The 453,714-nt window shown below is 66.1% G+C and carries 416 protein-coding genes, 6 tRNA genes, 2 pseudogenes and 1 riboswitch (1 of these 425 only partly in view); of the genes and pseudogenes, 207 read left to right on the top strand and 217 right to left on the bottom strand.

Going from position 1 to position 453,714, the window contains the following annotated elements:
* Positions 1-1,147 carry the 5' portion of an AarF/ABC1/UbiB kinase family protein gene (locus BRADO_RS02100; RefSeq protein WP_011923661.1) on the bottom strand. Its footprint begins 185 nt before the window's first position, so 1,147 of the gene's 1,332 nt are visible here — the first part of the coding sequence; it begins with the start codon at positions 1,145-1,147; its stop codon lies beyond the left edge, outside the window.
* A gap of 199 nt (positions 1,148-1,346) precedes the next feature.
* On the opposite strand from BRADO_RS02100, the gene BRADO_RS35660 reads away from it, so the two are divergent.
* Positions 1,347-1,502 (top strand): hypothetical protein, encoded by a 156-nt coding sequence (locus tag BRADO_RS35660; RefSeq protein WP_244422954.1) that lies wholly within the window; start codon positions 1,347-1,349, stop codon positions 1,500-1,502.
* A gap of 367 nt (positions 1,503-1,869) precedes the next feature.
* Here BRADO_RS35660 and BRADO_RS34850 read toward each other — a convergent pair whose 3' ends face one another.
* From BRADO_RS34850 to BRADO_RS02080, 5 genes are all read right to left on the bottom strand, one after another.
* The gene (locus tag BRADO_RS34850; RefSeq protein WP_011923660.1) at positions 1,870-2,766 is read right to left on the bottom strand and encodes a hypothetical protein; all 897 of its coding nucleotides are present in this window, start codon (positions 2,764-2,766) and stop codon (positions 1,870-1,872) included.
* Positions 2,767-2,775: 9 nt separating this feature from the next.
* Positions 2,776-3,594 carry a helix-turn-helix transcriptional regulator gene (locus BRADO_RS34845; protein WP_011923659.1) on the bottom strand — a complete coding sequence of 273 codons (819 nt, stop codon included), beginning with the start codon at positions 3,592-3,594 and terminating at the stop codon, positions 2,776-2,778.
* Complete coding sequence (locus BRADO_RS02090; protein WP_083794807.1) at positions 3,591-4,397, bottom strand: TIGR04255 family protein; 807 nt, start codon at positions 4,395-4,397, stop codon at positions 3,591-3,593. The genes BRADO_RS34845 and BRADO_RS02090 overlap by 4 nt, the downstream gene beginning before the upstream one ends.
* A gap of 177 nt (positions 4,398-4,574) precedes the next feature.
* A tRNA-Ser gene (locus tag BRADO_RS02085) sits at positions 4,575-4,664 on the bottom strand.
* 444 nt (positions 4,665-5,108) lie between these two features.
* Positions 5,109-6,293 (bottom strand): ROK family protein, encoded by a 1,185-nt coding sequence (locus BRADO_RS02080; protein ID WP_011923658.1) that lies wholly within the window; start codon positions 6,291-6,293, stop codon positions 5,109-5,111.
* A gap of 287 nt (positions 6,294-6,580) precedes the next feature.
* Between BRADO_RS02080 and rplU the strand changes: the two genes are divergently transcribed.
* The 3 genes from rplU (at position 6,581) to BRADO_RS02065 (ending at position 8,086) form a co-directional block, all read left to right on the top strand.
* Positions 6,581-6,964 (top strand): 50S ribosomal protein L21, encoded by a 384-nt coding sequence (gene rplU / locus BRADO_RS02075; protein ID WP_035648644.1) that lies wholly within the window; start codon positions 6,581-6,583, stop codon positions 6,962-6,964.
* A gap of 126 nt (positions 6,965-7,090) precedes the next feature.
* Entirely contained in the window at positions 7,091-7,360 is a 270-nt protein-coding gene (gene rpmA / locus BRADO_RS02070) for a 50S ribosomal protein L27 (protein WP_008961804.1), read from the top strand.
* Positions 7,361-7,498: 138 nt separating this feature from the next.
* Positions 7,499-8,086, top strand: coding sequence for a GNAT family N-acetyltransferase (locus BRADO_RS02065; RefSeq protein WP_011923657.1), 588 nt, complete (start codon positions 7,499-7,501; stop codon positions 8,084-8,086).
* Between the two features lie 155 nt (positions 8,087-8,241).
* On the opposite strand, the gene BRADO_RS02060 is transcribed toward BRADO_RS02065, so the two are convergent.
* Entirely contained in the window at positions 8,242-9,159 is a 918-nt protein-coding gene (locus BRADO_RS02060) for a DMT family transporter (protein WP_011923656.1), read from the bottom strand.
* Positions 9,160-9,360: 201 nt separating this feature from the next.
* Between BRADO_RS02060 and obgE the strand changes: the two genes are divergently transcribed.
* The 11 genes from obgE (at position 9,361) to BRADO_RS02005 (ending at position 20,366) form a co-directional block, all read left to right on the top strand.
* Positions 9,361-10,431 carry a GTPase ObgE gene (gene obgE, locus BRADO_RS02055; RefSeq protein WP_011923655.1) on the top strand — a complete coding sequence of 357 codons (1,071 nt, stop codon included), beginning with the start codon at positions 9,361-9,363 and terminating at the stop codon, positions 10,429-10,431.
* 133 nt (positions 10,432-10,564) lie between these two features.
* A complete protein-coding gene (gene proB, locus BRADO_RS02050; protein WP_011923654.1) occupies positions 10,565-11,701 on the top strand; it encodes a glutamate 5-kinase in 1,137 nt (378 codons plus the stop codon).
* Positions 11,702-11,779: 78 nt separating this feature from the next.
* A complete protein-coding gene (locus BRADO_RS02045) occupies positions 11,780-13,069 on the top strand; it encodes a glutamate-5-semialdehyde dehydrogenase (RefSeq protein ID WP_011923653.1) in 1,290 nt (429 codons plus the stop codon).
* Between the two features lie 66 nt (positions 13,070-13,135).
* Complete coding sequence (locus tag BRADO_RS02040; protein WP_083795025.1) at positions 13,136-13,759, top strand: nicotinate-nucleotide adenylyltransferase; 624 nt, start codon at positions 13,136-13,138, stop codon at positions 13,757-13,759.
* A gap of 303 nt (positions 13,760-14,062) precedes the next feature.
* Positions 14,063-14,434, top strand: coding sequence for a ribosome silencing factor (gene rsfS, locus BRADO_RS02035; protein WP_256374581.1), 372 nt, complete (start codon positions 14,063-14,065; stop codon positions 14,432-14,434).
* A 46-nt stretch (positions 14,435-14,480) separates the two neighbouring features.
* Positions 14,481-14,963 carry a 23S rRNA (pseudouridine(1915)-N(3))-methyltransferase RlmH gene (gene rlmH / locus BRADO_RS02030; RefSeq protein WP_041756000.1) on the top strand — a complete coding sequence of 161 codons (483 nt, stop codon included), beginning with the start codon at positions 14,481-14,483 and terminating at the stop codon, positions 14,961-14,963.
* Positions 14,964-14,996: 33 nt separating this feature from the next.
* Positions 14,997-16,367: a murein hydrolase activator EnvC gene (locus BRADO_RS02025; RefSeq protein ID WP_011923649.1), complete on the top strand. Its 1,371-nt coding sequence runs from the start codon at positions 14,997-14,999 to the stop codon at positions 16,365-16,367.
* Complete coding sequence (locus BRADO_RS02020) at positions 16,364-17,710, top strand: S41 family peptidase (RefSeq protein ID WP_041755999.1); 1,347 nt, start codon at positions 16,364-16,366, stop codon at positions 17,708-17,710. The genes BRADO_RS02025 and BRADO_RS02020 overlap by 4 nt, the downstream gene beginning before the upstream one ends.
* Positions 17,711-17,925: 215 nt before the next feature.
* Positions 17,926-19,143, top strand: coding sequence for a divergent polysaccharide deacetylase family protein (locus BRADO_RS02015; RefSeq protein WP_011923647.1), 1,218 nt, complete (start codon positions 17,926-17,928; stop codon positions 19,141-19,143).
* 81 nt (positions 19,144-19,224) lie between these two features.
* Positions 19,225-19,731 carry an RNA pyrophosphohydrolase gene (locus BRADO_RS02010; RefSeq protein ID WP_011923646.1) on the top strand — a complete coding sequence of 169 codons (507 nt, stop codon included), beginning with the start codon at positions 19,225-19,227 and terminating at the stop codon, positions 19,729-19,731.
* 137 nt (positions 19,732-19,868) lie between these two features.
* Positions 19,869-20,366: an RNA pyrophosphohydrolase gene (locus BRADO_RS02005; protein ID WP_041755998.1), complete on the top strand. Its 498-nt coding sequence runs from the start codon at positions 19,869-19,871 to the stop codon at positions 20,364-20,366.
* 297 nt (positions 20,367-20,663) lie between these two features.
* On the opposite strand, the gene BRADO_RS02000 is transcribed toward BRADO_RS02005, so the two are convergent.
* The 6 genes from BRADO_RS02000 to BRADO_RS01975 form a co-directional block, all read right to left on the bottom strand.
* Positions 20,664-22,331 (bottom strand): adenylate/guanylate cyclase domain-containing protein, encoded by a 1,668-nt coding sequence (locus BRADO_RS02000; RefSeq protein ID WP_011923644.1) that lies wholly within the window; start codon positions 22,329-22,331, stop codon positions 20,664-20,666.
* 167 nt (positions 22,332-22,498) lie between these two features.
* Positions 22,499-22,906: a F0F1 ATP synthase subunit epsilon gene (locus BRADO_RS01995; protein ID WP_008961303.1), complete on the bottom strand. Its 408-nt coding sequence runs from the start codon at positions 22,904-22,906 to the stop codon at positions 22,499-22,501.
* Positions 22,907-23,006: 100 nt separating this feature from the next.
* Positions 23,007-24,449 (bottom strand): F0F1 ATP synthase subunit beta, encoded by a 1,443-nt coding sequence (gene atpD / locus BRADO_RS01990; protein WP_006609208.1) that lies wholly within the window; start codon positions 24,447-24,449, stop codon positions 23,007-23,009.
* Between the two features lie 89 nt (positions 24,450-24,538).
* Complete coding sequence (locus tag BRADO_RS01985; protein ID WP_011923643.1) at positions 24,539-25,417, bottom strand: F0F1 ATP synthase subunit gamma; 879 nt, start codon at positions 25,415-25,417, stop codon at positions 24,539-24,541.
* A 156-nt stretch (positions 25,418-25,573) separates the two neighbouring features.
* Positions 25,574-27,103 carry a F0F1 ATP synthase subunit alpha gene (gene atpA / locus BRADO_RS01980; RefSeq protein ID WP_008961301.1) on the bottom strand — a complete coding sequence of 510 codons (1,530 nt, stop codon included), beginning with the start codon at positions 27,101-27,103 and terminating at the stop codon, positions 25,574-25,576.
* Positions 27,103-27,663 carry a F0F1 ATP synthase subunit delta gene (locus BRADO_RS01975; protein WP_041755997.1) on the bottom strand — a complete coding sequence of 187 codons (561 nt, stop codon included), beginning with the start codon at positions 27,661-27,663 and terminating at the stop codon, positions 27,103-27,105. Before BRADO_RS01975 ends, atpA begins: the two co-directional genes overlap by 1 nt.
* Before the next feature lie 651 nt (positions 27,664-28,314).
* On the opposite strand from BRADO_RS01975, the gene BRADO_RS01970 reads away from it, so the two are divergent.
* The gene (locus BRADO_RS01970) at positions 28,315-28,860 is read left to right on the top strand and encodes a septal ring lytic transglycosylase RlpA family protein (RefSeq protein WP_011923641.1); all 546 of its coding nucleotides are present in this window, start codon (positions 28,315-28,317) and stop codon (positions 28,858-28,860) included.
* A 119-nt stretch (positions 28,861-28,979) separates the two neighbouring features.
* Here BRADO_RS01970 and BRADO_RS01965 read toward each other — a convergent pair whose 3' ends face one another.
* Positions 28,980-31,190, bottom strand: a complete 2,211-nt coding sequence (locus BRADO_RS01965) for a primosomal protein N' (RefSeq protein ID WP_011923640.1) — start codon at positions 31,188-31,190, stop codon at positions 28,980-28,982.
* Positions 31,191-31,532: 342 nt separating this feature from the next.
* Between BRADO_RS01965 and BRADO_RS01960 the strand changes: the two genes are divergently transcribed.
* Positions 31,533-32,516: a tyrosine recombinase XerC gene (locus tag BRADO_RS01960; protein ID WP_011923639.1), complete on the top strand. Its 984-nt coding sequence runs from the start codon at positions 31,533-31,535 to the stop codon at positions 32,514-32,516.
* Between the two features lie 81 nt (positions 32,517-32,597).
* Positions 32,598-33,188, top strand: a complete 591-nt coding sequence (locus BRADO_RS01955) for a DUF4337 domain-containing protein (RefSeq protein WP_011923638.1) — start codon at positions 32,598-32,600, stop codon at positions 33,186-33,188.
* 207 nt (positions 33,189-33,395) lie between these two features.
* Here the strand turns inward: BRADO_RS01955 and BRADO_RS01950 are convergent, their stop codons facing one another.
* The 11 genes from BRADO_RS01950 to BRADO_RS01900 all read right to left on the bottom strand — a co-directional run bounded on the left by BRADO_RS01950 (position 33,396) and on the right by BRADO_RS01900 (position 46,986).
* Positions 33,396-33,935: a hypothetical protein gene (locus BRADO_RS01950; RefSeq protein ID WP_041755996.1), complete on the bottom strand. Its 540-nt coding sequence runs from the start codon at positions 33,933-33,935 to the stop codon at positions 33,396-33,398.
* A gap of 130 nt (positions 33,936-34,065) precedes the next feature.
* Positions 34,066-35,469 (bottom strand): dihydrolipoyl dehydrogenase, encoded by a 1,404-nt coding sequence (gene lpdA / locus BRADO_RS01945; protein WP_011923636.1) that lies wholly within the window; start codon positions 35,467-35,469, stop codon positions 34,066-34,068.
* A 45-nt stretch (positions 35,470-35,514) separates the two neighbouring features.
* A complete protein-coding gene (locus tag BRADO_RS01940; protein WP_011923635.1) occupies positions 35,515-36,261 on the bottom strand; it encodes an SDR family oxidoreductase in 747 nt (248 codons plus the stop codon).
* A gap of 68 nt (positions 36,262-36,329) precedes the next feature.
* Positions 36,330-37,571, bottom strand: coding sequence for a 2-oxoglutarate dehydrogenase complex dihydrolipoyllysine-residue succinyltransferase (gene odhB, locus BRADO_RS01935; RefSeq protein WP_011923634.1), 1,242 nt, complete (start codon positions 37,569-37,571; stop codon positions 36,330-36,332).
* A gap of 143 nt (positions 37,572-37,714) precedes the next feature.
* Positions 37,715-40,672 (bottom strand): 2-oxoglutarate dehydrogenase E1 component, encoded by a 2,958-nt coding sequence (locus BRADO_RS01930; protein WP_041755995.1) that lies wholly within the window; start codon positions 40,670-40,672, stop codon positions 37,715-37,717.
* A 140-nt stretch (positions 40,673-40,812) separates the two neighbouring features.
* Entirely contained in the window at positions 40,813-41,697 is an 885-nt protein-coding gene (gene sucD / locus BRADO_RS01925) for a succinate--CoA ligase subunit alpha (protein WP_009031544.1), read from the bottom strand.
* Between the two features lie 55 nt (positions 41,698-41,752).
* Positions 41,753-42,949, bottom strand: a complete 1,197-nt coding sequence (gene sucC, locus BRADO_RS01920) for an ADP-forming succinate--CoA ligase subunit beta (protein ID WP_011923632.1) — start codon at positions 42,947-42,949, stop codon at positions 41,753-41,755.
* 126 nt (positions 42,950-43,075) lie between these two features.
* On the bottom strand, positions 43,076-44,044 hold the full coding sequence (gene mdh, locus BRADO_RS01915) for a malate dehydrogenase (protein WP_011923631.1): 969 nt from the start codon (positions 44,042-44,044) through the stop codon (positions 43,076-43,078).
* A gap of 226 nt (positions 44,045-44,270) precedes the next feature.
* Positions 44,271-45,452 carry a cell division protein ZapE gene (gene zapE / locus BRADO_RS01910; RefSeq protein WP_011923630.1) on the bottom strand — a complete coding sequence of 394 codons (1,182 nt, stop codon included), beginning with the start codon at positions 45,450-45,452 and terminating at the stop codon, positions 44,271-44,273.
* A gap of 155 nt (positions 45,453-45,607) precedes the next feature.
* The gene (gene thpR / locus BRADO_RS01905) at positions 45,608-46,147 is read right to left on the bottom strand and encodes an RNA 2',3'-cyclic phosphodiesterase (RefSeq protein ID WP_008964385.1); all 540 of its coding nucleotides are present in this window, start codon (positions 46,145-46,147) and stop codon (positions 45,608-45,610) included.
* 206 nt (positions 46,148-46,353) lie between these two features.
* Positions 46,354-46,986, bottom strand: a complete 633-nt coding sequence (locus BRADO_RS01900) for an arylesterase (protein WP_011923629.1) — start codon at positions 46,984-46,986, stop codon at positions 46,354-46,356.
* 55 nt (positions 46,987-47,041) lie between these two features.
* Between BRADO_RS01900 and BRADO_RS01895 the strand changes: the two genes are divergently transcribed.
* The 4 genes from BRADO_RS01895 to BRADO_RS01880 all read left to right on the top strand — a co-directional run bounded on the left by BRADO_RS01895 (position 47,042) and on the right by BRADO_RS01880 (position 52,305).
* Positions 47,042-47,776 carry an ABC transporter ATP-binding protein gene (locus BRADO_RS01895; protein WP_041755994.1) on the top strand — a complete coding sequence of 245 codons (735 nt, stop codon included), beginning with the start codon at positions 47,042-47,044 and terminating at the stop codon, positions 47,774-47,776.
* On the top strand, positions 47,773-50,343 hold the full coding sequence (locus tag BRADO_RS01890; protein WP_011923627.1) for an ABC transporter permease: 2,571 nt from the start codon (positions 47,773-47,775) through the stop codon (positions 50,341-50,343). The genes BRADO_RS01895 and BRADO_RS01890 overlap by 4 nt, the downstream gene beginning before the upstream one ends.
* A gap of 279 nt (positions 50,344-50,622) precedes the next feature.
* Positions 50,623-51,414 carry a Bax inhibitor-1/YccA family protein gene (locus tag BRADO_RS01885; protein ID WP_011923626.1) on the top strand — a complete coding sequence of 264 codons (792 nt, stop codon included), beginning with the start codon at positions 50,623-50,625 and terminating at the stop codon, positions 51,412-51,414.
* Positions 51,415-51,777: 363 nt separating this feature from the next.
* Positions 51,778-52,305 carry a GNAT family N-acetyltransferase gene (locus BRADO_RS01880; protein WP_011923625.1) on the top strand — a complete coding sequence of 176 codons (528 nt, stop codon included), beginning with the start codon at positions 51,778-51,780 and terminating at the stop codon, positions 52,303-52,305.
* Between the two features lie 29 nt (positions 52,306-52,334).
* Here the strand turns inward: BRADO_RS01880 and BRADO_RS01875 are convergent, their stop codons facing one another.
* From BRADO_RS01875 to acnA, 3 genes are all read right to left on the bottom strand, one after another.
* Positions 52,335-52,700, bottom strand: coding sequence for a DUF2794 domain-containing protein (locus BRADO_RS01875; RefSeq protein WP_011923624.1), 366 nt, complete (start codon positions 52,698-52,700; stop codon positions 52,335-52,337).
* A 417-nt stretch (positions 52,701-53,117) separates the two neighbouring features.
* A complete protein-coding gene (locus BRADO_RS01870; protein WP_011923623.1) occupies positions 53,118-53,858 on the bottom strand; it encodes a thioredoxin family protein in 741 nt (246 codons plus the stop codon).
* A 188-nt stretch (positions 53,859-54,046) separates the two neighbouring features.
* Entirely contained in the window at positions 54,047-56,767 is a 2,721-nt protein-coding gene (gene acnA / locus BRADO_RS01865) for an aconitate hydratase AcnA (protein WP_041755993.1), read from the bottom strand.
* A gap of 223 nt (positions 56,768-56,990) precedes the next feature.
* Between acnA and ccmA the strand changes: the two genes are divergently transcribed.
* The 5 genes from ccmA to BRADO_RS01840 all read left to right on the top strand — a co-directional run bounded on the left by ccmA (position 56,991) and on the right by BRADO_RS01840 (position 60,133).
* Positions 56,991-57,614: a heme ABC exporter ATP-binding protein CcmA gene (gene ccmA, locus BRADO_RS01860; RefSeq protein WP_011923621.1), complete on the top strand. Its 624-nt coding sequence runs from the start codon at positions 56,991-56,993 to the stop codon at positions 57,612-57,614.
* A gap of 207 nt (positions 57,615-57,821) precedes the next feature.
* A complete protein-coding gene (gene ccmB, locus BRADO_RS01855) occupies positions 57,822-58,490 on the top strand; it encodes a heme exporter protein CcmB (protein WP_011923620.1) in 669 nt (222 codons plus the stop codon).
* Between the two features lie 92 nt (positions 58,491-58,582).
* Entirely contained in the window at positions 58,583-59,359 is a 777-nt protein-coding gene (locus BRADO_RS01850; RefSeq protein ID WP_011923619.1) for a heme ABC transporter permease, read from the top strand.
* A gap of 1 nt (position 59,360) precedes the next feature.
* A complete protein-coding gene (gene ccmD / locus BRADO_RS01845; RefSeq protein ID WP_011923618.1) occupies positions 59,361-59,540 on the top strand; it encodes a heme exporter protein CcmD in 180 nt (59 codons plus the stop codon).
* The gene (locus tag BRADO_RS01840) at positions 59,537-60,133 is read left to right on the top strand and encodes a DsbE family thiol:disulfide interchange protein (RefSeq protein WP_011923617.1); all 597 of its coding nucleotides are present in this window, start codon (positions 59,537-59,539) and stop codon (positions 60,131-60,133) included. The genes ccmD and BRADO_RS01840 overlap by 4 nt, the downstream gene beginning before the upstream one ends.
* A gap of 308 nt (positions 60,134-60,441) precedes the next feature.
* On the opposite strand, the gene BRADO_RS01835 is transcribed toward BRADO_RS01840, so the two are convergent.
* Positions 60,442-61,044 (bottom strand): septation protein A, encoded by a 603-nt coding sequence (locus BRADO_RS01835; RefSeq protein ID WP_011923616.1) that lies wholly within the window; start codon positions 61,042-61,044, stop codon positions 60,442-60,444.
* 83 nt (positions 61,045-61,127) lie between these two features.
* Complete coding sequence (ftsY, locus tag BRADO_RS01830) at positions 61,128-62,075, bottom strand: signal recognition particle-docking protein FtsY (RefSeq protein WP_011923615.1); 948 nt, start codon at positions 62,073-62,075, stop codon at positions 61,128-61,130.
* 59 nt (positions 62,076-62,134) lie between these two features.
* Between ftsY and BRADO_RS01825 the strand changes: the two genes are divergently transcribed.
* Positions 62,135-63,037, top strand: coding sequence for an RluA family pseudouridine synthase (locus BRADO_RS01825; protein ID WP_011923614.1), 903 nt, complete (start codon positions 62,135-62,137; stop codon positions 63,035-63,037).
* A 96-nt stretch (positions 63,038-63,133) separates the two neighbouring features.
* On the opposite strand, the gene mtaB is transcribed toward BRADO_RS01825, so the two are convergent.
* Entirely contained in the window at positions 63,134-64,465 is a 1,332-nt protein-coding gene (gene mtaB, locus BRADO_RS01820) for a tRNA (N(6)-L-threonylcarbamoyladenosine(37)-C(2))-methylthiotransferase MtaB (protein ID WP_011923613.1), read from the bottom strand.
* On the bottom strand, positions 64,462-65,331 hold the full coding sequence (gene dapF / locus BRADO_RS01815) for a diaminopimelate epimerase (RefSeq protein ID WP_011923612.1): 870 nt from the start codon (positions 65,329-65,331) through the stop codon (positions 64,462-64,464). Before dapF ends, mtaB begins: the two co-directional genes overlap by 4 nt.
* A gap of 171 nt (positions 65,332-65,502) precedes the next feature.
* Here dapF and BRADO_RS01810 point away from each other — a divergent pair, with 171 nt between their 5' ends.
* Together BRADO_RS01810 and BRADO_RS01805 are read left to right on the top strand one after the other, a co-directional pair.
* Positions 65,503-66,237 (top strand): GyrI-like domain-containing protein, encoded by a 735-nt coding sequence (locus tag BRADO_RS01810; protein ID WP_011923611.1) that lies wholly within the window; start codon positions 65,503-65,505, stop codon positions 66,235-66,237.
* Positions 66,238-66,242: 5 nt separating this feature from the next.
* A complete protein-coding gene (locus tag BRADO_RS01805; protein ID WP_011923610.1) occupies positions 66,243-66,956 on the top strand; it encodes an SIMPL domain-containing protein in 714 nt (237 codons plus the stop codon).
* Between the two features lie 211 nt (positions 66,957-67,167).
* Here BRADO_RS01805 and BRADO_RS01800 read toward each other — a convergent pair whose 3' ends face one another.
* Positions 67,168-68,160, bottom strand: a complete 993-nt coding sequence (locus BRADO_RS01800) for an MBL fold metallo-hydrolase (RefSeq protein ID WP_011923609.1) — start codon at positions 68,158-68,160, stop codon at positions 67,168-67,170.
* A gap of 351 nt (positions 68,161-68,511) precedes the next feature.
* On the opposite strand from BRADO_RS01800, the gene ffh reads away from it, so the two are divergent.
* The 7 genes from ffh to BRADO_RS01765 all read left to right on the top strand — a co-directional run bounded on the left by ffh (position 68,512) and on the right by BRADO_RS01765 (position 74,979).
* On the top strand, positions 68,512-70,059 hold the full coding sequence (gene ffh / locus BRADO_RS01795; protein ID WP_011923608.1) for a signal recognition particle protein: 1,548 nt from the start codon (positions 68,512-68,514) through the stop codon (positions 70,057-70,059).
* 140 nt (positions 70,060-70,199) lie between these two features.
* Positions 70,200-70,532, top strand: a complete 333-nt coding sequence (gene rpsP, locus BRADO_RS01790) for a 30S ribosomal protein S16 (RefSeq protein ID WP_011923607.1) — start codon at positions 70,200-70,202, stop codon at positions 70,530-70,532.
* Between the two features lie 128 nt (positions 70,533-70,660).
* Complete coding sequence (gene rimM / locus BRADO_RS01785; RefSeq protein ID WP_041755992.1) at positions 70,661-71,257, top strand: ribosome maturation factor RimM; 597 nt, start codon at positions 70,661-70,663, stop codon at positions 71,255-71,257.
* Positions 71,258-71,460: 203 nt separating this feature from the next.
* Positions 71,461-72,234, top strand: a complete 774-nt coding sequence (gene trmD, locus BRADO_RS01780) for a tRNA (guanosine(37)-N1)-methyltransferase TrmD (RefSeq protein ID WP_011923605.1) — start codon at positions 71,461-71,463, stop codon at positions 72,232-72,234.
* 107 nt (positions 72,235-72,341) lie between these two features.
* On the top strand, positions 72,342-72,728 hold the full coding sequence (gene rplS / locus BRADO_RS01775; protein WP_011923604.1) for a 50S ribosomal protein L19: 387 nt from the start codon (positions 72,342-72,344) through the stop codon (positions 72,726-72,728).
* 424 nt (positions 72,729-73,152) lie between these two features.
* The gene (leuC, locus tag BRADO_RS01770; RefSeq protein ID WP_011923603.1) at positions 73,153-74,559 is read left to right on the top strand and encodes a 3-isopropylmalate dehydratase large subunit; all 1,407 of its coding nucleotides are present in this window, start codon (positions 73,153-73,155) and stop codon (positions 74,557-74,559) included.
* A 204-nt stretch (positions 74,560-74,763) separates the two neighbouring features.
* Positions 74,764-74,979 (top strand): hypothetical protein, encoded by a 216-nt coding sequence (locus BRADO_RS01765; protein ID WP_011923602.1) that lies wholly within the window; start codon positions 74,764-74,766, stop codon positions 74,977-74,979.
* Positions 74,980-75,053: 74 nt separating this feature from the next.
* Here BRADO_RS01765 and BRADO_RS35560 read toward each other — a convergent pair whose 3' ends face one another.
* From BRADO_RS35560 to BRADO_RS01745, 4 genes are all read right to left on the bottom strand, one after another.
* Entirely contained in the window at positions 75,054-75,716 is a 663-nt protein-coding gene (locus BRADO_RS35560; RefSeq protein ID WP_011923601.1) for a hypothetical protein, read from the bottom strand.
* A 363-nt stretch (positions 75,717-76,079) separates the two neighbouring features.
* Positions 76,080-76,349 carry a hypothetical protein gene (locus BRADO_RS01755; RefSeq protein ID WP_041755990.1) on the bottom strand — a complete coding sequence of 90 codons (270 nt, stop codon included), beginning with the start codon at positions 76,347-76,349 and terminating at the stop codon, positions 76,080-76,082.
* 83 nt (positions 76,350-76,432) lie between these two features.
* The gene (locus BRADO_RS01750) at positions 76,433-76,699 is read right to left on the bottom strand and encodes a hypothetical protein (protein ID WP_041757262.1); all 267 of its coding nucleotides are present in this window, start codon (positions 76,697-76,699) and stop codon (positions 76,433-76,435) included.
* 277 nt (positions 76,700-76,976) lie between these two features.
* Positions 76,977-77,306 carry a hypothetical protein gene (locus tag BRADO_RS01745; RefSeq protein WP_011923599.1) on the bottom strand — a complete coding sequence of 110 codons (330 nt, stop codon included), beginning with the start codon at positions 77,304-77,306 and terminating at the stop codon, positions 76,977-76,979.
* Between the two features lie 148 nt (positions 77,307-77,454).
* Here BRADO_RS01745 and BRADO_RS01740 point away from each other — a divergent pair, with 148 nt between their 5' ends.
* The 5 genes from BRADO_RS01740 to BRADO_RS01720 all read left to right on the top strand — a co-directional run bounded on the left by BRADO_RS01740 (position 77,455) and on the right by BRADO_RS01720 (position 80,359).
* Entirely contained in the window at positions 77,455-77,853 is a 399-nt protein-coding gene (locus tag BRADO_RS01740) for a metallopeptidase family protein (protein WP_041755989.1), read from the top strand.
* Positions 77,854-77,946: 93 nt separating this feature from the next.
* Positions 77,947-78,549: a 3-isopropylmalate dehydratase small subunit gene (gene leuD / locus BRADO_RS01735; protein WP_041755988.1), complete on the top strand. Its 603-nt coding sequence runs from the start codon at positions 77,947-77,949 to the stop codon at positions 78,547-78,549.
* 85 nt (positions 78,550-78,634) lie between these two features.
* Positions 78,635-79,432: a hypothetical protein gene (locus BRADO_RS01730; protein ID WP_011923596.1), complete on the top strand. Its 798-nt coding sequence runs from the start codon at positions 78,635-78,637 to the stop codon at positions 79,430-79,432.
* Positions 79,433-79,531: 99 nt separating this feature from the next.
* Positions 79,532-79,948 carry a hypothetical protein gene (locus BRADO_RS01725; protein ID WP_011923595.1) on the top strand — a complete coding sequence of 139 codons (417 nt, stop codon included), beginning with the start codon at positions 79,532-79,534 and terminating at the stop codon, positions 79,946-79,948.
* A 39-nt stretch (positions 79,949-79,987) separates the two neighbouring features.
* Positions 79,988-80,359: a c-type cytochrome gene (locus BRADO_RS01720; RefSeq protein WP_011923594.1), complete on the top strand. Its 372-nt coding sequence runs from the start codon at positions 79,988-79,990 to the stop codon at positions 80,357-80,359.
* A 21-nt stretch (positions 80,360-80,380) separates the two neighbouring features.
* Here BRADO_RS01720 and BRADO_RS01715 read toward each other — a convergent pair whose 3' ends face one another.
* Complete coding sequence (locus BRADO_RS01715; RefSeq protein WP_011923593.1) at positions 80,381-81,259, bottom strand: CoA ester lyase; 879 nt, start codon at positions 81,257-81,259, stop codon at positions 80,381-80,383.
* 101 nt (positions 81,260-81,360) lie between these two features.
* On the opposite strand from BRADO_RS01715, the gene BRADO_RS01710 reads away from it, so the two are divergent.
* Positions 81,361-82,005 (top strand): carbonic anhydrase, encoded by a 645-nt coding sequence (locus BRADO_RS01710; RefSeq protein ID WP_011923592.1) that lies wholly within the window; start codon positions 81,361-81,363, stop codon positions 82,003-82,005.
* 81 nt (positions 82,006-82,086) lie between these two features.
* Here BRADO_RS01710 and BRADO_RS01705 read toward each other — a convergent pair whose 3' ends face one another.
* Complete coding sequence (locus tag BRADO_RS01705) at positions 82,087-82,647, bottom strand: TIGR00645 family protein (protein ID WP_011923591.1); 561 nt, start codon at positions 82,645-82,647, stop codon at positions 82,087-82,089.
* 317 nt (positions 82,648-82,964) lie between these two features.
* Positions 82,965-83,999, bottom strand: a complete 1,035-nt coding sequence (locus tag BRADO_RS01700) for an aspartate-semialdehyde dehydrogenase (RefSeq protein ID WP_011923590.1) — start codon at positions 83,997-83,999, stop codon at positions 82,965-82,967.
* Between the two features lie 114 nt (positions 84,000-84,113).
* Between BRADO_RS01700 and BRADO_RS01695 the strand changes: the two genes are divergently transcribed.
* Together BRADO_RS01695 and BRADO_RS01690 are read left to right on the top strand one after the other, a co-directional pair.
* Complete coding sequence (locus BRADO_RS01695; protein WP_011923589.1) at positions 84,114-84,917, top strand: hypothetical protein; 804 nt, start codon at positions 84,114-84,116, stop codon at positions 84,915-84,917.
* A 225-nt stretch (positions 84,918-85,142) separates the two neighbouring features.
* Positions 85,143-85,523 (top strand): hypothetical protein, encoded by a 381-nt coding sequence (locus tag BRADO_RS01690; protein WP_011923588.1) that lies wholly within the window; start codon positions 85,143-85,145, stop codon positions 85,521-85,523.
* A 1,465-nt stretch (positions 85,524-86,988) separates the two neighbouring features.
* On the opposite strand, the gene leuB is transcribed toward BRADO_RS01690, so the two are convergent.
* A complete protein-coding gene (leuB, locus tag BRADO_RS01685; protein ID WP_011923587.1) occupies positions 86,989-88,101 on the bottom strand; it encodes a 3-isopropylmalate dehydrogenase in 1,113 nt (370 codons plus the stop codon).
* Positions 88,102-88,374: 273 nt separating this feature from the next.
* Between leuB and BRADO_RS01680 the strand changes: the two genes are divergently transcribed.
* On the top strand, positions 88,375-89,571 hold the full coding sequence (locus BRADO_RS01680; protein WP_011923586.1) for a YbfB/YjiJ family MFS transporter: 1,197 nt from the start codon (positions 88,375-88,377) through the stop codon (positions 89,569-89,571).
* A 165-nt stretch (positions 89,572-89,736) separates the two neighbouring features.
* Here the strand turns inward: BRADO_RS01680 and BRADO_RS01675 are convergent, their stop codons facing one another.
* The 3 genes from BRADO_RS01675 to BRADO_RS01665 form a co-directional block, all read right to left on the bottom strand.
* The gene (locus BRADO_RS01675) at positions 89,737-90,519 is read right to left on the bottom strand and encodes a molybdopterin-binding protein (RefSeq protein WP_011923585.1); all 783 of its coding nucleotides are present in this window, start codon (positions 90,517-90,519) and stop codon (positions 89,737-89,739) included.
* Between the two features lie 14 nt (positions 90,520-90,533).
* Positions 90,534-91,163, bottom strand: a complete 630-nt coding sequence (locus tag BRADO_RS01670) for a cytochrome b/b6 domain-containing protein (protein ID WP_011923584.1) — start codon at positions 91,161-91,163, stop codon at positions 90,534-90,536.
* Positions 91,164-91,373: 210 nt separating this feature from the next.
* Positions 91,374-91,928 (bottom strand): fasciclin domain-containing protein, encoded by a 555-nt coding sequence (locus tag BRADO_RS01665; protein WP_011923583.1) that lies wholly within the window; start codon positions 91,926-91,928, stop codon positions 91,374-91,376.
* 481 nt (positions 91,929-92,409) lie between these two features.
* Between BRADO_RS01665 and BRADO_RS01650 the strand changes: the two genes are divergently transcribed.
* Positions 92,410-92,766, top strand: coding sequence for a hypothetical protein (locus tag BRADO_RS01650; protein WP_244422953.1), 357 nt, complete (start codon positions 92,410-92,412; stop codon positions 92,764-92,766).
* A gap of 12 nt (positions 92,767-92,778) precedes the next feature.
* Here BRADO_RS01650 and BRADO_RS01645 read toward each other — a convergent pair whose 3' ends face one another.
* Positions 92,779-93,966, bottom strand: coding sequence for a DNA topoisomerase IB (locus BRADO_RS01645; RefSeq protein ID WP_011923581.1), 1,188 nt, complete (start codon positions 93,964-93,966; stop codon positions 92,779-92,781).
* 379 nt (positions 93,967-94,345) lie between these two features.
* Between BRADO_RS01645 and acs the strand changes: the two genes are divergently transcribed.
* Both acs and BRADO_RS01635 read left to right on the top strand, forming a co-directional pair.
* Positions 94,346-96,298: an acetate--CoA ligase gene (gene acs / locus BRADO_RS01640; RefSeq protein WP_011923580.1), complete on the top strand. Its 1,953-nt coding sequence runs from the start codon at positions 94,346-94,348 to the stop codon at positions 96,296-96,298.
* 216 nt (positions 96,299-96,514) lie between these two features.
* Positions 96,515-97,009 (top strand): L,D-transpeptidase, encoded by a 495-nt coding sequence (locus tag BRADO_RS01635; protein WP_041755984.1) that lies wholly within the window; start codon positions 96,515-96,517, stop codon positions 97,007-97,009.
* Positions 97,010-97,067: 58 nt separating this feature from the next.
* Here BRADO_RS01635 and BRADO_RS01630 read toward each other — a convergent pair whose 3' ends face one another.
* A complete protein-coding gene (locus tag BRADO_RS01630; RefSeq protein ID WP_050780938.1) occupies positions 97,068-97,298 on the bottom strand; it encodes a DUF1674 domain-containing protein in 231 nt (76 codons plus the stop codon).
* 195 nt (positions 97,299-97,493) lie between these two features.
* Here BRADO_RS01630 and BRADO_RS01625 point away from each other — a divergent pair, with 195 nt between their 5' ends.
* The 3 genes from BRADO_RS01625 (at position 97,494) to purH (ending at position 102,875) form a co-directional block, all read left to right on the top strand.
* A complete protein-coding gene (locus BRADO_RS01625) occupies positions 97,494-98,846 on the top strand; it encodes an RsmB/NOP family class I SAM-dependent RNA methyltransferase (protein ID WP_011923577.1) in 1,353 nt (450 codons plus the stop codon).
* Positions 98,847-99,115: 269 nt separating this feature from the next.
* Positions 99,116-100,807: a heparinase II/III family protein gene (locus tag BRADO_RS01620; RefSeq protein WP_011923576.1), complete on the top strand. Its 1,692-nt coding sequence runs from the start codon at positions 99,116-99,118 to the stop codon at positions 100,805-100,807.
* Positions 100,808-101,175: 368 nt separating this feature from the next.
* Positions 101,176-101,256: riboswitch (ZMP/ZTP riboswitch) on the top strand.
* 26 nt (positions 101,257-101,282) lie between these two features.
* Positions 101,283-102,875, top strand: a complete 1,593-nt coding sequence (purH, locus tag BRADO_RS01610) for a bifunctional phosphoribosylaminoimidazolecarboxamide formyltransferase/IMP cyclohydrolase (RefSeq protein ID WP_011923575.1) — start codon at positions 101,283-101,285, stop codon at positions 102,873-102,875.
* 75 nt (positions 102,876-102,950) lie between these two features.
* Here purH and BRADO_RS01605 read toward each other — a convergent pair whose 3' ends face one another.
* Entirely contained in the window at positions 102,951-104,354 is a 1,404-nt protein-coding gene (locus BRADO_RS01605; protein ID WP_011923574.1) for an MFS transporter, read from the bottom strand.
* Between the two features lie 191 nt (positions 104,355-104,545).
* Here BRADO_RS01605 and ggt point away from each other — a divergent pair, with 191 nt between their 5' ends.
* Together ggt and BRADO_RS01595 are read left to right on the top strand one after the other, a co-directional pair.
* Positions 104,546-106,252: a gamma-glutamyltransferase gene (gene ggt, locus BRADO_RS01600; protein WP_011923573.1), complete on the top strand. Its 1,707-nt coding sequence runs from the start codon at positions 104,546-104,548 to the stop codon at positions 106,250-106,252.
* Between the two features lie 173 nt (positions 106,253-106,425).
* Positions 106,426-107,832 (top strand): serine hydrolase, encoded by a 1,407-nt coding sequence (locus BRADO_RS01595; RefSeq protein WP_011923572.1) that lies wholly within the window; start codon positions 106,426-106,428, stop codon positions 107,830-107,832.
* Positions 107,833-107,835: 3 nt separating this feature from the next.
* Here BRADO_RS01595 and BRADO_RS01590 read toward each other — a convergent pair whose 3' ends face one another.
* On the bottom strand, positions 107,836-108,501 hold the full coding sequence (locus BRADO_RS01590; protein ID WP_011923571.1) for a glutathione S-transferase family protein: 666 nt from the start codon (positions 108,499-108,501) through the stop codon (positions 107,836-107,838).
* Between the two features lie 170 nt (positions 108,502-108,671).
* Between BRADO_RS01590 and BRADO_RS01585 the strand changes: the two genes are divergently transcribed.
* The 6 genes from BRADO_RS01585 to panE all read left to right on the top strand — a co-directional run bounded on the left by BRADO_RS01585 (position 108,672) and on the right by panE (position 114,601).
* Positions 108,672-109,244 (top strand): DUF2239 family protein, encoded by a 573-nt coding sequence (locus BRADO_RS01585; RefSeq protein WP_085972760.1) that lies wholly within the window; start codon positions 108,672-108,674, stop codon positions 109,242-109,244.
* 116 nt (positions 109,245-109,360) lie between these two features.
* On the top strand, positions 109,361-110,716 hold the full coding sequence (locus BRADO_RS01580; protein WP_011923569.1) for an MATE family efflux transporter: 1,356 nt from the start codon (positions 109,361-109,363) through the stop codon (positions 110,714-110,716).
* 107 nt (positions 110,717-110,823) lie between these two features.
* Positions 110,824-111,432, top strand: a complete 609-nt coding sequence (locus tag BRADO_RS01575) for a 2-hydroxychromene-2-carboxylate isomerase (protein ID WP_011923568.1) — start codon at positions 110,824-110,826, stop codon at positions 111,430-111,432.
* Positions 111,433-111,587: 155 nt separating this feature from the next.
* Positions 111,588-112,745, top strand: a complete 1,158-nt coding sequence (locus BRADO_RS01570) for an IS481 family transposase (protein ID WP_011923567.1) — start codon at positions 111,588-111,590, stop codon at positions 112,743-112,745.
* Positions 112,746-112,808: 63 nt separating this feature from the next.
* Positions 112,809-113,546, top strand: coding sequence for an SDR family oxidoreductase (locus tag BRADO_RS01565; RefSeq protein WP_041757259.1), 738 nt, complete (start codon positions 112,809-112,811; stop codon positions 113,544-113,546).
* Positions 113,547-113,677: 131 nt separating this feature from the next.
* Entirely contained in the window at positions 113,678-114,601 is a 924-nt protein-coding gene (panE, locus tag BRADO_RS01560) for a 2-dehydropantoate 2-reductase (RefSeq protein WP_011923565.1), read from the top strand.
* Between the two features lie 213 nt (positions 114,602-114,814).
* Here panE and BRADO_RS01555 read toward each other — a convergent pair whose 3' ends face one another.
* Both BRADO_RS01555 and BRADO_RS01550 read right to left on the bottom strand, forming a co-directional pair.
* Entirely contained in the window at positions 114,815-115,390 is a 576-nt protein-coding gene (locus tag BRADO_RS01555) for a cytochrome c (RefSeq protein ID WP_011923564.1), read from the bottom strand.
* A gap of 176 nt (positions 115,391-115,566) precedes the next feature.
* Complete coding sequence (locus BRADO_RS01550; protein WP_011923563.1) at positions 115,567-116,844, bottom strand: sorbosone dehydrogenase family protein; 1,278 nt, start codon at positions 116,842-116,844, stop codon at positions 115,567-115,569.
* A gap of 388 nt (positions 116,845-117,232) precedes the next feature.
* On the opposite strand from BRADO_RS01550, the gene BRADO_RS01545 reads away from it, so the two are divergent.
* The 3 genes from BRADO_RS01545 (at position 117,233) to BRADO_RS01535 (ending at position 121,546) form a co-directional block, all read left to right on the top strand.
* Positions 117,233-118,585, top strand: coding sequence for an amidase (locus BRADO_RS01545; protein ID WP_011923562.1), 1,353 nt, complete (start codon positions 117,233-117,235; stop codon positions 118,583-118,585).
* A 94-nt stretch (positions 118,586-118,679) separates the two neighbouring features.
* Complete coding sequence (gene pncB / locus BRADO_RS01540) at positions 118,680-119,984, top strand: nicotinate phosphoribosyltransferase (protein WP_011923561.1); 1,305 nt, start codon at positions 118,680-118,682, stop codon at positions 119,982-119,984.
* Between the two features lie 107 nt (positions 119,985-120,091).
* Complete coding sequence (locus BRADO_RS01535; RefSeq protein WP_011923560.1) at positions 120,092-121,546, top strand: caspase family protein; 1,455 nt, start codon at positions 120,092-120,094, stop codon at positions 121,544-121,546.
* Positions 121,547-121,582: 36 nt separating this feature from the next.
* Here BRADO_RS01535 and BRADO_RS01530 read toward each other — a convergent pair.
* A tRNA-Gly gene (locus BRADO_RS01530) sits at positions 121,583-121,657 on the bottom strand.
* Between the two features lie 289 nt (positions 121,658-121,946).
* On the opposite strand from BRADO_RS01530, the gene trxA (BRADO_RS01525) reads away from it, so the two are divergent.
* Together trxA (BRADO_RS01525) and BRADO_RS01520 are read left to right on the top strand one after the other, a co-directional pair.
* Entirely contained in the window at positions 121,947-122,867 is a 921-nt protein-coding gene (gene trxA / locus BRADO_RS01525) for a thioredoxin (RefSeq protein ID WP_011923559.1), read from the top strand.
* A gap of 59 nt (positions 122,868-122,926) precedes the next feature.
* A complete protein-coding gene (locus tag BRADO_RS01520) occupies positions 122,927-123,601 on the top strand; it encodes an LON peptidase substrate-binding domain-containing protein (RefSeq protein ID WP_011923558.1) in 675 nt (224 codons plus the stop codon).
* A 12-nt stretch (positions 123,602-123,613) separates the two neighbouring features.
* Here BRADO_RS01520 and BRADO_RS01515 read toward each other — a convergent pair whose 3' ends face one another.
* From BRADO_RS01515 to BRADO_RS01505, 3 genes and pseudogenes are all read right to left on the bottom strand, one after another.
* Positions 123,614-124,444 (bottom strand): FTR1 family protein, encoded by an 831-nt coding sequence (locus BRADO_RS01515; protein ID WP_011923557.1) that lies wholly within the window; start codon positions 124,442-124,444, stop codon positions 123,614-123,616.
* A 10-nt stretch (positions 124,445-124,454) separates the two neighbouring features.
* The gene (locus BRADO_RS01510) at positions 124,455-124,802 is read right to left on the bottom strand and encodes a cupredoxin domain-containing protein (protein WP_244422952.1); all 348 of its coding nucleotides are present in this window, start codon (positions 124,800-124,802) and stop codon (positions 124,455-124,457) included.
* Positions 124,803-125,159: 357 nt separating this feature from the next.
* Positions 125,160-125,510: pseudogene (locus BRADO_RS01505) on the bottom strand (hypothetical protein).
* Positions 125,511-125,597: 87 nt separating this feature from the next.
* Between BRADO_RS01505 and BRADO_RS01500 the strand changes: the two are divergent.
* The 3 genes from BRADO_RS01500 to BRADO_RS01490 are packed head-to-tail and all read left to right on the top strand — an operon-like array spanning position 125,598 to position 127,321.
* On the top strand, positions 125,598-126,140 hold the full coding sequence (locus BRADO_RS01500) for a TetR/AcrR family transcriptional regulator (protein WP_011923554.1): 543 nt from the start codon (positions 125,598-125,600) through the stop codon (positions 126,138-126,140).
* Between the two features lie 56 nt (positions 126,141-126,196).
* Positions 126,197-126,394, top strand: coding sequence for a Trm112 family protein (locus BRADO_RS01495; protein ID WP_011923553.1), 198 nt, complete (start codon positions 126,197-126,199; stop codon positions 126,392-126,394).
* A 3-nt stretch (positions 126,395-126,397) separates the two neighbouring features.
* Complete coding sequence (locus BRADO_RS01490) at positions 126,398-127,321, top strand: alpha/beta hydrolase (RefSeq protein WP_011923552.1); 924 nt, start codon at positions 126,398-126,400, stop codon at positions 127,319-127,321.
* Between the two features lie 57 nt (positions 127,322-127,378).
* Here BRADO_RS01490 and BRADO_RS01485 read toward each other — a convergent pair whose 3' ends face one another.
* A complete protein-coding gene (locus BRADO_RS01485; protein ID WP_011923551.1) occupies positions 127,379-128,599 on the bottom strand; it encodes a ubiquinone biosynthesis hydroxylase in 1,221 nt (406 codons plus the stop codon).
* A 161-nt stretch (positions 128,600-128,760) separates the two neighbouring features.
* Between BRADO_RS01485 and tesB the strand changes: the two genes are divergently transcribed.
* The gene (tesB, locus tag BRADO_RS01480) at positions 128,761-129,636 is read left to right on the top strand and encodes an acyl-CoA thioesterase II (RefSeq protein ID WP_011923550.1); all 876 of its coding nucleotides are present in this window, start codon (positions 128,761-128,763) and stop codon (positions 129,634-129,636) included.
* 5 nt (positions 129,637-129,641) lie between these two features.
* Here the strand turns inward: tesB and BRADO_RS01475 are convergent, their stop codons facing one another.
* Entirely contained in the window at positions 129,642-130,517 is an 876-nt protein-coding gene (locus tag BRADO_RS01475) for a DUF4339 domain-containing protein (protein WP_011923549.1), read from the bottom strand.
* Between the two features lie 211 nt (positions 130,518-130,728).
* Here BRADO_RS01475 and BRADO_RS01470 point away from each other — a divergent pair, with 211 nt between their 5' ends.
* From BRADO_RS01470 to BRADO_RS01455, 4 genes are all read left to right on the top strand, one after another.
* The gene (locus BRADO_RS01470) at positions 130,729-131,067 is read left to right on the top strand and encodes a P-II family nitrogen regulator (protein WP_009031848.1); all 339 of its coding nucleotides are present in this window, start codon (positions 130,729-130,731) and stop codon (positions 131,065-131,067) included.
* Between the two features lie 85 nt (positions 131,068-131,152).
* Positions 131,153-132,463: an ammonium transporter gene (locus tag BRADO_RS01465; protein ID WP_011923548.1), complete on the top strand. Its 1,311-nt coding sequence runs from the start codon at positions 131,153-131,155 to the stop codon at positions 132,461-132,463.
* 331 nt (positions 132,464-132,794) lie between these two features.
* Complete coding sequence (locus BRADO_RS01460) at positions 132,795-133,133, top strand: P-II family nitrogen regulator (RefSeq protein ID WP_006611147.1); 339 nt, start codon at positions 132,795-132,797, stop codon at positions 133,131-133,133.
* Between the two features lie 39 nt (positions 133,134-133,172).
* Positions 133,173-134,675 (top strand): ammonium transporter, encoded by a 1,503-nt coding sequence (locus BRADO_RS01455; RefSeq protein ID WP_011923546.1) that lies wholly within the window; start codon positions 133,173-133,175, stop codon positions 134,673-134,675.
* Positions 134,676-135,005: 330 nt separating this feature from the next.
* On the opposite strand, the gene BRADO_RS01450 is transcribed toward BRADO_RS01455, so the two are convergent.
* The 3 genes from BRADO_RS01450 to tsaD form a co-directional block, all read right to left on the bottom strand.
* Entirely contained in the window at positions 135,006-135,419 is a 414-nt protein-coding gene (locus BRADO_RS01450; protein ID WP_011923545.1) for an EVE domain-containing protein, read from the bottom strand.
* Positions 135,420-135,555: 136 nt separating this feature from the next.
* Entirely contained in the window at positions 135,556-136,539 is a 984-nt protein-coding gene (locus BRADO_RS01445; RefSeq protein WP_011923544.1) for an NAD(P)H-dependent glycerol-3-phosphate dehydrogenase, read from the bottom strand.
* A 159-nt stretch (positions 136,540-136,698) separates the two neighbouring features.
* Positions 136,699-137,766: a tRNA (adenosine(37)-N6)-threonylcarbamoyltransferase complex transferase subunit TsaD gene (gene tsaD, locus BRADO_RS01440; protein WP_011923543.1), complete on the bottom strand. Its 1,068-nt coding sequence runs from the start codon at positions 137,764-137,766 to the stop codon at positions 136,699-136,701.
* Positions 137,767-137,905: 139 nt separating this feature from the next.
* Between tsaD and BRADO_RS01435 the strand changes: the two genes are divergently transcribed.
* The 7 genes from BRADO_RS01435 to BRADO_RS01410 all read left to right on the top strand — a co-directional run bounded on the left by BRADO_RS01435 (position 137,906) and on the right by BRADO_RS01410 (position 144,983).
* Positions 137,906-138,634, top strand: coding sequence for a uroporphyrinogen-III synthase (locus BRADO_RS01435; RefSeq protein ID WP_011923542.1), 729 nt, complete (start codon positions 137,906-137,908; stop codon positions 138,632-138,634).
* 50 nt (positions 138,635-138,684) lie between these two features.
* Positions 138,685-139,989 carry a COG4223 family protein gene (locus tag BRADO_RS01430; RefSeq protein WP_041755979.1) on the top strand — a complete coding sequence of 435 codons (1,305 nt, stop codon included), beginning with the start codon at positions 138,685-138,687 and terminating at the stop codon, positions 139,987-139,989.
* 17 nt (positions 139,990-140,006) lie between these two features.
* Positions 140,007-141,941 (top strand): heme biosynthesis protein HemY, encoded by a 1,935-nt coding sequence (locus tag BRADO_RS01425; protein ID WP_011923540.1) that lies wholly within the window; start codon positions 140,007-140,009, stop codon positions 141,939-141,941.
* A gap of 168 nt (positions 141,942-142,109) precedes the next feature.
* Positions 142,110-142,185: transfer RNA gene (locus tag BRADO_RS01420), tRNA-Thr, on the top strand.
* A gap of 931 nt (positions 142,186-143,116) precedes the next feature.
* Positions 143,117-143,701, top strand: coding sequence for a three-Cys-motif partner protein TcmP (locus BRADO_RS35655; RefSeq protein ID WP_244422951.1), 585 nt, complete (start codon positions 143,117-143,119; stop codon positions 143,699-143,701).
* A 48-nt stretch (positions 143,702-143,749) separates the two neighbouring features.
* Positions 143,750-144,241, top strand: coding sequence for a hypothetical protein (locus tag BRADO_RS35650; protein ID WP_244422950.1), 492 nt, complete (start codon positions 143,750-143,752; stop codon positions 144,239-144,241).
* Positions 144,231-144,983, top strand: coding sequence for a DUF5131 family protein (locus BRADO_RS01410; protein ID WP_011923539.1), 753 nt, complete (start codon positions 144,231-144,233; stop codon positions 144,981-144,983). The genes BRADO_RS35650 and BRADO_RS01410 overlap by 11 nt, the downstream gene beginning before the upstream one ends.
* Before the next feature lie 486 nt (positions 144,984-145,469).
* On the opposite strand, the gene BRADO_RS01405 is transcribed toward BRADO_RS01410, so the two are convergent.
* The 3 genes from BRADO_RS01405 to BRADO_RS01395 are packed head-to-tail and all read right to left on the bottom strand — an operon-like array spanning position 145,470 to position 147,849.
* The gene (locus tag BRADO_RS01405) at positions 145,470-147,077 is read right to left on the bottom strand and encodes an IS66 family transposase (RefSeq protein WP_041755978.1); all 1,608 of its coding nucleotides are present in this window, start codon (positions 147,075-147,077) and stop codon (positions 145,470-145,472) included.
* A 59-nt stretch (positions 147,078-147,136) separates the two neighbouring features.
* Entirely contained in the window at positions 147,137-147,487 is a 351-nt protein-coding gene (gene tnpB / locus BRADO_RS01400) for an IS66 family insertion sequence element accessory protein TnpB (RefSeq protein ID WP_011923537.1), read from the bottom strand.
* Complete coding sequence (locus BRADO_RS01395) at positions 147,484-147,849, bottom strand: transposase (RefSeq protein WP_011923536.1); 366 nt, start codon at positions 147,847-147,849, stop codon at positions 147,484-147,486. Before BRADO_RS01395 ends, tnpB begins: the two co-directional genes overlap by 4 nt.
* 408 nt (positions 147,850-148,257) lie before the next feature.
* On the opposite strand from BRADO_RS01395, the gene BRADO_RS01390 reads away from it, so the two are divergent.
* Positions 148,258-149,667 carry a GSCFA domain-containing protein gene (locus BRADO_RS01390; RefSeq protein ID WP_011923535.1) on the top strand — a complete coding sequence of 470 codons (1,410 nt, stop codon included), beginning with the start codon at positions 148,258-148,260 and terminating at the stop codon, positions 149,665-149,667.
* Between the two features lie 22 nt (positions 149,668-149,689).
* On the opposite strand, the gene BRADO_RS01385 is transcribed toward BRADO_RS01390, so the two are convergent.
* On the bottom strand, positions 149,690-150,268 hold the full coding sequence (locus BRADO_RS01385) for a hypothetical protein (protein ID WP_011923534.1): 579 nt from the start codon (positions 150,266-150,268) through the stop codon (positions 149,690-149,692).
* A gap of 433 nt (positions 150,269-150,701) precedes the next feature.
* On the opposite strand from BRADO_RS01385, the gene BRADO_RS01380 reads away from it, so the two are divergent.
* Positions 150,702-151,112 (top strand): hypothetical protein, encoded by a 411-nt coding sequence (locus tag BRADO_RS01380; protein ID WP_011923533.1) that lies wholly within the window; start codon positions 150,702-150,704, stop codon positions 151,110-151,112.
* 91 nt (positions 151,113-151,203) lie between these two features.
* On the opposite strand, the gene BRADO_RS01375 is transcribed toward BRADO_RS01380, so the two are convergent.
* Positions 151,204-152,244 (bottom strand): polysaccharide deacetylase family protein, encoded by a 1,041-nt coding sequence (locus BRADO_RS01375; protein WP_011923532.1) that lies wholly within the window; start codon positions 152,242-152,244, stop codon positions 151,204-151,206.
* Between the two features lie 328 nt (positions 152,245-152,572).
* On the opposite strand from BRADO_RS01375, the gene BRADO_RS01370 reads away from it, so the two are divergent.
* On the top strand, positions 152,573-152,860 hold the full coding sequence (locus BRADO_RS01370; RefSeq protein ID WP_011923531.1) for a hypothetical protein: 288 nt from the start codon (positions 152,573-152,575) through the stop codon (positions 152,858-152,860).
* Positions 152,861-152,979: 119 nt separating this feature from the next.
* The gene (locus BRADO_RS01365) at positions 152,980-153,195 is read left to right on the top strand and encodes a cysteine rich repeat-containing protein (RefSeq protein ID WP_011923530.1); all 216 of its coding nucleotides are present in this window, start codon (positions 152,980-152,982) and stop codon (positions 153,193-153,195) included.
* 113 nt (positions 153,196-153,308) lie between these two features.
* Here BRADO_RS01365 and BRADO_RS01360 read toward each other — a convergent pair whose 3' ends face one another.
* Positions 153,309-154,991: an MFS transporter gene (locus BRADO_RS01360; protein WP_011923529.1), complete on the bottom strand. Its 1,683-nt coding sequence runs from the start codon at positions 154,989-154,991 to the stop codon at positions 153,309-153,311.
* 154 nt (positions 154,992-155,145) lie between these two features.
* Between BRADO_RS01360 and BRADO_RS01355 the strand changes: the two genes are divergently transcribed.
* From BRADO_RS01355 to BRADO_RS01335, 5 genes are all read left to right on the top strand, one after another.
* Positions 155,146-156,513 (top strand): hydrolase, encoded by a 1,368-nt coding sequence (locus tag BRADO_RS01355; protein WP_011923528.1) that lies wholly within the window; start codon positions 155,146-155,148, stop codon positions 156,511-156,513.
* Positions 156,514-156,734: 221 nt separating this feature from the next.
* The gene (locus tag BRADO_RS01350; protein WP_011923527.1) at positions 156,735-158,111 is read left to right on the top strand and encodes a cytochrome P450; all 1,377 of its coding nucleotides are present in this window, start codon (positions 156,735-156,737) and stop codon (positions 158,109-158,111) included.
* Positions 158,112-158,249: 138 nt separating this feature from the next.
* A complete protein-coding gene (locus BRADO_RS01345; protein WP_011923526.1) occupies positions 158,250-158,717 on the top strand; it encodes a TerB family tellurite resistance protein in 468 nt (155 codons plus the stop codon).
* Between the two features lie 217 nt (positions 158,718-158,934).
* Positions 158,935-159,714, top strand: coding sequence for an SDR family oxidoreductase (locus BRADO_RS01340; RefSeq protein WP_011923525.1), 780 nt, complete (start codon positions 158,935-158,937; stop codon positions 159,712-159,714).
* A 259-nt stretch (positions 159,715-159,973) separates the two neighbouring features.
* Positions 159,974-160,783, top strand: a complete 810-nt coding sequence (locus BRADO_RS01335) for a glutamine amidotransferase (protein WP_041755977.1) — start codon at positions 159,974-159,976, stop codon at positions 160,781-160,783.
* A 144-nt stretch (positions 160,784-160,927) separates the two neighbouring features.
* On the opposite strand, the gene BRADO_RS01330 is transcribed toward BRADO_RS01335, so the two are convergent.
* Positions 160,928-161,003: transfer RNA gene (locus BRADO_RS01330), tRNA-Ala, on the bottom strand.
* Positions 161,004-161,227: 224 nt separating this feature from the next.
* Between BRADO_RS01330 and BRADO_RS01325 the strand changes: the two genes are divergently transcribed.
* The 3 genes from BRADO_RS01325 to folD all read left to right on the top strand — a co-directional run bounded on the left by BRADO_RS01325 (position 161,228) and on the right by folD (position 162,867).
* Entirely contained in the window at positions 161,228-161,518 is a 291-nt protein-coding gene (locus BRADO_RS01325; protein ID WP_011923523.1) for a YggT family protein, read from the top strand.
* Positions 161,519-161,529: 11 nt separating this feature from the next.
* Positions 161,530-161,859 (top strand): DUF167 domain-containing protein, encoded by a 330-nt coding sequence (locus BRADO_RS01320; RefSeq protein WP_011923522.1) that lies wholly within the window; start codon positions 161,530-161,532, stop codon positions 161,857-161,859.
* Between the two features lie 123 nt (positions 161,860-161,982).
* Positions 161,983-162,867: a bifunctional methylenetetrahydrofolate dehydrogenase/methenyltetrahydrofolate cyclohydrolase FolD gene (gene folD, locus BRADO_RS01315; protein WP_011923521.1), complete on the top strand. Its 885-nt coding sequence runs from the start codon at positions 161,983-161,985 to the stop codon at positions 162,865-162,867.
* Here folD and BRADO_RS01310 read toward each other — a convergent pair.
* The 3 genes from BRADO_RS01310 to BRADO_RS01300 all read right to left on the bottom strand — a co-directional run bounded on the left by BRADO_RS01310 (position 162,864) and on the right by BRADO_RS01300 (position 165,720).
* The gene (locus BRADO_RS01310) at positions 162,864-164,351 is read right to left on the bottom strand and encodes a M20 family peptidase (protein ID WP_041755976.1); all 1,488 of its coding nucleotides are present in this window, start codon (positions 164,349-164,351) and stop codon (positions 162,864-162,866) included. The two genes, folD and BRADO_RS01310, sit on opposite strands and share 4 nt — an antisense overlap.
* Before the next feature lie 119 nt (positions 164,352-164,470).
* Entirely contained in the window at positions 164,471-165,007 is a 537-nt protein-coding gene (gene ppa, locus BRADO_RS01305) for an inorganic diphosphatase (RefSeq protein ID WP_011923519.1), read from the bottom strand.
* Positions 165,008-165,210: 203 nt separating this feature from the next.
* The gene (locus BRADO_RS01300; RefSeq protein WP_008963902.1) at positions 165,211-165,720 is read right to left on the bottom strand and encodes a GNAT family N-acetyltransferase; all 510 of its coding nucleotides are present in this window, start codon (positions 165,718-165,720) and stop codon (positions 165,211-165,213) included.
* 578 nt (positions 165,721-166,298) lie between these two features.
* Between BRADO_RS01300 and BRADO_RS01295 the strand changes: the two genes are divergently transcribed.
* The 5 genes from BRADO_RS01295 (at position 166,299) to BRADO_RS01275 (ending at position 170,600) form a co-directional block, all read left to right on the top strand.
* Positions 166,299-166,766, top strand: coding sequence for a DUF2269 domain-containing protein (locus BRADO_RS01295; RefSeq protein ID WP_041757258.1), 468 nt, complete (start codon positions 166,299-166,301; stop codon positions 166,764-166,766).
* Between the two features lie 10 nt (positions 166,767-166,776).
* The gene (locus BRADO_RS01290) at positions 166,777-168,105 is read left to right on the top strand and encodes an SDR family oxidoreductase (RefSeq protein ID WP_011923517.1); all 1,329 of its coding nucleotides are present in this window, start codon (positions 166,777-166,779) and stop codon (positions 168,103-168,105) included.
* Between the two features lie 11 nt (positions 168,106-168,116).
* Positions 168,117-168,527 carry a thiol-disulfide oxidoreductase DCC family protein gene (locus tag BRADO_RS01285; protein WP_011923516.1) on the top strand — a complete coding sequence of 137 codons (411 nt, stop codon included), beginning with the start codon at positions 168,117-168,119 and terminating at the stop codon, positions 168,525-168,527.
* Positions 168,528-168,633: 106 nt separating this feature from the next.
* Positions 168,634-169,704, top strand: a complete 1,071-nt coding sequence (locus tag BRADO_RS01280; protein ID WP_083794805.1) for a YeiH family protein — start codon at positions 168,634-168,636, stop codon at positions 169,702-169,704.
* Between the two features lie 8 nt (positions 169,705-169,712).
* Positions 169,713-170,600 (top strand): LysR family transcriptional regulator, encoded by an 888-nt coding sequence (locus BRADO_RS01275; RefSeq protein ID WP_011923514.1) that lies wholly within the window; start codon positions 169,713-169,715, stop codon positions 170,598-170,600.
* Between the two features lie 149 nt (positions 170,601-170,749).
* Here the strand turns inward: BRADO_RS01275 and BRADO_RS01270 are convergent, their stop codons facing one another.
* The 9 genes from BRADO_RS01270 to BRADO_RS01230 all read right to left on the bottom strand — a co-directional run bounded on the left by BRADO_RS01270 (position 170,750) and on the right by BRADO_RS01230 (position 178,991).
* The gene (locus tag BRADO_RS01270) at positions 170,750-171,997 is read right to left on the bottom strand and encodes an NAD(P)/FAD-dependent oxidoreductase (RefSeq protein WP_011923513.1); all 1,248 of its coding nucleotides are present in this window, start codon (positions 171,995-171,997) and stop codon (positions 170,750-170,752) included.
* A gap of 252 nt (positions 171,998-172,249) precedes the next feature.
* Complete coding sequence (gene typA / locus BRADO_RS01265; protein ID WP_011923512.1) at positions 172,250-174,076, bottom strand: translational GTPase TypA; 1,827 nt, start codon at positions 174,074-174,076, stop codon at positions 172,250-172,252.
* Positions 174,077-174,301: 225 nt separating this feature from the next.
* Entirely contained in the window at positions 174,302-175,078 is a 777-nt protein-coding gene (locus tag BRADO_RS01260; RefSeq protein ID WP_011923511.1) for a hypothetical protein, read from the bottom strand.
* 10 nt (positions 175,079-175,088) lie between these two features.
* A complete protein-coding gene (locus BRADO_RS01255) occupies positions 175,089-175,358 on the bottom strand; it encodes a hypothetical protein (RefSeq protein WP_244422949.1) in 270 nt (89 codons plus the stop codon).
* On the bottom strand, positions 175,348-175,584 hold the full coding sequence (locus tag BRADO_RS01250; RefSeq protein WP_011923509.1) for a hypothetical protein: 237 nt from the start codon (positions 175,582-175,584) through the stop codon (positions 175,348-175,350). The genes BRADO_RS01255 and BRADO_RS01250 overlap by 11 nt, the downstream gene beginning before the upstream one ends.
* A gap of 221 nt (positions 175,585-175,805) precedes the next feature.
* Positions 175,806-176,039: a hypothetical protein gene (locus BRADO_RS01245; protein ID WP_011923508.1), complete on the bottom strand. Its 234-nt coding sequence runs from the start codon at positions 176,037-176,039 to the stop codon at positions 175,806-175,808.
* A complete protein-coding gene (locus tag BRADO_RS01240) occupies positions 176,036-177,448 on the bottom strand; it encodes a radical SAM protein (RefSeq protein WP_011923507.1) in 1,413 nt (470 codons plus the stop codon). The genes BRADO_RS01245 and BRADO_RS01240 overlap by 4 nt, the downstream gene beginning before the upstream one ends.
* Positions 177,429-178,148: a prolipoprotein diacylglyceryl transferase family protein gene (locus tag BRADO_RS01235; protein WP_011923506.1), complete on the bottom strand. Its 720-nt coding sequence runs from the start codon at positions 178,146-178,148 to the stop codon at positions 177,429-177,431. Before BRADO_RS01235 ends, BRADO_RS01240 begins: the two co-directional genes overlap by 20 nt.
* Positions 178,149-178,229: 81 nt before the next feature.
* Positions 178,230-178,991 carry a Crp/Fnr family transcriptional regulator gene (locus BRADO_RS01230; RefSeq protein WP_011923505.1) on the bottom strand — a complete coding sequence of 254 codons (762 nt, stop codon included), beginning with the start codon at positions 178,989-178,991 and terminating at the stop codon, positions 178,230-178,232.
* Between the two features lie 167 nt (positions 178,992-179,158).
* Between BRADO_RS01230 and BRADO_RS01225 the strand changes: the two genes are divergently transcribed.
* Positions 179,159-179,533: a response regulator gene (locus tag BRADO_RS01225; RefSeq protein WP_011923504.1), complete on the top strand. Its 375-nt coding sequence runs from the start codon at positions 179,159-179,161 to the stop codon at positions 179,531-179,533.
* Positions 179,534-179,554: 21 nt separating this feature from the next.
* Here the strand turns inward: BRADO_RS01225 and BRADO_RS01220 are convergent, their stop codons facing one another.
* Together BRADO_RS01220 and BRADO_RS01215 are read right to left on the bottom strand one after the other, a co-directional pair.
* Positions 179,555-181,126: an alkaline phosphatase gene (locus BRADO_RS01220; RefSeq protein ID WP_011923503.1), complete on the bottom strand. Its 1,572-nt coding sequence runs from the start codon at positions 181,124-181,126 to the stop codon at positions 179,555-179,557.
* A gap of 122 nt (positions 181,127-181,248) precedes the next feature.
* A complete protein-coding gene (locus BRADO_RS01215) occupies positions 181,249-182,595 on the bottom strand; it encodes a TAXI family TRAP transporter solute-binding subunit (protein WP_011923502.1) in 1,347 nt (448 codons plus the stop codon).
* Between the two features lie 369 nt (positions 182,596-182,964).
* Here BRADO_RS01215 and BRADO_RS01210 point away from each other — a divergent pair, with 369 nt between their 5' ends.
* Both BRADO_RS01210 and BRADO_RS01205 read left to right on the top strand, forming a co-directional pair.
* Positions 182,965-183,273 carry a 4a-hydroxytetrahydrobiopterin dehydratase gene (locus BRADO_RS01210; RefSeq protein ID WP_256374634.1) on the top strand — a complete coding sequence of 103 codons (309 nt, stop codon included), beginning with the start codon at positions 182,965-182,967 and terminating at the stop codon, positions 183,271-183,273.
* A 129-nt stretch (positions 183,274-183,402) separates the two neighbouring features.
* On the top strand, positions 183,403-183,819 hold the full coding sequence (locus BRADO_RS01205; RefSeq protein ID WP_041755974.1) for a YkvA family protein: 417 nt from the start codon (positions 183,403-183,405) through the stop codon (positions 183,817-183,819).
* Positions 183,820-183,945: 126 nt separating this feature from the next.
* Here BRADO_RS01205 and BRADO_RS01200 read toward each other — a convergent pair whose 3' ends face one another.
* From BRADO_RS01200 to BRADO_RS01190, 3 genes are all read right to left on the bottom strand, one after another.
* Positions 183,946-185,121, bottom strand: a complete 1,176-nt coding sequence (locus BRADO_RS01200) for a TAXI family TRAP transporter solute-binding subunit (RefSeq protein ID WP_011923499.1) — start codon at positions 185,119-185,121, stop codon at positions 183,946-183,948.
* A gap of 146 nt (positions 185,122-185,267) precedes the next feature.
* Positions 185,268-186,278 (bottom strand): hypothetical protein, encoded by a 1,011-nt coding sequence (locus tag BRADO_RS01195; protein WP_041757256.1) that lies wholly within the window; start codon positions 186,276-186,278, stop codon positions 185,268-185,270.
* Between the two features lie 515 nt (positions 186,279-186,793).
* A complete protein-coding gene (locus tag BRADO_RS01190; RefSeq protein WP_011923497.1) occupies positions 186,794-187,768 on the bottom strand; it encodes an NADPH:quinone oxidoreductase family protein in 975 nt (324 codons plus the stop codon).
* A gap of 342 nt (positions 187,769-188,110) precedes the next feature.
* On the opposite strand from BRADO_RS01190, the gene BRADO_RS01185 reads away from it, so the two are divergent.
* From BRADO_RS01185 to argG, 5 genes are all read left to right on the top strand, one after another.
* On the top strand, positions 188,111-188,734 hold the full coding sequence (locus tag BRADO_RS01185) for an invasion associated locus B family protein (protein WP_041755973.1): 624 nt from the start codon (positions 188,111-188,113) through the stop codon (positions 188,732-188,734).
* Between the two features lie 115 nt (positions 188,735-188,849).
* Positions 188,850-190,061, top strand: a complete 1,212-nt coding sequence (rlmN, locus tag BRADO_RS01180; protein ID WP_011923495.1) for a 23S rRNA (adenine(2503)-C(2))-methyltransferase RlmN — start codon at positions 188,850-188,852, stop codon at positions 190,059-190,061.
* Positions 190,062-190,214: 153 nt separating this feature from the next.
* Positions 190,215-190,697 (top strand): hypothetical protein, encoded by a 483-nt coding sequence (locus tag BRADO_RS01175; RefSeq protein ID WP_011923494.1) that lies wholly within the window; start codon positions 190,215-190,217, stop codon positions 190,695-190,697.
* Positions 190,698-190,736: 39 nt separating this feature from the next.
* Entirely contained in the window at positions 190,737-191,519 is a 783-nt protein-coding gene (locus tag BRADO_RS01170; protein ID WP_011923493.1) for a phosphatase PAP2 family protein, read from the top strand.
* A 99-nt stretch (positions 191,520-191,618) separates the two neighbouring features.
* On the top strand, positions 191,619-192,965 hold the full coding sequence (gene argG, locus BRADO_RS01165) for an argininosuccinate synthase (RefSeq protein WP_011923492.1): 1,347 nt from the start codon (positions 191,619-191,621) through the stop codon (positions 192,963-192,965).
* 553 nt (positions 192,966-193,518) lie between these two features.
* Here the strand turns inward: argG and BRADO_RS35955 are convergent.
* Positions 193,519-194,556: an OmpA family protein gene (locus BRADO_RS35955; RefSeq protein WP_173363524.1), complete on the bottom strand. Its 1,038-nt coding sequence runs from the start codon at positions 194,554-194,556 to the stop codon at positions 193,519-193,521.
* Positions 194,557-194,955: 399 nt separating this feature from the next.
* Here BRADO_RS35955 and BRADO_RS35950 point away from each other — a divergent pair, with 399 nt between their 5' ends.
* A complete protein-coding gene (locus BRADO_RS35950; protein ID WP_041755972.1) occupies positions 194,956-195,558 on the top strand; it encodes a hypothetical protein in 603 nt (200 codons plus the stop codon).
* A 337-nt stretch (positions 195,559-195,895) separates the two neighbouring features.
* Here the strand turns inward: BRADO_RS35950 and BRADO_RS01150 are convergent, their stop codons facing one another.
* The 9 genes from BRADO_RS01150 to sdhC all read right to left on the bottom strand — a co-directional run bounded on the left by BRADO_RS01150 (position 195,896) and on the right by sdhC (position 205,382).
* Positions 195,896-196,132: a hypothetical protein gene (locus tag BRADO_RS01150; RefSeq protein ID WP_041755971.1), complete on the bottom strand. Its 237-nt coding sequence runs from the start codon at positions 196,130-196,132 to the stop codon at positions 195,896-195,898.
* Positions 196,132-196,617: a pyridoxamine 5'-phosphate oxidase family protein gene (locus BRADO_RS01145; RefSeq protein WP_011923489.1), complete on the bottom strand. Its 486-nt coding sequence runs from the start codon at positions 196,615-196,617 to the stop codon at positions 196,132-196,134. The genes BRADO_RS01150 and BRADO_RS01145 overlap by 1 nt, the downstream gene beginning before the upstream one ends.
* 88 nt (positions 196,618-196,705) lie before the next feature.
* The gene (locus BRADO_RS01140) at positions 196,706-197,533 is read right to left on the bottom strand and encodes an FkbM family methyltransferase (RefSeq protein WP_011923488.1); all 828 of its coding nucleotides are present in this window, start codon (positions 197,531-197,533) and stop codon (positions 196,706-196,708) included.
* A gap of 96 nt (positions 197,534-197,629) precedes the next feature.
* Positions 197,630-199,585, bottom strand: coding sequence for an ABC transporter ATP-binding protein/permease (locus BRADO_RS01135; protein ID WP_041755970.1), 1,956 nt, complete (start codon positions 199,583-199,585; stop codon positions 197,630-197,632).
* A gap of 60 nt (positions 199,586-199,645) precedes the next feature.
* Positions 199,646-201,796, bottom strand: a complete 2,151-nt coding sequence (locus BRADO_RS01130; RefSeq protein WP_011923486.1) for an ATP-binding protein — start codon at positions 201,794-201,796, stop codon at positions 199,646-199,648.
* A 118-nt stretch (positions 201,797-201,914) separates the two neighbouring features.
* Positions 201,915-202,697, bottom strand: coding sequence for a succinate dehydrogenase iron-sulfur subunit (locus BRADO_RS01125; protein WP_006613010.1), 783 nt, complete (start codon positions 202,695-202,697; stop codon positions 201,915-201,917).
* 49 nt (positions 202,698-202,746) lie between these two features.
* Complete coding sequence (gene sdhA, locus BRADO_RS01120) at positions 202,747-204,585, bottom strand: succinate dehydrogenase flavoprotein subunit (protein ID WP_011923485.1); 1,839 nt, start codon at positions 204,583-204,585, stop codon at positions 202,747-202,749.
* A gap of 3 nt (positions 204,586-204,588) precedes the next feature.
* The gene (gene sdhD / locus BRADO_RS01115) at positions 204,589-204,963 is read right to left on the bottom strand and encodes a succinate dehydrogenase, hydrophobic membrane anchor protein (RefSeq protein WP_011923484.1); all 375 of its coding nucleotides are present in this window, start codon (positions 204,961-204,963) and stop codon (positions 204,589-204,591) included.
* 20 nt (positions 204,964-204,983) lie between these two features.
* On the bottom strand, positions 204,984-205,382 hold the full coding sequence (sdhC, locus tag BRADO_RS01110; RefSeq protein ID WP_011923483.1) for a succinate dehydrogenase, cytochrome b556 subunit: 399 nt from the start codon (positions 205,380-205,382) through the stop codon (positions 204,984-204,986).
* Positions 205,383-205,956: 574 nt separating this feature from the next.
* Between sdhC and BRADO_RS01105 the strand changes: the two genes are divergently transcribed.
* Positions 205,957-206,214 carry a hypothetical protein gene (locus BRADO_RS01105; protein ID WP_041755966.1) on the top strand — a complete coding sequence of 86 codons (258 nt, stop codon included), beginning with the start codon at positions 205,957-205,959 and terminating at the stop codon, positions 206,212-206,214.
* 7 nt (positions 206,215-206,221) lie between these two features.
* Here BRADO_RS01105 and BRADO_RS01100 read toward each other — a convergent pair whose 3' ends face one another.
* Positions 206,222-207,748 carry a malonyl-CoA synthase gene (locus BRADO_RS01100; RefSeq protein ID WP_011923481.1) on the bottom strand — a complete coding sequence of 509 codons (1,527 nt, stop codon included), beginning with the start codon at positions 207,746-207,748 and terminating at the stop codon, positions 206,222-206,224.
* 179 nt (positions 207,749-207,927) lie between these two features.
* Here BRADO_RS01100 and BRADO_RS01095 point away from each other — a divergent pair, with 179 nt between their 5' ends.
* On the top strand, positions 207,928-208,686 hold the full coding sequence (locus BRADO_RS01095; RefSeq protein WP_011923480.1) for an SDR family oxidoreductase: 759 nt from the start codon (positions 207,928-207,930) through the stop codon (positions 208,684-208,686).
* A gap of 249 nt (positions 208,687-208,935) precedes the next feature.
* Positions 208,936-209,214, top strand: a complete 279-nt coding sequence (locus BRADO_RS35645; protein ID WP_244422947.1) for a hypothetical protein — start codon at positions 208,936-208,938, stop codon at positions 209,212-209,214.
* Between the two features lie 416 nt (positions 209,215-209,630).
* Here the strand turns inward: BRADO_RS35645 and bamA are convergent, their stop codons facing one another.
* Entirely contained in the window at positions 209,631-212,135 is a 2,505-nt protein-coding gene (bamA, locus tag BRADO_RS01090; protein ID WP_011923479.1) for an outer membrane protein assembly factor BamA, read from the bottom strand.
* A gap of 67 nt (positions 212,136-212,202) precedes the next feature.
* On the opposite strand from bamA, the gene BRADO_RS35850 reads away from it, so the two are divergent.
* The 4 genes from BRADO_RS35850 to BRADO_RS01075 all read left to right on the top strand — a co-directional run bounded on the left by BRADO_RS35850 (position 212,203) and on the right by BRADO_RS01075 (position 217,673).
* A complete protein-coding gene (locus BRADO_RS35850; protein ID WP_256374579.1) occupies positions 212,203-212,334 on the top strand; it encodes a hypothetical protein in 132 nt (43 codons plus the stop codon).
* A 700-nt stretch (positions 212,335-213,034) separates the two neighbouring features.
* Positions 213,035-214,249, top strand: coding sequence for an aminotransferase class I/II-fold pyridoxal phosphate-dependent enzyme (locus tag BRADO_RS01085; protein WP_011923478.1), 1,215 nt, complete (start codon positions 213,035-213,037; stop codon positions 214,247-214,249).
* 11 nt (positions 214,250-214,260) lie between these two features.
* Positions 214,261-216,726, top strand: coding sequence for a DNA translocase FtsK (locus tag BRADO_RS01080; protein WP_011923477.1), 2,466 nt, complete (start codon positions 214,261-214,263; stop codon positions 216,724-216,726).
* 179 nt (positions 216,727-216,905) lie between these two features.
* Positions 216,906-217,673, top strand: coding sequence for an outer membrane lipoprotein carrier protein LolA (locus tag BRADO_RS01075; RefSeq protein WP_011923476.1), 768 nt, complete (start codon positions 216,906-216,908; stop codon positions 217,671-217,673).
* A gap of 24 nt (positions 217,674-217,697) precedes the next feature.
* Here BRADO_RS01075 and BRADO_RS01070 read toward each other — a convergent pair whose 3' ends face one another.
* Positions 217,698-218,759, bottom strand: coding sequence for a DUF2336 domain-containing protein (locus BRADO_RS01070; RefSeq protein ID WP_011923475.1), 1,062 nt, complete (start codon positions 218,757-218,759; stop codon positions 217,698-217,700).
* Positions 218,760-218,985: 226 nt separating this feature from the next.
* Here BRADO_RS01070 and BRADO_RS01065 point away from each other — a divergent pair, with 226 nt between their 5' ends.
* From BRADO_RS01065 to BRADO_RS01055, 3 genes are all read left to right on the top strand, one after another.
* Positions 218,986-220,524 (top strand): YifB family Mg chelatase-like AAA ATPase, encoded by a 1,539-nt coding sequence (locus tag BRADO_RS01065; RefSeq protein ID WP_011923474.1) that lies wholly within the window; start codon positions 218,986-218,988, stop codon positions 220,522-220,524.
* A 104-nt stretch (positions 220,525-220,628) separates the two neighbouring features.
* Positions 220,629-221,108, top strand: coding sequence for a hypothetical protein (locus BRADO_RS01060; protein ID WP_041755964.1), 480 nt, complete (start codon positions 220,629-220,631; stop codon positions 221,106-221,108).
* A 137-nt stretch (positions 221,109-221,245) separates the two neighbouring features.
* Positions 221,246-223,510 (top strand): ATP-binding protein, encoded by a 2,265-nt coding sequence (locus BRADO_RS01055; protein WP_011923472.1) that lies wholly within the window; start codon positions 221,246-221,248, stop codon positions 223,508-223,510.
* A gap of 302 nt (positions 223,511-223,812) precedes the next feature.
* Here BRADO_RS01055 and coaA read toward each other — a convergent pair whose 3' ends face one another.
* From coaA to hisB, 7 genes are all read right to left on the bottom strand, one after another.
* A complete protein-coding gene (coaA, locus tag BRADO_RS01050; protein WP_011923471.1) occupies positions 223,813-224,769 on the bottom strand; it encodes a type I pantothenate kinase in 957 nt (318 codons plus the stop codon).
* Positions 224,770-224,802: 33 nt separating this feature from the next.
* Entirely contained in the window at positions 224,803-225,126 is a 324-nt protein-coding gene (locus BRADO_RS01045; protein WP_011923470.1) for a phosphoribosyl-ATP diphosphatase, read from the bottom strand.
* Between the two features lie 81 nt (positions 225,127-225,207).
* Positions 225,208-225,984 carry an imidazole glycerol phosphate synthase subunit HisF gene (gene hisF, locus BRADO_RS01040; RefSeq protein ID WP_011923469.1) on the bottom strand — a complete coding sequence of 259 codons (777 nt, stop codon included), beginning with the start codon at positions 225,982-225,984 and terminating at the stop codon, positions 225,208-225,210.
* An 11-nt stretch (positions 225,985-225,995) separates the two neighbouring features.
* Positions 225,996-226,730: a 1-(5-phosphoribosyl)-5-[(5-phosphoribosylamino)methylideneamino]imidazole-4-carboxamide isomerase gene (hisA, locus tag BRADO_RS01035; protein WP_011923468.1), complete on the bottom strand. Its 735-nt coding sequence runs from the start codon at positions 226,728-226,730 to the stop codon at positions 225,996-225,998.
* Between the two features lie 58 nt (positions 226,731-226,788).
* Positions 226,789-227,439: an imidazole glycerol phosphate synthase subunit HisH gene (gene hisH, locus BRADO_RS01030; RefSeq protein WP_011923467.1), complete on the bottom strand. Its 651-nt coding sequence runs from the start codon at positions 227,437-227,439 to the stop codon at positions 226,789-226,791.
* Positions 227,436-227,960, bottom strand: coding sequence for a DUF2628 domain-containing protein (locus BRADO_RS01025; RefSeq protein WP_011923466.1), 525 nt, complete (start codon positions 227,958-227,960; stop codon positions 227,436-227,438). Before BRADO_RS01025 ends, hisH begins: the two co-directional genes overlap by 4 nt.
* Positions 227,961-228,000: 40 nt before the next feature.
* Positions 228,001-228,594, bottom strand: coding sequence for an imidazoleglycerol-phosphate dehydratase HisB (gene hisB / locus BRADO_RS01020; protein ID WP_011923465.1), 594 nt, complete (start codon positions 228,592-228,594; stop codon positions 228,001-228,003).
* Positions 228,595-228,788: 194 nt separating this feature from the next.
* Here hisB and hslV point away from each other — a divergent pair, with 194 nt between their 5' ends.
* The 5 genes and pseudogenes from hslV to BRADO_RS00995 all read left to right on the top strand — a co-directional run bounded on the left by hslV (position 228,789) and on the right by BRADO_RS00995 (position 232,788).
* Positions 228,789-229,349, top strand: coding sequence for an ATP-dependent protease subunit HslV (gene hslV / locus BRADO_RS01015; protein WP_011923464.1), 561 nt, complete (start codon positions 228,789-228,791; stop codon positions 229,347-229,349).
* Between the two features lie 54 nt (positions 229,350-229,403).
* A pseudogene (locus BRADO_RS35640) lies at positions 229,404-229,613 on the top strand (DUF2585 family protein); the annotation flags it as partial.
* Positions 229,614-229,626: 13 nt separating this feature from the next.
* A complete protein-coding gene (locus BRADO_RS01005) occupies positions 229,627-230,139 on the top strand; it encodes a GNAT family N-acetyltransferase (protein WP_011923462.1) in 513 nt (170 codons plus the stop codon).
* A gap of 5 nt (positions 230,140-230,144) precedes the next feature.
* Complete coding sequence (gene hslU / locus BRADO_RS01000; protein ID WP_011923461.1) at positions 230,145-231,449, top strand: ATP-dependent protease ATPase subunit HslU; 1,305 nt, start codon at positions 230,145-230,147, stop codon at positions 231,447-231,449.
* A 217-nt stretch (positions 231,450-231,666) separates the two neighbouring features.
* A complete protein-coding gene (locus BRADO_RS00995) occupies positions 231,667-232,788 on the top strand; it encodes a hypothetical protein (protein WP_011923460.1) in 1,122 nt (373 codons plus the stop codon).
* Between the two features lie 3 nt (positions 232,789-232,791).
* On the opposite strand, the gene BRADO_RS00990 is transcribed toward BRADO_RS00995, so the two are convergent.
* The 3 genes from BRADO_RS00990 to BRADO_RS00980 all read right to left on the bottom strand — a co-directional run bounded on the left by BRADO_RS00990 (position 232,792) and on the right by BRADO_RS00980 (position 235,849).
* Entirely contained in the window at positions 232,792-233,367 is a 576-nt protein-coding gene (locus tag BRADO_RS00990; RefSeq protein ID WP_011923459.1) for a Smr/MutS family protein, read from the bottom strand.
* A 12-nt stretch (positions 233,368-233,379) separates the two neighbouring features.
* Positions 233,380-235,008, bottom strand: a complete 1,629-nt coding sequence (locus BRADO_RS00985; RefSeq protein WP_011923458.1) for a murein transglycosylase A — start codon at positions 235,006-235,008, stop codon at positions 233,380-233,382.
* 139 nt (positions 235,009-235,147) lie between these two features.
* On the bottom strand, positions 235,148-235,849 hold the full coding sequence (locus BRADO_RS00980) for a Tim44/TimA family putative adaptor protein (RefSeq protein ID WP_011923457.1): 702 nt from the start codon (positions 235,847-235,849) through the stop codon (positions 235,148-235,150).
* Between the two features lie 402 nt (positions 235,850-236,251).
* Between BRADO_RS00980 and secB the strand changes: the two genes are divergently transcribed.
* Positions 236,252-236,740, top strand: coding sequence for a protein-export chaperone SecB (gene secB, locus BRADO_RS00975; protein WP_011923456.1), 489 nt, complete (start codon positions 236,252-236,254; stop codon positions 236,738-236,740).
* Between the two features lie 56 nt (positions 236,741-236,796).
* Here secB and dnaQ read toward each other — a convergent pair whose 3' ends face one another.
* The 4 genes from dnaQ to BRADO_RS00955 are packed head-to-tail and all read right to left on the bottom strand — an operon-like array spanning position 236,797 to position 239,621.
* Entirely contained in the window at positions 236,797-237,495 is a 699-nt protein-coding gene (gene dnaQ / locus BRADO_RS00970) for a DNA polymerase III subunit epsilon (RefSeq protein WP_008965558.1), read from the bottom strand.
* 33 nt (positions 237,496-237,528) lie between these two features.
* Positions 237,529-238,128, bottom strand: coding sequence for a dephospho-CoA kinase (coaE, locus tag BRADO_RS00965; protein ID WP_041755961.1), 600 nt, complete (start codon positions 238,126-238,128; stop codon positions 237,529-237,531).
* Positions 238,129-238,162: 34 nt separating this feature from the next.
* Positions 238,163-238,771, bottom strand: a complete 609-nt coding sequence (locus BRADO_RS00960) for a Maf family protein (protein ID WP_011923454.1) — start codon at positions 238,769-238,771, stop codon at positions 238,163-238,165.
* A gap of 10 nt (positions 238,772-238,781) precedes the next feature.
* Positions 238,782-239,621, bottom strand: coding sequence for a pyruvate, water dikinase regulatory protein (locus tag BRADO_RS00955; protein ID WP_011923453.1), 840 nt, complete (start codon positions 239,619-239,621; stop codon positions 238,782-238,784).
* A gap of 414 nt (positions 239,622-240,035) precedes the next feature.
* Between BRADO_RS00955 and hemJ the strand changes: the two genes are divergently transcribed.
* The 7 genes from hemJ to BRADO_RS00920 all read left to right on the top strand — a co-directional run bounded on the left by hemJ (position 240,036) and on the right by BRADO_RS00920 (position 248,344).
* Positions 240,036-240,458, top strand: a complete 423-nt coding sequence (hemJ, locus tag BRADO_RS00950) for a protoporphyrinogen oxidase HemJ (protein ID WP_011923452.1) — start codon at positions 240,036-240,038, stop codon at positions 240,456-240,458.
* Between the two features lie 242 nt (positions 240,459-240,700).
* Positions 240,701-241,966, top strand: a complete 1,266-nt coding sequence (gene rho / locus BRADO_RS00945) for a transcription termination factor Rho (protein ID WP_008965552.1) — start codon at positions 240,701-240,703, stop codon at positions 241,964-241,966.
* A gap of 321 nt (positions 241,967-242,287) precedes the next feature.
* The gene (mnmE, locus tag BRADO_RS00940) at positions 242,288-243,622 is read left to right on the top strand and encodes a tRNA uridine-5-carboxymethylaminomethyl(34) synthesis GTPase MnmE (RefSeq protein ID WP_011923451.1); all 1,335 of its coding nucleotides are present in this window, start codon (positions 242,288-242,290) and stop codon (positions 243,620-243,622) included.
* Positions 243,623-243,847: 225 nt separating this feature from the next.
* Complete coding sequence (mnmG, locus tag BRADO_RS00935) at positions 243,848-245,722, top strand: tRNA uridine-5-carboxymethylaminomethyl(34) synthesis enzyme MnmG (protein WP_011923450.1); 1,875 nt, start codon at positions 243,848-243,850, stop codon at positions 245,720-245,722.
* Between the two features lie 12 nt (positions 245,723-245,734).
* Positions 245,735-246,403 carry a 16S rRNA (guanine(527)-N(7))-methyltransferase RsmG gene (gene rsmG, locus BRADO_RS00930; protein WP_011923449.1) on the top strand — a complete coding sequence of 223 codons (669 nt, stop codon included), beginning with the start codon at positions 245,735-245,737 and terminating at the stop codon, positions 246,401-246,403.
* A 31-nt stretch (positions 246,404-246,434) separates the two neighbouring features.
* Positions 246,435-247,286: a ParA family protein gene (locus BRADO_RS00925; RefSeq protein ID WP_008962283.1), complete on the top strand. Its 852-nt coding sequence runs from the start codon at positions 246,435-246,437 to the stop codon at positions 247,284-247,286.
* 161 nt (positions 247,287-247,447) lie between these two features.
* Positions 247,448-248,344 (top strand): ParB/RepB/Spo0J family partition protein, encoded by an 897-nt coding sequence (locus BRADO_RS00920; protein ID WP_041757255.1) that lies wholly within the window; start codon positions 247,448-247,450, stop codon positions 248,342-248,344.
* A 469-nt stretch (positions 248,345-248,813) separates the two neighbouring features.
* Here BRADO_RS00920 and holA read toward each other — a convergent pair whose 3' ends face one another.
* Genes holA through leuS form a run of 3 tightly spaced genes read right to left on the bottom strand, consistent with a single transcriptional unit; the run spans position 248,814 to position 253,023 of the window.
* Positions 248,814-249,842, bottom strand: coding sequence for a DNA polymerase III subunit delta (holA, locus tag BRADO_RS00915; RefSeq protein WP_011923447.1), 1,029 nt, complete (start codon positions 249,840-249,842; stop codon positions 248,814-248,816).
* Positions 249,843-249,860: 18 nt separating this feature from the next.
* Entirely contained in the window at positions 249,861-250,412 is a 552-nt protein-coding gene (lptE, locus tag BRADO_RS00910; RefSeq protein ID WP_011923446.1) for an LPS assembly lipoprotein LptE, read from the bottom strand.
* Complete coding sequence (gene leuS, locus BRADO_RS00905; protein ID WP_011923445.1) at positions 250,399-253,023, bottom strand: leucine--tRNA ligase; 2,625 nt, start codon at positions 253,021-253,023, stop codon at positions 250,399-250,401. Before leuS ends, lptE begins: the two co-directional genes overlap by 14 nt.
* Before the next feature lie 323 nt (positions 253,024-253,346).
* Here leuS and BRADO_RS00900 point away from each other — a divergent pair, with 323 nt between their 5' ends.
* Positions 253,347-254,333 carry a GGDEF domain-containing protein gene (locus BRADO_RS00900; RefSeq protein WP_011923444.1) on the top strand — a complete coding sequence of 329 codons (987 nt, stop codon included), beginning with the start codon at positions 253,347-253,349 and terminating at the stop codon, positions 254,331-254,333.
* Between the two features lie 20 nt (positions 254,334-254,353).
* Here BRADO_RS00900 and BRADO_RS00895 read toward each other — a convergent pair whose 3' ends face one another.
* Entirely contained in the window at positions 254,354-256,051 is a 1,698-nt protein-coding gene (locus tag BRADO_RS00895; RefSeq protein WP_011923443.1) for a diguanylate cyclase domain-containing protein, read from the bottom strand.
* Between the two features lie 109 nt (positions 256,052-256,160).
* Here BRADO_RS00895 and BRADO_RS00890 point away from each other — a divergent pair, with 109 nt between their 5' ends.
* Positions 256,161-256,847: a YggS family pyridoxal phosphate-dependent enzyme gene (locus BRADO_RS00890; RefSeq protein WP_371259377.1), complete on the top strand. Its 687-nt coding sequence runs from the start codon at positions 256,161-256,163 to the stop codon at positions 256,845-256,847.
* 42 nt (positions 256,848-256,889) lie between these two features.
* Here the strand turns inward: BRADO_RS00890 and BRADO_RS00885 are convergent, their stop codons facing one another.
* Both BRADO_RS00885 and BRADO_RS00880 read right to left on the bottom strand, forming a co-directional pair.
* A complete protein-coding gene (locus tag BRADO_RS00885; RefSeq protein ID WP_011923441.1) occupies positions 256,890-257,675 on the bottom strand; it encodes a 2-keto-4-pentenoate hydratase in 786 nt (261 codons plus the stop codon).
* A gap of 22 nt (positions 257,676-257,697) precedes the next feature.
* A complete protein-coding gene (locus tag BRADO_RS00880; RefSeq protein ID WP_041755958.1) occupies positions 257,698-258,219 on the bottom strand; it encodes a L,D-transpeptidase in 522 nt (173 codons plus the stop codon).
* A gap of 277 nt (positions 258,220-258,496) precedes the next feature.
* Between BRADO_RS00880 and BRADO_RS00875 the strand changes: the two genes are divergently transcribed.
* Entirely contained in the window at positions 258,497-259,183 is a 687-nt protein-coding gene (locus BRADO_RS00875; protein WP_006612692.1) for a response regulator transcription factor, read from the top strand.
* 66 nt (positions 259,184-259,249) lie between these two features.
* Positions 259,250-259,693 carry a cyclic nucleotide-binding domain-containing protein gene (locus tag BRADO_RS00870; RefSeq protein WP_041755956.1) on the top strand — a complete coding sequence of 148 codons (444 nt, stop codon included), beginning with the start codon at positions 259,250-259,252 and terminating at the stop codon, positions 259,691-259,693.
* Positions 259,694-259,809: 116 nt separating this feature from the next.
* On the opposite strand, the gene BRADO_RS00865 is transcribed toward BRADO_RS00870, so the two are convergent.
* From BRADO_RS00865 to rsmI, 4 genes are all read right to left on the bottom strand, one after another.
* Entirely contained in the window at positions 259,810-260,625 is an 816-nt protein-coding gene (locus BRADO_RS00865) for an exodeoxyribonuclease III (RefSeq protein WP_011923438.1), read from the bottom strand.
* A 434-nt stretch (positions 260,626-261,059) separates the two neighbouring features.
* Positions 261,060-262,001, bottom strand: a complete 942-nt coding sequence (gshB, locus tag BRADO_RS00860; protein ID WP_011923437.1) for a glutathione synthase — start codon at positions 261,999-262,001, stop codon at positions 261,060-261,062.
* A 33-nt stretch (positions 262,002-262,034) separates the two neighbouring features.
* Entirely contained in the window at positions 262,035-262,460 is a 426-nt protein-coding gene (locus tag BRADO_RS00855; RefSeq protein WP_011923436.1) for a YraN family protein, read from the bottom strand.
* Entirely contained in the window at positions 262,447-263,403 is a 957-nt protein-coding gene (gene rsmI / locus BRADO_RS00850) for a 16S rRNA (cytidine(1402)-2'-O)-methyltransferase (protein WP_083794803.1), read from the bottom strand. Before rsmI ends, BRADO_RS00855 begins: the two co-directional genes overlap by 14 nt.
* Before the next feature lie 301 nt (positions 263,404-263,704).
* Between rsmI and BRADO_RS00845 the strand changes: the two genes are divergently transcribed.
* Complete coding sequence (locus BRADO_RS00845; protein ID WP_041757254.1) at positions 263,705-264,916, top strand: penicillin-binding protein activator; 1,212 nt, start codon at positions 263,705-263,707, stop codon at positions 264,914-264,916.
* A 313-nt stretch (positions 264,917-265,229) separates the two neighbouring features.
* On the opposite strand, the gene hemW is transcribed toward BRADO_RS00845, so the two are convergent.
* The 3 genes from hemW to rph are packed head-to-tail and all read right to left on the bottom strand — an operon-like array spanning position 265,230 to position 267,728.
* Positions 265,230-266,387: a radical SAM family heme chaperone HemW gene (gene hemW, locus BRADO_RS00840; protein WP_011923433.1), complete on the bottom strand. Its 1,158-nt coding sequence runs from the start codon at positions 266,385-266,387 to the stop codon at positions 265,230-265,232.
* Positions 266,374-267,018 carry an RdgB/HAM1 family non-canonical purine NTP pyrophosphatase gene (gene rdgB / locus BRADO_RS00835; RefSeq protein WP_041755953.1) on the bottom strand — a complete coding sequence of 215 codons (645 nt, stop codon included), beginning with the start codon at positions 267,016-267,018 and terminating at the stop codon, positions 266,374-266,376. Before rdgB ends, hemW begins: the two co-directional genes overlap by 14 nt.
* Positions 267,015-267,728, bottom strand: coding sequence for a ribonuclease PH (gene rph, locus BRADO_RS00830; RefSeq protein ID WP_011923431.1), 714 nt, complete (start codon positions 267,726-267,728; stop codon positions 267,015-267,017). Before rph ends, rdgB begins: the two co-directional genes overlap by 4 nt.
* A gap of 188 nt (positions 267,729-267,916) precedes the next feature.
* Here rph and hrcA point away from each other — a divergent pair, with 188 nt between their 5' ends.
* The 3 genes from hrcA to BRADO_RS00815 all read left to right on the top strand — a co-directional run bounded on the left by hrcA (position 267,917) and on the right by BRADO_RS00815 (position 271,568).
* A complete protein-coding gene (gene hrcA / locus BRADO_RS00825; protein ID WP_011923430.1) occupies positions 267,917-269,005 on the top strand; it encodes a heat-inducible transcriptional repressor HrcA in 1,089 nt (362 codons plus the stop codon).
* Between the two features lie 130 nt (positions 269,006-269,135).
* Positions 269,136-269,756, top strand: coding sequence for a nucleotide exchange factor GrpE (gene grpE, locus BRADO_RS00820; protein ID WP_011923429.1), 621 nt, complete (start codon positions 269,136-269,138; stop codon positions 269,754-269,756).
* Positions 269,757-270,050: 294 nt separating this feature from the next.
* Positions 270,051-271,568 carry a hypothetical protein gene (locus BRADO_RS00815; protein ID WP_011923428.1) on the top strand — a complete coding sequence of 506 codons (1,518 nt, stop codon included), beginning with the start codon at positions 270,051-270,053 and terminating at the stop codon, positions 271,566-271,568.
* Here BRADO_RS00815 and BRADO_RS00810 read toward each other — a convergent pair whose 3' ends face one another.
* Together BRADO_RS00810 and BRADO_RS00805 are read right to left on the bottom strand one after the other, a co-directional pair.
* A complete protein-coding gene (locus BRADO_RS00810) occupies positions 271,569-272,168 on the bottom strand; it encodes a bifunctional 2-polyprenyl-6-hydroxyphenol methylase/3-demethylubiquinol 3-O-methyltransferase UbiG (RefSeq protein ID WP_011923427.1) in 600 nt (199 codons plus the stop codon).
* Positions 272,165-273,250 (bottom strand): glycosyltransferase family 2 protein, encoded by a 1,086-nt coding sequence (locus BRADO_RS00805; protein WP_244422946.1) that lies wholly within the window; start codon positions 273,248-273,250, stop codon positions 272,165-272,167. The genes BRADO_RS00810 and BRADO_RS00805 overlap by 4 nt, the downstream gene beginning before the upstream one ends.
* A gap of 232 nt (positions 273,251-273,482) precedes the next feature.
* Between BRADO_RS00805 and BRADO_RS00800 the strand changes: the two genes are divergently transcribed.
* Positions 273,483-274,178 (top strand): class I SAM-dependent methyltransferase, encoded by a 696-nt coding sequence (locus tag BRADO_RS00800; RefSeq protein WP_011923425.1) that lies wholly within the window; start codon positions 273,483-273,485, stop codon positions 274,176-274,178.
* Between the two features lie 10 nt (positions 274,179-274,188).
* Here the strand turns inward: BRADO_RS00800 and BRADO_RS00795 are convergent, their stop codons facing one another.
* The gene (locus tag BRADO_RS00795) at positions 274,189-275,124 is read right to left on the bottom strand and encodes a hypothetical protein (RefSeq protein WP_011923424.1); all 936 of its coding nucleotides are present in this window, start codon (positions 275,122-275,124) and stop codon (positions 274,189-274,191) included.
* A 537-nt stretch (positions 275,125-275,661) separates the two neighbouring features.
* Here BRADO_RS00795 and dnaK point away from each other — a divergent pair.
* From dnaK to BRADO_RS34830, 10 genes are all read left to right on the top strand, one after another.
* Positions 275,662-277,557, top strand: coding sequence for a molecular chaperone DnaK (dnaK, locus tag BRADO_RS00790; protein WP_011923423.1), 1,896 nt, complete (start codon positions 275,662-275,664; stop codon positions 277,555-277,557).
* 142 nt (positions 277,558-277,699) lie between these two features.
* Positions 277,700-278,830 carry a molecular chaperone DnaJ gene (gene dnaJ / locus BRADO_RS00785; protein WP_011923422.1) on the top strand — a complete coding sequence of 377 codons (1,131 nt, stop codon included), beginning with the start codon at positions 277,700-277,702 and terminating at the stop codon, positions 278,828-278,830.
* A gap of 217 nt (positions 278,831-279,047) precedes the next feature.
* Positions 279,048-279,650, top strand: a complete 603-nt coding sequence (locus BRADO_RS00780; RefSeq protein ID WP_008965907.1) for a class I SAM-dependent methyltransferase — start codon at positions 279,048-279,050, stop codon at positions 279,648-279,650.
* A 45-nt stretch (positions 279,651-279,695) separates the two neighbouring features.
* Complete coding sequence (locus tag BRADO_RS00775) at positions 279,696-280,274, top strand: NADPH-dependent FMN reductase (RefSeq protein ID WP_041755951.1); 579 nt, start codon at positions 279,696-279,698, stop codon at positions 280,272-280,274.
* 6 nt (positions 280,275-280,280) lie between these two features.
* Complete coding sequence (pyrF, locus tag BRADO_RS00770) at positions 280,281-281,012, top strand: orotidine-5'-phosphate decarboxylase (RefSeq protein ID WP_011923420.1); 732 nt, start codon at positions 280,281-280,283, stop codon at positions 281,010-281,012.
* Positions 281,013-281,045: 33 nt separating this feature from the next.
* Complete coding sequence (locus BRADO_RS00765; RefSeq protein WP_011923419.1) at positions 281,046-281,348, top strand: DUF1330 domain-containing protein; 303 nt, start codon at positions 281,046-281,048, stop codon at positions 281,346-281,348.
* An 81-nt stretch (positions 281,349-281,429) separates the two neighbouring features.
* Positions 281,430-282,248 (top strand): 4-hydroxy-tetrahydrodipicolinate reductase, encoded by an 819-nt coding sequence (gene dapB, locus BRADO_RS00760; RefSeq protein ID WP_011923418.1) that lies wholly within the window; start codon positions 281,430-281,432, stop codon positions 282,246-282,248.
* Between the two features lie 24 nt (positions 282,249-282,272).
* A complete protein-coding gene (locus tag BRADO_RS00755; protein WP_006613257.1) occupies positions 282,273-282,896 on the top strand; it encodes a 2,3-bisphosphoglycerate-dependent phosphoglycerate mutase in 624 nt (207 codons plus the stop codon).
* Positions 282,897-283,344: 448 nt separating this feature from the next.
* Positions 283,345-283,644, top strand: a complete 300-nt coding sequence (locus tag BRADO_RS34835; RefSeq protein WP_157872497.1) for a hypothetical protein — start codon at positions 283,345-283,347, stop codon at positions 283,642-283,644.
* Between the two features lie 247 nt (positions 283,645-283,891).
* Positions 283,892-284,335, top strand: a complete 444-nt coding sequence (locus BRADO_RS34830) for a hypothetical protein (protein ID WP_157872496.1) — start codon at positions 283,892-283,894, stop codon at positions 284,333-284,335.
* A gap of 96 nt (positions 284,336-284,431) precedes the next feature.
* Here BRADO_RS34830 and BRADO_RS00750 read toward each other — a convergent pair whose 3' ends face one another.
* Complete coding sequence (locus tag BRADO_RS00750; RefSeq protein ID WP_011923415.1) at positions 284,432-285,331, bottom strand: bifunctional helix-turn-helix domain-containing protein/methylated-DNA--[protein]-cysteine S-methyltransferase; 900 nt, start codon at positions 285,329-285,331, stop codon at positions 284,432-284,434.
* 390 nt (positions 285,332-285,721) lie between these two features.
* On the bottom strand, positions 285,722-286,255 hold the full coding sequence (locus BRADO_RS00745; RefSeq protein WP_011923414.1) for a DUF2244 domain-containing protein: 534 nt from the start codon (positions 286,253-286,255) through the stop codon (positions 285,722-285,724).
* Positions 286,256-286,277: 22 nt separating this feature from the next.
* Here BRADO_RS00745 and nth point away from each other — a divergent pair, with 22 nt between their 5' ends.
* The 4 genes from nth (at position 286,278) to BRADO_RS00725 (ending at position 290,677) form a co-directional block, all read left to right on the top strand.
* Complete coding sequence (gene nth, locus BRADO_RS00740) at positions 286,278-287,111, top strand: endonuclease III (protein ID WP_011923413.1); 834 nt, start codon at positions 286,278-286,280, stop codon at positions 287,109-287,111.
* A gap of 382 nt (positions 287,112-287,493) precedes the next feature.
* The gene (locus BRADO_RS00735; protein ID WP_011923412.1) at positions 287,494-288,546 is read left to right on the top strand and encodes a type III polyketide synthase; all 1,053 of its coding nucleotides are present in this window, start codon (positions 287,494-287,496) and stop codon (positions 288,544-288,546) included.
* Entirely contained in the window at positions 288,543-289,061 is a 519-nt protein-coding gene (locus BRADO_RS00730; RefSeq protein ID WP_041755947.1) for an isoprenylcysteine carboxyl methyltransferase family protein, read from the top strand. The genes BRADO_RS00735 and BRADO_RS00730 overlap by 4 nt, the downstream gene beginning before the upstream one ends.
* Positions 289,058-290,677 (top strand): DHA2 family efflux MFS transporter permease subunit, encoded by a 1,620-nt coding sequence (locus tag BRADO_RS00725; RefSeq protein ID WP_011923410.1) that lies wholly within the window; start codon positions 289,058-289,060, stop codon positions 290,675-290,677. The genes BRADO_RS00730 and BRADO_RS00725 overlap by 4 nt, the downstream gene beginning before the upstream one ends.
* Here the strand turns inward: BRADO_RS00725 and BRADO_RS00720 are convergent.
* Positions 290,615-291,367 carry a sulfate transporter family protein gene (locus tag BRADO_RS00720; protein WP_011923409.1) on the bottom strand — a complete coding sequence of 251 codons (753 nt, stop codon included), beginning with the start codon at positions 291,365-291,367 and terminating at the stop codon, positions 290,615-290,617. The two genes, BRADO_RS00725 and BRADO_RS00720, sit on opposite strands and share 63 nt — an antisense overlap.
* Positions 291,368-291,577: 210 nt before the next feature.
* On the bottom strand, positions 291,578-294,184 hold the full coding sequence (locus BRADO_RS00715; RefSeq protein WP_083794802.1) for a heavy metal translocating P-type ATPase: 2,607 nt from the start codon (positions 294,182-294,184) through the stop codon (positions 291,578-291,580).
* Positions 294,185-294,313: 129 nt separating this feature from the next.
* Here BRADO_RS00715 and BRADO_RS00710 point away from each other — a divergent pair, with 129 nt between their 5' ends.
* The gene (locus BRADO_RS00710; RefSeq protein ID WP_006613634.1) at positions 294,314-294,589 is read left to right on the top strand and encodes a metal-sensitive transcriptional regulator; all 276 of its coding nucleotides are present in this window, start codon (positions 294,314-294,316) and stop codon (positions 294,587-294,589) included.
* A 2-nt stretch (positions 294,590-294,591) separates the two neighbouring features.
* Here the strand turns inward: BRADO_RS00710 and BRADO_RS00705 are convergent, their stop codons facing one another.
* Positions 294,592-295,569, bottom strand: a complete 978-nt coding sequence (locus BRADO_RS00705) for a YiiX/YebB-like N1pC/P60 family cysteine hydrolase (protein ID WP_011923407.1) — start codon at positions 295,567-295,569, stop codon at positions 294,592-294,594.
* Between the two features lie 194 nt (positions 295,570-295,763).
* Between BRADO_RS00705 and BRADO_RS00700 the strand changes: the two genes are divergently transcribed.
* Entirely contained in the window at positions 295,764-297,173 is a 1,410-nt protein-coding gene (locus BRADO_RS00700; protein WP_011923406.1) for an FAD-dependent oxidoreductase, read from the top strand.
* A gap of 155 nt (positions 297,174-297,328) precedes the next feature.
* On the opposite strand, the gene BRADO_RS00695 is transcribed toward BRADO_RS00700, so the two are convergent.
* From BRADO_RS00695 to rpmI, 7 genes are all read right to left on the bottom strand, one after another.
* Complete coding sequence (locus tag BRADO_RS00695; RefSeq protein ID WP_011923405.1) at positions 297,329-298,273, bottom strand: MBL fold metallo-hydrolase; 945 nt, start codon at positions 298,271-298,273, stop codon at positions 297,329-297,331.
* Positions 298,274-298,306: 33 nt separating this feature from the next.
* Positions 298,307-299,098, bottom strand: coding sequence for a sulfite exporter TauE/SafE family protein (locus tag BRADO_RS00690; RefSeq protein WP_011923404.1), 792 nt, complete (start codon positions 299,096-299,098; stop codon positions 298,307-298,309).
* Positions 299,095-301,503 (bottom strand): phenylalanine--tRNA ligase subunit beta, encoded by a 2,409-nt coding sequence (gene pheT, locus BRADO_RS00685; RefSeq protein ID WP_011923403.1) that lies wholly within the window; start codon positions 301,501-301,503, stop codon positions 299,095-299,097. The genes BRADO_RS00690 and pheT overlap by 4 nt, the downstream gene beginning before the upstream one ends.
* Positions 301,500-301,916 (bottom strand): ASCH domain-containing protein, encoded by a 417-nt coding sequence (locus tag BRADO_RS00680; RefSeq protein ID WP_011923402.1) that lies wholly within the window; start codon positions 301,914-301,916, stop codon positions 301,500-301,502. The genes pheT and BRADO_RS00680 overlap by 4 nt, the downstream gene beginning before the upstream one ends.
* Positions 301,913-302,995: a phenylalanine--tRNA ligase subunit alpha gene (pheS, locus tag BRADO_RS00675; protein ID WP_011923401.1), complete on the bottom strand. Its 1,083-nt coding sequence runs from the start codon at positions 302,993-302,995 to the stop codon at positions 301,913-301,915. The genes BRADO_RS00680 and pheS overlap by 4 nt, the downstream gene beginning before the upstream one ends.
* Positions 302,996-303,138: 143 nt before the next feature.
* Positions 303,139-303,498 (bottom strand): 50S ribosomal protein L20, encoded by a 360-nt coding sequence (gene rplT, locus BRADO_RS00670; RefSeq protein WP_006612326.1) that lies wholly within the window; start codon positions 303,496-303,498, stop codon positions 303,139-303,141.
* 72 nt (positions 303,499-303,570) lie between these two features.
* The gene (rpmI, locus tag BRADO_RS00665; protein WP_006612327.1) at positions 303,571-303,771 is read right to left on the bottom strand and encodes a 50S ribosomal protein L35; all 201 of its coding nucleotides are present in this window, start codon (positions 303,769-303,771) and stop codon (positions 303,571-303,573) included.
* A gap of 263 nt (positions 303,772-304,034) precedes the next feature.
* Here rpmI and BRADO_RS00660 point away from each other — a divergent pair, with 263 nt between their 5' ends.
* The gene (locus BRADO_RS00660) at positions 304,035-304,400 is read left to right on the top strand and encodes a hypothetical protein (RefSeq protein ID WP_011923400.1); all 366 of its coding nucleotides are present in this window, start codon (positions 304,035-304,037) and stop codon (positions 304,398-304,400) included.
* A 92-nt stretch (positions 304,401-304,492) separates the two neighbouring features.
* Here the strand turns inward: BRADO_RS00660 and infC are convergent, their stop codons facing one another.
* On the bottom strand, positions 304,493-305,032 hold the full coding sequence (gene infC / locus BRADO_RS00655) for a translation initiation factor IF-3 (RefSeq protein WP_085963464.1): 540 nt from the start codon (positions 305,030-305,032) through the stop codon (positions 304,493-304,495).
* Between the two features lie 325 nt (positions 305,033-305,357).
* Here infC and BRADO_RS00650 point away from each other — a divergent pair, with 325 nt between their 5' ends.
* Positions 305,358-306,143: a carboxylesterase gene (locus tag BRADO_RS00650; RefSeq protein ID WP_011923399.1), complete on the top strand. Its 786-nt coding sequence runs from the start codon at positions 305,358-305,360 to the stop codon at positions 306,141-306,143.
* Positions 306,144-306,154: 11 nt separating this feature from the next.
* Here BRADO_RS00650 and queG read toward each other — a convergent pair whose 3' ends face one another.
* Together queG and BRADO_RS00640 are read right to left on the bottom strand one after the other, a co-directional pair.
* The gene (queG, locus tag BRADO_RS00645; RefSeq protein WP_157872660.1) at positions 306,155-307,333 is read right to left on the bottom strand and encodes a tRNA epoxyqueuosine(34) reductase QueG; all 1,179 of its coding nucleotides are present in this window, start codon (positions 307,331-307,333) and stop codon (positions 306,155-306,157) included.
* Positions 307,282-307,974: a glutathione S-transferase family protein gene (locus BRADO_RS00640; RefSeq protein WP_011923397.1), complete on the bottom strand. Its 693-nt coding sequence runs from the start codon at positions 307,972-307,974 to the stop codon at positions 307,282-307,284. Before BRADO_RS00640 ends, queG begins: the two co-directional genes overlap by 52 nt.
* Positions 307,975-308,332: 358 nt before the next feature.
* Here BRADO_RS00640 and BRADO_RS00635 point away from each other — a divergent pair, with 358 nt between their 5' ends.
* The gene (locus tag BRADO_RS00635) at positions 308,333-309,139 is read left to right on the top strand and encodes an undecaprenyl-diphosphate phosphatase (protein WP_011923396.1); all 807 of its coding nucleotides are present in this window, start codon (positions 308,333-308,335) and stop codon (positions 309,137-309,139) included.
* 112 nt (positions 309,140-309,251) lie between these two features.
* Here the strand turns inward: BRADO_RS00635 and BRADO_RS00630 are convergent, their stop codons facing one another.
* Positions 309,252-310,220, bottom strand: coding sequence for a complex I NDUFA9 subunit family protein (locus BRADO_RS00630; protein WP_011923395.1), 969 nt, complete (start codon positions 310,218-310,220; stop codon positions 309,252-309,254).
* A gap of 225 nt (positions 310,221-310,445) precedes the next feature.
* On the opposite strand from BRADO_RS00630, the gene BRADO_RS00625 reads away from it, so the two are divergent.
* Positions 310,446-310,532, top strand: a tRNA-Leu gene (locus BRADO_RS00625).
* Between the two features lie 1,221 nt (positions 310,533-311,753).
* Entirely contained in the window at positions 311,754-312,266 is a 513-nt protein-coding gene (locus tag BRADO_RS34825) for a hypothetical protein (RefSeq protein WP_157872495.1), read from the top strand.
* Positions 312,267-312,591: 325 nt separating this feature from the next.
* Here BRADO_RS34825 and BRADO_RS00620 read toward each other — a convergent pair whose 3' ends face one another.
* On the bottom strand, positions 312,592-313,470 hold the full coding sequence (locus tag BRADO_RS00620) for an NAD(P)-dependent oxidoreductase (protein ID WP_011923393.1): 879 nt from the start codon (positions 313,468-313,470) through the stop codon (positions 312,592-312,594).
* Between the two features lie 834 nt (positions 313,471-314,304).
* On the opposite strand from BRADO_RS00620, the gene BRADO_RS00615 reads away from it, so the two are divergent.
* The 3 genes from BRADO_RS00615 to BRADO_RS00605 all read left to right on the top strand — a co-directional run bounded on the left by BRADO_RS00615 (position 314,305) and on the right by BRADO_RS00605 (position 317,621).
* Positions 314,305-316,026: a PQQ-binding-like beta-propeller repeat protein gene (locus tag BRADO_RS00615; protein WP_011923392.1), complete on the top strand. Its 1,722-nt coding sequence runs from the start codon at positions 314,305-314,307 to the stop codon at positions 316,024-316,026.
* 346 nt (positions 316,027-316,372) lie between these two features.
* The gene (locus BRADO_RS33555) at positions 316,373-316,774 is read left to right on the top strand and encodes a cytochrome c (protein WP_244422945.1); all 402 of its coding nucleotides are present in this window, start codon (positions 316,373-316,375) and stop codon (positions 316,772-316,774) included.
* Positions 316,775-316,856: 82 nt separating this feature from the next.
* Positions 316,857-317,621, top strand: a complete 765-nt coding sequence (locus BRADO_RS00605; protein ID WP_011923390.1) for an ABC transporter substrate-binding protein — start codon at positions 316,857-316,859, stop codon at positions 317,619-317,621.
* A 317-nt stretch (positions 317,622-317,938) separates the two neighbouring features.
* On the opposite strand, the gene BRADO_RS00600 is transcribed toward BRADO_RS00605, so the two are convergent.
* From BRADO_RS00600 to BRADO_RS00590, 3 genes are all read right to left on the bottom strand, one after another.
* Entirely contained in the window at positions 317,939-319,231 is a 1,293-nt protein-coding gene (locus BRADO_RS00600; RefSeq protein WP_011923389.1) for a TRAP transporter large permease, read from the bottom strand.
* Positions 319,222-319,767, bottom strand: coding sequence for a TRAP transporter small permease (locus BRADO_RS00595; RefSeq protein ID WP_011923388.1), 546 nt, complete (start codon positions 319,765-319,767; stop codon positions 319,222-319,224). Before BRADO_RS00595 ends, BRADO_RS00600 begins: the two co-directional genes overlap by 10 nt.
* Positions 319,768-319,875: 108 nt before the next feature.
* Positions 319,876-320,847, bottom strand: coding sequence for a TRAP transporter substrate-binding protein (locus BRADO_RS00590; protein ID WP_011923387.1), 972 nt, complete (start codon positions 320,845-320,847; stop codon positions 319,876-319,878).
* A gap of 492 nt (positions 320,848-321,339) precedes the next feature.
* Here BRADO_RS00590 and BRADO_RS00585 point away from each other — a divergent pair, with 492 nt between their 5' ends.
* The 7 genes from BRADO_RS00585 (at position 321,340) to ptsN (ending at position 328,276) form a co-directional block, all read left to right on the top strand.
* Positions 321,340-321,954 carry a ribonuclease D gene (locus BRADO_RS00585; RefSeq protein WP_011923386.1) on the top strand — a complete coding sequence of 205 codons (615 nt, stop codon included), beginning with the start codon at positions 321,340-321,342 and terminating at the stop codon, positions 321,952-321,954.
* 158 nt (positions 321,955-322,112) lie between these two features.
* Positions 322,113-322,823: an LPS export ABC transporter periplasmic protein LptC gene (lptC, locus tag BRADO_RS00580; protein ID WP_011923385.1), complete on the top strand. Its 711-nt coding sequence runs from the start codon at positions 322,113-322,115 to the stop codon at positions 322,821-322,823.
* Positions 322,824-322,827: 4 nt separating this feature from the next.
* The gene (locus tag BRADO_RS00575; protein WP_011923384.1) at positions 322,828-323,526 is read left to right on the top strand and encodes an LptA/OstA family protein; all 699 of its coding nucleotides are present in this window, start codon (positions 322,828-322,830) and stop codon (positions 323,524-323,526) included.
* Positions 323,527-323,889: 363 nt separating this feature from the next.
* Entirely contained in the window at positions 323,890-324,939 is a 1,050-nt protein-coding gene (gene lptB / locus BRADO_RS00570) for an LPS export ABC transporter ATP-binding protein (RefSeq protein ID WP_011923383.1), read from the top strand.
* A 211-nt stretch (positions 324,940-325,150) separates the two neighbouring features.
* The gene (rpoN, locus tag BRADO_RS00565) at positions 325,151-326,791 is read left to right on the top strand and encodes an RNA polymerase factor sigma-54 (protein ID WP_011923382.1); all 1,641 of its coding nucleotides are present in this window, start codon (positions 325,151-325,153) and stop codon (positions 326,789-326,791) included.
* A gap of 90 nt (positions 326,792-326,881) precedes the next feature.
* Entirely contained in the window at positions 326,882-327,484 is a 603-nt protein-coding gene (gene hpf / locus BRADO_RS00560) for a ribosome hibernation-promoting factor, HPF/YfiA family (RefSeq protein WP_011923381.1), read from the top strand.
* 330 nt (positions 327,485-327,814) lie between these two features.
* Positions 327,815-328,276 (top strand): PTS IIA-like nitrogen regulatory protein PtsN, encoded by a 462-nt coding sequence (gene ptsN, locus BRADO_RS00555; RefSeq protein WP_011923380.1) that lies wholly within the window; start codon positions 327,815-327,817, stop codon positions 328,274-328,276.
* Between the two features lie 17 nt (positions 328,277-328,293).
* Here ptsN and BRADO_RS00550 read toward each other — a convergent pair whose 3' ends face one another.
* The 9 genes from BRADO_RS00550 to BRADO_RS00510 form a co-directional block, all read right to left on the bottom strand.
* Positions 328,294-328,803 (bottom strand): GNAT family N-acetyltransferase, encoded by a 510-nt coding sequence (locus tag BRADO_RS00550; RefSeq protein WP_011923379.1) that lies wholly within the window; start codon positions 328,801-328,803, stop codon positions 328,294-328,296.
* Positions 328,804-328,953: 150 nt separating this feature from the next.
* Positions 328,954-329,217, bottom strand: coding sequence for a DUF1150 domain-containing protein (locus BRADO_RS00545; RefSeq protein ID WP_008962745.1), 264 nt, complete (start codon positions 329,215-329,217; stop codon positions 328,954-328,956).
* 58 nt (positions 329,218-329,275) lie between these two features.
* Positions 329,276-329,701: an Hsp20 family protein gene (locus BRADO_RS00540; protein WP_006613108.1), complete on the bottom strand. Its 426-nt coding sequence runs from the start codon at positions 329,699-329,701 to the stop codon at positions 329,276-329,278.
* A gap of 134 nt (positions 329,702-329,835) precedes the next feature.
* Positions 329,836-330,915: a sn-glycerol-3-phosphate import ATP-binding protein UgpC gene (locus BRADO_RS00535; protein ID WP_011923378.1), complete on the bottom strand. Its 1,080-nt coding sequence runs from the start codon at positions 330,913-330,915 to the stop codon at positions 329,836-329,838.
* A 111-nt stretch (positions 330,916-331,026) separates the two neighbouring features.
* The gene (gene ugpE, locus BRADO_RS00530; protein ID WP_011923377.1) at positions 331,027-331,875 is read right to left on the bottom strand and encodes a sn-glycerol-3-phosphate ABC transporter permease UgpE; all 849 of its coding nucleotides are present in this window, start codon (positions 331,873-331,875) and stop codon (positions 331,027-331,029) included.
* On the bottom strand, positions 331,875-332,756 hold the full coding sequence (gene ugpA, locus BRADO_RS00525; RefSeq protein WP_011923376.1) for a sn-glycerol-3-phosphate ABC transporter permease UgpA: 882 nt from the start codon (positions 332,754-332,756) through the stop codon (positions 331,875-331,877). Before ugpA ends, ugpE begins: the two co-directional genes overlap by 1 nt.
* A gap of 71 nt (positions 332,757-332,827) precedes the next feature.
* Positions 332,828-334,144, bottom strand: coding sequence for a sn-glycerol-3-phosphate ABC transporter substrate-binding protein UgpB (gene ugpB, locus BRADO_RS00520; protein ID WP_041755942.1), 1,317 nt, complete (start codon positions 334,142-334,144; stop codon positions 332,828-332,830).
* 192 nt (positions 334,145-334,336) lie between these two features.
* Positions 334,337-335,539: a CaiB/BaiF CoA-transferase family protein gene (locus tag BRADO_RS00515; RefSeq protein WP_011923374.1), complete on the bottom strand. Its 1,203-nt coding sequence runs from the start codon at positions 335,537-335,539 to the stop codon at positions 334,337-334,339.
* Positions 335,540-335,695: 156 nt separating this feature from the next.
* Entirely contained in the window at positions 335,696-336,121 is a 426-nt protein-coding gene (locus BRADO_RS00510; RefSeq protein ID WP_011923373.1) for an organic hydroperoxide resistance protein, read from the bottom strand.
* 172 nt (positions 336,122-336,293) lie between these two features.
* On the opposite strand from BRADO_RS00510, the gene BRADO_RS00505 reads away from it, so the two are divergent.
* Positions 336,294-336,749, top strand: coding sequence for a MarR family winged helix-turn-helix transcriptional regulator (locus BRADO_RS00505; RefSeq protein ID WP_011923372.1), 456 nt, complete (start codon positions 336,294-336,296; stop codon positions 336,747-336,749).
* Positions 336,750-336,756: 7 nt separating this feature from the next.
* Here the strand turns inward: BRADO_RS00505 and BRADO_RS00500 are convergent, their stop codons facing one another.
* From BRADO_RS00500 to BRADO_RS00490, 3 genes are all read right to left on the bottom strand, one after another.
* Positions 336,757-337,008 carry a GIY-YIG nuclease family protein gene (locus tag BRADO_RS00500; protein ID WP_011923371.1) on the bottom strand — a complete coding sequence of 84 codons (252 nt, stop codon included), beginning with the start codon at positions 337,006-337,008 and terminating at the stop codon, positions 336,757-336,759.
* A 225-nt stretch (positions 337,009-337,233) separates the two neighbouring features.
* Positions 337,234-337,309, bottom strand: a tRNA-Ala gene (locus tag BRADO_RS00495).
* A gap of 81 nt (positions 337,310-337,390) precedes the next feature.
* The gene (locus BRADO_RS00490) at positions 337,391-337,795 is read right to left on the bottom strand and encodes a TIGR02300 family protein (RefSeq protein WP_011923370.1); all 405 of its coding nucleotides are present in this window, start codon (positions 337,793-337,795) and stop codon (positions 337,391-337,393) included.
* Between the two features lie 149 nt (positions 337,796-337,944).
* Here BRADO_RS00490 and aroA point away from each other — a divergent pair, with 149 nt between their 5' ends.
* The 12 genes from aroA (at position 337,945) to BRADO_RS00430 (ending at position 350,174) form a co-directional block, all read left to right on the top strand.
* Positions 337,945-339,282, top strand: a complete 1,338-nt coding sequence (gene aroA / locus BRADO_RS00485) for a 3-phosphoshikimate 1-carboxyvinyltransferase (RefSeq protein ID WP_011923369.1) — start codon at positions 337,945-337,947, stop codon at positions 339,280-339,282.
* Positions 339,279-339,917: a (d)CMP kinase gene (gene cmk / locus BRADO_RS00480; RefSeq protein WP_011923368.1), complete on the top strand. Its 639-nt coding sequence runs from the start codon at positions 339,279-339,281 to the stop codon at positions 339,915-339,917. Before aroA ends, cmk begins: the two co-directional genes overlap by 4 nt.
* Positions 339,918-340,186: 269 nt before the next feature.
* Positions 340,187-341,896, top strand: coding sequence for a 30S ribosomal protein S1 (rpsA, locus tag BRADO_RS00475; RefSeq protein ID WP_011923367.1), 1,710 nt, complete (start codon positions 340,187-340,189; stop codon positions 341,894-341,896).
* A gap of 423 nt (positions 341,897-342,319) precedes the next feature.
* Positions 342,320-343,300, top strand: coding sequence for a signal peptide peptidase SppA (sppA, locus tag BRADO_RS00470; protein WP_011923366.1), 981 nt, complete (start codon positions 342,320-342,322; stop codon positions 343,298-343,300).
* 167 nt (positions 343,301-343,467) lie between these two features.
* Positions 343,468-343,785, top strand: a complete 318-nt coding sequence (locus BRADO_RS00465; RefSeq protein ID WP_011923365.1) for an integration host factor subunit beta — start codon at positions 343,468-343,470, stop codon at positions 343,783-343,785.
* A 78-nt stretch (positions 343,786-343,863) separates the two neighbouring features.
* Positions 343,864-344,256, top strand: a complete 393-nt coding sequence (locus tag BRADO_RS00460; protein WP_011923364.1) for a lipopolysaccharide assembly protein LapA domain-containing protein — start codon at positions 343,864-343,866, stop codon at positions 344,254-344,256.
* 78 nt (positions 344,257-344,334) lie between these two features.
* A complete protein-coding gene (locus BRADO_RS00455; RefSeq protein WP_011923363.1) occupies positions 344,335-344,994 on the top strand; it encodes a phosphoribosylanthranilate isomerase in 660 nt (219 codons plus the stop codon).
* A complete protein-coding gene (trpB, locus tag BRADO_RS00450; RefSeq protein ID WP_011923362.1) occupies positions 344,991-346,214 on the top strand; it encodes a tryptophan synthase subunit beta in 1,224 nt (407 codons plus the stop codon). Before BRADO_RS00455 ends, trpB begins: the two co-directional genes overlap by 4 nt.
* A complete protein-coding gene (gene trpA, locus BRADO_RS00445) occupies positions 346,211-347,047 on the top strand; it encodes a tryptophan synthase subunit alpha (protein ID WP_011923361.1) in 837 nt (278 codons plus the stop codon). The genes trpB and trpA overlap by 4 nt, the downstream gene beginning before the upstream one ends.
* Positions 347,048-347,141: 94 nt before the next feature.
* Positions 347,142-348,080 carry an acetyl-CoA carboxylase, carboxyltransferase subunit beta gene (accD, locus tag BRADO_RS00440; protein WP_011923360.1) on the top strand — a complete coding sequence of 313 codons (939 nt, stop codon included), beginning with the start codon at positions 347,142-347,144 and terminating at the stop codon, positions 348,078-348,080.
* A complete protein-coding gene (locus BRADO_RS00435; RefSeq protein WP_011923359.1) occupies positions 348,077-349,420 on the top strand; it encodes a folylpolyglutamate synthase/dihydrofolate synthase family protein in 1,344 nt (447 codons plus the stop codon). Before accD ends, BRADO_RS00435 begins: the two co-directional genes overlap by 4 nt.
* Before the next feature lie 13 nt (positions 349,421-349,433).
* Positions 349,434-350,174: a metallophosphoesterase gene (locus BRADO_RS00430; RefSeq protein WP_011923358.1), complete on the top strand. Its 741-nt coding sequence runs from the start codon at positions 349,434-349,436 to the stop codon at positions 350,172-350,174.
* Here BRADO_RS00430 and BRADO_RS00425 read toward each other — a convergent pair whose 3' ends face one another.
* From BRADO_RS00425 to ubiE, 12 genes are all read right to left on the bottom strand, one after another.
* The gene (locus tag BRADO_RS00425; RefSeq protein WP_011923357.1) at positions 350,175-351,188 is read right to left on the bottom strand and encodes an ATP-dependent DNA ligase; all 1,014 of its coding nucleotides are present in this window, start codon (positions 351,186-351,188) and stop codon (positions 350,175-350,177) included. It abuts the gene before it with no gap.
* A gap of 274 nt (positions 351,189-351,462) precedes the next feature.
* Positions 351,463-351,786, bottom strand: coding sequence for a thioredoxin (gene trxA, locus BRADO_RS00420; RefSeq protein ID WP_011923356.1), 324 nt, complete (start codon positions 351,784-351,786; stop codon positions 351,463-351,465).
* Positions 351,787-351,885: 99 nt separating this feature from the next.
* Positions 351,886-355,359, bottom strand: a complete 3,474-nt coding sequence (addA, locus tag BRADO_RS00415; RefSeq protein ID WP_041755938.1) for a double-strand break repair helicase AddA — start codon at positions 355,357-355,359, stop codon at positions 351,886-351,888.
* A complete protein-coding gene (addB, locus tag BRADO_RS00410; RefSeq protein WP_011923354.1) occupies positions 355,353-358,499 on the bottom strand; it encodes a double-strand break repair protein AddB in 3,147 nt (1,048 codons plus the stop codon). Before addB ends, addA begins: the two co-directional genes overlap by 7 nt.
* A 477-nt stretch (positions 358,500-358,976) precedes the next feature.
* A complete protein-coding gene (locus BRADO_RS00405) occupies positions 358,977-359,699 on the bottom strand; it encodes a nucleotidyltransferase family protein (RefSeq protein ID WP_011923353.1) in 723 nt (240 codons plus the stop codon).
* Between the two features lie 156 nt (positions 359,700-359,855).
* Positions 359,856-360,161 (bottom strand): PilZ domain-containing protein, encoded by a 306-nt coding sequence (locus BRADO_RS00400; RefSeq protein ID WP_008963143.1) that lies wholly within the window; start codon positions 360,159-360,161, stop codon positions 359,856-359,858.
* Between the two features lie 305 nt (positions 360,162-360,466).
* Entirely contained in the window at positions 360,467-361,996 is a 1,530-nt protein-coding gene (locus BRADO_RS00395) for a bifunctional tRNA (adenosine(37)-N6)-threonylcarbamoyltransferase complex ATPase subunit type 1 TsaE/phosphotransferase (protein WP_011923352.1), read from the bottom strand.
* Complete coding sequence (locus BRADO_RS00390; RefSeq protein ID WP_011923351.1) at positions 361,993-364,500, bottom strand: PAS domain-containing sensor histidine kinase; 2,508 nt, start codon at positions 364,498-364,500, stop codon at positions 361,993-361,995. The genes BRADO_RS00395 and BRADO_RS00390 overlap by 4 nt, the downstream gene beginning before the upstream one ends.
* Positions 364,501-364,692: 192 nt before the next feature.
* Positions 364,693-365,151, bottom strand: a complete 459-nt coding sequence (gene dut / locus BRADO_RS00385; RefSeq protein WP_011923350.1) for a dUTP diphosphatase — start codon at positions 365,149-365,151, stop codon at positions 364,693-364,695.
* Positions 365,148-366,575 (bottom strand): bifunctional phosphopantothenoylcysteine decarboxylase/phosphopantothenate--cysteine ligase CoaBC, encoded by a 1,428-nt coding sequence (gene coaBC, locus BRADO_RS00380; protein ID WP_011923349.1) that lies wholly within the window; start codon positions 366,573-366,575, stop codon positions 365,148-365,150. The genes dut and coaBC overlap by 4 nt, the downstream gene beginning before the upstream one ends.
* Positions 366,576-366,880: 305 nt before the next feature.
* Positions 366,881-368,455 carry a 2-polyprenylphenol 6-hydroxylase gene (gene ubiB, locus BRADO_RS00375; protein WP_011923348.1) on the bottom strand — a complete coding sequence of 525 codons (1,575 nt, stop codon included), beginning with the start codon at positions 368,453-368,455 and terminating at the stop codon, positions 366,881-366,883.
* Positions 368,452-369,213 (bottom strand): bifunctional demethylmenaquinone methyltransferase/2-methoxy-6-polyprenyl-1,4-benzoquinol methylase UbiE, encoded by a 762-nt coding sequence (gene ubiE / locus BRADO_RS00370; protein ID WP_011923347.1) that lies wholly within the window; start codon positions 369,211-369,213, stop codon positions 368,452-368,454. Before ubiE ends, ubiB begins: the two co-directional genes overlap by 4 nt.
* Positions 369,214-369,319: 106 nt before the next feature.
* Here ubiE and mutM point away from each other — a divergent pair, with 106 nt between their 5' ends.
* Positions 369,320-370,201, top strand: a complete 882-nt coding sequence (gene mutM / locus BRADO_RS00365) for a bifunctional DNA-formamidopyrimidine glycosylase/DNA-(apurinic or apyrimidinic site) lyase (protein WP_011923346.1) — start codon at positions 369,320-369,322, stop codon at positions 370,199-370,201.
* Positions 370,202-370,261: 60 nt separating this feature from the next.
* A complete protein-coding gene (locus BRADO_RS00360; RefSeq protein ID WP_011923345.1) occupies positions 370,262-370,744 on the top strand; it encodes a Crp/Fnr family transcriptional regulator in 483 nt (160 codons plus the stop codon).
* A 309-nt stretch (positions 370,745-371,053) separates the two neighbouring features.
* Here BRADO_RS00360 and BRADO_RS00355 read toward each other — a convergent pair whose 3' ends face one another.
* A complete protein-coding gene (locus BRADO_RS00355; RefSeq protein ID WP_011923344.1) occupies positions 371,054-371,857 on the bottom strand; it encodes a ParA family protein in 804 nt (267 codons plus the stop codon).
* Between the two features lie 429 nt (positions 371,858-372,286).
* Positions 372,287-373,654 (bottom strand): serine protease, encoded by a 1,368-nt coding sequence (locus BRADO_RS00350; protein WP_011923343.1) that lies wholly within the window; start codon positions 373,652-373,654, stop codon positions 372,287-372,289.
* 139 nt (positions 373,655-373,793) lie between these two features.
* On the opposite strand from BRADO_RS00350, the gene BRADO_RS00345 reads away from it, so the two are divergent.
* Complete coding sequence (locus tag BRADO_RS00345; RefSeq protein WP_011923342.1) at positions 373,794-374,597, top strand: molybdopterin-synthase adenylyltransferase MoeB; 804 nt, start codon at positions 373,794-373,796, stop codon at positions 374,595-374,597.
* A gap of 206 nt (positions 374,598-374,803) precedes the next feature.
* Here the strand turns inward: BRADO_RS00345 and BRADO_RS00340 are convergent, their stop codons facing one another.
* Complete coding sequence (locus BRADO_RS00340; protein WP_011923341.1) at positions 374,804-375,808, bottom strand: aldo/keto reductase; 1,005 nt, start codon at positions 375,806-375,808, stop codon at positions 374,804-374,806.
* 115 nt (positions 375,809-375,923) lie between these two features.
* Between BRADO_RS00340 and BRADO_RS00335 the strand changes: the two genes are divergently transcribed.
* Entirely contained in the window at positions 375,924-376,868 is a 945-nt protein-coding gene (locus BRADO_RS00335; RefSeq protein ID WP_011923340.1) for a LysR family transcriptional regulator, read from the top strand.
* Positions 376,869-376,979: 111 nt separating this feature from the next.
* On the opposite strand, the gene BRADO_RS00330 is transcribed toward BRADO_RS00335, so the two are convergent.
* Positions 376,980-377,981, bottom strand: a complete 1,002-nt coding sequence (locus tag BRADO_RS00330; protein ID WP_011923339.1) for a D-glycerate dehydrogenase — start codon at positions 377,979-377,981, stop codon at positions 376,980-376,982.
* Positions 377,982-378,336: 355 nt separating this feature from the next.
* Here BRADO_RS00330 and BRADO_RS00325 point away from each other — a divergent pair, with 355 nt between their 5' ends.
* The gene (locus BRADO_RS00325) at positions 378,337-378,858 is read left to right on the top strand and encodes an SH3 domain-containing protein (RefSeq protein ID WP_011923338.1); all 522 of its coding nucleotides are present in this window, start codon (positions 378,337-378,339) and stop codon (positions 378,856-378,858) included.
* A gap of 107 nt (positions 378,859-378,965) precedes the next feature.
* On the opposite strand, the gene irrA is transcribed toward BRADO_RS00325, so the two are convergent.
* A complete protein-coding gene (gene irrA / locus BRADO_RS00320; RefSeq protein WP_041757252.1) occupies positions 378,966-379,439 on the bottom strand; it encodes an iron response transcriptional regulator IrrA in 474 nt (157 codons plus the stop codon).
* A gap of 418 nt (positions 379,440-379,857) precedes the next feature.
* Here irrA and fabA point away from each other — a divergent pair, with 418 nt between their 5' ends.
* From fabA to BRADO_RS33210, 4 genes are all read left to right on the top strand, one after another.
* Positions 379,858-380,379 carry a 3-hydroxyacyl-[acyl-carrier-protein] dehydratase FabA gene (gene fabA / locus BRADO_RS00315; protein ID WP_011923337.1) on the top strand — a complete coding sequence of 174 codons (522 nt, stop codon included), beginning with the start codon at positions 379,858-379,860 and terminating at the stop codon, positions 380,377-380,379.
* A 76-nt stretch (positions 380,380-380,455) separates the two neighbouring features.
* The gene (gene fabB, locus BRADO_RS00310) at positions 380,456-381,679 is read left to right on the top strand and encodes a beta-ketoacyl-ACP synthase I (protein ID WP_011923336.1); all 1,224 of its coding nucleotides are present in this window, start codon (positions 380,456-380,458) and stop codon (positions 381,677-381,679) included.
* A gap of 138 nt (positions 381,680-381,817) precedes the next feature.
* Positions 381,818-382,618: an enoyl-ACP reductase FabI gene (gene fabI / locus BRADO_RS00305; RefSeq protein ID WP_041755934.1), complete on the top strand. Its 801-nt coding sequence runs from the start codon at positions 381,818-381,820 to the stop codon at positions 382,616-382,618.
* A gap of 232 nt (positions 382,619-382,850) precedes the next feature.
* Positions 382,851-384,833, top strand: coding sequence for an autotransporter outer membrane beta-barrel domain-containing protein (locus BRADO_RS33210; protein ID WP_011923334.1), 1,983 nt, complete (start codon positions 382,851-382,853; stop codon positions 384,831-384,833).
* A gap of 33 nt (positions 384,834-384,866) precedes the next feature.
* Here BRADO_RS33210 and BRADO_RS00295 read toward each other — a convergent pair whose 3' ends face one another.
* From BRADO_RS00295 to rimP, 10 genes are all read right to left on the bottom strand, one after another.
* Positions 384,867-385,706 carry a hypothetical protein gene (locus BRADO_RS00295; RefSeq protein WP_244422944.1) on the bottom strand — a complete coding sequence of 280 codons (840 nt, stop codon included), beginning with the start codon at positions 385,704-385,706 and terminating at the stop codon, positions 384,867-384,869.
* Between the two features lie 116 nt (positions 385,707-385,822).
* Positions 385,823-386,290, bottom strand: a complete 468-nt coding sequence (locus BRADO_RS00290) for a GNAT family N-acetyltransferase (RefSeq protein WP_011923332.1) — start codon at positions 386,288-386,290, stop codon at positions 385,823-385,825.
* A gap of 205 nt (positions 386,291-386,495) precedes the next feature.
* Positions 386,496-388,655: a polyribonucleotide nucleotidyltransferase gene (gene pnp / locus BRADO_RS00285; protein WP_011923331.1), complete on the bottom strand. Its 2,160-nt coding sequence runs from the start codon at positions 388,653-388,655 to the stop codon at positions 386,496-386,498.
* A gap of 356 nt (positions 388,656-389,011) precedes the next feature.
* The gene (gene rpsO / locus BRADO_RS00280) at positions 389,012-389,281 is read right to left on the bottom strand and encodes a 30S ribosomal protein S15 (protein ID WP_011923330.1); all 270 of its coding nucleotides are present in this window, start codon (positions 389,279-389,281) and stop codon (positions 389,012-389,014) included.
* A gap of 2 nt (positions 389,282-389,283) precedes the next feature.
* Positions 389,284-390,381, bottom strand: coding sequence for a tRNA pseudouridine(55) synthase TruB (truB, locus tag BRADO_RS00275; protein WP_011923329.1), 1,098 nt, complete (start codon positions 390,379-390,381; stop codon positions 389,284-389,286).
* Positions 390,381-390,797 (bottom strand): 30S ribosome-binding factor RbfA, encoded by a 417-nt coding sequence (gene rbfA, locus BRADO_RS00270; RefSeq protein ID WP_011923328.1) that lies wholly within the window; start codon positions 390,795-390,797, stop codon positions 390,381-390,383. Before rbfA ends, truB begins: the two co-directional genes overlap by 1 nt.
* Positions 390,798-390,960: 163 nt before the next feature.
* Complete coding sequence (infB, locus tag BRADO_RS00265) at positions 390,961-393,726, bottom strand: translation initiation factor IF-2 (protein WP_011923327.1); 2,766 nt, start codon at positions 393,724-393,726, stop codon at positions 390,961-390,963.
* A gap of 79 nt (positions 393,727-393,805) precedes the next feature.
* The gene (locus BRADO_RS00260) at positions 393,806-394,549 is read right to left on the bottom strand and encodes an RNA-binding protein (protein WP_011923326.1); all 744 of its coding nucleotides are present in this window, start codon (positions 394,547-394,549) and stop codon (positions 393,806-393,808) included.
* A 69-nt stretch (positions 394,550-394,618) separates the two neighbouring features.
* The gene (gene nusA / locus BRADO_RS00255) at positions 394,619-396,226 is read right to left on the bottom strand and encodes a transcription termination factor NusA (protein ID WP_011923325.1); all 1,608 of its coding nucleotides are present in this window, start codon (positions 396,224-396,226) and stop codon (positions 394,619-394,621) included.
* Between the two features lie 14 nt (positions 396,227-396,240).
* Positions 396,241-397,002 carry a ribosome maturation factor RimP gene (gene rimP / locus BRADO_RS00250; protein ID WP_041755928.1) on the bottom strand — a complete coding sequence of 254 codons (762 nt, stop codon included), beginning with the start codon at positions 397,000-397,002 and terminating at the stop codon, positions 396,241-396,243.
* 424 nt (positions 397,003-397,426) lie between these two features.
* Between rimP and BRADO_RS00245 the strand changes: the two genes are divergently transcribed.
* Positions 397,427-398,503, top strand: a complete 1,077-nt coding sequence (locus BRADO_RS00245) for a DUF2336 domain-containing protein (RefSeq protein WP_011923323.1) — start codon at positions 397,427-397,429, stop codon at positions 398,501-398,503.
* 17 nt (positions 398,504-398,520) lie between these two features.
* On the opposite strand, the gene BRADO_RS00240 is transcribed toward BRADO_RS00245, so the two are convergent.
* The 12 genes from BRADO_RS00240 to tsaB form a co-directional block, all read right to left on the bottom strand.
* Positions 398,521-399,252 (bottom strand): tRNA (guanine(46)-N(7))-methyltransferase TrmB, encoded by a 732-nt coding sequence (locus BRADO_RS00240; RefSeq protein WP_011923322.1) that lies wholly within the window; start codon positions 399,250-399,252, stop codon positions 398,521-398,523.
* A complete protein-coding gene (locus tag BRADO_RS00235) occupies positions 399,249-400,379 on the bottom strand; it encodes a M20 family metallopeptidase (protein WP_011923321.1) in 1,131 nt (376 codons plus the stop codon). Before BRADO_RS00235 ends, BRADO_RS00240 begins: the two co-directional genes overlap by 4 nt.
* A 324-nt stretch (positions 400,380-400,703) precedes the next feature.
* Complete coding sequence (locus BRADO_RS00230) at positions 400,704-401,126, bottom strand: helix-turn-helix domain-containing protein (RefSeq protein WP_011923320.1); 423 nt, start codon at positions 401,124-401,126, stop codon at positions 400,704-400,706.
* 232 nt (positions 401,127-401,358) lie between these two features.
* Complete coding sequence (gene lnt, locus BRADO_RS00225; protein WP_173363523.1) at positions 401,359-402,954, bottom strand: apolipoprotein N-acyltransferase; 1,596 nt, start codon at positions 402,952-402,954, stop codon at positions 401,359-401,361.
* A gap of 11 nt (positions 402,955-402,965) precedes the next feature.
* On the bottom strand, positions 402,966-404,159 hold the full coding sequence (locus tag BRADO_RS00220) for a hemolysin family protein (RefSeq protein ID WP_041755924.1): 1,194 nt from the start codon (positions 404,157-404,159) through the stop codon (positions 402,966-402,968).
* Between the two features lie 2 nt (positions 404,160-404,161).
* Positions 404,162-404,671, bottom strand: a complete 510-nt coding sequence (ybeY, locus tag BRADO_RS00215; protein ID WP_041757249.1) for an rRNA maturation RNase YbeY — start codon at positions 404,669-404,671, stop codon at positions 404,162-404,164.
* A 60-nt stretch (positions 404,672-404,731) separates the two neighbouring features.
* Positions 404,732-405,709 (bottom strand): PhoH family protein, encoded by a 978-nt coding sequence (locus BRADO_RS00210; RefSeq protein ID WP_050780935.1) that lies wholly within the window; start codon positions 405,707-405,709, stop codon positions 404,732-404,734.
* A gap of 64 nt (positions 405,710-405,773) precedes the next feature.
* Positions 405,774-407,177, bottom strand: coding sequence for a tRNA (N6-isopentenyl adenosine(37)-C2)-methylthiotransferase MiaB (miaB, locus tag BRADO_RS00205; protein WP_011923315.1), 1,404 nt, complete (start codon positions 407,175-407,177; stop codon positions 405,774-405,776).
* Between the two features lie 55 nt (positions 407,178-407,232).
* A complete protein-coding gene (locus tag BRADO_RS00200; RefSeq protein ID WP_011923314.1) occupies positions 407,233-407,952 on the bottom strand; it encodes an HAD family phosphatase in 720 nt (239 codons plus the stop codon).
* Positions 407,945-408,397, bottom strand: coding sequence for a Fur family transcriptional regulator (locus BRADO_RS00195; RefSeq protein WP_008962473.1), 453 nt, complete (start codon positions 408,395-408,397; stop codon positions 407,945-407,947). Before BRADO_RS00195 ends, BRADO_RS00200 begins: the two co-directional genes overlap by 8 nt.
* A 43-nt stretch (positions 408,398-408,440) precedes the next feature.
* Positions 408,441-408,923, bottom strand: a complete 483-nt coding sequence (gene rimI / locus BRADO_RS00190; protein WP_011923313.1) for a ribosomal protein S18-alanine N-acetyltransferase — start codon at positions 408,921-408,923, stop codon at positions 408,441-408,443.
* Complete coding sequence (gene tsaB / locus BRADO_RS00185; protein WP_011923312.1) at positions 408,920-409,621, bottom strand: tRNA (adenosine(37)-N6)-threonylcarbamoyltransferase complex dimerization subunit type 1 TsaB; 702 nt, start codon at positions 409,619-409,621, stop codon at positions 408,920-408,922. The genes rimI and tsaB overlap by 4 nt, the downstream gene beginning before the upstream one ends.
* A gap of 251 nt (positions 409,622-409,872) precedes the next feature.
* On the opposite strand from tsaB, the gene BRADO_RS00180 reads away from it, so the two are divergent.
* Complete coding sequence (locus BRADO_RS00180) at positions 409,873-411,555, top strand: PAS domain-containing methyl-accepting chemotaxis protein (RefSeq protein WP_011923311.1); 1,683 nt, start codon at positions 409,873-409,875, stop codon at positions 411,553-411,555.
* A gap of 273 nt (positions 411,556-411,828) precedes the next feature.
* Here the strand turns inward: BRADO_RS00180 and BRADO_RS00175 are convergent, their stop codons facing one another.
* From BRADO_RS00175 to murJ, 4 genes are all read right to left on the bottom strand, one after another.
* Positions 411,829-412,398 carry a NifU family protein gene (locus tag BRADO_RS00175; protein ID WP_011923310.1) on the bottom strand — a complete coding sequence of 190 codons (570 nt, stop codon included), beginning with the start codon at positions 412,396-412,398 and terminating at the stop codon, positions 411,829-411,831.
* A gap of 108 nt (positions 412,399-412,506) precedes the next feature.
* Positions 412,507-413,001 carry a universal stress protein gene (locus BRADO_RS00170; RefSeq protein ID WP_011923309.1) on the bottom strand — a complete coding sequence of 165 codons (495 nt, stop codon included), beginning with the start codon at positions 412,999-413,001 and terminating at the stop codon, positions 412,507-412,509.
* Between the two features lie 221 nt (positions 413,002-413,222).
* Complete coding sequence (trpS, locus tag BRADO_RS00165) at positions 413,223-414,275, bottom strand: tryptophan--tRNA ligase (RefSeq protein WP_011923308.1); 1,053 nt, start codon at positions 414,273-414,275, stop codon at positions 413,223-413,225.
* Between the two features lie 49 nt (positions 414,276-414,324).
* Positions 414,325-415,899, bottom strand: a complete 1,575-nt coding sequence (gene murJ / locus BRADO_RS00160; protein WP_011923307.1) for a murein biosynthesis integral membrane protein MurJ — start codon at positions 415,897-415,899, stop codon at positions 414,325-414,327.
* Between the two features lie 70 nt (positions 415,900-415,969).
* Here murJ and BRADO_RS00155 point away from each other — a divergent pair, with 70 nt between their 5' ends.
* Positions 415,970-416,971, top strand: a complete 1,002-nt coding sequence (locus BRADO_RS00155) for an adenosine kinase (RefSeq protein ID WP_011923306.1) — start codon at positions 415,970-415,972, stop codon at positions 416,969-416,971.
* Positions 416,972-417,283: 312 nt separating this feature from the next.
* Here BRADO_RS00155 and BRADO_RS00150 read toward each other — a convergent pair whose 3' ends face one another.
* The gene (locus BRADO_RS00150) at positions 417,284-418,477 is read right to left on the bottom strand and encodes a serine hydrolase (protein ID WP_011923305.1); all 1,194 of its coding nucleotides are present in this window, start codon (positions 418,475-418,477) and stop codon (positions 417,284-417,286) included.
* A gap of 342 nt (positions 418,478-418,819) precedes the next feature.
* On the opposite strand from BRADO_RS00150, the gene BRADO_RS00145 reads away from it, so the two are divergent.
* Both BRADO_RS00145 and BRADO_RS00140 read left to right on the top strand, forming a co-directional pair.
* Positions 418,820-419,140 carry a hypothetical protein gene (locus BRADO_RS00145; RefSeq protein WP_011923304.1) on the top strand — a complete coding sequence of 107 codons (321 nt, stop codon included), beginning with the start codon at positions 418,820-418,822 and terminating at the stop codon, positions 419,138-419,140.
* A 159-nt stretch (positions 419,141-419,299) separates the two neighbouring features.
* Positions 419,300-420,793, top strand: coding sequence for an NAD-dependent succinate-semialdehyde dehydrogenase (locus BRADO_RS00140; protein ID WP_011923303.1), 1,494 nt, complete (start codon positions 419,300-419,302; stop codon positions 420,791-420,793).
* An 18-nt stretch (positions 420,794-420,811) separates the two neighbouring features.
* On the opposite strand, the gene BRADO_RS00135 is transcribed toward BRADO_RS00140, so the two are convergent.
* Complete coding sequence (locus BRADO_RS00135; RefSeq protein ID WP_041755921.1) at positions 420,812-421,417, bottom strand: hypothetical protein; 606 nt, start codon at positions 421,415-421,417, stop codon at positions 420,812-420,814.
* Between the two features lie 133 nt (positions 421,418-421,550).
* Positions 421,551-423,704, bottom strand: a complete 2,154-nt coding sequence (locus BRADO_RS00130) for a SulP family inorganic anion transporter (protein ID WP_244422943.1) — start codon at positions 423,702-423,704, stop codon at positions 421,551-421,553.
* 263 nt (positions 423,705-423,967) lie between these two features.
* Between BRADO_RS00130 and BRADO_RS00125 the strand changes: the two genes are divergently transcribed.
* Entirely contained in the window at positions 423,968-424,552 is a 585-nt protein-coding gene (locus tag BRADO_RS00125) for a phytanoyl-CoA dioxygenase family protein (RefSeq protein ID WP_244422942.1), read from the top strand.
* Between the two features lie 123 nt (positions 424,553-424,675).
* Positions 424,676-425,305, top strand: a complete 630-nt coding sequence (locus BRADO_RS00120; RefSeq protein WP_011923299.1) for a glutathione S-transferase family protein — start codon at positions 424,676-424,678, stop codon at positions 425,303-425,305.
* Between the two features lie 28 nt (positions 425,306-425,333).
* Here BRADO_RS00120 and BRADO_RS00115 read toward each other — a convergent pair whose 3' ends face one another.
* Positions 425,334-426,422: a mandelate racemase/muconate lactonizing enzyme family protein gene (locus tag BRADO_RS00115; protein WP_011923298.1), complete on the bottom strand. Its 1,089-nt coding sequence runs from the start codon at positions 426,420-426,422 to the stop codon at positions 425,334-425,336.
* Between the two features lie 197 nt (positions 426,423-426,619).
* On the opposite strand from BRADO_RS00115, the gene BRADO_RS00110 reads away from it, so the two are divergent.
* The 3 genes from BRADO_RS00110 (at position 426,620) to BRADO_RS00100 (ending at position 428,954) form a co-directional block, all read left to right on the top strand.
* Positions 426,620-427,417: an ornithine carbamoyltransferase gene (locus tag BRADO_RS00110; RefSeq protein WP_011923297.1), complete on the top strand. Its 798-nt coding sequence runs from the start codon at positions 426,620-426,622 to the stop codon at positions 427,415-427,417.
* A 90-nt stretch (positions 427,418-427,507) separates the two neighbouring features.
* Positions 427,508-428,185, top strand: coding sequence for an HAD hydrolase-like protein (locus tag BRADO_RS00105; protein ID WP_011923296.1), 678 nt, complete (start codon positions 427,508-427,510; stop codon positions 428,183-428,185).
* Between the two features lie 91 nt (positions 428,186-428,276).
* Positions 428,277-428,954: a nitroreductase gene (locus tag BRADO_RS00100; RefSeq protein WP_011923295.1), complete on the top strand. Its 678-nt coding sequence runs from the start codon at positions 428,277-428,279 to the stop codon at positions 428,952-428,954.
* Positions 428,955-429,164: 210 nt separating this feature from the next.
* Here the strand turns inward: BRADO_RS00100 and BRADO_RS00095 are convergent, their stop codons facing one another.
* Together BRADO_RS00095 and BRADO_RS00090 are read right to left on the bottom strand one after the other, a co-directional pair.
* A complete protein-coding gene (locus BRADO_RS00095) occupies positions 429,165-429,539 on the bottom strand; it encodes a nuclear transport factor 2 family protein (protein ID WP_011923294.1) in 375 nt (124 codons plus the stop codon).
* Positions 429,540-429,657: 118 nt separating this feature from the next.
* The gene (locus BRADO_RS00090) at positions 429,658-430,413 is read right to left on the bottom strand and encodes an SDR family NAD(P)-dependent oxidoreductase (protein WP_011923293.1); all 756 of its coding nucleotides are present in this window, start codon (positions 430,411-430,413) and stop codon (positions 429,658-429,660) included.
* Between the two features lie 95 nt (positions 430,414-430,508).
* Between BRADO_RS00090 and BRADO_RS00085 the strand changes: the two genes are divergently transcribed.
* Positions 430,509-431,429 (top strand): LysR family transcriptional regulator, encoded by a 921-nt coding sequence (locus tag BRADO_RS00085; RefSeq protein ID WP_011923292.1) that lies wholly within the window; start codon positions 430,509-430,511, stop codon positions 431,427-431,429.
* Between the two features lie 761 nt (positions 431,430-432,190).
* Here BRADO_RS00085 and BRADO_RS00075 read toward each other — a convergent pair.
* Both BRADO_RS00075 and BRADO_RS00070 read right to left on the bottom strand, forming a co-directional pair.
* Positions 432,191-433,105, bottom strand: a complete 915-nt coding sequence (locus BRADO_RS00075) for a phosphoribosylaminoimidazolesuccinocarboxamide synthase (protein WP_011923291.1) — start codon at positions 433,103-433,105, stop codon at positions 432,191-432,193.
* Between the two features lie 39 nt (positions 433,106-433,144).
* Positions 433,145-434,062: a pirin family protein gene (locus BRADO_RS00070; protein WP_011923290.1), complete on the bottom strand. Its 918-nt coding sequence runs from the start codon at positions 434,060-434,062 to the stop codon at positions 433,145-433,147.
* A 140-nt stretch (positions 434,063-434,202) separates the two neighbouring features.
* Here BRADO_RS00070 and BRADO_RS00065 point away from each other — a divergent pair, with 140 nt between their 5' ends.
* Both BRADO_RS00065 and BRADO_RS00060 read left to right on the top strand, forming a co-directional pair.
* Positions 434,203-435,279, top strand: coding sequence for a helix-turn-helix domain-containing protein (locus BRADO_RS00065; RefSeq protein ID WP_011923289.1), 1,077 nt, complete (start codon positions 434,203-434,205; stop codon positions 435,277-435,279).
* Between the two features lie 141 nt (positions 435,280-435,420).
* A complete protein-coding gene (locus BRADO_RS00060; RefSeq protein WP_011923288.1) occupies positions 435,421-436,827 on the top strand; it encodes a serine hydrolase in 1,407 nt (468 codons plus the stop codon).
* 8 nt (positions 436,828-436,835) lie between these two features.
* On the opposite strand, the gene BRADO_RS00055 is transcribed toward BRADO_RS00060, so the two are convergent.
* Positions 436,836-438,206 (bottom strand): MmgE/PrpD family protein, encoded by a 1,371-nt coding sequence (locus BRADO_RS00055; protein WP_011923287.1) that lies wholly within the window; start codon positions 438,204-438,206, stop codon positions 436,836-436,838.
* A 111-nt stretch (positions 438,207-438,317) separates the two neighbouring features.
* On the opposite strand from BRADO_RS00055, the gene BRADO_RS00050 reads away from it, so the two are divergent.
* Entirely contained in the window at positions 438,318-439,460 is a 1,143-nt protein-coding gene (locus BRADO_RS00050) for an FUSC family protein (RefSeq protein WP_011923286.1), read from the top strand.
* A gap of 2 nt (positions 439,461-439,462) precedes the next feature.
* On the opposite strand, the gene BRADO_RS00045 is transcribed toward BRADO_RS00050, so the two are convergent.
* Complete coding sequence (locus BRADO_RS00045) at positions 439,463-440,839, bottom strand: MATE family efflux transporter (RefSeq protein WP_011923285.1); 1,377 nt, start codon at positions 440,837-440,839, stop codon at positions 439,463-439,465.
* A 1,021-nt stretch (positions 440,840-441,860) separates the two neighbouring features.
* Between BRADO_RS00045 and BRADO_RS00040 the strand changes: the two genes are divergently transcribed.
* Both BRADO_RS00040 and BRADO_RS00035 read left to right on the top strand, forming a co-directional pair.
* Entirely contained in the window at positions 441,861-442,628 is a 768-nt protein-coding gene (locus BRADO_RS00040) for a helix-turn-helix transcriptional regulator (RefSeq protein WP_011923284.1), read from the top strand.
* A 195-nt stretch (positions 442,629-442,823) separates the two neighbouring features.
* Positions 442,824-443,570 (top strand): sterol desaturase family protein, encoded by a 747-nt coding sequence (locus tag BRADO_RS00035; RefSeq protein ID WP_011923283.1) that lies wholly within the window; start codon positions 442,824-442,826, stop codon positions 443,568-443,570.
* 186 nt (positions 443,571-443,756) lie between these two features.
* Here the strand turns inward: BRADO_RS00035 and BRADO_RS00030 are convergent, their stop codons facing one another.
* From BRADO_RS00030 to dnaA, 6 genes are all read right to left on the bottom strand, one after another.
* Positions 443,757-444,236 (bottom strand): DUF2867 domain-containing protein, encoded by a 480-nt coding sequence (locus tag BRADO_RS00030; RefSeq protein ID WP_011923282.1) that lies wholly within the window; start codon positions 444,234-444,236, stop codon positions 443,757-443,759.
* A 146-nt stretch (positions 444,237-444,382) separates the two neighbouring features.
* On the bottom strand, positions 444,383-445,678 hold the full coding sequence (gene murA / locus BRADO_RS00025; protein ID WP_011923281.1) for a UDP-N-acetylglucosamine 1-carboxyvinyltransferase: 1,296 nt from the start codon (positions 445,676-445,678) through the stop codon (positions 444,383-444,385).
* 164 nt (positions 445,679-445,842) lie between these two features.
* Positions 445,843-448,281, bottom strand: coding sequence for a DNA topoisomerase (ATP-hydrolyzing) subunit B (gyrB, locus tag BRADO_RS00020; RefSeq protein WP_011923280.1), 2,439 nt, complete (start codon positions 448,279-448,281; stop codon positions 445,843-445,845).
* Positions 448,282-448,580: 299 nt separating this feature from the next.
* Complete coding sequence (gene recF / locus BRADO_RS00015; RefSeq protein ID WP_011923279.1) at positions 448,581-449,717, bottom strand: DNA replication/repair protein RecF; 1,137 nt, start codon at positions 449,715-449,717, stop codon at positions 448,581-448,583.
* A gap of 220 nt (positions 449,718-449,937) precedes the next feature.
* Positions 449,938-451,056, bottom strand: coding sequence for a DNA polymerase III subunit beta (gene dnaN / locus BRADO_RS00010; RefSeq protein ID WP_011923278.1), 1,119 nt, complete (start codon positions 451,054-451,056; stop codon positions 449,938-449,940).
* Positions 451,057-451,348: 292 nt separating this feature from the next.
* Positions 451,349-452,779 (bottom strand): chromosomal replication initiator protein DnaA, encoded by a 1,431-nt coding sequence (dnaA, locus tag BRADO_RS00005; RefSeq protein ID WP_011923277.1) that lies wholly within the window; start codon positions 452,777-452,779, stop codon positions 451,349-451,351.
* Positions 452,780-453,714 lie beyond the last annotated feature (935 nt).

Genomic DNA, 453,714 nt, shown 5'->3' with positions numbered 1-453,714 from the left:
GCGCGAAATCGAAGGGCGCGCGCTGGCGCAGCGGCGCCATCGCCCGCAGGAACATGTCGACGATCGCGTCCTGATGGCGCGGCGCCGTCGCTGCGTCGAAATAGCCGATGGTCTGCATGGCGGCGCGGCTCGCTGCGCGGTCCGCATCGAGCCCGGCCGCCAGCAGAGCGCGGAATGAGGCCTGCAGCTCCGCCGCGATCGGCCGCACGGCGCCGAAATCGAGCAGTACGATCCGTGTGCCGTCCGGCGTGACGCGGAAATTGCCGGGATTGGGATCGGTCTGCATCGCGCCGAACACGAACAGTTCGCGCATGGTCAGGTCGATCAGCGCCGTCATGGCGCCGTCGCGCTGGTTCGGCGCAGCGGTCGCCAGCGACGCGATCGGCCGGCTGTCGACGAAATCCATCGCCAGCACCTCCGGCGTCGACAGCGCCGTCACCGGCGAAGGCACCACGAAGCGCGGATCGTCGCGCAGAAAATCGCCGAAGGCGCGCAGCTGCGCGACCTCCGCGGCATAATCCGCCTCCGCGTGCAGCTGCGCCTTGGCGGCGGACAGCAGCGGCGAGATGTCCATCTGGCGCGGCAGCAGGCCGGGCAGGCGCAGCAGCGCGGCGATGTTGTCGACGTCGCTGTCGATGCTGGCGCGGACGCCGGGATACTGCACCTTGATGGCGAGGCGCCGCCCGTCCGACGTCACGGCACGGTGCACTTGGCCGATCGAAGCCGCCGCGAACGGCCGCATCTCGAAGCTCTTGAAGCGCGCGCGCCAGCCGCTCCCCCAGGCCCGCGCCAGCACGCGCTCGAGCTGCGGCGGCGGCATCGGCGGCGCCGCCTCCTGCAGCTGCGCCAGCAGCGCCGCGGCCTCTTTCGGCAGCACAAGTCCCGGATCCAGCGACAGCATCTGGCCGAGCTTCATCGCCGCGCCGCGTAGTCCGGCAAGCCCGCTGGCGAGCCGCATCGCCTGCGCCGGCGCCAGCAGCAGCTCCGGCAACCCGGGCCGCCGCCCCTGTGCGAGCTGCCGCAAGCCGTCCGTCACCACCCCGCCCGCGATCCCCGCCGCGATCCCGCCCAGCCGCAACAGCCGCCCCGGCCGCGACGACGGCACGGCGGAGAAGCGCGGCAACGGACGGTCGGAGGTCGAACTCATCAGGTGAAACTCCAGGGCGGGCGGCAGTGCATGGAGAGAATACGAGCGAAACCTGCGTCCAGTTCTCCCATCCGGCGTGATGCCCTGGGGGCGGCCCGCAGAGCTACGGTCCCGCGGCGCCATGGCGTCCGAGTTGTGCCGGTCGTTCCGCCCTCAAACCATGAGAGGGCGCGGGAAATGCCGGGCGCTGGCCGCACCCATGGCCCGCCTGCAGCAAAAAAAGCAGGCGGCAGTCACCACAGGTTCAGCCGAGATCACCCGGCATTCCCCGCGCGATGGTTTTCACGCTTATGTCGCGATCTCCCCGGTGTCCGGCTTCTTAGCCACCGTCGCCCTCCGGATCATCACCAGATGAGCTTAGCGCCAGCGTCGGGGCGCCAGGACCACGCGTCTTCACGTCCGCAAGCCTGCCGTTCGTCGGCGAGCATCACACCCGCTGCAGCAAACTCACAGCCACCGCATCTCCGGCCCCACGTCTCGTGACGATCGCGAAGCGCCCCTCTCGGCGGGCCGGGATGGCAGATAGAAACACGAATTCTGAAAAATAGCAATAGCATTTTTTCGCAATTTAGTTACGCGAAGTATCTGCAGCAAAGCGAGCTTCAAGGCTCCCATTTAACGCGCAAACGCGACATGTTGCGACTCAAACAATATCGATGCTCATACGCATCGCGCGGCGCACTGAGAAACAGTGTAACGGTTCTTGACTAAGAACATCCCCATCACCTCGTTAGTACAGATCCTGCCGAAAGATTGTCCAGGTCGAGAGGGTCACTGTTTTTATATGCGGCGGCTGATATTTCATTTAGGGTGACAATACGAAAAGTCGGATCGCTATATAGGCCAACCGGCTTAAATCTTTGAAGCAGCGCTTCAACAATCGTGTCCGCATCGGCAGGAATATCTCGCCGACTTTCAAAAACGAAGTAGAAGGTCAGCTCGTTTTCGGCGGCGTCCCACGACGGAAAGCACGCCACCCTAATCTCGCACAATTTTCGCAGTAACTCGCCCTCGCCAGTCGGATTACCCTTCTTATCCTTCGTCGCCTTGCCGTGCTTTTCTACAATTCGCTTTTGAATTGGCTTCACGGCAGCTACGAAATCATCGGGAAAAGCAAATCGGCTCAGGCTTCGAGACAGAGCTTCAGCGAATTGACGCTGATCCTTATCAGTAATGCAGCCTCGAACGCGATTTGCCGCCAACGTCTGGGTCAAAACGGCTTTATCAATTGTCATAATCGCGTTGAAATCGGCTAGAAGCCCTTGAGCTTCGACGCCTGGGATGTACCCAAAGCGAGGTCGAAATCCTCGTTTCGTCTCATCGAGAGTGGCCCGATCAACCTGCACCAGCGCAGCGACCTGCACTAGCGCACGTTCAGCGCATGATCGAACTACATCGCAAGTTTGCGTCGTGACAACCAGACCTGCTGCAGCAACGACTATTTGAGCTAGCGAATCGCCCTCGGGTGAAACGGCTGCAAATTCTTCCGCTTCGGGGGTTATTGGTCGACTTACATCGGCCAAATAGGAAAAGGGCAAATCCGCGCCGAGAATCACATCACCCTGCTGCCAATCGAGGAGCGCCTTATCGACCTCTAGTTGCGCAGCAGCATCCGGCAAGGCTCATACCTACCGCTTCAATCTAGCAGAGCGTCGCACATCTAGCTTACCAAGAACACTAGAAGGACCGTCAGAAAGCGTAGATAGACGCGTAACGGCCGTGAGTGACGGACTCACGCTCTTGATCGAGTTAGGGAGACGGACTTCGTCACCGGTCATGAGAGCATGTGCCGCACCAAACTGACCTTCAGCCAGTAAATCATACGGACGAACACCGTCAGGACGCCTCTCAAGCAGGCGGCGGCGGCGAAGAGCAGGGCTTTCCGCCGGAAGCAAGCTCAAGGCATCTACCAGCGCGCGGAGTCGTCGCTCCTTGCGCGTGCTAATCGCCTTTCCTTTTCGCCAATGCTGCAAGCTTCTACGCGTCACGCCAAGAAGAGGCGCGACCTCCTCCAGAGTCATCCCCGACTTGACTTGGACTTGATCGACTAGGTCCGAGGCACCGGACTGCAATGCGTTCGAGCTCCGCTCGATCTGCGAAGCACCTGAAACGCTCTGCTCGGACCAGGGCGCGCCTGGATTCCAATTGACTGAGTTGATGATAATCGAAAACGGAAAGATCGTTCCTCTCTCGTAACCACCGAAATAGTTCGACCAAAAAACCGATAGCGAGTTATAAGGGCAAGAAATTTTACCTTTATCGCTGACCAACAGCTTAAAGGAAGCGTCCACCGGCACATAGTTCAGACACAAGGTAGTCTGATGAACACTTAGATTGCTGATGGCTACTGCCGAAAGCTCAGGAGATGTTGGCTGCGCCCAATGGACTTCAGATCCATACATTGGGCTCGGCCGAATTAGATCGACTACACTAGTTGAAGAAATCATTTTTTAGCTCCATATGTCGCCAAAAATTCTGGAAGAGTCATATGACGGAAAATGGAGTACGCTCTCTCCGCGAGAGCTGAAAAAGACATCACTAGTTCATCCGCATCAAAAGCTCTCTGGGATCCAGAATACACGTCGATATCGAGAATCCAGCTGGGCTCCGGAACCGCATCGAGGACTCCAGGCTGAATTGTGGAGTTGGGCGACAATACTCCCCAGCGAAGAAGCAATTCTCCTTCCTCTATTGCAACCAGCGCTTCAGTCATCGAGTGCCTAACGTGCGGGCGGAACGAGGTATTTGCTATCCCCATCATTTCAGGGCGAACCAAGCCGTCAATCTTGTCGAAATCGTCTCCTACGACCCTGTCAATGTACCGAAGTCCGATGCGCAGCGCGATTTGAGGATTGAACACCGTCTGCACTGATGCGACTACACTGCGTATTTGGCCTAAGAATTTTTGCCGGCTCTGGTAACTAACAGTGTCCAGAGAGAGGGAATTATTGTTAAGTATTAAACGCAGAGTCCTGTCTGCACTAAAGAAGCACCACACGTTTCCGGGAGCCTGATGGAGAACAGGCTGCCCCGCCCCAACATGGATCTGCAATTGCTGGACTGACTGCTGTTCGAACAGCGGAAAGTCTTTCCGGATAGCTTCCTGGAAGCCGGCAACCACGTCCTTGTTTTCTATCTTGAGCAGGCCAGGAAAAATAACCTGAGCAATGACCCGGACCAACGGTGCTCGCGGGAGATTAACCTCGGCGGGCGGCGGCCCCCCGAGCGGATGGGGAAGTGGAGGCGCCATAGATTTCGTCACTGATTCGGGGGCGGGCAAGTGTGAAATATAGGGTGAAATCACCTACGTTCAAGGGAGCATTCAAACCGTAAAAACCTCATCAATGCGGATTCTGGGAACGAGTATGAGACCCCAAGCTCGGTCCAGAAAATTTTCGTTTGTAATCAGTGTTATGGCTTAAGCAGCTGGCGGAGAGGGAGGGATTCGAACCCCCGATAGGCTTGCACCTATGCCGCATTTCGAGTGCGGTGCATTCAACCACTCTGCCACCTCTCCAGGCGCAAATCAGGGGCGTGGCCCCCGGGTCGGGCGCCGTTCTAGGGCACGGCGGCGGGGGTGACAAGGCGGGGAAGAGGATATTTCCAACCGAAAAGCGGTGGGGCGGCTCACGCCTGCGCGGAATGGTCCCCCCGGGGATCGCGCGGGGCCAAGCGAGGTGGGACCGCCGTACGCTGACACATGCCGGCGGTCCCGTGTCGCTACATCTTGGGGAAACCGACGGAAGAGACGGGGGTCAATCCGGCCGGCCTGAGCGACGCGGATGACCCTGGGCCATCTCGGCGTGCACCGCAACGCCAACCGATTTTTAACCTAACCGATCAAGGTTACCGGGTCCCGCCCATCCGCTTGGTTGCACGACAATTTTTCGCACGTTGCGAACACCTGGTCGCAATTTTACTGGATGTTGCATTGCAGTATTGCCGATGCCAGCGACGCCGCTCAGTCCTTTTTCTTCTTCGCCGCCTTCTTGTCGTCGGCCTTGTCGTCCTTGGCTTTCTCGTCCTTGGACTTCTCGTCCTTGGACTTCTCGTCCTTGGACTTCTCGTCCTTGTCCTTGCGGCCGTTGTCCTTGCGGCGGTTGGTGAAGCGGGCATTGCCGAGACCGGTGCCGATCGTGAGCACGCCCCAGCGCTCGAACTCCTGCATGAACGGCACCTCGGAGAGACCCTGCACGACGCCGTCATTGTGCATCAGCACCGCGGTGTCATGGTCGCCAATCATCGGGATCGCCTCGACCAGGCTGGCCGGCAGGTTGAACTTGCTGCTCTCCCAATTGCCCGGCAGATTCTGCGCGCCTTTCTCGATCGAGCCGTCCTCGTTGATCACGCCGGGACAGGCGATGCCGATGAAGGGCGCGAGCCGCAGACCCTCGGCGTCTGCCTCCTCGATCAGTCCTTTCAGCATCTTGGCGAGCCGCTTCACGGCGCCTTCGCGCGTCGGCTCGTCGTCGGCGTGGCGCCACAGATCGGACTTCCAGACCGAGGCCTTCGAGAGGTCCGGCGTCTTCTTCCATGCGGTCTCCACCACCCCGCAGCGGATATTGGTGCCGCCGATATCGACCGCGAGGATGCTGTCATGCGCCTCGAAGATCCAGGACGGGGCCAGATGCAGCGCGCCGATCAGGCCGGCGTCGTCGGGATGGTAGCGGATCGGCTCCAGTTCGACGCCGAAGCCTTCGTCCTTTAGGATGATCTCGGTGCGGGCGATGGCGAGCTCGCCGAGGCGGGAATCACGAAAGCCGCCGCCGACCACGATGCATTCGGTCTTGGCCCAGGCCTTGGTGCGCAGGAAGCGCCGGGTGACGTGGGCAAGCTCCTGGGCGAATTCCTCGATCGCCGAATGCACCACGGCGGAGGCCTCGGTGTCATCGCCGACCAGGATCGCGTCCAGCGCCTTCTTGCTGATGGTCTCGCTGTCCTCGTCGCCGAACGGATCCTTGCCGGATTTGCGCAACGGCTTGCGCCAGCGCTCCAGGATCTTGCGGAAGGCGCCCTTGGAGGCGCGATCGCCGAGGAAGCCGTCCTCGTCCTTGAGCTCGATGTTGAAGCTGTCGATCTCGACCGACGGCAGCCGCGCGGCGCCGTGACGGGCGATGCCCGTGGTGGTCATGACGTCGTCGGCCATTGATGTCCCTGCCCTGTTGCCTGGTGTGCAGGACAACGGCGGACGAAACCGATGGTTTCGGGGGCTCCTTAACCTTGACTCAGGCTTGCAGGCCGCTATAAGCGCTCGATCGACCGGCGCGAGCTTCTCGCGCCGATTGTCGTTGCGCCCATTTTTGAGGTCTTGAGCCTCGGGTGCGACTGCCGGCCTCGATCGGGCTGGATCACATGAACCATAACGACTGAACAAGAAGCCGACCCGGGGCCATCTGGCTTCGAGGCCGGGATCGAACACGAAGGATGAGAACGATGTTCGCAGTCATCAAGACCGGCGGCAAGCAATACCGCGTCGCCCCGGATGATGTGCTCGAGATTGGCAAGATCGACGGTGAACCCGGCACGATCGTGCAGCTGAACGAGGTGCTGGTGGTCGGTGGCGACACCCCGGTGCTCGGCATTCCGGCGGTGGCCGGCGCGTCGGTGGCCGTCGAGGTGCTGGACCATAAGCGCGGCCCCAAGGTCATCGCGTTCAAGAAGCGCCGCCGCAAGAATTCCCGCCGCAAGCGCGGCTACCGGGACGAGCTGACGCTGATCCGCGTCTCCGAGATCCTGACCGACAACGCCAAGCCGACCAAGGGCCCGCGCCCGAAGAAGGCGAAGGCCGAAGCCCCGGCGGCCGACGCCGCCGAGTAAGCCTGCTGCCGCGCGCCGCATCGGCTTCAAACCTTCATCGCGCGGATTTTTGGTCCGCGACCTGCAATTGTGAATGATCCCTTGGCGGAATCGCGCTAATGGTGATCGTGAGATCGGAGACGAGCGATGGCTCATAAAAAGGCAGGCGGTTCATCCCGCAACGGACGCGACTCCAAGGGCAAGCGCCTCGGCATCAAGGCGTTCGGCGGCGAGCGCGTGATTCCCGGCAACATCATTGCGCGTCAGCGCGGCACGACCTGGCATCCCGGCCTCAACGTCGGCATGGGCACGGACCATACCCTGTTTGCCAAAATCGAGGGCGTCGTCGAGTTCCATGACCGTGCCAATCGCACGTTCATCTCGGTACGCCCGGTAGCCGCCCAAGCTGCCGAGTAACATACGGTGGAACGATACGCGTCCGCCGGGTCCTGACGAACCGGCGGAGCGCCAGATGGCTCCAGGGGAGGCGGGACAACCGGCCTCCCCTTTTCATTTCGCTGACCGATTGATCCCGAAGCGTCGATGGAGCCCGACATGCTGCAGGACATCACCACCCCCACCTTGCGCGAGGCGAGACCTTGCGTCCTCGAGACACCCAGGCTGACCCTGCGTCCGCCCGTGCTCGCGGACGTGAAAGACATTGCGCGCCTCGCCGACGATCGGCGCATCGCGGAAAACACCCGCCGGCTGCCGCATCCCTATTCGGAGGTCGATGCCGCCCGCTTCGTGCGCGCGCTGGAGCAGAGCGGCGAGACGGCGTTCCTGATCGCGCATCTCGATGCGCCGATCGGCATGGTCGGCATCAACCGCCCCGCCTCCGGCCGCGCCGAGCTCGGCTACTGGCTGGGCGTGGAGCATTGGGGCCGTGGCTTCGGCACCGAGGCCGCGCGGGCCGCTATCGACGACTTCTTCGAGCGTGGTGAGGACAATGTGCTGATCGGGCACGCCCGCGTCAGCAATCCCGCGTCGCGCAACATCCTCGAAAAGTGCGGCTTCCAATGGACCGGCGTCGAACTGCACCGCTTCGAGGTGATCGGCTCCTCGGCCCCGGTCGATGCGTTCCGCCTGACCCGCGGCGTGTGGGCCTCGCTGAAGGCCTGGGCCAATGCGGGACGGCGGTAGGCCTCGCTCGCCGCTCCAAAAGCAGTGTCGTCCCTGCGAACGCAGGGACCCATAACCACCGGCCGTATTGAGGCACGCAACTGCCAGCCACGTTCCCTCGATAGCTTCCGCGGTAGGGGTCCCTGCGTTCGCAGGGACGACAGCGGTGGATACCGCTAGACGGGCGGATTCACGGAACCAGCGCCCTGCCCCAGGCTGCGTTCGCGCAAGTAGATGTAGAGGCCGGCGCCGATGATGATGATCGCGCCGATGATCGTCGCGGGATGCGGAACGTCGCCGAACACGACGAAGCCGAACAGCACGGCCCAGACGATCATCGTGTACTGGTAGGGCACGACCACCGAGGCCGGCGCGAGCTTCAGCGAGCGGTTGACGCAGAACAGCGCCGTCACCGAGATCAGCCCGGCGGCGGCGAACATCACGAGGCTGCCGGGCGTCGGCGTCACCCAGCCGAAGGCGGACATCGCGGCACCCAGCAGGAAGGTGCCGACGAATTGCGACGACGCCATCACGATGTCGGGCGTCGCGCGCAGGCTGCGCGTGATCAGCATCAGCACCGCGAAGGAGAGGCTGCCGCCGAGCGCGATCAGAGCCGGCAGGCTGAAGGTCTGCGCCGACGGACGGAGCGCAATCAGCACGCCGCAGAAGCCGATCAGGATCGCGGTCCAGCGCCGCCAGCCGACATGCTCGCGCAGGACCAGCGCCGACAGCGCGGTGACGAAGATCGGACCGGCAAGATAGTAGGTGATGACGTCGGCGAGCGGCAGATAGACGGTCGCGAGGAAGAACGCCGCGACCTCGAGCGTCGACAGGATCACGCGCACCAGCTGCAGCCAGGGTCGTTCGAGTTGCACGAACGCCGCGCGGTTGCGCCAGATGAACGGCGCGAGCAGCAGCAGCGCCGCGCAGGCGCGCAGCCACAACAGCTGGCCGACGGCATAGGTCGAGACCAGGAACTTGCCCAGGGCATCGCCGAACGAGAACATCGCAATCGACAGCAGCATCAGGCCGATGCCGGCCAGCCGCGCCGAGCGCTCGTCATTGGCGGTGGAGATTCGGGAGAGCACGCTCATGATCGGGCTGCCTTATCAGGCGCACTGCCGGCGCTCCAGCCCTTCGGCTGAAAGCGTCACGCAGCCCTGCCGCAACCCCTGCGCAAGCCTTGTCCATCCCTTGCGCAGCGCCGCTTTACCGCTCGAAATTACGGCTTCCGGCCGAATTAACCGCATTCCGCGGTTGCTGTTGGGGGCTGCCTCGCCTACGTAGGGCGCATCATGAAATTCCTCGATGAAGCCAAGGTCTATGTGCGCTCGGGCGACGGCGGCAACGGTTGCGTTGCGTTCCGGCGCGAGAAGTTCATCGAGTTCGGCGGCCCGAACGGCGGCAATGGCGGCCGCGGCGGCGACGTCGTGATCGAGGCCGTCGACGGCCTCAACACCCTGATCGACTACCGTTACCAGCAGCATTTCAAGGCCCAAAAGGGCGAGAACGGCATGGGCAAGGACCGCCACGGCGCCGGTGGCAAGTCGATCGTGCTCAAGGTTCCCGTCGGCACCCAGATCTTCGACGAGGATCGCGAGACACTGATCCACGACTTCACCGCCGTCGGCGAGCGATTCGTGCTGGCCGAGGGCGGCAATGGCGGCTTCGGCAACGCGCATTTCAAGTCGCCGACCAACCGTGCGCCGCGGCATGCCAATCCCGGCCAGCCCGGCGAGGAGCGCTGGATCTGGCTGCGCATGAAGCTGATCGCCGATGCCGGCCTCGTCGGACTGCCCAATGCCGGCAAATCGACGTTCTTGTCCAAGGTGTCGGCGGCCAAGCCGAAGATCGCCGACTATCCGTTCACCACCCTGCATCCGCAGCTCGGCGTGGTGAATGCCGACGGCCGCGAATTTGTGCTCGCCGACATTCCCGGCCTGATCGAGGGCGCGCATGAGGGCGCCGGTCTCGGCGACCGCTTCCTCGGCCATGTCGAGCGCTGCCGCGTGCTGCTGCACCTGGTCGATGCCACCTGCGAGCATGCCGGCAAGGCCTACAAGACGGTGCGGCACGAGCTCGAGGCCTATGGCGGCGACCTGACCGACAAGATCGAGATCGTCGCGCTGAACAAGATCGACGCGGTTGATCCGGACGAGCTGAAGAAGCAGCGGGACCGGCTGAAGCGCGCCGCCAAGAAGACGCCGATACTGATCTCCGGTGCGACCGGCGAAGGCGTCAAGGAGGCGCTGCGCAAGCTCGCCGACGTGGTCGGCGAACAGCCGGTGTCGAGCAAGGCGAAGAACGCAGTCGAGAGCGCCGCAACCGAGGAGCCGTGGGCGGCTCCGGTCCCGCCGCAAGGCTGACGCTCAAGCCAGCCTTGCCTCGCACGCGTCCGCTTGCGAAAGTCGCCACTTCATCAACACGCCCCTCGTTTCGTGATGCTGCGCCACGCAGCTCCCTCTCGCCCACGAGGGCCTGAACCGACCCCTTGTTGCCATGGCCCCCCGTCTCGAAAACTTCCGCCGCATCGTCGTCAAGGTCGGCTCGTCTCTGCTGGTCGATTCCGAGGCCGGCGAGGTGCGCGCCGCCTGGTTGACCGCGCTGGCCGCCGACATCGCTCGGCTGCACGGCCGCGGCTGCGAGCTGCTGGTGGTGTCCTCCGGCTCGATCGCGCTCGGGCGCAGCCGGCTGAAGCTGCCGCGCGGGCCGCTGAAGCTGGAGGAGAGCCAGGCGGCGGCCGCGGTCGGCCAGATCGCCCTGGCGCGGATCTGGTCGGAAGTGCTGGGCGCGTACGGCATCGGCGCCGGCCAGATCCTGGTCACCCTGCAGGACACCGAGGAGCGCCGCCGCTATCTCAACGCGCGCTCGACGATCGCAAAACTCCTCGAATGGCGCGCAGTGCCGGTGATCAACGAGAACGACACGGTGGCGACCGCCGAAATCCGCTACGGCGACAATGACCGTCTCGCCGCCCGCGTCGCGACCATGGCCAGCGCCGATTTGCTGGTGCTGCTGTCGGACATCGACGGCCTCTACACCGCTCCGCCCGCCCAGGATCCGAACGCGAAGCTGATCCCGGTGGTCGAGAGCATCACCGCCGATATCGAGGGCATCGCCGGCGGCGCGGCGTCGGAATTCTCCCGCGGCGGCATGAAGACCAAGATCGAAGCCGCGAAGATCGCGACCACCGGCGGCACCCACATGCTGATCGCCTCCGGCAAGATCGAGCACCCGCTCGCGGCGATCGCCAATGGCGGCCGCTGCACCTGGTTTCTCACGCCGGCCAATCCGGTCACCTCGCGCAAACGCTGGATCGCCGGCTCGCTGGAGCCGAAGGGCACGCTGACGATCGATGCCGGCGCCGTTGCCGCGCTGCGCGCCGGCAAGAGCCTGCTGCCGGCCGGCGTGATCAAGGTCGACGGCCAGTTCGCCCGCGGCGATGCCGTGGTGGTGCGCGGCCCCGACACCGACGAGATCGGCCGCGGTCTGGTCGCCTACGACGCCGACGATGCCGAACGCATCAAGGGCCGGTCGTCGCCGGATGTCGCCGTCATTCTCGGCATGTCCGGCCGGGCCGAGATGATCCACCGCGATGACCTTGTGATCGGGCCGGCGGGGGTGGGTCCGGCCTAACGCCGCCTCCGCCGCCAGCCGTCGCAAACTGCGGCTTTCCGTGCTACTGGAGAGCCTTGCTTCAAGGTTGAAACGCCCATGACCGCCCCTCTCAAAGCCATCGACGGCAGTGCTGATCTGCCCCAGCTGATGAACGATCTCGCCAAGCGCGCTCGTGCGGCGGCGCGGGTGCTGGCGCTGGCGCCGGCCGAGCAGAAGAACCGGGCGCTGGAGGCCATGGAGCGGCGGATCCGCGCCCGCGCTGACGTGATCATCGCGGCCAATGCCGAGGACGTCGCCGAGGCGAAGGCGGTCGGCGTGACGCCGTCGTTCGTCGACCGACTGACGCTGACGCCGGCCCGCGTCGCCGCTATGGCCGACGGGATCGCCGTCGTGCGCGGCGTTGCCGATCCGGTCGGCGTGGTCACCGAGAGCTGGCAGCGGCCGAACGGCATGACCATCGAGCGCGTGCGGGTGCCGCTCGGCGTCATTGGTGTGATCTTCGAGAGCCGTCCCAATGTCGCAGCCGATGCGGGGGTGCTGTGCCTGAAGTCCGGCAACGCCGTGATCCTGCGCGGCGGCTCGGACTCGTTCCGCTCGTGCCGGGCGATCCATGAATGCCTGGTCGAGGGGCTGCGCGAGGCGGGCTTGCCCGACACCGCAATCACGCTGGTGCCGACGCGCGATCGCGCTGCGGTGGGCCTGCTGCTGTCCGGCCTGAATGGCGGCGTCGACGTGATTGTGCCGCGCGGGGGCAAGAGCCTCGTCGCGCGCGTCGAGGCCGAGGCGCGCGTGCCGGTATTCGCGCATCTCGAGGGCGTCAATCACGTCTATGTAGACGGGGCCGCCGATCTCGACATGGCGAAGTCGATCGTGCTGAACGCCAAGATGCGTCGGACTGGCGTGTGCGGCGCGGCCGAGACCTTGCTGATCGACCGGGCGTCGCAGGACAAGATCAAGCCACTGGTCGACATGCTGATCGGCGCCGGTTGCGAAGTGCGTGGCGACGAGGCGGTGCGCGCGGCCGATGCGCGGGTGACGCCGGCGAACAACGAGGATTGGGACACGGAATATCTCGACGCGATCATCGCGGCGAAGGTCGTCGACGGCGTCGACGGCGCGATCGCCCATATCCACGCGCATGGCTCGCACCACACCGATGCGATCGTAACCCAGGACAACAAAGTGGCTGACAAGTTCCTCAACGAGGTCGACTCGGCGATCGTCCTGCACAACGCCTCGACGCAGTTCGCCGATGGCGGCGAGTTCGGGTTCGGCGCGGAAATCGGCATCGCCACGGGCAAGTTTCATGCACGCGGGCCCGTGGGAGTGGAGCAGCTGACGAGCTTCAAATATCGCATCCACGGCACCGGTCAGACGCGGCCATGACCGCCACGCCCTGTGGTTGAGTTGCAAAAGCCCCCGGCGGTGACCGACGTGACCGATGCCGCCGCCATGCGCCTGGCCATCCGCCAGGCCTTGCCTCCCCACAGTGACGGCATGCGGATTGGCCTGCTCGGCGGCTCGTTCAATCCGCCGCACCAGGCCCACCGCGCAATCAGCCTGTTCGCGCTGAAGCGGCTGCAGCTCGACCGCGTCTGGTGGCTGGTCACGCCGGGCAATCCGCTCAAGGACAATGGCGGACTGCATGCGCTGGCCGAACGTGCCGCGGCGGCCCGCAAGGTCGCGGCCGATCCACGCATCGAGATCAGCTGTCTCGAATCCGTCATCGGCACCCGCTACACTGCCGACACCATCGATTATCTGCGCCGGCGTGCCTCGCGCCTGCGCTTCGTGTGGATCATGGGCGCCGACAATCTCGCGCAGTTCCATCGCTGGCAGAAATGGCAGCATATCGCGGCCCAGGTTCCGATCGCCGTGGTCGATCGCCCGCCGCGCAGTTTCCGCGCCCTCAATGCACCGGCGGCCCGTGCGCTGGCCCGGTATCGCGTGGCGGAGGCCGATGCCAGCCGGCTCGCCGATCGCGCCGCCCCAGCCTGGGTCTACCTCACCGGGTTGAAAATGAGCCTGTCGTCGACCGGGTTGAGGAACCCGGACGGCAGCTGGAAGTCGTTCTGAGAGGCGGGCTCGCGGCCGGGACGGCATCGGATGTGCATGGGATACGGTGTCCGCAACGGTCCGAGGCGGGCATCCGGTCGAGACGTCGGACCACCAACCGGGGGACTGGATTGTTGAAACCATTAACCCCACATGCCTAGTATGGTCTGCAGGCCGGGATGGATTCGGCCTGCGATACAGTGAAAGGAATGGTCCCTGACCACATCTGTATTGTCCCAGTCGGCCTTACCCAAGACCAAGGCAACGACGACCAAGTCCTCTGCTGCCAAGTCTGTGCGTAACGCTTCGACCCCTGATGCGGCCTTGCAGGCGCGACCCGACGCCGACAAGCCTGACGCGGATAAGACTCTGCGCACGATCCTCTCCCGCCTCGAGGACATGAAGGCGGAGGAGACGGTCACCATCGACCTTCACGGCAAATCGGCGTATTCGGACTACATGGTCATCACAACGGGCCGCTCGAACCGGCACGTCGGATCGATCGCGGAGAACGTCGCCAAGGGCCTGAAGGAAGCCGGCGCCAAGAAGCTCCACATCGAGGGCCTGCCCAATTGCGATTGGGTTCTGATCGATTCCGGCGACGTGATCGTGCACGTGTTCAGGCCCGAGGTCCGCGAGTTCTACAATCTCGAGCGAATGTGGACGCAAGGGCCAAAGCCGGCGAAGACGCTGTAGCCGCCGCGGGCTGCGAATCGCGCGGTGCACGTGCTAGGGCGTGCACATGCGCCTCGTCGTGATCGCCATCGGCCGGTTGAAGCAGGGTCCGGAGCGGCAGCTCGCGGAGCGTTACCGCGAGCGTTTCGACGACATTGGCCGCAAGCTCGGCTTTCGCGGCCTCGACATCCATGAAATTCCAGAAAGCCGCGCCCGCGATGCGGCGACGCGCATGGCCGAGGAGGCCGCGGCGATCGCAGCCGCGATTCCCGACAACTCCATGCTCGTCTGCCTGGACGAGCGGGGCCACAACATCGACAGCGCAACCTTTGCGGGTCATATCGGACGGTGGCGTGACGAGGGCGTCGCGGCGACGGCCTTCGTGATCGGCGGTGCCGACGGACTTTCGCCCGAATTGCGGCGCAAAGCCAAGCTCGGGGTCGCGTTCGGCGCTGCGACCTGGCCGCACCAGATCGTCCGTGTCCTGCTGCTCGAGCAGATTTACCGTACTGCTACGATCCTGGCCGGTCACCCCTATCACCGCGCTTGAATCAGGGACGATCGGAGCACAATAAGGACGTCGATGGTTTTCGCGCGGCCCCTTTCTCTCTCCCCGATTCCGGCCCGCCGCGGCTGGGCGCGTCGCGCGTCGCTGATCGCACTGCTGATGGCGTTGTCCGGATGGCCCGCGACGGCCCAGACCGGCCTCCGCCCATCAATCACCGGTACCCCCTCACCAAATCCACCCACGCCCGAACAGATCAAGCAGCGCGAGCAGGAGCTCGAAGCCGCCCGCGCCGCTCAAAAGGCCGCCGCCGAGGCGCAGGAACGGCTGAAGGCCGACATTGCCGCGCTCGGCGAGGATCGTGGCAAGCTCAACCAGCAGCTGATCGACGTCGCCGCGCAGGTGCGCAGCGTCGAGATCCGCGTCGCCGAGGCCGAGACGCGGCTGCGCGGGCTCGATGGCCGCGAGCAGGACCTTCGCACCTCCCTGGAGGCACGACGCACCGAGATCATCGAGGTGCTGGCGGCGCTGCAGCGCGCCGGCCGGCGCACGCCGCCCGCCCTGCTCGTCCGTCCCGAGGACGCGCTGCAATCGCTGCGCACCGCAATGCTGCTGGGCTCGGTGGTTCCCGAGATGCGCGGCCGCGCCGAGAAGCTATCGAGCGATCTCGGCGAGCTCGTCACCATCCGCAAGACCATCGCCTCGGAGCGTGACAAGCTCGCCACCGATCGCGACAAGCTTCGCGCCGACCAGACGCGCCTTGCCGCGCTGGTGGAGGAGCGCCAGCGCAAGCAGGCGTCGGCAGAGAAGGACATGGAGGCCGAGAGCGCACGCGCCGCGATGCTGGCCCAGCAGATCGATTCGCTGCAGACCCTGATCTCGACCATGGAGCTCGACCTCAAGAGCGCAGCCAAGGCGGCCTCGACGGCGAGCCTCCAGGGCGTTCCGGTCAACGCCAAGCCGGATGCCAATGCGCTGCGCAATCCCACGCGCAAGGCGCCGGCGATCGCCTTCGCCTCGACCAAGGGCATGCTGACGTTCCCGGTCAACGGCACCAAGATTCGCGAGTTCGGCGCGTCCGACGGCGCCGGTGGCTCGGATAAGGGCATTTCCTTGGCGACCCGCCCGGGGGCCCAGGTCACAACCCCGTGTGATGGCTGGGTTGTTTATGCCGGTCCCTTCCGCAGCTACGGACAACTCTTGATCCTCAACGCGGGTGGCGGGTATCATGTCTTGATCGCCGGGATGGAGCGCATTTCCGTCAACATCGGGCAGTTTGTTCAGACGGGAGAGCCGGTCGCGACCATGGGTATTACGTCCCAAGTCGCCTCCATTCTCGCTACGAATGCGAGTCAACCAGTGCTCTATGTCGAGTTCCGCAAGGACGGCACTCCAATCGATCCAGGCCCATGGTGGGCCGCAAATGAAGGCGAAAAGGTACGCGGATGATGCGTAAGACTTCGGTAATTCTCCTGAGCGCGGCCACCGGTGCGGCATTGACCTTGTTCGTGACGCAACCGCGCGCAGTGTTGATGGGATCGACCGCGCGCGCCGCGACCTCCGATACCTATCGCCAGCTCAACCTGTTCGGCGACGTGTTCGAGCGGGTGCGCAGCGACTACGTCGAGAAGCCCGACGATTCGAAGCTCGTCGAATCCGCGATCAGCGGCATGCTGTCCGGTCTCGATCCGCATTCGAGCTACATGGATGCGAAGAGCTTCCGCGACATGCAGGTGCAGACCCGCGGCGAGTTCGGCGGCCTCGGCATCGAGGTCACCATGGAAGACGGCCTGATCAAGGTGGTGTCGCCGATCGACGACACGCCGGCATCAAAGGCCGGCATCCTCGCGAACGACATCATCACCAATCTCGACGACGAGGCCGTGCAGGGCCTGACCCTCAACCAGGCCGTCGAGAAGATGCGCGGTCCGGTCGGCACCAAGATCAAGCTGAAGGTCGTGCGCAAGGGCACCGACAATCCGCTCGACATCACGCTCACGCGCGACAACATCCGGGTCCGTTCGGTGCGCTCGCGTCCCGAGGGCGACGACATCGCCTATATCCGCATCACCACCTTCAACGAGCAGACCACCGAGGGTCTGAAGAAGAGCATCGCCGATCTGCAGACCTCGATCGGTGACAAGCTGAAGGGCTACATCATCGACCTGCGCAACAATCCGGGCGGCCTGCTCGAGGAGGCGGTCACCGTCTCCGACGCGTTCCTGGAGCGCGGCGAGATCGTGTCGACCCGCGGTCGCAATGCGGAGGAAACGCAGCGCCGTGCGGCGCATGCCGGCGACCTCACCAAGGGCAAGCCGGTCATCGTGCTGATCAACGGCGGCTCGGCCTCCGCGTCTGAGATCGTGGCCGGCGCGCTGCAGGACCACAAGCGCGCGACGCTGGTCGGCACGCGCTCGTTCGGCAAGGGCTCGGTGCAGACCATCATTCCGCTGGGCGCCGGCAACGGCGCGCTGCGCCTGACCACCGCGCGCTACTACACGCCGTCAGGCAAATCGATCCAGGCCAAGGGCATCGTGCCGGACATCGAGGTCCTGCAGGATGTGCCGGAGGAGCTGAAGTCCCGCACCGACACCAAGGGCGAGGCCTCGCTGCGCGGCCATCTGAAGAACGATGGTGACGAGAAGACCGGCTCGCAGTCCTACGTGCCGCCGGATGCCAAGGACGACAAGGCGCTCAAGATGGCGGCCGACCTGCTGCACGGCATCAAGAACAGCGCCAACACGCCGGCGCCGACCGAGAAGGCCTCTGCTGACAAGCCCAAGGCAAACTGAAAAGGCAAACTGAAAAGGCAAACTGAGCGGGCGAACTGAGCAGGTCGGCTGATCGGGCACAGGTCTATTCGCATTCGGTTTGAGGGGCGGCCTTAGGGCCGCCCTTTGCTTTTGGCGTCTGCACAGCTCTCCGCGGATTTACGGGCCTGCAGACACTGCGCCTGCGCCCGAATCCCTGGCGTGGTATCGTCGACCCGATTGATTCGGGATTTTCGATGACAGAGACGGCCGACGAACTGAGCGCCCCGCTCGGGCAGACTGAGACGCGTCGCAGGCGCCGCATTCGGCTTCCGTTCACGGCGCTTCAGGCGCTGGCCATGGTGCTCGGCCTGATCCTTGTCGTGTTCGCGGGCTTCGCGCTGTTCGGCGACAATCCGCTCGGCGGCGAGCCGGTCGCGCGCGTCGCGATCAACGAGGGCGCCAAGCCAGGCGACAAGCCGGACGCCGCCGCCAAGCCCGATGCCAAGTCCGATGCCAAGTCCGAGCATGGCGCAGCGGCGGCCGCCAAGCCCGATGGCGAGCGCAAGACGATCACGATCATCGACGGCTCCAGCGGCGCGCGGCAGGAGGTTGCCATCGGCGCCGGCGGCCGCGACACGCCTGAGCCGGGCGCCGCCCCCGCCAACCCGATGCCCGGCGTCGATCCGCGCCTGTTGGAGAAATCGCGTTACGGCATGATCCCGGTCATGACCGACGGGCTGAAGTCATTCACCGCCTATGCGGCGGATGCCGACCGCGCCAAGGCGGCGCGGATGCCGGCCGTCGCGATCGTCATCGGCGGCCTCGGTATCGGCGCCGCCAAGACCGTCGATGCCATCATGAAGCTGCCGCCAGCGGTGACCCTGGCGTTCACGCCATATGGCTCCGATCCGAGCAAGCTGGCCGAACGCGCCCGCGCGCAGCGCCACGAGATCCTGCTCCAGGTGCCGATGGAGCCCTACGACTACCCCGACAACGATCCAGGCCCGCAGACGCTGCTCGCCACGCTTGGACCGGACCAGAACATCGACCGGCTGTTCTGGCACATGAGCCGGCTGCAAGGGTATGTCGGCATCGGCAATTTCATGGGCGCGCGGTTCGTGGCGACGGAAACCGCGATGCAGCCGATCGTGAACGAGGCCGCCAAGCGCGGGCTCGCGCTGTTCGATGACGGCGCCGCGCCGCGCAGCGTGGCCGCATCGCTGGCGACCGGCCGCGCCGTGCCGTTCGCAAAGGGCGACGTCGCGATCGACGCGGTGCCGACGGCTGTGGAAATCGACAACGCGCTGGCCAAGCTCGAGAGCCTCGCCAAGGAGCGCGGCGTCGCCGTCGGCACCGCCTCCGCCCTGCCCGTCTCGATCGACCGGATCGGCACCTGGATCAAGGGTCTCGACCGCAAGGGCATTCTGCTGGTGCCATTGACAACGGCGATGCTGAAATCAAAATCGAACTGAACGAGCGTACGCCACCGCGGCGGCGACGTGACGCGGGGTCTGTCGCGACGGGGCGGGGCAACGCAGGAAGGCCGAGACGGAATGACGCGCTACGAGGACCTGCCCTACCGCACCTGCGTCGGCATCGCGCTGATCAACTCGGAAGGGCTGGTGTTCATCGGTCGCCGCGCCGGAGGCATCGAGCATGTCGACGACACCCATGTCTGGCAGATGCCGCAGGGCGGCGTCGATCCCGGCGAGGACGCCTGGGAAGCCGCCAAGCGCGAGCTTTATGAGGAGACCAGCGTCCGCTCGGTCGAGAAGCTCGCCGAGATCGACGACTGGCTGACCTACGACATCCCGCGCACGGTGGCCGGCCGGGCGTGGAAGGGCCGCTACCGCGGCCAGCGCCAGAAATGGTTCGCGCTGCGCTTCACCGGCAAGGATTCCGAGATCGACGTCGAACACCCTGGCGGCGGCCACCACAAGGCGGAGTTCATCACCTGGCGCTGGGAGCCGCTGCAGAACCTGCCGACGCTGATCGTGCCATTCAAGCGGCCGGTCTATGAGCGGGTGGCCAAGGAATTCGCGACGCTGGCGGGCGGCTGAGCGCGCTTCGGGCTTCGACCATCCCCATCGACCGCTCGGCGCGATCTGCACGGCCGTTGCACGGCATCCCTGCAGACCCGCCGCGACACCGCCGTCACGCTGCGCTGCTATGCGACGCGCAGACCATGGATGCGAGCATGACCGAGACCAGACCCTATCGCCCGAATGTCGGCATCGCCTTGTTGAATGCCGACGGCCTCGTCTTCCTCGGGCGCCGCTTTCGCGACGACGGCCCGGAGATCGTCCTGCCCGGCCTCGAATGGCAGATGCCGCAGGGTGGCGTCGACGCGGGCGAGGATCTGCAGGCGGCGGCGCGGCGCGAGCTGTGGGAGGAGACCGGCATCCGCGACGCCGACATTCTCGCCGAGACCGACTGGTTGACTTACGAGTTTCCGCCGTTCGAAGACCCCAACCACCGCCTCGCCCGCTTCCGCGGGCAGCGCCAGAAATGGTTCGCGATGCGCTTCACCGGCCGCGAGGCCGACATCGATCCGGTGACGCCGCGCAACGGCCAGCCGGCCGAGTTCGACGCCTGGCGCTGGGAACGGCTGGCGCGCGTGCCGGACCTGGTGGTGCCGTTCCGGCGCGAGGTGTATCGCGCGGTAGCAGAGGCGTTCGCGCATCTGGCGGCGTGAGTGAACCAGTGAAGTGCACTAATAGGTAGTCGGTGCGCAGCCAGATGCAGCGCCCTCTCCCCTTGTGGGAGAGGGCATCACCGACCTTCCGCGCATGCGGTTGGGTGAGGGGTCGGCTCCGCGAGCGGCACTCGTCGAGAGAGACCCCTCACCCAACCGAGTGGGCCGCGCTGTCCTAAGTGCCCTCTCCCACAAGGGGAGAGGGCGCATTCACGAGCACCTGAACGAGCCCACGATCCAAATATCGTGTCGAAGTCGAATGCGCGTTGACGCCTCATCGCGCGATTGTCTGGTAGACTAATTATCCTCGACCGTGAACGGGCCGATCGCGATCACGCGGCAGTCCTGGTCGCGCGTCGAGCAATCGGCCAGCGCGCCGCCGATCGCGGTCTCCTCGCGGTCGCCGTTCAGGCCGTAGCCGGGATGGCCTGATGTCCCGACCGCGATCGCGTTCCAGCCGGAGGATGCGGCGGCGAGGCGCCGCGCGACCTCGTCGCGGGCGTCAGCGGCGATCGCGGTGTGGCTGGCGGCGTGAAAGAAGCCGGTTGCCTTCATCACCGTCGGCACCGGCACCACGAACGCGTCATCCAGCGCGACGATCAGGCAGGGCGTCCCGGCCTGGGCACCGCAGGATTCGAGACTGCGCCGGACCACGTCGTCGGCCAGATCGCCGCCGACGAAGTAGACGAACTGCCCGCCTGGGCCCAGCGCGATGGCCTTGGTCCGCCGCGCATTGCCGTAATTCGCCTCCAGTCGCGCGCGCCCAGGATCGCGCGCCAGCGGCATCTCGGCTGCGTTGAACGCGCGCTCCGTCGTCGGGTCGTGGCGCACCCATGGCAGCGGCGGCAGGGGCGGCTTGCCATGCGGGTAGACGATGGTGTCGCCGACCGCATAGAGCTCGCATTTATGCAAGCTGGTCGAGGACTCGGCGCGCTGGTGACACTGCTCCAACGCCGCGGCCTTGGCCGCCTCTTCGCTCGGCTGCCCCGTGACGTAGGCGCTGACGCCGTTGACAGTGGTCGCGAACGCCTTGGCGCCCGGCGCCGGAACATAGTCGCGCGCCAGCGCGATACGGGTGCGCTCGCCGACGAACGGCACGGCGTCGGGCACGAATTTTTCGGCCGTGACGATCGGCGAGGGTTGGGCCGAGGGCTGCGGCGCGGGCGTCGCTGCCGCGGGCTCGGGAGACAGCGAGACCGGCGATGTGGCACCGCCGGATGAACCCGGCTTCGCCGACAACCGCGACAGCGCCGCCGCCGCGGACTTGGCGGCATCCGGCTGCGACGACGGCGGATCGCGGTGATCGAGGTAGAGCGCTGTTCCGACGCCGACCGCAACCATCAGGACGACAATGGCGACGCCGGCCTTGAGCAGGCGTTTGGCGACAGACGGGGGCTTGGTCTTGTCCTGGGGCGCCGCGTAGGTGCCGTCCTCGCGGCGCATCGCCACGCGATAGGCGTGCACCGGCGTCGGGATGTTTTTGACCTCGCGGGCGCCCATGTCGGCGAATTGCACCGACAGCTTGTTGGCGACCTGCTCGTGCACCGCGCGCGAGATGCAGATGCCGCCGACATCGGCGAGGCCCTCGAGCCGTGCGGCGATGTTCACACCGTCGCCGAGCAGATCACCGTCGCGCTCGACGACGTCGCCGATGGTGATGCCGATGCGGTAGCTCATCTGGCGGCTCGGCGGATAAGCCATGTTGCGCGTGCGCAGGCTCTCCTGGATGTCGATCGCGCAGCGCACCGCCTCGACGGCGCTCGGAAACTCCGCAAGCACGGCGTCGCCGGCAGTGTTGAAGATGCGGCCGCCGGCCCGGGCGATGAAGTCGTCGACGACCTCGCGATAGGCCGCCAGACGCCGCAGCGTCTCTTCTTCATCCTCGGCGACGAGGCGGGAGTAGCCTGCAATGTCAGCTGCGAATATCGCGGCAATCTTGCGCTTCAAGACGATCTGCCCTGCCATCTCACCACGCTGATCCGAACGGCCGGGAGAATGCCGCCGGATCGGCGGCCGCGCAACCGGCTTTCCTTGAAGTAGTCACGCGTCGCGGCGCCACGTTCGAGCCCGGAGACGAAAATGGCCGGGCAAAGCCCGGCCATGAATATCCGTTTAGGATCGCTGCGGATGGGTCAGTGCAGGGCCGTCGTGTTCAGCTGCTGCTGGATCGTCTTGAAGTGGTCGAGCCGCTCGATCGCACGATCGAGCTCGTCACCCTGCTTCTCGTTCAGCTTGGCTTCCATCCCCGAAATCTCCGTCGCGAAGGCGGTCTGGTCCAGCTCCTTCAGCGACGTCGCGACGTCGGCGAGGATGGTCAGTCCCTTCTCCGAGATCTCGGCGAGGCCGCCGAGCACGATGATCTTCTGCTGTGTGCCGCCGGTCGTGACCGTCAGAATGCCCGGGCGCAAGGTGGCGACGAACGGCGCGTGACCTGCGAGCACGCCGAAATCACCCTCCTGGCCGGGAACGTCGACCTGATCGACCTCGCCCGAGAAGGCGATCTTTTCCGGCGAGACGAGATCGAAGTGGAAAGTTGCCATGAGGAAACCTGCGAATAGCGGATAGCGAACAGCGAGTAGGGAGGAAGGGAGCAGCGAATGAGATCGTTCTATTCGCTACTCCCGCTTCGCTATTCGCCTCTTAGGCGGCTTCCGCCGCCAGCTTCTTGCCCTTCTCGACCGCCTCTTCGATGGTGCCGACCATGTAGAAGGCAGCCTCCGGCAGGTGGTCGTACTTGCCTTCCACCAGGCCCTTGAAGCCCTTGATGGTGTCGGCGAGCTCGACGAACTTGCCCGGCGATCCCGTGAAGATTTCGGCGACGTGGAACGGCTGCGACATGAAGCGCTCGACCTTGCGGGCGCGCGCGACAGTCAGCTTGTCCTCTTCCGAGAGCTCGTCCATGCCCAGGATGGCGATGATGTCCTGCAGCGCCTTGTAGCGCTGAAGCACCTGCTGCACCTGGCGGGCGACCGCATAGTGCTCCTCGCCGACGACCAGCGGGGAGAGCATGCGCGACGTCGAGTCGAGCGGGTCGACGGCCGGGTAGATGCCCTTTTCGGCGATCGAGCGCGACAGCGTCGTGGTCGCGTCCAAGTGCGCGAACGACGTCGCCGGGGCCGGGTCGGTCAAGTCGTCGGCCGGCACGTAGATGGCCTGCACCGAGGTGATCGAGCCCTTGGTGGTGGTGGTGATGCGCTCCTGCAGCGCGCCCATGTCGGTGGCGAGCGTCGGCTGATAACCCACCGCCGAAGGAATACGGCCGAGCAGCGCCGACACTTCCGAGCCGGCCTGGGTGAAGCGGAAGATGTTGTCGACGAAGAACAGCACGTCCTGGCCCTTGTCGCGGAAGTCTTCCGCGATGGTCAGACCGGTGAGCGCGACGCGGGCGCGGGCGCCCGGCGGCTCGTTCATCTGGCCGAACACCAGCGCGCACTTCGACTTCACGCTCGGATCCGGGTTGTGCGGATCGGCATTGACCTTGGACTCGATGAACTCGTGATAGAGGTCGTTGCCCTCGCGGGTGCGCTCACCGACGCCGGCGAACACCGAGTAGCCGCCGTGTGCCTTGGCGACGTTGTTGATCAGCTCCTGAATCAGCACGGTCTTGCCGACGCCGGCGCCGCCGAACAGACCGATCTTGCCGCCCTTGGCGTAGGGGGCGAGCAGGTCGACGACCTTGATGCCGGTCACGAGGATCTCGGCCTCGGTCGACTGGTCGGTGTAGGTCGGCGCTTCCTGGTGAATGGCGCGGACGTTGTCGGCCTTCACCGGGCCGGCTTCGTCGATCGGCTCGCCGATCACGTTGATGATGCGGCCGAGCGTGCCTTCGCCGACGGGAACGCGGATCGGAGCGCCGGTGTCGGTCACTTCCTGGCCACGGACCAGACCTTCGGTCGTGTCCATCGCGATCGCGCGCACGGTGGATTCACCGAGATGCTGCGCGACCTCGAGCACGAGGCGGTTGCCGCCGTTCTTCGTTTCCAGCGAGTTGAGAATTGCGGGCAGGTGACCTTCGAACTGAACGTCGACGACAGCGCCGATCACCTGGGTGACGCGACCGATCTGGTTGGCTGCGGTAGCCATCTCATCTCTCTCCTTACGATCCGAATTTCAGGCGCAGTCCGTGGGACCGCGAAACTTGAACGTATTTTCTTCCAGCGGGCGCTGCGCGGTTAGACCGCCTCGGCGCCCGAAATGATTTCGATCAGTTCCTTGGTGATCATCGCCTGACGCGTGCGGTTGTAGACCAGCGTCTGCTTGCGGATCATCTCACCGGCGTTGCGGGTGGCGTTGTCCATCGCCGACATCTGCGCGCCGTAGAACGAGGCGTTGTTCTCGAGCAGCGCGCGGAAGATCTGGACGCCGACGTTGCGCGGCAGCAGCGCGGACAGGATCTCGTCCTCCTCCGGCTCGTACTCGTAGAGCGCGACCGGCGCGGCGTTGGCGGCGGGCGCCTCGACCACCAGCGGGATGATCTGCTGCGCGGTCGGGATCTGCGCGATGACCGACTTGAAGCGCGAATAGAACAGCGTGCAGACGTCGAACTCGCCGGCGTCGAAGCGGGCGATCACCTGCTTGGCGATATCCTCGGCATGCACGAAGCCGATCTGGCGCACCGAGCGCAAATCGACATGGGCGATGATCTGCTTCTCGAACTGGCGACGCAGCTGCTCGTAGCCCTTCCGGCCGACGCAGAAGAACTTCACGTCCTTGCCCTGGTTCATCAGGGCCAGCGCGCGCTCTCGGGCGAGGCGCACGATCGACGAGTTGAACGCGCCGGACAGGCCGCGCTCGCCGGTGCAGACCAGCAGCAGGTGGACCTGGTCACGACCGGTGCCGGCCAGCAGCTTCGAACTCGCGGGCGATCCGGCGGAAGCGGCCGCGATGTTCGAGATGACAGCGTCCATCTTCTCGGCATAGGGACGCGCCGCCTCGGCCGCCAGCTGCGCGCGGCGCAGCTTCGAGGCCGCGACCATCTGCATGGCCTTGGTGATCTTCTGCGTCGCCTTGGTCGAGGCGATGCGGACGCGCATATCTTTCAGTGACGCCATGGCTTGTTAGCTCACCCCGGCGGCCGATCCCGTGGGAACCTTGCCGCTCAACCCATCTAATCCCTAAGCGCCAGGCCGTGCGCCTGGCGTGACGTCTTGGTCCACGTCTGATGACGTGGGGTGGCCTGGCATGCCGGCCACCGCCTCCCGGTCGGATCAGGAGAAGGTCTTGGCAAAACCTTCGACCGCAGCCTTCAGCTTGGCCGCGCTGTCATCCGACAGATCGCGCGTGTCGCGGATCGTGTTCAAGAGGTCGGCGTGCTTGCCGCGCAGCAGCGACAGCAGGCCGTCCTCGAAGGCGCGGACCTTGTTGAGCGGAAGACCGTCGAGGAAGCCGTTGGTGCCGGCCCAGATCACGCACACCTGCTCTTCCATCTTCAGCGGCGAGAACTGCGGCTGTTTCAGGAGCTCGGTCAGGCGCGAGCCGCGGTTCAGCAGGCGCTGGGTCGCCGCGTCGAGGTCGGAGCCGAACTGGGCGAAGGCCGCCATTTCGCGGTACTGCGCCAGCTCGCCCTTGATCTTGCCGGCGACCTTCTTCATCGCCTTGGTCTGCGCCGACGAGCCGACGCGCGACACCGACAGACCGACGTTCACGGCGGGGCGGATGCCCTGGAAGAACAGGTCGGTTTCCAGGAAGATCTGGCCGTCGGTGATCGAGATGACGTTGGTCGGGATGTAGGCCGACACGTCGTTGGCCTGGGTTTCGATGACTGGCAGAGCGGTCAGCGAGCCCGCACCCTGGGTCTCGTTCAGCTTGGCGGCGCGCTCGAGCAGGCGGGAGTGCAGGTAGAACACGTCGCCCGGATAGGCCTCGCGGCCCGGCGGACGGCGCAGCAGCAGCGACATCTGGCGGTAGGCGACGGCCTGCTTGGAGAGGTCGTCATAGATGATGACGGCGTGCATGCCGTTGTCGCGGAAGTACTCGCCCATGGTGCAGCCGGTGAACGGCGCCAGGTACTGCATCGGGGCCGGATCGGACGCGGTCGCGGCGACCACGATCGAGTATTCCAGCGCGCCCTGCTCTTCCAGCACCTTCACGAACTGGGCGACGGTCGAACGCTTCTGACCGACGGCCACATAGACGCAGTACAGCTTGATCTTCTCGTCAGGCTGGGCGTTGAGCGGCTTCTGGTTCAGGATGGTGTCGAGCGCGATCGCGGTCTTGCCGGTCTGACGGTCGCCGATGATCAGCTCGCGCTGGCCGCGGCCGATCGGGATCAGGGCGTCGATCGCCTTCAGGCCGGTGGCCATCGGCTCGTTGACCGACTTGCGCGGAATGATGCCGGGCGCCTTGACGTCGACGCGCTTGCGCTCGGTGAACTGGATCGGGCCCTTGCCGTCGATCGGGTTGCCGAGGGCGTCGACGACGCGGCCGAGCAGGCCCTTGCCGACGGGCGCGTCGACGATGGCGCGGGTGCGCTTGACGGTCTGGCCTTCCTTGATCTCGCGGTCGGCGCCGAAGATGACGACGCCGACATTGTCGGTCTCGAGGTTCAGCGCCATGCCGCGGGTGCCGTTCTCGAACTCGACCATTTCACCGGCCTGGACGTTGTCGAGACCGTAGACGCGGGCGATACCGTCACCGACGGACAGCACCTGCCCGACTTCGGTGACTTCGGCTTCCTGCCCGAAATTCTTGATCTGGTCCTTGAGGATCGCGGAAATTTCCGCGGCGCGGATGTCCATCAGCCTGCCTCTTTCATCGCGTGCTTGATCGAGTTGAGTTTGGTGCGAAGCGAACTATCGATCATGCGGCTGCCGAGCTTGACGACGAGCCCGCCGATAATCGCTGGATCGACTTTCACGTTGAGCGCGACGTCCTTGCCGGTCACCGTCTTCAGGGCGGCCTTCAAGGCGTCGAGATTCTTGTCGGAGATCGGCTCGGCGACGGTGACGTCGGCCGTGGCTTCACCCTTGTATTTGGCGACCAGCGCATTGAAGGCGCGGATCACGTCGGCCACCGCGAACAGGCGGCGATTGGTGGTCAGCACGCGCAGCACGTTGGCGGCGACACCGGCGATGCCGGCCTTGTCGAGCACCGCGTTGAGCGCCTTGAGCTGTGTATCGGCGCCGAACACGGGGCTGCGGACCAGACGCTTCAGATCGGCACTCTCGTCGAGAAGAGCATTGAATTTGTCGAGATCGGCCTTGACCGCATCGACGGACTTTTCGTCACGGGCCAATTCAAACAGGGCCGTCGCGTAACGACCGGACACACCGGATACGGAGGGATCTTCAGCAGCCACAGGCGCGCTCTTTATATAAGTGCCCAACCCACAAGAGGGAAACCGGAGCGCCGCTGCAGCGCAAACCGGTTAAGCCCTTGGAATTCAAGCAGGACTTTGATTTTCGATCGCCGCGGGAGCGGCTTGATCACGAAAAGCGGCGCTTTGCTAACATAGCGTACGCGCAGCCGCAACAAGCGGTGGCCCGCTATTCGGCACGTTGTTGCCGCGCTGCAGCTGGCGATCTCAAGCAGCCCAAGCGCGCGCTTTCCAGCTCACCGCGCTAGACCGGCCCGGGATACCGTCGTTCAGGATTTCCGTTCCAGCTGTTGCTGCATGACCGCTATGTCCGTCTGGGCTTGCACGGTGCTTGGGTAAGGTTGGGCGGCCAGCGCCCATTCAGGCCAGCATTACTTGTCAAGAGGCCGTCAAGCTCAACGAGAACTTAACTCGACAGTAAACGAAAGTATTTATTAGTTAACGAAGTGTTAAAGTATCAGATTACGGAATTTTCTGTGATGAAGAGCACCTCTCCTAAGATAATTCGATCCCGGCGGAACAATTTCTACTGCCCCATTCGTGCCTCATTGCGCCAGCAAACGGCGCGCGCCTCAACACCTGACGGGGGTCCACTGGCTGCAGAACGCAGCAATACTGTTTCGAGGGACATCGATGCTGAAACTCAACAACCTCTCGGCTGGCAAGATCGCCGGCTCGCGTACCGCACTCGCCGTTGCCGTGACGCTGATCGTCGGTGGCACCGCCACCGAAGCCTCGGCCCGCTCCAGGCACCATCACCATCATCACGCTCGCCATCATCATCACATGGCGCGCCAGGCTGCTCAGCCCGCAGCAGACTCCTTTTCTAACGGCTGGTCGAACAACTCGTCCTGGATGAATTCCAATGCCTCGGTCGCGCCGACGTCCGGCACCGGCCGCACCTTCTCGGGCATGGCGTCCTACTACGGCAACGAGTCCGGCAGCCGCACCGCCTCCGGCCAGCGCATGAACGCCAACGCCATGACCTGCGCCCACCGCTCGCTGCCGTTCGGCACCAAGCTGCGCGTCACCCACGGCGGCAACAGCGTCATCGTCACCGTCAATGATCGTGGTCCGTTCATCCGCGGCCGCGTGCTCGACCTCTCGACCGGCGCCGCCCGCGCCATCGGCCTGACCCGCTCGGGCGTCGGCCGCGTGACCGCCGAGGTCGTGTCGTAAGACACCTATCTATCCGCGCGTCATTGCGAGGAGCGAAGCGACGAAGCAATCCAGAGTCCCACCCCGGCCCCTGGATTGCTTCGCTGCGCTCGCAATGACGTCGGAGAGACCGCCTTGCGCTACAAGAAGCTCTGCGGGTCGACGTCGACCTCGAGCTTGAGGTTGCCCTTGGGCTTCTCGGCATGCGCCAGCCAGTGGCGCAGGTAATCCGACAGATCGAAATTGCGCGCCGACTTGAGCAGCAACCGGAAACGGTAGCGGCCCTTGATGACGGCCAGCGGCGCCTCGGCCGGGCCGAGCAGCAGGACGCCCTCTTCCCGCGGCGCTGACGCCACCAGCCGTCTCGCAAATCCTTCCGCTGTCGGCCGGTCGCCGGCCGAGATGATCAGGCTTGCCAGCCGGCCGAACGGCGGATAGCCGGTGCGTTCGCGCGCCTCGATCTCGCTGGTGTAGAACGCCTCGCGGTCGCAGGCGACCAGCGCCTTCATCACGGGGTGCTCGGGCTGGTGGGTCTGCAGATAGCCGCGGCCACGTCCCTGCTCGCGGCCGGCGCGACCGATCACCTGGTTGAGAAGTTGCCAGGTGCGCTCGGCGGCGCGCGGATCGCCATTCCCGAGGCCGAGATCGGCGTCGACCACCCCGACCAGATTGAGCCGCGGGAAGTTGTGGCCCTTGGCCACGAGCTGGGTACCGATGATGAGATCGACGCGGCCCTCCGCGATCGCCGTCAGCTCCGCGCGCATGGTCTCGATCGAGGTGATCAGGTCGCTCGACAGCACCATGCTGCGGGCGTCCGGAAACAGCGCCGCCGCCTCCTCCTGCAGCCGCTCCACGCCGGGACCGACGGCGACCAGCGACTCCTCGGCCGCGCAATGCGGACAGGTCGGCGGCCGCGCCATCGAGAACCCGCAGTGATGACAGACCAACCGCTGCCGAAATCGGTGGTCGACCAGCCAGGCGTCGCAGATGGTGCAGGCGAAGCGGTGGCCGCAGGCGCGGCACAGGGTCAGCGGCGCATAGCCGCGGCGGTTCAGGAACAAGAGCGCCTGCTCGCCGCGCTCGATCGCGGTGCGGATATGGCCGGCCAGCCGCGGCGAGACGTAGCGGCCGCGCGGCGGCGGCTCGCGGCGGAGATCGATGGCCTCGATATGCGGCATGTGCTGGCCGCCGAAGCGCGACGGCAGCGCGACGCGCTGGTAGCGGCCCTTGCGGGCATTGACCTCGGTCTCGACCGAGGGCGTCGCGGAGGCCAGCACCACCGGAAACTTGGCGATATGGCCGCGCACCACCGCCATGTCGCGGGCGTGGTAATGCGCGCCCTCGTCCTGCTTGTAGGCCTGGTCGTGCTCCTCATCGACGACGATGAGACCAAGATCGGCATAGGGCAGGAACAGCGCCGAGCGCGCGCCGACCACGACCGGCGCCTCGCCGGCGGCAATCGCCGCCCAATTGCGCTGGCGGGTACGCGGCGTCAGCTCGGAATGCCATTCCAGGGGACGCACGCCGAAGCGGCGCGAGAAGCGCTCGAGAAACTGCCCTGTCAGCGCGATCTCCGGCATCAGGATCAGCGACTGCCGGCCGCGCCGGACCGTCTCGGCCACGGCCTCGAAATACACCTCGGTCTTGCCGGAGCCGGTGACGCCGTCGAGCAGCGCGACGTTGAAGGTGCCGCACGCCGCCAGAGCCCGCATGGCCTCGACGCCGGCGAGCTGGGCATCGAAGAACTCCGGCTGCGCGAAGGACGGATCGGGCGTCGGCGGCGGCAGCACGCGCGGCATGGCTTCGACAGTCAGCGTCCCCTCGTCGACCAGGCCGTCGATCACGCTCGCAGAGACGCCGATCTCGCGGACGAGATCGGACTTGCCATGCAGCAAGCCGTCCGACACCGCCTCGATCACCCGCCGCCGCGCCGGCGTCAGGCGCTTCGGGGGCTCGCCGACTAGGCGGACGCCGAGCCGGACCCGCTCGGGGCCGAGATGCTCGCCCATGCGCAGGGCCATCCGCAGCACCATGCCGCGCGGCGACAGCGTGTAATTGGCGACCCAGTCGACCAGCGACCGCAGCTCCGGCTTGAGCGGCGGCACATCGAGCTTTTCGCTGACGTCCTTGAGCCGGTTGTGCAGGCGCGGATCGGGATTGGCGTTCTCGGCCCATACGACTGCCAGCACCTCGCGGGGGCCGAGCGGCACACCGACCACATCGCCCGGCTTCAGCGCCATGCCGCGCGGCACGCGGTAGGAATAGGTGTGATCGAGCGCGACCGGAACCAGCACGTCGACCACGCCGGCCGCGCTGGTGGCACCTGGAAAGAGATCGGTCGGGCGGTCCATGAGGGCGGAGATAGCCTTGCTCGGATGGAAGCGAAAGCCGCCCGGCAAAGTTAGCGAACGGTAAAGGACGAGGATGCGATATATGGGATCGTCATGAGATGAGGTCGAGCACTTTCGGCGTCGGCGGTGCACCCTCTCCCCTTGTGGGAGAGGGTGGCGAGAATGAGCGGAGCGAATTCGCGCCGGGTGAGGGGTCTGTCTCCGCGGATGCAGACCCCTCACCCGGCTTCGATGCTGCCGCATCGAAGCCACCCTCTCCCACAAGAGGAGAGGGTACACCGCGCATGCCGCTGAATGCGTTCGACGTCATCAGGACGATGAGTCGGCAGGTGTGCGTGATCGATGGCAAAGACGGCAGAAGCGACTGACAACGCGCCCGACCTCCCCGACCTCATCGGTGCCGACGACGGCGTCGTACGCGCCATGACGCAGTGGCTGGCGCATTTGCGCAGCGAACGGCGGCTGTCGCCGAAGACGGTCGAGGCCTATGCGCGCGACCTCCGGCAATGCCTGCAATTCCTCTGCACGCATTGGGGCGAGCCGGTCACGCTCCCGCGCTTCGCCGCGCTGGAGGCCTCCGACATCCGCGCTTTCATGGCGATGCGCCGCGCCGACGACATCGCCGGCCGATCCCTGATGCGGACCTTGGCGGGCCTGCGCTCGTTCGGCCGCTTCCTGGAGCGCGAGGGCCAGGGCAAGGTCGGCGCACTTGCAGGCGTGCGCGCGCCAAAGATCGCCAAGAGCCTGCCGAAGCCGCTGCCGATGGACTCCGCCAAGCGTCTCACGGACGCCGACGAGCGCGCCGGCGAGTCACGCGAGACCTGGGTGCTGGCGCGCGACGCCGCCGTAATGGCCCTGCTCTATGGCTCAGGCCTGCGCATCTCCGAGGCGCTCGGCCTGAAGCGGCGCGAGGTGCCGCGCCCCGGCGAAGGCGACGTGCTGATCGTGACCGGCAAGGGCAACAAGACCCGCATGGTGCCGGTGCTGCAGAACGTGCTTGCGCTGATCGATGAATACGCACGTCTGTGCCCCTACCCGCTGCCCGCCGAGGGCCCGATGTTTCTCGGCGCCAAGGGCGGTCCGCTGAGCCCGCGCATCATCCAGCTGGCGATGGAGCGGCTGCGCGGCGCGCTCGGCCTGCCGGACAGCGCCACGCCGCACGCGCTGCGCCATTCCTTCGCGACGCATCTGTTGTCGCGCGGCGGCGATTTGCGCGCGATCCAGGAGCTGCTCGGGCACGCCTCGCTGTCGACCACACAGGTCTACACCGGCATCGATTCGGAGCGGCTGCTGCAGGTCTACGCGTCGGCGCATCCGCGGCGGTGACACCGTTCCGTCACATCCTTTCCCTTGCGCGACCACCGAGCTTCCGGCAATCGTTCCCTCGCTTGATCCGGAGGGGAACAGATGAGCGCACATGAGAGCATGGAGCATGCGGAGCACGCCGAGCACGCATCGGGCGAGAACAAGAAGATTGCCCTGCTGATCGCGGTGATCGCGCTGTTCCTGGCGTTGTCGGAAACGCTGGGCAAAGGTGCGCAGACCGAATCGATCAGCAAGAACGTCGAGGCGTCCAACCTCTGGGCCTTCTTCCAGGCTAAGACCGTGCGTCGCACGGTGGTACAGACGGCGGCCGAACAGGGCAAGCTGAACCTGCCGGCGCTGCCGGATGATGCATCAAAGGCCGCGCTGCAGAAACAGATCGACGATTGGCAGAAGAATGCCGCCCGTTACCGCTCGGAGCCGGAGACCGGCGAAGGCAGCGAGCAGCTCGCGGAACGCGCCAAGCACGCCGAGCACGAGCGCGACGAAGCGACCGCCAAATACCACCACTACGAACTCGCCTCGGCCGCCTTCCAGATCGGTATCGTGCTGGCCTCGGCGACGATCATCACAGGTATGATCGTGCTGGCCTGGGTATCGGGCGGCCTCGCGCTGGTCGGCATTGCGATGACCTTGCTCGGGCTATTCCAGCCGCATCTGCTGCATCTGCATTGAGGTCGGGAGCGACAGCTTAGGGGAAGTCACGCCACGTCCTTCCGGGGCAAGGCCGCAGGCCTTGATCCCGGAATCTCGAGCTTGGCTTGCGTTCATTCTCAACAATCGCGAGATTACGGGTTCAATCGTCAGCGCGCTTTGCGCTCTGACGATTGCCCCGGAATAACGGCGATGGTGGCACGAACTGCGCCGCCGCACTTTGAAACGTCACCGCGCCTGTACGCTGCGGCGGAAGCGCAGAATCTGGCGGAGCACGCGGGACGACCAGCCGCTGGTGTTGGTGCGGAGCACGTCGCGGACGATGTCGCGGATGCGCTGCTTGATCGGGTCGACCAACTCGGCGGCTCGGCGGCGCAGCGTCAGGACCGACTCATACAGCCAGGCGAACCAGCCCATCTGCAGCAGCTTGTGGCGCGTCACGTCGAAGATGAAGGCGGTGATGCCGACGCCGACCATCTTGCCGAACACGATCGTCAGCAACGCCAGCTTCCACTGGTGATGCATCAGCAGCCACATGCCCACCAGCTTGAGCGGAAACAGCAGCACGAACGGCACGATGAAGACCAACAAGGTCAGCGCTGGCGACAGCGTCTCGATCCGTGCCGCGAGCCAGCGCTTGAGGCTGCGCAACGGAATCGCGGCGACGATCCGGGCCACGATAGGCTCGAGATGGTCCCACAGCCACGCCTCGATCAGGAAAATGATCGCGAGGAGGATCCAGAACGGCTGAAGCAGGCGGCGCAGCATCGGTCTCCATCTCCGCCAGGCCCCGGGCACGAGGCCGCTATGACGTTAGGACCTCACACCTTGCCGTTTGGTTCAGCGTGATCGGCAGGCCATTTTGTCGCACCTGCCGATCCCCGCCGCCTGGCGTCGGTCACATGTGGATGGCGCGCTTGCCCACCGCAAGAGCGGCTTCCTTGACCGCCTCCGAGCGCGTCGGATGCGCGTGGCAGGTGCGCGCCAGATCCTCAGCCGAGCCACCGAACTCCATCAATACGGCGGCTTCGTGGATCATTTCACCGGCTTCGCGGCCGATGATGTGAGCGCCGAGCACGCGGTCGGTCTTCGCATCTGCGAGAATCTTCACGAAGCCGTCAGTGGTCTGGTTGACCTTGGAACGTCCATTCGCGGTGAACGGAAACTTACCGACGGTATAAACAATACCGGCCTGCTTCAGCTCGTCCTCGGTCTTGCCGACCGAGGCCACTTCCGGCGTGGTGTAGACCACGCCGGGGATCACGTCGTAGTTCACGTGGCCGGCCTGGCCGGCGAGGATCTCGGCGCAGGCGACGCCTTCATCCTCGGCCTTGTGCGCGAGCATCGGGCCGGCGACGACGTCGCCGATGGCGTAGACGCCGGGCACGCTGGTCGCGAAATGATGATCGATCTGGACGCGGCCGCGATTGTCGAGCGCGACGCCGGCTTCCTGCAGCCCGAGGCCGTCGGTGTAGGGCACGCGGCCGATCGCGACCAGCACGACATCGGCGTCGATCTTCTCGGCGGCGCCGCCTGCGGCCGGCTCGATCGTGGCCGAGAGCTTCGCGCCTGACGTATCGACGCCGGTGACCTTGGCGCCGAGCTTGAACGCAAAGCCCTGCTTCTCGAGGATGCGCTGGAACTGTTTGGCGATCTCCAGGTCCATGCCGGGCAGGATGCGGTCGAGGAATTCGACCACAGTGACCTTGGCGCCGAGGCGGCGCCACACCGAGCCGAGCTCGAGCCCGATCACGCCGGCGCCGACCACGAGCAGGCTCGACGGCACCTTGTCCAGCGCCAGCGCGCCGGTGGAGGACACGATGCGCTTCTCGTCGATCTCGATGCCCTTGAGCCGCGCGATATCCGAGCCGGTGGCGATCACGATGTTCTTGGTCTCGACGGTCTGCGCCGCGCCGTCATTGCCGGTGACCTGAACCTTGCCGGTACCGAGGATCTTGCCCTTGCCCTGGAGGACGTCGATCTTGTTCTTCTTCATCAGGAACTCGACGCCTTTGACGTTGCCATCGATGCCCTGCTGCTTGAAGTTCATCATCGACGGCAGATCGACCTCGGGCGCCGACACCTTGATGCCCATCTTGGCGAAGGAGTGTCCGGCCTCCTCGAACAGCTCCGAGGCGTGCAGCAGCGCCTTCGAGGGCATGCAGCCGACATTGAGGCAGGTGCCGCCGAGGGTGGCGTTCTTCTCGACCACGGCCACCTTCATGCCGAGCTGCGCTGCGCGGATGGCGCAGACATAACCACCGGGTCCGGTGCCGATGACGACGAGATCGTAAGTAGCCATGATCGAATGTTCCGTAAGCTTTGTAGTCAGAGATGATGACGGTCGTCAGCGTCCGCCCGACACGTCGAGAATGGCCGAAGTGACATAGGAGGCCTCGTCCGAGAGCAGCCAGACGATGGCATTGGCGATTTCCTCCGCGGTGCCGACGCGCTTCATCGGCACCATGGGAGCAAGCCGATGGGCGCGATCGGGTTCGCCGCCCGAGGCGTGGATGTCGGTATCGATCAGGCCCGGCCGGATGGCGGCGACGCGGATGCCCTCATTGGCGACCTCGTGGCCGAGGCCGACGGTGAAGGAATCGATCGCGCCCTTCGAGGCGGCATAGTCGACATAGGTATTGGGTGAGCCGAGCTTGGCAGCGACCGACGACAGATTGATGATCACCCCGCCCTGCCCGCCATGCCGCGTCGACATCCGCTTCACGGCCTCTCTTGCGCAGAGAATGCTGCCGGTGACATTGACCGCCATCAAGCGCTCGATGCGCTCGGCGCTCATCTCGTCGACGCGTGTGGTCGGGCCGACGATGCCGGCATTGTTGATGAGGGCACCGAGGGTGCCGAACTTGTCGGCCGCCTTGAACAGCGCGAGGATGTCGTGCTCGCGGCCGACGTCGCATTTCACCGCGATCGCCTTGCCGTTCTTGGCCTCGATGGCGGCGACGGTGCTCTGCGCGGCGGCCTCATTGGAGGCGTAGCCGACCACGATCTTGAAGCCGCGCGATACAGCGGCGATTGCGGTGGCGCGGCCGATGCCGCGGCTGCCGCCGGTGATCACTGCAACCCTGTCGGTCATGATGGCCCCGTTAGGTCTGAGGCGCGCTCTTGGGAAGCGCGCCTCGTGTCGTCAAGGCGTCGTTCGGCTCAGAGATCCAGGACGAGCCGCGCCGGATCTTCCAGGCTTTCCTTGACGCGCACCAGGAAGGTGACGGCTTCCTTGCCGTCGATGACGCGGTGATCATAGGACAGCGCCAGATACATCATCGGGCGCACCTCGATCTTGCCGCCGACCACCATCGGACGCTCCTGGATCTTGTGCATGCCGAGGATGCCGGACTGCGGCGCGTTCAGGATCGGCGTCGACATCAGCGAGCCGTAGATGCCGCCATTGGTGATCGTGAAGGTGCCGCCCTGCATCTCGTCGATCTTGAGCTGGCCGTCACGGGCGCGGCGGCCGAAATCGGCGATGCCCTTCTCGATGTCGGCGATCGACTTGTGGTCGCAGTCGCGCACGACCGGCACGACCAGGCCCTTGTCGGTGCCGACGGCGACGCCGATATGATAGTAGTTCTTGTAGATCAGGTCGCTGCCGTCGATCTCGGCGTTGACCGCCGGGATGTCCTTCAGCGCCTGCACCACGGCCTTGGTGAAGAAGCCCATGAAGCCGAGCTTGGAGCCGTGCTTCTTCTCGAACACGTCCTTGTACTGGCTGCGCAGCGCCATCACGTGGGTCATGTCGACCTCGTTGAAGGTCGTCAGCATCGCCGCGGTGTTCTGCACGTCCTTGAGACGGCGCGCGATGGTCTGGCGCAGCCGGGTCATCTTGACGCGCTCCTCGCGCGCGGCGTCATCGGCAGGCGACGGCGCGCGGACCTGCACGGATGCGGCGGGCTGATTGACCGGGGTCGGCGCCGACGCGGCGCGCTCGATCGCGGCCAGCATGTCGCCCTTGGTGACGCGGCCATCCTTGCCGGAGCCCGGCACCGTGGTGGCATCGACACCGCTCTCGGCCGAGAGCTTGCGCACCGACGGGGCCTGCGGCGTATCGGCCGGCAGCGCCTTGGCCGGCGCCGGCGCGGGAGCCGGAGCCGCCGCGGCGGGCTTTGCCGGAGCCGGCGCGGGCGCAGCGGCGGCCGGCTTGGCAGCGGCCGCGCCGTCATTGATCTGGCCGAGCAGCGCGCCGACGGCGACGGTCTCACCGTCCTTGGCGATGATCTCGCCGAGCGTGCCGGCCGACGGGGCGGGCACCTCGATGGTCACCTTGTCGGTCTCGAGCTCGACCAGCGGCTCGTCGACGGCGACCGCGTCGCCCGCCTTCTTGAACCAGCGGCCGATGGTGGCTTCGGTGACGGATTCACCGAGCGTCGGAACGCGAATGTCAGTCATGGTCTCTATCCTCAATAACCCGTGCGGTCATAAAGCCCGTCCGCCATCGCCTTGCGGCGAGCAAGCGATGCGGTACGGACGATCAACGCGATGGACTGTTACTTGCGCCCCGCAGGAGGTGCGGGGCGCCTTCAAAGGCAGGTTCAGTTCAAAGCTTCGTCGAGCAGCGCCTTCAGCTGGGCGAGATGCTTGGACATCAGGCCCGTGGCGGTGGCCGCCGACGCGGCGCGGCCGGCATAGCGCGCACGCTTGCTCTTACCGCCGGTCTGGTTCAGCACCCACTCGATATACGGCTCGATGAAGTACCAGGCGCCCATGTTGCGCGGCTCTTCCTGGCACCACACGACCTCGGCATTCTTGAAGCGGCCGAGCTCGGCGACCAGCGCCTTCAGCGGCACCGGATAGAGCTGCTCGATACGCATCAGATAGATGTCGTTGAGCCCGCGCTTCTCGCGCTCGTCGTAGAGGTCGTAATAGACCTTGCCCGAGCACAGCACGATACGGCGGATCTGGTCGTCGGGCACCAGCCTGGTCTTGTCGTCCGCCTGCATCTGGGCGTCATCGTACAGGATGCGGTGGAACGTCGTGCCCTTGGCCAGCTCCTCCAGCCGCGACACCGCGCGCTTGTGGCGCAGCAGCGACTTCGGCGTCATCACGATCAGCGGCTTGCGGATCTCGCGATGCAACTGCCGGCGCAGCACGTGGAAGTAGTTCGCCGGCGTGGTCGGGTAGACCACCTGCATGTTGTCCTCGGCGCACATCTGCAAATAGCGCTCGAGGCGGGCGGAGGAGTGCTCCGGACCCTGGCCTTCATAGCCGTGCGGCAAGAGGCAGACGAGGCCGGACATGCGCAGCCATTTGCGCTCACCGGACGAGATGAACTGGTCGAACAGCACCTGCGCGCCATTGGCGAAGTCGCCGAACTGCGCTTCCCACAAGGTTAGCGCGGTCGGCTCGGCGAGCGAGTAGCCGTATTCGAAGCCGAGCACGGCCTCTTCGGACAGCAGCGAGTTGATGACCTCGAAGTGTCCCTGCTCCGGCGCCAGATGGTTGAACGGCGTGTAGCGGCTCTCGTCCTCCTGATCGATCAGGACCGAATGGCGCTGCGAGAAGGTGCCGCGCTCGCTGTCCTGGCCGGACAGACGAACCTTGTGGCCTTCGAGCAGCAGCGAGCAATACGCCAACGCCTCGCCGGTCGCCCAGTCGAGCCCGAGGCCGCTGTCGATCGCCTTGGCGCGGTTCTCGAGGAATCGCTGGATCGTGCGGTGCACGCGGAAGCCGTCCGGCACCTTGGTGATCTTGCGGCCGATCTCCTTGAGGCGGTCGATCTCGACCCCGGTCACGCCGCGGCGCGCCTCCTCCTCCTGGTCGGCGGACTTCAGGCCCGCCCACTTGCCGTCGAGCCAGTCGGCCTTGTTCGGACGATAGGAGGTGCCGGCCTCGAACTCGGCGTCGAGACGGGCGCGCCAATCGGCCTTGGCCTTCTCGACCTCGCCCTCGGTCATCACGCCTTCGGCGACCAGACGCTTGGAGTAGATCTCCAGCGTCGACGGATGGCCGGCGATCTTCTTGTACATCACCGGCTGGGTGAACGCGGGCTCGTCGCCTTCGTTGTGGCCATGCCTGCGATAGCAGAACATGTCGATGACGACCGGCTTGTGGAACTTCTGCCGGAACTCGGTTGCGACCTTGGCGGCGAACACCACGGCTTCCGGATCGTCGCCGTTCACGTGGAAGATCGGCGCATCGATCATCTTGGCGACGTCGGACGGATACGGCGACGAGCGCGAGTAGCGCGGATAGGTCGTGAAGCCGATCTGGTTGTTAACGATGAAATGAATCGAACCACCGGTCCGGTAGCCCTTCAGGTCGGACAGCGCGAAGCACTCGGCCACGACGCCCTGGCCGGCAAACGCCGCGTCGCCGTGCATCAGCAGCGGCAGCACCGAGTTGCGCATGTCAGGCGGATCGCCATGCTGGTCCTGCTTGGCGCGGACCTTGCCGAGCACGACGGGGTCGACGATCTCGAGGTGCGACGGGTTGGCGGTCAGCGACAGATGGATGCGGTTGCCATCGAACTCGCGGTCGGAGGAGGCGCCGAGGTGATACTTGACGTCGCCCGAGCCTTCGACGGCGTCCGGATTGGCCGAGCCACCCTTGAACTCGTGGAACAGCGCGCGATGCGGCTTGCCCATGACCTGGGTGAGAACGTTGAGGCGGCCGCGATGCGGCATCCCGAGCACGATCTCCTTCACGCCGAGATTGCCGCCGCGCTTGATGATCTGCTCCAGCGCCGGGATCAGCGACTCGCCGCCGTCGAGGCCGAAGCGCTTGGTGCCGGTGAACTTAACGTCGCAGAACTTCTCGAACCCTTCGGATTCGACCAGTTTCTGCAGGATCGCCCGGCGCCCCTCGCGGGTAAACGAGATTTCCTTGTCCGGCCCCTCGATGCGCTCCTGGATCCAGGCCTTCTGCGCAGCATTGCTGATGTGCATGAACTCGACGCCGAGCGTCTGGCAATAGGTGCGCTCGCAGATCGTGACGATCTCGCGCAAGCTGCCGTATTCCAGGCCGAGCACGTGATCCAGGAAGATCTTGCGATCGTAATCGGACTCAGTAAAGCCGTAGGAGCGCGGATCGAGTTCCTCGCGGTTACGCGGCGCTTCGATCCCGAGCGGATCGAGCTTGGCGTGGAAGTGGCCGCGCATGCGGTAGGCGCGGATCAGCATCAACGCGCGGACAGAGTCGCGAGTCGCCTGGTTGACGTCGGCCGGCGACAATTCGACGCCCTTGGTCTGCGCCTTCGCCGCGATCTTCTCGCCGACCTTTTTCTCGACCACGGCCCAGTTGCCGTCGAGCGCCGAGGTCAGCTCGTCGCGGGGGGCGACCGGCCAGTTGCTCCGCTCCCAGGAGGGGCCCGAGGCGTTCTTCTGAACGTCGGCGGGCGCGTCCTTCAGGCTCTTGAAGAACTCCTGCCAGTCGGCATCGACCGACGACGGATCCTTCTCGTAGCGCGCGTAGATCTCATCGATGTAGGTGGCATTGGTGCCCTGCAGAAAAGACGACAGGGCGAAGGCGGCGTTCGCATCTTGGCGAGACATGGGAGACGTCCTGGTAATTTCGATGCGCCCAATCAAAACGGCGCAATGCCTGACCCACTGTGAAAGGGGGTCAGGCTCGGGTTAGGACGGTTTACCTTATTCTTTGTAAAGATGCGCCCCGAAAAGTACTAAACCCTGAATCAGGACTTCAACTTTTCGACGAGAGTCTTGCCGAGCCGGGCCGGCGACGGCGACACAGTGATACCAGCGGCTTCCATCGCCGCGGTCTTCGAGCCGGCATCACCCTTGCCGCCGGAGATGATCGCGCCGGCATGGCCCATGCGACGGCCGGGAGGCGCGGTGACGCCGGCGATGAATCCGACCATCGGTTTCTTGCGGCCGCGCTTGGCCTCGTCCTTGATGAACTGCGCCGCGTCCTCCTCGGCCGAGCCGCCGATTTCGCCGATCATGATAATGGACTCGGTCTTGGGGTCGGCCAGGAACATCTCGAGCATGTCGATGAACTCGGTGCCTTTGACCGGGTCGCCGCCGATGCCCACCGCGGTGGTCTGGCCGAGGCCTTCCGAGGTGGTCTGGAATACCGCCTCATAGGTCAGGGTGCCGGAGCGCGACACGATGCCGACCGAGCCGGGCTTGAAGATGTTGGCCGGCATGATGCCGATCTTGCACTCGCCGGCGGTCATCACGCCCGGGCAGTTCGGCCCGATCAGGCGCGACTTGGATCCCACGAGCGAGCGCTTGACGCGGACCATGTCCAGCACCGGGATGCCCTCGGTGATGCAGACGATCAGCGGGACTTCGGCGTCGATCGCCTCGCAGATCGCGTCGGCGGCGCCCGGCGGCGGCACGTAGATCACCGAGGCGTCGGCGCCGGTCGCCTCGCGGGCCTCCTTGACGGTGTCGAAGACGGGCAGGCCGAGATGGGTCGAGCCGCCTTTGCCCGGCGAGGTGCCGCCGACCATCTTGGTGCCGTAGGCGATCGCCGCCTCGGAGTGGAAGGTGCCGTTCTTGCCGGTGAAGCCCTGGCAGATGACCTTGGTGTTTTTGTCGATGAGGATGGACATCGTGCTTTCTCTAAAAGCGTTGCGGTGAGGACGAAGCGAGCGCCAGAACCGGCGCTCAGCCTCCCTTGACGGCCTTGACGATCTTCTGCGCGGCGTCGTCGAGATTGTCGGCGGGCAGCACGTTCAGACCGGACTCGCTGATGATCTTCTTGCCGAGATCGACATTGGTGCCTTCGAGGCGCACCACCAGCGGCACCTTGAGGCCGACCTCCTTGACCGCAGCCACCACGCCCTCGGCGATGACATCGCACTTCATGATGCCGCCGAAGATGTTGACCAGGATGCCCTTCACGTTCGGGTCGGCGGTGATGATCTTGAACGCCGCCGCGACCTTCTCCTTGCTGGCGCCGCCGCCGACGTCGAGGAAGTTGGCGGGCTCCATGCCGTAGAGCTTGATGATGTCCATGGTCGCCATGGCGAGGCCGGCGCCGTTGACCATGCAGCCGATGGTGCCGTCGAGCGCGACGTAGTTGAGGTCGTACTTCGAGGCCTCGATCTCCTTGGCATCCTCCTCGGTCTCGTCGCGCAGCGCGACGACTTCCGGGTGCTTGAACAGCGCGTTGGAGTCGAACGAAACCTTGGCGTCGAGCACGCGCAGCTGGCCCTGCTTGGTCACGACCAGCGGGTTGATCTCGAGCATCGCCATGTCCTTGGCGACGAACGCATTGTAGAGCTGCGTGGTGAGCTTCTCGGCCTGCTTGGCGAGGTCGCCGGAGAGCTTCAGCGCCTTGGCGACGGCGCGGCCATGATGGCCCATGACGCCGGTGGCCGGATCGACCGAGAAGGTCACGATCTTCTCAGGGGTCTCGTGCGCGACGTCCTCGATGTTGACGCCACCCTCGGTCGACACCACGAAGGCCACCTTCGAAGTTTCGCGGTCGACCAGCAGCGACAGATAGAACTCCTTGTCGATGTCCGAGCCGTCCTCGATGTAGAGGCGATTGACCTGCTTGCCGTCGGGTCCGGTCTGCACCGTGACCAGGGTCGCGCCGAGCATCTGCCTGGCGAAGGTGTTGACCTCGTCGATCGACTTGGCGAGGCGGACGCCGCCCTTGTCGCCGGCCGAGGCCTCCTTGAACTTGCCCTTGCCACGGCCACCGGCGTGGATCTGGCTCTTCACGACCCAGACCGGACCGCCGAGCGTCTTCGCCGCCGCATCCGCGTCCTCCGGACGGAGAACCGGCACGCCCTTGGAAATCGGCACGCCGAACTCGTGCAGCAGTGCCTTGGCCTGATATTCGTGAATATTCATAAGCGCTTGCTCCCCGAACCCCCGCTGGGGTGGTGACGTCTATAAGTGTTTTGCGGATGCTTGGTATACCATATACCAAGCATCCTGCAACTCTTCGGAGCGGGCCGGCCGCCCGCCCTGCTACCCTCAGCGGCCGAGCAGGTCGGGCGCGATCTTCTTGCAGGCGTCGACCAGGCCCTGCACGGCGGCGACCGACTTGTCGAAGGCCTCGCGATCCTTGCCGGCCAGCTCGATCTCGACGATACGCTCGACACCCTTCGAACCGATGACGACGGGCACGCCGACATACATGTCCTTCACGCCGAACTCGCCGTTGAGATAGGCGGCGCAGGGCAGCACGCGCTTCTTGTCGCGCAGATAGCTTTCGGCCATCGCGATCGCCGAGGCGGCCGGGGCGTAGTAGGCCGAGCCGGTCTTGAGCAGGTTGACGATCTCGGCACCGCCGTTGCGGGTGCGGTCGACGATCTCGTCGATGCGCGCCTGCGAGGTCCAGCCCATCTTGACGAGGTCCGGCAGCGGGATGCCGGCAACGGTGGAGTACTTGGTCAGCGGCACCATGGTGTCGCCATGGCCGCCGAGCACGAAGGCGGTGACGTCCTCGACCGAGACGTTGAACTCATCGGCCAGGAAGTAGCGGAAGCGCGCGCTGTCGAGCACGCCGGCCATGCCGACGACCTTCTTTGCGGGAAGGCCCGAGGCCTTCTGCAGCGCCCACACCATCGCGTCGAGCGGGTTGGTGATGCAGATGACGAACGCGTCGGGGGCGTACTTCTTGATGCCGGCGCCGACCTGCTCCATGACCTTGAGGTTGATCGACAGCAGGTCATCGCGGCTCATGCCCGGCTTGCGCGGCACGCCGGCGGTGACGATGCACACCTTGGCGTTGTCGAGCGCCTCGTAGGAGTTGGCGCCGGTGTAGTGGGCGTCGAAGCCGTCGACCGGCGAGGACTGCGCGATGTCGAGCGCCTTGCCCTGCGGAACGCCTTCGGCAATATCGAACATCACGACGTCGCCGAGCTCCTTGAGGCCGACGAGGTGAGCCAGCGTTCCGCCGATCTGACCGGAGCCAATCAAAGCAATCTTGTCGCGCGCCATGGCAAATTTTCCTTTGAACCCGAAGGGGTGAGGGAGGTTGAAAAGTCGAGTGGGTGGTTATCCCTTTCGCCCGGGCCGTTCAAGTCACGCTATGGCCAATTGGCGGGCGTGCCTTGATTTCGATCAGGACCGGACGGCGGCTGCTGATGATCCTTTCAGCATGATTGACGTGGCCTTTTCGCGACTGTGTGCCCGGCGCCGGGCGCTGCCCGAAAGGCGGTGTTTGTCAGGTTTCGACCAGGCCCGTAGAAGTCCCGGAGGCGGCCGAATCCTTCCGGCCGTGCGGGAGGGCCAAGTAGGACTCCGAACCCATCTCGATCAGGCGCGACGAGGTGCGCTTGAACTCCATGGCCTCGATGCCCTCGGTCGCGACGTAGAGCGAGATCGGGTCGGCTTCGGCCGAGGCGATCAGCTTCACGGCATTGTCGTAGAGCGTATCGATCAGGGTGATGAAGCGCTTGGCGGCGTTGCGCTCGGCGTAGTCCATCACCGGAACGTGGTCGATCAGGATCGTATGGTAGTCGTGCGCGAGCCGCAGATAGTCGGACGCGGCGAGCGGCTTCTCGCATAGATCCGCAAAGCCGAAGCGGGCGACGCCATTGGCCGAGCACGGGACGTGCAGGATGCGGCCCTTGATCGTCATGTCCCGCGGCTTGCAGCGGGCATTGCCGGTCAACCGGCCCCAGGCCTTGTCGAGCGCGGCGCGCGCATCGACGTCGGCCGGCACCAGCCACATCTTCACGCCGGCGAGTTTCTCCAGCCGGAAATCGGTGCGTGCATCGAGCCGCACCACGTCCATGTGATCGGCGATCTGCTTGATGAAGGGCAGGAACAGCGCGCGGTTGAGGCCGCCCTTGTAGAGGTCTTCCGGCGCGACGTTGGAGGTCGCGACCACCACGGTGCCGAGCTCGAACAGTTTTGCGAACAGCCGTCCCAGGATCATCGCATCGGCGATATCGGTGACGTGGAATTCGTCGAAGCAGAGCAGCCAGGCCTGGTCGAAGATCGCCTGCGCGGTGAGCCCGATCACGTCGGCATCGCCGAGCTCGCCGCGCGCGATGTTCTGGCGATAGCCGTAAATGCGCTCGTGCACCTCGGCCATGAACTCGTGGAAATGCGCGCGGCGCTTGTGCTCGACCGGACAGGTCTGGAAGAACAGGTCCATCAGCATGGTCTTGCCGCGACCGACCTCGCCATGGACATAGAGGCCGCTCGGCGGCTCGCTCTTGTCGGAAAAGAGGCGGCCGAACAGGCTCTGCTTGCGCGCCGGCTTGTAGGTGGAGAGGCGCCGCTCCAGCGCCGCCAGGGCATCGGCGACCTCGGCCTGGGCCGGGTCGGCCTCGATCGCGCCGGTGTCGACCAGCGACTGATACTGCGCGCGGAACGCGTCTGAGGGAGTGGACAACATGAGCCCACTCTAGGTCATGAGACTAACGGAAAATGCAATCCGCAAATGGTGGAAGCCGCCATGCAGCGGGACCGTGGGATCGTGGTATATGGCACGCAAACACGCCGGCGCGCGTTAGTTGCGGGCTAAGCACGTCTTGCTCGGTCGGCCCCGGCTCAGGCGGCGCACAGATCGTAGGCGTCCTCCACCACATAGGGCCCGCCTCCCGTGGAAGCACGGGACGAAAACAGCACGAAGCGCTCGGCCATGAAAACCCGGCTCGGGAAGTAGCCGCGGACCGAGAGATAATCGGCGACATCCTGACTCGACGCATCGTGCAGCCGCGCCAGGGTGACATGGGGCACGAATTTGCGGCCCTCCGGATCGAGCCCGATCCGCTGCATCATCCGCTCCAGCTCGGCCTGCAGCTCGATCAGCGGCCTGCTGGGCGCGATGTTGGCGACAACCGCCCGCGGCTTGCGGCCGCCGAAGCTGGAGAGGCCCTGCACCGTGACCTCGAACGGCTTGCGGTTGACCCGCCACAGCATCGCCGCGATCTCGTTGGCGGACGCGCCGTCGATGTCGCCGATGAAGCGCAAGGTGACGTGATAATTTTCAGGATCGATCCAGCGGGCGCCGGGAAGGCCACCCCGCAGAGTGGAGAGGGTCTGGCCGACCTCGGCCGGGATCTCCAGTCCAGTAAACAGACGCGGCATCGTTTCAGGACTCCCGATGCTGGAGGCTGATCTCGAAAATTGACGAGATCATGCCTTGACGAAATGATCGACGACGAATCGTCAATGCAACATTCCTACCGAACTTATATGACTCCGCGACGGAGCGAGCGTTAACGCGGTGAAAACCTGCGGAAAACACGGTCCGTAAGGTTATCGCAAAATGTCCGGAGGCGGGCTTCGTTCCTTCATTGCCCACGAAGCGGACGCAGGAATGCTTCGACCGTAGGCAGCATGCGGGAGACGATGATATCGACGCCGGCGGCGGTCGGGTGAATGCCGTCCGCCTGGTTGAGCTTGGGGTCGGCAGCAACGCCGTCGAGGAAGAACGGGTAGAGCGGGACGTCGAACTCCTTGGCGAGGTCAGGGTAGATCGCATTGAACTTAACAGCGTAGTCGCTGCCGTAATTCGGCGGCGCGAGCATGCCGCACAGCATGACGGCGATGCCACGCGCCTTCAGCCGCTTGACGATCTCGGTCAGGGCCTGCCGGGTGACGGACGGATCGATGCCGCGCAGAGCATCATTGGCGCCGAGCTCGACGATGACAGCCTCGGTCCCGTCGGCCACCGACCAGTCGAGCCGGTCGCGGCCGCCGGAGGAGGTGTCTCCGGACACCCCGGCATTGGTCAAGTCGATCGCCAGCCCCTTGGCCTGCAACGCCTTTTGCAGTTTGGAGGGGAAAGAGTCGGAGGCGGACAGGCCGAGGCCGGCGCTCAGCGAATCGCCGAGCACCACCAGCTTGATCGGCTTGCCGGCCTCAGTGCCCGCGAACGCCGGTCCGGCTGTCATCAAGGCGAGCATCAACACGAGTATGTGCACGAAGATGCCTCCGCGCCCCTCGACCCGGCTTGCGGAGTTGCCATATGACCGAGCCATGGACAGTCTCATCGAAACCTCACGTTTGGCCGGCACAGCACCGGACACCATTACCATCTCGAACGTCAACCTCTCGCTCGGCACCGGCGCGGCGCGGGTTCATATCCTCAAGGACATCAGCCTGCGGGTGGGACAGGGCGAGACGATCGGCCTGATCGGCCCCTCGGGATCGGGGAAGTCCACGCTGCTGATGGTGATGGCGGGGTTGGAACGTCCGGACAGCGGTGAGGTGGTGGTCAACGGCACCGCTTTCAATGCCCTGGACGAGGACGCCCTGGCCCGGTTCCGCGGCCGCCAGGTCGGCATCGTCTTCCAGTCCTTTCATTTGATCCCGACCATGACCGCGCTGGAGAACGTCGCGGTGCCGCTGGAGCTGGCCGGTCATTCCGGTGCCGCCGAGCGGGCCGCCCGCGAGCTGGATTCGGTCGGGCTCGGCCACCGGCTGCAGCACTACCCGACGCAACTGTCGGGCGGTGAGCAGCAGCGCGTGGCTTTGGCCCGGGCGCTGGCGCCGGATCCGGCCATCCTCGTGGCCGACGAGCCGACCGGCAATCTCGACGAAGCGACGGGACGACAGATTGTCGACCTCCTTTTCACCAAGCATGCCGAGCGCGGCATGACCCTGGTGCTGGTAACTCATGACAGCGGTCTCGCCCACCGCTGCGACCGCGTGGTACGACTGCGCTCCGGCCGGATCGAAGCCGACGGCGCCCACGAGCCCGCCGACGCATGAGCACCATGGCCGAGCCGATCCCCGGCCGCCGCGTGGCGGCGCTGCCGGCGCGTTACGCCCTTCGTGAGCTGCGCGGCGGTTTGCGCGGCTTCTATGTCTTCATCGCCTGCATCGCGCTCGGCGTGCTGGCCATCGCCGGCGTCGGCTCGGTGGCGGCGAGCCTCAATGACGGCCTCGTCCGCGAGGGCCGAACCTTGCTCGGCGGCGACGTCGCGTTCTCGCTGTTTCAACGCGAGGCCAAGCCGGAGGAGATCGCCTTCCTGCGCTCGCGCGGCCGGGTGTCACTGGCGGCGACGTTGCGGGCCATGGTCCGGGCGGGCGATTCCAAGCTGGCGCTGGTCGAGCTCAAGGCGGTCGATAATGCCTACCCGCTGCTCGGCAAGGCCGAGCTTCGGCCCGATCTGCCGATCGCCGATGTGCTCGCCGAACGCGACGGCGTGTTCGGCGCCGCCGCCGACCCGGCATTGCTGGCCCGCCTCGACATCAAGGTCGGCGACATCGTCAACATCGACACCGTGCGTTTCCAGATCCGCAGCGCGCTGCAGGCCGAACCGGACAAGCTGTCGGGCGGAATCGGCCTCGGGCCGCGCTTCCTGATCAGCGAGGAGGGCTTGCGTGCCACGCCGCTGCTGCAGCCCGGCAGCCTGGTGCGCTGGACCTACCGGGTCCGGTTGCCTGACAACGCCACCGACGACCGTGCCGCCGCCGCCCTCATCGCCGATACGCGCGAGACCCTGCCGCAGGCCGGATGGGAGATCCGAAGCCGCAGCAACGCCTCGCCGCAGCTGGAGCGGACCATCGGCCGCTTCACGCAATTCCTGACCCTGGTCGGCCTCGCCGCACTCCTGGTCGGCGGTGTCGGCGTTGCCAACGCCGTCAAAAGCCACGTCGACCGCCGGACCGAGGTGATCGCGGCATTCAAGGCGCTCGGCGCCACCAGCCGCGACGTGTTCGGCATCTATCTGATCCAGGTGATGGTGCTGGCGACGATCGGTTCGATCATCGGACTCTGCGCCGGCGCCGCGCTGCCTTTCGTCATCGTCGGCCTGTTCGGCAAGATTCTGCCGTTGCCGGTGATCCCCGCCGTCCACCCCGACGAGCTGGCGCTGTCTTTCCTCTACGGCCTCCTCACCGCGCTCGCATTCGGCCTGTGGCCGCTGGGGCGGGTCCGCGACGTGCCGGTGGCGGCGCTGTTTCGCGAGGCGGTCATCGCCGAATGGCACCGGCCGCGCTGGAGCTATCTGGCGTTGATCGCGGGCACCGTCGCGCTGCTGATCGCGGTCGTGGTCGGCTTGTCCTACGACAAGAAGATTGCCGCGGTGTTCGTGGTGGCCGCCGCGCTGGTGTTCGTGCTGTTGCGCGGCATCGCCGCCATTGTGATGGCGGTGGCGCGCGCCTTGCCGCGCAGCCGCTTCCCGATGCTGCGGCTCGCCGTCAGCAACATCTACCGGCCTGGCGCGCTGACGCCGTCGGTGGTGCTGTCGCTCGGACTGGGGCTCGCGGTGCTGGTCACGATCACCCAGATCGACGGCAATCTGCGGCGGCAGTTCCTGGCGCAGCTGCCGGAGCAGGCCCCGTCGTTCTTCTTCGTCGACGTGCCCTCCGGCCAGGCCAGCCGCTTCCGTGACTTCCTCAGGGAGCTGGCGCCGCAGTCCACGGTCGACGACGTGCCGATGCTGCGCGGCCGGATCGTCTCCGCTCGCGGCGTGCGCGCCGAGGACCTCAAGGCGACCGCGGACACCGAATGGGTGCTGCAGAGCGACCGTGGCCTCACCTATACCGGCGAGATCCCGAAGGGATCGAAGATCGTCGAGGGCGAATGGTGGGGCGATACCTACAGCGGCCCGCCGCTGGTCTCGATCGAGAAACGGATCGCCGACGGCCTCGGCCTCAGGCTCGGTGACGACATCGTCGTCAACGTGCTCGGGCGCGACATCACCGCGAAGATCGGCAACATGCGCACGATCGACTGGCAGGGTCTCGGCATCAATTTCGTGCTGGTGTTCTCGCCGAACGCCTTCAAGGGCGCGCCCCACACCCACGTGGCCACGTTGACCGAGTCGCGCTCCGATGCCGCCGAGGATGCGCGCGTCATCCGCAAGGTGGCCGATGCCTTCCCGATGGTGACCAGTGTGCGGGTGCGCGAGGTCATGGAGACCGTCGGCTCCGTCGTCTCCAACCTCGCGCTCGCGATCCGCGGCGCCAGCGCGGTGACGCTGATCTCGGCCATCCTGGTCCTGGGCGGCGCGCTGGCCGCGGGCCATCGTCATCGGGTCTATGACGCGGTGATCCTGAAGACGCTGGGCGCCACACGCCTGCGGCTGCTCGGCGCCTATGCGCTCGAATATCTCATGATCGGCTTTGCGACCGCCGCGTTCGGCGTGATCGCCGGATCCGTCTCGGCATGGCTGATCGTGACCCGGCTGATGACCCTGAGCTTCGTCTGGCAGGCCGGCAGCGCCGCGCTGGTCGTGCTGGCGGCCCTGGTGGTGACCGTGGGCCTCGGCCTCGCCGGTACACTGCTGGCGCTCAACCAGAAGCCGGCCACGGTTCTCAGGAACCTTTAGTGCAATTGTGCGCTCATGCCGCACGGTTAACGGGCTTTTCACGGCTCAAACGCGCGCGGAGCGACATTCAGCCGCGCGTGGAAGCTTGCGCCAAATATGCTAGTTTCCCATTTAGGAGATGCGCTCAGAGAGCTGCCAAAGACATCTGCCAAAAGATGGCGAATTTGCCGATGAAGCAAATTTAATATCGATGGCGGCTTCTGTGAGATAGGGTTTTTCGAGAACCGGCCAACGGTCCTGCCAGGACCGGGCTGCCGGGCAACCAACGGGAATTCGACCATGTCGGACCTCAACCGCAACTATGCTTCACCCTTTGGCCGGGTGGCCGGGCGCGCTGATGCCGCGACCGTCGACGCCGGTCTGCGCGCCTACATGCTGCGCATCTACAACTACATGAGCATCGGCTTGGCCATCACCGGCCTCGCGGCGCTCGGCGTCTACATGGCGGCCGTGACCGGAGATCCGGCGGCCGGCGTGTTCAAGTTCGGAAACGCCTACCTGACGCAGTTCGGCTACGCGATGTTCGTGAGCCCGCTGAAGTGGCTGTTCATCCTGGCTCCCCTGGTCATGGTGTTCGCGATCTCGGCCGGCATCAACCGCCTGGCGCCGTCGACCGCGCAGCTCCTGTTCTGGGTGTTCTCGGCCTTGATGGGCGTGTCGCTGTCGTCGATCTTCCTGGTGTACACGCACACCTCGATCGTGCGGGTGTTCTTCATCACCGCGGCGACGTTCGGTGCGCTCAGCCTGTACGGCTACACGACCAAGCGTGACATGACCGGCTTCGGCTCGTTCCTGTTCATGGGTCTGATCGGCATCGTGCTGGCGAGCCTCGTGAACCTGTTCCTGGCGAGCTCGATGCTGCAGTTCATCGTCTCGGTGATCGGCGTGTTCGTGTTCGCTGGCCTGACCGCCTGGGACACGCAGCGCCTGAAGAACGAGTACATCTACGGCTACGCCTCCGCGGGCGGCGACATCGCCGAGCGCGCAGCGATCACGGGCGCCCTGTCGCTGTACCTGAACTTCATCAACCTGTTCACGCTGCTGCTGCAGCTGCTCGGACAGCGCGACTGATCCATTCGCTCGTAAGACGAGCGACGATTCAAAGCCCCGGCCTCACCGCCGGGGCTTTTCTTTTCGGGAACACCCGTGCACCCGGCGGGGCTGTCTCGACGAACAATGCTGGCAATCGGTTTGCTCCGTCATGCCCGGGCTTGTCCCGCCTGCGCGGCCGAAGCCGCTTCGGCGCGGCGAAGGCCCGGGCATCCACGTGGTTCCCAGCGCGCCGGAACGACGTGGATGGCCGGGACAAGCCCAGCCATGACGAAGGAGAGACGGACGAGCGCACCGCTCCACCTGGGCGGCATCTCTGCACGACAAAACGGAGCCCTGTTCGGCGGAGGTTGAACAGCTTTCGCGCGCTGGTATGTTCCGGACATGTCCAGCATCGACATTCGCCCGACCACCGAAGCCGACCTTTCCGCCATCACCGCGATCTACGGCCAAGCCGTCCGCGAGGGCACCGCCACGTTCGAGCTGGACCCTCCTGATCTGGCCGAGATGACCCGCCGCTTCCGGGCGCTGACTGACGGCGACTTTCCCTATTTCGCCGCCGTGCTGGATGGGCAGGTGGTGGGCTATGCCTATGCCGGGCCGTACCGGCCGCGCCCCGCCTATCGCTTCACGGTCGAGAATTCCATCTATCTGGCGCCGGCAAGCCAGCGCCGCGGCATCGGCATGCGGCTCATGCGGCAGCTGATCGCCGCGTGCGAGGAGAAGGGCTTCCGCCAGATGATCGCCGTGATCGGCGACTCCGCCAATGCCGGCTCGGTCGGGCTGCATACCGCCTGCGGCTTCCAGATGATTGGCACCCATCCGAGCGTTGGCCTGAAGTTCGGGCGCTGGCTGGATACGGTCATGATGCAGCTGTCACTCGGCGCCGGAAGCAGCGACATTCCCGCTTGAGCGCGTCGCTCGCGCAGGGACCGTCCCGCTCAAACCAGCGCCGGCTTCGGCGCGATCGCCAGCAGCACCCGCTCAAGCTCATGGCCGCGGCGCAGGATCAATCCGGTCGCCGAGATCACGCTGTACATGCCCTGCTTGCGCGCCAGACGCGGGTCCTTCTCGATGCGGTAGAGCGGCACCTCGGAGGCCCGGCGGAAGACGGAGAAGACGGCGCGGTCGCGCAGGAAATCGATCGAGTAGTCCCGCCACTCGCCGTCGGCAACCATGCGACCGTACAGATTGAGGATGCGGTTCAGCTCGAGCCTGTCGAACGTCACCCGGTTGGGCGCCACGGCCGCGCTACGCGCCGCCGCGCGATTCTCGCTGGGATCGGCATCCTCCGGCGTGAGGTTCATGAGTGTCCTCCTGTCATCTCTGTGACATGATCGCGCCAACCGGACGAAGCCGCAAGGGGCCGTTTTCATTATTGAAGTTCGGCTGCGCCAACGACAGAAGCGGTTCCGGCAACACGTCAGCGTCACGGGATCGTTAGCGGAATCATAATCGCGCCGTCTTTCCGCCCAGGGAGCGCCCCCGACGTTAGGCATAAGATTCGTGTGCGTTGGCCCGGTCCTTTCGGTTCCGGATTCCTCAGCCCCCAGCCCCCCGGGGTCGTCAGGATCGGGTCTATTCACAAGTAATGGCAAAGGGCCAACGCGAGTTGGTCCTTTTGCTTTTTGGCGACAGCAAGCGTCGTCCGTTCAGCGAACGGCTTTCACAACCGTCGACAGCCTCGGCTCAAATCCAGATTGTTAGCGGCGGGGGCGCGAGCGCTAGTGCAGTTCGGAATAGGCGGCGCCGAGCATGGGACCGGGGCGATCACGGCTGCCGTCCTGCACATAGACGACCGCGCCATCGACGCCCTCGCGGGCGATTTTCTCCAGCGGCACACTCCAGCTGACCGACGTGCCGTTCCAGTCGCCGAGCTTCAGCAGACTGCGAACGACATTGTAGTAGGTCAGCTCCCGCCCGCTGTTTTCGCCGCGCCCGACCTGGATCGGAACGGCGCGCGCGATGGAGCAGACCCAGACCTCGCCATGCTTGCGCAGAGTATGCTCGGTCGCCGCGGCCACCGAGACGGTGAGCTCCTGCCCTTCGATGGAGAGCCGGACCGGCACCGACATCGCGTTGCCAGCCTGGGCGGTCTCCTCGATCGCGCCTTCGATCGCCTCGCGGTCGCTGCCGATGACGTGAACCGAGCCGTTGACCACGGCCTGGGGCGTATAGACCTCGCGGTCGCCGCGCGCGCGCGAGTAAGCGCGCTGACGGGCGGTGAAGCGGGAATCGGCCAGAGTATCCTTCCAGCCGAGATAGTCCCAGTAGTCGATCGGCAGGGACAGCGCGATGATGTTGGGATCTCTCGCGAGCTCGCCCAGCACCTTGTCGGCCGGCGGACAGGACGAGCAGCCCTGCGAGGTGAAAAGTTCGATCACTGCACGGGGGTCGGCGGAGGCCGGCCGGACGAAAGCAATGACCGCACAGACACAAAGCGCCGCGCGCGACCACCACGACATCTGTCCACTCATCGCCACTGTCCCGTCTGGACCACCGTCCGCTGTGCCCTGGCGCGTCTCCACATACGCGATGCCGTCCTCGTAGTTAACAGACCGAAAATGCAAAGGAGGCGGCCTTGTCATAGGCCGCCTCCTTCATCACCCGCCACTCACTTCAGAGTGAGCCAAACTGTCGCATGGCGCTTTGGTTAAGCGGCCAGCTTGCGCAGCACGTAGTGCAGGATGCCGCCGTTGCGATAGTAGTCGAGCTCGTCCAGCGTATCGATCCGGCAGAGCAGCGGCACCTGCTGCGCTGCACCGTCGGCCGAGACAATCTCCGCGGTCAGGGTCTGGCGCGGCTTGAGATCACCTTGGAGACCCTTGATGGTGACCTTCTCGCCGCCCTTGAGGCCGAGCGACGACCACGACGTGCCCTCCTGGAAGGTGAGCGGAAGCACACCCATGCCGACCAGGTTCGAACGATGGATGCGCTCGAAGCTCTGGCAGATCACGGCGCGAACGCCGAGCAGGCGGGTGCCTTTGGCCGCCCAGTCACGCGACGAGCCGTTGCCATATTCGGCGCCGGCGAACACCACCAGTGGCACGCCTTCTTCCTGGTACTTCATGGCGGCGTCGTAGATCGACATCTGCTCGCCGTCGGGCCAGTGCTTGGTCAGGCCGCCCTCGGGGATGTTGCCGTCGGCGCCCTTGAGCATGAAGTTCTTGATGCGGATGTTGGCGAAGGTGCCGCGCATCATGATCTCGTGATTGCCGCGGCGGGTGCCGTACTGGTTGAAGTCGGCCGGGCGGACCTGGTGCTCGCTGAGGAACTTGCCGGCGGGCGAGGTCAGCTTGATCGAGCCGGCCGGCGAGATGTGGTCGGTGGTGATCTTGTCGCCGAACAGCGCCAGCACGCGGGCCTCGACGATGTCCTTGATCGGCTCCGGCTCCTTCTTCATGCCCTCGAAATACGGCGGATTCTGCACGTAGGTCGACGACATGTTCCAGCGATAGGTCTCGCTCTCGACGGTCTTGATCTTGCGCCAGTTGGTGTCGCCCTTGAACACGTCGGCGTAGCGCTTCTTGAAGATCGAGGCCTTGACGAACTTCTTGACGAAGTCATTGACCTCCTTCGTCGTCGGCCAGATGTCCTTCAGGTAGACCGGCTTCTTGTCCTTGCCGATGCCGATCGGCTCGACCGCGAGATCCTTGGTCACCGTGCCGGCCAGCGCGTAGGCGACGACCAGCGGCGGCGAGGCCAGATAATTGGCCTGCACGTCCGGCGAGACGCGGCCTTCGAAGTTGCGGTTGCCCGAGAGCACCGCCGCCGCGACCACGCCATTGTCGTTGATCGACTTCGAGATCTCCTCCGGCAGCGGACCCGAATTGCCGATGCAGGTGGTGCAGCCGAAGCCGACCAGGTTGAAGCCGACCTTGTCGAGGTCCTTCTGCAGGCCCGAGTTCGCGAGGTACTCGGCAACCACCTGGCTACCCGGGGCCAGCGAGGTCTTCACCCAGGGCTTGGCCTTCAGGCCCTTGGCGGCGGCGTTGCGGGCCAAGAGGCCAGCGCCGATCAGCACGCTCGGGTTTGAGGTGTTGGTGCAGGAGGTGATGGCGGCGATGACGACATCGCCATGGCCAATGTCGAAGTCCTTGCCCTCGACCGCGAAGCGCTGCTCGGCGGCGTCCGGCTTCTTGTACTCACCGGCCAGCGCGGTCGCAAAACCCTCGGCCACCGCGGGGAGCGCGATGCGGCCCTCGGGACGCTTCGGACCGGCCATCGACGGCACGACGTCGCCGAGATCGAGGTTCAGCGTCTCGGTGAACACCGGGTCGGCCGACTTGGCGGTGCGGAACAGGCCCTGCGCCTTGGCATAGGCCTCGACCAGCGCAACGCGCGGGCCCTTGCGGCCGGAGGTCTTGAGATAGTCGATGGTGGCTGTGTCGACCGGGAAGAAGCCGCAGGTCGCGCCGTATTCGGGGGCCATGTTGGCGATGGTCGACTTGTCGGCGACCGAGAGATGGTCGAGGCCGGGGCCGAAGAACTCTACGAACTTGCCGACCACGCCGAGCTTGCGCAGCATCTGGGTGACGGTCAGCACCAGGTCGGTCGCGGTGACGCCTTCCTTGAGCGCGCCGGTCAGCTTGAAGCCGACGACGTCAGGCAGCAGCATCGACAGCGGCTGGCCGAGCATGCAGGCCTCTGCCTCGATGCCGCCGACGCCCCAGCCGAGCACGGCCAGACCGTTGACCATGGTGGTGTGCGAATCGGTGCCGACCAGCGAGTCCGGATAGGCGACCTCGAAGGTGCCCTTGGTCCGGCCGACCGTCATCTTCTCCTTCTTGGTCCAGACCGTCTGCGCCAGGTATTCGAGATTGACCTGGTGGCAGATGCCGGTGCCCGGGGGCACGACGGAGAAGTTCGAGAACGCCTTCTGGCCCCACTTCAGGAATTCGTAGCGCTCCTGGTTCTGCTTGTACTCCTCGGCGACGTTCTTGCCGAACGCCTTGTTGTCACCGAAGTAGTTCACGATCACCGAGTGGTCGATGACGAGATCGACCGGGACCAGCGGATTGATCTTCTCGGCGTCACCGCCGAGCTTCTGCATGGCGTTGCGCATGGCGGCGAGGTCGACGACCGCCGGCACGCCGGTGAAATCCTGCATCAGCACACGCGCCGGGCGGAAGGCGATCTCGTGCTCCAGCGACTTCTTGCGCAGCCATTTCGACACCGCGACGATGTCGTCCTTGGTGACGGTGCGGCCGTCCTCGTTACGCAGGAGGTTCTCGAGCAGCACCTTCATCGAGTACGGCAGCTTCGAGATGTCCTTGAGACCGTTCTTCTCGGCTGTGGGCAAGCTGTAATAGATGTAGCTCTTCGTTCCGACCTTGAGGGTCTTGCGACACTTGAAGCTGTCGAGCGAGGTCATGCGTGGGAATCCCAATTGATCTGTATACCCTGAGGGGGTATTTTCGAACCGTCAGCGCGAGGCGCCGGATGGCTTGCAGCGGCCGATTGTGTGCTGCATCAAGGTCGGGCTTATAGAAGCTTTCTAACTGCGTCGCTACAGAGACAATCAAGTCCCGGCGTGGCATCACCCACAAATTCTCGCACGCTAGCCATCAATTTCGTAAGGGCTGTCACGACGCGCCATGCAGCAGTCTCCACCACCGTCTCCGAGGCTGTTCGGACACGACGTCAGATGCGTGCGCGGCGGCCGCGAGGTGTTTGCCGGTCTTGCCTTCGAGGCGCGCGCGGGCGAGGCGCTGGCCGTGACCGGGCACAATGGCGCCGGCAAGACCTCGCTGCTGCGGCTGATCGCGGGCCTCCTGCTGCCGACCGGCGGCACGATCGCCATCGAGGGCGGCGGGGGCGAGCTGACGGTGCCAGAGCAGGCGCATTATCTCGGCCACCGCGACGCGCTGAAGCCGGCGCTCAGCGTGCGTGAGAACCTGACATTCTGGGCCGACTTCCTCGGCGGCGGAATGACGCGCCCGATCCCGGATTGCCTCGCGGCCGTCGGCATCGCGCACGCGATTGATCTGCCCGCGGGCTACCTCTCCGCCGGCCAGCGCCGCCGCCTATCCCTGGCCCGCCTCCTCGCCGTGCCCCGCCTGCTCTGGCTGCTCGACGAGCCGACCGCGGCACTCGACGTCACCGGACAGGCGATGTTCGCCGGCCTGATGCGCGAGCATCTAGCAACGGGTGGGCTGATCGTCGCCGCCACGCACGGGCCGCTCGGCATCGACACACGCGAACTGCGGATTGGAAACTGAGCTGATGTTTATGGGACAGGCAATTTTTCACCGCGACATCGGTGCGCCCCCCTCCCCCTTGCGGGGAGGGGTCGGGGGTGGGGGTCCCAGCAAAGACTGCCCGTGTGGACCCCCACCCCCAACCCCTCCCCGCAGGGGGGAGGGGAGCGCAGCGAGTTCGGAGCAGCAGCGTCGCTCCCAAGCATTTCTCATCAGGGCTCTTTTCCAATGACCGCCCTCGGTGCCCTCATCCGCCGCGACATCCGGATCGCGCTACGCATTGGCGGCGGTGCGCTGATTGGCGTGCTGTTCTTCCTCACCGTGGTCGTGCTGATGCCGTTTGCCGTCGGCCCGGATCTCGCCCTGCTCACCCGCCTCGGCCCGGCGATCCTCTGGCTCGGCGCCCTGCTCGCCAGCCTGCTGACGCTCGACCGCCTGTTCACCGCGGACCACGAGGACGGCTCGCTCGACCTGATCATCATGAGCCGGACGCCGCTGGAGTTCGCCTGCGCCGCCAAGGCGCTGGCGCACTGGCTGGCCGCCGGGCTGCCGCTGGTGATCGCCACGCCCGTGCTCGGCCTGCTGCTGAACCTCGACGCCACCGCCACCGGCGCCGTCGCCCTGACCCTGCTGGCCGGCACGCCGGCGCTGACCTTCATCGGCATGATCGGCGCAGCACTGGCGGTGACGATGTCCCGTGGCGGCCTGCTGCTGGCCGTTTTGGTCCTGCCGCTGTCGATCCCGGTGCTGATCTTCGGCGTCGCGGCGTCGCAGGCGGCCATCGTCGGCCCGCTGCCGTTCGGCGCGCCGTTCTCGATCCTCTGCGCCTTGTCGCTGGTCAGCTTCGTGATCGGCCCGTTCGCAGCCGCAACCAGCCTGCGCAACGGCCTGGACTAACGGAACACCGGCGGGGTTTGACCATGATCAACTCTTGCCGAGCTGTCCTGTGCTGATGGACTGTAAACGTTTCCGCCTTTAACAAGGGCCTCATGTCGCTGATCGACCTCGCCAATCCCACCAGGTTCCTCGCGCTGGCCGCGCGCCTCTTGCCGTGGCTGGCGCTGGTCACCGTCGCGCTGCTGGCCGCCGGCCTGTACCTGTCGGCGCTGGCGCCCGACGACTACCAGCAGGGCGCGACCGTCAAGATCATGTTCATCCACGTACCCAATGCGTGGCTGTCGATGTTCGTCTGGGGCGTCATGAGCATCGCCTCGCTCGGCACGCTGGTGTGGCGGCATCCGCTCGCCGATGTCGCCGCCAAGGCTGCCGCGCCGATCGGCGCCAGCTTCACCTTTCTCGCCCTGCTGACCGGCTCGCTGTGGGGTCGGCCGATGTGGGGCACCTATTGGGAGTGGGACGCCCGGCTGACCTCGGTGCTGATCCTGTTCCTGATGTATCTCGGCCTGATAGCGCTGTGGCGCTCGGTCGAGGATCCCACGCGCGCCGCGCGCGCCGCCGCGGTTCTGACATTGGTTGGCGCGATCAACCTGCCGATCATCAAGTTCTCGGTCGACTGGTGGAACACGCTGCACCAGCCGGCCTCGGTGATGCGGATGGGCGGACCTGCGCTCGACAAGGCCTTCCTGATCCCGCTCCTGGTGATGGCGATCGGCTTCTCGTTCCTGTTCATCACCCTGCACGTTGCAGCCATGCGCAACGAGATCCTGCGCCGGCGCGTGCGCAGCCTGCAGATGATGCAGGCGCGGTCTTATCAGGGCAGCGCGCCGTCCGGCGGCGCAACCAGCCAGATCGTGGGAGCCGCCTGACATGGACCTCGGCCCCTACACCTCGTTTATCGCCACCTCGTACCTCGCCGCAGCCCTCGTCGTCGTGCTGCTGATCGCCTGGATCGCGATCGACTACCGCACCCAGAAGGCGCGGCTGCGCGCGCTCGAGGACAGCGGCATCAGCCGCCGCTCCGGCCGCGCCGCCACGGACATGCAATGACCGACCAGACCGCCCCCGAGGCCGCGCCGCGACGGCGCTCGCTGTTGATGCTGCTGCCGCTCGTGGTGTTTCTCGGGCTGGCGGCGCTGTTCTGGTTTCGGCTCGGCAATGGCGACCCCTCGCGGATTCCCTCGGCGCTGATCGGCCGCCCCGCGCCAGCCACGCCGCTGCCGCCGCTGCCCGAGCTCGCGAGGGACGGCGCCGTCATTCCGGGACTCGACCCGGCCGCGCTGAAGGGCAAGGTCAGCATCGTCAACGTCTGGGCTTCGTGGTGCGTGCCCTGCCATGACGAGGCGCCGCTGCTGGTCGATCTCGGCCGCGACAAGCGCTTTCAGATCATCGGCATCAACTACAAGGACGCCGCCGACAACGCCCGCCGCTTCCTCGGCCGCTACGGCAATCCCTACGATTTCGTCGGCGTCGACGGCAACGGCCGCGCCGGCATCGAATGGGGCGTCTACGGCGTGCCGGAGACGTTCGTGGTGGGGCGCGAGGGCACCATCGTCTACAAGCTGGTCGGCCCGATCACGGCGCAGAACATCGACGCGGTGCTGAAGCCGGAAATCGAGAAGGCACTGAAGGCGGGGGGTTAGTCGGCTGGATGCGAGCCAATAAATTGCTCGTCATTTCGAGCAAGCTGTCCGTCCACCCCCGCTGTCATCGCCCGGCTTGACCGGGCGATCCAGTACGCCGTGACAGCATTGTGAATCACGACTGCCGCGGCGTACTGGATCATCCGCTTTCGCGGATGATGACAGTGGGGATGAGGCGCGCGCGCAGTGCCTCACGAATTTCAGCTGCGATCGTCGTTCCGGGGCAATGCGGAGCATTGAACCCGGAACCTCGAGAGTCCGGGTTCGCTCGCTGACGCGAGCGCCCCGGAATGACGGCTCTGAGAAAGCTACCCCTTGCTCACATCGCCTTCCGCCGCGTCGCTGGCTTCCAGCGAGGCCGGGTCCTGATGGTAGCGCTTGATCAGCGGCATCTGGGCGATGGCGAAGATCATGGTCAGCGGCAGCACGCCGAACGCCTTGAAGCCGACCCAGAAATCCGTGCTCTGCGTGCGCCAGATGATCTCGTTCAGCACCGCCATTCCGGCAAAGAACAGCGCCCAGCGGAAGGTGAGGATGCGCCAGCCGGCCGGCGTCAGGTTGAACATCTGATCGAACATGATCGCGATGAACGAGCGGTTGAACACCAGCCCGCCGCCGAGCACGGCCGCGAACAGGCCGTAGATGATGGTCGGCTTGACCTTGATGAAGGTCTCGTCGTGCAGCACCAGCGTCAGCGTGCCGAACACGATCACGACCACGGCAGTGACCAGCGCCATCAGCGGAATGTGCCTAGTCACGACATAGGACGCGATCAGCGCCGCGATGATCGCGACCATGAAGGCGCCAGTCGCGGCGAACAGATTGAACTTGGCGTTGACGAAGAAGAACACGATCAGCGGACCGAGTTCGGTCGCGAGCTTGAACAGCGGATGCGGCTGGGTCTTGTCCATTCCATGTCCCGTTGGCTGTCATCAGCCGCCTATGGCTGATCCAGTAGTTCCGTCAGATGTCGCTGACCAGCAAGGGCCGCGCGTCAGTCCTCGATGCCGGCGATCGCCCGCGCGAAATCCTTCGCCGCGAACGGCTGCAGATCGTCGACGCCCTCGCCGACGCCGATGAAGTGCACCGGCAGCTTGAACTTCTCCGACAGCGCCACGAGGATGCCGCCGCGCGCCGTGCCGTCGAGCTTGGTCATGACCAGGCCCGTGACGCCAGCCGTACGATGGAACGCCTCGACCTGCGACAGCGCATTCTGTCCCACGGTGGCATCGAGCACGAGCAGCACCGCGTGCGGCGCCGAGGCGTCGACCTTGCGAATGACACGCACGACCTTTTCGAGTTCGTTCATGAGCTCGGCCTTGTTCTGCAGCCGGCCGGCGGTGTCGATCAGCAGGATGTCGCGGCCCTGCTCCTTGGCCGCTGTGATGGCATTGAAGGCGAGGCTGGCGGAATCCGAGCCTTGCGCGCCGGCGATGACAGGCGCCTTGGTGCGCTCGCCCCACACCTTAAGCTGCTCGATCGCTGCCGCTCGGAAGGTGTCGCCCGCAGCCAGCATGACGTGCTTGCCCTCGGAGGCGAATTTCTGCGCCAGCTTGCCGATGGTGGTGGTCTTGCCCGAGCCGTTGACGCCGACGACGAGGATGACGAACGGCTTGTGACCAGGCTCGATCGTCAGCGGCTTCGCAACCGGCGACAGCACCTTCTCGACCTCGGTCGCGACGACGGCCTTGACCTCGTCGGCGCTGATCGCCTTGTCGTAGCGGCCCGCGCCGACGGCCTCGGCGATCCGGGCGGCGACCTGGGTGCCGAGATCGGCGCGCAGCAGCACGTCCTCGATGTCATCGAGCATCGCGCGGTCGAGCTTGCGCTTGGTGACGAGGTCGGCCACGGCGGTGCCGAGCGCGCCGGAGGTGCGCTTCAGGCCGTCCGACAGCCGCCGCCACCACGACCGCTTGGGTGTTTCGGAGGTGGTATCGTTCATGGCGTGGTGTTAGCCCTTTCCTCTTCCAAACGAAAGCTCACACCGGCGTTACGGTTTCCATGGACATTAACCAACCCACCGACGAGGAGATGCTGGCCCGCGTGCTTCACCGCGACGGGCTGATGCTGGTGATCGACAAGCCCGCCGGCATTCCCGTGCACAAGGGACCGAAGGGCGGCCCGAACCTCGAAGCCTCGTTCGACGCCCTGCGCTTTGGCCTGCCGCGCCCGCCGGTGCTGGCACATCGGCTCGACAAGGAAACCTCCGGCTGCCTCGTGCTCGGCCGCCATCGCAAGGCAACGGCGTCGCTCGGGCTTTTGTTCAAGCACGGCAAGATTTCGAAGACCTATTGGGCCGTGGTCGAGGGCGGCCCGGAGGCTGACGAAGGCGTGATCGAGCTGCCGCTGGGCAAGCTCAACGCCGAGCGCGGCTGGTGGCAGAAGCCTGATCCGAGCGGGCAGCCGGCGGTGACGAAGTGGCGGGTGCTGGGGCGGTCGTACGCTGTCGCTGCGGCCGACCCATCGCCAAGCTCACCTCCCACTTGTGGCACGACCTCCCCTCCCCCTTGCGGGGAGGGGTCGGGGGTGGGGGTCCCCACGGGCATTGCCGCCCGGAGCCACCCCCCACCCCGACCCTCCCCCGCAAGGGGGGAGGGAGCAGATCGCGCCACTGGCGAGAGCGCGGCCTCATCAGGCAAGGCACCCAAGCTCACCTGGCTTGCCATGGAACCCATCACCGGCCGCACCCACCAACTCCGCGTGCATTCCGCCGCGTCCGGCTGGCCGATCATAGGCGACAACATCTACGGCAACGGCCCGCGCTTCGGCGAGCCGCGGCTGCATCTGCATGCGCGGGAGATTTCCATCCCGCTCTCGAAGAACAAGCCGCCGGTGCAGGTGGTTGCGCCGGCGCCGCTGCACATGCATGAGCGGCTGCGGCTGTGCGGGTGGAATGGGGAGTGAAGCGTCTCGGACGCAAGTGAGACCCTGCACTCTCGCCCACACCACAGCTGTCATCGCCCGGCTCGACCGGGCGATCCAGTATTCCAGAGGCGGTTATTATTGACCAAGAGGCCGCGGCGTACTGGATCGCCCGGTCAAGCCGGGCGATGACACCGAGGGTGGGGCTGACAGTTTTCCGCCATCATGGCCGGCGATCACCAGCCGCTGCACTGAGCCCGGCTCGGCACCCGTGACTGACACCGGCAGATAATGCTCCGTCCTGCCCTGCGTCGCACTCTCGATAAGAACTTCACGCGCGCAGCCGATCTCGGCATCCAGCCGCCGCCGCAACGCAGCCTCCCCCACTGCGCGCAGCCGACGCGCGCGATCACGGATGACGGCGCCATCCACCTGCGGCATGCGCGCGGCCGGCGTGCCCGGGCGCGGCGAATAGGGAAAGACGTGCAGGAGCGTCAGGCCGCATGCCTCGACGAGGTCGAGCGAGCGCGTAAACATCTCCTCCGTCTCGGTTGGAAAGCCTGCGATCAGATCAGCGCCGAGCGCGATGTCCGGCCGCAGCCGACGCACCTGGTCGCAGAACGCGATCGCGTCCGCGCGCACATGCCGCCGCTTCATACGCTTCAGGATCAGGTCGTCGCCGGCCTGCAATGACAGATGCAGGTGCGGCATCAGCCGGGCATCGTCGGCGAGCGCATCGAGCAGGTCGGCATCGGCCTCGATCGAATCGATCGAGGAGATGCGCAACCGTTTCAGCTCCGGCACGTGGCGCAGGATCTGTTTCACCAGCAGGCCGAGCTTCGGCGTGCCGGGCAGGTCGGCGCCGTAGCTGGTGAGATCGACGCCGGTCAGCACGATCTCAGCATGGCCGCGCTCAGCCAGCGTTCGCACCTGATCGACCACCGCCCCCATCGGCACCGAGCGTGAATTGCCGCGGCCGTAGGGGATGATGCAGAAGGTGCAGCGATGGTCGCAGCCGTTCTGCACCTGGACGAACACCCGCGGCAGGCCGCGCTGGAAGCCGTCGACCAGATGCGGCGCCATCTCGGTGACGGCCATGATGTCGGAGACGGCGACCTTTTCGGTCGCATCGATGCCGAAGCGGGGCGCAGCCAGCACCTGCGTAGTCGCGCGCCAGGCGTCCGGCCGCAGCTTGTCGTCATTGCCGATCACGCGATCGACTTCAGGCATCGCAGCGAACATGTCGGCCTGCGTCTGCGCCGCGCAACCAGTCACGACGATGCGCGCGTAAGGGCGCTCGCGCTTCAATTTGCGGATCGATTGCCGCGCCTGCGCCACGGCCTCGTTGGTGACAGCGCAGCTGTTGATGACGATGGTGTCGTCCGCCCCCGCTGCCTCGACATGGCGCGCGATCAGCTCGGACTCGAACGCGTTGAGCCGGCAGCCGAAGGTGACGACATCGACGCTCATGCGACGCTGGCGAACAGCGCTGGCTCAAACCGGCCCTCGAACTCGAACGTCGCGGTGCCCGTCATCAACACGTGGTCGTCGCGCTCGCGCCACTCGATCGTCAGCTCGCCGCCCGGCAGCGTCATGTGCACGAGCCGGTTGGCGCGCTTCAGCCGGGCGGCGGCGACCGCGGTCGCACACGCCGCCGAGCCGCAGGCCCGGGTCAGTCCCGCGCCGCGCTCCCAGGTGCGCATCGTGATGTGGTCGCGGTCGACGATCTGGGCCAGCGTGATGTTGGCCCGCTCCGGGAAGATCGGGTGGTTTTCCAAGAGCGGCCCGAAGCGCTCGAGGTCATAGGAATTGACGTCGTTGTCGACCCAGAACACAGCGTGCGGATTGCCCATGCTGACGACCGACGGCGAATGCAGGATCGGCGCGTCGATCGGGCCGATCTGCAGCTCGATGTAGCGGGTGTCGCGGAACTCCTCGGCCAGGGGAATGTCCTGCCAGCCGAACCTCGGCACGCCCATGTCGACAGTGTAGAGATCGGGCGCCGGCCCCTGCCAGCAGTTCAACAGGCCGGCGCGGGTCTCGAACGTCGCGCTGGTCTGCCCGGTCTTGCCGAACACCTGGCTCACCACGCAGCGCATGCCGTTGCCGCAGGCGCCGGATTCCGAGCCGTCATTGTTGTAGATGCGGATGAAGGCCTCGGTGCCATCGAACCGTGGCCGCTGCAGCACCATCATCTGGTCGTAAGGTACGCGCGATGCAACCGCCCGCGCCTCGTCCGGCGTGACGACATGCTTCACGTCGCGCAGATCCAGCACGACGATTTCGTTGCCGATCCCGTTCATCTTGACGAAGCTGTGGTTGGCCAGCGGGCTCATGAAAATATCCAAATTGTGTCCGCCTTATATGGCGAAAGGCGCCGCATTGACCAGTCCGCAGGGGGACATGACGCATCTGTCATGGGACGCCGCGCCGCCGGGCATGTTAGGACCGCATGTTCGCCGGCACGCGCCCTGCGCAGGAGCAGCACGGCACTGGAGAATAGTCGAATGAATCTCAGCACGTTCCGCCTTGTTCTGGCCGTGGGCACGGTCGCGTTGGCGCTGGGTGGCCCGCTCGCCCGGGCGCAGGCGCCGTCCGCCTCCCCGGCTCCGGCGGCCTCAGCCTCGCCCGCCCCGGCGCCGAGCGCCACCCCGGCCCCCTCGGCGTTGCCCGCTGCCTCCGCCAGCCCGTCCCCGACCCCCGCCGCCAGCGCGAGCCCGTCATCGTCGCCCGCGGCCCAGGCACCAGCCACTCCGCCAGCCGCCGCGCCGAGCCAGGCGGCCGACGCCTTTGGCGAAGAGATCAAGCTCGAGGCCAAGAAGGTCGTGCTCGTGAAGGGCACCGCCAACTGGGACAATGCGTTCGACACGCTGATCGACTCCTTCAAGGCGCTGTCGACGACCCTCGACAAGCAGGGCGTCAAGCCGGCCGGCAACGGTATGATCGTCTACACCTCGACCGATGACAACGGCTTCACTTATTTGGCGGAGATGCCGATCGACCAGGAGCCGAAGACGCTCGGCAAGGGCATGAGCATCGGCCAGTCGCCCGAAGGCAAGGCGCTTAAGTTCGTCCATCGCGGCTCCTACGACAACATGGACAACACCTACGAGGCGATCACCAACCATCTCGACGAGCGCCGGCTGGAGGCCAAGGACACCTTCATCGAGGAGTACCTGACCGATCCCTTGAAGACGGCCGAGGACAAGCTCGTCATCAACGTCTACGTGCCGTTGAAGTGAGCGCCATGATGCTCAGACCGCTGCTCGTTGCCGCGATGATGGCCTCCGCCGCTCTGCCTGCGCTGGCGGACGACATCGCTCGGCAGGACACGCCGGCGATCACCGTCAGCGGCGAGGGCAGCGTGCAGGCGCCGCCGGATCTGGCGCAGATCGATGCCGGCGTCGCCTCCGATGCCAAGACCGCGCGCGAGGCCGCCGAGGCCAACAACGTGGCCATGGCGAAGGTGCTGCAGTCCCTGAAGACGGCGGGGATCGCCGACAAGGACGTTCAGACTTCGCGGCTGTCGCTGCAGCCGCAATATGCCCAGAACCGGCCGGGACAGCCGGCCGTGACCGGCTATCGCGCCAGCAACCGCGTCACCATCAAGGTGCACGACATCGCCAAGGTGGCGAACGTGATCGATACGGTCGTGGCCGCAGGCGCCAATGATGTTGGCAACGTCTTCTTCAGCGTCGCCGAGCCGTCCAAGCTGCTCGACCAGGCGCGCGAGAAGGCCGTCGCCGACGCGCGCCGCAAGGCCGAGATCTACGCCAAGGCCGCCGGCGTCACGCTGGGCCAGCCACTCAACATCGCCGAGGACGGCGCGCCCACCCCGGTGTTCCGCGCCAAGACGTTCGCCGCACCGATGGCCGCCGGGGCGCCGACGCCGGTGGCACAGGGCGAGGAGACGCTGTCGGTCACGGTCAGCGTGACCTGGGCGATCAAGGCGGGGCAGTAAAGCCCCCCAGCCTCCGCGGCGTACTCACGCCAAGCCGTGAGCCGACACCGCTGCTACAAACTCGATGTCGTCCCGGCCTTGAGCCGGGACCCATACTCCGCGGCGGGTGTCGTCGCGCGAAATGGGGCAACTAGCCTTCGCAACATTACGTTCGGTGGTTATGGGTCCCGGCTCAAGGCCGGGACGACACCTGTTTTGTAGCGGCGGCGAGTTAGATCTCCACCACCTGCCCCGGCTTCAGCACGCTGAACCGCTCGCGTGGAATGCCGGCGGAATCAAGCGCCGCATGCAGCGCGTGGACAGGCGCGTCGATCGCTTCGTCCGTCAGCTGGAACGTGCCGTGATGATGCGCCAGCGCGGTCTCGGCGCCGCAATCTTGTAACGCCTGCACGGCATCCTCGGGGTTCATGTGCTGGTCGCGCATGAACCAGCGCGGCTCATAGGCGCCGATCGGCAGGATTGCGAGCCGCAGCGGCGCATGCGCTTCGGCGACCCGGCGGAAATGCTTGCCCGTGCCGTAGCCGGAATCGCAGACGATGTAGAGCCTGCCGCGCGGGGTCTCCAGCACGAAGCTCGCCCACAGCGCCTTGTTGCGATCGAAGATGCCGCGCGCGGTCCAGTGCCGGGTCGGTACCAGCGTGACCGCGACCTCGTCGTTGAGCGTCACGCGGTCGTGCCAGTCATAGGCCTCGGCGCGAATCTTCGCATCGGCATCGGTCATGGTGAGATCGTTGCCGAGCGGCGTCACCACGCGCGGCGCGAAACGCGCCGTCAGCTTCGAAAGCGTGCGGATGTCGAGATGATCGTAATGCCCGTGCGAGACCAGCACGACGTCGATATGCGGCAGCGCCTCGAAGGCGATGCCGGGATCGTTGTGCCGCCTCGGACCCGCGAACGAGAGCGGCGAGACCCGCTCCGACCAGACGGGATCGATCAGAATGTTCAGCCCGCCGGTCTGGACCAGCCAGCTGGCATGGCCGATGAACGACAGCCGCACCGTCTCGCCCTCGATCCGGTGCGGCGGGGTATCCGCATGCGGGCTCGGCGCCCAGGCGGGCCAGCGCGAGCGCTTGCCGTTGCGGTCGAACTGCCAGCGCAGCACCTGGGCGAGGGATTTGGGCGGAACGCCGTCGGGATCGTAGAAGCGCTTGCCGTCGAAATGGTCGGTGACGGGGCCGGAATAGGTCCTGGAACGGCGCAGCAAGGGTGTCCTCGCAATGGGAAAGCTAAACTAGCGCAAGAGGTAAGGCGCCACTCTGGGTCCGGCAACGGCGCGCAGCGCGCAAGTTTCCTTGACTTTTCCGCCTCCGGGGGGTTTAACCCGGCCGAATTTCGGAAAGTTTCGTCTTTTCGAGCCACCGCCCGGTCCTGGAGGCCGGAGGTCAACGCCCGACAGCGCTGTGCGCCCTCGGGCGCAAACGTGTTTGGACTGACGGTTTCGGCCGACGGGCCGAGGTCTATATGGTCGTGGTCTATATAGTCGTCATGGGCCGCAGCAAGCGGCGATGACGGGCGGCAACGAAGCGAGCGCCCGACAAGGGCAAAGGATACGACATTGTTCGACAATCTGTCGGAAAGGCTTGGCGGCATTCTCGATCGGCTGACGGGGCGCGGTTCGCTCTCGGAGGCCGATGTCGACGCCGCGATGCGCGAGGTCCGTCGGGCGCTGCTCGAGGCCGACGTCGCGCTGGAGGTTGTCCGCAGCTTCACTGACCGCGTGCGCGAGCAGGCGATCGGCGCCACCGTCGTCAAGTCGGTCACCCCCGGCCAGATGGTCGTGAAGATCGTCCATGACGAACTGGTCAAGACGCTCGGCGACGACGGCCAGACCATCGACCTCAATGCGGTGCCGCCGGTGCCGATCATGATGGTCGGCCTGCAGGGCTCCGGCAAGACCACCACGACGGCCAAGCTCGCCCGCCGCATGGTCCAGCGCGACAAGCGCAAGGTGCTGATGGCCTCGCTCGACGTCTACCGTCCGGCCGCCATGGAGCAGCTCGCGGTGCTCGGCCGCGACCTGGACATCCCGACCCTGCCGATCGTCGCCGGCCAGATGCCGCCGCAGATCGCGCGCCGCGCCATCGAGGCCGCCAAGCTCGGCGGCTATGACGTCGTGCTGCTCGATACCGCCGGCCGCACCACGCTCGACGAGGACATGATGAAGGAGGCCGCCGAGATCAAGGCGGTCGCCAACCCGCACGAGGTGCTGCTGGTCGCGGATTCGCTGACCGGTCAGGACGCGGTCAATCTCGCCCGCTCGTTCGACCAGCGCGTCGGCCTCACCGGCATCGCGCTGACCCGGATCGACGGCGACGGCCGCGGCGGCGCGGCGCTGTCGATGCGCGCGGTCACCGGCAAGCCGATCAAGCTGCTCGGCACCGGCGAAAAGACCGATGCGCTGGAGGACTTCTATCCCTCGCGGATCGCTGGCCGCATCCTCGGCATGGGCGACATCGTCTCGCTGGTCGAGAAGGCCGCGGCGAACATCGACGCCGAGAAGGCCGCGCGCGCCGCCGAGAAGATGCGCAAGGGTCAGTTCGACCTCAACGACATGCGCGAGCAGCTGCTGCAGATGTCGCAGATGGGCGGCATCAGCGGGCTGATGGGCATGATGCCCGGCATCTCCAAGATGAAGAACCAGATCGCTGCCGCCGGAATCGACGACAAGATCCTCAAGCGCCAGGTCGCGATCATCGATTCGATGACCCGCGAGGAGCGCAAGCATCCCGACCTGCTCAAGGCGAGCCGCAAGAAGCGTATCGCCGCAGGCTCCGGCCAGAGCGTCGAGCACGTCAACAAGCTGCTCAAGATGCACCGGAACATGGCCGACGTGATGAAGGCCATGGGCTCCGGCAAGCGCGGCCCGCTCGCCGGCATCGCCCAGGCGATGGGCTTCGGCGGCGGTGGCGGCATGCCCTCGCCCGAGCAGCTCAAGGCGCTGGCCGACAAGATGCCGGGCGGCATGCCCGGCGGCCTGCCGAACTTGCCGAAGGATCTTCCCGCCGGCCTGCGTGGCGGTTTGCCCAATCTGCCGGGGCTTACCGGTCTCAGCGGCAAGCCGACGCTCCCCGGCCTCGGGCTTCCTCCGGGGAAGAAGAAATGACCTCACTCCCGTCATTGCGAGGAGCGAAGCGACGAAGCAATCCAGAGTCGCGCGTGCCGCCCTGGATTGCTTCGCTTCGCTCGCAATGACGACTTCTATCCAACCTTCACATCAATCCATCGACACCTAGGAGAACTTTCATGTCCGTCGTCATTCGTCTCGCCCGTGCCGGCACCAAGAAGCGCCCGGTCTATCACGTCGTCGTCGCCGACTCGCGCTTTCCGCGTGACGGCCGCTTCATCGAGCGTCTCGGCTACTTCAATCCGCTGATGCCGAAGGACAACGAGGCGCGCCTCAAGCTCGACATGGAGAAGGTGAAGGGCTGGCTCGCCAAGGGCGCACAGCCGTCCGACCGCGTCGCCCGCTTCCTCGACACCGCCGGCGTGAAGAAGCGCGAAGCCCGCAACAACCCCGAGAAGGCCGTGCCGCGCAAGGAGCGCAAGGCGCAGGCCGAAGCCGCCGCCAAGGGCTAACGTCCTTTGACGATCGTGGCCTCATGCTTCGAGACGTGCGGCTTTGGCCGTGCTCCTCGGCATGAGGACTTGGCTCCTCGTCCTGAGGAGCGCGCCGTTGCGCGCGTCTCGAAGGACGAGGCCTCGTGATGTCCAAGCTGATCTGCGTCGCCAGGATCGGCGCCGCGCACGGCGTGCGCGGCGAGGTTCGGCTGTGGACCTTCACCGAGGACCCGCTGGCCGTGCTGCATTACGGCCCGCTGACGACCAAGGACGGCAGCCGCTCGTTCGAGGTCACCAAGGCGCGCGAGGCCAAGGATCATCTCGTCGCGAGCTTCAAGGGCATTACCGACCGCAACGCGGCCGAACGCCTCAACGGCGTCGAGCTCTACGTGCCGCGCGACCGCCTGCCCGAGACCGACGACGATGAATACTACCACGCCGACCTGATCGGCCTGGCCGCCGAGACCACGGCCGGCGCCCCGCTCGGCCGCGTGCTCGCCATCCATAATTTCGGCGCCGGCGACATCATCGAGATCGCTCCGCCCTCCGGCAGCACCCTGATGCTGCCGTTCACCAATGCCGTGGTGCCGACGGTGGACCTCGCGGGCGGGCGGGTCATCATCGAGCTGCCTGATGAGATTGACGGCGAGGATCGAGCTTCGGCCGATGAATCGGCGTCGGCTGAGGACGATGCTGCCGCCCCAAACTCAGCTCGTCATCCCCGCGAAAGCGGGGATCCATAGCCACCGCAGCCGATTGGCTTGCGCGGAACTGGCAGCGTGTCACTTTCCAACATCACGCGGTATGGGTCCCGGATCGGCGCGGCGACGCGCTGATGCGCGTCACGGCTTGTCCGGGACGACACCGGTGGTGGAGTCGCACCAGTCTTTGCGCTTGGCGCATTCGGTGGGCTCGATCTTGCTTCGCCGCTGCCGTACAGAGCGCCATGACCACTTCGCCCCCTCTGACCGCGCCCTGGCGCGCGACTGTGCTGACGCTGTTTCCGGAGATGTTTCCCGGACCGCTCGGCGTGAGCCTCGCCGGCCGGGCGCTGACATCAGGCATCTGGTCACTGGAGGCGCGCGACATCCGCGCGTCGGCCACCGACAAGCATCGCAGCGTCGATGACACGCCTGCCGGCGGCGGCCCGGGGATGGTGCTGCGCGCCGATGTGCTGGCAGCCGCCATCGACGCCGCGGCCATCGCACCCGAGCGGCCGAAGCTGCTGATGAGCCCGCGCGGCCGGCCATTGACCCAGGCCTTCGTGCGCGAGCTCGCCGCGGGGCCCGGGCCGCTGATCGTCTGCGGCCGCTTCGAGGGCATTGACCAGCGCGTGATCGACGCACGCGAACTGATCGAGGTCTCGATCGGCGACTACGTGCTGTCGGGCGGCGAGATCGCCGCGCTGGTGCTGATCGACGCCTGCGTGCGGCTACTGCCGGGCGTAATGGGAAAGCTCGAATCCGGCACCGACGAAAGCTTCTCCGACGGCCTACTCGAGTACCCGCAATACACCCGACCGCAGGTCTTCGAGGGCCGTAGCATTCCGGATGTGCTGACCTCCGGCGATCACGCCAAGGTCGCGGCGTGGCGCCATGCACAATCCCTGGCTCTCACCGAGGCGCGCAGGCCCGACCTCTGGGGCGAATGGCAGGCACGCCAGCCCCGGGAACAAAGCAGGACCAGCCAAAAAGCGCCAAAAAGCACGACAGACGGGTGACAAGCCTCGCGCTTTGCCTTATAGGAGCGCCCAATTCCGCAAGTGACGGCAGGAACAAGCGCAGCCCGCGTGACCCGGCTGGGCGCGCCGCCGATGGAGATTTACCCGTGAACCTGATCCAGCAGCTCGAAAAAGAGCAGTTCGACAAGCTGTCCGCCAACAAGACAATTCCGGAGTTCGGCCCGGGCGACACCGTGATCGTCAACGTGAAGGTGGTCGAAGGCGAGCGCACCCGCGTGCAGGCCTATGAGGGCGTCTGCATCGGCCGGTCCGGCGGCGGCATCAACGAGAGCTTCACCGTCCGCAAGATCTCTTACGGCGAGGGCGTGGAGCGCGTATTCCCGATCCTGTCCCCGATGATCGACTCGATCAAGGTCGTGCGCCGCGGCAAGGTGCGTCGCGCCAAGCTGTATTACCTGCGCCAGCTGCGCGGCAAGTCGGCCCGCATCGTCGAGAAGCAGGACCGCCAGCAGGCTGCCGCTGTCAACGAATAATCGTTGCTTCCGTTGGATTGACGAAAAGCGCGGGCTGGCCCCGCGCTTTTTTTGTTTTGCTCCGCCGTCCTTGCGAGCGAAGCGACGAAGCAATCCAGGGTCCTTGCTCAGCCCCTGGATTGCTTCGCTTCGCTCGCAATGACGGAGAGATCGCGCGTCCTCCCTGCGACAAACGCATCTCGCACTCGGCGGCTCGCGTGCTATATATTTCCCTGAAATGGTTCTAGATCGCACCAGCATGGCCTGCCGCCGCGTCGTCATCGACGATCATAGCCGGCTGCCCGGGCGGTTCTTCGGACGGTTCGCGACATCTGCGACGTCGGAGCTTAGGCGCGCGCTGTAAGCCGCAGCGCCTCCTCCTGCTTGTTCGCGCGTGCCAGTCACGCGTTCAGTTTCAAACCTTCATTCCCGGGAGCATTCGCTCATGTCGAAGCCGACTACCCTGTACGACAAGATCTGGAACGACCATCTGGTACACGAAGCCGAGGACGGCACCTGCCTGCTCTACATCGACCGCCATCTGGTCCACGAGGTCACCTCGCCCCAGGCGTTCGAGGGCCTGCGCATGACCGGCCGCAAAGTGCATGCGCCGGAGAAGACTCTGGCCGTCGTCGATCACAACGTGCCGACCACCGACCGCTCCAAGCCGAACCCGGATCCGGAGAGCATCGAGCAGATCAAGACGCTGGCCGAGAACGCCAAGGACTTCGGCATCGAGTACTACAACGAGTTCGACCGCCGCCAGGGCATCGTCCACGTCATCGGCCCGGAGCAGGGTTTTACGCTGCCCGGCACCACGATCGTCTGCGGTGACAGCCACACCTCGACGCATGGCGCGTTCGGCGCGCTGGCGCACGGCATCGGCACCTCCGAGGTCGAGCATGTGCTGGCGACGCAGACGCTGATCCAGAAGAAGGCGAAGAACATGCGCGTCACCGTCGACGGCAAGCTGCCGGACGGCGTGACGGGCAAGGACATCATCCTCGCCATCATCGGCGAGATCGGCACCGCGGGCGGCACCGGCTACGTGCTGGAATATGCCGGCGAAGCGATCCGCGCGCTGTCGATGGAAGGCCGCATGACCGTCTGCAACATGTCGATCGAGGGCGGCGCACGCGCCGGCCTGGTCGCGCCGGACGAGAAGGCCTACGACTTCCTACGCGGCCGCCCCAAGGCGCCGCAGGGCGCGGCCTGGGATGCGGCGATGCGCTACTGGGAGACCTTGCGTTCCGATGAGGGCGCGCATTTCGACCACGAGCTGCGGCTCGATGCCGCCAAGCTGCCGCCGATCGTGACCTGGGGCACCTCGCCCGAGGACGTGATCTCGGTGACCGGCATGGTGCCGGATCCCGACAAGATCGCGGATGAGGCCAAGCGCATCTCCAAGCATCGCGCGCTGAAATACATGGGCCTGACCGCGGGCACGAAGATCACCGACATCAAGCTCGACCGCGTCTTCATCGGCTCCTGCACCAATGGCCGCATCGAGGACCTGCGCGCCGCCGCCAAGATCGCCGAGGGCAAGACCGTCTCTAGCCACGTCAACGCGATGGTCGTGCCGGGCTCGGGCATCGTCAAGGAGCAGGCCGAGGCCGAGGGTCTGGACAAGATCTTCATCAAGGCCGGCTTCGAATGGCGCGAGCCGGGCTGCTCCATGTGTCTCGCGATGAACCCGGATAAGCTGGCGCCGGAAGAGCGCTGCGCCTCGACCTCGAACCGCAACTTCGAGGGCCGTCAGGGCTTCAAGGGCCGTACCCATCTGGTGTCGCCCGCGATGGCCGCGGCCGCCGCGATCGCCGGTCACTTCGTCGACGTGCGCGACTGGCGCTGAGCTGATTCCGCTGGCGCAGCAGAACTGCACAGCGGCCGATCTATAAGGAATGCGGCGGCTTCAGAAGGAGCCGCCGCATTTTCATTTCGACTCAACATCGAAGCTGCCCGGCAAGAGCTCCTTAATGCTCCTCACGCACAATCCTACCGCTGACGCATCGCGTCCGCAGAGGAACGTGCCGAGGAGCCTGCCGAGGAGCCTGTCATGGCCGAGAAGCCGGAATACGTCGACCTCATTCGTGACGCGACCCGTCAGCGCCGCAAGACGCCGCCGGCCAAGATCATCGCCAAGCCGGAAGAGCCGAAGGAAGAGCGCCGGCTTTCGAACTGGCCGCCCGGGCGGTTCGCCAAGTGGCGGCTGGAGACGCTGGTGCCTTGGAAGCTGACGGTCAAGAACTGGCAGTTCAAGGACTGGCTCTGACCACGCGCATGCCCTGAAACGAGAGAAGGACGCCCTGGGGCGTCCCTCGTTGTCTCGATCACCTCTCGACGTAATCAGTAGTAGCGCCAGTGATGGCGGTGGTGACGATGGTGCCAGCGGTGGTGATGACGCCAATGGTAACCACGGAAGTGCCGATAATGGCAGACGCGTCGCGGACCATAATAGGTGTAGACGATGCGGCAGCGGCGATAGGGGTAGTAGTAGCCGGTGGTGTAGGTCGGGTAGTAGTAGCTGCTATAGCCGTAGAAGTGGCGGCGATGATGATGGAAGTATGGCCGATAGGCATAATGCGGACGTTGATAGTAGCCGCCACCGCCATGGAATACAGGTCGCGGGCCACCGCCGCCATGGAAAACCGGGCCGCCCCTGAACATCCCGCCACCACCGTGGAACGCGGGGCCGCCACCACCATGGAAAGCTGGACCAGCATGGAAGCCGCCACCGCCGCCGTGGAAGCCGCCACCTCCGTGGAAGCCACCGCCGCCATGGAAACCGCCACCGCCGTGGCCGCCTCCTCCCCCGCCATGACCTCCGGGGCCACGCACCTGAATCGTCAAGGCTTCAGCAGATGCTGGAGCCACAGGTGTGGCGCCGGGGCTGACAGGCGTCATTGCCGATGCCGGCCGACCAGACGCGCCCGCCAACACAATTAGTGCCGCCGCCGCAAGACTGAGGCGACGAGCGAGACCAGCACGCTGGTCCTTCATCCTCATCATCGTCCCTTCTCCCTGAATGATGTGCAACGATGGACCCATGCAGCGCCCTTGCTGACCGTCCGATCGGTGGATTTGGCGCACCCCCAACATGAACGTAGAGATAGCGACGTGAATGCGGCATGAATGATGCACGCAACGCGCGCATCTGCGGCGTGGCGTCGCGGCAGAGCACAGGCTGAGCAGCGTCACCGTCGTCATTCGACTGATGATGTTCGATCTTGCGCGACGGCTGCTCAGGAGCATTTCGTCGATGTGTTCCGCAACGTCAACGCTGCCTGCGCGCGGCCAGCGAGGCTGCGGTGCTTCTGGTGCGCGCCCGCGCTTTATTCGCTGAGCGAACGCGTCATTGCAGCGATGGAAGACTCAGTCGAGGAACGGCGTGAACAGGATGGTCGAATCTGGAGGATAAGCCGGCACGTACGCGTTCGGGCGCCCGATATAACGAGGGGGCGACACGATCGATCTCGACCGAATGGGCCGACGAGAGCCAATCTCCGTAGCAGCCAGCGAGCGGCCGGTCTGCACGCCAAACGACGCAGCGGTCGCGGGGGAGGTCGCAGCAGAACCGGCTATCAGCAACGCGATCGTCACGACGCCGATCCCGAGCCACGTCTTGGTGATGGACGAAGTCATCGCAGACCTTATTCCCGGCCCACCATAACGTACAGGCCCGCAGAGCGGGCCTGTTTGATGTCGATCATCATCGACGCCGCGGCTCACCAGTGGCGGTGGTGGTGCCGGTGCCAGTGATGCGGACGCCAGTGATGGCGCGGATAATAGTGCCGCGGGTAGTAGTGCCGCCGCGGATGCCAATGGCGGCGCCCATGCCAATGTGCCTGGGTCGTCTCCTGGGCCGCGCCCTGCTGCACAGCAGCCGCTGCGCCCGGATTGCTCAGCGAGAGCGCCTCTGCGCGCTGCGCGGGCGCAGCCAAAGCCAGGACGGCGCCGACCGCCGCGATGCCCAACAGCCTCATCACAGTCATGAACTCCTCCTTCGATCGCCTGACATCACGCCGGGCACCGTGCACCACCATCTCAGCTGATGGCCGCCGCCGCGGTACGACGCAGATCAGTCTCGAATGAGCGACGTGAATGGGACCTGAAGACCTGCGCCGGAGCAGAATGCCGAACCGCCGCGCGCGGTTCCGGGCTGCCGCGCGACATAACGGCACTGTGGCATGACGGGCACTATCAGACCGAAGGCTGGGGAGCTGTCGCAGCGGCGACCAGTCGCATCGGTCTCCGCAAGCGCGGCACCGATCAGCCGCGCCGCCAGTAGCAGCTCATGTGCGGGACGATGACGGTCCCGCTCGGCCGGTGCTCCGGGACGTAGGAGGCATTGCAGACACGCACCGCGTTCGGCCCCGGATTGTAGTGCGGCACCACGTCCGGCTCCCAGTGTCCCTCGTACTGACGCGGATAGATCGGGACCCGTCGCGGGCGCCGCTGCGCTGAGAAATCCGTGCTGGCGTCGCGCTGCATGCTCTCGAGCTGCATGGCCTCGCGGTTTGCGCCGGCGGGCGGCTCGGCCCGAGCTCCTGCCGACATCGAGACCATGATGGCCGCCGCCAGCGCCGTTCCCGCCAGCATCATCGACTTCTGTCGCATGCGTCCCCCAACACCTAAATCGCGCGCTTCGAACGGTCGCCGTTTTCGCATCTGGCGTCAATCGCAACGCCGCCACACTTGTCATAGAACCAGGGCGCGACATCAGCAAAGTGGGGGTGAGAAGGCGGCAATGTTGACAGAACTGAAGGCCCCCTCGCTCGCCGACATGGAAGCGATGGCGCATGATGTGTTCGAGCGGCTGCCCGCGCATTTCCGCAGGATGTGCGAGGGCGTCATCATCCGGGTCGACGACTTCCCTACCGAGGAGGTGCTCGACGAGATGCAGGCCGAGAGCGAGTTCGACCTGCTCGGCCTGTTCCAGGGCACCGGGCTGCCGTTCCGCAGCAATGACGACCTGCCGCGCCTGCCCAACATGATCTGGCTGTATCGCCGCCCAATCCTGGACTATTGGGCGGAGCATGACGAGAGCCTGGGCCACATCGTCCGCCACGTCCTGATCCACGAGATCGGGCATCATTTCGGGATGTCGGACGACGACATGGAAGCGATCGAGGCCGCCGCCGACTGACCTGGACGGCTGGATTTTCGGGCAATTTGACTTTATCCGCCCCGCCAATCGGGCTAAACAGCGGCCTGCCCGATACTCTCGAAGGTGCCCCCGATGGACAAGTTCACCACGCTGGAAGGCGTCGCCGCGCCGCTGAAGATCATCAATGTCGATACCGACATGATCATCCCCAAGCAGTACCTGAAGACCATCAAGCGCACCGGTCTCGGCAAGGGCCTGTTCTCGGAGCAGCGCTACAAGGACGACGGCAGCGAGAACCCCGATTTCGTGCTCAACCAGCCGGCCTATCGCAACGCCAAGATCCTGGTCGCCGGGGACAATTTCGGCTGCGGCTCGAGCCGCGAGCACGCCCCCTGGGCGCTGCTCGATTTCGGCATCCGCTGCGTGATCTCGACCTCGTTCGGCGACATCTTCTACAACAACTGCTTCAAGAACGGCATCCTGCCGATCCGTGTCTCGCAGGCCGATCTCGACAAGCTGTTCGACGACGCCGAGCGCGGCGCCAATGCGACGCTCACGATCGATCTCGCCGCCCAGGAGATCCGGGGCCCCGACGGCGGCACCGTGAAGTTCGAGATCGACCCGTTCCGCAAGCACTGCCTGCTCAACGGGCTCGACGACATCGGGCTGACGCTGGAAAAGAAGGCCTCGATCGACAGCTACGAGGCCAAGCTCGCCGAGCGCGCCTGGGCCTGAGCCCCCGCCTGACAGCACAGAGTTCGCGGGCCCCGGACCTCGTCCGGGGCCTTGTTTCGAGAGCATCCCGAGCACAGGTCCGCCGTTGCCGCGCGTATTGCCCGAAGTCGTCACCTTCTGGCGCGGGCCGCTCGACCGGCTGCGCCAGACCTGTCTGCGTTCGCAGCTCGCCGCCGGCCACAAGGTCACTGTCTACAGCTTCGATCCGCTGCCGGGCCTGCCCGACGGCGTTGGCAATGCCGACGCCGAGGCGATCCTGCCTTGTGCGTTTGCCGAGCGTCTCAGGCCGCCGCAGCCGGACGGCAGCTGGCGCGACTGGACGACCCTGCAATTCAGCGACTTCTTCCGCATGCGGCTGATGGCCGAGCGCGCCGGACTCTGGCTCGATGCCGATGTGCTGCTGCTGCGCCCGGTCGAGATCGATCCGGCGCTGCCCACATTCGCCTGGGAGCGGCCGCGGCAGCTCGGCAACTCCGTGCTGTATCTGCCGCCCGACGACCCCATCGTGGCCGAGTTCGCCGCGCTGATGGCGCAGGACGCGCTGACGCCGAACTGGCTGTCGCTGCGTCACCGCATCACCTTCGCGCTGCGACGCCTGCGCGGCGTCTCCGACCGCCTGTCGGATATCCGCGTCGCCATCTTCGGCCCCGCCGCGCTGACCGCGCTGGCCCGCCGCCACGGCTCGCTGCGCCATGCGCTGCCGAAGCGCAGCTTCTATGCCGCGCACGCCGAGCCCAGGGCGTTCTTCGATCCCAGCGACTTCTCCGGCCTGATCAGCGATCCCGGCATCATCGGCCTGCATATCTCGCCGAAGGGCCGCGGCGGCGAGGCGCCGATACCGGGCAGCCTCTATGCCTGGGCGACCGAGCGCTTCGGCGCCTGACGGTCTGCGCCTTCGGCAGGGCTGTTCCGCTGCTTGATCTAACGCAACGTCGGCGCGGCCCGCCGGTGATTGATTGCAGGCAATCATCGGAGACGAGTCATGTCGGCCCAAGCCAAGCCCTATCCCCGCGTGCAGTTTCTCATCGACACGTTCGCGCAATGGCTGCGGCACCGGCGTGAGCTGAGCGAGCTGAGGCAGCTCGACCGGGACGATTTCGAGCGCATCGCGTTGGACCTGCAGGTCACGCCGTCGGATCTCGACGAGCTGGTGCGGCAGGGCGAGCACGCGGCCGATGAGCTGCCCCTGATGCTGAAGGCGCTCGGCATCGACGAGGCCGCGCTGTCGCGCGCCGAGCCGCTGGTGCTGCGCGACATGGAGCGGGTCTGCGCGATGTGCAAGGACAAGCCGCGCTGCCATCGCGACCTCGCGGCGGGAACCAGCGATGCGCATTACGAGGATTACTGCCTCAACGCGCCGACCATCGACCGCCTCGGCGTCGCCGTCACCAAGCACTGATCGCCGCTCTCCTCCCCTCACATCAAGCGGAGCAAAGCGATGAGTCTGCCGAATCTGCACCGCAATACCTGGCTCCATGTCGGCGCCGCGATCCTGCTCGCGCTCGCCGCAATGCTGCTGATCCGGCTGCACTACGCCAATGGTGCCACGCCCGCGGCGGAGAGCGTCCAGGCCGGCCGCAAGCTGGCGGAGTCCTGGTGCAGTCCGTGCCACGCCATCGACGCGAGCGGCGCCAGAGCCCAGACCCGGACGGCGCCTGATTTCGCGGCAGTGGCCAACATGCCATCGACGACCGAGCTGTCGCTGAAGGTGTTCCTGCAGAGCAGCCACCCGACGATGCCCAACGTCATCCTCACGTCGGAGCAGCGCGGCGACCTCGTCAACTACATCCTGAGCCTTCGACAGATCTGACGCGGCGAGTCCTCCTTCTGACTACTTCGTCATCTCGGCGATCGCGTCCGCGATCGCGATCGTGCGCTTGGCCATCTCGGCATGCAGCCGCTCGACCATGCGGCCGTCGATCTGGATCGCGCCGCGCGATGCATTTTCGGGTAGTTCGAACGCGGCCAGGATCTTGCGCGCTTCGGCAATTTCGACCGCGGGCGGCGTGAAGATCGCATTGCAGGCATCGATCTGGCCCGGATGGATCAGCGTCTTACCGTCGAAGCCGAGATCGCGGGCCTGGATGCATTCCTGCGCGAAGCCGTCGGTGTTGGCGAAATCGCTGTAGGGACCATCGAGGATCTCGAGCCCGTGCGCGCGCGTCGCCAGGACGCAATGGCTGATCATCGGCAGCATCGTCGCGCGGCCCGGTACCATGCGGATGCGGGTCTCGCGCGAGATGTCGTTCGGCCCGAACACGAAGCCGGCGAGCCGTGAGCCCGCCTCATGCACGGTCGCAGCGAGCAGGTCCGCGTCGAGTACGGCGCGTGCGGTCTCGATCATCGCCCACACCTTCAGCGCCGGATCGGCGCCGACCTCGGCAAGGCGGTTGCTCACCGTGCGCAGGTCCGCGACGGTCGACACTTTGGGAACCAGGATGCCGTCGGTCGCGGTCTGTCCGGCCATCGCGACGTCGTCGCTCCACCAGGGCGTATCCAGGCTGTTGATGCGGATCAGCAGCTCGCGCTTGCCGTAACCATCGGCGGCGACCGCCTTGGCGATCTGCTCGCGCGCGGCCGCCTTGACGTCCGGCGCCACGGAATCCTCGAGATCCAGGATCAGGCCGTCGGCCGGCAGGTTCCGTCCCTTCTCCAGCGCGCGGGCATTGGAGCCGGGCATGAACAGGAGACTGCGGCGCGGGCGGATCATTTCGGCGTTTCCCTTGGTTTATGGCGGCGGCCCGCGATACCATTTCGGTTGCCGGGCCGAAAGGCTTGTTCCCGCAGGCCGCATGTGTTTAGGCAGGGCCCATGATCTCGTTTCCGCAACGTCTGCTCGAGGGCTATCGCGCCTTCACCACCCAGCGCCTGCCGACCGAACAGAGCCGCTATCTGGAGCTGTCCGAGCGCGGCCAGTCGCCGGAAGTGATGGTGATCGGCTGCTGCGATTCCCGCGTCTCGCCGGAGGTCATCTTCGACGTCGGCCCCGGCGAATTGTTCGTCCTGCGCAACATCGCCAATCTCGTGCCGATCTATCAGCCCGACGCCAATGCGCATGGCGTGTCGGCGGCATTGGAATATGCCGTCACCGTGCTCATGGTGAAGCACATCGTCATCCTCGGCCATGCCCAATGCGGCGGCATCCGCGCCTTCGTCGACAAGGCGGCCCCGCTGTCGCCCGGCGACTTCATCGGCCGCTGGATGTCGATGTTCATCAAGCCCGGCGAAATCGTCGAGCAGCGCGACCGGGAGAGCTTTCAGGACTTCGTCACCCGGATCGAGAAGGCCGCGGTGTTCCGCAGCCTGGAGAATCTGATGACCTTCCCGTTCGTGCGCAGCCGCGTCGAGGCCGGTGATCTGCAGCTGCACGGCGCTTATTTCGGCGTCGCCGAGGGCTCGTTGTTCGTGCTCGACCAGGCGGCAAAGGAGTTCCGCAGCGCGCGAGCGAGCCAATAGCGAGGTCGCGAATGGCGAATAGGGAGTAGCAAGTAGTTTGGATTTCAATTCGCTACTCGCCATTCGCAACTTCGCCCCTCTTCAGTGATCGCTCGTCCAGCGGTCCGACAACGCCAGCATCACGGTCGACACTACGAAGGTCATGTGCACGCCGACCAGCCAAGCGAGCTTGGTTGAATCATAACCGGCATCGAGATTCATGAACGCCTTGAGCAGCTGGATGGCCGAGATCGCGACGATGGAGGCGAGCAGCTTCTGCTTCAGCCCGGCGAAGTCGACCTTCGTCATCCACTCCGGCCAGTCCGGATGGCCGTTCGGATCGATGCGCGAGACGAAGTTCTCGTAGCCGGAGAACACCACGATCAGCACCAGATTGCCGGTCAGGCAGACGTCGATCAGGCTGAGCACGCCAAGGATGATGTCGCTCTCCTTGGCCGTAGGCAGATGGATCACGTTCTCCCACAGCAGCAGCACGAACTTGAACAGCAATACCGCGAGGCTGACGACGAGGCCGACATAGAACGGCGCCATGAGCCAGCGGCTCTTGAACAGGAAGCTTTCGAGCCCGCGCTCGATCGCTGATGGCGCATGTTTGTCCGAAGCTGGCGCCGCTGCCGGCTCGGTCGATTTGCTGTCAGCCACGTTCGATCCCCACGCGATCCGTTCTGCCGTCCTACCAAGTCATGCAGCCTGCCGGCTGCAAATCTCTCCCCGCTTGCGCCGGGCTATTGCACATCGAGAGACAGGGCTGTCCCGACAGCAACCCTGCTGATGAGCTACTCCGTCATGCCCGGGCTTGTCCCGCCTGAGCGGCCGAAGCCGCTTCGGCGCGGCGAAGGCCCGGGCATCCACGTCGCTCTCATGCCGACCGACGTGGAGGACCAGCCCAGCCATGACGACGTTGAGACACTCGAACGCAAGGCTTCGGTCTCCATGTGCGGGAGCGGACCGGTTGTCCGTTACGCCGCCTTCTTCTTGGCGGTGATCAGCTTGCGGTTGATCAGCACTTCCGCAATCTGGATCGCATTCAGCGCCGCGCCCTTGCGCAGATTGTCCGACACGCACCAGAAGGCGAGGCCGTTCTCGACCGTGGCATCCTCGCGGATGCGGCTGATATAGGTCGCGTCCTCGCCGGCGGCCTCATAAGGAGTCGCGTAGCCGCCCGGCTCCTGCTTGTCGATGACGAGGCAGCCCGGCGCGCGGCGCAGAATCTCGCGGGCCTCGTCCGCCGTGATCGGCTGCTCAAACTCGACATTGACGGCTTCGGAATGGCCGACGAACACCGGCACACGCACGCAGGTCGCGGTCAGCTTGATCTTCGGATCCAGGATCTTCTTGGTCTCCGCCATCATCTTCCACTCTTCCTTGGTGAAGCCGTCTTCCATGAAGACGTCGATGTGCGGGATGACGTTGAAGGCGATGCGCTTGGGGAACTTCTTCGCGACCAGCTCGTCATTGGTGTAGACGGCCTTGGTCTGCGAGAACAATTCGTCCATCGCGTCCTTGCCGGCGCCGGACACCGACTGATAGGTCGAAACGACGACGCGCGTGATATGCGCCTTGTCGTGCAGCGGCTTCAGCGCGACGACGAGCTGCGCGGTCGAGCAGTTCGGGTTGGCGATGATGTTCTTCTTGTTGAACCCTGCGGCCGCATCGGCGTTCACCTCCGGCACGATCAGCGGCACGTCCGGATCCATGCGCCAAGCCGAGGAGTTGTCGATGACGACGGCGCCTGCGGCGCCGATCTTCGGCGACCATTCCTTCGAGACCGTGCCGCCCGCCGACATCAGGCAGATATCGACATCGGCAAAATCGTAGTGCTCGAGCGCTTTGACCTTCAGCGTGCGATCGCCATAGGACACCTCGACGCCGACGCTGCGGCGTGAAGCGAGCGCCACGACCTCGTCGGCGGGAAACTTCCGCTCGTCGAGAATGTTGAGCATTTCCCGCCCGACATTGCCGGTCGCGCCGACCACTGCGACTTTGTAACCCATCGTTCACTCTCCGAAGAAATATGGCCGACCGCTCATCTCAGCGGAAACGGAAGCGGCAGCGCTTCTATGCGAGAAACGTCCCTGACACAACGTTACCACGATGTCTCGCCTTCGATGCGTCCCGATTCGGCCAGTATAGTCGCCACACCCCGCAATTCCCTGGTCCCGCCAGCCGTGAAGGCCATGGTGGACGAGGTCTGCGGCACGTTCGCGCGCCTGTTCGCCTATGTGGGGGCTCTGGCGCTGATCGCCATGATGGGTCTCGCCGTCTGGAACCGGCTCGACAGCGAGGATGATCCCAGCCCGACCAAAGCAGGTTGGACGGTTGCTGACGGCGCGACACCCGCCTTTTCGCTGCGGCTGACTGACCAGCCTGACCGGACCGCGACCTACACCGTCGTGACTCACCAGGCCGGCGGCCGAAAGGACGTGTTGCGCTGGGGCGAGCGGGCCGAGCGGCCGGCAGCCGAGATCGAGGTCTACCGGATCGGACCGGAGCGCGACGGCATGCGCAATCCGGTCGGCGAACTGGCGGCGCGTATGGGGCGCCCGGCCCCGGAGCTGGAGGCGGCGGGCATCATCGACAGCCGGTTCGGCCCCGTTACCCTGCTGCGCCAGGCCGGCGCTCCGGACGGACCAGGCGCCTGCCTCGGCTTCATGAAAACCATCGCGGTGCCGGCGCTGCGGATCTCCGGCTGGTCCTGCCAGGGCGTCGCGCTGCAGACCCGGCGGGCGGCCATCGGCTGCATGCTGAATCGCCTCACTCTGCTCGCATCGCCGGCCCACGACGCCGCCCTGACCGATCTGTTTACCCAGGCCGAGCCGCGCCGCGCCGATTGCGATGCCCCCGCCGTCGCCAAGACGCTGAACGACTGGATCACCGCGCTCGATAATCCCAAGCTGCGCGGCACCTATTGAGCGATCATTCGCGTCCGCCTGTTGCTCGATGTCGCAGCGCCTCGACGCGGCCATCGTCGACGGCAAGTCACGGATTTTGATGCAACTTTCCCGCCACAGCCGGAATTTATCTTTGCGGCCGTCGCGGGAATGACCTTGTGATGCCACAGCCGACGCAGATATTGTGCGGGCCAGATCATGCGGATGGCGAGCGCCCGCCCATTTTGGCGCGAGGAAGAGGACGTGATGATTGAATTTCCTGCTGCGACCCGGGTCATGGCCTTGGCGGTGATCGCCGCAACGGGTCTTGCCGTCACCTCCTTTGCCATCACCTCTGCCGAGGCCGCCACAACCAAGCGCCGCCCCGCGGAGGTTTATTCCAACGGCCCGAACTACTCCTACCAGGCTGGTCCGCGCACCCGCGTCTACGTTACGCGGCGCTCCTTCCTTGACGGCGGCACCGAGGTGCTGCCGGGTGATCGCAAGTTCTCGGACTACGCCTTCCCGCCGGCCGTCGGCTATCCATCGTTCGCCCGTGAGAACCTGAACCGCCCGATCGACCGCCAGCCGCTGATGCCGCCGTCCGATCTCGGCGGCTATCCGACGCGGATTCCGATCCCCTACTGAGGGCGGCGACATCATCCGATCACCAAGGCCGGGCTTTCGCCCGGCCTTTTTGCTGTCCTGCGACCCACGCTGTCGTCGTCCCATGCCACATGGCCGCATCACGGGTCATCCGTTCGGACACATGGCTGACGGCCGTTCGGGGACATGGCTTACACATCGCGACACGCCGATCGCCCACGCCTGCTCCAGCCCTCCGCGTCATCCCGGCGAACGCCGGGATCCATAACCACCGTCCGGCCTGGTCGCCCAATCTCGCAGCTCCAGCTTTCGTCCCATCGGCTTCGGTGGGTATGGATCCCGGCTCAAGGCCGGGACGACACCGGATTCTCGGCACGATGATCCAGCCTCGCACCCGCTTTCGCGTCCGAGCGTTGTTGGTGTCTTCGCCCTCATCCGGAACGAGGGCGCAGGGAAGGCCGGGCCTCGGCTGAAGCCCGTGGCCCCCGTGCAGGAAGAAGTGCACGGGGCAGGAACCACAGGTACAGCCGGCTTGACCCGGCCCTCCCTGCGCGATGGTCTTCACGCTTACTCTGCGCTCTCCCCGGTGTCCGGCTCGTTAGCCACCGTCATCCGCGCGATGCACAGGCACCGTCGCGAACTTGGCGCCAGCTTCGGGGCGCCAGGACCACGCAGCTTCACGTCCGCAAGAGCTCGTTCGTCCGCACGCCGATTGACATGCTGCGAGCCCCCGCGGCCACCGCATCCCCGCCTCACGCCTCGTGACGACCGCGAAACGCCCCTTGTGGCGAGACGGGATAAAGCGAAGAGAGCATGAGTTCTGTAAAAACGAAAGAAGAAATTTCAGCGGAAGCGGGCGGCTGGGCCGATGCGACTGATCGCGCGGGGGAAATGAGTTTCTCGGCGCAGCGGATTTGCAGGGCAAAGATGCGCGCTCGCGACGGTCGAGCGAGATCGATCGCGCCAAATGCCGAACTGATTTGCTCGACGGGCGGGCCGGCTTGCGCCTCGCACCAAAGCGGTTGGAGACTGCGCCGATGAGTCGATCGGGCTGCATGACCAGCTCCGGTGCGCTTCCCTTCTCCTTACGGTGGGGGCGGGGGTGGGGGTCCCCGGGCGATGCTGTCCGATGAGTCCACGTGACGACGGGGGGCGGATGCGCTGCGAGAGAGAGACGCATCGACGAAAGCGACCAGCACTTCCTCATTCGGAAGATGAAAGCGCCCCGAGCGGGGCTCACGCGGTGGAGACCCCAACCCCTCCCCCGCAAGGGCAGGGCTATTGCATATGAAGATCGCGGTTATGTGCTCGTCTCTCTCCACGTGGTCATGGCCGGGCGGCTTCGGCCGCGCAGGCGGGACAAGCCTGGGCATGACGGAGTAACACATGAGCAGGATCGTTCGCCGGTACAGCTCCGCATCGCCATATGCGATAGCCCTCCCCGCAAGGGGGAGGGGAGCGGAGCGTCCGCGCGGAGATTGCTTGGCTCAAATGAGCATGGGGCAAATTACGCCGTGAGCGTCTCGAGCTCCTTGATGATCGCCTCGCCCATCTGCGTGGTCGACGCGGGCGTCGAGCCCTCGGCCTTGATGTCGGCGGTGCGCAGGCCGCTCGCCAGCACGGCGGCGATGGCGGCGTCGAGCTTGTCGGCCAGCGCGCCGAGGTCGAACGAGTAGCGCAGCGCCATGCCGAAGGAGGTCAGCATCGCGATCGGGTTGGCGAGGCCTCGGCCTGCAATGTCCGGTGCCGAGCCGTGCACCGGCTCATACAGCGCGCGGCGCTTGTGGGTCTTGGCGTCGACCTCGCCGAGCGAGGCCGACGGCAGCATGCCGAGCGAGCCGGTCAGCATCGCGGCGATGTCGGACAGCATGTCGCCGAACAGGTTGTCGGTGACGATGACGTCGAACATCTTGGGATATTTCACTAGGTTCATGCCGCCGGAATCGGCGAGCTGGTGCTCGAGCGTGACGTCCTTGTACTCGCGCGCGTGGACCGCGGTGACGACCTCGTTCCAGAGCACGCCCGACTTCATCACGTTGCGCTTCTCCATCGACGTCACCTTGTTCTTGCGCTTGCGCGCGAGGTCGAAGGCGACGCGGGCGATGCGTTCGATCTCATAGGTGTCGTAGACCTGGGTGTCGATCGCGCGCTTCTGGCCGTTGCCGAGATCGGTGATGGTCTTCGGCTCGCCGAAATACACGCCTCCGGTGAGCTCGCGCACGATCATGATGTCGAGACCCTCGACGATCTCGCGCTTCAGGCTGGAGGCGTCGGCGAGCGCCGGATAGCAGACGGCGGGACGCAGGTTGGCGAACAGGCCGAGATCCTTGCGCAGGCGGAGCAGGCCGGCCTCGGGACGCACCTCGTAGGGAACGCCGTCCCACTTCGGACCGCCAACGGCGCCGAAGATGATGGCGTCGGCCGCCTTGGCCTTGTCCATGTCTCCTTCCGAGATCGAGGCGCCGTGCGCGTCATAGGCGGCGCCGCCGACCAAACCGTCCTCGGTCTCGAACGAGGCCAGGCCCTTGCCGTTGAGCCAGCCGATCAGCCGCTTCACCTCGGCCATCACTTCGGGGCCGATGCCGTCGCCGGGCAGCAGCAGGAGCTTGTGGGTCGCCATGGTCGTTGTCCTCGTAGGGCTGGTCATGCCCGGGCGTTGCGCGGGCAACCATCATGCTTGGGATTGCCGGCTTGCCGCCGATCGGATCGGCGGCAGCGGCCGGCAAGGACGGGAGCTTGTCAAAATCGGCGGAGTGCTAAAGCCCTCCTGCGCCCTTGGCAAGCCACCATTGCCGGGGCACGTCTTCTGTCGCGGGCGGGCGAGCGATAATGTGCTTGAAAATCGCCGCCGAGCAGCAGGATTTGCCGGCCGATCGCCGCGCCGGAGCATGTCTTGCCAACCCCGCCTTCCGACACGACGCCGGCCCATCCGGCGTTGACCAATCTGACGCTGTCGCTCGGGCCGATCATCGGGCTTGGCATCGGCCGCTTCGCCTATGCGCTGGTGCTGCCCGACATGCGGGAGACGCTGCACTGGTCGTATTCAGCGGCGGGCTTCATGAATACCGTGAACGCCGCCGGCTACCTGATCGGCGCGCTGATCGCATCGCAGACGGCCCGCCGCTTCGGCGCCCTCGCCGCGGTGCGCGGCGGCACGTTGGCGGCGCTGGCCTCGCTCGTGGTCTGTGCGACGACCGGCGACTTCGTTGCACTCAGCCTGGCACGTCTCGTGACCGGAATCGGCGCCGGCGTCGCACTCGTGGCCGGTGGCGCGCTGGCGGCGCGGGTCGCATTGGCGCGGCCGGCGCAGGCGAGCTTCGTGCTGAGCCTGTTCTATGCCGGGCCGCCGCTCGGCATCGTCATCTCCGGGCTGATCGCGCCGTTCGTGCTGCAGGCCTTCGGGCCGGGATCGTGGTGGATCGTGTGGGCGGTGCTCGCTTGTGTGGGCGCGGTTCTGATCGTGCCGCTGCTCCTGACGCGGCTGCCATCGAACGCGACCGCGCCGGAGACGCGCGCCGACCGCGTCTCGCTGCGGCCGATGGCGATCTATCTGTTCGGCTACTTCCTCTATGGCGCCGGCTACATCGCCTATCTGACCTTCATGATCGCCTATGTACGCGATCTCGGCGGCGGCGCCGCGGCACAATCCGGCTTCTGGTGCCTGATCGGGCTGGCCGGGTTCGCCACGCCCTGGGTGTGGCGCCGCGTGCTGGCGCTCGACCGCGGCGGCTGGCCGACCGCGCTCATCCTGACGATCAACGCGATCGGCGCCGCCCTGCCCGCGCTCAGCCATTCGCCGATCATGCTGACCTTGTCGGCCGCCGTGTTCGGTATCGCCTTCTCGACGGTGACCACGGCGACGACGGCGTTCGTCCGCTTCAACCTGCCGCAAGCCGCCTGGCCGCGCGCGATCGCGGCGCTGACGATCTCGTTCGGCGTCGGGCAGACGCTTGGGCCTTTCGCCGTCGGCGCGATCACCGATGCGATGGGGAGTTTGACCTATGCATTGAACGTGTCGGCGGCGTTGCTGCTGCTCGGCGCGGTGATGGCGGCGATGCAGGGCAAGTTGAAGCGCACCGGCCGGGCCTAAAAAACGGTGTCGTCCCGGCGAACGCCGGGACCCATACCGCGGAAGCTATCGAGGAACGTTGCTGGCAGTTACCTGCCTCACCACGGCCGGTGGTTATGGGTCCCGGCTCAAGGCCGGGACGACAGCGGAGATTGCAGCCGGCATTCGGGCTCTGTTGCCTGGAGCTCAACTCCCACTGAACGAATTGTACCCCTGGTCCTCCCAATAGCCGCCCTTGTAGTCGTTGGTGACTTCCATCGCGACGACGTATTTCGGATTCTTGAAGCCGAGCTTGGTAGGGACGCGAATCTTCATAGGGAAGCCGTAGGCGCGCGGCAGGATCTGGTCGTCGAACTTGAACGTCATCTGGGTCTGCGGATGCAGCGCGGTGCGCATGTCCAAGGGTGAATTGTAACCCTGCGAGTCCGCGCAATTGAACCAAACATACTTTGCACGCGTATCGGCCCCGACCAGCTTGAGGAAGTCGCGGAGCGGCGTGCCGGTCCAGGAGCCGATCGCGCTCCAGCCCTCGACGCAGATGTGGCGTGTGATCTGCTTGACCTGCGGCAGCGCGTGCAGCTCGTCGAGCGTCCACGACTTCTTGTTGTCGACCAGGCCGCGCACCTCGAGCTTCCAGTCGGCCGCGTCGATCTCCGGCGCCTCGTCCAGCGTGTAGTAGGCGTTGAACGGGAACGGCTTGGTGATCGCGCTCTCCGGGAAGGTCGGCGCCAATGCGTCGGGATTGAAGATCCAGGACTGTACCGCGTCGTTGAACTTGGAGACCTTCTTGAGCAGTTCCTCGGCGGTGTCGCCGTCAACGACGTCGCAGCCGGTGAGCAGGGTCAGCGCACCGAGGCTGGCGCCCCCGGTGATGAAGCGGCGGCGGGTGAGATCGGGCATCGCCTTGATCGAATCCTTGATCAGCAGCCGCTTGTCGACGCCGGGAATCAGGAACGGACGCTTGGCCATGATGGTCTCTCCTCTTAGCGGCCGATGATCATCGCGCGCAGGCTCTTCGGCACCAGGAGCGCGAGCACGATGTGGATCACCAGGAAAGCGCAGATCAGCGCCATGCAGACGAAATGCACGTAGCGCGCCGCCGGATAGTCGCCGAAAAGCGTCACCAGCCAGTGCAGCTGCACCGGCTTCCACATCGAGAGCCCCGTGAGCACGACGACGATGCCGACCAGGATGATGCCGAGATAGAGCAGCTTCTGTACCGCGTTGTAGGCGGAGAGATCGTCATGCGACAGCTTGAAGGTCAGCGCCGCCTTGAGGTCGGCAATCACGGAAGCCGGCGAGATCGGCAGCAGCTTGCGGCGGAACCGGCCGGTGATCAGGCCGGTGACCAGATAGGCGAGACCGTTGAGCATCAACAGCCACATCGCGGCGAAGTGCCACAGCAGCGCGCCGCCGAGCCAGCCGCCGAGCGTGATGCTGCGGTCGAAGCGGAAGTCGAACAGCGGCGAGGCGTTGTAGATCTGCCAGCCCGACATGATCATCATGATCATCGCCACGGCGTTGATCCAGTGCATGACGCGCACCCAGGCCGGCTGGATCAGTCTGGTCTGCGGGCTGACGATCGTCGTCTCAGAGGCAGTGATGCTGGACATGACGGGCTCGGTGGTTCGGGGGGCTCGAGGTTCCAATCAGATATACGCCAAAGACTGACCGCCCGTTACGGGCTCAAACCGGCAAATCGATGCTTGGCGGGCGATAGCTCTCACAAAAAGCGAGCCGGGGTGGGCCCGGCTCGCTCGTGGTCACATCCGCGAGGAGGAGGAGGAGGAAGAAACGGATGCGACCGGTGTCTCAGACCGCGATCAGGAGGCCGGCAGCAGCACGGTGTCGATCACGTGGATCACGCCGTTCGACTGGTTGACATTGGAGATCGTGACCGTCGACGAGCCGCCCTTGGCGTCCATGATCATGACGGTCTTGCCGTCGCGCTTGACGGTGAGCTGCTCGCCCTCGACCGTCTTCAGCACCTGGCCGTCCTTCAGGTCGGCGGCTTCGAGCTTGCCGGGCACGACGTGATAGGTGAGGATCTTGGTCAGGGTCGCCTTGTTCTCGGGCTTGACCAGGTTGTCGACGGTGCCGGCCGGCAGTTTGCCGAAGGCGGCGTTGGTCGGCGCGAACACCGTGAACGGGCCCTTGCCCTCCAGCGTCTGCACGAGGCCGGCGGCCTTCACCGCGGCGACCAGCGTGGTGTGATCCTTCGAGTTCACCGCGTTCTGGATGATGTTCTTCGACGGATACATCGCCGCGCCTCCGACCATCACGGTCTTCTCCTCGGCGCGCGCGGGCGCGACGGCAATCGAGGTCAGCGACAGCGCGCTGAAGGCGGCGGCAGCGAGGAAGGCAATGCGCTTGGACATGGGTAGCTCCTGAACAATGGCGGCGGCAGCGCCGCGTGATGAGATCGACTGCGACACCGATGCGATGATGAGCTGTCTTGCTCTTGCGTCGTGTCGGGCCGAGCTACGCGCGCTTTGAGGAACGAGTTTCGCGGCATAATTTAACGTGATCCGTGAAACCAACCGCGACCGAGATCGTCTCACCGGCCCATTGGCCGAGATGCCGCGCGCCGCTTTGTCGCAACGTGATCGATCTCATCAGCACGATCGGCCAATGGCCGATCACCGCCGATCGCGGCTCGGCCATTAACTACGATCCGAGCCGAGCCCGGCCAAAGCTGCCGAAGACGTTGCGAGTAAGACTTTCTTAAGGTTGATTGGTCGCCACGACGCCGGCTGCGGGAAGGGGATGTCCTGCACGGTCCGGCGCGATCGGCGGGGGTTTCCTACAGTGAACAGAACGATCTGGATTGCGGGGTTCTGCCTCGTGATAATCTGCTGCTTGCTTGCGACGAAGATGGTGCTCGCCGCGGTGACGCCCGGCGACATGACGGGCGAGACGACCTCGTCGCTGATCCGCGAGCCGATACCCGGCGTCGACACGCTGAACGAGTCCGATCGCAGCTTTGAAGCGCAGGCGATCGAGGTGAACGAGGCCGCGCGTCTGCCGCTGCCCTCGAAGGTCGCGCGCAGCTCGTTGGTTGCGCGGCGTGCGAAGGCCCCGACCAAAGCGACGGTGCTGCGGCCGACCAAGCAGCCGGTCGCGCCAGTCAAGCGCGCGGCGGCGTCCTGCAAGGCGCTCGATCCGATCGCGCGCTTTCTGGCGTCGGCCAAGATCGGCCCGCGCTGCCAGGTCTAGCGGTTTGCGGTATCAGGCCGACACGGCCGTCACCACCTGCGCCAGCAGTTGCTCGCGTTTCGTCTGCGAGCGCTGGCCCTTCATGGTGGCGGCGAAGCGCTCGAGAATGCCGTCCTCGAACGCCGTCACGATGGTGTCGTGCACGTAGCTCTTGCGGCAGATCGCCGGCGTGTTGGTGAGCTCGTCGGCCGCGGCACGGATCGCCTCGAGGATCTGCTTCTTGCGGCCGCGCGCGCTTTCCGCCGGCGTGATCCGCGACAACGTCTCCAGCGCGACCGCCGAAGCCATCAGCGTGCGGAAATCCTTGGCCGAGATCTTGATCCCGGCGATCTCGCGCAGGAACGCATTCACCTGCGTGGTCGACACCGCGCGCACTACGCCCTGGGCGTCGCGATACTGGAACATGCGCCGGCCGGGCAGGCCGCGCAGGACGCCGACCGCACGCACCAGCTTGGCGGCGTCGCATTCCTTGCGCACCGCCTTGCCGCCCTTGGCCTTGAAGGTCAGCACCAGGCAGTCGTCTTCCAGAAGCACGTTCGACTTCAGCAGCGTCGCGGCGCCGCGGGTGCCGTTGAGGCGCGCATAGGACTCGCTGCCGGGACGGATCGCGGTGCGCGCGATCAGCTCGATCACGGCGGCGAGCGCGAATTCGCGCGTCGGCGCGTCGCCGGCGAGATGCTTGGACACCGCACGGCGGATGCGCGGCAGCGCGCCGACCAGCTTGGCGAGACGATGCGCCTTGCGATGCTCGCGCACCTTCTCCCAGTCGGCGTGATAGCGATATTGCAGCCGGCCGGCGGCATCGATGCCGACCGCCTGGAGATGCAGGCTCGGATCGGGTGCGTAACGCACCTCGCGATAGGCCGGCGGCACCGCCATCGCGTGCAGGCGGCGGATGGTGCCGGCGTGGCGGATCTGGGTGCCGTTGGCGCGGATGAAGCTGTAGCTTTTGCCGCGCTTGATGCGGCGGATCGTCAGCTCCGACTGGTCGCCCAGCTTCAATCCGATCCGCTTGGCCAGTTCCTCGACCGTGGTCTTGGCATTGGCCTGCGCATGGGCGGTTTTGGCATGCGCCAAGTCCTTCAGCGTCAGCTTGCGGCGCCCCGGCTTGGGCGGCCACTGGCCCAGCGCCTTCGCGAGCGCCACCTCGGCGTCGGCCGGGCCGACCCTGGGACTCTCGAAATTCTGCTGGTCCATCATTGCTTTAGACGCCCTGCCGTCGTGTTCATCCGCTCAATGCCTCGGCCCGCGGTTTGGTTCCGGGCGGGTTATCCACAGCTTGGAGGCGATTTAGGACGTCGGAGCACGGATGGCGAGTCCCTAAATTCAGGCAGAACGGTCAATAAATACCGCCAAGGAGGCCGATTCGGGGTAACCTTGATGTCTCGGACTTTTGCGGTCGCCAGCCGCGTCCGGACTTCAGCAACCTCCGCGCACAATTCTTTGATCCTGCGCAGACCGCCTCCCCGCCGAAGGTCCTACTTGTCTTGCCTTGTCGCCGCCGGTTACGCGGACGCATAGTGGGAACAACGATGGCTTGCCCAGGAATGGACGGCAGGCTGCATGCGGAGGGTGTGAAATGTCCGAGAAGATCTACGACGTCCCGGCCGAGTGGGCGAAACGCGCCTTCGTCGACGACGCGAAGTACCAGGAAATGTACGCGAGCTCGATCAGGGATCCCAACGGCTTCTGGGCCGAGCAGGCCAAGCGGGTCGACTGGATCCATGCGCCGACCAAGATCGAGAACGTCTCCTACGCGCCCGGCAACATCTCGATCAAATGGTTCGAGGACGGCGTCCTCAACGCTGCCTACAATTGCATCGACCGCCACCTCGCCACCCGCGCCGACCAGACCGCGATCATCTGGGAAGGCGACGATCCCGCGGACTCCAAGCACATCACCTATCGTCAGCTCCACGACGAAGTGTGCAAGATGGCCAACATCCTGCGCAACCGCAACGTCAAGAAGGGCGACCGCGTCACGATCTATCTGCCGATGATCCCGGAGGCGGCCTACGCGATGCTCGCCTGCGCCCGCATCGGCGCCATCCACTCGGTGGTGTTCGCCGGCTTCTCGCCGGACTCGCTCGCCCAGCGCATCAAGGATTGCGACTCCAAGGTCGTGATCACCGCCGACGAAGGCCTGCGCGGCGGCCGCAAGGTGCCGCTGAAGGCCAATGTCGACGCGGCGCTGAACAAGGTCGACAATGTCGACTGGGTCGTCGTGGTCAAGCGCACCGGCGGCAAGATCGAGATGAACCCGACACGCGACCTCTGGTACCACGAGGCTGCGGAAATGGTGACGACGGAATGCCCGGTCGAGCACATGAACGCGGAGGATGCGCTGTTCATCCTCTACACCTCGGGCTCGACCGGCCAGCCCAAGGGCGTGCTGCACACCACCGGCGGCTATCTCGTCTATGCGTCGATGACGCATCAATACGTGTTCGACTATCACGAGGGTGACGTCTACTGGTGCACCGCCGACGTCGGCTGGGTCACCGGCCACAGCTACATCCTCTATGGGCCGCTGGCCAACGGTGCCGTGACGCTGATGTTCGAAGGCGTGCCGAACTATCCGGACAATTCGCGGTTCTGGAACGTCATCGACAAGCACAAGGTCAACATCTTCTACACCGCGCCGACCGCGATCCGCGCCCTGATGCAGGGCGGCGACGGGCCGGTGACGAAAACCTCGCGCGAATCGCTGCGCCTGCTCGGCTCGGTCGGCGAGCCGATCAATCCCGAGGCCTGGGAGTGGTATCACCGCGTCGTCGGCGACAACCGCTGCCCGATCGTCGACACCTGGTGGCAGACCGAGACCGGCGGCATCCTGATCACGCCGCTGCCGGGCGCGACCAGGCTCAAGCCGGGCTCGGCGACGCGGCCGTTCTTCGGAGTCGTGCCCGAGATCGTCGATGCCGACGGCAATACGCTGGAAGGCGCGACCGAGGGCAATCTGTGCCTGACGCGATCGTGGCCGGGCCAGATGCGCACCGTCTATGGCGATCACGCCCGCTTCGAGATGACCTACTTCTCGACCTACAAGGGCAAGTACTTCACCGGCGATGGCTGCCGCCGCGACGCCGACGGCTATTATTGGATCACCGGCCGCGTCGACGACGTCATCAACGTCTCCGGCCACCGCATGGGCACCGCCGAGGTCGAGAGCGCGCTGGTCGCGCATCCGAAGGTCTCGGAGGCCGCCGTGGTCGGCTATCCCCACGACATCAAGGGCCAGGGCATCTACGCCTATGTCACCCTGATGGCGGGGGAGACGCCGAGCGAGGAGTTGCGCAAGGAGCTCGTCGGCTGGGTGCGCAAGGAGATCGGCCCGATCGCCTCGCCCGACCAGATCCAGTTCTCGCAAGGGCTGCCCAAGACCCGCTCCGGCAAGATCATGCGCCGCATCCTGCGCAAGATCGCCGAGGACGAGCCGGGCGCACTCGGCGACACATCGACCTTGGCCGATCCCGCGGTGGTCGACGACCTCGTGCAGCACCGGCAGAACCGCAAGGAGAAACAGGCCTGATCACGGCCGCTTCAACCCGGTTGCTCACGCGTCAAGCGCAACGGCCCTCCCGCGGATGATTCCGCGGGAGTGTTGTTTTCATGTCATTTACTTGGCGGAGAAGTTTTCATCTCCTCGAGCCCTCCGAGTGCTCCCGGCTGGGGAGCGCGCGCCACGGAACTGGCTGAGGGATGGGCGATGCGCACTGGAACGGTTGGGCTGGCCTTGAAGGCAGCAATGGTGGCCGCTTCGGTGGCCGGCTCCTTGGTTGTGACGAGCAAGACGGCGTGCGCCCGCCCCGAGCTCGTCGGCATCGCCGGCGACTATTCGCCGGGAACCATCGTTGTGAAGACCAGCGAGCGCAGGCTCTATCTCGTGCTCGATGGCAGCCACGCCATGCGCTACCCGGTCGGTGTCGGCAAGGCCGGACGGCAATGGGCCGGTACCACCAAGATCGACGGCAAATACAAGAATCCCGCTTGGGCGCCGCCTGCCGACGTCAAGCGCGACAAGCCTGAATTGCCGGACGTGATCGCCGGCGGCTCGCCACGCAATCCGATGGGCGTCGCGGCGATGACGCTCGCCGGCGGCGAATATGCGATTCACGGCACCAACGTGCCGAACTCGGTCGGCGGCTATGTGTCCTATGGCTGCATCCGCATGCTCAACCAGGACATCACCGATCTCTATGACCGCGTGTCGATCGGCACCACGGTCGTGGTGACGCGCTGATCACGGCAACGATCACCTCAGCGGCGCTTCCGGAGGGTGCGGCGCGCCGTGATAGATCTCAGAAGTCCGAGATGATGCCCTTGTTCTCCCAGTCGCCGTAGCGGGTCGGTTCCGGCCCCTTCGGTCCCTGCAACTCCTTCGGCATTGGCTTGGCCTGCTCGGCGGCAATCCGCCGGCGCTCCTCGGCCTCCGCCAGCGCGCGCTGCGCGGCCGGCGTCAGCGGCTTGCGCGGAGCGTCGTTACTGGCCACCAGCGTCAATGTCGGCTTGCTCGAAGATTCGCTGCTCATCGTACCATTCCACCGTTGAACCGACCGTTCCCAAGCTCATCAGATCGTGTGCTCACGAACGATAAAACAGGTCTTAAAAAAGCAGAGCCGATTCTTACATTCGGCATATTCCGGTGGCAGAGGACCCGCAAGCTGATGGCATGCACCCGATCGTCGCGGAACTGCCCTTCTTCTTTTCGCGAGTAGCCTCCAGGCATGCCCCCGCCGCGTTTTGCGACACCTTCCGAAGTCCCGGGCCTTGCGGCACGACGTATCGCCGCCGACGTGATCGACGGCGTGCTGCACAAGCATCGCACGCTCGACGATCAGCTCGACGGCCCCGGCGCGCATCCCGGACTGAAGCAGTTGGCCGATCGCGACCGTGCGCTGATGCGCCGGCTGGTTGCGACCACGCTCCGCCGCCTCGGGACGCTTGGAAACGTGCTGTCGCGGCTGTTGGATCGCGGCATCCCGACCGACGCCCCGCGCGCGCAAAGCGCACTCTTGATCGGCGCCGCGCAGATCCTGTGGATGGACGTGCCCGACCACGCCGCCGTCGATCTGTCAGTGCGGCTGGTCCAGGCCGACAGGCGCGCGGCGAAGTATGCCGGCCTGGTCAATGCGGTGCTGCGCCGTTGCGCCCGCGAGGGAGCGGCCCTGCTCGATGATGCCAAAGGCCAGCCGCTCGACATCGCGCCCTGGCTGCTGAAGCGCTGGACCGATCATTATGGCGAGGCCACCGCCAGGGACATCGCAGCTGCGCTCGGCCAGGAGCCGTCGCTCGACCTCACCGTCAAGTCAGACCCAGCGCAATGGGCCTCGCGGCTGCACGGCGAGGTGCTGCCAACCGGAACCGTCCGGACGCTTCTGCATGGCTCGGTGACGGTGCTGCCAGGTTTTGCCGAGGGTCAATGGTGGGTGCAGGACGCGGCCGCCGCGCTGCCCGCCCGCTTGTTTGGCGACGTCGCCGGCAAGTCCATGGCGGACCTCTGCGCCGCTCCCGGCGGCAAGACCGCGCAGCTCGCCCATGGCGGCGCCCGTGTCACGGCCGTCGACAGGTCGCCGGCCCGGATGAGCCGGCTAAAGGACAACATGACGCGGTTGCAGCTGCCGGCTGAGACCGTGGTCACCGACGCCGCCGAATGGCAGCCCGCGGACGCCGGTGGCTTCGACGGCATCCTGCTCGACGCGCCCTGCACTTCGACCGGAACGATCCGCAGGCATCCCGATGTCGGCTGGCTGCGCAACGAGGCCGATATCGCCGCGCTGTCCGGAACGCAGGTGCGGCTGCTGACGCGGGCCGCCGGACTCCTCAAGCCGGGGGGGACCCTGGTCTACTGCACCTGCTCGTTGGAGCCCGAGGAGGGCGAACAGGTGGTGGACCATGTTCTCGCCGCCGGCACGGAACTTCGGCGCGTTCCGATCGATCCGGCCGAGGTGGCGGGACTGGCCGAGCTGGTGACGCCGATGGGCGATCTGCGAACCCTGCCCTGCCATTTGCCGCACGCCGATCCGCGGCTAGGCGGTCTCGACGGTTTTTACGCCGCGAGGCTGGAGCGGCGGCCATGAGCATGGCATCGTGGGCGCAAGGTATGGCTGCGCCGTGGCGGTAGCCGATTGAGGGCGTCGGCGTTGCGTTAGTCGTTAAATCCTGATTTTGCACCAGTTTCGGGTCCCGCGATGGTGCTGCACCGGGGCCAAAAATGGTGTATCGGCGGCATTTGCGAATCCCCCTGGGGTCCGCAACCGAATCCCCTCTCGTGTTAAGGCTTGGCGTGTCCGCCGCTCAACGCAGACGCATATCGACACTGGTCTTGGGCCGCGCGGCGCGCAGCCTGATGTCCAATGTCAGCGGCGTATCGGTATCCGTATCCGGTCTGTGGCCGGGACGGGCCGACCGGCTGATCATTGCACCGCATGACCTGCGCACGTCGGACGCCACCCGAGCGGCCGAGATCTATGCCGGGCGATTCGTCTTCGCCGGCAAGATCGTCACCTGCCATGGCCGTTCGATCTTCGACCTGGAGCCGCCGTCGGAGGATTGGGAGGTCGCGCTGCTCGGCTTCGGCTGGCTGCGTCACTTGCGCGCAGCCGACACCGCGCTGACCCGGGCCAATGCGCGGGCGCTGGTCGACGACTGGATCACCAACCAGATCGGCCGCCACCCCTTGAGCCGCCGCGCCGACGTGCTGGCGCGCCGCGTGATCTCGCTGCTGTCGCAGGCGCCGCTGGTGCTGGCGGATTCCGACGGAAAGTTCTATCGCCGCTATCTGCGCGGCCTGACCCGCGAGATTCGTTTCCTGCGCTATTCGACCATCGACATTCCGGACGGCGTGCCGCGGCTGCAGGTGCTGATCGCGCTGTGTTACGCCGCGCTGTGCCTCGCCAACCAGGCCAAGCACATCCGCAGCGCCAGCCGGAAATTGTCGGAAGAGCTGCAACGCCAGATCCTGCCCGACGGCGGGCACGTGTCGCGCAACCCAGGCGCCCTGATCGAGCTCCTGATCGACCTCCTGCCGCTGCGCCAGACCTTCGCCGCGCGCAACATCGCCCCGCCCCCGGCACTGCTCAACGCCATCGACCGGATGATGCCGATGCTGCGCTTCTTTCGGCACGGTGACGGCAACATGGCGCTGTTCAACGGCATGGGCGGCACGCCGACCGACCTGCTGGCAACCCTGCTCGCCTATGACGACACGCACGGCACGCCGATGGCGAGCATGCCGCATTCGGGCTTCCAGCGCCTGGATGCCGGGCAGATGACGGTGATCGTCGACACCGGCGCGCCGCCGCCGCCGCATCTCAGCCACGAGGCCCATGCCGGCTGTCTCGCTTTCGAACTGTCGTCGGGCACGAGCCGCATCGTGATCAATTGCGGCCTGCCCTCGACGGGCCGCGACAACTGGCGCACCTTCGCGCGCTCGACGGTCGCGCATTCGACGCTGACCTATCACAACACCTCGTCTTGCACCTTTGTCGAGATGTCGGCGATGAAGCGCCTGCTGCATGGCGCGCCGATCGTGTCGGGCCCGACGCGCGTGGAGAATTTCCGCGAGATCGTGCCGGACGGCACCGTGCTGTCGACCTCGCATAACGGCTACGCGGCGAAGTTCGGCCTGATCCACCGCCGTGTGCTCGTGGCCGCCGAAGACGGCTCGCGGCTCGACGGCGAGGACACCGTGACTCCCGCGCAAGGCGCGCGGCTGCGCGGCGGCGGCTCGGACTACACGCTGCGTTTCCATCTGCATCCCGCCGTGAAGGCGAGCCGCCTCAGTGACGGACACGGTGCCATGCTGGTGCTGCCAAACCGCGAGGTCTGGACGTTCGAGACCTTCGACGATCGCGTCGATCTCGAGGACAGCGTGTTCCTTGCCGGCAATGACGGCCCGCGCCGCACGACGCAGCTCGTGATCCGCCAGGATGCCCAGCAGTCCCCCTCGATCCGCTGGAGCTTCGTGCGCTCCTCGACATCGCCGAGCGAGACCAACGCGCGGAGGAATGCACGGCGAGAGCCGGAGCTGCCGCTGTAGGGCCGACATTATCTGCTCAAGCGACAGACGGGTGATACACCGACTGCTTCAGCACGGGCAGTGTGCTCCCTCTCCTCGTTCTTACGGGGAGAGGGTCGGGGTGAGGGGCAGCCGGACGGGTGGTGCATTAGCCGAGGCATGGACGTGCGGGTCCGATAGACCTGCGATGTGGTCTCGTCTGCCATGCCCCTCACGCGGATTGCTGCGCAATCCGACCTCTCCCCGCAAGGCGCGGGGAGAGGTTGCACCGTCCGTGCCGATAGAGATTGCCTCAATCATTCAGATTACCATCTTGAGCGCGGCGAACGGCCATAGCTGCAAGCTGAAATACCCCCCGTTGTCCGTCCAGGCAAAAGCTGCTATGAGCGCGGCTCTCGCGCGACTGGCGACTTTGGATGGAGCACCATCGGGGAGCGCGGGATCGACCGCCGTGCGCCTGGGCAACTGAACCTCCTGCAACAGGATTCTGCCCGCCATGACCAATCAGCTTCGTCCCGTTCGTCGTGCTCTTCTCTCGGTTTCCGACAAGACCCGCCTGACCGACTTCGCGCGCGCGCTCGCCGCGCGCGGCGTCGAATTGATCTCCACCGGCGGCACCGCCAAGGCGATTGCCGAGGCCGGCCTGAAGGTGAAGGACGTCTCCGACCTCACCGGCTTTCCCGAGATGATGGACGGCCGGGTCAAGACCTTGCACCCCAAGGTGCATGGCGGCCTGCTCGCGATCCGCGACAATGACGAGCATACCGAGGCGATGAAGACCCACGGCATCGCACCGATCGATCTGCTCGTCGTGAATCTCTATCCGTTCGAGGCCACGGTCGAGCGCGGCGCTCAGTTCAGCGATTGTATCGAGAATATCGACATCGGCGGCCCTGCGATGATCCGCGCGGCGTCCAAGAACCACGAGGACGTCGCCGTCGTCGTCGACGTCGACGACTACGAGGCCGTGCTCGAGGATCTCGCGCGGCACGAGGGCTCGACCACCTTGCTGCTGCGCCGCCGGCTTGCCGCCAAGGCCTATGCCCGCACCGCCGCCTACGACGCCGCGATCTCGAACTGGTTCGCCGCGACCATCCACAATGACGCGCCCGACTATCGCGCCTTCGGCGGCAAGCTGATCCAGTCGCTGCGCTATGGCGAGAACCCGCATCAGCATGCCGCGTTCTACGCCCTTCCCGGCCGACGTCCCGGCGTCGCCACTGCGCGGCAGGTGCAGGGCAAGGAGCTGTCCTACAACAATATCAACGACACCGATGCGGCCTATGAATGCATCGCCGAGTTCGATCCGGCCCGCACCGCGGCCTGCGTGATCGTGAAGCACGCCAACCCCTGCGGCGTGGCCGAGGGGCCGGATCTGATCTCCGCCTATCAGAAGGCGCTGGCCTGCGATTCGACCTCGGCGTTCGGCGGCATCATCGCGATGAACCGCAAGCTCGACGCCGCCACCGCGCGCGCCATCACCGGCATCTTCACCGAGGTGATCATCGCGCCCGACGCAACCGAGGAGGCGATCGCGGTGGTCGCGGCGCGCAAGAACCTGCGGCTGCTGCTGGCGGGCGCCCTGCCCGATCCGCGCGAGGCCGGCCTCACGGCCAAGACCGTCGCCGGCGGCCTGCTGGTGCAGAGCCGCGACAACGCCGTGGTCGACGACATGACGTTGAAGGTCGTGACCAAGCGCGCGCCGACCGACGCCGAGTTGCGCGACCTGCGCTTCGCCTTCCGCGTCGCCAAGCATGTGAAGTCGAACACCATCGTCTACGCCAAGGATTCGGCGACCGTGGGCATCGGCGCGGGACAGATGAGCCGGGTCGATTCGGCGCGCATTGCCGCCCGCAAGGCGCTCGATGCCGCCGCCGAGCTGAAGCTCGCCGAGCCGCTGACCAAGGGCTCGGTGGTCGCCTCCGACGCGTTTTTCCCGTTCGCCGACGGCATGCTCGCCTGCATCGAGGCCGGCGCCACCGCGGTGATCCAGCCGGGCGGATCGGTGCGCGACGACGAGGTCATCAAGGCTGCCGACGAACACGGCATCGCGATGGTGCTGACCGGCGTGCGGCACTTCCGGCACTAACGAGCTCGTCATTGCCGGGCTTGACCCGGCAATCCATCATCGAATGACTTGATCGAAGTGAGATGGATGCGCGGGTCAAGCCCGCGCATGACGAGAGGAGTTCACCCGCGCCAGCAGCAGCAGTCCGACCGCGAAGAACAGCACCAGCACGGCCATGCCGGCCTTCTGGCTCGCGGTGGCCGCGGTGATGATGCCGATCAAGAGCGGGCCGATGAACGACGTCACTTTTCCGGTCAGCGCAAACAGCCCGAAATATTGCGCGACGCGCTCCTTCGGGACCATCCGGATCAGCAGCGAGCGCGAGGCGGCCTGCAGCGGCGCGCCGCAGGCGCCCATCACGCAGCCGAGCAGCAGATAAGCGCGCTCCGGCAACGAGGCGAACAGCGGTCCGCCGGGGACCGCCGGCGTCACCGGGATGAACAGGATCGAATCGCGGCTGACGAGGAGGATCGCGATGATCGCGAGCAGCAGAAGGGCCATGCTGCCGGCAATGACCCGCCTGGATCCGAGCCGGTCATCGAGCTTGCCGCCGACCCAGCCGCCCAGCGTGCCGGCGACGGCGAGGATGATGCCGAAGGTGCCGATCTGGATCGTGTTCCAGCCGAACGTGCCGGCGGCATAGATGCCGCCGAACGCATATAACGACACCAGGCCGTCGGTGTAGATCATGTTGGCGATGAGGAACAGCGCGACGTCGCGCTGCTGGGGGAGGCTGCGCAGCGTCTGCTTCAGCTCGCCAATGCCTTCGCGCACGGCTGCGCCGAGCCGATGGCGCGCCGGAAAGTCGGGCGTGAACAGGAACATCGGCAGCACGAAGATGATGAACCAGACCCCGGTGAGCGGTCCGGACATGCGATCGCCCTGATGCGTCACGGGATCGAGGCCGAACAGCGGCGTCAAGCCAAACAGCGTCCGGCCGCTGTCGGGATTGGCGGCGAGAAAACCGAGCACCAGAATGAGCGAGAGGATGCCGCCGACATAGCCGGTGGCCCAGCCGGTGCCCGACAGCCGGCCGATGCGCTCGGGCGGCACCAGGGTCGGCATCATCGCATTGTTGAACACGGTCGCGAACTCGACGCCGATGGTCGCGAGCACATAGGCCGCGAGCAGCGGCGGGATCAGGTCGGGCGCGCCGGGCCGTCCGATCCACATCAGGCTGGAGCCGATCACCAGCAGCGCGCCGAACGCCGCGATCCACGGCTTGCGGCGGCCCGTCGCGTCGGCGATGGCGCCGAACACCGGCGACAGCAGCGCAATGACGATGCCCGCCGCGGCGGTGGCAAAGCCCCACAGCGCCTGGCCGCTCGCCGCATCCGGCGCGACATGGGCGGCGAAATAGGGCGCGAAAACGAAGGTCGTGATCAAGGTGAAATAGGGCTGTGCCGCCCAGTCGAAGAAGATCCAGCTGACCACCGCCGCCCGCCCGGGATAGCTGCGCTCCTCAGTGGCCTCGGTGTTCTGGATCGTGGTGACGGCCATGCAAATCCTCTGCGATCTCGCCATTGCCCCGCGCCCGCGATCGCCTCGCTTTTCGTGCGACGATCACGGGGTCGCGTTTTACGTCGGCAACGTGGCCCTATAACATCCGACGATCCCGGGCGAATGTCAGCAGCGGCAGAATTGCAATGATCCTCTTCACGATTGATCGACGACGACTCCTTGCAGGCGTCATGCTGCTGCTGGCCGGCTGCTGGCCGGCGCATGCGCTCGATCCGCAAGGCGTCGACGTTCCGCAGCCGCCGAACGTCGCCGCACCAGCGCAAGCCCCGGCGCATGGCATGGTGGTGGCGCAGGAGCGCATCGCCGCCGAGGTCGGCCAGCGCGTTCTCGCGCTCGGCGGCAACGCTGTCGATGCCGCGGTCGCCACCGGCTTCGCGATGGCCGTGACCTATCCGGTCGCCGGCAATATCGGCGGTGGCGGCTTCATGGTCATTCATCTCGCGAAGACCAATGAGGACGTCGCGATCGACTACCGCGAGACCGGCCCAGCGGCGATGACGCGCGGCATCTTCCTCGGCGCCGACGGCAGGCCCGACAATGCCAAGTCGCGCGATTCGGCGCTGTCGATCGGCGTTCCCGGCTCCGTGGCGGGCCTGGCGCTGGCGCTGGAGAAATACGGCTCGGGCAAATTCACGCTGGCGCAGCTCGTCGCGCCCGCGATCGTGCTGGCGCGCGACGGCATCCCGGTGGCGGATGATGTTGCCTTCACCCTGCCCATGATGGCGCCGCGGCTCGCGAAATGGCCGTCCTCGGCTGCGATCTTCATTCGTCCCGACGGGACCGTGCTGAAGGAAGGCGACCGGCTGGTGCAGCGCGACCTCGCGGCCACGCTCGCCGCCATCGCCGAGCGGGGTCCGCGCGGCTTCTACGAGGGCCCGGTGGCCGAGAAGCTCGCCAAGGCGATCCAGGCCGCCGGCGGCATCATGACAGCAGACGATCTCAAGGCCTATCAGCCGGTGCTGCGTACACCTGTGCGCGGCACCTATCGCGGGTACGACATCGTCTCGATGCCGCTGCCCTCCTCGGGCGGCACCGTGCTGGTCGAGACGCTGAACATCCTCGAAGGCTTCAAGCTGAGCGAGCTGAAGCAGGGTTCGCCGGCGTCGCTGCATCTGCTGATCGAGGCGATGAAGCGCGCCTATGCCGACCGCGCCCGCTATCTCGGCGACCCCGCCTTCGTGGATGCGCCCGTGCGCGCGATGCTGTCGAAGGACTACGCGGCCCAGCAGCGCGCCGGCATCGACCCCGCCCGCGCCACTGGCGCCGGCGACGTGCTGAACATCAAGCCGCTGCGCGAGGGCAGCAACACCACGCATTTCTCGGTGGTCGACAATGACGGCAATGCGGTCAGCAACACCTATACGCTGAACTTTCCCTACGGCGTCGGCCTGATCGCCGAGGGCACCGGCGTGCTGCTCAACAACGAGCTCGACGATTTCACCGCCGCACCCGGCGCGTCCAACGCGTTCGGACTGGTCGGCTTCGAGGCCAATCTCCCCGGGCCGGGCAAGCGGCCGCTGTCGTCGATGTCGCCGACCATCGTGCTGAAGGACGGCAAGCCGGTGCTGGTCACGGGCTCGCCCGGCGGCAGCCGCATCATCTCGACGGTGCTGCAGGTGATCGTCAACGTGCTCGACTATGAGATGGACGTGCCCCAGGCCGTGAGCGCGCCGCGGCTGCATCATCAATGGATGCCGGACGAGGTCCGCATCGAGAAGGGCTTTGGCGACGACGTGCTGGCCGATCTGCGGGCCCGCGGCCACAAGATCGAGGAACCGATGGGACGGACCTCGGCCAACTCGATCCTGGTGACATCGGATGGCCTGGTCGGCGCGCCCGATCCGCGCAGCAAGGGGGCGACCGCGGCCGGGCGCTAGAGTCAGGTATCTGCATCCGGCTGGTCCGTTCCTGGCGAGGGCCGGAGGACGATTTGCCGCCGCCTGATGGACGCGTTCCATGGCGTCGCTCCGTTGGCGAGGTGTCCGAGCCGGGTTAGAACACGTCTAGGGCGCCACGCGGCGGAGCCTGCTCGACGATTTCAGGCGTTCTGGTGAACTTGCGCAGATTATTTGTCGGCCTTCTGGTGTTCGCGGGTCTGCTGGTGGCGGGCTGGCTCACCTATCGGCCCGATCGCGCGCTGCGCGCCGCCACGACCGCGGTCGCCGAGATCATCTGCGCCAAGACCTTCGTCTCCGGCCTCGATCCGCAAACCACCTTTGCCGAGACCATGGAGCGCCCCGGCCTCCGCCGCTTGCGCGCTGTGATGCGCTATCGGGTCGAGCCCGACATGCGGGTCGTCGACGCCTCGCTGCTCGGCCTGCATGCGAGCCGCGCATCCTATCATGACGGCCTCGGCTGCGTCTCGTTGCAGGGCCAGAAGCCGCCTTACGTGCCGCACAGCGACATCAACGCGCTGCGCGGCGGCGGCCCGGCAGCCGCCCTCCCCGATTTCGCGGACGCGAACCCCGTCGAGCCGGCCAACCCCGCCCTCAAGGCGGCGCTCGATCACGCCTTCGAGGAGCCGGCCGCTCCGCCGCTCCGCCGCACCAAGGCGGTCGTCGTCATCAAGGACGGCCGGCTGATCGCCGAGCGCTATGCGCCGGGAATTGGAGTCGAGACGCCGCTGATGGGATTCTCGATGACCAAGACGGTCACAAACGCGCTGCTCGGCATTCTCACCCGCCAGGGTAAGCTCAGCCCATCCATCCAGGCACCGGTCCCGGAATGGCGCGACCCCGGCGATGGCCGGCACGAGATCACGATCGAGCAGCTGATGCGCATGACATCGGGCCTGGCGCTGGACGAGACCAATTCGGGATTCGATGCATCGAGCCAGATGGCGATCCATCGCGACATGGCCGCCTTCGCCGTTCATGCGCCGCCGATCGCGCCGCCCGGGCAGCGCTGGGCCTATTCGAGCGCGTCGACGCAGATCCTGGCCCGCATCATCCGCGATGCTGCCGGCGGTCCGGAGCAGACCATCGAGCTCGCCTGGCGCGAGTTGTTCAACCCGCTCGGCATGCGCCACGTCACCTTGCAATATGACGGCACCGGCACGCTGCAGGGCTTTGGCAACATGCTGGCCAGCGCGCGCGACTGGGCGAGGCTGGGGCTGCTCTATCTCGGCGACGGCGTGGTCGGCGGCCAGCGCATCCTGCCCGAAGGCTGGGTGGCAATGTCGGCGACCGCGACGCTCGACACCGATTATGGCGCCGGCCTCTGGACCAATCGAAGCCAGCAGATTCACGCGCAGGGGCGTGCCCGCGCTGGCATTCCCGCTGACGCCCTCTTCGCCTTCGGCCTGCTCGGCCAGCGCCTTGTGATCATGCCGAGCCAGCACATGGTGGTGGCCAGGCTCGGCGATTCGGTCGATCCGGACGGCGACATCAAGGGCGTCGCCCGGCTGGTGCGCGAGGTGATCGCCGCGACCGCGGCGCCGGCGACGGCCGCGAAATAACGCTCAGCGGCCGATTTCGTACGGGCCGCCCTTCTCAAGCGCGATCTTGTAGGCCGGCCGCGCCTCGATGCGGGCGAGCCAGTCCATGGCGCGCGGGTGGCCTTGCTCCAACCCGCCGCGCGCAGCGGCCGCCTGCAGTGGGAAGCTCATCTGGATGTCGGCGGCGGTGAACTCGTTGCCGGCGAACCAGTCGCTCTTCTGCAGCTCGCTCTCCCAGAACCCCATGTGCTGCTTCAGTTGCGGATTGACCAGCGTCGTCAGCGCCTGGTTCGATACTTTGCGCACGATCGGACGCAGCAGCGCCGGCGCGCGCTTCGGCATGATGTTGAACAGCAGTTTCAAGAGCAGCAGCGGCATCGCCGAGCCCTCGGCATAGTGCAGCCAGTAGGAATAGCGCAGCCGCTCCGGCGTCTTCGGCGGCGGGATCAGCCGGCCATTGCCGTAGGTCTCGATCAGATATTCGACGATGGCGCCGGACTCTGCGACCGTGTTGCCGTTGTCGGTGATGACCGGCGACTTGCCGAGCGGATGAATCGCCCGCAGCTCTTTCGGCGCGCGCATGTCGGGCTGGCGCTCATAACGGACGATCTCATAGGGCACGCCGAGCTCCTCGAGCAGCCAGAGCACACGTTGCGAGCGGGAATTGTTGAGGTGGTGAACGGTGAGCATGAAGTCCCCGGAAGACGGATCGGAGTGACGAGCGCTGTTCCGTAGCAGGACAAGATCGCTTCGGCGAGGCGCTGGGACCCGGGATGGAAGGTCAAAATATTTACCCGGATAATATTGACACCGATTTATATCCGGGCTTTATTCGCCCGATCGCATAGGGATTGATGGATATGGATACCTACACCGCCTTTGCCGGAGCCGATCGCGTGGCGGCGGGGCCGCTGCCGAAAGTGGCGCTGGCGCTGAAGCATGCGCCGGCAAGCCCGGCGCCCGTGATCATCTTCAGCGACCGCACCGGACGGCCGATCGATCTCGATCTGCGCGGCAGCGACCGGGAGATCCTGGCGAGACTCGCCGGCGGCTCCAATATGCCAGCCGAGCCCGCACCCAGTGAGCCACGGGGTCGCGGCCGCCCCCGGCTCGGCGTGGTCGCGCGCGAGGTGACCCTGCTGCCCGAGCACTGGGAATGGCTGGGCGCGCAGCCCGGCGGCGCCTCGGTGGCGCTGCGCAAGCTGGTCCACGAGGCGCGCCGCGCCAGCGGTGACAAGGACCGCGCCCGCGAGGCGCGCGATGCCGCCTATCATTTCATGTCGACGATGGGCGGCAATCTCCCGAATTTCGAGGAGGCGGCCCGGGCGCTGTTCGCGGACGATCTCACCCGCGTCACAGCTTTGATCATAGACTGGCCGGCGGACATCCGCGACCATGCGATGGCGCTCGCACAGCGTCACCACACCGATTGAGATTCGGTCTCTTCGATCTGTTCCTTTCGAGAAGCCAACGGGAGCCGCCGATCGCGGTGTACTGCCGTTCAATTCATTCCAACACGAGCCGCCGCCCGTTCGCGCGCGGCGGACGGATGATTGCCGTGACCACGCCCGCGTCCCTCCGCAAACCGTTCCTGATGTTTCTCGCGCCGATGATGCTGAGCAACATCCTGCAATCGCTGTTCGGCACCATCAACAACGTCTATCTCGGCCAGATGATCGGCGTCGACGCGCTTGCCGCGGTGTCGGTGTTCTTCCCAGCGATGTTCTTCTTCGTGTCCTTCGTGATGGGCCTGGGTTCCGGCGCCAGCGTGCTGATCGGCCAGGCATGGGGCGCCAAGGAACCTGCGAAGGTGAAGGCGATCGCCGGCACGACGTTGACCATCACATTGTTGCTCGCGGTGTTGATTGCGGTCGGCGGCCTCTATAGCCGCGAGCTGCTGACCGCGCTCGCGACGCCTGCCAACATCATCGATGCGGCCTCTGGCTACGCGCGGATCATGATGCTGACGATGCCGCTCACCTTCGCCTACATCATGCTGTCGTCGCAGATGCGGGCGGTCGGCGACACCGTCACGCCGCTCGCGGCGCTCGCAGCCTCGACAACGCTCGGGCTGGTGCTGACGCCGATGTTCATCCGCGGCTGGCTCGGCGTGCCGCAGCTGGGCGTTGCGAGCGCCGCCTGGGCGTCGGCGACTTCCACCCTGATCACGCTGACCTCGCTCCATCTCTATCTGCGGCGGCGCAAGCATCCGCTGGCCATCGACGCGGCCTTCATCCGGGGCATGCGGCCCGATCCGCTGCTGCTGCGCGTCGTGCTGCGGCTCGGCATTCCCGCCGCGATCGGCATGATCGTGATGTCGCTGGCCGAGATGGTGCTGATCGGGCTGGTCAACGGTTTCGGCTCGGATGCAACCGCGGCCTACGGCGCGGTCAACCAGGTGCTCGGCTATGTGCAGTTTCCGGCGCTGTCGATCGCGATCTCGGTGTCGATCTTCGGCGCCCAGGCGATCGGCCGTGGCAATGCCGAGCAGATCGGCCGGATCGTGCGCACGGGCATCGAGATGAACGTCGTGCTGACCGGCGGCCTCGTCGCGATCGGCTATCTGTTCTCGCGGACATTGATGGGCTTCTTCATCACCGATCCCGCCGTCATCGAGGTGGCGCAGCGGTCGCTGCATATCGTGCTGTGGAGCTCGGTGCTGTTCGGCATGTCCACGACCTTCTCCGCGGCGATGCGCGCCTCGGGCACGGTGTGGATGCCGTTGGCGATCTCGGCCTTCTGCATCGCGCTGATCGAGGTGCCCGCCGCCACCTGGCTCAGCCGCACCATTGGCCTCGACGGCGTCTGGTGGGCCTATCCGATCACGTTCTCGGCCATGGCGCTGCTGCAGATGAGCTTCTATCTCCTGGTCTGGCGCAGGCGCACGGTGCAAAAGATGATCTGATGCACGTCGCGCATCTCCTCGCGGCGACATATGATGGTCATCATAAAGCCCTGGACGCCGCCGGCGCCCCGGGCCACAATGCGCAAAACACGTCGAGGAGACTGCCCATGAGCCGACCCGGACCCGAGTTCATGTTCGATTTCGGCAGCCCCAACGCCTTTCTCAGCCATGAGGCTATCCCGGCCGTCGAGAAGCGTATCGGCGTCCAGTTCTTCTACGTCCCCGTGCTGCTCGGCGGCATTTTCAAGGCGACCAACAACAAGTCACCTGCCGAGTCGCTCGCCGGCATCAAGAACAAGCGCGAGTTCCACGAGGTCGAGACTCAGCGCTTTCTCAAGCGCTTCCACGTGCAGCCCTGGGTCTGGAACCCGCACTTTCCGGTCAACACGCTCAACTTGATGCGCGCGGCGATCGCCGCCCAGCTCGAAGGCGTGTTCGAGACATATGTCGACGCGGCGTTCCACCACATGTGGCGCGAGCCGAAGAAGATGGACGATCCGGAAATCGCGATCGCCGCCATCACCTCCTCAGGCCTCGACGGCGCCAAACTCTTTGCGCGCGCGCAGGAGCCGGAGGTGAAGGCGAAGCTGGTCGAGAACACCCAACGCGCCGTCGAGCGCGGCGCGTTCGGCTCGCCGACCTTCTTCGTCGGCAACGAGATGTTCTTCGGCAAGGAGCAGCTGCGCGACGTCGAGGAGATGATCCTCGGCAGATAGTCTCGACATCGCGCACGCAGCGAAGCGATCCAAGGCTCCGCTTACGACTCTGGATTGCTTCGCTGCTGTTCAGCCCGGGGACATAGCTGACGGGTGTTCGGACACATGGTTGACACGTCAAAATCGGCTCGATTCGTCAAGCAAAGGGGCGAGCGATGCCGTGGCGAGAGGTGTCTGTCATGGACCAGCGACGAGAGTTTGTGATGCTTGCCAAGCAGGAAGGGGCCAACCGGCGGGAGCTGTGTCGGCGGTTCAGCATCAGCCCCCAGACGGGCTACAAATGGATCCAGCGGCATGACACTGGCGACACGGCGCTGGCAGACCGGTCGCGGCGGCCTCATCGCAGTCCTGAGCGCACTGCGGCTGCGATCGAGCAGCAGATTGTCGCGTTGCGCGATGCTCACCCGGCCTGGGGCGCGCGCAAGCTCGCACGTCGTCTCGAGCGCGACGGGCAAGCTGTCCCGGCGATATCCACCGTGCACACCATCCTGCGCCGCTACGATCGCGTGATGGAGCCTGCAGGCACGCCCGGACAGCCCTACACTCGGTTCGAGAAGGATACGCCCAATCAGCTTTGGCAGATGGACTTCAAGGGACACAGTGCGCTGGAAAACGGTGTGTCCTGTCACCCGCTGACGGCGTTGGACGATCACTCGCGCTTCTCGTTGTGCCTGGCGGCTTGTGACAACGAGCGCGGCTCTACGGTTAAAGGACATCTGGAGACGACGTTCCGCCGCTATGGATTGCCGGATGCGATGTTCGTCGACAATGGTGGCCCTTGGGGCTTTACACTTGAAGACCCCTGGACCGCACTGACGGTCTGGCTTCTGAAGCTCGGCGTTCGAACAATCCACAGCCGGCCCTACCATCCTCAGAGCCGCGGCAAGAACGAACGCTTCCACCGCAGTCTGAAGGCTGAGGTGTTTGCCTTCAGGCGCTACCGTGACCTTCCCGATGTCCAGCGGGCATTCGACGAATGGCGCTCCATCTACAATCTCGACCGGCCGCACGAGGCTCTGAACTTCGACGTGCCGGCAAGCCGCTATCGACCAAGCCAACGCACGATGCCGGACCGCCTTCCAGTAGTCGAATACGACGAGGGTGAGACCGTTCGCTCCGTGTCGACCACCAAGGCCTACGTCAGCTTCGAGGGACGGCTGTGGAAAGTCCCGCAAGCCTTTCGCGGAGAGCGGCTGGCTATCCGGCCACTCAGCGCCGACGGACAGTTCGGAATATTCTTTGCCGCGCATCAGATCGCAGCCATCGATTTGCGCGACCCCAAAAGTGTCAACTATGTCCCCGAACAGGTGTAAGCTATGTCTCCGGGCTGAACACTGCGCTCGCAATGACGACGTGGTGAGAACGGAGATCCCATGATGCAACAGCGCAACGCCACCGTCGCCGTGATCGGCGCGGGCGACTACATCGGCGCCGAGATCGTCAAGAAGTTCGCCGCAGAGGGGTTCACAGTGTTCGCCGGCCGGCGTAACGGCGGCAAGCTGGCGCCGCTGGTGGCCGAGGTGGAGGCCGCCGGCGGCCGGATCGTGGCGCGTTCGCTCGATGCGCGCAAGGAGGACGAGACCACCGCCTTCCTCAACGACGCCGACAAGCACGCGCCGCTCGAGGTCGTGATCTTCAACGTCGGCGCCAACGTCAATTTCCCGATCCTGGAGACGACGGACCGCGTGTTCCGCAAGGTGTGGGAGATGGCGTGCTGGGCCGGCTTCGTCGCCGGGCGCGAGGCGGCGCGGTTGATGCTGCCACGCGGCGGCGGCAAGATCTTCTTCACCGGCGCGACCGCGTCGCTGCGCGGCGGCTCGGGCTTCGCGGCGTTCGCCTCCGCCAAGTTCGGCCTGCGCGCGGTGGCGCAGTCGATGGCGCGCGAGCTGATGCCGCAGAACATCCATGTCGCCCATCTCATCATCGATTCCGGCGTCGATACCGCCTGGGTGCGCGAGCGCCGGGCCCAGCTCTGGGGCAAGGAGGCGCTGGACAATCCCGACCTGCTGATGCCGCCCGCTTCGGTTGCCGGGGCCTATTGGCAGCTCTACCAGCAGCCGAAGAGCGCCTGGACCTTCGAGATGGAGATCCGGCCGTTCGGCGAGAAGTGGTAAGGGGGCGAATGGCGGATAGGGAGGAGCGAATAGGGGGTCGCTGATACCGAATGGTCGCCATCCCCATTCGCTACTCGCCATTCGCCATCGGCTTCTCCATGATGGTGCTCGTTCTAAGAGAGGACCCACCCATGCGTATTCTCGTCGTCGGCGCCGGCGCGATCGGCGGCTATTTCGGCGGCCGGCTGCTGCAGTCCGGTGCTGATGTCACCTTCCTCGTTCGTCCCCGCCGCGCCGCCGAGCTCACGAACGCCGGTCTCGTGATCCGCAGTGCGAGCGGCGACGTCACGCTGCCTAACCCACCGACGGTGCAGGCCGACAGCCTGAAGCAGCATTTCGACGTCGTGCTGCTGAGCTGCAAGGCCTATGACCTCGACGACGCGATTGCGTCATTCGCGCCGGCCGTCGGTGCTGATACAGCGATCATTCCGCTGCTCAACGGCATGAAGCATCTCGACGTGCTCGACGCCAAATTCGGCCGCGCGCGCGTGCTCGGCGGTCTTTGCGCCATTGCGGCGACGCTGAATGAGAAACGCGAGGTGGTGCAGCTGCAGCCGATGCAATCGCTGAACTTCGGCGAGCGCGACGGCGGATCCTCGGAGCGCGTGCGTGCCATCTTCGAGATCTTCCAGCGCGGCAATTTCAACGCCGCCGCCAGCGACCACATCATGCAGGACATGTGGGAGAAGTGGGTGTTCCTCGCCTCGCTCGCGGCGTCCACGACCTTGATGCGCGCGCCGGTCGGCGTGATCCTGACGGCGCCGGGCGGCAAGGATTTCCTGCTCGGCATGCTCGACGAATGCAGCGCCACCGCTGCAGCCGCCGGTTACGCGCCGGCCGGCGCCTTCTTTCAGCGCGTCTCCGGGATGATCACCACCGAGGGATCACCGATGACCGCCTCGATGTTCCGCGATCTCCGCGCCGGCCTGCCGGTCGAGGCGGATCACGTCATCGGCGACCTCGTCGCCCGCGCGGATGCGGCGAAGGTGCCCGTGCCGCGCTTAAGGATTTCGTACACGCAGCTGAAGGTATACGAGGCGCAACGGGGGAAGTGAGCGCTGCCTCGTTGCGACGGACGCACAAAATTAGTTGACGAGGCGCGGTCCCGCCGCGCCGACCGCTGTCGTCCCGGCCTTGAGCCGGGACCCATACCCACAGGGAGTGGATTGAAGCAGGCTGGTCATGGGCATGTTGCCCTATTACGTCCGCCGCGGCGTATGGGTCCCGGCGTTCGCCGGGACGACGCCGAATGTGACGCTCGACATGAACTACAAATGCGCGAGATAGTGCGCCAGCGCGGTGATCTCCTCCGCGCTCAGCGGATAGGCCACATCCGTCATTGCGGCTTGGCTGCCGCCGACGCGCTGGCCGCTCTTGTAGTCGTGCAGCGCCTTGACGAGATATTCCTCGCGCTGGCCTGCGAGTCGCGCGACGCCCTTGGTGCCGGCATAGGAGTCGAGATGGCATGAGGCGCAGCGGCGGCCCGCGGCGGCTTCGGCGCCCTTCTTCGACAGGTCGGCATCATCGTCCGGCGGCGACTTCGCCGGCTGCAGCGACGCGAAATAGGCGCCGAGATTGCGGATGTCCTCGTTGCTGAGCTGATCGACGATCGGCTTCATCGCCTCGTTCTTGCGGGTGCCGGCGCGGAAGAACACCAGCTGCCACTGGATGAACTGATCCTGCTGACCGGCGAGCGAGGGGATGTTCTCGGTCTGCGATATGCCGTTCTCGCCATGACAGCCGGCGCACAGCTCGGCCTTCGCCTTGCCGGCGGTCAGATCGGCCGCCACGGCGGGCAGCGCCGAAAGCACCAGCATCAGCGCAGCGACCATGACCTGGCGCATTCCTAGGTTCCCTGGATTCATCGCGGGGGTTCGAGCTCCCATCTTTGTCGTCACGCAATCGTTGTCACGCGAGCGGTCTCGCCGCGCGGCGCTACGCTGTCCAACGCGCTGCGCCCAAAATAGTTGGGGCTGCGCCCGCCATGATGGCAGCGCGCAGCCCCGCGTTGGTCAAAGGCTCACTTCTTCTCGTAGCTGATGCGATAGATCGCGCCCGCCCAGTCGTCGGCCACCAGCATCGAGCCGTCCTTGGCGAGCACGATGTCGTCGGGACGGCCGAGATAGCCCTGATCACCCTCGATCCAGCCGGAGGCGAACACCTCCTGCTTTGCATCCTTGCCGTCGGGACCGACGACCACCCGCATGATCCGCGCACCCTGATATTTGTGGCGGTTCCAGGAGCCGTGCTCGGCGATGAAGATGTTGTTCTTGTACTCCGCCGGGAACTGGTCGCCGGTGTAGAACTTCATGCCGAGCGGCGCCACGTGGGCTCCGAGGTTCAGCGCCGGCGGCGTGAACTCCGAGCATTTGTGGCCCATCGCAAACTTCGGATCCGGCATGTCACCCTGATGACAATAGGGATAGCCGAAATGCTCGCCGATCTTCGAGATCATGTTGAGCTTGTCGCTCGGCAGATCGTCGCTGACCCAGTCGCGCGCGTTCTCAGTGAACCAGTAGCGGCCGGTGCGCGGATCGACGTCGCCGCCGACGCTGTTGCGCACGCCGAGCGCCCAGATCTCGGCATTGCCGGTGCGCGGATCGACGCGGCGAATCTGCGAGACCGAGGTCGGCGGGATGCCGATGTTGAAGGGCGGGCCGAACGGAATGTAGAACCAGCCCTCCTTGTCGACCGCGATGTACTTCCAGCCGTGCGCCGCGTAGGACGGCATGTCGTCATAGACGACCTTGCCCTGGCCAAGATTGTCGAGATTGGCCTCGGCATTCTCATACTTGATCAGCTTGTCGACCGCGATGACGTAGAGATTGCCATCCTGGAAGGCGAGGCCCGTGGGCATGTTCAGGCCCTTGAGGACCGTCTTGACCTCGCGCTTGCCGCCCTTGTCGCTGATCGCATAGACGTTGCCGAGCCCGAACGAGCCGACGAACAGCGTGCCCTTGTCGCCCCAGGCCATCTGCCGCGCGGCGAGCACGCCCGACGCCCAGACCTCCATCTTGAAGCCTTCCGGCAGCTTCACCTGCTTGACGATCTTGGCGAGCTCGGCGTCGGAGGCGCCGGTCGGGGGACCGGACGGCGGCGCGAGGCCCTTCTGCGCCTCGGTCTCGTCGCCCAGGAACCAGTCGTCCGGCGGATGCGTCCAGAATTCCTTGGTGCCGGATTCGTATTTCTTCAGGCCCTTGCCTTGATCAGATTGCTGCTGCGCGCCGGCGATGCTGGTCCCGGCGAGAAGGCTGATTGTTGCAAGCGCAAGAATGCTTCGGTGGAAAACCGATATCATCGCTTCACTCCCATGAGCAGCTCGTGTGGCTGCGTCTATTTATCGGAACGTGTTTCAAGGACGTTCTTTGGTCGCCACGTCTGTAGTCGACTCGAAAATGGTAGCACATCCTGCGCGCGTGAGAAGCGGATTGCGGCGAAGTCTGCGTGACGCTCGCATCGCGCCTCTGCACTCAGAGCATGCCAGATGCTTATTTGCTGTGCGCGGTTTTGCGACGCATCGATCCGTGTCGCCGCGGCGGCAAGAACGGCCATGCGCTGTATTCATACGCACCGATCGCGGGCGCGATTGGCGCGGCCCTCATCCCCCGCTAGTCTGCGGCCCCACGAACGGCGTGAACGACGCCTCCAAGACACGCCTCCAAGACTCGTGCCGAACAGGACAGCCGATGTCGCAACCGTCAGATCTTCAGACACCGAAAGCCGGTGCGGGCGTGCTCGAGCTGCTGCGCCAATTCGCCGCCGACCCCGCATCCGCCTCCGCCTATGGCGAAGATTGTCTGAAGCGGACGCAGAGCATCGAGCCGCAGCTGAAGGCGTTCGAATATCTGCCACGAGATGTGACCGCGAAGCGTGGTCCGCTCGGCGGAATTCCCGTGGCCATCAAGGACGTCATCGCGACCTCGGACATGCCGACCACCAACGGGTCGGCGATCTATCGCGATCACGTGCCGGATGCCGACGCGTGGGTCGTGGCACGGCTGCGCGATCTCGGCGCGACCATCTTCGGCAAGACGGTGTCGACCGAATTCGCCTGGCGTCATCCCGGCCCGACCGTCAACCCTTGGAACCCCGCGCACACGCCCGGCGGCTCGTCGTCCGGCTCCGCCGCGGCCGTTGCTGCGGGACTCGTGCCGCTGGCGCTGGGCACGCAGACGCTGGGCTCGGTCATCCGTCCCGCGGCATTCAACGGCGTTGTCGGCTTCAAGCCGAGCTTCGGCGCGATTCCGCGCACGGGCGTGCATCCGCTCAGCCCGTCGCTCGACCATGTCGGCTTCTTCGCGCGCCGTGTCGACGATGTGGCCCTTGCTCTTTCTCTGCTCGCCGGCCGCAGCGCGGATGATCTCCACGGCCGTCCACTGCCCGGATTTTCAGTCGACATCGGGCACGGACTCGCGCCGCTCGCCAAGCCGCGCCTTGCGGTGGTGCGCTTCGCCAAATGGGAGCGCGCCGAGGCCGAGCAGAAGGCAGTGTTCGAAGCTGTCATCGACAAGCTGCGTGGCGCAGGCGCGGCGATCGAGGAGGTCGCGCTGACGGAGCTGGACAGCGCCAGCTGGGACGCGATCAACACGATCATGCTGAGCGAGGCGACGACGATCTTCTCCGACCTGATCGCGCGCTATCCGGACCGCGTCAGCGACGTGATGAAGGGCCACGTCGAGAGCGGACGAGCCAAGACGGCGATGGCGTACCTCGCCGCAAAGGCCACGCAGGCGGCCCGGCAGACGGCGCTCGCGGCAGAACTCGCGGGTCATGACGCGGTGCTCACCCTGCCGGCGTTCGGCGAGGCGCCGCGCGGGCTCGACTGGACCGGCGATGCCGAATATTGCGCGCCCTGGACCTTCGTCGGCGCCCCGGCCGTTGCGTTGCCAGCCGGCTTTGGCAGAAACGGCCTGCCGCTCGGCGTCCAGGTCGCAGGCACCTATCGCAACGATCTCCAGCTTCTCCGCGTCGCGAAATGGGTGGAAACGGCGCTCGCCTTCGATCCCGGCCTGCCGCTCATGGCGCAACCGACGCGATGAACCGCTTGATGCCGGGGACCTCTCCGGTCACCGCAACAGAACCCTGCGCCAAAGCCCAGTGGCGGGTTTCCGGCCGGCGCTGTAAAACCGTCGCATGACCGTTACAGACATCGCGAGTAGAACCTACAATCACGGCTGGCGCCTTGATCCGATCGTGCGCAGCCTGCTCGATACGGATTTCTACAAGCTTCTGATGCTGCAGATGATTCGGGAGTTCTACCCGGATCAGAAGGTGACCTTCTCGGTCATCAATCGCACCAAGCGCGTGCGGCTCGGCGATGTCATCGACGAGGGCGAGCTGCGGGCCCAGCTCGACCACGCCCGCACCATCCGCTTCTCCAAGAAGGAGCTGATCTGGCTGGCCGGTAACACGTTCTACGGCAAGACCCACATGTTCTCGCCGGACTTCCTGGCCTGGCTCGCCAATTTCCGCCTGCCCGAATACGAGCTGCACAAGGCCGACGGCCAGTACGAGCTGCATTTCCACGGCCTGTGGACCCACACCACGATGTGGGAAATTCCGGCGCTCGCGATCGTCAATGAGCTGCGCTCGCGGCAGGCCATGAAGGGTCAGGGCCGCTTCGCGCTCGACGTGCTGTTCGCCCGCGCCAAGGCCAAGCTGTGGGCCAAGGTCGAGCGGCTGCGCAAGCTCGAGGGGCTGCGGCTGTCGGATTTCGGCACCCGCCGCCGCCACGGCTTCCTGTGGCAGCGCTGGTGCGTCGAAGCCGTCAAGGAAGGCCTGGGCTCCTCCTTCACCGGCACCTCGAACGTGCTGCTGGCGATGGATAATGATCTCGAAGCGATCGGCACCAATGCGCACGAGCTGCCCATGGTCGCGGCGGCGCTGGCCAAGGACGACGATGAACTGCGTTTCGCGCCCTACCGCATTCTCGACCAGTGGCGGCAGACCTATGCCGGCAATCTGCTGATCGCCCTGCCGGACGCGTTCGGCACCAAGGCTTTCCTGCGCGACGCGCCGGACTGGGTCGCCGACTGGACCGGCTTCCGCCCCGACAGCGCGCCGCCGATTCAGGCGGGCGAGGAGATCATCGCGTGGTGGAAGTCGAAGGGCCGTGATCCCCGACAGAAGCTCCTGGTGTTCTCCGACGCGATGGATGTCGAATCGATCGAGCAGATCCACCAGCGCTTCTCCGACCAGGTCCGTCTGTCGTTCGGCTGGGGCACCAACCTGACCAACGACTTCGTCGGCTGCTCGCCCGACGGTTCTGTCGATCTCGATCCGATTTCGCTGGTCTGCAAGGTGACCTCGGTCGACGGCCGCCCCGCCGTGAAACTGTCCGACAATCCGGAGAAGGCGACCGGCGACCCCGCCGAGATCGCCCGCTACCTGCGTGTCTTCGGCGACGCCGGCCGCGTGCGGACCCCCGTGTTCGTCTGAGCAGAGAAAAATCTCTCGCATCCTCACTGATTTTCGTTCCGGATTTGTTCGGCTTGCGGTAAAATCGGAGCCCGAACGGGGCAACCGGAAGGCAGGAGATCGTTAGCATGCGTGGGGTGAGCGGCCGCGTCGGGCAGCTTTTTTTCCTTGTCGTCGCGATCGCTCTCCTCACGGGAGCAACACCGGCCGCAGCCGACAAGCGCGTAGCCCTGGTGATCGGCAACTCCATCCACGAGCATGCGCCGCTGCTCGACGAGCCGGCGGTCGATGCCAAGCTGATCGCGGACAAGCTGGCACAGCTCGGCTTCACCTTGAGCGGCGGCAGCGGCCAGATCGATCTGACCAAGCAGGGCTTCGACCGCGCGCTCGCGGAGTTCAAGGGCCGGATCGCCGATGCGGATGTCGCCCTGATCTACTTCGCCGGCTACGGCATCAACCTCGGCGGCGCCAATTATCTCGTTCCGGTTGACGCGGCACCGGCGAAGGCGGCCGATGTCGAGACCGAGTTGCGCAGCCTCGCCGGCATCATGCGCGAACTGGACGGACCGGACAGCCGGGCGAACGTCGTGGTCCTCGACGCCTTCCGCTCGAACCCGTTCGCGGCCCGCGGCATTGCCGGGCTGTCAGCCGGTCTGGTGGCGACAAGCGTGCCCGCCAACACGCTGCTGTCCTTCTCCGCTCAACCGGGGACCGTAGGGCAGCGGGGACCGTACGGGCATAGTGCCTTCACCAACGCATTGGTCGAGGCGTTGACGGCGCCCAGTCCGGGTGCGCTGCTCGCGACGCTCAATCAGGCGGGAGTGGCAGTGAAGCGCGCGACCTCCGGGGCCCAGCAGCCGCTGCTCTTGGCGACGCCGCTCGGCGGCAGCGAGGTCGTTTTTGGCCCGCCGCGCGCGAATCCTGCGCCGGGCACAGCCGAATCCACGATCAAGACGCCCGCAAACCGGCAGGCTGCGGCGACGGCAGCCATGGGCCCGCCACCGGCCTCGACCGCCTCGGACGGCCGTACGCCCGGCCTCGCGGTGCTCTATGACGAGGATCCCTCCGATCCCAAAGGCAAGCGCTATACCGGCTCGGTGACGTGGCGGATGGAGACCATCAAGAGCCCGCAGTCCGGGCGAGCCGTGCCGGTGATCCGCGCCGAAATCGATGTTCCAGACCGCAAGCTGAAGGCGACCCTGCAGCTGCGCCGCAACGACGATCCGACCCTGCCGGCCAGCCACGTCGCCGAGCTCACCTTCGCGCGCGCCGACGATTTCGCTGGCGGGGGGATCAACAACGTGCCGGGAATCCTGATGAAGTCGAATGAGCAGGCGCGCGGTACGCCGCTTGCCGGCCTGGCGGTCAAGGTGACGGAAGGATCGTTCCTCGTCGGCCTCTCCAATGTCGACGCCGACCGCGCGCGCAACGGCGAACTCCTCGCCGGGCGTGAATGGTTCGACATTCCCCTCGTCTACAGCAATCAGCGCAGGGGTATCTTGGCCATCGGCAAAGGCCCCAGTGGCGACCGCGTCTTCGCAGATGTGTTTGCGGCCTGGGACAAGTCCCAGCCGGTCCAATAAGTATTTACGCGCGGGATATTGGCGGAGCAGAGATTTTGGAGCGGGCGAAGGGGTTCGAACCCTCGACCCCGACCTTGGCAAGGTCGTGCTCTACCACTGAGCTACACCCGCATCCGTGACGGCTGGGCGGCGTGGCCGCCAGCGACGGGCAGACCTATGCCAAATGCCGCGGACGAATGCAACAGGTCTGCGACAGGTTTTGTACGTCGACCGCCCTCAATTTTGGGTGTCGGCGACGCCCAAACCGGGTCAAATCGGCCATTCGGCGCGGTCCCGCCCGGCCGGATTGAAATTTCGCCGGCGACCGCCACTTAAAGCGATGGAAACCGTGTATTGAGGCGCGGCGGCGGCCGGTTCCGGTACGCTGTCCCATCCCAGATTCTTTTCGGACGAGGACCTCGTGACCATTGTTGAGCAGGGCGGCGGAGCGGCGCCGCAGGTGCCGGATCTGATCAAGGACACCACCACGCAGACCTTCGTGAAGGACGTCATCGAGGAATCGAAGCGTCAGCCGGTCCTGATTGACTTCTGGGCGCCGTGGTGCGGCCCATGCAAGCAGCTGACCCCGATCCTGGAAAAGGCCGTCAAGGCCGCCAAGGGCAAGGTCAAGCTGGTCAAGATGAACATCGACGAGCATCCGGCCATTCCCGGCCAGATGGGCATCCAGTCGATCCCGGCGGTCATCGCCTTCGTCGGCGGCCGCCCGGCGGACGGCTTCATGGGCGCGGTGCCCGAGAGCCAGATCAACGCCTTCATCGAGAAGATCACGAAGGGCGTTCCCGGCGTCGGCGAGCCCGACATCAACGAGATCCTCAAGGAGGCCGAGGCGGTCCTGGCGGAGGGCGATCCGGCCGGCGCGGCGCAGATCTACGCCGAGGTGCTGTCGTTCGACGCGGCCAATATCCCGGCTCTTGCCGGCCTCGCCAGATGTTATCTCGAAACCGGCGCGATCGAGCAGGCCAAGGAGACGCTGGCCCAAGTGCCCGAGGCCAAGCGCGGCGATTCCGCCGTCTCGGCGGTGCAGGCGGCCATCGATCTGGCTGAACAGGCGCAGTCGCTCGGGCCGCTGGGCGAGCTCGAACAGAAGGTCGCCGCAAATCCGCTGGATCATCAGGCGCGTTTCGATCTCGCGATTGCGCTGAACGCGGCGGGCAAGCGGAAGGAAGCGACCGACCACCTGCTCGAGATCGTCAAGCGCGACCGCAAATGGAACGAGGATGGCGCGCGCAAGCAGCTTGTGCAGTTCTTCGAAGCCTGGGGCGGTGCGGACGAGGCCACCGTCGAGGGCCGCAAACGGCTGTCGACGATTCTGTTCTCGTAGCCGTCCGGCGCGGGGACGAGGCTTCAGCGGACATCAGTGGAGCGGACACGAGGTATCGCATGCCGATCAATGCCGAATATCGCGGTCCTGCCGAGCTGCCGGAGGTCATCCCGGTGTTTCCGCTCGCCGGCGCCCTGCTGCTGCCGCGCGGCCAAATGCCGCTCAACATTTTCGAGCCGCGCTACCTCGCGATGGTCGATGACGCGTTCCGCGACGGTCATCGCCTGATCGGAATGATCCAGCCCGATGTCACGCATTCCTCGAGCGAGGAGCGGCCGGTCCTGTTCAAGGTCGGCTGCGTCGGCCGGATCACGCAACTCGCGGAGTCCGGCGACGGGCGCTACATCCTCGAGCTCACCGGCGTCTCGCGCTTCAAGGTGGTCGAAGAGATGTCGGTGCTGACGCCCTACCGTCAGTGCAAGGTCGACTACTTCCCGTTTGTCGACGACTTCACCGCACGCAAAGGAGAAGGCGCCGTCGACCGCGACGCGCTGCTCGCGGTCCTGACCGATTTCCTCAAGGCCAACAACCTCAAGGTCGACTGGGCCGGCATCGAGGCCGCCCCCAACGAGGCGCTGGTCAACGCGCTGGCGATGATGTCGCCCTATGGGCCCGCCGAAAAGCAGGCGATGCTGGAAGCCCCGGACCTGAAGACCCGCGCCGAGATCCTGGTCGCCGTCACCGAGATGGATCTCGCAAAAAAGCGGACCTCGGGCGATCCGCCTCTCCAGTAAGCACGCGAGCGATTACTCCGCCGCCATCGCGCGCGGCCGCGGCGGCGTCGCTGTGAGCCGCATCAACGCGATCGTCGCCACGATCACCCCGACATAGACCGCAAGCTGCATGGCCGTGGGCTGATCGGTGTAGCCGATCAGCGCCTTCAGCGTCCGTCCGGCCAGCCCCTTTTCCGGCAAAACCGAGCTCGAATCCCACATCACCTGATCGAACGAGGTGAGCCAGTTGGCGCGTGCGAGGAAGAAGACGGCCTGGGCCGCCATGCCAGCCGATAGCAAGGTGATCAGAACCGTGGTGGTCCGAAACAGCGCGCGCGGGGGAATGCGCATCAGGCCGAGATAGGTCGCAAGACACACGGCCACGCCGAGCAGCAGGCCAAGCACGCCGCCGCCGAGCAGCGCGCGGCCGCCGCCCTCATCCGAGGCTGCCACGCCATAGAGAAACAGCGCCACCTCGCTGCCTTCACGCAGCACGGCGATCGCAATGACGGTGGCGAGCGCAACCAGCGGCTTGGCGCCTTCGGCGACGGCCTGGCCCATGGTGCGCAGCTCGTTCGCCATCTCGCGGCCGTGCCGGGCCATCCAGACATTGTGCCAGGTCAGCATGATCACGGCAGTGGAGAGGATCGCCGCGTTGAAGACCTCCTGCCCCATGCCTTCGAACAACTGCGTCAGCGTGCCGGCAAAGGCCGCAACGATGCAGGCACCGACGAGCCCGGCAAACAGTCCGGCGCCGATCCAGCGCAGCCGATGCGGCACCGCGCTGGTGACCGCCAGCACGATGCCGACGATGAGGCCGGCTTCAAAGACTTCACGGAAGACGATGATCAACGCGGCAAGCATGGGAGCGGACCTATTGCACGATGACGAAGCCGCGGGCTTTTTCGTTGAAGTCGTTGTAGAACTCGTAGCGGCCCGATTTCATCGCACGCACGTTGAGCACCGCCTCGCTGTTGGCAGCGATCACCTTTTCGATCTTCAGCGTTTCGCTCTCGAACTCGATCGCCTTGCTTTCCATGTTCTTGACGCGGATGGTCAGCGGCGCGTCGGCGGGAACGGTCGGCTCCTTGGGCTCGAACTGTCCGTTCGCATATGTCAGGCAGATCTCGTTCGGCCCGCCTGCCTGCACCTGGCTCGCCATCAGCAACATGCCCAGGCTGGCGCCCGCAACGACCACTTTCCGCACCATGTCGACCAACATCGATCAGTCCTCCCGTATCGAGACAAGCAAATCGGAGAACTGGTACGCGACCGCATCGAGATCGACGGTGCGGCACCCGTTCGCGACGACGAACAGCTAAGCGGCCCGACGCCGTGTCTGCAAAGAGACTCCTTCTAAGTTGGAACCATTCTTTCCGAATGTGTCGTGGCAGTGGCGAGCGCTTGGCCGCAGGCGGCCGGTCGGCTCCGTTTCGTTACGAAGTTCGCCAGCTCGCCACATCGCCGCCCCGCATCGCTGAGTGCGGTCGAGATCTGGCCGCCTGGTTGCTGATTGGAAGCGACCAGGAGGCGAGACCTTGGCACGCTCTCGTCGCAGATGGTCGAGGCTCCTGACTGGTCAATAACCCGCCGCCGCGAGCGCAACGACGCCGGCGAGCATGATCCAGCCGAAATGGCGCGCGCGCGTCGCAACGGCGTTTGCCACGGCGGCCGAGGCGAACACGACGATCGCCGCGATGACAGTCCAGTGCCGCGCGGGCTCCGACTCCATCCAGGGCGCGGCGATCAGCAGGGCGCCGAATCCGATCTAGGCCACCGTCCCCGCCTGCCAGACCAGACGCAGCAGTGTTCGCAACCGCTCCGGCGCGATGCTCGCGCGCGCGAACACCACGGTCTCTCCTATGACACCGTGGATCAGCGCGACCGCGATCGACGCCAGCCCCGCGGCCTGCAACAGAATATCACGCATCGGGTCCTCCATACAGTTATGTATGGAGGATGCCCCTGATGCTGGCACTCGTCAATACAGTTGTGTATGGGAAAGCATGGTGACGACATGAGTGATCAGCTTTCGGCCGGGGATTGGCTGGACCAGGGCCTCAAGATATTGGCCAGCCAAGGCTTCACGGCCCTGAAGGCGGAGCCGATGGCCAAAGCCATGGGTGTGTCGCGCGGCAGCTTCTATTGGCATTTCGAAGATGTGTCAGCGTTCCACGCGGAGCTGCTCAAACATTGGCGGGAGATCGCCGCCGAGCAGATCATCACCGGCGTGGAGTCGAGCGCCGGCACCGAGCCGGCGATCGCCGTGCTGCTTCGTCGCACCTTCACCATCAAGGCCACCCTTGAGCGGGCCGTCCGCAGCTGGGCTGCCTCGGACGCGATCGCGCAGCAGGCCGTCCAGGCGATCGACAAGCGACGGCTCGGCTACGTCCAAAGCCTGCTTGTCGCCGAGGGCCTGGGCCCGGAGATCGCGGCGGCCCGCGCCCAGGTGCTGTACTGGGCGTTTCTCGGCTACGCCTTGTCGGGCCGCCCGCTGCCGGCCGCGCAGCAGGACACCGTCCTGACCGAGCTGATCCGCATCGCGCTGCTCAAGCCTTGAGGCACGACAGACCGGCGGTGGCTGTGCTAGAGAGGCGCCCGCCGGAGACAGATGCCATGAACGCCCCGCTCGAACGCCCCGCCAATTCCGTCGATCCCAAGCTGCTCGAAATCCTGGTCTGTCCGATGACCAAGGGCCCGCTGGAGTACGACGCTGCCAGGCAGGAGCTGATCTCGCGCTCGGCGAAGCTCGCTTATCCGATCCGCGACGGCATCCCGATCATGCTGCCCGAGGAAGCGCGGAAGATCGACTGACCGATGCGCGCCGCTGTCATCCGCTGCGCGCTCGCGTTCGCCCTCCTCACCTCCGCGGCCTCCGCCGAGGAGAGTGCGATCCGGGTCGGCGCCATCGACGCCGTCCTGGCGACGCCGCCCGGCGTCGAACGCCCGCCGGTCGCCCTCCTCATCGCCGGCTCCGGGTCGACGGACAGGGACGGCAACGGGCCGCAGCTGAAGCCTGCGACCCTGAAGAAGCTCGCCGAGCAGCTCGCCGCCCGCGGCATCGCCAGCCTGCGCTACGACAAGCGCGGCGCGCGCGGCTGGAAGGCGGAGTTCGGCAGGGCCGAGGACTTCCGCTTCAAGGACTATGTCGACGACAGCGCCGCGCTGGTCGATTTCCTGCGCGGCAAGTTCGCCCGTATCGCGCTGGTCGGTCACAGCGAGGGCGGGCTCGTCGCCATCCTCACCGCCCGCCGCACCCCGGTCGACCGCCTCGTCCTGCTCGCGGCCTCGGCGCGGCGGCAGGGCGACCTGCTCAAGACGCAGCTCGAGAAGAAGCTGCCGGCCGTGGCGATGGAGCCGGTCGCCAAGGCGATCGATGCCATCATGGCCGGCCAGGTGGTGGACCCGCCGCCGCCCGAGCTGCCGATCGCGCCGAGGATGCAGCCCGGCATCGGCTCCGCCTTCGCGGAGGATCCGATCGATCCGCTGAAGCAGATCGTAATTCCGATCCTGATCGTCGGCGGCGCCCGCGATCAGCAGGTCGCCCGCCTCGACATGGTCGCGCTCGCCGCCGCCGCGCCGGCTGCGAAGACGCTGTGGCTGCCGGCCATGAACCACATGCTGGTCGACATCGCCAATGAGGACGAGAACCTGTCGTCCTATAACGACCCGGACCGCCCGCTCGATCCTGACATGGTCGACGCAGTGGCCGCCTTCATCGCGGCCCCCGGCCCGCGCTGAGCTTCTGCCTCAGCATGATCTTGTCGGAAAACCGGGTCGCGGTTTTCCGGATCATGCTCATAGAGCCTCTCCCTTCAACAGCCGCGGCATCTCGCCGGTCAAGCCCGCGGCCTGCTTGATGAACAGCTCCTTCAGCGGCGGCGCGCGATCGACGAGACCGAGGCCGATGTCGCGCACCGTGCGCAGCAGGGTCGACTTGTTGGAGAACAGGAAGTTCAACGAGTTGGTGGCGACGCCCATCGCCATCGTGTCGAAGCGGCGCCAGCGCTGATAGCTTTCCAGCACGTCGACCTGCCCGGGATCGATGCCCATGCGTGCCGCATCGACGACGACCTCGGCGAGCGCCGCAACGTCCTTCAGCCCCAGATTCAGCCCCTGCCCCGCGATCGGATGAATCACGTGGGCCGCGTCGCCGACCAGCGCCAGCCGTGGCGCGATGAACGAGCGGGCGACGAAATAGGACAGCGGGAACGCCCTGGGCTGATCGAGCACCTTGAGCTCGCCGAGATGCAGGCCCGCGCGCTTCTCCAGCTCGGCATGGAATTCGTCGGCGCTGAGGTCGACCAGACGTTTCGCCTCTCTGCGCCGCTCGGTCCAGACCAGCGACGAGCGCTTGCCGGTCAGCGGCAGGATGGCGAACGGTCCGGGTGGCAGGAAATGCTCCTCGGCGCGGCCGTTGTGATCGCGCTCGTGCCCGACCGTCACGACGATGCCGGACTGGTCGTAATCCCAGCCATGGGTGAGGATGCCCGCGCGCTCCCTCAGCTTCGAGCGCGCACCGTCGGCCGCGACCAGCAGGCTGGCCTCGAGCTCGCTGCCATCACCGAGCGTCACCGTCACGGCGTCCGTGCGCGTCTTGAAGCCCGTCACCGGCGTAGCCCTCAGCTCCACCCCGGCCGCTTCGGCATGCTTGACGAGCGCATCGATCAGCAGCCGGTTCTCGACCATGTGCGCGAATGGCTCGCCGGCCTCGACCTGCCCTGCGAAGGTCAGAAAAGCCGGGCGGGTCGCGTCCTCCAGCTTGGAATCGGTGATCACCATGTCGAGGATCGGCTGCGCTTCGGGCGCCACGTCCGCCCACACGCCGATCGCGTCGAACAGCTTGCGGCAGGCGGCGACGATGGCAGAGGCGCGGGGGTCGCGGCTTGGCCGGTTGGCGAGCGCCGGATCGGCGACGATCACCGGCACGTCGGCACCGAGGCCATGCCGGAGCGCCAGCGCGAGCGCCAGGCCGGCAAAAGCCCCGCCACAAATGACAATGCTTCGCTGTGTCGTCATGGCACCTGGCTCACGGTTGCTCTTGCGGGTCGAGTATAGCTAGGCGAAACAGAGGGCAGAACCAAGGGCTGCGGCCCCAGGCCGTCAATTCGAGATGCCTGATCCTGCCATAACGGGGCCGGGACCGGATTGGACCGCAACACCAGCGAAAGCACCACGCCATGTCCAAGGGATTGATCGACCTGATCTCGATCCTCGACCTCGAGCCGATCGAGGTGAACCTGTTCCGCGGCAACAGCCCGAAGACGAGCTGGCAGCGGGTGTTCGGCGGGCAGGTGATCGGCCAGGCGATGATGGCGGCGTGCCGCACCGTCGAGGGCCGGCTGCCGCACTCGCTGCATTGCTATTTCATCCTGCCGGGCGACCCGCAGGTGCCGATCATCTACCAGGTTGAGCGCCTGCGCGACGGCAAGAGCTACGCGACGCGCCGCGTCACCGCGATCCAGCACGGCAACGCGATCTTCTCGATCATGGTCTCGTTCCACTCCGACGAGGAGAGCGCCTTCAACCATCAGGACAAGGTGCCGGACGTTCCGCCGCCGGAGAAGCTGACGGCCGAGGAGATCTCCAAGCAGCCGATGTTCCAGGAGGTCTTCCAGCGGATGCCCGACTTCATCCGCCGCTACTATGAATCCGATCGTCCGATCGAACTGCGTCCGGTCGAGCTCAGCCGGTATTTCGGTGAGAAGATTGACGATGGCCGCATCCACGTCTGGATCAAGACCGCGGCGACGTTGCCGGACGATCCGGCGCTGCACATGTGCGCGCTCGCCTATGCGTCGGACTTCTCGCTGCTCGACGCTGTCATGGCGCGCTACGGCCGGACCCTGTTCGACAAGCGCATGATGCCGGCCTCGCTCGATCACGCGATGTGGTTTCACCGGCCGTTCCGCGCCGACGAATGGCTGCTATATGCGCAGGATTCGCCGAGCGCGCAGGGCGGCCGCGGGCTGACCCGCGGCTCGATCTTCAAGCCCGACGGCACGCTGGTCGCCTCCGTCGCGCAGGAGGGATCGATCCGCGAGCGCTGGGCCTAGCCCGATCAGACCGGCTGCGATCCGCGCGGCACGACTGCGAACTGCGACACGTACCAGGCGCTGTACCAGCGTAAGAGCCACGGGATCGGAATGATCACCGAGCAGCCGAGCACGAACACCAGGGTGCGCCACAACACCTGCAGGCCCGTGCCGTTGAACACCACCTCGCGCCGCGTCCCCTGGATGTTGCGGCAGATCCAGCGCATCCAGGCGGTCGCCACCCAGGCCCAGCCGACGATGGTGACCGCCGATACGATCAGACCCAGATACCAGGCGAAATAGACGACGGGGCTACCTTCGAAACGGATCGGCAGCGGCTCGCCATTCGATGCGATCCGGCTCAGCACCCAGCGCATCACCATCCAGCCGAGAAACGCCTGAGCGATGATGGCGGCGAGCTTGATGAGCGGCTGATCGCTCATGCCGACATAGGTCAGCACGCCCATGCCGACGAAAACGTACCAGATCTCGAGCGGCTGCCCGATAAAGGACAGGTTCGGCCGGCCGGGCACGCTGATCCGCTCGACGACATAGCGGTAGAGATAGACGGCCGTCCACGGCGTGATGACAACCAGGAACTGGCCGAGGACATAGAGCAGCGTCCAGCCGAGATAGGACCATGTACCGAGCTTGATCGACACCGCGCCTGCTGCAGCGGGACCGCCCTGGTCGAAGGCAGGCGGACCACCTGGCGCGATGCTCGGCACCCCCGTCATCAGCCCGGGAATGCGTCCAGCCTTCTCCCAGCCGGCCATGCCGTCGCTCCAGAGCAGCGTCTCGGCGGTCACGACGCCCCTGGCAATCAGGTCGCGCAACTCGTCTTCCGCTATGGGCCCCTGTTGCTGACCTTGGGCGGCATAATACCAGGAACGATTCGACATCGGTGATCCTTGAACAAGCGAGGCAACAAAACGTCTTCCATCTGTCGGGCGATAGCGCATTGCGTTCAGTGATATCGCTCACTCCGTGACGTTTTCGCTTAACGCTGCGCTGATTTTGTGCCATTTGCCTAGGAAGAGGCCAGAACGGCCCTTCAAAGCATGCCTTCCAAACAGGCTGCTCCGATCGACCTGAGGAAACCAAGGCCCGACCATGAAGCTCGTCGTCGCGATCATCAAACCCTTCAAGCTCGACGAGGTGCGCCAGGCCCTCACCGCGATCGGCGTGCACGGCATGACCGTGACCGAGGTCAAGGGCTACGGCCGGCAGAAGGGCCACACCGAGATCTATCGCGGCGCCGAATACATCGTGAACTTCCTGCCCAAGCTGCGCATCGAGATCGCGGTCAATTCCGACATCGCCGACAAGGCGGTCGAGGTCATCACAACGCATGCGCGGACCGGCCAGATCGGCGACGGCAAGATCTTCGTGACGCCGATCGATCACGCCCGCCGCATCCGCACCGGCGAGACCGACAGCGACGCGCTGTAAGTCGCCGGCTTCGCCGATCGTCTGCCGCAACGGGGCGGCTGGACCAACATTCCTGATTCTGAACTGACATGCCGGGGGGACTGTCATGGGGACCTGCGCGTCTCGTTGCCTGCGCACGTCTGTAGCTTTGGCTGCAGCAGGCGCACTCGTCTTCGCCACGCCAGCATCGGCAGCCGCGCCGTCCACGATCGATGCGGCCGACACCGCCTGGATGATCGTCGCCACCGCGCTGGTGCTGATGATGACCATTCCGGGCCTGGCGCTGTTCTACTCGGGCATGGTGCGCAAGAAGAACGTGCTGGCGACGATGGCGCAGAGCCTCGCGGCCGTCATGCTGATCTCGATCTTGTGGGTCGCGTTCGGCTATTCGCTCGCCTTCGTCGGCGACGGCGCCTGGATCGGCTCGCTCGACCGCGCCTTCCTGGCCGGCATGGGGATGGACAGCGTGCATCCCGGCGCCAAGACGATCCCGGAGGCGCTTTTCATGCTGTACCAGATGACCTTCGCGATCATCACGGTGGCGCTGGTGGCGGGCTCGGTCGCCGACCGCATGCGCTTCTCGGCCTATCTCGTGTTCGGCGTCGCCTGGTTCATCTTCGTCTATGTGCCGCTGGCGCATTGGATCTGGGGCGGCGGTTTCCTCGCCCAGGCCGGCGTGGTCGACTTCGCCGGCGGCCTCGTGGTGCATCTGTCGGCCGGAACCGGCGGGCTGGTCGCGGCGCTGGTGATGGGCCGCCGCCACGGCTATGGCAGCGAGAATCTGTCCCCCTTCGACCTGTCGCTCGCGGTGGTCGGCACCGGCCTGCTGTGGGTCGGCTGGTTCGGCTTCAATGGCGGCTCGGCGCTCGGCGCCAACGCCCACGCCGTGATGGCGATCCTGACCACCCATCTGGCCGCCTGCGCCGGCGCAGTTACCTGGGGCGCGCTGGAATGGTCCACCCGGCGCAAGCCGTCGGTGCTCGGCATGATTTCTGGCGCGGTCGCCGGCCTTGGCACCATCACCCCTGCATCGGGCTTCGTGGCGCCGTGGCATGGCCTCGTCATCGGCGCGCTCGCCGGCATCATCTGCTACTGGGCCTGCACTTCGCTGAAACACCGCTTCAATTATGACGACTCCCTCGACGTGTTCGGCGTTCACGGCATCGGCGGCCTCACCGGCACGGTGCTGGCCGGCGTATTCGCGACCGCTGCGATCGGCGGCACGTCCGGGCTCATCGAAGGCCATCCGATGCAGCTCGCGGCGCAGCTCTATGGGGTGGCTGTCACCCTGGTCTGGTCGGGCGGAGTGACCTGGGCCCTGCTGAAGCTCGTCAGCGCCTTCGTGCCGCTGCGGGTGTCCCGCGAGCAGGAACTCGAGGGGCTCGACATCTCCCAGCATGGCGAGGCACTGCAATAATTGCAGGATTTGGCGCCATTTGACCCGTTCTGAGTCGGCGAAACCTGCCCGCGCAGTGAGCAGCATTGTGTCTTGAGCCTGGCATGCGCATTTTTTGCGCATGACTGCTCATTACCTGGGCGCGACCGAATGGCGCAGCCCCCTCCTCCCCCCTGGATCGCCAAAAAGGTCAGCGTTCACGGCTCATTAGCCCTGACCAGCCGACTGGCACGGCATTTGATTCTAGGGGCCCGGCTGTGCCCGCGTCGTGAAGCTCTCTCCGCGTGGTGAATCTCAGTCGACAGGAAGCGCTCGGTAACGTCCGTGCCGGGCCCAAGCGGGGATAGGACCCATGAAAATTGTTATGGCGATCATTAAGCCATTCAAGCTCGAAGAAGTCCGGGACGCCCTGACCGCCATCGGCGTTCATGGTCTCACGGTGACGGAAGTAAAGGGGTACGGCCGTCAGAAAGGTCATACGGAAATCTATCGCGGCGCTGAATACGCGGTGAGCTTTCTGCCCAAGATCAAGATCGAGGTCGCGATCCCCTCCGACCAGGTCGACAAGACCATCGACGCGATCTCCTCGGCCGCCAAGACCGGTCAGATCGGCGACGGCAAGATCTTCGTCATCAGCCTCGACCACGCCGTGCGCATCCGCACCGGCGAAGCGGACGCTGCGGCTCTCTGATTTCGCGCTCAAACCAGAACACTTACGGAGTAGAATAAAATGACGTTCAAGCGTCCAACCAGCGCGGGATGGGTCACGCTCGCAATTGCCGGGCTCTGCATCGCGAGCCTCGCCGACGTGGCGTTCGCTGAAGATGCGCCGGCCGCCGCTGCTGCAGCCGCTCCCGTTCCCAACAAGGGCGACACCGCCTGGATGCTCGTGTCCAGCGCGCTCGTTCTGATGATGTCCGTCCCCGGCCTCGCGCTGTTCTATGGCGGCCTCGTCCGTACCAAGAACATGGCCGCGATCCTGACTCAGGTGTTCGCGATCGTCGCGATGGTCGGCGTGGTCTGGACGCTCTACGGCTACTCGCTCGCCTTCACCGATGGCGGCAGCATGACCTCGTGGATCGGCGGCTTCTCGAAGGCCTTCATGCACGGCATCGACGCCAACTCGACGGCAGCGACGTTCTCGAACGGCGTCGTCATTCCGGAGCTCGCCTACTTCGTGTTCCAGATGACCTTCGCGATGATCACTCCGGCCCTGATCGTCGGCGCCTTCGCCGAGCGCATCAAGTTCTCGGCGGTGATGCTGTTCGTGCTGCTCTGGGTCACCTTCATCTACTTCCCGATCGCGCACTGGGTCTGGTACATCGCCGCTCCGGACGACGTCGCTGCTGCTGCCAAGGCTCTCGCCGCCGCTGGCGACGCCGCTGCCAAGACCGCCGCTCAGGCCAAGCTCGATGAAGTCACCGGCGCCGTCGGCTGGCTCGCCGGCGCTGGCGCTCTCGACTTCGCCGGCGGCACCGTCGTTCACATCAACGCCGGCATCGCCGGCTTGGTGGGCGCTGTCCTGATCGGCAAGCGCACCGGCTACGGCAAGGAGCTGATGGCCCCGCACTCGCTGACCATGACCATGATCGGCGCTTCGCTGCTGTGGGTCGGCTGGTTCGGCTTCAATGCCGGTTCGAACCTCGAATCGAACGGCGTGACGGCTCTGGCCTTCGTCAACACCATGGTCGCTACCGCCGGCGCGGCGCTGTCCTGGCTGCTGTGCGAATGGGCTGTCAAGGGCAAGCCCTCGCTGCTCGGCATCTGCTCGGGCGCGGTGGCCGGTCTCGTCGCCGTCACCCCGGCCTCCGGCCTCGCCGGCCCGATCGGCGCGCTGGTCCTCGGCCTGATCGTCTCGCCGGTCTGCCTGTTCTTCGTCTCCACCGTGAAGAACTCGCTCGGCTATGACGACGCGCTGGACGTGTTCGGCGTGCACTGCATCGGCGGCATCATCGGCGCGCTGGCCACCGGCATCCTGGTCAACCCGGCTCTCGGCGGCGTCGGCATCACCGACTACACCAACATCACCGGCAACAACGCCGGCACCTACGACTTCGCCACGCAGATGGTGGCGCAGATCAAGGCTGTCGTCGCCACGCTGGTGTGGTCGGGTGTCGGCTCGGCGATCCTCTACAAGGTCGTCGACGTGATCATCGGCCTGCGTCCGACCGTCGAGCAGGAGCGCGAGGGTCTGGACATCACCGACCACGGCGAGCGCGCCTACAACTACTGAGTTCTCCCGGGACTTGGTCCCACCGGACCAGGTCCGCAACTTCGGTTCGGGCAAATACCCGGCAATGCCCTGACCGTTGAGGGGCTCCAGCGCAAGCTGGGGCCCCTTTCTTTTTGGTTCGCTCGTGAGGGCCGAGCGCGCGCCACACCCGCAGTGTCGTCACGGCGAACGCCGGATCCACACCGCGTGATCTTCGAATAGGCAGGTCGCCAGTCCCGCGCAACCAAGTGAACCCTGTGGTCAAGGATCTCGCGCTCGCGCCGTGCGCCCGGAGAACAACGCATCTGATGTCCTCCGCCGAGATATTGGGAGCGACGGGCGGCGCGGCCCCTACACCCCGCCCATCTTGCAGACGAGCTTCCATTCCTCGGGAGTCACCGGCTGTACCGACAGGCGTGACTGCTTCACCAGCGCCATCTCTGCGAGCTTCGGCTCGGCCTTGATGGCGGCTAGCGTCACCGGGGTCTTGAAGGCCTTGTGCGCCTTGATGTCGACGCAGACGAATTTCTCGGTCTTGTCCGTCGGGTCGGGATAGGCTTCCTTGATGATCTCGGCGATGCCGACGATCGCCTTGCCCTCGTTGGAATGGTAGTAGAAGGCGAGCTCGCCTTGCTTCATCGCCACGAGGTTCTGCCGCGCCGTGTAGTTGCGCACGCCGGTCCACGCCTCGCCCTTGGCGCCCTTCTCCACCTGCTGGTCCCAGGACCAGACCGAGGGTTCGGATTTCACCAGCCAATAGCTCATATGTGCAAGGTCCTCGGATCGTCGCGCCAGTCCCGAGCGGAAGACGGGCTTGCTCGGCGGGCGGATCAAAGAAGACGGCAATCGCCGGGTCAACAGTTTAGAGCGAAGACATCGCGCTTTTGCCCAGCGGTCCGCCTCACTCCTCCGCCTTGAACGGCCGCAACATCAGCGCCTCGATCGCGGCGTCGATCGTCACGGTGCCGGACAGGATCGCGGCCACCGCCTGCGCCACCGGCATCTCGACGCCGCGCGACGCCGCGAGTTCGACCAGCACCGGCGCGGTGTATTGGCCTTCGGCGAGCTTGCCGGCCGGCAGCGGCTCGCCGCGTCCGAGCGCGAGGCCGGCGGCGAAATTGCGCGATTGCGGACCGGCGCAGGTGAGAATCAGGTCGCCGAGGCCGGACAGGCCGGTCAACGTCTCGCTGCGGGCGCCATAGGCGCGGCCGAGCCGCACCAGTTCGGCAAAGCCGCGCGTGGTCAGCGCCGCCAGCGCGGAGGCGCCGAGATCGCGCCCTGAGACGATGCCGGCGGCGATCGCCAGCACGTTCTTGGCGGCACCACCGATCTCGACGCCGCGCACGTCGGTCGAGTGATAGGGCCGGAAGGTCGACGAGCCCAGCGCCTGCACCAGCGCCGAGGCAAGCGCCTCGTCAGGCGCGGCGAGCGTGACCGCAGTCGGCAGTCCGCGCGCGACGTCGTCGGCGAAGCTGGGGCCGGACAGGATCGCCGGCGTTGCACGTGGCGCAGCCTCGGCGATCACCTCCGTCATGAATTTGTGAGTGCTGTGCTCGATGCCCTTGGCGCAGGCGACAAGCGGCGTGCCGGGCGCAAGCAGAGGCGCGAGATGCATGACGGCACCGCGCAGATGCTGCGCGGGAACGACGATCAGGATGGCGTCGGCGCGGGCGGCCCGGGCGAGGTCGGTAGTGACGGTGATGCTGTCGGCGAGCGGAATGCCGGGCAGACGGGGATTCTCACGCGCTGTCGCGATGCGAACGGCGTGATCGGCGTCGCGGGCATAGAGCGTCACGTTGCGGCCGGCGCGCGCGGCCACGGCCGCAAGCGCTGTGCCCCACGCACCGGCGCCGACGACGGCGATCGTTTGAAAGCGATGCGACACGGGCGGCCTCAGTGCTCCCTCTGCCCGTTCTTACGGGGAGAGGGTTGGGGTGAGGGGCAGCCCCACCCACCGATCGCGCGGAGAGGCGCCACGCGTGGGGAGAGGCTCGGACGTGCCTCGCGCTGGAGTGTGGCGTAAGGGAGCAGCTTCGGCACGCTCTCAAAACCCCGCGCGCGTGTTCGCGAACTTGCCGGGCACTTGCGCATTGGCGTCCAGCAGCCAGCGGGCGCGGGGCGGTGCGTCCATGCCGTCGACCAGGCCGAGCGCAAGGCGCTCGGCGCCGGCCCAGGCGATCATCGCGCCGTTGTCGGTGCACAGCGCGGGCGGCGGCACGATCAGGCGGGTGCCGGCGGCTTGCGCGACATCGTCGAGCGCTCCGCGGATCGCCTGGTTGGCGGCGACGCCGCCGGCCGCGACCAGCGCGGTCGGCGCGCCGAAGCGCTGCTCGAACAGGTCGAGCCCGACGCGCAGGCGGTCGGCGGTGGACTCCAGCACCGCGGCCTGGAAGCTGGCGCAGAGATCGGCGACATCCTGCTCGCTGACGCTCTCCAGGCGGCCGATCTCGTTGCGCACGGCAGTCTTCAATCCGGACAGCGAGAAATTCGCGTCGCTTCGGCCCTGCATCGGACGCGGAAACGCGAACCGCGTGGCGTCGCCGTTGCGCGCGGCCTGCTCCACTTGCGGGCCGCCCGGATAGGGCAGGCCGAGCATCTTCGCGACCTTGTCGAACGCCTCGCCCATCGCGTCGTCGACCGTGGTGCCGAGCCTGACGTAATCGCCGACGCCGGCCACCGCGACGATCTGGGTGTGGCCGCCGGAGGCCAGGAACAGGCAGTAGGGAAAGTCGATTGCATCGGTGAGGCGCGGCGTCAGCGCATGCGCCTCGAGATGGTTGACGGCGATCAGCGGCGTGTCGTGCACCAACGCGATCGCCTTGGCGGTGGTCAGACCGACGATGACGCCGCCGATCAGGCCGGGCCCGGCGGCCGCGGCGACGCCCGACAGCGCGGCATAATCGATGCCGGCTTCGCGCATCGCGGCGTCGATGAGATGATCGAGCATCTCGACATGGGCACGCGCCGCGATCTCGGGAACCACGCCGCCATAGATCGCGTGCTCGTCGGTCTGCGAGCGCACCACATTCGAGAGGATATGCCCCTTGCCGTCCGAATCCCTGGAGACCACCGCCGCGGCGGTCTCGTCGCAGGTGGTCTCGATGCCGAGCACGAGCGTTTGCGAGTCGTTACCCAATCTCAACCCTTTGGTCATTATGTGTGCGCGGATCCGCCTAACATCACGAGGTCGCCAGGTGCAATCACCACGCCGTTGCAGCCCGGCCGATCCGTATTCGACGGGAGCATAGCACATGGCCGTGCTGGTGACCCGTCCCGCCCCCGACAATGAACGGACCGCCCAAGCCCTGCGCGAGCGCGGCTTCGACGTGCTGCTGGCGCCGATGCTGCGCTTCGAGCCGGTCGCGCTGCTGGCCGATGTGGGCCAAGACGCGGCTGGAATCGTCGTGACGTCCGCGAACGCGCTGCGCGCGGCCGCGCCGCAGTTGCGGAGCTCTGCGCTGCTGCTTCTGCCGTTGTTCGCGGTCGGCGACCAGACCGCGGCGGCGGCGCGCGCGGCTGGTTTCGCAAAAGTGATCTCGGCAGCCGGCGATGCGGCGGCGTTGCGCGAGGTGATCGCGACCAGCGGTGCGATCGAGGCCAAGGCAACCCTGCTCTATCTCGCCGGCGCCGACATCTCGCGCGATCTCGCCGCCGAGCTTGGCGCGCGCGGCTTCGAGGTCGTCACGCAGACGGTCTACCGGATGGCGCAGGTGACGAGCCTGCCGCGCGAGGTCTGCGAGGCGTTCGCGGCGAACACGATCCAAGCCGTGCTGCATTATTCGCGGCGAAGTGCCGCGGCGTTCGTGGCGGCGATCCGGGCCGAGGGCGTCGAAATCTCCGCGCTGGCGGTGCCGCATGGCTGCCTGTCGGCCAACGTCGCCGAGGTGCTGCGTGACGCCGGCGCGACGCAGGTCACAATCCCAGCGCATCCGGATGAAAACGAGATGCTGGAAGGGCTAGCTCGTGCGCTCCGGTCGTGAATGGCGTAAGAGGGCCTGCCCAGTCTTGCTTCAGCCAGGGAACCTCCATCATGGTCGATGAACCCGACACCGCTGCACCGGCCTCCGATACCGGGCGGCAGAAACGGCCCCCGCCGACCATCGATCTGGAGCCGACCTCGCGCGAGGAGCGTCCCGCGGCGAGCGAGAGCGCGGCCGAGCGGCCGACGGCCTCGCCATGGTCCGCGCCGGCCGAGGCCGTGGCGGAGGGATCCTCGGGCGCGGCGGACGATTCGCATCCGCACGGTGCTCCGGAGGCCGAGCCGGCCGCCGTCGCCACCGAGACTCCTGAAGAGACCGTTGCCGCCGCCGCGCCGCCGCAGGCCGAGCTTCCGCCGCCCCCGCCACCGCGGCCGGTGTCGCCATGGATCATCGCGCCGTTCTCCGGCGCGGCCGCGGCGGCGCTGGTGATCGGCGTCGGCTGGATGCTGGGCTGGCCGCCAGTGCAGCCGCCGTCTCCGACCACGCCGCTGTCGACCGCAGTCGACGAGCTGACCTCGCGCGTCGCCACGCTCGAGCAGCGCGCCGGAAAGCCGGATGCCGCCGTGGCCGGCCGCATTGACGCCGTCGACAAGGCGATCGCGGCGGTGCGCAGCGACGTCGCCGCGTTGCGCAGCCAGAGCGACAAGACCGTCGCCGCGCTGAACGACGTCAAGGCGCAGCCGCGCGACAGCGCGGCGCCGGCTCCCGCCCCGGTCGACCTGTCCGGCCTGACCGCGCGCATCGACGCGCTGGAGCGCGCCAGCAAGACCCAGAGCGCGGCGCTGGCGCAGGACCGCGCCAAGCTGTCCGAGGCCACGCAGGCGAGGTCGGCCGACGACGCGCCGCTGCGCCGGGTGATCGCCGCCACCTTGCTCGACGTCGCCGTCCGCCACGGCGACCCCTTTGGCGCGGCGCTGTCGACCGCGACATCGCTGGCCCCGGATGCATCCGCGCTGAAGCCGCTCGAGCCCTTCGCCGCGAACGGAGTCCCGAGCCCGGCCGCGCTCAGTCGCGATCTCCTGACCATCGTGCCGAAGCTGGCGCCGCCCGCCGCCGAAAGCACCACGGGGAACTCGATCCTCAGCAAGCTCTCGGCCGGCGCGCAAAACCTGGTGAAGGTCGAGCGCACCGACGGCGCCGGCACCGATCGCGGCGCTGTCGTCGCGCGCGTCACCGCGGCCGCCTTGCGCAACGATCTCGGCGAGGCGCGGCGCGAGCTGAAGAGCCTGTCGGCCGAGGACCGCGCTCCGGCCAACGACTGGCTCGCCAAGGCCGACGCCCGCGACGCCGCGCTGGCAGCGGCCCGCAAATTCGCCGACGACTCGATGACCGCGCTCGCCAAACCCGCGCAATAGGACGCCCAAGGACACTCATGTTCCGGATCGTTGTTTTCCTCATCCTGGTCGGGCTCGCCGCAGCCGGGTCCGCCTGGGTCGCCGAGCAGACCGGCGACGTGGTGCTGAACTGGGGTCCCTGGCGGGTCGCCATGACCCTGCCGGTGTTCGTGCTGGCGCTGGGCCTGACCATCGCGGCCTGTGTGCTGGTGTGGAATCTGCTCAGCGCGCTGCTGCGCGCGCCGAACCGCATCCGCAAGGCGCATCGCGAGCGCCGCCACCGCCGCGGCCGCCACGCCATCACCCACGGCCTGCTCGCCATCGGGCACGGCGATTCGACCGCCGCGCGCCAGCATGCCGACATGGCCAAGCGGCTCGCCGGCGACGATCCGCTGACGCTGCTCCTGCACGCCCAGGCGGCGCAGCTCGAGGGCGACCGCGACGGCGCCCGCCGCGCCTTCCGGGCCATGGCCGAGCGCCAGGATACGAGGCTGCTGGGCCTGCGCGGCCTGTTCATCGAGGCGCAGCGCGCCGACGACGCCATGGCCGCGGTGGTCATCGCCGACGAGGCGCTCAAGCTCGCACCCAACGCCAGCTGGGCCTCGCATGCGGTGCTCGGCTTCCGCTGCGCGCAAGGCGACTGGAACGGCGCGCTGTCGATCCTCGACGGCAACTACACCGCCGGGATGATCGACAAGCCGACCTACCGCCGCCAGCGCGGCGTGCTGCTGACGGCGCGCGCGATGGCCTTGGAGACCGAGAACCGCGATCTCGCCCGCGCGAGCGCGATGGAGGCGGTGAAGCTGGCGCCGACCCTGGTGCCGGCCGCCGTGCTCGCCGCCAAGTTCGAGAGCGAGGCGCACCAGGTGCGGCGCGCGATGAAGATCATCGAGGCGGCCTGGACGTCGTGCCCGCATCCCGACCTCGCCGACGCCTATGCGCATGTCCGGCTCGGCGATTCCGCGGTCCAGCGGCTGTCGCGGATCACGAACCTCGCCGCGCGGACGCCCAACCATGTCGAGGGCGCGCTCGCGGTGGCCCGCGCCGCGATCGATGCCGCCGAGTTCGGCCGCGCCCGTGCGGCATTGGCCCCCTTCACCGAAGACCCGACCCAGCGCGTCGCGATGCTGATGGCCGAGCTGGAGCGCACCGAGCATGGCGATGCCGGCAAGGCGCGCGAATGGACCCTGCGCGCGGTGCGCGCCCGCCACGACCCGGCCTGGACCGCCGACGGCTATGTCAGCGACCGCTGGCGGCCGATCTCGCCGGTCACCGGCCGGCTCGACGCCTTCCAATGGCAGACCCCGGTGGCGAGCCTGCCGTCGGAGCGCAACAGCGTCATCGAGAGCTCGGAATTCGCCGAGGCGATTCTGGCGCCGCCGAGCCGCCCGGCCATCCCGGAAGGCCTGGTGGAGCCGCCGCGGACCGTCCCCGCCGCGCCGGTCGTGATCACCCCGACCCTGCAGGACAACGAGCCGCCGCGTCCGGCCGAGCCGGAGCCGGCGGTGGAAACGGCGGTTGCAGACGTCGTGGACAAGCCTGTCGACAAGCCGGTGGATATCCGTGTTGAAAAGGCTGAGGACAAGGTGGAGAAGGCCGTCGAGGGCCCTGTTGCGGAGCCGGCCGTGGTGACCTCCCGCCCGGCGTCTGCCGAACCGGCGCCACCGCTGCAGGCCGCGGCGCCTAGCGAGGCCGACGCCGAGGCTGAGACGGCCGAGGAGCCTGAGACTCCGCCCGAGCCCGCCAAGCCGGCGGAAACCGCGGCCGCCGCGCCGACGCCGCTGTTCCGCAACCGCAGCGATCTGGCCAAGCCGCCGGAGACCCCGATCCAGGCGATCGTGCCGATCATGCGCCCGCCGGACGATCCCGGCGTCGAGGATGACGACCAGCCGCGCGACGAGTTCGCCGAGCAGATCGCGCCCAAAGCCCAGGCCGGCGGCTGGCGCGGGTTCTGGTCGCGCTTCGGCAGCTGAGCCCGTCCGCCGGGCAGGCCGACCTCGCCCACTCGTAAGGCGCCGCGGGTCACACCGGCTCGATTCCGTGGTCGAGCGGCGCGCGCGGCCTTGCCAATCGCGCGCCCGCCCGATATCAGGAGCGCGTTCGCGCGATCCGGCCCCGTGCCGGCCGCACCGCTTTGGTTCGCCGCAATAGCTCAGCTGGTAGAGCACGTCATTCGTAATGACGGGGTCGGGGGTTCGAGTCCCTCTTGCGGCACCACGCTTCGCCCTTCGGGCTTCGCGTGGCGCAGCCGCGCAGGTGCCCGAAGAGCGAAGCGTGCCCGGCGTAGCCTCTTGGCGAAGCCGGGCGTTTGAGCCCCCCAAGTCTTGCTTGAGCCCGGCTCTTTGATCCCATTCCACCCTGTCAAACAGCCCTCCGCTATCAGCAGCCTTGCTAACGCCCAAGCCGCCGCGATCTCGCGGGCCAGATAGCCCCAAGTTCTGCTGCAGTTGGCGTCCTCGTCAGATGAGAGGGCGCAGGGAAGGCCGAGTGCCGACTGGCACCCATGGCCCCCGTGCGAGAAAAATGCACGGGGCAGGAACCACAGGCTCAGCCGGAACAACCCGGCCTTCCCTGCGCAATGGTTTGAACGGCTGCTCCGCGCTCTCCCAGGGGACCGGGCTTGTTGCCCCCGTCATCGGCATCGTCGCCAATCAAGACACCAGCATCGGGGTGTCGGGACCACACGGCTTGACCGTCCGCGCTGGCGACGTTCGTCCGCACCCCCATGAGATGCTGCGTCGCCCCACGGCCACCGCTCCCCGCCGCAACGTCCCGTGACGATCGCGATACGCCCCTCTCAGTGCGGGCGGGATGCGCGGGATCAAACCACTGATTTGGGGGTGGTGTCAACAGAATTTCTGGTATTCGGAATTCGAGTCTGGGGCGTCAACCCGGAAGTGCCCCCCTTTGCGTCGCGGAAACTGTCCCTACCATCGGCTTATGGACTTGGTTGAAGGTATCTTCCGCCGGTCACGGGGCGGTGGGAGGCAGAGCCGACCGGAGCCCCGTCACCGGCGGTCGGCCGGATCAGATTGCGCTTGTTGAGGAGGCGGCAGCTGTCGCCGCGGATTGTTAGTCTGGCGGTCACGCCAACTCAGTTGCCCCTGTTCATAATTTGTTCTATTATGAAAATCGGGGTAAGCAGCCGATGAGCACCGCGAAATTTTTCGATGAACGAACAGATCAGTCGGAAGTTAAAGCGCGCATAGTACAAAAGTACTTCTATGCGTGGGCCAACGTCATCATGCCGACCGCCCGGAAGAATGGCGGGCGGATCGCCTACATTGACCTATATGCCGGGCCGGGCCGGTACAAGGACGGGGCCGCTTCGACGCCACTGCTGGTGCTGGAGCACGCCATCGCCGATCCGAAACTCGCTTCGATGCTGGTAACGCTTCTGAATGACTCGGATGGGAACAAGACGTCCACGCTTCAGAACGAAATCGACACCTTGCCAAATATTGGCAATCTGAAGCACAAGCCGGTCGTTTCCTGCGGCGAGATCGACGAAGAAGCGGAGAAGTACTTTAATCAGGTCAAGCTTGTTCCATCGTTCTCGTTCATCGATCCTTTCGGCTACAAGGGCCTATCACTCAAGATAATCAAGGGCGTGATTAAGGACTGGGGCTGCGATTGCGTCTTCTTCTTCAACTACAATCGTATCAACGCCGGCATCGGCAATCAGGCTGTTGCCGATCACATGGATGCCCTTTTCGGCAAGGCGCGCGCTTAGGCACTGCGGGCAAAGCTGCCCGGCCTCTCGCCCGAACTGCGCGAAGCTTTGATTCTGGAGGAGCTCGCGGCCGAGATCAAAGCCCTGGGCGGAACCTTCGTCCTACCGTTCACTTTCAGAAATGTCAAAGGCACGCGCACGTCGCACAAGCTGATTTTCGTCAGCAAAAGCTTCAAAGGCTATGCCATCATGAAAGACATCATGATGAAGGAAAGCTCAACGGAAGATCAGGGCGTGCCATCTTTTGTATATTCTCCGGCCGATTGGTCGATGCCCTTGCTGTTCTCTCTGCAACGGCCGCTCGACCAGCTTCGTGCGGCGCTGCTCGAGGACTTCGAGGGACAGGAATTGTCGGTCGCGCAAATCTACGAACGCCACAGCGTCGATACCCCTTACGTCCTGAAGAACTACAAGGAAGTTCTGGCGGCGCTGGAGGCCGAGGGGAAGGTTGCCGTGCGAAGCCTCAGCGGCTCCCGGCGGAGGGGAACCTTCCCCGATCATCTGCTGGTTAAATTTCCAGGCGGCGGCGATGGCGAATAATTCTTCCATCGAATGGACGGAAGCCACGTGGAATCCAGTCGTCGGATGCACGATCATCTCGCCCGGCTGCGCAAATTGCTACGCGATGCGCATGGCGCGGCGGCTTGAAGCGATGGGCCAGCCCAAATACGCCGGCACGACGCGCATATCTGGAGGACGCCCGAAGTGGAACGGAGTTGTGCGAATCGACGAAGATTCGCTCCAACTTCCGGCGAAGTGGAAAGCCGGACGGATGATCTTCGTGAACTCCATGTCAGACCTGTTTCACGAAAACGTGCCAATGGTATTTATCAATCGCGTCTTCACGACCATGCGGAAGACGCCGCAGCACACGTATCAAATACTCACCAAACGCGCCGAACGGCTTGAGGAACTATCTCCGAAGCTCGTATGGCCCGACAATGCCTGGATGGGGGTGAGCGTCGAGAATGAGGACTACATATACCGTATAGACCATCTCCGACGCACACAGGCAGCGATCAAGTTTCTTAGCCTCGAACCTCTGCTGGGACCTCTCGACAATCTCGATCTCACCGGCATTGACTGGGTGATCGCGGGCGGCGAGAGCGGGCCTCACGCCCGGCCCGTCGAAGCCGACTGGATTCGCAAAATCCGGGATCTGTGTTTCGATGAAGGAGTGGCTTTCCATTTTAAGCAATGGGGCGGAGCAAACAAAAAGAAGACTGGCCGTGTTCTCGATGGCCGCACGTGGGATGAATTTCCTGCCAGTTCAGGCGCCTAAGGTGTGTTGGCCACCACCTCCCCTGTTGCTGGTAGTGTCGTCCCGAAGAGCACTTATCACATTATTCTATTTACTGCCGGCTACGGCGTAGCTCCAAGGTAGCTGCTACCTTCGCTCTAAAAAGGAATGACCAATCCGTAACCGGAATTACGGTGACAGTGCACTCAATCATGCTGAGTCCGAGTTAAAGGCATTGTCGGGGAAATTTCGGTTTGAAACCGCTGGGCTATAGAGGCGGCCGCTCACTCGCGAAAGCTCGTGGTTATTCCGCCGGACGGAGCTTAGCTGTGCATAAACCTCGAGAATTACGGTGACAGTGCATTCAATTGCGTAAGCAGCTGGGCCAGTTGAGTGCACTGTCACCGTAGAGTGAGGCGCCCTCTGGCGCCCGCTCCAGTGTTCCACCCATCCTTCACGAGTTAAGAAGTACGCATCCGGTGAAGACCACAGGCTGAGCAACCGGTCAGGACGGTCTGAACGGTTCGATCAGGCGGCGGCCGATGCCTGGGCGGCCAGCCAACTCCAGGGCAGCAGATCGGCGACCTTGCTGGCCGGATGATCGGGCAGCCGGGCGAGGACGTCAGCGAGCCAGGCCTGCGGATCGACGTCATTGAGCTTGGCGGTCTGGATCAGCGTGTAGATGGCGGCAGCGCGGCGACCGCCTTCGTCGGAGCCGGCGAAGGTCCAGTTCTTTCGGCCGAGGGCCACGGCGCGCAGCTCGCGCTCGGCCGCATTGTTGGTCATGCACAGACGACCGTCGTCGATGAAGCGGGTGAACACCTGCCAGCGCTTGAGGCTGTAGTCGATTGCCTTGGCGGTCTCGCTCTTGCCGGACAGCTTGATACGGCGCTCGCGCAGGAAGTCATGGAGTTCGTCGACCAGAGGACGGCTGCGCTCGTTGCGCACGGCTTTGCGTTCGTGGGCTGGTAGACCGTTGATCTCGCGTTCGATCGCAAACAGCGCGTCGATCTTCGCGATCGTTTCGATCGCGATCGGTGCCTTCTTCAGCCGCGCGATTTCGAAGAACTTGCGCCGCGCATGCGCCCAGCAGCCGACCTCGATGACCGGGCCCGGCTTGCGCGCGGCCTCGTAGAGGCGGTTGAAGCCAGCATAGGCGTCCGCCTGCATCGGCCCGGCGTAGCCGGCAAGATGCGTCTCGGGATGCACGCCGGCGCGGTCGGGCGAGTAGTAGAACATGGCAGCCGGCGGCGCGTGCCCGGCAAAGGGACGGTCGTCGCGCACATAGGTCCAGACGCGCCCCGTGCGCGTCTTGCCCTTGGCCAAAACCGGCACCGTGGTGTCGTCGGCGTGGATGCGCTCGCCGGCAAGCACGTGCGCCTTGATCGCCTCGACCAGCGGCATCAACGTCGCAGCCGCCGCGCCGACCCAGTCGGCCAGCGTCGAGACGTCCAGCGCCACGCCCTCATGCGCGTAGGTCGTGCTCTGCCGGTTGAGCGGCAGATGCAGCCCGTATTTGGCGAACAGGATGTGTGCGAGCAGGCGCGGCCCCGCACGTCCGCGCGAGATCGGATGGAACGGCGCCGGCGGCTGGCTGATCGCCTCGCAGCCGCGACAGGAGAACTTCTCGCGCACATGCTGGATCACCTTCCACTGCCGTGGCACGAGCTCCAGCGTCTCGGTGACGTCCTCGCCGATCTTGCGCAACCTGTCACCGCCGCAGCACGGACAATTGGCCGGTGCGGGATGTACGACGCGCTCGCGCGGCAAGTGCTCGGGCAGCGGCCGCCGTGCTGGGCGCCTGCGTTCGAACGGATGGACATTGATCGTCTCGGCCTTGGCCCGCTCGGCGGCCATCTGCGCCGCAGCTTCAGCCTCGGCCGCATCCTCTTCGAGATCGGCGAGTTCGAGCTCGAGTTGCTCCAGCACCGACGCCCGCTCCGACGACGGCCCATACTGCTCGTGCTTGAGCTTGGCGATCGTGAACTTCATCTGCTCGATCAGGAGCGTGCGGGCGCGGACCTCGGCTTCAAGATTGCGTGCCTTGGCTTCCGCCGCGAGCTGCGCCGCCTGACCGGCGAGCACCAGCGCCTTCAGCGTCGCGACATCATCGGGGAGCGAATCGGCTGTGATCATCGCGGGAGATGGAATCACAGCGCCGGTCGGCGCGCATCAGCGCTGTCACGTTCGAGCGCTCAACCAACAGCTTCCGGCCGCCACGTCCGCTGCGGATGCCGCCAATCGATGCCTTCGAGCAGATAGCCGAGTTGCGCCGGCGTGATTGTCAACGCTCCGTCCACAGCCTGTGGCCAGATGAAGCGGCCACGCTCCAGCCGCTTAGCGAACAGGCACATGCCCTGGCCGTCGTGCCACAGCACCTTGATCAGGCTGCCGCTGCGGCCGCGGAACACGAACAGATGGCCGCCATGCGGATCGCGCTTCAGCGTCTCTTGGACCAGCAGCGCCAGACCGTCGAAGCCCTTGCGCATATCCGTGTGCCCGGTCGCCAGCCAGACCTGGGTGCCGGAGGGGATCGGGATCGTCATCGCGAGCCCACCCGGAGCGCCGCGATCACCGCCGTCACCGTCGCGGCATCCGCCGGGCCGCTGATCCGGATCTTCGTCTCAGTCCCGATCTCGACCTCGATCAGCCCTTGCGTGCAGGCTGGCGCCGCATGCGGATCGGCCGCGATCGTCACCGCGGCAAAGCCGGGCGACGGCGTCTCCTTCCCGCACAGCTGCTGACGCCAGCGGAACACCTGACTGGAATGCACACCGAACGCTCGCGCCACGCCCAGGATCGTCGCGCCTGGCTGCAACGCTGCAGCCACGACGCGCTCCTTGTCCGCCCGCGACCAGTGCCGGCGCCGCCGCTCCGACGTGATCACTTCCACTTCCGACTTGGCCATAGGACTAGCTCCAGGACTAATCCTATGGCTTCGCGAAGCCTCACTGCCGACGCAAGGCGGCCGTCACCGGGGGGTTACGTTAAGAATTGCTTAACCCAAATCGCGCCATCGTTTGGCGCGAGCGGCGGGGCGTGTTCCCGCACTGGCGGTGGGCGGCGATCGGGACGGACCTATCCGTCGCGTTCGAATGTCGCCGGTGCCGGTTGCGCTCGGGCGTACGTCAGCGGCGATGCCGATGGCGATCAGTATCCAGAAGTCATGGTCGGGACGTTTCTCTCGCGGCGCTGCGGTGTCCGCGCTCGGGGCGATTCCACCCGACCCGGCGATGGGCGGCTCCGATGGCCGCAGCGCGCGGGACCGACGCCGGAATGACGCGCGACGCAACGAGACACAAAGGCGAGCCTCGACATGAGCACCACCACGGCCCTCGACAACCACACGCAGTTTCAGTCCATCGTCGGTCAGATCCGGACGCTCGCCTACAAATATATCGAGGACAAGGATTTCGTCAGCGCGCAGCTCGCGTTCCAGAAGCTGCTCGAGCTCGACCCCAAGGACATCAACGCGCGCTTCATCTATGCGCAGCTGATCGACGACGGCTCGCACAAGAAGCGGGCCGAGGCGCGCGACATGATGCTCGCGATCCTCGACGAGAACCCTGAGATCTTCGAGCAGGCCACCGAGGGCAATCTGCACCTGATCCGCAGCGCCGCGGTGCGTTGCAGCCATGTCGGCCCGTTCACGCGCTCGATGGAGCTGTTCCGCAAGCTCGCCAAGGCCTCCAACGAGGCGGCCGACTATTTCTCGCTAAGCGAGATCCTGACCCAGAACAACGAGTTCGAGGAGGCGGTGGCGGCGCTCGAAAAGGCCATCAAGCTCAACCCGGCCTATGACATTCCGGTCAACCGCGAGACGCTGGATCTGGCACGGTCGAACGCCAAGAAGGGCAAGGCCAGGGATGCCAAGGCGGGCCGCGCCAAGGTCGGGCGCTATCCGGAGACCAAGGACTTCCTCGGCGACCTGCAGACGCTGATCACCAGCCATATCGCGGTGAACCTCGCCAGCGCGCCCAAATTCCTCGACAAGAGCACCCGCTTCTTCACCATGGGCTCGTGCTTCGCGCGCAACCTCTCCAAGAGCCTCAATGACAGCGGCTACAACAGCCACCACATGGAGATCTCGGAATACATCAACACGACCTTCGCCAACCGCGTGTTCGTCGACTGGCTGCGCGGCGCCAAGATCGATCCGGAGATCCGCGAGCGCATCGTCGAGCTGCTGCCGCAGGGATCGAGCCAGGAGAATACGCTGGCCGTCATCAAGCAGGCCGACGTCTTCATCCTCACGCTCGGCGTTGCCGCGGCGTTCTTCGACCGCGAGACCGGCGCCTTCGTGCTGCCGAGGCCGACCGCGCTGAACTCGCGGGCGCTGGCCGAGAAGTACAAGTTCCGCACCGCCAGCGTGCAGGAGAATGTCGACAACGTCCGCTATCTGATCGACTTCGTCCGCAGCATCCGGCCGGGGATCAAGGTGATCGTCACGGTGTCGCCGGTGCCGTTGTTGACCTCGTTCGAATATGAATCGGTGGTGCAGGCCGACTGCCTGTCGAAGAGCACGATGCGGCTGGTGGCGCACGAAATCGTCAACAATTCCGGTCTCGAGGACATCTGGTACTGGCCGTCCTTCGAGGTGTTCCGCTGGGGCGGCTCCAACGCCTCGAGCTTCTTCGCGGCCGACGACGGTGCCGCCTGGCATGTCTCGGAGGACAAGGTGTCGGCGACCGTGCGCGCCTTCGTGCAGACGTTCTCGCCGGCCTGAGCCGTGCAGGCCGAGGGCTGCCTCAGGGCAGCCGCTTGCGCCACAGGCGGACGATGAAGATGCCCGCCTGGGCGTAGCCCGGCGGCGAGCTCTCGGGCCCGAACGGCGTCTTCGAATACAGCGAACTCGAGATCAGGAAACCGCCGACATAGGGGTCCGGAAGTCCCGACAGCGCCAGGAAGCAGCGGTGGGTCAGGATGCCCTCCTCCGGCAGGTTGCCGCGCACCAGCCGGCAATCGCCGAGCCCGCTGAAGGAGATGCCGTTGAGCTGGGCCTCGGTGTAGATGCCGAGCAGGGTCGGATCCATCGCCTGGCCGATGCAGACGCGCATCTCGCCGATGCTCTTGTCGCTGGTGCCGGTCATCCGGCCGTCGCTCGCCTGCACGTTGACGGCGTGGATCGAGAGCTGGTCCTCCAGCGCCGGCGCAAAGCCGGTCTTGGTCGGGGCGCAGAAGTCCGACGGCACCACACGGCCGTGGCGCACGGTGCGGCCGACATAGATCTCCTCGACCTCGTTCTCGCCACCCTGGGCGCGTCCCGGCCCGATGACGGCGAGCCCCCCGAGCGCCGCCACCACAACCGCAATCATCATCCGGCGCATGCGCCCATCCCTTCCCGCGAATCGAAGTGCTCTATCGGATTCAGCGAACTTTCAGAACAGCACCAACGAACAGTACGTATGCATACGATCATACCTGGGCCTTCGATCGCTGCGGGCCTTTGGAACACTTCGACGTGACGGTATTGTGGTAGCAAACTCAGGTGAACGCGATGCCCATGCGCTCCACCGCGCAGGTGCTGCAACGATCGTTGTCCGGAAGTCCCGGCAGGCGCGTCCCGGCGCCCCTGGTGGCCCTGAACGGAAGTCGCCGCGGCCGCGAAAAGGTTCTGAAAAAAATGGTGTCCCGTGCCGCAGCGGCGTGCCGCAGGCCTCGGCTCAACTCAGGCTCGCAGCTGACAGCGTGACCAGGATCACATCCGGCTCTCGCAGCTCCCGTTAAACCTCTCCGCAGTCAACGAGGGGAGCTTTCACCATGCGCAAGATGATCCTGGCCGGAGCCATGATGCTCGCAGCCATCACCGCCGCCAATGCCGACGGAACACGCAGCCTGTCGCTGTCGTCGAGCGACACCGCCGCAGCGCCGGCGCCGCAGCGCCCGGTCTACCTCCAGCAGGCCGGCGATGTCACCGTCACGCCCGCTCCGGTGCCGGCCGCCGCAGCCCCGGCTCAGACCGCCGCGCAACCGGCCGCGCCGGCCACCGCGTCAGCCGCTCCGGCCGCAGCGCAGCCCGCCGCGGCGCCGGCAGCTGCCCCGCAGCCCACCCCCGCCGCGCAGACATCATCGCGGCGTTCGCGATCGGCAGGGGCGTCGAAGCCCCGTGCGAAGGGCTGGACCGAAGCCCGCATCGTGCGCGAGCTGCACCGCCACGGCATCTATTGGTGAGCTGCTGGACGCAGCCGAGAGACGAGAAAGGCCGGGCTGCTGCCCGGCCTTCGCGTTTTGCAAGCCGTCGGCGGCCAAACGGTTGGCGGCGTCACTGCTGAACGGTCTGGATCACGCTGGAGATCGGCCGCGCATTGGTCATGGTGGTCGGCAGCTTCGGATCCTGGCCGATCATCGCGTCATATTCGGGCATCGTGTCGAGCGTGCCCTTCGGCTTCATCGCGACGACCTTGTAGCCGCCGGCCTTCAGCCGCCGCAGCAGGGTCGGCAGCGCCAGCGCGGTGTTCTTCTGGAAATCGTGCATCAGGATGATGCCCTTGCCCTTCTTCTCGAGCCCGGTCATGACAGTGTTCACGACCTGGTCGGCATCCTTGGAGCGGAAGTCGAAGCTGTCGACGTCGCAGGAGAACATCGCGACGTTGCGGCTGCCGAGATAGGCCACCGCCGACGGCCGGTGCTGCAGCTGCGGGAAGCGAAAGAATGGCGCGGGGTTGGTGCCGAGCGCGAACTTGACCGCGCTGAAGCCCTTCTCGAGCTCTTCCTTGGCCATCTCGTCGGTCATCTTCTTGCCGTTGAGATTGGCGTGCGACCAGGTGTGCACGCCGACCACGTGACCAGCCGCCAGCACCTGGCGCAGGATCTCCGGATGATAGGTCGCGTGCTTGCCGATGGAGAAGAATATGCCGGTGGTGCACTCGTCGGCCAGCGCCTTCAGCACCGCCGGCGTGTTGCCCGGCCACGGGCCGTCATCGAAGGTCAGCACGACCTCGCGGTCGGCAAGGAAGTCGAACTGCTTGAAATGGTCCAGGCCGAAACCAGGGCCGCCGGTGGTGTCGACCACGACGGTGCGGGAGATGCCGAGCGCATCCGGATTGGCGCAATTGGACTTCGGCGGCATGGGCGGCGCGGCAGTCGATGCGGACTTGGCCGGCACGGTGCCGGTAGAGTCGACATCGTCCTTGGCCCCCTTGGCGGCCAGTTTCGCCGGTGCGGGTGCAGGCTCGGACGGCTGCGCCGCAGCGGTCTGCGCGGCAGCCTTGGCGGCGTTCGGCTTTGAAACCCAGTACCAGACGCCGGTGATCGCCAGCGCCGCAACGACGGTGGCCAGCAGCAAGCCTAACGCATTACGCATGGTTACTCTTCCCGAAAACACGAGACACGAGATGCACGGACACGGCGGTGTCCGGCCCCTCAATCAGCTTCCATTAGTGCCAACGAAACGTTAACGGGGTCCCAACACCGCCGGGATCGGCAAACATTTCCAACAGCATGCGCGTGCCCGATCGGCCGCTCAGCCGAGCGACATGTCGCCGCGGCGACGGGCCGTGCGACCGGCAGGGACCAGGGTTGAAGCGGCCCGATCTGGCGTGACCCGCATCACTGTTGCTAGAGAGCGATCCGACCATGATGGGCCCATTGAACAACGGGCCCGCGCTGCTGCGGACCAATGGGAGCCAGCCATGACCAAGACCTTCGCTTTCCTGCGCACCGCGGCTCTGACGGCCGTCGCCGCCGCCGCCCTCTCGACCGTCGCGTCGAGCGCGAGCTTTGCCTTCAGCGCCGAGGCGCAGCAGATGTGCACCGGCGACGCCTTCCGCCTCTGCAGCAGCGAGATCCCGAACATCCCCGCGATCACCGCCTGCATGATCAAGAACCGCTCCTCGCTCTCGTCCGGCTGCCGCACGGTGCTGGACAAGGAGGTCCTCAAGCGCGGCGGCAAGGTCGCCGAGGCGGCTGACGCCAATTGATGTCGGCGGCTCCCAGCCCCGCACCACGCGCCTCGGCTGCGACCGAGGCGCTTGCGAGGCCCGGTTGCGATCACTAAAAGCGCCGCCAACCTTCATTCGCCGGGAGCGAGGCGTCCGTCATGAGCAGATTTCTCTTGGTCATTCCGCTGGTCGTGATGGCGTCGGTCGCCTCGGCCCAGCAGCAGCCCGATCAAGATGCGTGCGCCCGCGACGTCTCGCGGCATTGCCGCGCCGTCATGAACGCCGGCGATCAGGCGGTGCTGGCGTGCCTCAAGGAGCACCGCGCCAAGCTGTCAAAGGCCTGCGAAAAGGTCCTCACGGACCACGGGCAGTGAGCGGCGGCCTCAAAGGGTGCCGCGGGTTTTCAAGCTTGTAAGCCCATAGGGTCCGGATATTGCGCCTCTCAACCGTCATTCCGGGGCGAGGCCGCGAGCGTTGACGGGCCGAACTACGGCCCGCTGCGCGCGGCGCTCGCCACGGCTGGCGCCTGCTCCGCGGTGCGGTCGATGTCGTCGCGGCTGCGCACCGAGCCGAACGGACGCTCCAGCATGCGGCGGATGCGGACCGGATCGGCACCGATGTGGAAGTCGATCGCGCGCTTGTGCAGCTCGCGCTCGGCACGAGTCGCGCGGTTGCGCTGGCGCAGATAGTCGATCCAGGTCGGGCAGTGATAGCGCTCGGTCCACAATTCGGGATCGGCGATGTCGCGCGCGATCGACCAGCCATAGGCGCCGTTGCGCTGCCGGCTGAGCTGCACGTCCTGCATCAGATCATGGAAGGCGCGGGCATCGTCCTGGGCCACACGGTACTCGATCTCGACCACCAGCGGGCCGGAGCGCGGCGTCAGCTCGAGCTGCACCTCGGGATCGGCCAGCGTCTCGCCGTCCTCGTTGCGGGCACCGACCGGCGGCATGCGCAGCCACAGGCCGAGCAGCGGCGACACGACCATCAGCGCAGCCGAGACCAGCAGCGCCACCTCGACGCCGGCGGCATCGGTGAGACGGCCCCAGCCCCAGCTGCCGATCGCGATGCCGCCGGAGATCGCGGCCTGGAACGCGGCCAGCGCGCGGCCAGCGACCCAGCGCGGCGCCGACAGCTGCACGCCGATGTTGAACAGCGCGACCGCCAGCATCCACACCGCGCCGGCGACGACGAGAGCAGCCGCCGTCAGCACCGGCTCGGTGCTGAGCGCGACAGCGGCCGTCGCTGCACCGAGCGTCAGCGCGCAGGTGCGAATCGCGGCCTCGCCGGACAGCCGCTTGCGGATCTCGCCGATGTTGAGGGCGCCGACCACGGCGCCCATGCCGAACGCGCCGAGCATGATGCCATAGGTCTGCGCGCCGCCGTGCAGGAGGTCGCGCGCGACCAGCGGCATCAAAGCCGAGATCGAGCCGCCGATGAGGCCCGTCACCAGCGTGCGGATCAGCACGATGCGGATCGACGGCGAATGGATGATGTAGCGGACGCCGGAGACGATGGCGCGGTTGAGCGGCTCGCGCGGCAACCGGCTCGGCTCGACCACGCGCCGCCACAGGAACAGCGCGGCCAGCAGCGGCAGATACAGCAGCGCGTTTGCGGCGAAGGCGGCCACCGCACCGGCCGCCGCGACGACCACGCCGCCGATGGCCGGGCCGAAGCTGCGCGCGATATTGTAGCTGATGCCGTTGAGCGCGACCGCCGCGGGCAGCGTCTCCGGCGGCACCTGCTCGCTGACCGAGGACTGCCAGGCCGGTCCCATCAGCGCCATGCCGCTGCCGATGACGAAGCACAGCGCCAAGAGACGCTCGGGCGTGACCAGGCCGAGCCACGCCAGCACGGTCAAGGTCGTGGCGCCGCCCAGCGCGACCGCGAGCGAGACCAGCGCCACGATGCGACGGTCGTACATGTCGGCGACGGCGCCTGCCGGCATCGAGATGAACATCACCGGCAGCATCAAGGCGGTTTGCACGAGCGCCACCTTGTCGGCCGACGCAGTCATCTGCGTCATCGCCCAGGCTGAGCCGACAGCCTGGATCAACAGGCCCAGATTCGACAGCAGGCTCGCCAGCCAGATCCGGCGGAACACGGTGTGCTTCAGCGGCGCGGCGATGCTTTCGGCGGCGAACAGCTCTCGTTTCTGTGGCGCAGTCATGCAGGTCCGTCCGCGTCGCCCGCTTGCATTGAACTATCGCTTGATTCCGGCGGGACGTATGTGATGCCTGCGAATGTCTGCCGCTGTCCAGTGCTCGATCCCGATCTTGGACGACGGTCAACGAACACAAAATGAACGAGACGGAGGACCGCCGATGAAGCTGACGCGCCGCACCATTTTGCAGAGCATGGGAACCCTGCCGCTGCTGACGAGCGGTCTGACCCTCCCGGCCCTGGCCCAGACGGCCGCAGCGCCAGCGAGCGACATGCCGCCGGTGCTGTTCGTGCACGGCAACGGCGATCATGCGGCGCTGTGGATCACATCGCTGTGGCGGATGGAGTCCAATGGCGTGCCGCGCGCGCGCCTCGCCGCGCTGAACTTCACCGATCCGCTCGCCCGCAACGACGACGCCGTGGCGCAGCCGAACCGCTCGTCGACGGACGACCAGCGCCGCGAGCTCACCGAGGCGATCAAGGCGCTGAAGGAGCGCACCGGCGCGGCGCGCGTGGCGCTGGTCGGCAGCTCGCGCGGCGGCAACGCGATCCGCAACGTGGTCAAGAACGGCGGCGGCGGCGATGTCAGCCATGCCGTGCTGTGCGGCACGCCCAATCACGGCGTGTTCGATTGGGACGACAGCCCCGGCAGCGAGTTCAACGGCCGCGGCCCGTTCCTGCGCGGGCTGAACTCGGGCGACAGCGAGGTGACCGACGGCACGGCGTTCCTGACCCTGCGCAGCGACGGACTCGACAAATATGCGCAGGCCGATGGCCGGCTGGTCGGCAAGCCCGGCGTGCCCACCGGGATCACAACGGAGGGACCGGCGCTGAAGGGCGCGACCAATCTGGTGATCGGCGCGCTCGATCATCGCGAGGTCGCGTTCCATCCGCGGGCGTTCCGCGAGATCTACAAATTCATCGCAGGCCGCGAGCCGTCGTTCATTGCGATCCAGCCGGAACGCGAGGTGCGCATCAGCGGTCTGGTGACGGGAACGCCGGGTGGCGCGCCCACCAATCGCCCGGTCGCCGGGGCTACGGTGGAAGTCTATAGGGTCTCCGGCGAGACCGGCGCCCGCAACGGCGAGCCGGTCTATCGCGGCCAGACCGGCTCCGATGGACGCTGGGGCCCTGCGGAGATCGATCCGGCTTCCTATATCGAGATCGTGCTGACGTCGCCGGGTGCACCGATCACTCATTTCTACCGCTCGCCGTTCCCGCGCTCGTCCGATGTCGTGCATCTGCGCGCAGCGCGGCCGCTGGGCCAGGCCGATGCCGGCGCGGGCGCGATCGTCATCATGGCAAGGCCCCGCGGCTATTTCGGGCTGCCCCGCGACATCGTGTTGCTCGACGGCAGAGAACCGGCGGACGTACAGAAGGGAGTACCGACGGATGCAGCAACGACATTGCGGCTGCCGGCGGGCGAAGTCGGACGCAGCGTCACCGGACTGTTCAATGAGGAACGCATCACTGCCCGTCTTTGGCCTGCATCGGAAAGTAGAATCACGATGATCGAACTGACTAATTAGTTGTGGAGTATGATGGTACGTAACGATCCCGGAGAGCGCGCAACTGCGCTCTCTCCTGTCAGCGAGACGGAAGATCCTTCCGCGAGCTACGAGATCAGGCGACGGACACGTGCCAACGGTCCGTCGCGATCCGTCTCACGCTGCGTCGGCGCGTTTGCGAACGCTGCCTCGAGATCGCTGTTCGGTCATCGGCTGCACGAACTGGGATCAAGAGGCCGCGAATGAGCACCGCCGACGTCCACTATCTGCCCCGATCGCCCCTGGTTCCGCCGATGCCGCCACGCGCGCCGGACAGCATGGGCGCGCTGCGCCGCGTGCTGATGATGGGCGAGAATGCGATCTCGACCTGGAGCCAGCGCGCCTACGAGGACGAGATCGTCCACGGCCGCTTCTTCGGCAGCTCGAGCTACATCCTGAACACGCCCGAGACCATCAAGCATGTGCTGGTCGACAATTGGGAGAACTATGCCCGTACCGTCGGCGCCATCCGCGTGCTGCGGCCGGTGCTCGGCGAAGGCCTGCTGATCGCCGAGGGCAAGGCATGGAAGCACCAGCGCCGCACCCTGGCGCCGGCGTTCACGCCGCGCGCGGTCTCGGGCCTGATTCCGCACATGGTCGCGGTGACCGAGGAGACCGTCGCCCGGCTGCAGCAGCAATGCGGCCAGCCGCTCGATCTGCGCGAGATCATGCAGCGGATGACGCTCGACATCGCGGGCCGAACGATGTTCTCGTTCGAGATGGGCCGCCATGGCGCGACCTTGCGCGATTTCGTGTTCGAATATGGCGAGCGGCTGGCAAGTCCGCATCTGCTCGACATCGTGCTGCCGCTGTCCTGGCCGACGCCGCGCGATTTTGCGCGACGTCGCTTCCGCAAGCGCTGGACCGACTTCGTCGGCATGTTGATGGCCGAGCGCCGCGCCGCCGGCAAGCGCGAGGACGCGCCGCCGCGCGACCTGTTCGATTTGATGGGCGCGGCGCGCGATCCGGAAACCGGCGCGGCGTTCACCGACGCGCAGCTCGCCGACGAGGTCGCGACCATGATCCTCGCCGGCCACGAGACCACGGCCACCGCGCTGTTCTGGGCGCTGTATCTGATCGCGCTCGACCCGGCCAACCAGGAGAAGCTGGCGCAGGAGGCGCAGGCCGCGACCGATCTCAGCAATCCGGATCTGCTGCCGTTCACCCGCGCCGTGATGGACGAGACGGTGCGGCTGTATCCGCCGGCCTTCCTGATCGCGCGCGCGGCCAGCGGCCCTGACCAGATCGCCGCATTCGAGGTCAAGCGCGGCGACGTGGTCCTGATCTCGCCCTGGCTCCTGCACCGGCACGAGCGGCTGTGGCGGTCGCCCAACGCCTTCATGCCCGAGCGATTCCTGCCGGGCGCGCCGCCACCGGAGCGGTTCGCCTATCTGCCGTTCGGCGCCGGCGCCCGCGTCTGCATCGGGGCTCATTTCGCGCTCGTCGAAGCGGTGCTGGCGCTGGCGCGCCTGGTTGCCGCCTTCCGGATCGAGCTGGTCGATCCCGCGCCGGTCATGCCGGTCGGCGTGGTGACGACGCAGCCCGACCGTTCACCACTGTTCAGGATCACGCCGCGCTGAGCGGCGGATGCTGGCCGACCCAATTTACCGAAATGTCATGCGCTCCGCGCGATCCGGCGGATTGCCGGATCCGACACTGGTTCGCATATAGAAGAAGCGGGCCGGCTGAGGACCCGAGGCAGCAGCGCGAAGGACGCCATGCTCGAAGGATTGCGCCAATTCATCGCCGACGTTGTTTCTCCGCAGGAGACGCCGGCGTTCGACGACAATGGCTACCAGCTGGCGGCCACCGCGCTGCTGATCCATGTCATCTCGCTGGACGGCGAGCCGAGCGAGGCCGAGCGCCGCAAGCTGCACGGCCTGATCGAGCTGCGCTTCGGGCTGGACCACGGCAGCGCCGACCGGCTGATCGCGCAGGCCATGCTGGCCGAGGGCGAAGCGGTGGATCTCTACCGCTTCACCAGCGTGATCATGCGCGAGGTCAATGAGGCCGGGCGCCTGCGCATCGTCGAGATGATGTGGGAGCTGGTCTATGCCGACGGCAAGGTGACCGAGTTCGAGGACAATGTGGTTTGGCGCGCCTCGGAGCTGCTCGGCATCCCGACCCGCGACCGGATCGACCTGAAGCACCGGGTGGCGGCGCGCCGGCCGGACAACCCGGCCTGAGCCGGCGGCATCATGGAACCGGCAAAAGTGCCGAGATGAACAAACTTTAATTTTGTTTCTGGCATCCTCCGTTCACCTAAACCTATGTGAATCCTAGGCCTATCCAGTTAATCCAACGACAGGCTGCATTCTGCGGCAGCTTGCATGTTCCTGTCTGCCTATGCTCTCGTCCGCCGCGATCGGATAATGTTCAGAATGTGATCAAAGAGCCGGGATCGTGGGTGAAGGTGTCACGCTCGTAACAGGTGCGTCGTCGGGTATCGGGACCGAGCTGGCCCGCGTGTTCGCCGCCAATGGGCACCGTTTGGCGCTCACGGCGCGCCGCGAGGACCGCCTGGCTGCGCTCGCCGCCGAGATCAGCGCCAAAGGAGCCCCGGCGCCGCTCGTGATCCCCTGCGATCTGACCTCGCCCAACGCTGGCGCGACCATCGAGGCGGCGCTGTCGGCGGCTGGAGTCGAGCTGGAATATCTCGTCAACAATGCCGGCTTCGGCCTGTTCGGCAAGGCGGTGCAGCTCGACCGCACCGAGCAGCTCGACATGATCGCGGTCAATGTGCGCGCGCTCACCGAGCTGTCGCTGCGCTTCTCCGACCAGCTGATCCGCAACAAGGGCGGCATCCTCAATCTCGGCTCGGTGGCCGGCTTCCTGCCGGGACCGGGCATGGCGGTCTATTACGCCTCCAAGGCCTATGTGATCTCCTTCACCGAGGCGCTGCGCAAGGAGCTCGCGCCGCATGGCGTTCGCGTCACGGTGCTGTGCCCGGGGCCGGTGCCATCGGAGTTTCAGGACCGCGCCGGCTTCAAGCCCGGCGTCGATTCGGTGATCCTCAACGTGCCGCCGAAGGCGGTCGCCGAGGCCGGCTATCGTGGCCTGATGGCCGACAAGCGCGTCGTGCTGCCCGGAATCGGCATCAAGATCGTGCCGTTCCTGCTGCGCTGGTTTCCCCGGGGCTTCATCCTGGACGCGGTCGGCCGGCTGCAGCTCAAGCGCAGCTGACGTCCGGCGTCGCGCGTCGCGGTCGCGACATGACGGTCCCAGATGTCGGCTTTGTCTGCGGCGCATCGCACAGGCCCGAAACGATACGAGATTCTTCGTGCTGCGTTTGCGCCGCGGCCGATAACCTTCGGCTGTCACGAAACGGCGCGCAGCGTATTCCTTGCGCGGAGCAAATTGGGCTTGCTGGCCCGGTGCTTGCTTTCACGATGTGGACTTGCTCACCCCCCGTTAACCTTCGTTTAGCTATGATCGCCAGGTGATGCTCAGGCCAGACCCTTCGCTCGACTCGAACGGGACCGCCAAGGCGGACGTTCGGCCCCTGTTGTCCACGCCGGCTGCGGCAGCTGCGCCGCGGCGGCCCGTGCTCATCATCCTGCACCAGGAAACCTCGAGCCCCGGGCGGATCGGCAACGCGCTGCGCGCGCGGGGCTACCGGCTGGACATCCGCCGGCCACGCTTCGGCGATCCGCTGCCGAAGACGCTGGCCGAGCATTCGGGCGCCGTGATCTTCGGCGGGCCGATGAGCGCCAACGATCCCGACGATTTCGTCCGGCGCGAGATCGACTGGATCGAGGTGCCGTTGCGCGAGCAGCGGCCGTTCCTCGGGATCTGCCTGGGGGCGCAGATGCTGGCGATCCAGCTCGGCGCCAAGGTCGCACCGCATCCGCAAGGGCGTGCCGAGATCGGCTACTACCCGATCCGCCCGACGCGCGCCGGCAAGAGGCTCTGCCCGCATTGGCCCGACAATGTCTATCACTGGCACCGCGAAGGTTTCGACCTGCCTTCCGGCGCCGACCTGCTCGCCGAGGGCGTCGACTTCCCGGTCCAGGCCTATCAATACGGCAACGCCACCGGGCTGCAGTTCCACCCTGATGTGACCTACGCGATGATGTGCCGCTGGACCACGCGCGGTCATGCGCGGCTGGACACGCCGGGCGCCTGCCCGCGCCACCATCATTTTGAAGGCCGCGCCGTGCATGATGCTGCGGAACGGGTTTGGCTGAAGCATTTCCTGGATGGATGGCTGGCCCGGCAGCCGGTCGCGGCGATGGCCGAGGCAGCGGAGTAAAAGTCGCGTCTTCGGACAGTCGGTGGGTGGTTAACTCGATAACTCTGTGTCAGCCCGGCTTCGCCAAGTGGCTACGCCGGGCACCACGCCTCGCCCTTGGGGCTGTTGCGTAGCTGCGCCACGCGCAGCCCGGAGCGCGAAGCGTGGTGGAGCCAGGCGGGATCGAACCGCCGACCTCATCATTGCGAACGATGCGCTCTCCCAGCTGAGCTATGGCCCCAAGTCACGACCTTGACAGTCCGACGGCTTGGTCATGCGGCCGCATGAATTGGGAAGGCGGCCGCCAGAATGGGCGCCATTTACAGGCGGTGAACCGGTCAAGTCAAGAACGCTCACATCGGCCATTAGCCTTGACGGGGAGCTTCCCTTGTTTGGACGGGGGGGAACCGATATCTACCCCACAATCCAGGTCGAATCCGCGACCTCGCCCCCGAGTGGACCCGCATGCGTGCCGTTCTCGACATCGTTCTGATCGTTCTCGACCTCTATGTCTGGCTGCTGATCGCCTCGGCGATCTTGTCCTGGCTGATCGCCTTCAATGTCGTCAACACACGCAATCAGTTCGTGTCGGCGGTCGCCGAGTTTCTGTACCGAATCACCGAGCCGGTGCTGGCGCCGATCCGGCGCATGCTGCCGAACCTCGGCGGCCTCGACATCTCGCCGATCATCCTGATCCTGATCATCATGCTGATCCAGCGCGTGATCACCTACTACATCTATCCCAACGTCTTCTGATCGCGCTCGCGATGGAGCCCTGGCGCGCAGCGACGGGCGGGCTGACCGTCGCCCTGCGCGTGACCCCGCGCGGCGGCCGCGACGCAATTGACGGCATCGAGACGCTGTCCGACGGCCGCAGCGTCCTGAAGGTCCGCGTGCGCGCGATCGCCGATGGCGGCGAGGCGAATCGCGCCGTGACCGAACTTCTGGCCAAGGCGATCGGCGTGACCAAGAAGGCGGTGCGAATCACCTCCGGCACGACGTCGCGGCTGAAGCAGGTGGCGATCGACGGCGACGCGTTGGCGCTCGATCTGGCCTTGCGCGACCTCATCGCAGTCCATAAGCCGACCCGGACATAGCGACAGCCCGAAGCTTGCCGTCTTGCCAGCCGTGGTCCACACCCTCCCCTGGAGAGGCGGGAGCCTGCGGCAGCGATCTTGCTGTCGACGAACTGAATAGGCGCTGCGACGAGGGGACCACGCATGACCGCACGCATCATCGACGGGAAGATCATCGCGGCCGACCTGCGCGCGCAGGTCGCGCGGGAGGTGGAGCGGGTCAAGCACGACCTTGGCCTGACGCCGGGGCTTGCGGTGGTGCTGGTCGGCAACGACCCGGCCTCCGAGGTTTACGTCCGCAGCAAGCACACCCAGACCCAGGCCGCTGGCATGGCTTCGTTCGAGCACAAGCTGCCGGCCGACGTCGCTCAGGCTGAGCTGCTGGCGCTGATCTCGAAGCTCAATCAGGACCCCTCGGTGCATGGCATCCTGGTGCAGCTGCCGCTGCCGAAAGGGTTGGACACCGAGGCCGTGATCAATGCCATCGACCCGGCCAAGGATGTCGACGGCCTACATCCGCACAATGCCGGCCGGCTCGCCGGCGGCCAGCCGGCGCTGGCGCCGTGCACGCCGCTCGGCTGCATCATCCTCAGCAAGACCGTGCATGCCTCGCTGGAGGGCATGAATGCGATCGTCATCGGCCGCTCCAACCTGGTCGGCCGCCCCCTGGTGCAGCTGCTTCTGAACGAGAACGCCACTGTCACGATCGCCCATTCGCGCTCGCGCGATCTGCCGGCGCTGACTGCGCGCGCCGATCTCGTCTATGCGGCGGTCGGCCGTCCGGAGATGGTGAAGCGCGACTGGATCAAGCCGGGCGCGACCGTGATCGACGTCGGCATCAACCGCATTCCGACGCCTGAGGGCAAGACCAGGCTGGTCGGGGATGTCGCCTATGCCGAGGTCGCTGAAGTCGCCGGCGCGATCACGCCGGTGCCGGGCGGCGTCGGCCAGATGACGGTGGCCTGCCTGCTGGTGAACACGCTGCGCGCGGCCTGCGCCATCGCCGGGTTGCCGAAGCCTTCGGTCTAGGCCGGACCAGCGGCTGTCTCCAGCAGCCGCCGATAGAAGCGGATCATGTCGCCATAGCCTTCGACCGACAGCCGCTCATTGGTGCCGTGAAAGCGCTTGAGATCCTCCGTCGTCGCGCGCAGCGGCGAGAAGCGGAAGATGCTGTCGGCGATGCCCGCATAGTGGCTCGAATCGGTGCCGGCGATCATCAGGCCGGGCGCCACCACCGCATCATTGAAGATCTCGCGAATGGTGCGGTTGACGAGCTGATAGGCCGGGCTGGCGGTCGAGGTGACCAGCGGCGGCTCGCGGTTGCCGCGCAAGGCTGAGATCGAGATGCGGTCGTTGGCCACGGTCTGCCTGATGTGATCGATGATCCCAGCCTCGGTGTCACCTGGCAGCAGTCGGAAATTCACGGTGGCTGAGGCGTTGCCCGGGAGCACATTGTCCTTGTCGCCGGCGTTGAAGATGGTCAGCGCGGTCGTCGTGCGCACCATCGCCTCGGCCGGTCCGCTCTTGGCGAACTCGCTGAACAGCAGCGGCTTGGTCAGCCAGAGATTGGACAGCACGGCGCGGTTGATACCGCTCATTTCCGGCGCCAGCGCGGCGAACATCTCGCCGACCGTGCCGTCGATTCGCATCGGCAGCCGGTTGGCCTCGAGCTTGGCCAGTGCCGCGCTCATCATGCCGATCGCCGTGTCCCGCGGCGGCATCGAGGAATGGCCGGGGGTGGCCTTGGCGGTCAGCACCAGGCTCGCATAGCCCTTCTCGGCGACACCGACCAGCGCGGCAGGCTTGTCGAGGCCCTTGATGCCGCCCTCCGAGATCAGGAGGCCCTCATCGATGACGAAGTCCAGTCGAACGTTGCGAGCCGCGAGGATAGCCGACATGGCCTTGGCGCCTCTGACGCCGCCGACCTCCTCGTCGTGGCCGAAGGCGAAATAGATCGTGCGCCTCGGCTTGAAGCCGGCCTTGATCAGCGCTTCGGCCGCCTCGAGCATCGCATACAGATTGCCCTTGTCGTCCCAGGCGCCGCGGCCCCAGACGAAGCCCTCCTTGATGACACCGGCAAAGGGCGGCACGGCCCAATCGGGCTCGGTGCCTGGCGCGATCGGCACCACGTCCTGATGGGCGAGAAGTGCGATCGGCTTCGCCGACGTGTCGCTGCCTCGCCACGTGTACAGCAGGCTGTGCCCGGCCACGACCTCCTGAGCCGCGGCCGTATGGAAGGCCGGAAAGCTTGCTTCGATATGCGCTCTGAGCGCCGCGAAAGCCTCGGCGTTCAGCTCGGGATCATCGGGGCTCGAGACCGTGCGAAAACGAACCGCCTCCGCGAGCCGCTGCGCGGCGGCCGCTTGATCGACGCTGGCCTTCGGCAGCGCTGCCACCTCGAGCTGCCGGGATCCCTGGCGAAACGTGTTGACGAGCACGACCGCAAGCAGCGCCGCGCCCACCGCGAGGATGAGAAGGACAACGGCTCGAACGATCCTGAGCAGCCGGCGCATCGCAGAAGCTCCCAAACAAGACGGCGCCGCAGATCAGACCTACGGCGCCGTGAAACCGCATCGGGGCGGGATCGAAACTCCATCGCCGCGAACCGCGAGGCGCGGCGCGCGAACGACCCCTACTTCTTCGCCGCCTTGGCGCGGGCGATGCCTTCGGCGATCAGCTGATGGGCGTCGTCGGCATTGCCCCAGCGCAGCACCTTCACCCATTTGCCGGGCTCGAGATCCTTGTAGTGCTCGTAGAAGTGCTGGATCTGCTGCAGCGTGATGTCCGGCAGGTCCGAATAGGTGCGAACCTTGTCATAGCGCTGGGTCAGCTTGGAGGACGGCACCGCGATGATCTTCTCATCGCCGCCGGCCTCGTCCTCCATCAGCAGCACGCCGACCGGGCGCACGCTCATAACCGCGCCGGGCACGATCGCGCGGGTGTTGGCCACCAGCACGTCGCAGGGGTCGCCGTCGTTCGACAGCGTGTGCGGAATGAAGCCGTAATTGCCGGGGTAGCGCATCGCCGTATAGAGGAAGCGGTCGACGAACAGCGTGCCAGCTTCCTTGTCGAGCTCGTACTTGATCGGCTCGCCGCCGACCGGGACCTCGATGACGACATTGACCTCGCGCGGCGGATCTTTCCCGATCGGAATGGCGTCGATGCGCATGGATGCTCCGTGGAACTTGAACGTTTGAGGATTTGGCCCTTGAGGATTTGACCCTTGCGGGTCAGACGCTCGCGAGATGAGCGCTTGCATTCGCAGTCGCAAAAAAATCGCGGCCGCGCAACTGCTAGCTCATGCTGAAACCTTCAGTTCAATTCGCTGACGCGTTAACGCTTAACGCGTCCAGAGCTTTGATCCGCCGGATGTCAATTGGTCCAGGCGAAGGCGACCTTGTCGAGCGACTTCGGCCCGAAGCGCTCCGACGACCGCGCGACCATGCGGCCGCCCAATGCGCGGTAAAACTCGGTGGCAGGGTCATTGTCGGACAACGCCCACACCACCATGCTCTTCAGGCCGCTCTGCGCGAGATCGCGCTTGGCCGCCTGGAAGAGCCGGCGACCGAACCCCAGCCCCTGAAATTCCGGTCGCAGATAAAGCTCGTAGACTTCGCCGTCGAAGTGCAGGCTGCGGGCGCGGTTGCGGCCGTAATTCGCATAGCCTGCGACCTTGTCGTTGAACACCAGCACGCTGACGCGGCTGCCTTTGCGGATCGCGCTGTCCCACCATTGGGGGCCGCGCCGGTTGATCAGCTTCTCCAGCTCTGCGCCAGGGATGATACCCTGGTAGGCGGAACGCCAAGCTTCGTCATGGGCTGACGCCACCGCAGCCGCATCTGCAGCCTTGGCCGGACGGACTTCGATCAGGGTTGTGCTCATGAGCGGATCAAAGCAAGTCGGCGGTCCGCCTTCAAGGTGCCACGTTAAAGATCGGTTAACCTGTGGACTTTCGGCATCACAGCGGCGGAAACCTGTGCCGAAAAGGTACAAATTCGCAACAATGTCGAGGGCTGGCGGTGCCATGTCACCGCGCGTTCACAGGTCGAACGAAAAACTGCAACTGAGTCGCGGCGGCGCCGGCTAGTGTGGCGCTGGCTCAACATCTTCCCGTGCGACTGAATGGTGCTGCGTCGCAGCGTCTCGTGGTTGATTCCGCTCTTTCTGACACGGTCGGACGCGTCGGCGCAGCCGTTTGGCCGAGTCTCCGTCGGGCGTGAAGCCGCGCGGCAGCGACAGCTCCTTTCCGCCAACGGTGTCGCAACCGCTCACCAAAGAATTCAGAGCGGCCGGCGACGATACGACCTTCCAAGGGCGGCCTGCTTTTGGCACTGAGGGCCATTGGCTGCCCGAACAGGACACCGACGTCGCGACGGCTTCGGACGCCCTGCCCCGTGCGCTCGCGGATCCACCGTTGCAGCGATCGGGCGGCGCGAGGCCAGCGAACTAACAGGACCATGATGACGGTGTATTTCCTGGTCAAATATCTGCACGTGCTCGGCGCCATCGTCATTCTCGGCACCGGCACGGGGATCGCGTTCTTCATGCTGATGGCGCATCTCAGCGGCGAGGCCGCGTTCATCGCGCGGACGGCTGGCGTCGTGGTGATCGCGGACATGCTGTTCACGCTGTCGGCGGTGTTGCTGCAGCCCGTGACCGGCGGCGCCTTGATGTGGCTGTCGTCCGCAGCCGTTACCGATGGCTGGCTGCTCACCTCGCTCGTGCTGTATGTCGTCGCCGGCCTGTTCTGGGTGGCCGTGGTCTTCATGCAGATCGAGCTGCGCGATCTCGCGCGCGCTGCCGATAGCAGGACCGAGAAGCTGACACCGCGCTATTTCACCGTTTTCCGCCGCTGGTTCCTGTGCGGCATCCCCGGCTTCGGCTCGGTCATGGCCATTCTCTGGCTGATGATCGCGAAGCCGTTCTAAAGGAATTTGCATGATCGCGTCTGCCACCTCGCGCATCCTCGTGCTCGGCGCCTCGGGGCTGATCGGCCGCTTCGTCACCGACGACCTGCGCCGGCGCGGATTTGCGACGATCGGCGTGGCGCGCGCGTTCTCTGCGTCACAGCGCGTGTCATCGCTCGATGTCGAGCTGCCGATCATGACGTTCGATGCCGCCGCATTGGCCGGACTGATCCGCGCGCGTGAGATCGATGTCATCGTCAACTGCCTCGGCGTGCTGCAGGATGGTCCGGGCAGCGACACGGATGCCGTGCATCATCAGTTCGTGGCGCGGCTGCTCGCCGCGATCCCGTCGAGCGGACGCGGCGTGCGCCTCCTTCACATCTCCATTCCAGGCACGGCGGAGGAGGACCGCACCGCCTTCGCCACCACCAAACGCGAGGCGGAGCGGCTGATCGCGGCTTCAGGCCTTCCGCATGCGATCCTGCGTCCGGGCTTCGTGATCGCACCATCGGCCTATGGCGGCAGCGCGATGCTGCGCGCGCTGGCGGCGCTTCCGATCGACCTGCCGGGCAAGGACGCGGCGACACCGTTCCAGCCCGTGGCAGTGGCGGACATCGCCGCGACCGTCGCCTGGCTCGCCGCGAGGCCGCTCGATGAGGACGCCACGCGCGCGGTGAACTGGGATCTGATGCAGCCGGAGCCCGTCACGCTGGGCGGCGTCATCGCCGCGTTCCGACGCAGCTTCGGAACAACAGATGGGCCGCGCCTCCCCGTGCCGGCGCCGCTGGTCGATTTCGGCGCTGTCGCCGGGGACCTCGCCAGCCGGCTCGGCTGGATGCCGCCGATGCGGACCACGGCGATCGCCGAGCTGCGCCGCGGCGTGCGCGGCGATCCGGCGCCGTGGATGGCCGCGACCGGCATCGCGCCAACCACGCTGAGCGAAGCGGTCGGCGCGCACGGCGCGACCATTCAGGACAAATGGTTCGCGCGGCTGTTCCTGGTCAAGGCGCTGATGATCGCGAGCCTGGTGCTGTTCTGGATCGCCTCCGGCGGCATCGCGCTGTTCATCTCATTCCCGGCGACGACCGCGATCCTGACCACGCGCGGCTGGCCGGAGGGATTTGCGGTCCCGTTCGCAGCGGTCACCAGCATGATGGACATCTCGGTCGGCGTGTTGATCGCGTTCCGCAAAACGGCGGCTTTCGGCCTCGCTGCGGGCATCTTCGTCTCGCTCGGCTACATGCTGGGATGCGCGGTGCTGACGCCCGACCTCTGGCTCGAGCCGCTCGGCGCCCTGGTGAAGACGGGACCTGCGATCGTGCTGATGCTGGTCGCGCTCTTGATGATGGACAATCGCTGATGACGACGCACATGACGAGCTGGCCCGACGACGATGTGATTCTCTATGACGGCGTCTGCGTGTTCTGCTCGCGCTGGGTGCAGTTCGTGATCGCGCGCGACAGCGCCAGGCGCTTCCGCTTCACGCCGATCCAGTCGCCCTACGGCATCCGCCTCGCACGAGCGTTCGGCATCGATCCCGGGGAGCCGGACACCAACGCCGTCGTGCATGGCGGCAAGGTGCATCTGAAATCCGATGCGGCGCTGACCGTGCTCTCCAACCTCGAGGGCTGGGGCTGGACCCGCGCGTTGTTCGCGGTGCCGAAGCCGCTGCGCGACGCCGTCTACAGCGTGATCGCGCGCAATCGCTACCGTATCTTCGGCAAGTTCGAATCCTGCTTCGTCCCGGACGCGGAGCTGCGTCGACGCGTGCTGGAGCAATAGGCCAGATCGATCGATTGAAACGAATGTATTATACGGTATAATTCGTTGGATCGATTGATTAGAGCATGAGATTCTCCTCCTAACCGCTGGTTTAGGAGAGTTTTCCATGGCTGCCCCCTCGCACGATCTGACTGCCGATGCGTCCGTCGCTGCTCATTCTGGACATGCTCGCGCGACGGCAACGCTCCGTGCCTCCGGTCTGTTGCCTGGGCTGGCGCTCTCGGCCGCGATCGCAGCGGGCGCCTTCGGGCTGCGTCAGCTGCCGGGGCTCGGGATGTTCAGCCCGATGATCCTGGCGATCGTGGCAGGCATGGCGCTGCACAATGTCGTCGGCACGCCGGCGCAGGCCAGACCGGGCGTCACCTTCGCGATGCGGCGCGTGCTGCGGGTCGCGATCATCCTGTTAGGCCTGCAACTGACGGCGGCTGACATCGTGGAGGTCGGCGCGCGCGGGCTCGCCGTGATCGCACTCAGCCTGACCGGCACTTTCCTGTTCACGGTGTGGATGGGCCGGCTGCTCGGCGTCGACCGCAAGCTCACCGAACTGATTGCCGCCGGCACCTCGATCTGCGGCGCGTCCGCGGTGATCGCGACCAACACGGTGACGCGCGCGCATGATGAGGACGTCGCCTATGCGGTCGCCTGCGTGACGGTGTTCGGCTCGCTTGCGATGGTGGTCTATCCGCTGCTCCCCGCCTTGCTGCATCTGGACGCCCACGCCTTCGGGCTGTGGAGCGGCGCCTCGATCCATGAGATCGCTCAGGTGGTCGCGGCGGCCTTTCAGCAGGGGCAGCAGGCCGGCGAGTTCGGCACCATCGCCAAGCTGGCGCGGGTGATGTTACTGGCGCCGGTTGTCCTGACGCTCGGCCTGCTGGCGACGCGACGGGCGTGCCATGGCAGGCGCGGCCAGAGCAGCGCGCAGCCGCCGCTACCCTGGTTCGTGCTCGGCTTCGTCGCGCTGGTCGGCGTCAACAGCGTCATCACGGTGCCTGCGGAGGCCAAGACGATCATCGTGACCGCGACGACCTTCCTGCTGTCGACGGCGCTCGCCGCGATGGGACTGGAGACGGATTTTGCCAAGCTCAAGGCCAAGGGGCTGCGGCCGGCGGCGCTGGGTTTCGCGGCCTTCCTGTTCATCGCGAGCTTCAGCCTCGCTTTGGTGAAGCTGACGACCTAGGAGACGATGTGACGCTCGAGCAGTTGCGGATCTTCGTTGCGGTCGCCACGCGCGAGCACGTCACCCAGGCGGCGCGCGAGCTCAACCTGACGCAGTCGGCGACATCGGCAGCTGTCGCGGCGCTCGAAGCGCGCTACCAGACCAGACTGTTCGATCGCGTCGGCCGCCGCATCGTGCTCACGGCGGCCGGCAAAGCGTTTCTGGTCGAAGCCAAGGCGGTGCTCGCGCGTACCGCCGCGGCCGAGACCGTGCTCGACGATCTCGCCGGACTGAAGCGCGGGCAGCTCGCGCTGGCGGCGAGCCAGACCATCGCCGGCTACTGGCTGCCGGCGTTCATTCACCGCTTCAACGCCGCGCATCCCGCGATCAGGCTGCAGCTGTCGATCGGTAATACCGAGCAGGTCGCGGACCGGGTCCGCGAGGGCGCAGCCGATCTCGGCTTCGTCGAGGGCGATATCGATGATCCCCTGCTCGCGGCGCAGCCGGTCGCGGAAGACGAGATGGTGCTGGTGGGCCCGGCCGATCATCCGTTGTGCCGGGGAGCTTCGGTGTCGGCCGCCAATCTGAAAGCCGCGCGCTGGGTGCTGCGCGAGCAGGGCTCCGGCACGCGCGCCGTCCTCGAAGCGGCGCTCGGCCGGTTCGGCCTCCGTACCGGTGAGCTCGATGTGGCGTTCGAGCTGCCGTCCAACGAGGCCGTCCGCAGCGCTGTCGAGGCGGGCGCGGGCATAACGGTGCTGTCAAGGCTGGTTGTGATGCGGGGGGTCAAAGCGGGGCTGCTGGCGGTCGCCAATCTCGAGCTGGCGAAGCGGCCTTTCTACAGCCTCCGACACAAGGAGCATCATCAGACCCAGGCCGTGCGGGAGTTTCTACGGATGGTGGGGGAGACGTTTGCTTGAGGCCCTTGGCGGCGACGGCGCGGAGAGTGATCCGCGTGCATCAACGCACTCCGTCATCGCGAGCGCAGCGAAGCGATCCAGGACTCTGACCGCTTGCGTGACTCTGGATTGCTTCGCGGCGCTCGGCGCTTGCAATGACGATAGATAGACTATCGCTTGCCTAGCCAAGCGAGTGCTTCTCTTGCCGCGCGCTCTCCGCTGTCGCGCGCACCATGGGCGGTCGAGAAGAAATCCGGGGGCGTCGCCTCGCCGGCGAAGGAGAGCCGATCATCGACCGGCGCGGCGAGCAACGCGCGCTTGTCGGCATGGCCGGGAAGCGCGTGCGAATAGGCGCCGCGGGCGAACGGGTCGGCGCCCCAGCGGGACTCGGCGAGCGGCTTGAGGCTCCTGCGGATGTCGTTGCCGAGCAGCGCCGCGACGTCGTCGATCGCCTGCGCCGCGAGGGCGCCCTCGCCGGCCGCCTCGATCTCGCGGGCGAAGCTGCCGCCGTAGAATCCTTCGATGCAGGGCTGGCCGAACGGGCGCAGCTGGAGGCTGCCGACCCGCGCGGTACTGCTGCGGCCGCGCAGGCCGGAATCCTTCGGCAGGTGGTCCCAGCCATCGAGCGCCAGCGTCACCTTGTTGTCGAGGCCGAGCGGCAGGCCGGCAGCGGCGGCGAGCTTGTCGGGCAAGGCCGGCGTGAAGCGGAGCGCTTCGTCGGCGATCAGGTTGGTCGGGACGGTGACGATGACCTTGTCGGCGGTCAGCGTGCCCTGTGACGTCGTGAGCCGGATGCGCTTGTCGCTGTGATCGATCAGCGTGACGTTGCAGTTCAGCGCGATCGGCAGGCCGGCGCCATAAGCCGACACCAGCGCGCCATAGCCGCGGCGGATGCGCCAGTTCAATTCGGTGTCCTCATAGGCCTCGAAATCGAGCAGCGACATCTGGTCGAGCTCGCAGCCATTGAGATAGGTGCAGATCGCATCGATCATGCCGTTCCAGCGATTGCCGGGCTCCAGACAGACGCTCGCCGGCGCATCGTGGCCGCTCGCCGCGGTCGCGGCGGTGCGGGTGAAGAAGGCCTCCAGCGCGCGGAGGAAATCGTCGCGCTCGGCGCGGGAAAAAGCGGCTTCATAGGCGCGGTCGCGCCACGGCGGGCGGGATTTTTCGATGGTGAAGGCGAGCTGCTCGGCGATGCCGACGAAGGAGTTGCGGTCCGCGGAATGCAGCCAGCCGCAGCCGAGGTCGAAGGTGACCTCTGGCGAGGCCATGATGGTGTGGGCACGGCCGCCGATGCGGTCGCGGCCCTCGAGCACAACGAACGAGACGCCCGCATTCTTCAGCGCATGCGCGGCGCCGAGGCCGGCGGCACCGGCGCCGATGATGGCGATGTCTACGGAGGATGGGAGGCTGCTCATGAGGCGGCTGCGGCTCCTACAATGGAGGCCCGGCTGTCACCTCACCACTGCCGTCATCACCCGCGAAGGCGGGTGATCCAGTACGCCGAGACGGGCGTGTGACCCCGAGGGGCCGCGGCGTACTGGATGCCCCGCCTGCGCGGGGCATGACGGCGGAGGGTGTCGAGGCACTGCGCCCCTCAAGCAGGCTACAGCGAAGTATGGAGGCGCGATGCCTCTCACAGTCCGCGAAGTGCGAAAGCTGCGGCGGGCTTACGCCACCGCTTCCTTCTGCTTCTCGGCGCGCTTGCGCTCGTTCGGGTCGAGGTGCTTCTTGCGCAGGCGGATGGACTTCGGGGTAATCTCCACCAGCTCGTCGTCCTCGATATAGGCCAACGCCTTCTCCAGAGTCATCCGGATCGGCGGGGTGAGGCGGACGGCCTCGTCCTTCGACGTGGTGCGGATGTTGGTGAGCTGCTTGCCCTTCAGCACGTTGATCTCGAGGTCGTTGTCGCGGGTATGCTCGCCGACGATCATGCCCTTGTAGACCTTCCAGCCGGGCTCGATCATCATCGGACCGCGGTCCTCCAGCTTGAACATGGCGTAGGCCACGGCCTCGCCCTGGTCGTTGGAGATCAGGACGCCGTTGCGGCGGCCCTGGATCGCGCCCTTGTAGGGCATGTAGTTGTGGAACAGCCGGTTCATGATCGCCGTGCCCTTGGTGTCGGTCATCAGCTCGCCCTGGTAGCCGATCAGGCCGCGGGTCGGCGCGTAGAACACCAGGCGCAGACGGTTGCCGCCGGAGGGGCGCATCTCGATCAGCTCGGCCTTGCGCTCGCTCATCTTCTGCACGACGACGCCGGAATGCTCCTCGTCGACGTCGATCACGACCTCCTCGATCGGCTCCAGAGTCTGGCCGGTGGCCGGGTCCTTCTCGAACACGACGCGCGGACGCGACACCGACAGCTCAAAACCCTCGCGGCGCATGGTCTCGATCAGGATCGCCAGCTGCAATTCGCCGCGGCCCGACACTTCCATCGCGTCCTTGTCCTGGGACTCGACGACGCGCAGCGCGACGTTGCCCTCGGCCTCGCGCAGCAGGCGGTCGCGGATCAGGCGGCTTGTGACCTTGTCGCCCTCGGTGCCGGCGAGCGGCGAGTTGTTGACGATGAACGACATCGACACGGTCGGCGGATCGATCGGCTGCGCCTGGAGCGGCGTCTCAACCGAGGGATCGCAGAACGTGTCGGCCACGGTGCCCTTGGTCAGGCCCGCGATGGCGACGATGTCGCCGGCCTCGGCGTAGTCGAGCGGCTGGCGCTCGAGGCCGCGGAAGGCGAGGATCTTGGTGATGCGACCGGTCTCGATCAGCTTGCCGTCGCGCGACAGCACCTTAACGGCCTGGTTCGGCTTCACCGAGCCCGACGCGATGCGGCCGGTGATGATACGGCCGAGATAGTTGTTGGCCTCGATGATGGTGCCGAGCAGCCGGAACGGACCTTCCTCGACCACCGGGGGCGCCACGTGCTTGAGCACGAGGTCGAACAGCGGCTTCATGCCGTCCTCATGCGAGCCATCTGGCGTGGTAGCCATCCAGCCGTTCTTGCCCGACCCATAGAGGATCGGGAAATCGAGCTGCTCATCGGTGGCGTCGAGCGCCGCGAACAGGTCGAACACCTCGTTGACGACCTCGGTGATACGGGCGTCGGGGCGGTCGACCTTGTTGATGGCGACGATCGGCTTCAGGCCGAGCTTGAGCGCCTTGCCGACCACGAACTTCGTCTGCGGCATCGGGCCTTCGGCGGCGTCCACCAGCACGATCACGCCGTCGACCATCGACAGGATGCGCTCGACCTCGCCGCCGAAATCGGCGTGGCCGGGGGTGTCGACGATGTTGATCTGGGTGTCCTGCCATTGCACCGAGGTGCACTTGGCCAAAATGGTGATGCCGCGCTCGCGCTCCAGATCGTTGGAATCCATCGCGCGCTCAACCGTGCGCTGGTTTTCGCGATAGGTACCGGACTGCTGCAGGAGCTTGTCGACCAGGGTGGTCTTGCCGTGGTCGACGTGGGCGATGATGGCGATGTTGCGGAGGTTCATGGTCGGTGTCTTCTAAGCTTTCTCAAGAGCCCGTGCTCAGTCCCCGGCGGGGCGCGCGCTTTATGATAGTCAAATCAAGCTGTTAGCTTTGCGACGCGCGCTCGCGAAACTCGTTCGGCGGAAGGGGCCGGCAGCCCCAAATAGGAAGCCCGGCCAATCGACCGGGCAGACCTCGCGCGTTGCGGCGCAATATAGGCAAAAAACACCAAAAAACAATGACTGCTTTCAGGAATCAGGAGCGGGTCCGGGCGGCACGGCCAGCGGATCCGCTGACGCGTCCGCCAGCCATCGTTGCCAGGCCATCCAGAAGCAGACGATCCCGATCACCCCGGCGGGCAGCCCGATCGGCAGCAGCACGGACGGCATCTGGTTGATCCAGTACAGCCGGCTGAAGCCGTAGACGGCGAGAAAGAGGCCGGGAATCATAAATACGATCCCGGCGGCCATGAGCGGGCCGGCGACGCCGGCGGGCCTTGCGCTGACCCACCAGAGCGAGGCAATGCCGACAGCACCCAGGGTGAAGACCGCGAGCAGCAGACTGGGATCGCCGATATGCTCGACCGATCCCATGGCGCTCAGTCCGAACAGCAGCGAACAGGCGCCCGGCAACAGCAGCGCGCAGCCGGCAACCAGCATGAAGCTCGGCAGACAGCCGCTCGCGGCCGCCGTTCCGGCTTCCGGACGGCCGAGGGTGGGGGCGCGCAAGCGGTGACGGGCCGACAGCATCACCACGGCGCCGACGACCGACGCGGTCAGGCCCTCGAGAAAGAAGCCGAAGTAACCGCCCATGTGCCAGCGAACGAAGACAGCGAAGTAGATCGCAGCAAACAGCCCCCACGCGATCAGCGCCAGGCTGCCGGCCATGATCAGCGGGTTGAGACAGCCTTTGCCGCGCGGCCCCTCCTCGTCCGGAATGCCCCCGGGCGGGCCCTTCCAGCGCTCCTTCGGCAGCGGCGGCGTGCCACGGGCTGCATCCGGGCCAGGACGTTCGGGCGACGACATGTGACCTGACTCAGCCCCAACGGCGGCGGACCGCCAGCACGATCATCACGAGTCCCGCGACGGCCATGCCGGCCAGGATCGCTCCGGGCCCGAACAGGCCGCCGAACTCGTTCCACTCGCGGCGCATCAGGGCCATCACGCAGCCGAACGGAAACATCAAGGCCAGGCCGCCGAGGATCGCGCCGATGGTCGCCGTCAGGCCGGCGGGCGCTCGGGCGCGCCGCACCTCCTCCAGGAACGGCGACAACGGCGGGCGGCGGTTGAACGGATCATCGTCCATGGCGGCACGGCCTCATTAAGCGGATCGCGGCGAGGACTAGAAACAAGCCGAGCACAATGGCTCCGAGCGCGAACACGGCAAACAGGCCGGGTGTATTCCGTACGCTGACCAAGCATAGCAACCCCGGCGCGAGCAGCACCAGCCCGATGAGCAGGAGCAGGATCGACACGATGACTCTCAGGCAGCCCCACGGTGCGGGCTGTGCAGGCTGCTCCGGCAGCGTCAAGAGCGGCTCCGCCCATGCCTGATCGCGGCGACGATCAGCACCACGCCGGCAACGGCCGCCCCGATGAACAGCAGTCCGATCGGGTCGACGAGGTCCCTGCGCGTGATCTGATTGGGAAAGACATCACGCGAGCCGAGAAAGTATCGCGTCGAACACGACGCCGCTGGTCCGACTGATCCCGAATCCGCGGGGGCGACGGGATCAAATTCATGCCCTGCCCATTACCCCCGAGAAACCTTGACAAGCAGCCAGAGACCGGCTGCGCCGCACAACAGCCCAAACGCGATCAGCGGAGTGATCTCCCAAGGCCAGCTCAGACGGATCAGGGCACCGACGGCGAGTTGCCCGGCGCATAGCCCGGGCAATAGCAGGACGACACCGCCCACGACCATGAGTACCGACAGGCAGCCATGACGCTTGGCCCGCGGCGGCAGGCTGGGAGGCTTATCGCTCATGTCTGCCCCTCCGCCAGTCGCGCACGGATGCCGTCGATGGCGCCGTTGCGGTAGAACAGATTGTAGGTGTCGAACGGGATGATCTCGCCGCGCTCGGTGACGAAATGGATGCAGGAGCGCTTGACGTTGCCGACGCAGAAATTGAAGCGATCGAGAAACTGCACGATGGTGACGCGGAAGACGTGCTCATAGCCGAGATTGTCCGGCACCTGGACGGACGGCAGGCAGCAGAGGAATTCGGCGACGCGCTCGCCGGTGTTCAGCGGACCCGACGACAGCGAGAACAGCTCGACGAATTTTTCGCGCAGTACCGGATATTTTTCCGGACTGATCGTGTTCGGCATCACCGACAGCAATTCCTCCTGCGGTACCATCGAGGTCAGCGGCAACACGGTCGTGCCGTTGCGCAGGCCATAGCCGATCGAGATGCTCTCGGGATTGCACGGCAGCGGGATCATGTCCTGGTCGCCGAACACGCCGGTCTCGATCACGCGGCGGCGGATCTCCGACAGCATGATGCGATCGGTCTCCTTGTTGAAATCGGCGTTGCGGCCGGCGTCCTGCACCGGCTGCAAGGTCACGCCGCGCACGCAGGACCATTGCAGCGCGTGGCGGACGATGTCGCCGATCTCGTCGTCATTGACGCCGCGCTTGATGGTCGCGACCAGCGTGGTCGAGATGCCCGCGCGCTCCAAATTCTCGAGCGCCTGCTGCCGGATACGGCGCAAATCGGCGCCGCGAATATTGGTGAGGCCGGCGCGCGACAGGGAATCGAACTGCAGATAGACCTCCAGCCCGCGCTTGGTCTCCGCCAGTCTGGAGACGAAGTCCGGCTCGCGCGCGATGCGCAGGCCGTTGGTATTGATCATGACATGGCGGATCGGGCGCGCACGCACTGCGGCCAGGATGTCGAAGAACTCGGGATGCAGCGTCGGCTCGCCGCCGGAGATCTGCACCAGGTCCGGCTCGCCCTCGCTCTGCACCAGCGCATCGAGCATCCGCTCGACGGTCGCGAGCGGACTGAAATGCGCGCGCTGCGGCGAGGACTCGGCGAAGCACACCGGGCAGGTCAGGTTGCAGTGATCGGTGATCTCGATCAGCGCCAGGCAGGAGTGCTGCTCATGATCCGGACACAGCCCGCAATCATAGGGACAGCCATATTCCGTGCGGCGCTGGAAGCTCAGCGGCGTGTCGCCCGGCTTGATGAACGATTTGCAGCGCCGCCAATAGGCGGCATCGTCGGAGATCAGCGTCGTCTGCACGCCGTGCTGCCTGCAGCGCTTCTCGTACCAGACCTCGTTGTCGACGATCTGGATCTTGGTCGGCACCAGCTCGAGGCAGGTCTCGCAGAGGGACTGGGTCTGCCCCCAGAACACATAGGGACGTGACTTACGCAGCGGCGCGTTCATGCAGGGCCTTCGGTTGCGGCGCCGTCGCCAGCATGGCCGCGGCATAGGCCGCGATCGCCAACGACAGCAGATGAAACAGGGTGAGCGGGCCGACCACGGGCCCGTAGGGCTTCAGAAATTCCCAGACGAATCGCTGCAGCCCGTAGACGAGCAGCGCGAGATAGAAGCCGTTGGCGATGACCGGCTCGCTGCGCCTCAGCACCGCCGCAACGTAGACGACGGCAAAGGCGGCCATCGCCAGACTCTCGTAGAGCTGCACCGGATGACGCGAGATGCCGTCGCCGAAATCATGCCCCCAGGGCAACGCCGTCGGTGTGCCATAGGTGAAATCGTCGAGCCCCGCCGCATAGCAGCCGATGCGGCCGACGGCGACGCCGACAGCCAGCGGCAGCGCAAAGCGGGCGCCGGTGCGCAGCGCGATGCCGTGTCGCCATTTGTACAGCTCGACGGCAACGATGCCGCCGGTGAGTGCGCCCTCGACGGAGCGCGCCAAGCCGCTCATCCCCGAGAGCCAGAGATTCAGCGTGCCGAAGAGATAAGCACCAACGCCCGCACCGAAGACGAGCGCGGCGACATAGGGCCATTCCGTGGACTGTTTCGGAAAGCTGACGCCCGCGATGCGTGTGAGCCACCAGCCGGCGGCGCCGGCGCTCAGCCATGCGGCGAGATCGAACATCGCGTGGAGAGCGGCGCCGTCCATGACGTCTTAAGATCCTTCCCAGCCCGGTTGCGAACCGGACTATGGCAAGGTCCCGAGGCCGAAGGCAATGACGTGTTCGTATCAGCCCGCAGCGGCCTGCTCAGTCGGATAGACGCCGCGCAGGACCTCCTCGAAATGGGTCTTCACCGCCTCGTTGCAGAGGCACGAGCGCTGCTTCAAGGCCGCGAAGTCGCGCACCATGAAGGCGCCGCGGCGGGTATCGAGGATGCCTTCCGCCCTGAAGGTCTGGACGACGCGGCTGACATAGGAGCGGCCAACGCCGAGCAGTGTCGCGAGCTGCTCATGCGTCAGCGGCACGATCGGCTCGCCATCGGTGCGATCCATCGCCGCGACGATCCATTTCGCCGTGCGCTGCTCGATCGAATGGATGGCGTTGCAGGCGGTGGACTGAAACATCTGCGCCAGCATGCAATCGGCGTAGCGCGCGAACACGTTGCGCAGCGTCTTCGACTGCAGCTTGGCAGCGGCGAGTCGCGACAATGGCAACCGCGCGAACGGACCGCCGAACTTCACGACGATGCGGGTATAGGCCGGCAGGAAGCCCTCGCTGACGATGCCGCCCACCGCGCCTTCGCGCCCGACCAGGATCGTCTCGACGTCGCGGCCGTCCTCATTGGGGACGAGATAGGACGTCAGCGCCGGTCCGCAGGGGAAATGCACGATCTGCACGTCGTCGCCGGGGCGGTACAACAGCTCGTTCGGCGCAGCCTGATCCTCGACGAGATACGGCGCGATCAGCGCGTAGTCGGGCGGGCTCAGTCGCCGCAGCAGGTTGTTGTAAGGCCGCTCCCGCGCAAGTGTCGTCACACCTTGGCTCAGCATCGTGATCCCCCGCGCTACGCATGTGCGTGATCCGTGCTCCTTGTGTTCACAAGTGCACCGACACAGGAACTCCGATATGATGGCTTCGGTTCCAGGACCCGCCAGCGTGCTTGCGATGAGGCGCCGGCTGCGGGAGCCCTGTTCACCTTGGAACCCCCGCAGATCACATGACCAGCTCGCAATCCCGCGTGCCCGAGCTCTATCAGCATGTGCTGGTCGTCGAGGACGACCCGATCATTGCGCTTGGCTTGGAGGATACCATCACCGATCTTGGCGTGGCCGACGTCAGGGTCGCTGCGAACGTCGCCACAGCGCTTGCCATGATCGAGGAGCGCGCACCGCAATTCGCGCTGCTCGATGTCGGCCTGGTGCGCGAGAAGAGTTTTGCGATCGCCGAGCGGCTGAACACGCTCGGCATTCCCTTCGCATTCTCCACCGGCTATGGCGCCGACGGCGTGCCCTCGGCGTTTTCCGATCGCCCGCGCCTGCCGAAGCCCTGCCCGACCGAGGCCCTGGAGGTGGTGCTGCGGCGCCGCGATTAGCGCCGCCGCAGCGAGGCCCCCTCAGGCGAGCTTCGGATCGAGCGTGGTCGACCACAGCGCGACGTCGGCGCGATCGCGCAAGGTCACGGTCATCTGGCCGCTGGCGCCGTCGATCTTGACGTGACCGAAGAACTGCATGCCGGCCGACGGCGGCAGGTTCTGCTTGTCGAGGCCGGGCGCCTTGATGAAGCGCACCTCGGGGCCGAACGTGTTGTCGAGCTCGTTCGGACCGAACGTGCCGGCATGCAGCGGGCCGGAGACGAACTCCCAGAACGGTTCGAAGTCCTGGAATTGCGCCTTGTTCGGATCGTAGTAATGCGCCGCGGCGTAGTGCACGTCGGCGGTCAGCCACACCGTGTTCTGGATCGGCGCCGTCTTGATGAAGCGCAGGATCTCGGCGATCTCGAGCTCACGGCCGCGCGCCGGACCATCGCCCTGGGCGATCGCCTCGGAGCCGCGTCTGTTGGCGGCGTCATCATAGACGATCAGGCTGAGCGGCATGTCGGAAGCGATCACCTTCCAGGTCGCGCGTGAGTTCAAGAGCGCCTGCTTCAGCCAGCGCATCTGCTCCGGCCCGATGAAGTACGACGCCGGACCGTATTTGTCCTCGAGGTTCGCACCGTTGGCGCCGCGATAGCTGCGCTCGTCGAGCACGAACACGTCGAGATGCGGGCCGTAATTGATGGTGCGATACACCCGGCCCGGCTCGACGATGCTCTCGCGCATCGGATACATCTCGTGGAAGGCGCGCGCCGCGCGGGCGGCGAGCAGCTGGATGTTGCGCTCCTTGTAGGCCGCCGGCAGGTCCTTCGAGGCCGACCAGTTGTTGGTCACCTCGTGATCGTCCCACTGCACGAAGATCGGCACCTCGGCATTGAAGCCGCGGACGTTCTCGTCGAGGAAATTGTACTTGTGAGCGGCGCGGAATTCGTCGAGCGTCTCGGCGACCTTGGCCTTCTCCTCGACCGTGAGGTTCTTCCAGACCTTGTTGTCCGGCAGCTTGACCTCCGACTTGATCGGACCGTCGGCGTAGATGGTGTCGCCGGAGTGCAGGAAGAAGTCCGGACGATGCTTCTTCATCGTCGAGAAGGTGAACATGCCGCCATCGTCGGGATTGATGCCCCAGCCCTGACCGGCGACGTCGCCGCCCCACACGAACGACACGTCGCGCTTGTTGCCCGGCGCGGTGCGGAAGCGGCCGACCACCGGCTCGCTCTCGACGGACACGTGCGCGAGATCGCGGAATTTGACGCGGTAGAAGATGTCCTGGCCGCTCGGCAGATTGTCGACCAGCATCTTGGCGGTGAAGTCGCTCTCGGGCAGCGCCGCGATCGGCGGCAAGCTCCGCGCGTCCTTGAACGATTCGGTGGTGGCGACCTCGACCAGCATCTGCGACGGCCGGTCGGCGCGCGCCCAGACCACGCCACCATCCATGCTGACATCGCCGGACTGCACGCCATGCGTGATCTGCGGCCGGTCGGCGGCGCGGCTCAGATAGGGCATCGACAGCGTCGCGATGCCGGCGCCGGCGGCGGTCGACAGGAAGCGGCGGCGGGACAGTTTGAGGTTCGGGCGAGGAATGTGAACGGTCATGGGAATCTCCAGGTCGATGGCGCGCGGAGCCCGCGCTGGCCAGACGAAGGAGACGTAGAAAAGATTGATGACGCTGAAATTACAAGCGGGCGCGCCAGCGTGCAGGTCCCGCCTGCACGGGCTCAGGTGCCGGCCGCCCGCAATTGGGCGCCGGTGCGCTGCAGATGGGCCGGCATGCTCATCAGGATGAGCTTGCGATCGGCGACCGCATTATGGAACTGCTCGAGCGCGATGTTGAAGGCGGTCAGGGCGGCATGCTCGATGGCGCCGTCCTCGAAGCAGGTGAGCGTGTTGCGCAGGATCTCGTCGGCCTCGGCCTGGAGCTGATCGAGCTCATCGGTCGAGTCGCTCTTGCGGGCGATCGAGATCATCTCCAGCAGGCGGTCGCGCAGCGAGGTGTTGATGGTGCGTTCGTCTCGCTTGAGGTAGCCGGCAAACCAGGCGCCGGCGGAGCCCATCGCCGACAGCGCCATCAGGCCCCACCAAATGTAGTCGCTGTAGCGGTCGAGGAAGGTCTTCTCCTCGCCGTCGACGAAGGCCGCTGCGCCGGGATGGGCGGGAATGGCGGCGTCCTTGTCGGTGTCGGGCGTCTCGATCTTGGCCGCCAGCGGGAATTCCGACAGCAATTGCTGGCGCACCGAGAACAGCTGGTGCGTGAACGCCGAGACGGTGGAGTCGGCGAGGCCTTTGCGCGCGACGATATGGTGGTTGAAGCTGATCGTCTTGATCTCGTCCTCGGGACGGTCGGGCGAGCCGCCGAACGCGCCAGCCGGGATCTCCGCCGCTTCGTATTCGGGATGGTTCTGCGCGATCGCCTCGGCGGAATCGATGGCCAGGAAGGTCGGCACGCCGCCATCCTTGGTGGCGGCGGCGATGGCATCCGCCGTGATCTTGCTGTTGACCGGACCGGCGGCGAGCCAGACGTCGGCCTTCTGGCTGCGGACCGCCTCCGCGGCTTCGGAGGCCGGAAACTGCACCATCTCGACCTTGGCGGGGTCGACGCCATATTGGTGCAGCACCACCTTCAGCAGATTGGCGTTCGCCGGCGTCCGGCCGATGATGCCGACCTTGTGGCCCGCCAGCTGCGAGATCTTGGTAATCTTGGCGGCGCCCTTGCGGCCCTTGCCCTTGCCAGCCGAGGGCACCCACAGCACGGCGACGTTCTTGCGCAGCGTCGCGACGGCCTGCGCGTTCTTTGGCACCTCGAGATCACCGCGGATAATCGCGAGATCGACCTTGCCCGCGGCCAGCGCCTGCCCACTCTCGGCGGCTCCCTCGGAGGGCACCGGGCGGAGCCGGACATAGGCATGATTCTGCGAGAACGCCTGAGTCAGGGCCTGGACGACCTTGAGGTCGTCACTGTTGGGCGGACCGACCGCGATCTTCAGCACCACCGGACGCATGGCAAAATAATACGCACCCGCCAGCGCGCCGATGATCGCGAGGATCCCGGCGATGACGATGAACACGGCAGGGCGCATCTGTGAGCGCTGCGCTGGCGTGGTCTGCGGGTCTGCCAGGTCCGATCCTCCGGTGATCCGATCGCCCGGGAGCGGCGCCACGTGCGGCTCCATCCGGCCTTGTCCTTCGCTAAGCCGAAACTGTAGCAAATTTCTTGTCCACCCGGAGTGACATCTGCGTCATGGTTACCGGGGGCCGAGTGTGCGCGATGAACGAGGCCGGACCGTGACCAGCCACTCGGCCATCGCCTCAAGGCTCTGATCTGGATCAGTTTTCTGCTAACCTGGCGGCCAGCGCGTGGTCGGGGGCCGTGAACTGACCGGTAAGTTTCGGCTCGTCCGGTCGGCCGGCGAGACGACGGTGGATGGAATCGGAGGATTGCAATGGTGGAGCGACTGTCGGCCGAGGCGCGCGCGAGCGCCCTGCGGGATCTTTCGGGCTGGGCCGAGCTCGACGGCCGCGAGGCGATCAGCCGGACGTTCACCTTCCGGGATTTCAACGAAGCCTTCGGCTTCATGACACGGGTCGCGCTCATCGCCGAGAAGCGCGATCATCATCCGGAGTGGCGGAACGTCTACCGCACCGTCGAGGTGGTGCTCGCCACCCACGATGCCGGCGGCGTGACCATGCTCGACATCGAGCTGGCGCGCGCGATGGACGCGATTGCGGCTGCGATCAGCGGCTGACATCGTCCAGCTGCGTCCTGTCCTGCACGGCCCTGCGACGCTCGTGGCGCCTTGCGGCAGAGGATGGCCGCCCCACATGAACCGCGGGATGACCGCGCTGCCGGCATCCGCTTCGCTGGGAGATCACACATGGCGTCCGATACGACCGATTACAGCGTTGGCTTCGAGCCGGCCGATCGCTTGGCGCGGGATCGTGACAGTGTGCGGCGCCGGTTCTGGATCAAGTTCAAGCAGGTCGTCGCGCGGATCCCGTTTGCCGAGGACCTGCTCGCCGCCTATTACTGCGCGTTCGACAAGGAGACGCCGCGGCATGTGCAGGTCGCCCTGCTCGGCGCCCTCGCTTATTTCATCCTGCCGTTCGACTTTCTGCCCGACGTGATGCCGGTCCTCGGCTTCACCGACGATGCCGCGGTGCTGGCCACCGCGATCCGGATGGTGGCCTCGCACATCACGCCCGATCATCATGCGGCAGCCAAGGCCGCGCTGGCGCGGCTGCAGGACGACGCGGACGCCGATCTCGACAACAACGGCGAGCAGGCAGGCTGACGTCACGACTACGACCCTTACTCCCCATGGCGGTGGCTCGCATTGCGACGCCATCGAAAAACAAAAAGCCCTGCGTACGCAGGGCTTTTCTTTCTGACATCGATCGCGCCGGCGCGATCTGTCAGCTCAGCGCTGCGGACGTGCCTGGGCACGGGCGCTGCCGGTCTTCTCGGCTTCCCACGCCTGGTACTGCTTGAACAGCGCTTCGCGGTCGGCCTCGGTCGGCAGCGCCTTGCCGGCGCTGCTCTGCTTCAGGAAGTCGTCGAAGCGGTCGCGCTGCGCACCTTCCATCGCATGCGTCTCCAGCCATTTGCTGGCGGCCGGCAGCCGCTGCCAGCCGGCGAGCGGCGCTGACAGCGAGACTTCCTTCCACTTCGGGTGGAAGGGCGGGTTCTGGAACGCCGGGAACTTGGTGAAGAAGGCGTCGACGAAGGTCGCGAGCTTGCGATAGCGGTCGGTGTTCGGCGCCCAGTTGTACGCCGCGAGCACCGCCGGCACCGCGATCGTGTCGACCTTCTCGCCCTCGGCGATCAGGTTCGGATAGTCCTTCGCCGTCAGCGTCGCCGGCAGATAGTCATTCTGCAGCGGACGGTCATAGTCGACATTGACGAGATGGAAGCGGCCGTCGTTCACGAAGTTCGAGACCGACTTGTAGGGCTTGCCGCCGACCACGATCACGGCATCGAGTTCGCCCCGCTTCAGCTTCTCCATCGCGATGCGCTGCTCGATGTAGAGGAAGTTGGCGCGCAGGCCGAGCCGCTCGAACACCGTCAGCGCCGTCACGAAGGTGCCGCCGTTCGGCAGGTCGACGCTGACGCGGCGGCCTTCGAGGTCGCGCAGATTGCGCACGGCGCGCGGCGCGATGACCTGCATCTCCTCATTGTAGAGCTTGGTGACGTAGGTGAACTGCTTCTTGATGTCCTTGGCGAAGCCCTTGCGCTCCAGATAGTCCAGCGTGTCGGCGCGCACGACGCCGAGATCGACGCCCTGCAGGAACAGGATGTCTGCGACGCTCTGCACCGAGCCGCGGCCGACGATCGGCAGCACGCGCAGGCTGTTGCCGTCATCGAGCAGCGAGGCGAGGTCGGCGCCGAACTGCACATAGGTCCCGCCAATGGTGCCGGTGATCAGGGTGACCGTGTTGGCGTTGAGCGCCTGCTTGGTCTGCACCGAGCCGAACTGGAAGATCGCCTTCAGGCTGTCGCTGACCTTGGCCGGATCGAACTCGCTCTCCTCGGCGTGGGCAGCAAAGCCGCACGCAATCAGCACTGCGGCCACGGCCGCTCCAATCAGACGTCGCATGTGTCACCCTCGATTGAGCCGGCACATGATCGCGGGCCGAAACGGGCGCAACGCCAGATCATCCCCGGCGTTGCCCATGACCGACTCGAAAATCATGCGTGAAACAAAAAAATCAAACGTGGCGGCATCGCTGCCGTCACGTGGGTTCAATTCTGCAGCTGATCGAGCCGGCGCTGCGCTTCCGCGGAGCCGAGTTGCGCCGCGCGGCGATACCAGTTGCGCGCCGCGGCCGGATCGGCGTTGATGTTGCGGATGTCCTTGGTGCCCAGCACGTGGGGATCGTAAGTCTGCGCCAACATCAGCGCCGCGGCCGGCTCCTGCGCCTCGGCGGCTCGCTCGAGCAGGAGGCGGGCGGAGGGAATGTCACCCGCTGCCAGCAGTCCCTTGGCGCGCTTCATGATGCCAGCCAGCTCATCCGGATCCAGGCGGCGGGCTTGCGCGGGCGGCGGCGCGGCGGTGACGGACCCCAGACCTGGCGCCACGATTGCGGCGCCAGCGCCCGGAGAGGTCATGGACGGCGGCGTCATCGCCGGGGGCGCCGTGGCTACGCTTGGAGCGGGCGGCGCCGGCGGCGTCGGAACGCGGTTCTGCAGCGCCGTCTGGTAGGCGTTGGCGATATCATCGCGGCTCGGCGTGACGGCCGCCATCTGCACGGGTGCCGCCGCTGCTGCTGCAGCGGGCGCGGCCATCGGCTGCGGCTCCGGCGTGACGCGCGCGGGCTCGTTCAACTGCATGTCGCGCGCGGTCAGCTGGGTGGCGCTGGGCTGCGGCGGAGCGGTCGGGTCCGGCGCGGAGCCGACCATGGATGCCTTGGCGCTGGCGATCAGGTCGCGCGTCGCGTCGGACGTGACCAGCGCGAACAGTACGGCCACACCGGCGGCCGCGACGACGGCGAGAAGAATTCGGGAGGAGACCGAGGTCCGCCGCGCCCGCACGGGCCATTGGTCGTCGAACTCGGTGCTCTCGATCTGATGCCCGGCCTCGTATTCGGACAGGAACATCGGCATCGATTCGTCGTTGGGATAATGATCCTGGGCGGACCGGCCGAACCGATAGGTCTGCGGGCGATCCTGCGGCGGATCATCAGGAAACGGCCTGAACTCAGGACCGGTTGATGATCGGTCGTCGAACCGTCCACGTGTCGTCCGTTCAGCCATGGCCTTCATCCCCATCTCACTTCACGCAACATACTTCGACGTCCCGAGCCCGTCAGAAGCCCGAGACACGTCACGATTGCTGGAGGCACCCCACTGCCGACAACGAATTGACTAATTGAATCCGACTAAAAGTGGACGAGACCCGGCATGATTCTGGAAATTTTTTGATCTGATTGTGGCGACGCACTTGCGAGATAGCAGCGCAGCAGCATAGGAAGCCTCGATATAACAACGACCAAGGTGCTTAATTAACCCTGCCACAATGTGGTTGAGTTGCGTTAACCAAAAAAAGCTCGTTTTCGGATTTTCTGCCAGAGGTTGCAGTCATCCGGCGGCCAGCCCGGTGAGATTCGAGCGAAGACGCGACTTTCTCGCAACACCGACGCAACCATTGCTGGCGTGTGACGACCATTCACTCAGGGCAGAGGGCGTTACCGTTCCATCGACCGGATCAGTTCCGCCGGCGAGATGAACACCTCGCCGGACTCCGGCTCAAGTCGTCTTCGGAGGGACCGTCAAGGGTGCAGGATCACCTTGCCCATGGCCTGCCGGCCGGCCAGCACCTTGAGCGCATCGGCGGTCTGCGCGAGCGGGAAGGTGCGGTCGACATGCGACGACAGCTTGCCGTCGGCGGTCCACTGCACGAGCTTCTCGAGATTGGCGCGGTTCTTGGCCGGGTTGAGCCGGGTCCAGGCGCCCCAGAACACGCCGCGGATGTCACAGCCCTTCAGCAGCGCCAGGTTGAGCGGCATCTTCGGAATATCGCCCGCGGCAAAGCCGATCACCAGGAAGCGGCCCTCCCATGCGATCGAGCGCAACGCGGCCTCGGCATAGGTGCCGCCGACGGGATCGAAGATGATGTCGGCGCCCTTGCCGTCGGTCAGCCGGCGCAGGCCTTCCTTCAGATCGTCTTTCGCGTAGTTCAAGGTCAGCGTCGCACCGTGTTGCTTCGCGAATGCAAGCTTCTCGTCCGAGGAGGCGCAGGCGATCACCTTCAGCCCCATCAGCTGGCCGAGCTCGCAGGCCGCGAGGCCGGTGCCGCCGGCCGCACCGAGCACGGCCAGCGTCTCGCCGGGCTTGGGGCTGGCGCGGTCCTCGAGCGCATGTAGCGCCGTGCCGTAGATGATGATGATGCCGGCGGCTCGATCAAAGTCGAGATGATCGGGAATCTTGACGATCGCGGCAGCCGGCAGCGCGATCTTCTCGCGCGCGCCGTTATGACCGCAGGACGCGACGACGCGATCGCCGACCTTGAGATCCGTCACGCCGTCGCCAACGCTCTCGATGATTCCCGCGACCTCCGCACCCGGCGAGAACGGGAACGGCGGCTTGATCTGGTACTTGCCCTGGATCATCAGGATGTCGAAGAAGTTCAGCGCCGCCGCTTTGATCGCAATCACGGCCTCGCCGGGTCCGGCCACCGGATCGGGCACCTCGGCAAGAACGAGATCGTCGGGCTGACAGAATTGCGAGCAGAGAATGGCTTTCACGGGCGCGCTCCTTGGGGTGTTGTCCGGATCGTGCCCGGCTTTTGCAACGTCATGCCGGATTTGCGTTCCCGCGACAATCGGCAACGCGCGCAATGCGTCGCGTGGCCGCCGGCAAATCCCGCCTGTCGGAACATCACGACGATCATCGGGTGAGCCAGCCGTCTGCGAGGTGGGAACCCCGGTATCGTCACGGTGGTGTCGAGCGAACGGACCAGGTGGGTTCACCAGAGTCTTTGCAAGTGGAGGCTGAGCCGCTATCCCTCGCCCAAGGGCCGTCTGCGAATCCGGGCCATTTTCCAGTCACAATGTTGGTGGACGAGATCGCGGGGGCTCAGCTTAATCATGTTGTTTTTGCGATTGCCGACAGCGCTGGCTGGCGCACTTGTGCTCGGAGCATCGAGCTTGGCGCACGCCCAGACGGCTTCGCCCAAGGCGCCACCGAAGGCTGCGCCCGCTCCGCAGCCGAAGGCCGCACCCAAGGCCGACGCAAAGCCGGCGGTACCGAGCATCGGTGGCGCGGAACCGACCTTGATCGGCCAGTACGGTGGATGGGGCGCCTATACGGCGATGCCGGCTGGTAAGAAGGTCTGCTTCGCGCTGGCCAAGCCGACCTCCTCCAAGACCAATCCGGCCAATCGCCCGCGCGACCCCGCCTATGCCTTCGTCTCGACCCGGCCGTCCGAGAAGGTGTTCAACGAGGTGTCGATCATGATCGGCTACGCGCTCAAGCCCGGTGCGGACGGCTCGCTTGACGTCGGCGGTGCGTCCTACGCGATGTACGCCCAGGGCGACGGGCTCTGGATCAAGAACGCGGCGGAGGAGGAACGCATGGTCGAGGCCATGCGCAAGGCGCCCGAGGCCGTGGTCAAGGGCGTCTCGGCCAAGGGCACGGAGACGACGGACGTGTTCTCGCTGAAGGGCCTCGCGCAGGCGCTTGACCGGATTGCCCAGGACTGCCGCCGCTAGCGGCCCGCCGATACCGCCGCTGGTCTTGCGGGTCGCTTTTGGCGGCCGAATTGCTATATAGACCCGTTGAAAGCCTCAGGCCGCAGCGGCCGGGCAGCATTTTGGGCCCCTGGACATGGCAACGACTGCCGGGCTGCGCGACGCCGCCGCGCCCCTCGAAAAGATTCCGCTCGAAACCTACGTGCCGCCGGCCAAGCCGTCGCTGATCGGTCTGTCGCGCGCGGAGCTGGCGGCCAGGCTCGGCGACATCGGCGTGCCGGAGCGGCAGCAGAAGATGCGGGTGCAGCAGCTGTGGCATTGGCTCTACTTCCGCGGCGCCCGATCGTTCGACGAGATGACCTCGGTGTCGAAGGACACGCGCAACGGCCTGGCCGAGCGCTTCACCGTCGACCGTCCCGAGGTCGTGGCCGAGCAGATCTCCAATGACGGCACCCGCAAATGGCTGCTACGGCTGCCGAGCGGCGACGACCTGCAGAAGGCGCACGAGGTCGAATGCGTCTACATTCCGGAGACCGACCGCGGCACCCTGTGCGTCTCTTCCCAGGTCGGCTGCACGCTGAACTGCGCGTTCTGCCACACCGGTACGCAGCGTCTGGTGCGCAATCTCACCGCGGGCGAGATCGTCGGCCAGATCATGGTCGCCCGCGATCGCCTCAATGACTGGGCCGATCGCGAAACGCCGCACGGCAATCGCCTCATCACCAACATCGTGATGATGGGCATGGGCGAGCCGCTGTACAATTTCGAAGCGGTGCGCGACGCGCTGCTGATCGTCTCCGACAACGAGGGCATCGGCATCTCCCGCCGCCGCATCACGCTGTCGACGTCGGGCGTCGTGCCGAACATCAAGCGCGCCGGCGAGGAGATCGGCGTGATGCTGGCGATCTCGCTGCATGCGGTCCGCGACGAGCTGCGCAACGAGCTGGTGCCGCTCAACCGGAAGTATCCGATCGCCGAGCTGCTGCAGGCCTGCCGCGACTATCCGGGCGCGTCAAATGCCCGCCGCATCACCTTCGAATATGTGATGCTCAAGGGCGTCAACGATTCGCTCGACGACGCCAGACTGCTGGTCAAGCTGCTCAAGGGCATTCCGGCCAAGATCAATTTGATCCCGTTCAATCCTTGGCCGGGCTCGGCCTACGAATGCTCGGACTGGGAGCAGATCGAGAAGTTCTCCGAATATGTCTTCAATGCCGGCTACTCCTCCCCGGTGCGCACCCCCCGCGGCCGCGACATCCTCGCCGCCTGCGGCCAGCTGAAGTCGGAAACGGAGAAGCTCTCCGCCAGAGAACGCCAGGCGCTGCGCGCGATGGCGATGACGGATTGATTCTTGATCGTCAGCAATTCCAAGCAACGTCGTCATGCCAGGGCTCATCCATTCCTATCCGCAAAAAGTCTTCAGTGATTGATGGCCGGGTCGAGCCCGGCCATGACGGTTGGAGAGAGCGGTGCCTACCTTGTGCAACACGGGTCTAAATCCATGGCGCTGATCGGCCGCCTGATCGTGATCGCGTTCGCTTTTCTGCTCGCATGCTTCGTCGCGGGGCTGGTCGTGGTGACTGCGATCCTGATCCCGGAATTCTCCGATATCGGCATTGGCCCGATCGACCAGAGCGCGTTCCAGATCATCATTGGCTTCGGCTTCATCTTCGTGTCCGGCTTCGCGCTGATTCCGGCACTGCTGATCGCACTCATCACCGAGGCGTTCTCGATCCGCAGCGTGCTCGCCTATGCCATCGGTGGCGGCGTGGTCGGCGCAGCCTGCTATCTCGGCCTGATCCCGTTCGATCCCGAGACCCTGCATTTCGAGGGCATCGTCCGCCGCCAGCTCGAGATTCTGACCGGCGCGGGGATCCTTGGCGGACTCATCTATTGGCTGATCGCCGGCCGCAATGCCGGCCGCTGGCGCGAACCACCGCCGCAATTGCCTCCGCCGCCTCTCCCACCGGGGGCCCCGCGCTGAGCCTTTCCATCGCCATCCGCTTTCGCTAAACCGCGCGCCATGAACCGGACCGGCCTCTTCATCGCATTGTCGCTCGCGCTCGTCATCGGCGTGCTGTTCGGCGTCTATCCCGAGCTCGACCTCAAGCTCGCCGCGCTGTTCTACGATCCGCATACCCGCAGCTTTCCCGTCAAGCTGGACGGCTATGCCGCGTTCGCGCGCGACGCGGCGATGTGGATCTCCTGGGGCCTCGCTCTCCCCTCGATCATCGCGCTGGTGGTGAAGCTGATCCGGCCCGACCGGCCGCTGCTGATCAAGGGCCGTACCATCGCGTTCCTGCTGCTCACCTTGTCGCTCTCGGCGATCGTGATCACCAACCTCACCTTCAAATCCTATTGGGGCCGGCCGCGCCCGGTCGTCGTCACCGAGTTCGGCGGCGACATGCAGTTTGTGCCGTGGTGGGATCCGCGCGGCGGCTGTGGCCGCAACTGCTCGTTCTTCTCCGGCGAGGGCGCCACCGCGTTCTGGACCTTGGCCCCGGCCGCGCTGACGCCGCCGGCCATCCGTCCGGTCGCCTATGCCGCGGCCGTCCTGTTCGGCCTCGCCACCTCGGTGCTGCGGATGGCGTTCGGCGGCCATTTCTTCACCGACATCACCGCCGCCGGGCTCGTCACCTTTCTCGTGATCTGGCTGCTGCACGGCTATATCTACCGCTGGCCGTCCACGCGGCTGACCGATGCCGGTGTCGATACCGCGCTGACCCGCTTCGCCATGCCGGGTTTCCGGCTGATGCGCCGGCTGTTCGGCCGCCGCCGCCCGGCCGATAGCAGCCCCGCTGCCTGAACAGGCCCCCTGCGGGATTAATCGCGTGCCGAGACGGGCGAAATCTGCTATCCGCGCCCGAATTTCTGAACGGCACAGCCATCAACACCGGTACTTCCCATGACCACGATCCTCAAAGGCCTGCCTACGGGCGAGAAAGTCGGCATCGCCTTCTCCGGCGGCCTCGACACCAGCGCGGCGCTGCTCTGGATGAAGCAGAAGGGCGCGCGCTGCTTCGCCTACACCGCCAATCTCGGGCAGCCCGACGAGTCCGACTATGACGAGATCCCGCGCAAGGCGATGAGCTTCGGCGCCGAGAAGGCGCGCCTGGTCGATTGCCGCACCCAGCTGGTGCATGAGGGCATCGCCGCGATCCAGTCCGGCGCCTTCCACATCTCGACCGGCGGCGCGACCTATTTCAACACCACGCCGCTCGGCCGCGCCGTCACCGGCACCATGCTGGTGGCCGCGATGAAGGAGGACGGCGTCAACATCTGGGGCGACGGCTCGACCTACAAGGGCAACGACATCGAGCGCTTCTACCGCTACGGCCTGCTGACCAACCCGAACCTCAAGATCTACAAGCCCTGGCTCGACCAGCAGTTCATCGACGAGCTCGGCGGCCGCGCCGAGATGTCGGCATTCCTCACCGCCCACGGCTTCAATTACAAGATGAGCGCCGAAAAGGCGTATTCGACCGACAGCAATCTGCTCGGCGCCACTCACGAGGCGAAGGATCTCGAAAGCCTGTCGAGCGGCATCCGCATCGTCAATCCGATCATGGGCGTGCCGTTCTGGCGTGAGGACTGCGCGGTGAGGCCCGAGACCGTCGTGGTGCGCTTCGAGGAAGGCCAGCCGGTCGCGCTGAACGGCCAGACATTCACAGATCCCGTCGCGCTGTTCCTGGAGGCCAATGCGATCGGCGGCCGCCATGGCCTGGGAATGTGCGACCAGATCGAGAACCGCATCATCGAGGCCAAGAGCCGCGGGATCTACGAGGCGCCCGGCATGGCGCTGCTGCACATTGCCTATGAGCGGCTCGTCACCGGCATCCACAACGAGGATACGATCGAGCAGTACCGCATGAGCGGCATGAAGCTTGGCCGTCTGCTGTATCAAGGCCGTTGGTTCGACTCGCAGGCCTTGATGCTGCGCGAGACCGCGCAGCGCTGGGTCGCCAGCGCCATCACCGGCGAGGTGACTTTGGAGCTGCGCCGCGGCAACGACTACTCGCTGCTCAACACCGAGAGCCCCAACCTGACCTATCAGCCGGAGCGGCTGAGCATGGAAAAGGTCGAGGACGCCGCCTTCACGCCCGCCGACCGTATCGGCCAGCTGACCATGCGCAACCTCGACATCACCGACACCCGCACCAAGCTGAAGCTCTATTCGGACACGGGCCTGCTGTCTGGCGCGGAGGGCGCTCAAATTTTCCAGCTCGGCCATGACAAGGGCGACAAGAGCTGAGCGGAGCGTTTCGCAGCGAGACGCGCACCACGTTCTCCGGCGTCGCCCCGGCGAAAGCCGGGACCCATAACCACCACTTGCAATGGTGAAGGCTGGCTGTTGCTACAGCCATCGCAAAACTGAACCCGGTGGGTATGGGTCCCGGCTCAAGGCCGGGACGACACCGAAGTTCTTGGCCGAGATCGCGCCTCACCCCCGCCGTCGTCCCGGCGAACGCCGGGACCCATAATCGCCGGCGGATGTGTTAACCCGGCTATCGCTCCAGCCATCGCAAAACTTGACTCGGTGGTTATGGGTCCCGGCTCAAGGCCGGGACGACACCGGGGTTCTCGGCCGAGATCGCGCCTCACCACCGCCGTCGTCCCGGCGAACGCCGGGACCCATAAACACCGGCGGATGTGTTGACCCCGCTATCGGTCCAGCCATCGCAAAACTTGACTCGGTGGGTATGGGTCCCGGCTCGAGGCCGGGACGACACTGAATTTGGCGTTTGCATCAGCAAAAATGGCCGGGATTTCTCCCGGCCATTTTCATTTCGGTTCGTCTCCGCGCCTTATCGCGGCGGCGCGACGCCCGGGGGCGGCGGCGGCAGGGCGGCCTGGCCGCCGTTGAGCAGCGGGGTGATGCGGCGGACCGTGACGCGGCGGTTGATGCGGCTCGGTCCCTGGGTCTGCTCCTTCAGGTACTGCTCGCCATAGCCCTGCGACGTCAGGTTCTCGGCGGGGACACCGAATTGCTGCGTCAGCAGGGTCGCAACCGATTCGGCGCGACGGTCCGAGAGCGACAGGTTGTCGGTCTCGTTGCCGACCGCGTCGGTGTGGCCCTCGATCAGGTAGACCTCGCGCGGATTGCGCTGGATCGCCTGGTTGAGGCCGTCGGCGATGACCTGTAGCTTCGCTACCTGATCAGGCGCGATCTCCCACGATCCCGTGTCGAAGGTGATCGTGTTGAGATCGATTGACGGCATCAGCTGGCGCACCGAGGGCGAGTAGCGGACTTCGTCGAGCGAGTAGCGCCGCTGCACGCGCTCCACCGGCGGCGCGATCAGCGTGTCGTAGATGACATCCGGCGGCGCCTCCTCAGCGTCGACAATGTAGCGGTTGTAGGGGATGCGGATCTCCGGCGGCGGCAGCTCGACATAGAAGCCGCCGACCGCCTGCGGATCGCGGTAGGTGTTGTCGATGATGATGATCTCGCGACCACCGATGTCACGGCGGATACGGCGCAAGAGCCGTCCGTCAGGCGCGGTGATCGTGACGATCTGGCTGCCGTCGGGGCGGAACACGACCGTGCGCGTCTCGCCGCGATCCTCCCGCTCCACGCGGATGTCGCGGGCACCGAATCTGAAGCGCTCGAGCTCATCGTGGCGCACGAACTCCTGTCCGCTCGGGTCGCGGACAATGACGCGGCCGGGCTCGTAGATCACCGTGCGGCCACCCTCCTGGACCTCGCGGCGCTGGCCGCGGAAGTCGTCGAGGCGCTGCGGACCAGGCAGCGCGGCGCCAGGAGCGATCGGCGTGAGCTGCTGAGGCGTGGGTGGCGGCGGAGCCGGGATCGGCGCGGCCACCTGCGGCGGCGGCCGGTTCGACATGGCCGGAGGACCGGCCTGCGGGACCGCTCCGGGCCCGGCTTGCGGCGCGCCGGGGCCGGCGGGCGGACCACCAGGTCCGGGGCCAGGCCCGGCCACGGGCGGTGGTCCACCTGCCCCGCCCGGAGGCGTGCCGGGGCGTCCACCCTGGGGCGGATTTCCCGCAACCGGAGGCGTGCCGGGCGCTGGAGTTTGCGCGGCCGGCGGCGTGCCCGGCGCGGGCGTCACCGTGCCAGCCGGAGGCGTCGGCGCACCGCGCGGCGGCGGTGCGCCCTGCGGAGCGCCAGGAGGCGGTCCGCCGGCCCCCAGGCCGGCCTGGGCGCTGCTCGGCGCCAGGCGACGGCGGGGTCTGGCCCGGCGCCGGAGGCGGCAAGGGCGTAGCGCCCGGCGGCGGCGAATGCGGTGGCGTGGCCCCACCAGCCGCAGGCGGCGGCGGGGGCGAGCCAGGCCTCGGACCTGGAGCGGCGCCGGGAGGCGGCGCCTGCGTCGCCGCTGGCGGCGGAGGCGGTGTGGTCGGACGCGCCGGTTCACGCGGCGGCGGCGGCGCGGCAACGGGAGGCGGCGGCGGTGGTGGTGTCGGACGCGCGGGCTCCCGCGGAACCACAGGGGGTGGCGTCGGCGAATGCGCAGGCGGAGCCGCGGCGGGAGGCGGCGGAGGTGCTGGCGGCGTCGGACGCGGCGGTGCTGCAGCGGGCGGCTCGGCGCGCGGCGGCGGAGCGGCCGGGCGCGGCGGTTCGGCCCGCGGCGGCGGGGGAGGCGGCGGAGCCGGACGTGGCGGCTCGGCGCGCGGAGGCGGCGGCGCAGGCGGCGGAGGTGCCGGGCGCGGTGCGGCTGCAGGCGGTGGCGGCGGGGGCGGCGCGGCCTGATGCGGCGGCGCGGCCGGCGGCGCAGCGCCAGGACCTGGGCGTTGCGGCTGGCCCTGCGGGGGCTGGCCGTGCGGCGGCTGCTTCGGTCGACCGTCGGGACCGACCTCACCACCCGGCCCGCCCGGACCTTGCGCGATGACCATGGGCGCGCTCTGCGCGTGGGATGCGGTGATCGTCAGCTGCATCGCCGACAGGGCGGTCGTCGCAAGCAGCAGAACGCGAAGTTTGCTCATCTGTGTTGGTGTCCCGAAACGTTCTTTTTGAAGCACGGCGTGATCAACGTTTATGCGTTAGGCTGGATTGTGGCGCAGTTCAAATCCGCGGCGGGATTTATTTCGACGCGAAACAGCCGCTTGCCTGCCGCCATTCATGTATCATTCAGTCTTGAATTTCAAAGGCTTGGCAGAACGCGACGCGCCGAAAGCCGGCGTGCGCCGGCTCTCCTTCTGTCCATCATGATCAAGGATCAATCGCGGTCAATCCGTGACCGGACCTTCATCCGTGACCGGACTTGGCGTGGTTGGACCAAGCGGCCCGCGCCCCGGCACTTCGTCCGGCGTCTGGCCCGGGAGCTCGCGCGGCGGCGCCGGTGTGTCCGGCTCGTGCACCGGCGGCGGCACTTCGGGACTCGGGTGTCCGACCGGATCCTCCGGCGGCGGCTCGACGGGATGACCCGGCGTCGCCGGCGGAATCTCGGGAGGTTCGATCGGCATCACATCGCGACCTTGCGGTTGTCGCCGACATCGGGGCGCGTGTTGGTGACCGCGGCGGCGGCCATCTTGACGTAGCTGATCACGGTGCCCGGCGAATCCCAGAACTCGGCATCATCAGGCGTGATCTTCAACAAGCGAATGTTGGGATCCTCGGCGCTGTCCCACCATGCCTTCGCCGTCGTCGTGAACAGATCACGGATCTTGGCGCGATCGTTCGAAATCGTCGCGGTCCCCGTCAACGAAACGTATTTCTGGCTGCCGGCATCGGCGAAGGACAGGTTCACCTGCGGTGCGCGGGCGATCTCCTCGTCCTTGTGGTGACGGGCGTCGGTGAGGAAATAGATCAGGCCTTCGTCGCGGGCGAGGTAGGCGCTCATCGGCCGCGCGCGCAGTTTGTCACCGTCCTTCGTGACCAGCATGGCGAAGCCGATCTTCTTCATCAGCTCCCAGACGCGATCCTGATCGCGCGTGTCGTCGTTGCTCATGGTTCGCTCCCTGGATGTCAGGGGCGATAACGTCGCGTCGGGCCGCGATGTTCCGGTCTCGACGCAGGAACCCGACGGCGTGCGCGGATCAGCCGCGCAGCAGCAGCGTGTTGCTGCGGGTCCGGCCGACCTCGCGATAGCCGCGGCGGATCATGTCGGCGAGACAGTCGTTCTGCCATTCGTCGCGCGACAGATGCTCGATGACGACCGCACGCGGCCACAGCGTCTGCGGTGCGTCGCGGAAGAAGCAGGTCAGCACGCGGTCCTCGAAGCCCTCGACGTCGATCTTCAATGCATCGACCTTGGTCGCGCCGGCCTGTTCGAGAATGGCCTGCAAGCGCAGCGATGGGACCTTGAACGCCTCGGCACCCGCCGTGCCGACCACGATGTGGCTGGCGCCGAGATTGTCGCCGTCAGTCTCGATCATGACCTCGCCGTCGCTGTCTCCCGCCGCGGCCGCGACCAGCCTGACCTGCGACAGCGCCGATGCGTCGCGATTGAAGCTCAACCGCGCATGCGTGACCGGATGCGGTTCGACCGCGATCACGCGGCCCGCAGGCCCGACGTGGCGCGCCAGCGGCAGCGCGAACGTTCCCACATTGGCGCCGACATCGACGGCCGTGCCGGCGGGCGGCACGTGGCTGCGCAGAAAATCCAGCTCCTCGCGATTGTAGTCTGGATTGAACAGCGCGCCGCGCTCGGTGGCGCTGAGCTGATGATAGAAGCGGAAATTGGCGCCCTGATAGCTGACGTCGACGGGACCGGCGCGCAGCAGGTTGACAGCGCGCGTCAGCATCGGCCGGAAAGCACCCCGCTTCAATCCGGATCCGTGCGCGAGCCGGATCACCAGCGCCTGCGCGGCATTCGGAGCGAAAGCCCCGAAGGGCGGCGGCGAGGGATCGTTGTCGGGCGTCAAGGTCGCGTCCTGGAATGAGGGCGCCGAGTGATAGCCGGTTTTGCTGCCCAGTCCAATGCAGCCGGCGTGGCCACTTTGTGGTCTCACCGGGGCCGATCAGACCGCCTTGCGCTGGCGCAGGAAGCGGCCGATCAGGCGACGCTTGCCCTTGCGCGGAATGAGATCGATGTCGCTGACAAGCCTGGCGCCGCCCTTGCGCCGCTCCAGTACGATCTTGCGGCTATGAAAGGCCTCGAGCTCGGCCCGATGCGCGACGCTGACGATTGTGGCCTTCGGCAGCTCGTTCGTGACCATCTGCATCATCTTGTCCTGGCTCTTCTCGTCGAGCGCCGAGGTCGCCTCGTCGAGCACGACGATGTCAGGGCCATGCAGCAGCAGCCGCGCGAAGGCCAGGCGCTGCTTCTCGCCACCGGACAGGGTCTGGTCCCACGGCGCCTCCTCCTCGATGCGGTCCTTGAGGTGGTCGAGGCCGACCTTGTGCAAGGCTTCGCCAACCTGCTCGACGCTCCAGTCCTCGGCGGCGCCGGGATAGGCCACCGCCCGGCGCAGGCTGCCCGAGGGCACATAGGGCCGTTGCGGCAACATGAAGAGGCGGCGGTCAGGATGGAAGTTGATGCTGCCGCCGCCCCACGGCCACAGGCCGGCGATCGCGCGCACCAGCGTGCTCTTGCCCGTTCCCGATTCGCCGGCGACCAGCAGCCGCTCGCCGGGATCGACCACGACCTCGGTCTCGCCGACCACGGCCTTGCCGTCGTCGAGCGTGACCGAGAGATCGTTCAGGCTGAGCATCGCCTCCCCCGTGGTCTCGCCGCGCTTGATGCGGCCGACACCGTCGCCGCGCTCGGCACGCTCCAGCGCATCGAGCGACATCATCAGCGAGGCGATGCGCCGCGCGCAGGCGTTCCAGTCGGCGAGACGCGGATAGTTGTCGACCAGCCAGCCGAACGCGGTCTGCACGATCGTGAACGCGCTGGCTGCCTGCATCACCTGGCCGAGCGTCATGCTGCCGTCGAGGAATTTCGGCGCGCACAGCAGCAGCGGCACGACGGGGGCGATCAGGCTCGAACCCTGCGACACCAGCGTCGTGCGCATGTGCTGGCCGGCGAGCCGGGCCCATTGCTGCAGCACGTTGCCGAACGTCCGGTCGATCCCGGCGCGCTCCTCGGTCTCGCCGCCGAGCAGCGCTATGCTTTCGCCGTTCTCGCGCACGCGCGTCAGCGTGTAGCGGAAGTCGGCCTCGGCCTGGTTCTTGTCCTCCGAGGTCTGCACGAAGCGGCGGCCGATCGCCATGATCGAGCCTGAGGCGATCACGGCATAAACGACGGCAGCGATCACCAGGAAGCCGGGAATGGTGAGCTCGCTGCCGCCGAGACGCAGCGTGAGCGCGCCGCCGATCGTCCACAACACGACGATGAAGGTGGCGGCGGACAGCAGCGCCGACGTTACTCCGGCGACGAAGTCGACGGGTGAATCGGTGGCGATGCGCAGATCCTCGGCGATACGATATTCCGGGTTCTTGTGATCGCCGCTGACCAAATTGAGTTGGTAGTAGCGCCCGCTCGTCAGCCATCGCGTGATCACGCTGTTGGTCAGCCAGGCGCGCCACCGTCGCTGGATCGCCATCCGCGCGTAGACCTGGGCGACGGCGAGAATGACGCTGCCGATCGCCAGCGGGAAGAAGATCGCGGTGAGGTGAAACACCGTTGCGGCGTCGCGCTTCTCGATCGCATCGAAGATCGATCGATTCCAGACGTTGATGCCGTATTGAAAGGCGACAGTGCCGACGATGAGCATCAGGAGGCCGATCGTGAACGGCCAGGCGAGACGATCGCCGGCCCGGCCCCAATAGCCCCGCGCGCTGATCCAGAAACGCGTGAGCAGATAGCGCTTGCGGACCTGCTCGGCCTCCTCTGGCGACAACTCCGGGTCGGGCTCGACCACCTCGGGCGGCGGCGGTTCAACCTGATCACCGTTTTCAGCGGCGATCTCGATGATCGGCCCCTTCACAGGCTCCGACGTGACGGGCCGCTCGATGTCCTGGATCTGTCCCATGTCGCGATAACCGGAACCCACATAGAAGGTTCCGCATCCGGGTTCCGCTGGCCGCCGCGCTCAGCGGACCTCCGAGTTCGGCGCCACCGGCGGGGCGCCATACAGCGGCACCGGCACGACCTTGTGAAGCACGCGCGACAATTCCTCGATCGAGTACGGCTTGCGCAGCAGCTCGAATCCATTGGTGCCCTGCTGAGCCAGCACATGGCTGTAGCCGCTGGCGAGCACGACGGGGATGTTGAGCTCGAGCCGGCGGATCTCCTCGGCGAGCTCGAGGCCCGTCATCCCCGGCATCACCACGTCGGTAAACACGACATCGAACCGGCTGGCGCCGTCGATCAGTTCCTCCAGCGCGTCCTTGGCATTGTCGACCAGAGTGGTCAGGTAGCCGAGCTCGGCGAGCGCTTCGGTGGCGGACCGGCCGACGTCGATGTTGTCCTCGACGACCAGCACCGACATGCCGCGGCCGGTGATCGGCACCGCGTGGCCGGGAGCCGCGTGATGCTGATCCTGCATCGGAGCGACACGCGGCAAATACAGAGTGAAGGTGGCGCCTCGGCCGACCTCGCTGACGACGCCGATCTCGCCGCCGGACTGCTTGGCGAAACCGAACACCTGCGACAGGCCGAGGCCGGTGCCCTGCCCGATTGTCTTGGTGGTGAAGAACGGCTCGAAGATGCGCCCGACCTGCTCCTGCGGAATGCCGACACCGGTGTCCTGGACGGCGATGGCGACATAGCCGAGCGGCGGACGGTCATGCGGCGCCACCGGCGTCGGGAGATCCGGTGCGGGCACCACGGTGATGCTGAGCAGGCCCTGGCCGGCCATCGCGTCGCGCGCATTGACGGCCATGTTGATCAGCGCAGTCTCGAACTGGCCGGCATCGGCGTTGACATAGCACGGCTCGTCCGGGACCGAGGTGACGATCTCGATCCGCGAGCCGACCAGCGTCTTGGTCATGTCGCGCAGGGTGACGACGCTGCGGCCGATGTCGAACACTTCGGGTTTCAGGGTCTGCCTTCGCGCGAAGGCCAGGAGCTGCGACGTCAGCTTGGACGCACGCGCCACGGTATCGGAGATGGCGTCGATGTAGCGCTGCCGACGCTCGTCCGGCAAATTCGGCCGGCGCAGCAGATCGGCCGAGGCGCGGATCACCGTCAGCAGGTTGTTGAAATCGTGAGCCACGCCGCCGGTCAGCTGACCGAGTGCCTCCATGCGCTGGCCGTGCTTGAGCGCGTCCTCGGCTTCGAGGCGGCGGGCGGCTTCGATGTAGAAGCGCTCGGTGCGCCGGCGCGCGAGGGTCAGAAACACCACCAGCAGCGCGGTCGCCGGGATGCCGAAGATGAGGTGACGGCTCATTGTCCCGAGCCAGCGGTTTCGGATGGTCGCGGTCTCCAGGCCGGCGGCCACATAGACCGGGTAGCCCGGGAGCCGCTGATAGCCGACCCGCCGCTCGATGCCATCCCGCCGCGATGTCTCGGTGACCAGCTGCTCGGTATCCGCCGCGCCCGCCGGTATATCGTTCGGGGCCGGACCCGCGCTGCGCTCGGCGGCCGGAAAACGCGCCAGCGTCAGCCCGTCGAACCGCTTCAGGGCGAAGTAGCTGCCGGGGGCGCGGCCGATGCGGGCATAGAAGTGCTCGAAATAGTCCGGCAGCACCGACGCCTGGATGATGCCGGTGAAGCTGCCGTCGTCGGATTGGCGGCGGCGGCTGACGCTGAAGAAGGCCGCGCCGGGATAGGGCGAGCGCGGCGTCAACGGCGCGCCGATGAAGGTGCCGATGCTGTCCTTGACGTGGGCGCTGAAGTAGTCGCGGTCCAGGAACGACACCTCCGGCGCCGGGTAGATCAGGCTGTTAACCAGCGGCCGGCCGTTGGCGTCGAACACCCAGGCCGACTTCATCTGCGGCAGCGAGTCGGACAATTGCCGGAGCCGGACATGCAGCGCCTGCTCGCGGGTCTTGATATCGGAGTCCGAGAGATCGCGGACGATCTCGTCGATCTCGGACAGGCTACGTTCGATAGTCTCGAACACCTTGAGCGCATGCTCGTGGACGACGTCGAGCGAGCGGCGGATCTCGCGGTCGGCTTCGTCGGTGGTCGCACCGTAGGAGACGTAGGCAGCGACCAGGAACAACGCGATCGGCAGCGCCAGCGACGCGACCATCATCCAGCGCAGCATCGTCAGCGATTTGCGTTGTGCGGTCTGCACGGTCGCTCCGGCCCCAGAAGGCTGAGAGCTTATCGCAATCGGCGTCAGCTACAAAATCAGCTGCGCCCGGAACTTCCGACGGGCCCGGGCGCAATGATATATTACCCTTGCTGCTCGGTCAGATCTGCCGCTCGACCAGCTTGAGCTTCAGCTCGGCGATCGCTTCGGCCGGGTTGAGCCCCTTCGGGCAGGCCTTGGCGCAGTTCATGATCGTATGGCAACGGTACAGACGGAACGGATCCTCGAGATTGTCGAGCCGCTCGCCGGTCGCCTCGTCGCGGCTGTCCTTGACCCAGCGCGTCGCCTGCAAAAGCGCTGCCGGTCCGAGATAGCGCTCGCTGTTCCACCAGTAGCTCGGGCACGAGGTCGAGCAGCAGGCGCACAGGATGCACTCGTAGAGGCCGTCGAGCTTCTCGCGATCCTCGTGGGTCTGCTTCCATTCCTTCTGCGGCGTCGGCGTGGTGGTCTTCAGCCACGGCTCGATCGAAGCGTATTGCGCGTAGAAGTTCGTGAGGTCGGGCACGAGGTCCTTCACCACCGGCTGGTGCGGCAGCGGGTTGATCTTGACCGCGCCATCCTTCACGTCGTGCATCGAGCGCGTGCAGGCCAGCGTATTCTGGCCGTCGATGTTCATCGCGCAGGAGCCGCATACGCCTTCGCGGCAGGAGCGGCGGAAGGTCAGCGACGGATCAATGTGGTTCTTGATCCAGATCAGGCCGTCGAGCACCATCGGACCGCAATCATTGACGTCGACGTAATAGGTGTCGACGCTCGGATTCTTGCCGTCGTCCGGATTCCAGCGATAGACCTTGAACTCGCGGACTTCGGTGGCGCCCGCCGGCTTCGGCCAGGTCTTGCCGCCGGTGATCTGGGAATTCTTCGGAAGTGCGAACTCAGCCATTTCGATAGGCCTTCTCAGGTTTTGACGGACGGGCTCGGCACACGCGCGATCAGTAGACGCGTGCCTTCGGCGGAATATACTGCACGTCGTTGGTCATGGTGTAATTGTGCACCGGGCGGTAATCGATCGTGGTCTTGCCGTCCTTGTTGTCGATCCACGCCAGCGTGTGCTTCATCCAGTTCTTGTCGTCGCGATCTGGGAAGTCCTCGCGGGCGTGGGCGCCGCGGCTCTCGGTGCGATTGACCGCGGAGTCCATCGTCACCACCGCCTGCGCGATGAGGTTGTCGAACTCCAGGGTCTCGATCAGGTCCGAATTCCACACCAGCGAACGGTCCGACACGGCGATGTCACCGATGCCGCCATACACCTTGTGAATCAGGTTATGACCTTCCTGCAGCACCTCGCCGGTGCGGAACACGGCGCAGTTGGTCTGCATCACGTGCTGCATGCTCTCGCGCAGCTTCGCGGTCGGCGTGCCGCCGGAGGCGTAGCGATAATGGTCGAGCCGGCTGAGGGCCTTGTCGGCCGAGTCCTTTGGCAGATCCGGCTGCTTGCCGTTCGGCGTCAGCTTCTCGGCCAGCCGCAGCGCGGCGGCGCGGCCGAACACCACGAGGTCGATCAGCGAGTTGGAGCCGAGCCGGTTGGCGCCGTGCACGGACACGCAGGCCGCCTCGCCCACCGCCATCAAGCCCGGGACGATCGCGTTGTCGTCGCCGTCCTTCTTGGTCAGCACCTCGGCGTGATAGTTCGTCGGGATGCCGCCCATGTTGTAATGCACCGTCGGCACGATCGGGATCGGCTCGCGAGTGACGTCGACATTGGCAAAGATCTTGGCCGATTCGGAAATGCCGGGCAGACGCTCGGCCAGTACCTTCGGATCGAGATGGTCGAGATGCAGGAAGATGTGATCCTTCTTCTTGCCGACGCCGCGGCCTTCGCGGATCTCGATGGTCATCGCGCGCGAGACGACGTCGCGCGAGGCGAGGTCCTTGGCGGAGGGCGCATATCGCTCCATGAAGCGCTCGCCCTCGGAATTGACGAGGTAGCCGCCTTCGCCGCGCGCGCCTTCGGTGACCAGACAGCCCGAGCCGTAAATGCCGGTCGGGTGGAACTGCACGAACTCCATGTCCTGCAACGGCAGGCCGGCGCGCAGCGCCATACCGCCGCCGTCGCCGGTGCAGGTATGCGCCGAGGTGCAGGAGGCGTAGGCGCGGCCGTAGCCGCCGGTCGCCAGGATGGTGGTCTGAGCGCGGAAGCGGTGCAGGGTGCCGTCGTCGAGCTTGATCGCGATGACGCCGCGGCAGGTGCCCTGGTCGTCCATGATCAGGTCGATGGCGAAGAACTCGATGAAGAACTCCGCGGCATGGCGCAGCGACTGGCCATACATCGTGTGAAGCATCGCGTGACCGGTCCGGTCGGCCGCGGCGCAGGTGCGCTGCGCCTGGCCCTTGCCGTAGTCCATGGTCATGCCGCCGAACGGGCGCTGGTAGATCTTGCCGTCCTCGGTGCGCGAGAACGGCACGCCCCAATGCTCGAGCTCATAGACGGCGTCCGGCGCGTTGCGGACCATGTATTCGATGGCGTCCTGGTCACCGAGCCAGTCGGAGCCCTTGACGGTGTCGTACATGTGCCAGCGCCAGTCGTCCTGGTGCATGTTGCCGAGCGAGGCCGAGATGCCGCCCTGCGCCGCCACGGTGTGCGAGCGGGTCGGGAACACCTTGGTGATGCAGGCCGTGCGCAGGCCCGCTTCGCTGCAGCCGACGACGGCGCGCAAGCCCGCGCCGCCGGCGCCGACCACGACGACATCGTAGGTGTGGTCCTCGATCGGATAGGCTTTTCCGTTCGTCGCGGGCGCGCCGTTCGCGCTGCCATTTGCTCCGCCGGCCATTCGCTAGACTCCAGTGGACAGTTTGATGAGGGCGTAGATCGAGGCGATCGCCACGGTCACGGCAAAGAAGTTGTTGCCCATGATCGCGATGAGTTTGAGCGACTCGGTGTGCACGTAGTCCTCGATGATCACCTGCATGCCGATCTTCATGTGCCAGCAGCTGGCGACCACGAACAGCAGCATGATCAGCGCGATCGGCAGCGAGCCGAGGATCTGCGCAGCACCGGCCTGGTTGCGGCCGAGCAGCATGATGACGACGACGACGACCGGCACGATCAGCAGGGTCATCGCGACCGCGGTGATGCGCTGACGCCAGAAGTCTCCCGTGCCGGAGTGAGCCGCACCGAGGTTGCGGACGCGGCCCAGCGGGGTCCGCATCGATTTTGCGCGCGCGTCGCTCATCGGCCACCTCCAACGGCGTAAGCCACGATCCACACCAGAACGGTCAAGGAGATGCCGCCGATCAGTGCACCCCAGGTCAAAGTCTCACGTTCGTTGGGCTTGAAGCCGTAACCGAGGTCCCAGACGAAGTGACGAATGCCGGACAGCAGGTGATGCAGCAGCGCCCAGGTGTAGCCGAACACGATCAGGCGGCCGAGGAAGCTGCCCATGAAGCCCTGGACATAGGAATAGGCGCTGGGGCCGGACGCGGCGGCGATCAACCACCAGGCCAGCAGCAGCGTCCCGAAATAGAGTGCAACACCCGTGGCGCGGTGGACGATCGACAAGATCATCGTCAGCGTCCAGCGGTAGGTTTGCAGATGCGGCGAAAGCGGTCGTTCGATCCTGGCTGTCATTGGTTGCTTTGATGATTTCTTGTGGGCCGTGAACGGAAGGGGCTTGCGGCCGTGTGGGATCGGCAGGCGGGCTTTATTTACGGAGAAGGAACAGGTGTTGCAACGGACAAATGGCCCGAATCCGAACAGTGATTCAGTACTACGTGACCGATGAAAAAAGGATCAATGTCCGTCGTGGTATACCAGAGCCGAACCAACCCATCATGCAGCGAATTTCTGTTCACTTCTAACTCCTCAACACTGCTGCAGCGAACTCCGGACAACTAGTAAATAACGCAGATCGTAGAGCATTGATTCACCGCTTAACTACGGGCCTGCCTAAGCCGGTTTCGCGCGGTGCGAGCTCGACAGGCCAATGATTCTGCAAGGCTGCCCGGAAGGATTCGCGGGGCGAAAAAAGGCTCGCAAGGGAAGCCGGCGCTTTGCGCCGGGGCAAGTCGACGCCAACGTCCCCGTTCCTGCAGCCGCACTCCCGTTCTCGCGGCTGCTCGATTTTGCCGCATGTCCGGTGCGGGCGGCGTGACCTAGTCTGCGACGAGAAACGGACAGATGAGACGCGCTGCAGGGAGGTCCGATGCCCGTTCCCACCGTCCGGCCGAGTCCCAGGGAACTCCAGGCGGCGCTGCCCGTCCGCAAAGTGTCCTTGCAGGAGCCGGCCGAGGAGCCGTTGACCTGCATCCTCGGCTTCACGGCCGCCGGGCTGTTCGCCGCATGCCTGGCCATCGCCATCCAGCACGAGATCGCCTGGCTCGCCGTGGTCAAGCTCGCGCTGATCTGCGCCGCGCCGCCGCTGGCCGCGCTTGCGGGTCTTGCGATTGCGCGGCGGCGCTAAGCCGCCGTCACTTCGTATAAATGTCCTTGTACTGGTCACGCAGCACGTTCTTCTGCACCTTGCCCATGGTGTTGCGCGGCAGTTCATCGACGACGAACACGCGCTTGGGCATCTTGAACTTCGCGAGCCGGCCATCGAGCCCCTTGAGCACGCCGACCTCGCTGACATCGGCGCCTGGCTGGCGCACCACGACGGCGGTGACACCCTCGCCGAAATCGGCATGCGGCACGCCGATGACCGCGGACTCGACCACGCCCGGCATGGCGTCGATCTCGCTCTCGATCTCCTTCGGATAGACGTTGAAGCCGCCGGAGATCACCAGATCCTTGCCGCGGCCGACGATGTGGACGTAGCCCTGCGGATCGATCTTGCCGAGGTCGCCGGTGATGAAGAAGCCGTCGGGGCGGAATTCCGATTTGGTCTTCTCCGGCATCCGCCAATAGCCCTTGAACACGTTCGGACCCTTCACCTCGATCATGCCGATGTCGTCGCGCGCGAGTTCCTTGCCAGTCTCGGGATCGGTGACGCGCACGGAAACGCCCGGCAGCGGGAAGCCGACCGCGCCGGGCACCCGCTCGCCCGCATAGGGATTCGACGTGTTCATGTTGGTCTCGGTCATGCCGTAGCGCTCGAGCACGGCATGGCCGGTCCGCGCAAACCACTCGCGATGCGTGTCGGCGAGCAGCGGCGCCGAGCCGGAGATGAAGAGCCGCATGTGGCTGGTCGTCTCCTTGCTCAGCCGCGGGTTCTGCAGCAGCCGCGTGTAGAAGGTCGGCACACCCATCAGCACCGTGGCACGCGCCATCAGATTGATAATGAGATCCGGATCGAGCTTCGGCAGGAAGATCATCGACGCCCGCGCGAACAGCGTCACGTTGCTGGCCACGAACAGGCCGTGGGTGTGATAGATCGGCAGCGCGTGGATCAGCACGTCGTCCCTGGTGAAGCGCCAGTAGTCGATCAGGGTCAGCGAGTTCGAGGCGAGATTGTCGTGGGACAGCATCGCGCCCTTGGAGCGGCCGGTCGTGCCGGAGGTGTAGAGGATCGCGGCGAGATCGTCCGGGGCACGCGGCACGGTGATGAACGCGGTCTCCGCCTTGTCCGCGGCGTCGGTCAAAGAGCCCCTGCCCGACGCATCCAGCGTTTCCACCTTGGCGCCGACCTTGGCCGCGAGGGCGCCGATGCCCTCGGCCTTCGAGGGATCGCACACCACCACGGTCGGCTCGGCATCGCCGATGAAATAGTCGAGCTCGTTGAGGGTGTAGGCGGTGTTGAGCGGCAGGTAGACGCCGCCGGCACGGACCGTGGCGAGATAGAGCACGAGGCCCGACACCGACTTCTCGGTCTGCGCCGCGACGCGATCGCCCGGCTTCACGCCCCGCGACACCAGCACATTCGCCATCTGTCCCGCGCGGGCGACCAGGTCGCCATAAGTGATGCGCTGTCCGTCGTGGGTCTCGATCGCGAGCCGGCTGGGATCGTCGAGACCATCGAACAGGCGGGCGAACAGATTGGTGTTGGCGGCGTGGTTCATGCAAACATTCCCCTCAAGAGCGCGGCCGGGCCGGCGGTTTCAGCCGGCGGAACATCGGGCTCGACGAAGACGAAAAGGGCCGGGACGGATGGCAGCGGCGACGTCGCCGGGATTGCCGTCTCTGATCGAGGCTGCCTTAGCAAAAACGCCCTTTCGAAGGCAACGGGAGACGCTGGGATATGACCAAGGGGAAACGAATCGCCTGGATCACGGGCGGCGGCACGGGGATCGGCGAGGCCGGAGCGCTGGCGCTGGCGGCAGATGGCTGGACGGTGGTGGTGTCCGGCCGGCGCAAGGCGGTGCTGGATGCCGTGGTGGCCCGGATCGTGGCGGATGGCGGCACGGCGGAAGCCATCGCGCTCGACGTCGCCAAGTCCGCCGACGCGCAGGCCGCGGCCGACGCCATCCTGATGCGTCACGGCCGCATCGACCTGCTGGTCAACTCCGCCGGCGTGAACGTGCCGCGGCGGCGCTGGGACGACATGACGCTCGACGGCTGGAATCAGCTGGTCGAGATCAATCTCAACGGCGTGCTGTATTGCATGAAGGCGGTGCTGCCGGCGATGCGCAAGCAGCGGGACGGCACCATCATCAACGTCTCGTCCTGGGCCGGGCGCCACGTCTCGAAGATGCCGGGCCCGGCCTACACTTCGACCAAGCACGCGGTGCTGGCGCTGACGCATTCGTTCAACATGGAGGAATGTATCAACGGCCTGCGCGCCTGCTGCCTGATGCCGGGCGAGGTGGCGACGCCGATCCTGGAACAGCGCCCGGTCGTGCCGAGCGCCGAGGAGCAGGCCCGGATGCTGCAGCCGGAGGATCTCGGCCGGACCATCGCGTTCGTGGCCAGCATGCCGCCGCGGGTGTGCGTGAACGAGATCCTGATCAGCCCGACATGGAATCGGGGATTCATCCAGACGCCGGCGAACAGGGAGTGAGGGGCGCGCAACGACGCGGTCGTTGCGAGGCGCCAGCGCAAGCAGAGGCCTTTTTGAGCGACGTGAAGACCACTCTGGTTCCCAGCAATCGGTGTCGTCCCTGCGAACGCAGGGACCCATACCGCGTGATGTGAGAAACAGGCAGGCGGCCAATCCCGTGCCAACCAATTGACCCCTGCGGTTATGGGTCCCTGCGTTCGCAGGGACGACAGTGGGTATTGGCGTTGGCAGCGTTGCCTCCGAGAATGAGTGGATGCGCGCGAGGACGTTCTCGCGACACGATGCGCCCGAGCTGTGCTGAAACCTGTCGCCCTCATCAACAGAGGGCGCGGGGAAGGCCGGGCGCTGGCCGCGCCCGTGGCCCGCCTGCAGAAAGAAAAGCAGGCGGCAGTCACCACAGGTCTGGCCGAGAACGCCCGGCCTTCCCCGCGCAACGGTTTTAACGGCTGCTTCGCGTTCTCCCTGGTGCGCCGGCTTGCTGGCCACCATCACGGGCGCGACACGCTGAAGGCATCGCCACCCGCTTGATATCAGCGTCGGGATATCAGGACCGCGCGACTTGACCGTGCGTGCATCACCGTTCGTCCGCGCGAATGATCACGCTGCGCCGACACACGCCCATCGCATCCCCCTGCCAACGTCTCGTGACGGTCGCGACACGCCCCTCTTGCGGCAGCGAGGACGCGCGGAAATGTGCGACTGATTTGCCCGTCGGTGCAAGGGCTGATGCTGCGACAGACTAACACGACGGGCAATTTGAGCATGGGAGGGATGCGGGCGAGGCGCATGAGACGAATGCGATCGTGGCGACAGCTCATGTGAGCCGAGCTATCCGCCGCGCGGAAGGTCGGCTCCCCTCCCCCTTGCGGGGAGGGAAGTGCACCGTCCAACTGATCGGCAGTGGGGGCTCTAGCCGCCTTTACAAGCGTCGTCCTTCACCCGCCTCAGAACGACGTGCCGCCGCCGAACCGGAATTCCTGCACGACGTCGTATTTGCCCTTGGTCAGCGGCACCGCATAGTCGAAGCGGAGCGGGCCGAACGGGGAGGCCCAGATCAGGCCGACGCCGACGGAGGAGCGGACGACCTTGCTGTCGTCATATTGCATCGCGCATTTGCATGCGGACGTGTTGACCTCGCCGGTGGCGGCCCATGACGTCGGGCCCTGGTAGCCCCACAGCGAACCGGCGTCGGCGTAGACCGAGCCTTTCAGGCCGATCTCCTTCGGCAAGAACCAGAACGGCATCTGCAACTCGGCGGAGGCGCCCCAATATTTAGTGCCACCGAGCGCGTCGCCCGTCGCGCCGAAGCTGCGATAGGTGATGTCGCGCGGGCCGATGCCGTTGGCGGCGAAGCCGCGGACCAGCGTCGGACCCATCTGGTAATGATCGAGCATGCGCAGGTCCTTGTCGCCGATCTTCTCGAGCACGCCGCCCTGCAGATGGATGACGCTGACGATCTCGGAGACCAGCAGCGTGAAATATTTGGCGTCGACCGCCGATTTCAGATAGCTCACATTGCCGCCGACGCCGGCGAAATCCTGGCGCCAGTCGATCAGGAGGCCTTCGGTCGGGTTCTTGGTGTTGTCGAGCGTGTTGTAGGTCAACGTATAGCCGAGCGCCGAGGTCAACGAGGCGCCTTGGTTCAGCTCCTTGCGCACCGCCAGGCTCGATTCGCCGTCGCCGTAGCAGCCGTAGCCATAGACGCCTGACGTGGTCGAGTTGGTCGGGTCGACGCCGCCGAGCACGCTCTGGATATAGGCCGGTGTCGGATTGAAGGCGAGCAGGCCGTTTGCCGCGTTGTTGTTGCAGTTCGCCAGATAGGACGGCAGGGTGATCTCCTGCCGATATAGCGAGTAGCGCAGCTGCAGAGACAGGTCCTCGCGGAGCTGGAAGCCGAGCCGCGGGCTGAAGCCCACGGTGCGGGTGCCATAGCTGGTGTAGCTGTTGGCGAGCTGCTGGCGGTAGGAGACGTCGAGGCCGAGCGCGACGCGGTAGTCGAGGAGATAGGGCTCGACGAAGGACAGCGACACGCCGCGCGCATACTGGCCGTACGTCACCGACGCCTTGGCGAACAGGCCGCGGCCGAGGAAGTTGCGCTCGGAGATCGACACTTCGGCGAGCGCACCGTCGGTGGTCGAATAGCCGCCGGAGATCGAGAAGTCGCCGGTCGACTTCTCCTCGAGATTGACCACGAGGATCACGCGATCGCTCGACGAGCCCGGCTCGGTCGCGATCTTGACGTCCTTGAAGAAGTCGAGGTTCTTCAACCGCCGCTCGGCGCGGTCGACCAGCGCGCGGTTGTAGGCGTCGCCCTCGGAGATATCGAACTCGCGCCGGATCACATAGTCCCGGGTGCGGGTGTTGCCGCGGATCGAGATGCGCTCGATATAGGTGCGCGGGCCCTCGTCGACGGAGAACACGATCGCGACCGTATGGGCCTCGAGATTGCGGTCGCCGCGCGGGCGCACCACGGCGAAGGCGAAGCCGCGGCGCGAGGCCTCGATCTGCATCTCCTCGACCGATTTCTCGAGCTGCTCGACGTTGTACAGCGCTCCGACATTGACGCGCGAGTAGCCGCGCAAGGTGTTGCCGTCGAGGGCTGCGATGGTCGATTGGAACTGGACCGAGCCGACGCGGTATTGCTGGCCCTCCTCGATCTGGAAAGTGACCAGGAAGCCCTTCTGTTCCGGATCATATTCAGTGAGCGCGGCGACGACCTGAACGTCCGCATAGCCGTTCTTCAGGTAGAAGCGGCGGATGAGATCGCGGTCGGCCTCGACGCGGTCGGGATCGTAGATGTCGTTGCTGGCGAGGAAGCTGAGCCAGTTGGTGGCGCGGGTCTTGATGATGTCGCGCAGGCGCGTGGCGGAAAAGGCTTTGTTGCCGACGAAGTCGACCGATTTCACGCTGGTCTTGACGCCCTCGACCACGGTGAAGACGAGATCGACCCGATTGTTCGGCTGCTCGATGATCTCCGGCGTGACGCGGACGTCATAGCGGCCGGAGCGGCGGTAGATTTCGGCTATGCGCTGCGCGTCCGACTGCACCATCGGCCGCGACAGCGTGCCGCGCGGCTTCGACTGCACCTCGGCGCTGAGCTGCTCGTCCTTGACTTTCTTGTTGCCCTCGAAGGCGACGCGGCCGATCACCGGATTTTCGACCACCCGCACGATGAGCCGGCCGCCCTGACGGTCGATCTTCACGTCGGCGAACAGGCCGGTCTCGATCAGCGCCTTCAGGCCGTCGTCCACCTGGCCGGCATCGAGCGCGCCGGACGGGCCCGGCTTGAAGTAGGAGCGGATGGTATCGGCCTCGATGCGGCGGTTGCCCTCGACGGTGATCGACGTCGCCGCAACAGCAGGTGCCGCCACCGCCATGCGGGGCAGCGACGAAACGGGCATGGCCAGCAGCATCAGGGCAAGCACGCCCGGCAGTCTCAGACGCATCATCGACGCTCTTTCGAAAGGAAGTCCCCGGCGCACCTTGCGAGTGTCGGCACGCCCATGGGAATCGCTGATGCCCGTCAAAGATGGTCGTGATGCGCCAATCTCGTTTCGTGAAATGTCGATTGATGCGCTACGTGACCGGATGTTTCTCGATGGAAAAATTCGGTGCGCGATGCCGCCGCGAGTCGCCGGCGGCGACTAATAAGAGTGGCGTCCACGCCGGGACCGGAATGCCACGCTGGCCGCTGACATTTCCGTTAAGCCTTTGGCCGGCTGCCGCCGCATTCGGCTTGTTCCGACATCAAATTCTACAAATCAACGAACACCGGCAATACGCCGGAAAAGCGACCATGCTACACGCTTCTCATCCGAACTAAGCCCCCAAGTGGTTCGGCCAAGGCCCGGTGCGCAAAGATTCCCATTCTTATTCCGGCGCACCGGGCCACCCATTTTTCAGTAGCACTCGATATCGCATCAACAAGCGCAGTGCCCGTGACTGCGCCCTCTCCCCTTGCGGGAGAGGGCATGTAGGCCAGTCCGGCAAACTCGGTTGGGTGAGGGGTCTCTCTCCACGAGTGTCGTCCGCGGAGAGAGACCCCTCACCCAACCGCATCCGCGGATGGGCCGTACATGCCCTCTCCCGCAAGGGGAGAGGGCGCTGTATCTCGCAGTCCGCCTTCGGCGACGGCTTTGGCCCTACGGTTCCCTCCGCTGCCGCCCGAATCGCCACAATGTCGGGCTCTGTTGCGAAATTGCCTCTGGATCGGCTAGCGAAAAACCATCAAAACGGTCGGCAGCGCCGATGGTTAATCGCGTCTTAACCTCGCCCCACCTATGGTGACCGCAAAGGCACCGGTTCATGGGCGATCGGCGGCTTCCACTGGTTTGGCGCGCGTTTACGTATGGCAATGACCGCTTCATCCCCCGCGCCCGCTGGCGCCAGCCATTCGGAGAGCGAACGCTCGCCGTTTGCGCGGCTGAACGAGCTGCTCGCCCCGTATTCTCCCGGCAAACCGATGATCACGCTCGCGGTCGGCGAGCCGCAGCATCCGGTGCCGGATTTCGTCGGTCCCGTGCTGGCGCAGCACATCGCCGATTTCGGCCGCTACCCGGCCGCCAAAGGCATCGAGCCGTTTCGCAAGGCGGCGGCCGCCTGGCTGTCGCGCCGATTCGCGCTGCCGCGGCCGATCGATCCCGAGCACGAGATCCTGGTCCTGAACGGCAGCCGCGAGGGCCTGTTCTTCGCCGCGCATGCCGCGCTCCGCCATGTCGGCCCGCGCCGCGGCAGACCGGCGATCCTGATGCCGAACCCGTTCTATCCGGTGTACGGCGTCGGCGCCCGCACGGCGGGCTGCGATTCCATCTATCTGCCGACAACGCGCGACAACGGCTTCCTGCCGGACCTCGATGCGATCGACGAGGCGACCTTGGCGCGCACCGTCGCGTTCTACATCGCGACGCCGGCCAATCCGCAAGGCTCGGTGGCTTCAGCGGACTACATGCGCAAGCTGGTCCAGCTCGCCAAGACTTACGGCTTCCTGATCTTCAGCGACGAATGCTATTCGGAGATCTACACCAAGACGGCGCCCGGCAGCATGCTCGAGCATGCCGGTCCCGACTACACCAATGTCGTCGCGTTCCAGTCGCTGTCGAAGCGCTCCAACGTGCCGGGCATGCGCATCGGCTTCGCCGCCGGCGATCGCCGCTTCCTCGCCGCCTTCCACGAGCTGCGCAATGTCGCCGCACCGCAGGTGCCGGTGCCGCTGCAGCACGTCGCGGTCGCGGCCTATGCCGACGAGGATCACGTCGAGGCGAACCGGCGGCTGTACCGTGCCAAGTTCGACCTCGCCGACCAGATCATCGGCAATCGCTACGGCTACACGCGGCCCGACGGCGGCTTCTGCGTCTGGCTCGACGTCGCGGACCGCGGCGGCGACGCAGACGTGGCGCTGCGGCTCTATCGTGACGCCGGCGTGCGCGTGGTGCCCGGCAGCTATCTGGCGCGGCCGCAACCCGACGGCTTCAATCCGGGCGTCGGCTATATCAGGCTGGCGCTGGTGGCCGATGCCGCCTCGACCGGCGAGGCGCTGCACCGGCTGGTCGAGACTCTCGGATAATCGCGGGGCGGATGCGGATGCCGGCGATCGAACGAGTCATTCCCCTGGTCAACCACCTGCCGACGTCGCTGCGCGACGCGCTGGTGCGGCGGCTGCGCGAGCTCGCGGGTCTGTGCCTGATCGCGCTGTGCGGGGTCGCCGCCGCGGCGCTGATGACCTGGTCGGTGCAGGATCCGAGCCTGTCCCACGCGACATCACGGGCGATCCGCAACATCGTCGGCTATCCCGGCGCGATCAGCGCCGACCTCCTGATGCAGATCCTCGGCCTCGGCTCGATCATGGCGATCCTGCCGTTGGCGATCCGCGGCTGGCGGATGATGACGCACCGGCCGTTCGACCGCGAAGCGTTGCGCTTCGGTGCCTGGGTGCTGGCCGCCGTCATTGCCGCCGGCTTCGCCAGTTGCTGGCCGCGCTCGCATGCCTGGCCGCTGCCGACGGGCCTGGGCGGCGTCGTCGGCGATGCGCTGGTGCGCGCGCCGGCGGTCGTGTTCGGCCCGCCCGGCGTGATCTATCGCCTGGTGCTCGGCTCGCTTCTCCTGATCGCGATGATCGGCTGTCTGCTGGTCGCCGGCGGACTGGGCGCCAAGCAGGCCGATCCGAGCGAGCTGGCGGACGACGAAGACGACACGCCGCTCGCCGATTCCGAGGATGACGACGACCGCAAGGCGATCCGGCTCGGCTGGATCTTCCATGCCATCATGAGCGCCAAGGCGCAGATCGGCTGGTTCCTGAGCACGGCCTATCGCGCGCTGGTGTCCTCAGGCCCGCAGCCGCGCAGCGCCGCGGGGCGCCAGGAGCCGAGCCTCGGCCGCAGCCAGAAGCCGACGCTCGCGCCGGAGATGGAGGACGAGGGGGGCGAGGAGGAAGAGGCTGAGGAGGAGGACGACGAGGAGGAGGAGCCGACCCCGAAGGCACGCAAGAAGCCCGCGCCGAAGACTCCGCCGAAGAAATCCAGCGACAAATACGAGCTGCCGTCGGTCTCGATGCTGGCGGCGCCGAAATCGTCCGACCGCCAGCCGCTGTCGAAGAGCGAGCTGGAGGCCAATTCGCGCGCGCTGGAAGGCGTGCTGCAGGATTTCGGCGTGCGCGGCGAGATCGTCAAGGCGCATCCGGGCCCGGTCGTCACGCTGTACGAGCTGGAGCCCGCGCCCGGCATCAAATCGTCGCGCGTCATCGGCCTCGCCGACGACATCGCGCGCTCGATGAGCGCGCTGTCGGCGCGCGTCGCCGTCGTGCCCGGCCGCAACGCCATCGGCATCGAACTGCCGAACGTGCATCGCGAGAAGGTGTACCTGCGCGAGCTGCTGGTGGCCAAGGAGGCGACCGAGAGCGTCGCCAAGCTGCCGCTGTGCCTCGGCAAGAACATCGGCGGCGAATCCATCATCATCGATCTCGCCCGCACTCCGCACATGCTGATCGCCGGCACCACCGGCTCGGGCAAGTCGGTCGCGATCAACACCATGATCCTGAGCCTGGTCTATCGCCTCCGGCCCGACCAGTGCCGGCTGATCATGGTCGACCCGAAGATGCTCGAACTCTCCGTCTATGACGGCATCCCGCATCTCCTCACCCCCGTCGTGACCGACCCGAAGAAGGCGGTGGTCGCGCTGAAATGGGCGGTGCGCGAGATGGAGGAGCGTTACAAGAAAATGGCCAAGCTCGGCGTGCGCAACATCGACGGCTACAACGCCCGCGTGGCCGAAGCCCGCGCCAAGGGCGAGGAGCTGACGCGCACGGTGCACACCGGCTTCGACAAGGAGACCGGCAAGGCGATCTACGAGGAGGAGAAGCTCGACCTCGATCCCCTGCCCTACATCGTCATCATCGTCGACGAGATGGCCGACCTGATGATGGTCGCCGGCAAGGACATCGAAGGCACCGTGCAGCGCCTCGCCCAGATGGCGCGCGCCGCCGGCCTGCACGTGATCCTGGCGACGCAGCGTCCGTCGGTCGACGTCATCACCGGCACCATCAAGGCCAACTTCCCGACCCGCATCTCCTTCCAGGTGACGTCGAAGATCGACAGCCGCACCATCCTCGGCGAGATGGGCGCCGAGCAGCTGCTCGGCCAGGGCGACATGCTCTACATGGCCGGCGGCGGCCGCATCAGCCGCGTCCACGGACCGTTCTGCTCCGACGAGGAGGTCGAGAAGGTGGTGCGCCATCTGAAGGCCCAGGGCTCGCCGGAATATCTCGAGGCGGTCACCGCCGAGGAGCCGAGCGAGGAGGACGGCGCCGTGTTCGACGCCACCGGCATGGGCGGTGGCGGCGGCGGCGACGACCTGTTCGCCCAGGCCGTGGCGGTGGTGAAGCGCGACCGCAAGGCCTCGACCTCCTACATTCAACGCCGGCTGCAGATCGGCTATAACAAGGCCGCTTCGCTGATGGAGCGGATGGAACAGGAAGGCATCGTCGGCCAGGCCAACCACGCCGGCAAGCGCGAGATCCTGGTGCCCGAGGAGGAAGGCGGGTTCTGACCCCCGCCCGCTTTGGTCCCAGATCCGCCGTTTCCAGGTCGTAACTTCACGCAATTACGATCACGCTGACCGACCAAACCACGATAGAAACGCGTAGAAATCAGGACGTCGTTTTGAAAAGCTCCTTCTCGAACAGCCCCTTTTCGCTCCCGCGCGGCCGCCGCACGACGGCCCGACTCGTGGCCTGCGCCGTTGCGGCCTGCGCCCTGACCAGCGTCGCCGGCCACGCCACCGCCCAGACCACGCCGGCGCCCAAGGCCGCCCAGAAGAGCGGCGGCCAGCTCAACGCCTCGGACCAGCAGCGCGGCCAGCCGCCCGCAACCGTTCAAACCACGCCGCCCAACCCGATCATCCCCGACCCCCGGCGCAACGTGCCGGCGAGCATCTTCACCTCGTTCGACGCCAACCAGAAGGCGGTCGCGGCCAAGGTCAGTGCCTATCTGTCGTCGCTGCAGACGCTGGTCGGGAATTTCGTCCAGGTCGGTCCCGACGGCAGCAAGACCAAGGGCGATTTCTACATCCAGAAGCCCGGAAAGGTGCGCTTCGAATACGAGCCGCCGACGCCGATCGACATCATCGCCGACGGCTCGTCGCTGGTGGTGCGCGACCGCAAGCTCGCCACTCAGGATGTCTATCCGCTGTCGCAGACGCCGCTGCGCTACCTGTTGTCCGACCGCATCGACCTGCTCAAGGACACCAACGTGATCGCGGTCACCGCGGACGAGCTCTACGTCACGATCACGATCGAGGAGAAGCAAGCGCTGATTGGCACCAGCCGGCTGATGCTGATGCTCGGCGCCAAGGACGGCCAGCTCAAGCAGTGGACCGTGACCGACCCGCAGGGCTACGACACCACGATCGCGGTCTATAATCTCGACACCACCAAGAAGCTCGATCCGGCGATGTTCAAGATCGACTTCACCAACTACGCGACGCCGCCGGGCTGAGCGACCGCTGCCTCGGCGCGCGGGTCAGCTCGTCTGCAGGCCGCGCACCTTCCACTGCGCCTCCGACAGCACGAGCTTCTCGAAGCGCTTGCGCGCCTCCTCGAAATCCTCGGCCGCGATCGCGTCGCACCCCGGACGCGCCTTCAGGATCATGCCGGTGGTCGCCCAGCTCAGCCGTGCCGCCTTGCAGGCCAGCAAGAGATCCATCATGCGGCTCTCGTCCAGCAGCGATTCGACCGTCTCGATCGGGATCACGCAAAGCAGCGCCAACGCCGCGATGACGGCGGGAAAATCGCCGGTGACGCAGAAGCGGTTGACGGCGGAGTCACCGAGCTTGCCGGTGCGGTTGAGCGCGGCAACCTCGGCCTTCACAGGCTCGTAGTCCCACATCGCCCGCATCGCCGCGGCGGCGGAGCGCGTCGGGGCGGCCTGCAGCGTAGCGCGGGTCGCCGGCGGCGCCGCCTTGATGAAGCGGGCGCGGGCGGCTTCGCTCGCCGCGGCGACAAAGGCGCGCGACAGCTTGGCCGGCAGATCGGTGCGCAGCGCGAGCTTCTCGGCGAGATCCTCGTCGCGCTCGGCGACCTTGAACAGGCTGCGATAGCTGTCCTCGGACAGTTTTGCGGTGAGATTCTGCGCCAGCGCCATGCGCACCGGCGGGAAGCCGCGCGCGATCAACTGCGCGGTGAGCGCGTCGCCGATGCCCCGGCGGCTGGCGACCGCCACCAGATGCGCCGGGCTCGAAGCGCGGATGAACTCGGCGAGGTCGCGCTCGGTCAGCACCGCCGCCTTGGCCAGCACCGGCCCGGCAACCCGTAATTCGGGATGCACCGCCAGCAGCCGCACAGTCGCGTAAGGCGCGCGCTCGACAACGGCGAGCGCCGTGCTCAGCTCTGCCAGCACCTCGGTCGCGACCTGCGGCATCAGCCGGGCGAACATCTGATCGTAAAGATCGAGCTGCTCGTCGGCGGCGGGCCGCGGGCCGGCGAGGAAGAGCGCCGTGGTCCGGCGCAACATTTCGGTGGCGAGCTCGGATACGGTCCGCGCCTCGCCCGCTTGCGTCTTGGCGGCAGCTGCCGGAAGGGGCATCGCAGATCTCTCTTTCACGGCGCCCGCCAGCTGTGGCGGAGCGCGGGTCCATGATCAATTTGCGAAAGAATGCGAGGGCCGGACTAAAGGGGCGTTAAGCCCGTTGGTGGGAACAGAGGTACAGCAAGCCGTCGTTAATGGAACGTCTCGGTGCCGGCGCTGATGTTCCTGGATTGTTCTTGCGCGCACCACTGGCTTCCGCTAGCCTCTCGATCGGGGGGCACCCATGGTTCAGCGCGTTTCCACTGTCGCGTTCGAGGGGATCGAGGCTCGCGCGGTCGACGTGCAGGTCCAGGTCGCGCCGGGATTGCCGGCGTTTGCGATCGTCGGGCTGCCGGACAAGGCCGTCTCCGAAGCGCGCGAGCGGGTGCGCTCGGCGCTGATCGCTTCGGGCCTCGCGCTGCCGGCGCGGCGCATCACCGTCAATCTGGCGCCGGCCGACGTGCCCAAGGAAGGCAGCCATTATGATCTGCCGATCGCGCTCGGGCTGATGGCCGCGATCGGCGCGATTCCGCCGGATGCGCTCAGCGGATTCACCGTGCTTGGCGAGCTCGGGCTCGACGGCTCGATCGCGCCGGTCGCAGGGGTCCTGCCGGCGGCAATCGGCGCCAATTCGCGTGAGGAAGGCTTGATCTGCCCGGCCGGCTGCGGCGCCGAGGCGGCGTGGGCCAGCCCCGATCTGCAGATCATCGCAGCGAATTCGCTGATCCAGATCGCCAATCACTTCAAGGGCACGCAGGTGCTGTCGCGGCCGCAGCCGAAAATCCAGGAAGCGCCGGCGAGCCTGCTCGACCTGCGCGACATCAAGGGTCAGGAGAGCGGCAAGCGCGCGCTGGAGATCGCCGCGGCAGGGGGTCACCATCTCCTGATGATCGGGTCGCCCGGCGCGGGCAAGTCGATGCTGGCGGCGAGGCTGCCATCGATCCTGCCGCCGCTGTCGCCGGCGGAGCTCTTGGAAGTCTCGATGATCGCATCCGTCGCCGGCGAGATCGACGGCGGCGCGCTCACCAACCGGCGGCCGTTCCGCAGCCCGCATCACTCCGCGAGCATGGCGGCGCTGACCGGCGGCGGCCTGCGGGCGCGGCCGGGCGAGATCTCGCTGGCGCATCACGGCGTGCTGTTTCTCGACGAGCTGCCGGAGTTCGATCCGCGCGTCTTGGATTCGCTGCGCCAGCCGCTGGAGAACGGCGAGGTCTCGATCTCGCGCGCCAACCACCGCGTCACCTACCCTGCCCGCTTCATGCTGGTCGCGGCGATGAATCCGTGCCGTTGCGGCAATGCGTTCGAGCCCGGCTATGCCTGCAAGCGCGGCCGCATCGACCGCTGCACGGCCGACTATCAGACCCGCATCTCCGGCCCGCTGATGGACCGCATCGATCTGCGCATCGAGGTGCCCGCCGTCAGCGCCGCCGACCTGATCCTGCCGCCGGCCAAGGAGGGCTCCGCCGAGGTCGCCGCCCGTGTCGCCGCCGCCCGCGACCGGCAGCGCGAACGCTACGTCAAGGCCGGTCTGCCGCACATCAGGACCAACGCCGAGGCGCCCGCCGCCGTGCTCGACGACATCGCCAAGCTCGACGCGCCGGGCCAGAAGCTGCTGCGCGAAGCCGCCGAAACGATGCGCCTGTCCGCCCGCGGCTATCATCGCGTGCTGCGCGTCGCGCGCACGCTGGCCGATCTCGACCATGCTGAGGCGATCGGCCGGCTGCATCTGGCGGAGGCGCTGTCATATCGGGCGCTCGCCGAGGACAATCGGCACGCCGCGTGACCTCAATGCCGTCCGCCTCAACGCTCTGGTAACGACTTCTCTTTACGCTCCGACAACCATAAGGCCGCGTTGTCATCATCAGGCCTGTCGTGTCGGTGCGTGTCATGTTGCGTTTCAAGGTCCTCGTGTCGGCCGTGCCGCTGATCGCAGCCGCGGTCTTTGCCAGAATCGAACTGGCGCCCTCCCCGCAGCCCTGCATTGCCGTCGGCGCTGACGGCGTCGCGCTTGGTGAGGCGCCGTATCATGCCGATCTTCATGTCGACTTCACCGAGGACCCGGCGCTGGCCACGGTCCGGGTCGCGTTGACCGACAGTCCCGATGCAGCGGATCTCGTCCTGGTCGACGATGCGCCCGGCAACGAGGATCGGGGCTGCGGCATGACCTCGGCCACGCAGGTCGTGGCAACGGCGGCCGATCCACATCCGGATGCGCCGCTGATCTATCTCATTCGTGACGACGCGGCCGATGGTCCCGCCGATTATCGCATCTATGTCCGCTCGAGCCGCGTGACCGCCGAGCAGGCCGCGGCATTGCTCGTGGCGGCTCGGAACCACCCGACATCGCCGGCCAATCCGGTGCTGTGAGCCGGGCTAACGCCCGGTTCACCATCTCTGCACCGCCAGGACGCGCCTGCATGAGCTTTGAAAGTCTCCGCAAGACCCGGCGCGGCATGATGCGCGGCGGCCAGGACATTGGGAATCGCAATCTCTGGGGAGGAACGATGGGACAGGGACTTCGCATCAGGTTGCATCTGCGCCGGTTCATGCGCCGTCATCAGCTCGTCTTCACCATCCTGCGCTCGCTGATGATCTTCTCCGCCGGTTTCGGCGGCGCCTACGGCTTCATCAAGGCCAGCATCTCCGAGCACTCCGGCTACAACCCGCATGCCTTCGCGATCGGCGCCAGCTTCCTGTTCGCGCTGGCCTGCGTCGGCCTCGCCACGCTCAGCATGCGGCTGCGCTTCGTCCATAAGAAGCTGCACAAGATCGCGCTCCACAACGAGGTGCTGGCGGACCGGAACTGGGAGCTGCAGGAAGCCGAGCAGCGCGCGCGCAATCTGTTCGAGCAGCAGGGCGATCTCATCGTCATGCGTGAGCAGGACGGCACCATCGTGTTCGTCAACGACGCCTATTGCCAGATGGCAGGCCTCGATCGCGAGAACCTGGTCGGCAGCAAATTCGCCTTCGCACTGATCGAGCAGGGCGACAGCGCCCTGGAGCCGAGCGGCACGCGCGTCCACGACCAGCGCATCGAGAGCGCGATCGGGCCGCGCTGGATCGCCTGGCGCGAGGCGCTGGTGCGCTCCGATGCCGGCCACCCGGCCGTGCTGCAATGTGTCGGCCGCGACGTGACCGACCGCACCGAGACCGAGCGGGCGCTGGCGGATGCGCGCGACCAGGCCAATGCGGCCAATCGGGCCAAGTCGCGCTTCCTGGCGATGGCCAGCCACGAGATCCGCACGCCGCTGAACGGAATCCTTGGCATGGGCGGGCTGCTGCTCGAGACGCCGCTGACGCCGGAGCAGACGACCTACGCCAAGGCGGTGCGCGCATCAGGCGAGGCGCTGATGTCGCTGATCAACGAGCTGCTCGATTATTCCAAGATCGAGGCCGGCAAGCTGGCGCTGGAGGCGCAGCCGTTCTCGCTTGCCGCGCTAATCGAGGAGATCACCGAGCTGCTCGCGCCGCGCGCGCAAGCCAAGCAGCTGGAAATCGCGGCCTACATGGACGAGCGGCTGCCGACCTGGGTGACCGGCGACGCCGCGCGCCTGCGCCAGGTGCTGCTCAATCTCGCCGGCAACGCCATCAAGTTCACGGCCAAGGGCGGCGTCGCTGTCATTGCCGAGCCCGGCATCTGGCCGAACGAGATCAGTTTTCAGGTGCGCGACACCGGCATCGGCATCGCCGCCGAGGCGCAGGAGCGGATCTTCCGCGAGTTCGAGCAGGCCGACGACAGCGTCGCGCGAAGTTTTGGCGGCACCGGGCTTGGGCTCGCGATCTCCGACCGCATCGTCAAGCGCATGGGCGGCCGCATCAGCCTGCAGAGCGAGCCCGGCGCCGGCGCGACCTTCGAGGTCTGCGTGCCGCTGCCCGCGGCGCTGGAGCGCGGCGAGCAGAACAGCTTTCGCGGGCCCGATCTGGCGGGCCAATCGATCATGCTGATCGCGCCCGCCGGGCTGCAGGCGGAGCTGATCGAGCGCCGTCTGCAGAACTGGGGCGCGCAGACGAGTCTCGTCACCGACACCGGGGTCGCGGAGGCGCTGCTGCCCGAGCGCACGTGGCATGCCGTTCTGGTCGATGATGCCGTCGGCGGCGAGCGGGCGCGACATCTCAGCGAGGCCGCGCGGCGGCATACGACGCGGCTGATCGTGCTGGTCACGCCGGTCAGCCGGCACGAGCTGATGCCGGTGGCGCCGTTCACCGGCTATCTGGTCAAGCCACTGCGCGCCGCGTCGCTCGCCGCGCGCGTCGGCTTCGATGTCGATGGCGATGGCGATGGCGATGGCGATGGTCCTGCCGGGGCCGAGATCGAAGAGTCTGTCCCGATGGCCGCGCCGCCGATCGCAGCGCGAGCCGGCAGCGGCCTGTCGATCCTGGTCGCCGAAGACAACGACATCAACGCGCTCTTAATGCGCTCGCTGCTGACCAAGCTCGGCCATCATGCGGATATCGCCGTCCACGGCGAGGCCGCACTCGACTCCTGGCTCGCGGCGCGCTCGGCTGGCACGCCCTACGACCTGATCCTGATGGACGTCCAGATGCCACGCCTCGACGGCATCGCCGCTGCCAAGCGTATCCGCGCACTGGAGGCGACCGAGGCCGGCCGGCGGACGCCGATCCTGGCCTTGACCGCAAACACCCTGGTCGAGGACCGCTACGCCTGTTTTGAAGCCGGTATGGACGGCTTCCTGGTCAAGCCGATCGACCGCGACAAGCTGGACGAGGCGCTGGCCAATCTGGCGGCGGCACGGCAGGTGGCGGCTTAGTTATGAGTTTGTAGTACGCAACGTGTTTGCGCTCCCTCTCCCCGTTCTTCACGGGGAGAGGGTCGGGGTGAGGGGCAGCCACACGGGTGGTGCCAACTCTGCCGCGCAGAGCCGCTCTGCCCGTCCGTTAGACCCACGATCCGGCTGCGTATGTGCCATGCCCCGGATCGCTGCGCCATCCGACCTCTCCCCGCAAAGGGCGGGGAGAGGTTGAAGCGGCGCAAGCCTTAGCACCGGGGTCATCACATCAAACAGCAAGACGCCAGCTCTAGCTGATGCCGCAATCGCTTGGTCGCTTCAAGTCACAGCCGCCGCAGCGCCACCGTTTCGATCTCGTGGTCGGCACCCTTCTTCAGGATCAGGGTGGCGCGTGGCCTTGTCGGCAGGATGTTGTCCTCGAGATTGGCGAGGTTGGTGCGCTCCCAGATCGCGATCGCGGTGGCGGTGGCCTCTTCGTCCGACAGCAGCGCGTAACGGTTGAAGTAGGAGCGGGGATCGTGGAACGCGGTGTCGCGCAGCGACAGGAAGCGCTTGACGTACCATCTGCGCAGCACCGCTTCCTCGGCGTCGATATAGACCGAGAAGTCGAAGAAGTCGGATACCACCGGCACCGCCTTGCCGTCGCGCGGCAACGGTCCGGTCTGCAGCACGTTGACGCCCTCGACGATGAGGATGTCCGGCTGATCGATCTCGGTCCACTGGTTGGGCACGATGTCGTAGCTGAGATGCGAGTACACCGGCGCGCGCACCGGGTGGCGGCCGGCCTTGATGTCGGAGAGGAAGGCGAGCAGGCGCGGCAAATCATAGCTCTCGGGAAAGCCCTTCTTTTGCATCAGGCCCTGCCGCTCCAGCACCGCGTTCGGATACAGGAAACCGTCGGTGGTGATGAGGTCGACCTTCGGCCGCGGCGACCAACGGGTCAGCAGCGCCTGCAGCACGCGTGCGGTGGTCGACTTGCCGACCGAGACCGAGCCGGCGACGCCGATGATGTAGGGCATCTTGCGGTCGCGGATGCCGAGGAACTGACGCTGCGCGTAGTACAGCCGCTGCGCCGCGTCGACATACATGGAGAGCAGTCGCGACAGCGGCAGATAGATCTCCTCCACCTCCTGTAGATCGAGGCGGTCGTGCATCGAGCGCAGCTTGGAGAACTCGCCGGGCTCGAGCGTCATCGGCGTGTCGTTGCGCAGCTCGGCCCATTGCTGGCGGGTGAAGACGCGGTACGGATTATATTGTTGTTCGGTGGTGCGCATATCCATGACGCTGCCCTTCGTTTCCCCCGGCGTCGCGCCCTACTCCGTCTTGCGCGACGCCTTTTCTTCCAGCCCCGATTGTCCGGTTCGCTTGCCGAGCGCCGCCTCGACCTCTTCGAGCCGGACGTCGCGCGACTTCAACACCACCAACAGATGAAACAGCAGATCGGCGCTTTCGGAGATCAGATGTTCGCGATCAGTGCCGACGGCGGCAATGACCGTCTCGACCGCCTCCTCGCCCATTTTCTTGGCGCACTGCGCCGGACCCTTGTCGAGCAGCTTGCGCGTATAAGACGACTCGCCGCCCGCCGCGGCGCGCGCGTCGATGATGGCAGCCAGATCGTGAAGCGTGAAGCGGGACATCAGCCAGTTCTCAGGACACGCAGGTCCGTTCCCAAGGCGGCCGGACCCGCGTTCATCTAACATTTTTGCGGCGCAATGTCGTCAGGGATCGAGCCGCATCGGCAGGCCCTGCCGCACCATGTGCTCCTTGGCCTGCCGAATGGTAAATTCCCCGAAATGGAAGATCGAGGCGGCCAGCACGGCGGTCGCCCTGCCCTGCTGGATGCCGTCGACCAGGTGGTCCAGATTGCCGACGCCGCCGGAGGCGATCACCGGCACCGGGACGCTGTCGGCGACCGCCCGGGTCAGCGGCAGGTCGAAGCCCTGCCGCGTGCCATCGCGGTCCATCGAGGTCAGCAGGATCTCGCCGGCGCCGAGCGCGACGACCTCCTGGGCATATTCAATCGCATCGATGCCCGTCGATTTGCGGCCGCCATGAGTGAAGATCTCCCAGCGCGAGCCGCCGCCCGGACGCGGCACCGACTTGGCGTCGATCGCGACCACGATGCATTGCTCGCCGAACTTCTCGGCCGCCTCCTTCACGAACTCGCGCCTGCTCACCGCAGCCGAGTTGATCGAGACCTTGTCGGCGCCGGAGCGCAGCAATGTCTTGATATCATCGATCGTGCGCACGCCGCCGCCGACGGTGACCGGCATGAAGCAGGCCTCCGCGGTACGCCGGACGACGTCGAGCATGATGCCGCGGTTCTCATGGGTGGCGGTGATGTCGAGAAAGCAGAGCTCGTCGGCACCGGCGGCGTCATAGGCGATCGCGGCTTCGACGGGATCGCCGGCGTCGCGCAGATTGACGAAGTTGACGCCCTTGACGACACGGCCGTCCTTGACGTCGAGGCAGGGAATGACGCGGACCTTGAACATATTGTTCTCCCCTACCCGCTGATCGCGCGAATCAGCGCCAGCGCTTCCGCCGGATCCAGCCGCCCGTCATAGAGCGCGCGGCCGGCGATGGCGCCTTCGAGCTTCCTCGCCCGCGGCGTCAGCATTGCCTTGACGTCTTCGATCGAGGCGAGACCGCCGGAGGCGATGACGGGGATCGAGATGGCGTCACCGAGTGCGATTGTGGCGTCGAGATTTAAACCCTTCAGCAAGCCGTCGCGCGCGATGTCGGTGAAGATGATCGCCGCGACGCCGGCGTCCTCGAAACGTTTGGCAATATCGAGCGCTGTCACTTCTGACGTTTCCGCCCAGCCCTCGACCGCGACCTTGCCGTCGCGCGCATCGAGGCCGACGGCGACGCGGCCGGGAAAGGCTTTCGCGGCCATCTTCACCAGCTCGGGATCGCGCACCGCGGCGGTGCCGATGATGACGCGGGTGATGCCCTTGCCGAGCCAGGCCTCGACGGTCTTGAGATCGCGGATGCCGCCGCCGAGCTGCACCGGCATCTTGACGATTTTCAGCATCGCCTCGACGGCCTGCGCGTTCATCGGCTTGCCGGCGAAGGCGCCGTCGAGGTCGACGACGTGGAGATATTCGAAGCCCTGATCGGCGAAGCTCTTGGCCTGGGCTGCGGGGTCGAGGTTGAACACCGTGGCCCGCGCCATGTCGCCCTGCTCCAGGCGCACGCATTGGCCGTTCTTCAGATCGATGGCGGGAAACAGGATCATATCTGGTGACTCTCAAGAGCGCGCCCTGCCCGCCCCGGGGCGAACAGGACGACGGCGCTCACGGCTTCCATTTCAGGAAGTTGGAAATCAAGGCGAGACCGAACCGCTGGCTCTTCTCGGGATGGAATTGCGTGCCGATGGCGGTGTCCTTGCCGACGATGGCGGTGATCGGTCCGCCGTAATCGGCGCGCGCCAGCACATCGTTCTCGTTCACGGCATTCAGATGATAGGAGTGCACGAAATAGGCGTGCAGACCCTTCGGCCCGAGCGGCAGCTTCTCCAGCACCGGATGTTCCTGCAATACGTCGAGCGTATTCCAGCCCATGTGCGGGATCTTCAGGCTCTCGTCGCGGGGCGTGATCTTCTCGACGTCGCCGGAGACCCAGTCGAAGCCGTCGGTCGTGACATGCTCCTTGCCGCGCGTCGCCATCAGCTGCATGCCGACGCAGATGCCGAAGAACGGGCGCGCCTTGTGGCGCACGGCCTCGGTCATCGCCTCGAGCATGCCGTCGACGGCATCGAGGCCGCGGCGGCAATCGGCGAAGGCGCCGACGCCCGGCAGCACGATGCGGTCGGCGCGATACACCGTATCGGGATCGCGGGTCACGACGACCTTCTGCGGCTCTTCCATGCCGCGCGCGGCGCGCTCGAACGCTTTCGCGGCGGAATGCAGGTTGCCGGAGCCGTAATCGATGATTGCGACGCTCATCGTCCACCTCCGGGTTCAGGAAACAAGCCAATGATGCTGGCATGGGGTAGCGGCGGCGGCCGCTGGCCGTTGCCATTGTCACGCGTCGGCGGCGCGGCGCCGCGATCGACGGTGTGGTTGTCGGTGCCGAGATCGCTGCGCCTCGCGGCCCAGCGCTCGAAGAAGCGTCTCTCGGCGGCATCGAGATCGTCGGCGACGACCACATCGAGCTGGCGCCAATTGCCGCGCGAGTAGCTCCAGCGCTTCAGGCTGGAAGCTTCCAGCCCGAGCAGGATCGCGATCAGGAGATCGACGGTGGCGATCGCGCCGCCGGCGACTCCGACTTTGGCGAGGACCACGTCGATCACGATCACCAGCGCGATATAGCCGATCACCGCCAGCCACAGCCGATGCCAGGCCAGCCAGACGGCGCCGAGCACGGCGGCCCAGAGATGGAAGCCGTCGCGGATGAAGACGAAGCGATCCGTCGAACGCAGATCGGCTCCAGCAGCGAGGGGCGCGTGGACCGTATAGACGGGCATCTTGAAAATCCCTCTGACGAACGAGCTTGGAGGAGGGAGGTCAGCCGCCGAGCTGACCCTTGGTGGAGGGCACTTCACCCTTGTTGCGCGGATCGATCGCGAGCGCTGCGCGCAACGCCCGCGCCAGACCCTTGAAGCAGGATTCGGCGATGTGATGGGCGTTCTCGCCGTACAAGGTCTCGACGTGGAGGGTGATGCCGGCGTTCATCGCAAACGCATTGAACCATTCGCGCACCAGCTCGGTGTCGAACTCGCCGATCTTGTCGCGCGAAAAGGCCGTGCGGAACACCAGCATCGGCCGGCCCGAGACGTCGATGACGACGCGGGTCAAGGTCTCGTCCATCGGCATGTGGATGGAGGCATAGCGGGTGATGCCGGCCATGTCGCCGAGCGCCTGCTTGACAGCCTGGCCGAGCGCGATGCCGACATCCTCGGTGGTGTGGTGGAAGTCGATATGCAGGTCGCCGACCGCCTTGACGGTCATGTCGATGCGGGAATGGCGGGCGAGCAGGTCCAGCATGTGATCGAAGAAGCCGATACCGGTCGCGATCTCGACGACGCCGGTGCCGTCGAGGTTCACGGACACCTCGATGTCGGTCTCTTTGGTCTTGCGCTTGATGGCCGCGCTACGCATGGGTCAGCTTTCCCTTGAAAACGCGGCCCTTTTATCAGGCGGATGACACCTTAGCTACTGCGGGATGACGCGCATCGTGCCTGATCTCGGGCCATGGTGAGCGGATTTCAAGACCCGCCGGGGCAGGGCAGGGACCCGGTAATTGTATCCCCCGGCGCGAGGCCCTAAATGAGGGCACCAACCAAGGACCTCCCATGCACGCATTGTCCCAAGAGCCCACCGTCTGGCACGGCACCACGATCCTGACCGTCCGCAAGGGGGGCAGGGTGGTCGTGGGCGGCGACGGCCAGGTCTCGATCGGCCAGACCGTGATCAAGTCCAACGCCCGCAAGGTGCGCAAGCTCGGCAAGGGCGACGTCATCGGCGGCTTCGCCGGCGCCACGGCCGACGCTTTCACCCTGTTCGAGCGGCTGGAGAGCAAGCTGGAGCAGTATCCGGGGCAATTGACCCGGGCCGCCGTCGAGCTCGCCAAGGACTGGCGGACCGACCGCTATTTGCGCCGGCTGGAAGCGATGATGATCGTGGCCGACAAGGAGGTCTCGCTCGTCCTGACCGGCACTGGCGACGTGCTGGAACCGGAAGCGGGCGTGATGGCGATCGGCTCGGGCGGCAATTACGCGCTGGCGGCGGCGCGGGCGCTGATCGACACCGACAAGGACGCCGAGAGTATCGTGCGCAAGTCGCTCGACATCGCCGCGGACATCTGCGTCTACACCAACCGCAACATCACCATCGAAGCGCTGTCGGCCGAGTAGACGATGGCCGCGGACGGGATCAGCATCGCGTCCCGCCGCTCGTCCGGGCTTTGGCTCGGGCTGGTGCTTGCGTTGCTGGCTCTGCAGGCCGCGATCCTGTTCGCGATGGGCCGGCTGCCGGTCTGGCTGACCGCGCTGATCCCGATCGCGTTCGAGCTCGGCGTCGGCCTGCACATTCGCGACAACCTCACGCTCAACATCCTGATGCTGATCTATCCGACCGAAGCGATCCGGCAGTGGCAGGCCGGACCGCCGCTGCTGTGAGGGTAGGGCGGTCATGGTTGTTGGCTTTCGTGCGATGACCGAGGACGATCTGCCCGCGATCCGTGACTGGCTGCATCAGCCCCATGTGCGCGAATGGTGGGGCGATCCGGACGAGCAATATGCTCTGATCGATGGCGACCGTGATGAACACGCCATGGACCAGTACATCATGCTGATAAACGAGGGCGCGGCCGGTTACCTGCAATGCTACGCCCTCACCCAATGGAACGACGGCTTCTTGCCGCAGCCGGACGGGACCCGCGGCATCGACCTGTTCATCGCTGGCCAGCAGCGGATCGGCCAGGGTCACGGTCCCCTGGTCATCCGGACCTTTTGTAACCTGATGTTTCAGCGCGGCGTCCCGCGCGTGGTCACCGACCCCTCGCCGGCCAATGCCCGGGCCATCCGCGCCTATGAAAAGGCGGGATTCCGGCGCGAGCGCCTGGTCGACACGCCCGATGGACAGGCGCTGCTGATGTCCTGCGAACCCGCCGACTTGCCTCGCCGCCCATCCGAGCCTAGCTAGAGCCCATGACCGACTTTTCTCCTCGCGAAATCGTCTCCGAACTCGACCGCTTCATCGTCGGCCAGGCCGACGCCAAGCGCGCGGTCTCCATTGCGCTCCGCAACCGCTGGCGGCGGCTGCAGCTCGATACGGGCCTGCGCGAGGAGGTGCTGCCGAAGAACATCCTGATGATCGGGCCGACCGGCGTCGGCAAGACCGAGATCGCGCGGCGGCTGGCCAAGCTCGCGGGCGCGCCGTTCCTGAAAGTCGAGGCGACCAAATTCACCGAGGTCGGCTATGTCGGCCGCGACGTCGAGCAGATCATCCGCGACCTCGTCGAGGTCGCGATCCATCAGGTGCGCGAGCGCAAGCGCAAGGACGTCGCCGCCCGCGCCCAGCTCGCCGCCGAGGAGCGGGTGCTCGATGCGCTCGTCGGCGCCAATTCGAGTGCTGCGACCCGCGACTCGTTCCGCCGCAAGCTTCGCGCCGGCGAGCTCAACGACAAGGAAATCGAGATCGAGACACAGTCCTCCGGCGGCGGCATGCCGATGTTCGAGATTCCGGGCATGCCGGGCGCGCAGATGGGCGCGATCTCGATCGGCGACATCTTCGGCAAGCTCGGCGGCCGCACCAAGACGCGGCGCGTCACGGTCGAAGCCTCGCATGACATCCTGATCGCCGAGGAATCCGACAAGCTGCTCGACAGCGACCAGCTGGTGCAGGAGGCGATCAACGTGGTCGAGAACAACGGCATCGTGTTCCTCGACGAGATCGACAAGATCTGCGTGCGCGAGAACCGCCATGGCGGCGACGTGTCGCGCGAGGGCGTGCAGCGCGATCTGCTGCCGCTGATCGAGGGCACGACGGTCTCGACCAAGCATGGCGCGGTGAAGACCGACCACATCCTGTTCATCGCGTCCGGCGCGTTTCATATCGCGAAGCCCTCGGACCTGCTGCCCGAGTTGCAGGGCCGCCTGCCGATCCGCGTCGAGCTGCAGGCCCTGACCCGCGACGACATGCGCCGCATCCTGACCGAGCCGGAGGCGTCGCTGATCAAGCAATATGTGGCGCTGATGAAGACCGAGGGCGTGACGCTCGACATCACCGATGACGCGATCGATGCGCTCGCCGACGTCGCGGTGGCCGTGAACTCCACGGTCGAGAACATCGGCGCTCGCCGGCTGCAGACGGTGATGGAGCGCGTGCTCGACGACATCTCGTTCACGGCCTCCGATCGCACCGGCGAGACCATGCGCGTCGACGCCGCCTATGTGCAGCAGCACATCGGCGATCTCGCGAAGAATGCAGATCTGAGCCGGTTCATTTTGTAGCCGCTGCTCAGATGAGCCGAGGCTTCGCCACGCATTCCGCCGTCGTCCCGGCGAACGCCGGGATCTATAACCACCGCAGCTGATTGTTACGCACGATGGCGGCTCCAGCCTTGCCTCACCACGACCAGCGGTGGCTATGGGTCCCTGCTAGAGGCCGGGACGACGATGGTGGGCGTGGCGGCGACCTTCTCGGCTTCGACGTTCGGCTCGACGCCGCATGACCGGCGCCTATGCGAGACACTGGCGCGCGATGCTCGCGGTCAACGCCGCGGTGATGCTCGGCGTGTTCGTCCACAAGCTGACGCTGCCGCCTTACATCCCCTACATCCACCTGCTGGTCGACTATCATCACGGCTTCATCAAGCGCGCGCTGATCGGCGCCGTCGTGGGCCTGTTCACCACGAAGGTCCCGGTGTGGCTGGTGTTCGCGCTGGCCGGCGGCGTCTGGCTGATCACCTTCACCTTGTTCGTCCTGCTGTTCCGACGCACGTTCGGGCTCGATCGCAACCAGCTTCCGCTGTTCATCTTCACCGCCGGCTCGCCGTTCGTGTTCAAGAACTTCCTGTTCACGCTCGGGCATTTCGACATCTATGGCTGCTTAGGTGCGATTGTGCTGCTGCTTGTTCCGGCAAGCTCGCTGGCTTATGTGCTGCTCGCGGCGTTGATCTCGGCCGTACTCGTGCTGATCCACCACATCCATCTGCTGATGTACGTACCGACCATCACCGCCATCGTCGTGCTGCGCTACTACCTGACACGCCCGATCACGGGTCCGGACATCGTCGTCGGCGCGGTTGCACTTATCGGTCTCGGCGCGCTGTTCCTCGCGGCGCAATTCCTCGGCACGATGCCGTTGGCCGAGGCCGATTTCGTGGCCTACCTGAAAACGCGTATGATCGATCCGTCGCGCACCGAGCTATTGCAGTTCGCCTATGTCTGGTACCAACCGCTGGCGAAGGAAGTGCAGGACACCTGGGCACGATTGCCGTCGAACCTGCTCGGCCTGCCTGTCTATGCGCTGCTGCTCTGGCTTCATTTGCCGCTGTTGCGCGTCTTCAAGCAGCAGATCGACGCGTTGAGCACGCGGCGTCATCGCCAAATCGTCATCGCCGCGCTGGTCGTGATCAGTTCCGCCTATTTCGTGATGTTCGCGATGGTGTTCGACTATTCGCGCTGGATCTCGAGCTGGGTGGTCTGCATGGTGCTGATGCTGCACGCGGTGAAGACGCTTCCGGCCACCAAGCCGGTGGCGCTGATCGATGGCGACGATCGCAAGGCGACGATCCTCGGCTGGATCGTGACGGTCATCCCGCGCGTCGGCATCATCCGGCCGTTCTGACGATCAGCCGCGTGGGCGACGGATGCGGACATACAGCGCACCGGCGCCACCATGTCCGACATGGGCTTCCTCGAAACCGACAATGAGAGATCTGAATTCCGGCAGGCTCAGCCAATGCGGCACTTGGCGGCGGAGCACGCCGCGCTCCGGATCGGCGCCGATCGTGCCCTTGCCGGTGATGATGAGGACGAAGGTGAGGCCGTCATGCTGGGCGCGGTGGAGAAAGTGATGCAGCGCCTGGTGCGCACGGCTCTGGGTCATGCCGTGCAGGTCGAGCCGGGCATCGATCTCGCTGCGGCCCCGCGACAGCTTCGAGCGCTCCTTGCGGCCGAGCGAGACCAGCGGCGGGATGGCTGGCCGGATCGGCTTGGGAATGACGACGGAAGCGACCGGGCGTGGCGTCGTCAACGGCTTGTCGGCTTGCGGTTCGGCCGTCGCCATGGGCGGATGCGGGCGTGCCGGACGTTGCGCCTTGCGTAGCGGCTTCACCTGTCGCGCCACCGTCTCCCACAGCGCGCGCTCGTCCTCGGAGAGGCCGCGCTTGCGGCGGCCACGCGGAGGATCGGGGTCATGCGACATGGAGGCGGCGGTTCATGGATGATTGCGGTGACGCCTGCCATAACGCAATCGGCGGGAATTGCGATCACTTTCAAGCCGTGGCCGCGCCTCCGGCAGCGGCACGGGTGCGATGATGTTCTGCGCCACCGTGGTCGTCGCGCTCGCGCCGGCCGCCGGGGCAGGGGCCTTCGCATCCTTGACAGAGGAGGCGGCGGTGCTGGGCTGGTCCTGGCTCTTGGCCGGATCCTTTGACTGATCCTTCGCCGGCTCCGTCTGCGCGTCCTTGACCGGCTCCTTCGGCAGAACCTGCGGGAAAAGTTTCGCGATCCTCTCCGAAGGCCGCGCATCCGGCAGCGGCATCTTGCGGCCGCGCGCGACCGGATCGAGGCTCTTCGGCACCAGCATCACGAACTGGATGCTGTGCTTGAGCCGGCCTGAGACCTTGCCGGCCTCCTGTCCCGCGCCGAAATACAGATCGGCACGGGCAGGGCCCACGATCGCCGATCCCGTATCCTGCGCGATCATCAGCCGGTGGAACGGATTCTTCTGCTTCTCGGAGTCGATCGGCAGCTCGCCGGTGATGAAGAAGGGCGTGCCGTAGACGTGCAGCGACTTGTCGACGGCGATCGAGCGGCCCGGCGTCAGCGGAATGCCCTGCGCGCCGACGGCCTCGTCCTTCTCCGACAGCTGCACCTCGCGGAAGAAGATGTAGGAGCGGTTCATCCGGCGCAGCTCGTCGGCGCCTTGCGGATTCTGCTCCATCCATTCGCGGATCCGCTGCATCGACATCTGCTCGCGCGGAATGATGCCGCGCTCGATCAGGATGCGGCCAACCGGCGTGTAGGGATGGCCGTTATAGGCGTCGTAGTTGATGCGTACGGTGGAGCCGTCATCGAGGCTGATACGGGCGGAGCCCTGGATCTGCGCGAACAACAGGTCCGTCTGATTTCTCAGCCAAGCGATCTCCAGGCCACGCCCCTCGATGGCACCATCCTCGATCTCGGCGCGATCGTAATAGGGCACGAGCTTGCGCCGTCCGATCTTGCGATACACCGGGCCCTTGTTGGGCAGGCTCGCGGAGTCCTGCTTGAAGCCGCGGACGAAGAGGTTCGAGGGGCGGCGATAGACCGGAACGTTGTAGACCTCGTTCTGCGTCCGCGAGCCCTCGATCACAGGCTCGTAGTAGCCGGTGACGAAGCCGTCGGCGTCGCCGAGCTTGGAGATCTTCAGCGGCTCGAAATGGCGTTCGAAGAACGCGCGCGCCGCGGCGCTGTCGGCGAGCTCGGCGGTTCGTGCCTCACGGCAGGGATCGCGCAAGGAATCGCCGAGGGCCTTGTCCTCGGGCGTAGCGTCTGTCTTCGCGGCAATCGGCTTGCAGCTGGCGCGGAACGTCCGATAGGCCGCGAGCTGATCATCATCGTTCCAGCCGGGCACGTCGCTCCAGGACAGCGGTTGATACTGGCTGTTGGTGATCTCCATGGGCCAGTCGAGCTGCGGGTAGGGCAGGTGGCGCATCGGCGGGGAGGCCGCGCGGTGCCGCGCGCGAACCGCCTCCGCGGCATAGGGTGCGAGCGCAACGGCCGCGACGCTCAGAGCGAGCGCGGGAGTCCAATATCTGAGGCTGCGGGCGGTAAAAACCCGCTTCCAAATTTCGCGAACCATGCCAGCACCATCAAAGGATCACTCAACGCGAAATTCGGAAAAACAGAGTTAAGAAAATCTGGCTGCCGTTCGAATGTCTTTCTTTCGCGTGGGGGGTTCGCCGGCCGCGAACGCGACACCCCGACCCTCCGCGCCGGTGTCAATGGCTGCCGGTGCCGACCAGCTTCCAGTTCGGATCGCGCGAGCCGGTGTCGCGGGCGAAGGTCCAGATGTCGGTGATGTCGGCGACCTTGTCCGGGTTGCCATCGACGATATTGCCGGTCTTGTCGCGCGTCACCGAAATCATCTGCGAGACGAACCGCACGGTCAGCTGCGCCGTGCGGTCGCGCGCCTCCGCATTGACCAATTCGGCGGTGTCGATGGAGACGAAGCGCGTCTCGGTCTTCTGTTCGTTCTTCTCGCGATCCTTGATGACGGCGTCGAAGCTGTCATAGACCTCGGAGGACAGCAGGTCGCGCAATGCGCGGCGGTCGCCATTGGCAAAGGCCAGCACGATCATCTCATAGGCGCTGCGCGCGCCGGTGAGGAAATGGCGCGGATCGAACGAGGCGTCATTGGCGGCGATGGCATCGAGGCCGCGGGCGAGCGGTGTGCCCGGCTCGGCAATGCCGCGCCAGCGATCGCTCGGCGCGCCGAAGTCAGCGGCGCCCGTGCTCGGTCCCGCCGGATCGAGCGGGGCGCCGGGAACCGGCATGACATGGTTGTCGGGCGCACCCACGGCGTTCCGAGCCGTCCGATCGAACGGGGTTCGCTCGCTTCCCGTGCGCTGGCCCAGCACCGACCGCAAGCGCAGGAAGATGAAGACCGCCAGTCCCAGGAAGATGATGGTGTAAATATCCACGTCGTGTTCGCTTTCTGACTGACTCGTCTGGCCGGACGCGTGGTCTGGCCATCGGCTGCCCCGTTTAACAAGAACCGGGTAAAGACCCATGAATCGGTCCCATCTCCGGCAGATGTAGTCATCGAATTGGGCCGGGCCAATGGCACAAGATGGCACGCCCATCCTAACCCGTTTCAGCGCCTGGGGGAAATCCGATGACGGAGATCCGGGACCGGCTCAACTTGCCGGGGGCTTAAGGACGGTCGTAGAACGGTAACGTGCGACAAATGGCGTCAGACCGCGTTCGAACAACCATATTTGGGCACGACCCGAGCTTCCGACCGCTCGTCCTTGTGGAACAAGCCGGCCGTATGGTAGCCACGCGCCGCAACGAACCGCCCTTTGTGCCAGGAGAACACTTCGATGACCAACGGTAACGGCGCCACTCCCGAGGCGGCCCCTCCTCCTCAACTGAACGTGCTGGCGCAATACATCAAGGATCTCTCCTTCGAGAACCCGAACGCGCCTCAGTCGCTGGCGCCGCAAGGTCAGCCGCCGCAGATCAACATCCAGATCAATGTCGGCGCCAACGCCCTGGCCGAGACCGAGTACGAAGTGACCCTCACGATCGAGGGCAAGGCCGAGAGCGGCAGCCAAGTCATGTTCAGCTTCGAGTTGGTCTATGGCGGCGTGTTCCGGCTGGTCAATGTCCCCCAGGAGCATCTGTCGCCGATGCTGCTGATCGAGTGTCCGCGGCTGCTGTTCCCGTTCGCGCGCGAGATCGTTGCCAACTCTGTCCGCGACGGCGGCTTCCCGCCCTTGATGCTCGACCCGGTCGACTTCGTCAGCCTTTACCGCCAGAACATGGAACGTCAGGCCGCCGCTCAGGGCGTGCAGGGCCGCCCGAGCTGATCCGTTAAGACATTATTGGACGTGATTGACGGACGTGACCCGAGCCCCGGTTCGGGTCACGCTCCGGTGAGGAAGTCCATCCAGATGGGCTTGTCGCCCAGGGTGGCGACGAAGGCGCGATGCGCCTCCCGCTCGGCCTCGGTCACCCGGGGCGCCAGGGGAACATCGCGCTGACGGCGCGGCGTATCGCCGGCATTGCCGATGCGGATTTCCTGCGCATCCTGCGTCAGGATCAGCTGCGACTGACGCGCTCCGACCAGGTCGACATAGACTTCGGCCAACAGCTCCGCGTCGAGCAGGGCGCCGTGCTTGGTGCGGCGGGAATTGTCGATCGCATAGCGCGAGCACAGATCGTCGAGCCGGTTCGACACGCCCGGATGCTTGCGCCGCGCCAGCAGCAACGTGTCGACCAGGCGCTCCCGGGGAATCGCCGCGCGCTTCACACGGTCGAGCTCGGCGTTGATGAAGCCGATGTCGAACGAAGCGTTGTGGATCACCAGCGGCGCATCGCCGATGAACGCCAGGAAGTCCTCGACCACCTCGTGGAACAACGGCTTGTCGGACAGGAACTCGGTCGACAGCCCGTGGACGGCGAATGCCTCCGCCGGCATGTCACGTTGCGGATTGATATAGCGGTGGAACACCTGTCCTGTCGGCATGCGGTTGATGATCTCGACACAGCCGATCTCCACCAGGCGATCACCGCGCAAGGCGTCAAGGCCGGTGGTTTCGGTATCGAGAACGATCTCACGCATGGTCCGGTCCGCAGCTGCAACGGCGCCTTCGAATCAGCCGCGCCGCCGCGGCATCTTAACGACCTCGGCCAGGATGTCGCGGATGCGCGCGCGCACCGGGTCGAGGCCATGCGACGTATCCACCACGAAATCGGCCCGCTGGCGCTTCTCGGCATCGGGCATCTGCCGCGCCAGGAGCGCATCGAGCGCCGCCTCGGTCATCGTGCCACGCGCGAGGATACGCTGACGCTGGATCTCCGGCGACGTCGACACCACGACGACGGCGTCCACCCGCTTGTCGCCGCCGGTCTCGAACAGCAGCGGCACGTCGACAACGGCAACGGGGACGCCGGACTGCTCCGCCTGATCGAGGAACGCCTGGTGATAGGAGCGCAGCATCGGGTGCACGATGGCTTCGAGGCGGCGAATGGCCTCGGGATTGCCGACCACCTTGGCCGACAGCTTCGATCGATCGACCTTGCCGTCGACAGTCGTGCCGGGAAACGCCGCCTCGACCGCAGGCGCGGCCTCGCCCTCGTAGACTTTATGAACCGTCGCGTCGGCGTCATAGACGGGAACGCCGGCTTCGGCGAACAGCTTCGCCGTCGTCGACTTGCCCATGCCCATCGAGCCGGTCAGCCCCAGCACTCTCATCCGCATTCGCTCCAGTGATCAGCCTCGGCTGCTGTCAGAATTTGAGCAGCTTCGCTTCACGGAGGAAAGCCAGCAGCGGCAGCAGGGGCAGGCCGAGAATGGTGAAGTGATCGCCGTCGATGCGATCGAACAGATGCACGCCAAGGCCTTCGAGCTGATAGGCCCCGACGCTCGACAGCACGGCGTGGCCGGCGGTGTCGAGATAGCAGGCGACGTCACTCTCGGTCAGCGTCCGCATCGTCATCCAGGCAACGGCGACGTGGGAGAACAGCACCTCGCCGTTTCGGACGACCGATATGGCCGAATGCAGCGCATGCGTCCGCCCGGCCAGAGCCAGCAGCTGATGCATCGCCTGCTGCCGTCCGGCCGGCTTGTTGAACATGCGCTCGCCGAGCGCGAGCGTCTGGTCCGCACCGACGACATAGCAGCCAGGGTTAAGCGCCGAGACGGCCTTCGCCTTGGCGGTCGCCAAATGCAGCGCAATTTCATACGGCGCAACCAATCCGGCCTCGGCCTGAATTGCGCGCTCGTCGATATCCGCCGGCACCGCCTCGCAGGCGAGGCCGGCATTCTCGAGCAACATGCGCCGGGCCCGGCTCTGCGAAGCCAGCACCAGCGGCGCGTCACCACACCATAGGGTCATCGCAGTCCACTCATTCCGGCAGACGCTGCCGCTGCCGGTCGGAATAGAGTTTCAGGATCGCGGCCGCGGTCTCTTCGATCGAGCGCCGCGTCACGTCGAGCATCACCCAGTTGAACTTCGCACTGAGCTTGCGCGCATAGGCGACCTCATCGGTCACCGACTGCTTATCGACATAGTTCTCGTTGCCGCTTTCCGCACCCATGCTGAGCAGACGATTTTGCCGCACCTGGATCAGGCGCTCCGGCGTGGCGTGCAGGCTGACCACCAGCGGCTTCTTCAGGACCTCGAGCTGGTGCGGAATCGGGATGCCCGGGACCAGCGGCACGTTCGCGGTGCGCACACCACGATTGGCGAGATAGATCGAGGTCGGGGTCTTCGACGTCCTGGAGACGCCGACCAGCACGACATCGGCATCCTCCAGCCCGTCGACCATCTGGCCGTCGTCATGGAGCATCGTGTAGTTCAGCGCGTCGATGCGCGCGAAATATTCGGCGTTGAGCACGTGCTGCGCGCCCACGCGCCCGGCGGTCGAGGCGCCGAGATAGGCCTCGAAAAGCTGCATCACCGGGCCGATGATCGACAGGCTCGGGATATTGATCTGCTGGCACTTGGCCTCGAGCCTGGAGACCAGATCCTTCTCGAGCAAGGTGAACAGCACGATCCCCGGCGCTTCCTCGATCTCGTCGAGCACGCGATCGAGCTGCTTCTGGCTGCGCACCAGCGGGTAGACATGCTCCACCGGGGTCACGTTGGCGTATTGCGCGGCGACCGCTCGCGCGACCGTGATCAGGGTTTCGCCGGTCGAATCGGAAACCAGATGCAGGTGAAAGTAATTGCCGGTGGTGGGCATCAAATCCTTAACGATCTGTGAATCCCTGTGAAGGACGGGGCCAAAAAGCAGGCGACGGCTGACCCCTTTGGATAACCCCGAATCTTCTTCACATGCTCGCCGTCCAGGACAACTCACGTCCCCAGCCCAATGATATCGGGACGAGGCTCGTTTGTCTTGGGATAAGCTGTCGAGCAAAATCGGCAAGCATTTGAATCGCATTCGACTCCGGCAAGAGCCGGCGCTTGCTCAGGGCCTGTTGAAGGATGTGAACAAGCGGCTCGCAATCTGAGGACGGCGTTGCATGAGTCCAATCCACCGCTACCTAGACTCAAACCCTAAGATTCTAAAATTATTTGGTTTGGAAGCGATCGAGCCAGCGGATATGTCTCGCCTCCCAATGGTCACCATCCGGTTAAGGGATCGCGACATCCGATGTACGAGTGGATCAAGGCGCTGCACGTCATTGCGGTCATCGCGTGGATGGCCGGCATGCTCTATCTGCCGCGCCTGTTCGTTTATCATTGCGACGCGGAGATCGGCTCGAAGCAGTCCGAGACCTTCAAGGTCATGGAGCGACGCCTGCTGAAGGCGATCATCAATCCGGCGATCACCGTGACTTGGCTGGCCGGCCTCTACCTTGTGTGGGCCGGACACTGGTATACCAGCGGCTGGTTCCACGCAAAGTTCCTGCTCGTCCTGATCATGTCGGGCGTCCATGGCCTGTTCACCCGCTGGGTGCGGGAATTCGGCGAGGACAGGAATACGCGCAGCCAGAAATTCTATCGGATTATCAATGAGGTACCAACTGTTCTGATGATCGGCGTGGTGATTCTCGTGATCGTCAAGCCGTTCTGATCTGATCCTCGAGAATACCGCTCCGCCCGAGATGCCTTGCGAACGGCGGCGCAATTTTCTATATTAAGGTCATCCCACCCCACGCAGGCGGATGTGGTTGCGTTCCGGCTTGCCCGGCCGCCGCATCAGGTCTGGTGCCTCATTGGCGCCAACCTTGCTCAGACCTGCGGACCTCATTTTCGTCCGCCTTCCCCACAGCCACCTCGCATCCCTCCCAAGTCGCTTCCACAGGACCACCCCCAATGCGGGAAATCAAACTCCAGGACCTCAAGTCAAAGACGCCGGCCGAGCTCGTCTCCTTCGCGGAGGAGAATGGGGTCGAGAATGCCAGCACGATGCGCAAGCAGGAGCTAATGTTCGCCATCCTCAAGCAGCTCGCCATCCAGGAAACCGACATCATCGGTGAGGGCGTCGTCGAGGTTCTGTCCGACGGCTTCGGCTTCCTGCGTTCGCCCGACGCCAACTACCTGCCGGGCCCCGACGACATCTACGTCTCGCCCTCGCAGATCCGCCGCTTCGGCCTGCGCACCGGTGACACCATCGAGGGTCACATCCGTAGCCCGAAGGAAGGCGAGCGCTATTTCGCGCTGCTCAAGGTCAACACGCTGAACTTCGAGGATCCCGAGAAGTCCAAGCACAAGGTCAATTTCGACAATCTCACGCCGCTGTTTCCGGACGAGCGCTTCCGGCTCGAACTCGAGGATCCCACCCGCAAGGATCTGTCGCCGCGCGTCATCGACATCGTCGCACCGATCGGCAAGGGCCAGCGCGCGCTGATCGTCGCGCCGCCGCGCACCGGCAAGACGGTGCTGATGCAGAACATCGCGCATTCGATCACCGCCAATCATCCCGAGTGCTATCTGATCGTGCTTTTGATCGACGAGCGTCCCGAGGAAGTCACGGACATGCAGCGCTCGGTCAAGGGCGAGGTCGTGTCCTCGACCTTCGACGAGCCGGCCGCGCGTCACGTCCAGGTCGCGGAGATGGTGATCGAGAAGGCCAAGCGTCTGGTCGAGCACGGCCGCGACGTCGTCATTCTCCTGGATTCGATCACCCGTCTCGGCCGCGCCTACAACACGGTCGTGCCGTCTTCCGGCAAGGTGCTGACCGGCGGTGTCGACGCCAATGCGCTGCAGCGCCCGAAGCGCTTCTTCGGTGCCGCCCGCAACATCGAGGAAGGTGGCTCGCTGACCATCATCGCTACCGCTCTGGTCGACACCGGCAGCCGTATGGACGAGGTCATCTTCGAAGAGTTCAAGGGCACCGGTAACTCCGAACTCATTCTCGACCGCAAGGTCGCCGACAAGCGCACCTTCCCGGCGATCGACATCGCCCGCTCCGGCACCCGCAAGGAAGAGCTCATCACCGAGCCGCAGAACCTCAAGAAGATGTACGTCCTCCGCCGTATCCTCAACCCGATGGGCACCATGGACGCGATCGACTTCCTGCTCGATAAGCTCCGCAGCACCAAGAGCAATGCCGAGTTCTTCGAGTCGATGAACACCTGATCGCGGCTGCGATGACAGGATTTGGAGGGGCGCTCTTCGGAGCGCCCCTTTTTTTGCGACCCATTTCATGTGGGGACTCACGTGCTGGTCGACGTTTTGCGCACGATGTCCCACCGTCGTCATGCCAGGGCCTGACCCGGGCATCCATCTTCTCGCTGATCAGCAAGCCGATAGGGCACAGCGGGGCCTCAAGCTTCGAGACGCTGCTGCGCAGCTCCTCAGGATCAGGGTCTCGGGTTGCCGTGCGGCATGGCCATTCGGCGTAAAGCATGACCCCGCAAACCGATTGTCTTTCCGGCCCACTGCGCCCAACTGAGGCTCATGCATCCTCACGACCAGACCATCTTCGCACTGTCCTCCGGGCGACTGCCGAGCGCGATCGCCATCGTCCGGCTGTCGGGTCCACATGCAGGCGCCGCTCTTCAGATGTTGGCCGGGAAGATGCCGGCGCCGCGCCTGGTAACACGCGCGTTGTTGCGCGATCCCCAGGGCGAGCCGATCGACGATGCCGTGGTGCTGTGGTTTCCAGCCCCGGCTAGCGCCACCGGCGAGAACGTCGTCGAGCTCCACATCCATGGTAGCCGCGCGGTCATCGCGACGTTGTTCGGGGTGTTGTCCGAGACGCCCGAGCTACGTCCAGCAGAGCCGGGCGAGTTTACGCGGCGTGCGTTCGAGAACGGCAAGCTCGATCTGACCGAGGCCGAAGGTCTCGACGATCTCATTCATGCCGACACGGATCGCCAGCGGCGCCAGGCGCTGCGGCAGTTGAAAGGTTTGCTCGGTGACAAAGTGCGAAGATGGCGCGAGCAGATCATCGAAGCCGCGGCCCTGATCGAGGCCGGAATCGACTTCTCCGATGAAGGCGACGTGCCCGCGGAGCTGTTGGCGCCGGCGCTGTCGCGAGTTCAACAGCTCCTCTTAGAGATCGAAGCCGTGCTGGCAGCGCAGGGGCGGGCCGAGCGGCTCCGTGACGGTCTCACCGTCGTCATTGCTGGACCACCCAATGCTGGCAAATCGACCTTGATGAACCAGCTGGCGCGGCGCGAGGTGGCGATCGTCTCGCCCCAGGCCGGCACGACGCGGGATCTTATCGAAGTCCAGCTCGACCTCGACGGCTATCCGGTGACGGTGATCGACACCGCGGGCATCCGGGAGACCGACGATCCGGTCGAGCAGGAGGGTGTCCGGCGGGCGCGGGACCGCGCGGCTCACGCTGACCTGGTTCTTTGGTTGTCGGAGCACGACGGCGCCGAGGTGGAACGGCAAGGTGAAACGCCGCTCTGGCTGGTTCGGACGAAGACAGATCTGGACGGCGCAGAACGGGCCACACGGCCCGATACAAAGGCGAGCCGGACATTTGGGATCTCCGCAAGGAGCGGAGCAGGGATGGGGGCGCTGCTGGATGCTCTCGTGGGCTTCGCCCGCAACTTCTTTGGTTCGACCGAGAGCGGACTCATCACCCGGGAGCGTCAGAGACAATCCCTTCGGCAGACGGCTGATGCGCTTCAGCGAAGTCTGGACACGGTCGATCTTGGCGAGGAACTCGTCGCCGAGGAACTGAGGATCGCCGCGTTGGCCCTCGGCCGGCTGCTGGGGCGGGTCGATGTCGAGGATCTGCTCGATGTGATCTTCCGAGAGTTCTGCATCGGAAAGTAGATAGCGGAGACGCCATCGGCTCCGATATCCTTAAGCAAAGGTTGTTTGGTTAACCGATCGTCAAACGTTTCACGTGAAACAGGCATACGTCTCTCGGAGTTTCACGTGAAACACGGTCACCTTCGGCGATGTGCGCTGTTTCACGTGAAACATGGCGACGTGCCGAACTCCTTTTTCACGTGAAACGTCTTCCGGGCGTCGTCGCCAATCGCTAGATAAGCTGCCATGACCGAACATACATCCTACGACGTCATCGTCATTGGCGGTGGCCACGCCGGCTGTGAGGCCGCGGCCGCCTCCGCCCGCATGGGCGCGCGCACTGCCCTGGTCACGCATCGGTTCGCGACCATCGGCGCGATGTCCTGCAATCCTGCCATAGGCGGCTTGGGCAAGGGGCATCTGGTCCGCGAGGTCGACGCGCTCGACGGTCTGATGGGGCGGGTCGCAGACGCCGGCGGTATCCAGTTTCGGGTTCTGAACCGGCGGAAGGGACCGGCCGTCCGCGGTCCGCGCGCCCAGGCGGATCGCAAGCTCTATGCCGCCGCGATGCAGTCCGCGATCCGCGAGACCACCAACCTTGCGGTGGTCGAAGGAGAAGCGGATGACCTGATCGTTGTCGATGGTCGCGTGACAGGGATCAAACTGGCTGACGGCCGATCCCTGGCCTGTGGGGCGGTGGTGATCACCACCGGCACATTCCTGCGCGGCCTGATCCATCTCGGGGAGAAGACCTGGCCGGCCGGCCGGGTCGGCGAAGCGCCGGCGCTCGGCTTGTCGCGCTCGCTTGAAGCCATCGGCTTCAATCTGGGTCGTCTCAAGACCGGGACGCCGCCACGGCTCGACGGCACCACGATCGATTGGGGTGCGGTCGAGATGCAGACGGGTGACGATCCGGCCGAGCCATTCTCCGTGCTGACCGAGACGATCACGACGCCGCAGATCCAGTGCGGTATCACCCGGACGACGATCGCGACCCACGAGGTGATCCGCGCCAACGTCCATCGCTCGCCGATGTATTCCGGCCAGATCAAGTCGACCGGCCCGCGCTATTGCCCGTCCGTTGAGGACAAGATCGTCCGTTTCGGCGACCGCGACGGGCACCAGATCTTCCTCGAGCCGGAAGGGCTCGACGACTCCACGGTTTATCCCAACGGCATCTCCACCTCATTGCCGGAAGAGGTTCAGCTCGCGCTGCTTCCGACCATTCCAGGATTGGAGCGGGTCCGCATGATCCGTCCGGGCTATGCCATCGAATATGATCACGTCGATCCGCGCGAGCTCGAGCCGACCCTGCAAACCAAGCGGATGAAAGGTCTGTTTCTGGCCGGCCAGATCAACGGCACCACGGGATACGAGGAGGCCGCAGCCCAGGGTCTGGTGGCAGGTATCAACGCCGCGCTCGCCGCCGGAGGCGGAGCGCCGATCGTGTTCGATCGCGCCGACGGCTATCTCGGCGTCATGATTGACGACCTGGTGACCCGAGGCATCACCGAGCCGTATCGGATGTTCACCTCGCGCGCCGAGTATCGCCTGACCCTTCGCGCCGACAATGCCGATCAGCGGCTGACCGACAAGGGCATCGCGCTCGGCTGTGTCGGAGGTGAGCGGGTGCGTTTCCACCGACGCAAGCTGGCGGCGCTGCAGGCGGCGCGAGCTGTCGCGACGTCGCTGACGATCACGCCGAACGAGGCCGCGAAGCACGGGCTTACGCTCAACAGGGATGGCCAGCGCCGCTCGGCGTTCGAGCTGATGGCCTATCCCGAGATCGACTTCGCGAAGGTGCGGTCGATCTGGCCCGAGCTCGAAGCGATCGATCCGGTCGTAGCCACCCATCTCGAGATCGATGCCAAATATGACGTCTACGTCCGCCGGCAGAGCGAGGACGTCGACGCCTTCCGGCGCGACGAGGGCTTGGTGCTGGGCGACATTGACTATGCGATCGTCCCAGGTCTGTCGAACGAGGCGCGCGCCAAGCTGACCGCGGCGAAGCCGTGGACGATCGGGCAGGCCGGTCGGATCGATGGGATGACGCCGGCGGCGCTTGGAATTCTTGCGGCGTATCTTCGCCGCGAAGCTCGGCGCAACAAGGCTGCGAGCTGAGGAACGTTTCACGTGAAACCGACATCGTCCGCAGCGGCACGGAATGAGCTCGCATCTGACAAGGCGGCGGCTCTGGCGCTGACTCCCGTTTCACGTGAAACCGAGCGGCGCCTCGATCGCTACATCGCGTTGCTGCTGGAGTGGCAGGCCAAGACCAATCTGGTCGCGCCGTCCACCTTGCCGCATCTCTGGACGCGGCACATTTCGGATTCGCTCCAACTGCTCGATCTCGCGCCCGAGGCCAGCTTCTGGGTCGACCTCGGCAGCGGCGGCGGCTTCCCCGGCGTCGTGCTCGCTTGCGCGCTCGCCGAACGGCCCGGTGCAAAGGTCCATCTGGTGGAGCGCATCGCCAAGAAGGCGGCGTTCCTACGCGAAGCAATTCGCGTCACCGGCTCACCTGGGACAGTGCATTTGTCAGAGATCGGGGATATCGTGGAGAAGTGGAGCGGGCGAGTCGATTGCGTGACCGCACGCGCGCTGGCTCCGCTACACCAACTCGTCGGCTTTGCGGAGCCCTTGGTGAAAAAAGGCGCGAAAGCGCTGTTTCTCAAGGGTCAAGATGTAGATGCGGAATTGACCGAATCTACCAAGTATTGGAAAATTGAGCCGAAACTTCATTCCAGCCGGACGGGCGGGCAGGGCTGGATCGTCGCAATCGATTGCATCGAGCGACGAAGCTGAATACCCGCAGCAACAACCATGGCGACCGCGCATGTCCGTAATTGATCAGATTTATCAAGAAGATAGGGCTCCGCACCCAGAGGGGCATCCGCGCATCCTGGCGCTCGCCAACCAGAAGGGCGGGGTCGGCAAGACCACGACCGCGATCAATCTCGGCACTGCGCTGGCCGCGATCGGCGAGCGCGTGCTGATCGTTGATCTCGATCCCCAGGGCAACGCCTCCACGGGTCTCGGCATCGACCGCGGCAGCCGCAACTGCTCGACCTATGACGTCCTGATCGGCGAAGCCTCGCTGCGCGACGCCGTGGTCGCTACCGCTGTGCCGCGGCTGCACATCGCGTCCTCGACCATGGACCTGTCAGGCCTCGAGCTCGAGCTCGGCACCAGCGCCAACCGCGCCTTCCGTCTGCGCGACGCGATCGCCGGCCTCAACAACAACGTCTCGCCGGAGAACGACTACACCTATGTGCTGGTCGACTGCCCGCCGTCGCTGAACCTGCTGACGGTCAATGCGATGGCCGCATCGGATGCGATCCTGGTGCCGCTGCAGTGCGAGTTCTTCGCACTCGAAGGTCTGTCGCAGTTGCTGCAGACCGTGGAGCAGGTGCGCTCGACCCTGAACCCGAACCTGTCGATCCACGGCATCGTGCTGACCATGTTCGACTCGCGCAACAACCTGTCCAACCAGGTCGTCGCCGACGTCCGCCAGTTCATGGGATCGAAGGTCTACAACACGATGATCCCGCGCAACGTCCGCATCTCGGAGGCGCCGTCCTACGGCAAGCCGGTGCTGGTGTATGACCTGAAATGCGTCGGCAGCGAAGCCTATCTCAAGCTCGCGACCGAGGTCATCCAGCGCGAGCGCGACCTGCGCGCCAACTAACCGAGTGCCATGGCGCCGGCCGACATCACGTCAGCCGGACCTCGATCGAGGATGACGGCGAATACCGGCAGCGGGATTCGCAATCCCTTTTCATTGCGCCGACGCCGCGGTTCGGCAGCAGGACGCAAGTGGAGCGTGACGTGAATCCAAAGGAGAAGGCGATGGCGGACGAGTCGCGATCGCGTTTGGGCCGGGGCCTGGCCAGTCTGATCGGTGACGTGAACCGCGAGGCCGGCGCGCCGCCGGAGCGGCCGCGCAATCAGCGCAAGGTGCCGATCGAGTTTCTCAAGCCGAACCCGCGCAACCCGCGCAAGACGTTTTCCGACGGCGAACTCGCCGAGCTCTCGGCTTCGATCAAGCAGCACGGCGTGATCCAGCCGATCGTGGTGCGTCCGATCAAGGGCCAGCAGGATCGCTACGAGATCATCGCCGGCGAGCGCCGCTGGCGGGCGTCGCAGGCCGCCGGCCTGCACGAGGTGCCGATCGTCCCGGTCGACGTCAGCGACAGCGATGCGCTGGAGCTCGCGATCATCGAGAACGTGCAGCGCGAGGACTTGAACCCGATGGAGGAGGCGCAGGGCTATCACGCGCTCGCCAACGAGTTCAAACGCAACCAGGAAGAGATCGCCAAGATCGTCGGCAAGAGCCGCAGCCACGTCGCCAACATGATGCGGCTGACCAAGCTGCCGGCCGAGGTGCAGGGCTTCATCGCCACCGGCGAGATTTCCGCCGGCCATGCGCGCGCGCTGATCAATCTGCCGGACCCGTTGACGGCGGCGAAGAAGATCATCGCCGAGGGTTTGAACGTCCGCCAGACCGAGGCGCTCGCGCATGAGGAGGGTGTGCCCGAGCGCAAGCCGCAGAAGCCGCGCAGCGCCGGCGGCAGCGCCGCGCCCGAGAAAAAGGACGCCGACACGCTCGCGTTGGAGAAGCGCGTCGGCGATGCGCTCGGCCTCACCCTGTCGATCAGCCACCGCGACCCCGGCGGCACCGTGCAGATCACCTACCGCAGCCTCGAGCAGCTGGATGAGGTGATGCGGCGGCTGGAGCAGGGTTAGGTGTCAGCTCGGACCCGCTAACTGCGTCGCCGCGATTTCCTCCCTCGAGGCTCCTGTTAGGTCGTTCTGCTCTCACCTTTGTCATGGCCGGGCTCGACCCGGCCATCCATCTTTCAGAAACCCCAAGTTGATGGATGCCCGGGCCTTCGCCGCGCCGAAGCGGCTTCGGCCGCGCAGGCGGGTCAAGCCCGAGCATGACGAGCTATTAGTCCAAAGTAATTGCAGCTCTTTCGTCCGTCATTGCGAGCGCAGCGAAGCAATCCAGGGGCGTGGACGGGACTCTGGATTGCTTCGCTGCGCTCGCAATGACGCGGATAAAGCGGTGGCCAAGTTGGGGCGGTATCTTGGCCAGGAATGACGGCGGCGATTGGGGAGGCGTCTCGGGTTCACTGGGACTACGTATTCGACGTCGCGCGTCAACGAGCCGATGTCTTCGACACCGCTGCCGCCTGAGCCCCATTCTGAATCATCATCCCTTCCGCCGTGCCGCCACGGCGATCGACAGCAACGTCCGCTGCGCGATCGCGGCCGCCAGTCCCGGCTGCTTGCGCATGTCGAGCGCGGCCGTGGCCAGCTGGTCGATGATCGGCAGCAGCCGGGCAGGGGAGAAGTTGCGCAGCGCGACTTCGGCGCTCGGCTTGCGCGAGAAGTGCAGCCGCGGAAACCCACCCTCGAGGATGGAGGAGACCGGCGCGCCCGAAGCGACGGCGAGCGCCGATTTGTGCAGCCACGCCGCATGACGCTGCGCCGCCGAGATGATCACACCGGGATAGGTGCCGGCGATCATCGCCTTGCCGAACTCGGTCTCGACCACGTCGGGCTTGCCGCCGAAGGCGCCGTCGACGATCGGGTCGAGCTTCATCTCGGAGGCATCGGCGACCACCGCCATCACATGGTCGAGCGTCACCTCGCCTTCGCCATGCGCGAACAGCGTCAGCTTGCGGATCTCGTTGCGCGACGCCTGGCGGTCGCCGCCGAGCAGCGCCATCAGATATGACCGCGCATCTGGCGCCATGCGCAGATTAGCGGTGCGCAGTTCGTCGTCGATCAGCCTGGCGAGATCGCGCTCCGTGTCGGGATAGCAGCCAATCGCCACGGCGGTCGCGGCCTTTTCGCAGATCTTGCGCAGCGGCGAATCGGGCCGGATGTCGCCGGCCTCGATGACGATCCGGCAGTCGCGCACATTCATCTGGCTCAGTGTCTCGACGCCACTGGCGAAGATACGCGATCCGGCGCGGACACGGATGGCGCGGCGGCCGCCGAACAGCGGCACGGTCATCGCCTCGTCGACCAGGCGCGACGGCTCGGCAGCGAGCTCGTCGCCATCGAGGCGCACGACGGAAAACGGATCGTCGGGATTGTCGACGGCGGAGGCGATTAGCGCCTCGGCTCGTTCGCGGACCAGGCCCGCGTCCGGACCATACAGCAGGATCAGCGGACGGGCCGCGTCCGGCTTGGCGAGAAAGGCGTCGATGTCTCGTCCGCGCAGCGCGACCACGGCGGTGTCAGCCGTGCGTCAGGTGCCCGCGGTGAAATAGGCCGCGAGCCGCGTCTTGATCTTCTCCGCGACCTCCTCCGAGGCGCGGTCCTCGGCATCGTTGAACGCTCGCTGCCGGGCGAAACGCTGGTAGGAGCCGGGAATGTCGTAGGACGTGCGCGCGAAGGTCGTGCCGGTCATCACCGACTTGTTGGTGGCCAGCTCGACCAGATTGTACTGGACGTCGATGCCGACATTTTCGGTCGTCGGCAGACCGGTGGTCTGCGAGACGATCAGCGAGGAGCGGCTGGTCTGGAACTTCAGCACCAGCTTGTGCGTCGGCGCCGTTCCCGTGGCAGTGCCGTAGAGCTTGAAGGCGAGGGAGTTGCGGATAGCGACGCCGAGGCGTGCCTCGGGCGAGGCGTTCGGCTTGTCGACCGGCGGCAGCTCGACGCCCATGAGCTTGTCGCGCAGGCCCGGGGTGCCGTCGGCATGCTCGGCATACATCGGCTGGAAGCAGCCAGCCGTCAGCCCAGCCAGCGCGGCCACGGCGATCAGGCGTGCAGCGATCCGAAACCTAGCCGACGACATTCACGATCCTCTTGGGAACAATGATCACCTTGCGGACGGGCTTGCCATCCAGCGCGACTTTTACTGCATCGAGGGCCAAAACGGCAGACTCAATTTCCGGATTCTGCGCGTTGCTGGCGACTGTGACTTCTCCGCGCTTCTTGCCGTTGACCTGCACGACCAGGGTCATGCTGTCCTCAACCAGCAAATCTCGTTCGATTTGCGGCCAGGAGGCCTCAGAGATCAGCCCGGAGTGACCGAGCACCTGCCAGCATTCCTCGGCCAGATGCGGCATCATCGGCGAGAACAGCTGCACCAGGATGCCGGCCGCCTCGCGGGTCGCCCAGGCGAGGTCCGGCGCCGGCTTGGCCGGCTTTGCCAGCACGTCGGCCAAGGCATTGGCGAATTCGCGGATATGCGCCAGGCAGACGTTGAAGTGCAGCCGCTCGATGCCGCCGGTCACCTTGTCGAGCGCACCATGCGCCGCCTTGCGCAGCGCCAGCGCGTCCGCGCTGAAATTGGCCGGACGGGAGGAGGGGGCCTCGGCGGACGCCGCGACCGATTCGTTGACCAGCCGCCACAGACGCTGGACGAAGCGCGCCGCGCCCTGGACGCGCTCGTCGCTCCAGATCACGTCGCGGTCCGGCGGCGAGTCCGACAGCATGAACCAGCGCGCGACGTCGGCGCCGTAGCTCTCGATGATGTCGTCGGGGTCGACGGTGTTCTTCTTCGACTTCGACATCTTCTCGATCGGGCCGATCGTGATGTCCTCGCCGGTCGCGGTCAGCACCGCGCGGCGGCCATTGCCGCCAACCTCGATCTTCACGTCGGCCGGATTGACGTAGGTGCCGTCAGCCTTCTGATACGTCTCGTGCACCACCATGCCCTGCGTGAACATGCCGGCGAACGGCTCGTCCATCGCGACGTGGCCGGTCGCCTTCATCGCGCGGGTGAAGAACCGGCTGTACAGCAGGTGCAGGATCGCGTGCTCGACGCCGCCGATATACTGGTCGACCGGCATCATCCGGTTGGCGACCGCGGGCGTCGTCGGCGCGGTCTCGTTCCACGGATCGGTGAAGCGCGCGAAGTACCAGGACGAATCCACGAACGTGTCCATGGTGTCGGTTTCGCGCGTGGCCTTGCCACCGCATTTCGGGCAGGTGACGTGCTTCCAGGTCGGATGGTGATCCAGCGCGTTGCCTGGCTTGTCGAAGGTGACGTCGTCCGGCAGCACCACCGGCAGATCCCCAGCCGGGACCGGCACCACATCGCATGTGGCGCAATGGATCACCGGGATCGGGCAGCCCCAATAGCGCTGCCGCGAGATGCCCCAGTCGCGCAGGCGGAAATTGACCTGGCGCTCGCCGATCGGCGAGCCGCCACGCTGCTCGCTCTCCAGCCGCTTGGCGACCTCGTCCTTGGCCTGCGCGATCGTCATCCCGTCGAGGAAGCGCGAATTGATCATGCGGCCGTCACCGTCGTAGGCGGTGTCGGTGATCACGAAGCTCGCGGGGTCCTGACCCTCGGGGCAGACCACCGGCGTGTTGCCGAGGCCGTATTTGTTGACGAAGTCGAGGTCGCGCTGGTCATGCGCCGGGCAGCCAAAGATGGCGCCGGTGCCGTATTCCATCAGCACGAAGTTGGCGACATAGACCGGCAGGGTCCAGCTCGGGTCGAACGGATGCACGGCGCGGATGCCGGTGTCAAAACCCTGCTTCTCGGCGGTGTCGATCGCCTCCTGCGCGGTGCCGATGCGCTTGATCTCGGCGATGAACGCAGCGAGCTCGGGGTTCTTCGCGGCAGCCGCCTGCGCCAGCGGATGGTCGGCCGAGATCGCCATGAACTTGGCGCCGAACAGCGTGTCCGGCCGCGTGGTGAAGATCTTCAGCTCGCTCTCGCCGGCGGGCACAGTCTTCGGATCCAGCGCGAAGCGGATCAGCAGGCCTTCGGAGCGGCCGATCCAGTTGCGCTGCATCAGCCGCACCTTGTCCGGCCAGCGGTCCAGCCCGTCGAGCGCGTCCAGCAGCTCCTGCGAGTACTTCGTGATCTTGAACACCCACTGGTTCATCTCGCGCTGTTCGACCACCGCACCGGAGCGCCAGCCGCGGCCGTCGATCACCTGCTCGTTGGCGAGCACGGTCATGTCGACCGGATCCCAGTTCACCTTGCGCTGCTCGCGCTCCACTAGCCCGGCTTGCATGAAGTCCAGGAACATCTTCTGCTGGTGCTTGTAGTAGGACGGATCGCAGGTCGCGAACTCGCGCGCCCAGTCCAGCGACAGGCCGATCGAGCGCAGCTGCTTCTTCATCGCGGCGATGTTGTCGTAGGTCCAGGCCTTCGGCGCCACCTTTCGCTCGATCGCGGCGTTTTCCGCCGGCAGGCCGAACGCATCCCACCCCATCGGATGCAGCACGTTGAAGCCCTTGGCGCGCATGAATCGCGCCAGCACGTCGCCCAGCGTATAATTACGGACATGGCCGATATGGATGCGTCCCGACGGATAGGGAAACATCTCGAGTACGTAGTATTTCGGACGCGGATCGTCGTTCTTGGTGGCGAAAATCGCCTTCTCGTCCCACTGGCGCTGCCAGCGCGGCTCGGCTTCACGGGCGTTGTAGCGTTCGGATGTCATGGAATCGCTTGTAATTTTCGAGGATTCGCGTCGTTTTTCGACGGCGGACTAGGCCACAAAAGCGGCATGCGGGTCAATGGGGCGGCAGATGATGATACCATTTCGGGCAGCTGCTAAGCGGCGGTAATCGCGGGTTTTTTGCGCACCCCGGCGGGAGTGTCGGAGGTCGGGTTGAGGCGCGGTTAAGACTTGAATGGGAGACTGAGTGCATACATCCAGGCATCCGCCCGCATCTGGGGTCACTCCACATCGTGTCCGGCGCTACGTTCGACGAGCTTGACTTCGAGTACGCGACGACTGTCGCGGAAAAGGCCATGAAATCCATGGCCCAACAGCGCGTACCACCGACGCCTAACAACTTCCATCTGTGGTTCAAATACTCCCTCGGCTCCGCGTCCGACCTCAAGCGCGCCGTCGACATCCTCGTCAGCAACAAGCGCAAGTTCGACAAGACCACCAACCAGGCGCTGTTCGACACCTATATCGGCCAGCAGGGCACGGAAGCGGCCGTCGTCCATAAAGTGTCGCAGCAGCTGCATGGCGTGATGGACTCCGCCAAGAGCTATTTGACGGCCGCGATCGCCGACAACCGCACACACATGGCCGCGATCGACGGCGTCGCCGAGCGCAGCGAGCAGGGCGTTGATCCGAAGATCCTGATCGAAAATCTCGTCAGCGAGCTGGCCCAGGCGACCGCGCGTGCCGCGAAGCTGGAAGCGAGCTTTGCCGAGAAGTCGCGCGAGCTCGACACCATCCGCGACTCGCTCAACAAGTCGGAGCAGCGTGCGCGCACCGATACGCTCACCGGTCTGCCGAACCGCCGCGCGCTCGAGGAGTTCTTCCGTCATGCGCAGATCGAGGCGATGGAGCGCGACGAGCCGCTCAGCATTCTCCTGATCGACGTCGACCACTTCAAGAAGTTCAACGACAATTATGGTCACGGCGTCGGCGACCAGGTGCTGCGCCTCGTCGCCAAGGCGCTGCGCGAGCGCGTGCGCGAGAAGGATCTTCCCGCCCGCTATGGCGGCGAGGAGCTCATCGCGGTGCTGCCGGAGACCGATCTCGAAGGCTGCACGGGAATGGCAGAGCGCATCCGGCGCACCATTGCCGACTGTCAGTTCACCCGCCGCTCGACCGGCGAGGTCCTGCCGCAGATCACGGTCTCGATCGGCGTTGGCCAGTTCCAGTTCGGCGAGTCGATGGCCGATCTGATCGATCGCTGCGATCGCGCGCTGTATCTGGCCAAGAAGCTCGGCCGCAATCGCGTGGTGACCGAGCTCGAGCTCGATCGCAAGCTGGCCGTTGGCTGACCGGCTTTCGCGGTGCCGGCTCAGCCGGCGCGTGCGACGTCACTGTCAGCCTCCAGGACATCGCCGAAACCATGCGCGACGACCGTGTTGCGACCACGATGCTTGGCGGCATAGAGCGCGGCGTCGGCCGCTTCGATCAGGTCGGCGGGTGTCAGCGCCGCATTGGGCCGGGTCGACGCGACCCCGACGCTGACGGTGACGCATTGGTGAACGGACGTCGCATGCGGCAGCTCCAGCTCGAGCACCGCGGCGCGGACCAGCTCGCCGATCTCCAGCGCCTGCCTGGCGCTCATGCCCGGGAGCAGCAGACAGAATTCCTCGCCACCGTAGCGGCCGGCGAAGGCCGTTGTCGCGCCCGCGATCTGCGCCAGCGTCTCGCCGAGCCGCGACAGGCAGGCGTCACCTTCGGGATGACCATAGGTGTCGTTGTAGAGCTTGAAATGGTCGACATCGATCATCAGGAGCGACAGATCGCTCCCGGTCTGCTGCGCGCGATCCCATTCGACGTCGATGCGGTTCTGGAAGCCGCGCCGGTTGGCAAGGCCCGAGAGCATGTCGATCGACGCCATGACCGTGAGCCGGTCGTTGGCGGCCACCAGCTCGCGCTCGCGCTGGCCCAGCTTGGCGGCCATCGCATTGAACGACTTCGCCAGCGGCACGAATTCCGACGGCAGATGCTTGGTGGCGACCCGCGCCGACCAATGGCCAAGACCGAAGCGCTTGGCGGTGGCCGCGAGCATGTTGACCGGCTTCACGATCAGCTTCTCGGCGGCGATCAGCGCACCGAGGAGCACCATCAGGCAGACCAGGCCGGCCTGCAGATAGGCGTTGCGGATCTCGCGATCGATCGCGGCGGTGACGCGCGTCTCGTCGATGCTCACGATCAGGCGCGATCCGGTGTCGGTGATGCGGGTGAAGGTGATGGCGCGCTTCGAGCCGTCGGCCGCCGTGAAGCTCATCGTGTCCGATTGTTTGCTCGAGCTCATCGCAGTCTCGGCGACGGCCGACAACAACGGCACGCTGTCGAGCGGACGTCCGATGAGCTCGGTGCGATCGGCCGGCGCCGCCAGCACGGTTCCCTCGCTGTCGATCAGCACCGCGGTGATGCCCGGACGGCCGCCAAGATTACTCATGATCTTGGACATCCATTCCAGGTTCACGCTGGCCAGCATCACCGCATCCGGCTCGCCGGTGATCGCGCCGACCGGATAGGCCGCCATCACAATCGGCATCTGCGTGGGCTTCGACAGCAGATAGTCGCTGAAGACGAAGTCGCGCGCCTCCTGGGCGCCACGGAAATAAGGCCGGTCGCTGAAATCGAGCCCGACATATTGGTTGTTGGTCGAGCACTGGATGCGGCCGTCGCGGCCGGCGATCATCAAGGTGCGGATCCAGGGCAGCGTCGTCGGCAGGCTGGCCCGCATCATGTCGCAGCTGCGGCTGATGCCGGCGGCCGAGGCCCGGACATAGGCCGTCGACTTCAGCACGGTTTCCACCGACATGATGACTTCGCGCTGCATGTCGGCGCTTTGGCGGGCGAGGGCAAAGAATTCTTCGGAGGCGAGCGCGATCTGCCGGGTTCTGGCGCTTTCCAGCGAGCGGGCGCGTTCCAGCATCAGCGGCGCCACCAGGATCAGGGCGAGCAGCGCCAGACGCGCGCGGATCCCCATCAGCCGGTTCAGCTTCACTCTATTGCGATTGAAGCGGATGCTTGGCATTTCTGTCCCCTACCCCCGGCGAGCAGGGTAAGGGGAAGGGTTCAAGAACCCTTTTTCGAACTCCGTAAAATTGCAGCCAAACCCGTAAATCTACCGAACCACGGATGTCATCGTGCCCGACTCGACCGTAGCAACCTCGTCTTCACCATCCGCGCTCGCGGCGGTCGAGCAGGAGATCCAGCGCGCCTGCAGCGACGCCAAGCGCGACCGCTCCGCGGTGACGCTGATCGCGGTGTCGAAAACCTTCGCCGCTGACGCGATCGAGCCCGTGATCCTGGCGGGCCAGCGCGTGTTCGGCGAGAACCGGGTTCAGGAAGCCAAGGGGAAATGGCCTGTCATGATGGCGGCGCATCCGGGGCTGTCGCTGCACCTGATCGGACCGCTGCAGTCCAACAAGGCCAAGGAGGCGGTGGCGCTGTTCCATGCCATCCACTCGGTCGACCGTCCGAGCCTGTGCTCGGCGCTGGCCAAGGAGATCGGCGCCCAGGGCCGGCATCCGCAGCTGTTCGTCCAGATCAACACCGGCGAGGAGCCGCAGAAGGCGGGCATCGCGCCTGGCGATGCCGACGCCTTCATCGCCGCCTGCCGACGGGATTACGGACTCGAGATTTCCGGCCTGATGTGCATCCCGCCGGTCGACGAGGCGCCGGGTCCGCATTTTGCGCTCACGGCCAAGATCGCGGCCCGCAACGGGCTGGCAAACTTGTCGATGGGCATGAGCGCCGATTTCGCCGCCGCGATCCAGTTCGGCGCCACCCATGTGCGGGTGGGCTCGGCGATCTTCGGCCACCGCTAGGCGAGGTGCCGCCCGAGCCGCGCTCGCGATGACCGCCATCTGTCAGTCGAACCTGACCGACACCCGCCCCAGGTCGCCAAAATCAGCTTCCATGTGATCGCCGCCGGTGATCGGCAGCGGCGGATGGCAGGTTCCGGTGGTTATCACCTGCCCGGCCCGCACGGTGATGCCAAGCTCGCGCAGCTCGTTGACCAGCCAGGCCAGCGCGATCCGGGGATCGCCGAGCACATTGCGGCCATGGCCTATGAACGTCTCGCCCTTGAGCGAGATGCGGGGCCGCTCTTCGACGAGATCACGGCTGCGCCAGTCGGCTGATGTCGGCTCGCCCAGCACGAACAGATGCGCACAGGCATTGTCCGCGATCAGTTGCGCTTCGCCGGCGCCGACGAACTCGGCGAACCGCGAATCAGGGATCTCGATCGCCGGGTGCAGCGTGTCGACGGCCGCGAGCACCTCGGCCACGTCATAGGGTGTCGGCCGCGGCGGCAGGTCGACGCCGAAGCGAAAGGCGAATTCCGGCTCGGCGACGCGCATCAGGTTGCCGGCCATCGAGGCCGTGCCGTCCACCGGCAGGACCGTCTCGGCGAGGATGCGCCCGGCCATCGGGCCGGCAACGTTGATATGGCGCTGCCCGGCTTCGCTGGTCGCGGCAATCTTCCAGCCGAACAACGGCTTGTCCGAGTGCTTCTCGAGCTCGGCCTGGATCGCGTAGCCCGCCGCCCTGTCGCGCGGGCGCAGCTTCGGCGGCAACTCGCTCAGCTTGCTTCCCTGCAGCCAATGCCAGCGTAGGATGGCCGAGGCGCCGGCAGGCTGATCGGTCGCTCGCATGATGTCCTCCCCGTCTCCTCTTTTATGAGATGAAGATCCTGGTGCGCGGACCGATCCTTTGCAACAGCCGCAGCATCGCCGGCCGGGTCATCGCCACGCAACCGGCGGTCGGCCCGAACTGCGGTCGCGCCAGATGCAGGAACACGGCGCTGCCGCGGCCGGGGACCCGCGGCCGCGTGTTGTGGTCGATCTCGATGATGAAGTCGTACAGGTGATCCTGGCGCGCCAGCCGGTCACCGGGCTGATCGCCGCGCAGCCGGATCGGCTGGTTGTAGTGCCGGTCGGCGGGATCCTCGCACCAGGCGTCCTCAGGCCGGATCGGGCGGACCGGCAGGAACGTCCGGGGACGAGGATGGCGGTCGGCCCGCCACCACAGCCGGCGTGGGTGGAATGTGCCGCGCGGGGTGCCGCCGTCGCCCTCGCGCTTGTTGGCCAGCACGCCGCCCCGGCCGAGCGCCACCGGGATCACATGGCCCAACACCGTCAGCCAGCCGCGCTGCCGCGACCCCGCCGCCGTGCGAATCGAGATCAGGCTTGCTGGCATACCAACGCACCTCGTCCATAAAGACATGAAACAACGTGCCTTTTCATTGCCATGGATTGCCCGGCAATTGCCTTAATGTCGGCGAATGGTCCGCGCCGAGGGACGAACAGGACTTTCATCGCATTCCCTGCCCAATTCTGGAGTAGAGTGGCTGGCGCTTGTGAATCGGTAACAGCCCCCTACTTCAAGACGAAACAGGGCTCATGAGCCTGTTTGCCCACCGCTGCGGCGCCCCTTTATCCGGATTCTCGCCGGCGCCCCCAAGAGGATTGTACCTATGGCCAATGCCCGCAAGATCCTGATCGTGGACGACGACACCGATCTGCGCGACACCCTGATGGAGCAGCTCTCGCTGCATGACGAGTTCGAAGCCCAGGCCGTCGATACCGGCGCTAAGGGGGCGAGCGCGGCAAAGGCCAATTCACCGGATCTGGTGCTGATGGATGTGGGCCTGCCGGACACTGACGGCCGCGAGGTGGTACGTAGCTTGCGCAAGGGCGGCTTCAAGGCTCCGATCATCATGCTGACCGGGCACGACACCGATTCGGACACCATTCTGGGCCTCGAATCCGGCGCCAACGACTACGTCGCCAAGCCCTTCCGCTTCGCCGTGCTGCTGGCCCGCATCCGCGCCCAGCTGCGCCAGCACGAGGCCAGCGAGGACGCCGTGTTCTCGGTCGGCCCCTACAGCTTCCGCCCCGGCTCGAAGATGCTGACCGGCGCCAATGCCCGCAAGGTCCGCCTGACGGAAAAGGAGACCGCGATCTTGCGTTTCCTGTACCGCGCCGGGCAGCAGCCGGTGTCGCGCGAGACCCTGCTTCAGGAGGTCTGGGGCTACAATTCCGGCGTCACCACCCATACCCTGGAAACGCATATTTACCGTCTGCGGCAGAAGATCGAGAAAGATGCCGCGAATCCAGAGATTCTCGTCACCGAGGCGGGTGGCTACAAGTTGGTGCCGTGATACGGTCGGGGATTGGCGGTTTGCCGTCTATGATATTGGTTCCATTTCGCCTTCCCCGGGCCCTCGATGTCAATCGAAGACGATATTGCGCTGTTGGAGCGCGTCCCGACCCTGCGTCTATTGGGAAGCGATTCGCTGCGGATGATCGCGATCGGCTCCGAGCAGCGTAACATCCAGAGCGGCGAGACCTTGTTTCGCGAGGGCGACACGGCCGATTGCGGCTATGTCGTCCAGCGCGGCGCGTTGCGCATCAGCGACGAGGTCGGCGCCGAGATCATTGCCAAGCCCAGCATGCTGATCGGCGAGCTGGCGCTGCTTGTGGAGATGCGCCGCCCGGCGACGGCGACCGCGCTGGAATATTCCACCGTGGTACGGATCTCGCGCAGCCTGTTCCAGCGCGTGCTGGAGAGTGACGCCGTTGCCGCCCGCCGCCTGCGCGACGAGTTCGCCCACCGCGCCAACCGCATCGCCAACGACATCCTGATGGCCGGCGCCAAGCTGATGTCGTGACGGGGGATGGTTTCCCTCGATTCTAGTACCCGGGTCGTCATGCCCGGTCTTGTCCTGGACGATGCCCGGCCATGACGGCGTGGAGGCGGGTGAACAAATAACGCCGGCTCACGCCGTCAAACGTCCAAGGTCACGGTGACCGGCACGTGATCCGACGGCCGCTCCCAGCTGCGCGCGTCACGTAGGATGTCGAAGTCGCTGACGCGGTCCTTCAGCGCGCGTGACACCCAGATGTGGTCCAGCCTTCGGCCACGGTCGCCGACGGTCCAGTCGGCGGCGCGATAGCTCCACCATGTATAGACCTTCTCCGACATCGGGATGCGCTCGCGCGCGACGTCGACCCATTCGCCATGGCTCTGCGCCGCCAAGAGCTTCTCGGTTTCGATCGGCGTGTGCGAGACGACCTTCAGCAGCTGCTTGTGCGACCAGACGTCGTGCTCGTGCGGCGCGACGTTGAGATCGCCGACCAGGATGTGGCGGTCGTCGCCGCGCGGATGCAGCGGCTCGCACGCCTTCATCTCGTCCAGGAATTGCAGCTTGTGCTCGAACTTCGGATTGAGCGCGGGATCGGGAATGTCGCCGCCCGCCGGCACATAGAAATTATGCAGCACCAGCGGCTGCGCCAGCTGCGCCTTCTCGCCGAAGGCTACGGTGATGTGACGCGAATCGACCTTGTCGCAGAAGGTGCGGACATGGGTGGACTCGAACGGCCATTTCGAGATCACCGCGACGCCGTGATAGCCCTTCTGTCCGTTCAGCGCGACATGCTCATAACCCAGCCGCTTGAAGCGCTTCAGCGGAAAGGCATCGTCGATGCACTTGGTCTCCTGCAGGCACAGCACATCGGGCCGGACCTGCTTGATGAACTTGGCGACGAGATCGATGCGCAGGCGCACCGAATTGATGTTCCAGGTGGTCAGGACGAGACGCATGAGGATCGCGTCATAGCATGGAATGCGGCGGCGTCAGCGGCGTCTCCGCCGGCCTTATCCCCAGCAACGATGTGCAGCCTCGGTGTGAGAGTTGGTTCATAGTCCGGTGTGCAGTACCGCCGGCTTCGCCCCTCATGGTGAGGAGCGCCGAAGGCGCGTCTCGAACCATGAGGCCTCAGCCGGGGCCTCGCCCTTCGAGACGCCCGCCGTTGGCGGGCTCCTCAGGGTGAGGGGAGGCAGGTGCGCGTGTAACGTGAGAGGCAGACTTGTTCTCCTCTCCGAATGCAAATGCACCAACACTGTTTCCTCCGTCATTGCGAGCGAAGCGAAGCAATCCAGGGTCGTGGGCGGGATTCTGGATTGCTTCGCTACGCTCGCAATGACGAAAGATAGACCGAGTTTTCAAGGCAGAACCTTCTCGACTAGACCGCTGCTCAGCGCCGCTTCGCCTCGATCACGTCCCACACGCGCGCGGCGATGTCCGGGCCGCCGAGGCGGGAGATCGCGCGGATGCCGGTCGGCGAGGTCACGTTGATCTCGGTGAGGTTGCCGTCGATCACGTCGATGCCGACCAGCAACAGCCCCCGCTTGCGCAGCTCCGGTCCCAGCGTGTCGCAGATCTCGCGCTCTCTCGCGCTGAGGTCGGTGGCCTGAGCCGCGCCGCCGCGCACCATGTTGGAGCGCAGATCATCCGCGGCCGGCACGCGGTTGACCGCGCCGGCGAACTCGCCGTCGACCAGGATGATGCGCTTGTCGCCGTGCTTCACCTCGGGGAGAAAGCGCTGGATCACCCAGGGCTCCTTGAACGTGACGGAGAACATGTCGAACAGCGAGCCGAAATTCATGTCCTGCGGCATCACCCGGAATACCGCCGCGCCGCCATGGCCGTGCAGCGGCTTCATCACCACGGCGCCGTGCTGATCGCGGAAGGCGTTGATCTCGTCGAGATCGCGTGAGATCAGCGTGGGCGGCATCAGCTGCGGGAAGTTCATCACGAACAGCTTCTCCGGCGCGTTACGCACGCTGGCGGGATCGTTGACCACCAGCGTTTTCGGATGAATGCGCTCGAGGAAATGCGTCGAGGTGATGTAGGCAAGATCGAACGGCGGGTCCTGGCGCAGCAGCACGACGTCGAACGAGGTCAGCGCCGTCGGTTTGGGCTCGCCGAGCGTGAAGTGATCGCCGACCTCGTCGCGCACGGTCAGCGCCTGCACCGGCGCGTACAGCTCCTCACCGCGCAGGGACAACTTGTCCGGCGTGTAGTAGCACAGGCCGTGGCCGCGCCGCTGCGCCTCGAGCAGCATCGCAAACGTCGAGTCGCCGCGGATGTTGATGCGCGCGATGGGGTCCATCTGGACGGCGACATTCAGTTTCATGGGCAGATTCCGGTATGTCTCGTGTGGCTCGTGTCAGGGGCTGGCATCGAAGGCTGCCATGAGATGGCGCGGCAGGCTACGCGGGGCAACAAGAATCGCGTCGAAGCGCAGCTCCAATTCGGCATGGTCGGGATGCGCCATCAGCCAGGCCTGCGCGGCATCGATGATGCGCTGCTGCTGGCGCGGCGTCACCGCATAGGCGGCGTCGTCGAGCGAGGCGCGCGCCTTGACCTCCACGAAGGCGACCAGGCCGCGCTTGCGCGCGATCAGGTCGATCTCGCCATGTGGCGTGCGGAAGCGTTTGGCGAGGATGCGATATCCCTTGGCGATCAGCAGCGCTGCCGCGCGCGCCTCGGCCGACAGGCCGGTGCGGAACGCGGCGACCCGCTCCGGCGAGGCGGTCTTCGCAGGCTTTGGCGCTCCGGCGGGCTTGTCGGTGGCGCGGTCAGTCTCCGCCATCGCCCTCTCCTCGGGTCTCCTTGGCGAGCGCGAGCGCCCGCGCATAGACCTCGCGCCGCGGCCGGCGCGACAGCTCGACCGCGTGCATCACCGCATCCTTGACGCTCGATCGCTGCAGCAGCTCGGTGAGCAGCGCATCGACGGCGCCGTCGGTCATCAGCTCGGCATCGCGTGGCGGCGGCCCGATCACCAGCACGAACTCGCCACGCGTCTCGAGCCCGTCGGCTTGCGCCGCGAGCTCCGTCAGCGGTCCGCGCAGAACCTCCTCGTGCAGCTTGGTGAGCTCGCGGCAGATCGCGCCCTGGCGTCCGGTCATCGCCTCGGCGAGGTCGGCCAGCGTCTCCAGCACGCGGCTGCCGGCTTCGAACAGCACCAGTGTCGCGTCGATCCGCGAAAGCTCCGCCAGCCGCGTGCGCCGCGCCTGCTGCTTGGCCGGCAGGAATCCTTCGAAGAAGAAGCGGTCTGTCGGCAGCGCCGCGACGCTCAGCGCCGCCAGCACGGCTGACGGGCCGGGCAATGCGGTCACCGCATGGCCGGCCTCACAGGCGGCGCGCACCAGCTTGTAGCCGGGATCGGAGATCAGCGGCGTGCCGGCGTCAGACACCAGCGCGATGGCGGCGCCCTCGGCGAGGCGCTGCAGGATCTTCGGCCGGACGGCCTCGGCGTTGTGCTCATGATAGGCGGCGAGCTCCGCGCCGAGGCCGTAGCGCTCGGTCAGCCGCCGCGTGATGCGCGTGTCCTCGCAGAAGATGATATCGGCGCCGGCCAGCGTTTCGAGCGCCCGCAAGGTGATGTCGCCGAGATTGCCGATCGGCGTTGCGACGAGGTGGAGGCCAGGCCGCGTTCGCTGCGCCGCAATGCAATGTCCCGCCACCAGATAAGTCCATGTGGTGGAAGATTTGCCGTTGTCCGGCGATGCGTTCGGGATTGCCTTGGCGCCCATCCGCATAATCTAAAGGCGCGGACCGGGGATTGCCACCGAGGAACGATCGTGCGCCGAAATTGAAGATCCGTAGCGCCGCGGGGTTTCAACGTTCATCGGAGATTCAAGTGCGCGGCCGCATTCCACCACACGGCCGCGAACGGGGGATAGTGCGTGTAAAACGTCGATTTGATCGCAGGTGTGGCCCTGACAGCCTTTTGTTTTGCTTAACTATTCGTCGACAATATGAGTCAAATCGCACAGGCCTCGGGGCGTGCGAATGGGGAACTTCTGGCCGGTGACGGCCGAGCGAAGAGATGCCATGACTGGCCCGCGTCATCCCAAGCCAGATGCCAAGCCGGGAGCCCCCATGGTTGCCCGGCGGACGGCGCTTGGCCTGATCCTCGGCGCGCCGCTGGTGTCGGCCTGCTCCAATGTGCAGCAGGGATTCAATCCGTTCGAGCAGCCGACCGCGCCGTCCGGTCCGCCGCAGCAGCCCGCCGTGGCCGGCAATGGCCAGGTGAAGGTCGGGCTGATCCTGCCGCTGTCGGCCTCCGGAAACGCCGGCGTCGCGGCGCAGTCGATGAAGAACGCGGCCGAGATGGCGCTCGCCGAGTTTCAGAACCCCAACATCCAGCTCTTGATCAAGGACGACGCCGGCAGCCCCCAAGGTGCACAACAAGGTGCGCAACAGGCCTGCGACGAGGGCGCCGAGATCCTGCTCGGCCCGCTATTCGCGGGCTCGGTCCCGGCAACGTCCCAGGTGGCGCGCACGCGCAACATCTCGGTCATCGCTTTCTCGACGGATTCCAGCGTCGCCGGGCGCGGCGTCTATCTGCTCAGCTTCCTCCCGGAGTCCGATGCCAGCCGCATCGTCGACTACTCGGCCAGCGTCGGCAAACGGTCGTTCGCGGCGCTGCTGCCGGACAATCCCTACGGCACCGTGGTGGAAGGGGCGTTCAAGACCGCGGTCAGCCGGCGCGGCGGACGCATCGTGGCGTTCGAGAAATATGCCGGCGACCGCACCGCGGCGGCGCGCGCGGTCGCGCAGTCGCTCGGTGGTGCCGATGCCCTGCTGCTGGCCGATGATGGCGAGTCGGTCGTTGCGACCGCGGACGCGCTCACGGCCGCCGGCGCCAATCTGCGCAACATCCAGCTGCTCGGTACCGGGCTGTGGGACAATCCGCGCGTCTACAACAGCGCCAGCCTGCAGGGCGGCCTCTATGCGGCGCCGGATCCCTCGGGCTTCCGCGCCTTTGCCGGTCGCTATCGCACGCGCTTCGGCGGCGATCCCGTGCGCACCGCGACCTTGGCCTACGACGCGGTGGCGCTGGTCGCCGCGCTCGCGCGCACCCAGGGCGCGCAGCGCTTCGCGCCTGACGTGCTCACCAATGCCTCCGGCTTTGCCGGCATCGACGGCCTCTTCCGCTTCCGCAGCGACGGCACCAATGAGCGCGGGCTAGCCGTGATGCGCGTCGGCTCGGGCGGCGGACAGGCGGTGGCCGGCGCGCCGAAGAGCTTCAGCGCGACGTAGATCGTTCAGCGTGGCTGGTTCGGCGGTCGGGGCAATCTCGTACCTCACGGAATGCTGCTGCTCCTCACCCTGAGGAGCCCGCCAAAGGCGGGCATCTCGAAGGGCGAGGCCCCAACTGGACCTCATGGTTCGAGACGCGCCGCGAGCTTGCAGGTTGCGCGATGGTCCGCATAGGAGGCGCGGCGCTCCTCACCATGAGCGGCAAGAGCCGGCGGCACAGCACACCGACCATGAACACGCCGAGAGGCGTGTTCATCAGGAGGGTCGGGGTTCCGACACCGGCGCGGCATGATGAGCCACGCCTTTCCACAGCTCACGCGGCGAGATCGGCGACGACGGCGTCGAGCACGGGGAAGCCGTCCTGGGTGACGCGCAGCCGGCCGTCCGGCTCCACGGCGATGGCGCCCTCCTCGCGCAACAGCGCAATGCGGCGCGGATCGAGCGTACGTCCGGCGATCGCGGCATAGCGTCGGGGATCGATGCCCTCGCTCAGGCGTAGCCCCATCAGCAGGAATTCGTCGGCGCGCTCCTCGCTGTTGAGCAGGTCGTCGGTCATCACGCCGTGGCCGTTTGTCTCGACCCGCATCAGCCAGGCTTCCGGCCGCTTGTCGGTCGCGGTGGCGTGGCGGATGCCCTCGATATCGAGCCGCCCGTGCGCGCCCGGACCGATGCCGGCATATTCCTGGCCGCGCCAGTAGACGAGATTGTGCCGGCACTCCGCGCCGGGACGCGCATGGTTGGAGATCTCATAGGCCGGCAGGCCATGGCGGGCGCAGATCTCCTGCGTGACGTCGTACAGCGTGCGCGCCAGGCCCTCGTCCAGCGTCTTCAGCTTGCCGGCGGCGTGCAGCCCGAAGAACGGCGTGCCCTCCTCGATCGTCAGCTGGTACAGCGACAGATGCTCGGCGGCTTCACCGATCGCGCGCGTCAGCTCCTCGGTCCACATCGCAGCCGTCTGGTCGGGCCGCGCATAGATCAGATCGAAGGAATAGCGCTCGAACGCGCCCCGCGCGATCGCCACCGCTTTCATCGCTTCTTCTGCGGTGTGCAGTCGTCCCAGCATCTTCAGCGACGCATCGTCCATCGCCTGGACGCCGAGTGAGACACGGTTGACGCCGGCCGCACGATAGCCTGCAAAGCGCGTGGCCTCGACGCTGGTCGGGTTGGCTTCGAGCGACACCTCGACATCGGGGGCGACGTGCCAGTGTTTGCCGATGGCATCGAGAATGGCGCCGACGGTCTGCGGCTGCATCAGCGACGGCGTGCCGCCGCCGAGAAAGATCGAGCTGACGGTGCGCGGCCCGGTGCGCGCCGCAGTGTTGGCGATCTCCTGCGCGAAGGCGCGAGCAAAACGGTCCTGGTCGATGGCGGCGTGGCGGACGTGGCTGTTGAAGTCGCAATACGGACATTTCGACAGGCAGAACGGCCAGTGCACATAGACTCCGAACGCTTCGCTCTCAGCGCTGCTCAAGACAGATCTCCGCGAGCTTCACGAAGGCGCGCGCCCGGTGCGACAGGCCGAGGCCGAGCGGCGGCAGCCCGTGCTTCTCGATGCTGGTCATCTCGCCGAAGGTGCGGTCGTGGCCGTCAGGGAGGAACATCGGGTCGTAGCCGAAGCCGGCCGTGCCGCGCGGAGGCCAGACCAGGGTGCCGTCGACGCGCGCCTCGACCTCCTCGATGTGGCCGTCCGGCCAGGCCACACACAGCGCCGAGACGAAATGCGCCGTCCGCTTGTCGGCGGTGACAGCGCCGCGCTCCTGCAGCAGCCGCTCGATCTGCGCCATCGCGGCCCCGAAATCCTTGCCCGGACCGGCCCAGCGCGCCGAGTAGATGCCCGGCGCGCCGTCGAGCGCGTGGACGACGATCCCGGAATCGTCGGCGAAGGCCGGCAGCTGCGCGGCCTCTGCGGCCGCGACGGCCTTGATCCGCGCATTGGCCTGGAAGGTGTCGCCGGTCTCCTCCGGCTCGCCGAGTCCGAGCTCGCCGGCGGACACCGCCTCGACGCCGTGGGGCGCCAGCAGCTCGCGCATCTCGACGAGCTTGCCCGCATTGTGGGTCGCAATCACGAGGCGCCCGGTGATCTGGCGGTGGGAACTGCTCACGCGACCGCCATCTTCTGCAGGTCGACCAGCCGGCCGACGCCCTTGCGCGCCAGCGCCATCAGCGCGAGGAACTCGGCCTCGCTGAACGGGGTCTTCTCGGCGGTGCCCTGCACCTCGATGATGCGGCCGTCGCCGGTCATGACGAAATTGGCGTCGGTCTCGGCCTCGGAATCCTCGGCATAGTCGAGGTCGAGCACCGGCGTGCCGTTGTAGATGCCGCACGAGACCGCGGCGACGTTGGTACGCAGCACCTCGGTCTTGATCATGTTGCGCGCCTTCATCCAGCGGATGCAGTCGGCCAACGCCACCCAGGCGCCGGTGATCGAAGCGGTGCGGGTGCCGCCATCGGCCTGCAGCACGTCGCAATCGACCGTGATCTGGCGCTCGCCGAGCGCTTCCAGGTCGATTGCGGTGCGCAGCGAGCGGCCGATCAGGCGCTGGATCTCGACCGTGCGGCCGGTCTGCTTGCCGGCTGACGCCTCGCGGCGGGTGCGCTCCAGGGTGGCGCGCGGCAGCATGCCGTATTCGGCGGTGATCCAGCCGCGGCCCTGCCCCTTGAGCCAGGGCGGCAGCCGGTCCTCCAGGGTCGCGGTGACCAGCACATGGGTGTCGCCGAACTTCACCAGGCAGGAGCCCTCGGCGTATTTCACGACGCCTCGTTCCAGGCTCACGGCCCGCATTTCGTCCGGTGCACGGCGGCTCGGCCGCATGGGTTCTCTCCGTGAAAAAGGCAATGGACCGATTTGACCGGCCTTGTAGGAGCCGCGACCGGCAGCGGCAAGGGCTTAATCAAGGGCTTAACCGGGCGCGAATCACGCCACGCGCCGCCCGCAAGATCGGCTTGCCACCGGGCCGCCGCATGGCCAAATTATATGCAGATGGGTGAGGAGGATATCTGGTGGCCCACCACGATCCGATCAACCTGATGACACCGCCGGCGGGGCTGGCCCAGCTCAACGAGCGCTCGCGCGAGATCTTCCGGCAGATCGTCGAGAGCTATCTCGCGACCGGCGAGCCGGTCGGCTCGCGCAACATCTCGCGGCTGATCGCGGTTCCCCTGTCGCCGGCCTCGGTGCGCAACGTGATGGCCGATCTGGAGCAGCTCGGCCTGATTTATGCGCCGCACACCTCGGCCGGCCGGCTGCCGACCGAGGCAGGCTTGCGGTTCTTCGTCGACGCCCTGATGCAGGTCGGCGACATGACCGAAGCCGAGCGGCAGTCGATCCAGAGCCAGCTCGCCGCAGTCGGTCGCGCCCAGTCGGTCGAGGCCGCGCTGGACGAGGCGTTGACGCGGCTGTCGGGGCTTACCCGTGCGGCCGCCGTGGTGCTCACCGCCAAGTCCAACACCCGGCTGAAGCACATCGAGTTCGTGCGGCTGGAACCGGAGCAGGCGCTCGTCGTCCTGGTCGGCGAGGACGGACAGGTCGAGAACCGCGTGCTGACCTTGCCGCCCGGCGTGCCCTCGTCGGCGCTGACCGAGGCCTCCAACTTCCTCAACGCGCGGATCCGCGGCCGCACTTTGGCGGAAGCGCGGCTGGAGCTCGAGACCGCGCTGGCGCAGGATCGCGCCGAGCTCGATCAGCTGACGCAGAAGGTGATCGCCGCCGGCGTGGCGAGCTGGTCCGGCGGCGACAGTGACGATCGCCAGCTGATCGTACGCGGCCACGCCAATCTGCTCGAGGACCTGCATGCGCTCGATGACCTCGAGCGCGTCCGGCGGCTGTTCGACGATCTCGAGACCAAGCGCGGCGTCGTCGATCTGCTCGGCCGCGCCGAGAGCGCCGAGGGCGTGCGCATCTTCATCGGCTCGGAGAACAAACTGTTCTCGCTATCCGGCTCGTCGACGATCGTTTCGCCTTATTCCGACGCCACGGGTCGTATCGTCGGCGTGCTCGGCGTCATCGGTCCGACCCGTCTCAACTATGCCCGGGTCATTCCGACGGTCGATTATGCCGCGCGCCTGCTCAGCCGCCTGATGGGCGGCTGACATCCGACATGGTTAACCCGGCGACAGCGCCGCCGGCGCGATCGTCAGGTCGTGCTTGATTTTCGTGGTTCAAAGCACGATATCCCGCCCGACATTCCCAGAACCCGCCGAACTTGCGAGAAGTCTGTCCATGACCGATCCCGACCTGCATCAGAACGATCCGGAAAACCCGGCGCAGGCCAGCGAACCCGTCGTCTCGAAGCCCTATATCATGCCCGACGACCCCGAGACCGGCTCGGCTGAGGCCTATGCGAAGGAAGCGGCCGAGGCGCGTGACAAGATGCTGCGCACGCTGGCGGAGATGGAGAACCTGCGCAAGCGGACCGCGCGCGAGGTCGCCGATGCGCGGATGTACGGCATCACCGGTTTCGCCCGCGACGTGCTCGACATCGCCGACAATCTGCAGCGCGCGCTCGATGCCGTGCCGGCCGAGACTCGCGCCAATGCCGATGCGGGCCTGAAGTCGCTGATCGAGGGCGTCGAGCTCACCGAGCGCTCGCTGCTCAACACGCTGGAGAAGAACGGCGTCAAGAAGTTTGATCCGACGGGACAGAAGTTCGATCCCAACTTCCAGCAGGCGATGTATGAGGTCCCCGATCCGTCGGTGCCATCCGGCACCGTGGTGCAGGTCGTGCAGGCCGGCTTCATGATCGGCGAGCGCGTGCTGCGCCCGGCGTTGGTCGGCGTCTCCAAGGGCGGCGCCAAGGCGGCGCCCGCCGCGAGCAACGACCAGTCGAACAGCGCGGCCTGAGGCCGCTGGCTCCATCAGTTCATGCGACACGGGGCGCCCATCCAGTTCGGATGCGGCGCCCCAAGCGTTTTTGAACCTGGGCGTGTCGTCTCCCAGGGACTGTCATCGCCGGGCTTGACCCGGCGATCCATCCCGCTTCGCGAAACGCTTCCAAAGTGGATGGACCCCCGGGTCAAGCCTGGTCAAGCCCGGGGGTGACGAGTGGGGACCAGGCGAGCGGACCGGCAGGCCGCAACAAAGCGTGCCTTAACCAAACTCCGCTAGCGTGGGCCCACTCTCGCAGAGGACGGTCCCATGAGCACCCCGATCGACGCCGTGACGCGCCAGACGCTGGCTCCGCCGGCGCGTGAGCGGCTGGCGGTCGCGCCGTGGCTACTGATCGGCGTCGTGTTCGTCGCCGCTGTCCTGCTGCGCCAGGTCGTGCCGCTGAACACCGATGTCAGCTGGCTGCTGGTCGTCGGCGAGCGCATGCTCGACGGTCAGAAGCTCTATCGCGACATCATCGAGATCAACCCGCCGATGGCGGCGTTCGCCTATCTGCCCGGCGTCGCGCTGGGCCGTCTGCTGCACGTCGATCCCCGGCACGTCATCGACGCACAGCTGCTGGTGCTGGCAGCCGTCTCGCTCTACGCAACGTCACGCATCGTCCGGCTGTCGCCGCGGATGGCGGCGCTGAGCTGGGGCCCGTTCGCGGTCTGGGCCGCGGCCGTTGTCACCATCCTGCCGATGCACGTCTTCGGCCAGCGCGAGCACTTCGCGACACTGACCTTCCTGCCGGGCCTCGCGGTGTATGCGCTGCGCAGCAATCGCGAGGAGGTTCCGGCGTGGGCCATCCTGGCGGCCGGAATCGGCGTTGGCATCACGCTCGCGTTCAAGCCGTTCTTCACCTTTCCGGCGGCGTTCTGCATCCTGGCAGGCGCCATCCGCGCGCGCAGCTGGCGGCAGCTGTTCGTGCCGGAGAACATCATCGCCGGCGTGATCGTGTGCATCGTGAGCGTCGGCACCTATCTGCTCTATCCTGAATATTTCACCGTCACCTATCCGCTGGTGCGCGACACCTATCTGTCGTGGTCGATGTCGGCGTCGGTGATCTTCGTCAACGCGGCGACGCTGCTGCTCGTCGTCGCGCTCGCATCGATCGCGCTGACAAGGCGGAGCGGACGGCTCGAAGGCCCGCTGCTCGTCCTGGTGCTGGCGTCGCTAGGCTTTGCGATCTCGTTCTATCTGCAGCGGCGCGGCTGGTCGTATCACTCCTATCCGATGGTCGCCATGGCCATGCTCACCATGGGCAATGCCATGCTGGTTCATGCCGATCCAAGCGCGGCCGTTCGCCGCTCCGGCACGGCGTCGATGCTGATTCTGACGGCCGCCTTCGCGCTCGGCCTGCAATGGTTCAACGCCCGCGTCCATGTCGGCCCGCTGCCGGAGGCGTTGGCCAAGCTCAAGCCGCAGCCGCGCCTGCTGGTGCTGAGCGGCGAGGCGGCGATCGGGCATCCGATGGTGCGGGATCTCGGCGGCACCTGGGTGTCTCGCCAGGAGAATCTGTGGATCCGCGAATTCGTCCGGCTGACGCGCGAGCGGACCGCGGTCGACGCGGCGACCGAAGCGAAGCTGAACGGCTATCTGGCGCTCGAGCGCAACTGGCTGATCGCGGACTTCAAGGCGGCCGCGCCGGACATTGTCCTGGTCGACAATCTGCGCGATGGCTGGGGCGACTGGGCCCGCGCCGATGCCGAGCTGGTCGAGCTGCTCAAGCCGTACAGGCTGGTCGGAACGGTCGAGGGTGTCGACATTCTCGAACGGACAAAATGACTATTTCCGCGCGACGCCGATCGCGAACGTGTAGGGCACACGCGAATAGTCGTCGTGGATCTCCAGCCTTACTCGGCTGAAGGCGCTGCGCAGCAGGTCGTAATAGCCGGCGCGGTCACGCACGAAATCGCCGCGGTCGTTGTCGAGCAGCCATTTTGCGATCCGCGACTGCCCCTCGCGATAGCAGCCGTCGAGCGTGAACAGCGCGCCGTCGGCCGCGAGCACATCGCGGATGTTGGCCAGCGTGGTCTTCAGCTCGTCATCGCCGATGTGATGCAGCACGCCGTTCATCATCACGACGTCGGCACCGGCCAATTCGCGGGCGGCGTCAGCGTCGAAATGGCGGCAATGGAACGCGCCGAGATGACCAAACGCGCGCTGCGCATGGGCGATGTAGGCCGCATCGACATCGAACCCGGTGTAGTCGATCCCCTCGGGCAGATGGCGCAGGATGTAGCCGGGGCCGCAGCCGATATCGATGATGCGCATCCCCGGGCGCAAGGTGAGATAGTCGCGGATCGCCTTGATCCGCGCGCCGAAGAAGCCGCCGGCGTTCTGATAGGCCTGATACAGCGCCGGGTGCTTCAGCAGCTCCTTCACGACGAGGTCTCCTCGCGCAGCGAGCGGCGCAGCTCCGGCCCGGACTGCGCCAGCAGGGTGTTGAGCGGCGGGCTCTCGGTCTCCGGCAGCCGGTCGGTCGACAGCTGCGGCACGCGGCCGCGGCGGTGGATCTGCGAGATCATGAACAGCGGCCGGTTCTTGGACTGAATGTAGATGCGGCCGACATATTCGCCGATCAGACCGAGCACGAGCAGCTGCACCGAGGAGATCATCACCACCAGCAGCGTCAGGCTGGTCCAGCCCGGCACGGTGCCGGAGAAGATCCAGCTGATCACGGCGGCGACGCCGACGAAGCTCAGCACCGTCGTCAGGAGCGCCCCGACATAGGTCGCGATCCGCAGCGGCACCATGGAGAACGAGATCAGCGCGTCGGCGGCGAAGCTGATCATCTTCAGCAGTGGATATTTGGTGCTGCCGGCGAAGCGCGGCTCGCGGTCGTATTCGAACGCCACCTGCTTGTAGCCGAGCCAGGCCACCATGCCGCGGATGAAGCGGTCGTGCTCCGGCATCTGCACCAGCTGGTCCGAGATGCGCCGGCTCATCAGCCGGAAGTCGCCGGTGTCGACCGGAATCTGCACGCGGGTGATGCGGGCGAGCAGGCGGTAGAACGCTTCCGCCGACCATGTCTTGAAGCGGGTCTCGCCGGCACGGCTACGGCGCTGTCCGTAGACGACGTCGGCGCCCTCGCGCGCCATCGTCTCGTACATCGGCTTCAGCAGCTCCGGCGGATCCTGCAGGTCAGCGTCGATCACCAGCACCAGATCGCCGCGCACGGTGGACAGTCCCGCGGTGAGCGCCAGCTGATGGCCATGATTGCGCGCCAGCTTGACCGCGACGACGTTGCGATCCTCGGCGAGCAGCTCGTTGATGATCGGCCAAGTCTGGTCGGTCGAGCCGTCGTCGACCAGGATCAGCTCGAACCGGTTGCCGCACAGCGCACGCGCCGCCGCCGTCGTCCGGCGATGAAACTCGCGCAAGCCATCGGCCTCGTTGTAGCAGGGCACAACGATCGAGACGAACATCCTGCCGGGGCGCGGCGTCTCGTCCTGCTGCTCTGTCAAAATCCAAGGCCTCTTGCGACCGCGACCGGGTACGACCAGCATTTTCAGGCACGGGCAGTTAATTGTTCACCAACCGGCGGTTGCCGGTGCTGCAGATTCGGGTCGCTGGCACGATGCGGCTTGCGATGCAGACCTCCGGTTAAGGATTTACGAGCTATGCAGGCGAGACGATCAAGAACAGGCCCCGCGGCCTGGACTTGCCGGACCTCGTGCCAGAACGGGACCGCGGACGATGGACAAGGCCGAGTTTGACCGTTTCGCAGACGCCTATGAGGATCAGCACCGCGCCAACATCGCGGTGACCGGCGAAGGCCCGGAATATTTCGCGGAGTACAAGATCCGGATGCTGCGGCAGATCGCCGATCTCCGCGGGCTCGACGTGGCGCAGATCTGCGATTTCGGCGCCGGCATCGGCAACTCGATTCCGTTTTTCCGGCGGTATTTTCCGCAAGCCGCGCTGACCAATGCCGACGTCTCCGAGCGCAGCCTTGCGCTTGCGCGGCAGCGTCATCCCGGCGGCGGCGAGAGCCTGCTGATCGAGCAGGATCACATCCCGAGCGAAGCTGGCCGCTTCGACCTCGTGTTTTCGGCCTGCGTGTTCCACCACATCCCGCACGACCAGCATGTCGGCTGGCTGCGCGAGCTGCACCGGATCACCCGGTCCGGCGGGCTGATCGCAGTGTTCGAGCACAATCCGCTCAATCCGCTCACGGTCCACGCCGTGAACACCTGCCCGTTCGACGAGAATGCCCAGCTGATCTCTGCGCGTGCCCTGGCGCAGCGATTGCGCGACGCTGGCTGGGACGCGCCGCGCATCCACTACAGCCTGTTCTTCCCGCGCGCGCTGGCCTGGCTCAGGCCGATCGAGGAGCTGCTCGGCTGGCTGCCGCTTGGGGCCCAATATGTTGCGCTGGCGCGCAAGGCTTGAGGGGCCTCGTCTAGCCCTTGGGCTGGATCCCGTCGCGCACCGCGCGGAAGCGCGGGAACGCCGCCGACCACTGGTCGCGCGGTGCGCTGCCGATGATGCGCAGCGTGCTCGGGCCGCCGAAGCGCAGCCATTGCACCACCGTCACGGGGGTATTGTCCTTGCCGCTCACGGCCTCGACGCGGGTCTCATAGGCCGGCAGGCCGTCGATGCGAATCGGCTCGGACATCGTGATGCGGGCCTCGCGGACGCCGGGGATGGTCGTCGCCGCCTGCTGCGCGACACGGCCGCGGTCGCCGGCCTCCGGTGCTGCGCCGGCCACCAGCCCGATCACCACGAATGGCGCCGCCTCAAACCCCTTCTCTTCGTCGCCATCGGCGAGGATCAGCGCGCCCGGTCCGAGCGTGCGGACCGTCTTGAAGCCGGAGAGCTCGGTGACGTTGAACGGCATCGTCGACAACTGCTCGTCGACCGGGACCTCCTTGCGGACCACGGCGGAGGCGAACATCTGGCGCACGGCGTCGTCGGTGTAGATCTTGCCCGCGGTTTCGGGAACCTGCACCGCCACATAGCCCGAGAAGCCAGCTCCGGGCAGGATCATCGAGTAACGCCGTACGGGAGTGGCGCCGTCGCGCCCGTTCTCCACCGTATAGTAGGCGGTGCCCGCCGATGTCTCGATGCTCTCCGGCTTGATGCCGCCGGTGCCGCCGGGATTGGCGGTGAACGCAGTCTTCACCTCGCCATAGGCCTTGGCGGGCAGCTCTGTCAGCAGCACCTTGACGCTGCCATCCTCGGTCTCGAAGCCGGGGAAATTCTTCGCCTTGGCCAGCCCGACCAGCGGTGCGAGTCCGATGCGGACGCCGGACGGGTAGATGGCATCCGCTGCCAGCGCCGGTTCGAGCAGGGCGATCGATGCCAGCGCCACGGCGACAAGTCGGGAGAACATCATGAAGAAGCTGCCTCGTTCATTGGTCGAGTTCGATGCCCGGTCGACGGCCGTGATCGTCCCCGCGACGGCCGTCCGCGGACGAGACGCCTTTTAACGGGTTTGCCGCGCCGGCAACAGGCCGATGGGTGCGACCTGAAGTTCCGGCCGGCGAGACGGGAGGTCCATGAAGCGGACAGGGTCCCGACCAGCAATTATGGCTCTGCTAAGCATGATCTCAGTTACCTCCGGGCGTGCCGCAATGAGGGCTGCTTTGCGGCCGTCCGGCACACGGTTCGCGGCGGTTTTCGGCCGCGGAAGCTGGTCCGCGCGCCACCTCGGCCATGTGGTCGGCCGTCGTGCCCGGGCCCTTACCGGAGCCGCGAAAAATCCGCGGTTTTTTCCGCGCGTCCAGGTCCGCTCCGGTCCTTGCGGGTGCCTCCCCCCCTCCTATATGACGCTCATCGTCGCAATATCGCGAGCATTTGATCTGAGGGGGTTTTGGATGGGGGCGCCGTCAGGGCCCCACCCAACCTGCCGCAAAAAGAAGGATATGAGACCATGGGAAAGGTCATCGGGATCGATCTCGGCACCACGAATTCGTGCGTGGCCGTCATGGACGGCAAATCGTCGAAAGTCATCGAGAACGCCGAGGGCATGCGCACCACGCCGTCGATCGTCGCCTTCAGTGACGATGGCGAGCGACTGGTCGGCCAGCCGGCCAAGCGCCAGGCTGTCACCAACCCCGAGCGCACCTTCTTCGCCGTGAAGCGCCTGATCGGCCGCCGCTACGACGACCCGATGGTCGAGAAGGACAAGAAGCTCGTCCCCTACAAGATCGTCAAGGCCGGCAACGGCGACGCCTGGGTCGAGGCCGACGGCAAGACCTATTCGCCGTCGCAGGTCTCCGCCTTCATCCTGCAGAAGATGAAGGAGACCGCCGAGGCCCATCTCGGCCAGAAGGTCGACCAGGCCGTCATCACCGTCCCCGCTTACTTCAACGACGCCCAGCGCCAGGCCACCAAGGACGCCGGCAAGATCGCCGGCCTCGAGGTGCTGCGCATCATCAACGAGCCGACCGCGGCTGCGCTGGCCTACGGCCTCGACAAGTCGAAGTCCGGCACCATCGCGGTGTACGACCTCGGCGGCGGCACCTTCGACGTCTCCATTCTTGAAATCGGCGACGGCGTGTTCGAGGTGAAGTCGACCAACGGCGACACCTTCCTCGGCGGTGAAGACTTCGACATGCGTCTGGTCAGCTACCTCGCCGACGAATTCCAGAAGGAGCAGGGCATCAACCTGCGCAACGACAAGCTCGCTCTGCAGCGCCTCAAGGAAGCTGCCGAGAAGGCCAAGATCGAGCTGTCGTCAACCACGCAGACCGAGATCAACCTGCCCTTCATCACCGCGGACCAGTCCGGTCCGAAGCATCTGACGATGAAGCTGACCCGCGCCAAGTTCGAGGCGCTGGTGGCCGACCTCGTCGAGAAGACCATCGAGCCGTGCCGCAAGGCGCTGAAGGATGCCGGCCTGACCGCCGGCGAGATCGGCGAAGTGGTGCTGGTCGGCGGCATGACCCGTATGCCGAAGATCCAGGAGATGGTGAAGCAGTTCTTCGGCAAGGAGCCGCACAAGGGCGTCAACCCCGACGAGGTGGTGGCGATCGGCGCGGCGATTCAGGCCGGCGTGCTGCAGGGCGACGTCAAGGACGTGCTGCTGCTCGACGTGACCCCGCTGTCCCTCGGCATCGAGACGCTGGGCGGCGTGTTCACCCGCATCATCGACCGCAACACCACGATCCCGACCAAGAAGAGCCAGGTGTTCTCGACCGCCGAAGACAATCAGAACGCGGTCACCATTCGGGTCTTCCAGGGTGAGCGCGAGATGGCGGCCGACAACAAGATGCTCGGTCAGTTCGACCTGATGGGCATTCCGCCGGCGCCGCGCGGCATGCCGCAGATCGAGGTGACGTTCGACATCGACGCCAACGGCATCGTCAACGTCTCGGCCAAGGACAAGGCCACCGGCAAGGAGCAGCAGATCCGCATCCAGGCCTCCGGTGGTCTGTCGGAAGCCGACATCGACAAGATGGTCAAGGACGCCGAGGCCAATGCCGCGGCCGACAAGAAGCGCCGCGAGGCGGTCGACGCCAAGAACCATGCCGACGCACTGGTTCATTCCACCGAGAAGGCGCTGGCCGAGCATGGCTCCAAGGTTGCCGACACCGAGCGTCGCGCCATCGAGGACGCCGTCAGCGACCTCAAGGAAGCGTTGAAGGGCGACGATGCCGAGGCCATCAAGACCAAGACCAACACGCTCGCCCAGGCGTCGATGAAGCTCGGCGAGGCCATGTACAAGCAGCAGGCCGAGAGCGACGCGGCCCGCGACGCCGCCAAGGATGACGTGGTCGACGCGGAGTTCACCGAGGTCGACGACGACAAGAAGAAATCTGCTTAATCGACGGTAGAGGCCGAGAGCCATGACCCCCATGCCAAAGAGCGCTGTCAGCGTCTCGTTGGATGGGGGTCATTTTCATTGAACCGGCGCGCGGCAAGCGCGCGAGCCGTTGAGGTCTGACGATGTTCGGGCGGGTTGATTGATGTCCACCAAGCGCTGCTACTACGAGACCCTGGAAGTCGAGCGCGACGCCGACGAGACCAAGCTGAAGTCGGCCTTCCGCAAGCTCGCCATGAAATGGCATCCGGACAAGAATCCGGGCGATGCCTCCAGCGAGGTCAAGTTCAAGGAGATCAACGAGGCCTATGAGGTGCTGCGCGACGCCGACAAGCGCGCCGCCTATGACCGCTATGGCCATGCCGCGTTTGAGCAGGGCGCCGGCGGTGGCCCGCACGGCTTCGGTGCCGGCTTCGCGTCGTCTTTCTCCGACATTTTCGAAGACCTGTTCGGCATGGCCGGGCAGCGCCGCGGCGGCACCGGCCGCGAGCGCGGCGCCGACCTGCGCTACAACATGGAAATCACGCTGGAGGAGGCCTTCCTCGGCAAGACCGCGCAGATCGAGATCCCGGTCTCGGTGACCTGCGAGCCCTGTTCCGGCACCGGCGCCAAGGCCGGCACCAAGCCGAAGACCTGCGCCATGTGCGGCGGCGCCGGCCGCGTCCGCCAGGCGCAAGGCTTCTTCACGCTGGAGCGCACCTGTCCCGGCTGCCATGGCCGCGGCCAGATGATCGAGGATCCCTGCCCGTCCTGCTCCGGCTCCGGCCGGGTGACGCGCGACCGCACGCTGTCGGTGAACATTCCGCAGGGCGTCGAGGACGGCACCCGCATCCGTCTCGCCGGCGAGGGCGAGGCCGGCCTGCGCGGCGGTCCGCCGGGCGACCTCTACATCTTCCTGTCGCTCACCCCGCACGAGTTCTTTCAGCGCGACGGCGCCGACCTGCATTGCCGGGTGCCGATCTCGATGGTCACCGCGGCGCTCGGCGGCGAGTTCGAGGTGCCGACGATCGACAACGGCAAGACCAAGGTCAAGATTCCCGCCGGTGCGCAATCCGGCCGCCGCTTCCGCATTGCCGCCAAGGGCATGCCGGTGCTGCGCTCGCGCCAGACCGGCGACATGTACGTCCAGATCGTGGTCGAGACGCCGCAGAACCTCACCAAGAAGCAGCAGGAGCTCCTGGCGGAGTTCGAGAAGCTGTCGTCCGGGGCGACCCAGCCGGAGGCCGCCGGCTTCTTCACCAAAGTGAAGGACTTCTTCGGCAAGGCCGCGAGCTGAGCGGTGCGCCCGCTCGGCAGTCATGCCGAGCGTCGTGCGATTGCTGCGATTTTGCTGCCCTGCACATGCAAAAAATTATCAAATTCAACGGTATGAGCTCGGACCCCGTAGCCTTAATCGTGAGTTACGGTTCGGCTTGACCGCCCCGCCTGCGACCTATACGTCTTTGTGACTCTTTTCTGACATCGCCGTGAAAACGGTCCCGTCTGGTACTGAGATGCCCCTGCAAACGTCCGTGCGTGCGTCGAAAAAGCCTCTTCGTCTGGACGACGAGGTGCGCTTCCTCCGCTCATGGATCGAGAAGCCGCTGCATATGGGCGCCGTGATGCCGTCGGGCCGGCTGCTCGCGCGCACCATGGCGCAGTATGTCGATCCGCATGGCACGGGCCCGGTCATCGAGCTCGGGCCAGGCACCGGCGCGATCACCGCGGCTCTGGTCGAGCACGGGATCGATCAGAAACGTCTCGTCCTGGTCGAATACAATCCGAGTTTCTGCGCGCTGCTGCGCGATCGCTACCCGCACGCCAAGGTCGTGCAGGGTGATGCCTATCGCCTGCGCGACACGTTGTGGAACGTGCTGGGCGCCCCGGCTTCGGCGGTCGTCTCCGGCCTGCCGCTGGTGACCAAGCCGATGCTCACCCGCATGAAGCTGGTGCGCGACGCCTTCGCGGCGATGTCGCCTAACGCCCCCTTCGTGCAGTTCACCTATTCCGTCGTGCCGCCGATTCCGAAATCGCTGCCCGGCGTCACCACCCAGGCGTCCGAGCGGATCTGGATGAACCTTCCGCCGGCGCGCGTCTGGGTGTATCGCAAGCCCTGACCGGCAGCCGCGATGTGCGCGGCGGGTCGCAGACCCGTCCGCCCGATGTCCGCCCTCAAGATCCTGATCATCCCCGGCTCGACCCGGTCCGGCTCCCACAACGTCCGGCTCGCCGCCTTCGCTGCCCATCAGTTCGTGCAGGCCGGCGCCGATGTCACCCGCATCTCGCTCGCTGATTTTCCGCTGCCGCTCTACGAGGCCGATGTCGAGGCTGCCGCGGGCGTGCCGCGCGAGGCGGTCAATCTCAAGCGCATGATTTCAGCGCATCATGGTGTGCTGCTGGTGCCGCCCGAATACAACGCCTCCGTCCCGCCGCTCGTCAGCAACGCCATCGCCTGGCTGTCGCGCGTCGACGAGCCGCCGGAGGGCCGCGGCGCGGTGTTTCGCAACAGGCCGTTCGCCATCGCCTCGGCGTCCGAGAACCGCTTCGGCGGCGTCCGCGGGCTCTCGGCGCTGCGCCTGATGCTGACCGCGTGCAACGCCCTGGTGATCCCCAGCCAGCTCGCGCTTGCCTTTGCCGACAAGGCGTACAACGACATGGACCGGCTCAGGCTGCCCGCCGACATCGCCGCGCTCGACGCGCTGGTCAAGCAGCTGATCCATTCCGCCCAACACACCAATTGAGGTGACATGCCGACCGAGATTGCTCCGTGCGACCGCCTGATCGTGGCCCTCGACGTCCCCAGCGTGGCGGACGCCGAGGTGATGATCGCAACCCTCGGCGATGCCGTGACGTTCTACAAGATCGGCATGGAGTTGACCTATGCCGGCGGCCTCGGCCTCGCCGAGCGGCTCGCCGCGGACGGCAAGCAAGTGTTCATGGACCTCAAGCTGCACGACATCCCGAACACCGTCGAGCGCGCCACGCGGCAGATCGCAAAACTCGGCGTCCGCTTCCTCACCGTGCACGGCTTCTCGCAAAGCATGAAGGCCGCGCTCGCCGGCGCCGCCGGCTCCCCCCTCGAGCTGCTCGCCGTCACCGTGATGACCTCCTACGACGATGCCGACCTCGCCACCGCCGGCTATGCGATGACCGTCAAGGAGCTCGTCGCCCACCGCGCTGTGCAGGCGAGGGACATCGGCATCCACGGCCTGATCCTGTCGCCGGAGGAGACCCAGCTGGTCCGCCCGCTGGTTGGCCCCGATATGCAGCTCGTCACCCCCGGGATCCGCCCAGCGGGCTCCGACGTTGGCGACCAGAAGCGCATCATGACCCCGGCGCTGGCGATCGCCGGCGGCGCCGACCGCCTCGTTGTCGGCCGCCCCGTCACCGGCGCCGCCGATCCCGCCGCCGCGGCGGAGGCCATCGTCGCCGACATCGCCACCGCCGTCGCGCTGGTCGGCAAGACCAATCGCTCGTAAGCAGAAGCGCCTCATACCAAGGAGACCCCAGGGATGCCCAAGGCCTATTGGATCGCCCGCATCGACGTGCACAACATGGACGGCTACAAGGAATACGTCGCGCAGAACGGCGCGGTGTTCCACCAGTACGGCGCCAAATTCCTGGTCCGCGGCGGCCAGTACGAAACCCGCGAAGGCACCTCGCGCTCGCGCAACGTCGTGATCGAGTTCAAGGACTACGAGACCGCGCTCGCCTGCTACAATTCGCCGGAATATCAGCGCCTGGTGGCGATGCGCGCGCCGCATTCGGAGGGCGACCTGGTGATCATCGAGGGCTATGACGGCCCGCAGCCCTGAGCGCAGCCCGGCCCGGCGGCCGCCTCGGTTGCCGCAATGGCCAGCCCCGGCTATAGCCCTGAAGGGGCGGAGGAACGCGACATGTCCAGGATGCGCTTGATCGTTGCAGGAGCCGGCGGCCGCATGGGCCGGGCGCTGGTGCGCGCCATTGCCGACAGCGACGGCGCTGAGCTCGCCGGCGCGCTCGAAGCTCCGGGCTCTGAGCTGATCGGCAAGGATTCCGGCCTGCTCGCCGGCCTGCCCGCCAACAACATCAAGCTCTCGGCCGATCTCTGGGCGATGTCGGCCGAGGCCGACGGCATCCTCGATTTCACCGTGCCGGCCGCGACCATCGCCAATGTCGCCATCGCCGCCGAGCGCGGCATCGTCCACGTCGTCGGCACGACAGGCCTGTCGGCGTCGGACGACGCCGTGATCAAGAGCGTCACCAAGCGCGCCATCGTCGTCCAGTCCGGCAATATGAGCCTCGGCGTCAATCTGCTGTCGGCGCTGGTCAAGCAAGTGGCGAAGTCGCTCGACGCGAATTTCGACATCGAGATTCTCGAGATGCATCACAAGCACAAGGTCGACGCGCCTTCGGGCACCGCCTTGATGCTGGGCCGCGCGGCGGCGGAAGGACGCGGCATCACGCTGGACGGTCACTCCGCGCGCGGCCGCGACGGCATCACCGGCGCGCGCCGCTCCGGCGACATCGGCTTCGCCTCGCTGCGCGGCGGCACCGCGGCCGGCGATCACAGCGTCATCTTCGCCGGTCCGTCCGAGCGCCTCGTGCTGTCGCACCAGGCCGAGGACCGCATGATCTTCGCCCATGGCGCGCTGAAGGCGGCGCTGTGGGCCCATGGCAAGCCGCCGGGCTACTACACGATGGACGACGTGCTCGGCCTCAAGGACCTGTTCTAATCAAACCAAGTGGATCTGTTAGCAATGAGCGAACGTCTCCTGGTGCTGGTGCGCCACGGCCAGAGCGAGTGGAACCTGAAGAACCTGTTCACCGGCTGGAAGGATCCTGACCTCACCGCGCAGGGCGTCAGCGAAGCCAAGGACGCCGGCCGCAAGCTGAAGGCGCATGGCCTGTCCTTCGATGTCGCCTTCACCTCCGAGCTGACCCGCGCCCAGCACACCCTGAAGCTGATCCTCGACGAGCTCGGCCAGCCCGGCCTGCCGACGTCGAAGAACCTCGCGCTCAACGAGCGCGACTATGGCGATCTCTCCGGCCTCAATAAGGACGACGCCCGCGCCAAATGGGGCGAGGAGCAGGTCCACGTCTGGCGCCGCTCCTACGACGTCCCCCCGCCCGGCGGCGAAAGCCTCAAGGACACCCTCGCCCGCGCGCTGCCCTACTACGTCCAGGAAATCCTCCCCGGCGTCCTCAACGGCCAGCGCACTTTGGTCGCCGCCCACGGCAACTCGCTCCGCGCCTTGATCATGGTGCTGGAGAAGCTGACCCCGGAAGGCATTTTGAAGCGCGAGCTCGCCACCGGCGTTCCGATCATCTACCGCCTGAAGGCGGATTCGACGGTGGAGTCGAAGCTGGATCTGGCGGGCTGAGCGCGGCAACGTCAACGTTGCGATCGCGCTTCGGTCACGTTCGACGTTGCTCCTCTGAGTTGGATACCCGCCGTTCCCCAAGCGCCGCTGCACTCCCTCTCCCCGTTCTTCACGGGGAGAGGGTCGGGGTGAGGGGCCACCGCACGGGAAGTGTTGGAGAAGTGCTCCGTTCACTCATCCCGCGCCTCGCGATCCGTATGAGCGACTATCAAGCTTCACTAGTCGCACCACCCGCGCGGCTGCCCCTCACCCCAGCCCTCTCCCCGTGAAAAACGGGGAGAGGGAGCGCACCGTCCGCGCGGCGACAGCTGGCGGACTCTCCGCGCAATTCCCCCGATTCACATCTCAAACAGCCCCGCCCACGGCTCCGCGACCTCGCGGCGCATCCGCCCGAGTCGTGCTCCAGCCATGTCCCTCCGAAAAATCGAGAGGGCGCAGGGAATGCCGGATGCTGGCCGCACCCATGGCCCGCCTGCAGACAAAAAAGCAGGCGGCAGTCACCACAGGTTCAGCCGAGAACAACCGGCATTCCCTGCGCGATGGTCTTCACGCTTATACGCAGTCTCCCTGGTGCGCCGGGCTTGTTGGCCACAATGCCGCGACAATGCTTGCGCATTGCGCGGGTGACACCAGCATCGGGGTGTCAGGACGCTGCGACTTCACGTCCACGGTCCAGCCGTTCGTCGGCGCGCCCGAAGACACGCTGCGGCAGACCGCGGCCATCGCCTCCCCACCTCGCGTGTCGTGACGATCGCGCGCAACGCCCCTCTCGTTGAGGCGGGATGTGCGGATGAAACCATAAATTCTGAAAAAACGCAATAGACTTCTTTTCGAGAAGTCGCCTCAGTGAGGATAGCGAATGCGCCTTCGAATGACGCGAGTACAAAGCAGTCCGTTGAGGCGGATCTCAACCGACATGTCATGCCAGCTGACATGCGCAGATATCGCAGTTAGAAAGAGGGTCTACTTGCCACTCTAAAGCTGAGAACCGACCCATGACCCGGCTCCAGAAAGGCCTTCAGCATTTCACGCGAACCATCGGAGCATTCATTGCACTATTGCTGATGGTGCAACCAGCAAGCGCCTGTCGAGTGTTCATGGGGGCGAAGGAGCGCGTGTCCGACGCTTATCGCAGAGACGACGTGACTGCGGTCCTGTTGGTTCATGTAGAACAAGCAATCTACACTGGTGAGCAATTCTCCGACGCGCACCCATGGCAAGCCACGGCCACTAAGAAGAGTTTGCTTCGAGGCGCATACTCCGGCAGCCAAGTCACCCTCTACGGTGGCCAAGGCTCGGCAGCATGCGATCTCGGCTATGTAATACCGAGGGTGGGCGACGAATGGGTCGTCTACATCTCAAAAACGAGTGGTCTCGCTCAGGTCGCTTTACCCAAACGCGTGGCGCTAGAAGCCGATCCAAGCATCAGAGAAAGATAGAGCGATGCCTGTACGATCGGGTTCACGCCGCCAGGCGAGTTCGGAAGGCTCGTTCAACGCAGCCTACGTCACCCAGATAGCGCATTGTAGATACGCCTACCCCATCCCCACCTGCCCAGCCTCCCACCCGATCATCGCCTGCTTGCGCGTGAGGCCCCAATGATACCCTGTCAACGCGCCCGTCTTCCCCAGCGCGCGATGGCACGGGACCACGAACGAGATCGGGTTCTTGCCCACCGCCGCGCCGACCGCGCGCGAGGCCTTCGGTGACTCCAGCCTTGTCGCGATGTCCGAGTAGCAGACGGCGCGGCCCATGGGGATCTTGAGCAGGGCTTCCCAGACGCGGACCTCGAAATCGGTGCCGATCAGGACGACGCGTAAGGGTTGCTCGGGGCGCCAGTGGTTCTTGTCGAAGATGCGCTGCGCGAGCGCCGCGGTGCCGGGGACGTCCTCGACGTAAGTGGCGCGGGGCCAGCGGCTCTTCATGTCGGCGAGCGCGCCAGCCTCCTCGCCGGGGTCGGCGAAGGCCAGGCCGGCGAGGCCGCGCGGGGTGGCCATGACCAGCGCCATGCCGAACGGGCAGGGATGGAAGCCGTAGCGCAAGGTGGTGCCGGCGCCGCCGGTCTTCCATTCGCCGGGAGACATCGCCTCGTGGGTGACGAACAGATCGTGCAGGCGGCCGGGACCCGACAGGCCGGAGTCGAGCGCGGCGTCGAGCACGCTGGCCGAGCCCTTCAGCAGGCCCTTGGCGTGGTCGAGCGTCAGCGCCTGCATGAACGCCTTCGGCGTCAGCCCGGCCCAGCGCCGGAACAGATGGTGCAGCTCGTCCGGCGTCAGGCTGGCGGCGTCGGCCATGTCCTCGATGGTCGGCTGCCGGCGCCAGTGCTCGGAGATGAACGCGATCGCGCGGCGCACTGCATCGTAGTCGCGCAGCGCGGCGGATTGTTGCGGGCCCGGCTTGGCCAGGGCGGAATCGTGAATGGCGAGGGTCATCATGAGTCCGGATGTAGGGCGGCCGGGGAGGGCACTCCACCCGATTTCTGATTGGGGGGCTAGGGGTGGCGCGGGCGGTCGCGCGGCGTTTTTCCGGGCCTCATGGTTCGAGACGGGCCGCTGAGGCGGCGCTCCTCACCATGAGCGGCAAGGAAGGGGCTGCATACGGGCCATCTGCGGACAGCTCTCACTCCTCACCCTGAGGAGCCCGCCACAGGCGGGCGTCTCGAAGGGCGAGGCCCCGCTGTGGCCTCATGGTTCGAGACGGCGCTCCGCGCCTCCTCACCATGAGGGTCAGCATTGCACCGAGGACCATGAACTCGGAAGTCCGGTTTCAAGGCCTGCAGCCCTGCCCCGGAATGACGGTGGGTGTGGTGGATCGGGAACGCAAAGTTACAGCGGATTGAGCACCGGGCCGCGCTTCGCGGCCTGCAACCCCGCCGTTAGGGCCTTCGCGAAGCTCGCCTTTTCCTCTGGCCCCAGGAAGCTCGCGATCGACACGCGCTGGCCGCGGGCGACGAGGTAGAGGCGCTCGATGCCGAACTCCTCGTGGGTTTCCTGGTCGAGGCGGACCCACAGCGGGTTGAAGCGCCATTCCATGACGTGTCCTTTGTGGCTGACGCGGCGCAGGCGCAGCTCGGTCAGCGTGATGGTCACGTCCTCATAGGCGTTGGCGCGGCGGAAGTTGACGCGGAAGGCCCAGTAGATCGCGAGCGCGTCGAGGCCGAAGAAGCCGAGCACCGGCCAGGCGCCCATCATCACCGAGGCGATGCCGCCGATGAAGCTGATGGCGCAGACCACGGCCATCAGCGCCAGGAAGCCGGTGCGGCCAAGCGAGCGATGCGGCCTCAGCCGGGCCGAGAACAGCTCGGGATCAGCGGCGTCAGTGCCGGTCTCCTGATACGCAAAAGCATTGCCTGGCGTCATGGGGCCTCAGTATACCCGGATCATGGCCAAAATCACCCGCCCCCAACGCGCCAAGCCGGCCCCGGTTCGCACGCCCGCCAGAAAGGCGGCCAAGGCGGCGCCGGGAGCAGCGTCCAAATCCGCATCCAAAACGGTCAAGAAGGCTGCCAAGATCAGCCCGGCGGCCAAGCTGAAGGCAGGCTCGGTCAAGCCGGTCAAGAAAGCGTTCAAGGCGACGAAACCCTGGACACCCATGGAGATCCGCGAGGCCTTCAGCCGGTTCGCTCAGGCCAATCCGGAGCCGAAGGGCGAGCTCGAGCATCTCAACCCGTACACCTTGCTGGTGGCCGTGGTGCTGTCGGCGCAGGCGACCGACGCCGGCGTCAACAAGGCGACGCGGCCGCTGTTCGCGGTCGCCGATACGCCGCAGAAGATGCTCGCGCTCGGCGAGGACACGGTGCGCGACTACATCAAGACCGTCGGCTTGTTCCGCACCAAAGCCAAGAACGTGATCGCGCTGTCGCAAAAGCTGATCGCCGAGTTCGGCGGCGAGGTGCCGCGCACGCGCGCCGAATTGGAGTCGCTGCCGGGCGCGGGGCGCAAGACCGCGAATGTCGTGCTCAACATGGCGTTCGGCGAGCACACGATGGCGGTCGACACCCATGTGTTCCGCGTCGGCAACCGCACGGGCTTAGCTCCGGGCAAGACGCCGCTGGAGGTCGAGCTCGGGCTGGAGAAGGTGATCCCGGCGGAGTTCATGCTGCACGCCCATCACTGGCTGATCCTGCACGGCCGCTACACCTGCCTCGCCCGCAAGCCGCGCTGCGAGCTGTGCCTGATCAAGGACCTCTGCCGCTGGCCGGAGAAGACGGCGTGATCAGGAGCGCGGCTGCCCCAGGCAGCGGTCGTTTCCGGCTCGACCTCTCGCTGTCCAGCTCCGCTGTCATGCCCCGCGAAGGCGGGGCATCCAGTACGCCGCGGCCGTGGTGATTGAACCGAGAGGCCGCGGCGTACTGGATCGTCCGCCTTCGCGGACGATGACAGTGGGGCATGCTGGAGACCGTTGTCGAGGGAGCAGTGACGCCGCGATTGATAGTCACCTTTACGTCACGCTCCGACGCGCTCTCACCATCGCCGGGCCACATCGCCGCCCGCATTGGTCATAAGATGAAACCCGCAATCCGGGCGATGTGAGTGGCGCGTGATGATTTTTCGCGTTCTCGGACTTTTGGGCGCCGGGACGGGGAAGGATCAGTTGCATGGACCATACCGCCGCACTCGTGTCGCTCGCGACCGCCGTGCCACCGCATCAGTTCCGCCAGAACGAGGTGATGGAGGCCGCGCGCGTGGTGCTGGCGCCGCGCTTTCCGCAGTTTGACACGATGGCGAGCCTGTTCGCCAACACCGGCATCCGCGCCCGCTACGGCGTCAAGCCGATCGAATGGTACATGGAGCGGCGCGGCTGGCCGGAGCGCACCGAGGCCTATCTCGCTGGCGCCGAGGCGCTGTTCGTCGAGGCAACGAACAAGGCGCTGGCGCAGGCTGATCTCAGAGCTGATGAGATCGACACCATCGTCAGCGTGAGCTCGACCGGCATCGCGACGCCGACCCTGGAGGCGCGCGTCGCCGGCCGCATGGGCTTCCGCTCCGACGTCTCGCGCGTGCCGGTGTTCGGGCTCGGCTGCGCCGGCGGCGTCTCCGGCCTGTCGATCGCCGCACGGCTGGCGCAGGCCCGGCCCGGCACCAACGTGCTGTTCGTGACGTTCGAGCTGTGCACGCTGGCAGTGCGCCACGATGAGCTGAGCAAGGCCAACATCGTCGCGCTGAGCCTGTTCGGCGATGGCGCTGCCGCGGCGATTCTGCGCGCCGGTGACGGCGGGGCGACGCGCGTGGAGGCGACCGGAGAGAAGCTGTGGCCGGATACGCTGGATATCATGGGCTGGAGCGTCGACCCCGAAGGTTTTGGCGTGATTTTCCAGCGCACCATTCCGGACTTCGTCACCGAGAATATGGGCCCCGCAGTCAACGAGATCCTCGGCAACATGAAGCTGTCAGCTACTGATGTCGACCGCTTCGTCTGCCATCCCGGCGGCGCCAAGGTGATCACGGCGCTGGAGCGCGCGCTGTCGATCGGGCAGGGCACGCTCGATCATGAGCGCGAGATCATCGCCGACTACGGCAACATGTCGGCGCCGACCGTGCTGTTCGTGCTGGAGCGCGCCCGCGCGCGCGGCCTGCCGCCGCGATCGGTGCTGACGGCGCTCGGCCCGGGTTTCACCGCTGCTTGCGTTTCATTGAGGCACGCCGCATGACCTTCGCCGCCTTCGTCCTCGCGCTCGTCACCATGCAACGGCTCGGCGAACTCGTGCTCGCCCGGCATAATACGAAGCGCCTGCGCGCCATGGGCGCGGTCGAGGTCGGCGCGGATCATTATCCCCTCATGATCTCGATGCATGCGGCCTGGCTGGTGTCGCTGTGGCTGCTCGGCGTCGACCAGGAGGTCGATCCCTGGCTGCTCAGCGCATTCGTTGCGCTTCAAGGCCTGCGCTGGTGGGTGCTGGCGACGCTCGGGCCGCGCTGGACCACGCGCATCATCGTCCTGCCCGGCGCGCCGCTCGTGAACGACGGGCCGTATCGCTACATCTCGCATCCGAACTACCTGGTCGTGACCGCCGAGATTGCGCTGCTGCCGCTGGCGCTGCATCTGCCGCTGCTCGCGCTGATCTTCTCCGGGCTGAACGCCGCCGTGCTGTTCATCCGCATCCGCGCCGAATCCGAGGCGCTGTCCGGCGTCGCTGGCGATGGCATCGGCGGCCAGACGGCATGAGCGCAGCCGCCGAGCCGGAGGATAGACCGAGCCTCGCCACCTGGCTCGGCTTCGTCCTGATGTGCGTCGGCATGTTCATGGCCATCCTGGACATCCAGGTGGTAGCGACGTCGCTGCCGACCATCCAGGAGGCGCTCGGCATCACGCCGGACGCGATGAGCTGGATCCAGACGGCGTATCTGATCGCCGAGATCATCGCGATTCCGCTGACCGGCCTGCTGACGCGCGTGTTCACCTTGCGCTGGCTGTTCACAGGCGCCGTCAGCGTGTTCACGGCAGCTTCGCTCGGCTGCGCGCTGAGCGGCAGCTTTCACATGCTGCTGGCGTTCCGCGTACTGCAGGGATTTTTCGGGGGCCTCCTGATCCCCGTGGTGTTCTCCGCGGTGTTCCTGCTGTTTCCGTCGCGTCTGCATGCGGTGGCCACCACGATTGCTGGCGTGGTCGCGGTGCTCGCGCCGACGATCGGGCCCGTGGTCGGCGGCTTCATCACCAACACCTGGTCATGGCCGTGGCTGTTCCTGATCAACATCGTCCCTGGCCTCATCGCGGCGGCCGCCACGCCGGCGCTGCTGCCGAAGCAGGGCATGGATCTGGAGGAGCTCGACAAGCTCGATCTGCTGGCGCTGCTGCTGCTCGCGGTGTCGCTGGCAGGCCTCGAGCTCGGGCTGAAGGCGGCACCGAAGAGCGGCTGGCTGTCGTCGAACTGCCTCGCGCTTCTGGTGCTCAGCGCGTCATGCCTCACGCTGCTGATCCAGCGCCTGCTCGCCGCGGCTGATCCGATCCTGCGCATCGGCAGCTTCCAGCGCCGCGCCTTCACGCTCGGCTGCGTGTCGAGTTTCTGCCTGGGCATCGGCCTGTTCGGCTCGGTCTATCTGATGCCGGTGTTCCTCGCCTTCGTGCGCGGCCATGACGCGTTCGAGATCGGCAAGATCATGCTGGTGACGGGAGTCGCGCAGCTGGTCGCCGCGCCGCTGGTGACGGCGCTCGACGGCAAGGTCGACGCGCGGCTGCTGACGGCGTTCGGCTTCGTGCTGTTCAGCGCCGGCCTGGCGGCGAGCGCGTTCCAGCCGCCGAGCGCCGACTATCAGGAGATGTTCTGGCCGCAGGTCGTGCGCGGCGTCGGCATCATGTTCTGCCTCTTGCCGCCGACGCGGATCGCGCTTGGCGACCTGCCGCCCGCCGAGGTGGCGGATGCCAGCGGTTTGTTCAACCTGATGCGCAATCTCGGCGGCGCCATCGGCATCGCGCTGATCGACACCATCATCTACGGCCGCGTGACGTTGCACGCGCAGGCGTTCCGCGACCGGCTGATGGCCGGCGACACCGCCGCCGCCAAGGCGATCGGTCTCGCGCCGGAACTGCTGCGCAACCGTCCCCGCAACATCTCCGAGGAGCAGGCGATCGCCTATGTCCGCCCGCTGGTGGAGAAGGCCTCGCTGGCGCTGTGCGTCAACGAGGCGTGGTCGCTGCTCGCCGGCATCGCGCTGCTCGGCTTTCTGCTGATCCCGTTCGCGCGCAACAAACCTGTCAGCGCGACGCCGCAGCGGATGGCGCTAGAGGCTGCGCAGCCGTCGCTCCGGCGACGGCTCGATCAGCTCGGGTCGCGGTCCGGATAGCCGCTTGTGCAGATGGACCATGAAGGCCATGCCGAACAGCGGCGTCGCCAGGTTCACGATAGGGATAGTCACGAAGGCGGCGATGATCAGTCCCGCGGTGAACACCGTCACCGCATTGTCGCGCCGCATCGCCTTGGCCTCCGCGGGAGGACGGAAGCGCATCGCGGCCAGCTCGAAATATTCGCGGCCGAGCAGCCACGCTGTGGCGATGAAGAAGATCACGAAGCCGGCGCCCGCGAGGAACACGAAGGGCAGGGCGATCAGATAGACGAGAATGGTGAGGCCGGCGGCTTTCAGGCCTTCGGCGATGGCGATGCCGAACGGCAGCGCGACGCCGGGACGCTCGGCCGGATAGTGCTCGCGCTCGACGAGATCGGCGACATCGTCGACAAAGAGGCTCGCGATCAGCGAGGTGATCGCGGGCATCAGCATGATGCCGCCGAACACGACGCCGAAGCCGGCCGCGATCGAGATGATCCAGGTCAGCACCTCCAGCGCGCCATGCGAGCCCGGCCCGAGCATCGCCTCGGCCCAGCCCTCGCCAGCAGTGGCGAGCCAGCTCAAAAGCCGCTGCAAGCCGATCGCCAGCACCGTGACCAGCACCAGCGCCAGCCCGATCGAGCGATACAGAATCGAGCGCATCGGCGGCGACAGAATCTGCGAAAGCGCCTTAAAGGCGGCGTCGATCATGGTGGTGGAACCTCTCTGCCAGACACGCGAGTGGAGGTAGACATGCTGTGAGGCTTCGGCAAGCCCATCCTCCCCACCCCACGTGAATGCGCCCCCACTGCTTCCTCTGTCATTGCGAGCGCAGCGAAGCAATCCAGGGGCCGCGTTGGGACTCTGGATTGCTTCGTCGCTTCGCTCCTCGCAGTGACGGAGGATAGGCTATACGCCGCCTCACAGCCTCGCTGCCCGCAGCCGCAGCGCGTTACCCACCACGCTCACCGACGACAGCGACATTGCCGCCGCGGCGATGATCGGCGACAGCAGGATGCCGAACACCGGATAGAGAATGCCGGCTGCGATCGGGATGCCGGCCGCGTTGTAGATGAACGCGAAGAAAAGGTTCTGGCGGATGTTGCTCATCACGGCCGCCGACAGCTTGCGCGCCCGCGCGATCCCGCCGAGATCGCCCTGCAACAAAGTGACGCCGGCGCTCTCCATCGCGACATCGGTGCCGGTGCCCATGGCGATGCCGACATCGGCCGCCGCCAGCGCCGGCGCGTCGTTGACGCCGTCGCCGGCCATTGCCACCACCTTGCCGCTGGCGCGCAGACGCGCGACGACCGCGCTCTTCTGCTCAGGCAGCACCTCGGCCTCGACCTCGGTGATGCCGATTTTTCGCGCCACCGCCGTCGCGGTGGTGCGGTTGTCGCCGGTCAGCATGATCACCTTGATGCCGTCGGCCGCGAGCGCCTTCAGCGCGTCCGGCGTCGATGCCTTGACCGGATCGGCAATCGCGAACAGTGCCGCCGGCTTGCCGTCGACGGCCATCGTGATCACGGTCGCGCCGTCCTCGCGCAGCCGCTTGCTCGCGACCCCGAGCGTGTCGGTGATGATGCCGAGCGAGGCCAGGTAGGTGGGATTGCCGAGCACGACCGCCTTGCCGTCGACCTCGCCGCTCGCGCCCTTGCCGGTCGGCGCGTCGAAGTTCTTCACATCGTCGAGCTTGATCTTGCGTTCGGTCGCATGACGGACGATCGCCTCGGCGAGCGGATGCTCGCTGGCGCGCTCGACGCTGGCGGCGAGCCTGATCGCTTCGGCTTCATCAACGCCTTGCGCTGTCACGATGCCGGTCACCTTCGGCTTGCCCTCGGTGAGAGTACCGGTCTTGTCGACAACGAGCGTATCGACCTTCTCCAGACGCTCCAGCGCCTCGGCGCTCTTGATCAGCACGCCGGCCTCGGCGCCACGGCCGACGCCGACCATGATCGACATCGGCGTCGCCAGCCCCAGCGCGCAGGGGCAGGCGATGATCAGCACGCTGACGGCAGCGACCAGCCCGAAGGCGAAGCGCGGCTCGGGGCCGAACGCGTACCAGGCGATGAAGGCGGTGATCGCGGCCGCGATGACAGTCGGCACGAACCAGCCCGCGACCTGGTCGGCGAGCCGCTGGATCGGTGCCCGCGAGCGCTGCGCGTCGGCGACCATCTGCACGATCTGCGACAGCAGCGTCTCACGCCCGACCTTGTCGGCGCGCATCACGAAGCTGCCGGTCTGGTTCAAGGTGCCGGCGATGACGCGCTCGCCTTCGTCCTTGGTCACCGGCATCGATTCGCCCGTCACGAGCGACTCATCGAGCGAGGAGCGGCCTTCCAGAATGATGCCGTCGACCGGCACCTTCTCGCCGGGGCGCACGCGCAGGCGATCGCCGGCCGCGAGCTCGGCGATCTCGACCTCGTGATCGTTGCCGTCGGCGTCCAGCCGCCGCGCCGTCTTCGGCGCCAATTGCAGCAGCGCCTTGATCGCGCCCGACGTGGCCTCGCGCGCGCGCAGCTCCAGCACCTGGCCGAGCAGCACGAGGATGGTGATCACCGACGCGGCCTCGAAATACACCGCGACAGTCCCGCCATGGCCGCGGAACGCCGGCGGGAACGCCTGCGGCATCAAGGTCGCGATCACGCTGTAGACATAGGCCACGCCCGTGCCCATCGCGATCAGGGTGAACATGTTGAGATTGCGGGTCTGGACCGACTGCCAGCCGCGCACGAAGAACGGCCAGCCGGCCCACAGCACGACCGGCGTTGCCAGCGCGAACTGGATCCAGGTCGACAGCACCGGATCGATCAGCCCGTGACCGCCGACGATGTGCCCGCCCATCTCCAGCACCACCACGGGCGCCGCGAGCACGGCGCCGATCCAGAATCGCTTCGTCATATCAGCGAGCTCAGGATTAGGCGCGTCGTCGAGGCTGATGACATCAGGCTCCAGCGCCATGCCGCAGATCGGGCAGGTGCCCGGGCCTTCCTGGCGGATCTGCGGATGCATCGGGCAGGTGTAGATCGTCCCCGCCGGCATCTCCGGCGGCGGCGCGCGCGTCTCCAGATATGTCGCGGGATCGGCTGCGAACTTGGTGCGGCAGCCGGCGGAGCAGAAGTGGAAGGTGTGTCCCTGATGATCGAAGCGGTGCTTCGACGTGGCGGGATCGACGCTCATGCCGCAGACCGGGTCCATGACCTTGGCCGCGTCATGCGCGTGATGCTCATGGCCGCCGCAACACGCGCCCGTAGTTGCGGAAGCGGCGGCGGGCGCGAGGTACTTGGCGGGATCGGCCGCGAACTTGGTCCGGCAGCCGGCGCAGCAGAAGTGGAAGGTCCGGCCGTCATGCTCGAAGCGGTGTGTCGACGTCGCCGGATCGACGGACATGCCGCAGACCGGGTCCTTCACTTTCGCTGTCAGCGCATGATCATGTCCGCCGCTGCAGTTCCCGGCCGTGCTCGCCGGCGCTTCGGCACGATCGCTGCAACATGCTTCCGCAGCCGCCTCGCTCTGTCGTGTTTCCATCGCGCCAGCGCGCGATCCGCAGCCGCATGTGCCGGATGGAGCCGCTGCGGCGCCATGTCCGTGTTCGATTTCCGACATCGCCCGGCCTCGCCTCTTGAAACCTATACCCTGTATGGGTATATAAGGCCCATGCGCGACGACATCAAGACTTCCTGTCAGAAACGTTTGAGCCGGATCGAAGGGCAGGTCAGAGGCCTGTCGAAGATGGTCGAGGACAACCGCTACTGCATCGACATCGTGACCCAGATCTCGGCGGTGCGCGCGGCGCTCCGCCGCGTCGAGGAGGAAATACTGCGCGATCACGTCTCCCACTGCGTCGAGCACGCGATCGCGTCGGGCGACAAGGCCGATCAGCGGCAGAAGATCGCGGAACTGATGGATGTGATCAGCCGCTCAGACCGGTGAGCTCAGACCGCAACCCTGTTGCGGCGGCGTGCGGCCGGACGCGGCGCGAGCTTGCGAACCGGCTCGGAAACGAGGAAATGCTCGCTCACCACGAGGCGTTCGCCGAGGACCTCGACTACTTCCTCAGCCGCAGCCGGCTGCGCCGCTTCTTCGTCAACCGTCTCAGGAACGAGCGGCGGCGCTTTGACGGATCCTGGAAACACGGCGAACTCGCCCGCTACCTCCGCGAGCGGCTTCTGCTTGTCGGCCCAGTGGAGCATCGTGTAGTCGAAGCCGTTGACGATGGTCGGCTTGACGATCTCGAAATAGGGCGAGATGTCGAAGTCGCGCGGCATATACAGCGATGAGTCGCGGATATGCAGGATCTCGCGCTTGGCGCGCCGCGACGGCGCCCGCGTGATCTTCGGCAGGATCGGATAGCGCACCGCGTCGAAAGCCTGCGCGATCAGCGCCGAGCAGATCATCTTGGTCGGATCGCCAGACCCCAGCGCGATCATGCGCCGCCGCCAGCGCTGCGGGATCGGCATCGGGATCAGATAGCGCATCAGGTCGATGATGTTCTTGGTGTCGTAGCCGAAGCCGATGCGGTTGATGGCGTAGCGGCAGACGGTGTGGCGATCCTCGAAGGTCAGCCCGACCGGGCGGCAGACGCGGGTGTGATAGGCGAAGTATTTCGACAGCGGCGCCGAGATCACGCCGTCGCCGACATAGGCCTCCACCAGCACATGCGGCTCGCCATCGGGCTCGACGGCACCGTCGATCGGCCCGACATAGAGCGCCGCATGCGACCACGTCGATTGCGTGAGGTACTTGATGATGCCTGAGATGCGGCTGTTGCCTTCAACGAGCAGCACGTCGCCGGGCTGGATATCCTTGCGGAGGTAATCTGGATCGCTCGGCGTGAACGGCTCATAGCCTGGTATCTCCTTCTGGAGATAAGCGGCAATCAGCTTGCCGATCTGGTCGAGCACGATACCCATGACGGTCCCCGGGCGACCTTGACCGGCCGCTTGCCTTTGTCCCTGCTTCCATGATGGTCGATTGCGGTTGCAATTTGGTTCATAGTCGAAGCGTTCCCCGTCTCATCGTGTTTACCATTCTCGTTGCCGCGCTGCGGCAGATGCGGCAAATTCCGTGAAAATCGCATCTCGCAAAAGCTTTCGGAAACCATGTCATGAGCTTCACGCGTCGCGGCTTCCTCTCTGCGTCCGCGGCGCTTGCCGCCACGTCCATGTTCGGTCGGACACTGGCCGCCGCACCTCCACGCGACGCTGACATTGTCGTGATCGGTGCCGGCGCGGCCGGCATCGCGGCGGCGCGCCGCATCGTGGCGGCCAACCGCAAGGTCGTGCTGCTCGAGGCGTCGTCGCAGATCGGCGGCCGTTGCAGCACCGATCTGACCACCTTCAGCGTGCCGTTCGACCGCGGCGCGCGCTGGCTGTTCGGCGCCGACAGTAATCCCATTGGCAAGCTTGCCCGCGGCGTCGGTCTCGACGTCGTCGCCGCGCCCGTCGGCCAGAAGATCCGTGTCGGCCGTCGCAATGCGCGGCCCGGCGAAACCGAGCAGTTCCTTGCCGGACTCGTTCGCGCCAACCGCGCCATTGACGAAGCTTCGCGCGGCAAGCTCGATACGTCCTGCGCCGCGGCGCTTCCAAAGGACCTCGGCGACTGGACCAGCACGACCGCTTTCGTGCTCGGCGCCGGCGCGACCGGCAAGGACCTCGCCGATCTCTCGGTGATGGACAAGGCGCGCGCGCAGGACCGCAGCGCGCCGCTCGCCTGCCGCCAGGGCCTTGGCACGCTGGTCGCCAAGCTCGGCGACGGGCTTCCGGTGTCGTTGTCGACTCCGGCGACACGCATCGTCTGGAGCAATCGCGAGGTGGCCGTCGAGACGCCGGCCGGCCGAATCGCCGCGCGCGCCGTCATTCTCACCGTCTCCACCAACGTGCTGACCTCGGGCGCCATCAAGTTCACGCCCGAGCTGCCGAAGCGTCAGCTCGACGCCGCGGCGAAGCTGAGCCTCGGCAGCACCGATCACATTGCGCTGATGCTGACCGGCAATCCGCTCGGCCTGTCGCGCGATGACGTGATCGTCGAGCAGAGCAGCTCGAACCGCACCGGGCTGCTGCTCGCCAATATCGGCGGCTCCTCGCTGTGCACGATCGACGTCGCCGGCGGCTTCGGCCGCGAGCTCTCGGCGCAAGGCGAGGCCGCGATGACGGCCTTCGGCAAGGAATGGATCGGCAAGCTGTTCGGCAGCGAAGCGGCGGCCGCGGTGAAGTCGTCGGCCGCCACGCGCTGGAATCAGGTGCCCGGTGTTCTCGGCGCCATGTCCGCCGCAGCGCCCGGCAGCCAGGGCGCCCGCAAGATTCTGAGCGAACCGCTAGGGCCGTTGTTTCTCGCGGGTGAAGCGACGCATGAGACGCTGTGGGGGACCGTCGACGGCGCCTGGGACACCGGCGAGCGCACTGCCGAGGCGGCGCTGCGCCGTATCGGGGCGTTGAAGGATCCCGAGCCGGAGCAGGCGAGTGAGCGGAAGCGTCTTGGCCGCCGCAAGGTGCGGTCAGCCTCGCCCGAGGATTGACTTGCGGTGGTAAGTAGGGCGGGCAAAGGCGATCCCACGCTCTGACCACATCCGAGATCGAAGGGGCGCCGTGCCCACCATCGAGCCGACGAGCTCGCGGAGAGACGGTGGCCACGCTGCCGCCTCCGGCGGCTGCTTTGCCCACCCGACGTGAGTCAAACCGGCAGCTTCAATTCCATCAGATCCTTCGCCACCAGGATGCGGCCCGTGTAGTTCTTCTTGACGTCGCGGGTCCAATCCTCGTCGGTCACTTCGGGATCATCGCCGGGCACGAAGTGGCTCAGCACCAGCGTCTTGACGCCGGCTGCGGCAGCAATGCGCCCGACGTCCTCCGTCGTGGTGTGGCTCTCGAGCAGATGCTTCTTCAAGGTCGAGCCGTTCTTGGTCTTGATCACCAGACGATCGACCGCCGGCACGTAGAGACATTCGTGCACGAGCACGTCGGCGCCCTTCGCGAAATCGGCGAGCTTCGGATTATAGGCGGTGTCGCTCGAGAACACGATGGTGCCGTCCGGTGTCTCGAACTTGTAGGCGAAATTGTCGGTGATCGGCGGATGAGGCGTGCGGAACGCAGTCACCGTCACGTCCGCCGTCTTCACCACCACGCCGTCGGCATCGATATCCTTGGCGATCAGCATTGGCCGAGGATCGGGCCGGCCCTCGTCATCGATGCGCGTGTCGACATCGAACTTGTTGGTTTCCCAGAAGCTCCGCGTCATCGCCTCCAGGCCTTTCGGTCCGAACGACTGAATCGGTGTCGACAGCCCCGCGGCCCAGGCGTTGTAGAACAGATTGCCGTATTCCAGATTGTGATCGGAATGATGGTGGCTGATCAGGATGTACTTCACCGACGGGATCGGCACGCCGGCGCTGACCAGCTGACGGCTGACGCCCATGCCGCAATCGATCACGAACGGCGTGCCGTTGACGACGACCAGATTGGCCGGGTTGGACGCGCCGATGCCGACACGCGGGCCACCCTTGGTGCCCAGGAAGATGATGCGCGTTCCCGTCTTGGGGCCTTGCGCGAACACCGATGGTGCGACCATGGCTCCAGCCGTTCCCATTGCAAGCGACAGCATCGTGCGGCGATTGATCATGGCGTCCTCCCGGCCGGTCTCGTTGCCGCGAGGCTAGCCGCGGCCGAGCACGCCGTCGAGGGCCGGGAGGCCGAAGATGACGGCGATGGCGATCAGCGCATAGCAGATCACGCGGAACAGGCGCTCGCTGGCGCGGCCGAACAACGTGGCGCCGAAGGCGACGCCGAGCGCGTAGACCGGGCCGATCAGCAGCGAGAGCTTGAGCGAATCCCAGGTGATCAGACCACTCGTTGCGTAGCTCACCATCGCGAAGCAGTCGGACGCGCCGAAGAACAGCACGATATTGGCGCGTGCGATCTTCGCCTCGATCGGGCGTCCGAGCCAGTAGCCGACGATCGGCGGGCCGCCGGTCTGCGCGACGCCGCTGCAGAAGCCGGAGACGGCGCCGACCGCGACCGACAGGCCCGCATAGTCCTTGCCGCGATAGCGCCAGCCGGAGATCAGCAAGGCCAGCAGCGCGGCCACGAAACCGGTGATGATCCAGCGGACCGTGACCGGGTCGAGCCGCGTAAGAAAATAGGTGCCCAGGGGCACGCCGATCAGCGCGCCGGTAACGATCACGGCCGTCGCCTTGCGGTCCGCCTCGCGCCAGGCACCGGGGACCGTCGGCGCCATCGATACGAAGTCGATGACCAGCAACAGCGGAGCAACGAGGCGCGGCGTCGCAAAACTGCTGGCCAGCGGCATGAAGATCAGCGCGGCGCCGAAGCCGGAGAAGCCGCGAGCGGTCGCTGCGATGAGAGCGACGATGGCGAGTGCAACCGTCGCGAACAGGCTGAGATCGGCAGGGATGAGCTCGGTTCGGATGAGCTCTTGCAGGCTCATCCGCGCAACGTGCCGCCGGTCTTCTTGGCCACGTCGGCGGTGACCTTCGCCGCGACGGCGTCGATCTCCTCGTCGGTCATGGTCTTGTCGCGCGGCTGAAGGGTGACGGCGATGGCGACCGATTTCTTGCCGTCCTCGATGCCCTTGCCCTCATAGACGTCGAACACGGTCACGTCGGAGATCAGCTTCTTGTCGACGCCCTGCGCCGCCTTCACGATATCGCCGGCCTTCACTTTGCGGTCGACGATGAAGGCAAAGTCGCGCGAGACCGGCTGGAAGGCCGAGAGCTCCAGCACCGGCTTGGCGCGTGTCGGCTTCGCCTTGGCCGCGGGAATGCGATCGAGGATGACCTCGAACGCGACCAGGGGACCATCGGCCTTCAGCGCTTCGAGCGTGCGCGGATGCAGCTCGCCGAAATGCCCGAGCACGTTCTGCGGTCCCATCTGGATCGTGCCGGAGCGGCCCGGATGCATCCAGGCAGGTCCCCCGGCGACGATCTGCAATGAGCTCATCGGCGCACCCGCCGCGGCGAGCACCGCGAATGCGTCGGCCTTCGCGTCATACGCGTTCGCCGGCTGCGAGCCGGTCCAATGCCGGCCGTGACCCTTCGACGAGGCGATACCGCGGCGGATGCCGCTGGCGGCGACGAACTGATCCTCCGGACGATCACCCCTGAAGGTCTGTCCGACCTCGAAGATCGCGGCATCCCCGAAGCCGCGATCGGCATTGGCCTGCACGGTCGCGATCAGGCCGGGCAAGAGGCTGGGGCGCATGTCGGAGAGATCGGACGCGATTGGATTTGCGAGCGCAAGCTCCGGCTTGCCGCCGCCGAACAGCTTGGCGGCAGGCTTGGATATGAACGACCACGTCACGGCCTCGACCATGCCGCGCGCGGCCAGCGCGCGCTTGGCGCGGCGGGTGCGGAGCTGCAGCTGCGTCAGCACCGGCTTGCGCGGCGCGTCGCCACGTTCGAACGGCGTCATCGGCACCTTGTCGACGCCGACCATGCGGACGATCTCCTCGACGAGATCGGCCTTGCCGTGCACGTCGCTGCGCCACGAGGGCACCGCGACCTTCACCACCGGACCGCTGCCGGCCAGCGTGAAGCCGAGATGGGTCAGGATGTGCCGCATCTCTGCGAACGGCACCTCGATGCCGGCGAGGCGCTTCACCTCGGCGACGGGGAAGTCGATGATGCGGTCGTCGCCATAGGCGTTGCCGACGACGACGTTCTCCGACGGCGAGCCGCCGCAGAGATCGATCACGAGCTTGGTCGCCATCTCCAGGCCGGGCACCATGAAGGCCGGATCGACGCCGCGCTCGAAGCGGTAGCGCGCGTCGGAATTGATGCCGAGCTTGCGGCCGGTCTGGGCGATGTTGATCTCGTTCCACAGCGCCGATTCGATCAGCACGTCGGTGGTGCCCTCGTCGCAGCCCGAGGCTTCGCCGCCCATGATGCCGGCGAGCGATTCGACGCCGGCGTCATCGGCGATGACACACATCGAATGGTCGAGCGTGTAGGTGCGGCCGTCGAGCGCCAGCAGCGTCTCGCCGTCGCGGGCGCGGCGGACGACCAGATTGCCCTTGACCTTCCTGGCGTCGAACACGTGCAGCGGCCGCGCGCGATCGAAGGTCATGTAGTTGGTGACGTCGACCAGTGCGTTGATCGGGCGCAGCCCGATCGAGGCCAGGCGCTGCTGCAGCCATTTCGGCGACGGGCCGTTCTTGACGCCGCGCACCAGCCGCAGTGCGAAGCCGGGGCACAGCTTCTCGTCCTCGACCGCGACCTTCACGGGGCAGGGGAATTCGCCCTTGATCGGCTTGATGCCGGGGTCTTTCAGCTTCCCCATGTCGGCGGCGGCGAGATCGCGCGCGATGCCGTGTACGCCCGTGCAGTCCTGGCGATTCGGCGTCAGATTGATCTCGAACAGGGGATCGCCGAGCCCGGCCCACTCCGCATAGGGCTTGCCGATCGGCGCATCGGCCGGCAGCTCCATGATGCCGTCGTGGTTCTCCGACAATTCGAGCTCGGCCTCCGAGCACAGCATGCCGCGGCTCTCGACGCCTCTGATCGTGCCGACCGACAGTGTGATGTTCTTGCCGGGAATGTAGGTGCCCGGCGGCGAGAACACCGACACCAGCCCCGCCCGCGCATTCGGCGCGCCGCACACGACCTGCACCGGCGCGCCACCGTCACCGGTATCGACCATGCAGACGCGCAGGCGATCGGCGTTGGGATGCTGCTCGGCGGAGACGACGCGCGCGATTTTATAGGGCGCGAGCAGCTTCGCCTTGTCCTCGAGATGCTCGACCTCAAGGCCGATCATGGTGAGCTTGTCGGCGAGTTTCTCCACCGGCTCATCGGTGTCGAGATGGTCCTTCAGCCAGGACAGTGTGAATTTCATGATGCAATCCTGCGATCAGCAAAGACCTCGACAAGACGAAAGCGCTCACACATCAACATCATGGTGTCGCTGAACTTGCCCAGTCGGGTGAAATAGGTTCGGTGCGCCTCGCGCCAGTAGTTCAGGCTCCGGTCGCCTTCGCCCTCGTCGAAGGCGAAGGCTGCATCGACCTCATCGAAGCGGCGATAGCTGATCTCGGTGCTCTCGATGACACAGCGCGGGCGGCCTTGCCCGTCGAGAACGATCCAGCGCTCGCCGGGCTTCGAGGTGTTGGGCTCGTCCTCGGTGCTGCAGGTCGCCGTCTTGACGCCCTTGATGACGAGGTCGAGCAATTTGTCGGCAAGCTCAGGACCGTCGCCGAACGCGAACGACCGCAAGCCGCGGTAGGCTGCAGGAACTATCTCGACGCTCACGTGCTCAGTCCTCCCGCCAAGGTCGGCACCTCCAGCGGCTTGAAGCCGTAATGCGACAGCCAGCGAACGTCGCCTTCGAACAGCTGGCGCAGATCGCTCATGCCGTATTTCAGCATCGCGATGCGGTCGATGCCCATGCCCCAGGCAAAGCCCTGGTACTCGTCGGGATCGATGCCGCAGGCGCGCAGCACGTTCGGATGCACCATGCCGCAGCCGAGAATCTCAAGCCAGTCCTCGCCCTCGCCGAACCGGATCTCGCCCTTGTCGCGGCGGCACTGGATGTCGACCTCGAGCGACGGCTCGGTGAACGGGAAGAACGACGGCCGGAATTTCATGTTGATGTGGTCGACCTCGAAGAACGCCTTGCAGAACTCGTGCAGGATCCATTTGAGGTGGCCGAGATGCGAGCCCTTGTCGATGACGAGGCCTTCGACCTGGTGGAATTGCGGCGTGTGGGTCGCATCCGAATCGATGCGGTAGGTGCGGCCCGGGCAGATCACGCGGATCGGCGGCTTCTGGCTCAGCATCGTGCGTACCTGCACCGGCGAGGTGTGGGTCCGCAGCAGCATGCGCGAGCCGTCCTCCTTCGGATTGAAGAAGAACGTGTCGTGCATCTCGCGCGCCGGATGGCCTTCCGGGAAATTCAGCTTGGTGAAGTTGTAGTCGTCGGTCTCGACGTCGGGACCTTCGGCGATCGAGAAGCCCATGTCGGCGAAGATCGTGGTCAGCTCGTCCATCACCTGGCTGAGCGGATGGATGCGCCCCGTATCGGCTGGCGTATCCTGCAGCGGGAGGGTGACGTCGATGGTCTCGGCGGCGAGGCGGGCATCGAGCGCGGCGGCCTTGAGCACGTCGCGGCGCGCGGACAACGCCTGCGTGACCTTGTCCTTGGCGAGGTTGATCGCAGCACCTTGCGTCTTGCGCTCGTCCGGCGACATCTTGCCGAGCGTGGCGAGCAACGCCGAGATCGAGCCCTTCTTGCCGAGGGCCGCGACGCGCACCGCTTCCAGCGCGGCTTCGTCGCCAGCGGCGGCGATCTGGTCGAGGATCGAGGTTTCGAGCGAGGCGAGGTCGGACACGGGCAAGATCTCCGCGGGGCAAAGGCGGCTGGGTTGTCGCCGCGACGGCGACGGGGGTCAAGCGAAACGAGTGATCGCGCTAGACAGCAAAAAGCGGCCGAGGGTGTCGGCCGCTTTTGAAGTCCTCACGATGCGGAAGGCGATCAGGCGGCGAGCGCCGCCTTGGCCTTCACAACGATCGCCTCGAACGCGGCGGGCTCGTTGATCGCGAGATCCGACAGCACCTTGCGGTCGACGGTGATGCCGGACTTGGACAGGCCGTCGATAAATCGGCTGTAGGTCAGCTCGAACGGACGCACGGCGGCGTTCAGGCGCTGGATCCAGAGCGCGCGGAAGGTGCGCTTCTTGCGCTTGCGATCGCGGAACGCATACTGGCCGGCCTTCTCGACGGCGGCCTTGGCGGCGCGGATGGTGTTCTTGCGGCGGCCGTAGAAACCCTTGGCGGCCTTGTAGACCTTCTTGTGCTTGGCGTGGGCGGTCACACCGCGTTTGACGCGAGACATGACGGAAATCCTTGTTCAGAGGTGATGACGAGCCGCGCCGCGCGCGGCCGGGGTTCGGAAGCGAGAGGCCGGTCAGGCGTTCGGCAAGAAGTACTTCTTGACGTTGTCGCCGTCGGTCTTAAACAGCACGCGGGTGCCGCGCAGCTGCCGGATCTGCTTCTTGGTCCGCTTGATCATGCCGTGGCGCTTGCCGCGCTGAGCGTGCATCACCTTGCCGGTCCCGGTCACCTTGAAGCGCTTTTTAGCGCCGGACTTGGTCTTCAGCTTGGGCATTTGGCTCTCCTTGATGCCAATGGCAAGCCGCCCGCGAAAGCGGCGCCATCAGGCGAAAATGCTCGTTAGAGCGTTGGTTGTGCTCAGGTTTCGGATCCAAACGAGGATCCACCCGCACAGGGACATCGCCACGGCAGCCCTTGATCAGCCGGGCGACGAAGGCCGCGCTTATGCCAGAGACGATCGAACTTGGCAATGTCGAACCATGGAAACAGCTAGTCCGACCCAAGATCAGCTTCCGTTAACCAAGCCGAGGTCCGCCCATGGTCCGCATCACTCGCTCAGCTCCCGCCGCCATCCTGGCCGCGGCTGCAATCTGGTCTTCCGCGCCGGCCCGCGCCGCGGGGTTCGACGGTGCCTGGACCGTCCTGATCATCACCGAGGCCGGCAATTGCGACCAGGGCTACAGCTTCCCGATCCAGATCAGCGGCGGCCGCGTGACCTCGGCTAGCTCCGCCAACATCACCGGCACGGTTGGCCGCGGCGGCGCCGTCACCGTGCGGGTCTCGCAAGGCGGCTCCTCGGCCAGCGGGAACGGGCGGCTGGGCTCGACCTCCGGCTTCGGCCGGTGGAGCGGCAAAGGCTCGGCCGGGAGCTGCAGCGGGCGGTGGCAGGCGACGCGGTCCTGACACCGGCCAAAAGACGGCCGTGGTCCGTCGCCTCAAGAGAAAAGCCCGCCAACGCGTGGCGGGCCCGGTTTGAAGCGTGGTCCCTCGCGCCTCTAGCGCGGAGCCAGGACCATGACGACCTGACGGCCCTCGAACTTGGCGTCCTGCTCGACCTTGGCGAACGCCGCCACGTCGGATTTCACCTTGTCGAGCAGCTTGGTCCCGATCTCCTGGTGCGCCATTTCGCGGCCGCGATAGCGCAGGGTGATCTTGACCTTGTCGCCCTCCTCGAAGAAGCGCTGCATCGCCCGCATCTTCACGTCGTAGTCGTGGTCATCGATCATCGGACGGAGCTTGATCTCCTTGATCTCGACGACCTTCTGCTTCTTGCGGGCCTCGGCGGCCTTCTTCTGCGCCGAATATTTGTACTTCCCGTAGTCCATGATCTTGCAGACGGGAGGCGAATTGTTCGGCGAAATCTCGACCAGGTCCATGCCTGCTTCGGCCGCCATCTTGATGGCGACAACGGTCTCGACGACACCACGGTTGGTGCCTTCGGCGTCGATCAGCTGGATCTGCGCATTGCGAATCTCATCATTGGTGCGCGGCCCGTCTTTGACGGCAGCGGGCGGGGCTCGATTGGGGCGGCGAATGGGTAGTTCTCCAAGGTTGTGGAAGAAGGCGGCTAGTTTGAAGGAAGATGCCTTTGCGGGCAAGGTCGCGCGGGCCCGGGTGCGTTGAAATTCCGCCCGGCCGCCGCGGCACTTGCGTCGCACGCGCAGCATGTCAGCGTGACGGCGTCGTCCCCCGAGGAGACCATCCGGCCGGGAACGGCGTTCAAATGCGCCGCCGGCCATGGTGGTTCCGCCCGCGGACATAGAGTGCGCAAGGCCCTTTCGCAAGCGGCAGCCTCGCACCGACCCGATTGACGGAGAACGTCGGTTCGCCCACACAACGTCCGCCACCGGGTAACGATCCATGAACCAAGCTGCAGAAACGACCGATCTCCCCGCCTTCATCACCGTCGGCATCGCCGAGTCCGCGCGCCAGATCGCGGTGCGTGCACGTTCGGGGACGGCACCGGGGCTGTTCTGGCTCGGCGGCTTCAATTCCGACATGAAGGGCACCAAGGCGGTCGCGCTCGAAGCCTGGGCGGCCGAGCGCGGCCGCGCCTGCGTCCGGTTCGACTATTCCGGCCATGGCGAGTCCGGCGGCCGCTTCGTCGACGGCACGATCGGCCGTTGGCTGGAGGAGAGCGTGGCGGTGTTCCGGCAGTTCTGCCGCGGGCCCCAGGTCGTGATCGGCTCGTCGATGGGCGGCTGGATGGCGCTGCTGCTGGCGCGCGAGCTCTCGAAGCACCCCGGCGAGGCGACGCTGGCCGGGATGGTCCTGATCGCGCCAGCCCCCGACTTTACCGAGGAGCTGATGTGGAGAGGCTTCTCGCTGGAGGTCCGCCGGGAGATCGAGACCAACGGCGTCTGGATGCGGCCGTCCGAGTATGGCGAACCCTATCCGATCACGCGGGCGCTGATCGAGGACGGCCGCCATCACCTGCTGCTCGGCAGCGCCATCAATGTCGGCTGCCCCGTCCGCATCCTGCAAGGCGCGCAGGACCCGGACGTGCCGTGGCAGCACGCCTTCGCGCTGGCGCAACGGTTGCCTGCTGAGGATGTGGTGCTCACCATGATCCAGGACGGCGACCACCGGCTGTCGCGGCCGCAGGACATCGCGCGCATGCTGGCCGCGGTCGGCGAGATGGGGTGAGGCGGCAGTGCTCAGCATCCGGCTTCCCACTCGGCGCGGACGCCATCATCGGCTTCGATCGCCAGCGCCGCGTCGGCCGCTTGCGCGAAGGCGTGGCGATTGAGGAGCTGCTCCAGCGCCCAGGCGGCGGCGCCCCGGACCAGCGGGCTCGGGTCAGACGTGAGCCGCTTCGCCGCCGGCGCCAACCCGGCATCCCCTGAGTTGCCGATCGCAATCAGCACGTTGCGCACGAAACGGTCGCGTCCGATGCGCTTGATCGCAGACTTCGTGAACAGCGCGCGGAAGGCGGCGTCGTCGAGTTCGGCCAGCTTCGCCAGCGAAGGCGCCCGCAGCGCCTCTCGGGCCGCCAGCTTGGCCTCGCGGCCCTCTAGCGCGAACTTGTTCCACGGGCATGCGGCCAGGCAGTCGTCGCAGCCATAGATGCGGTTGCCCATGGCTTTGCGGAACTCGCGCGGGATCGGTCCCTTGTTCTCGATCGTCAGATACGAGATGCAGCGCCGCGCATCGAGGGTGTAGGGCGCCGGGAAGGCCGCGGTCGGGCAGCTGTCGAGACAGGCCCGGCACGATCCGCAATGATCGCGCTCCGGTGCATCGGCGGGCAGCTCGAGCGTGGTGTAGATCGCGCCGAGGAACAGCCACGAGCCGAAGCCGCGCGATACCAAATTGGTGTGCTTGCCCTGCCAGCCGAGGCCGGCGGCTTCCGCCAGCGGCTTTTCCATGACGGCGGCGGTATCGACGAACACCTTCACGTCGCCACCCGTGTTGGCGACCAGCCAGCGCGCGAGCGTCTTCAGGCTCTTCTTTATAACGTCGTGATAGTCGTCGCCGCGAGCATAGACGGAGATCGCGGCGCCACTGCGTTGGGTGAGAATCGTGCGCGGGTCTTCATCCGGGCCGTAATTCACGCCGAGCATGATGACGCTGCGGACCTCGCTCCACAACGTCCGTGGATCGGTGCGCCGCGAGGGCTCGCGGGCGAGCCAATCCATGTCGCCGTACTGGCCCGACGCGATGAAGCGTTCGAAGGCGGCGGCGCGCTCGGGGCTGATGACCGGCGCGGTGATCCCGACACCATCGAAGCCGAGCCGATGCGCTTCGGCCGCCAGCGCCGACCTCAGGGCGTCTGGCGCGTGGCCGCTCAGAAGTCGAGATCCACGTAGGTGCGCGAGGCCGGCACGCCGGCCAGCCAGTCGGACAGCAACGGCCGGAATGACGGCCGCGACTTCACCCGCGCATACCACGCCTTCGCGGCATCGTCCTCGATCCACGGCACGTCGCCGAGATAATCGATCGCCGACAGATGCGCGGCGGCGGCGAGGTCGGCATAGGTCAGGCGGTCGCCGGCGAGGAAATTGCGCCGCTGCGCCAGCCAGCCGATATAGGCGAGGTGATAGCGCACATTGGTCTTTGCGGCGCGGATGACGTCGGTCGACGGCGGCCCGCCGCCATCCTCCTCGCTCATGAAGCGCTTGTAGATGCGCTCGGTGACCAGCAGGTTCGAGGCCTCCTCGAAGAACTTGGTGTTGAACCAGTCCATCAGCCGCCGCACCTCGATGCGCTCGGCCGGCGTCGCCGGCATCAGCCGGCGGTCGCCCGCTTCGACCCCGCAGGTCTCGTCGAGAAATTCCGCGATCACCCCGACACCAGGCACCGGCGGCATGTCCTCGACGGCGAGCACCGGCGTCGTGGCCGCCGGATTGAGCACGAGGAACGCCTCGCGACGCTCCCAGGCGCGTTCCTCCACCAGGCGCAGATCGAGCCCGTATTCGCCGAGCACCAGCCGGACGAAGCGTGAATGCGGGCAGAAGGGATGGTGGTAGAGCGTGTACATGGAGCCTTTCGACGATCGCGCGGCGGCTTGGCACTTAACGAACAATCAACCACCGGCGCGCGCCGATGGATCGTCCCGATACCGGCGCCCAAGCGGCGTCCGCGATTCGGACCATTAGCGCATGGTCGGCGAAAGTGTAAGCAGTAGGGCGGCGGGTCGGCATGCGGGAAACGAGGTTCGGGGAACAGCAATCGGCGCGTGGGATCCGAGGTCCGGCTTCGCTCCGTCCTGATTCGCAGGCTCGGGCGGGCGCGGGTTCATTCATGCGATGTGACCGCTCCCGACGCTTTTTGCAATTGCGGGCGGCAGCCGAATAGGCGAGAAGGGCGGCGTTTTGCCGGCAATCCTGGATCCGATCATGATGTCAGATACGCTGCGGGCGGTGCTTCTCGGCATTGTCGAGGGCGTCACCGAATTCCTTCCGGTATCCTCGACCGGCCATCTTCTGCTCGCCGAGCGCTTCTTCGGCCTCGGCGAGGACGGCTTCTGGAAGAGCTTCGCGATCCTGATCCAGCTCGGCGCCATCCTCGCCATCGTCGCGCTGTACTTCTTCAAGCTGTCGCGCGTCGCCATCGGCGCGCTCACCAATCCCGACGACCGCCGCTTCATCATCGGCGTGCTGATCGCGTTCCTGCCGGCCGTGATCATCGGCCTCATCGCCGGCAAATACATCAAGGCGCTGCTGTTCGATCCCTGGGTCGTGTGCTTCTCCCTGATCGTCGGCGGTGCCATCTTGCTGTGGGTCGATCAGATCGATCTCAAGCCCCGGGAGCACGACGCCACGCGCTATCCGCTGATGATGTATCTGTGGATCGGCGTCGCGCAGTGTCTCGCCATGATCCCCGGCGTGTCGCGCTCCGGCTCGACCATCGTGGCGGCGATGCTGCTCGGCGGCGACAAGCGCTCGGCGGCGGAGTTCTCCTTCTTCCTGGCGATCCCGACCATGGTCGGCGCCTTCGTCTACGACTTCTACAAGAGCCGCGCCGAGATGACCTCCGATCATCTCGGCCTCATCGCGATCGGCTTCGTGGTCTCCTTCATCACCGCGATGATCGTGGTGAAGGCCTTCCTTGGCTACGTCACCCGCCACGGCTTCGTGCTGTTCGCCTGGTGGCGCGTCATCGTCGGCACCCTCGGCCTGATCGCGCTGGCGCTGGGGAAGTAGTCATTGCGTAGGGTGGGTGGGCAAAGGCGCGCAGCGCCGTGCCCACCGTCTTCACTTAGACTGCCGTCGCAGGATGGTGGGCACGCTTCGCTTTGCCCACCCTACGGGCCTCTCACGCATTCTTGCGCTGGAATTGCCCGGCCGGGCGGAAGCGCCAGAGATATTGCGGGCCGACGGCCTCGAGCGAATCCGGCGTGATGCCGAGGCCCTGCAAGGTCAGCCCGGCGGCCTTCGCGGCCTCTGACACCACGTTGTCATGGCGCAGCAGCTCGACCTGGTCGGGCGTCAGCTTCAGCGGGCCCGGCGCGAATTGGAGGAAGGTGGCCTGCAGCTTCGCCAAGCCGAACGGCAGCGGCAGCAGCGCGCGGTCGCGGTCGGTGATGTCGAGGATGATCTTCAGGATCTCGCGGAAGCTCAGCACCTCCGGTCCGCCCAGCTCGTAGGTCGCGCCCGGCTGCGCCTTGCCATCGACGGCGTCAGCCACCGCGGTCGCGACGTCGCCGACATAGACCGGCTGCATCTTGGTCTCGCCGCCGCCGACCAGCGGCAGGAACGGCGCGATCCGCGCAAGGCCGGCGAAGCGGTTGGTGAACTGGTCCTCGGGGCCGAACACCACCGACGGACGCATGATCACCGCCTCCGGCACCGCGGCCAGCACGGCAGCCTCGCCGGCGGCCTTGGCGCGCGCATAGGCCGAGGCCGACTCGGCGTCCGCGCCAATCGCCGAGACCTGCACCATCCGCGCGCCGGCGGCGGCCGCGGCCTTGGCCACGGTGGCCGCGCCCTCGGCCTGCACGGCGTCGAACGTCTGCGCGCCGCTCTCGGTCAGGATGCCCACCAGGTTGATCGCGACATGGCTGTCGCGCAGCGCGGCCGCGACCGAGTCGGGATAGCGCAGATTGGCCTGAACGGTGTGGATCTGGCCGACGCGGCCGAGCGGCTGCAGATGGCCCGCGAGCTCCGGCCGGCGCACCGCGACGCGGATGCGGTAGTCGCGCTTGGCCAGCGCCCGGACGACATTGCGGCCGACGAAGCCGGAGCCGCCGAACACGGTGACGAGGGTGTCCAGATTCGATGCCATTGGGATCATTCCTGGGATAGCCGGGCGGTCGATCCGCCCCGGACGAGAAGCCTGTCAGCGGCGATTCGCACCCCGCGGCCCGCCATCTTTCGCTGCTGTATAGCCCATCGCCCGCACCGCGGAAAAGGGAGCCGTGTTTTTGCGTACCGCATGAGAAAAATTGTCATCTTGGGCCTTCAGCGGTTTGACAAGCGACCGTTCGATCCGTACACACCGCCCCCACATGCCCAGGTGGCGGAATTGGTAGACGCGCTGGCTTCAGGTGCCAGTGGCTTAACGGCCGTGAAGGTTCGAGTCCTTTCCTGGGCACCACGCTTCGCTCTTCGAGCTCCGCGTGGCGCCGCCGAGCTGAGGCTCGGATTTGATTTTCCCTGACATCGCTGTATCTGCCGCAGGCGCGGGACGACGTTCTCCGTGCGTGGCAGACGCTGCGCCATCGGCTGCTTTCGCAGTGAGCTCCATGCGAGTCATGACATCCATCTCGTTGCAGTTCTCGATCTCGCCGCGCTGACGGTCCGCTCCCCTCCCCCCTTGCGGGGAGGGGTTGGGGGTGAGGGTCCACGAGTCCCGCTGCACATGATGCGCACCTTGCTTCATCTTCTTCGAAGGTGCCGACGCTCGTCATCAGCGTCATCGCCCGGAGACCCCCACCCCCGACCCCTCTCCGCAAGGGGGAGGGGAGTGCACCGTCGCTGGCGCGAGAGCCTGGCTCAATCGCGCGACGACCGAGCGCCACGCGTCTGCGGTCGCAATCGGCGTCTTGCATGCGGATCATTCTCGTCATCGCGAACAGCGTGCTGCTACTTGAAAAATCTCGGGCAAACATCCTCAGCCTCGCGACGCATTCCGCGCCCGAGCCATGCTTCTCGTCTCGCCCTCATCAGCATTGAGGGCGCAGGGAGAGCCGGGTGCCGACTGCACCCATGGCCCGCCAGCGAGAAAAAATGCTGGCGGCAGGAACCACAGGTACGCGCCGGTTCATCCGGCCCTCCCTGCGCAACGGTCTTAACGGCTGCTTCGCGTTCTCCCTGGTGCGCCGGCTTGCTGGCCACCATCCCCACGCGAAGCCAAAGCTCCGCCGTGAGTTGACATCAGCATCGGGATATCAGGACCGCGCGACTTGACCGTGCGTGCATCGCCGTTCGTCCGCGCGAACTCAATCACGCCGCGCCGACACACGCCCATCGCATCCCACTGCCAACGTCTCGTGACGGTCGCGACACGCCCCTCATGCGGCAGCAGGGACGCGCGGAAATGTGCAGGTGATTTGCCCGACGGCACAAGCGTGGAGTCTGCGACAGACTGGCACGACGGGCAGTTCGTGCATGGGACATCTTAAAATAGCCCCACGCTCTTTGCGAGCGAAGCTTCGTGTTGGCTGGCATCGTGCCGGAAGCCGACAGGATGAGATCTGCGACATCTCGATATCGCCGGTCTGCAATATGCAGGCGTGAAATCTAGGATATAGAAGTGGAGCCGATCATAGCTCAGTCGTCGCGATCTAATAGATGGCTAGTGCGACGACGACTTTTGATGTCGCTCGTTTTGAAAGCGCGACTGCCGCAGCCGGAGGAGGTGGCTTTGAACCGATGTTATGAGGATATTCTTTCCCGGATGCCGGAGGAGCCGGTTTGGTTCGATGAACACGCGGTGCCGCGCTATTGCGATTTCCATCCAAGCAGGGTCGCCAACATTTACGCGAATGAAGCCGCCCTGGTTGAGGTGACATGCCAAAGCTGTAGTCGGCTCTTCCACGTCGCCTTCGCTGGCTGCTCCCGGGTGCTCTCCGCGGAAGAATGGCCATCCGGTTCGATCGGACAAGCGATCCGGGAAAAAAAGCTGGACTATGGCGATCCACCAAACGTTTGGTGTTGCCCTGCTGGCCCCAGCATGAACAGCTTGCCGCGCAGGGTCATCCAGTATTGGCGTCAAGGCAATCCGGCGTTTACGGTGTCTGACGGACATCGCCGAGTAGTTACGGATACCAGGGCTTACTTCACCTGGACGCGGCATCCAGAGTTTGAGGTTGACATAGATCCCGATTAGCTTTGATCGGCAGGGATCGGCTACGGCCACACATTCGGCCCGCATTCATGGCCTTTGAGATCGCGCCCCGAATATCGGAGCTGTTTCGCAATCGCGGTGGCACCAAGCCCTGCGACCGCAGAGCCCTGATCTGCCCATAGTTGAGGCTGACCGGGCGTCCATCATGAACGCCTTTGGACGTTACCGTGACACTTCTGCGGTCCACCCATCAAATCCGAACGCCGGCGCTCGTCACGAGCGCGGAGGACGCCCTTGTCAGGCGGCCATCACAGGCGCCGTTACCAGTCAAGCGCCAGTCCAACAAAACCCTATCAACAGGTCATGCCTAGCCTGACGCTCCAATCACGCGCGCCAGCACCGGCCAATACAGATCGCCATAGCCCGCCTCGATGGCCTCTCCCAATCGTCTGTCGGCGAGCTCCGCGCCCGGCAGATCGATCTGCACGGACCTGGCGAGATCCAGCGCATAACCGATGTCCTTGCGTGCATATTCGGTCGAGAATGCGCGCTCTGGGTATGTGTCGGGCAGCATCGCTTTCATGCCGTGGTTGCGCAGCGCGAAGCTGTCGGCGGAGCCCTTGGCGAGGGTCTCGAACAGCAGCTTGGGATCGAGGCCCGCGCGCTTGCCGGTCTCCAGCGCCTCGCCGAGCGCCACCACGGTCTGCATCAGCACCATGTTGTTGAGGATCTTCACGACCTGGCCGGCGCCGACGCCACCGCAATGGGTGATGTCGGTCGCGAACATCGCGATCAGCGGCCGCAGCCGTTCGAACGTCGCCGCGTCGGCGCCCACCATCACGCTCAGCGTGCCGTCTTCGGCCGCTTGGCGGGTGCGGGCGATCGGCGCATCGGCGAAAGCGGCGCCCTTCGCTGCAAAATGCGTCGCGAGCTCGCGGGTGGCCTGTACCGGCGAGGTGCCGAGGTCCACGATGGTGTGACGTGCCTCCGCGTGGCGGAGCAGGCCGTCATCCCCGTCGCACACGGATTGGACATGCTTGCCGCTCGGCAACGCCATGAAGATCAATTCGGCCTCGCGCGCCAGCTCGGCGAGCGACGCGGCCCTGATGACGCCGACCGCGGCGAGCCGCTGCAGCGGCGCATCCGCGCGGTCGAAGCCGAGCACGGTGGCGCCGGACTTTCGCGCCAGATTGCGGCAGATCGGCTCGCCCATGACGCCCAAACCGATGAATCCGATCGCCGCCATGCAAGCTCCTCTTCATTCAAAATGTTGACGTCGGCGAGCGCACCGCAACGGCACGCGCCACGAGGCGAGTTCGGTTCCGGACCAGCGGACGTGTCGCCTTCGCAGCCTTATAACTCACAACCTGACACCAAGACGTCGGCGCCGGTACCTTTGATCGACTCGACTTCTACACCGGGGTGAGTGATGCCAACTGCTCGTCCCGCCATCGGTGTCGTCCCCGCGAACGCGGGACCCATACCGCGTGATGTCTGCAAGGGGCAGGCGGCTCGTCCCGCGCGCCTCACGGCCTCCTGTGGTTATGGGTCCCGGATCGACGCCTGCCGACGCTTTGCGTCGGCAGGCTTGTCCGGGACGACAGACCTGTGCGGGGCGACGGGTCGTTCGCCTCGCCGCCGTGGGGGATCCTGTTCGCCGGTCACGCTGTCTTGACGTTGAGTCTCATTTTGTATTTTGCACGCGCGATCGGGCAGCATCACTGACAGAATGCTTTGGAGTCGCGGCGCCGCTCCAAAGCCGCAAATAAGTCAAGCAAACGCCAATGATTGCGGTGCTCTCATCAGCGATTGCCCGCGCAGCATGGCACGTGACGGCCTTTGCTGGCGCAATCCGGCTTGCTGCATTGCTTATAAGGTGCGGGACGCATGCCCGGCGTGATCGGGAGGACGTCCCTTGCCATGCATTCACAGCGGTACAATTCGACGTTAGGTTGTTCCGCCTCTCGTCCCGTCGACACACGGCGCATCACACGAGCTCGGCGTAGCGGCAGACGATCCGGCGAAGGCGGCGCGCGACAACGCGGCGGCCACACATCAAGAACGTAGCGGAGGAAGTGCCATGATGAAGCAACGGAGACGTCTGGCTGCGCCCATCGCGCTTGCCATCACCACGACACTGGCCGCGTCGGTGGCCGCGGCACAAACGGTCGATACGGCGCGCATCGAAGCCGGCGGCCAGAACGACTGGCTGACCTACCACGGCTCCTACAAGTCCTATCACTACAGTCCGCTCGCGCAGATCAACGCCAGCAATGTCGGCAATCTCGGCGTCGCCTGGATTCACATCCCCGGACGCTCCACCCGCGGTTTGCAGTCGATGCCGCTGGCCGCCGACGGCGTGCTCTACTACACCGGTTCCTACAGCCGCGTGTTTGCGCTGAACGGCGCCACCGGCGAGGTGATCTGGTCCTACTTCCCCGAGCTGGACGAGGCGCTGGTCGCGCGGCAGACCCACTCGCCCTACAATCGCGGCGTCGCCATCGGCGAAGGCAAGGTGTTCGTCGGCACCATGGACGGCCGGCTGATCGCGCTCGACATGAAGACCGGCAAGCTGGCCTGGGAGACCAAGCTGCTCGACTCGCAGAAGCTGACGGTCGGCTTCACCGGCGCGCCGCTCTATGCCAATGGCAATGTCGTGATCGGCGCGCAGGGCGGCGAATGGCCGGGCCGCGGCCCGATCTTCGGCGTCAACGCCGCGACCGGCGCGAAGAAGTGGGAGTTCCTGACGGTCGCCGGCACCGACGAGGCCCAGAAGAGCTGGGGCAATGATTCCTGGCGTACCGGCGGCGGTGGCGGCTGGATGCCCGGCACCTATGACAGCGAGACCTCGACGGTCTGGTGGGGCACCGCCAACCCGGCGCCGCTCTACGACTGGTCGGGCGGCGACTGGAAGACACAAGGCGCGCGCCCCGGCGACAATCTCTACACGTCGTCGGTGATCGGCCTCGATATCGACAGCGGCAAGCTGAAATTCCATCACCAGGAGCTGCCGCACGATGCCTGGGATTTCGACAGCGCGGTCGGCGAGTTCGTGATGCTCGATCGCGACGGCAAGAAGCTGACGGTCCATCCCAACAAGAGCGGCTACATCTTCGTCTATGACCGCGAAGCGAAGGTGCAGAACGTCTGGCGCATCACCGAGAACAGCAACTTCGTCAAGAACATCGACCCCAAGACCGGTGAGCTGATCGGGCGCCGCGACTTCACCGCCGGCAAGGTGTCCGAGCCGCTCTGCCCGCACATCTCCGGCGGCGTCAGCTGGAACGCCGGCTCCTACAATCCGAAGACGGGCCTGTACTACAAGCTCGGTCAGGAATGGTGTATGACGCTCGACATCGTCAAGACGACGCCGGTGGTGGCGCCGCAGGCGCAGCTGAACATCGGGGCCAACTTCGCAATCGCCAAGCCGCCGGGCGGCGAGATCTACGGCCATCTCGATGCCCGGGATCCCGTCACCGGCGCCAAAAAGTGGGAGGTGCGCTTCCCCGAGCCGCCGCTCGCCAGCGTGCTCTCGACCGGCGGCAATCTCGTGTTCGTGCCGGATTCGCGCGGCACGGTTCACGCCTATGATGCCGAGAGCGGCACCGAGCTGTGGAATCACTCCGACGGCACCGGCCATCAGGGCGGCATCATCAGCTATGCGGTCAATGGCAAGCAGTACATCGCCATCACGGCCGGCTTCGGCGGCATGGCGGCCGACGACTATGCTCCGACCTTCGGCGGCGTCTACAAGAGCATGCCGAGGGATGACGGCGCGCTCATCGTCTATAGCCTGAAGTAAATCATTGGAGATCGCGGGGGCCGGTTTCGCCGGTCCCCGTGCTCTGCGCTGGCTGTCACGAATGGAGGCCGGGCTGTCGTCAAAACCATTGTGGCAGTTAGTTAATCCGTCGTGCCCGGGCTCGTCCCGCCTGCGCGGCCGAAGCCGCTTCGGCGCGGCGAAGGCCCGGGCATCAACGCAGCTCTCAGCGTGCTGAACGACGTGGATGGTCGGGACAAGCCCGGCCATGCGATGTGGAGGCGGACGAGCGCGACCACTCCGATCGTAAGATGTAATAGCCTTCGTGGCGTCCGCCCCGCACGATGGGTCGGAATTGAAGCGGATCTGCTGGATGAGACGGGACTCGATGAAGCATGAAAAGATCAGGCTTATGTTGAAGAACCTGACGGGAAGGAACGTCAAAGGGGCGCTGCAGACTGGCAAGATATCGGCGCGGTGGTCAGCGATTGCGGCGGCTATGTTGGCCTGCATCGCACCGGTGTTCGCACAATCCGCTGCGCCCGCGCCTCAGGCCGAGCCGTTCGACGTCCAGCAATTATTCGCATCGAGCTGCGGCTGGTGCCACTCAGACGCCGGCCGGGTCGCCGGAAAGGGCCCGCAGCTCATGGACACGCAACGCAGCGACGACTTCATCCGGAACCGGATCAAGGTCGGCAAGCCCGGCGCGATGCCGGCATTCGGCGAGGCCTTCACCGACGTGCAGATCGACGCGATCATCGCCTACATTCGGGCGTTGAAGCCTGATTAGGCGGCGTTGCGACGGCGCCCCGCGTGGCCGGCCTCGCCGAGCCGCACACCAGAGTGAGGCTGATGCTCAGAGAGACCACGACATGACACGACTGCTCGCGCTGCTCGCCGCCATCAGCGTCCTGATCGGTTCAGCCGAAGCGCGCTCGCTCGACGCGATCCGTTCGCTCGGCCAGATCGGGCTGTGCGCCCATCCCAATTCGCTGCCCTTCGCCAGCAAGGCCGGCGACCCGCCGGGCTTCCAGGTTGAGATGGGGCAGGCGCTGGCGCGCGAGCTCGGCGTGTCGCTTCGGCTCGACTGGATCATCACCATGTTCCAGATGCGCGCGGCCGGCTGCGACCTCGTCATGGACGTCATCGCCGATCCCGAGGCGCTGGGGGAAATTCGGCTGAAGACGACCAAGCCCTACTATCACACGGGCGTGGCGCTGGCGGTGCCGCAGGATAGCAGGCTCACGTCCATTTCCGGCCTCGACCAGACGACGAAGGTCGGGGTTCAGGTCGGATCGATCGCGGCGATGCTGATCAGCCAGCGCCATGTGCCGATATCGACCTTCGGCTTCGAGATCGACAGCCTCGATGCGCTGGCCAATCACGAGATCGCTGCCGCCGCGGTGACGCCGGCCAATGCCGCCTATTACAACCAGACCCATCCGGACAAGACGCTCCGGATCATTGCCCTCGACGACAGCGAGCCAAGCCTGAACTGGAACGTGGCCATCGGCATGGTCCGCCCGGACGACGCGCTGCGCGAGGCCATGGAGACCGCGCTGGCCCGCCTGCGCGCCGACGGCACCGTCGAGCGCATCTACGCCCGCTATGGCGTGACCTTGCAGGAGCCGAAGTAGGTGTGAGTGTCGCTCTTGCGGCGCGCCTCTGGTCGAAGAATGCCTGGCGATTCTGCTTGGCGCGAGGCTGGCGCCACACCCACCGGTGTCGTCCCGGCGAACGCCGGGACCCATACCGCGTGATCTCTGGAATGGGCACGCGGCCAGTACCGCGCGCCTCACGACGGCCGGTGGTTATGGGTCCGGGATCAGCGCCCACCGACGCGTTGCGTCGGTGGGCTTGTCCGGGACGACAGCCGTGGACGAGGCTATCAGCCGGGCATCTCAGGTACGGTTCGCCGACGAAGCTTGCGGCCAAGGATGGCGAACGCTGTCGGTCATCCCTTGTACCCCATCAGCAATCGCGGCAGCCACAGCGAGAACGCCGGGACGTAGGTCACGAACATCAGGGCGGCGATCAGGGCGGCGTAGAACGGCAGGATGGTGCGCATGACCGCGCCGACCGAGATGCCGCCGATGGCGCAGCCGACGAACTGGGTGGTGCCGACCGGCGGGGTGTTGAGGCCGAGCGCGCAGTTGATCAGCATCAGCATGCCGAACTGCACGGGGTCCATGCCGGCCTTCATCGCGATCGGCAGGAAGATCGGGGTGCAGATCAGGATCGTCGCCGCCATGTCCATGAAGGTGCCGAGCAGGAACAGGATGATGTTGATCAGCAGGAAGATCATCCAGGGCTGCGACGAGACCTTGCTCATCAGGTCGCCGGCGAAATCCGCCACCTCGTAGAGTCCCATCAGATACTGGAACATCGTCGAGACGCCTATCAGCAGTAGCACCACACCGGTGGTCTTCACCGCCTTGGCGGCGGCCCGCAGGAAGTTCTTCAGCGTCATGGTGCGGTAGATGAAGAACGTCAGCACGATCGTGTAGGTCACCGCGACGGCGGCGGATTCGGTGGCGGTGAAGACGCCGGAGAGGATGCCCGCCAGGATGATGCCGACGATCAGCAGGCCGGGCAGCGCCGCCGCGAACGAGCGAGCTACTTCCGCCCAGCCGGGAAACTTGCCGGCCGGGTAGCCGCGCTTCACTGCGACCGCGTAGGCGGCGACGAGCATGCAGACCATCAGCACCAGCGCCGGCAGCAGGCCTGCGGCGATCAGCGCGCCGATCGACACCTTGCCGCCGGCGGCGAGCGCATAGATGATCATGTTGTGGCTGGTCGGCATCAGCGCGCCGACCAGCGAGGCATGGGTGGTGACGTTGACGGCGTAGTCGGTGTCGAACCCTTCCTTCTTCATCATCGGGATCATCACCGCGCCCATCGCCGAGACGTCGGCGACCGGGGAGCCGGAGACGCCGCCGAACAAGGTGCAGGCCACGACGTTCGACATGCCCAAGCCGCCGCGGATGTGGCCGACCAGATTCTTGGCGAGCTGCACGATCTTGTCGGCGACGCCGCCATGCAGCATCAGCTCGCCGCTGAAGACGAAGAACGGGATCGCCAGGAACGAGAAGATGTTCATCCCGGACATCATCTGCTGGAAGATCACCGCGACCGGCAGACCTTCATAGAGAATGGTGCAGATGGCGGAGAGGCCGATCGCGAATGCGACGGGGACGCCGAGGATCAGGAAGCCGAAGAAGGTGGCGCCGAGAATGATCAGTTCCATGACGGGACGACCTCTTCACCGCGCAGCAGGGCGATGATGTGCTCGATTGAGAAGGAGACGATCAGGATGCCGGAGGCGATCAGCGGGATGTAGCGGACGACTTCGGGCAGGCCGAGATTGGGGATCTTCACCGTGCCGACGGAGGCGCCGAGGATCCAGCCATTGTAGGCCATGGCGACCCCGAACAAGGCGACAAGCACGTGAATCACCAGCTCGATCTTCTCGCGCGTGCTGTCGGGCAGCATCACCAGGAGACTATCCATACCGATATGTCCGGCGTCGCGGACGCCGACGGCGCCTCCGATCAGGGTGACATAGAGGATCAGGACCAGCGCCAGGTTCTCGGTCCAGGTCGGGCTGGAATTGAGCACATAGCGGCCGAACACCTGGTAGAACACGATCGTGACGATGACGAGCAGGCCGGCGACGGACAGATACATGCCCAGGCGCGCGACCACGGCGTTGATCCGTGTCAGCGGGCCGCTTGATGGGCGTCCCTCCCCATGCTCGTGATCTCCGACATGTGGATCTGTCATTCCCGTCCCTCCCCTGCGGTCATCCGGCGTCGCCTGGTGGCGACGCCGGAGCCGGCCGTCGTCGTTTTGAGTTGGTGCTGTGACTTGGTGGAGCTTACTTCGTGGCGCTTACTTCGTGTCCTGGATGCGCTTGACGAGGCTCGAGAGCTTCTCGTCGCCGGCGAACTTCTGGTAGACCGGCTTCATCGCGTCGACGAATTCCTGCTTGTTGGCGACCGTGATGACCTGGACGCCGGCGGCCTCGACGGCCTTGCGGGAGGCCTCTTCGCGCTCGTCCCAGAGCTTGCGCATGACCGGCACCGACTCCTTGGCCGCCTTGCGGATCATCGCCTGGTCGTCCTTGCTCAGGGTGTCCCAGACCTTCTTGGACATCACGAGGACTTCCGGAGCGAGCGAGTGCTCGGTGATGTTGTAGAACTTGGCGGCCTCGAAATGGCGCGAGGATTCATAGGACGGCCAGTTGTTCTCGGCGGCGTCGACGAGGCCGGTCTTGAGCGCGGTGTAGACCTCGCCGTAGGGCATCGGCGTCGGGTTGGCGCCGAGGCTCTGGATCATGCCGACCCAAAGGTCGGACTGCTGCACGCGGATCTTCAGGCCCTTGAGGTCGGCCAGCGACTTGACCGGCGCCTTGACGGTGTAGATCGAACGCGCGCCGCTGTCATAGTAGGCGAGGCCGATCAGGCCGGCTGGCTCCATGGCGGCCAGGATCTCGTCGCCGATCGGGCCGTCCAGGACGGTGCGCATGTGCTGCGTGTCGCGGAACACGAAAGGCAGGCACAGCGCGACGGTCTCGGGCACGAAATTGTTGAGCGGGGACGAGTTGATCCGCATCATGTCGAGCGCGCCGATCTTGAGCTGCTCGATCGTGTCCTTTTCCGAGCCCAGGGCGCCGTTCGGGAACACCTTGACGCCGAGCTTGCCGCCGCTCGCGGCCGCGAGCTGCTTGCCCATGAACTTGACGGCTTCGACGGTCGGATAGTCGGCGGGGTGCACGTCGGCGGAGCGGAAATCCCGCGCCATCGCCAGCGGCGACGTGACCGCCAGCACGGCGGCTGCAATGATACCTGTGATTGTCTTCATCTGAGCTTCCTCCTGGTGTGATTTTGTCGTCGTTGAGCAGAGTCTGCGGGCCGACTTGGGTCGCTCCACCGCAAATGCCGCGAGATCAAGCGCCAGCCTCGTGCCTAGGGTGGGCTGCATTGTCTGTCAAAGCCAAAGGCGGCATCGATCAATGCTAGAGTAGCATCGATCGCCTGGAAAAGATTTGCGCGACGCACGAAAGCGGGGCGACGCGCTGCCGCAGTCTTCCGGCGGAGGACCACGCTCTCAGGGCGCGCCGAGATGGCCGGGCCGGGCGGGGCGCCGCCCTGGATCGGCTGCCGGCCCAGGCCGGCCCTTGCGTCCGGGCGGCGCGGCTGGCATTCCCATCGGGTGATCCTGAGGACCGGCGTGTTTGCCGGATGGTTACCAGCGCCGGGCTAAAGCCGGTTCCTGGCCGCTTGCTGGCCGTTTCCTGCGACGTCGCCCCGGCCCGTCGCGTTCGACATCGCTTCGACCGAGGTTTTGACCGCCATGACCGTTCGCCTGCATCGGGGCGACCTGCCCGATCTCTCCCGCTACACCTCGTCGGTCGCGATCGACACCGAGACGATGGGGCTCAATCCGCACCGCGACCGGCTGTGCGTGGTGCAGCTGTCGCCCGGCGACGGCTCGGCCGATGTGGTGCAGATCCCCAAGGGGCACACCGACGCGCCGAATTTGAAGACGCTACTCGGCAATACCGCCATCACCAAGATCTTCCACTTCGCGCGCTTCGACGTCGCGACGCTGTTTCATACTTTCGGGGTGATGCCGCAACCGGTCTATTGCACCAAGATCGCGTCGCGGCTGGCACGCACCTATACCGACCGCCACGGACTGAAGGATCTCGTCCGCGAGCTGCTCAACATCGATCTGTCCAAGCAGCAGCAGTCGAGCGACTGGGGCGCCGATAGCCTGAGTGAGCCGCAGCTGGCCTATGCGGCCTCCGACGTTCTGCATCTGCATGCGCTCCGCGAGAAGCTCGACGTGATGCTGGCGCGCGAAGGCCGGCTGGCGCTGGCGCAGGCCTGCTTCGCCTTCCTGCCGCATCGCGCGACGCTCGATTTGGGCGGATTCGAGGCCGACGACATCTTTGCGCATTCGTGAGGGTGCGACGGCCGGGCGCGTTCAGGATCATTAATCTCTCTTAATGATTGAACGGCTTCTGCGTCGCGATTTCGCGGCAGTTCCGGGCTGCAATGGCCGGCACGGCCGTGATAGGATGAGCGCTGTTTCGCGCATGTCCCGTGCCCGTCGGAGCCCTGGTGAACTCGGTCCAGAACCCCGCCTATGATCCCAGTCTGCAGGCGCGCTTCGCCGTCGCGGCGCGCCATAGCCGCTTCGTGCGCGCGCTGCGCATCGCGGTGCCGGCCGTCGTGGGCGTCGCCATGACAGTCGTTATCTACGTCGCCTTCTTCAACGATTTCCGTGTCGCGGTCGACACCGGCAATCTGACCGGCAATGTCGTGATCTCCGGCAGAAAGATCACGATGGAGACGCCGCATCTGACCGGCTTCACGCCGGATCAGCGGCCCTACGATCTCGTCGCCCACAGCGCCGTGCAGGACCTCACCGATCCGGATCACGTCGAGCTCAACATCCTCCGCGCCAAGGTGCTGATGGAGGATCAGTCGACGGTGACCTTGAAGGCCGCGACCGGCCTGTTCGATACCAAGCAGCAACAGCTCGAGCTCAAGAAGGACATCCTGCTGACGACCTCGACCGGCTACGAGGCGCGGCTCAGCCGGGCCTCGGTCGACATGGCCAAGGGCACCGTCAGTTCGGACGAGCGGGTCGATGTGAAGCTCACCAACGGCACGCTGTCGGCCGATCGCCTGCGCATCACCGACAATGGCGAAGTGATCCGCTTCGAGGGCAATGTGGTGATGAATCTCGACAACATGAATGCCGCTCCGGCCGCTCCCGCCACCACGGCGAGCGCCGATCCGGGCCGTTCGGCCCGCAACGTGAAGTGATCCGATGACATACCGTTTCGTTCCCGCGCTCTGTCGCGCTGCCGGTTTTGCCGCGCTGGCGCTGGTCGCGTTCGCCGATTCGCTTCAGGCGCAGAGCGCGACCACCGGCGTGCCGAATGCGCTGCAGGGCTTCTCGCAGAACCGCGACCAGCCAATCCAGATCGAGGCGGCCTCGCTGGAGATGCGCGACAAGAAGAAGGAGGCGACCTTCACCGGCAACGTGAAGGTCGTGCAGGGCGACACCACCATGACCTCGAAGTCGCTGGTGGTGTTCTATGATGGCGGCGCCCAGCAGGGCGGCGCGAAGGCGACCAAGGCCACGCCGGCCGCGACGCCGGGGCCGGACGGCAGCTCGGCGATCCGGCGGCTCGAGGCGCGCGGCGACGTCAAGGTGACGCAGAAGGACCAGGTCGTGACCGGCGAGACCGCGGTCTACGACACCAAGACCAACATGATCACGATGCAGGGCGGCGTGGTGCTGACCCAGTGCAAGAACGTGATGCGCGGCGACCGCCTGACCGTCGACATGACCACCGGCGTGTCGCGGGTCGAGTCGGACGGCGGGCGCGGCGTGCAGGTGCTGCTGCCGCAGGCCGGGTCGGGCTCGGGCGGCAATGGCGGCTGCGGATCATCGCCCGGCGGCACCGGTTCGCCGGTCTCGGTCGGCGCGCCGCTGTCGCTGGGCGCCAACAAACCAAAGTGAACTCAACTATTTAGTAAAAGGCTTGCGGCTCCAGTTGAACCGCGCCGCACCTGCCTCTATCTAGCGGGCTGGCCGTCCTTGTCGCAGGGCCGCGCCGCCGGGCAGCCGATGACGTTGCCTCGGGGGGCGAAGGATGCGACACGAGGAGCGCCGATTGCGATTTTGCGATCGATCGCGACCTTCAGTTGCGACCGCGACCTCGCCGTCAGACGACAACTCCGGAGCGCGGTCCGCCGCGCTTTGGCCGGTCTTGCGCTTCCGGTTGGCGCGCAAGACAGGCGAGATGCGTTCGCTCGCGGTGAGCGGGCGAGCCAGCGCTGCGGTCGGTGACGGGCAGCTTCGAAGGGCGTAAGCGAAGCGGGGATGGTGGATCTACTCGGCATGTTTCGTGGGCGTCCCGCCAAGCGCGGACAGCGCGGCTCGGCGCGACGGCGCGACGACATCACGGCCATTGACGATCCATTCGCCGGCTCCATGAGCGACGATCCGCTCGCCGCCCTCGCCGAGTCCGTCCGCAGCGAGTCCGTCCGCAACGAGTCTGCGCGCGGCGAGCAGCAGCCGGCGCCGCGCATCAATCCGCGGTCGCCGCAAAACACCGAGCAGATCCAGCGCAAGCGCCCGGCCTCGCAGCCGATGCCGGCCAAGCCCAGGAGCAATGGTGCCGGTGCTGGCCCGCAGCTGTTGCGCCGTCCCGGCTTCCTCGCCGTTCATTCGATCGAGAAGAGCTTCGGTAGTCGACAGGTCGTGCGCGGCGTCTCGATCTATGTCCGGCGCGGCGAGGCGGTCGGTTTGCTCGGGCCGAACGGCGCCGGCAAGACCACCGTGTTCTACATGATCACCGGGCTGATCAAGGCCGATCGCGGCGCGATCGAGCTCGACGGCCACGACGTCACGCGGCTGCCGATGTATCAGCGCGCCCGGCTCGGCATCGGCTATCTGCCGCAGGAGGCCTCGATCTTCCGCGGCCTCACGGTCGAGCAGAACATCCGGGCCGTGCTCGAGGTGGTCGAGCCCTCGCGCAAGAAGCGCGAGCGCGAGCTCGACGCGCTGCTGGAGGAATTCACCATCACGCGGTTGCGCAAGTCGCCGTCGATCGCGCTGTCCGGCGGCGAGCGCCGCCGCGTCGAGATCGCGCGCGCGCTGGCGACGCGGCCGAACTACATGCTGCTCGACGAGCCGTTCGCCGGCATCGATCCGATCGCGGTCGGCGACATTCAGCAGCTGGTGCGCCATCTCACCAATCGCGGCATCGGCGTGCTCATCACCGATCATAACGTCCGCGAGACGCTGGGGCTCACCGACCGCGCCTACATCGTCTATGCCGGACAGATTCTCACTGAAGGCAGCCCTGAGGAGATCGTCGCCGATCCCGACGTGCGCCGGCTGTATCTCGGTGAGGAATTCAGGCTGTAGGATTGCGGACGCGGTATCCGCCGGCTTTGTCGCCTGTGCGACATCAGACCAAAAGTCTGCGTTTCAAGCGGTTCGCGCGCACCTTGCGCGGGCGGTAATCTCGTCTTCCGCAGCGCGCCATACTCCGTTTTTCTTATTCGTCAAGCCGTGTACATCGTCCGCAGATTAGGATAAGCAAGAATTGGACCAGTAAGGGAATGTTCTTGCTCCCATGGCGTTGACGCAGAGACTAGAATTCCGCCAGTCACAGTCGCTGGTGATGACGCCGCAGCTGATGCAGGCGATCAAGCTGCTGCAGCTGTCCAACCTCGACCTCTCCACGTTCGTCGAAGAAGAGCTCGAGCGCAATCCGCTGCTCGAGCGCGCGAACGATGGCCCGGAAGCGCCGGTCGCCGGCGAGCAGCAGATGGCCGAGCGCGGCGAGTTCTCCGAAGGCGGCGAAGCCAGCGGCGATGATTTTGGCGATGGCGCGGGCAGCAGCGGCGGCGAGAGTTACGAGAGCGCGCCCGAGGACTGGATGAGCCGCGATCTCGGCTCGCGCACGGAGATCGAACAGACGCTCGATACCGGGCTCGACAACGTGTTCTCCGAGGAGCCGGCGGAGGCCGCGGCGCGCAATGCGCAGGACGCCGCGCCGACCACCTACACGGAATGGGGCGGCGGCGCCTCCGGCGACGAAGACTACAACCTCGAAGCCTTCGTCGCGGCGGAAACCACGCTGTCGGATCATCTCGCCGAGCAGGCCGCGGTCGCCTTCGTCTCGCCGGCCGATCGCATGATCGGCCAGTACCTGATCGATCTCGTCGACGAGGCCGGCTATCTGCCGGTCGATCTCGGCCAGGCCGCCGACCGTCTCGGCGCCGAGCAGGCCGATGTCGATGCGGTGCTCGGCGTGCTGCAGACCTTCGATCCGCCCGGCATCTGCGCGCGCAATCTGAGTGAGTGTCTTGCGATCCAGCTGCGCGAGCTCGATCGCTACGATCCGGCGATGCAGGCTCTGATCGAGCACCTCGACTTGTTGGCGAAGCGCGATTTCGCCGCACTTCGCAGGCTGTGCGGCGTCGACGACGAGGACCTCGTCGACATGATCGGCGAGATCCGCAGGCTCGATCCGAAGCCCGGCCTCAAATTCGGCACCACGCGCACGCAGACCATGGTGCCCGACGTCTATGTGCGTCCGGGCCCGGATGGCGGCTGGCTGGTCGAGCTCAACAGCGACACGCTGCCGCGCGTCCTGGTGAACCAGGTCTATTACTCCGAGCTGTCGAAGACGATCCGCAAGGACGGCGACAAATCCTACTTCACCGATTGCCTGCAGAACGCGACGTGGCTGGTGCGCGCGCTCGACCAGCGCGCGCGCACGATCCTGAAGGTCGCGACCGAGATCGTGCGGCAGCAGGACGGCTTCTTCACTCATGGCGTCGCACATCTCCGGCCCTTGAACCTGAAGGCCGTTGCGGATGCGATCCAGATGCACGAATCGACGGTGTCGCGCGTCACCGCCAACAAATACATGGCGACCAATCGCGGAACCTTCGAGCTGAAATATTTCTTCACCGCTTCGATCGCCTCGGCCGATGGCGGCGAGGCGCATTCAGCCGAAGCAGTGCGGCATCACATCAAGCAACTGATCGATGCGGAAGATCCCTCCGCAATTCTCTCCGACGATACCATCGTCGAGAAGCTGCGCGCTGCCGGCATCGACATCGCCCGCCGCACGGTCGCGAAATACCGGGAGGCGATGCGGATTCCGTCGTCGGTCCAGCGCCGCCGCGATAAGCAGAGCATGCTGGCCCATGCCCTGTCGTCGCCTGCCAGCGCCGACCGCACCCGGGATACCGCGTCAGTTTGACCGCTACGGTCAGTTTGACCGTGCCCCGCGATTGCGCCTTAACCAAATAGGCTTAGTGTCATACTCGGTTCACATGAATCGAGGCGACACATGACCCTGCGGATTTCCGGAAAAAGCATCAGCGTCAGCGAAGCGCTGCGCGGCCGCGTCAGCGAGCGCACCGACGAGGTGCTGCGCAAATATTTCGACGGCAATTATTCCGGTCACGTCACGCTGTCCAAGGACGGCTTCGGGTTCAAGACCGATTGCGCACTGCACCTTGATTCGGGGATCACGCTCGAAGCCGAATCGAACGCGCCGGACGCCTATGCGAGCGCCGACCAGGCGCTGCTGATGATCGAGAAGCGGCTGCGCCGCTACAAGAGCCGGCTGAAGGACCGCTCGGCGCGCAAATCTCACGCCGCCAATGCCGCGCTTGCCGGTCTCGAGGGGGCCGTTCTCGACGCGCCGAGCTACGTCATCGAGGCGCCGGCCGAGGGCGACGAGGAGATCACCGGCTACAATCCCGTGATCATTGCCGAGAACACCACCGCGCTGAAGCGGCTGTCGGTCTCCGAAGCGGTGCTGGAGCTCGATCTTTCCGGTGCACCCTGCATGGTTTTTCAGCACGGCTCCAGCGGGCGCGTGAACATCATCTATCGCCGCGCCGACGGCAATATCGGTTGGGTCGATCCGCCGGCGGTCAAGCCGTAGTCGTACGGACGGCGGCACCGGGGTTCCGGTCGCGACGCGGAAAATCGGTTCCGCGTCAGGTGCTTGACCATGCGCTTGCGACCTCACGCCACGGCTGCGATAGGGTGCCATGCGCAGGGTTCGGGCGTTGGCGCCTTCAGGCCGCCACGCTCGGCGATCTTAAGGATAGGCGGCGGGAACACGCTTGCGGGAGTTGGCACCGACGTTGCGTTGGGGTAGAAGCCCCTCGCATCGGACACGGGGTAAGCCCGCCTGCCGCCTCAACTTCTTGACGCCGGTCTGTCCCGACCTATTTCGCACACTGACGGTTCAATCACCTCGGAACGCCCTATGCCGATTACCGATCTGGTCGCACCCGAGGCGATCCTGCCGGCTTTGAAGGTCATCAGTAAGAAGCAGGCGCTTCAGGAGCTGGCGGCCCGCGCGGCCGCGCTGACCGGCCAGAACGAGCGCAGCGTGTTCGAGGTCCTGCTGCAGCGGGAGAAGCTCGGCACCACGGCGGTCGGCTACGGCGTCGCGATTCCTCATGGCAAGCTGCCGAAGCTGGAGAAGCTGTTCGGCCTGTTCGCCAGGCTGGAGCGGCCGATCGATTTCGAGGCGATGGACGGCCAGCCGGTCGACCTGGTGTTCCTGCTGCTCGCCCCCGAGGGTGCCGGCGCCGATCATCTGAAGGCACTGGCGCGCATCGCCCGCCTGCTGCGCGACCAGGACGTCGCCAAGAAGCTGCGCGCCTCGCGCGATGCCCAGGCGATCTATTCGGTGCTAGCCCTGCCACCGGCGTCCGCGGCCTGAGGCCCTCTCCGGCTGTTCTAACTCCGCACTGATCGGCCGATGTAGCGCACCGTCTTGGCGCCGTCGTGGATGCTTGCGGTTCCGAGCGTCGTGAAGCCGAGCGCGGCATGGAACGCGTCCGACTGCGGGTTGGGCGGATCGAGATTCACCTCGCAGACGACGCGATCGTGGCCCGCCGCAGTCACCTCTCGAATCAGTTCCTCATAGAGGCGCCGCGCCAGCCCGCGGCCGCGCGCGTCCTCGGCCACGACGATGCGGTCGACATAGACGAAGCGGTCGTAACGCGCGCGGAACCAGCGGTGATTGGGATTGTCGTAGTCCGCGGTCTCGTCCAGCGCGATCAGCAGCGCATCGGCGGTGCCGATCCGCCAGCTGCGCCAGGATTGAGTCAGCAGGTGCAGGAGCGATTCGGGTGTGAGCCAGGACAGCTCGGCGGCATGGGCGTTGTTGAGCGCGAGCAGGCCGGCGGCGAGTGAGGCATTCGACCGCAGCTCGGTCGCGGTCGTCGGAGTGATCAGCACCGTCATTCAGCACCGTCATGTGCCGCGTGGTCGGGCGAGAAAAAAGGGCCGCTCCCTGGTCGGGAGCCGCCCTCGTATCAGTGCATCAGCCGCCTGATGTCGCAAGAATGAGTCTCGCAAGGAGCCGTCGCTGAAGACGCGGCTCTCCGGCTTGGTTCAGTGCACGCTCACGGCCTGAAGCTCATGGCTCCACGCATTGGCGATCGCCGCTTCACGGCTGTCCGTCAGCATGATCGGCGTGCCGTCGGCGGCATGCAGCGCGAACAGCTTCAGGCCCGGCGCGATGCGCGGCGCTTGCGGAAACAGGCCCGGCACGTCTTCGGAGCGGATCTGCTTCACATAGGCGATGTGACCCTCGCCCAAGGTGGCCAGCGACTCCAGGGAGACGCCGGATTCAGACGCAACATTACCCTCAGTCATGGTCTCGACTCCTTCTGAGACTCAAGCGGTCGAGTCCGCTACTCGTTCCATCAAACCATTATTCGTGTTCATTGATAGCGATTGTCTTAACGATCCGCTCAGGCTCGGGCCTGGCCAGATCGACCGACAACAACCCGTTCTTCAGGTCCGCACCAAGCACATGCATTCCCTCCGCCAGCACGAAGGTGCGCTGGAAGTGGCGCGCGGCGATGCCGCGATGAATGTATTGCCGGGTCTTGTCGTCCTGCTGCCGGCCGCGGATGACGAGCTGGTTTTCCTCAATGGTGACATCGAGTTGGTCACGGGTGAAACCCGCCACCGCCAGCGTGATCCGGAGCCGCTCGGGCTGGCCATTGGTGCGCTCGAACCGCTCGATATTGTATGGCGGATAACCGTCGGCACCTTTGACGACGCGGTCGAGCACGCGCTCGATCTCGTCGAAGCCCAGCAGAAACGGACTGGAGAGCGAAGGAACACGAGACATGGTTTACAAAGTCCTCTCGAAGCGACTTTGACGTTTCGGGACCCTGTTGGCATCCCTTGAGCAGCAATATGGGCACGAACGGGCGCGCGTTCAAGCACCCCCGGAAGTGGCAGAACGGACGTCTGTGGAAGGGCTTAAATGGTCAGCCGCAGCTTTCCGTCGGCCGAAAACAGATGCAGCTTGGCGCGCTGCGCCACGGCTCGGATCCGGGTTCCGATCGCAGGCGCCGTGGTGCCCGGCAGCCGCACGATCACGTCGTTCGCCGTGGCCGTGAGGCTGTCATTGTGGCCCACGTCCTGGCGGGAGCCGTAGACATAGGTCTCGGCCCCGACATGCTCGATCGCGTCGACGCGGAGGTCGAGCCCGATCCCGCCCGCTGGAACCGTGTCGCCGAGTTCGAAATCCTCGGGACGGATGCCGAGCTGGCCCGCATTGGCCGCGATGGCATCGCCGCCGTGGATCTGCGCGCGCACGCCGTCGACCGCCATCAGGTTCATCGGCGGCGCGCCGATGAAGGAGGCGACGAAGGTGGTCGCCGGCTTCTGATAGATCTCCAGCGGATTGCCGATCTGCTCGACCTGACCACCATTCATCACCACGAGGATGTCGGCGAGCGTCATCGCCTCGAGCTGGTCGTGGGTGACGTAGATCGCCGTTGTGTTGAGACGGCGCTGCAGCTTGCGGATCTCGACGCGCATCGCGATGCGCAGCTTGGCGTCGAGGTTGGACAGTGGCTCGTCGAACAGGAACACTTTCGGCTGACGCACGATGGCGCGGCCCATCGCCACGCGCTGGCGCTGGCCGCCGGAGAGCTGACGCGGCTTCCGCTGCAGCATGGCGCCGAGCTCGAGGATGCGGGCGGCGTCCTCGACGCGGGTCTTGATCTCGGCCTCCGGGACGCCGCGGTTGCGCAGGCCGTAGGCCATGTTGTTGTACACGCTCATATGCGGGTAGAGCGCGTAGTTTTGGAACACCATCGCGATGTCGCGGTCGGCCGGCTCGATCGCGTTCACGACGCGGCCGCCGATGTCGATCTCGCCTGATGAGATCGTCTCCAGTCCCGCCACCATCCGCAGCAGCGTGGATTTGCCGCAGCCGGAGGGGCCGACCAGCACGCAGAACTGCCCGTCGCCGACCTCGACGTCGATGCCTTTGATGGCCTCGAAGCCGCCGGGATAGATCTTGCGGACGTTGCGGAGGGTGACGTTGGCCATGGGGTTACCTAGCGAATGGCGAAGAGGGAGTGGCGAATAGGGGAGAACAGCGCGGAAGTTCAGGCGGCAGCGCGATCCTCGTCGCACCTCGCCATTCGCTACTCGCCCTCCTCACTTTTCCGTCTCCACCAGCCCCTTGACGAACAGCCGCTGCATGAACACCACGACCGCGACCGGCGGCAGCATCGCCAGCACGGCGGTGGCCATCGCCAGCTGCCACTCGGCGAGCTCGTCCGTCGTGCTCAGCATCTTCTTGATGCCGATCACGATGGTCTGCATCGAGTCCTTGGTGGTGATCAGCAACGGCCACAAATACTGGTTCCAGCCGTAGATGAACTGAATCACGAACAGCGCCGCCACCGTCGTCATCGACAGCGGCAGCAGCGTGTCCCAGAAGAAGCGCAAGGGGCCGGCGCCGTCGATGCGTGACGCTTCCAGCAGCTCGTCCGGCACCGTCATGAAGAACTGGCGGAACAGCAGCGTGCCGGTGGCGGAGGCGATCAGCGGAAGGATCAGCCCGGCATAGGTGTCGAGCAGGCGCAGGTCGGCGACGATCTTGTAGGTCGGGTAGATGCGGACCTCGACCGGCAGCATCAAGGTGATGAAGATGATCCAGAACGCGGTCTTGCGGAACGGGAAGCGGAAATACACGATCGCGAAGGCCGACAGGATCGAGATGAAGATCTTGCCCAGGGCGATACCGATCGCGGTGATGAAGGAGTTGGCGAGCAGCACCCCGACCGGCTGGTTCATGAAGCGGGAGCCGCCGACGAACACGGCGCGATAGTAGTTCTGCAGCAGATTGTGGCCAGGCGTCAGCGGCAGATTGCCGCTGACGACCGTCGCCGCGTCGTAGGTCGAGGCGATGAAGGCGACGTAGACAGGAAAGGCGAAGATCACGATGCCCAGCGCGAGCACGAGGTAGGCGACGAGGTCACGCAGGGGGCGGTGCTCGACCATCAGTATTGCACCTTGCGTTCGACGTAGCGGAACTGGATCGCGGTCAGCGCGATCACGATGACCATCAGCACCACGGATTGCGCGGCCGAGCCGCCGAGATCGCCGCCGAGCCGGCCGTCGGCGAACACCTTGTAGACCATCGTCGTGGTCGAGCCGGCCGGGCCGCCCGACGTGACGGCATCGATGATGCCGAAGGTCTCGAAGAACACGTAGACGATGTTGACGACCAGCAGGAAGAAGGTGGTCGGCGACAGCAGCGGGAAGATGATGGTCCAGAACCGCCGCAGCGGACCGGCGCCGTCGATCGCGCCCGCCTCGATCACGCTCTTGGGGATCGCCTGCAGGCCTGCGAGGAAGAACAGGAAATTATAGGCCACCTGCTTCCAGACGGCGGCCATGATGATGAGGATCATGGCGTGTGTGCCGTTGAGCAGCGGATTCCAGTCGATGCCCAGCACGCGCAGCGGACGGGCGAGCGTCCCGAGCGTCGGATGGAAGATGAAGAACCACAGCACGCCGGCGACGGCAGGGGCCACCGCATAGGGCCAGACCATCAGCGTCTTGTAGACCGAGCCGCCCTTGAGGTTCTTGTCGGCCTGGGTCGCGAACAGCAGCGCGACGCCGAGCGACAGCACGGTCACCAGCGACGAGAACACCACGGTGGTGCCGATCGCGGTGTAGTATTCCGGCTGGGCCAACAGCGCCTGATAGTTCTCCAGCCCGACGAACTCTGAATTCAGGCCGAACGCATCCTCCTGCAGGAAGGACTGCCGGATCGCCTGGCTGGCCGGCCAGTAGAAGAAGATCAGCGTGATCGCGAGCTGCGGCGCCAGCAGCAGATAGGGCAGCAGCTTGCCTTTGAAGACGACTGACTTTTCCATCGAGGACGCCGCAGGAGGGACGGACGACAGGGCTCCTCCACCTATTGGAGGAGGAGCCCGTCCGGGCGATCTTACTTGGCCGTTTTCTCGAAGCTGCGCAACATCGCGTTGCCCCGCGCGACGGCGGCATCAAGTGCGTCCTTGGCGGTCTTCTTGCCGGCCAGCGCCGCCTCGATCTCCTCGGCCCAGACGTCGCGCATCTGCACCATGTTGCCGAAGCGCAGGCCGCGCGAATTCTCGGTCGGCTCCTTGTTGGTGAGCTCCTTCAGCGGCGTCTGCAGGGTCGGGTTCTTCTCGTAGAAGCCGTCGGCCTTGGTCTTCTCATAGGCCGCCTTGGTGATCGGCAGATAGCCGGATTCCTGATGCAGCTTGGCCTGCCGGTTGGTGTCGGACAGGAAGGTGAAGAACTTGGCGACGCCCTTGTACTCGTCGGCCGACTTGCCGCCCATCACCCACAGCGACGCGCCTCCGATGATCGAGTTCTGCGGGGCGCCCTGGACGTCCGGATAATACGGCATCGGCGCCGAGGTGAAGTCGAACTTCGCTGTGCTCTTGGCGGTGGCGTAGTAGCCGGAGGACGTGAGGAAGATCGCGCATTCGCCGGTGCCGAAGCGGCTTTCGCTCTGGTTGCCGCGGCCGGAATAGTCGTAGGTCTTGTCCTTCTGCAGGTCGATCAGGTTCTGCAGGTGCTTGACCGCGAGCGGCGAATTGAATTCGAGCACCGTGTCGAAACCGTCGAGGCCGTTGGCCTTGGTGCCGATCGGCACGTTGTGCCAGGCGGAGAACTGCTCGATATGCGCCCAGGTCGCCCAGGCGTTGGAGAAGCCGCAGGTCTCGTGCCCGGCCGCCTTCAGCTTCTTCGCCGCGTCGAACACCTCCGGCCAGGTCTTCGGGATCTCGGCGATTCCCGCCTTCTTCAATTCGTCCTTGTTGATCCACATCACCATCGAGGACGAGTTGAACGGAAACGACAGCATGTCGCCCTTCGACGTCGAGTAGTAGCCAGTGATGGCCGGCAGATAGGCCTTCGGATCGAACGGCTCGCCGGCGTCCTTCATCAGCTCGTAGACCGGCTTGATCGCGCCCTTGGCGCTCATCATCGTCGCAGTGCCGACCTCGAACACCTGCAGAATGTGCGGCGCGGTGCCGGCGCGGAAGGCGGCGATGCCGGCGTTCATCGTGTCGGGATAGCTGCCCTTGAAGGTCGGGACGACCTTGTAGTCGCTCTGCGACGCGTTGAAGTCTTCGGCGAGCTTGTTGACGATGTCGTTGTTGCCGCCGGTCATGGCGTGCCACCACTGGATTTCGGTCACAGCGTGTGCGGGCGAAACAGCAAAACCAAAGGTCGCCGAAATCAGGGCGGCAGCAGCCAATTGTCGAAGAGACATCAAAAGGATCCTCCCAGGGAACGTCATCGTCATTGCGGCCGTTAACAGCGCCAGATGACAGTTATGTGAATGTATAGACGTATGGTCCGGCGCGGGAAAGCCGTGACCACCCCTTCGGACAAACGCAGTGAATCACGTGGGGCGTCGCTGCGCTGCGAAGGTGCGGCGCGGCGACAACTCGGTCGGTGATGATCAGCGCTTGCGCTCCGTGCAGACGGTTCCCTGCGCGACCAGCGCGTCGATGTCGCTATCGGAGTAGCCGAACTCGCCGAGCACATCGCGCGCGTGCTGGCTGAATTTCGGCGGCGTCGAGCGCAGGCTCGGCTTGGTGCGTTCGAGCCGGATCGGCGAAGCGACGCCCTTGTACCAGTCCTTCTCGATGACATCGCCGCGGTGGAACGTGTGCGGGTTGGTCAGCGCCTGATCGATCTTCTGCACCGGTCCCGCGGGCAGGCCGGCGGCGAGCAGCCGATCGCACAGCGGCTCGGCCTCGAACTGGCTGAACACGGCGGCGAGCTCGGCGCGCAGCGCCTCGCGATTGGCGACGCGGTCCTTGTTGCGGGCGAAGCGCGGATCGGTGCCGAGCTCGGGGCGGCCGATCTCACGCGCGAGCTTGCGGAAGGTGCCGTCATTGCCGACGCCGATGAAGATGTCGTCGGTCTTCGTGGGGAAGATCGCGTAGGGAACGAGGTTCGGATGCTCGTTGCCGGTCAGTGACGGCGGCTTGCCGTGCATGAAGTAGTTCGCGGTATGCGGATGCATGATCGCGAGGCCGGTCTCGTACAGGGTGACCTCGAGGAACTGGCCTTGTCCCGAGCGTTGCCGCTCCGACAGCGCCATCAGGATGCCAATGGCGGCATAGAGTCCCGTGGTGATGTCGACCAGCGGCACGCCGATCCGCATCGGGCCGCTCTCGGGCGAACCGGTCGCCGCGATCATGCCGGTCATCGCCTGGATGATCGCATCATAGCCGGGATTGCCGCCGCGTGGACCGTCGGCGCCGAAGCCGCAGATGCGGCAATGCACGAGCTTTGGGAATTTCTCGCGCAGCACGTCGCTGCCGATCCCCCATTTTTCCAGCGTGCCCGGCTTGAAGTTCTCGATCAGCACATCGGCCGTTTCGAGCATCTTCAACAAGACGACCCGGCCGCCCTCGGAGGCGAGGTCGAGGCCGATCGAGCGCTTGTTGCGGTTGATGCCGACGAAGTAGGCCGCGTCCTCGTCGTGGAAGGGAGGGCCCCAGTCGCGCACCTCGTCGCCGGCGGGCGGCTCGACCTTGATCACGTCGGCGCCGTGATCGGCCAGGATCTGCGTGCAATAGGGGCCGCCGAGCACGCGCGTGAGATCGATCACGCGCAATCCGGCCATGGCGCCGGGAGCAAATTGAGGGGTCATCGGGATGATCGCGAGGTTGGTGTCAACTCGCGGTCATTAAGCATTGCCGCAGCGCTTGCGCAAACGCGCCGCCGCGGAGGCAGCCGCGCGAAAAGGCGAGAACTGCGCTGCGGCAGAGCGCGCCGGGGCAGCCCTGCCGCAGGACGGAATTCAACCTCAGACGACGGTCAGCTTGACGTCGACATTGCCGCGGGTGGCGTTGGAGTAGGGGCACACCTCGTGCGCCTTGGCGACCAGCGCCTCGGCATCAGCCTTGGCAAGACCGGGCAGCGAGACCGCGAGCTCGGCGGTGATGCCGAATCCGCCTTCGGAGCGCGGACCGATGCCGACCGTCGAGGTCACCGAGGCATCGGCCGGAACCTTCGGGCCGCCCTGCGAGGCGACGAACTTCATTGCGCCGATGAAGCAGGCGGCATAGCCGGCCGCGAACAGCTGCTCCGGATTGTTGCCGGCGCCACCGCCGCCGCCGAGTTCCTTCGGGGTGGAGAGCTTCACGCTCAGCGAGCCGTCGAGGGTCGCCGCCTCGCCGTCACGGCCACCGGTGGCCTTGGCGCTGGTCTTGTAGAGCACGTTCACGGACATGGGGTGTCTCCGGGGGTTGGATGGAGCAATTCAACACGGCCATATTGCACGCAATTACATTGCGCACAATATAATTGTTCGGTAGAATATTTGTGATCGGGGCGGCGGTGCCGTTGTCGATGTGGCTCGCGCGACCCCAAGATGCCGATCAGGATCATATGTGGTGACATTGATGAGAAAGAAGTCGGCGGCAGATCTGCCGCTTCAGCTCGGCAACCAGCTCTGCTTTGCGGTCTACTCCACCGCCCATGCCTTCAACCGCGTGTACAAGCCGCTGCTGGACTGCCTCGGCCTGACCTATCCGCAATATCTGGTCATGCTGGTGCTCTGGGAGCGGGACGGGCTATCGGTCAAGGAGATCGGCGAGCGGCTGTTCCTCGATTCGGGCACGCTGACGCCGCTGTTGAAGCGGATGGAGGCGGCGCATCTGGTGAAGCGCACGCGCTCGGCCGAGGACGAGCGCCAAGTGCTGGTCGCGCTGACGGGGCAGGGGGCGGCATTGCGGGAGAAGGCGCGGGCCATCGTGCCGCCGGCGATTTTGGATGCGACGGGCTGCTCGATCGCCGAGCTGGCGGATCTGCACGGCAAGCTGGTCAAGCTGCGGGAGCGGCTGGACGCGGCGGTGTAGTGAGGGCTCAAGCCGGACCGAGCAGGCGCTTTTTGGAGAACGCCCGCCCTGAATGCGATTTCAGATAGGCTTCGAACGCCATCGCGCGGTGCTTGTCAGGAAAGGCGCAGTACCAGACGAGCGTCCAAGGCGTGAACTTCGACGTGTGGGCCGAGCGCCCGGCATTGTGGTCCTTGAGGCGCTGCCGGATGTCTGCGGTCGCGCCGATGTATTCCTGCTCAGGATAGGCAACACTGCGGATGATGTAGACGTACCACATACGAAAGGTTCGCCGCTGAAGGACGGCGTGCATTCTGTGGTTGGAAGAGGAACTTGTCAGCCTGATTGCGACCGCCGTCGCACGAAGCGCTTCGACGCGCTGGCCTTAGCAAGGAAGATTTCTTTCCTGAGCAGTCAGACTTCGCCGAGGGGCTTCGCCGGACACCACGCTTCGCCGTTCGGGCTCCGTCGTGGCTGCGCCACGCGTAGTCCGGAGGGCGAAGCGTGGTGGAGCCAGGCGGGATCGAACCGCCGACCTCTTGCATGCCATGCAAGCGCTCTCCCAGCTGAGCTATGGCCCCTGAACCGAACCGGCGGTCTGGGCGACCGCCGGGGAGCACCGTGAACCACAGTTCGCGGCTGATCTCAAGTGGCTTCGACGATTATTCTTCGTCGCCGCCTACATCGCCGATGATGTCCGTGACATCCTCGTCGCCTTCTTCCTCGTCGGCGATGAAGGTCGAGTCATCATCCTCGTCGTCGTCGAGCGTCTCGTCGATCTCGATGTCGTCCTCGGACTCCGGAACGACGGCCTTGACCTTGCCGGAGTTCTCCTCGGCATCGGCCTCCTCGAGCGACACCAACTCCTCGGCCTCGGCCGGCTCGTTCACGGTCTCCTGCGCGGCGGCGCGCGCCGCCTCGCCGCGCATCGCGCGGGTGGGCGCCACCGGTGCGATCGGCACGACCTCGCCGGTGTAGGGCGAAATCACCGGGTTCTTGTTGAGGTCGTAGAACTTTTTGCCCGTGGTCGGGCAAATGCGTTTGGTTCCGAGCTCGGATTTGGCCACGTGCAGGCGTCCTGGCAATGTCTGAAAAGCGGTGTCTCACTTGGCTAGTTGCCGCGCCGCTGTCAATAGCGCTTTCAACCGGATATCACGGCCGTGACGGCCGCCGGGCGCTGTGATACCTGCCGGCCCGAAAACCCGAGGATCCCACCGTGAGCACGTCAGCTGCCCCCACTCCGCTCGAATCCCGCGCCTCCGGGCCGCTTTCGGGCACGATTCGCGTGCCCGGCGACAAGTCGATCTCGCACCGGGCGCTGATCCTGGGCGCGCTGTCGGTGGGCGGGACGCGGATTTCCGGTCTGCTGGAGGGCGAGGACGTCCTCAACACCGCCAAGTCGATGCGCACGCTCGGGGCCAAGGTCGAACGCACCGGCGAATTCGCCTGGACCGTGAACGGCGTCGGCGTCGGCGGCTTTGCCCAGCCCGCCGCGACTCTCGATTTCGGCAACTCCGGCACCGGCTGCCGGCTGGTGATGGGCGCCGTCGCCGGCTGCCCGATCTCGGCGGTGTTCGACGGCGATGCCTCGCTGCGCAGCCGGCCGATGCGCCGCATCCTCGATCCCTTGGCATTGATGGGCGCCAAGGTCACGGCCAGCGCCGAGGGCGGAAAGCTTCCGTTAACCCTGCAGGGCGCCAGCAACCCGGTGCCGATCGAGTATCGCACGCCGGTCGCCTCGGCGCAGATCAAGTCGGCGGTCCTGCTGGCCGGCCTCGCGGCGCCCGGCGTCACGACCGTGATCGAGCAGGAGGCGAGTCGCGACCACACCGAGCTGATGCTCAAGCATTTCGGCGCCGAGATCGTCACCACGCCGGAAGGCAGCCACGGCCGACGCATTGCGCTAACGGGCCAGCCCGAGCTTCGCGGCGCGCCGGTGATCGTGCCGGCCGACCCGTCCTCGGCCGCCTTCCCGCTGGTTGCCGCCCTGATCGTCGATGGTTCCGACCTGGTCTTGTCCGACGTCATGACCAACCCGTTGCGAACCGGCCTGTTCACGACCCTGCGCGAGATGGGCGCCTCGATCGAGGAGGACGACGTCCGTGGCGATGCCGGCGAGCCGATGGCCCGCCTGCGGGTCCGCGCCTCGAAGCTGAAGGGCGTCGAGGTGCCGCCGGAGCGGGCGCCGTCGATGATCGACGAATATCTCGTCCTCGCCGTCGCCGCCGCCTATGCCGAGGGCACCACGATCATGCGTGGCCTGCACGAGCTGCGCGTCAAGGAATCCGACCGCCTGGAAGCCACTGCAGCGATGCTGCGCGTCAATGGCGTCAAGGTCGAGATCACCGGCGATGACCTCATCGTCGAGGGCCGCGGCCACGTCCCGGGTGGCGGCCTCGTCGCCACCCACATGGACCACCGCATCGCGATGTCCGCGCTGGTGATGGGTTTGGCCTCCGACAAACCGGTGACTGTCGATGACACCGCCTTCATCGCCACCAGCTTCCCGGATTTCATCCCGCTGATGCGCAAGGCGGGAGCGGATTTCGCATGATCATCGCCATCGACGGCCCGGCTGCCTCGGGCAAGGGCACCATGGCCAAGCGCCTCGCGGCGCATTATGGCCTCAGGCACCTGGATACGGGTGTGATCTACCGGGCGGTGGCGCATGCGCTGCTGACGGCTGGTCTCGATCTCAAGGATGAAGCGCGGGCGGCCGAGGTCGCCATGACGCTGGATCCCTCGACCTTCGACAACCCCGCGTTCAGGTCCCACGAGGTCGGCTCGGCCGCCTCCGTGGTCTCGGCCTTGCCCAAAGTGCGCGAGGCGCTGCTGGCATTCCAGCGGCAGTTCGCCAGCCAGCCGCCGGGCGCCGTGCTCGACGGCCGCGACATCGGAACCGTGATCTGCCCGGACGCAGAGGTGAAGATCTACGTGGTAGCGGACCCGAAGATACGGGCGCATCGCCGAACCTTGGAGGCACGCTCCCGGGGCGAGCCGGCCGACGAAGCGGCCATTCTGGCCGACATCCTGGCGCGCGACGAGCGCGACCAGAACCGGGCGGTTGCTCCTTTAAAACAAGCGGCGGATGCTTACTTGCTTGATAACTCCCATTTGGATATAGAAAGCGGCGTCCGGGCCGCCATCGACATCGTCGAGGCCGTTCGAGCGGGCCGTCAGCGGGTTTGATTTCCGCTGATGTCATTGGAGGAACCGCCCGCTCCCGCCCTTGACCGTCGATAGCTCGATTGCAGTTCAATCGGGTCCGATCAGCCGGACGCAGCTTCATACGTTACGCACGTCATACGTGTCGCATGTGCAGGCATTGCCGGCCCGCGTCGTTCGCGCTTTTTGCGCTGACAACGCGGACGTCTGGGGATTTGTGGACCTCCAGGCACTGTTCATCCGATGCGCCGATCAACCCCTCGCTGGCGAAAATGTCCGCATCTGGAGAACCAATGGCTTCGAGTATCTCTGCTAATTCCTACAACCCCAGCCGCGATGATTTTGCCGCGATGCTGGACGAGTCCTTCACGAAGGGCAATCTTCAGGAAAGCTCCGTCGTCAAGGGCAAGGTCGTCGCGATCGAGAAGGACATGGCCGTCATCGACGTCGGCCTGAAGACCGAAGGCCGCGTGGCGCTGCGTGAATTTTCCGGTCCCGGCCGCGACAGCGAGCTGAAGGTCGGTGACGAGGTCGAAGTGTTCCTCGACCGCATCGAGAACGCGCTCGGCGAAGCGGTGCTGTCGCGCGACAAGGCGCGCCGCGAGGAGAGCTGGGGCAAGCTCGAGAAGGCGTTCCAGAACAACGAAAAGGTCAACGGCGTCATCTTCAACCAGGTCAAGGGCGGCTTCACCGTCGACCTGGACGGCGCAGTCGCCTTCCTGCCGCGCTCGCAGGTCGACATCCGTCCGATCCGCGACGTCGCGCCGCTGATGAACAACTCGCAGCCGTTCCAGATCCTCAAGATGGACCGTCGCCGCGGCAACATCGTCGTGTCGCGCCGCACCGTGCTGGAAGAGACCCGCGCCGAGCAGCGCCAGGAGCTGGTGCAGAACCTCGAAGAGGGTCAGGTCATCGACGGCGTCGTCAAGAACATCACCGATTACGGTGCGTTCGTCGACCTCGGCGGCATCGACGGCCTCTTGCACGTCACCGACATCGCGTGGCGCCGCGTCAACCATCCGACCGAGGTGCTCTCCATCGGTCAGACGGTCAAGGTCAAGATCATCAAGATCAACCACGAGACGCACCGCATCTCGCTCGGCATGAAGCAGCTGCTGGACGATCCGTGGCAGGGCATCGAGGCCAAGTACCCGCTGCAGGCCCGCTTCCACGGCCGCGTCACCAACATCACCGACTACGGCGCGTTCGTCGAGCTCGAGCCGGGCATCGAAGGCCTGATCCACGTCTCCGAGATGTCGTGGACCAAGAAGAACATGCACCCCGGCAAGATCGTGTCGACCTCGCAGGAAGTCGAAGTGCAGGTGCTCGAGGTCGACAGCGTCAAGCGCCGCATCTCGCTCGGTCTCAAGCAGACCATGCGCAATCCGTGGGAGGTCTTCGTCGAGAAGCATCCGACGGGTTCGGTGGTCGAGGGCGAGGTCAAGAACAAGACCGAGTTCGGCCTGTTCCTGGGTCTCGAAGGCGACGTCGACGGCATGGTCCATCTGTCGGACCTCGACTGGAAGCTGCCGGGCGAGCAGGTCATCGACAACTACAAGAAGGGCGACATGGTCAAGGCCGTGGTGCTCGACGTCGACGTGGAGAAGGAGCGCATCTCGCTTGGGATCAAGCAGCTCGAAGGCGATCCCTTCGCCGAGCCGGGCGATGTCAAGAAGGGTGCGGTCGTCACCTGCGAAGTGCTGGACGTCAAGGACGGCGGCATCGACGTCAAGATCACCGGCACCGACTTCACCACCTTCATCAAGCGCTCCGAGCTGGCGCGCGATCGCAACGATCAACGCACCGAGCGGTTCGCCGTCGGTGAGAAGGTCGATGCCCGCGTGATCCAGTTCGACAAGAAGGCCCGTAAGGTCCAGGTGTCGATCAAGGCGCTGGAAGTCGCGGAAGAGAAGGAAGCCATCGCGCAGTACGGCTCGTCCGACTCGGGCGCCACGCTGGGCGACATTCTCGGGACCGCCCTCAAGAACCGCGACTCGAAGTAAGCCTTCGGTCCGTGCGACGAGATCAAAGCCCCGGCTCACGCCGGGGCTTTTTTGTGCAATCGCGGCTCTGGCGCCTTCCAGCTCCCTCCCTGCTGCAGAGCGGTCGCATATGAGCAAAGCTCGCGGCGGCCAGCGTGCCCACCACCGTCCTTCGAGACGCCCGCCTTCGGCGGTCTCCTCAGGACGAGGCCTGTTTTCGCGGCGGGATTCTCAACCCTCATGGTGAGGAGCGCCGGCTTCGGCGCGTCTCGAACCATGAGGCCCCTGAGGAGTATCGAGCCACATGCAAGCGCACTGCTCAGGGCTAGGGCGCCCTCGTGGCGGAGCCTTCCTTTCTTCAAATTGCGCCACGATTGATGTAATCGGATAACGAGATATTCAGGCTGCGGATGCAAAACGCGCCGAGACCTCCAGGAGCTGTCCATGTCGCTTGATTCCGATGTGATCGTCGATCGCCGCAGGCTGCGCCGCAAGCTGACGTTCTGGCGCGTCGTTGCGGTGGTGATCGCGATCGGCGCCTTGTCAGCGATCGGCCTTGCAATGTCGCCGCGCGGCCGCACGGCGCTGTCGACGTCAGGCTCGATTGCCCGCGTCAATATCGAGGGCCTGATCCGTAGCGATCAGGAGCGCGTCGAGGCGCTGGAGCGGCTGGAGAACTCCTCGGCCGAGGCGGTTATCGTCCATATCAACTCGCCGGGCGGCACCACCGCCGGCTCCGAGCAGCTGTATGACTCGCTGGTGCGGTTGAAGGCGAAGAAGCCGCTCGTCGTCGTGGTCGAAGGCCTCGCCGCCTCCGGCGGCTATATCGGCGCGATCGCGTCCGACCACATCGTCGCGCAGCAGAGCTCGCTGGTGGGATCGATCGGCGTGCTGTTCCAATATCCCAATGTCAGCGAGCTGCTGAAGACCGTCGGCGTCAAGATCGAGGAGGTGAAGTCCTCGCCGCTGAAGGCCGCGCCGAACGGTTATGAGCCGACCAGTCCCGAGGCTCGCGCTGCGTTGGATGATCTCGTGAAGGATTCCTACGCCTGGTTCCGGGGGCTGGTGAAGACCCGCCGCAATATGGACGACGCGCTGCTGGAGAAGGTTGCCGATGGACGCGTCTTCACCGGCCGGCAGGCGGTCGAGCTGAAGCTGATCGACGAGCTCGGCGACGAGAAGACCGCGGTGGCATGGCTCGTCGCCAACAAGAACGTCAAGAAGGACCTTCCGGTGCGCGACTACAAGCTCGTGCCGCGTTTTGGCGACCTGACCTTCCTCCGTACGGCGACGTCGATCGCACTGGACGCCGTCGGCCTCTCCGGGATCGCGCGTCAGATCGAGCGTACCGGTGTGGTCCAGGCGGTCGATCGGGTGGGCCTGGACGGCATGCTGGCCCTCTGGACGCCAGCGGCAGGGAATTGAACCCGCCCAGACCATCCTCGCCCCCATCTACCCGCTCCGCGTGTGCCGGTGCGGGTCTCCTGTGCGGTCACGCAAGCCGATTCCTGGGCCCGATGAATGATTTAGCGTCTTGACAGTCCTGCATATTTTCACGGAAATGGGACTGTCTCCCCGGGTACATTTTCTCGATGATCAAATCCGAGCTTGTTCAGCGTATCGCCGAGCACAACCCGCACCTCTACCAGCGGGATGTCGAGAACATCGTCAACGCGATCCTCGATGAGATCGTCGCCGCGCTCGCGCGGGGTGATCGCGTCGAGCTGCGTGGCTTCGGCGCTTTTTCCGTCAAGCACCGGCCCGCTCGGGCCGGGCGCAATCCGCGGACGGGCGCTCATGTCCCGGTGGATCAGAAGAGCGTGCCGTTCTTCAAGACCGGCAAGGAAATGCGAGAGCGGCTGAACCGGGATAATCCCGAGGGTGCAGCTGCCGACGACGCGGACGATTGAGGCAGCGCGCTGTCCGCCGTGCTAATCGTCTGCGCCTGATTTCGAGGCGAATTCGGCCAGACTGCTACGAGCGAGCGCATGCGCAAATTCCTCACCGTTGTATTCGTCCTTCCGCTGCTGGTCCTGCTGGTCATCTTCGGCGTCGCCAACCGGCATTTCGTTACCGTGTCGTTCGATCCGTTCAATGCCGCGGACCCGGCGCTCTCGGTCTCGGTGCCGCTCTTCGCGTTGCTCATTGCGGTTGCGATCATCGGCGTGATCGCGGGTGGCTGTGCCACCTGGATCGGCCAGCGCCACTGGCGCCGCGCCGCCCGCCGCCATCAGGCCGATGCCGAAGCGGCGCGCGCGCAGGTCGCGCAACTCGCCGCTGCAGCGCGTGCCGGCCAGGGGTCGACGCAATCGCTGGTTCCGGCTGGACCGGCCCGGCTTTTCGCCCCTTATGGGCGAGACAAGCAGGGCGCCGCGTTGTAGAAGGCGCGCAGGATCGAACGGCGCTCGGAATCCGTTGGTCCAGTTAATCCTATTCGCCCCAGAACGCGTTCTCCACTGATGTCTCTGCTCGTCAAGATCTGCGGCCTGACTACGCCCGAAACGCTCGACGCCGCGCTTGACGCCGGTGCCGAGATGGTTGGCTTCGTGTTCTTTCCGCCGTCGCCGCGGCACGTCGGTCTCACGGCCGCGCGGGAGCTCGGGCAGCAGGCGAAAGGACGCGCGCTGAAGGTGGCGCTGACGGTCGATGCCGATGACGCGACGTTCGAGAACATTGTCGAGACTTTGCGTCCGGACCTGTTGCAACTGCATGGCCGAGAGAGCATCGCACGCATCCGCGATCTCAAGCAACGCTTCGGCCTGCCGGTCATGAAGGCGGTTGCCGTCGCGACCTCCGCGGATCTCGCGCCGCTGGCCGGCTATGCCGATGTCTGCGACCGCATTCTGTTCGATGCACGGGCGCCCAAGGATGCCACCCGTCCGGGTGGATTGGGGGCCACCTTCGACTGGCATGTCCTCGAAGCTCTCAAGCTGGATCGCCCGTTCATGGTCTCCGGGGGCTTGAGTGCCGACAACGTTGCGGAGGCCGTGCGCATCACGCGCGCAGGCGGCGTCGACGTGTCATCCGGCGTCGAGCGGACGCCGGGTGTGAAGGATTGCGACATGATCCGGAATTTCATCCGCGCGGCGCGCGCCGCTGAAGAGTTGAGCGTTCAATGACGACAGCCATTCCCAATTCCTACCGCAGCGGTCCGGACGAGCGCGGCCATTTCGGCATCTTCGGTGGCCGCTTCGTGGCCGAGACCCTGATGCCGCTGATCCTGGATCTCGAAAAGGCCTATGCCGACGCCAAGGCTGATCCGGCATTCCAGGGCGAGATGAACAGTTACCGGACGCATTACGTCGGCCGTCCATCGCCGCTGTACTATGCCGAGCGTCTGACCGAGCATCTCGGCGGCGCCAAGATCTATTTCAAGCGCGACGAGCTCAATCATACCGGCTCGCACAAGGTCAACAACGTGCTCGGCCAGATCATGCTGGCGCGCCGGATGGGCAAGAAGCGCATCATCGCCGAGACCGGCGCTGGTCAGCATGGCGTCGCCACCGCGACGCTGTGCGCGCGCTTCGGGCTGGACTGCGTGGTCTATATGGGCGCCGTCGACGTGGAGCGGCAGCAGCCGAACGTGCTGCGCATGGAGATGCTGGGCGCCAAGGTCATTCCGGTGCAGTCCGGCGCCAGGACGCTGAAGGATGCGATGAACGAGGCGCTGCGTGACTGGGTCACCAACGTCCACAACACATTTTATTGCATCGGCACGGTGGCCGGCCCGCATCCCTATCCCATGATGGTGCGCGACTTCCAGTCGGTGATCGGCCAGGAGACGCGGACGCAGATGCAGGAGGCCGAGGGCCGGCTGCCGGATTCGCTCGTGGCCTGCATCGGCGGCGGCTCCAATGCGATGGGCCTGTTTCATCCCTTCCTCGATGATCCCTCCGTCGAGATCTTCGGCGTCGAGGCCGCGGGCCACGGCCTGACGCAGCTGCATGCGGCGTCGATCGCGGGTGGCCGTCCAGGTGTGCTGCATGGCAACCGGACCTATCTGCTGATGGACGACGACGGCCAGATCGCCGAGGCGCATTCGATCTCGGCCGGCCTCGACTATCCCGGCATCGGTCCTGAGCATTCCTGGCTGCACGAGGCCAAGCGCGTGACCTATCTGTCCGCGACCGACGACGAGGCGCTGGACGCGTTCCTGCTGCTGTCCCGGTTGGAGGGCATCATCCCGGCGCTCGAGCCGGCGCACGCGGTGGCCAAGGTGATGCAGCTCGCGCCGAACAAGCCGAAGGACCATTTGATGGTCGTCAATCTGTGCGGCCGCGGCGACAAGGACGTGCCGCAGGTCGGCGAGATCCTGCGTAAGAGGGCGAAACAGTCGTGACCAGCCGGATGGATGCGCGCTTCGCGCAGTTAAAGAGTGAAGGCCGTTCGGCATTCGTGACGTTCGTGATGGGCGGCGACCCCGATCCGGAGACGTCGCTCGCGATCGTCAAGGCGCTGCCGCAGGCGGGCGCCGACATCATCGAGATCGGCATGCCGTTCACCGATCCGATGGCCGACGGCCCGTCGATCCAGGCCGCGGGCCTGCGCGCGCTGAAAGCGGGCATGACCCTGAGGAAGACGCTGCAGCTGGTGCGCAGTTTCCGCGAGGGCGACGCAGCCACGCCGATCGTGCTGATGGGCTACTACAACCCGATCTACATCTATGGCGTCGACAAGTTCCTCGACGACGCCAAGAGCGCCGGTGTCGACGGCCTGATCATCGTCGACCTGCCGCCGGAAGAAGACGACGAGCTGTGCATTCCGGCGCTCAAGGCCGGGCTCAACTTCATCCGTCTGGCGACCCCGACCACCGATGACAAGCGGCTGCCGGCCGTGCTCGCGAACACCTCCGGCTTCGTCTACTACGTCTCGATCACCGGCATCACCGGTGCGGCCGCGGCCGACTCCTCCGCCGTCGGGTCGGCCGTTGCGCGAATCAAGCGCCACACGGCGCTGCCGGTCTGCGTCGGTTTCGGCATTCGGACACCGGAAACCGCCCGGGCTATCGCCGCCCACGCTGACGGCGCCGTGGTCGGCACCGCCCTGGTGGATGCCCTGAAGGCGAGCCTGGACGCCGAGGGCCGGGCGACGGCCAAGACCGTCAACGCGGTCGCCGACCTTGCCGCCGCCCTCGCCCAGGGCGTGCGGGGCGCCCAGCAGGCCGCGGAATAGCCATCAACCACCCTTGCATGGAGCGCCGCGGCACGGCTTGCCGTGGCGCTGCCGTCCCGCCATATATCCGGGCGACCGCAAAACGGAGCTTTTCATGAACTGGCTTACCAACGTGGTCCGGCCGAAGATCCGCAACATCCTGCGCCGCGAGACGCCGGAGAACCTCTGGATCAAGTGCCCGGATTCCGGACAGCTCGTGTTCTACAAGGACGTCGAGGCCAACCAGTTCGTCATCCCCGGCTCCAACTATCACATGCGCATGGGCGCATCGGCCCGGCTCAAGTCGATGTTCGACAACGAGACCTGGTTCGACGTCGCGCTGCCCGAGGTGACGCCCGACCCGCTCAAATTCCGTGACGAGCGCCGCTATGCCGACCGCATCAAGGATGCGCGGGCGCGCACCGGCATGAACGATGCCGTCAAGGTCGGCTTCGGCAAGCTCGAAGGCATGGGCGTCGTCATCGCCGTGCAGGATTTCGATTTCATGGGCGGCTCGCTCGGCATGGCCGCCGGCGAGGCGATCGTGCGGGGGCTGGAGCTCGCGGTCGAGAAGAAGTCGCCCTTCATCGTGTTCGCGGCCTCCGGCGGCGCGCGCATGCAGGAGGGCATCCTGTCGCTGATGCAGATGCCGCGCACCACAGTGGCCGTGCAGATGCTGCGCGAGGCCAGACTGCCCTACATCGTGGTGCAGACCAATCCGACCACCGGCGGCGTCACCGCGTCCTATGCGATGCTCGGCGACGTCCACATCGCCGAGCCCGGCGCGCTGATCGGCTTCGCCGGCGCGCGCGTCATCGAGCAGACCATCCGCGAAAAGCTGCCGGAGGGTTTCCAGCGCGCCGAGTACCTGCTCGATCACGGCATGGTCGACATGGTCGTGCATCGTCATGATCTGCGCCCGACTCTGGCGCGGCTGTGCCGGCTGCTGACCAAGGCGCCGGCCGTCGAACACGCCAAGCCCGCGCCGCAACTGCCGCCGCCGGCCAAGCCCGCCGAGACGGCGGAAGCGCCGGCGGTCGCAACGAGCGCGTGAACGATCCCGCCAGCCAGCCCAAGCCTTCGCTCGACGAGCTGATCACGCGGCTCTCGGCGCTGCATCCGAGCAAGATCTCGCTCGGGCTGGAGCGCATGCACCGGCTGCTCGCCCAGCTCGATCATCCCGAGCGCAAGCTGCCGCCGGTGATCCATGTCGCCGGCACCAATGGCAAGGGATCCACGGTCGCTTACCTCAGGGCGATGCTCGAAGCCGCGGGCCTGAGCGTCCACGTCTTCACCTCGCCCTGGCTGGTCCGCATCAATGAGAGCTATCGCCTCGGACGAGTCGGTGGCGGCGTTCTGGTCGACGATGATGAATTGATCGACGCGCTCCTGCAATGCGAGCGAGTCAATGCCGGCGCGCCGATCACCTTCTTCGAGGTGAAGACCGTCGCGGCCTTCGTGCTGTTCGCGAAACATCCCGCAGATGTCGTGCTGCTCGAAGTCGGCCTCGGCGGCCGGCTCGATTCGACCAATGTGGTCGAACAGGTCGCGGCCTCCGTGCTGACGCCGATCAGCATGGACCACATGGAATTCCTCGGCGACACCCGCGCGCTGATCGCGGCCGAGAAGGCTGCCATCATCAAGCGTGGCTGTCCGGTGATCTCGGCGGCGCAGGAGCCGGATGCGATGGCGGTGATCGAGCGCGAGGCCAAGCGCCAGCGCGCGCCGCTGTTCGCGGCCGGCGAGAGCTGGCACGTCAATGTCGAGCGCAACCGTCTCGTCTATCAGGACGATCGCGGGCTCCTGGATCTGCCGGCACCAAAGCTGTTCGGCCGGCATCAGTTCGACAATGCCGGTCTTGCGATCGCGACCTTGCGCGCGCTCGATCAATTCAAGCTGACGACCAAGGCGTTCGAGGACGGCATCGTCCAAGCCGAATGGCCGGCGCGGATGCAGCGGCTGTCGAACGGCGCGCTCACCGCGATCGCGCCGCAGGGCGCGGAGATCTGGCTCGACGGCGGCCACAATGCCGAAGGCGGCCGCGTCGTCGCGGCCGCGATCGGCGATCTCGAGGAGCGCGTCTCGCGGCAGCTCGTCGTCATCGTTGGCATGATGGGCAACAAGGATGCAGCAGCCTTCCTTGCAAATTTCGCCGGGCTGACGCGCCACATCATCGTTGTCCCGATCCCGAACGAGAGCAAGGCGATGGCGCCGGCCGATCTCGCGTCGGCCGCGCGCACGCTCGGCATGCGTATTGAGATCGCGGACGGTGTTGTTTCAGCGCTCGCCGGCGTCGCCCGGCTTGCCTATGAGGTGCCGCCGCGTATTCTGATCACGGGGTCGCTTTATCTCGCAGGCCACGTGCTCGACCTCAACGGCACGCCGCCGACCTGAGGAAAAACAATTCATGCGCTTCGCGGCGATCGCCGATGTCCACGGCAATCATCTCGCGCTGGAGGCCGTGCTGGCGGACATCCGCGCGCAAGGGGTCACCGACATCGTTGATCTTGGCGACATGGCTTCCGGCCCGCTCGATGCACGCAAGGCGATGGACAGGCTGATGGCGCTCGACGCCGTGCATGTGCGCGGCAATCATGATCGCTGGCTGATCGATCGTCCGTTCGAGACAATGGGCGCCTGGGAGCGCCCGGCCTATCCGCAGCTCGAGTCCAGTCATCTGGACTGGCTGCGCACCATCCCGGCGACGGCCGTGTATCAAGATCAGGTGTTTCTCTGCCACGCGACGCCCGAGGACGACAACGTCTACTGGCTCGAGAGCGTGGCGCCGGACGGCACCATCACCTGCGCATCACTCGACGAAATCGAGAGATTGGCTGGCGGCATTTCGCAGTCGTTGATCCTGTGCGGCCATACGCACACGACGCGCGCCGTGCGGCTTCCTGACGGTCGGCTGATCGTGAACCCTGGCAGCGTCGGCAGCCCCGGCTATTCCTACAACGTGCCGTATCCGCATATTGTACAGGCCGGTAGCCCCGACGCGCGCTACGCTATCCTGGAACTGACGCCGGCCGGTTGGAGCGTGAGCTTCCGCCATGTGCCGTATGATCATCGCGCGATGGCTGAGCTGGCGCGCGCCAATGGCGACACAGAGTTCGCGTCTGCGCTTGCGACCGGCTGGATCCGCTGATCAGGCGAGCAGCTTCATGGGATCGGCGACTTTCTGTGCGAGCTGATCGAACGTGCATTGCTTCGGCGCCTTGTCGGGACGCCAGCGCAGGATCGAGGTGCCGTGGCGAAAACGTTCGCCGGAGAAATGGTCGTAGCAGACCTCGATCACCAGCTTCGGCTTCAGCGGACACCACTCCGCCGAGCGCTCGGTCGACCACCGGCTCGGACCGCCCGGCGCATTGCCTGTGAAGCCCGGTGGCGCAATCAGCGGCTCGAGCTTGTCGGTCAGCGCGGGCTTCTCGTCCTTCTTGAGCGCCGAGGTGAAGCCGACGTGATGCAGCAGCCCGTCCTTGTCGTAGAGACCGAGCAGCAGCGAGCCAACCAGCTTTCGGCCGTTCGTGCCCTTGTTCGTCGCGTAGCGGAAGCCGCCGATGACGCAATCCGCGGAGCGGTAGCGCTTGATCTTCTGCATGCCGTCGCGGCTGCCCGCTTGGTACGGCAGGTCAACCCGCTTGGCGATCACGCCGTCCGAGCCGCCGCCGGACTGCGCCAGCCAGTCCTGCGCAGTCGCATAGCGCGTCGTCGCGGGCGACAGCCGGAAGGTCGGATGCTTTGCGAAGTGCGCTTTCGCGAACGCCTCCAGCGCGGGCCGGCGCTCGTGCAGCGTCTGCGCCATCAGGTCCCTGTCCTTCGCTGTTGCCAGCAGGTCAAAGGCCAGGAAGAGAGCCGGCGTTTCCACCGACAGCTTCTTCACGCGGCTGGCGGCCGGATGAATTCGCTGCAGCAGCGCGTCGAACGAGAACGACGCCGCGTGTGGGACCACGAGCTCGCCGTCCAGGATGAAGTTGTTCGTCCTCAGCGCGCGCGCCGCGGCGACCACCTCGGGAAAGTAGCGCGCGAGGTCCTCGCCGGCCTTGGACTGCATCGTCACATGAGCGCCGTCGCGCGCCAGCAGGCAGCGGAAGCCGTCCCATTTCGGCTCGTACTGCCACGCCTCGCCGCGCGGGATCGCGTCCACCGAACGCGCCTCCATGGCCAGCAGGCCTGAGTTGCGGGAAGGCGAGCGATGGGCGCGGGCGGGCATGGCGGGATCCAAAAACGCGGAACACACCCCTCAACGCAAACGGCCGGCGATTCCGCCGGCTGTTCAAGAAAAATCCTCAATGAGTAGGGTGGGCAAAGGCGCGCCGCGCTTTCTCCTCGTTAGAGATGGCTGCGGCGCCGTGCCCACCGTCTTGCTGCAGGCTCGCGGAGAGATGGTGGGCACGCTGCCGCCTGACGGCGGCTGCTTTGCCCACCCTACAAAATCACACCGCCGACGAGATCCACTGCTGCAGCTTCGCCTTGGGCGCGGCGCCGACCTGGCGGGAGGCCAGTTCGCCTCCCTTGAACACCATCAGGGTGGGGATCGACATCACGCCATACTTCGAGGCCGTCTTCGGGCTCTCGTCGACGTTGAGCTTCACGATCTTGACCTTGTCGCCCATCGCGCTGGCGATCTCGTCGAGCGCCGGCGCGATCATGCGGCAGGGGCCGCACCACTCGGCCCAGAAGTCGACCACGACCGGACCGTCGGCCTTGAGCACTTCGCTTTCGAAATCGGCGTCGGAAACCTTGGCTACGGCGGCCATGGAATTACCTCGTTGGGTTGGAGGGAGCGGCACCGGAATGGCCGCCTCAGCGTGGGTGTCAAAGTATGAATGGCCCGTGGCCGGGTCAAGCATGCTCACTCAGTCGTGCTGGGATGGCAGCACGGCGTCCAGCGCGGAGGGGGGAAGCTCCATGAAATCAGGGACTTCCGTCCAGAGCAGGGCGGCCCGGACGGCCCGTCCGGGGTACAATTGGCCGAGCACGGCGCGGTACAGAGCGAGCTGGCGGAGATAGGCCTCGGGCACGTCGGCCAGTTCGGAGGGCGGCTGCTGGTTGGTCTTGAAGTCGACGATCAGCACCTCGGCCTCGGTGACCACGAGACGGTCGATCTGGCCGGACACCAGGGTTCGCGGTTGGCCCGGGTGCGCGAGCCGGCCGACGATCGACACCTCGGCGCGGCTGCCGGGCGCGAACACCGCGGCGAAGCGGGGGTCCGCGATCACGGTGAGCACGCGCGCGGTGAGCTTGTCGCGCTCGTCCTCCGGCCAGTCCGGCGCATTGCGAAGAAGGTAGCGCAGCGCGGCGTCGCGCCGCCGTTCCGGCGGCACGTCGGGCAGTGACTGCAGCAGGCGGTGCACCAAGGTGCCGCGCTGCATCGCGAGACTGCGGGCCGCCAGCGATTCGCCCGTTCGCACCGGCCGCTCATCGGATGAGGGATCGGACGGCCGGAGCACGGCGACGTCGCCGGGCGCCTCCACCGCGGCCGTGCGCAGCCAGGCCGGCAGCTCGACCGCGCTCTCTGCCATCTGCCGCGCCTCGTCCTTGGCGGTCTCGGCGATGTCCTCGGGCCGCGCGTAGCGCTTGACCGGCCCGTCCTCGGTCTCGATCACCTCGACCTGCAACCCCGCCGCATCGAGCCCCCGCGCCATCAGGTCGTACCAGCTGCCGCCGCGCACGTTGTTCATGTTGCCCGGCATGCAGCCGCCGATGACGAGGCGATCGGCGGCCCGCGTCATCGCGACGTAGAGCAGCCGTCGGTATTCGTCCTCGGTCTCCTTCAGCATCGCCGCGCGCGCCGCCACGACGGCTTGCGGATCGTCCGCCTTGCGGCCGGCCCATACGACAATCTCGCGGTCGCCATGCGGCACGTGGATCAGCCGCAGCCGCTGCGAATCCGCCGGCGACGATGTCGTGTCGACCAGGAACACCACCGACGCTTCCAGGCCTTTGGCGCCGTGCACGGTCATGACACGCACCTCGTCGCGCGAGATCTCCATGTCGCGCTTCACTTCGGTGTCGGCGGCGCGCAGCCAAGCGACGAAGCCCTGCAGCGAGGCCGGCGCTTTGCGCTCGTAGGACAGCGCCAGCTCGAGGAATTCGTCGAGCGCGTCATTGGCCTCGTGGCCGAGCCGAGCCAGAATGCGGCGCCGGCCGCCATCGCCGCCGAGCAGCCAGGCGTAGAACGCGAACGGCGTGTCCTCGGCCGCGCGGCGCTCGCATTGCTGCAGACGCCGGACGACGGCCTGCAGCCGCGGATCATCAGCCGCATGCGCGCTCAGCGCCTCGCGCAAGCTGCCGCGACGCTGCCAGGCGAGCTTGAACAGATCGTCATCATCGAGGCCGAACAGCGGGCTCTTCAGCGCGGTCGCCAGCGCCAGATCGTCCTGCGGCAGCAGCAGCGCGTCGGCGAGGTTCATCAGATCGATGATCGCGATGTGCTCGGTGAGCTTGAGGCGGTCCGCACCCGCGACGGGAATGCCGGCATGCTTCAGCGCCTGGATGACGGCATCGAACGCGGTGCCGCGCCGGCGCACCAGGATCAGCATGTCGCCATAGCTCAGCCGCCGCCGCGCGCCGTCATGCCCGGTCATGGTGCCGACGCGGATCAGCCGCTTGATCTCGGCCTGGATGCGCCTCGACAGCTTGACCTCGGGGCTCGTCACCGAGACGCCGTCGAACGGCGCGCGCCAGCCCTCGATTTCCTTGCGGTCGTCGCGCTCGCACAACGACCACAGCTCGACCAGGCTCGGCCCGGCATCGGTCAGCGCATTGTGGATGGGGTAGCCGATATCGGGCGAATGGATGCTGCTGTAGACCTCGCGCTCCCGGAACACGTGGTCGACCGCGTGCAGCACCGTCGGCCCGGAGCGGAACGAATAGGTGAAGGAGACCGGATCGAACAGCAGCCCGGCATCGGTGAAGCGCTTCTGCAACTGGCGCCGTCGGGCATCGAATTCATGCGGGTCGGCGCCCTGGAAAGAGAAGATCGACTGCTTCTCGTCGCCCACCGCGAAGATCGTGCGGGTCAGCCCGTCGCGTGCACCGGCGCCCGACGTGAACTCCTCGATGATGTGGGCGACGATGTCCCATTGCCGCGGGCTCGTGTCCTGCGCCTCGTCGATCAGCACGTGATCGACGCCGCGGTCGAGCTTGTAATGCACCCAGCCGGCGGAGACGCGGTTGAGCATGACCAGCGTCTTGTCGATCAGGTCGTCATAGTCAAGCAGCCCGCGCTCGTCCTTCTCGCGCCGATAGTTCGCGGCCGCCGCAGTGGCGATCTGCAGCAGCGCCTCCGTGCGGTCGCGCACGACGGCGGCGCGGCGCTTTTCGATCAGGTGGTCGAGCCTCCGCGCTTCCGCGTCGAACAGACCAGCGAGGCCGGGATTGCTCTCGGCGAACTTCTTGGTTAGTACCGACCTGCGGGGTTCCTTGTCGTCGGTGAGGAACACGCGAAGATATTCGTCGACCCGATCGCTGCCCGAGAACGCCAGCGCGGCGCGCAACTGGTCCGCCTGCTTCTGATCGGTCTTCGCCCCGCCGTCGAGCCGCGCGGCGATCTCGGTCCAATTCGCGCGCGGCAGATTGGGACCGTCGAGAATGTCGCGCTCGATCGCATCCAGGGTCTCGCCGGCACCAATGCCGAGGACTTCGCCGAGATGCTGCGCGGCGACCTCGACGCGACCGGCGCCATCGGTCCAGGCCATGAAATGATCACGGCTCAGGCACGCCTCGCGCACGACCTCCTTGAAGGTCGAGTCCGCGGCATTGGCCATCGCGATCTGCAGCGCGCGGCCGATCGGGCTGTCAGGAGCGCGCGCCGCATTCAGCAACACTTTGAGATTGGCACGCTCCATCATCTCGGTCTGGTCGCGCTCGTCGAGCACCGAGAACCGCGCCGGCACATTGGCCTCGAACGGAAACTGCTGCAGCAGCCGGGTGCACAGCGCGTGGATGGTCTGCACCTTCAATCCGCCCGGCGTCTCCAGCGCGCTGGCAAACAGTTTTCGCGCCGAGGCGCGGAGCTTCTTGTCCGATGTGAGGATTCCGGTCGACTTGATCGCGCTGTCGAGCGCGCCATCGTCGAGCGTCACCCAATGGCCGAGCGTCGAGAACACGCGCTCGGCCATGTTGGCGGCGGCGGCCTTGGTGAAGGTGATGCAGAGGATCTTCTCCGGCGGCACGCCGTCGAGCAGAAGCCTGATCACGCGCTGCACCAGCACATGCGTCTTGCCCGAGCCGGCATTGGCCGACACGAACGCCGAGGCCGCCGGGTTCGACGCGCGCGTCTGCGCGTCGCGCACGGCCTGCGGAATGGGGCGGGGCGCCTTCACCATTCCTCCACCCCCAGGCCGCCGGCCGCCGACCATTCCTTGATGCGGGCGAGGTCGTCATAGCTGCCGTAGCGGTTCGCCCACATCGACAGGTTCAGCGAGGTGTAGCCCTGGTTGACGTCCTCGAAGCTGCGGATCAGCTCTTCCAGCTTGTTGCGAGCCTCCTGCGCGGCCTGGTCGGGATGCTGCGGCGTGTCGCTCTTGTTGATCTTCAGCTCAAGAATGCGCTCCTCGCCCGGCGGGTTGTTGCCGGACAGCCGGACATAAACGAGCTGGCTGATCAGGCTGCCGGCGGGAATGCCGTCGAAGCCGCCCTCGCGCAGGATCGCAGCTTCCAAGGTGAGCTGCGGCGACAGGCCCATGCGGACCTGCTTTGCGGTCGGCGGCTGGCCGGTCTTGTAGTCGAGGATGGCGTAGGTGCCCTCGGCGCGCTGCTCGATGCGGTCGGCGCGCGCCGACAGCATGAAGGTACGGTCTTTGCCGAGGGGAATGCCGATCTCGCCGCGGATCTCAGCGGTGATCGCGCCGATATGTTCGCGGCGCGCGGTCTCCCACGCCGCGAACCAGCCGGCGATGCGCTGGAAGCGCGGCCACCACAGTGCGCGCGCCTCGGGGCGCTCCATCAGCGGCGCAAAATGCTTTTCGCCGATCACGCGCAGCGCATGGGCTGGATGCAGCGGCAGCTCCTTGGCGAAGGTCTGAGTGAACTCGCCGATGGCTTCGTGGATCGCGGAGCCGCGATCGGCCGCCGACAGCGGCATGTCGACGGGGTCGAGCGGATCGAGTCGCAGGATGTAGCGCGCGAAGATCGTGTAGGGATCGCGCAGCCAGTCTTCGATGGCGGTCACCGACATGCGCAGGGGGCGGGCCTCGAGCGGCGGCTTCGGCGCCGGCTGCGGTATCGGCTTCACCTCCCGCGGCTGGTCGAGCACTTCGGCGTAGCGGACATAAGTTTCGCCGCGCGCCGTCGCGGCCTTCCATTGTGCGTCGCCGGCAACCGCCTGGAGTCGATGCAGAAAGCGCGAAGCGACAGCCGGCGCGCCGCCGGATTTTGCCGCATGGGTCAAGATCACTTCGGGCGCGCCGAGCAGCTGCGCGAAGTCGTGTGCGGAGAGACCGATGCGGCGCTCGGGCAGGTCCAGGCCGAGCTGATGCCGCATCGGGCGGCTGAGCCAGGGATCGATGCGCGGCGCCGGCGGCCAGATGCCCTCGACCAGACCGCCGATGATCATGCGATCGGTCTGCATCAGGCGCGCTTCGAGCGGGCCATAGATCTGCAGCTGCGCGCCGTGGCGCTCAGGGCGGCGCACCGCGCGATCGGAAAAGGCGGTGTGGAACAGGTCCGGATAGTCCGACAGCGGCGCCATCAGGCCGCAGCGCTCGCCGGAGGCGAGCAGATCGTCGAAGCAGCGCGCCAGCGCCGCGCCATCGCGATCGGTGAACGCGGTGCCGAGGCCGACGTCATCGGTGGAGAGCGCGATCAGTACCTCGCGGTGGCGCGCGGCGAGCTCGGCGAAATCCTGCGGACGCGGGGAGGCGAGATTTTCGAGCGGCGCGAGCGCCGTCTGCAATTGCGCGATCAGCGCGGCCGCCTGGTCGAGCTGATCAGGCTTAAGTCGCGCGCGCGGTTCGGCACGATGAAGCGAGGACGCTTCGCCCTGGTGCAGCTTGGCATGCTCGTCGCGGAAGCGGGCGAAGTCGCGCGCGAGGCCGCCGGTGCCGGCTTGCGGACGGGTGCCGCGGAGCAGAGCCAGCTCCAGGGTTTCGATCGCATGCTTCCAGCCGTAGGCGTTGCGGCCGAGCCGGCACAGCGGATGCTTGAGGAGCGCCAGCAGGGTCGGCGGCTCAAGCCCGCGCGCGGCAGCTTCGGCGGCGAGGCGAGCAAAGATCCCGGCCGGTGTTTCCAGCAGCGCATCACCGCCGGAATCGTCGAAGGTCAGGTGCCAGCGCGTCAGCGCGGCCATCACGCGGCGCGCCAGCGCGCGGTCCGGCGTCACCAGTGCCGCGGACTTGCCGAGATGGCGGGCCTCGCGCATCGCGATCGCGATCGCCAGCGCCTCCATCTCCGGATTGGGCGCGGCGACCACGGACAGATTGTCCATCGCCTCCGCGATGTTGGCGGCGATGTCGAACTGGCGCAGTCGCTCATGCCAGATGGCGGTCGCTTCCGACGGCCGCATCGCTTCGGAGATCAGCACCTCGCGGCCGCCCCGGCCCGGCGGCGCAAGGCGAAGTACGTCGCGCCGCTCCAGGCCGAAGCGCCTGAGCAGCAGGTGCATCGCATATTGCGGATGGTTGACCGCGGGCGGCGTGATCACGCGCCCCGAGCGATCCTTCGCGCCGCCGATCGAGCTCCACGCGGCTTCGTCGAGATCGGTGTCGAGCCCCGGCAGCACCACCGCGCCATGCGGTAACTTGGCGACCGCGAGCAGGAACTTTGCCGTCGCCGGCATCGAGCCGGTCGAGCCTGCGGCGATCACCGGCCCATCGGGATGCGCCGAGAGGCGCGCGGCTTCGGCTGCGATCAGGAGATCGCGCCGTGCCGCCGGCTCGATGCGCTCGATCTCCTGCAGATAGGCTGGCCACGCCGTGCGCGCGATGCGCAGGAACTCCAGCGAAAACTGCCAGTATTTGTCGAGCTGATCGGGCACCAGTTGGTCGAGCGCATCCCACGATACGCCGCGTGTCACGATGTCGTCGATCAGCCGCGCGAGGTCGCCGGCGAGCGCGAGCGTCGAGGCGGGACCGCCGATCACCAGCGGCGCCGACACCGGCGTCTTGGCCCAGGCCGCGACCAGCCGCGCCAGCGTGAGCCTACGCTGCAGATCATCGAGCCGCTCCGGAAGCTCCAGCGGCGCGGGGCCGAGGAACGCGTCGCGATCTTCCGCAAACGCCAGCTCATCCTCGTCGATGTCGCCGAGCGCCACCAGCCGCGGCAGCACCGCGGCGTCGGTCCTCAGCTCGTCGAGAAACATCTCGCGCGCGACACGCAGCGAACGACGCGTCGGAAGATAGAGCGTGGCCGTCGCGAGCCGCGCCGGATCGCTGCGGGCTTCGAAACCGTCGACCAGCCGGCCGTCCACCAGCGCCGCGATCACGCTGCGCAGGAACGGCGCCGAAATGGGAACGGTGAAGACGCGCATGGCCTGCGATTCGCGGGGTTTCTCTTGGCGTCTATATAGTAAGCGGAGGGCCGGAGGTCATATCCGGGGTGTGGATGGGTGTTGATAGGTCGTTCGCGTTGCCAAGCTAGAGGATGTCGCGCGTGGCAACTCGATGTGCAGCGAGGCCCGGCTGCAGCCACGCCCTCCGCCGTCATCGCCCGGCTTGACCGGGCGATCCAGTACTCCGAGACGGTTCGGCTTGAGTTGAGAGGCCGCGGCGTACTGGATCGCCCGCTTTCGCGGGCGATGACAGCGGAGGGCGCGGAACTCGCTTCCGCTTCACCGCCATCGCGGGCGGACGCCGATCACGGAAGTGGGTCAAAGGAACTGCTCACTTCACGTCATTGCGAGCGCAGCGGCGCAGCGAAGCAATCCAGAATCCCGCACACCACTCTGGATTGTTTCGCTGCGCTCGCAATGACGGAGACAGGCGGCCTTGTGATGCCTTCGCGCAAGCTACGCCGCGCTCTCCAGCAGTGCTTCTTCGGCTTCGGTCACTGCGGCCGGCGTACCGACATGCATCCACACGCCTTCGAGGCGCAGGCCATACAGCCGGTCCTGCTCATTGGCCTTGTCGAACATCTTCGTCAGCGAGAACTCGCCCTCTGGCGCGCCGTCGAAGATCGCCGGCGAGATGATCGCGGCGCCGGCGTAGACGAACGGCACCACCTGGTGCTCGCGGCGCTTGCGCAAGGTACCGTCGGCGAGCATCGCGTAGTCGCCCTGGCCGGCATAGCCGATCGAGGTCGCGGTCGGGGCCATCAGCAGCATGATGTCCATGCGCGCGGGATCGAATGCGTCGGCAAGGCGCGAGAGGTTCTGGCGCACGCCCTCGATCCACATCGTGTCGGAGTTGACGTGGAAGAACGGCTCGTGACCCAGCAGCGGCAGCGCCTTGACCACGCCGCCGCCGGTGCCCAGCACCTGGTCGCGCTCGTCGGAGATGATCACGCGCGGCGCGCTGCGCGTCGCGGTGTGCTCGATGATCTGATCGGCGAGATAGTGGACGTTGACGACGGCCTCGGTGACGCCAGCCTCGGCGAGCCGGTCGAGCACGTGGTCGAGCAGCGGACGCCCGGCGACGCGCACCAGCGGCTTTGGCATCTTCTCCGTCAGCGGGCGCATGCGCAATCCGAGACCGGCGGCGAGGACCATGGCTTTGTGCGGGTGGACGGGCATCTCAGGGCATCTCGATCAAGGGTGGTACGTGCGAATCATACCACGCAAAAACATCTATCGTCTCGACCGGTTGCGATAGCCCGGCGCCATGACGAATATGCGACGGCTGCCCGGCCGTCGTGATGCAAGATGCCGCAGAGGTCTTCCGGCCAGTAGTCAGGCCTCGGCGGTGGCGCGCTTGTTGGTTTTCTTCTTGCCCTGCTTCAGGAAGGTGACGCCGATCTGGTCGCCATTGACCCAGGCCAGTTCGCAGCGTCGATAGGCCAGGCCGGTCGACGACAGCAGCAGGAAGAACTCCTTCAGGTGCAGGCCTTCAACGGAGCCCTCGACCGTCAGCTTGGCACCGGTCTCGGAGACATCCTCGATGGTGCAGTTACGCCGCCAGGTGCCGTCGATGCCCATCATGAAAGCCGGGATGCCGCGCTCGAAGACGACGCGCTCGCCCTTCATCCGCTCTGCCATGGCAAGCTCCTTTCACGCCCGGCGCACCGGACGCCGCGGGCGCAAGGTAAAGGGGGATGGCTAAGAACCGGTAAAGCTACGGGGGGTGGACGGTGACGCGGGGGGACAACGGGTCGGCCCGCGAGGTGGCGATGTGGGCGCGGGCTCGCGCGGCACACTCCGCTGTCGTCCCGGCCTTGAGCCGGGACCCATAGCCACCGGCCGTCGTGGGGCGCTCAACTGACAGTCCCGTCCCTCGATAGCGTCCGCGGTATAGCTCCGGCATTCGTCTGGACGACGGCGGTGGATCAGGCGCGATCGTGCGCTCAACTGACGCCGGCTGGAGGTGGCACATTCGCGGCGTACCAGTCCCGCACCGGGTCGAGCGTCGCGTGCGCCAGCGCGCGGTGCAGGTAGTCCCAGATGCGGGGCTGATGCTTGAGGTAATGCGGCTTGCCGTCGCGGCGGTTGAGGCGGGCGAAGGTGCCGAGCAGGCGGGTGTTGCGCTGGGCGGACAGGATCGCGTAGTCGGCGCTGAAGGCGTCGGCGTCGAACTCTGCGGATGCTGTTTGCCGCGCGGCGATGTAGCGCTCTCGCAAGGCGCGCTCGATCTCCGCCGGGACGTCGATGCGGGCGTCCTGCGCCAGCGACACCACGTCGTAAGCTGGCGGACCCATCACGGCGTCCTGGAAGTCGATGACGCCGACTCGCGCGATGCCCTCGCGCGCGGGTAGCCAGAGCAGGTTCGGCGAGTGATAGTCGCGGATCACCCAGGTCTTGTTCGTGGCGAGCGGCGCTTCGAGCAGGTCGCGCCACATTTCCAGGAATTCGGCGCGCAGCACCTGCGACGGCTCCACCCCGCGGTCGGGCAAATACCATTCGAGCATCAGACCTATCTCGATCAGCATCGCGTCGACGTCGAAGGTCGGCACGTTGTAGGTCACTTGGGGTGCCAACGGCAGGACCCACGGCACGTCCTGCGCATGCAGCGCGGCCAGGAGATCGGTCGCGGCCTCGTAGCGCGCCACGATCGGGCGCGGCGGATCGCCCTCGATGACGCCCTCGCGTCCGAGATCCTCGGTGATGAGGAAGCCGTGGTCGAGATCGGCATCGTTGATCTTCGGCGCCGAGATGCCGCGGCCGCGCAACGCGCCGGCCATCGCGACGAACGGGCGGACGTCCTCGGCGAGATGCACGGCGCCGCTATAGGGCTTGCCGTTGTAGATCGCCGGACCATCCGGCCGCCTCGGCGAGTTCATCAGGATGAAGACGCGCTCGCCTTTGTAAAGACGGGCGTAGGAGCGGGTCGAGGCGTCGCCGGCCATGCGCTCGCGGCGCGATTTGCCGTGGCCGGCTTCGGCGAGGAATTCGCGCAGCGCCTTCAGGCGCGCGACGATCGCGGCGGCCTTGCCGGTGCCGGTGATCTCGAGGTTGCGCGCGCAGTCGCCCTGGGCGGCATCGTGACGCAGCGCGATGTCGATGCGATCCTGCGGCAGCGCATCGCCGGCGCGCTCCGGCCATTCGATCAGCACCACCGTCGCTTCAGGCAGCGGGGACAGGCCGATCTCCTCCAACTCGGAGGCATCGCTGATGCGGTAGAGATCGGCATGCACCAGCGGGAAGCTCGGCAGATCGTAGCTCTGCGCCAAGGTAAAGGTCGGGCTTGGGACTTCCAGCTCGGCGTCATCTGCGAGGTAGCGGATCATCGCCCGCGCGGCGGCGGTCTTGCCGGCGCCGAGATCGCCCGTGAGCGTGATCAGCACGCCCGGGCCGATCAGCAGCGCGAGGTCGGCCATCAAGGCGGCGGTGGCGGTCTCGTCCGCCAGCGCGGTCGTGAATGTCTGTCGGTCCGTCATTCCGCGGCGTTGCGTTGCGCGATGTGGTCGGTCGGGAAGTCACAGGTGACCGTGGTGCCCTTGCCGACCACCGAATCCATCCGCACCTTGCCGCCATGCAACTCGACGAAGGAGCGCACCAGCGACAGGCCGAGTCCGGCGCCGCGATGGCGCGAGCCTTGCGAGCGGCTGACGAACCAGTCGAACATCTGGTCCTTGATATCAGCCGGAATGCCTGGCCCGCAATCGGTGACCGCGAAGGCGACGCTGTGATCGGTCCGGCGGGCCGACACGATCACGGTCGAATCCTGCGGCGAGAAGCCGACGGCATTGGCGAGCAGATTGTACAGCACCTGGACGACGCGGCGCTCGTCGCCGACGAAGCTGCCGACATCGGGCGCGACCTCGACCCTGAGGCGGATGCGGTCGGTGGCGAGGCGGTCCTGCACGCCCTCGGCCGCGGCCTCGATCGCCTTGGCGGCGTCGACGGGCCCGAGCTCGAGCTTCATCGCGCCGGCGTCAATGGTGGCGAGGTCGAGAATGTTGTTGGTCAGCGCCAGCAGCGCGTTGGTCGATTTGGTGACATAGTCGAGATACTCGGCCTGCTTCGGCGTCAGCGGCCCGGTCGACGGGTCGGACAGGAAATGCGCGAAGCCGATGATGGTGGTCAGCGGCGCACGCAGTTCGTAGGAGACGTGGTGGACGAAGTCGATCTTCATCTGGCCGGCCGCTTCGAGCGCCTCGTTGCTCTCGCGCAGCGCACGCTCGACATTCTCGGTGTCGGTGATGTCCTGGAAGGTCAGCATCGTCGCGCCGTCCGGCAGCGGCCGGCTCATGCAGTCGAGCACGCTGCCGTCCTTGCGCTCGAGCTTCAGCGCGACGTCGAGGCGGTTCTCGATCGAGGTGATCGCCTCGCGAATGGTCCGCCAGGCGACGCTGTCATCATAGATCGACCGGCACCAGGATTCGACAGTGTCGATGTGCGGATGCTCGCGCAGCGAGTCTGGCGACAGCCGCCACATCTTGGCAAACGCCGGATTGAACAGCTCGACGCGGCCGTTGGAGCCGAACACGGCGACGCCTTCGGCAAGGCTGTCCAGCGTCTCGCGCTGCACCCGGATCAGGCCGTCATAGCGGCGGGCCAGCGCAAAGCTCTCGGTGACGTCGTCGAACAGATAGGTGACTCCGCCTTCCGGATTGGGCGTGGTGACGACGGAGAGCGCGCGGCCGTCGGGCAGGAACCAGGTGTCCTTGGCGGCCTCGACCGCGCGATAGGCCTCGTGCAGCTTGGCCTTCCAGGCTCGGAAGTCGGCTTGCTCCGGCAGCTTGCGCGAGGCGCGCAGGCGGTCGAGCACCGAGGAATCATCCGGCTGGCTGTCGAGAAACGCGGTGTCGAGATCCCAGAGCCGGCGATAGCTGTCGTTGTAGAAGGCGAGGCGGCGCTGGCCGTCGAACACGGCGACGCCCGACGACAACTGGTCGAGCGTGCGGCGGTGCGCCTCGTGCATCCGCACCAACGCGTCGGTCAGCGCCGCAGCCTCGCTGGCATCGATGGCGACGCCGGCGCTGCCGCCGCCGAGCGTGAAGGCCCGCACGTCATGCATCCGGCGCTCGCCGCCCATGACGATCGGCAGCCGCCCCTCGAAATGTCCGCCGGCGCCGAGCGCACGCTGCAGGTCGGACCGATCTGCGGAATCGAGCAGCTCGAGATTGCGGCTGATCGCGTCGGGGATGTCGCGCGCATCGGCGGCGCGGGCATAGGCGGCGTTGACGTAAGCGAGCGCGCCGTTGGCATGCCGTGCCCAGATCGGCCATGGCAGCGCGGAGGCGAGCGCGCGCAGCGACTCCGTCTCCTCGCCGAGCGCCTTGAAGCGCAGCTGCGTCTCGGCGAGCTCGCGGCGCAGACCGGACAGCTCGCGGATGCGCACGATCGCCTGGCCGCCGATCGCGCGGCCCATCGCCTCGATGGCGTGACCGTGCGAGGTGGTGAGGTGGAGCATGAAGCCTTCGCCGGCCTCGCGCAGCGCCTCGACGGCGTGGTCGAGCTGCAGCGCCGGCTCCGGCGGCAGCCAGCTGCCGAAGGCGAGAATGCGCTGCGGCTGATCCGACGGTACCAGCATGGATGTGTCGCCGGAGATCTGTGGCCGGTGACCGCCGGCCGGCCAGGCGATCAGGATCTGCGGTTCGGCGAACAACAACGCGCGGTAGCGGTCGGCCTGCAGCTGCAGCTCCGCGACGTCGGCGCGCAGTCGCGCCTCTTTCCGCGCAGCGGCAAGCCGCGTGCGCACCAAAGCAATTGCAGCAACCACGGAGAAGCCGAGCAGCGCCAGCATCGCCGTGACCTCGGCGACATCGGACCGGCTCAGCTCGAAAAGAGAAGAGATCGCATCCGCCGGCACGCCATCGCCCGCGAAGCCCTGACTTGCCGGCGCAAGCGCAGTCGCAGCGAGACCCATCAGGCCCTTGCGCGCGAGTGACGTGCATGACAGCAGCGTCTGACGCATCACCACGATCACGCCCGACATATTTGCCCCAAACCGCACGAAAGTTCCGCGCGGCGCCGATCGCACCGATCGCGCCGTTCCACGAATCAATCAACAATAACCGCTTCGGGACTCCAGCGGTAAGAGTCCAGACCGTGAACGATGGTTGCACCGACCGAAAATGCGTTCATCGATGGGCATAGCGGAGTCGGAACTGTGGCGAAGTCCCGTAGTTCACCGGCCTGTCGAGCCGAAGCCGCCGCTGCCGCGCGCGGTCTCCGACAAGGTCGTGGTGATCGCGAGCTCGGCGCGCACGACCGACGCGATCACCATCTGCGCGATGCGCTCGCCGCGCTGGATCGTAAACGGCTCCTTGCCGTGGTTGATCAGGAGCACGCAGACCTCGCCGCGATAGTCGGCGTCGATGGTGCCGGGCGAATTGAGCACAGTGACGCCGTGCCGCGCAGCGAGTCCGGAGCGCGGCCGCACCTGCGCCTCGAAGCCGTCCGGCAGCGCGATCGACAAACCCGTTGGCACCATGGCGTGGCTGCCTGGCGCGAGGACGACAGGCGCATCGGGCGCGACGGCGGCGAGCAGGTCCATCCCGGCGGCATGCGCGGTCTGATAGGCCGGCAGCGGCAGGCCCGCGCCATGCGGCAGGATGCGAACGTCGATCGCGATCGTCTGTGTCACGCTGATTGTCCTACGGTTCGGGCGATCTCGGCGACGAGCGCGTTCGCCACCTCGTCCTTGGTCATGATCGGCCACGACGCGACATGGACGCCGTCGGCGTCCTTCGTCAAGAGATGCACCGTGTTGCGGTCGCCGCCCATCACGCCGGTGGCGGGCGAGACGTCGTTGGCGACGATCCAGTCGCAGCCCTTGCGCGCGAACTTGGCTTTGGCGTTGTCGATCAGATGTTCCGTCTCGGCGGCGAAGCCGATGACCAGGCCGGGGCGCTTCTCTTTCAGCTTGGAGATGGTCGCGAGGATGTCAGGGTTCTCGACCAGCTGCAGCGGCGGGATTGCCTGATCGGTTTTCTTCAGCTTCTGGCCGCCTTCACTGGCGACGCGCCAATCCGCCACCGCTGCGGCGAAGATCGCGACGTCGGCCGGCAGCTCGGCTTCGACAGCCTCGAGCATCTGCCGCGCCGACTCGACATGCGTGACCTTGACGCCCTTGGGATCGGCGAGCTCGACCGGTCCCGCGATCAGCCTGACGTCTGCGCCGGCGGCCTGGGCTGCGGCGGCAATCGCAAAGCCCTGTTTGCCGGAGGAGCGGTTGGCGATATAGCGGACGGGGTCGATCGGCTCGTGCGTCGGCCCCGCGGTGATCAGCACGCGGCGGCCGGCGAGCGGGCGCGGCGCCGGGGGCTTCAGCATCGCGACCACGGCGTCGGCGATCTCGGTCGGCTCGGCCATGCGGCCGACACCCGCCTCGCCCTTCTCAGCCATCTCGCCGGCGTTCGGCCCGATCATGTGGATGCCGTCGCGCTGCAGGGTCGCGGCGTTCCGGCGGGTCGCCGGATTGCTCCACATCATCGGATTCATCGCCGGCGCCAGCAGGATCGGCCGGCTGGCGGCGAGCAGGATGGCGCTGGCGAGATCGTCGGCGGCACCTTGCGCCATCTTGGACATCAGGTCGGCGGTCGCCGGCGCGACGACGATGAGATCGCAGTCGCGCGCCAGCCGGATATGGCCGACGTCGAACTCACTGCGCGCGTCGAACAGGTCGGTGAAGACGCGGTCGCCGGACAGCGCCGACGCGGCGAGCTCGGTGACGAACTGCGTCGCCGCTCTCGTCATGACGCAGCGGACCTGGATATAGCGCTCCCGGAGTCGCCGGATCAGGTCGAGCGACTTGTAAGCGGCAATGCCGCCGCCGATGATCAGGGTGACGCGTGCCTCGCGGGCGAGGCCGGGCTGGGGCAGGCCGGGATCCGGCAGAGCGGCCGGAGATGGCGCTGCCGCCGGCGGCTCGGATGGGTCGACCGGCTCGATCAGCGCCCGGAGAATGACCCGGACCTCCTCCTCGACGGAGCGGCCGTTCTGCGCCGAGCGCAGCCGGAGATAAGTCTTCAGCGAGTCGTCGAGCTTGCGGATGGTCAGGCTGGCCATGACCGCCTCCCAGCATTGTCGTTGTGAATGCAATGCTAGCAGAAATTGATCGCAGTGCAATCAGTTCAGACGCTAGAGCAGCTCTACGGGCCCGTGCCCATCAAGGTGGCGCACAGAGACCTGCGGCCTCGGCCGCCGAAGTCTTAGCATGCCCTGCCGTCATGCCCGCGAAGGCGGGCATCCAGTAAGCCGCAGCCCATCGGTTCAATCAGGACGGCCGCAGCGTACTGGATCGCCCGGTCAAGCCGGGCGATGACACCTTGGGCGTAGCGGCGTTAATGCCTGTCGATGGTCGCTCGTCGGCGTCACAGCCGCAGCACGGCGAACAGGATGCCGATGAAGGTCAGCGCGATGACCCACAGCGCGATGGCGCGCCAGCGGCTCTTCTTGCCTTCGGTGCGGCCCATGGCGGCGATGGTTTCGGGCGACAGGCGCAGGCCGTCGCGGGTCATCGTCTCCAGGTTCTCCAGCACGGCAGCGGCACGCGCGGCGAGGACCGGCAATGTGGATGTGATACGGGCCAGCTCTCCTATGCCGGTGACGGCGCCCTCGATGCGGCCGAGCGAGCCGAGATTGCGCTCGATCCATTCGCGCACCACGGGATCGGCGACCTTCCAGATATCGAGCCTGGGATCGAAGCCGCGCGCGACGCCCTCGACCACCACCATGGTCTTCTGCAAGAGGATCAGCTCCGGCCGGGTCCGCATGTCGAACAGGCCGGTGACCTCGAGCAGCAGGGTCAACAGCTTGGCCATCGAGATCTCTTCGGCCGTGCGGTTGTGGATCGGCTCGCCGATGGCGCGGATGGCCTGGGCGAAATTCTCCACCGAATGATGCGGCGGCACGTAGCCGGCCTCGAAATGGACCTCGGCGACGCGGCGATAGTCGCGGGTGATGAAGCCGAGCAGGATTTCCGCGAGGAAGCGCCGCTCCTTCATGCCGAGCCGGCCCATGATGCCGAAATCGACCGCGACCAGCCGGCCCTGCTTGTCCAGGAACAGATTGCCCGGATGCATGTCGGCATGGAAAAAGCCGTCGCGCAGCGCGTGGCGCAGGAAGCTCTGGATCACCTTACGGCCGACATCGGGCAGGTCGACATTCGCCTGCGCGAGGCGAGCGTGGTCGTTCAGCGCGATGCCGTCGATCCACTCCATGGTGAGCACGTTGTTGGCGGTGCGGTCCCAGTCGACCGCGGGCACGCGGAAGTCCGGATCGTCCTTGATGTTCTCCGCCATCTCCGACAGCGCGGCGGCTTCGAGCCGGAGATCCATCTCCATCGCGACCGAACGCGACATTGTGTTGATGACCTCGACGAGCCGCAGGCGCCGCGCCTCGGCGGAATGCGCCTCGGCCTTCTCGGCGACGAAGAAGAAATCGGCGAGGTCGCGGCGGAAGCGTGCCGCCACGTTCGGCCGGAGCACCTTCACCGCGACGGCATGACGGATGCCGTCGCGCTCGACCTCGCCGCGATGCACCTGAGCGATCGAGGCCGCCGCCACGGGCGGGCCGAGCGAGGTGTAGAGCTGGCTGATCGGGCGTTCGAGCGCGGTGGCAATGACGGCTTCCGCCTCGGCCTGCGGAAACGGCGGCAGCCGGTCCTGCAGGGATTCGAGATCGCGCGCCATCACGACGCCGACGACGTCGGGCCGCGTGGCCAGGAACTGGCCCAGCTTGAGATAGGCCGGACCCATCCGTTCCAGCGCACGCGACAGCCGCGGTCCGGACTTCGCTCCGGGCCGCTCGACCAGGCGCGCGAGCTTGAGCGCGATCTGACCCGGCGGCGGCGCCAGACTCGGATCGACGACGCCGAACACGCCCTCGCGCGCGAACACCAGGGCGGCCCGGGCGAGCCGCGTAATATGTGTCAGTGCGGAGATCACAAACGCCAGCCGGAATGAAGCGCGACGATGCCGCCGGAAAGGGTCTGCCAGGAGACGCGGGAGAATCCGGCCGCCGAGATCATCTCGGCGAAGGCATTGGGGCGCGGAAACTGGCGGATGGATTCGACGAGGTAGCGATAGGACTCGGCGTCACCGGTCACGGCGCGGCCGAGCTGCGGAATGACGTTGAAGGAAAACAGGTCGTAGAGCTTGTCGAGGCCGGGCACCTCGACGGTCGAGAACTCCAGGCACAGGAAGCGGCCGCCATGCTTGAGCACGCGGTAGGCCTCGGCCAGCGCCAGGTCGATCTGCGGCACGTTGCGGATGCCGAAGGCGATCGTATAGGCGTCGAAGGAGCGGTCGGGAAAGGCGAGGCTCTCGGCGTTGCCCTCGACGAACGACACCCTGTCGTCGAGGTATTGCTTCAGCGCGCGCTGGCGGCCGACCTCGAGCATGTCGCCATTGATGTCGCAGACGGTGGCGTGGAAGCCGGCGCCGGCCTTCTTGGCGGCGCGGAAGGAAATGTCGCCGGTGCCGCCCGCCACGTCGAGCAGCGCGAACGGGGCATCGCTCTTCGGCGGGTTCAGCGTGTTGATCATGATGTCCTTCCAGACGCGGTGCAGCCCGCCGGACATCAGGTCGTTCATCAAGTCGTAGCGGGAGGCGACGCTGTGAAACACGTCGTTCACCAGCGTCTGCTTCTCGCCCAGTGGCACGTCCCTGAAGCCGAAATGAGTGGTCTGGTCCGTCTGATCCATCACCCTTACTCCGATACGGCACCATAGCGCCGGTGCGGCCAAGGCGCTATCACGTCGGCCGGACAAGGTGAATGGTCGCAGGACGCAAAAGGTGAAATGAACGGACATGCCTGAACTGCCCGAAGTCGAGACCGTCCGGCGCGGGCTGCAGCCGGTCATGGAGGGAGCCAAGATCGTGACCGCGGAGGCGCGGCGCGGCGACTTGCGGTTTCCGTTTCAACCCGATTTTGTGAAGCGCTTGCAGGGGCAGACCGTCAGAGGGCTCGGCCGCCGCGCCAAATATCTGCTGGCCGATCTCGGCTCCGGCGACGTGCTGCTGATGCATCTGGGCATGTCCGGCTCGTTCCGGGTGATCAAGCCCGAGCACGAGGAAACCCCGGGCGAGTTTCACTATCCGCGCGGCAAGGACAGCGTCCACGACCATGTCGTGTTTCACATGTCTTCCGGCGCCGACATCGTTTTCAACGACCCGCGCCGCTTCGGCTTCATGAAGATCATCGGCCGCGGCGAGATCGAGACCGAGCCGCACCTCAAGGACCTCGGGCCGGAGCCGCTCGGCAACGAATTCGATGCCGCCATGCTGGCGCGCGCCTGTGCCGGCAAGAAGACCAGCCTCAAGGCCGCGTTGCTCGACCAGCGCGTGGTCGCCGGGCTCGGCAACATCTATGTCTGCGAGGCGCTGTTCCGCGCGCATCTGTCGCCGCGCCGTCTGGCCGCGACGCTGGCGACCAGGAAGGGCGAGCCGACGGACCATGCAAAGCGGCTGGTTGAGGCGATCCACACCGTGCTCAACGAGGCGATCCGCGCCGGCGGCTCGTCGCTGCGCGATCACCGCCAGACCACTGGCGAGCTCGGCTATTTCCAGCACTCGTTCCAGGTCTATGACCGAGAGGGCGAGCCGTGCCGCACGGATGGCTGCGAGGGCGTCGTCAAGCGCTTCGTGCAGAACGGACGATCGACGTTCTGGTGCCCGAAGTGTCAGAGATGAGCGAACGGCGCTCCGCCCGGGTCTGCTTGTGACGGCCGGGCTCGGGCGTATACTGCCGTTATGGCTGTCAGCTCGCCCGACCTGAAAGCATTTCTGCTCGCCACGCCGTTCTTTGGCGGCCTGTCGGATGCGAGCCTCGACCTGCTGATTTCGATGCTGGGCGTGCGCGAGTTCGAGCGCGGCGCCGTCATCGTCGCCGAGGGTGAGGCGGGCCGCTCGATGTTCGTCGTGCACAGCGGCACGCTGGAGGTCAGCGAGCGCCTGGAGAGCGGTGGCGCGATCCACATGTCGAGCCTGCAGCCCGGCGATTTCTTCGGCGAAATGACCTTGCTGGAGATGCAGAACCGATCCGCCACGGTGATCGCGGAGACGCCAGCCCTACTGTACGAGCTCACAGCGCAACAGCTCTATGCGTTCTACAAGGCCGACATTCGCGCCTATGTCATCGTGATGCAGAACATCAATCGCGAGCTGTGCCGCCGCCTGCGGCGCGCGGATGCGCGGATCAAGATGCTGGAGATGCGGGAGGCGGGGGCGCGTTAGGCCGGCTCTTACCGCGCTTGCAGCAGGCGTATCTCGTTCGACAATCGGGTCGTGTGCTCGGTTATTTCCAAGTCGTTATGGTTGGGCCTGTCCAGGCCATCCACGCCGTTCAGCGTCTTTGGAACGACATGGATGCCTGGGACACGCCCGGGCAGGACGGAGCAACTCATTGCAAGAGCCGTTCGGTCGAATTGCGAGGGGCCCAGCACGGAGACATCCAGTGCCGTTGCCCCTCGGCCCGACCCTCTCCCCGCCAGGCCGGGTGAGGGGGCGCTGCCGGTGCGTGAGGGATTCGATCCAAGCGGACGACTACAGGCCCGCCTTCCAGTTGATGCCGTTGTCGGCCCAGGTCGGGTAGGCGCGGGTCACCGGCAGCTTCGGCTCCTCCGGCTGGGGCGTCAGCATGATCGGGAATTCGACCTCGGCGTGCTCGCTTGCTTCCTTGAGCTCGCCCGCCTCGTGCATGACGTGATCGCCGGCGAGCTTGCCGTAAGTCCAGCGCCACAGGCTCTTGATCTCCTGCGCCGACTTGCCGCTGGCGTCGAACTCGCTGACCCCCAAGCCGGCGGCGAGCGCGTCCTGATGGTCGTTGCGCATCATGATGAAGGGCTGCGCCAGCACCTCGGCGATGTCGCGCGGCGCGTCGGCATCCAGCGCGGTCGTCGCGTCGGTGATGCGGTGGCCGCCGCGGATCGGCGCCTGGTTGAGTACGAAGGCAAACGGCTTGCGCCACGCCCTGATCACGCTGAGCGTCGGCGCGGTCGCCTCGATGTCGGCGACGCTCGGCCGTGCCGGGATCAGGCACAGATCGCAGTAGCGGATCGCCGCTGTGGTCGACGCCGTGATGCCGGCCCCGGTGTCGATCACGCAGACGGTGACGCCGTCGCGCTGAAGCGCCTCGAGCCGCGGCTCGATCATCTTCGCGTCATAGACGGCTTCGACGATCGGCTCGCCGGCGGCGCGGCGCGCCTGCCATTTCGTCAGAGTGCCCTGTCGGTCGGTTTCGATCACGCGCACCTTGTGGCCGGCCTGCTGGGCCGCCACGGCGAGACCGATGGCGAGCGTGCTCTTGCCGCTGCCGCCCTTCTGCGTGGCCAAAACGATCGTGTACATCGGGAGACAGTCCTTCGGATGTTGACGGAACTTATGAGAACGCCAAAGCTGAGCGCATCGACTGAAACGATGCAGAGCTATTCTCGCTCAGGACAGTCCCGGCCCGATCCGACTGACGAAGAGGGATCGCGGTGGTCCGAATCAGCACGCCGACAAAACTGTTCGAACTATCTCACGTCCGGCCTGCAGGTCACAGACCGGTTGACTACGGCGGGAGCCGTTCCGAGTTGATAGCAAGGTGCTAGGAAGAGAGCGGCACGCAGCCGCGAATGGGCACCCGGCATCGCCGAGCATCGTCACGCGCAGTCGCGATGCTGCACCTGAGATCCCCGCCGGCGCCGTTGGGCCCTTAATTTTTTCTAAAAGGACATGCTTAATTTTGCGTAAACACCTGCCGCGCTGCGGTGCGCGGCGCAACTGCGGAAAGCGCTATTTGCGCACGCAGATCACGCGCACCGTTGCGGCCTTGGCGTCGGTCGAGGTGCCGTCGGGCTTGACGCCATTTGCCGCGAGGAATGCGCGTGTGGTGTCGGCGCTCACCATCACGACCTGGGACGATGGCACGAAGGCGCTGCCGGCGAGCACGCCGGGCTTGAGCAGCGTGACGCCGACGAACCTGCCGTCGCCGTCGAGCGTGGCCGCGCCGGAGAAGCCGAGCCCCGGCGCGGGCGCCAGCGACATGTCGCCCGATCCGTTGCCGGCAAGCTGCGCCTTCACCATGCTGATCGCGGCGCCGCCGCCCTGGCTCTGAGGGTCGGCAATGCCGACAATGTCGACCGATGATCTCGCGGTGCCGCCCGACAGCGCCAGCGGCTTCAGGCCGCGCCCGCCATAGATGCGCAGCAGCGCCAGCCCGCGCTCCTTGTCATCGGCGATCCGCTCGGCAGGGCCGAAGCCGGGAATGGTGATGGCGACGCAAGCTTCGGTCACTTCTCGGTCGGCGACGATGGCGCCGTCCGCGCTCACGATGATGCCGGTGCCGTAATCGACGCTCCGCCGCGGCGCCGGCTGGGCGGCGAGAGTCGCCGCCGGAAAGGCGGTGAAGGCAGAGGACATCGCGATCACCACAGGCTCGACCGTGTTCTCGGTGGCCTGGTCGTAGAGGATGGTGAGGATGCGCACCTCGTCGCCCTTGAAGGTGCCGCGGATGTAGAATTTCTTCAGGTTCTGCAGTCCTGAGAGCACGAAGAAGTCCGGCTTCACCACGCTGTAGTCGACGGTGCGGCCGGGTTCCTTCTTCTCACGGTCGGCGAGCGCCGCGGTGGTTGGATTGGCCTCCTTGCGCCGTGACAGCACCACCTGCACCGTGCCCGTCGGCGAGGTCCATTTCGAGCCGTTCGCGTCGGTCGTCTGCTGGGGCATCAGCTTGGTCGGGATGCCCAAGCGCGCGCCGCTCGTCGGCTCGGTCACGAGCTTCCAGCCGACGCCCTCCTGCTTGCGACGCGCGGTGTCGGCGAGCACGGCACGCTCCTGCGGATTGAGCACGCCGGTCGGCTTGCCGCCCTTGAGCTTCTGGTACTCCTTGATCGCATTGACCATGCGCTCGCTGACGTCGCCGGTGATGGCGCCGTTGTACTGGCCGACCCAGGCGAGGTCGGATTGCAGCGCCAGTCGCTCGGTCTGGCTCATCTCGTTGGCCGTGTCCGCCGGCGCCTGCACGCCAGGGCGCACGGGCTGCGTCGTGACCGGCTTGGGTTTGGCGCCGGGCAATACGCCCTGTGTCGGCGGCGTCTGGGCGTGAGACGGCACGCTCGCGGCGATCGCACAGATGAAGGTTGCCGTGGCCAGCCGTCTCATGACAAATCCCGAAGCTCTTGCCGCTGCCGTAAATAAGCACATCTGCTTGGTCGGCCACAATCCGGCGCGGGTTCAGTGGAGAGCTGCGGTCTCCATGATCAGCCGATGGCGATGTAGCGGCGGAAGGACGCGTGTGACGATGCTGAGCGACGAGGAACTGGAGCGCTACGCCCGCCATATCGTGCTGCGCGATGTCGGCGGTCCTGGTCAGGCTGCGCTGAAGCGCGCATCGGTGCTGGTGATCGGCGCGGGCGGGCTCGGCGCACCGGCGCTGATGTATCTCGCCGCTGCCGGCGTGGGCACGATCGGCGTGGTCGATGACGACGTGGTATCGCTGTCAAATCTGCAGCGGCAGGTCATTCACGCGACGCCTGACATCGGCAGGCCCAAGGTCGACAGCGCCGCCGAGCGCATCAACGCGCTCAACCCGCATGTCGGCGTCGTCGCGCACCGGACGTGGCTCAACGCCGACAACGCGCTCGATCTGATCGGCGGCTATGATCTCGTGCTCGACGGCTCCGACAATTTCGACACGCGCTATCTCGTCTCCGATGCCTGCTTCCTGGCCGGCAAGCCGCTGATCACGGGCGCGCTCGGCACCTTCGATGCATCGCTGACGACGATCCGCGCGCATGAGCGCAATGACAAGGGCGCGTTCAATCCGACCTATCGCTGCCTGTTCCCGGAGCCGCCGCCGCCTGGCACCGTGCCCGCCTGCGCCGAAGCCGGCGTCATGGGCGCGCTCGCCGGCATGCTCGGCTCGATGATGGCGCTGGAGGCGATCCGCGAGATCGTCGGCTTCGGCGAGGGCCTGGTCGGCCGGCTGTTGATGCTGGACGCCCGCACCATGCGCTTCGAAACGCTGCGCTATGGCCGCGATCCGGCGAACCCGCTGAATGGTGATGGACCTGTCATCGCGGATCTCAGTGCACATCGAAAGTGATGTCGTAAGCTCGCGATCTCAATTCCGTTGTCATCCCGGACAAGCTCGGCGACCCAGCGCGTCGTCGAGCGCAGATCCGGGATCCATACGCCGCAGCAGTTGTGTTGGGCAAAAGCCAATGACCAGCGTGCCTCAAACTGCACCCTGGGGTATGGGTCCCGGCGTTCGCCGGGACGACACTGAATTTGGAGGTCGCGCTGAGCGTCTTACTCCCCCTTCGCGCGCTCGCTGTCCATGTGCACCAGCTGCGACTCCGGATAGCGTTCTCCCGCGGCGACGCCGGGCGGGAAGGCCTTGTCGAGCGCGGCGAGCTGGACCTCGGTGAGCTTGACGCAGAGCGCGCCGAGCGCCTCGTCGAGGCGGTCGCGGCGGCGGGCGCCGACCAGCGGGACGATGTCATTGCCTTGCGCGGCCACCCAGGCGATCGCGACCTGCGCCGGCGTCGCGCCGACATCGGCCGCGATGCTGCGCAGCGTCTCGACGAGGCCGAGATTGCGATCGAGATTGTCGCCCTGGAAGCGCGGTGAATGACCGCGGAAGTCGCTGACGCCACCGCGGTCCTTCGACCAATGCCCGCTGATCAGGCCGCGCGACAGCACGCCATAGGCGGTGATGCCGATGCCGAGCTCGCGGCAGGTCTTGAGGATGTCGCTCTCGATGCCGCGCGAAATCAGCGAATACTCGATCTGCAGGTCCGAGATCGGATGCACCTTGTGCGCCCGGCGGATGGTCTCGGAGCCGACCTCGGACAGGCCGATATGCCTGATGAAGCCGGCCTGCTTCAGCTCGGCCATCGCGCCGATCGTGTCCTCTATCGGCACGTTCGGATCGAGCCGCGCCGGGCGGTAGATGTCGATGGCGTCGACACCGAGCCGTTGCAGCGAATAGGACAGGAAGGTTCGCACGGCTTCCGGGCGGCTGTCATAACCGAGCCAGCTCTTGTCAGGCCCGCGCAGCGCGCCGAATTTCACCGAGATCTGCACGTTGCGCGGGCCGGCCGAGGCGAGCGCCTCGCGGATCAGCATCTCGTTGTGGCCCATGCCGTAGAAGTCGCCGGTGTCGATCAGCATGATGCCGGCATCGAGGGCGGCGTGAATCGTCGCGATGCTCTCGGCGCGGTCATTCGGGCCGTAGAAGTCGGACATGCCCATGCAGCCGAGGCCGAGCGCGGAGACCATTGGGCCGGCTTTTCCAAGTTGGCGGGTTTCCATGATCAATCTCCTTGTTGAGGCGGCCTGCGTGGACGCCTGACAACGCGGATATCGGCCCAATTCCGCAATTCGATAAGCTGGACAATTCAGAATAGGCTGTTCAGAATAACGAACAATGAGCGATCCGGACCTGCGCGATCTCCAGGCTTTCGTGGCGGTGGCCCGCACCGGCAATTTTCGCCGGGCCGCCCGCGAGCAGGGCGTTGCCGTGTCGAGCCTGAGCCAGCGGCTGAAGGAACTCGAGCAGCGGCTCGGGCTGCGACTGCTCAACAGGACGACCCGCAGTCTCGGGCTGACCCAGGCAGGCGAGGCGTTGCTGGCGCGGCTGGAGCCGGCGCTCCTCGAGATCGAGGCGGCCATCGACCAGGTGCGCGGCCAGCAGCAGGTCGCAGCGGGCCGTCTGCGCATCAACGCGCCGCCGCCCGCGGTCGATCTCGTGCTGGCGCCGATGGTCGCGCCGTTTCTCGCGGCCTATCCGCGGGTCGAGCTCGAGATCGCCGCCGAGAGCGGCTTCGTCGACATCGTGCAGGCCGGCTTCGACGCCGGCGTGCGCTACGGCGAGCATCTGGCGCAGGACATGATCGCGGTGCCGCTCGGCGAGCCGCAGCGCTACGCCATCGTCGCATCCCCCGAGCACGTTGAGCGACATGGCCGTCCCTCGCACCCCCGCGATCTGCTGCAGCACGCCTGCATCCGCGCCCGTCTGTCCTCGGGCGCGATGCTGGATTGGGAGTTCGAAAAGGACGGTCAGGTCATTCGGATCGCGCCGCCGCCGAAGCTGATCGCGGTCCAGCTCGGCTTGGCGTTTCGCGCGGCGTGCGATGGCGTCGGCTACTGGATGGCGTTCGAAGGCCATGTGCGCCAGGCGCTGGCGGACGGCCGCCTGGTCAGCGTGCTCGACGATTGGTGTCCACCGTTTCGAGGACCGTATCTCTACTATCCGAGCCGGCGACAGCCGCCGCCTGCCCTGGCCGCCTTCGTGGCGTTCGTCGGCGAGTGGCGCAGGCGAGCAGGCGCATCGCAATCCGCTGTCGTCCCGGCCTCGAGCCGGGATCCATAGCCACCGGCATGAGTGGGACGATCACGTCCAGCCGCGTTCCTTGCGGAGATCACGCGGTATGGGTCACGGCTCAGGCCGGGACGCCACCGATCGCGTAGCCGGCAGGTCGGCCTATAGCATGCTCGGCAGAACGCGATCCGGCGGACGGTGGTTGTCGAGGAAGGTCTTGATGTTGATGATGACCTTCTCGCCCATCTCGACGCGGCCTTCGATGGTCGCCGAGCCCATATGCGGCAGCAAGGTCACCTTGCCGGCCTTGGCGAGCCGCACGAGGCGCGGATTGACGGCGGGCTCATGCTCGAACACGTCGAGGCCGGCGCCAGCGATGTCGCCGGCTTCGATCAGCCGGGTCATCGTCTCCTCGTCGATCACCTCGCCGCGCGCGGTGTTGACGATATAGGCGTCCTTGCGGATCAGCTTGAGCCGGCGCGCCGACAGCAGGTGGAACGTCGCAGGCGTGTGCGGACAGTTCACAGAGATGATGTCCATCCGCGCCAGCATCTGGTCGAGACTTTCCCAGTAGGTAGCGCCAAGCTCGTCGGCGATGACCGGCGCGACCGGGCGGCGGTTGTGATAGTGGATCTGCAGGCCGAAGGCGCGGGCGCGGCGCGCCACCGCCTGGCCGATGCGGCCCATGCCGATGATGCCGAGACGCTTGCCGCCGATGCGATGGCCGAGCATCCAGGTCGGCGACCAGCCCGCCCAGTTCTTGCCCTCGGTGAGCACCGAGGCGCCCTCGATCAGCCGCCGCGGCACGGCGAGGATCAGCGCCATGGTCATGTCGGCGGTGTCCTCGGTGAGCACCTTCGGCGTGTTGGTCACGGTGATGCCGCGCGCCACGGCCGCGGCGACGTCGATGTTGTCGACGCCGTTGCCGAAGTTGGCGATCATCCTCAGCTTGCAGTCGGGTTGATTGAGAATATCCGCGCTGATGTGATCGGTGACGGTCGGAACCAGCACCTCGGCGGTGCGCACGGCGTCGGCGAGCTGCTCCTGGCTCATCGGCTCGTCATCGAGATTGAGCCGCGCGTCGAACAGCTCGCGCATGCGCGTCTCGACCGAGTCCGGCAGCTTGCGTGTCACGACGACGAGGGGCTTTTTCCTACCTGACATGTGCTGCTCTCATGAGATCCTTCAGACCTCATTAACCGGGTTCGCCGAAACTACCGTCGTCGTCTGAGAAGAGGCGTTCCCTGAACTGGTCGTGTCGGATCTCGCAGGCGGGCCGATCCGTCCCTGACAGGGTTTCGCGAGCGATTCTCAGGCGCTTCCTGGCCGCTTGTGTTCGGTCCTGTCTAGCAGAAGGCCGGGCCAAGACAAGAAGCCAACGGCGGGGCCAGGACCTGCGCTGCGGCAAGCCCTCTCTGTGCACGAAGGGGGGCAGCCCGGCGGTTCGATGGGGATCGGGCGAAGGGATCGCACGCGGCGGAGGCGGCGTTCCCGGACGAGGGAGAGTGAGTTGAGTTCAGTGGCGTTGGGGCGTTTCGGTGCGGTCGCGGTGCTCGTGGTTTGTCTGCTCGACATGATCGGCAGCGCTGCAGCGAAGGATTCAGTTCTTACCACCAGCGGCCTTCCGGTGCCGCGCTATGTCAGCCTGAAATCCGATCATGTGAACGTCCGCGCCGGTCCGACCAAGGACAACGACGTGGCCTGGGTCTATACGCGCTCCGGCCTGCCGGTCGAGATCACCGCGGAATATGAGAACTGGCGCCGAGTGCGCGACTCCGAGGGTTCGGAGGGCTGGGTCTATCACTCGCTGCTGTCGGGACGCCGCACGGCGGTCGTCACGATGAAGAACAAGGACGACCTCGCGCCGATCTATGAGAGCGCCGATGCGACGAGCGCGGTGACCGCGCGGCTGCAGGCCGGCGTCGTCGCGCAGGTGAAGAAGTGCGGCAATGGCTGGTGCCGCGTGCTCGGCAATGGGTTCGAGGGCTGGATCCAGCAGCAGCGGCTGTGGGGCGTCTATGCCGACGAGCAGGTGAATTGAGGTCATCCTGCAGGCTGGGCTCCGCCGGCCGCTGCTTCAAACTGCTCCTGACACGAAAATGCCCGCGGTCGACGCGGGCATCGGCTCAGTTAGAAGCGCGTTGACGCTCAGCGCTTCTTGCGCAGGCGGACCACCATGTCGATCCGCGCGATCTCATAGCCCTCCGGCGCCTCCGGCAGCTTGGACAGCGCCAGATGCTGGTCCGGAATGTCCACTAGCTCGTGGTTGTTTTCGAGATAGAAATGGTGGTGCGCGGTGACGTTCGTATCGAAATAGGTCTTGGTGCCGTCGACGCTGACCTGGCGCAGCAGGCCTGCGTCGGTGAGCTGGTTGAGCGTGTTGTAGACGGTCGCCAGCGACACCGGAACCTTGGCCAGCGTGGCTTCCTCGTACAGCATTTCCGCCGTCAGGTGCCGCGCGCCCTTGCCGAACAGCAGCCAGCCCAAGGCCATGCGCTGCCGCGTCGGACGTAGGCCCGCCGTCTGGAGCATCTCATTGACGTCATGCCACGGACAGCCGTTGAGCGCAGGCTGCCGGCCCGTTCCAAGCCCGTCCGGACCAGCCCGGTTGTGACCACTCATCGAAGCGTTGTTGCTGGCGTCCACGTCATGCACCGAAAAATTCACATCGACCACTTTGGATATAGGAAGAAACCCGTTCAGATGCAAGCTTATCGCAACTACCCTATCTAGAACGACCCTAAACTGCATCTGCGACCCCGCACAGTTGCAGGCCCGAGCCCCGCGTCGATTTAGCTGGATACGCGCATTGACGCCGCAATCCCCTATGTTAGAGAGCGCGCGGACCCGATTTGACCTGCCAGGGCGGGCGTGGCTGGCCGCGATGGCCATCTGTGTCATTGAATCTGCCTGGTTTGGGGCGCTGGCCAGCCGACGGTATGGCCGAACGGCGAAACGGCGCATCAGCGGGTCGGCGCGTGAAGGGGCATGTCGCGCGCCACATTTTCCACCGGGGATCGTTGAGAAGGGCTCATCAAGCATGCTGGATCGGCGCGGCAGTTATGAATACGAGGACCTGCTGGCCTGCGGCCGTGGGGAGCTGTTCGGTCCAGGCAATGCGCAGCTGCCGTTGCCGCCGATGCTGATGTTCGATCGCATCGTCGAGATCTCCGAGACCGGTGGCGAGTTCGGCAAGGGCGTCGTGCGCGCCGAGCTCGATGTGAAGCCGGATCTCTGGTTCTTCGGCTGCCATTTCAAGAACGATCCGGTCATGCCGGGCTGCCTCGGTCTGGACGCGATGTGGCAGATGGTCGGCTTCTTCCTCGGCTGGACAGGCGGCGCAGGACGCGGCCGCGCGCTCGGTCTCGGCGACCTCAAATTCTCCGGCCAGGTTCTGCCGACCGCGAGCAAGGTCGTCTACAACGTCGACATCAAGCGCGTGATGCGCTCGAAGCTGGTGCTCGGCATCGCCGACGGGTGGCTTTCGATGGACGGCGACATTATCTATCGCGCCAAGGATCTGAAGGTCGGGCTGTTCAAGCAGGGCGCCGCGCCGTCTTGAACCGGCGGACCGCGACCACAGACAGTGCAGCGAGCACCACTGCAACAGAACACATGAGCAAGGCGAGGCGGACATCATGAGGCGGGTCGTCATCACGGGCATGGGCATCGTCTCGTCGATCGGCAACAACACCCAGGAGGTGCTTGCGAGCCTGTACGAGGCGAAGTCCGGCATCTCCCGTGCTGAGAAATATGCCGAGCTTGGTTTCCGTTCGCAGGTGCAAGGTGCGCCGACGCTGAATCCGGCCGAGGTGGTCGACCGTCGCGCGATGCGTTTCCTCGGCGAGGGCGCGGCGTGGAATCACGTCGCGATGGAGCAGGCAATCCTCGATTCCGGTCTGGAGCCGACCGATGTCTCCAACGTCCGCACCGGCATCATCATGGGCTCGGGCGGGCCGTCGACGCGCACCCTGGTCGAGGCCGCCGACATCACCCGCACCAAGGGCCCGAAGCGCGTCGGACCTTTCGCAGTGCCGAAGGCGATGTCGTCGACGGCCTCGGCGACGCTCGCGACCTGGTTCAAGATCAAGGGCGTCAACTACTCGATCTCCTCGGCCTGCGCGACCTCCAATCATTGCATCGGCAATGCCTATGAAATGATCCAGTATGGCAAGCAGGATGTGATGTTCGCCGGCGGCTGCGAGGAGCTCGACTGGACGCTCTCGGTGCTGTTCGACGCGATGGGCGCGATGTCGTCCAAGCATAACGAGACGCCCGCAACCGCCTCACGTCCGTATGATGTGAGCCGCGACGGCTTCGTGATCGCCGGCGGTGCTGGTGTGCTGGTGCTTGAAGAGCTCGAGCGCGCCAAGGCGCGCGGCGCCAAGATCTATGGCGAGATCGTCGGCTATGGCGCGACCTCGGACGGCTACGACATGGTCGCGCCGTCGGGCGAGGGCGCGGAACGCTGCATGCAGATGGCACTGTCGACGGTGAAGACCAGGATCGATTACATCAATCCGCATGCGACCTCGACGCCGGCCGGCGATCCGCCGGAGATCGAGGCGATCCGCAAGGTGTTCGGATCGGGCGAGAAGTGCCCGCCGATCGCGGCCACCAAGGCGCTGACCGGCCACTCGCTCGGCGCCACCGGCGTGCAGGAGGCGATCTACTCGCTGCTCATGATGAAGAACGGCTTCATCTGCGAGAGCGCCAACATCACCGAGCTCGATCCGGTGTTCGCGGACATGCCGATCGTGCGCAGGCGCATCGACAATGCCAAGCTCGGCACCGTGCTGTCGAACTCGTTTGGCTTCGGCGGCACCAACGCGACGCTGGTCTTCAAGCACCTCGACGCCTAAGGTTTCGAACAACACGGGTTCCTCTCACGAGCCGGACAACAGCGCGACGCGTTTCGCACCGCTGTCCGGCTATCGACGTCCGGGGAACCTGACGATCATCTTGGCTGGGTCGGCCCGGCATCACGAAGGAGAGTGAGCATGCAGGGTCTGATGGCAGGCAAGCGCGGTCTGGTCATGGGCATCGCCAACGACCATTCGATCGCCTGGGGCATCGCCAAGACGCTCGCTGCGCACGGCGCCGAGATGGCCTTCACCTATCAGGGCGACGCGCTCGGCAAGCGCGTGCGGCCGCTCGCCGATGAGCTCGGCGTCAAGCATGTGCTGCCTTGCGACGTCGAGGACATCGCCAGCGTCGACGGCGTCTTCACGAGCTTGCGCGAGGCCTGGGGCGGGCTCGACTTCATCGTCCACGCCGTCGCCTTCTCCGACAAGAACGAGCTCAAGGGCCGCTACGCCGACACCTCGCGCGAGAATTTCTCGCGCACGATGCTGATCTCCTGCTTCTCCTTCACCGAGATCGCCAAGCGCGCCGCCGAGCTGATGCCGGAGAGCGGCGGCAGCATGATCACGCTGACCTTCGACGGCTCCAACCGCGTGATGCCGAACTACAACGTGATGGGCGTCGCCAAGGCCGCGCTCGAAGCCTCGGTGCGCTACCTCGCCGCCGACTACGGCCGCCGCGCGATCCGCGTCAACGCGATCTCGGCCGGCCCGGTGCGCACGCTCGCGGGTTCCGGCATTGGCGATGCGCGCTTCATGTTCGCGTTCCAGCAGAAGCACTCGCCGCTCGGCCGCGGCATTACGCTGGAGGAGCTCGGCGGTTCCGCGCTGTATCTGCTGTCCGATCTCTCCGGCGGCGTCACCGGCGAGATCCACTATGTGGACTCCGGCTACAACGTCATCTCGATGCCGCGGCCCGAGGATCTCAAGGCGGAGTAGTTCCCGCGCGCATCGGTGTGTCCGGCCGCCGTCGGCGGTTCCGGCGGCGCAGCGTGATGCACCCATTTTTTCCCAGTTGAAGGCCCCGCTCTCCTGCGGATAATTCCGCGCATTGAGGGCGGCTGTGCGCGCGCCTCGTTGCGCCACCGACAGGGCAAGGCACCGCGACCAGTGCTTCGGTTCCAAGGCTGGGCCGCGATCGCGCCGGCAGCACAGTGACATCGTGGGGGCGATGATGCTGCGTTCGAGGACTTGCATCGTCGCGCTGTGCGCGACGAGCGCGGTGTGGTGCGTCGGCGCAGCGCCGGTGCGTGCGCAATCGACGGTGTGGGACGCCACGATCTCCAATACGAACTGGTATGTGCCGACGGCCCAGTTGCTGGCCTACATGTCGCCGAAGACCGGCTTCACCAACCCGATTCCGATCGGCGATCAGACGCTGTGGACCTTGGGCACGGCGACCAACGGCTCCTTCACGGGAACCAGCGTCGCGCAGCTCAGGATCGGACCCGCGCTGCTCACCGACACCTCGACCATCCAGGGCTTCGTCACCACCAGCGGCCAGATCACGATGCTGTTTACGCCGACGGGCGGCGGCACGGTGACGGTCGGGCTCGGCACCATGCGCCTGGTGAATGGCGTCACCAGCATGGAGATGCAGATGATCACCGGCGACACGCTGCTGGTGACGCATTGGGCCTACATGCTGCCCTATGATCCCGCGACCTTCACGCCGCCGCCATCGGCACCGGTGCCTGCCAATTCAGTGCCGCAATGGGCGTGGACCGCCGGGACGCCCTGGCGGATCGTCAGCCCGGCCTTGTTCGGCACGCAGGCGCCGGGCCGCTTCGTCATCACCAACTATCAGAATGGCTATTTCTGGGGCGCGGGCATCGCGCCCGCCGGTAGCGCAGCCGGCGGCTTCACGCTGCTCGGCTCCGTCACGCCGGAGGGCCGCGTTCTGTTCAACACGCTGTCGCGTGGCAGCCTGACCAGCCTGTACGGCACCGCCAGCGGCAGTGCGTCGGGCGCGCAGATGATCGCCTCGATGTACGATCTCGCGGGAAACATGACCGGAGATCTGGCGACGATGTCGCTGGTGCAGCCTTATGGCGACACGCTGCGTGCGGCGGGTGGTCGTGTCGGCCTCGAGGCCGCTGACGCGCTCTACCGCCTGTCGATGACATCAGCGGGCTGCAGCGGTGGGATGGCGTCGGGTTTCGCGGCGCTCGACAATCTCAGCGGACCCTCGCTCGGCAACGCCATCAAGCAGACGCTTCCGGTGCTGACCGGCGCGGCGTCGCAGGCGACCTACGTCACGCAGCGCGATTTCCGGCAGACGATGACCAACCGGCTCGACGACATGGCAAGCATGCGCATCGCGGCTGGACAACATGTCTGGATGCAGCCGCTCGGCGGCACTGCGCAGCAGTCGGCCCGCGACGGCGTGCCCGGCTACAATGCGTCCGGCGGCGGCCTGGCTTTCGGCGCCGACGCCCCGCTGTCACCAGGTGCCGTCATCGGTGGCGTCGCGGCCTATTCGCGCCAGACGATCAGCGGCAGCGACGACGCCGTTCCGAACCGTCTGACGGTGTCATCCTATCAACTCGGCCTGTACGGCGCCTATGCCGTGAGCCCCGGCCTCCTGCTCGACTATCAGCTCGATGGCGGAACCAGCGACAATGGTGAAAGCCGCTCGCTGGGCTTCATGAGCGCGACCGCCGCGGGCAGCTATCGATCCTATGCGGGCCATGTCGGCGTGGGTGTGAAGACCCGCATTGCGCTTCAAGACAAGCTCTCGCTCATCCCCTCGCTGCGCCTGGACTACGGCGCTGTTCGCAGCAACGCCTATCGCGAGAACGGAGCCGACGGCTTCAGTCTCAACGTCGAGACGCAGCGTTATCAGGAACTGACGGCCACGGCCGGGCTGAAAGCCGTCTATGCGATCGCAAAACAGGTTCGCCTCAGCGGCGAGGTCGGGGTGGGCTACAACGCGCTGAACCAGCGGCTGCAGATCGGCGCCGCCTTCTCTGGCGGTGGAGACAGCTTCACCACCAACGGCCTCGCCCTGTCGCCTTGGATCTATTCGGCGGGCCTCGGATTAATCGCTGCTCGCAGCGACCGGCTCGATCTCAGCATCCGCTACGGCGTGAGCGCGACATCGTCCGGGCTGGTCGAGCAGTCCGGACACGCGGTGCTGAAGGTCAGGCTGTGAGCGCCCTGGTCTACGTGCTGGCTACTCGCCAGCCTACTCGCGGGCGAAATAGTCCGGCAGAGCCTGGTCGAGCCGGAATCTGAGCATGGAGCGCGCCATGTCGCGCAGCACGGTGTTGCTGGCGGCATCCTCGGGCTTGGCTGGAAAGGCTGAATTGTCGACGTCCCCGGCGTGAGAAGGCGGTCCCATTCCCGAGGTCAGACGCGACATGAAGGTTTTCGAGCTCGGCGGCGGCTTGAGCTTCTCGAAGGTCGTGCCGTCGAACAGTTGAAGGCCGATCATGACAAACACGTGCGTGTAGCGCACCAGGCCCGCCACGCGGCTGACCACGCCAATGCCGGACACCGTGTCGTAAGTCGATGGCTCGCGGCCGGAGGCGCGCAACACCACGAGATAGCGCGCGCACCCGGCGGAGCCGGCGACCTTCTTGACGATGGCTGGAAAGATGTCATTCGCCTCCGGGGCCGACTGCGACTGATACAGCGGATCGAACGCGCCCTTTGGCACGGCGATGCGGCGAACATTGTCGCCACCCGCCGCCTTGGCGCGCGCGTAGATCAGGTCGTCGAAGCCCCAGGCGACGGGCACTTGTTTGAAGTCGCCGCCAAGCGACGCGATGCCGCTGTCCTGCACCGCGAAGACGTCGCCAACGGCCGAGATCAGGCCGGTGTCGCAGGGGCCGCTTTCGCGCGTGGTCGTCGCGGGCCTGCCGGATTTTGCCGTCGCGGCGCCTGCGCGGGGTGCGGCCTTGGTTGCCGCTGTCGATGGTGCGGATTGCGCCAGCACGTTTGTCGGCGTGACGGATAGTTGGAAAAGTGCAAGGGCGAGAGCGGTGACGGCGAGACGGCGGATCGGCATGGGCAGCGCGGACATCGGTGCGTTCGAGAACGGCTCACGCCGTCGGGAACCCGACCCTAGTTCCCAGGGAAAGCCGCGCGCAATGCCTTTCCGGCGACAGGCGAGCGATGTCGCAAATGCACGTGTTGAGATCAGCTCTGGGTTTGGCTTTCGCGCTTCCAGCGATAGTACTTCATCATCCGGCCATGCACCGGATCGGCTTCGGTCTTCTCAGGCACGAAGCCTTCGCGCTCGTACCAGCGCCAGGCCCTTTCGTTGCCCTCCGCGCAGCGCAGCCAGATCTCGTCGGGCAGCGCGCCGCGGGTGAAGGCGAGCAGGCGGCGGCCGAGCGAGCGGCCTTGATAGGCGGGCGCAATCATCAGCTGATCGAGATAGAGCTTGGGCAGGTTGATCGCGAGCATCGCGGCGAGCGTGCCGCTGTCATCGGCGACGTACAGGCTCCAGCCGCCGGCCACCTCGCGCGGCACGCGCGCTTGCAGGATGCCGAGCAGCGTCTCGCTCGGGCTCTCCAGCCCGGTCGAACACCAGCTTTCCATCCAAAGCTTTGCGATGGCGTCGTATTCGTCCGGGTGGGCAGGACGGATGATCGGCTCGAGCATGGCCTCTAATCTCGGGCGAGACATCGCCATGACATAAGCTATCTCCTCCGTCATTGCGCGCGAAGCAGTCCAGAATGCCGGGCGCGGCCCCGGATTGCTTCGCTTCGCCGCTTCGCTCGCAATGACCTGGAGGGACCTGCGACCGATAATGAAAAAGGGCGGCTCGAAAGCCGCCCTTTGGTGTCTCTCGAAACTCCTGCGCCGCTTACTCGCCGGCGGCCTCGCGCGGCGCCTCGGCGGGGGCGTCCTTTTGCTTGGCCTCGAGGTCCTCGCCGGTGGTCTGGTCGACGACCTTCATCGACAGCCGGGTCTTGCCGCGGTCGTCGAAGCCGAGCAGCTTGACCTTGACCTTGTCGCCTTCCTTGACGACGTCGGTGGTCTTCTGCACGCGCTTGTCGGCGAGCTGCGAGATGTGCACGAGGCCGTCGCGGGTGCCGAAGAAGTTCACGAAGGCGCCGAACTCCATCACCTTGACGACGGTGCCGTCATAGATCTGGCCGACCTCCGGATCGGAGGCGATCGACTTGATCCACTTGATGGCGGCCTTCATGGCCTCGCCGTCGCTGGAGGCGACCTTCACGGTGCCGTCGTCCTCGATGTTGACCTTGGCGCCGGTCTTCTCGACGATCTCGCGGATCACCTTGCCGCCGGTGCCAATCACTTCGCGGATCTTGTCGGTGGCGATCTTGAAGGTCTCGATACGCGGCGCGTATTCGCCAAGCTCGGCGCGGGCTGCGGTCAGCGCCTTGGACATTTCGCCCAGGATGTGGATGCGGCCCTCGCGCGCCTGGCCGAGCGCCACGCGCATGATCTCCTCGGTGATGCCCTCGATCTTGATGTCCATCTGCAGCGAGGTGATGCCGGACTCAGTGCCCGCCACCTTGAAGTCCATGTCGCCGAGATGGTCCTCGTCGCCGAGAATGTCGGACAGCACGGCGAAGCGGCTACCTTCCAGGATCAGGCCCATCGCGATACCCGCGGTCGGCCGCTTCAAGGGGACGCCGGCATCCATCAGCGCCAGCGACGAGCCGCAGACGGTCGCCATCGACGACGAGCCGTTGGACTCCGTCACTTCCGACACCACCCGGGTGGTGTAGGGGAACTCGTGGTGCGGCGGCAGCACCGGGTGGATCGCGCGCCACGCCAGCTTGCCATGGCCGATCTCGCGGCGCTTGGTGCCGCCAAGGCGGCCGGTCTCACCGACCGAATAGGGCGGGAAGTTGTAATGCAGCAGGAACGTCTCTTTGTACGTTCCCGACAGCGCGTCGATGTACTGCTCGTCCTCGCCGGTGCCGAGCGTGGTCACCACCAGCGCCTGGGTCTCACCGCGGGTGAACAGCGCCGAGCCATGGGCGCGCGGCAGCACGCCGACTTCGCAGACGATGTTGCGCACCGTCTTGGCGTCGCGGCCGTCGATGCGTTTGCCGGTGTCCAGGATGTTCCAGCGAACGATTTTGGCCTCGAGCTCCTTGAACACGGCGGCGACCCGGAGCTTGTCGTATTTCGGCTCTTGCCCCTCTGGGAAGAAGTACGCCATCACCTTTTCCTTGACGGCGCCGACGGCGGCGTAGCGCTCCTGCTTGATCGCGATCGCGTAGGCCTTGCGCAGGTCCTGCTCGGCGATGCCCAGCATCTCCTTCTCGATCGCGCTGTTGTCGATGATCGCGACGTCGCGCGGATCCTTGGCGGCCTTTTCGGCGAGCTCGATGATCGCATTGATCACCGGCTGGAAGTGACGGTGACCGAACATCACCGCGCCGAGCATGATGTCCTCGTTGAGCTCCTTGGCTTCGGATTCCACCATCAGCACGGCGTCCGAGGTGCCGGCGACGACCAGGTCGAGCTGGGTGTCGGCCATCTCGTCGAGGGTCGGGTTGAGGATGTATTCGTCATTGGCGAAGCCGACGCGGGCGGCGCCGATCGGGCCCTTGAACGGTACGCCCGAGAGGGTCAGCGCGGCGGAGGCGGCGACCAGCGCCACGATGTCCGGATCGTTCTCCATGTCGTGCGACAGCACGGTCACGATGACCTGGGTCTCGTTGCGCCAGGAATCGACGAAAAGCGGGCGGATCGGACGGTCGATCAGGCGGGAGACCAGCGTCTCCTTCTCGGTCGGACGGCCCTCGCGCTTGAAATAGCCGCCGGGAATGCGCCCCGCAGCGTACGCCTTTTCCTGATAGTCGACGGTGAGCGGCAGGAAGTCGACGCCGTCGCGCGGCGCCTTGGCGGCGACGACGGTCGCCAGCACGACGGTCTCGCCATAGGTGGCGACGACGGCGCCGTCAGCCTGGCGCGCGATCTTGCCGGTTTCCAGTTTGAGGGGACGTCCACCCCAGTCGATCTCGACGGAATGCTTGGTAAACATGGGTCTCTTCTTTCATAGGATGAGCGAAGGCAGACCCCCAAAACAAAAAAACCATGCGCAAGATTGCAGGGCGCTGGATTGCGATCAGCGCCCTGCGATCCTGCCATGGTTTTCTTATTTCGGATGGCGTCCATCCTTCTCGTCGTACGGGCACCTTGCCCGTCACGCCCAGCGGCCGGATTGCTGCTGGGGCGTACTGTAAGGTCTGCGCCGGACCGGCACGTGAAGCGATCCGCTTCTTTCCGGTGTCCTGCCAGACCGCATGATCCCGGATTCACGAACGTCGCGACAGGCGGCGTTCTCGGGATCATGCCATGACGCGCGCCAACTCGCGCGCGCTCACTCCAAGGCGAAGCTCAACGACGGATGTTGTGCTTCTCGAGCAGCGCCTTGTAACGCGCCTCGTCGTTCTTCTTCAGATAGTCGAGCAGCGAACGGCGGGTCGAGACCAGCTTCAGGAGGCCGCGGCGGGAGTGGTTGTCCTTGCCGTGGGTCTTGAAATGGCCCGTCAGGTTGTTGATGCGCTCCGACAGGATCGCAACCTGCACTTCGGGGGAGCCGGTGTCGCCGGCCTTGGTGGCGTTCGCCTTGATGATTTCCGCCTTGCGCTCTGCGGTAATCGACATCGTCAATCTCTCTCGTTGCGGCCGGAGCTGGCAGTCAGTCCGGTCAGGTTGAACACGCGCTTGGGGATGAGTTCGCCATTGCCAATTTCGGCAAGCGCCAGAAGGCGGCCTGCGACCGTGACATAGACTGTGCCGCTACTCTGGGGCGCATCCCGTCCGCGCAACAAGACGGCCTGGCCCCGATGGAGCCTTGCCGCATCCGCCCGCGTGACGGCCAGTGCCGGGATGTCGTCCAGCGCGGTCTCAACGGGCAGCAGTGCGTCGGCGAGGCTTCCCTCACCGGACGCGGCTCTATTGCACAAAGCCTCCAGCTGTTCCAGCGGAATCATGTCGTTCTCGGTAAACGGACCGACCAAAGTCCGCCGGAGGGCGCTGATATGGCCGTAGCAGCCGAGGAGCCGACCCATGTCGCGCGCCAGGGCCCTGACATAGGTTCCCTTGCCACATTCCGCCTCGAACACCGAATGGTCGGCGTCGGGCTGGTCGACGAGGGTCAGTTCATGAATCTCGACCGGGCGCGGCTGCAGCTCGACCACCTCGCCGTCGCGGGCCAGATCATAGGCGCGCTCGCCCTGGATCTTGATCGCGGAATAACGCGGCGGAGTCTGCTCGATCCGGCCGGTAAATTGCGGAAGCAGTGCGCGGATCGCGGCGACATCCGGCCGGTTCTCGCTGGTCTCGACCACCCGCCCCTCGGTGTCATCGGTATCGCGCTCCGCACCCCAGGTGACGGTGAAACGGTAGCGCTTGCGGCCGTCCATCACGAACGGAACGGTCTTGGTGGCCTCGCCGAGCGCGATCGGAAGCCCGCCGGAGGCGAGCGGATCGAGCGTGCCGGCATGGCCGGCGCGCTTGGCCTGGAACAGGCGCTTGGCGACCGCGACGGCCTGCGTCGAGGTCATGCCGATCGGCTTGTCGAGCACGACCCAGCCATGAACGTCGCGACGATCGCGGCGCGGCTGATTGCCCCTCTGCTGCTTGTTGCGCGGATCGTTGTTGTCGCGCGGAGGACGCGCGTCGGAAGAATTTTTTTGAACGTTGACGGCCTTGGGCACGATGCTGAGCGCATCGACAGCGCCGGTTTCCGGGGGAATGGTCATCAGCTCTCTTCCAAATCCGAATTGAGATCTCTCTGCACCGCGGGTGTTCTGAGTAATTTCTCGATCCGTTCCGCTTCGTCGAATCGCTCGTCGACGCGGAAGCGGATGTCAGGTGCAAATTTCAGGTTAACGCGCCGCGCGACCTCGCCGCGCAGGAACTTCTTGTTGCGCTCCAGCGCCGCGAGCACGACGTCGGTGTCACGTCCGCCGAGCGGCATGATGTAGATCGTTGCAAGCTTGAGATCGGGCGACATGCGGACTTCGGGCACCGTGATGATGTGTCCCTCCAGGTCCGGATCGTGCGCGCTACCCTGGCTGAGAATGTCGGCGACAGCGTGACGCACGGTCTCGGCGACGCGCAGCTGACGCTGCGAGCCGCCGGAAGCCGCGCTTCCCCTCTGATGATGACGAGGCATTTTGCAAAAAATCCATGGGATCATCGCCCGGCATGCGCGCGGGCGAGCGGATCATTCTGATTGAGTTCAACGACGCTTGGTTAAGTTCAAGCTGCGCAGCGATTCCGCCGAAACACGGAATCGCTGCTCGCTCGAAAGACAGCGCGCTCTGTAGGATTCGGACTTACAGCGAGCGCTGAATGGTCTCCACGCGATAACATTCGATGACGTCGCCGACACGCATGTCGCCGTAGTTCTCGAAGGCCATGCCGCATTCCTGGCCGGCCTGCACGTCCTTCACCTCGTCCTTGAAGCGCTTCAGCGTCGACAGCTTGCCCTCGTGAACCACGACGTTGTCGCGGATCAGGCGGACATTGGCGCCGCGCTCGACGGTGCCGTCGGTGACGCGGCAGCCGGCGACCTTGCCGACCTTGGAGATGTTGAACACCTCGAGGATCTGCGCATTGCCGAGCATGGTCTCGCGCAGCGTCGGCGCGAGCAGACCGCTCATCGCCTTCTTCACGTCATCCACGAGGTCGTAGATGATGTTGTAGTAGCGGATCTCGATGCCGTTGCGCTTGGCGAGCGCGGCGGCTTCCTTGTTGGCTCGGACCGAGAAGCCGATGATCGCGGCGTTGAAGCCTTCGGCCAGCGTGACGTCGGACTCGCTGATGCCGCCGACGCCGGCATGCAGGATGCGGGCGGCGACCTCCTCGGTACCGAGCTTCTCCAGCGAGCCGAGAATGGCTTCCAGCGAGCCCTGCACGTCGGCCTTGATGACAAGCGGGAATTCCTTGCGGCCCGCCGTCTTCAACTGCGACATCATCTGTTCGAGCGAGCCGCGCATGCCGGAGATCGAGGCGGCCGCGTTCTCGCGCTTCTGGTGCGCGCGATAGGAGGTGACCTGGCGGGCACGGGCTTCGTTCTCGACCACGGCAAGACGGTCGCCGGCTTCCGGCGGGCCGTTGAAGCCGAGCACCTCGACCGGCACCGACGGGCCGGCCTCCTGCAGGGTCTCGCCCTGGTCGGAGATCAGCGCGCGGACGCGGCCCATCTCGGCGCCGGCGACGATGATGTCGCCGACCCGCAAGGTGCCGCGCTGGACCAGCACGGTGGCGACCGGACCACGACCGCGATCGAGCTTGGCTTCGATCACCGTGCCCTCGGCCGGACGATCCGAATTGGTCTTGAGGTCTAGGATGTCGGCCTGCAGCGCGATCATCTCCAGCAGACGATCGAGATTGGTCTTGTTCTTGGCGGACACCTCGACGTCGACGACGTCACCGCCCAGCGATTCCACCTGCACCTCGTGCTGCAGCAGCTCGGTGCGGACGCGCTCGGGGCGGGCGTCGGGCTTGTCGATCTTGTTGATCGCCACGATCATCGGCACCTTCGCCGCCTTGGCGTGGTTGATGGCCTCGATCGTCTGCGGCATGACGCCGTCATCGGCCGCGACCACCAGCACCACGATGTCGGTGACCTTGGCGCCGCGGGCGCGCATCGCGGTGAACGCGGCGTGGCCGGGCGTGTCGATGAAGGTGATTTTCTTGCCGCTATCCGGCGCGGTCACCTGATAGGCGCCGATGTGCTGGGTAATGCCGCCGGCTTCGCCGGACACCACGTTGGCGTGGCGCAGCGCGTCGAGCAGCGAGGTCTTGCCGTGATCGACGTGGCCCATGACGGTGACGACCGGCGAGCGCGGCTCGGTATCGGTCGAATCGTCGACGACGTCGAACAGGCCCTCTTCCACGTCGGAGGCGGCGACGCGCTTGACAGTGTGGCCGAGCTCTTCGGCGATCAGCTGGGCGGTGTCGGCATCGATCACGTCGGTGATCTTGTGCATCGCGCCCTGGCGCATCAGCAGACGGATCACGTCCACGGCGCGCTCCGACATGCGGTTCGCGAGCTCCTGGATCGTGATGGCCTCCGGGATCGTCACCTCGCGGACCAGCTTTTCCTTCTGCTCATTGGCCGCGTGGCCCTTGAGCCGCTGGGTGCGGCGGCGGAACGAGGCGATCGAGCGCTCGCGCACATCGTCGGCATTGAGCGCGGTGACGACCGTCAGACGGCCGCGCTGCTTCTGCGGGCCGGGCTTGTGCGTGGTCTTCGGCGGCGGCGCGGGACGCGCGGCGCCACCGGGGCCGCGGCGGATCTGGCGCGGACCCTCATCCTCGTCGGGACCTGCCGCCACGGCCGCGGGCGCGCGGCCGAGCGGACCACCGCCGGCCGGGCGCGGGCCAGCCGGGCGGGCACCGCCGGGCTGAGAACCACCAGGACGTGAGCTCGGGCCGCCGATCTGCTGCGGGCGGCTGCCTGGGGCGCCTTGCGGCCGGCCAGGCGCCTGTGCCGGGCGAGCCGGCGCGCTGACGGTCGGCTGCGGTGCGGCGGCCGCGGGACGCGGCGCCTCGCCTTCGCCGAAGCGCTTCTTGGCCTCGAGCTCGGCCTTGCGCTTGGCTTCCTCTTCGTGGCGGTGACGCTCTTCCTCCGCCTTGCGGCGCGCCTCGGCAGCCTCGCGCTCGGCGCGCTCGGCGGCCTCGCGCTCGGCACGGCGGCGGGCTTCTTCCTCAGCCTGGCGGCGTTCCTCGAGATCGCGGACGCGGGCGTCGGCGAGCGCGCTGGCGCGGGCCGAGCGCTCATCCTCGGTCAGGGTGCGCAGCACGACGCCGGAGCCGCCACGCTGCTGACCGCCGGACGGGCGCGGTCCGGAGGGGCGGTTGCTCGGGGGCGGCGGCGGTGGCGCCTTGGCGACGGTCGGCTCCGGCGCATGCGGCGCGTCGGGCGCGCCATCGCCGACGCGACGCTTGGTGCCGCGCTTCTCAACCACCACCTGCTTGCTCCGGCCGTGTGGGAAGCTCTGACGCACCGTGCCAGTCTCGACGCGTGGCTTCAGCGTCAAGGTCTTGCTCGGGACACCGAGTTTCTTGTCGCCCGGAGTGTTTTGATCGGCCATTCAGTCGTCCTAATCTCGTTTACCTGCGTGCGGGTCTGCCGCACCGTCCCATTCGTGCAAATCGTCGCGTAATCAGTCGCTATGTCTTCGAAGTCGCAACGGGTGACGTCGAAGACGTTGAAGTCGAAGCAGATGTCGTGGCCGCGGTTCCGGCAATCTTGTCAGCGTCGGCCGACCGGTATCGGACCAGAGTCTGGCTGCGCGACAGGAATGTCCTGCTCGCCGGGCCCGCGAGCACGGCAGCATGTATCACATTTGAGCGCCCAAGTGCCAAATCCAATTCTGCCGAAGTGAGACAGCAGATGATCGGAATTGGCGGGGCTTGTCGTTGATCCCCGTCAGTCGGCCGCACCAGTGCGTCGAGCTTGCGAATCCCGTCGGCCGCGCCGTCCGCGGCGTGGATCAGGGCGGCCAAGCCGACCCGGGTCTGACGCTGCGAGAGCGCCGCCTCCACCTTGGAAAAACCAGAGATGACCTGACCGGCCTTGGCCGCGATCCCCAACGCCTCGATCGCGCTGCGAGCCAGCAGGGCCTCCAGATCATCGGCAAGCGTCGGGTGGACGCGGACGTTGGTCTTGAAGCCACGGCTGAAATGGTGACGGCGCACCGCTTCCGCAACCGCCGGCTTCGACGCCGCGATCCACAATCCCCGTCCGGGCAGCTTGCGCTTGATGTCGGGCACGACGTCCCCCGACGGGCCGACCACGAACCGGATCAGCTCGCCGATCGGCCGCACCTCGCGGCTGACCACGCACATGCGCATGGTCGCGGACTTGTCGGTCCGCGGTCCATTGTCGAGCTCGGGGTCGGCCAAAGCGAGCATGCGGTGGTGCGGCTCCTCATCTCAAGCCAGCAACGTCATGGCGGGGGTCATCGCGGCGTCCAGCATGGGTCAGGCGGGCTGTCCTTCGGCTTCGTCCTCCGCCTCGCCCTTGGCGAGATCGGCCTCGGTGATCCAGCCGGCCTTGACGCGGGCCTGCATGACCATGGCCTCGGCGTCGTCGCGCGAGACGTCGAGCCCGTCGAGAATGCCGGCGAACTTGGTCTGCTCGCCGCCGTCCTTGCGCTCGACCCAGCCGACCAGATCGTCGGTGGCGCAGCCGGCGAGGTCGTCGACGGTCTTGATGTCGTTCTCGCCGAACTTGACCAGCATCTTGGAGGTGACGCCCGGTACGTCCTTCAGCGCATCCTCGACTCCGAGCTCCTTGCGCTTGGCCTCGAGCTCGGCCTCCTGCTGCTCCAGGAATTCGCGGGCGCGGGTCTGCAGCTCGGTCGCGGTCTCCTCGTCGAAGCCCTCGATGCTGGCGAGATCCTTGAGATCGACCAGCGCGAGCTCCTCCACCGAGGTGAAGCCTTCGGACGCCAAGAGCTGGCCGACGACTTCGTCGACGTTGAGCGATTCCATGAATACGCGGGTCGAGTTCTCGAAGTCGGCCTGGCGGCGCTCCGATTCCTCCTGTTCGGTCAGGATGTCGATGTCCCAGCCGGTCAGCTGCGAGGCGAGGCGGACGTTCTGGCCGCGGCGTCCGATCGCCAGCGAGAGCTGGTTGTTGGTGTCGGGGACGACGACCTCGATGCGCTCGCGGTCCTCGTCGATGACGACCTTGGCGACTTCGGCCGGCGCCAGCGCGTTGACCACGAAGGTCGCGATATCGGGCGACCACGGGATGATGTCGATCTTCTCGCCCTGCAGCTCGTTCACCACGGCCTGCACGCGCGAGCCGCGCATGCCGACGCAGGCGCCCACCGGATCGACCGAGGAGTCGCGGGACACGACGCCGATCTTGGCACGCGAGCCGGGATCGCGCGCCACCGCCTTGATCTCAACGATGCCGTCGTAGATCTCCGGCACTTCCTGCGCGAACAGCTTGGCCATGAACTGGGGATGGGTGCGCGACAGGAAGATCTGCGGGCCGCGGGTCTCGCGGCGCACGTCGAACACGTAGGCGCGGACGCGGTCGCCGTTGCGGAACACCTCGCGCGGCAGCATCTCGTCGCGGCGGATGATCGCCTCGCCGCGGCCGAGGTCGAGGATCACGCTGCCATATTCGACGCGCTTGACGACGCCGTTGACGATGTCGCCGATGCGGTCCTTGAATTCCTGGTACTGCCGGTCGCGCTCGGCCTCGCGCACCTTCTGCACGATGACCTGCTTGGCCGATTGCGCGGCGATGCGGCCATATTCCAGCGGCGGCAGCGTATCGGCGATGGTGTCGCCGATCTGCGCGCCGGGATTGGCGCGGCGGGCGTCATCGAGCGAGATCTGGTTGGAGGGGTTCTCGACCTTCTCGACCACCAGCATGTGGCGCGACAGCCGGAGCTCGCCCTTGCGCGGGTCGATCTCGGCATGGACGTCGGTCTCGCTGCCATAGCGGGCGCGGGCGGCCTTGGCGATCGCGTCTTCCATGGCGGCGATCACGATGCCGCGGTCGATCGACTTCTCGCGCGCGACGGCGTCGGCGATCTGCAGCAGTTCCAACCGGTTGGCGCTGACGGCCATGGCTCAAATCTCCTCTAATCAGGATCGATCTCGCCTCTGCGCGCACGATCGGCGGCGAGGCGATGCTTCTTGGTGTCGGTCGGCAGCGGCTTCTTGGCCGGCTTGCCGTCCTTGGCTTTCGGCTTCGGCTTGGCCTGGGCCGCCGGCTTGGCGTGCGGCGCAAGCGGCGGAGCGAGCCCAAGGTCACGCTTCTTTTCGCGCTCGGCCGCCTTGCCGCGGCGCATCGACTCGGCGATCAGCTCGTCGGTCAGAACCATTTTGGCGTCGCCGATGTCGGCCATCGGCAGCACGACATCGGGGTCGGCGTCCTTGGCGACGTCGTCGCGGGTGATGCGTACGCCGTCGCCTTCGACACCCTTGATGATGCCGCGGAAGCGCTTGCGGTTCTGATACGCCACGGCCATCTCGATCTTCACGAGATGACCGACATGGCGCTCGAAATCGGAGCGACGGACCAGCGGCCGGTCGATGCCCGGCGAGGAGATCTCGAGCCGGTAGGCGCGGTCGATCGGGTCGGCGATGTCCAGCACTGGCGACAGCGCCCGCGACACCGCCTCGCAATCCTCGATCTGCATGGTGCCGTCGGGGCGCTCGGCCATCACCTGGACGGTGCAGCCGGATTCGCCGGAGATGCGGATCCGCACCAGCCGGTAACCCATTCCCTGCAGCACCGGGTCGGCCACCGCCGCGACACGCGCCGCAACGCCCGGCTCCACGACGAGCCGGGGCTCGGTCAGAAGGTCGGTGTCTGCGGCTGCGAGGGTCGGTTCCGTCATCGAGGCGTCGATCGCTTGTCTTGCTTGTTTCGGCCGCCTTGTTTCGGCCGTCCTGCCGGTCCGATCGCGCTCACCGGACCGGCCACGCCAATGGCGCAGCGGTCCAGGTAACAAAAAAGAGCGGGTCCGGACGGGCCCACCCTCACTACGCGATCGTATATGAGATGAAGATTGATGGCGCTGATATAGCCGCTTTGCCGTGTCACGGCAAGGGTCGTCTCGGTCCAAACGGAGCCCGGAACCAGGAATCTATCGCTGTCTTCGTTTTCAGCCGAAATTGGCGCTTGTCGCCTTGATCGGTCAGGCGCGGCGCCTCCTCAACGATTCGTTCACCAAGATCAGCTAAAAAACCTGAGTTCGTGCCGTTCCTCGGGGCGCCAATCGCTCCGGCCGACGGCGTGGTGTTGCGTACCGAGTCGACGACATGACCCCAGCGACGGCGTTGATCCCCGGGCTCGACGGGATCGTCAAGCATGGCGATGAAGAGCGCTGCGTCGAAGCCACTCGCCGCATTGCCGATCTCCTTTTCGAGGACGTGACCAGGCTCCGTCCGGAGCACATCAATCTGTTCGATGGATTGTTGACGGACCTGCTGCCTTTCGCGGACGTATCGACGCGCGTCGATCTGGCCGAGCGCCTGTCGTATCTTGCGAAGGCGCCGCGTGTCGTCGTCGGCCGGCTCGCACATGACGACGAGGTCGCTGTGGCGAGCCCGCTGCTGCGACGCTCGCCGGTCCTCGATGATCGCGTGCTGATCGAGATCGCCCAGAGCAAGAGCCAGGGGCACTTGCTCGCGATGGCAGAGCGGCCGGCGCTCTCGGTCGAGATGACCGATGTCCTGGTACGCCGCGGTGATCGCGATGTGGTCAGGCGTGCGGCCGCCAATGATGGCGCAACGTTTTCTGACCGCGGCTATTCCGAGCTGATCAACCGCGCCGGCTTCGACGGCGTGCTGACGCTCACGGTCGGCAAGCGCAACGATCTGTCCGACGATCATCTCAAGCAGCTGCTGGCCGGCTCGCTCGATGTGATCAGGCGGCGGCTGTTCGACGTGGTCAGGCCGGAGAAACAGGCCAGGATCAGGCAAGCTCTCGCCGAGCTGGACGACACCCAGGGCGCGACCGCCAGCAAGCGCAATTTCGTGCCGGCGCAGCGCACGATTCTGGCGCTCTATGAGGACGGCGCGCTCGATGAAGCCGCCCTGATCGGCTTCGCATCCGCGCACAAATACGAGGAGACGGTGGCGGCGCTTGCCGCCATGACGGGGCTGAAGATCGCGACGCTGGACCGGTTGATCTCCGGCGATCGCCACGATCCGCTGCTGATCCTCGGCCGCACGATCGGTTTGGACTGGCGCACCGTGCAGGCGCTGATTCAGCTTCGCCTGGGGCCGAGGCGCGTGCCGGCGCAGCGCGATCTCGACGCGCTGCGCGTCAACTATGCGCGCCTGCTGTCGTCGACGGCCGAGCGCGTCGTGGCGTTCTGGAAGACGCGGCACTGACCGCCCGCCACGGCGCTTCAGCGCCGGCTGAAGATCAGGTAGTTGGCGACGCGACCCTCGCGCGTCGCCTTGCGGCCGTAGCGGGTCATCGTGTAGCCCGGCCACGGCAGGCGCCAGTCGTCGGCGCGCTCCGCGGTCCAGACGAAATCCGGCGCGCGCAGCATGTGCCACAGCGTCCAGGCGCAATAGTCGGCGATGTCGCTGACGAAGCGGAACTCGCCGCCTGGCTTCAGCACGCGGGCCATCGCGGCAATCGTAGCACCCTGCACGAAGCGCCGCTTCCAATGCCGCCGCTTCGGCCATGGATCCGGATGAATGAGATCGATCCGCTGCAGCGACTGCGGGGGCAGCCAGGCCAGCAGCTCGGCTGCGTCACCAGCGAGCAGCCGGATGTTGCCGATGTCGTCGGCCTCGATCGCCGAGAGGATCTTGGCCATGCCGTTGACATAGGGCTCGCAGCCGATGAAGCCCGTCGTGGGGTAGGCCTTGGCCTCCGCCGCGAGATGCTCGCCGCCGCCGAAGCCGATCTCGAGCCGCAGCGCGTCGACCGGTGGATCATACAGCGTCGGCAGCACGACGTCGGCGGGGGCCGACAGGTCGAGCGCGAGATGCGGCAGCAGATTCTCGACCAGGTCGGCCTGGTGCGTCCGCAGCTTGTGACCCTTGCGCCGGCCGAAGAACGAGCCCTGGCCATGCAGGGCTCCGTCGCCGGTGTGATCGTCGTCGATGGGCATCATCGCAAGGCTCATCGCAGCGTCTGATATAGCCGGTGGAGCAGACGCGCCCGCGGCTCGATCGAGGAGATGTACATCTGTTCGTAATGCGTATGCGCGCCCTTGCCGTCGACGCCGAGCCCGTCGAGCGTTGCAGTGAATGGTGCTGTGAAATTGCCGTCGGAGCCGCCGCCGGTGTAGGTGTCGACGAGATCGAAGCCGAGCTCTTCGGCAAGTGTTCTCGCATGCTCGAACAGCGCAGCGCCGGCATTGCCCTTGACGTAGGGCGGCCGGTTGACCTCGCCCTTCACCTCGACGGTGACGCCCTCGCTGCGCGACTTCAAACCGAGGATCTTCGGTACGATCTCGTCGGCATCACCGGGGGTCGGCAGCCGCGCATCAACCTCCGCATGGGCTTCCTCGGCGATCACGTTCGGACGTGTGCCGCCGCGCACCACGCCGACATTCACGGTGATGCCGCGTGCCGGGTCATTCAGTGCCTCGAGCGCGTGGATCACATTGGCGAGTTCGCGGATCGCACTGCGACCGTCCTGCGGGCGCGCGCCGGCATGCGCAGGCACGCCGCGGATCGACACGTCGAAGCGCGCTACGCCCTTGCGGCCGGTGACGATCTTGCCGCCATCGCGCGCGGGCTCGGTGACGAGCACATATTTGGCCTTGCGCCCCTCCTCTTCGATCAGCGCGCGCGATGTCGGGCTGCCGATCTCTTCGTCTGAGACGAACAAATGAGTAATGCCGAGCGGCGATCGCTGGCCGTCCGCGCAGATTTGACGAAAGGCGTGATAGGCGAGATAGGCGCCGCCCTTCATGTCGTAGATGCCGGGCCCGTAGGCGACATCGCCGTCGATCGAGAACGGAAGGCGCTGGATGAAGCCGATCGGGTGCACCGTGTCGAGATGGCTCAGCACCAGAATGCCTGGCTCCTCCTGCCCCCATGACGAGCGCGCCACGAGATGGTCGCCGCAGCCGTTGCGACCGGGAATCCGCTCGACTTTGGCGTCGAGCCCGCGATAGCCGGCGGCGACCACAGACGCGAGCTCATTGACCTTGTCGGGCGCCTCGGTCGGCGTTTCGATCTCGACCCACTGGCGGATGCCTTCGAGAATTGTGCGACTATCGAACGTATTGTTGATGGCAGTCATGAGCTTTGCGAGCAGTTCTTTATGGTTACCAAAGGATATTCGACGGAGGCTGCGGTCGACGGGCGCTGCCCGGAGAGCGGCCACGTTGCCGCGCGCACATGCGCACAAAATGACTTAGAGCGCGACAGCGTTTCCCGAAGGGAAGCCATCGCGCTCTAATGGTCGTGATCGAACTTGTCTATCGGATCATTGGCATTGCGGAATGTGATCCTTCCGCAAGGCTTTGCTCGCTCATGGCCCCCCGTGGGCGCTGACATTCATATGAGAGACGTCATATGAGGCACGGCCGCGATAGGAATGTCAGCGCCAGCGCATCAGCGTGGCTCAGCCCTCACCCTCTTCCGGCGCCTCGCGATCAGCAATCTGCTCGACCAGGTCGACGATGCTGCGGCGAAGCTTCGAGTCGTGGATCCGCGTAAACGCGCGGGTCAACGCCAGCCCTTCGGAGGTTGCCAGAAAATCAGATACATAGGCCGGAGAGGCGCCCTCGCCGAAAGCCTCACCATTGGTCCCACCACTCGGGACGCCTTCGAACAGGAACGAGACAGGGACCTGCAGAACTTCAGAGATCTGCTGGATCCGGCTGGCGCCGACTCGATTGGTGCCTTTTTCGTACTTCTGTATCTGCTGGAACGTGAGTCCGAGAGCCTCACCAAGTTTTTCCTGGCTCATTCCCAGCATGATACGGCGCATCCGCACCCGGCTGCCGACATGCTTGTCAACAGGGTTGGGCGCTTTCGTCGACATCTCTCAACTCCTCAGTATGGCCTCGTAACGAGGCGGTCGCAGTATGCCTCAGGCGCTCACACCGTCAATTTCTGCTCTCATGTCGTACTAACGATGGACGGTCGAGCAGCAAACTGAGCGGATCGTGCTGCCGCGCGAGAATGCGAATTGCAGCAGCTATCTGTCAACACTTGGGGTTTTGCTTGTCAAAAAAAATCTTACGCACCCGGAAAGAAACAGAATCTTGCTGTCGTCAGGGAAGCTTTTGAGCAACACGTCTGCGAACGACTGTGCTCAGGGCGAGCACTAACAGGATGGCAGCCGGAATATCGCCGAATCTCGCATAGATCGTGGGCTGCAGGGCAACAGGCAGCATAGCGTCGAGCACACCCTCAGTGCCCAGAGATAGTTGCGAAATAATGCGGCCGACAGGATCGATCACGGCAGAGATGCCCGTGTTCGCTGATCGAACTAATGGAAGCCCCTGCTCGATGGCGCGCCATTGCGCCTGTTGCAGATGCTGATGAGGACCGGTCGAAACACCAAACCAGCCGTCATTGGTCAGGTTGACGATCCAGCCCGGTCGGTCGTCATTAGCTGCACTATCAGTCGGAAATATGGCTTCGTAGCAGATTAGCGGCAATACACGCGGCGCGTGTGGCACGTCCAGGTTGCGCCGGATCGTACCAGGGATGAAGCCGCCTTGCACCCGGGTCAGCTGCTCCAGCCCGATCCGCTCGAGCAGATTCTGGAACGGGAGAAACTCGCCAAACGGGACCAGATGGAGCTTGTCGTAGACCGACAGCACGGTGCCGTCGTGATCGATCACATAGATCGAGTTATAGGCGCGCGTGATGGGGCCAGTGCGCGGGCCGTCCGGCGCGCGGACCGAACCGGTGATCAGCACCGTTCCGGCCGGCAGCAGGTCAGCGATCTGGCCCATCGCGTCGGCTTCGCGGGTCAGGAAGAACGGGAATGCGGATTCAGGCCAGATCAGGACGTCGGTGTCGCGCACGCCTGTCGACTTCGGACCCGACGCGCGGTCGGAGAGGGCGAGGTAGCGCCGCATCACATCGGCCTTGGCGCCGTAGTTAAATTTGACGTCCTGCTGCAAATTCGGCTGCATGATCCGCAGCTTGAGATCGGGGACGAAGGCGGTGGGATGCTGACCGAGCCTGACGGCGCCGAACACGCCCAAGAGAACCAGCCCGGCAGCGGCTGCCGCCGGCGCGCGCCAGCCCTCCCGCCAGGTCTTGCCATCGATCAGCACCGCGGGGCTGGCAAAAACCGCGATCGTGACAAACGTCATGCCCCAGATGCCGACCAGCGACGCTGCTTGCGCCAGCGCGAGCGGCTGGGATAGCGCATAGCCGAACGTGTTCCAGGGGAAGCCGGTCAGGGCGTGGCCGCGCAGCCATTCGCTGGCGGTCAGGCAGACAGCCAGCGCCAGGATACGGGTTGCATCACGTGTCCACAACAACCGAGCGAGCGCAAAGCCCAGTGCTGGGAACAGCGCGAGATAGGCCGGGAGCCCAAGAACTGCGAACGGCATCAGCCAGGCGAACGTATCGGCGTCGACCAGAAAGGCGTTACCGATCCAGTACAGCCCCGGGACGAAATAGCCCATGCCAAAGCAGAAGCCGGTCAAGGCGGCCGCCGGAATGCCGCGCCGCCGTCCCGCCGCCGCGCCATCGATCAGCCAGACCAGCACAGGGAAGGTGACGGCCAGTACCGGCCAGGCATTGAACGGGGCCATCGCTAGCGAGGAGACGGCGCCTGCCGCGAGCGCAATGGCCGCGCGCTTCCAGCCCCAGGCCAGGACAATTCCAAGCACGAGGCCGCGGATCATCGATAAGCGGATCACTGTGAGCTTGCTCCGTCGCCTTGGGGCGGGCTGCTGTCGTCATGACCGGACGCGGGGCCGGTCTCCACCGGTCGCGGCGGCTCGGCTGCGGTGCCGCTCTCGGATGTTGTCTCTGGTGTCGTCTCGGGCGCCGTTTCGGGTGCGGCCTCGCGGCGCCGGCTTTCGCGCGGCGGCCGCGGCGTCGGCCGCTCCTTGCGCGGAGCGATACGGAGCCGCTTGACCCGGCGCGGGTCGGCGTCGAGCACCTCGACCTCGAAATTGCCGGGGCCCGAGATCAGCTCGCCGCGCACCGGCAGCCGGCCGACATGGTTGACGAGATAGCCGCCCAGGGTTTCGACGCCTTCGCCGGCCTCGCCCGTGACGAACTCCTCGCCGATCACCCGGCGGACATCCTCGAGGCTCGCGCGCGCATCCGCGATGAATGCGTTGTCGGCCTGCCGCATGATCGCGGGCGGCTCGTCGCTGTCATGCTCATCGTCGATCTCGCCGACGATCTGCTCGACGATGTCCTCGATCGAGACCAGCCCGTCGGTGCCGCCATATTCGTCGACCACGAGCGCGAGGTGAATGCGCGAGGCCTGCATCTGCGCCAGCAGGTCGATCGCGCGCATGGAGGGCGGCACGTAGAGCAATTTACGGATGATGTTGGCCTCGAACAGCGGCATCGACAGCTCGACGCTCTTCAGGTCGAGCCCGGCAGGCAGCGGCTTCTTGCGCCGGGCCTTCGCATCATCGGAGACGCGCGCCTGCGCCGTCATGTAGGCGAGCAGGTCGCGGATATGAACCATGCCCTCGGGGTCGTCGAGCGTGTCGTTGTAGACCACCAGGCGTGAATGCGACGCGCTTTCGAACAGACTCATCAGCTCGCCCAGCGTGATGTCACGCCGCACGGCAACGATGTCGGCCCGATGCACCATGACGTCGGCGATCCGCCGCTCGTGCAGGTCGAGGATGTTGCGCAAGAGCGTGCGCTCGACCGCCGAGAAGCCGATGTCGTCGGGCGTCGAGGCATCGAGCACGACCTGCAGATCGTCGCGCACCGATCCGCCGCCCTTCCAGCCGAACAGGTTGCGCAACGCACGAAGCAGCCAGTTCTCGCTCGGCGAACGGCCGAGCTCGGACGGCGGCACCACGGCCGGCAGATTGCGCGTCTGGCGCGGGTTGTCATGGATGGGCTCGGAGTCGGCCATGGTCAATGCATCCGTTCCCGGTCGGCATAGGGATCGGGGATGCCGAGATGGGCCAGGATTTCGGTCTCTAGCGCCTCCATCTCCTCGGCCTCGTCATCGGTCTCGTGATCGTAGCCGATCAGATGCAGGAAGCCGTGCACGGTGAGATGGCTGAGATGATGCGCGAACGGCTTCTGCTCCTCATCGGCCTCGCGGCGCATCGTCTCGTAGGCGATGGCGATGTCGCCGAGCATGCGCGGCGCGTCCTCGTCGCCGCGCGGGCCCGTCGGCTGCAGCGCCGGGAATGACAACACGTTGGTCGGCTTGTCGATGCCGCGCCAATTGCTGTTCAGGGTGCGGATGCCGCCATCATCGGTCAGCATGACCGCGATCTCGGCATCGCCCACGTCGGCATCAACCATCTCTGCGGCGGCGATGATGGCGCGTTGTATGACGTCCTCGGCGTCGGGCTGGTCCTGCCAGCAGTCGGCGGCGACAATGACCTCGGTGATCGGAATGGGACTTTGTGGCATCCTGGTCGAGTTCTGTGCGAATGGCGCTGGCATCGCGCGCCCATCGGCGTGCTCCGGGGATCAGCGGGCCTGCGGGCCCTCATAGGCCGCAACGATGCGCGCCACCAATTCGTGGCGAATGACGTCCTCACCGGTGAACCTGACCTGGGCGATGCCCTCGACGCCATCGAGCAGGCGCGCGGCTTCGGCCAGCCCCGACGTCTGGCCATTCGGCAGGTCGACCTGAGATGGATCGCCGGTGATGATCATGCGGCTGTTCTCGCCGAGACGCGTCAGGAACATCTTCATCTGCATCGAGGTCGTATTCTGCGCCTCGTCGAGAATGATCGCCGCGTTGGTCAAAGTGCGGCCGCGCATGAAGGCGAGCGGCGCGATCTCGATCTCATTGGCCTGCAGCGCGCGCTCGACGACACGCGCATCCATCAGATCGTACAGCGCGTCGTAGATCGGACGCAGATACGGGTCGACCTTCTCGCGCAGGTCGCCGGGCAGGAAGCCAAGCCGCTCGCCGGCTTCGACCGCGGGGCGCGACAGGATGATGCGGTCGACTTCCTTGCGCTCGAACAGCTGCGCGGCGTGCGCCACCGCGAGCCAGGTCTTGCCGGTGCCCGCCGGGCCGATGCCGAACACGAGCTCATGACGCTTCAGCGCGCGGATGTAGGAATCCTGCGCAGCCGTGCGGGCGCGCACCGGGCGCTTGCGCAGATTGATGCTCTCGAACGCGTTCTTGCCGTTCTTGGCGTCGAACTCGAACAGCGAGCCCTGCGCGACAACGGCGCGGATCGCGCCGTCGACGTCGCCTTGCGAGAGATCCTGGCCCTTGATGGCCTGGGCATACAGCGACTCCAGCACGCGTCGCGCCGCGTCGCAGCCATCCCGGCTGCCGCCGATGGTGATGTGGTTGCCGCGCGAGTCCACGACGACGCCGAGGCGGCGCTCGACCAGCGCGAGGTTCTGGCCGTAGGGGCCGACCAGCGCGGAGGCGGCACGATTGTCGTCGAAATCGATGACGACCTGGGTTTCGGGGGGCATGGACATGTCGCGGTCGAACTTGCGGCTGGGAGCGAGGGAAGATGAGTCCGATGCGCTCTTGGGCAAGTGCTCAGCCTCCGATGGACGCGAGGGGCATGGCGGCTTCGGGAATCGGAGCCGCTGTCGTCGCCACGAGCTCGCCGAGCAGGCTGTAGCGCTCGAGACTGTCGATCCTGACCGGCAGAACCTGACCGATGATGTCGCTGGACGCCATCACATGGGCTGGCTGCAGATAGGCCGTGCGTCCGACCAGCTGACCCGGCTTGCGGGCCTCGCGCTCGAACAACACGTCGACGACCGAGCCAATCGCGGCCTTGTTGAAGGCTGCCTGCTGGCTGTCGATCAAGCTCTGGAGGCGCTCCAATCGCTCGTCCATCTCGGTCGCTGACACCATCTCCTGCATGTCCGCCGCCGGCGTTCCCGGGCGCGGCGAATACTTGAAAGAATAGGCCGCAGCGTAACCGATTTGATCGATCAGCGCGAGGGTGGCGCGAAAATCTTCCTCGGTCTCGCCGGGGAACCCGACGATGAAGTCGGACGAGAATGCAATGTCGTCCCGCGCGCCGCGGAAACGGTCGACAACCCGCCGATAGTCGGCCGCGCTGTGCTTCCGGTTCATGGCCGCGAGGATCCGGTCGGATCCCGACTGCACCGGAAGATGCACAAACGGCATGACGGCGGTGAGGTCGCGATGCGCGGCGATCAGGCCGTCGTCGACGTCATTCGGATGGCTGGTGGAATAGCGGATGCGGGCCACACCCGGGATCTCGGCGATCCGGTAGAGCAGCCGGCCGAGCGTCCAGGTGCGGCCGTCCGGACCCTCGCCATGATAGGCGTTGACGTTCTGGCCGATCAGCGTGATCTCGCGGACACCGCTGTCGGTGAGCTGCATGACATCGTCGACAATCCGTGCCACCGGGCGCGACATTTCGGCGCCGCGTGTGTACGGCACCACGCAGAAGGTGCAGAACTTGTCGCAACCCTCCTGCACCGTGACGAAAGCCGACACGCCGCGGGCGCGTATCGCCTCGCGGCTGGGTTTGGCGAGGAAACCAAACTTGTCCTCGGCGGGAAACTCGGTCTCGATCGCGCGCTCGCCACGGCTGGCCTGCGCCAGCAGCTGCGGCAGATGGTGATAGCTCTGCGGCCCGACCACGACGTCGACGGTGGGCGCGCGGGAGATGATTTCCACACCCTCGGCCTGGGCCACGCAGCCGGCGACCGCGATCTGCATCGCGCGGCCCGACCGGGCGGCCTCCTCTTTCGCCACCCGCAGCCGGCCCAGCTCCGAATAGACCTTTTCGGAGGCCTTCTCGCGGATGTGGCAGGTGTTGAGGATGACGAGATCGGCGTCGCCCGCGTCGGCCGTTTCGACGAATCCCTCAGCCCCCAGCGTGTCCACCATGCGCTGGGCATCGTAGACATTCATCTGGCAGCCATAGGATTTGATGTGCAGCTTGCGCGGCGGCGTCATGGACCCTTGCAGCGGTCGGAGGCGCGCCGAACTCGGCGCGGGCCTCAGATATAGGCTAGACCGCCGAAAATCCAGCGAGTGGCCCCGTTTTCTCAGCCAGCCGGCTGAGAATCATTGGCAGCTGGCGCATATCGTCGAACACCAGCTCTGCGCCGGCCGCGCGCAGGCTTTCCGCGTGACCGGGCCGGCAATGACTGCCGCCATGGAACCCGAGCACGGTCATTCCGGCGGCGACGCCGCCCCGGATACCGGCGAGGCTGTCCTCGACCACCACGCAGGCAGCGGGACGAGCCCTCATCTGGGCCGCCGCGAACAGGAACAGATCGGGCGCCGGCTTGCCGTTCTCGACCTGCGACGACGAGAAGATGTGCGGGGCAAGACGGTCATAAAGGCGGGTCGCGCCGAGGCTGACCCGCATGCGCTGATGCGAGCCGGACGACGCCACGCAGACCGGGAGCTGAAGCGCGTCGAGTGTCTCGACGATTCCGGGGACGGGATGAAGGTCCTGCTCGAAGGCGCGGAACAGCCGGTCCTGCAACCGCGCATTGAAGTCGGCGGGCAAGCTGCGGCCGAGCTCGGCCTCCACCTCCAGCGTCGCCTGTTTGGAGGAACGGCCGAGGAAACGGTCGAACACCTGATTCGCAGTGATCGGATAGCCGCAACTGCTAAGCACGTCGGCGTGCGCCTGACAGGAGATCACCTCGCTGTCGACCAGCACGCCGTCGCAATCAAAAATGACGAGATCGAGCGGGGAAGGCGGAGCCGCGTCAGCCATTCGTCTCTTCGTCGAGCGGCACGCAATACAGCTCGAGCCGGTGGTCGACCAGCTTGTAGCCGAGCCTGCGGGCGATCTCGGCCTGCAGCTTCTCGATCTCCTCGGAGGTGAACTCGATCACCTTGCCGTCACGCAGATTGATCAGGTGGTCGTGATGGCTGTCACGCATCTGCTCGTAGCGGGCACGGCCTTCGCGGAAATCGTGACGCTCGATGATGCCGGCGTCCTCGAACAGCTTCACGGTCCGGTAGACCGTGGAGATCGAGATCTTGTCGTCGACCGCGACACAGCGCCGATACAGTTCCTCGACGTCGGGATGGTCGCTCGCCTCGGCGAGCACGCGGGCGATGACCCGGCGCTGCTCGGTCATCCGCATGCCGGTGGCGGCGCAACGGGCCTCGATACCGGTGGAATTGGGCGCTGGCGTTGTCTTCAAGGAAGTCATTGTGTCTCGCCTCAAGGATGCGCTTTCTGCCACCAAGCGCAGGTTACGACAAGTCCCGGCGCATCAGAAGCGCGTTCAACTGTTCCCCGCCAGGCTGCAGGTAATAGCGTTCCCGGCGGCCGACGATGGCGAAACCGGCGCGTTCATACAGCCGGCGCGCCGGCTGGTTGTTCTCCTCGACTTCGAGAAAAACCGTGCGAACGCCGCGACCTGCCAGATGTCCGAGATGTGTCAGCAACAAATCACGAGAAAGGCCGCGACCGCGCTGATTTGGGTCAAGCGCAACCGACAAAATCTCGGCCTCGTCGGCACCGATGCGCGAGACGATGAAGCCAATGAGTTTGCGACCGAGTTGCAAACGGTGGATCACCGTGTTGCGTTCGGCCAGCATGACCTCGAACTCGCCTTCGCCCCAGCCGCGGTGGAACGACGCGGCGTGAATCGAAGCGAGCCTGTCGGCGTCGCGCGCAGTGGCGGCCTCGATCGATGGTTTGGTGCGGCCGAGCCAGCGGAAGAACATGTTCATTGCGAGGAGGCCGTCTTGACCGGATCAAGAGCTGCCTGCGCCGGCGGCTTGACGTCGGGCGCGCGCAGATAGAACGGCCGTGCTGGCGCGAGGGCAGGATCCGCCGCCGCGCCGAGCCAGGCGACCCACATGATATCGGGACCGGCCGATACATCGACCGCGACCGGCGCGGGATCCGAAGCACGCCAACGCTCGGCCAGCACCGACGCGGCATTGCCGACGAGATGCGGCGCACCGAAGCGCGCGGCCACCAGCACGTCGTCGATCGCAGCGACCTGCGGCGCAACCAGCGCCTCGCCGCTGCCGCTCACGACTTGGTAGTAGACATGATCGTGCCGGGCATCGATGGCCGAGATCACCGGATGATCGCGGTCTTCGCCGACGACCGGCGCCGCATAGGCCGAGAGCGTCGTGACACCGACGACGGGCTTGTGAGCGGCAAGGCCGATGCCGCGCGCCGCGGAGAGCCCGACCCGCAGTCCCGTGAAACTGCCAGGGCCGGTGGTGACGGCGATCCGGTCGAGCTCGGGAAAGCCGATGCCGGATTGCTGCATCACGCGCGCGAGCAGCGGCATCAACGCCTCGGCGTGGCCCCGCTTCATGGGCAGTGTGTCCTGGGCGATCATCTCGGCCGAATCAGTATTGAGAACGCCGGCGGCGCAATGGTCGAGGGCAGTATCGATGGCGAGGATCAACATCCGGTCAGGTTCGCAGTGAGGGAGCGCGGAATACCTTTTTGGGTACTTTGATAAAGTCGGTTGCCGTCTTCTTACATCCTGATCAGGAAAAACGCATCACGCGGCAACCAGCAGGCAGGTAAACTACTGAATTTCCGATCATTTAAGCAAATCTTTCCGGGCGTGTGGGAGTTGTCCCCTGCATATGTCGCTCCGGCTGATGCTCCCTGCCGAAGCAGGCGTCGCCCCACGTCCCGAGAAGAGGATCTTCCATGTCATTCTGGTCAGGCAGCTCGGCATCACGCGATGCATTGGCCCAGGTCGAGGCGATCAATCGCTCCCAGGCCGTGATCGAATTCGGCATCGACGGAACGATCATCACCGCCAACAAGAACTTTCTCGATGCGATGGGCTACGCGCTCGACGAGATCAAGGGCAGGCACCACCGCATGTTCGTCGCGCCGCAGCTGCGTGAGAGTGCCGAGTACAAGGCGTTCTGGTCCGACCTCAAGCGCGGCAAGTTCCGCTCAGGCGAGTACAAGCGCTTCGGCAAAGGCGAGCGGCCGGTGTGGATCCAGGCGAGCTACAATCCGGTGCTCGATGGCGGCACGCCGGTGAAGATCATCAAGTTTGCCTCCGACATCACGGCGCAGAAGATGCGCAGCATCGAGGATGCCGGCAAGATCGCCGCGATCGGACGTGTGCAGGCGGTGATCGAGTTCAATCTCGATGGAACGATCATCGATGCCAACGATCAATTCCTCGGCGCGATGGGCTATACGCTCGGCGAGATCAAGGGCCGGCACCATAGCATGTTCGTGCTCCCGCACGAGCGCGACAGCGTGGCCTACAAGGAGTTCTGGGCAAGCCTCAACCGCGGTGAACCTCGCTCGGGCGAGTACAAGCGTTGCGGCAAGGACAACAGGGAGGTCTGGATTCTTGCCTCCTACAATCCGATCCTCGACGACACCGGGCGGCCGTTCAAGGTCGTGAAATACGCCTCCGACGTCACGCAGCAGAAGCTGATGGCGGCCGACTTCGCCGGCCAGATCGCGGCGATCCGCAAGTCCCAGGCGGTGATCGAGTTCGACATGAATGGCCATGTGCTCGACGCCAACGACAACTTCCTCAAGACGCTCGGCTACACGCTCGCCGACATCAAAGGCAGGCATCACCGGATGTTCATGCCGCCGGGTGCAGGCGAGAGCTCTGAGTACCGCGAGTTCTGGGCCGCGCTGGCGCGCGGCGAGTTTCAGAGCGGCGAGTATGAGCGCGCCGGCAAGGGCGGCCGTCAGGTGTGGATCCAGGCGACCTACAATCCGATCAAGGATCTCAACGGCAAGCCGTTCAAGATCGTGAAATTCGCGAGCGACGTGACCGCGCAGGTGATCACCCGGATGAAGGGCGACAAGGTGCGCGGCATGATGGAGCATGTCGCGGCCGGTGCCGAGCAGCTCAATTCATCGGTGCAGCAGATCGCCGACGCCATGGCCAAGTCGAAGGAGACGGCGACCGCCGCCGTGACGCGCGTCGACGATGCGGACCAGCAGGCCAAGCGGCTGTCGTCGGCGGCCGGCGCGATGAGCAGCATCGTCGAGCTGATCGGCAGCATCACCGGCCAGATCAATCTGCTCGCGCTCAATGCCACGATCGAATCGGCGCGTGCCGGCGAGGCTGGGCGGGGCTTCGCAGTGGTCGCCGGCGAGGTGAAGAACCTCGCCAATCAGGCCAAGCAGGCGACGGACCGCATCGGCAGCGAGATCGGCAATCTCAACGGCATCTCATCCGACGTCGTCGGCGCGCTCGACGCCATCAAGGCCGCGATCCAGAGCGTCGACGCCTATGTCTCGTCGACGGCCCAGGCGGTCGGCGAGCAGAGCGCGGTCACCAGCGAGATGTCGTCGAACATGCGCCAGGCAGCCGCGGAAGCCGCCACCATCGGCAAGGCGGCCTGAGGAGAGCAGGGCTATCGCATCCGACGGTCGCTGTCTCGCATTCGCCTTTCACCACGTCGTCATGGCCGGGCTTCTCCCGGCCATCCACGTCGTCCGGCATGCTGGGAACGACGTGGATGCCCGGGACGAGCCCGGGCACGACGGAGTAAGCTCGCAGGCGGGATTCCGGGGCGCAACAGTCCCGGTTTCGATGTGCCAGAGCCTAAAGGCGAGAGAGCGGATAGCGATCGCCGAGCGGCGAATGAAAAATCTCCGTCCGCTACCCGCTTCGTTTCACATTGGCCGGACTTCGACCACTTCCGGCACGAAGTGCTTCAGCAGGTTCTGGATGCCATGCTGCAGGGTCGCCGTCGATGACGGGCAGCCGGAGCAGGCGCCCTTCATGTTGAGATAGACGATGCCGTCCTTGAAGCCGCGGAAGGTGATGTCGCCGCCGTCATTGGCGACCGCCGGACGGACGCGGCTCTCGATCAGATCCTTGATCATGCCGACGGTCTCGGTGTCGGCCTCGTCGAAGAACTCGTCGTCCTCGTCAGCGGAGGCGTCGTTGGCGGCGCTGCCATCGGCGAGCAGCGGCGCGCCCGACATGTAGTGCTCCATGATGGCGCCGAGGATGGCCGGCTTGAGGTGCTGCCATTCGCCGTCGCTCTTGGTCACGGTGATGAAGTCGGCGCCGTAGAACACGCCCGTCACACCGTCGACGGCGAACAGGCGTTCGGCCAGCGGGGAGCGCGCGGCGGCGTCGCGGCTCGCGAACTCCATCGTGCCGGCCGGCAGCACGACGCGGCCCGGGATGAACTTCAAGGTGGCGGGATTAGGGGTGGCTTCGGTTTGGATGAACATGGTTTTCTCCGGCAGCGCCGGTTCAAGGCCGGCCTGTGGTGTCGTCATAGCAGATGGCGAGGAGACGCGCACGATCAAGAGGGTGTCGCCCGCATTATGGGCTTAACCCTATGAAAGCGCGTCGATATCGGCGTCGCTCAGATCGCCGGGGACGATCACCAGCGGGATCGGGAAGGCGCCGACGGTCTTGATGACATGGGTGACCAGCGGTCCCGGGCCTTCGGGGCCGGCATGCGCGGCCAGCACCAGCAGCGCGATATCGTTGTCATGCTCGATCGTTGCCAGGATCTGCGTTGTTGGCTCCCCCTCGCGGATCACCCGTTCCGGCGTGGCAGCGCCGATGTTGGCCAGCATCGCCGCCGCCTCATCGAGCGCGGCATTGGCCTCGTCCTGCGCCTCCGCGCGCATCAGGTCGGCGACCCCCAGCCATTGCTGGTTCTGGTCCTCGGTCTCAATGATGTGCAGCATGACGATGTGGCCGCCGCCGCGCACCGCCCAGCGCCCGGCATAACGGATCGCACGGTCCCATTCGGCGCTCTCGTCGACCACGACCAGGCATTTCGGCGCGTGGCCGGTCTGATAGCTCTGCCGCTGCGCCGCCATGGTGGTCCCGCCTGCCGTTGCGCGTCGATCGGGGCGCGATGCTGCCACAGCCCGTCTTGATTGGGGAGAGGGCCCGCGGGTTCCATCTGACGGACGCGGGCGCTTGCGCTCCAGACGAACGCCGGTGGTCTCGTAGCCCGGATGAGCGAAGCGACATCCGGGTTCAAGCATGCAGTTCGTGTGAACCCGGATGTCGCTTCGCTCATCCGGGCTACGGGAGCTCAGGCCTTGCGGATGAAGCCGACGATGTCCTTGGCGGTCTTCATCGTCTCCGCGGCGATCGCCTGGGCGCGTTCGCCGCCGTCGACCAGCACGGAATCGACATAGCCGGGATCGGCCGTCAGGCGCTTCATCTCGGCGGCGATCGGACCGAGCTTGGTGACGCACAGCTCGACCAGCGCGTTCTTGAAGCTTGAGAACTGGCCGCCGCCGAACTCCCTGAGCACGTCCGCCTTGCTGCGATCCGACAGCGCCGCATAGATGCCGACCAGGTTGTCGGCCTCGGGACGCGTATCCAGCCCCTTCTCCTCGCTCGGCAGCGGTTCCGGGTCGGTTTTGGCCTTGCGGACCTTCTGCGCGATGGTGTCGGCGTCGTCGGTCAAGTTGATGCGCGAATAGTCCGACGCATCGGACTTCGACATCTTTTTGGTGCCGTCGCGCAGCGACATCACGCGCGTCGCGGGACCGGTGATGAACGGCTCCGGCAGCGGAAAGAACAGACCGTCGCCAAAACCCTGCGCCCGGATCGAGTCGCCGAAATCATTGTTGAACTTCTGGGCGATGTCGCGCGAGAGCTCGAGATGCTGCTTCTGGTCCTCGCCGACCGGAACATGGGTCGCGCGATACAGCAGGATGTCGGCCGCCATCAGCACCGGATAGTCGTACAGGCCGACCGATGCGTTCTCACGATCCTTGCCGGCCTTCTCCTTGAACTGCGTCATGCGGTTCAGCCAGCCGATGCGCGCCACGCAATTGAAGATCCAGGCAAGCTCGGCATGGCCGGAGACCTGGCTCTGGTTGAAAACGATGTGCTTCTTCGGGTCGATGCCGGCGGCGATGAAAGCCGCGGTGACCTCGCGGGTGTTGCGCGCGAGCTCGGCCGGACCGCCCCAAACGTCGATCGGCATCGTGATCGCGTGCATGTCGACGACGCAATAGATGCAGTTGTGCGTCTCCTGCATCTTCACGAAGTTGACGATCGCGCCGAGATAGTTGCCGAGATGCAGGTTGCCGGTCGGCTGAACGCCGGAGAAAACCCGTTCCACGAAGGCCATGGTCGCTGTTCCAGATGATGGATTTGCTGCGTCGTTTGGCACGGGCGCCTCAAACGTGCAAGTCGCCAGCGGGCAGGTCGCGAGCGGATCTCTGCCGGATGGCCCGCAGCGACTGCCGCCAGTCGACGACCCCGAGCGCCACGAGCAACGCAGCGTAGAGGATGATGGCGCCGCCGATCAGGCCGGCGAGCAGAAGTGCGGTGCCGGCGTGACTGCCGACCGTGACCCGAACGGTGCCGGCGGCGACCACCCAGAGCGCCGCTGCCATCACGATGGCAGCGAGCGCGATGCGCGGCAGCCGGCGCCGCGTTGCGCTGGAGATCGCGAAACCGAAGCTCGCCGCGCCACGCCGCAGCAGCACGATCGCGTTGGCCCAGGCGCCGAGCGCAAGACCGGCGGCGATCCCGCTTGCCGAAAAGATCTGACCGAGCAGGAATGCCAGCGCGATCGCCACGCCGCAGCCGATCAAGGTCGCGCGCAGCGGCGTCGTCGTGTCCTCGCGCGCGAAGAACGCCGGCTGCAGCGCCTTGGTCAGCACCTGCGCCGGCAGGGCGGCCGCGAGCCACGTCAGCACCTGTGCCGTCGCTGCGGCGTCATCGGCGCCGAACGCGCCATGTTCGAACAGCAAACCAACGATCGGCGCGTTCAGAATCATCAGTCCGAGCGTTGCCGGCAGCGCAAGGCCCATCGTCAACTCCAGCCCGCGCGATTGTACCTCGGAGAGCGCCGCGTCGTTGCCGGCATGCAGCGCGCGCGTCAGCTCAGGCACCAGCACCGTCCCCATCGCAACCCCGACCAGGCCGAGCGGCAGCTCGATGAGGCGATTGGCGAAATACAGCCACGACACGGCGGACGGAGTCGCGGAGGCGATGATCGCGGCGCCGACGGCCAGCAACTGCGGCCCTGCGCTCGCCACCATGCCGGGCAGCGCGCGGGCGAAGAAGCCGCGCATCGCGGCATCCATCGAGATCCGAACCGGCGAGGCGACGCGGCTCCTGTCTCCGCGCTGCGCCAGCATCATGAGTTGCACCAGGCCGGCGGCGCCGATCGTGGCCGCGAGCAGCACGGCGGCGCGTGCGGGATCCGGCTGTTGCAGCAGCAGCACCATCGTCACGGCGATCAGCGCAACGTTGAACAGCAGCGGCGCAAAGGCGGCCAGCGCGAAACGTCCGCGGGCGCTCGACAGCGCGAGCAGCACCGTGGAAGGACCGGCGAAGGCGAGATAAGGCAGCATCAACCGCGCATCGTTCACGGCCATGGTCAGCGTCTCGTCACCGGAAAAGCCGGGCGCAAGCACCGTCATCGTGAACGGCATCAGCACAGCAAGCGCGAGCGACGCCGCACACAGGCCCGCGCTGACCGTTCCGAGCACGCGGCCGGCGAAGGCAGCCGCCCCGTTCGGCCCGGCCGACTGGTATATTCGCAGCCAGGCCGGCACCAGCGCGGCGTTGAGCGCGCCCTCCGTCAGCAGCCGCCTGATGACGTTGACGAGCTGAAACGCCGCGAGAAACGCATCGGCAACCGGTCCCGCGCCGAGCAGCGCGGCGATCAGCGCATCTCTGCCGAAGCCGAGCAGGCGCGAGCTGAGTGTTCCTGACAACACGGTCACGAATGATCGGATCATGAGGCTTCTATAGCAGCGCCGCTTGTGATAGGCCGCAGCGTTTGCAAAACGCCGTAAACGGGGCCAGTGAATGACTGACGCGAAATACGATGTTCTCGGGATCGGCAACGCGATTTTCGACGTGCTGGTGCAGGCCGATGAGGCCTTCCTCGCCAAGCACGGCATGACCAAAGGCGGCATGGCGCTGATCGACGAGGCGCGTGCGGCGGCGATTTATGCGGATATGGGCCCGGCGACCGAGATGTCGGGCGGCTCCGGGGCCAATACCATCGTCGGCCTGGCCAGCCTCGGCGCGCGTGCTGCCTATGTGGGCAAGGTCAAGGGCGACCAGATCGGCAAAATGTACACCCACGACATCCGTGCGGCCGGCGTCGCCTTCGAGACGGCGCCCGCGACCGACGGCCCGGCCACAGGCTGCTCCTACATCATCGTCACGCCGGACGGCGAGCGCACCATGAATACCTATCTCGGCGCGGCGCAGAACCTCACGGTCGCCGACATCGATCCCGCGCAGATTGCGGCGGCGCGCATCGTCTATCTTGAGGGTTATTTGTGGGATCCCAAGGACGCCAAGGATGCGTTTGTGAAGGCGGCGACGATCGCGCATGATGCGGGACGCGAGGTCGCGCTGACCTTGTCGGATGCGTTCTGCGTCGACCGCTATCGCGAGGAGTTCCTTGACCTGATGCGCGGCGGCACCGTCGATCTCGTGTTTGCCAACGAGGCTGAGCTGCATTCGTTGTACCAGACCTCAGATTTTGACGGCGCGCTGAAGCAGCTGCGTGAGGACGCCACGCTCGGCATCGTCACGCGCAGCGACAAGGGCTGCGTCGTGGTCTCGAACGACGGCGTGATCGCGGTGCCGGCGCATCCGATCAAGACGCTGGTCGATACCACCGGCGCCGGTGATCTATTTGCCGCGGGCTTCCTGTTCGGCCTGGTGCGCAAGACCGGCTACGAGATCGCCGGCAAGCTCGGCGGCCTGGCCGCGGCCGAGGTGATCCAGCACATCGGCGCACGGCCGCAGGTGTCGCTGAAGGAGCTGGCCGCGCAGAACCGGCTGAAGGTGTAGTCAGAGCCGAGGACTGCGTCAGACTAACTGATCCAGCTCGCTCGGTGCCTCTTACCTCGCCCCGCTTGCGGGGAGAGGTCGGATCGCATCGTCAGATGCGATCCTGGTGAGAGGGTCCAGGTCCCTCCACGAATGTTTCCTGCGCGGCTGCTTCTCAACCCGATCCTCTCCCCGTAAGAACGGGGAGAGGGAGCGCATCGATCGTGCTGCGGGCATGTCGTACGCCAACAAGGCTTTTGATGAGTTCGGATCGCTGGACGATCGAACACGCTTGATCGTCGCGCTCAATCGCCTCCGCACCCCCTCACCTCATCACGCCGCCTTCTTGCCGCCGGCCGCGTCCAGCCCGGCATAGACGCCGCGCTCGAAGCCCGCGAACGTCTCAAGACAGAGCCGGTCCGCGAACGGCAACAGCTGCATCAGGATCACGCCGGTGACGTCGCGCGCCGGGTCGATCCAGTAGTAGGTGTTGGCGAGGCCGGCCCAGGCGAGGCTGCCGGCGCTACGGCCCTCGGCGGTCTGCGCCGTCGTGATCATGAAGCTCAGGCCCCATTTCTTCACGATGTCGGGATAGAGGTCGACGTCGTTGGTGACGCCGGGCACGGCGGCGGCCATCTTCGTCATCTCGAGCTCGCCGATGTGATTGTCGCGCATCGCCGCCACGGTCTCGGGCTTGAGCACCTGGTGGCCGTTGCCCCGGCCGTTGTTGAGGATCATCCGGGTGAAACGGATGTAGTCGCCGGCCGTGCCGTAAAGGCCGCCCCCGCCCATATGGAATTCAGGCTCCTGCTCGATCTCGAACGGAATGGGCGCCAGGCTGCCATCCTCACCGCGGGCATGCATCCCGACGAGGCGCGCGCGCTGCGAGGCGCCGAGCTTGAAGCCGGTGTCGTCCATGCCGAGCGGCGCGAACAGATTGTCGCGCAGATATGTATCCAACTTCTGACCGCTCGCGGCCTCCACCGCCTTGCCGACGAAGTCGATGTTGATGCCATATTCCCAGCGCGTGCCGGGATCGGACGCCAACGGCAGCTTCAGCGCGTCGTTCTTGCAGGTGATGATCCCGGGCGTACCGGCCTTCTGCACATAGGCCGCCATGTCGCCGTTCCACATGTCGTAGCAGAAGCCGGCGGTGTGGGTCATGAGATGGCGTAGCGTGATCGCGGTCTTCGCGGGACGTAGGATCGGCTCGCCGTTCGCGTCGAAGCCGTCGAGCACCTTCGGCGCGGCGAGATCCGGCAGCACATCGCCGATCGGCGCGTCCAGCGACAGCGTGCCCTGCTCGACCAGCTGCATGCCGGCGGCGCAGGTGATCGCCTTGGTCATCGAGGCGATCCAGAACACGCTGTCGGTGGTCATGGCGTCGTCGCGGCCGAGGTCGCGCTTGCCGAAGGCGCCCTCATAGATCACGCCTTTGCTATCCGCCGCGATGGCGACGACGCCTGGAATCTCGCGTGCGTCCGCCTTCTGACGCAGCACGCCATCGATGTCGGTCTTGTTGTGCATGGGTTTCCTCCGTCCCGCTCTTGTCTGGCGGTGCCCGATTGTTCCCCGGGGCGATCCGGGCGGCAAGACGCCCTGCGGACGCAGGTGGTCGCGATCTCGTGATGATGCGGCGCGAACGATAACGGGCGGGAGAACGGGGGCCGGGGCGCCACAGCGCTTCAAAATGTTCAGAGAATCATGATTAGTTCCATCAAGCCGCGAGTCCGTCACATGGGCGCCATGTTCCCACCACGGGCTTCGGACTGTTGTGAGTTGCAACTATTTTTGCATTAAAGGGTTCAACAACCGGCTTTTTCGAGCCGATGGTATGATTTTGGCGGCAACGTCCGCCATGGGGGCGATATGATTTCAAAGTGGAGCGAATGGAAGCGGTATCCCCGCCCGGGTCGTGGTGACAATATCGAGGCACCGATCACCCCGGGGATCTATGAGGTGCGCATCGCCGCGACAGGGGCGCTGTATTCGTTCGGAGCGGTCGACAACGTGGCGCAGGCGCTGGCGCTGCTGCCGGTCGGTCAGAAATCCTGGTTCGGCCGCCGCGATCCCGCCAGCCTGCCGGATCTGGAATACCGGACGTGCGCGACCTCGACCAAGGCCGATGCCAAGGCAGCGGCCGAGCGCATGATCGGCCGGCGAGAGACCTATATGAGCGGCGCGGCCTGACACCGTTCACGACGGGGCCACCGCGCGCACCGCATTTGGTGCCGCCAAGGCACGGTTGGGGCGATCGAATGTACCGTTCGTGAGGCGCACACACGGTGCGCCTGCGCCGCGCGAGGGCTATATTCGGAGCAAGATACCGACGCTTCGAGGAGATGCCCGATGACCCCGCCCGCCGCCGCACGCGCGTCCGATGCCGCTTCCAGCCTGCGCGACCGCCTGAAGGACCCGTCGCTGCTGCGCGAGCAGTGCTACATCGACGGCGCCTGGGTCGGTACGCCGGAGTTCGCGGTGAACAATCCCGCCACAGGCGCCGAGCTCGCCAGGATCGCGCAGCTGGGCGCAGCGGAAACGACGCAGGCGGTCGAGGCCGCCGCGCGCGCCTTCCCGCTCTGGGCCAAGCAGACCGCCAAGCAACGTTCCAATATCCTGCGCAAATGGTTCGAGCTGATCATTGCGAACCGCGAGGACCTCGCGCTGATCCTGACCTCTGAGCAGGGCAAGCCGCTTGCGGAAGCGCTCGGCGAGGTCGACATCGGCGCCGCCTATATCGAGTTCTTCGCCGAGGAGGCGCGCCGCGTCTATGGCGAGACCATTCCGACGCAGAAGCCGGACGCGCGCCTCTTGGCGTTGAAGCAGCCGATCGGCGTCTGTGGCGCGATCACGCCGTGGAATTTCCCGAACTCGATGATCACCCGCAAGGTCTCCCCGGCACTCGCCGCCGGCTGCACCGTGGTGCTGAAGCCGGCCAATGAGACGCCGCTCTCGGCGCTGGCGCTCGCCGTGCTGGCCGAGCGCGCCGGAATTCCGAAGGGCGCGCTCAACATCGTCACGGGCGATGCGCCACCGATCGGCAAAGTGCTGTGCGAGCATCCGGCCGTGCGCTTCGTCGGCTTCACCGGCTCGACCGAGGTCGGCAAGATCCTGTACCGCCAGTCGGCGGGCACGGTGAAGAAGCTCGGTCTCGAGCTCGGGGGCAACGCGCCATTCGTGGTGTTCGACGATGCCGATGTCGATGCGGCCGTCGAAGGCGCCATCGTCTCGAAATATCGCAACATGGGCCAGACCTGCGTCTGTGCCAACCGCCTCTACGCCCAGGATGGCATCTACGACGCCTTCGTCGATAAGCTGGCGGCCAAGGTCGCGGCGATGAAGATCGGCGAGGGCACCGAGGCCGGCGTGACGCAGGGCCCGCTGATCAACGAGGATGCGGTCGAGAAGGTCGAGCGCCACATCGCCGATGCGGTCAAAGGCGGCGCCAAGATCGTCACCGGCGGCAAGCGCCACGCGCTCGGCCGCACCTTCTTCGAGCCGACCGTGCTTCGCGATGTCAAGGCGGATGCGCTCGTCGCCCATGAGGAGACGTTCGGTCCGCTTGCGCCCGTGATCCGGTTCAAGGACGAGGCCGACGTGATCGCGATGTGCAACGCCTCGCCCTTCGGCTTGGCATCGTATTTTTACGCCCGCGATCTCGGCCGCGTCTGGCGCGTCGCCGAGGCACTGGAGTCGGGCATGGTCGGCGTCAACACCGGCCTGATCACGACAGAGGTCGCCCCGTTCGGCGGCGTCAAGGAAAGCGGCCTCGGGCGCGAAGGCTCCCATCACGGCATCGAGGAATATCTCGAGATCAAGTATGTGATGATGGCCGGGGTCTGAGCCCGGCCAGCCGACGGCTCAGGCCGTGATCGGCGTCAGCTTGCTCACCGGGACCGAGTAGGACTTGTTGCCGAGCTGGTAGATGACCGTCCCGGTCTTGCCGTCGGTGGTCGAGATCTGCGACTGCTCGAACATGACGACGTTGTTGAAGACGAGGCCGGTGCCGGTGCGCGTGACGCCGTTGTTGGTGACGCTGACCTGCGCCTCCTTGCCGCTGACCGACAGCACGCGGAAGCTCGCGGCCATGCCGTTGTCGCCGGAATAGCCGGCCCAGCTGCCGACCAGGTTGTTCTGTTCGGCGGGAGGCGCCTGCTTGTCGAGGACCGCCGTGGCCTTGCCGCCGCCGGCCGAAAACAGCAGCACCGCCGTCTTCCCGTTCTTGGTGCCGAGCGTGACCGCGCCGAAGTCGATGGTCGAGCCGTTGACCTGGCCGATGCCGCGCTCGGTGCGGCCGTTGTGGGTGTATTCCACCGTCGCCGCCGCGCCGCGGATGTTGACGACCTTGAAGCTCACCGCCTGGCCGCTGGCCGTCCACGTGCCCTTCCATTCGCCGAGCAGGTTGCTCTGGCGATACATCCGCTCGCTGGCGGGAGAAATGTAGCTCGTGCTGGAGACGACGGCCATGGGCGTGACTGGAGCGCGAACGCCCCCTTTCTTCATGTTTCCGATCGTTGCGAACAATGTCTGGTCGAGGCGTACGCCCGACCGGTTACCAGGAGATTAATAGCCGTCCCGGCCCCCCGGTCGGCGCGGTGACCTAACGTCGCAGCACGGCGATGGTGCGGTTGGCGAAGCTCAGTCGCTCCGCCATGATCGTCATGAAATAGGTCAACAGCTTCTGCGCCAGTGCCGGGTGCTCGCGCGAGATCGCGTCGAATTGCGCGATGGTGAGCTCGTAGAGCACGCTGTCGGTCTCGGCCTGGATGGTGGCGCTGCGCGGGGTCTGCGCGATCAGCCCCATCTCCCCGATCGTCGTGTAGCGGCCGAGACTGCGCACCCGGGTCGTGCCGCCATGCTCCGCCGGCACCATGATCCCCACGCGGCCGTCGAGGATGAAGTGCATCGAGGCGGCCGGCTCGCCGGCGCGCACCACCGTGGTCCCGGCACCGACGTCGAGCCGGATACACCGGCTCATCAGTTCGTCCGCCTCGTCGTCGCTGCCGAGGATGCGCGCGAACCAGTCGCGCAGCGACGCCTCGTCCTGGGCATGCTCGTGGTGGCTTTGGATGATCGTGTTCTCGCACCATTCCAGCGCATGATCGAGCTCGGGCGCGATCAGCACGTCCTTGCTGATGAATTCGCTGGCGCGCAGCGTGCGTTCGACGGCGCGCGGCAGGTGCACGAGCACCAGCTTGACGTCGCGCTCCAGCGCGAGCCGCTTGATCTGCGCGAAGCTGTAGGCGGCGGAGGAATCGATGCCGGTCACGAGCTTGAAGTCGAACACCAGGAAGCGGCATTCCGCGCGGCGTGATAACAGCAGCTTGACCTGCTGATAGAGCCGGTTCGCCGAACCGAAGAACAGATAGCTCTGCAGGCTCAGTCCCTGGATCTCGCGTCCCTGCGCCATCAGCAGCGCCTGATGATCGCGCGATCGATCGAGCGATGAGCGATATTCACTGCCGTCGAACCCATATTTGACGGCGCTGATGCGCGAGGCGCTCAGCGCGAACGCGGCGCAGCCGATGACGACGCCGATCAGGATTCCGGCGATGAAGCCCCATTGCAGGATGATCGCGATGATCAGCAGCAGCGAAGCGTAGTCGGTCTTCGAGAGTCGCCGGCGCGACTGTACGGCCCATTTGTGCAGCGTGTCCGCGCCGAGATAGAGCAGCAGGCCGCCGAGCACGAATTTCGGCATGTAACCGAGCAGCGGCTGCGACAGCGCGAGCATCAGCGCCGAGATGGCTGCGACGGTGAGGCCGGAGATCCGGCCGGTGCCGCCGGCCTTGACGTTGAGCACGGAGCGGCTGATGGAGATGCAGCCGGTGTAGCCGCCGAGGACGCCGGCAAGCGCGTTGGCGACGCCGGTGACCGCGAGCTCGCGCTCGACATCGGCTTCGCGATGGGTCGCGACCTCGATCCCCGCGGTGTTGAACAGCGTGCTCGCCGCGGTGACGAAGATCACGGCGACGATATTGCCCGACAGGTCGGACAGCGCCGCCCACGGATAGGCGCCGAGCGCATCCGCCGTCCAGGGCCACACCAGCGCGACTTGTGGCGGCGGCTGGAAAGTCCAGCCCGTCGCCTGCGCCTCGGCGGGCGTAATGCCGCACAGCCAGAACCCGAGATGAGCCGCGATCGTGCCGCTGACCAGGATCACGGGCAGGCCGAACGGATTGCGTGACCGGTGCCAGGTCAGATAGAGCAGCATCGCCATCGCCGCGGCGGCGGCGAGCTCATAGCTGGTCTGCGCGTTGCCGAATGCGGGCAGGGTCGAGAGCTGCAGCCGGTGCCCGGTGATCACCCCGATCGCGCCGATCACGATCAGCGCGCCGGTGGCGCCGAGGAAGCCGCCGACCACGGGATAGGGCACGTAGCGGATCGTGCGTCCGAGCCGGTTGATGCCGCAGATCCACAGCACGAGGCCGGTGACGAGGCTGGTCAGCCCGAGCGTGATGACGACCGGCATGAACGGCGACGCGCCGGGATCGGCGGTGATGATGCGCTCGGCCAGCGACGACGCCAGGATGGCCGTGACGGCTGCCGTCGAGCTGTCGGGCGCGCCGATCGCAAACGGCAGCGAACTGCCGAGTCCCAGCACCAGCGCCATCACCGCCGAGACCATGAAGGTGATCCCGATGCCCTGGCCGAGATAGGGCGCGAGCGGTCCGGCGAAGATCAGCAGCGAATAGGACAGGCCGTACGTGACGGTCAGGACGCTGGCGGCCGAACCGCCCAGAATATCATCCATACCGCGTCGCAAGATGGGATCGGCGCGACCGGCCGTCAGGGTCTTGTTCACGTCGAATATGCCTCTAACCAATGGCTCACTCGTGCGGCCCGCGCCCGCGTCGCGCAAGTGCAAATTTGTGACATGGGCATCGTTCTCGCCGGCATGCGACAGGCGCTTGCGGGCGGCAGATCCTTCGTTGAAGATGTGCCGGCGCGGCAACGACACTTGAGAGTGTGCCAGGGAACATGATCCCGTCCTCGACCCGCACATGCATAGCCGAGTTGCCCGAAGCCGAGGCGCGCCGCCTCGATGCGGAGGGCTATCTGCTGCTGCGCGGCGCGATCCCGGCCGGCTGGCTGCGGCCGCTGCGCGCCGCGTTCGAGGCGGGGACGGTGCCGTCGGAGCAATGGCCGGTGCCGCGCGGTCGCGACTGGCGCCACGCGATGGTCGATCTCGACGCCAGCGTGCAGCGTGTCTGCCGGCTGCCTTCGCTGCTCGCCGCCGTGCATCACATCCTGAGGGAGCCGTTCTTCCTCGGCCAGGTCGAGGGCCGCGAGCCGCTCGCCGATGGTGGCCAGCAGCCGCTGCATCGCGACGGCGTCGACCGGCCGCGCAGCGAGGCAGTGTCCGCGCTGGCCTTTCTCGATCCATTCGGGTCCGACAATGGCGCAACGCAAGTCGCCCCGGGCACGCATCGCCACGATGCAGATGATGCGCAGGCGGCTCCGTTCGTCACGACAGGCGACGCCGGCGATATCCTGCTGTTCGACATCAACCTGCTCCATGGTGCCACGCGCAACCGAAGCGGCGCCCGCCGCCGCTCGCTGCTGATCACCTACGCCGTTGCCACTCAGCAGGAGGAATAGCGGCGGACGCGCGCTCTGCGCGCGGTGCGGATGGATCAGGACGACCTTTTCGGCGCGGAATAGCCGCGCCGTCGCGCCCTCATGCGCGCTTTCCAGCCCGATCACTCCAGCGAGAGAACGCTCATGAAGCTGTACGATTCGCCGACCGCGCCGAGCCCGCGCCGCGTACGCATCTTCCTTGCGGAGAAGGGCATCACGATTCCGACCGTTCAGGTCGACTTGCGTGCCGGCGAGCAGTTTCGGCCGGAATTTCGCGCGCTGAATCCGCAATGCACCGTTCCGGTCCTGCAGCTCGACAGCGGCGCCGCCATCACCGACATCATCGCGATCTGCCGCTACATCGAGGAGCTGCATCCCGATCCCGCTCTGATGGGGCGCAATGCGGAGGAGCGCGCCGTGATCGAATGCTGGGTCCGCCGCATCGAATGGGACGGCATCTACGCCATTCAGGAAGCGTTCCGAAACAATCTGCCGGGGCTCGAGCAGCGCGCTTTGCCCGGCCCGCTGCCGCTCGCGCAGATCCCGGCGCTCGCCGAGCGGGGCCGTCTGCGCGCCGCTCACTATTTTGCGTGGCTCGACGCGCGACTGGCCGATCACCCCTTCGTCTGCGGCACCGCTTTCACGATCGCCGACATCAGCGCCATGGTGACGGTGGACTTCGCGATTCGCGCCAAGCTCGATCCGCCGGATCATCTCCGTCATCTCGGGCGATGGTACGACGACGTGTCGCGCCGTCCGAGTGCGAAGGCCTGACCTGCTGCGCCGCGCGCTCCGCTTCGGCTCACCCGGCGAGCGTCGCAAGTCCCTTCCAGTCGAAGGTCATGCCATGGCCCGGCCGCGCCGGCGCGAGCGCCATGCCGTTCTCCAGCACCAGCGGATGCTCGATGTAGCGGTCGAGGCCGAAGCCGTGGGCTTCGAGGAACGAGCGGTTGGGGCACGCCGCCAGCAGATGCACGGTGACGTCATGCGCGCCGTGGCTCGTGACCGGCAGGTTGAACGCCTCGGCCAGCCGCGCGATCTTCATGAACGATGTCACGCCGCCGCAATTGGTCACGTCGGGCTCGGGATAGGAGACGGCGCCGGCGGCGATGTAGGTCTTGAAATCCCACAGCGAGCGCAGGTTTTCGCCGGCCGCGATTGGCACGCCACCGGCGGCCAGGATGCGCGCATGGCCGGCAACGTCGTCGGGAATGGTTGGCTCCTCCAGCCAGGTGAGGTCGAACGGCTGCAGGGCGCGCGCGGCGCGGATCGCCTCCTCGATGGTCCATTTCATGTTGGCATCGGCCATCAGCGGAAAGCCGTCGCCGAGATGTTGGCGCATCGCCCGGACGCGCGCGACGTCGCCGCCAAGGTCGGGCCGTCCCACTTTCATCTTGATCGCGCGGAAGCCCCTGGCGAGATTGTCGTCGGTTTGCTTCAGCAGCGCGTCCACAGAGAGATCGAGGTCGATGCCGCCGGCATAGCACGGCACGCTTCTGTCATAGCCGCCCAGCAGGCGGAACAGCGGCAGGCCGGCCCGCCGCGCCTTCAGGTCCCACAGCGCGATGTCGAGCGCCGAGAGTGCCAGCACCACCGGTCCGCCGCGGCCGCCATAATGCAGGCCCCACCACACGCGGTGCCAGATCGCCTCGGTGTCGTCGGCCTCGTGACCCGCGACGAGATCAGGGATCTCGCGCCTGCAGATGTCGGCCACCGCATAGCCGTTGCGGCCCACCGTGTAGGTGTAGCCTGTGCCCTCGGCGCCATCGGCATCGCGCACGCGGCAGGTGATCAGCTCGAACGCCGTCATCTCGCCATGCGTGCTGTCGGTCAGCGTGACGCTGAGCGGAATGCGGTAGAGGCCGGTCTCGATCGCGGCGATCTGTGCCATGGCGCAGTTCCTTCCCTGGATTTTTGGCGAAGGTTATGCTGCTGCTGTTGCGAGGGCAATTGCGGACGGCGCATGGCGGACGAGAGGGCTTGGAGATCGATCTGCGTGATCCCTGGACGTGGTGAGCGCGCATGACGGGCGATCGTGACATCCTGGCCCTCAGTGACCTCGATGGTTCCGATATCCAAGGCATGCTGATGCGTGCGCAGGAACTTGCAGTCTGCTGGCGGGCGCGCACCATGCCGCAAGCGCTCGCCGACCGGCGCATCGCGCTCGTGGTCGATGATGGTGGCTGGCGCAACACCACCGCCTTCGATCTCGGCGTGCAAGCGATGGGCGGCCTCTGCGTGCACGCGCCGATCCGCCTCAATGCCACGGAAGCGGTGGAGGATCTCGCCGCCTATCTCGACAACTGGTTCGATGCGGTGGTCTGCCGTACGCCCGAGCTGGAGCTGCTCTATGCCTTGTCCCACTGGGCGCAGGCGCCGGTGGTCAACGCGCGGACGCGGCAGAACCATCCCTGTGAGACGCTCGGTGACCTCGCCTTCCTGTGGCATCGGCGCGGCGCGATCGACGGATTGAAGATCGCCGTGGTGGCGCCGGCCGCGAACATCCTGGGCTCGTGGATCGAGGCTGCGCAGATCCTTCCGATCGATGTCGTTCAGGTCTACCCAGCGCGCTGGCATGCGCAGGGCGAGTCGCCGCGCTTCCACGTCACGACCGATCTCGACGCGTTGCAGGCCGCCGACGTGATCATCACGGATTGCTGGCCGATCGAAGAGGAGGCGAGCGTCCTGCAGGACTATCAGATCACGGCCGCGCTGTTGGATGGCCTGCGGCCGGATCTGGAGTTCCTGCCTTGCCCGCCCGTGACACGTGGGCACGAGGTTTCTGACGACGCGATGCGGCATCGCGCCTGTCGCGCGGTGCAGTCGAAGGCGTTCGTGTTGCACGCGCAGAATGCCGCGCTCGAATGGGTGTTCGGCAGGCCCTGATGCAGAGACTGAAGCGTCCTGCATGGGGTTGATACGACGGTCGGGCGCATCGGCGTTTGCGGCGCCCCTGGCCGGGCGCTATGCTCGGTCATGTCCCACGTTCACGCAGTCCTGCTCGACCTCGACGGCACTCTGATCGACTCGCGCCCCGGCATCGCCGCGAGCGCGCTGGCGGCGTTGCGGTCGCTCGGTCATGCGCCTGATCAAGCACTGGATATCACGGCCTTCATCGGTCCGCCCTTGCAGGACATGATGCGCGAGCTGCTGCAGGCTCATGGCGACCGTGTTGGCGGCGACCGTGTCGACGAAGCCGTCCTGGTCTATCGCCGGCATTATGGTGATATCGGTCTGTTCGACTGCTCGCTCTATCCCGGCATTCGCGAGGCGCTGCAGGAGATGCATCGCGCCGGGTTGCGGATCTATCTCGCGACGTCGAAGCGCGAGCTGTTCGCGCGCCGTATCCTGGAGCATCTCGATCTGGCGTCGTACTTCCAAGCCATTCATGGCTCGGTGCCTTCAGGCGAGCTCGATCACAAGCCCGAGTTGCTCGCGCATATTCTCATGAAGCGGAGTATCACCGCCGCGCATGGCGTGATGGTCGGCGACCGTCGTCATGACATCGCCGGCGCGCACGCCGTGGGCATGCGCAGCCTCGGCGTGCTCTGGGGTTATGGCGGTCGGGAGGAGTTGGAAACCTCCGGTGCAGGCCGTCTGGTGGAAAGTCCCTCCGATCTGGCGGCAGCGGTGGTGACGATGTTGAAGAGATAGCCGGTCGGCCCTGTGCGTGGCCAATCTTGCACCGGAACCGGAAAGCCGCGATGATCCGCGCAAGAACTCTCAGGGCAGGAATACCACGCAGATGGAATTCGATGACGTCATCCTCGGCCGCCGCAGCATTCGGGGCTACAAGCCCGATCCCGTGCCAAGGGCGCTGATCGAGGAAATCCTCACGCTGGCGATGCGCGCACCATCGTCGATGAACACCCAGCCGTGGAATTTCTACGTCATCACCGGCGAGCCTCTCAACCGCATCCGCGCCGGCAACACGGAGCGCATGCTCGCGGGCGTGCCGCAGTCGCGCGAGTTTCGCATCGGCCAGCCCTTCGACGGGCAGCACCGCGAGCGGCAGATCGGCGTCGCCAAGCAATTGTTTTCCGCCATGGGCATCGCGCGCGACGACAAGGAGAAGCGCCAGGACTGGGTGCTGCGCGGCTTCCGCCAGTTCGACGCGCCGGTCTGCATCATCGTGACCTATGACCGCGTGCTCGCCGGCAGCGACGACACGCCGTTCGACTGCGGCGCCGTGACGACCGCGCTGGTCAACGCCGCCTGGTCGCGCGGCCTTGGCGCAGTCATCAACAGCCAGGGCATCATGCAGTCGCCCGTCGTGCGCGAGCATGCCGGAATCGCCGCCGACCAGGTCATCATGAAGAGCATCGCGCTCGGCTGGCCCGATCACGATTTTCCTGCCAACGCCGTGGTGTCGGAGCGCAAGTCGGTGAAGGACGCGACGGTGTTCGTGGGGTTCGAGGAGTAGTTGGCTTGAACCGTGAATCCCCGTAGGGTGGGCAAAGCAGCCGCCAAAGGCGGCAGCGTGCCCACCGTCGCGCCGCGTGCTCGCCGCGAGACGGTGGGCACGGCGCCACCGCTAGCACGTCTCAGGATGGAGCGCGCTCTCGCCTTTGCCCACCCTACCGCTCGATGGTTTTCCAGCGTCACTGGAAGTGAGCGCCCGAATCGCTCCGTCCTAAGCCGCCGCGTTCAGCAACACCCAGAGCCGCGCGATTCGGCCATCGACGATCTCGGCCACGTCGGCGCCGGTCACGGCAATCGGGCCGTCCTTCGGGCCAGCCTGCCAAGACAGATGCGCCAGGCCATGGTGACCTACTGCGGTGCCCACGGGGACGAAGACGAAATCGGGCCCAAACTGTTGAAGCAGGTCGCCCGCCACGCGTGAAATCTCCGCTCGACCGTTGACGACGTTGGTCGGCTCGAACATGACGGGCACTTCGACGAATAGCTCGGCGATCGCCTCCGCGCGCTTTGCTGGATCGCGCTCGTTGAAGACGCGATTGAGGTTCGACCGGAGAAGATGGTCGTAGTTGTCTGATGAATGCGACATGACTTGTTCCTGACGGGGTCATAGGCGCCCGCGTACGGCAACGTCGCACGCGGTGCTAATCGTGGTCGATAACCTTCAACGGCTCGCTGCAATATAGCGGTTACGGCGATGGCTTGCTTCACACCTGCGCCTGTCCGCCATCGACGAACAGTTCGGCGCCGTTGACGAAGCTGGAATCGTCGGAGGCGAGGAACACCGCCGCTTTGGCGATCTCGTCGGGATCGCCCACGCGTCCGAGCGGAATGCGTGAGGCGAGATAGTCGAGCAGCCCCTGCTGCTGCGCGGCGTCCGGACCGGCGAGCTCGACGAGGCCCGGAGTCTTGGTTGCGCCGGGGCTCAAGGTATTGACGCGAATGCGCCGGTCCTTGAGATCGAGGATCCAGTTGCGCGCGAAGGCACGCACCGCGGCCTTCGAGGCGCCGTAGACGCTGAAGGCGGGCGTGCCTTCGGTGCCGGCTGTGGAGCCGGTCAGGATCACCGAGGCGCCGTCGCGCAGCAGCGGCAGCGCCTTCTGCACGGTGAACAGCACGCCCTTCACGTTGCGATCGAACGTGTCGTCATATTGCTGCTCGGTAATCTGTCCGAGCGGCAGCATCGAGCCGCCGCCGGCATTGACGAACAGCACGTCGATGCGGCCGACATCCTGCTTCACCTTCTGATAGAGCGCGTCGAGGTCCGAGAGCTTGGTGGCATCCGCCTGGACGCCGGTCGCACTCCGGCCGATCGCGGTCACCGCGGCTTCCAGCTCCGGCCTCCGACGGCCGGTGACATAGACGTGGGCGCCTTCGGCGGCGAAGCGCTTGGCGGAGGCGAGGCCGATGCCGCTGGTTCCGCCGGTCACGACGGCGATCTTTTCGCTGAGTTTCTGGGCCATGGGGGTCTCTCCTGTCGTGTTGGCCAGCAGAGGATGGCGAAACGCCTGCAACTCCGATATAGAAACAGTTGAAAGTCATCGTTGCAGGAAAGTGGATGTCGAGCACCCGCTTACCCGATTTCGAGGGCCTCGCCCTGCTCGCGAGGGTGGCAGAGGAACGCTCGTTCGCCGGCGCTGCCCGCGCCTTGAACCTTTCGGTGGCAACGGTCTCCCGGGCCATCACCCGCCTGGAGGACCGGCTCGGCGCGCGGGTGCTCAATCGGACCTCGCGCAAGGTGGCGCTGACCGATTTCGGCCGGACGCTCGCCGAGCGCGGCGCGCGCATGCTGCGGGAGGCGGAGGAGGCGGAAAGCGCCGCGCGCGAACTGTCCAGCCGTCCGCGCGGCACCGTCAATCTCGCCGTGCCGATGTCGTTCGGCCTGCGCGAAGTCAGCCCGCTGCTTCCCGCGTTCGTGCGCGAATACCCGGAGATCACGCTCAACCTGCATCTCAGCGACGCCACCGTCGATCTGATCGGCGACGGCTTCGATGCCGCGTTGCGGATCGCCGCACTGCCGGACTCGTCGTTGATCGCCCGGCGCCTGCGCCCAATGGGCCGCTTCCTGGTGGCGTCGCCGGACTACATCGCCCGCTACGGCCGGCCGCAAACCCCCGCCGAGCTGAACGTCCATCATTGCCTCGGCTATGCCTATCGCGCCCGGACGGCGACATGGCATCTGACCCACACCGACGGCCGCGAGGCCGCGGTGACGCCGACCGGACCGCTGTCGGTGACGAACATCGATGCGCTGCTGCCCGCATTGCTGGACGGCATCGGCATCGCCGAACTGCCATGCTTCGTCGCTGATCCCCACGTCGCCGAAGGGCGGCTGGAAATTCTGCTGCCGGACTGGAAGCTCCCGGGCGGCGGGTTGTACTTCATCACGCCAGCCGCGCATGTGCGGCCGGCCCGGATCGAGGTGCTGAGTGAGTTTCTCGCCAGACATTTGTCGCGTTCGCGCGAAGAACGCTGTTAGCGGAACAAACAATTGCGGTTCGCAAAGGCGAGATTTGGGCTTGCTATTTTTCCGAAATCATGATCTATTCCGTGCATCCCGACCTCATGCAGAGGGGCGTACGCGTCGTCACGATACGTAGAGGCGGGGAGCGGTGGCCGCGGGTCTGTCAGGTGCTGATGCGCTGGACGATGGACAGCTCCGCGGACGTTCAAGCCGTGTGGTCCTGGCGCCCCGAAGCTGGCGCCAAGCCCCGCGCGATGCGATCCGTGACAGGACGCGTGGCCGACGTGACGGGGGCAAACAAGCCGGTCCCCGGGGAGAGCACGGAGCAGACGTAAACCCATCGCGCAGGGAGGGCCGGGATGTTCCGGCTGAACCTGTGGTGACCGCCGCGTGCATTCTTTTATCGCACGCGGGCCATGGGAGCAGCCAGCTCCCGGCCTTCCCTGCGCCCTCGGCAAGTTCAGAGGGTTCTGTCTTGATCAACTCGGGCGCGACGGCGCTGCGGGCGTGTTGGTGCGCATCATGATGAGCTCGCCGAGCGGACCCCCACCCCCGACCCCTCCGCGCAAGGGGGAGGGGAGAAGAGAGAGCGAACCTCTTGCTAGGATTGCGCGCAGACGAGTGAGAAGTTCGGACTCGACTAACAGAGCGGCTCAGGATTGACCCCTCCGCGTTGCGGGGAGGATCGGGGTTGGGGGTCCACGATGCACACTGTCGACAATGCGCGCTACTACAAAAAGTCCCGATCCAGGCGTCAACGCGTGAGCTTAGAATCCTCAGACCTTCAGCTCCCGTTCCGTCACGCGCCGGAACGCCTCGAGATAGCGCTGGCTTGTCGCGTCCACTACGCTCTGCGGCAGCGGCGGCGGCGGGGCGTCGCCGTTCCAGCGGCCGGCACGGCGTTCGGCATCGAGATAGTCGCGCAGCGGCTGCTTGTCGAAGCTCGGCTGCGGCTGGCCCGGCTTGTAGGCGTCGACCGCCCAGAAGCGCGACGAATCCGGCGTCATCACCTCGTCGATCAGGATGATGTGGCCGTCCTTGTCGCGGCCGAACTCGAATTTGGTGTCGGCGATGATGATGCCCTGCTCGCGCGCGAGCTTTTCACCCAGTGTATAGACCGCGCGCGTCATGCTCTCGAGCGTATATGCCGTCTCGTCGCCGACCACCTCGCGCATCCGGGCGATCGTGATGTTCTCGTCATGGCCGGTCTCGGCCTTGGTCGCCGGGCTGAAGATCGCGGGCTCGAGCTTCTGGCTCTCGACAAGACCTGCAGGCAACTGTTCGCCGGCGAGCGTGCCGTGGGCCGCATATTCCTTCCAGGCCGAGCCCGAGAGATAGCCGCGGATCACGCATTCGATCGGAAACACCGTGGTCCGCTTGCACAGCATCGCACGGCCGAGGATCTCGTCGCGATGCGGCTTCAACTCGGGGACGGCTGTGATGATCTCATCCGTGTCGGCCGAGATCATATGGTGATGCACGACGCCTTCGAGCGCGTTGAACCAGTAGGCCGAGATCTGCGTCAGCACCGCGCCCTTCATCGGGATGGTCTCGTTCATCACGACGTCGAAGGCGGAGATGCGGTCGGTGGTCAGCAGCAGCACGCGGTCGTCGCCGACGGCATAGATGTCGCGGACCTTGCCGCGGCCGATTATCGGGAGCGGCAGATTGCTGGCGAGAAGCGTGGTCATCGTGTCGAGCCTTCGAAAGGGAGCGTCGCTCCCCATAGCCTATTCCGGCAGCGGAATGAACTCGTGCTCGTGCGGTACTGCGGCGAAGCGGCCGGTTTTCCAGTCCTGCTTGGCCTGTTCGATGCGCTCCTTGCTGGAGGAGACGAAATTCCACCAGACGTGGCGCGGCCCCTCCAGCGCGTCGCCGCCGAGGAACATCATCCGGGTCGGCTTGACCGTGCGCACGCTGATCGCGTCGCCCGGGCGGAAGATCAGCAGTCGCGGACCCTCGTGGCGCTCGCGCGCGATCTCGATCTCCCCGTCGACGATGTAGATGGCGCGCTCCTCGTGATCGGGATCGAGCGGCACCACCGTGCCCGCCTGCGCCGTCACCTCGACATAGAACCACGGCGACACCATCGTCACCGGCGAAGCCTTTCCAAAGGCCTTGCCGGCGATGACCCGCGCGGAGAAGCCGGTGTCGCTAACGGTCGGCAGCGCGCCCGCCGCGTAGTGCTGGAAGCTCGGCGCGATCTCTTCGGACTCCACGGGGAGCGCGATCCAGCTCTGCAGGCCGAGCATCTGCTGGCCGTTTTGCCGCTGCAGGTCCGGCGTGCGCTCGGAATGCGCGATGCCGCGCCCGGCGGTCATCAGGTTCATCGCGCCGGGCTGGATCTCCTGCACGTTGCCCTCGCTGTCGCGATGCATGATGGCGCCGTCGAACAAATAGGTGACGGTCGCCAGGCCAATGTGCGGATGCGGCCGCACGTCCATGCCCTTGCCGGAGACGAACTGCACCGGGCCGAAATGATCGAAGAAGATGAACGGGCCGACCATCTGCCGCCGCCCATGCGGCAGCGCGCGGCGCACGGCAAAGCCGTCGCCGAGATCGCGGGTGCGCGGCACGATGACATGCTCAAGCGCATCGCAGGAGGCGGGATCGCCGAATTCGGGATCGATCGATGGCTGCCAGCTCATGGGGCGCTCCTGGGATGTGGTGAAGCGAGCTTAGCAGCTTCATGCCGGCAACGGCAGGGCATCAGGTCGCGGCATCCGCGTGATTTGAACGGAGCCGACCTCCGGCCTATGGTCCGCCCGCCGACAAGGGATCCCCGACGATGCCGCTCGACAGCCTCGATCTTGCACTTCGCGCCGCCGCCATTGCCTTGCTCGCGGTGCTGGCCGTCGCACTCGGGCGCGAGCTCGGTCAACGTCCGATCGGCCGGCTCGCGATCGCGCTCGCGCTCGGCTCGGCCGCGCACGCGGCGACGTTCAACATCGGCGGCGCCGCGGCGCCGTCGCTGGCCTTCGCGCCGTTGATTGCGGTCGCGACCGCCGACATCGTCGTGCTCTGGCTGTTCTGCCGCGCGCTGTTCGATGACGGCTTTCGCCTGCGCTGGCAGCACGGGCTGATCTGGCTCGCGGTGTTCGGCTTCAGCCTGATGAGCTGCCTCGTGCTCGGGCCGGCCGGTCATATACGGCCCGTGATCGTCGCGAACAACCTGATGGCGCTCAGCTTCGTCGGATTGACCCTGGCGCAGACGATCCGGTCGTGGTCGGCCGATCTGGTCGAGGGCCGGCGGCGTGTCCGCGCCGTCGTCGTCATCGCGGCGCTGGTCTATGGCGGCGTCAATGCGCTGTTGCAGATGTTCGCTGCCGCGCGTGGTCCCTCGGAGCTCGGCAATGTGATCAATGCAGCGATGTTCCTCACCGTCGCCGGCGCCGTCGCGCTGCTGCTGTTGCGGGTCGGCGCCGGCGACCTGTTTGCCCCGGAGGCGCCGAAAGACGCAGCCGTTCGCGCGGCGGCGCCCGCCGCGATCGCCCTCGCCGCGGAGACGGCCGCCAACCGCAAGCTGGTCGATGCGCTGAGGCGGCTCATGGCGGATGAACGGATCTACCGCCAGGAGAACGTCACCATCGGCGTGCTGGCAACGAAGCTTGCCATTCCCGAATACCGGCTGCGCAGGCTGATCAATGGCGAGCTCGGCTTTCGCAACTTCAACACCTTCCTGAACAACCACCGCATTGAGGAGGCCAAAACCGCGCTCGCCGATCCCGCCCAGGCCGAGGTGCCGGTGATCACCATCGCGATGGACGCCGGCTTCCAGTCGCTGGGGCCCTTCAACCGCGCCTTCAAGGCGGCGACCGGGATGACGCCGACCGAGTTCCGGCGCCTGAGGCAGTCGGCGGCGTGATGATCTCGAGATTGAAATCAAAGGAGAATTCCGAAATCGGCGAGGTCGCTGCCAATTTCGGCGGCGGACCGTTTCAAAATCGGCGAGCCGTTTGGCCGGAGCTGCGCTCTCGTCGGGCACGTCCATCTGCCGGAGCGTCCCATGACTCGCCGCCTGCTGCTGCTCGTCGTTCTTGCCACCACCACGCTGACCGCTCTGGCGGTCGGCGCTGCCTGCGCCCGCGATGTCCCGGAGGTCGCGACAGGGTTCATCGCGAGCGTGGTCTGCTCGGAGACCTTCGTCTCCGGCCTCGATCCGGACCGCGTTGTGTCCGAGACCAGGGACGCCATGCCTGGGGCGGGGCTGCTCACCTGGGCCATGGATATCCGCGTCGACCGCGCAGCGCGGGACGTCAACGTGACCCTGCTCGGGCTCGGCCGCAGCCATGCGGTATTTCGCGACGGGCTCGGCTGCCATTTGGAACATGGCGAGATCCAGGACTGGCCGACCATCCGGCCCGCTGCTCCGCAGCCCGCTTTGCTGCCCGACATCGCTCCGCCACGCGTTCTGGAGTCGGCCACCCCGGCCCTCGCCGCGGCCCTCGATCGCGCCTTTGCCGAGCCGGCGGCGCCGCCGTTCCGGCGGACCCATGCCGTCGTGGTGCTCAAGGACGGCAAGCTGATTGCCGAACGCTATGGGCCCGGCATCACCCTCGACACGCCTTTGCTCGGGTTCTCCGCCACCAAGTCGATGATAGCGACCTTGATCGGCATTCTCGTCCGCCAGAACAAGCTGACGCTGCATGCGCCCGCGCGCGTCGCCGCCTGGCAAAACGAGACCGACCCGCGTCATGCCATCACCGTCGATCACCTGCTGCGTCATACCGCCGGGCTCGCGCTCGGCAGCTCGCTGCAGGCCTCGCTGCTGTCGGCGCTCGAGCCGGTCAACCGCATGAAGTTCGTCGAAACGGATCGCGCCGCTTTCGCCGAGACCATGCCGATCGAGACGACGCCGGGCGCGGTCAGCAACTATCACGACGGCAACACCGTCATCCTCTCGCAGCTCATCCGCGACGCCGCCGGCGGCAGCGCTGCGGATGTGCTGCGCTTCGCGCATCGCGAGCTGTTCGATCCGCTCGGCATGCGCAATGTCACGATCGAGTTCGATGCCGCCGGTACGCCGGAGGGCTCGAGCCAGATGCTGGCCTCGGCGCGCGACTGGGCGCGGCTCGGCCAGCTGTATCTCGACGACGGCGTCGTCGGCGGCCGCCGCATCCTGCCAGCCGGCTGGGCCGAGTATGTCAGCAGTCCGACGCCGGGCGCCTTCGTCGGGCTCGGCGCCGGCTTCTGGACCAATCGTGGCGACAGTTTCGGCGCCAACTATCGCGTCTCCCACGGCTGGCCACGCGATGCCTTCTTCGCCAAGGGCTCGATCGGCCAATATGTCATCATCATTCCCTCGGAGCGCCTGGTCATCGCCCGCTTCGGCCGCACCGTGAACTGGCCGCCAGAGGCGGACGGCGTGGCGGAGCTCGTGAGCGACGTGATCGCGGCGACGCGGGGAGAATGACGCATGCGCTAAGCTCTCCCCAACGCGGTCGCCTGTGCGACGCGATCGAACCGCTCCAGCGACAGGATCGCATCCGCAAAGCCTTGCGCGCGAGTGCTCAGCACCGGGCGCGCCAGGGTGATGAACTTGTCGCTCATCGCCTGCGCCGACGGAAACGACGTCGGCTCGCCCGAGGGATCGTCGTGCAGGCGCTCGTGGACGCCATCCTCGGTGGTGATGGTCACGCGCGCGCCGAACGGATGGCTGCGGCCGATTTCGAGCTTGTCGTCCTGCACCACGTCGAACTTGTCGGCGAGCGCGTTGATTGCCGCATCGCCCAGTCGCGTATAGTCGTCCCAGCCGAAGCGGCCCTGGTCGAGCGCCAGCGCGCCGGTGAAGAACATCGAGAACTGGCCGCCGACGATCGAGGTCGGATGCCGCTTGGTCGCGGCATCGCCGGTCAAGGTGATGCCGTTGCGATGCAGGCCGACCTCGACGCGCTTGACCTGGTCGGGCGTGAGATTGTGCTCGCGGCGCAGCGCGATGATCGCATCGATTGCGGCATGCGTATAGCGGCAGCTCGGATAGGGCTTCACGCCGATCTTCATTGTCTCATAACTGGTGCCGAGCCCGGCCACGGCCTTCTCACGATGCGGCGTGTCAGAGTAGCCGACCAGCAAGCCGTGCTTGCCCTCGACGGATTCGATCGCGCCGACGAAATCGTTCTTGGCGAGCGTCGCCGCGATCACGCCGTTCATCGCGGAGGCGCCGACCTGGTAGCGCTTGTTCCAGGCGCCGTTGACAAGAAATTGGAGCGAGCCCGCCGCCTGGCTGCCGGACACGCCGAAGGCGTAGACCAGCTGTTGCTCGGAGAGTCCGAACAGTTTGCCCGCGGCGGCCGCCGCGCCATAGGTACCAGCCGTCGCGGTCGGATGAAAGCCGCGCGCATAATGCGAGGTCGGATCGAGTGCGTTGCCGAGACGGCAGCACACCTCATAGCCGGCAACGATCGCGGTCAGCACCTCGCGGCCGGACGCGCCGACCATTTCTCCGACGGCGAACGCCGCTGGCACGACCGGCGCGCTCGGGTGCAGCGAGGAATCGGCGTGGGTGTCGTCGAAGTCGAGCGAATGTCCCATCGTGCCGTTGAGAAGCGCCGCCACCGCCGGCGTCCAGGTCCTGCCATCGCCGAACACCGTCGCCTCGCCGGCGGCATCCAGCTTCAGCGCCGCCAGCATCTTCACCACCGACGGCGTCGATTCAGCCTCGCGTCGGGCGCGGATGGCGCTGCCGAGAAAGTCGAGCGTCAGCACCTTGGCACGGTCGAGCACCTCGGGCGGGATATCGTCATATTTCAGCTCTGCGACATAGGCGGCGAGCGTTGCGGTTTCCTGGGCCATCGTGTTTCCTCGCATTGTTGCGGGCAGCGTAGGCAGACTGATTCCGCCTTTCAAGCCGGTCAGCCCCGGTGGGAGGCTGCCATGCGCTGGTCCGTTCGAGGTGGGTGATCGATGGCATCGTTGAAGGAGCTGTTCGGCCGGGTGCGCGCGCGCAAGGCGCAGATGTCGCTGGCCGTCCGCGGCACGGTGGCGGCAACGCTGGCCTTCGCCATCGCAACCGCCTTCCAGCTCAAGCTGCCGCTGTGGGCGGTGCTGACCTCGCTGATCGTGACGCAAGGCAGCGTTGGGCGTTCGCTGAAGGCGACGCGGGACTACATGTTCGGCACCATCGGTGGCGCGATCTATGGCGGCGCCATCACGGTGTTCATTCCGCATTCCGGCGAACTGCAGCTGCTCGGCATGCTGATCCTGGCGGTGACGCCGCTCGCCTTCATCGCCGCGGTCAATCCGAGCCTGAATGCCGCCACGGTGACTGCGGTCATCGTGCTGCTGGTGCCGACGATGGGCCATCTCGATCCGCTGGGCTCGGCGATCGACCGCGTGTTCGAGGTCGCGGTCGGCGCGCTCACCGGTCTTGCGGTCTCGTTCGTCGTGCTGCCGTCGCGCGCGCATGCGCAGATGCGCAGCGCCGCGGGGCGCCTGCTGGAGCTGATCGCGGCCGCTTTCACCGAGCTGTTGGCCGGCCTGTCGCACGGCCGCGACAACGACGCGCTGCACCGGATCCAGGACGGCATCGGCGCGGCGCTCACCGAATTGAATGCGACCGGCGCCGAGGCCGAGCGCGAGCGCTCGGCGCGACTGTCGTCGGGCGCCGACACCGGCCCGATGCTGCGCACGATCCTGCGGCTGCGCCACGACGTCGTGATGATCGGCCGCGCCAGTGTGGTGCCGCTGCCGTCCGAGCTGCAGGCGCGGCTGTCGGGGCCGGTCACCCGCGTCAGCGACGCCATCGCCGGCTATCTGCGCGGCTGCGCGGGCGCCATCCGCAACGGCTCGGGCCCGCCGGCGATCTGGCCGGTGCATGTCGCCGTCAAGGCCTATGCCGAGGCCGTCGCCGCCGTGCGCAGCGACGGCCTGACGCGCGGCCTGCCGGGGGATGCGGCCGAGCGCTTCTTCGCGCTCGGATTCTCGCTCGACCAGATGCGGCAGAACCTGATCGATCTCGAGCGTGTGGTCGCGGAATGGGCCGGCGCCTCGAGCGGCAAGCCGCATCGGCCGGAGCCGGAGGAGACGTCGGACACGGCCGGGGCCTGAGCTCATCGCGACAGCCTGAGAAAGCGCAGCACCAGCAGCGCCGCGTAGAGGCCGGTGCCGATCGACAGCCCGATCCAGATCCCGATCGCGCCGAAGGCGGTGTGAAGGCCGAGCACGTAGGACAAGGGAAAGCCGATCAGCCAATAGCCGAGCACCGCGAGCAGCAGCGGGATACGCGTATCCTTGATGCCGCGCAGCGCGCCAACCGTGATCGTCTGCAGCGCGTCGGTGATGAAGAAGGTGGTGCCGACCAGCAGCAGCGTGGCCGCCAGCGCGACGGTCGCCTCGGCATCGGCCACCGCGCTCCCGAGAAACAGCTGCACGATCTCGACCCGCGCGGCGATGATGCCGAGCGTGAACAGCACCGCGAGCCCGAGCCCGAGCAGCATCGCCATCAAGCCGGCACGACGGACAGCGTGCGGATCCTGACGTCCTGCAGCATGTCCGACGCGCACCGTCGCGGCCATGCTGATGCCGAACGGCACCATGAACAGGATCGCAGTGATTTGCAGCGCGATCTGATGCGCGGCGAGCGCAGTGGTGCTGATCAGTCCCATCAGGATCGCGGCGGCCGAGAACAGTCCATATTCGAGCAGGAACGACAGCGAGATCGGCGCACCGATGACGAGCAGCTGCCGCAGCAGCCGCCAGTCGATGCGGCCGAGCTGCGCCAGGACATGATAGTTGCGGAACGGTGGGCGGAATGCTGCGAACCACAGCCCGGCAAGAAACGTGCCCAGATTGACGCTCGATGTCGCGAGCCCGACGCCGGTCAGGCCGAGTTGCGGAAGGCCCCAATGGCCGTAGAGCAGTGGATAGACCAGCAGCGCATTGAGCGGGATCGCGGCCAGCGTGATCCACAGCACCGGCTCGGGACGATTCACGGCGCCCATGAAGCTGCGCAGCGCCAGGAACCACAGCATCGGCGCGACGCCCCAGGCGAGGCCGGACAGATAATGTTGCGCGAGATGCGCGACGCCTGGGGCTTGGCAGAGCGCGAGCAGGATAGTCTCGCCATTCAGCGCGATCAGCATGATCGGCAGCGCGACGAACAGGCCGGCCCACAGCCCGACGCGTAGCGCGCGCCGCACCAGTCCGGCATCATCAGCGCCGAACGCCTGCGCGGCCAGCGGCGCGACCGCCGACATCAAGCCCATGCCGAAGGTCGAGCCGACGAAATACACGGTGCCGGCCAAGGCGGCCGCTGCGACGGCGTCGCCGCCCAGACGGCCGATGAAGGCGAGATCGGTCGACATCATCGCGATCTGCGACAGCTGCGTCAGCGCCATCGGGGCGGCGAGGCGGATGGTGTCCCAGAGTTCGAGCGCGAGAGAGGGTGGTGTTGGCGGCGCGTGGCCGGTTGCCGTTGAGGAGGTCATGCGCGCGGCTATAGCAGTCCCCGTGATGGCATGCACATCATGCGGGCAGGTTCCGTCGCGGGGATGTGCGGCGTAGGAGCGCAGACCGACGAAGCAGATGTTCATCCAGGGCGTGACGCGCTTCGACATTGCACAGGTGCTGCGTTCGTGAGTCCGCAATCTCGCGACGCATTGCGCCCGAGCTTTGCTCGATCGACGGCCCTCGGAACTGAGAGGGCGCAGGGAAGGCCGGGTGCTTGACCGCACCCATGGCCCGCCTGCAAAAGAAGTAGCAGGCGGCAGTCACCACAGGTGGGCCGCGCATCCGGCCTTCCCTGCGCAATGGTTGGAACGGCTTATACGTACTCTCCTCGGTGCGCCGGGCTTGTTGGCCACCGTCGCCGGCGGATCGCCCGCCGGCTTGACCTCAGCGTCGGGAGGCCAGGACCATACGATTTCGCCGTACACGGCCGCTCATTCGTCCACGTGCCAGCCCCGAGCGAAGCCGGGTGCACGCTGTGAGCCGCCGCATCCATCGCATCCCCGCCCTCCACGGTCCGTGACGATCGCGAAGCGTCCCTCTCATGAGGACGGGATGGAGCGCATTGTTTCCGAATTTCGGAAATAAAGCAAGCGAAAAATTCGGCGACGGAGGTCCCGCTCGAAGCATAGCGCTGAGTGGTCTGGCAAAGTCAGTGTTTCCGCGCAGGATGAATCGGTAGGGTGGGCAAAGCGACGCCAAAGGCGGCGCGTGCCCACCATCGAGAGCCGTGATGCTCACGGTGGGCAAGCGTGAGCAACATCTAATACAAGCCGGGACAGTGTGGCGCGCCTTTGCCCACCCCGCGTCTAGCCTGCCGATCCAGCCAAACGCGGCCAGGGCGAGGCGAGTCTGGTGGTCGAGCTCTTGACGGGCATATGACATGGTTGAGCCGCAAGCTGTATCCGTCCAAGGACGATGACCTCATTGCTGGACCGTCGCGTGACCTTTGAGCATGATGCTGTGCTAACATCGGTTGCTGACGGCGGTGGGGGAGCGAACGTGCGCGGCGGGAAAGACGACAAGGTCGGCTCAGCAGATTCGGTGCAGGCCGTATCGCCGGCTCCCGATCTGCAGGCGTGGGTCGAGGTGCTCGGCGCGGTGCCCGGCGGGACGGTGACGGAGCGGCAGATCCTGACCTGGGTCGAGGTCCAGCTGCGACGCTTCTTGCCGTTCAACCGCTTTCTCGGTGCGTATGGAAGGCTCATTGGCGGCCGCATCCGGATGCGCACTCTGGTGACCTCGGGCTATCCGGACGATTTCGTGGCGGGGCTCGAAGAGAGCTTCGATCTCGGCGCGCGCGGCTGCTTTGCGTGGTGGGTGCAGAATCGCACCGCCTTCATTCTGGACCCGGCCGACCCGCCGCCATTCGCGACCGCGCGCGAGCTCGACGAAATCAAGCAGCTGTCGCTCGGCGTGGTCGCCGGCCACGGCGTCATCGATCCCTTCGCCAGCGCCGGCACCTATCTCAGCTTCGCCGGCGTCGCCGCCGATCAGCCGCAGCACGTCCGGATGTGCTTGAACCTGATCGCGCCGGTGCTGCACGCGCTGTTCCTGGCCACCGAGCAGGTGGCGGCGCCGCGGCTCGATCTAGGCAAGCTCACTGAGCGGCAGCGCGAGCTGGTCGATCTCGCGCTCATGGGGCTGCCGGACAAGACGATCGCATCGCGCCTCGGCATCTCCGAGCACACCGTCGGGAATCATTTCCGGGTCATCTACGAGCGGCTCGGCATCAAGAAGCGCAGCCAGCTGATTGCGGCGTTGAAGTAGCCGGTATGCGGAGTGCACCATCGTCGTAGCACGTATGTGTCATCGACCTCGGCGCGGTCCAGTGCTGTCATCGTGGCGAAACCCGCAGGCCCGGCGAGCGGATCTGCGAGCTCGGATCTGCGAGTCCGGGTCTGAAATCCCAGGTCTGAAATCCCAGGTCTGAAATTTCAGGTCTGAAATCCCAGGTGATCCGCCATGACATCGCTCATCGTTCCGCCGCTGCTGACCGTTGCCAGTGCCGCCGCCTTCATGATCCTGGAGCGCATCGCGCCAGGCCGCGAACTGCCCAATTCACCCGGCTGGTACGGGCGCGTCCTCGCCGTGATCCTGTTGCAGGTCGGCGTCACGCTCGCGACCGGCCGGTTCTGGATGCAGCTCTTCGACGGCGCCTCGCTGCTCGAACTGCGCGCGCTGCCTTCGCCGGCGCTGCAGGGGTTCTTAGCGTGGCTGATCGGCACCTTCTTCTTCTACTGGTGGCACCGCATCCGCCATTTGAACGGCTGGTGGCAGCTGTTTCATCAGATCCACCATTCGCCGCGCCGCATCGAGACCCTCACGTCGTTCTACAAGCACCCGGTCGAGATGCTGGCGGATAGCGGATTGTCCGCGCTGATCCTGTTTCCGCTGCTCGGCTGCTCATCCGCCGGCGCGCTGTGGTTCAACCTGTGCGCGGCGACCAGCGAATTCTTCTATCACGCCAACTACAGATCGCCGCGCTGGCTGAAATATCTCATTCAGACGCCTGAGCTGCATTCGCTGCACCACGAGCTCGATGTACATTCCGGCAACTACGGCGACCTGCCGATCTGGGACCGGCTGTTCGGGACCTATCGCGATGCCGATGAGTTCGCGGCGCGGTGCGGGTTTCCCGCCGACAGCGAGCGGCATCTTGTGCGCATGCTGATGTTCCGCGACGTGTATGGAGAGTCGCAAGGTGGGTAAATGCGCGCCACGCTCTGTCGGCCTGCGTGCGATGACGCTCGCGCCGTGCCCATCAAAGGGAGGTCGTGCGCCGCCCAATGGTGGCACGAGTCTGCTGTCGGCGGCTCTTTGCCCATCCTGCCGCTGCGTTATTGTCGGGACAACCGTTCGACATCATGACGGAGGAGGGAGCAGGGTCGGGCGAGATCAGGTGGTCACCGCGACCTGCCGCAGCGTGGCCTTCACCACGAGGCGGTGAAACGGTGTGATGACGGTGAGATAGATGCGGCCGAGCGCGTTATGGGTTTGGACCAACGTCGTCGCCGTCACCTGCGAGCTCGCGCCGACCGTCGCAACGTCGACCAGAACGCGGAAGTCCAGATGCTTGTCGTCGAAGCCGAGCACGAGTTGTCGTGGCGTTTCGTTGATCACCGGGAATATCCCGATCATGGGACGCGGACGGCGTGCGTCCGCGCCCGAGGTCTTCAAGCCGAACGGCCGGACGAGCGCGTTGCGGAGTTTCAGGAGCGCCGCCATCCACCAGGGCGTATGGCCGAGCATTCGTTCGGCCGCGCTGCGGGCATTGAGGGTCGCGCCGTCGATGGTGATGCGAAAGGCGTCGGCGAAGTCTGCACCGGCGAGCCATCGATCACGGTCGACATCGGGCGTGATCTCGCTGATCGTCATGCGTGAGCCTCACATGTCGTTGCTTCGTTTTTGTCCTCGGTCCATCAATTCGTCATTGCGAGCGCGAAGCAATGCAGGGCTGAGCAAGGACTCTGGATTGCTTCGCTGCGCTCGCAATGACGCGGAAAGATATCGCGTGAACGAGCTTATCGCCCGCGCTCCGGCACGCGGGTGATCTTCGCGCCCAGTGCGTTCAGGCGCTCGTCGATGCGTTCGTAGCCGCGCTCGATCTGGTCGGCGTTGTCGATATAAGACGTTCCCTCGGCGCAGAGTGCGGCGAGCAGCATGGCCATGCCGGCGCGGATGTCGGGGGAGACGACGCGGGCGCCGCGCAGGCGGCTGGGACCGGCGACGATGGCGCGGTGCGGATCGCACAGCACGATGCGGGCGCCCATCGAGATCAGCTTGTCGACGAAGAACATCCGCGACTCGAACATCTTCTCGAACATCAGGATCACGCCCTCGCATTGCGTGGCGGTGACGATCGCGATCGACATCACGTCGGCGGGGAACGCCGGCCAGGGCTGGTCCTCCAGCTTCGGCACGTGGCCGCCGAAATCGTCCTTGATCTTCATGGTCTGGTCAGAGGGCACGATGAGGTCGTCGCCGGCGACCTCGCAGACGATGCCGAGCCGCTCGAAGCCCATGCGGATCGAGCGCAGATGCTCGGTGCCGGCGCGCACGATGCGCAACGGCGAGCGCGTCACCGCGGCCAAGCCGATCAGCGAGCCGACCTCGATGTGGTCGGGCTGGATCGCATAGGACGCCTGGCCGAGCGTGCTGGCGCCATGGATCACCATCGTGTTGGTGCCGATGCCCTCGATGTTGGCCCCGAGCGCCACCAGGAAATGCGCGAGGTCCTGCACATGCGGCTCGGACGCGGCGTTGCGCAAGTATGTCGTGCCATGCGCGGCGACGGCCGCGACCAGCGCGTTCTCGGTGGCGGTAACGCTGGGCTCGTCGAGGAAGACGTCGGCGCCCTTCAGGCCGGAGGCGCGCAGCTCGATCTTGTCGGTCGCCGTCACGGTGGCGCCGAGCTGCTCGAAGGCCAGGAAATGCGTGTCGAGGCGGCGGCGGCCGATCACGTCGCCGCCCGGCGGCGGCAGCGCCACTTCGCCGCAGCGGGCGAGCAGGGGGCCGGCGAGCAGGATCGAGGCGCGGATGCGCGCGCACAGGTCCGGATCGAGATCGGCGGCGCGGATCTCCTTGGCGTGGATGGCGAGCCGGTTCCGCCCGCGCCATTCGGCTGACGCGCCGACCGAGCGCACCAGCTCGACCAGGGTCTCGGTGTCGCGGATGCGCGGCACGTTGTCGAGCGTCACGGGATGGTCCGTCAGCAGCGCCGCGGCGATGATCGGCAGCGCCGCGTTCTTGTTGCCGGAGGGCTCGATCGCGCCCTTGAGCCGGTGACCACCCTCGACGATGTATTGAATGGGCGCCATGCGCGACGGGTCCGTGCATCGAAGCGTGGGTCGCTGCAACTCGCCGGCTTCGTCACGGCGCGAGGCACACTGTATACGAACCAGGGTATCCGAAAACCAGAGTATCCGAGAACCAGTGTCCCGTCCTTCGCTTCCGATGAAGCAAAGAACGGAATTCAGTTACGCTACACGTCCACATTCGCCGACAGCGAGTTGTCCTGGATGAACTCGCGGCGCGGCTCGACGACGTCGCCCATCAGCTTGGTGAAGATGTCGTCGGCCTCGTCGACCTCCTTGACCTTCACCTGGAGCAAGGTGCGGGCCTCGGTGTCGAGCGTGGTTTCCCAGAGCTGCTGCGGGTTCATCTCGCCCAGCCCTTTGTAGCGCTGCATCGCGATGCCCTTGCGGCCGGAATCGGTGACGGCCTCGAACAGGTCGACCGGGCCGTGGATCACGGTCTGGGTGTCGCCGCGGCGCAAGGCACCGGGCTTGGCGTAGGCGTCCTGCAGACGGGCCGCGTAGTCGTCGAGCTTGCGGGCGTCGGCAGACGCCAGCAGCGCATCGTCGATGACAGCGACGTCCTTGACGCCGCGCACGGTGCGCTCGAACGTAAAACCCTGGCCCTCGACGAAATGGCCGATCCAGCCGCGCTCGACCTCTTCAGCGAGCACGTCGAGCCGCTTGGCGATGTATTCGGCGGCGGCGTCCGCGGTCGCGATGTCGCGGGTGATGTCTCCGCGCAGCACGCCGGCGATCGCCGCCTGCTCGACGACCTTTCGGTCGTAGCGGCTGTGCAGATTGCGCAGGATGTTGCGCACGAGCCGGGCTTCCTCGACCAGCGCCAGCAGGTCGCGGCCCTTGCGCTCCTCGCCGTCGGCGGTCCGGAACACGCAATCGTCGAGACCGGTGCCGATCAGATAATCCTCGAGCGCGCGCTCGTCCTTCAAATACTGCTCGGATTTGCCGCGTGTGACTTTGTAGAGCGGCGGCTGGGCGATGTAGAGATGGCCGCGGTCGATGATCTGGCGCATCTGCCGGTAGAAGAACGTCAGCAGCAGGGTGCGGATGTGGGCGCCGTCGACGTCGGCGTCGGTCATCACGATGATCTTGTGATAGCGCAGCTTGTCGATTGAGAAATCGTCGCTGATCCCGGTGCCGAGCGCGGTGATCAAGGTGCCGATCTGCTCGCTCGACAGCATCTTGTCGGGACGCACGCGCTCGACATTGAGGATCTTGCCGCGCAGCGGCAGCACCGCCTGGAACTCGCGGTTGCGGCCCTGCTTGGCGCTGCCGCCGGCCGAGTCACCCTCGACGATGAACAGCTCGGATTTGGCCGGATCCTTCTCCTGGCAGTCGGCGAGCTTGCCGGGGAGCGAAGCGATATTGTTGAGCGGATTCTTGCGCGTCAGCTCGCGCGCTTTTCGCGCGGCTTCGCGGGCTGCGGCGGCCTGGATCACCTTGCCGACGACGGTCTTGGCTTCGGAGGGATGCTCCTCGAACCATGCCGACAGTGCCTCGTTGATGACGTTCTCGACGACGGGGCGCACTTCCGAGGACACCAGCTTGTCCTTGGTCTGCGACGAAAACTTCGGATCCGGCACCTTCACCGAGAGCACCGCGGTGAGGCCTTCGCGGCAGTCGTCGCCGGTCAGCGCGATCTTTTCCTTCTTCGCGTTGGCCTCGGCATAGCCGTTGACCTGACGCGTCAACGCGCCGCGGAAGCCGGCCAGATGGGTGCCGCCGTCACGTTGCGGAATGTTGTTGGTGAAGCACAGCACGTTCTCATGGTAGCTGTCGTTCCACCACAGCGCGGCCTCGACGGTGATGCCGTTGGCTTCCGAGCGCACCATGATCGGATTGGGAACGATCGCCTTCTTGTTGCGGTCGAGATATTTGACGAACTCCTCGACGCCGCCGGAATAGAACATCTCCTCGCGCTTCTCGACCGCGTGGCGCATGTCGGAGAGGATGATGTGGACGCCGGAGTTGAGGAAGGCGAGCTCGCGCAGGCGATGCTCGAGGGTCGCGTAGTCGTACTCGACCATCTTGAAGGTCTCGGTCGAGGCGAGGAACGTCACCTCGGTGCCGCGCTTGCCCTTGGACTCGCCGACCACCCGCAGCGGCGCGACCGCGTCGCCATGGGCGAACTCGATCAGATGCTCCTTGTCCTCGCGCCAGATACGCAGCTCGAGCTTGCTCGACAGCGCGTTCACGACGGAGACGCCGACGCCGTGCAGGCCGCCGGAAACCTTGTAGGAGTTCTGGTCGAACTTTCCGCCGGCGTGCAGCTGGGTCATGATGACCTCGGCCGCGGAGACGCCTTCATCCTTGTGAATGCCGACAGGAATGCCGCGGCCGTCGTCGCGCACGGTGACGGAATTGTCGGCGTTGAGCACGACCTCCACCCGGGTCGCGTAGCCGGCCAGCGCCTCGTCGATCGCGTTGTCGACGACCTCGTAGACCATGTGATGCAGGCCGGAGCCGTCATCGGTGTCGCCGATATACATGCCCGGGCGCTTGCGCACGGCATCCAGGCCCTTCAGCACCCGGATCGATTCTGCGCCGTATTCATTCGCGGTGGCAGGCTCGTTGTCGGCGATGGTTTGCCGGGCGGGTTCGGTCATGTGAGGCCTTTGAAGGGGTCCCGTAGGGCGATGTCGCGCTGGGGTGCTGAGGACGCTATTTCTGCCATGAAACGGAAGGCGCGCCTAGCGTAAAAAGGCGTGCCTTAAGATATTGAAGAGATGGGTTTTTTTAACGGTTTTTCAAGCCGTTCGAGGGCTCTCTTCGGGGCCCTCGAAAGGCCGATTCGGACGGCCTCGATCGTATCCCGCCGGGGTCCGTTTTGGCCCCGTCCTCGCTCGCGCGAGGACTATCGGTCCGGCGTTCGATGGCGACGTGTGGGAACCGCAGTGCTGCGCCTCTACCGTCTTGCGGTGATCCGGCCGCCTTCGACATCGAAGATCTCGCCGAGCTCGCGCAATTCGGCGAAGGCTGCGGGGTCGGCGCCCGTCAGCCACACCTGAGCACCGAGCGTGCCGAGCTCGGCGAACAACGCGGTGCGCCTTCCGGGATCGAGATGGGCGACGATCTCGTCGAGCAGCAGCATCGGCACGATGCCGGTGGTCTCGGCGACCAGGGTTGCATGCGCGAGGATCAGGCCGATCAGCAGCGCCTTCTGCTCGCCGGTGGAGGCGTCGCGCGCCGGCATGTTCTTCGGCGCGTAGATGACGTGCAGGTCGGTGAGATGCGGGCCGTCGAGAGTACGCCCTGCTGCAGCATCGCGCGCACGATTGTCGCGCAGCAGCGCGCGGTAGCGGTCCTCGACGGCGAGCGCGGGCTCGGTGAGCAGCGCATTCTCCATCCAGCCGTCGAGCGCGATCTCGGCCGACGGGAAGGCGGAGGCGGCCCCGCGCTGGCGCAGCATCGCGGCGAGCTTCACCGCGGTCTGGCCGCGGCTCGCGGCGACGGCGACCGCGAGCTCGGCGGTCTCGCGCTCGATGGCGTCACACCAATGGTCGTCGAAATTGCGCACCTCGAGCAGCCGGTTGCGCGAGCGCAACGAGCGCTCCAGCGCCGAGACGCGGCTGGAATGCTCGCTGTCGATCGCGAGCACCAGCCGGTCGAAGAAGCGGCGGCGCTCGGAGGCGGCGCCCATGAACAGCCCGTCCATCGAAGGCGTCAGCCACACCATGCGGATGTGATCGCCGAACGCCGCGGCCGATCCGACCGGCTCGCGGTCGATGCGGCAGCGCCGCGTCGTGCTGGCATCGCCCCGCGGCGGCTCGATGCCAGTGCCGAAGGTGGCGAGTCCCAGAGCGCCCTCGATCTCCGCCGAGATCGCCCAGGAGCCGTCGCCCTGGTTGTCGGCGACGTCCTCGAGCGTGGCGCGCCGCAGGCCGCGGCCGGGCGCGAAGAACGAGATCGCCTCGAGGCAATTGGTCTTCCCGGCGCCATTGGCCCCGACCAGCGCCACCATGTCCGCCTGCACGCTGACACCAGCCGCGCGATAGCTGCGGAAATGCGTCAGCGACAGGCGATTGATGCGGGAGGGGGTCATTGGACGAGAGATCGATCCGTCATTGCGAGCGAAGCGAAGCAATCCAGGACTGCCTCGGAACGAAGGGCCTCAAGGCCCGGGTTTCTTCGTCGCTCCGCTCCTCGCAATGACGGAGAGACTGTCGGGCTGAGCAATGGCGCCGCCGTGCCCGCCGCCTGTTAGTTGGAGGTGGTGGGCACGCTGCGCTTTGCCCACTCTACACATCGATCTGCAGCGCGCCTCACACCCGCATCGGCATCAGCACGTACAGCGCGTTGCGGTTGTCGCGGTCCTGGATCAGGGTTGGCGAGCCCGGGTCTGCCAGCCTGAGCACCGCGACCTCGCCCTCGATCTGGGCGGCGATATCGAGCAGATAGCGCGAGTTGAAGCCGATATCGAGCGCGTCGGAGGCGTATTCGACCTCAAGCTCTTCGGTGGCGCTGCCGGAATCCGGGTTGGTCACGGACAGCACCAGCTTGCCGGCGGACAGCGCGAGCTTCACGGCGCGGCCGCGCTCGCTGGAGATGGTGGAGACGCGGTCGACGGCGGCGGCGAAGTCGGCCTTGTCGACGACGAGCTCCTTGTCGTTGTTCTGCGGAATGACGCGGCCGTAATCAGGGAAGGTGCCGTCGATCAGCTTGGAGGTCAGCACGACCTGTCCCAACGTGAAGCGGATCTTGCCCTGCGAGAGCTCGATCTTGATCTCGCTGTCATTGTCCTCGATCAGCCGCTGCACTTCGCCGACGGTCTTGCGCGGCACGATGACGCCGGGCATCTCCGCGGCGCCGGACGGCTGCGGCAGATCGACTTGCGCCAGGCGATGGCCGTCGGTGGCGACGGCGCGCAAGGTCGGCTGCTTGGCGGTGCCGCCGGCGTGGAGATAGATGCCGTTGAGGTAATACCGCGTCTCCTCGGTGGAGATCGCGAACTGCGTGCGGTCGATCAGGCTCTTGATGTCCTTGGCGGGAACGCCGAAGGCATGCGTCATCTCGCCGGCGGCGAGATCCGGGAAGTCGCTCTCGGGCAAGGTCTGCAGGGTGAACTTGGAGCGGCCGGCGCGGATCGCGAGCACCGCGCGCTCGCCGTCGCTCTCCAGCACGATCTGCGAGCCGTCCGGCAGCTTGCGCACGATGTCGTAGAACATGTGCGCCGGAACAGTGGTGGATCCGGCGGTGGCGGTCTCGGCGGCCAGCGTTTCCGTCACTTCGAGGTCGAGATCGGTGGCGCGCAGCGACAGCCTGGCATTCTCGGCGCGCACCAGGACATTGCCGAGGATCGGGATCGTGTTCCTGCGCTCGACCACGCGATGGACATGGCCCAGCGACTTCAGCAGCTGCGCGCGTTCGACGGTTACTTTCATTGCACTACCCGCCCGTTCCCACCTGAGCTCGTCCTGGAATGCCGGCGGGCTGGAGCAGCGCCGCGGCCGATGACACCTCGCGCCCGAACGGCCGCTTTTTCAGCGTCCAGGAGCGTGAGGGGGAGGCGTAAAGTGGCGCGGATGGGGCTCAAGCGCAAGGGAGCGCGGGCCGGATTTCCCATGTTTCGGCAGGCATTTCCGCGATGCTGCGGGCCGGCCGGGCGGGAGCGTTCGGTGGCGGGAACAAGCGGCTGGGGGCGGACCTTCTGTCCGCGCCCCCGCGAGAGCGCGTCTAGTCCTGCAGCTGGCGCTTGAGCGACTCGACCTCGTCGTTCAGCGCGACGTCCTTGCCGACCAGGGCCTCGATCTTGCGCACGGCGTGCAGCACCGTGGTGTGGTCGCGCCCGCCGAAGCGGCGGCCGATCTCGGGCAGGGAGCGCAAGGTCAGCGTCTTGGCGAGGTACATCGCAACCTGGCGCGGGCGCACGACATTGGCGGTGCGGCGCGAGGACAGGAGGTCGGAGCGGCTGACATTGTATTGCCGCGCCACGACGCGCTGGATGTCCTCGATCTTGATCCGCTTCGGCTCCTGCGGGCGGACCAGATCGCGTACCTCGCGCTCGGCCATGTCGAGCGTGACCGGCTGGTTGTTGAGCTTGGAATGCGCCAGCAGGCGGTTGATCGCGCCTTCGAGGTCGCGGCCGTTATGGGTGATGGAGCGGGCGAGATAATCCAGCACCGCCTCCGGCACGTCGAAGCTCGCATGATGCGCGCGGGCCGCCGCGACGCGCGACTTGAGAATGCCGAGGCGAAGGTCCTCGCCGAGCGTCGCCATCTCGACGACGAGACCGCCGGCGAGCCGCGAGCGGACGCGGTCGTCGAGGCTCTCGAGATCGGACGGCGGCCGGTCGGCGGCGATCACCACCTGGCGCCCGGCGTCGATGAGCGCGTTCAAGGTGTGACAGAACTCCGCCTGGGTCGACTTGCCCTGCAGGAACTGCAGGTCGTCGATCACGAGCACGTCGATGCCGCGCAGTGCCTCCTTGAAGGCCAGCGCGGTCTGCGATTTCAACGCCGCGACGAAGCCATACATGAACTTCTCGGCGGTGAGATACAGCACCTTGCGCTCGCCGCCGGCATTGCCGGCCCAGGTCACGGCCTGCAGCAGATGCGTCTTGCCGAGACCGACGCCGGCGTGAATGTAAAGCGGATTGAACATCACCGGATCGCCGCGTCGGCCGTCGGCCACCTGGCGCGCGGCCGCATGGGCGAGCGTGTTGGCGCGGCCGACCACGAAGCTCGCGAAGGTCAGGCGCGGGTCGAGCGGCGAGCCGCCCAGCGCATCATGGCTGGCGGCTACCGGAGTCATGACCGGTGCGCGGGCGTCGGATACCGGCTTGGCGTCGCTACGCTCGGGGCGGCGCGCCTCCACCGCGGCGGGCGCTTCCTTGGCGGGCGTCGCGCAGCGCATCGCGGTGCGCACGGAGAGGTCGATGCGATGCACCTCGGGCATTTCGGCCTGCCAGGCGGACAGCACGCGCTCGGCATAATGCGCCTGGATCCAGCTCTTCAGAAAGCGCGTCGGCACCGACAGATGGACGCTTTCGTCCTGGACGGCTTCGAGGTCCATGCGGGCAAACCAGCTCGTATAGACGTCCTCGCCAACGGTCGAGCGCAGCCGACCCTTCACGCGAGACCAGCGTTCCTGTTCCGAATTTGTCATGGCAGTCGCAACTTTTCGAATTGAGTGGTGTGTCGTGTGATCGCCGTGCAGATGTTCTGGATACGAACAGGTCTGCCAAGCGAGACCTCGAGCGGAGGCTCAACTCCAGGCAAAGCTTCGCCGTCCGGCGCGCGCGCCGTTGGGCAGATCAGTGCTGGTCGAGGGTGTTCTCTGCGAGGTCAGCGCATACTCGGATGCGCGAGGGCGGGAGGACCGATGGCCGTGCTGGTGGTGTTGACCGCTAAGGTGGCGTGATCCGGAACCAGCTCTTGGTGTCTAACAGCGATGTGTCCGTAAAGCATGCAACCTCCCCGCCTCGCCGTGATTGCTCACGGCAAGTTGTCATCTCGCACATGTCCCAAAGGCACCGCGTCCGAACCCCAAGATTCAGCCGCAACGCCGTACATCCCGTCCATTGTCCACTCGCTGAACGAAGCCGTCGCAAGCTCCAGCCGGTTTCAAGCGATGTCGTATTTCTCTTGTTCAAAACGGCGCAACGATGATGTTGTGCCCGAGAAATTTAGACAAAGCTCTTTCGTTCCCCATATCGCTATGGGTACCATTCCGGCTATCGCTTTCGAAAGCGTCGCCAACGCGCACACCGCCGCCGATTTGCACGTCCGCCCCGTTTCTAAAACCGCGCTGGTCTCAAGATCGTGGGCGCCGCGAGTGGATTTAAGAAATACACGATGCGCCGGGACTCGCAATCCATTTGATCAGTGCACGCGTGACGAGTCTTTGCACCGCCTGCTGCGCGGTGCTCGGCGTTAAGAAAGCAAGGTTTTGAATCATCGCGAGGAATCTCGGATGTGACAAACAACATCGTCTGCCCAAAATTTCTTCATAATTTTTTTACGTTCCAACCAAGCTTGACCGCTTTTCAAAACACTTGGTCCCGCTATGCGCTTAAGTCATTTTCGAGCCGGTGTTTTTCG

It is taken from the genome of Bradyrhizobium sp. ORS 278 (assembly GCF_000026145.1).
Taxonomy (GTDB): domain Bacteria; phylum Pseudomonadota; class Alphaproteobacteria; order Rhizobiales; family Xanthobacteraceae; genus Bradyrhizobium.
This window is presented reverse-complemented; position numbering and strand designations above follow the sequence as displayed.

Excerpts from the sequence above, each read along its gene's own strand:
- BRADO_RS35660 (WP_244422954.1), top strand. The coding sequence starts at position 1,347 with ATGGCCCGCCTGCAGCAAAAAAAGCAGGCGGCAGTCACCACAGGTTCA.
- BRADO_RS34845 (WP_011923659.1), bottom strand. The coding sequence starts at position 3,594 with ATGATTTCTTCAACTAGTGTAGTCGATCTAATTCGGCCGAGCCCAATG.
- BRADO_RS02090 (WP_083794807.1), bottom strand. The coding sequence starts at position 4,397 with ATGGCGCCTCCACTTCCCCATCCGCTCGGGGGGCCGCCGCCCGCCGAG.
- BRADO_RS02080 (WP_011923658.1), bottom strand. The coding sequence starts at position 6,293 with ATGGCCGACGACGTCATGACCACCACGGGCATCGCCCGTCACGGCGCC.
- rplU (WP_035648644.1), top strand. The coding sequence starts at position 6,581 with ATGTTCGCAGTCATCAAGACCGGCGGCAAGCAATACCGCGTCGCCCCG.
- rpmA (WP_008961804.1), top strand. The coding sequence starts at position 7,091 with ATGGCTCATAAAAAGGCAGGCGGTTCATCCCGCAACGGACGCGACTCC.
- BRADO_RS02065 (WP_011923657.1), top strand. The coding sequence starts at position 7,499 with ATGCTGCAGGACATCACCACCCCCACCTTGCGCGAGGCGAGACCTTGC.
- BRADO_RS02060 (WP_011923656.1), bottom strand. The coding sequence starts at position 9,159 with ATGAGCGTGCTCTCCCGAATCTCCACCGCCAATGACGAGCGCTCGGCG.
- obgE (WP_011923655.1), top strand. The coding sequence starts at position 9,361 with ATGAAATTCCTCGATGAAGCCAAGGTCTATGTGCGCTCGGGCGACGGC.
- proB (WP_011923654.1), top strand. The coding sequence starts at position 10,565 with ATGGCCCCCCGTCTCGAAAACTTCCGCCGCATCGTCGTCAAGGTCGGC.
- BRADO_RS02045 (WP_011923653.1), top strand. The coding sequence starts at position 11,780 with ATGACCGCCCCTCTCAAAGCCATCGACGGCAGTGCTGATCTGCCCCAG.
- BRADO_RS02040 (WP_083795025.1), top strand. The coding sequence starts at position 13,136 with ATGCGCCTGGCCATCCGCCAGGCCTTGCCTCCCCACAGTGACGGCATG.
- rlmH (WP_041756000.1), top strand. The coding sequence starts at position 14,481 with ATGCGCCTCGTCGTGATCGCCATCGGCCGGTTGAAGCAGGGTCCGGAG.
- BRADO_RS02025 (WP_011923649.1), top strand. The coding sequence starts at position 14,997 with ATGGTTTTCGCGCGGCCCCTTTCTCTCTCCCCGATTCCGGCCCGCCGC.
- BRADO_RS02020 (WP_041755999.1), top strand. The coding sequence starts at position 16,364 with ATGATGCGTAAGACTTCGGTAATTCTCCTGAGCGCGGCCACCGGTGCG.
- BRADO_RS02015 (WP_011923647.1), top strand. The coding sequence starts at position 17,926 with ATGACAGAGACGGCCGACGAACTGAGCGCCCCGCTCGGGCAGACTGAG.
- BRADO_RS02010 (WP_011923646.1), top strand. The coding sequence starts at position 19,225 with ATGACGCGCTACGAGGACCTGCCCTACCGCACCTGCGTCGGCATCGCG.
- BRADO_RS02005 (WP_041755998.1), top strand. The coding sequence starts at position 19,869 with ATGACCGAGACCAGACCCTATCGCCCGAATGTCGGCATCGCCTTGTTG.
- BRADO_RS02000 (WP_011923644.1), bottom strand. The coding sequence starts at position 22,331 with ATGGCAGGGCAGATCGTCTTGAAGCGCAAGATTGCCGCGATATTCGCA.
- BRADO_RS01995 (WP_008961303.1), bottom strand. The coding sequence starts at position 22,906 with ATGGCAACTTTCCACTTCGATCTCGTCTCGCCGGAAAAGATCGCCTTC.
- atpD (WP_006609208.1), bottom strand. The coding sequence starts at position 24,449 with ATGGCTACCGCAGCCAACCAGATCGGTCGCGTCACCCAGGTGATCGGC.
- BRADO_RS01985 (WP_011923643.1), bottom strand. The coding sequence starts at position 25,417 with ATGGCGTCACTGAAAGATATGCGCGTCCGCATCGCCTCGACCAAGGCG.
- atpA (WP_008961301.1), bottom strand. The coding sequence starts at position 27,103 with ATGGACATCCGCGCCGCGGAAATTTCCGCGATCCTCAAGGACCAGATC.
- BRADO_RS01970 (WP_011923641.1), top strand. The coding sequence starts at position 28,315 with ATGCTGAAACTCAACAACCTCTCGGCTGGCAAGATCGCCGGCTCGCGT.
- BRADO_RS01965 (WP_011923640.1), bottom strand. The coding sequence starts at position 31,190 with ATGGACCGCCCGACCGATCTCTTTCCAGGTGCCACCAGCGCGGCCGGC.
- BRADO_RS01960 (WP_011923639.1), top strand. The coding sequence starts at position 31,533 with ATGGCAAAGACGGCAGAAGCGACTGACAACGCGCCCGACCTCCCCGAC.
- BRADO_RS01955 (WP_011923638.1), top strand. The coding sequence starts at position 32,598 with ATGAGCGCACATGAGAGCATGGAGCATGCGGAGCACGCCGAGCACGCA.
- BRADO_RS01950 (WP_041755996.1), bottom strand. The coding sequence starts at position 33,935 with ATGCTGCGCCGCCTGCTTCAGCCGTTCTGGATCCTCCTCGCGATCATT.
- lpdA (WP_011923636.1), bottom strand. The coding sequence starts at position 35,469 with ATGGCTACTTACGATCTCGTCGTCATCGGCACCGGACCCGGTGGTTAT.
- BRADO_RS01940 (WP_011923635.1), bottom strand. The coding sequence starts at position 36,261 with ATGACCGACAGGGTTGCAGTGATCACCGGCGGCAGCCGCGGCATCGGC.
- odhB (WP_011923634.1), bottom strand. The coding sequence starts at position 37,571 with ATGACTGACATTCGCGTTCCGACGCTCGGTGAATCCGTCACCGAAGCC.
- BRADO_RS01930 (WP_041755995.1), bottom strand. The coding sequence starts at position 40,672 with ATGTCTCGCCAAGATGCGAACGCCGCCTTCGCCCTGTCGTCTTTTCTG.
- sucD (WP_009031544.1), bottom strand. The coding sequence starts at position 41,697 with ATGTCCATCCTCATCGACAAAAACACCAAGGTCATCTGCCAGGGCTTC.
- sucC (WP_011923632.1), bottom strand. The coding sequence starts at position 42,949 with ATGAATATTCACGAATATCAGGCCAAGGCACTGCTGCACGAGTTCGGC.
- mdh (WP_011923631.1), bottom strand. The coding sequence starts at position 44,044 with ATGGCGCGCGACAAGATTGCTTTGATTGGCTCCGGTCAGATCGGCGGA.
- zapE (WP_011923630.1), bottom strand. The coding sequence starts at position 45,452 with ATGTTGTCCACTCCCTCAGACGCGTTCCGCGCGCAGTATCAGTCGCTG.
- thpR (WP_008964385.1), bottom strand. The coding sequence starts at position 46,147 with ATGCCGCGTCTGTTTACTGGACTGGAGATCCCGGCCGAGGTCGGCCAG.
- BRADO_RS01895 (WP_041755994.1), top strand. The coding sequence starts at position 47,042 with ATGGACAGTCTCATCGAAACCTCACGTTTGGCCGGCACAGCACCGGAC.
- BRADO_RS01890 (WP_011923627.1), top strand. The coding sequence starts at position 47,773 with ATGAGCACCATGGCCGAGCCGATCCCCGGCCGCCGCGTGGCGGCGCTG.
- BRADO_RS01885 (WP_011923626.1), top strand. The coding sequence starts at position 50,623 with ATGTCGGACCTCAACCGCAACTATGCTTCACCCTTTGGCCGGGTGGCC.
- BRADO_RS01880 (WP_011923625.1), top strand. The coding sequence starts at position 51,778 with ATGTCCAGCATCGACATTCGCCCGACCACCGAAGCCGACCTTTCCGCC.
- BRADO_RS01875 (WP_011923624.1), bottom strand. The coding sequence starts at position 52,700 with ATGAACCTCACGCCGGAGGATGCCGATCCCAGCGAGAATCGCGCGGCG.
- BRADO_RS01870 (WP_011923623.1), bottom strand. The coding sequence starts at position 53,858 with ATGTCGTGGTGGTCGCGCGCGGCGCTTTGTGTCTGTGCGGTCATTGCT.
- acnA (WP_041755993.1), bottom strand. The coding sequence starts at position 56,767 with ATGACCTCGCTCGACAGCTTCAAGTGTCGCAAGACCCTCAAGGTCGGA.
- ccmA (WP_011923621.1), top strand. The coding sequence starts at position 56,991 with ATGCAGCAGTCTCCACCACCGTCTCCGAGGCTGTTCGGACACGACGTC.
- ccmB (WP_011923620.1), top strand. The coding sequence starts at position 57,822 with ATGACCGCCCTCGGTGCCCTCATCCGCCGCGACATCCGGATCGCGCTA.
- BRADO_RS01850 (WP_011923619.1), top strand. The coding sequence starts at position 58,583 with ATGTCGCTGATCGACCTCGCCAATCCCACCAGGTTCCTCGCGCTGGCC.
- ccmD (WP_011923618.1), top strand. The coding sequence starts at position 59,361 with ATGGACCTCGGCCCCTACACCTCGTTTATCGCCACCTCGTACCTCGCC.
- BRADO_RS01840 (WP_011923617.1), top strand. The coding sequence starts at position 59,537 with ATGACCGACCAGACCGCCCCCGAGGCCGCGCCGCGACGGCGCTCGCTG.
- BRADO_RS01835 (WP_011923616.1), bottom strand. The coding sequence starts at position 61,044 with ATGGACAAGACCCAGCCGCATCCGCTGTTCAAGCTCGCGACCGAACTC.
- ftsY (WP_011923615.1), bottom strand. The coding sequence starts at position 62,075 with ATGAACGATACCACCTCCGAAACACCCAAGCGGTCGTGGTGGCGGCGG.
- BRADO_RS01825 (WP_011923614.1), top strand. The coding sequence starts at position 62,135 with ATGGACATTAACCAACCCACCGACGAGGAGATGCTGGCCCGCGTGCTT.
- mtaB (WP_011923613.1), bottom strand. The coding sequence starts at position 64,465 with ATGAGCGTCGATGTCGTCACCTTCGGCTGCCGGCTCAACGCGTTCGAG.
- dapF (WP_011923612.1), bottom strand. The coding sequence starts at position 65,331 with ATGAGCCCGCTGGCCAACCACAGCTTCGTCAAGATGAACGGGATCGGC.
- BRADO_RS01810 (WP_011923611.1), top strand. The coding sequence starts at position 65,503 with ATGAATCTCAGCACGTTCCGCCTTGTTCTGGCCGTGGGCACGGTCGCG.
- BRADO_RS01805 (WP_011923610.1), top strand. The coding sequence starts at position 66,243 with ATGATGCTCAGACCGCTGCTCGTTGCCGCGATGATGGCCTCCGCCGCT.
- rpsP (WP_011923607.1), top strand. The coding sequence starts at position 70,200 with ATGTCCGTCGTCATTCGTCTCGCCCGTGCCGGCACCAAGAAGCGCCCG.
- rimM (WP_041755992.1), top strand. The coding sequence starts at position 70,661 with ATGTCCAAGCTGATCTGCGTCGCCAGGATCGGCGCCGCGCACGGCGTG.
- trmD (WP_011923605.1), top strand. The coding sequence starts at position 71,461 with ATGACCACTTCGCCCCCTCTGACCGCGCCCTGGCGCGCGACTGTGCTG.
- leuC (WP_011923603.1), top strand. The coding sequence starts at position 73,153 with ATGTCGAAGCCGACTACCCTGTACGACAAGATCTGGAACGACCATCTG.
- BRADO_RS01765 (WP_011923602.1), top strand. The coding sequence starts at position 74,764 with ATGGCCGAGAAGCCGGAATACGTCGACCTCATTCGTGACGCGACCCGT.
- BRADO_RS35560 (WP_011923601.1), bottom strand. The coding sequence starts at position 75,716 with ATGATGAGGATGAAGGACCAGCGTGCTGGTCTCGCTCGTCGCCTCAGT.
- BRADO_RS01755 (WP_041755990.1), bottom strand. The coding sequence starts at position 76,349 with ATGACTTCGTCCATCACCAAGACGTGGCTCGGGATCGGCGTCGTGACG.
- BRADO_RS01750 (WP_041757262.1), bottom strand. The coding sequence starts at position 76,699 with ATGACTGTGATGAGGCTGTTGGGCATCGCGGCGGTCGGCGCCGTCCTG.
- BRADO_RS01745 (WP_011923599.1), bottom strand. The coding sequence starts at position 77,306 with ATGCTGGCGGGAACGGCGCTGGCGGCGGCCATCATGGTCTCGATGTCG.
- BRADO_RS01740 (WP_041755989.1), top strand. The coding sequence starts at position 77,455 with ATGTTGACAGAACTGAAGGCCCCCTCGCTCGCCGACATGGAAGCGATG.
- leuD (WP_041755988.1), top strand. The coding sequence starts at position 77,947 with ATGGACAAGTTCACCACGCTGGAAGGCGTCGCCGCGCCGCTGAAGATC.
- BRADO_RS01725 (WP_011923595.1), top strand. The coding sequence starts at position 79,532 with ATGTCGGCCCAAGCCAAGCCCTATCCCCGCGTGCAGTTTCTCATCGAC.
- BRADO_RS01720 (WP_011923594.1), top strand. The coding sequence starts at position 79,988 with ATGAGTCTGCCGAATCTGCACCGCAATACCTGGCTCCATGTCGGCGCC.
- BRADO_RS01715 (WP_011923593.1), bottom strand. The coding sequence starts at position 81,259 with ATGATCCGCCCGCGCCGCAGTCTCCTGTTCATGCCCGGCTCCAATGCC.
- BRADO_RS01710 (WP_011923592.1), top strand. The coding sequence starts at position 81,361 with ATGATCTCGTTTCCGCAACGTCTGCTCGAGGGCTATCGCGCCTTCACC.
- BRADO_RS01700 (WP_011923590.1), bottom strand. The coding sequence starts at position 83,999 with ATGGGTTACAAAGTCGCAGTGGTCGGCGCGACCGGCAATGTCGGGCGG.
- BRADO_RS01695 (WP_011923589.1), top strand. The coding sequence starts at position 84,114 with ATGCGTCCCGATTCGGCCAGTATAGTCGCCACACCCCGCAATTCCCTG.
- BRADO_RS01690 (WP_011923588.1), top strand. The coding sequence starts at position 85,143 with ATGATTGAATTTCCTGCTGCGACCCGGGTCATGGCCTTGGCGGTGATC.
- leuB (WP_011923587.1), bottom strand. The coding sequence starts at position 88,101 with ATGGCGACCCACAAGCTCCTGCTGCTGCCCGGCGACGGCATCGGCCCC.
- BRADO_RS01675 (WP_011923585.1), bottom strand. The coding sequence starts at position 90,519 with ATGGCCAAGCGTCCGTTCCTGATTCCCGGCGTCGACAAGCGGCTGCTG.
- BRADO_RS01670 (WP_011923584.1), bottom strand. The coding sequence starts at position 91,163 with ATGTCCAGCATCACTGCCTCTGAGACGACGATCGTCAGCCCGCAGACC.
- BRADO_RS01665 (WP_011923583.1), bottom strand. The coding sequence starts at position 91,928 with ATGTCCAAGCGCATTGCCTTCCTCGCTGCCGCCGCCTTCAGCGCGCTG.
- BRADO_RS01645 (WP_011923581.1), bottom strand. The coding sequence starts at position 93,966 with ATGATGGACCAGCAGAATTTCGAGAGTCCCAGGGTCGGCCCGGCCGAC.
- acs (WP_011923580.1), top strand. The coding sequence starts at position 94,346 with ATGTCCGAGAAGATCTACGACGTCCCGGCCGAGTGGGCGAAACGCGCC.
- BRADO_RS01635 (WP_041755984.1), top strand. The coding sequence starts at position 96,515 with ATGGTGGCCGCTTCGGTGGCCGGCTCCTTGGTTGTGACGAGCAAGACG.
- BRADO_RS01630 (WP_050780938.1), bottom strand. The coding sequence starts at position 97,298 with ATGAGCAGCGAATCTTCGAGCAAGCCGACATTGACGCTGGTGGCCAGT.
- BRADO_RS01625 (WP_011923577.1), top strand. The coding sequence starts at position 97,494 with ATGCCCCCGCCGCGTTTTGCGACACCTTCCGAAGTCCCGGGCCTTGCG.
- BRADO_RS01620 (WP_011923576.1), top strand. The coding sequence starts at position 99,116 with ATGTCCAATGTCAGCGGCGTATCGGTATCCGTATCCGGTCTGTGGCCG.
- purH (WP_011923575.1), top strand. The coding sequence starts at position 101,283 with ATGACCAATCAGCTTCGTCCCGTTCGTCGTGCTCTTCTCTCGGTTTCC.
- BRADO_RS01605 (WP_011923574.1), bottom strand. The coding sequence starts at position 104,354 with ATGGCCGTCACCACGATCCAGAACACCGAGGCCACTGAGGAGCGCAGC.
- ggt (WP_011923573.1), top strand. The coding sequence starts at position 104,546 with ATGCTGCTGCTGGCCGGCTGCTGGCCGGCGCATGCGCTCGATCCGCAA.
- BRADO_RS01590 (WP_011923571.1), bottom strand. The coding sequence starts at position 108,501 with ATGCTCACCGTTCACCACCTCAACAATTCCCGCTCGCAACGTGTGCTC.
- BRADO_RS01585 (WP_085972760.1), top strand. The coding sequence starts at position 108,672 with ATGGATACCTACACCGCCTTTGCCGGAGCCGATCGCGTGGCGGCGGGG.
- BRADO_RS01580 (WP_011923569.1), top strand. The coding sequence starts at position 109,361 with ATGATTGCCGTGACCACGCCCGCGTCCCTCCGCAAACCGTTCCTGATG.
- BRADO_RS01575 (WP_011923568.1), top strand. The coding sequence starts at position 110,824 with ATGAGCCGACCCGGACCCGAGTTCATGTTCGATTTCGGCAGCCCCAAC.
- BRADO_RS01570 (WP_011923567.1), top strand. The coding sequence starts at position 111,588 with ATGCCGTGGCGAGAGGTGTCTGTCATGGACCAGCGACGAGAGTTTGTG.
- BRADO_RS01565 (WP_041757259.1), top strand. The coding sequence starts at position 112,809 with ATGCAACAGCGCAACGCCACCGTCGCCGTGATCGGCGCGGGCGACTAC.
- panE (WP_011923565.1), top strand. The coding sequence starts at position 113,678 with ATGCGTATTCTCGTCGTCGGCGCCGGCGCGATCGGCGGCTATTTCGGC.
- BRADO_RS01555 (WP_011923564.1), bottom strand. The coding sequence starts at position 115,390 with ATGCGCCAGGTCATGGTCGCTGCGCTGATGCTGGTGCTTTCGGCGCTG.
- BRADO_RS01550 (WP_011923563.1), bottom strand. The coding sequence starts at position 116,844 with ATGATATCGGTTTTCCACCGAAGCATTCTTGCGCTTGCAACAATCAGC.
- BRADO_RS01545 (WP_011923562.1), top strand. The coding sequence starts at position 117,233 with ATGTCGCAACCGTCAGATCTTCAGACACCGAAAGCCGGTGCGGGCGTG.
- pncB (WP_011923561.1), top strand. The coding sequence starts at position 118,680 with ATGACCGTTACAGACATCGCGAGTAGAACCTACAATCACGGCTGGCGC.
- BRADO_RS01535 (WP_011923560.1), top strand. The coding sequence starts at position 120,092 with ATGCGTGGGGTGAGCGGCCGCGTCGGGCAGCTTTTTTTCCTTGTCGTC.
- BRADO_RS01520 (WP_011923558.1), top strand. The coding sequence starts at position 122,927 with ATGCCGATCAATGCCGAATATCGCGGTCCTGCCGAGCTGCCGGAGGTC.
- BRADO_RS01515 (WP_011923557.1), bottom strand. The coding sequence starts at position 124,444 with ATGCTTGCCGCGTTGATCATCGTCTTCCGTGAAGTCTTTGAAGCCGGC.
- BRADO_RS01510 (WP_244422952.1), bottom strand. The coding sequence starts at position 124,802 with ATGTTGGTCGACATGGTGCGGAAAGTGGTCGTTGCGGGCGCCAGCCTG.
- BRADO_RS01500 (WP_011923554.1), top strand. The coding sequence starts at position 125,598 with ATGAGTGATCAGCTTTCGGCCGGGGATTGGCTGGACCAGGGCCTCAAG.
- BRADO_RS01495 (WP_011923553.1), top strand. The coding sequence starts at position 126,197 with ATGAACGCCCCGCTCGAACGCCCCGCCAATTCCGTCGATCCCAAGCTG.
- BRADO_RS01490 (WP_011923552.1), top strand. The coding sequence starts at position 126,398 with ATGCGCGCCGCTGTCATCCGCTGCGCGCTCGCGTTCGCCCTCCTCACC.
- BRADO_RS01485 (WP_011923551.1), bottom strand. The coding sequence starts at position 128,599 with ATGACGACACAGCGAAGCATTGTCATTTGTGGCGGGGCTTTTGCCGGC.
- tesB (WP_011923550.1), top strand. The coding sequence starts at position 128,761 with ATGTCCAAGGGATTGATCGACCTGATCTCGATCCTCGACCTCGAGCCG.
- BRADO_RS01475 (WP_011923549.1), bottom strand. The coding sequence starts at position 130,517 with ATGTCGAATCGTTCCTGGTATTATGCCGCCCAAGGTCAGCAACAGGGG.
- BRADO_RS01470 (WP_009031848.1), top strand. The coding sequence starts at position 130,729 with ATGAAGCTCGTCGTCGCGATCATCAAACCCTTCAAGCTCGACGAGGTG.
- BRADO_RS01465 (WP_011923548.1), top strand. The coding sequence starts at position 131,153 with ATGGGGACCTGCGCGTCTCGTTGCCTGCGCACGTCTGTAGCTTTGGCT.
- BRADO_RS01460 (WP_006611147.1), top strand. The coding sequence starts at position 132,795 with ATGAAAATTGTTATGGCGATCATTAAGCCATTCAAGCTCGAAGAAGTC.
- BRADO_RS01455 (WP_011923546.1), top strand. The coding sequence starts at position 133,173 with ATGACGTTCAAGCGTCCAACCAGCGCGGGATGGGTCACGCTCGCAATT.
- BRADO_RS01450 (WP_011923545.1), bottom strand. The coding sequence starts at position 135,419 with ATGAGCTATTGGCTGGTGAAATCCGAACCCTCGGTCTGGTCCTGGGAC.
- BRADO_RS01435 (WP_011923542.1), top strand. The coding sequence starts at position 137,906 with ATGGCCGTGCTGGTGACCCGTCCCGCCCCCGACAATGAACGGACCGCC.
- BRADO_RS01430 (WP_041755979.1), top strand. The coding sequence starts at position 138,685 with ATGGTCGATGAACCCGACACCGCTGCACCGGCCTCCGATACCGGGCGG.
- BRADO_RS01425 (WP_011923540.1), top strand. The coding sequence starts at position 140,007 with ATGTTCCGGATCGTTGTTTTCCTCATCCTGGTCGGGCTCGCCGCAGCC.
- BRADO_RS35655 (WP_244422951.1), top strand. The coding sequence starts at position 143,117 with ATGAGCACCGCGAAATTTTTCGATGAACGAACAGATCAGTCGGAAGTT.
- BRADO_RS01410 (WP_011923539.1), top strand. The coding sequence starts at position 144,231 with ATGGCGAATAATTCTTCCATCGAATGGACGGAAGCCACGTGGAATCCA.
- BRADO_RS01405 (WP_041755978.1), bottom strand. The coding sequence starts at position 147,077 with ATGATCACAGCCGATTCGCTCCCCGATGATGTCGCGACGCTGAAGGCG.
- tnpB (WP_011923537.1), bottom strand. The coding sequence starts at position 147,487 with ATGACGATCCCGATCCCCTCCGGCACCCAGGTCTGGCTGGCGACCGGG.
- BRADO_RS01395 (WP_011923536.1), bottom strand. The coding sequence starts at position 147,849 with ATGGCCAAGTCGGAAGTGGAAGTGATCACGTCGGAGCGGCGGCGCCGG.
- BRADO_RS01390 (WP_011923535.1), top strand. The coding sequence starts at position 148,258 with ATGAGCACCACCACGGCCCTCGACAACCACACGCAGTTTCAGTCCATC.
- BRADO_RS01385 (WP_011923534.1), bottom strand. The coding sequence starts at position 150,268 with ATGCGCCGGATGATGATTGCGGTTGTGGTGGCGGCGCTCGGGGGGCTC.
- BRADO_RS01380 (WP_011923533.1), top strand. The coding sequence starts at position 150,702 with ATGCGCAAGATGATCCTGGCCGGAGCCATGATGCTCGCAGCCATCACC.
- BRADO_RS01375 (WP_011923532.1), bottom strand. The coding sequence starts at position 152,244 with ATGCGTAATGCGTTAGGCTTGCTGCTGGCCACCGTCGTTGCGGCGCTG.
- BRADO_RS01370 (WP_011923531.1), top strand. The coding sequence starts at position 152,573 with ATGACCAAGACCTTCGCTTTCCTGCGCACCGCGGCTCTGACGGCCGTC.
- BRADO_RS01365 (WP_011923530.1), top strand. The coding sequence starts at position 152,980 with ATGAGCAGATTTCTCTTGGTCATTCCGCTGGTCGTGATGGCGTCGGTC.
- BRADO_RS01360 (WP_011923529.1), bottom strand. The coding sequence starts at position 154,991 with ATGACTGCGCCACAGAAACGAGAGCTGTTCGCCGCCGAAAGCATCGCC.
- BRADO_RS01355 (WP_011923528.1), top strand. The coding sequence starts at position 155,146 with ATGAAGCTGACGCGCCGCACCATTTTGCAGAGCATGGGAACCCTGCCG.
- BRADO_RS01350 (WP_011923527.1), top strand. The coding sequence starts at position 156,735 with ATGAGCACCGCCGACGTCCACTATCTGCCCCGATCGCCCCTGGTTCCG.
- BRADO_RS01345 (WP_011923526.1), top strand. The coding sequence starts at position 158,250 with ATGCTCGAAGGATTGCGCCAATTCATCGCCGACGTTGTTTCTCCGCAG.
- BRADO_RS01335 (WP_041755977.1), top strand. The coding sequence starts at position 159,974 with ATGCTCAGGCCAGACCCTTCGCTCGACTCGAACGGGACCGCCAAGGCG.
- BRADO_RS01325 (WP_011923523.1), top strand. The coding sequence starts at position 161,228 with ATGCGTGCCGTTCTCGACATCGTTCTGATCGTTCTCGACCTCTATGTC.
- BRADO_RS01320 (WP_011923522.1), top strand. The coding sequence starts at position 161,530 with ATGGAGCCCTGGCGCGCAGCGACGGGCGGGCTGACCGTCGCCCTGCGC.
- folD (WP_011923521.1), top strand. The coding sequence starts at position 161,983 with ATGACCGCACGCATCATCGACGGGAAGATCATCGCGGCCGACCTGCGC.
- BRADO_RS01310 (WP_041755976.1), bottom strand. The coding sequence starts at position 164,351 with ATGCGCCGGCTGCTCAGGATCGTTCGAGCCGTTGTCCTTCTCATCCTC.
- ppa (WP_011923519.1), bottom strand. The coding sequence starts at position 165,007 with ATGCGCATCGACGCCATTCCGATCGGGAAAGATCCGCCGCGCGAGGTC.
- BRADO_RS01300 (WP_008963902.1), bottom strand. The coding sequence starts at position 165,720 with ATGAGCACAACCCTGATCGAAGTCCGTCCGGCCAAGGCTGCAGATGCG.
- BRADO_RS01295 (WP_041757258.1), top strand. The coding sequence starts at position 166,299 with ATGACGGTGTATTTCCTGGTCAAATATCTGCACGTGCTCGGCGCCATC.
- BRADO_RS01290 (WP_011923517.1), top strand. The coding sequence starts at position 166,777 with ATGATCGCGTCTGCCACCTCGCGCATCCTCGTGCTCGGCGCCTCGGGG.
- BRADO_RS01285 (WP_011923516.1), top strand. The coding sequence starts at position 168,117 with ATGACGAGCTGGCCCGACGACGATGTGATTCTCTATGACGGCGTCTGC.
- BRADO_RS01280 (WP_083794805.1), top strand. The coding sequence starts at position 168,634 with ATGGCTGCCCCCTCGCACGATCTGACTGCCGATGCGTCCGTCGCTGCT.
- BRADO_RS01270 (WP_011923513.1), bottom strand. The coding sequence starts at position 171,997 with ATGAGCAGCCTCCCATCCTCCGTAGACATCGCCATCATCGGCGCCGGT.
- typA (WP_011923512.1), bottom strand. The coding sequence starts at position 174,076 with ATGAACCTCCGCAACATCGCCATCATCGCCCACGTCGACCACGGCAAG.
- BRADO_RS01260 (WP_011923511.1), bottom strand. The coding sequence starts at position 175,078 with ATGTCGTCGCCCGAACGTCCTGGCCCGGATGCAGCCCGTGGCACGCCG.
- BRADO_RS01255 (WP_244422949.1), bottom strand. The coding sequence starts at position 175,358 with ATGGACGATGATCCGTTCAACCGCCGCCCGCCGTTGTCGCCGTTCCTG.
- BRADO_RS01245 (WP_011923508.1), bottom strand. The coding sequence starts at position 176,039 with ATGAGCGATAAGCCTCCCAGCCTGCCGCCGCGGGCCAAGCGTCATGGC.
- BRADO_RS01240 (WP_011923507.1), bottom strand. The coding sequence starts at position 177,448 with ATGAACGCGCCGCTGCGTAAGTCACGTCCCTATGTGTTCTGGGGGCAG.
- BRADO_RS01235 (WP_011923506.1), bottom strand. The coding sequence starts at position 178,148 with ATGGACGGCGCCGCTCTCCACGCGATGTTCGATCTCGCCGCATGGCTG.
- BRADO_RS01230 (WP_011923505.1), bottom strand. The coding sequence starts at position 178,991 with ATGCTGAGCCAAGGTGTGACGACACTTGCGCGGGAGCGGCCTTACAAC.
- BRADO_RS01225 (WP_011923504.1), top strand. The coding sequence starts at position 179,159 with ATGACCAGCTCGCAATCCCGCGTGCCCGAGCTCTATCAGCATGTGCTG.
- BRADO_RS01220 (WP_011923503.1), bottom strand. The coding sequence starts at position 181,126 with ATGACCGTTCACATTCCTCGCCCGAACCTCAAACTGTCCCGCCGCCGC.
- BRADO_RS01205 (WP_041755974.1), top strand. The coding sequence starts at position 183,403 with ATGGCGTCCGATACGACCGATTACAGCGTTGGCTTCGAGCCGGCCGAT.
- BRADO_RS01200 (WP_011923499.1), bottom strand. The coding sequence starts at position 185,121 with ATGCGACGTCTGATTGGAGCGGCCGTGGCCGCAGTGCTGATTGCGTGC.
- BRADO_RS01195 (WP_041757256.1), bottom strand. The coding sequence starts at position 186,278 with ATGGCTGAACGGACGACACGTGGACGGTTCGACGACCGATCATCAACC.
- BRADO_RS01185 (WP_041755973.1), top strand. The coding sequence starts at position 188,111 with ATGTTGTTTTTGCGATTGCCGACAGCGCTGGCTGGCGCACTTGTGCTC.
- rlmN (WP_011923495.1), top strand. The coding sequence starts at position 188,850 with ATGGCAACGACTGCCGGGCTGCGCGACGCCGCCGCGCCCCTCGAAAAG.
- BRADO_RS01175 (WP_011923494.1), top strand. The coding sequence starts at position 190,215 with ATGGCGCTGATCGGCCGCCTGATCGTGATCGCGTTCGCTTTTCTGCTC.
- BRADO_RS01170 (WP_011923493.1), top strand. The coding sequence starts at position 190,737 with ATGAACCGGACCGGCCTCTTCATCGCATTGTCGCTCGCGCTCGTCATC.
- argG (WP_011923492.1), top strand. The coding sequence starts at position 191,619 with ATGACCACGATCCTCAAAGGCCTGCCTACGGGCGAGAAAGTCGGCATC.
- BRADO_RS35955 (WP_173363524.1), bottom strand. The coding sequence starts at position 194,556 with ATGTCGAACCGGCCGCCGCCGCAGGTGGCCGCGCCGATCCCGGCTCCG.
- BRADO_RS01150 (WP_041755971.1), bottom strand. The coding sequence starts at position 196,132 with ATGCCGATCGAACCTCCCGAGATTCCGCCGGCGACGCCGGGTCATCCC.
- BRADO_RS01145 (WP_011923489.1), bottom strand. The coding sequence starts at position 196,617 with ATGAGCAACGACGACACGCGCGATCAGGATCGCGTCTGGGAGCTGATG.
- BRADO_RS01135 (WP_041755970.1), bottom strand. The coding sequence starts at position 199,585 with ATGGGACAGATCCAGGACATCGAGCGGCCCGTCACGTCGGAGCCTGTG.
- BRADO_RS01125 (WP_006613010.1), bottom strand. The coding sequence starts at position 202,697 with ATGGCTGAGTTCGCACTTCCGAAGAATTCCCAGATCACCGGCGGCAAG.
- sdhA (WP_011923485.1), bottom strand. The coding sequence starts at position 204,585 with ATGGCCGGCGGAGCAAATGGCAGCGCGAACGGCGCGCCCGCGACGAAC.
- sdhD (WP_011923484.1), bottom strand. The coding sequence starts at position 204,963 with ATGCGGACCCCGCTGGGCCGCGTCCGCAACCTCGGTGCGGCTCACTCC.
- sdhC (WP_011923483.1), bottom strand. The coding sequence starts at position 205,382 with ATGACAGCCAGGATCGAACGACCGCTTTCGCCGCATCTGCAAACCTAC.
- BRADO_RS01105 (WP_041755966.1), top strand. The coding sequence starts at position 205,957 with ATGCCCGTTCCCACCGTCCGGCCGAGTCCCAGGGAACTCCAGGCGGCG.
- BRADO_RS01100 (WP_011923481.1), bottom strand. The coding sequence starts at position 207,748 with ATGAACCACGCCGCCAACACCAATCTGTTCGCCCGCCTGTTCGATGGT.
- BRADO_RS01095 (WP_011923480.1), top strand. The coding sequence starts at position 207,928 with ATGACCAAGGGGAAACGAATCGCCTGGATCACGGGCGGCGGCACGGGG.
- bamA (WP_011923479.1), bottom strand. The coding sequence starts at position 212,135 with ATGATGCGTCTGAGACTGCCGGGCGTGCTTGCCCTGATGCTGCTGGCC.
- BRADO_RS35850 (WP_256374579.1), top strand. The coding sequence starts at position 212,203 with ATGCCCGTCAAAGATGGTCGTGATGCGCCAATCTCGTTTCGTGAAATG.
- BRADO_RS01085 (WP_011923478.1), top strand. The coding sequence starts at position 213,035 with ATGGCAATGACCGCTTCATCCCCCGCGCCCGCTGGCGCCAGCCATTCG.
- BRADO_RS01080 (WP_011923477.1), top strand. The coding sequence starts at position 214,261 with ATGCGGATGCCGGCGATCGAACGAGTCATTCCCCTGGTCAACCACCTG.
- BRADO_RS01070 (WP_011923475.1), bottom strand. The coding sequence starts at position 218,759 with ATGCCCCTTCCGGCAGCTGCCGCCAAGACGCAAGCGGGCGAGGCGCGG.
- BRADO_RS01065 (WP_011923474.1), top strand. The coding sequence starts at position 218,986 with ATGGTTCAGCGCGTTTCCACTGTCGCGTTCGAGGGGATCGAGGCTCGC.
- BRADO_RS01060 (WP_041755964.1), top strand. The coding sequence starts at position 220,629 with ATGTTGCGTTTCAAGGTCCTCGTGTCGGCCGTGCCGCTGATCGCAGCC.
- BRADO_RS01055 (WP_011923472.1), top strand. The coding sequence starts at position 221,246 with ATGGGACAGGGACTTCGCATCAGGTTGCATCTGCGCCGGTTCATGCGC.
- coaA (WP_011923471.1), bottom strand. The coding sequence starts at position 224,769 with ATGGATATGCGCACCACCGAACAACAATATAATCCGTACCGCGTCTTC.
- BRADO_RS01045 (WP_011923470.1), bottom strand. The coding sequence starts at position 225,126 with ATGTCCCGCTTCACGCTTCACGATCTGGCTGCCATCATCGACGCGCGC.
- hisF (WP_011923469.1), bottom strand. The coding sequence starts at position 225,984 with ATGTTCAAGGTCCGCGTCATTCCCTGCCTCGACGTCAAGGACGGCCGT.
- hisA (WP_011923468.1), bottom strand. The coding sequence starts at position 226,730 with ATGATCCTGTTTCCCGCCATCGATCTGAAGAACGGCCAATGCGTGCGC.
- hisH (WP_011923467.1), bottom strand. The coding sequence starts at position 227,439 with ATGAGCGTCGCAATCATCGATTACGGCTCCGGCAACCTGCATTCCGCC.
- BRADO_RS01025 (WP_011923466.1), bottom strand. The coding sequence starts at position 227,960 with ATGCCCGTCTATACGGTCCACGCGCCCCTCGCTGCTGGAGCCGATCTG.
- hisB (WP_011923465.1), bottom strand. The coding sequence starts at position 228,594 with ATGCGTAGCGCGGCCATCAAGCGCAAGACCAAAGAGACCGACATCGAG.
- hslV (WP_011923464.1), top strand. The coding sequence starts at position 228,789 with ATGCACGCATTGTCCCAAGAGCCCACCGTCTGGCACGGCACCACGATC.
- BRADO_RS01005 (WP_011923462.1), top strand. The coding sequence starts at position 229,627 with ATGGTTGTTGGCTTTCGTGCGATGACCGAGGACGATCTGCCCGCGATC.
- hslU (WP_011923461.1), top strand. The coding sequence starts at position 230,145 with ATGACCGACTTTTCTCCTCGCGAAATCGTCTCCGAACTCGACCGCTTC.
- BRADO_RS00995 (WP_011923460.1), top strand. The coding sequence starts at position 231,667 with ATGACCGGCGCCTATGCGAGACACTGGCGCGCGATGCTCGCGGTCAAC.
- BRADO_RS00990 (WP_011923459.1), bottom strand. The coding sequence starts at position 233,367 with ATGTCGCATGACCCCGATCCTCCGCGTGGCCGCCGCAAGCGCGGCCTC.
- BRADO_RS00985 (WP_011923458.1), bottom strand. The coding sequence starts at position 235,008 with ATGGTTCGCGAAATTTGGAAGCGGGTTTTTACCGCCCGCAGCCTCAGA.
- secB (WP_011923456.1), top strand. The coding sequence starts at position 236,252 with ATGACCAACGGTAACGGCGCCACTCCCGAGGCGGCCCCTCCTCCTCAA.
- dnaQ (WP_008965558.1), bottom strand. The coding sequence starts at position 237,495 with ATGCGTGAGATCGTTCTCGATACCGAAACCACCGGCCTTGACGCCTTG.
- coaE (WP_041755961.1), bottom strand. The coding sequence starts at position 238,128 with ATGAGAGTGCTGGGGCTGACCGGCTCGATGGGCATGGGCAAGTCGACG.
- BRADO_RS00960 (WP_011923454.1), bottom strand. The coding sequence starts at position 238,771 with ATGACCCTATGGTGTGGTGACGCGCCGCTGGTGCTGGCTTCGCAGAGC.
- BRADO_RS00955 (WP_011923453.1), bottom strand. The coding sequence starts at position 239,621 with ATGCCCACCACCGGCAATTACTTTCACCTGCATCTGGTTTCCGATTCG.
- hemJ (WP_011923452.1), top strand. The coding sequence starts at position 240,036 with ATGTACGAGTGGATCAAGGCGCTGCACGTCATTGCGGTCATCGCGTGG.
- rho (WP_008965552.1), top strand. The coding sequence starts at position 240,701 with ATGCGGGAAATCAAACTCCAGGACCTCAAGTCAAAGACGCCGGCCGAG.
- mnmE (WP_011923451.1), top strand. The coding sequence starts at position 242,288 with ATGCATCCTCACGACCAGACCATCTTCGCACTGTCCTCCGGGCGACTG.
- mnmG (WP_011923450.1), top strand. The coding sequence starts at position 243,848 with ATGACCGAACATACATCCTACGACGTCATCGTCATTGGCGGTGGCCAC.
- BRADO_RS00925 (WP_008962283.1), top strand. The coding sequence starts at position 246,435 with ATGTCCGTAATTGATCAGATTTATCAAGAAGATAGGGCTCCGCACCCA.
- BRADO_RS00920 (WP_041757255.1), top strand. The coding sequence starts at position 247,448 with ATGGCGGACGAGTCGCGATCGCGTTTGGGCCGGGGCCTGGCCAGTCTG.
- lptE (WP_011923446.1), bottom strand. The coding sequence starts at position 250,412 with ATGTCGTCGGCTAGGTTTCGGATCGCTGCACGCCTGATCGCCGTGGCC.
- leuS (WP_011923445.1), bottom strand. The coding sequence starts at position 253,023 with ATGACATCCGAACGCTACAACGCCCGTGAAGCCGAGCCGCGCTGGCAG.
- BRADO_RS00900 (WP_011923444.1), top strand. The coding sequence starts at position 253,347 with ATGGCCCAACAGCGCGTACCACCGACGCCTAACAACTTCCATCTGTGG.
- BRADO_RS00895 (WP_011923443.1), bottom strand. The coding sequence starts at position 256,051 with ATGCCAAGCATCCGCTTCAATCGCAATAGAGTGAAGCTGAACCGGCTG.
- BRADO_RS00885 (WP_011923441.1), bottom strand. The coding sequence starts at position 257,675 with ATGCGAGCGACCGATCAGCCTGCCGGCGCCTCGGCCATCCTACGCTGG.
- BRADO_RS00880 (WP_041755958.1), bottom strand. The coding sequence starts at position 258,219 with ATGCCAGCAAGCCTGATCTCGATTCGCACGGCGGCGGGGTCGCGGCAG.
- BRADO_RS00875 (WP_006612692.1), top strand. The coding sequence starts at position 258,497 with ATGGCCAATGCCCGCAAGATCCTGATCGTGGACGACGACACCGATCTG.
- BRADO_RS00870 (WP_041755956.1), top strand. The coding sequence starts at position 259,250 with ATGTCAATCGAAGACGATATTGCGCTGTTGGAGCGCGTCCCGACCCTG.
- BRADO_RS00865 (WP_011923438.1), bottom strand. The coding sequence starts at position 260,625 with ATGCGTCTCGTCCTGACCACCTGGAACATCAATTCGGTGCGCCTGCGC.
- gshB (WP_011923437.1), bottom strand. The coding sequence starts at position 262,001 with ATGAAACTGAATGTCGCCGTCCAGATGGACCCCATCGCGCGCATCAAC.
- BRADO_RS00855 (WP_011923436.1), bottom strand. The coding sequence starts at position 262,460 with ATGGCGGAGACTGACCGCGCCACCGACAAGCCCGCCGGAGCGCCAAAG.
- rsmI (WP_083794803.1), bottom strand. The coding sequence starts at position 263,403 with ATGGGCGCCAAGGCAATCCCGAACGCATCGCCGGACAACGGCAAATCT.
- BRADO_RS00845 (WP_041757254.1), top strand. The coding sequence starts at position 263,705 with ATGACTGGCCCGCGTCATCCCAAGCCAGATGCCAAGCCGGGAGCCCCC.
- rph (WP_011923431.1), bottom strand. The coding sequence starts at position 267,728 with ATGCGGCCGAGCCGCCGTGCACCGGACGAAATGCGGGCCGTGAGCCTG.
- grpE (WP_011923429.1), top strand. The coding sequence starts at position 269,136 with ATGACCGATCCCGACCTGCATCAGAACGATCCGGAAAACCCGGCGCAG.
- BRADO_RS00815 (WP_011923428.1), top strand. The coding sequence starts at position 270,051 with ATGAGCACCCCGATCGACGCCGTGACGCGCCAGACGCTGGCTCCGCCG.
- BRADO_RS00800 (WP_011923425.1), top strand. The coding sequence starts at position 273,483 with ATGGACAAGGCCGAGTTTGACCGTTTCGCAGACGCCTATGAGGATCAG.
- BRADO_RS00795 (WP_011923424.1), bottom strand. The coding sequence starts at position 275,124 with ATGATGTTCTCCCGACTTGTCGCCGTGGCGCTGGCATCGATCGCCCTG.
- dnaK (WP_011923423.1), top strand. The coding sequence starts at position 275,662 with ATGGGAAAGGTCATCGGGATCGATCTCGGCACCACGAATTCGTGCGTG.
- dnaJ (WP_011923422.1), top strand. The coding sequence starts at position 277,700 with ATGTCCACCAAGCGCTGCTACTACGAGACCCTGGAAGTCGAGCGCGAC.
- BRADO_RS00780 (WP_008965907.1), top strand. The coding sequence starts at position 279,048 with ATGCCCCTGCAAACGTCCGTGCGTGCGTCGAAAAAGCCTCTTCGTCTG.
- BRADO_RS00775 (WP_041755951.1), top strand. The coding sequence starts at position 279,696 with ATGTCCGCCCTCAAGATCCTGATCATCCCCGGCTCGACCCGGTCCGGC.
- pyrF (WP_011923420.1), top strand. The coding sequence starts at position 280,281 with ATGCCGACCGAGATTGCTCCGTGCGACCGCCTGATCGTGGCCCTCGAC.
- BRADO_RS00765 (WP_011923419.1), top strand. The coding sequence starts at position 281,046 with ATGCCCAAGGCCTATTGGATCGCCCGCATCGACGTGCACAACATGGAC.
- dapB (WP_011923418.1), top strand. The coding sequence starts at position 281,430 with ATGTCCAGGATGCGCTTGATCGTTGCAGGAGCCGGCGGCCGCATGGGC.
- BRADO_RS00755 (WP_006613257.1), top strand. The coding sequence starts at position 282,273 with ATGAGCGAACGTCTCCTGGTGCTGGTGCGCCACGGCCAGAGCGAGTGG.
- BRADO_RS34835 (WP_157872497.1), top strand. The coding sequence starts at position 283,345 with ATGCTGGCCGCACCCATGGCCCGCCTGCAGACAAAAAAGCAGGCGGCA.
- BRADO_RS34830 (WP_157872496.1), top strand. The coding sequence starts at position 283,892 with ATGACCCGGCTCCAGAAAGGCCTTCAGCATTTCACGCGAACCATCGGA.
- BRADO_RS00750 (WP_011923415.1), bottom strand. The coding sequence starts at position 285,331 with ATGATGACCCTCGCCATTCACGATTCCGCCCTGGCCAAGCCGGGCCCG.
- BRADO_RS00745 (WP_011923414.1), bottom strand. The coding sequence starts at position 286,255 with ATGACGCCAGGCAATGCTTTTGCGTATCAGGAGACCGGCACTGACGCC.
- nth (WP_011923413.1), top strand. The coding sequence starts at position 286,278 with ATGGCCAAAATCACCCGCCCCCAACGCGCCAAGCCGGCCCCGGTTCGC.
- BRADO_RS00735 (WP_011923412.1), top strand. The coding sequence starts at position 287,494 with ATGGACCATACCGCCGCACTCGTGTCGCTCGCGACCGCCGTGCCACCG.
- BRADO_RS00730 (WP_041755947.1), top strand. The coding sequence starts at position 288,543 with ATGACCTTCGCCGCCTTCGTCCTCGCGCTCGTCACCATGCAACGGCTC.
- BRADO_RS00725 (WP_011923410.1), top strand. The coding sequence starts at position 289,058 with ATGAGCGCAGCCGCCGAGCCGGAGGATAGACCGAGCCTCGCCACCTGG.
- BRADO_RS00720 (WP_011923409.1), bottom strand. The coding sequence starts at position 291,367 with ATGATCGACGCCGCCTTTAAGGCGCTTTCGCAGATTCTGTCGCCGCCG.
- BRADO_RS00715 (WP_083794802.1), bottom strand. The coding sequence starts at position 294,184 with ATGGAAACACGACAGAGCGAGGCGGCTGCGGAAGCATGTTGCAGCGAT.
- BRADO_RS00710 (WP_006613634.1), top strand. The coding sequence starts at position 294,314 with ATGCGCGACGACATCAAGACTTCCTGTCAGAAACGTTTGAGCCGGATC.
- BRADO_RS00705 (WP_011923407.1), bottom strand. The coding sequence starts at position 295,569 with ATGGGTATCGTGCTCGACCAGATCGGCAAGCTGATTGCCGCTTATCTC.
- BRADO_RS00700 (WP_011923406.1), top strand. The coding sequence starts at position 295,764 with ATGAGCTTCACGCGTCGCGGCTTCCTCTCTGCGTCCGCGGCGCTTGCC.
- BRADO_RS00695 (WP_011923405.1), bottom strand. The coding sequence starts at position 298,273 with ATGATCAATCGCCGCACGATGCTGTCGCTTGCAATGGGAACGGCTGGA.
- BRADO_RS00690 (WP_011923404.1), bottom strand. The coding sequence starts at position 299,098 with ATGAGCCTGCAAGAGCTCATCCGAACCGAGCTCATCCCTGCCGATCTC.
- pheT (WP_011923403.1), bottom strand. The coding sequence starts at position 301,503 with ATGAAATTCACACTGTCCTGGCTGAAGGACCATCTCGACACCGATGAG.
- rplT (WP_006612326.1), bottom strand. The coding sequence starts at position 303,498 with ATGTCTCGCGTCAAACGCGGTGTGACCGCCCACGCCAAGCACAAGAAG.
- rpmI (WP_006612327.1), bottom strand. The coding sequence starts at position 303,771 with ATGCCCAAGCTGAAGACCAAGTCCGGCGCTAAAAAGCGCTTCAAGGTG.
- BRADO_RS00660 (WP_011923400.1), top strand. The coding sequence starts at position 304,035 with ATGGTCCGCATCACTCGCTCAGCTCCCGCCGCCATCCTGGCCGCGGCT.
- BRADO_RS00650 (WP_011923399.1), top strand. The coding sequence starts at position 305,358 with ATGAACCAAGCTGCAGAAACGACCGATCTCCCCGCCTTCATCACCGTC.
- BRADO_RS00640 (WP_011923397.1), bottom strand. The coding sequence starts at position 307,974 with ATGTACACGCTCTACCACCATCCCTTCTGCCCGCATTCACGCTTCGTC.
- BRADO_RS00635 (WP_011923396.1), top strand. The coding sequence starts at position 308,333 with ATGATGTCAGATACGCTGCGGGCGGTGCTTCTCGGCATTGTCGAGGGC.
- BRADO_RS00630 (WP_011923395.1), bottom strand. The coding sequence starts at position 310,220 with ATGGCATCGAATCTGGACACCCTCGTCACCGTGTTCGGCGGCTCCGGC.
- BRADO_RS34825 (WP_157872495.1), top strand. The coding sequence starts at position 311,754 with ATGTCGCTCGTTTTGAAAGCGCGACTGCCGCAGCCGGAGGAGGTGGCT.
- BRADO_RS00620 (WP_011923393.1), bottom strand. The coding sequence starts at position 313,470 with ATGGCGGCGATCGGATTCATCGGTTTGGGCGTCATGGGCGAGCCGATC.
- BRADO_RS00615 (WP_011923392.1), top strand. The coding sequence starts at position 314,305 with ATGATGAAGCAACGGAGACGTCTGGCTGCGCCCATCGCGCTTGCCATC.
- BRADO_RS33555 (WP_244422945.1), top strand. The coding sequence starts at position 316,373 with ATGAAGCATGAAAAGATCAGGCTTATGTTGAAGAACCTGACGGGAAGG.
- BRADO_RS00605 (WP_011923390.1), top strand. The coding sequence starts at position 316,857 with ATGACACGACTGCTCGCGCTGCTCGCCGCCATCAGCGTCCTGATCGGT.
- BRADO_RS00600 (WP_011923389.1), bottom strand. The coding sequence starts at position 319,231 with ATGGAACTGATCATTCTCGGCGCCACCTTCTTCGGCTTCCTGATCCTC.
- BRADO_RS00595 (WP_011923388.1), bottom strand. The coding sequence starts at position 319,767 with ATGACAGATCCACATGTCGGAGATCACGAGCATGGGGAGGGACGCCCA.
- BRADO_RS00590 (WP_011923387.1), bottom strand. The coding sequence starts at position 320,847 with ATGAAGACAATCACAGGTATCATTGCAGCCGCCGTGCTGGCGGTCACG.
- BRADO_RS00585 (WP_011923386.1), top strand. The coding sequence starts at position 321,340 with ATGACCGTTCGCCTGCATCGGGGCGACCTGCCCGATCTCTCCCGCTAC.
- BRADO_RS00575 (WP_011923384.1), top strand. The coding sequence starts at position 322,828 with ATGACATACCGTTTCGTTCCCGCGCTCTGTCGCGCTGCCGGTTTTGCC.
- lptB (WP_011923383.1), top strand. The coding sequence starts at position 323,890 with ATGGTGGATCTACTCGGCATGTTTCGTGGGCGTCCCGCCAAGCGCGGA.
- rpoN (WP_011923382.1), top strand. The coding sequence starts at position 325,151 with ATGGCGTTGACGCAGAGACTAGAATTCCGCCAGTCACAGTCGCTGGTG.
- hpf (WP_011923381.1), top strand. The coding sequence starts at position 326,882 with ATGACCCTGCGGATTTCCGGAAAAAGCATCAGCGTCAGCGAAGCGCTG.
- ptsN (WP_011923380.1), top strand. The coding sequence starts at position 327,815 with ATGCCGATTACCGATCTGGTCGCACCCGAGGCGATCCTGCCGGCTTTG.
- BRADO_RS00550 (WP_011923379.1), bottom strand. The coding sequence starts at position 328,803 with ATGACGGTGCTGATCACTCCGACGACCGCGACCGAGCTGCGGTCGAAT.
- BRADO_RS00545 (WP_008962745.1), bottom strand. The coding sequence starts at position 329,217 with ATGACTGAGGGTAATGTTGCGTCTGAATCCGGCGTCTCCCTGGAGTCG.
- BRADO_RS00540 (WP_006613108.1), bottom strand. The coding sequence starts at position 329,701 with ATGTCTCGTGTTCCTTCGCTCTCCAGTCCGTTTCTGCTGGGCTTCGAC.
- BRADO_RS00535 (WP_011923378.1), bottom strand. The coding sequence starts at position 330,915 with ATGGCCAACGTCACCCTCCGCAACGTCCGCAAGATCTATCCCGGCGGC.
- ugpE (WP_011923377.1), bottom strand. The coding sequence starts at position 331,875 with ATGGTCGAGCACCGCCCCCTGCGTGACCTCGTCGCCTACCTCGTGCTC.
- ugpA (WP_011923376.1), bottom strand. The coding sequence starts at position 332,756 with ATGGAAAAGTCAGTCGTCTTCAAAGGCAAGCTGCTGCCCTATCTGCTG.
- ugpB (WP_041755942.1), bottom strand. The coding sequence starts at position 334,144 with ATGTCTCTTCGACAATTGGCTGCTGCCGCCCTGATTTCGGCGACCTTT.
- BRADO_RS00515 (WP_011923374.1), bottom strand. The coding sequence starts at position 335,539 with ATGACCCCTCAATTTGCTCCCGGCGCCATGGCCGGATTGCGCGTGATC.
- BRADO_RS00510 (WP_011923373.1), bottom strand. The coding sequence starts at position 336,121 with ATGTCCGTGAACGTGCTCTACAAGACCAGCGCCAAGGCCACCGGTGGC.
- BRADO_RS00505 (WP_011923372.1), top strand. The coding sequence starts at position 336,294 with ATGAGAAAGAAGTCGGCGGCAGATCTGCCGCTTCAGCTCGGCAACCAG.
- BRADO_RS00500 (WP_011923371.1), bottom strand. The coding sequence starts at position 337,008 with ATGTGGTACGTCTACATCATCCGCAGTGTTGCCTATCCTGAGCAGGAA.
- cmk (WP_011923368.1), top strand. The coding sequence starts at position 339,279 with ATGATCATCGCCATCGACGGCCCGGCTGCCTCGGGCAAGGGCACCATG.
- rpsA (WP_011923367.1), top strand. The coding sequence starts at position 340,187 with ATGGCTTCGAGTATCTCTGCTAATTCCTACAACCCCAGCCGCGATGAT.
- sppA (WP_011923366.1), top strand. The coding sequence starts at position 342,320 with ATGTCGCTTGATTCCGATGTGATCGTCGATCGCCGCAGGCTGCGCCGC.
- BRADO_RS00465 (WP_011923365.1), top strand. The coding sequence starts at position 343,468 with ATGATCAAATCCGAGCTTGTTCAGCGTATCGCCGAGCACAACCCGCAC.
- BRADO_RS00460 (WP_011923364.1), top strand. The coding sequence starts at position 343,864 with ATGCGCAAATTCCTCACCGTTGTATTCGTCCTTCCGCTGCTGGTCCTG.
- BRADO_RS00455 (WP_011923363.1), top strand. The coding sequence starts at position 344,335 with ATGTCTCTGCTCGTCAAGATCTGCGGCCTGACTACGCCCGAAACGCTC.
- trpB (WP_011923362.1), top strand. The coding sequence starts at position 344,991 with ATGACGACAGCCATTCCCAATTCCTACCGCAGCGGTCCGGACGAGCGC.
- accD (WP_011923360.1), top strand. The coding sequence starts at position 347,142 with ATGAACTGGCTTACCAACGTGGTCCGGCCGAAGATCCGCAACATCCTG.
- BRADO_RS00430 (WP_011923358.1), top strand. The coding sequence starts at position 349,434 with ATGCGCTTCGCGGCGATCGCCGATGTCCACGGCAATCATCTCGCGCTG.
- BRADO_RS00425 (WP_011923357.1), bottom strand. The coding sequence starts at position 351,188 with ATGGAGGCGCGTTCGGTGGACGCGATCCCGCGCGGCGAGGCGTGGCAG.
- trxA (WP_011923356.1), bottom strand. The coding sequence starts at position 351,786 with ATGGCCGCCGTAGCCAAGGTTTCCGACGCCGATTTCGAAAGCGAAGTG.
- addA (WP_041755938.1), bottom strand. The coding sequence starts at position 355,359 with ATGGTGAAGGCGCCCCGCCCCATTCCGCAGGCCGTGCGCGACGCGCAG.
- addB (WP_011923354.1), bottom strand. The coding sequence starts at position 358,499 with ATGCGCGTCTTCACCGTTCCCATTTCGGCGCCGTTCCTGCGCAGCGTG.
- BRADO_RS00405 (WP_011923353.1), bottom strand. The coding sequence starts at position 359,699 with ATGCCCGTCCACCCGCACAAAGCCATGGTCCTCGCCGCCGGTCTCGGA.
- BRADO_RS00400 (WP_008963143.1), bottom strand. The coding sequence starts at position 360,161 with ATGGCAGAGCGGATGAAGGGCGAGCGCGTCGTCTTCGAGCGCGGCATC.
- BRADO_RS00395 (WP_011923352.1), bottom strand. The coding sequence starts at position 361,996 with ATGACGGACCGACAGACATTCACGACCGCGCTGGCGGACGAGACCGCC.
- BRADO_RS00390 (WP_011923351.1), bottom strand. The coding sequence starts at position 364,500 with ATGTCGGGCGTGATCGTGGTGATGCGTCAGACGCTGCTGTCATGCACG.
- coaBC (WP_011923349.1), bottom strand. The coding sequence starts at position 366,575 with ATGGCCAGCCTGACCATCCGCAAGCTCGACGACTCGCTGAAGACTTAT.
- ubiE (WP_011923347.1), bottom strand. The coding sequence starts at position 369,213 with ATGGATCAGACGGACCAGACCACTCATTTCGGCTTCAGGGACGTGCCA.
- mutM (WP_011923346.1), top strand. The coding sequence starts at position 369,320 with ATGCCTGAACTGCCCGAAGTCGAGACCGTCCGGCGCGGGCTGCAGCCG.
- BRADO_RS00360 (WP_011923345.1), top strand. The coding sequence starts at position 370,262 with ATGGCTGTCAGCTCGCCCGACCTGAAAGCATTTCTGCTCGCCACGCCG.
- BRADO_RS00355 (WP_011923344.1), bottom strand. The coding sequence starts at position 371,857 with ATGTACACGATCGTTTTGGCCACGCAGAAGGGCGGCAGCGGCAAGAGC.
- BRADO_RS00350 (WP_011923343.1), bottom strand. The coding sequence starts at position 373,654 with ATGAGACGGCTGGCCACGGCAACCTTCATCTGTGCGATCGCCGCGAGC.
- BRADO_RS00345 (WP_011923342.1), top strand. The coding sequence starts at position 373,794 with ATGCTGAGCGACGAGGAACTGGAGCGCTACGCCCGCCATATCGTGCTG.
- BRADO_RS00340 (WP_011923341.1), bottom strand. The coding sequence starts at position 375,808 with ATGGAAACCCGCCAACTTGGAAAAGCCGGCCCAATGGTCTCCGCGCTC.
- BRADO_RS00335 (WP_011923340.1), top strand. The coding sequence starts at position 375,924 with ATGAGCGATCCGGACCTGCGCGATCTCCAGGCTTTCGTGGCGGTGGCC.
- BRADO_RS00330 (WP_011923339.1), bottom strand. The coding sequence starts at position 377,981 with ATGTCAGGTAGGAAAAAGCCCCTCGTCGTCGTGACACGCAAGCTGCCG.
- irrA (WP_041757252.1), bottom strand. The coding sequence starts at position 379,439 with ATGAGTGGTCACAACCGGGCTGGTCCGGACGGGCTTGGAACGGGCCGG.
- fabA (WP_011923337.1), top strand. The coding sequence starts at position 379,858 with ATGCTGGATCGGCGCGGCAGTTATGAATACGAGGACCTGCTGGCCTGC.
- fabB (WP_011923336.1), top strand. The coding sequence starts at position 380,456 with ATGAGGCGGGTCGTCATCACGGGCATGGGCATCGTCTCGTCGATCGGC.
- fabI (WP_041755934.1), top strand. The coding sequence starts at position 381,818 with ATGCAGGGTCTGATGGCAGGCAAGCGCGGTCTGGTCATGGGCATCGCC.
- BRADO_RS33210 (WP_011923334.1), top strand. The coding sequence starts at position 382,851 with ATGATGCTGCGTTCGAGGACTTGCATCGTCGCGCTGTGCGCGACGAGC.
- BRADO_RS00295 (WP_244422944.1), bottom strand. The coding sequence starts at position 385,706 with ATGTCCGCGCTGCCCATGCCGATCCGCCGTCTCGCCGTCACCGCTCTC.
- BRADO_RS00290 (WP_011923332.1), bottom strand. The coding sequence starts at position 386,290 with ATGCTCGAGCCGATCATCCGTCCTGCCCACCCGGACGAATACGACGCC.
- pnp (WP_011923331.1), bottom strand. The coding sequence starts at position 388,655 with ATGTTTACCAAGCATTCCGTCGAGATCGACTGGGGTGGACGTCCCCTC.
- rpsO (WP_011923330.1), bottom strand. The coding sequence starts at position 389,281 with ATGTCGATTACCGCAGAGCGCAAGGCGGAAATCATCAAGGCGAACGCC.
- truB (WP_011923329.1), bottom strand. The coding sequence starts at position 390,381 with ATGACCATTCCCCCGGAAACCGGCGCTGTCGATGCGCTCAGCATCGTG.
- rbfA (WP_011923328.1), bottom strand. The coding sequence starts at position 390,797 with ATGCCTCGTCATCATCAGAGGGGAAGCGCGGCTTCCGGCGGCTCGCAG.
- infB (WP_011923327.1), bottom strand. The coding sequence starts at position 393,726 with ATGGCCGATCAAAACACTCCGGGCGACAAGAAACTCGGTGTCCCGAGC.
- BRADO_RS00260 (WP_011923326.1), bottom strand. The coding sequence starts at position 394,549 with ATGCTCGCTTTGGCCGACCCCGAGCTCGACAATGGACCGCGGACCGAC.
- nusA (WP_011923325.1), bottom strand. The coding sequence starts at position 396,226 with ATGGCCGTCAGCGCCAACCGGTTGGAACTGCTGCAGATCGCCGACGCC.
- rimP (WP_041755928.1), bottom strand. The coding sequence starts at position 397,002 with ATGACGGAACCGACCCTCGCAGCCGCAGACACCGACCTTCTGACCGAG.
- BRADO_RS00245 (WP_011923323.1), top strand. The coding sequence starts at position 397,427 with ATGACCCCAGCGACGGCGTTGATCCCCGGGCTCGACGGGATCGTCAAG.
- BRADO_RS00240 (WP_011923322.1), bottom strand. The coding sequence starts at position 399,252 with ATGAGCCTTGCGATGATGCCCATCGACGACGATCACACCGGCGACGGA.
- BRADO_RS00235 (WP_011923321.1), bottom strand. The coding sequence starts at position 400,379 with ATGACTGCCATCAACAATACGTTCGATAGTCGCACAATTCTCGAAGGC.
- BRADO_RS00230 (WP_011923320.1), bottom strand. The coding sequence starts at position 401,126 with ATGTCGACGAAAGCGCCCAACCCTGTTGACAAGCATGTCGGCAGCCGG.
- lnt (WP_173363523.1), bottom strand. The coding sequence starts at position 402,954 with ATGATCCGCGGCCTCGTGCTTGGAATTGTCCTGGCCTGGGGCTGGAAG.
- BRADO_RS00220 (WP_041755924.1), bottom strand. The coding sequence starts at position 404,159 with ATGGCCGACTCCGAGCCCATCCATGACAACCCGCGCCAGACGCGCAAT.
- ybeY (WP_041757249.1), bottom strand. The coding sequence starts at position 404,671 with ATGCCACAAAGTCCCATTCCGATCACCGAGGTCATTGTCGCCGCCGAC.
- BRADO_RS00210 (WP_050780935.1), bottom strand. The coding sequence starts at position 405,709 with ATGTCCATGCCCCCCGAAACCCAGGTCGTCATCGATTTCGACGACAAT.
- miaB (WP_011923315.1), bottom strand. The coding sequence starts at position 407,177 with ATGACGCCGCCGCGCAAGCTGCACATCAAATCCTATGGCTGCCAGATG.
- BRADO_RS00200 (WP_011923314.1), bottom strand. The coding sequence starts at position 407,952 with ATGGCTGACGCGGCTCCGCCTTCCCCGCTCGATCTCGTCATTTTTGAT.
- BRADO_RS00195 (WP_008962473.1), bottom strand. The coding sequence starts at position 408,397 with ATGACTTCCTTGAAGACAACGCCAGCGCCCAATTCCACCGGTATCGAG.
- rimI (WP_011923313.1), bottom strand. The coding sequence starts at position 408,923 with ATGAACATGTTCTTCCGCTGGCTCGGCCGCACCAAACCATCGATCGAG.
- tsaB (WP_011923312.1), bottom strand. The coding sequence starts at position 409,621 with ATGTTGATCCTCGCCATCGATACTGCCCTCGACCATTGCGCCGCCGGC.
- BRADO_RS00180 (WP_011923311.1), top strand. The coding sequence starts at position 409,873 with ATGTCATTCTGGTCAGGCAGCTCGGCATCACGCGATGCATTGGCCCAG.
- BRADO_RS00175 (WP_011923310.1), bottom strand. The coding sequence starts at position 412,398 with ATGTTCATCCAAACCGAAGCCACCCCTAATCCCGCCACCTTGAAGTTC.
- BRADO_RS00170 (WP_011923309.1), bottom strand. The coding sequence starts at position 413,001 with ATGGCGGCGCAGCGGCAGAGCTATCAGACCGGCCACGCGCCGAAATGC.
- trpS (WP_011923308.1), bottom strand. The coding sequence starts at position 414,275 with ATGGCCTTCGTGGAACGGGTTTTCTCCGGCGTTCAGCCGACCGGCAAC.
- murJ (WP_011923307.1), bottom strand. The coding sequence starts at position 415,899 with ATGATCCGATCATTCGTGACCGTGTTGTCAGGAACACTCAGCTCGCGC.
- BRADO_RS00155 (WP_011923306.1), top strand. The coding sequence starts at position 415,970 with ATGACTGACGCGAAATACGATGTTCTCGGGATCGGCAACGCGATTTTC.
- BRADO_RS00150 (WP_011923305.1), bottom strand. The coding sequence starts at position 418,477 with ATGCACAACAAGACCGACATCGATGGCGTGCTGCGTCAGAAGGCGGAC.
- BRADO_RS00145 (WP_011923304.1), top strand. The coding sequence starts at position 418,820 with ATGATTTCAAAGTGGAGCGAATGGAAGCGGTATCCCCGCCCGGGTCGT.
- BRADO_RS00140 (WP_011923303.1), top strand. The coding sequence starts at position 419,300 with ATGACCCCGCCCGCCGCCGCACGCGCGTCCGATGCCGCTTCCAGCCTG.
- BRADO_RS00135 (WP_041755921.1), bottom strand. The coding sequence starts at position 421,417 with ATGGCCGTCGTCTCCAGCACGAGCTACATTTCTCCCGCCAGCGAGCGG.
- BRADO_RS00130 (WP_244422943.1), bottom strand. The coding sequence starts at position 423,704 with ATGGATGATATTCTGGGCGGTTCGGCCGCCAGCGTCCTGACCGTCACG.
- BRADO_RS00120 (WP_011923299.1), top strand. The coding sequence starts at position 424,676 with ATGAAGCTGTACGATTCGCCGACCGCGCCGAGCCCGCGCCGCGTACGC.
- BRADO_RS00115 (WP_011923298.1), bottom strand. The coding sequence starts at position 426,422 with ATGGCACAGATCGCCGCGATCGAGACCGGCCTCTACCGCATTCCGCTC.
- BRADO_RS00110 (WP_011923297.1), top strand. The coding sequence starts at position 426,620 with ATGCGTGCGCAGGAACTTGCAGTCTGCTGGCGGGCGCGCACCATGCCG.
- BRADO_RS00105 (WP_011923296.1), top strand. The coding sequence starts at position 427,508 with ATGTCCCACGTTCACGCAGTCCTGCTCGACCTCGACGGCACTCTGATC.
- BRADO_RS00100 (WP_011923295.1), top strand. The coding sequence starts at position 428,277 with ATGGAATTCGATGACGTCATCCTCGGCCGCCGCAGCATTCGGGGCTAC.
- BRADO_RS00095 (WP_011923294.1), bottom strand. The coding sequence starts at position 429,539 with ATGTCGCATTCATCAGACAACTACGACCATCTTCTCCGGTCGAACCTC.
- BRADO_RS00090 (WP_011923293.1), bottom strand. The coding sequence starts at position 430,413 with ATGGCCCAGAAACTCAGCGAAAAGATCGCCGTCGTGACCGGCGGAACC.
- BRADO_RS00085 (WP_011923292.1), top strand. The coding sequence starts at position 430,509 with ATGTCGAGCACCCGCTTACCCGATTTCGAGGGCCTCGCCCTGCTCGCG.
- BRADO_RS00075 (WP_011923291.1), bottom strand. The coding sequence starts at position 433,105 with ATGACCACGCTTCTCGCCAGCAATCTGCCGCTCCCGATAATCGGCCGC.
- BRADO_RS00070 (WP_011923290.1), bottom strand. The coding sequence starts at position 434,062 with ATGAGCTGGCAGCCATCGATCGATCCCGAATTCGGCGATCCCGCCTCC.
- BRADO_RS00065 (WP_011923289.1), top strand. The coding sequence starts at position 434,203 with ATGCCGCTCGACAGCCTCGATCTTGCACTTCGCGCCGCCGCCATTGCC.
- BRADO_RS00060 (WP_011923288.1), top strand. The coding sequence starts at position 435,421 with ATGACTCGCCGCCTGCTGCTGCTCGTCGTTCTTGCCACCACCACGCTG.
- BRADO_RS00055 (WP_011923287.1), bottom strand. The coding sequence starts at position 438,206 with ATGGCCCAGGAAACCGCAACGCTCGCCGCCTATGTCGCAGAGCTGAAA.
- BRADO_RS00050 (WP_011923286.1), top strand. The coding sequence starts at position 438,318 with ATGGCATCGTTGAAGGAGCTGTTCGGCCGGGTGCGCGCGCGCAAGGCG.
- BRADO_RS00045 (WP_011923285.1), bottom strand. The coding sequence starts at position 440,839 with ATGACCTCCTCAACGGCAACCGGCCACGCGCCGCCAACACCACCCTCT.
- BRADO_RS00035 (WP_011923283.1), top strand. The coding sequence starts at position 442,824 with ATGACATCGCTCATCGTTCCGCCGCTGCTGACCGTTGCCAGTGCCGCC.
- BRADO_RS00030 (WP_011923282.1), bottom strand. The coding sequence starts at position 444,236 with ATGACGATCAGCGAGATCACGCCCGATGTCGACCGTGATCGATGGCTC.
- murA (WP_011923281.1), bottom strand. The coding sequence starts at position 445,678 with ATGGCGCCCATTCAATACATCGTCGAGGGTGGTCACCGGCTCAAGGGC.
- gyrB (WP_011923280.1), bottom strand. The coding sequence starts at position 448,281 with ATGACCGAACCCGCCCGGCAAACCATCGCCGACAACGAGCCTGCCACC.
- recF (WP_011923279.1), bottom strand. The coding sequence starts at position 449,717 with ATGACCCCCTCCCGCATCAATCGCCTGTCGCTGACGCATTTCCGCAGC.
- dnaN (WP_011923278.1), bottom strand. The coding sequence starts at position 451,056 with ATGAAAGTAACCGTCGAACGCGCGCAGCTGCTGAAGTCGCTGGGCCAT.
- dnaA (WP_011923277.1), bottom strand. The coding sequence starts at position 452,779 with ATGACAAATTCGGAACAGGAACGCTGGTCTCGCGTGAAGGGTCGGCTG.